The sequence below is a fragment of the Micromonospora sp. FIMYZ51 genome, from assembly GCF_038246755.1.
GTDB lineage: Bacteria > Actinomycetota > Actinomycetes > Mycobacteriales > Micromonosporaceae > Micromonospora.
Map to the genome: position 1 here is coordinate 3473914 of NZ_CP134706.1, position 457746 is coordinate 3931659.

Annotated in this window: 424 protein-coding genes, 1 tRNA gene, 8 pseudogenes and 2 riboswitches (1 of these 435 only partly in view); of the genes and pseudogenes, 203 read left to right on the forward strand and 230 right to left on the reverse strand. The window is 71.4% G+C overall.

What is annotated here, in order from left to right:
- From QQG74_RS15700 to QQG74_RS15735, 8 genes are all read right to left on the reverse strand, one after another.
- A protein-coding gene (locus tag QQG74_RS15700; protein ID WP_341721031.1) for a PepSY domain-containing protein crosses the window boundary here: on the reverse strand, positions 1 to 149 show its 5' end (the start). It extends 1528 nt beyond the left edge of the window; 149 of the gene's 1677 nt are visible here — the first part of the coding sequence; the start codon lies at positions 147 to 149; its stop codon lies off the left edge, out of view.
- A 383-nt stretch (positions 150 to 532) separates the two neighbouring features.
- Positions 533 to 1039, reverse strand: coding sequence for an SRPBCC domain-containing protein (locus QQG74_RS15705; RefSeq protein WP_341721032.1), 507 nt, complete (start codon positions 1037 to 1039; stop codon positions 533 to 535).
- A gap of 63 nt (positions 1040 to 1102) precedes the next feature.
- Complete coding sequence (locus QQG74_RS15710; protein ID WP_341721033.1) at positions 1103 to 2272, reverse strand: 4-hydroxybenzoate 3-monooxygenase; 1170 nt, start codon at positions 2270 to 2272, stop codon at positions 1103 to 1105.
- A gap of 147 nt (positions 2273 to 2419) precedes the next feature.
- Positions 2420 to 3208, reverse strand: a complete 789-nt coding sequence (locus QQG74_RS15715; RefSeq protein WP_341721034.1) for an IclR family transcriptional regulator — start codon at positions 3206 to 3208, stop codon at positions 2420 to 2422.
- Between the two features lie 79 nt (positions 3209 to 3287).
- Positions 3288 to 4748, reverse strand: a complete 1461-nt coding sequence (locus QQG74_RS15720; RefSeq protein ID WP_341721035.1) for a benzaldehyde dehydrogenase — start codon at positions 4746 to 4748, stop codon at positions 3288 to 3290.
- Positions 4748 to 5575 (reverse strand): ABC transporter ATP-binding protein, encoded by an 828-nt coding sequence (locus tag QQG74_RS15725; RefSeq protein WP_341721036.1) that lies wholly within the window; start codon positions 5573 to 5575, stop codon positions 4748 to 4750. The genes QQG74_RS15720 and QQG74_RS15725 overlap by 1 nt, the downstream gene beginning before the upstream one ends.
- Positions 5572 to 6369 (reverse strand): ABC transporter permease, encoded by a 798-nt coding sequence (locus tag QQG74_RS15730; RefSeq protein WP_341721037.1) that lies wholly within the window; start codon positions 6367 to 6369, stop codon positions 5572 to 5574. Before QQG74_RS15730 ends, QQG74_RS15725 begins: the two co-directional genes overlap by 4 nt.
- Positions 6366 to 7157 carry an ABC transporter permease gene (locus QQG74_RS15735; protein WP_341721038.1) on the reverse strand — a complete coding sequence of 264 codons (792 nt, stop codon included), beginning with the start codon at positions 7155 to 7157 and terminating at the stop codon, positions 6366 to 6368. The genes QQG74_RS15730 and QQG74_RS15735 overlap by 4 nt, the downstream gene beginning before the upstream one ends.
- Before the next feature lie 284 nt (positions 7158 to 7441).
- Between QQG74_RS15735 and QQG74_RS15740 the strand changes: the two genes are divergently transcribed.
- The 10 genes from QQG74_RS15740 (at position 7442) to QQG74_RS15785 (ending at position 16446) form a co-directional block, all read left to right on the forward strand.
- Positions 7442 to 8260 (forward strand): CoA transferase subunit A, encoded by an 819-nt coding sequence (locus QQG74_RS15740; protein WP_341721039.1) that lies wholly within the window; start codon positions 7442 to 7444, stop codon positions 8258 to 8260.
- Positions 8257 to 9012: a CoA-transferase gene (locus tag QQG74_RS15745; RefSeq protein WP_341721040.1), complete on the forward strand. Its 756-nt coding sequence runs from the start codon at positions 8257 to 8259 to the stop codon at positions 9010 to 9012. Before QQG74_RS15740 ends, QQG74_RS15745 begins: the two co-directional genes overlap by 4 nt.
- Positions 9009 to 10190: an acetyl-CoA C-acyltransferase gene (locus QQG74_RS15750; protein ID WP_341721041.1), complete on the forward strand. Its 1182-nt coding sequence runs from the start codon at positions 9009 to 9011 to the stop codon at positions 10188 to 10190. The genes QQG74_RS15745 and QQG74_RS15750 overlap by 4 nt, the downstream gene beginning before the upstream one ends.
- 12 nt (positions 10191 to 10202) lie before the next feature.
- On the forward strand, positions 10203 to 10943 hold the full coding sequence (gene pcaH, locus QQG74_RS15755; protein WP_341721042.1) for a protocatechuate 3,4-dioxygenase subunit beta: 741 nt from the start codon (positions 10203 to 10205) through the stop codon (positions 10941 to 10943).
- Positions 10936 to 11505, forward strand: a complete 570-nt coding sequence (gene pcaG / locus QQG74_RS15760) for a protocatechuate 3,4-dioxygenase subunit alpha (protein WP_341721043.1) — start codon at positions 10936 to 10938, stop codon at positions 11503 to 11505. Before pcaH ends, pcaG begins: the two co-directional genes overlap by 8 nt.
- Entirely contained in the window at positions 11480 to 12820 is a 1341-nt protein-coding gene (gene pcaB, locus QQG74_RS15765; RefSeq protein WP_341721044.1) for a 3-carboxy-cis,cis-muconate cycloisomerase, read from the forward strand. Before pcaG ends, pcaB begins: the two co-directional genes overlap by 26 nt.
- Positions 12817 to 13608: a 3-oxoadipate enol-lactonase gene (gene pcaD / locus QQG74_RS15770; RefSeq protein ID WP_341721045.1), complete on the forward strand. Its 792-nt coding sequence runs from the start codon at positions 12817 to 12819 to the stop codon at positions 13606 to 13608. Before pcaB ends, pcaD begins: the two co-directional genes overlap by 4 nt.
- Complete coding sequence (gene pcaC, locus QQG74_RS15775; RefSeq protein WP_341721046.1) at positions 13605 to 13985, forward strand: 4-carboxymuconolactone decarboxylase; 381 nt, start codon at positions 13605 to 13607, stop codon at positions 13983 to 13985. The genes pcaD and pcaC overlap by 4 nt, the downstream gene beginning before the upstream one ends.
- A complete protein-coding gene (locus QQG74_RS15780) occupies positions 13982 to 14764 on the forward strand; it encodes an IclR family transcriptional regulator (protein WP_341721047.1) in 783 nt (260 codons plus the stop codon). The genes pcaC and QQG74_RS15780 overlap by 4 nt, the downstream gene beginning before the upstream one ends.
- A gap of 110 nt (positions 14765 to 14874) precedes the next feature.
- Positions 14875 to 16446 (forward strand): Na+/H+ antiporter, encoded by a 1572-nt coding sequence (locus QQG74_RS15785; RefSeq protein ID WP_341721048.1) that lies wholly within the window; start codon positions 14875 to 14877, stop codon positions 16444 to 16446.
- Positions 16447 to 16464: 18 nt separating this feature from the next.
- On the opposite strand, the gene QQG74_RS15790 is transcribed toward QQG74_RS15785, so the two are convergent.
- On the reverse strand, positions 16465 to 17691 hold the full coding sequence (locus QQG74_RS15790) for a helix-turn-helix domain-containing protein (RefSeq protein WP_341721049.1): 1227 nt from the start codon (positions 17689 to 17691) through the stop codon (positions 16465 to 16467).
- An 84-nt stretch (positions 17692 to 17775) separates the two neighbouring features.
- Here QQG74_RS15790 and QQG74_RS15795 point away from each other — a divergent pair, with 84 nt between their 5' ends.
- Together QQG74_RS15795 and QQG74_RS15800 are read left to right on the forward strand one after the other, a co-directional pair.
- Positions 17776 to 18867 carry a ferredoxin reductase gene (locus QQG74_RS15795; protein ID WP_341721050.1) on the forward strand — a complete coding sequence of 364 codons (1092 nt, stop codon included), beginning with the start codon at positions 17776 to 17778 and terminating at the stop codon, positions 18865 to 18867.
- 15 nt (positions 18868 to 18882) lie between these two features.
- Positions 18883 to 20025 (forward strand): acyl-CoA desaturase, encoded by a 1143-nt coding sequence (locus QQG74_RS15800; protein WP_341721051.1) that lies wholly within the window; start codon positions 18883 to 18885, stop codon positions 20023 to 20025.
- 62 nt (positions 20026 to 20087) lie between these two features.
- Here QQG74_RS15800 and QQG74_RS15805 read toward each other — a convergent pair whose 3' ends face one another.
- The gene (locus QQG74_RS15805) at positions 20088 to 20264 is read right to left on the reverse strand and encodes a hypothetical protein (protein WP_341721052.1); all 177 of its coding nucleotides are present in this window, start codon (positions 20262 to 20264) and stop codon (positions 20088 to 20090) included.
- Between the two features lie 188 nt (positions 20265 to 20452).
- Between QQG74_RS15805 and eccB the strand changes: the two genes are divergently transcribed.
- Together eccB and QQG74_RS15815 are read left to right on the forward strand one after the other, a co-directional pair.
- Complete coding sequence (eccB, locus tag QQG74_RS15810; RefSeq protein ID WP_341721053.1) at positions 20453 to 21835, forward strand: type VII secretion protein EccB; 1383 nt, start codon at positions 20453 to 20455, stop codon at positions 21833 to 21835.
- 316 nt (positions 21836 to 22151) lie between these two features.
- Positions 22152 to 22949, forward strand: coding sequence for a response regulator transcription factor (locus QQG74_RS15815; protein WP_341721054.1), 798 nt, complete (start codon positions 22152 to 22154; stop codon positions 22947 to 22949).
- A 12-nt stretch (positions 22950 to 22961) separates the two neighbouring features.
- Here QQG74_RS15815 and QQG74_RS15820 read toward each other — a convergent pair whose 3' ends face one another.
- The 6 genes from QQG74_RS15820 to QQG74_RS15845 all read right to left on the reverse strand — a co-directional run bounded on the left by QQG74_RS15820 (position 22962) and on the right by QQG74_RS15845 (position 28247).
- Positions 22962 to 24023 carry a polyprenyl synthetase family protein gene (locus QQG74_RS15820; RefSeq protein ID WP_341721055.1) on the reverse strand — a complete coding sequence of 354 codons (1062 nt, stop codon included), beginning with the start codon at positions 24021 to 24023 and terminating at the stop codon, positions 22962 to 22964.
- A 4-nt stretch (positions 24024 to 24027) separates the two neighbouring features.
- Positions 24028 to 25068, reverse strand: coding sequence for a hypothetical protein (locus tag QQG74_RS15825; RefSeq protein ID WP_341721056.1), 1041 nt, complete (start codon positions 25066 to 25068; stop codon positions 24028 to 24030).
- Complete coding sequence (locus QQG74_RS15830; RefSeq protein ID WP_341721057.1) at positions 25065 to 26462, reverse strand: cytochrome P450; 1398 nt, start codon at positions 26460 to 26462, stop codon at positions 25065 to 25067. The genes QQG74_RS15825 and QQG74_RS15830 overlap by 4 nt, the downstream gene beginning before the upstream one ends.
- Before the next feature lie 230 nt (positions 26463 to 26692).
- A complete protein-coding gene (locus tag QQG74_RS15835) occupies positions 26693 to 27853 on the reverse strand; it encodes a helix-turn-helix domain-containing protein (RefSeq protein WP_341721058.1) in 1161 nt (386 codons plus the stop codon).
- Entirely contained in the window at positions 27850 to 27999 is a 150-nt protein-coding gene (locus QQG74_RS15840) for a hypothetical protein (RefSeq protein WP_341721059.1), read from the reverse strand. Before QQG74_RS15840 ends, QQG74_RS15835 begins: the two co-directional genes overlap by 4 nt.
- 35 nt (positions 28000 to 28034) lie before the next feature.
- Positions 28035 to 28247 (reverse strand): hypothetical protein, encoded by a 213-nt coding sequence (locus QQG74_RS15845; protein ID WP_341721060.1) that lies wholly within the window; start codon positions 28245 to 28247, stop codon positions 28035 to 28037.
- 126 nt (positions 28248 to 28373) lie between these two features.
- On the opposite strand from QQG74_RS15845, the gene QQG74_RS15850 reads away from it, so the two are divergent.
- The 3 genes from QQG74_RS15850 (at position 28374) to QQG74_RS15860 (ending at position 30758) form a co-directional block, all read left to right on the forward strand.
- The gene (locus QQG74_RS15850; protein WP_341721061.1) at positions 28374 to 29165 is read left to right on the forward strand and encodes a GntR family transcriptional regulator; all 792 of its coding nucleotides are present in this window, start codon (positions 28374 to 28376) and stop codon (positions 29163 to 29165) included.
- A complete protein-coding gene (locus QQG74_RS15855) occupies positions 29162 to 29710 on the forward strand; it encodes a GNAT family N-acetyltransferase (RefSeq protein ID WP_341721062.1) in 549 nt (182 codons plus the stop codon). The genes QQG74_RS15850 and QQG74_RS15855 overlap by 4 nt, the downstream gene beginning before the upstream one ends.
- A 103-nt stretch (positions 29711 to 29813) precedes the next feature.
- The gene (locus tag QQG74_RS15860) at positions 29814 to 30758 is read left to right on the forward strand and encodes an acyltransferase domain-containing protein (protein WP_341721063.1); all 945 of its coding nucleotides are present in this window, start codon (positions 29814 to 29816) and stop codon (positions 30756 to 30758) included.
- 7 nt (positions 30759 to 30765) lie between these two features.
- On the opposite strand, the gene QQG74_RS15865 is transcribed toward QQG74_RS15860, so the two are convergent.
- From QQG74_RS15865 to QQG74_RS15880, 4 genes are all read right to left on the reverse strand, one after another.
- On the reverse strand, positions 30766 to 31740 hold the full coding sequence (locus QQG74_RS15865) for an ABC transporter permease subunit (RefSeq protein ID WP_341721064.1): 975 nt from the start codon (positions 31738 to 31740) through the stop codon (positions 30766 to 30768).
- A complete protein-coding gene (locus QQG74_RS15870) occupies positions 31737 to 32636 on the reverse strand; it encodes an ABC transporter ATP-binding protein (RefSeq protein WP_341721065.1) in 900 nt (299 codons plus the stop codon). Before QQG74_RS15870 ends, QQG74_RS15865 begins: the two co-directional genes overlap by 4 nt.
- Positions 32633 to 33028, reverse strand: coding sequence for a GntR family transcriptional regulator (locus QQG74_RS15875; RefSeq protein ID WP_341721066.1), 396 nt, complete (start codon positions 33026 to 33028; stop codon positions 32633 to 32635). The genes QQG74_RS15870 and QQG74_RS15875 overlap by 4 nt, the downstream gene beginning before the upstream one ends.
- Before the next feature lie 114 nt (positions 33029 to 33142).
- Positions 33143 to 33733 (reverse strand): NAD(P)H-dependent oxidoreductase, encoded by a 591-nt coding sequence (locus QQG74_RS15880; RefSeq protein ID WP_341721067.1) that lies wholly within the window; start codon positions 33731 to 33733, stop codon positions 33143 to 33145.
- A 62-nt stretch (positions 33734 to 33795) separates the two neighbouring features.
- On the opposite strand from QQG74_RS15880, the gene QQG74_RS15885 reads away from it, so the two are divergent.
- Both QQG74_RS15885 and QQG74_RS15890 read left to right on the forward strand, forming a co-directional pair.
- Positions 33796 to 34185 (forward strand): MerR family transcriptional regulator, encoded by a 390-nt coding sequence (locus QQG74_RS15885; protein ID WP_341721068.1) that lies wholly within the window; start codon positions 33796 to 33798, stop codon positions 34183 to 34185.
- A 91-nt stretch (positions 34186 to 34276) separates the two neighbouring features.
- On the forward strand, positions 34277 to 35401 hold the full coding sequence (locus QQG74_RS15890) for an erythromycin esterase family protein (RefSeq protein ID WP_341721069.1): 1125 nt from the start codon (positions 34277 to 34279) through the stop codon (positions 35399 to 35401).
- Positions 35402 to 35417: 16 nt separating this feature from the next.
- On the opposite strand, the gene QQG74_RS15895 is transcribed toward QQG74_RS15890, so the two are convergent.
- Entirely contained in the window at positions 35418 to 36041 is a 624-nt protein-coding gene (locus QQG74_RS15895; protein ID WP_341721070.1) for a methyltransferase domain-containing protein, read from the reverse strand.
- A 23-nt stretch (positions 36042 to 36064) separates the two neighbouring features.
- Positions 36065 to 37372 (reverse strand): PEP/pyruvate-binding domain-containing protein, encoded by a 1308-nt coding sequence (locus tag QQG74_RS15900; protein ID WP_341721071.1) that lies wholly within the window; start codon positions 37370 to 37372, stop codon positions 36065 to 36067.
- Between QQG74_RS15900 and QQG74_RS15905 the strand changes: the two genes are divergently transcribed.
- Positions 37365 to 38012, forward strand: a complete 648-nt coding sequence (locus QQG74_RS15905; RefSeq protein WP_341721072.1) for a transcriptional regulator — start codon at positions 37365 to 37367, stop codon at positions 38010 to 38012. The genes QQG74_RS15900 and QQG74_RS15905 overlap by 8 nt on opposite strands.
- 9 nt (positions 38013 to 38021) lie before the next feature.
- A complete protein-coding gene (locus QQG74_RS15910) occupies positions 38022 to 38624 on the forward strand; it encodes a histidine phosphatase family protein (protein ID WP_341721073.1) in 603 nt (200 codons plus the stop codon).
- Between the two features lie 20 nt (positions 38625 to 38644).
- On the opposite strand, the gene QQG74_RS15915 is transcribed toward QQG74_RS15910, so the two are convergent.
- Positions 38645 to 39004, reverse strand: a complete 360-nt coding sequence (locus tag QQG74_RS15915; RefSeq protein ID WP_341721074.1) for a helix-turn-helix domain-containing protein — start codon at positions 39002 to 39004, stop codon at positions 38645 to 38647.
- A 149-nt stretch (positions 39005 to 39153) separates the two neighbouring features.
- Between QQG74_RS15915 and QQG74_RS15920 the strand changes: the two genes are divergently transcribed.
- The 9 genes from QQG74_RS15920 (at position 39154) to QQG74_RS15960 (ending at position 47977) form a co-directional block, all read left to right on the forward strand.
- On the forward strand, positions 39154 to 40083 hold the full coding sequence (locus QQG74_RS15920) for an NAD(P)-binding domain-containing protein (protein WP_341721075.1): 930 nt from the start codon (positions 39154 to 39156) through the stop codon (positions 40081 to 40083).
- Positions 40080 to 40982: an NAD(P)-binding domain-containing protein gene (locus QQG74_RS15925; RefSeq protein ID WP_341721076.1), complete on the forward strand. Its 903-nt coding sequence runs from the start codon at positions 40080 to 40082 to the stop codon at positions 40980 to 40982. The genes QQG74_RS15920 and QQG74_RS15925 overlap by 4 nt, the downstream gene beginning before the upstream one ends.
- 96 nt (positions 40983 to 41078) lie before the next feature.
- Positions 41079 to 42416 (forward strand): hypothetical protein, encoded by a 1338-nt coding sequence (locus tag QQG74_RS15930; RefSeq protein ID WP_341721077.1) that lies wholly within the window; start codon positions 41079 to 41081, stop codon positions 42414 to 42416.
- A 22-nt stretch (positions 42417 to 42438) separates the two neighbouring features.
- Positions 42439 to 43083, forward strand: a complete 645-nt coding sequence (phoU, locus tag QQG74_RS15935) for a phosphate signaling complex protein PhoU (protein WP_341721078.1) — start codon at positions 42439 to 42441, stop codon at positions 43081 to 43083.
- Positions 43084 to 43198: 115 nt separating this feature from the next.
- Positions 43199 to 44275: a phosphate ABC transporter substrate-binding protein PstS gene (pstS, locus tag QQG74_RS15940; RefSeq protein WP_341721079.1), complete on the forward strand. Its 1077-nt coding sequence runs from the start codon at positions 43199 to 43201 to the stop codon at positions 44273 to 44275.
- Positions 44276 to 44360: 85 nt separating this feature from the next.
- A complete protein-coding gene (gene pstC / locus QQG74_RS15945) occupies positions 44361 to 45350 on the forward strand; it encodes a phosphate ABC transporter permease subunit PstC (protein ID WP_341721080.1) in 990 nt (329 codons plus the stop codon).
- The gene (pstA, locus tag QQG74_RS15950) at positions 45347 to 46261 is read left to right on the forward strand and encodes a phosphate ABC transporter permease PstA (protein WP_341721081.1); all 915 of its coding nucleotides are present in this window, start codon (positions 45347 to 45349) and stop codon (positions 46259 to 46261) included. The genes pstC and pstA overlap by 4 nt, the downstream gene beginning before the upstream one ends.
- Position 46262: 1 nt before the next feature.
- On the forward strand, positions 46263 to 47126 hold the full coding sequence (gene pstB / locus QQG74_RS15955) for a phosphate ABC transporter ATP-binding protein PstB (protein WP_341721082.1): 864 nt from the start codon (positions 46263 to 46265) through the stop codon (positions 47124 to 47126).
- 23 nt (positions 47127 to 47149) lie between these two features.
- Entirely contained in the window at positions 47150 to 47977 is an 828-nt protein-coding gene (locus QQG74_RS15960; RefSeq protein WP_341721083.1) for a response regulator transcription factor, read from the forward strand.
- On the opposite strand, the gene QQG74_RS15965 is transcribed toward QQG74_RS15960, so the two are convergent.
- Positions 47879 to 48493 (reverse strand): phosphoesterase PA-phosphatase, encoded by a 615-nt coding sequence (locus QQG74_RS15965; protein ID WP_341721084.1) that lies wholly within the window; start codon positions 48491 to 48493, stop codon positions 47879 to 47881. The two genes, QQG74_RS15960 and QQG74_RS15965, sit on opposite strands and share 99 nt — an antisense overlap.
- Before the next feature lie 97 nt (positions 48494 to 48590).
- Here QQG74_RS15965 and QQG74_RS15970 point away from each other — a divergent pair, with 97 nt between their 5' ends.
- A complete protein-coding gene (locus QQG74_RS15970) occupies positions 48591 to 48977 on the forward strand; it encodes a DUF2267 domain-containing protein (RefSeq protein WP_341721085.1) in 387 nt (128 codons plus the stop codon).
- A gap of 61 nt (positions 48978 to 49038) precedes the next feature.
- Positions 49039 to 49521: a type II toxin-antitoxin system PemK/MazF family toxin gene (locus QQG74_RS15975; RefSeq protein WP_341721086.1), complete on the forward strand. Its 483-nt coding sequence runs from the start codon at positions 49039 to 49041 to the stop codon at positions 49519 to 49521.
- Between the two features lie 57 nt (positions 49522 to 49578).
- Here the strand turns inward: QQG74_RS15975 and QQG74_RS15980 are convergent, their stop codons facing one another.
- Entirely contained in the window at positions 49579 to 50226 is a 648-nt protein-coding gene (locus tag QQG74_RS15980; RefSeq protein ID WP_341715564.1) for a GGDEF domain-containing protein, read from the reverse strand.
- A gap of 247 nt (positions 50227 to 50473) precedes the next feature.
- Here QQG74_RS15980 and QQG74_RS15985 point away from each other — a divergent pair, with 247 nt between their 5' ends.
- The 5 genes from QQG74_RS15985 to QQG74_RS16005 all read left to right on the forward strand — a co-directional run bounded on the left by QQG74_RS15985 (position 50474) and on the right by QQG74_RS16005 (position 54907).
- Positions 50474 to 50713 carry a DUF397 domain-containing protein gene (locus QQG74_RS15985; protein ID WP_341715565.1) on the forward strand — a complete coding sequence of 80 codons (240 nt, stop codon included), beginning with the start codon at positions 50474 to 50476 and terminating at the stop codon, positions 50711 to 50713.
- Positions 50714 to 50847: 134 nt separating this feature from the next.
- Positions 50848 to 51735, forward strand: coding sequence for a helix-turn-helix transcriptional regulator (locus QQG74_RS15990; protein ID WP_341715566.1), 888 nt, complete (start codon positions 50848 to 50850; stop codon positions 51733 to 51735).
- Positions 51736 to 51872: 137 nt separating this feature from the next.
- The gene (locus QQG74_RS15995) at positions 51873 to 52925 is read left to right on the forward strand and encodes a substrate-binding domain-containing protein (protein ID WP_341715567.1); all 1053 of its coding nucleotides are present in this window, start codon (positions 51873 to 51875) and stop codon (positions 52923 to 52925) included.
- 2 nt (positions 52926 to 52927) lie between these two features.
- The gene (locus QQG74_RS16000; RefSeq protein ID WP_341715568.1) at positions 52928 to 53140 is read left to right on the forward strand and encodes a hypothetical protein; all 213 of its coding nucleotides are present in this window, start codon (positions 52928 to 52930) and stop codon (positions 53138 to 53140) included.
- 129 nt (positions 53141 to 53269) lie between these two features.
- Entirely contained in the window at positions 53270 to 54907 is a 1638-nt protein-coding gene (locus QQG74_RS16005; RefSeq protein WP_341715569.1) for a protein kinase, read from the forward strand.
- A 9-nt stretch (positions 54908 to 54916) separates the two neighbouring features.
- On the opposite strand, the gene QQG74_RS16010 is transcribed toward QQG74_RS16005, so the two are convergent.
- On the reverse strand, positions 54917 to 55609 hold the full coding sequence (locus tag QQG74_RS16010; RefSeq protein ID WP_341715570.1) for a carbon-nitrogen hydrolase family protein: 693 nt from the start codon (positions 55607 to 55609) through the stop codon (positions 54917 to 54919).
- A gap of 96 nt (positions 55610 to 55705) precedes the next feature.
- Between QQG74_RS16010 and QQG74_RS16015 the strand changes: the two genes are divergently transcribed.
- Positions 55706 to 56506, forward strand: a complete 801-nt coding sequence (locus tag QQG74_RS16015; RefSeq protein ID WP_341715571.1) for a DedA family protein — start codon at positions 55706 to 55708, stop codon at positions 56504 to 56506.
- Positions 56507 to 56558: 52 nt separating this feature from the next.
- Entirely contained in the window at positions 56559 to 56978 is a 420-nt protein-coding gene (locus tag QQG74_RS16020) for a protein-tyrosine phosphatase family protein (protein ID WP_341715572.1), read from the forward strand.
- Between the two features lie 100 nt (positions 56979 to 57078).
- Here QQG74_RS16020 and QQG74_RS16025 read toward each other — a convergent pair whose 3' ends face one another.
- Positions 57079 to 59352, reverse strand: coding sequence for an excinuclease ABC subunit UvrA (locus tag QQG74_RS16025; RefSeq protein ID WP_341715573.1), 2274 nt, complete (start codon positions 59350 to 59352; stop codon positions 57079 to 57081).
- A gap of 178 nt (positions 59353 to 59530) precedes the next feature.
- Between QQG74_RS16025 and QQG74_RS16030 the strand changes: the two genes are divergently transcribed.
- Positions 59531 to 60244 carry a MerR family transcriptional regulator gene (locus QQG74_RS16030; protein ID WP_341715574.1) on the forward strand — a complete coding sequence of 238 codons (714 nt, stop codon included), beginning with the start codon at positions 59531 to 59533 and terminating at the stop codon, positions 60242 to 60244.
- Positions 60245 to 60343: 99 nt separating this feature from the next.
- Here QQG74_RS16030 and QQG74_RS16035 read toward each other — a convergent pair whose 3' ends face one another.
- Together QQG74_RS16035 and QQG74_RS16040 are read right to left on the reverse strand one after the other, a co-directional pair.
- Positions 60344 to 61075: a methyltransferase domain-containing protein gene (locus tag QQG74_RS16035; RefSeq protein WP_341715575.1), complete on the reverse strand. Its 732-nt coding sequence runs from the start codon at positions 61073 to 61075 to the stop codon at positions 60344 to 60346.
- Positions 61076 to 61229: 154 nt separating this feature from the next.
- Positions 61230 to 62141, reverse strand: a complete 912-nt coding sequence (locus tag QQG74_RS16040; RefSeq protein WP_341715576.1) for a hypothetical protein — start codon at positions 62139 to 62141, stop codon at positions 61230 to 61232.
- A 302-nt stretch (positions 62142 to 62443) separates the two neighbouring features.
- On the opposite strand from QQG74_RS16040, the gene QQG74_RS16045 reads away from it, so the two are divergent.
- From QQG74_RS16045 to QQG74_RS16095, 11 genes are all read left to right on the forward strand, one after another.
- Positions 62444 to 63772: a D-alanyl-D-alanine carboxypeptidase gene (locus tag QQG74_RS16045; RefSeq protein WP_341715577.1), complete on the forward strand. Its 1329-nt coding sequence runs from the start codon at positions 62444 to 62446 to the stop codon at positions 63770 to 63772.
- A gap of 120 nt (positions 63773 to 63892) precedes the next feature.
- Positions 63893 to 65089: a D-alanyl-D-alanine carboxypeptidase gene (locus QQG74_RS16050; protein WP_341721247.1), complete on the forward strand. Its 1197-nt coding sequence runs from the start codon at positions 63893 to 63895 to the stop codon at positions 65087 to 65089.
- Entirely contained in the window at positions 65086 to 65904 is an 819-nt protein-coding gene (locus QQG74_RS16055) for a M15 family metallopeptidase (RefSeq protein ID WP_341715578.1), read from the forward strand. Before QQG74_RS16050 ends, QQG74_RS16055 begins: the two co-directional genes overlap by 4 nt.
- 148 nt (positions 65905 to 66052) lie before the next feature.
- Complete coding sequence (locus QQG74_RS16060) at positions 66053 to 67030, forward strand: ion transporter (RefSeq protein WP_341715579.1); 978 nt, start codon at positions 66053 to 66055, stop codon at positions 67028 to 67030.
- A gap of 132 nt (positions 67031 to 67162) precedes the next feature.
- Entirely contained in the window at positions 67163 to 69988 is a 2826-nt protein-coding gene (locus tag QQG74_RS16065) for a Na+/H+ antiporter subunit A (protein ID WP_341715580.1), read from the forward strand.
- Positions 69985 to 70455: a Na(+)/H(+) antiporter subunit C gene (locus tag QQG74_RS16070; protein WP_341715581.1), complete on the forward strand. Its 471-nt coding sequence runs from the start codon at positions 69985 to 69987 to the stop codon at positions 70453 to 70455. Before QQG74_RS16065 ends, QQG74_RS16070 begins: the two co-directional genes overlap by 4 nt.
- On the forward strand, positions 70452 to 72029 hold the full coding sequence (locus QQG74_RS16075; RefSeq protein WP_341715582.1) for a Na+/H+ antiporter subunit D: 1578 nt from the start codon (positions 70452 to 70454) through the stop codon (positions 72027 to 72029). The genes QQG74_RS16070 and QQG74_RS16075 overlap by 4 nt, the downstream gene beginning before the upstream one ends.
- On the forward strand, positions 72026 to 72646 hold the full coding sequence (locus QQG74_RS16080; protein ID WP_341715583.1) for a Na+/H+ antiporter subunit E: 621 nt from the start codon (positions 72026 to 72028) through the stop codon (positions 72644 to 72646). Before QQG74_RS16075 ends, QQG74_RS16080 begins: the two co-directional genes overlap by 4 nt.
- The gene (locus tag QQG74_RS16085) at positions 72643 to 72906 is read left to right on the forward strand and encodes a monovalent cation/H+ antiporter complex subunit F (RefSeq protein WP_341715584.1); all 264 of its coding nucleotides are present in this window, start codon (positions 72643 to 72645) and stop codon (positions 72904 to 72906) included. The genes QQG74_RS16080 and QQG74_RS16085 overlap by 4 nt, the downstream gene beginning before the upstream one ends.
- Positions 72903 to 73280 carry a monovalent cation/H(+) antiporter subunit G gene (mnhG, locus tag QQG74_RS16090; protein ID WP_341715585.1) on the forward strand — a complete coding sequence of 126 codons (378 nt, stop codon included), beginning with the start codon at positions 72903 to 72905 and terminating at the stop codon, positions 73278 to 73280. Before QQG74_RS16085 ends, mnhG begins: the two co-directional genes overlap by 4 nt.
- A 357-nt stretch (positions 73281 to 73637) precedes the next feature.
- The gene (locus QQG74_RS16095) at positions 73638 to 74837 is read left to right on the forward strand and encodes an RtcB family protein (RefSeq protein ID WP_341715586.1); all 1200 of its coding nucleotides are present in this window, start codon (positions 73638 to 73640) and stop codon (positions 74835 to 74837) included.
- Positions 74838 to 75000: 163 nt separating this feature from the next.
- On the opposite strand, the gene QQG74_RS16100 is transcribed toward QQG74_RS16095, so the two are convergent.
- The 5 genes from QQG74_RS16100 to QQG74_RS16120 form a co-directional block, all read right to left on the reverse strand.
- Entirely contained in the window at positions 75001 to 75645 is a 645-nt protein-coding gene (locus tag QQG74_RS16100) for a TOPRIM nucleotidyl transferase/hydrolase domain-containing protein (RefSeq protein WP_341715587.1), read from the reverse strand.
- 105 nt (positions 75646 to 75750) lie between these two features.
- Positions 75751 to 76647, reverse strand: coding sequence for a Gmad2 immunoglobulin-like domain-containing protein (locus tag QQG74_RS16105; RefSeq protein ID WP_341715588.1), 897 nt, complete (start codon positions 76645 to 76647; stop codon positions 75751 to 75753).
- Complete coding sequence (locus tag QQG74_RS16110; protein ID WP_341715589.1) at positions 76647 to 77909, reverse strand: HAMP domain-containing sensor histidine kinase; 1263 nt, start codon at positions 77907 to 77909, stop codon at positions 76647 to 76649. The genes QQG74_RS16105 and QQG74_RS16110 overlap by 1 nt, the downstream gene beginning before the upstream one ends.
- Positions 77910 to 77914: 5 nt before the next feature.
- Positions 77915 to 78595 (reverse strand): response regulator transcription factor, encoded by a 681-nt coding sequence (locus tag QQG74_RS16115; protein ID WP_341715590.1) that lies wholly within the window; start codon positions 78593 to 78595, stop codon positions 77915 to 77917.
- Between the two features lie 119 nt (positions 78596 to 78714).
- The gene (locus QQG74_RS16120; RefSeq protein WP_341715591.1) at positions 78715 to 79278 is read right to left on the reverse strand and encodes a hypothetical protein; all 564 of its coding nucleotides are present in this window, start codon (positions 79276 to 79278) and stop codon (positions 78715 to 78717) included.
- Between QQG74_RS16120 and QQG74_RS16125 the strand changes: the two genes are divergently transcribed.
- From QQG74_RS16125 to QQG74_RS16140, 4 genes and pseudogenes are all read left to right on the forward strand, one after another.
- Positions 79259 to 79393: a hypothetical protein gene (locus tag QQG74_RS16125; protein ID WP_341715592.1), complete on the forward strand. Its 135-nt coding sequence runs from the start codon at positions 79259 to 79261 to the stop codon at positions 79391 to 79393. The two genes, QQG74_RS16120 and QQG74_RS16125, sit on opposite strands and share 20 nt — an antisense overlap.
- Before the next feature lie 127 nt (positions 79394 to 79520).
- Positions 79521 to 80705: a snapalysin family zinc-dependent metalloprotease gene (locus tag QQG74_RS16130; protein WP_341715593.1), complete on the forward strand. Its 1185-nt coding sequence runs from the start codon at positions 79521 to 79523 to the stop codon at positions 80703 to 80705.
- Positions 80706 to 80777: 72 nt separating this feature from the next.
- Positions 80778 to 82151 carry an SAM-dependent methyltransferase gene (locus QQG74_RS16135; RefSeq protein ID WP_341715594.1) on the forward strand — a complete coding sequence of 458 codons (1374 nt, stop codon included), beginning with the start codon at positions 80778 to 80780 and terminating at the stop codon, positions 82149 to 82151.
- 201 nt (positions 82152 to 82352) lie between these two features.
- A pseudogene (locus tag QQG74_RS16140) lies at positions 82353 to 82779 on the forward strand (ricin-type beta-trefoil lectin domain protein); the annotation flags it as partial.
- A gap of 49 nt (positions 82780 to 82828) precedes the next feature.
- Here the strand turns inward: QQG74_RS16140 and QQG74_RS16145 are convergent.
- Both QQG74_RS16145 and QQG74_RS16150 read right to left on the reverse strand, forming a co-directional pair.
- Positions 82829 to 84406 (reverse strand): annotated as a pseudogene (locus QQG74_RS16145) (CDP-alcohol phosphatidyltransferase); the annotation flags it as partial.
- A 365-nt stretch (positions 84407 to 84771) separates the two neighbouring features.
- A pseudogene (locus tag QQG74_RS16150) lies at positions 84772 to 85476 on the reverse strand (CDP-alcohol phosphatidyltransferase family protein); the annotation flags it as partial.
- A 95-nt stretch (positions 85477 to 85571) separates the two neighbouring features.
- Between QQG74_RS16150 and QQG74_RS16155 the strand changes: the two are divergent.
- From QQG74_RS16155 to QQG74_RS16185, 7 genes are all read left to right on the forward strand, one after another.
- Positions 85572 to 86552 carry a zinc-binding alcohol dehydrogenase gene (locus tag QQG74_RS16155; RefSeq protein ID WP_341715595.1) on the forward strand — a complete coding sequence of 327 codons (981 nt, stop codon included), beginning with the start codon at positions 85572 to 85574 and terminating at the stop codon, positions 86550 to 86552.
- A 3-nt stretch (positions 86553 to 86555) separates the two neighbouring features.
- Positions 86556 to 86975, forward strand: coding sequence for a 6-carboxytetrahydropterin synthase (locus QQG74_RS16160; RefSeq protein WP_341715596.1), 420 nt, complete (start codon positions 86556 to 86558; stop codon positions 86973 to 86975).
- Between the two features lies 1 nt (position 86976).
- Positions 86977 to 88014: a glycosyltransferase family 4 protein gene (locus tag QQG74_RS16165; RefSeq protein WP_341715597.1), complete on the forward strand. Its 1038-nt coding sequence runs from the start codon at positions 86977 to 86979 to the stop codon at positions 88012 to 88014.
- Positions 88008 to 88850, forward strand: a complete 843-nt coding sequence (locus QQG74_RS16170) for a class I SAM-dependent methyltransferase (protein ID WP_341715598.1) — start codon at positions 88008 to 88010, stop codon at positions 88848 to 88850. The genes QQG74_RS16165 and QQG74_RS16170 overlap by 7 nt, the downstream gene beginning before the upstream one ends.
- 62 nt (positions 88851 to 88912) lie before the next feature.
- A complete protein-coding gene (locus QQG74_RS16175) occupies positions 88913 to 89875 on the forward strand; it encodes a lysylphosphatidylglycerol synthase domain-containing protein (protein WP_341715599.1) in 963 nt (320 codons plus the stop codon).
- A gap of 11 nt (positions 89876 to 89886) precedes the next feature.
- Positions 89887 to 90516, forward strand: coding sequence for a GTP cyclohydrolase II (gene ribA / locus QQG74_RS16180; protein WP_341715600.1), 630 nt, complete (start codon positions 89887 to 89889; stop codon positions 90514 to 90516).
- Positions 90513 to 91220 (forward strand): dihydrofolate reductase family protein, encoded by a 708-nt coding sequence (locus QQG74_RS16185; protein WP_341715601.1) that lies wholly within the window; start codon positions 90513 to 90515, stop codon positions 91218 to 91220. The genes ribA and QQG74_RS16185 overlap by 4 nt, the downstream gene beginning before the upstream one ends.
- Here the strand turns inward: QQG74_RS16185 and QQG74_RS16190 are convergent.
- The 5 genes from QQG74_RS16190 to QQG74_RS16210 all read right to left on the reverse strand — a co-directional run bounded on the left by QQG74_RS16190 (position 91187) and on the right by QQG74_RS16210 (position 96815).
- Entirely contained in the window at positions 91187 to 91762 is a 576-nt protein-coding gene (locus tag QQG74_RS16190) for a GNAT family N-acetyltransferase (protein WP_341715602.1), read from the reverse strand. The genes QQG74_RS16185 and QQG74_RS16190 overlap by 34 nt on opposite strands.
- Positions 91755 to 93827, reverse strand: coding sequence for a penicillin acylase family protein (locus QQG74_RS16195; protein ID WP_341715603.1), 2073 nt, complete (start codon positions 93825 to 93827; stop codon positions 91755 to 91757). The genes QQG74_RS16190 and QQG74_RS16195 overlap by 8 nt, the downstream gene beginning before the upstream one ends.
- Complete coding sequence (locus QQG74_RS16200) at positions 93824 to 94633, reverse strand: ABC transporter ATP-binding protein (RefSeq protein WP_341721248.1); 810 nt, start codon at positions 94631 to 94633, stop codon at positions 93824 to 93826. Before QQG74_RS16200 ends, QQG74_RS16195 begins: the two co-directional genes overlap by 4 nt.
- A 119-nt stretch (positions 94634 to 94752) precedes the next feature.
- Entirely contained in the window at positions 94753 to 95775 is a 1023-nt protein-coding gene (locus tag QQG74_RS16205; protein WP_341715604.1) for an iron chelate uptake ABC transporter family permease subunit, read from the reverse strand.
- Positions 95772 to 96815 (reverse strand): iron chelate uptake ABC transporter family permease subunit, encoded by a 1044-nt coding sequence (locus QQG74_RS16210; RefSeq protein WP_341721249.1) that lies wholly within the window; start codon positions 96813 to 96815, stop codon positions 95772 to 95774. Before QQG74_RS16210 ends, QQG74_RS16205 begins: the two co-directional genes overlap by 4 nt.
- A 123-nt stretch (positions 96816 to 96938) precedes the next feature.
- Here QQG74_RS16210 and QQG74_RS16215 point away from each other — a divergent pair, with 123 nt between their 5' ends.
- The 5 genes from QQG74_RS16215 to QQG74_RS16235 all read left to right on the forward strand — a co-directional run bounded on the left by QQG74_RS16215 (position 96939) and on the right by QQG74_RS16235 (position 103361).
- Positions 96939 to 97970, forward strand: coding sequence for an ABC transporter substrate-binding protein (locus QQG74_RS16215; protein WP_341715605.1), 1032 nt, complete (start codon positions 96939 to 96941; stop codon positions 97968 to 97970).
- A gap of 134 nt (positions 97971 to 98104) precedes the next feature.
- Complete coding sequence (locus QQG74_RS16220; RefSeq protein WP_341715606.1) at positions 98105 to 99637, forward strand: aspartate aminotransferase family protein; 1533 nt, start codon at positions 98105 to 98107, stop codon at positions 99635 to 99637.
- A gap of 36 nt (positions 99638 to 99673) precedes the next feature.
- The gene (locus QQG74_RS16225; RefSeq protein ID WP_341715607.1) at positions 99674 to 100954 is read left to right on the forward strand and encodes a SidA/IucD/PvdA family monooxygenase; all 1281 of its coding nucleotides are present in this window, start codon (positions 99674 to 99676) and stop codon (positions 100952 to 100954) included.
- Complete coding sequence (locus QQG74_RS16230) at positions 100951 to 101556, forward strand: GNAT family N-acetyltransferase (RefSeq protein ID WP_341715608.1); 606 nt, start codon at positions 100951 to 100953, stop codon at positions 101554 to 101556. The genes QQG74_RS16225 and QQG74_RS16230 overlap by 4 nt, the downstream gene beginning before the upstream one ends.
- On the forward strand, positions 101553 to 103361 hold the full coding sequence (locus QQG74_RS16235) for an IucA/IucC family siderophore biosynthesis protein (protein WP_341715609.1): 1809 nt from the start codon (positions 101553 to 101555) through the stop codon (positions 103359 to 103361). Before QQG74_RS16230 ends, QQG74_RS16235 begins: the two co-directional genes overlap by 4 nt.
- Positions 103362 to 103501: 140 nt before the next feature.
- Here the strand turns inward: QQG74_RS16235 and QQG74_RS16240 are convergent, their stop codons facing one another.
- On the reverse strand, positions 103502 to 104506 hold the full coding sequence (locus QQG74_RS16240) for an aminoglycoside phosphotransferase family protein (protein ID WP_341715610.1): 1005 nt from the start codon (positions 104504 to 104506) through the stop codon (positions 103502 to 103504).
- Between the two features lie 132 nt (positions 104507 to 104638).
- Here QQG74_RS16240 and QQG74_RS16245 point away from each other — a divergent pair, with 132 nt between their 5' ends.
- A complete protein-coding gene (locus QQG74_RS16245) occupies positions 104639 to 105100 on the forward strand; it encodes an Atu4866 domain-containing protein (protein ID WP_341715611.1) in 462 nt (153 codons plus the stop codon).
- A gap of 135 nt (positions 105101 to 105235) precedes the next feature.
- Here the strand turns inward: QQG74_RS16245 and QQG74_RS16250 are convergent, their stop codons facing one another.
- Together QQG74_RS16250 and QQG74_RS16255 are read right to left on the reverse strand one after the other, a co-directional pair.
- A complete protein-coding gene (locus QQG74_RS16250) occupies positions 105236 to 106258 on the reverse strand; it encodes a LacI family DNA-binding transcriptional regulator (protein ID WP_341715612.1) in 1023 nt (340 codons plus the stop codon).
- A gap of 94 nt (positions 106259 to 106352) precedes the next feature.
- Positions 106353 to 107195, reverse strand: coding sequence for a class I SAM-dependent methyltransferase (locus tag QQG74_RS16255; protein ID WP_341715613.1), 843 nt, complete (start codon positions 107193 to 107195; stop codon positions 106353 to 106355).
- Positions 107196 to 107402: 207 nt separating this feature from the next.
- On the opposite strand from QQG74_RS16255, the gene QQG74_RS16260 reads away from it, so the two are divergent.
- The 4 genes from QQG74_RS16260 to QQG74_RS16275 all read left to right on the forward strand — a co-directional run bounded on the left by QQG74_RS16260 (position 107403) and on the right by QQG74_RS16275 (position 111389).
- A complete protein-coding gene (locus QQG74_RS16260) occupies positions 107403 to 108554 on the forward strand; it encodes a Gfo/Idh/MocA family oxidoreductase (RefSeq protein WP_341715614.1) in 1152 nt (383 codons plus the stop codon).
- Positions 108551 to 109705, forward strand: a complete 1155-nt coding sequence (locus QQG74_RS16265; protein ID WP_341715615.1) for a dihydrodipicolinate synthase family protein — start codon at positions 108551 to 108553, stop codon at positions 109703 to 109705. Before QQG74_RS16260 ends, QQG74_RS16265 begins: the two co-directional genes overlap by 4 nt.
- The gene (locus QQG74_RS16270) at positions 109702 to 110514 is read left to right on the forward strand and encodes a sugar phosphate isomerase/epimerase family protein (protein WP_341715616.1); all 813 of its coding nucleotides are present in this window, start codon (positions 109702 to 109704) and stop codon (positions 110512 to 110514) included. Before QQG74_RS16265 ends, QQG74_RS16270 begins: the two co-directional genes overlap by 4 nt.
- A 134-nt stretch (positions 110515 to 110648) precedes the next feature.
- Positions 110649 to 111389, forward strand: coding sequence for a hypothetical protein (locus QQG74_RS16275; RefSeq protein WP_341715617.1), 741 nt, complete (start codon positions 110649 to 110651; stop codon positions 111387 to 111389).
- Here QQG74_RS16275 and QQG74_RS16280 read toward each other — a convergent pair.
- The gene (locus QQG74_RS16280; RefSeq protein WP_341721250.1) at positions 111386 to 112288 is read right to left on the reverse strand and encodes a 5'-3' exonuclease; all 903 of its coding nucleotides are present in this window, start codon (positions 112286 to 112288) and stop codon (positions 111386 to 111388) included. The genes QQG74_RS16275 and QQG74_RS16280 overlap by 4 nt on opposite strands.
- 119 nt (positions 112289 to 112407) lie before the next feature.
- Between QQG74_RS16280 and QQG74_RS16285 the strand changes: the two genes are divergently transcribed.
- Positions 112408 to 112788 carry a VOC family protein gene (locus QQG74_RS16285; RefSeq protein WP_341715618.1) on the forward strand — a complete coding sequence of 127 codons (381 nt, stop codon included), beginning with the start codon at positions 112408 to 112410 and terminating at the stop codon, positions 112786 to 112788.
- Positions 112789 to 112887: 99 nt separating this feature from the next.
- Here QQG74_RS16285 and QQG74_RS16290 read toward each other — a convergent pair whose 3' ends face one another.
- Together QQG74_RS16290 and QQG74_RS16295 are read right to left on the reverse strand one after the other, a co-directional pair.
- Positions 112888 to 113478: a DinB family protein gene (locus tag QQG74_RS16290; RefSeq protein WP_341715619.1), complete on the reverse strand. Its 591-nt coding sequence runs from the start codon at positions 113476 to 113478 to the stop codon at positions 112888 to 112890.
- Between the two features lie 149 nt (positions 113479 to 113627).
- On the reverse strand, positions 113628 to 114215 hold the full coding sequence (locus tag QQG74_RS16295) for a TetR/AcrR family transcriptional regulator (RefSeq protein WP_341715620.1): 588 nt from the start codon (positions 114213 to 114215) through the stop codon (positions 113628 to 113630).
- A gap of 81 nt (positions 114216 to 114296) precedes the next feature.
- Here QQG74_RS16295 and QQG74_RS16300 point away from each other — a divergent pair, with 81 nt between their 5' ends.
- Positions 114297 to 115187 carry an SDR family oxidoreductase gene (locus tag QQG74_RS16300; RefSeq protein ID WP_341715621.1) on the forward strand — a complete coding sequence of 297 codons (891 nt, stop codon included), beginning with the start codon at positions 114297 to 114299 and terminating at the stop codon, positions 115185 to 115187.
- A gap of 134 nt (positions 115188 to 115321) precedes the next feature.
- Here the strand turns inward: QQG74_RS16300 and QQG74_RS16305 are convergent.
- A pseudogene (locus tag QQG74_RS16305) lies at positions 115322 to 115495 on the reverse strand (DUF397 domain-containing protein); the annotation flags it as partial.
- Between the two features lie 264 nt (positions 115496 to 115759).
- On the opposite strand from QQG74_RS16305, the gene QQG74_RS16310 reads away from it, so the two are divergent.
- Positions 115760 to 116848 carry a hypothetical protein gene (locus tag QQG74_RS16310; protein ID WP_341715622.1) on the forward strand — a complete coding sequence of 363 codons (1089 nt, stop codon included), beginning with the start codon at positions 115760 to 115762 and terminating at the stop codon, positions 116846 to 116848.
- Between the two features lie 6 nt (positions 116849 to 116854).
- Here the strand turns inward: QQG74_RS16310 and QQG74_RS16315 are convergent, their stop codons facing one another.
- Entirely contained in the window at positions 116855 to 117118 is a 264-nt protein-coding gene (locus QQG74_RS16315) for a hypothetical protein (RefSeq protein ID WP_341715623.1), read from the reverse strand.
- Between the two features lie 151 nt (positions 117119 to 117269).
- On the opposite strand from QQG74_RS16315, the gene QQG74_RS16320 reads away from it, so the two are divergent.
- From QQG74_RS16320 to QQG74_RS16340, 5 genes are all read left to right on the forward strand, one after another.
- Complete coding sequence (locus QQG74_RS16320) at positions 117270 to 118382, forward strand: DUF4037 domain-containing protein (protein ID WP_341715624.1); 1113 nt, start codon at positions 117270 to 117272, stop codon at positions 118380 to 118382.
- Between the two features lie 9 nt (positions 118383 to 118391).
- Positions 118392 to 119534 (forward strand): acyl-CoA dehydrogenase family protein, encoded by a 1143-nt coding sequence (locus QQG74_RS16325; protein WP_341715625.1) that lies wholly within the window; start codon positions 118392 to 118394, stop codon positions 119532 to 119534.
- Between the two features lie 132 nt (positions 119535 to 119666).
- Entirely contained in the window at positions 119667 to 120161 is a 495-nt protein-coding gene (locus tag QQG74_RS16330; protein ID WP_341715626.1) for an Lrp/AsnC family transcriptional regulator, read from the forward strand.
- 318 nt (positions 120162 to 120479) lie between these two features.
- Positions 120480 to 121934 carry a polysaccharide pyruvyl transferase family protein gene (locus QQG74_RS16335; RefSeq protein ID WP_341715627.1) on the forward strand — a complete coding sequence of 485 codons (1455 nt, stop codon included), beginning with the start codon at positions 120480 to 120482 and terminating at the stop codon, positions 121932 to 121934.
- The gene (locus tag QQG74_RS16340) at positions 121931 to 123619 is read left to right on the forward strand and encodes a CDP-glycerol glycerophosphotransferase family protein (protein ID WP_341715628.1); all 1689 of its coding nucleotides are present in this window, start codon (positions 121931 to 121933) and stop codon (positions 123617 to 123619) included. Before QQG74_RS16335 ends, QQG74_RS16340 begins: the two co-directional genes overlap by 4 nt.
- An 81-nt stretch (positions 123620 to 123700) precedes the next feature.
- Here the strand turns inward: QQG74_RS16340 and QQG74_RS16345 are convergent, their stop codons facing one another.
- Both QQG74_RS16345 and QQG74_RS16350 read right to left on the reverse strand, forming a co-directional pair.
- The gene (locus tag QQG74_RS16345) at positions 123701 to 124456 is read right to left on the reverse strand and encodes a VOC family protein (RefSeq protein ID WP_341721251.1); all 756 of its coding nucleotides are present in this window, start codon (positions 124454 to 124456) and stop codon (positions 123701 to 123703) included.
- Between the two features lie 104 nt (positions 124457 to 124560).
- Positions 124561 to 125169 (reverse strand): histidine phosphatase family protein, encoded by a 609-nt coding sequence (locus QQG74_RS16350; protein WP_341715629.1) that lies wholly within the window; start codon positions 125167 to 125169, stop codon positions 124561 to 124563.
- A 190-nt stretch (positions 125170 to 125359) separates the two neighbouring features.
- Here QQG74_RS16350 and QQG74_RS16355 point away from each other — a divergent pair, with 190 nt between their 5' ends.
- Positions 125360 to 125554: a CsbD family protein gene (locus QQG74_RS16355; protein WP_341715630.1), complete on the forward strand. Its 195-nt coding sequence runs from the start codon at positions 125360 to 125362 to the stop codon at positions 125552 to 125554.
- A 61-nt stretch (positions 125555 to 125615) separates the two neighbouring features.
- Here QQG74_RS16355 and QQG74_RS16360 read toward each other — a convergent pair whose 3' ends face one another.
- Positions 125616 to 127019 (reverse strand): lysine 2,3-aminomutase, encoded by a 1404-nt coding sequence (locus QQG74_RS16360; RefSeq protein WP_341715632.1) that lies wholly within the window; start codon positions 127017 to 127019, stop codon positions 125616 to 125618.
- A gap of 153 nt (positions 127020 to 127172) precedes the next feature.
- On the opposite strand from QQG74_RS16360, the gene QQG74_RS16365 reads away from it, so the two are divergent.
- The 6 genes from QQG74_RS16365 to QQG74_RS16390 are packed head-to-tail and all read left to right on the forward strand — an operon-like array spanning position 127173 to position 133823.
- Positions 127173 to 128219 carry a zinc-binding alcohol dehydrogenase gene (locus QQG74_RS16365; RefSeq protein WP_341721252.1) on the forward strand — a complete coding sequence of 349 codons (1047 nt, stop codon included), beginning with the start codon at positions 127173 to 127175 and terminating at the stop codon, positions 128217 to 128219.
- 4 nt (positions 128220 to 128223) lie between these two features.
- Positions 128224 to 129798, forward strand: a complete 1575-nt coding sequence (locus QQG74_RS16370) for an amidohydrolase family protein (RefSeq protein WP_341715633.1) — start codon at positions 128224 to 128226, stop codon at positions 129796 to 129798.
- On the forward strand, positions 129795 to 131357 hold the full coding sequence (locus QQG74_RS16375; protein ID WP_341715634.1) for a lysine 5,6-aminomutase subunit alpha: 1563 nt from the start codon (positions 129795 to 129797) through the stop codon (positions 131355 to 131357). Before QQG74_RS16370 ends, QQG74_RS16375 begins: the two co-directional genes overlap by 4 nt.
- Positions 131354 to 132103 (forward strand): OAM dimerization domain-containing protein, encoded by a 750-nt coding sequence (locus QQG74_RS16380; protein ID WP_341715635.1) that lies wholly within the window; start codon positions 131354 to 131356, stop codon positions 132101 to 132103. Before QQG74_RS16375 ends, QQG74_RS16380 begins: the two co-directional genes overlap by 4 nt.
- Positions 132103 to 132495: a hotdog domain-containing protein gene (locus tag QQG74_RS16385; RefSeq protein ID WP_341715636.1), complete on the forward strand. Its 393-nt coding sequence runs from the start codon at positions 132103 to 132105 to the stop codon at positions 132493 to 132495. The genes QQG74_RS16380 and QQG74_RS16385 overlap by 1 nt, the downstream gene beginning before the upstream one ends.
- Positions 132492 to 133823 (forward strand): glutamate mutase L, encoded by a 1332-nt coding sequence (locus QQG74_RS16390; protein ID WP_341715637.1) that lies wholly within the window; start codon positions 132492 to 132494, stop codon positions 133821 to 133823. The genes QQG74_RS16385 and QQG74_RS16390 overlap by 4 nt, the downstream gene beginning before the upstream one ends.
- A 481-nt stretch (positions 133824 to 134304) precedes the next feature.
- Here the strand turns inward: QQG74_RS16390 and QQG74_RS16395 are convergent, their stop codons facing one another.
- Positions 134305 to 134886: an XRE family transcriptional regulator gene (locus QQG74_RS16395; protein WP_341715638.1), complete on the reverse strand. Its 582-nt coding sequence runs from the start codon at positions 134884 to 134886 to the stop codon at positions 134305 to 134307.
- A gap of 75 nt (positions 134887 to 134961) precedes the next feature.
- Between QQG74_RS16395 and QQG74_RS16400 the strand changes: the two genes are divergently transcribed.
- The 4 genes from QQG74_RS16400 (at position 134962) to QQG74_RS16415 (ending at position 139707) form a co-directional block, all read left to right on the forward strand.
- Entirely contained in the window at positions 134962 to 136542 is a 1581-nt protein-coding gene (locus QQG74_RS16400) for a bifunctional NAD(P)/FAD-dependent oxidoreductase/class I SAM-dependent methyltransferase (protein ID WP_341715639.1), read from the forward strand.
- 64 nt (positions 136543 to 136606) lie between these two features.
- Positions 136607 to 138232: an apolipoprotein N-acyltransferase gene (gene lnt, locus QQG74_RS16405; protein ID WP_341715640.1), complete on the forward strand. Its 1626-nt coding sequence runs from the start codon at positions 136607 to 136609 to the stop codon at positions 138230 to 138232.
- Positions 138233 to 138254: 22 nt separating this feature from the next.
- Entirely contained in the window at positions 138255 to 139055 is an 801-nt protein-coding gene (locus QQG74_RS16410; protein ID WP_341715641.1) for a polyprenol monophosphomannose synthase, read from the forward strand.
- Positions 139056 to 139146: 91 nt separating this feature from the next.
- Positions 139147 to 139707, forward strand: a complete 561-nt coding sequence (locus QQG74_RS16415; RefSeq protein WP_341715642.1) for an FxsA family protein — start codon at positions 139147 to 139149, stop codon at positions 139705 to 139707.
- A 73-nt stretch (positions 139708 to 139780) separates the two neighbouring features.
- On the opposite strand, the gene QQG74_RS16420 is transcribed toward QQG74_RS16415, so the two are convergent.
- The 8 genes from QQG74_RS16420 to QQG74_RS16455 all read right to left on the reverse strand — a co-directional run bounded on the left by QQG74_RS16420 (position 139781) and on the right by QQG74_RS16455 (position 152056).
- The gene (locus QQG74_RS16420) at positions 139781 to 140122 is read right to left on the reverse strand and encodes an RNA polymerase-binding protein RbpA (protein ID WP_046564157.1); all 342 of its coding nucleotides are present in this window, start codon (positions 140120 to 140122) and stop codon (positions 139781 to 139783) included.
- Between the two features lie 231 nt (positions 140123 to 140353).
- Positions 140354 to 140947 carry a pyridoxamine 5'-phosphate oxidase family protein gene (locus tag QQG74_RS16425; protein WP_341715643.1) on the reverse strand — a complete coding sequence of 198 codons (594 nt, stop codon included), beginning with the start codon at positions 140945 to 140947 and terminating at the stop codon, positions 140354 to 140356.
- Positions 140948 to 141072: 125 nt separating this feature from the next.
- Complete coding sequence (locus QQG74_RS16430) at positions 141073 to 142194, reverse strand: hypothetical protein (protein ID WP_341715644.1); 1122 nt, start codon at positions 142192 to 142194, stop codon at positions 141073 to 141075.
- Between the two features lie 56 nt (positions 142195 to 142250).
- Positions 142251 to 144455 carry a glycoside hydrolase N-terminal domain-containing protein gene (locus QQG74_RS16435; protein WP_341715645.1) on the reverse strand — a complete coding sequence of 735 codons (2205 nt, stop codon included), beginning with the start codon at positions 144453 to 144455 and terminating at the stop codon, positions 142251 to 142253.
- Entirely contained in the window at positions 144452 to 145528 is a 1077-nt protein-coding gene (locus QQG74_RS16440) for a LacI family DNA-binding transcriptional regulator (protein WP_341715647.1), read from the reverse strand. The genes QQG74_RS16435 and QQG74_RS16440 overlap by 4 nt, the downstream gene beginning before the upstream one ends.
- Positions 145525 to 147966 (reverse strand): glycoside hydrolase family 3 C-terminal domain-containing protein, encoded by a 2442-nt coding sequence (locus QQG74_RS16445; protein WP_341715648.1) that lies wholly within the window; start codon positions 147964 to 147966, stop codon positions 145525 to 145527. Before QQG74_RS16445 ends, QQG74_RS16440 begins: the two co-directional genes overlap by 4 nt.
- A 257-nt stretch (positions 147967 to 148223) precedes the next feature.
- Positions 148224 to 149441, reverse strand: a complete 1218-nt coding sequence (locus QQG74_RS16450) for an ROK family transcriptional regulator (RefSeq protein WP_341715649.1) — start codon at positions 149439 to 149441, stop codon at positions 148224 to 148226.
- A 266-nt stretch (positions 149442 to 149707) separates the two neighbouring features.
- The gene (locus tag QQG74_RS16455; RefSeq protein WP_341715650.1) at positions 149708 to 152056 is read right to left on the reverse strand and encodes a TIM-barrel domain-containing protein; all 2349 of its coding nucleotides are present in this window, start codon (positions 152054 to 152056) and stop codon (positions 149708 to 149710) included.
- A 156-nt stretch (positions 152057 to 152212) separates the two neighbouring features.
- On the opposite strand from QQG74_RS16455, the gene QQG74_RS16460 reads away from it, so the two are divergent.
- Positions 152213 to 154228, forward strand: a complete 2016-nt coding sequence (locus QQG74_RS16460) for a beta-galactosidase (RefSeq protein WP_341715651.1) — start codon at positions 152213 to 152215, stop codon at positions 154226 to 154228.
- Positions 154229 to 154253: 25 nt separating this feature from the next.
- Here the strand turns inward: QQG74_RS16460 and QQG74_RS16465 are convergent, their stop codons facing one another.
- Positions 154254 to 154904 (reverse strand): LysE family translocator, encoded by a 651-nt coding sequence (locus tag QQG74_RS16465; RefSeq protein ID WP_341715652.1) that lies wholly within the window; start codon positions 154902 to 154904, stop codon positions 154254 to 154256.
- A 123-nt stretch (positions 154905 to 155027) separates the two neighbouring features.
- Between QQG74_RS16465 and QQG74_RS16470 the strand changes: the two genes are divergently transcribed.
- The 4 genes from QQG74_RS16470 to QQG74_RS16485 all read left to right on the forward strand — a co-directional run bounded on the left by QQG74_RS16470 (position 155028) and on the right by QQG74_RS16485 (position 160747).
- On the forward strand, positions 155028 to 155498 hold the full coding sequence (locus QQG74_RS16470) for a DUF1992 domain-containing protein (RefSeq protein WP_341715653.1): 471 nt from the start codon (positions 155028 to 155030) through the stop codon (positions 155496 to 155498).
- A gap of 278 nt (positions 155499 to 155776) precedes the next feature.
- Positions 155777 to 156610 (forward strand): nitroreductase/quinone reductase family protein, encoded by an 834-nt coding sequence (locus tag QQG74_RS16475; protein WP_341715654.1) that lies wholly within the window; start codon positions 155777 to 155779, stop codon positions 156608 to 156610.
- A 343-nt stretch (positions 156611 to 156953) separates the two neighbouring features.
- Positions 156954 to 159881, forward strand: coding sequence for a BTAD domain-containing putative transcriptional regulator (locus QQG74_RS16480; protein WP_341715655.1), 2928 nt, complete (start codon positions 156954 to 156956; stop codon positions 159879 to 159881).
- A 56-nt stretch (positions 159882 to 159937) separates the two neighbouring features.
- The gene (locus QQG74_RS16485; protein WP_341715656.1) at positions 159938 to 160747 is read left to right on the forward strand and encodes a methyltransferase domain-containing protein; all 810 of its coding nucleotides are present in this window, start codon (positions 159938 to 159940) and stop codon (positions 160745 to 160747) included.
- A gap of 58 nt (positions 160748 to 160805) precedes the next feature.
- On the opposite strand, the gene QQG74_RS16490 is transcribed toward QQG74_RS16485, so the two are convergent.
- The 11 genes from QQG74_RS16490 to QQG74_RS16540 all read right to left on the reverse strand — a co-directional run bounded on the left by QQG74_RS16490 (position 160806) and on the right by QQG74_RS16540 (position 173340).
- Positions 160806 to 161543 (reverse strand): VOC family protein, encoded by a 738-nt coding sequence (locus tag QQG74_RS16490; protein ID WP_341715657.1) that lies wholly within the window; start codon positions 161541 to 161543, stop codon positions 160806 to 160808.
- Between the two features lie 84 nt (positions 161544 to 161627).
- The gene (locus tag QQG74_RS16495; protein ID WP_341715658.1) at positions 161628 to 162098 is read right to left on the reverse strand and encodes a pyridoxamine 5'-phosphate oxidase family protein; all 471 of its coding nucleotides are present in this window, start codon (positions 162096 to 162098) and stop codon (positions 161628 to 161630) included.
- 141 nt (positions 162099 to 162239) lie between these two features.
- Positions 162240 to 162803, reverse strand: a complete 564-nt coding sequence (locus QQG74_RS16500; protein WP_341715659.1) for a DUF1062 domain-containing protein — start codon at positions 162801 to 162803, stop codon at positions 162240 to 162242.
- 276 nt (positions 162804 to 163079) lie between these two features.
- On the reverse strand, positions 163080 to 163535 hold the full coding sequence (locus tag QQG74_RS16505; protein WP_341715660.1) for a DUF1801 domain-containing protein: 456 nt from the start codon (positions 163533 to 163535) through the stop codon (positions 163080 to 163082).
- A gap of 309 nt (positions 163536 to 163844) precedes the next feature.
- Positions 163845 to 164255, reverse strand: a complete 411-nt coding sequence (locus QQG74_RS16510; RefSeq protein WP_341715661.1) for an NUDIX domain-containing protein — start codon at positions 164253 to 164255, stop codon at positions 163845 to 163847.
- Entirely contained in the window at positions 164252 to 165418 is a 1167-nt protein-coding gene (locus tag QQG74_RS16515; protein ID WP_341715662.1) for a TniQ family protein, read from the reverse strand. The genes QQG74_RS16510 and QQG74_RS16515 overlap by 4 nt, the downstream gene beginning before the upstream one ends.
- Positions 165415 to 166437: an ATP-binding protein gene (locus tag QQG74_RS16520; RefSeq protein ID WP_341715663.1), complete on the reverse strand. Its 1023-nt coding sequence runs from the start codon at positions 166435 to 166437 to the stop codon at positions 165415 to 165417. The genes QQG74_RS16515 and QQG74_RS16520 overlap by 4 nt, the downstream gene beginning before the upstream one ends.
- Entirely contained in the window at positions 166428 to 168491 is a 2064-nt protein-coding gene (locus tag QQG74_RS16525; protein ID WP_341715664.1) for a Mu transposase C-terminal domain-containing protein, read from the reverse strand. The genes QQG74_RS16520 and QQG74_RS16525 overlap by 10 nt, the downstream gene beginning before the upstream one ends.
- The gene (locus QQG74_RS16530; protein ID WP_341715665.1) at positions 168488 to 169249 is read right to left on the reverse strand and encodes a TnsA-like heteromeric transposase endonuclease subunit; all 762 of its coding nucleotides are present in this window, start codon (positions 169247 to 169249) and stop codon (positions 168488 to 168490) included. Before QQG74_RS16530 ends, QQG74_RS16525 begins: the two co-directional genes overlap by 4 nt.
- 278 nt (positions 169250 to 169527) lie before the next feature.
- Positions 169528 to 169995, reverse strand: a complete 468-nt coding sequence (locus QQG74_RS16535; protein ID WP_341715666.1) for an HNH endonuclease — start codon at positions 169993 to 169995, stop codon at positions 169528 to 169530.
- A gap of 54 nt (positions 169996 to 170049) precedes the next feature.
- Positions 170050 to 173340, reverse strand: coding sequence for an ATP-binding protein (locus tag QQG74_RS16540; protein WP_341715667.1), 3291 nt, complete (start codon positions 173338 to 173340; stop codon positions 170050 to 170052).
- 174 nt (positions 173341 to 173514) lie between these two features.
- Here QQG74_RS16540 and QQG74_RS16545 point away from each other — a divergent pair, with 174 nt between their 5' ends.
- Positions 173515 to 173871 carry a TetR family transcriptional regulator C-terminal domain-containing protein gene (locus QQG74_RS16545; RefSeq protein ID WP_341715668.1) on the forward strand — a complete coding sequence of 119 codons (357 nt, stop codon included), beginning with the start codon at positions 173515 to 173517 and terminating at the stop codon, positions 173869 to 173871.
- 6 nt (positions 173872 to 173877) lie between these two features.
- On the opposite strand, the gene QQG74_RS16550 is transcribed toward QQG74_RS16545, so the two are convergent.
- Both QQG74_RS16550 and QQG74_RS16555 read right to left on the reverse strand, forming a co-directional pair.
- Positions 173878 to 174657 carry an FkbM family methyltransferase gene (locus QQG74_RS16550; protein ID WP_341715669.1) on the reverse strand — a complete coding sequence of 260 codons (780 nt, stop codon included), beginning with the start codon at positions 174655 to 174657 and terminating at the stop codon, positions 173878 to 173880.
- 54 nt (positions 174658 to 174711) lie between these two features.
- Positions 174712 to 176247, reverse strand: coding sequence for a glycosyltransferase family 39 protein (locus QQG74_RS16555; protein WP_341715671.1), 1536 nt, complete (start codon positions 176245 to 176247; stop codon positions 174712 to 174714).
- Positions 176248 to 176345: 98 nt separating this feature from the next.
- Between QQG74_RS16555 and QQG74_RS16560 the strand changes: the two genes are divergently transcribed.
- The 5 genes from QQG74_RS16560 to QQG74_RS16580 all read left to right on the forward strand — a co-directional run bounded on the left by QQG74_RS16560 (position 176346) and on the right by QQG74_RS16580 (position 179641).
- Positions 176346 to 176810, forward strand: coding sequence for a MarR family transcriptional regulator (locus QQG74_RS16560; protein WP_341715672.1), 465 nt, complete (start codon positions 176346 to 176348; stop codon positions 176808 to 176810).
- 195 nt (positions 176811 to 177005) lie between these two features.
- Entirely contained in the window at positions 177006 to 177422 is a 417-nt protein-coding gene (locus QQG74_RS16565) for a DUF6069 family protein (protein ID WP_341715673.1), read from the forward strand.
- A 114-nt stretch (positions 177423 to 177536) separates the two neighbouring features.
- Complete coding sequence (locus tag QQG74_RS16570) at positions 177537 to 177962, forward strand: Hsp20/alpha crystallin family protein (protein ID WP_341715674.1); 426 nt, start codon at positions 177537 to 177539, stop codon at positions 177960 to 177962.
- Between the two features lie 165 nt (positions 177963 to 178127).
- Positions 178128 to 179126 (forward strand): tyrosine-type recombinase/integrase, encoded by a 999-nt coding sequence (locus QQG74_RS16575; RefSeq protein WP_341715675.1) that lies wholly within the window; start codon positions 178128 to 178130, stop codon positions 179124 to 179126.
- Positions 179127 to 179182: 56 nt separating this feature from the next.
- Complete coding sequence (locus tag QQG74_RS16580) at positions 179183 to 179641, forward strand: hypothetical protein (RefSeq protein ID WP_341715676.1); 459 nt, start codon at positions 179183 to 179185, stop codon at positions 179639 to 179641.
- A 22-nt stretch (positions 179642 to 179663) separates the two neighbouring features.
- Here QQG74_RS16580 and QQG74_RS16585 read toward each other — a convergent pair whose 3' ends face one another.
- The 7 genes from QQG74_RS16585 to QQG74_RS16615 form a co-directional block, all read right to left on the reverse strand.
- On the reverse strand, positions 179664 to 180353 hold the full coding sequence (locus tag QQG74_RS16585) for an ABC transporter ATP-binding protein (RefSeq protein ID WP_341715678.1): 690 nt from the start codon (positions 180351 to 180353) through the stop codon (positions 179664 to 179666).
- On the reverse strand, positions 180350 to 181333 hold the full coding sequence (locus QQG74_RS16590) for an ABC transporter ATP-binding protein (RefSeq protein WP_341715679.1): 984 nt from the start codon (positions 181331 to 181333) through the stop codon (positions 180350 to 180352). The genes QQG74_RS16585 and QQG74_RS16590 overlap by 4 nt, the downstream gene beginning before the upstream one ends.
- On the reverse strand, positions 181333 to 184017 hold the full coding sequence (locus tag QQG74_RS16595) for an ABC transporter permease (protein WP_341715680.1): 2685 nt from the start codon (positions 184015 to 184017) through the stop codon (positions 181333 to 181335). The genes QQG74_RS16590 and QQG74_RS16595 overlap by 1 nt, the downstream gene beginning before the upstream one ends.
- A gap of 304 nt (positions 184018 to 184321) precedes the next feature.
- A complete protein-coding gene (locus tag QQG74_RS16600) occupies positions 184322 to 187516 on the reverse strand; it encodes an ABC transporter permease (RefSeq protein ID WP_341715681.1) in 3195 nt (1064 codons plus the stop codon).
- A 197-nt stretch (positions 187517 to 187713) separates the two neighbouring features.
- Positions 187714 to 188400 carry a thymidine kinase gene (locus tag QQG74_RS16605; protein ID WP_341721253.1) on the reverse strand — a complete coding sequence of 229 codons (687 nt, stop codon included), beginning with the start codon at positions 188398 to 188400 and terminating at the stop codon, positions 187714 to 187716.
- Between the two features lie 106 nt (positions 188401 to 188506).
- Positions 188507 to 189901 (reverse strand): MFS transporter, encoded by a 1395-nt coding sequence (locus tag QQG74_RS16610; RefSeq protein ID WP_341715682.1) that lies wholly within the window; start codon positions 189899 to 189901, stop codon positions 188507 to 188509.
- A 22-nt stretch (positions 189902 to 189923) separates the two neighbouring features.
- Positions 189924 to 190691: a glycerophosphodiester phosphodiesterase gene (locus QQG74_RS16615; protein WP_341715683.1), complete on the reverse strand. Its 768-nt coding sequence runs from the start codon at positions 190689 to 190691 to the stop codon at positions 189924 to 189926.
- A 125-nt stretch (positions 190692 to 190816) separates the two neighbouring features.
- On the opposite strand from QQG74_RS16615, the gene QQG74_RS16620 reads away from it, so the two are divergent.
- A complete protein-coding gene (locus QQG74_RS16620; protein ID WP_341715684.1) occupies positions 190817 to 191800 on the forward strand; it encodes an aldo/keto reductase in 984 nt (327 codons plus the stop codon).
- 102 nt (positions 191801 to 191902) lie between these two features.
- Here QQG74_RS16620 and QQG74_RS16625 read toward each other — a convergent pair.
- Positions 191903 to 192655 (reverse strand): annotated as a pseudogene (locus QQG74_RS16625) (lysophospholipid acyltransferase family protein); the annotation flags it as partial.
- Positions 192656 to 192831: 176 nt separating this feature from the next.
- Here QQG74_RS16625 and QQG74_RS16630 point away from each other — a divergent pair.
- Genes QQG74_RS16630 through QQG74_RS16645 form a run of 4 tightly spaced genes read left to right on the forward strand, consistent with a single transcriptional unit; the run spans position 192832 to position 197005 of the window.
- Positions 192832 to 194250, forward strand: coding sequence for a cytochrome ubiquinol oxidase subunit I (locus QQG74_RS16630; RefSeq protein WP_341721254.1), 1419 nt, complete (start codon positions 192832 to 192834; stop codon positions 194248 to 194250).
- Between the two features lie 14 nt (positions 194251 to 194264).
- Positions 194265 to 195263 carry a cytochrome d ubiquinol oxidase subunit II gene (gene cydB / locus QQG74_RS16635; protein ID WP_341715685.1) on the forward strand — a complete coding sequence of 333 codons (999 nt, stop codon included), beginning with the start codon at positions 194265 to 194267 and terminating at the stop codon, positions 195261 to 195263.
- Positions 195264 to 195322: 59 nt separating this feature from the next.
- Positions 195323 to 195796, forward strand: coding sequence for an OsmC family protein (locus QQG74_RS16640; RefSeq protein WP_341715686.1), 474 nt, complete (start codon positions 195323 to 195325; stop codon positions 195794 to 195796).
- A gap of 42 nt (positions 195797 to 195838) precedes the next feature.
- Positions 195839 to 197005: a GNAT family N-acetyltransferase gene (locus QQG74_RS16645; RefSeq protein ID WP_341715687.1), complete on the forward strand. Its 1167-nt coding sequence runs from the start codon at positions 195839 to 195841 to the stop codon at positions 197003 to 197005.
- Positions 197006 to 197048: 43 nt separating this feature from the next.
- On the opposite strand, the gene QQG74_RS16650 is transcribed toward QQG74_RS16645, so the two are convergent.
- Both QQG74_RS16650 and QQG74_RS16655 read right to left on the reverse strand, forming a co-directional pair.
- Positions 197049 to 197780: a hypothetical protein gene (locus QQG74_RS16650; RefSeq protein WP_341715688.1), complete on the reverse strand. Its 732-nt coding sequence runs from the start codon at positions 197778 to 197780 to the stop codon at positions 197049 to 197051.
- A 28-nt stretch (positions 197781 to 197808) separates the two neighbouring features.
- Positions 197809 to 197970: a hypothetical protein gene (locus QQG74_RS16655; protein WP_341715690.1), complete on the reverse strand. Its 162-nt coding sequence runs from the start codon at positions 197968 to 197970 to the stop codon at positions 197809 to 197811.
- 46 nt (positions 197971 to 198016) lie between these two features.
- On the opposite strand from QQG74_RS16655, the gene QQG74_RS16660 reads away from it, so the two are divergent.
- From QQG74_RS16660 to QQG74_RS16670, 3 genes are all read left to right on the forward strand, one after another.
- Entirely contained in the window at positions 198017 to 198745 is a 729-nt protein-coding gene (locus QQG74_RS16660) for an SDR family oxidoreductase (RefSeq protein WP_341715691.1), read from the forward strand.
- An 86-nt stretch (positions 198746 to 198831) separates the two neighbouring features.
- Positions 198832 to 200679: a glycoside hydrolase family 15 protein gene (locus QQG74_RS16665; protein WP_341715692.1), complete on the forward strand. Its 1848-nt coding sequence runs from the start codon at positions 198832 to 198834 to the stop codon at positions 200677 to 200679.
- Between the two features lie 235 nt (positions 200680 to 200914).
- The gene (locus QQG74_RS16670; protein ID WP_341715693.1) at positions 200915 to 201367 is read left to right on the forward strand and encodes a hypothetical protein; all 453 of its coding nucleotides are present in this window, start codon (positions 200915 to 200917) and stop codon (positions 201365 to 201367) included.
- A gap of 37 nt (positions 201368 to 201404) precedes the next feature.
- Here QQG74_RS16670 and QQG74_RS16675 read toward each other — a convergent pair whose 3' ends face one another.
- The gene (locus QQG74_RS16675) at positions 201405 to 201965 is read right to left on the reverse strand and encodes an isochorismatase family protein (protein WP_341715694.1); all 561 of its coding nucleotides are present in this window, start codon (positions 201963 to 201965) and stop codon (positions 201405 to 201407) included.
- A gap of 112 nt (positions 201966 to 202077) precedes the next feature.
- Here QQG74_RS16675 and QQG74_RS16680 point away from each other — a divergent pair, with 112 nt between their 5' ends.
- Positions 202078 to 203100, forward strand: a complete 1023-nt coding sequence (locus QQG74_RS16680) for a tyrosine-type recombinase/integrase (protein WP_341715695.1) — start codon at positions 202078 to 202080, stop codon at positions 203098 to 203100.
- On the opposite strand, the gene QQG74_RS16685 is transcribed toward QQG74_RS16680, so the two are convergent.
- Entirely contained in the window at positions 203068 to 203634 is a 567-nt protein-coding gene (locus tag QQG74_RS16685) for a TetR family transcriptional regulator C-terminal domain-containing protein (RefSeq protein WP_341715696.1), read from the reverse strand. The genes QQG74_RS16680 and QQG74_RS16685 overlap by 33 nt on opposite strands.
- Before the next feature lie 55 nt (positions 203635 to 203689).
- Between QQG74_RS16685 and QQG74_RS16690 the strand changes: the two genes are divergently transcribed.
- Positions 203690 to 204751 carry an FAD-dependent monooxygenase gene (locus QQG74_RS16690; protein WP_341715697.1) on the forward strand — a complete coding sequence of 354 codons (1062 nt, stop codon included), beginning with the start codon at positions 203690 to 203692 and terminating at the stop codon, positions 204749 to 204751.
- 173 nt (positions 204752 to 204924) lie between these two features.
- Here the strand turns inward: QQG74_RS16690 and QQG74_RS16695 are convergent, their stop codons facing one another.
- Entirely contained in the window at positions 204925 to 205719 is a 795-nt protein-coding gene (locus QQG74_RS16695) for an endonuclease/exonuclease/phosphatase family protein (protein WP_341715698.1), read from the reverse strand.
- A 220-nt stretch (positions 205720 to 205939) separates the two neighbouring features.
- Here QQG74_RS16695 and QQG74_RS16700 point away from each other — a divergent pair, with 220 nt between their 5' ends.
- The 3 genes from QQG74_RS16700 (at position 205940) to QQG74_RS16710 (ending at position 208231) form a co-directional block, all read left to right on the forward strand.
- A complete protein-coding gene (locus QQG74_RS16700) occupies positions 205940 to 206728 on the forward strand; it encodes a TSUP family transporter (RefSeq protein WP_341715699.1) in 789 nt (262 codons plus the stop codon).
- A gap of 33 nt (positions 206729 to 206761) precedes the next feature.
- Complete coding sequence (locus tag QQG74_RS16705; RefSeq protein WP_341715700.1) at positions 206762 to 207538, forward strand: GNAT family N-acetyltransferase; 777 nt, start codon at positions 206762 to 206764, stop codon at positions 207536 to 207538.
- A 66-nt stretch (positions 207539 to 207604) separates the two neighbouring features.
- Positions 207605 to 208231, forward strand: a complete 627-nt coding sequence (locus tag QQG74_RS16710; protein ID WP_341715701.1) for a GNAT family N-acetyltransferase — start codon at positions 207605 to 207607, stop codon at positions 208229 to 208231.
- On the opposite strand, the gene def is transcribed toward QQG74_RS16710, so the two are convergent.
- Positions 208184 to 208690, reverse strand: a complete 507-nt coding sequence (def, locus tag QQG74_RS16715; protein WP_341715702.1) for a peptide deformylase — start codon at positions 208688 to 208690, stop codon at positions 208184 to 208186. The genes QQG74_RS16710 and def overlap by 48 nt on opposite strands.
- An 88-nt stretch (positions 208691 to 208778) precedes the next feature.
- Entirely contained in the window at positions 208779 to 210014 is a 1236-nt protein-coding gene (locus QQG74_RS16720; RefSeq protein WP_341715703.1) for a chorismate-binding protein, read from the reverse strand.
- Between the two features lie 96 nt (positions 210015 to 210110).
- Between QQG74_RS16720 and QQG74_RS16725 the strand changes: the two genes are divergently transcribed.
- Positions 210111 to 210311, forward strand: a complete 201-nt coding sequence (locus QQG74_RS16725; RefSeq protein WP_341715704.1) for a DUF5999 family protein — start codon at positions 210111 to 210113, stop codon at positions 210309 to 210311.
- Positions 210312 to 210405: 94 nt separating this feature from the next.
- Here QQG74_RS16725 and gcvP read toward each other — a convergent pair whose 3' ends face one another.
- Positions 210406 to 213228, reverse strand: coding sequence for an aminomethyl-transferring glycine dehydrogenase (gene gcvP / locus QQG74_RS16730; protein WP_341715705.1), 2823 nt, complete (start codon positions 213226 to 213228; stop codon positions 210406 to 210408).
- Between the two features lie 76 nt (positions 213229 to 213304).
- Positions 213305 to 213403, reverse strand: a riboswitch (glycine riboswitch).
- A gap of 44 nt (positions 213404 to 213447) precedes the next feature.
- Positions 213448 to 214299 (reverse strand): NAD-dependent protein deacetylase, encoded by an 852-nt coding sequence (locus QQG74_RS16735; protein ID WP_341715706.1) that lies wholly within the window; start codon positions 214297 to 214299, stop codon positions 213448 to 213450.
- Positions 214300 to 214374: 75 nt separating this feature from the next.
- Here QQG74_RS16735 and QQG74_RS16740 point away from each other — a divergent pair, with 75 nt between their 5' ends.
- The gene (locus tag QQG74_RS16740; protein WP_341715707.1) at positions 214375 to 215034 is read left to right on the forward strand and encodes an NAD(P)H-binding protein; all 660 of its coding nucleotides are present in this window, start codon (positions 214375 to 214377) and stop codon (positions 215032 to 215034) included.
- A gap of 15 nt (positions 215035 to 215049) precedes the next feature.
- Here QQG74_RS16740 and QQG74_RS16745 read toward each other — a convergent pair whose 3' ends face one another.
- The 14 genes from QQG74_RS16745 to QQG74_RS16810 all read right to left on the reverse strand — a co-directional run bounded on the left by QQG74_RS16745 (position 215050) and on the right by QQG74_RS16810 (position 226031).
- On the reverse strand, positions 215050 to 215670 hold the full coding sequence (locus QQG74_RS16745; protein ID WP_341721255.1) for a cell division protein DivIVA: 621 nt from the start codon (positions 215668 to 215670) through the stop codon (positions 215050 to 215052).
- Between the two features lie 98 nt (positions 215671 to 215768).
- Positions 215769 to 216947 (reverse strand): globin domain-containing protein, encoded by a 1179-nt coding sequence (locus tag QQG74_RS16750; protein WP_341715708.1) that lies wholly within the window; start codon positions 216945 to 216947, stop codon positions 215769 to 215771.
- 2 nt (positions 216948 to 216949) lie between these two features.
- Positions 216950 to 217348, reverse strand: a complete 399-nt coding sequence (locus tag QQG74_RS16755) for a group 1 truncated hemoglobin (protein ID WP_341715709.1) — start codon at positions 217346 to 217348, stop codon at positions 216950 to 216952.
- Positions 217349 to 217835: 487 nt separating this feature from the next.
- On the reverse strand, positions 217836 to 218420 hold the full coding sequence (locus tag QQG74_RS16760) for a MerR family transcriptional regulator (protein WP_341715710.1): 585 nt from the start codon (positions 218418 to 218420) through the stop codon (positions 217836 to 217838).
- Positions 218421 to 218625: 205 nt separating this feature from the next.
- Positions 218626 to 219090 carry a bifunctional nuclease family protein gene (locus tag QQG74_RS16765; RefSeq protein WP_341715711.1) on the reverse strand — a complete coding sequence of 155 codons (465 nt, stop codon included), beginning with the start codon at positions 219088 to 219090 and terminating at the stop codon, positions 218626 to 218628.
- Positions 219091 to 219265: 175 nt separating this feature from the next.
- On the reverse strand, positions 219266 to 219967 hold the full coding sequence (locus QQG74_RS16770; protein ID WP_341721256.1) for a MerR family transcriptional regulator: 702 nt from the start codon (positions 219965 to 219967) through the stop codon (positions 219266 to 219268).
- A 50-nt stretch (positions 219968 to 220017) separates the two neighbouring features.
- On the reverse strand, positions 220018 to 220470 hold the full coding sequence (locus QQG74_RS16775) for an FHA domain-containing protein (protein ID WP_189040545.1): 453 nt from the start codon (positions 220468 to 220470) through the stop codon (positions 220018 to 220020).
- A 217-nt stretch (positions 220471 to 220687) separates the two neighbouring features.
- Positions 220688 to 221068: a glycine cleavage system protein GcvH gene (gene gcvH / locus QQG74_RS16780; RefSeq protein ID WP_341715712.1), complete on the reverse strand. Its 381-nt coding sequence runs from the start codon at positions 221066 to 221068 to the stop codon at positions 220688 to 220690.
- A 58-nt stretch (positions 221069 to 221126) separates the two neighbouring features.
- Entirely contained in the window at positions 221127 to 222104 is a 978-nt protein-coding gene (locus tag QQG74_RS16785) for a DUF881 domain-containing protein (RefSeq protein ID WP_341715713.1), read from the reverse strand.
- Between the two features lie 9 nt (positions 222105 to 222113).
- Entirely contained in the window at positions 222114 to 222446 is a 333-nt protein-coding gene (locus tag QQG74_RS16790) for a small basic family protein (RefSeq protein ID WP_341715714.1), read from the reverse strand.
- Complete coding sequence (locus tag QQG74_RS16795) at positions 222443 to 223357, reverse strand: DUF881 domain-containing protein (RefSeq protein WP_341715715.1); 915 nt, start codon at positions 223355 to 223357, stop codon at positions 222443 to 222445. The genes QQG74_RS16790 and QQG74_RS16795 overlap by 4 nt, the downstream gene beginning before the upstream one ends.
- Positions 223358 to 223406: 49 nt before the next feature.
- A complete protein-coding gene (locus tag QQG74_RS16800) occupies positions 223407 to 223973 on the reverse strand; it encodes a CDP-alcohol phosphatidyltransferase family protein (protein WP_341721257.1) in 567 nt (188 codons plus the stop codon).
- Between the two features lie 364 nt (positions 223974 to 224337).
- Positions 224338 to 224796, reverse strand: a complete 459-nt coding sequence (locus tag QQG74_RS16805; RefSeq protein ID WP_341715716.1) for a MarR family transcriptional regulator — start codon at positions 224794 to 224796, stop codon at positions 224338 to 224340.
- 56 nt (positions 224797 to 224852) lie between these two features.
- On the reverse strand, positions 224853 to 226031 hold the full coding sequence (locus QQG74_RS16810; RefSeq protein ID WP_341715717.1) for a PP2C family protein-serine/threonine phosphatase: 1179 nt from the start codon (positions 226029 to 226031) through the stop codon (positions 224853 to 224855).
- A 590-nt stretch (positions 226032 to 226621) separates the two neighbouring features.
- Here QQG74_RS16810 and QQG74_RS16815 point away from each other — a divergent pair.
- Complete coding sequence (locus QQG74_RS16815) at positions 226622 to 226834, forward strand: phosphatidylethanolamine-binding protein (RefSeq protein WP_341715718.1); 213 nt, start codon at positions 226622 to 226624, stop codon at positions 226832 to 226834.
- Positions 226831 to 227286 carry a hypothetical protein gene (locus QQG74_RS16820; protein ID WP_341715719.1) on the forward strand — a complete coding sequence of 152 codons (456 nt, stop codon included), beginning with the start codon at positions 226831 to 226833 and terminating at the stop codon, positions 227284 to 227286. Before QQG74_RS16815 ends, QQG74_RS16820 begins: the two co-directional genes overlap by 4 nt.
- A 14-nt stretch (positions 227287 to 227300) precedes the next feature.
- Here QQG74_RS16820 and QQG74_RS16825 read toward each other — a convergent pair whose 3' ends face one another.
- A complete protein-coding gene (locus QQG74_RS16825; protein ID WP_341715720.1) occupies positions 227301 to 227507 on the reverse strand; it encodes a hypothetical protein in 207 nt (68 codons plus the stop codon).
- A 133-nt stretch (positions 227508 to 227640) separates the two neighbouring features.
- On the opposite strand from QQG74_RS16825, the gene QQG74_RS16830 reads away from it, so the two are divergent.
- Complete coding sequence (locus QQG74_RS16830; RefSeq protein WP_341715721.1) at positions 227641 to 228288, forward strand: hypothetical protein; 648 nt, start codon at positions 227641 to 227643, stop codon at positions 228286 to 228288.
- A 23-nt stretch (positions 228289 to 228311) separates the two neighbouring features.
- Here QQG74_RS16830 and QQG74_RS16835 read toward each other — a convergent pair whose 3' ends face one another.
- The 9 genes from QQG74_RS16835 to QQG74_RS16875 all read right to left on the reverse strand — a co-directional run bounded on the left by QQG74_RS16835 (position 228312) and on the right by QQG74_RS16875 (position 238526).
- On the reverse strand, positions 228312 to 228497 hold the full coding sequence (locus QQG74_RS16835) for a hypothetical protein (protein ID WP_341721479.1): 186 nt from the start codon (positions 228495 to 228497) through the stop codon (positions 228312 to 228314).
- Between the two features lie 73 nt (positions 228498 to 228570).
- Positions 228571 to 228768 (reverse strand): hypothetical protein, encoded by a 198-nt coding sequence (locus QQG74_RS16840; protein ID WP_341715722.1) that lies wholly within the window; start codon positions 228766 to 228768, stop codon positions 228571 to 228573.
- 46 nt (positions 228769 to 228814) lie between these two features.
- Positions 228815 to 230587 (reverse strand): selenocysteine-specific translation elongation factor, encoded by a 1773-nt coding sequence (selB, locus tag QQG74_RS16845; protein WP_341715723.1) that lies wholly within the window; start codon positions 230585 to 230587, stop codon positions 228815 to 228817.
- Between the two features lie 2 nt (positions 230588 to 230589).
- Positions 230590 to 231894 (reverse strand): L-seryl-tRNA(Sec) selenium transferase, encoded by a 1305-nt coding sequence (selA, locus tag QQG74_RS16850; protein WP_341715724.1) that lies wholly within the window; start codon positions 231892 to 231894, stop codon positions 230590 to 230592.
- A 21-nt stretch (positions 231895 to 231915) separates the two neighbouring features.
- Positions 231916 to 232011: transfer RNA gene (locus QQG74_RS16855), tRNA-Sec, on the reverse strand.
- A gap of 89 nt (positions 232012 to 232100) precedes the next feature.
- Entirely contained in the window at positions 232101 to 233057 is a 957-nt protein-coding gene (gene nrfD / locus QQG74_RS16860; RefSeq protein WP_341721258.1) for an NrfD/PsrC family molybdoenzyme membrane anchor subunit, read from the reverse strand.
- A 218-nt stretch (positions 233058 to 233275) separates the two neighbouring features.
- A complete protein-coding gene (locus QQG74_RS16865; protein ID WP_341715725.1) occupies positions 233276 to 234223 on the reverse strand; it encodes a 4Fe-4S dicluster domain-containing protein in 948 nt (315 codons plus the stop codon).
- Positions 234223 to 237510 (reverse strand): formate dehydrogenase, encoded by a 3288-nt coding sequence (gene fdh / locus QQG74_RS16870; protein ID WP_341715726.1) that lies wholly within the window; start codon positions 237508 to 237510, stop codon positions 234223 to 234225. The genes QQG74_RS16865 and fdh overlap by 1 nt, the downstream gene beginning before the upstream one ends.
- 425 nt (positions 237511 to 237935) lie before the next feature.
- The gene (locus QQG74_RS16875; RefSeq protein ID WP_341715727.1) at positions 237936 to 238526 is read right to left on the reverse strand and encodes a hypothetical protein; all 591 of its coding nucleotides are present in this window, start codon (positions 238524 to 238526) and stop codon (positions 237936 to 237938) included.
- A gap of 465 nt (positions 238527 to 238991) precedes the next feature.
- Between QQG74_RS16875 and QQG74_RS16880 the strand changes: the two genes are divergently transcribed.
- A complete protein-coding gene (locus tag QQG74_RS16880) occupies positions 238992 to 239324 on the forward strand; it encodes a hypothetical protein (protein ID WP_341721259.1) in 333 nt (110 codons plus the stop codon).
- A complete protein-coding gene (locus QQG74_RS16885; protein WP_341715728.1) occupies positions 239321 to 239980 on the forward strand; it encodes a nucleotidyl transferase AbiEii/AbiGii toxin family protein in 660 nt (219 codons plus the stop codon). Before QQG74_RS16880 ends, QQG74_RS16885 begins: the two co-directional genes overlap by 4 nt.
- Before the next feature lie 76 nt (positions 239981 to 240056).
- Here the strand turns inward: QQG74_RS16885 and QQG74_RS16890 are convergent, their stop codons facing one another.
- Positions 240057 to 240959, reverse strand: coding sequence for an SDR family oxidoreductase (locus QQG74_RS16890; RefSeq protein WP_341715729.1), 903 nt, complete (start codon positions 240957 to 240959; stop codon positions 240057 to 240059).
- A 328-nt stretch (positions 240960 to 241287) separates the two neighbouring features.
- Between QQG74_RS16890 and QQG74_RS16895 the strand changes: the two genes are divergently transcribed.
- Entirely contained in the window at positions 241288 to 241524 is a 237-nt protein-coding gene (locus QQG74_RS16895; protein WP_341715730.1) for a hypothetical protein, read from the forward strand.
- A 65-nt stretch (positions 241525 to 241589) separates the two neighbouring features.
- Positions 241590 to 243062 (forward strand): MFS transporter, encoded by a 1473-nt coding sequence (locus QQG74_RS16900; protein ID WP_341715731.1) that lies wholly within the window; start codon positions 241590 to 241592, stop codon positions 243060 to 243062.
- Between the two features lie 209 nt (positions 243063 to 243271).
- Here QQG74_RS16900 and QQG74_RS16905 read toward each other — a convergent pair whose 3' ends face one another.
- The 8 genes from QQG74_RS16905 to QQG74_RS16940 form a co-directional block, all read right to left on the reverse strand.
- Positions 243272 to 243952: a hypothetical protein gene (locus QQG74_RS16905; RefSeq protein WP_341715732.1), complete on the reverse strand. Its 681-nt coding sequence runs from the start codon at positions 243950 to 243952 to the stop codon at positions 243272 to 243274.
- Between the two features lie 220 nt (positions 243953 to 244172).
- Positions 244173 to 245273 carry a DUF3626 domain-containing protein gene (locus QQG74_RS16910; RefSeq protein WP_341715733.1) on the reverse strand — a complete coding sequence of 367 codons (1101 nt, stop codon included), beginning with the start codon at positions 245271 to 245273 and terminating at the stop codon, positions 244173 to 244175.
- On the reverse strand, positions 245252 to 245881 hold the full coding sequence (locus QQG74_RS16915; protein WP_341715734.1) for an MBL fold metallo-hydrolase: 630 nt from the start codon (positions 245879 to 245881) through the stop codon (positions 245252 to 245254). Before QQG74_RS16915 ends, QQG74_RS16910 begins: the two co-directional genes overlap by 22 nt.
- Positions 245881 to 246966, reverse strand: coding sequence for an S-(hydroxymethyl)mycothiol dehydrogenase (locus tag QQG74_RS16920; RefSeq protein WP_341715735.1), 1086 nt, complete (start codon positions 246964 to 246966; stop codon positions 245881 to 245883). Before QQG74_RS16920 ends, QQG74_RS16915 begins: the two co-directional genes overlap by 1 nt.
- On the reverse strand, positions 246963 to 248369 hold the full coding sequence (locus tag QQG74_RS16925) for an MFS transporter (protein ID WP_341715736.1): 1407 nt from the start codon (positions 248367 to 248369) through the stop codon (positions 246963 to 246965). Before QQG74_RS16925 ends, QQG74_RS16920 begins: the two co-directional genes overlap by 4 nt.
- Positions 248366 to 249031, reverse strand: coding sequence for a GntR family transcriptional regulator (locus tag QQG74_RS16930; protein ID WP_341715737.1), 666 nt, complete (start codon positions 249029 to 249031; stop codon positions 248366 to 248368). The genes QQG74_RS16925 and QQG74_RS16930 overlap by 4 nt, the downstream gene beginning before the upstream one ends.
- A gap of 104 nt (positions 249032 to 249135) precedes the next feature.
- A complete protein-coding gene (locus QQG74_RS16935) occupies positions 249136 to 249792 on the reverse strand; it encodes a phosphotransferase (protein WP_341715738.1) in 657 nt (218 codons plus the stop codon).
- A gap of 42 nt (positions 249793 to 249834) precedes the next feature.
- The gene (locus QQG74_RS16940) at positions 249835 to 251421 is read right to left on the reverse strand and encodes a PLP-dependent aminotransferase family protein (protein ID WP_341715739.1); all 1587 of its coding nucleotides are present in this window, start codon (positions 251419 to 251421) and stop codon (positions 249835 to 249837) included.
- A 28-nt stretch (positions 251422 to 251449) separates the two neighbouring features.
- Here QQG74_RS16940 and QQG74_RS16945 point away from each other — a divergent pair, with 28 nt between their 5' ends.
- Entirely contained in the window at positions 251450 to 252061 is a 612-nt protein-coding gene (locus QQG74_RS16945) for a LysE family translocator (RefSeq protein WP_341715740.1), read from the forward strand.
- Between the two features lie 7 nt (positions 252062 to 252068).
- Here QQG74_RS16945 and QQG74_RS16950 read toward each other — a convergent pair whose 3' ends face one another.
- On the reverse strand, positions 252069 to 252671 hold the full coding sequence (locus QQG74_RS16950) for an MBL fold metallo-hydrolase (protein WP_341715741.1): 603 nt from the start codon (positions 252669 to 252671) through the stop codon (positions 252069 to 252071).
- Between the two features lie 15 nt (positions 252672 to 252686).
- Positions 252687 to 253229 carry a MarR family transcriptional regulator gene (locus QQG74_RS16955; RefSeq protein WP_341715742.1) on the reverse strand — a complete coding sequence of 181 codons (543 nt, stop codon included), beginning with the start codon at positions 253227 to 253229 and terminating at the stop codon, positions 252687 to 252689.
- Between the two features lie 64 nt (positions 253230 to 253293).
- Here QQG74_RS16955 and QQG74_RS16960 point away from each other — a divergent pair, with 64 nt between their 5' ends.
- Both QQG74_RS16960 and QQG74_RS16965 read left to right on the forward strand, forming a co-directional pair.
- Positions 253294 to 255012, forward strand: a complete 1719-nt coding sequence (locus tag QQG74_RS16960; protein WP_341715743.1) for an LLM class flavin-dependent oxidoreductase — start codon at positions 253294 to 253296, stop codon at positions 255010 to 255012.
- Positions 255013 to 255037: 25 nt separating this feature from the next.
- Entirely contained in the window at positions 255038 to 255460 is a 423-nt protein-coding gene (locus tag QQG74_RS16965) for an archease (RefSeq protein WP_341715744.1), read from the forward strand.
- Positions 255461 to 255502: 42 nt separating this feature from the next.
- Here the strand turns inward: QQG74_RS16965 and QQG74_RS16970 are convergent, their stop codons facing one another.
- On the reverse strand, positions 255503 to 256921 hold the full coding sequence (locus QQG74_RS16970) for an RtcB family protein (protein WP_341715745.1): 1419 nt from the start codon (positions 256919 to 256921) through the stop codon (positions 255503 to 255505).
- A gap of 179 nt (positions 256922 to 257100) precedes the next feature.
- Between QQG74_RS16970 and QQG74_RS16975 the strand changes: the two genes are divergently transcribed.
- The gene (locus QQG74_RS16975; protein WP_341715746.1) at positions 257101 to 257658 is read left to right on the forward strand and encodes a DUF1772 domain-containing protein; all 558 of its coding nucleotides are present in this window, start codon (positions 257101 to 257103) and stop codon (positions 257656 to 257658) included.
- Here the strand turns inward: QQG74_RS16975 and QQG74_RS16980 are convergent.
- From QQG74_RS16980 to QQG74_RS17000, 5 genes are read right to left on the reverse strand one after another with little or no spacing between them, the layout of a single operon-like run.
- Entirely contained in the window at positions 257624 to 258493 is an 870-nt protein-coding gene (locus QQG74_RS16980) for a sugar ABC transporter permease (RefSeq protein WP_341721260.1), read from the reverse strand. The two genes, QQG74_RS16975 and QQG74_RS16980, sit on opposite strands and share 35 nt — an antisense overlap.
- Before the next feature lie 38 nt (positions 258494 to 258531).
- Positions 258532 to 259563, reverse strand: coding sequence for an ABC transporter ATP-binding protein (locus QQG74_RS16985; protein WP_341715747.1), 1032 nt, complete (start codon positions 259561 to 259563; stop codon positions 258532 to 258534).
- Positions 259560 to 260888 carry a sugar ABC transporter substrate-binding protein gene (locus QQG74_RS16990; protein WP_341721261.1) on the reverse strand — a complete coding sequence of 443 codons (1329 nt, stop codon included), beginning with the start codon at positions 260886 to 260888 and terminating at the stop codon, positions 259560 to 259562. Before QQG74_RS16990 ends, QQG74_RS16985 begins: the two co-directional genes overlap by 4 nt.
- Positions 260884 to 261735 carry a carbohydrate ABC transporter permease gene (locus tag QQG74_RS16995; RefSeq protein WP_341715748.1) on the reverse strand — a complete coding sequence of 284 codons (852 nt, stop codon included), beginning with the start codon at positions 261733 to 261735 and terminating at the stop codon, positions 260884 to 260886. Before QQG74_RS16995 ends, QQG74_RS16990 begins: the two co-directional genes overlap by 5 nt.
- A gap of 27 nt (positions 261736 to 261762) precedes the next feature.
- Positions 261763 to 264555, reverse strand: coding sequence for a sialidase family protein (locus QQG74_RS17000; RefSeq protein WP_341715749.1), 2793 nt, complete (start codon positions 264553 to 264555; stop codon positions 261763 to 261765).
- 170 nt (positions 264556 to 264725) lie between these two features.
- Between QQG74_RS17000 and QQG74_RS17005 the strand changes: the two genes are divergently transcribed.
- Entirely contained in the window at positions 264726 to 265556 is an 831-nt protein-coding gene (locus QQG74_RS17005) for a pentapeptide repeat-containing protein (RefSeq protein ID WP_341715750.1), read from the forward strand.
- 169 nt (positions 265557 to 265725) lie between these two features.
- On the opposite strand, the gene QQG74_RS17010 is transcribed toward QQG74_RS17005, so the two are convergent.
- Positions 265726 to 265980 carry a flavin reductase gene (locus QQG74_RS17010; RefSeq protein WP_341715751.1) on the reverse strand — a complete coding sequence of 85 codons (255 nt, stop codon included), beginning with the start codon at positions 265978 to 265980 and terminating at the stop codon, positions 265726 to 265728.
- Positions 265977 to 266330: a hypothetical protein gene (locus QQG74_RS17015; RefSeq protein WP_341715752.1), complete on the reverse strand. Its 354-nt coding sequence runs from the start codon at positions 266328 to 266330 to the stop codon at positions 265977 to 265979. The genes QQG74_RS17010 and QQG74_RS17015 overlap by 4 nt, the downstream gene beginning before the upstream one ends.
- A 131-nt stretch (positions 266331 to 266461) precedes the next feature.
- Between QQG74_RS17015 and QQG74_RS17020 the strand changes: the two genes are divergently transcribed.
- Positions 266462 to 267208: a helix-turn-helix transcriptional regulator gene (locus QQG74_RS17020; RefSeq protein ID WP_341715753.1), complete on the forward strand. Its 747-nt coding sequence runs from the start codon at positions 266462 to 266464 to the stop codon at positions 267206 to 267208.
- Complete coding sequence (locus QQG74_RS17025; protein ID WP_341715754.1) at positions 267196 to 267390, forward strand: DUF397 domain-containing protein; 195 nt, start codon at positions 267196 to 267198, stop codon at positions 267388 to 267390. The genes QQG74_RS17020 and QQG74_RS17025 overlap by 13 nt, the downstream gene beginning before the upstream one ends.
- Before the next feature lie 46 nt (positions 267391 to 267436).
- On the opposite strand, the gene rnhA is transcribed toward QQG74_RS17025, so the two are convergent.
- Entirely contained in the window at positions 267437 to 267913 is a 477-nt protein-coding gene (gene rnhA / locus QQG74_RS17030; RefSeq protein WP_341715755.1) for a ribonuclease HI, read from the reverse strand.
- Positions 267914 to 267992: 79 nt separating this feature from the next.
- On the opposite strand from rnhA, the gene QQG74_RS17035 reads away from it, so the two are divergent.
- Entirely contained in the window at positions 267993 to 268502 is a 510-nt protein-coding gene (locus tag QQG74_RS17035; protein WP_341715756.1) for a GNAT family N-acetyltransferase, read from the forward strand.
- Here QQG74_RS17035 and QQG74_RS17040 read toward each other — a convergent pair.
- Positions 268491 to 269747, reverse strand: a complete 1257-nt coding sequence (locus QQG74_RS17040) for a lycopene cyclase family protein (RefSeq protein ID WP_341715757.1) — start codon at positions 269745 to 269747, stop codon at positions 268491 to 268493. The two genes, QQG74_RS17035 and QQG74_RS17040, sit on opposite strands and share 12 nt — an antisense overlap.
- A 76-nt stretch (positions 269748 to 269823) precedes the next feature.
- Entirely contained in the window at positions 269824 to 270825 is a 1002-nt protein-coding gene (locus QQG74_RS17045; RefSeq protein WP_341715758.1) for an AraC family transcriptional regulator, read from the reverse strand.
- 89 nt (positions 270826 to 270914) lie between these two features.
- Here QQG74_RS17045 and QQG74_RS17050 point away from each other — a divergent pair, with 89 nt between their 5' ends.
- Positions 270915 to 271838: an NADP-dependent oxidoreductase gene (locus QQG74_RS17050; RefSeq protein WP_341715759.1), complete on the forward strand. Its 924-nt coding sequence runs from the start codon at positions 270915 to 270917 to the stop codon at positions 271836 to 271838.
- An 89-nt stretch (positions 271839 to 271927) separates the two neighbouring features.
- Here QQG74_RS17050 and QQG74_RS17055 read toward each other — a convergent pair whose 3' ends face one another.
- Positions 271928 to 272518: a hypothetical protein gene (locus QQG74_RS17055; protein ID WP_341715727.1), complete on the reverse strand. Its 591-nt coding sequence runs from the start codon at positions 272516 to 272518 to the stop codon at positions 271928 to 271930.
- A gap of 588 nt (positions 272519 to 273106) precedes the next feature.
- Here QQG74_RS17055 and QQG74_RS17060 point away from each other — a divergent pair.
- Both QQG74_RS17060 and QQG74_RS17065 read left to right on the forward strand, forming a co-directional pair.
- The gene (locus tag QQG74_RS17060; RefSeq protein ID WP_341715760.1) at positions 273107 to 273661 is read left to right on the forward strand and encodes a hypothetical protein; all 555 of its coding nucleotides are present in this window, start codon (positions 273107 to 273109) and stop codon (positions 273659 to 273661) included.
- Positions 273662 to 273785: 124 nt separating this feature from the next.
- Positions 273786 to 274493 carry a hypothetical protein gene (locus QQG74_RS17065; RefSeq protein ID WP_341715761.1) on the forward strand — a complete coding sequence of 236 codons (708 nt, stop codon included), beginning with the start codon at positions 273786 to 273788 and terminating at the stop codon, positions 274491 to 274493.
- Between the two features lie 7 nt (positions 274494 to 274500).
- Here QQG74_RS17065 and QQG74_RS17070 read toward each other — a convergent pair whose 3' ends face one another.
- Positions 274501 to 275217, reverse strand: coding sequence for an MBL fold metallo-hydrolase (locus QQG74_RS17070; protein WP_341715762.1), 717 nt, complete (start codon positions 275215 to 275217; stop codon positions 274501 to 274503).
- A gap of 93 nt (positions 275218 to 275310) precedes the next feature.
- On the opposite strand from QQG74_RS17070, the gene QQG74_RS17075 reads away from it, so the two are divergent.
- Positions 275311 to 275763 (forward strand): YchJ family protein, encoded by a 453-nt coding sequence (locus tag QQG74_RS17075; RefSeq protein WP_341721262.1) that lies wholly within the window; start codon positions 275311 to 275313, stop codon positions 275761 to 275763.
- Here the strand turns inward: QQG74_RS17075 and QQG74_RS17080 are convergent.
- Together QQG74_RS17080 and QQG74_RS17085 are read right to left on the reverse strand one after the other, a co-directional pair.
- Positions 275725 to 276993 (reverse strand): annotated as a pseudogene (locus tag QQG74_RS17080) (MFS transporter); the annotation flags it as partial. The gene QQG74_RS17075 and the pseudogene QQG74_RS17080 sit on opposite strands and share 39 nt — an antisense overlap.
- A gap of 657 nt (positions 276994 to 277650) precedes the next feature.
- Positions 277651 to 278334 (reverse strand): annotated as a pseudogene (locus QQG74_RS17085) (hypothetical protein); the annotation flags it as partial.
- A gap of 166 nt (positions 278335 to 278500) precedes the next feature.
- Here QQG74_RS17085 and QQG74_RS17090 point away from each other — a divergent pair.
- Together QQG74_RS17090 and QQG74_RS17095 are read left to right on the forward strand one after the other, a co-directional pair.
- Entirely contained in the window at positions 278501 to 280075 is a 1575-nt protein-coding gene (locus QQG74_RS17090) for an FMN-binding glutamate synthase family protein (protein WP_341715763.1), read from the forward strand.
- Between the two features lie 211 nt (positions 280076 to 280286).
- Positions 280287 to 281834 carry a N,N-dimethylformamidase beta subunit family domain-containing protein gene (locus tag QQG74_RS17095; protein WP_341715764.1) on the forward strand — a complete coding sequence of 516 codons (1548 nt, stop codon included), beginning with the start codon at positions 280287 to 280289 and terminating at the stop codon, positions 281832 to 281834.
- Positions 281835 to 281897: 63 nt separating this feature from the next.
- Here the strand turns inward: QQG74_RS17095 and QQG74_RS17100 are convergent, their stop codons facing one another.
- Positions 281898 to 282233, reverse strand: coding sequence for a hypothetical protein (locus tag QQG74_RS17100; protein WP_341721480.1), 336 nt, complete (start codon positions 282231 to 282233; stop codon positions 281898 to 281900).
- Here QQG74_RS17100 and QQG74_RS17105 point away from each other — a divergent pair.
- Genes QQG74_RS17105 through QQG74_RS17115 form a run of 3 tightly spaced genes read left to right on the forward strand, consistent with a single transcriptional unit; the run spans position 282232 to position 284449 of the window.
- Positions 282232 to 282948, forward strand: a complete 717-nt coding sequence (locus QQG74_RS17105; RefSeq protein ID WP_341715765.1) for a GntR family transcriptional regulator — start codon at positions 282232 to 282234, stop codon at positions 282946 to 282948. The two genes, QQG74_RS17100 and QQG74_RS17105, sit on opposite strands and share 2 nt — an antisense overlap.
- The gene (locus QQG74_RS17110; RefSeq protein WP_341715766.1) at positions 282945 to 283772 is read left to right on the forward strand and encodes a sterol desaturase family protein; all 828 of its coding nucleotides are present in this window, start codon (positions 282945 to 282947) and stop codon (positions 283770 to 283772) included. The genes QQG74_RS17105 and QQG74_RS17110 overlap by 4 nt, the downstream gene beginning before the upstream one ends.
- Positions 283769 to 284449, forward strand: a complete 681-nt coding sequence (locus QQG74_RS17115; protein ID WP_341715767.1) for a lysoplasmalogenase — start codon at positions 283769 to 283771, stop codon at positions 284447 to 284449. Before QQG74_RS17110 ends, QQG74_RS17115 begins: the two co-directional genes overlap by 4 nt.
- On the opposite strand, the gene QQG74_RS17120 is transcribed toward QQG74_RS17115, so the two are convergent.
- From QQG74_RS17120 to QQG74_RS17160, 9 genes are all read right to left on the reverse strand, one after another.
- Positions 284443 to 286269: an AMP-dependent synthetase/ligase gene (locus QQG74_RS17120; protein WP_341715768.1), complete on the reverse strand. Its 1827-nt coding sequence runs from the start codon at positions 286267 to 286269 to the stop codon at positions 284443 to 284445. The two genes, QQG74_RS17115 and QQG74_RS17120, sit on opposite strands and share 7 nt — an antisense overlap.
- Positions 286270 to 286445: 176 nt before the next feature.
- Positions 286446 to 286997: a gluconokinase gene (locus tag QQG74_RS17125; RefSeq protein ID WP_341715769.1), complete on the reverse strand. Its 552-nt coding sequence runs from the start codon at positions 286995 to 286997 to the stop codon at positions 286446 to 286448.
- A complete protein-coding gene (gene manD / locus QQG74_RS17130; protein ID WP_341715770.1) occupies positions 286987 to 288213 on the reverse strand; it encodes a D-mannonate dehydratase ManD in 1227 nt (408 codons plus the stop codon). Before manD ends, QQG74_RS17125 begins: the two co-directional genes overlap by 11 nt.
- A gap of 27 nt (positions 288214 to 288240) precedes the next feature.
- Positions 288241 to 289233, reverse strand: a complete 993-nt coding sequence (locus QQG74_RS17135) for a sugar kinase (RefSeq protein WP_341715771.1) — start codon at positions 289231 to 289233, stop codon at positions 288241 to 288243.
- 32 nt (positions 289234 to 289265) lie between these two features.
- On the reverse strand, positions 289266 to 289904 hold the full coding sequence (locus QQG74_RS17140; RefSeq protein WP_341715772.1) for a bifunctional 4-hydroxy-2-oxoglutarate aldolase/2-dehydro-3-deoxy-phosphogluconate aldolase: 639 nt from the start codon (positions 289902 to 289904) through the stop codon (positions 289266 to 289268).
- Positions 289905 to 289906: 2 nt separating this feature from the next.
- Entirely contained in the window at positions 289907 to 291055 is a 1149-nt protein-coding gene (gene dgoD / locus QQG74_RS17145; RefSeq protein WP_341715773.1) for a galactonate dehydratase, read from the reverse strand.
- 7 nt (positions 291056 to 291062) lie between these two features.
- Entirely contained in the window at positions 291063 to 291878 is an 816-nt protein-coding gene (locus QQG74_RS17150) for a carbohydrate ABC transporter permease (RefSeq protein WP_341715774.1), read from the reverse strand.
- The gene (locus tag QQG74_RS17155; RefSeq protein ID WP_341715775.1) at positions 291875 to 292774 is read right to left on the reverse strand and encodes a sugar ABC transporter permease; all 900 of its coding nucleotides are present in this window, start codon (positions 292772 to 292774) and stop codon (positions 291875 to 291877) included. Before QQG74_RS17155 ends, QQG74_RS17150 begins: the two co-directional genes overlap by 4 nt.
- Positions 292775 to 292892: 118 nt before the next feature.
- A complete protein-coding gene (locus tag QQG74_RS17160) occupies positions 292893 to 294143 on the reverse strand; it encodes a sugar ABC transporter substrate-binding protein (RefSeq protein ID WP_341715776.1) in 1251 nt (416 codons plus the stop codon).
- A gap of 178 nt (positions 294144 to 294321) precedes the next feature.
- Between QQG74_RS17160 and QQG74_RS17165 the strand changes: the two genes are divergently transcribed.
- Complete coding sequence (locus QQG74_RS17165) at positions 294322 to 295092, forward strand: FadR/GntR family transcriptional regulator (protein WP_341715777.1); 771 nt, start codon at positions 294322 to 294324, stop codon at positions 295090 to 295092.
- A gap of 95 nt (positions 295093 to 295187) precedes the next feature.
- Complete coding sequence (locus QQG74_RS17170; RefSeq protein WP_341715778.1) at positions 295188 to 295817, forward strand: hypothetical protein; 630 nt, start codon at positions 295188 to 295190, stop codon at positions 295815 to 295817.
- A gap of 93 nt (positions 295818 to 295910) precedes the next feature.
- On the opposite strand, the gene sigJ is transcribed toward QQG74_RS17170, so the two are convergent.
- Positions 295911 to 296795 (reverse strand): RNA polymerase sigma factor SigJ, encoded by an 885-nt coding sequence (gene sigJ, locus QQG74_RS17175; protein ID WP_341715779.1) that lies wholly within the window; start codon positions 296793 to 296795, stop codon positions 295911 to 295913.
- 177 nt (positions 296796 to 296972) lie between these two features.
- Here sigJ and QQG74_RS17180 point away from each other — a divergent pair, with 177 nt between their 5' ends.
- Positions 296973 to 297800 (forward strand): SDR family oxidoreductase, encoded by an 828-nt coding sequence (locus QQG74_RS17180; RefSeq protein ID WP_341715780.1) that lies wholly within the window; start codon positions 296973 to 296975, stop codon positions 297798 to 297800.
- On the opposite strand, the gene QQG74_RS17185 is transcribed toward QQG74_RS17180, so the two are convergent.
- Positions 297768 to 298472 (reverse strand): CBS domain-containing protein, encoded by a 705-nt coding sequence (locus tag QQG74_RS17185; protein WP_341715781.1) that lies wholly within the window; start codon positions 298470 to 298472, stop codon positions 297768 to 297770. The genes QQG74_RS17180 and QQG74_RS17185 overlap by 33 nt on opposite strands.
- Positions 298473 to 298747: 275 nt before the next feature.
- A complete protein-coding gene (locus QQG74_RS17190) occupies positions 298748 to 299167 on the reverse strand; it encodes a hypothetical protein (RefSeq protein WP_341715782.1) in 420 nt (139 codons plus the stop codon).
- A 243-nt stretch (positions 299168 to 299410) separates the two neighbouring features.
- On the opposite strand from QQG74_RS17190, the gene QQG74_RS17195 reads away from it, so the two are divergent.
- From QQG74_RS17195 to QQG74_RS17210, 4 genes are all read left to right on the forward strand, one after another.
- Positions 299411 to 300340, forward strand: coding sequence for a hypothetical protein (locus QQG74_RS17195; protein WP_341715783.1), 930 nt, complete (start codon positions 299411 to 299413; stop codon positions 300338 to 300340).
- 67 nt (positions 300341 to 300407) lie between these two features.
- Entirely contained in the window at positions 300408 to 300854 is a 447-nt protein-coding gene (locus QQG74_RS17200) for an ABA4-like family protein (protein ID WP_341715784.1), read from the forward strand.
- Positions 300855 to 300864: 10 nt separating this feature from the next.
- Positions 300865 to 302097, forward strand: a complete 1233-nt coding sequence (locus QQG74_RS17205) for a histidine kinase (protein WP_341715785.1) — start codon at positions 300865 to 300867, stop codon at positions 302095 to 302097.
- Positions 302094 to 302720, forward strand: coding sequence for a response regulator transcription factor (locus QQG74_RS17210; protein WP_341715786.1), 627 nt, complete (start codon positions 302094 to 302096; stop codon positions 302718 to 302720). The genes QQG74_RS17205 and QQG74_RS17210 overlap by 4 nt, the downstream gene beginning before the upstream one ends.
- A 44-nt stretch (positions 302721 to 302764) precedes the next feature.
- Here the strand turns inward: QQG74_RS17210 and QQG74_RS17215 are convergent, their stop codons facing one another.
- The 10 genes from QQG74_RS17215 to QQG74_RS17260 form a co-directional block, all read right to left on the reverse strand.
- Positions 302765 to 303067 carry a MoaD/ThiS family protein gene (locus QQG74_RS17215; RefSeq protein ID WP_341715787.1) on the reverse strand — a complete coding sequence of 101 codons (303 nt, stop codon included), beginning with the start codon at positions 303065 to 303067 and terminating at the stop codon, positions 302765 to 302767.
- Positions 303064 to 304179 (reverse strand): sialidase family protein, encoded by a 1116-nt coding sequence (locus tag QQG74_RS17220; protein ID WP_341715788.1) that lies wholly within the window; start codon positions 304177 to 304179, stop codon positions 303064 to 303066. The genes QQG74_RS17215 and QQG74_RS17220 overlap by 4 nt, the downstream gene beginning before the upstream one ends.
- Before the next feature lie 257 nt (positions 304180 to 304436).
- Complete coding sequence (locus QQG74_RS17225) at positions 304437 to 304946, reverse strand: hypothetical protein (RefSeq protein ID WP_341715789.1); 510 nt, start codon at positions 304944 to 304946, stop codon at positions 304437 to 304439.
- Entirely contained in the window at positions 304936 to 306738 is a 1803-nt protein-coding gene (locus tag QQG74_RS17230; protein ID WP_341715790.1) for a RyR domain-containing protein, read from the reverse strand. Before QQG74_RS17230 ends, QQG74_RS17225 begins: the two co-directional genes overlap by 11 nt.
- Positions 306735 to 311132: a DUF4062 domain-containing protein gene (locus tag QQG74_RS17235; protein ID WP_341715791.1), complete on the reverse strand. Its 4398-nt coding sequence runs from the start codon at positions 311130 to 311132 to the stop codon at positions 306735 to 306737. Before QQG74_RS17235 ends, QQG74_RS17230 begins: the two co-directional genes overlap by 4 nt.
- A 69-nt stretch (positions 311133 to 311201) precedes the next feature.
- The gene (locus QQG74_RS17240; protein ID WP_341715792.1) at positions 311202 to 312815 is read right to left on the reverse strand and encodes a flavin monoamine oxidase family protein; all 1614 of its coding nucleotides are present in this window, start codon (positions 312813 to 312815) and stop codon (positions 311202 to 311204) included.
- A 184-nt stretch (positions 312816 to 312999) separates the two neighbouring features.
- Complete coding sequence (locus QQG74_RS17245; RefSeq protein ID WP_341715793.1) at positions 313000 to 313620, reverse strand: L-threonylcarbamoyladenylate synthase; 621 nt, start codon at positions 313618 to 313620, stop codon at positions 313000 to 313002.
- A 71-nt stretch (positions 313621 to 313691) separates the two neighbouring features.
- On the reverse strand, positions 313692 to 315236 hold the full coding sequence (locus tag QQG74_RS17250; RefSeq protein ID WP_341715794.1) for an arabinofuranosidase catalytic domain-containing protein: 1545 nt from the start codon (positions 315234 to 315236) through the stop codon (positions 313692 to 313694).
- A 216-nt stretch (positions 315237 to 315452) separates the two neighbouring features.
- Positions 315453 to 316016 carry a dihydrofolate reductase family protein gene (locus QQG74_RS17255; RefSeq protein WP_341715795.1) on the reverse strand — a complete coding sequence of 188 codons (564 nt, stop codon included), beginning with the start codon at positions 316014 to 316016 and terminating at the stop codon, positions 315453 to 315455.
- Positions 316017 to 316078: 62 nt separating this feature from the next.
- Positions 316079 to 317128 carry a sigma-70 family RNA polymerase sigma factor gene (locus QQG74_RS17260; protein WP_341715796.1) on the reverse strand — a complete coding sequence of 350 codons (1050 nt, stop codon included), beginning with the start codon at positions 317126 to 317128 and terminating at the stop codon, positions 316079 to 316081.
- Positions 317129 to 317472: 344 nt separating this feature from the next.
- Here QQG74_RS17260 and QQG74_RS17265 point away from each other — a divergent pair, with 344 nt between their 5' ends.
- Positions 317473 to 317874: a hypothetical protein gene (locus tag QQG74_RS17265; RefSeq protein WP_341715797.1), complete on the forward strand. Its 402-nt coding sequence runs from the start codon at positions 317473 to 317475 to the stop codon at positions 317872 to 317874.
- 326 nt (positions 317875 to 318200) lie between these two features.
- The gene (locus tag QQG74_RS17270; RefSeq protein ID WP_341715798.1) at positions 318201 to 318911 is read left to right on the forward strand and encodes a hypothetical protein; all 711 of its coding nucleotides are present in this window, start codon (positions 318201 to 318203) and stop codon (positions 318909 to 318911) included.
- Between the two features lie 81 nt (positions 318912 to 318992).
- On the opposite strand, the gene QQG74_RS17275 is transcribed toward QQG74_RS17270, so the two are convergent.
- Both QQG74_RS17275 and QQG74_RS17280 read right to left on the reverse strand, forming a co-directional pair.
- The gene (locus QQG74_RS17275) at positions 318993 to 320273 is read right to left on the reverse strand and encodes a serpin family protein (RefSeq protein ID WP_341715799.1); all 1281 of its coding nucleotides are present in this window, start codon (positions 320271 to 320273) and stop codon (positions 318993 to 318995) included.
- Between the two features lie 103 nt (positions 320274 to 320376).
- The gene (locus tag QQG74_RS17280) at positions 320377 to 320916 is read right to left on the reverse strand and encodes a PadR family transcriptional regulator (RefSeq protein ID WP_341715800.1); all 540 of its coding nucleotides are present in this window, start codon (positions 320914 to 320916) and stop codon (positions 320377 to 320379) included.
- 68 nt (positions 320917 to 320984) lie between these two features.
- Here QQG74_RS17280 and QQG74_RS17285 point away from each other — a divergent pair, with 68 nt between their 5' ends.
- Positions 320985 to 322142, forward strand: coding sequence for a serine hydrolase domain-containing protein (locus tag QQG74_RS17285; RefSeq protein ID WP_341715801.1), 1158 nt, complete (start codon positions 320985 to 320987; stop codon positions 322140 to 322142).
- Between the two features lie 88 nt (positions 322143 to 322230).
- Here the strand turns inward: QQG74_RS17285 and QQG74_RS17290 are convergent, their stop codons facing one another.
- Both QQG74_RS17290 and QQG74_RS17295 read right to left on the reverse strand, forming a co-directional pair.
- Positions 322231 to 324486, reverse strand: coding sequence for a UvrD-helicase domain-containing protein (locus tag QQG74_RS17290; RefSeq protein WP_341715802.1), 2256 nt, complete (start codon positions 324484 to 324486; stop codon positions 322231 to 322233).
- The gene (locus tag QQG74_RS17295) at positions 324483 to 330908 is read right to left on the reverse strand and encodes a DEAD/DEAH box helicase (protein ID WP_341715803.1); all 6426 of its coding nucleotides are present in this window, start codon (positions 330906 to 330908) and stop codon (positions 324483 to 324485) included. Before QQG74_RS17295 ends, QQG74_RS17290 begins: the two co-directional genes overlap by 4 nt.
- A 388-nt stretch (positions 330909 to 331296) precedes the next feature.
- Between QQG74_RS17295 and QQG74_RS17300 the strand changes: the two genes are divergently transcribed.
- The 5 genes from QQG74_RS17300 to QQG74_RS17320 all read left to right on the forward strand — a co-directional run bounded on the left by QQG74_RS17300 (position 331297) and on the right by QQG74_RS17320 (position 341631).
- Positions 331297 to 331884: a hypothetical protein gene (locus QQG74_RS17300; RefSeq protein WP_341715804.1), complete on the forward strand. Its 588-nt coding sequence runs from the start codon at positions 331297 to 331299 to the stop codon at positions 331882 to 331884.
- A 260-nt stretch (positions 331885 to 332144) separates the two neighbouring features.
- Positions 332145 to 334676: a DUF262 domain-containing protein gene (locus tag QQG74_RS17305; protein WP_341715805.1), complete on the forward strand. Its 2532-nt coding sequence runs from the start codon at positions 332145 to 332147 to the stop codon at positions 334674 to 334676.
- A 34-nt stretch (positions 334677 to 334710) separates the two neighbouring features.
- Positions 334711 to 335205, forward strand: coding sequence for a hypothetical protein (locus QQG74_RS17310; protein ID WP_341715806.1), 495 nt, complete (start codon positions 334711 to 334713; stop codon positions 335203 to 335205).
- Positions 335206 to 335618: 413 nt separating this feature from the next.
- Positions 335619 to 336413, forward strand: coding sequence for a G5 domain-containing protein (locus QQG74_RS17315; protein WP_341715807.1), 795 nt, complete (start codon positions 335619 to 335621; stop codon positions 336411 to 336413).
- Positions 336414 to 338112: 1699 nt separating this feature from the next.
- Positions 338113 to 341631, forward strand: a complete 3519-nt coding sequence (locus QQG74_RS17320) for a hypothetical protein (RefSeq protein ID WP_341715808.1) — start codon at positions 338113 to 338115, stop codon at positions 341629 to 341631.
- On the opposite strand, the gene QQG74_RS17325 is transcribed toward QQG74_RS17320, so the two are convergent.
- The 3 genes from QQG74_RS17325 to QQG74_RS17335 all read right to left on the reverse strand — a co-directional run bounded on the left by QQG74_RS17325 (position 341632) and on the right by QQG74_RS17335 (position 344052).
- Positions 341632 to 341928, reverse strand: a complete 297-nt coding sequence (locus QQG74_RS17325; RefSeq protein ID WP_341715809.1) for an NIPSNAP family protein — start codon at positions 341926 to 341928, stop codon at positions 341632 to 341634.
- A gap of 72 nt (positions 341929 to 342000) precedes the next feature.
- Positions 342001 to 342444, reverse strand: a complete 444-nt coding sequence (locus tag QQG74_RS17330; RefSeq protein ID WP_341715810.1) for a hypothetical protein — start codon at positions 342442 to 342444, stop codon at positions 342001 to 342003.
- 720 nt (positions 342445 to 343164) lie between these two features.
- A complete protein-coding gene (locus QQG74_RS17335) occupies positions 343165 to 344052 on the reverse strand; it encodes a helix-turn-helix transcriptional regulator (RefSeq protein ID WP_341715811.1) in 888 nt (295 codons plus the stop codon).
- 407 nt (positions 344053 to 344459) lie between these two features.
- Between QQG74_RS17335 and QQG74_RS17340 the strand changes: the two genes are divergently transcribed.
- A complete protein-coding gene (locus QQG74_RS17340; protein ID WP_341715812.1) occupies positions 344460 to 344660 on the forward strand; it encodes an AlpA family phage regulatory protein in 201 nt (66 codons plus the stop codon).
- A gap of 342 nt (positions 344661 to 345002) precedes the next feature.
- Here QQG74_RS17340 and QQG74_RS17345 read toward each other — a convergent pair whose 3' ends face one another.
- From QQG74_RS17345 to QQG74_RS17380, 8 genes are all read right to left on the reverse strand, one after another.
- Positions 345003 to 346475 carry an AAA family ATPase gene (locus tag QQG74_RS17345; protein WP_341715813.1) on the reverse strand — a complete coding sequence of 491 codons (1473 nt, stop codon included), beginning with the start codon at positions 346473 to 346475 and terminating at the stop codon, positions 345003 to 345005.
- Between the two features lie 258 nt (positions 346476 to 346733).
- On the reverse strand, positions 346734 to 351704 hold the full coding sequence (locus tag QQG74_RS17350) for a class I SAM-dependent DNA methyltransferase (RefSeq protein ID WP_341715814.1): 4971 nt from the start codon (positions 351702 to 351704) through the stop codon (positions 346734 to 346736).
- On the reverse strand, positions 351701 to 354523 hold the full coding sequence (locus QQG74_RS17355; RefSeq protein WP_341715815.1) for an SNF2-related protein: 2823 nt from the start codon (positions 354521 to 354523) through the stop codon (positions 351701 to 351703). The genes QQG74_RS17350 and QQG74_RS17355 overlap by 4 nt, the downstream gene beginning before the upstream one ends.
- A 16-nt stretch (positions 354524 to 354539) precedes the next feature.
- Positions 354540 to 355625 carry a serine/threonine-protein kinase gene (locus tag QQG74_RS17360; protein ID WP_341715816.1) on the reverse strand — a complete coding sequence of 362 codons (1086 nt, stop codon included), beginning with the start codon at positions 355623 to 355625 and terminating at the stop codon, positions 354540 to 354542.
- Between the two features lie 237 nt (positions 355626 to 355862).
- The gene (locus QQG74_RS17365; protein WP_341715817.1) at positions 355863 to 356273 is read right to left on the reverse strand and encodes a hypothetical protein; all 411 of its coding nucleotides are present in this window, start codon (positions 356271 to 356273) and stop codon (positions 355863 to 355865) included.
- Positions 356273 to 357655 carry a WXG100 family type VII secretion target gene (locus QQG74_RS17370; RefSeq protein WP_341715818.1) on the reverse strand — a complete coding sequence of 461 codons (1383 nt, stop codon included), beginning with the start codon at positions 357653 to 357655 and terminating at the stop codon, positions 356273 to 356275. The genes QQG74_RS17365 and QQG74_RS17370 overlap by 1 nt, the downstream gene beginning before the upstream one ends.
- Positions 357652 to 357963 carry a type VII secretion target gene (locus tag QQG74_RS17375; RefSeq protein WP_341715819.1) on the reverse strand — a complete coding sequence of 104 codons (312 nt, stop codon included), beginning with the start codon at positions 357961 to 357963 and terminating at the stop codon, positions 357652 to 357654. The genes QQG74_RS17370 and QQG74_RS17375 overlap by 4 nt, the downstream gene beginning before the upstream one ends.
- Before the next feature lie 7 nt (positions 357964 to 357970).
- Positions 357971 to 358390: a YbaB/EbfC family nucleoid-associated protein gene (locus QQG74_RS17380; protein WP_341721263.1), complete on the reverse strand. Its 420-nt coding sequence runs from the start codon at positions 358388 to 358390 to the stop codon at positions 357971 to 357973.
- A gap of 211 nt (positions 358391 to 358601) precedes the next feature.
- Between QQG74_RS17380 and QQG74_RS17385 the strand changes: the two genes are divergently transcribed.
- From QQG74_RS17385 to QQG74_RS17410, 6 genes are all read left to right on the forward strand, one after another.
- A complete protein-coding gene (locus tag QQG74_RS17385; RefSeq protein ID WP_341715820.1) occupies positions 358602 to 358913 on the forward strand; it encodes a hypothetical protein in 312 nt (103 codons plus the stop codon).
- On the forward strand, positions 358910 to 359311 hold the full coding sequence (locus QQG74_RS17390) for a hypothetical protein (RefSeq protein ID WP_341715821.1): 402 nt from the start codon (positions 358910 to 358912) through the stop codon (positions 359309 to 359311). Before QQG74_RS17385 ends, QQG74_RS17390 begins: the two co-directional genes overlap by 4 nt.
- Positions 359312 to 359863: 552 nt before the next feature.
- Positions 359864 to 360121 (forward strand): hypothetical protein, encoded by a 258-nt coding sequence (locus QQG74_RS17395; protein ID WP_341715822.1) that lies wholly within the window; start codon positions 359864 to 359866, stop codon positions 360119 to 360121.
- Positions 360122 to 360208: 87 nt separating this feature from the next.
- Positions 360209 to 362014 carry an arylsulfotransferase family protein gene (locus QQG74_RS17400; protein WP_341715823.1) on the forward strand — a complete coding sequence of 602 codons (1806 nt, stop codon included), beginning with the start codon at positions 360209 to 360211 and terminating at the stop codon, positions 362012 to 362014.
- Positions 362015 to 362475: 461 nt separating this feature from the next.
- Positions 362476 to 364608 (forward strand): PQQ-dependent sugar dehydrogenase, encoded by a 2133-nt coding sequence (locus QQG74_RS17405; RefSeq protein WP_341715824.1) that lies wholly within the window; start codon positions 362476 to 362478, stop codon positions 364606 to 364608.
- Positions 364609 to 364626: 18 nt separating this feature from the next.
- A complete protein-coding gene (locus QQG74_RS17410; RefSeq protein ID WP_341715825.1) occupies positions 364627 to 365577 on the forward strand; it encodes a sugar phosphate isomerase/epimerase in 951 nt (316 codons plus the stop codon).
- A gap of 65 nt (positions 365578 to 365642) precedes the next feature.
- Here QQG74_RS17410 and QQG74_RS17415 read toward each other — a convergent pair whose 3' ends face one another.
- The 6 genes from QQG74_RS17415 to QQG74_RS17440 are packed head-to-tail and all read right to left on the reverse strand — an operon-like array spanning position 365643 to position 371537.
- Positions 365643 to 367214 carry a hypothetical protein gene (locus tag QQG74_RS17415; protein ID WP_341715826.1) on the reverse strand — a complete coding sequence of 524 codons (1572 nt, stop codon included), beginning with the start codon at positions 367212 to 367214 and terminating at the stop codon, positions 365643 to 365645.
- Positions 367211 to 367510: a YciI family protein gene (locus QQG74_RS17420; RefSeq protein WP_341715827.1), complete on the reverse strand. Its 300-nt coding sequence runs from the start codon at positions 367508 to 367510 to the stop codon at positions 367211 to 367213. The genes QQG74_RS17415 and QQG74_RS17420 overlap by 4 nt, the downstream gene beginning before the upstream one ends.
- A complete protein-coding gene (locus QQG74_RS17425) occupies positions 367507 to 368841 on the reverse strand; it encodes a hypothetical protein (protein WP_341715828.1) in 1335 nt (444 codons plus the stop codon). Before QQG74_RS17425 ends, QQG74_RS17420 begins: the two co-directional genes overlap by 4 nt.
- A 29-nt stretch (positions 368842 to 368870) precedes the next feature.
- Entirely contained in the window at positions 368871 to 369632 is a 762-nt protein-coding gene (locus QQG74_RS17430; RefSeq protein WP_341715829.1) for an SDR family oxidoreductase, read from the reverse strand.
- Positions 369629 to 370609 carry a transketolase C-terminal domain-containing protein gene (locus QQG74_RS17435; protein ID WP_341715830.1) on the reverse strand — a complete coding sequence of 327 codons (981 nt, stop codon included), beginning with the start codon at positions 370607 to 370609 and terminating at the stop codon, positions 369629 to 369631. The genes QQG74_RS17430 and QQG74_RS17435 overlap by 4 nt, the downstream gene beginning before the upstream one ends.
- On the reverse strand, positions 370602 to 371537 hold the full coding sequence (locus QQG74_RS17440) for a thiamine pyrophosphate-dependent dehydrogenase E1 component subunit alpha (RefSeq protein WP_341715831.1): 936 nt from the start codon (positions 371535 to 371537) through the stop codon (positions 370602 to 370604). The genes QQG74_RS17435 and QQG74_RS17440 overlap by 8 nt, the downstream gene beginning before the upstream one ends.
- A gap of 130 nt (positions 371538 to 371667) precedes the next feature.
- On the opposite strand from QQG74_RS17440, the gene QQG74_RS17445 reads away from it, so the two are divergent.
- Positions 371668 to 372798 carry a mandelate racemase/muconate lactonizing enzyme family protein gene (locus QQG74_RS17445; protein ID WP_341715832.1) on the forward strand — a complete coding sequence of 377 codons (1131 nt, stop codon included), beginning with the start codon at positions 371668 to 371670 and terminating at the stop codon, positions 372796 to 372798.
- A 51-nt stretch (positions 372799 to 372849) separates the two neighbouring features.
- Here the strand turns inward: QQG74_RS17445 and QQG74_RS17450 are convergent, their stop codons facing one another.
- The 6 genes from QQG74_RS17450 to QQG74_RS17475 form a co-directional block, all read right to left on the reverse strand.
- The gene (locus QQG74_RS17450; RefSeq protein ID WP_341715833.1) at positions 372850 to 373173 is read right to left on the reverse strand and encodes an L-rhamnose mutarotase; all 324 of its coding nucleotides are present in this window, start codon (positions 373171 to 373173) and stop codon (positions 372850 to 372852) included.
- Positions 373174 to 373295: 122 nt separating this feature from the next.
- A complete protein-coding gene (locus tag QQG74_RS17455; RefSeq protein ID WP_341715834.1) occupies positions 373296 to 374129 on the reverse strand; it encodes a carbohydrate ABC transporter permease in 834 nt (277 codons plus the stop codon).
- Complete coding sequence (locus tag QQG74_RS17460; protein WP_341715835.1) at positions 374126 to 375085, reverse strand: sugar ABC transporter permease; 960 nt, start codon at positions 375083 to 375085, stop codon at positions 374126 to 374128. The genes QQG74_RS17455 and QQG74_RS17460 overlap by 4 nt, the downstream gene beginning before the upstream one ends.
- Positions 375086 to 375146: 61 nt before the next feature.
- Positions 375147 to 376448 carry an ABC transporter substrate-binding protein gene (locus QQG74_RS17465; protein ID WP_341715836.1) on the reverse strand — a complete coding sequence of 434 codons (1302 nt, stop codon included), beginning with the start codon at positions 376446 to 376448 and terminating at the stop codon, positions 375147 to 375149.
- Between the two features lie 15 nt (positions 376449 to 376463).
- Positions 376464 to 377471, reverse strand: coding sequence for a Gfo/Idh/MocA family oxidoreductase (locus QQG74_RS17470; RefSeq protein WP_341715837.1), 1008 nt, complete (start codon positions 377469 to 377471; stop codon positions 376464 to 376466).
- Positions 377468 to 378715 (reverse strand): M20 family metallopeptidase, encoded by a 1248-nt coding sequence (locus tag QQG74_RS17475; protein WP_341715838.1) that lies wholly within the window; start codon positions 378713 to 378715, stop codon positions 377468 to 377470. The genes QQG74_RS17470 and QQG74_RS17475 overlap by 4 nt, the downstream gene beginning before the upstream one ends.
- A gap of 113 nt (positions 378716 to 378828) precedes the next feature.
- On the opposite strand from QQG74_RS17475, the gene QQG74_RS17480 reads away from it, so the two are divergent.
- Positions 378829 to 379695, forward strand: coding sequence for an amidohydrolase family protein (locus QQG74_RS17480; protein WP_341715839.1), 867 nt, complete (start codon positions 378829 to 378831; stop codon positions 379693 to 379695).
- 170 nt (positions 379696 to 379865) lie between these two features.
- Here the strand turns inward: QQG74_RS17480 and QQG74_RS17485 are convergent, their stop codons facing one another.
- The gene (locus QQG74_RS17485; protein WP_341715840.1) at positions 379866 to 380108 is read right to left on the reverse strand and encodes a hypothetical protein; all 243 of its coding nucleotides are present in this window, start codon (positions 380106 to 380108) and stop codon (positions 379866 to 379868) included.
- Positions 380109 to 380721: 613 nt separating this feature from the next.
- On the opposite strand from QQG74_RS17485, the gene QQG74_RS17490 reads away from it, so the two are divergent.
- Positions 380722 to 381519 (forward strand): peptidoglycan-binding domain-containing protein, encoded by a 798-nt coding sequence (locus QQG74_RS17490; RefSeq protein WP_341715841.1) that lies wholly within the window; start codon positions 380722 to 380724, stop codon positions 381517 to 381519.
- 27 nt (positions 381520 to 381546) lie between these two features.
- Positions 381547 to 382251, forward strand: coding sequence for a DUF998 domain-containing protein (locus QQG74_RS17495; protein ID WP_341715842.1), 705 nt, complete (start codon positions 381547 to 381549; stop codon positions 382249 to 382251).
- Between the two features lie 69 nt (positions 382252 to 382320).
- On the opposite strand, the gene QQG74_RS17500 is transcribed toward QQG74_RS17495, so the two are convergent.
- Together QQG74_RS17500 and QQG74_RS17505 are read right to left on the reverse strand one after the other, a co-directional pair.
- On the reverse strand, positions 382321 to 382953 hold the full coding sequence (locus QQG74_RS17500; protein ID WP_341715843.1) for a hypothetical protein: 633 nt from the start codon (positions 382951 to 382953) through the stop codon (positions 382321 to 382323).
- 24 nt (positions 382954 to 382977) lie between these two features.
- Positions 382978 to 385674, reverse strand: coding sequence for a M14 family metallopeptidase (locus QQG74_RS17505; protein ID WP_341715844.1), 2697 nt, complete (start codon positions 385672 to 385674; stop codon positions 382978 to 382980).
- Positions 385675 to 386054: 380 nt separating this feature from the next.
- Here QQG74_RS17505 and QQG74_RS17510 point away from each other — a divergent pair, with 380 nt between their 5' ends.
- The 3 genes from QQG74_RS17510 to QQG74_RS17520 all read left to right on the forward strand — a co-directional run bounded on the left by QQG74_RS17510 (position 386055) and on the right by QQG74_RS17520 (position 388208).
- Positions 386055 to 386381, forward strand: a complete 327-nt coding sequence (locus tag QQG74_RS17510; RefSeq protein WP_341715845.1) for a hypothetical protein — start codon at positions 386055 to 386057, stop codon at positions 386379 to 386381.
- A gap of 68 nt (positions 386382 to 386449) precedes the next feature.
- Positions 386450 to 386929, forward strand: a complete 480-nt coding sequence (locus QQG74_RS17515) for a hypothetical protein (RefSeq protein ID WP_341715846.1) — start codon at positions 386450 to 386452, stop codon at positions 386927 to 386929.
- Between the two features lie 79 nt (positions 386930 to 387008).
- Complete coding sequence (locus tag QQG74_RS17520; protein WP_341715847.1) at positions 387009 to 388208, forward strand: MFS transporter; 1200 nt, start codon at positions 387009 to 387011, stop codon at positions 388206 to 388208.
- Between the two features lie 69 nt (positions 388209 to 388277).
- On the opposite strand, the gene QQG74_RS17525 is transcribed toward QQG74_RS17520, so the two are convergent.
- The 6 genes from QQG74_RS17525 to QQG74_RS17550 form a co-directional block, all read right to left on the reverse strand.
- Positions 388278 to 389114, reverse strand: a complete 837-nt coding sequence (locus QQG74_RS17525; protein WP_341715848.1) for an SAM-dependent methyltransferase — start codon at positions 389112 to 389114, stop codon at positions 388278 to 388280.
- Between the two features lie 115 nt (positions 389115 to 389229).
- The gene (gene htpG, locus QQG74_RS17530; protein ID WP_341715849.1) at positions 389230 to 391146 is read right to left on the reverse strand and encodes a molecular chaperone HtpG; all 1917 of its coding nucleotides are present in this window, start codon (positions 391144 to 391146) and stop codon (positions 389230 to 389232) included.
- 223 nt (positions 391147 to 391369) lie between these two features.
- Entirely contained in the window at positions 391370 to 391636 is a 267-nt protein-coding gene (locus QQG74_RS17535; RefSeq protein WP_341715850.1) for a GlsB/YeaQ/YmgE family stress response membrane protein, read from the reverse strand.
- 159 nt (positions 391637 to 391795) lie between these two features.
- Positions 391796 to 392356, reverse strand: a complete 561-nt coding sequence (locus QQG74_RS17540) for a GerMN domain-containing protein (RefSeq protein ID WP_341721264.1) — start codon at positions 392354 to 392356, stop codon at positions 391796 to 391798.
- A gap of 95 nt (positions 392357 to 392451) precedes the next feature.
- Positions 392452 to 393807, reverse strand: a complete 1356-nt coding sequence (locus QQG74_RS17545) for a HAMP domain-containing sensor histidine kinase (RefSeq protein ID WP_341715851.1) — start codon at positions 393805 to 393807, stop codon at positions 392452 to 392454.
- Positions 393804 to 394487, reverse strand: coding sequence for a response regulator transcription factor (locus QQG74_RS17550; RefSeq protein WP_341715852.1), 684 nt, complete (start codon positions 394485 to 394487; stop codon positions 393804 to 393806). The genes QQG74_RS17545 and QQG74_RS17550 overlap by 4 nt, the downstream gene beginning before the upstream one ends.
- 152 nt (positions 394488 to 394639) lie before the next feature.
- Between QQG74_RS17550 and QQG74_RS17555 the strand changes: the two genes are divergently transcribed.
- The 4 genes and pseudogenes from QQG74_RS17555 to QQG74_RS17570 all read left to right on the forward strand — a co-directional run bounded on the left by QQG74_RS17555 (position 394640) and on the right by QQG74_RS17570 (position 396229).
- A complete protein-coding gene (locus QQG74_RS17555; protein ID WP_341715853.1) occupies positions 394640 to 395050 on the forward strand; it encodes an STAS domain-containing protein in 411 nt (136 codons plus the stop codon).
- A gap of 34 nt (positions 395051 to 395084) precedes the next feature.
- The gene (locus tag QQG74_RS17560) at positions 395085 to 395354 is read left to right on the forward strand and encodes a GlsB/YeaQ/YmgE family stress response membrane protein (protein ID WP_341715854.1); all 270 of its coding nucleotides are present in this window, start codon (positions 395085 to 395087) and stop codon (positions 395352 to 395354) included.
- An 86-nt stretch (positions 395355 to 395440) separates the two neighbouring features.
- Positions 395441 to 395635: pseudogene (locus tag QQG74_RS17565) on the forward strand (anti-sigma factor antagonist); the annotation flags it as partial.
- Between the two features lie 150 nt (positions 395636 to 395785).
- On the forward strand, positions 395786 to 396229 hold the full coding sequence (locus QQG74_RS17570) for an STAS domain-containing protein (RefSeq protein WP_341721265.1): 444 nt from the start codon (positions 395786 to 395788) through the stop codon (positions 396227 to 396229).
- Positions 396230 to 396250: 21 nt separating this feature from the next.
- Here the strand turns inward: QQG74_RS17570 and QQG74_RS17575 are convergent, their stop codons facing one another.
- Positions 396251 to 396862, reverse strand: coding sequence for a dihydrofolate reductase family protein (locus QQG74_RS17575; protein WP_341715855.1), 612 nt, complete (start codon positions 396860 to 396862; stop codon positions 396251 to 396253).
- A 255-nt stretch (positions 396863 to 397117) separates the two neighbouring features.
- Between QQG74_RS17575 and QQG74_RS17580 the strand changes: the two genes are divergently transcribed.
- The 3 genes from QQG74_RS17580 to QQG74_RS17590 all read left to right on the forward strand — a co-directional run bounded on the left by QQG74_RS17580 (position 397118) and on the right by QQG74_RS17590 (position 399081).
- Entirely contained in the window at positions 397118 to 397888 is a 771-nt protein-coding gene (locus QQG74_RS17580) for a hypothetical protein (RefSeq protein ID WP_341715856.1), read from the forward strand.
- A gap of 14 nt (positions 397889 to 397902) precedes the next feature.
- Positions 397903 to 398520 (forward strand): DUF6529 family protein, encoded by a 618-nt coding sequence (locus tag QQG74_RS17585; RefSeq protein WP_341715857.1) that lies wholly within the window; start codon positions 397903 to 397905, stop codon positions 398518 to 398520.
- 66 nt (positions 398521 to 398586) lie between these two features.
- Positions 398587 to 399081, forward strand: a complete 495-nt coding sequence (locus QQG74_RS17590; RefSeq protein WP_341715858.1) for a Rieske (2Fe-2S) protein — start codon at positions 398587 to 398589, stop codon at positions 399079 to 399081.
- Between the two features lie 116 nt (positions 399082 to 399197).
- On the opposite strand, the gene urtE is transcribed toward QQG74_RS17590, so the two are convergent.
- The 6 genes from urtE to QQG74_RS17620 form a co-directional block, all read right to left on the reverse strand.
- On the reverse strand, positions 399198 to 399881 hold the full coding sequence (gene urtE, locus QQG74_RS17595) for an urea ABC transporter ATP-binding subunit UrtE (protein WP_341715859.1): 684 nt from the start codon (positions 399879 to 399881) through the stop codon (positions 399198 to 399200).
- A gap of 8 nt (positions 399882 to 399889) precedes the next feature.
- Positions 399890 to 400657, reverse strand: coding sequence for an urea ABC transporter ATP-binding protein UrtD (gene urtD, locus QQG74_RS17600; RefSeq protein WP_341715860.1), 768 nt, complete (start codon positions 400655 to 400657; stop codon positions 399890 to 399892).
- The gene (gene urtC / locus QQG74_RS17605) at positions 400657 to 401820 is read right to left on the reverse strand and encodes an urea ABC transporter permease subunit UrtC (RefSeq protein ID WP_341715861.1); all 1164 of its coding nucleotides are present in this window, start codon (positions 401818 to 401820) and stop codon (positions 400657 to 400659) included. Before urtC ends, urtD begins: the two co-directional genes overlap by 1 nt.
- Positions 401817 to 402704 carry an urea ABC transporter permease subunit UrtB gene (gene urtB, locus QQG74_RS17610; protein ID WP_341715862.1) on the reverse strand — a complete coding sequence of 296 codons (888 nt, stop codon included), beginning with the start codon at positions 402702 to 402704 and terminating at the stop codon, positions 401817 to 401819. The genes urtC and urtB overlap by 4 nt, the downstream gene beginning before the upstream one ends.
- A 72-nt stretch (positions 402705 to 402776) precedes the next feature.
- Positions 402777 to 404021 carry an urea ABC transporter substrate-binding protein gene (gene urtA, locus QQG74_RS17615; RefSeq protein ID WP_341715863.1) on the reverse strand — a complete coding sequence of 415 codons (1245 nt, stop codon included), beginning with the start codon at positions 404019 to 404021 and terminating at the stop codon, positions 402777 to 402779.
- Between the two features lie 490 nt (positions 404022 to 404511).
- Positions 404512 to 405639, reverse strand: a complete 1128-nt coding sequence (locus tag QQG74_RS17620; RefSeq protein ID WP_341715864.1) for a substrate-binding domain-containing protein — start codon at positions 405637 to 405639, stop codon at positions 404512 to 404514.
- Positions 405640 to 405736: 97 nt separating this feature from the next.
- Here QQG74_RS17620 and QQG74_RS17625 point away from each other — a divergent pair, with 97 nt between their 5' ends.
- Together QQG74_RS17625 and QQG74_RS17630 are read left to right on the forward strand one after the other, a co-directional pair.
- Complete coding sequence (locus tag QQG74_RS17625; protein WP_341715865.1) at positions 405737 to 406195, forward strand: MarR family transcriptional regulator; 459 nt, start codon at positions 405737 to 405739, stop codon at positions 406193 to 406195.
- A gap of 251 nt (positions 406196 to 406446) precedes the next feature.
- Positions 406447 to 407646, forward strand: coding sequence for an IS110 family transposase (locus tag QQG74_RS17630; protein ID WP_341721266.1), 1200 nt, complete (start codon positions 406447 to 406449; stop codon positions 407644 to 407646).
- Positions 407647 to 407819: 173 nt separating this feature from the next.
- Here QQG74_RS17630 and QQG74_RS17635 read toward each other — a convergent pair whose 3' ends face one another.
- The 9 genes from QQG74_RS17635 to QQG74_RS17675 all read right to left on the reverse strand — a co-directional run bounded on the left by QQG74_RS17635 (position 407820) and on the right by QQG74_RS17675 (position 415379).
- Entirely contained in the window at positions 407820 to 408848 is a 1029-nt protein-coding gene (locus QQG74_RS17635) for a serine hydrolase (RefSeq protein WP_341715866.1), read from the reverse strand.
- Between the two features lie 212 nt (positions 408849 to 409060).
- Positions 409061 to 409807 carry a methyltransferase domain-containing protein gene (locus QQG74_RS17640; RefSeq protein WP_341715867.1) on the reverse strand — a complete coding sequence of 249 codons (747 nt, stop codon included), beginning with the start codon at positions 409805 to 409807 and terminating at the stop codon, positions 409061 to 409063.
- 114 nt (positions 409808 to 409921) lie between these two features.
- A complete protein-coding gene (locus QQG74_RS17645; RefSeq protein ID WP_341715868.1) occupies positions 409922 to 410881 on the reverse strand; it encodes a maleylpyruvate isomerase N-terminal domain-containing protein in 960 nt (319 codons plus the stop codon).
- The gene (locus QQG74_RS17650; protein ID WP_341715869.1) at positions 410865 to 411647 is read right to left on the reverse strand and encodes an urease accessory protein UreD; all 783 of its coding nucleotides are present in this window, start codon (positions 411645 to 411647) and stop codon (positions 410865 to 410867) included. The genes QQG74_RS17645 and QQG74_RS17650 overlap by 17 nt, the downstream gene beginning before the upstream one ends.
- On the reverse strand, positions 411647 to 412384 hold the full coding sequence (gene ureG, locus QQG74_RS17655; RefSeq protein WP_341715870.1) for an urease accessory protein UreG: 738 nt from the start codon (positions 412382 to 412384) through the stop codon (positions 411647 to 411649). Before ureG ends, QQG74_RS17650 begins: the two co-directional genes overlap by 1 nt.
- Positions 412374 to 413057 carry an urease accessory UreF family protein gene (locus QQG74_RS17660; protein WP_341715871.1) on the reverse strand — a complete coding sequence of 228 codons (684 nt, stop codon included), beginning with the start codon at positions 413055 to 413057 and terminating at the stop codon, positions 412374 to 412376. Before QQG74_RS17660 ends, ureG begins: the two co-directional genes overlap by 11 nt.
- A complete protein-coding gene (locus QQG74_RS17665; protein WP_341715872.1) occupies positions 413057 to 414760 on the reverse strand; it encodes an urease subunit alpha in 1704 nt (567 codons plus the stop codon). Before QQG74_RS17665 ends, QQG74_RS17660 begins: the two co-directional genes overlap by 1 nt.
- Entirely contained in the window at positions 414757 to 415080 is a 324-nt protein-coding gene (locus QQG74_RS17670; protein ID WP_341715873.1) for an urease subunit beta, read from the reverse strand. Before QQG74_RS17670 ends, QQG74_RS17665 begins: the two co-directional genes overlap by 4 nt.
- Positions 415077 to 415379 (reverse strand): urease subunit gamma, encoded by a 303-nt coding sequence (locus tag QQG74_RS17675; protein WP_341721267.1) that lies wholly within the window; start codon positions 415377 to 415379, stop codon positions 415077 to 415079. Before QQG74_RS17675 ends, QQG74_RS17670 begins: the two co-directional genes overlap by 4 nt.
- A 303-nt stretch (positions 415380 to 415682) precedes the next feature.
- A riboswitch (SAM riboswitch) is annotated at positions 415683 to 415795 on the forward strand.
- Between the two features lie 257 nt (positions 415796 to 416052).
- Here QQG74_RS17675 and QQG74_RS17680 point away from each other — a divergent pair.
- Genes QQG74_RS17680 through QQG74_RS17690 form a run of 3 tightly spaced genes read left to right on the forward strand, consistent with a single transcriptional unit; the run spans position 416053 to position 418480 of the window.
- Positions 416053 to 416934, forward strand: a complete 882-nt coding sequence (locus QQG74_RS17680) for an ABC transporter substrate-binding protein (RefSeq protein WP_341715874.1) — start codon at positions 416053 to 416055, stop codon at positions 416932 to 416934.
- A 35-nt stretch (positions 416935 to 416969) separates the two neighbouring features.
- On the forward strand, positions 416970 to 417752 hold the full coding sequence (locus QQG74_RS17685) for an amino acid ABC transporter permease (protein WP_341715875.1): 783 nt from the start codon (positions 416970 to 416972) through the stop codon (positions 417750 to 417752).
- Positions 417749 to 418480, forward strand: a complete 732-nt coding sequence (locus QQG74_RS17690) for an amino acid ABC transporter ATP-binding protein (protein WP_341715876.1) — start codon at positions 417749 to 417751, stop codon at positions 418478 to 418480. The genes QQG74_RS17685 and QQG74_RS17690 overlap by 4 nt, the downstream gene beginning before the upstream one ends.
- 70 nt (positions 418481 to 418550) lie before the next feature.
- Here the strand turns inward: QQG74_RS17690 and QQG74_RS17695 are convergent, their stop codons facing one another.
- Together QQG74_RS17695 and QQG74_RS17700 are read right to left on the reverse strand one after the other, a co-directional pair.
- Complete coding sequence (locus QQG74_RS17695; protein WP_341715877.1) at positions 418551 to 420176, reverse strand: anibiotic ABC transporter; 1626 nt, start codon at positions 420174 to 420176, stop codon at positions 418551 to 418553.
- Positions 420173 to 421090: an ABC transporter ATP-binding protein gene (locus QQG74_RS17700; protein ID WP_341715878.1), complete on the reverse strand. Its 918-nt coding sequence runs from the start codon at positions 421088 to 421090 to the stop codon at positions 420173 to 420175. Before QQG74_RS17700 ends, QQG74_RS17695 begins: the two co-directional genes overlap by 4 nt.
- 107 nt (positions 421091 to 421197) lie before the next feature.
- On the opposite strand from QQG74_RS17700, the gene QQG74_RS17705 reads away from it, so the two are divergent.
- On the forward strand, positions 421198 to 422052 hold the full coding sequence (locus tag QQG74_RS17705) for a TetR family transcriptional regulator (protein WP_341715879.1): 855 nt from the start codon (positions 421198 to 421200) through the stop codon (positions 422050 to 422052).
- Between the two features lie 65 nt (positions 422053 to 422117).
- Here the strand turns inward: QQG74_RS17705 and glpK are convergent, their stop codons facing one another.
- Positions 422118 to 423635, reverse strand: coding sequence for a glycerol kinase GlpK (gene glpK / locus QQG74_RS17710; RefSeq protein WP_341715880.1), 1518 nt, complete (start codon positions 423633 to 423635; stop codon positions 422118 to 422120).
- Between the two features lie 223 nt (positions 423636 to 423858).
- On the opposite strand from glpK, the gene QQG74_RS17715 reads away from it, so the two are divergent.
- From QQG74_RS17715 to QQG74_RS17730, 4 genes are all read left to right on the forward strand, one after another.
- Positions 423859 to 424578: a TetR/AcrR family transcriptional regulator gene (locus tag QQG74_RS17715; protein WP_341715881.1), complete on the forward strand. Its 720-nt coding sequence runs from the start codon at positions 423859 to 423861 to the stop codon at positions 424576 to 424578.
- Positions 424575 to 426083, forward strand: a complete 1509-nt coding sequence (locus tag QQG74_RS17720; RefSeq protein WP_341715882.1) for an NAD(P)/FAD-dependent oxidoreductase — start codon at positions 424575 to 424577, stop codon at positions 426081 to 426083. Before QQG74_RS17715 ends, QQG74_RS17720 begins: the two co-directional genes overlap by 4 nt.
- Entirely contained in the window at positions 426073 to 426948 is an 876-nt protein-coding gene (locus QQG74_RS17725) for an SDR family oxidoreductase (RefSeq protein WP_341715883.1), read from the forward strand. Before QQG74_RS17720 ends, QQG74_RS17725 begins: the two co-directional genes overlap by 11 nt.
- A gap of 135 nt (positions 426949 to 427083) precedes the next feature.
- Positions 427084 to 427653 carry an ATP-binding protein gene (locus QQG74_RS17730; protein ID WP_341715884.1) on the forward strand — a complete coding sequence of 190 codons (570 nt, stop codon included), beginning with the start codon at positions 427084 to 427086 and terminating at the stop codon, positions 427651 to 427653.
- A gap of 74 nt (positions 427654 to 427727) precedes the next feature.
- Here QQG74_RS17730 and QQG74_RS17735 read toward each other — a convergent pair whose 3' ends face one another.
- Positions 427728 to 428030, reverse strand: a complete 303-nt coding sequence (locus QQG74_RS17735) for a TraR/DksA family transcriptional regulator (protein WP_341715885.1) — start codon at positions 428028 to 428030, stop codon at positions 427728 to 427730.
- A 316-nt stretch (positions 428031 to 428346) separates the two neighbouring features.
- On the opposite strand from QQG74_RS17735, the gene QQG74_RS17740 reads away from it, so the two are divergent.
- The 6 genes from QQG74_RS17740 to QQG74_RS17765 all read left to right on the forward strand — a co-directional run bounded on the left by QQG74_RS17740 (position 428347) and on the right by QQG74_RS17765 (position 434118).
- Positions 428347 to 429663, forward strand: a complete 1317-nt coding sequence (locus QQG74_RS17740) for an FAD-dependent oxidoreductase (protein ID WP_341715886.1) — start codon at positions 428347 to 428349, stop codon at positions 429661 to 429663.
- A gap of 263 nt (positions 429664 to 429926) precedes the next feature.
- Complete coding sequence (locus tag QQG74_RS17745) at positions 429927 to 430319, forward strand: SCP2 sterol-binding domain-containing protein (protein ID WP_341715887.1); 393 nt, start codon at positions 429927 to 429929, stop codon at positions 430317 to 430319.
- Positions 430316 to 432358, forward strand: coding sequence for a glycogen debranching N-terminal domain-containing protein (locus tag QQG74_RS17750; RefSeq protein WP_341715888.1), 2043 nt, complete (start codon positions 430316 to 430318; stop codon positions 432356 to 432358). Before QQG74_RS17745 ends, QQG74_RS17750 begins: the two co-directional genes overlap by 4 nt.
- 49 nt (positions 432359 to 432407) lie before the next feature.
- A complete protein-coding gene (locus tag QQG74_RS17755; RefSeq protein WP_341715889.1) occupies positions 432408 to 432800 on the forward strand; it encodes a metalloregulator ArsR/SmtB family transcription factor in 393 nt (130 codons plus the stop codon).
- Positions 432797 to 433435, forward strand: a complete 639-nt coding sequence (locus QQG74_RS17760; RefSeq protein ID WP_341715890.1) for an SRPBCC family protein — start codon at positions 432797 to 432799, stop codon at positions 433433 to 433435. The genes QQG74_RS17755 and QQG74_RS17760 overlap by 4 nt, the downstream gene beginning before the upstream one ends.
- Before the next feature lie 170 nt (positions 433436 to 433605).
- Positions 433606 to 434118, forward strand: coding sequence for an NUDIX domain-containing protein (locus tag QQG74_RS17765; protein ID WP_341715891.1), 513 nt, complete (start codon positions 433606 to 433608; stop codon positions 434116 to 434118).
- Between the two features lie 40 nt (positions 434119 to 434158).
- Here the strand turns inward: QQG74_RS17765 and QQG74_RS17770 are convergent, their stop codons facing one another.
- Positions 434159 to 435328, reverse strand: coding sequence for an LLM class flavin-dependent oxidoreductase (locus QQG74_RS17770; protein ID WP_341715892.1), 1170 nt, complete (start codon positions 435326 to 435328; stop codon positions 434159 to 434161).
- A 171-nt stretch (positions 435329 to 435499) separates the two neighbouring features.
- Between QQG74_RS17770 and QQG74_RS17775 the strand changes: the two genes are divergently transcribed.
- The 5 genes from QQG74_RS17775 to smpB all read left to right on the forward strand — a co-directional run bounded on the left by QQG74_RS17775 (position 435500) and on the right by smpB (position 441077).
- Entirely contained in the window at positions 435500 to 436465 is a 966-nt protein-coding gene (locus QQG74_RS17775) for an aliphatic sulfonate ABC transporter substrate-binding protein (protein WP_341715893.1), read from the forward strand.
- A complete protein-coding gene (locus QQG74_RS17780; RefSeq protein ID WP_341715894.1) occupies positions 436462 to 437298 on the forward strand; it encodes an ABC transporter permease in 837 nt (278 codons plus the stop codon). The genes QQG74_RS17775 and QQG74_RS17780 overlap by 4 nt, the downstream gene beginning before the upstream one ends.
- Positions 437271 to 438002 carry an ABC transporter ATP-binding protein gene (locus tag QQG74_RS17785; RefSeq protein WP_341715895.1) on the forward strand — a complete coding sequence of 244 codons (732 nt, stop codon included), beginning with the start codon at positions 437271 to 437273 and terminating at the stop codon, positions 438000 to 438002. The genes QQG74_RS17780 and QQG74_RS17785 overlap by 28 nt, the downstream gene beginning before the upstream one ends.
- Positions 438003 to 438193: 191 nt before the next feature.
- A complete protein-coding gene (locus QQG74_RS17790) occupies positions 438194 to 440542 on the forward strand; it encodes a hypothetical protein (RefSeq protein WP_341715896.1) in 2349 nt (782 codons plus the stop codon).
- Between the two features lie 55 nt (positions 440543 to 440597).
- Positions 440598 to 441077, forward strand: coding sequence for an SsrA-binding protein SmpB (gene smpB / locus QQG74_RS17795; protein ID WP_341715897.1), 480 nt, complete (start codon positions 440598 to 440600; stop codon positions 441075 to 441077).
- Here the strand turns inward: smpB and QQG74_RS17800 are convergent.
- From QQG74_RS17800 to QQG74_RS17820, 5 genes are all read right to left on the reverse strand, one after another.
- Positions 441064 to 442113: a hypothetical protein gene (locus QQG74_RS17800; RefSeq protein ID WP_341715898.1), complete on the reverse strand. Its 1050-nt coding sequence runs from the start codon at positions 442111 to 442113 to the stop codon at positions 441064 to 441066. The genes smpB and QQG74_RS17800 overlap by 14 nt on opposite strands.
- The gene (locus QQG74_RS17805) at positions 442017 to 443135 is read right to left on the reverse strand and encodes a transporter substrate-binding domain-containing protein (RefSeq protein WP_341715899.1); all 1119 of its coding nucleotides are present in this window, start codon (positions 443133 to 443135) and stop codon (positions 442017 to 442019) included. The genes QQG74_RS17800 and QQG74_RS17805 overlap by 97 nt, the downstream gene beginning before the upstream one ends.
- Positions 443136 to 443387: 252 nt before the next feature.
- Entirely contained in the window at positions 443388 to 443795 is a 408-nt protein-coding gene (locus QQG74_RS17810) for a type II toxin-antitoxin system Phd/YefM family antitoxin (RefSeq protein ID WP_341715900.1), read from the reverse strand.
- Between the two features lie 83 nt (positions 443796 to 443878).
- Positions 443879 to 444763 (reverse strand): MHYT domain-containing protein, encoded by an 885-nt coding sequence (locus QQG74_RS17815; RefSeq protein ID WP_341715901.1) that lies wholly within the window; start codon positions 444761 to 444763, stop codon positions 443879 to 443881.
- Positions 444764 to 444861: 98 nt separating this feature from the next.
- On the reverse strand, positions 444862 to 447642 hold the full coding sequence (locus tag QQG74_RS17820; RefSeq protein WP_341715902.1) for a DEAD/DEAH box helicase: 2781 nt from the start codon (positions 447640 to 447642) through the stop codon (positions 444862 to 444864).
- Between the two features lie 152 nt (positions 447643 to 447794).
- On the opposite strand from QQG74_RS17820, the gene QQG74_RS17825 reads away from it, so the two are divergent.
- Positions 447795 to 448478, forward strand: a complete 684-nt coding sequence (locus tag QQG74_RS17825) for an HAD-IA family hydrolase (protein ID WP_341721268.1) — start codon at positions 447795 to 447797, stop codon at positions 448476 to 448478.
- A gap of 27 nt (positions 448479 to 448505) precedes the next feature.
- On the opposite strand, the gene QQG74_RS17830 is transcribed toward QQG74_RS17825, so the two are convergent.
- Complete coding sequence (locus tag QQG74_RS17830; RefSeq protein WP_341721269.1) at positions 448506 to 449438, reverse strand: diacylglycerol kinase; 933 nt, start codon at positions 449436 to 449438, stop codon at positions 448506 to 448508.
- 186 nt (positions 449439 to 449624) lie between these two features.
- On the opposite strand from QQG74_RS17830, the gene lanKC reads away from it, so the two are divergent.
- From lanKC to QQG74_RS17850, 4 genes are all read left to right on the forward strand, one after another.
- On the forward strand, positions 449625 to 452252 hold the full coding sequence (lanKC, locus tag QQG74_RS17835; RefSeq protein ID WP_341715903.1) for a class III lanthionine synthetase LanKC: 2628 nt from the start codon (positions 449625 to 449627) through the stop codon (positions 452250 to 452252).
- A gap of 6 nt (positions 452253 to 452258) precedes the next feature.
- A complete protein-coding gene (locus tag QQG74_RS17840; RefSeq protein WP_013734295.1) occupies positions 452259 to 452378 on the forward strand; it encodes a SapB/AmfS family lanthipeptide in 120 nt (39 codons plus the stop codon).
- A gap of 72 nt (positions 452379 to 452450) precedes the next feature.
- Positions 452451 to 454178 (forward strand): ABC transporter ATP-binding protein, encoded by a 1728-nt coding sequence (locus QQG74_RS17845; protein WP_341715904.1) that lies wholly within the window; start codon positions 452451 to 452453, stop codon positions 454176 to 454178.
- The gene (locus QQG74_RS17850; protein WP_341715905.1) at positions 454175 to 456067 is read left to right on the forward strand and encodes an ABC transporter ATP-binding protein; all 1893 of its coding nucleotides are present in this window, start codon (positions 454175 to 454177) and stop codon (positions 456065 to 456067) included. Before QQG74_RS17845 ends, QQG74_RS17850 begins: the two co-directional genes overlap by 4 nt.
- 67 nt (positions 456068 to 456134) lie before the next feature.
- On the opposite strand, the gene QQG74_RS17855 is transcribed toward QQG74_RS17850, so the two are convergent.
- Both QQG74_RS17855 and QQG74_RS17860 read right to left on the reverse strand, forming a co-directional pair.
- Positions 456135 to 456728, reverse strand: a complete 594-nt coding sequence (locus QQG74_RS17855) for a response regulator transcription factor (RefSeq protein ID WP_341715906.1) — start codon at positions 456726 to 456728, stop codon at positions 456135 to 456137.
- A gap of 132 nt (positions 456729 to 456860) precedes the next feature.
- Positions 456861 to 457466 (reverse strand): response regulator transcription factor, encoded by a 606-nt coding sequence (locus QQG74_RS17860; protein WP_341715907.1) that lies wholly within the window; start codon positions 457464 to 457466, stop codon positions 456861 to 456863.
- Positions 457467 to 457746 lie beyond the last annotated feature (280 nt).

Consider the following 457746-nt stretch of genomic DNA (forward strand, 5'->3'; position numbering starts at 1 on the left):
ATGCCGGCGTAGAAGTGCAGGCGCAGCAGCAGCGCCGCCAGCGGCGCGACACGTCGTTGGGTGCGGGTCGAAGGTGTCTGGGCGGCTGAGGTTTGGCTGCCGGAGGAGGAATCCGGCGTCGAGGAACCGGAGACTTCAGTCAGAGACATCCATTTTTCCGATCGAACTAGTGGGTAATCCTGCGACCTGGCCCGTGCCCTTCGGGTCAGTGTTTGCTGCCGTCGCCCGGATGCCCGCCGCTCGAGCATCTAGTCGGACGGCGGGCCACTCCGGTTCCCGCCGTCCTCCTCGCCCGCGTCCCTTCCGTGCCCGGTCCTCCCGCGCCCGCCCTCGCTCCGCCTCGCTTCTGCGCCCGGTCCTCGCTTCGCGTCGCTTCCGCGTCCGCCCGCGTCGCGTCTGCCGGGTCCGCGTTGCTTCCGCGTCCGCCCGCGTCGCGTCTGCCGGGTCCGCGTTGCTTCCGCGTCCGCCCTCGCTTCGCTTCGCCGGTCCGCGTGGCTCGCCGCCGGCTGCGTTCTGCCGGCTGCTGTGCGGCTCAGTCTTGCCGGGATGCTCCGGGTCGCGCTTGGCGGGATGGCCCGGGGCGCAGCGCGGCGTCCAGGCCGTTGAGCCGCAGTACGGTCGCACCGCGCAGATGTGCCAGGTCGTTGCCGCCGTCTCCGGTGTACCGGACGAAGGTCGCCTGTTCCGTCCAGTCCAGACGGGTTCCGCCCGGTTCCTCGGCGAGCCGGACGGTGGTTAGCGCGGTCCATCGCAACTCGTCGTCGACGATGCTCTCGTAGCCGTACACGATCCGGTGCATGCCCGTGATGTCGATGTACCGCGACCGGTACTCCAACCGCTCCGGCGGGCTGTCCAGGCTGGTGAAGGTGCTGCCCGCCGCCTCACCACCGCCGACCCGGAAGTCGTGTTCGTACCAGGCGTCGCGGCCTGGCAGTCGGAACCAGCGTTGTCGCAGCGCCGTGTCGGCGAACGCCGCGAAGACCTCCTCCGGTGGTACGTCGAGGTGTCGCGAGATCGTGAAGGTGTCGTGCAGGACCATGGCGTCCTCCCGAGTTAAGAAGGGACCCTTCCTATACACGAGACGTTAATAAGGGGCCCTTCCTTACACCTCAGGCAGGCCGACGTAGTTTTCGGCGAGGCTGGTGGCGTAGGAGCGGGAGGTGGTGACGTAGCGCAGGGTCGCCGACTGGAGCTTCGCCGCGTACGGGTCGTCGGCGTCGAGCTGGTGCAGCATCGAGGTCATCCACCAGGAGAACTGCTGGGCCCGCCAGACCCGGCGCAGTGCGGTGCGGGAGTAGTCGTCGAGCAGGTCGGTGCTGCCGTCGGCGTACCAGGCGGCGAAGGCGTCGCCGAGCAGGGCGACGTCGGCAAGCGCAAGGTTCATGCCCTTGGCGCCGGTCGGCGGGACGATGTGCACCGCGTCGCCGGCCAGGTAGAGGCGTTGCCACTGCATCGGCTCGACCACCAGGCTGCGCAGCGGGGTGATCGACTTTTCCAGGATCGGCCCCTCGTTGAGCGTCCAGTCCGGCACCGTCTCCAACCGGGTCCGCAGCTCGGCCCAGATCCGCTCGTCCGGCCAGTCGGCGATGTCCTCGTCGGCCGGCACCTGGAGGTAGAGCCGGGAGATCTGCGGCGAGCGCATGCTGTAGAGCGCGAAACCCCGCTCGTGGTGGGCGTAGATGAGTTCCTCCACCGCGGGCGGCGCGGCGGCGAGGACGCCAAGCCAAGCGAACGGGTACGTCCGCTCGTAGGTGGTCAGCACGCCCTCGGGCACGGCCGGTCGGCTGATCCCGTGGTAGCCGTCGCAGCCGACCACGAAGTCGCAGTGCAGCTCCTCGTCGCGGCCCTGGTGCCGGAAGTGAATCACCGGCGCGTTGTCCAGCCCGGACAGCCGGTCGGCCGGTGCCTCGAACAGGATCGTCCCGCCCGCGTCGAGTCGGGCGGCGATCAGGTCCTTGACCACCTCCTGCTGGCCGTACACGGTGATCGCCCGGCCGGTCAGCTCGGTCATCGGCACCCGGTGCGACTCGCCGTCGAAGCGCAGCTCGATGCCCTCGTGCCGCATCCCCTCCCGGTCCAGGCGGGTGCCCAGGCCGGTCTTGCGCAGCAGGTCGACCGAACCCTGTTCGAGCACCCCGGCGCGCAGGCGGTGTTCCACGTACTCCCGGCTGCGGCTCTCCAGCACCACCGAGGAGATGCCCTGTCGATGCAGCAGGTGCGACAGCATGAGACCGGCGGGTCCCGCTCCGACGATGCCGACCTGGGTACGCATCCGTTCCTCCTGACACGCTGAGTGTGGGTGGGGCGACATTGTCGCCCGGGCATCAGCCTGCCCGCTCGTGCCCCGCGCCGCCGCTGCGGCTTTCCACTCAGTGGAAGACCACCCGCGAAGGTTGGCGACGACGAAGATCGCGCTCGATCAGGGAACGAGTGGGGTCCCCGCGCCCGGATGCCACTCGTTCGTGGCCCGAGCGTGATCATGTGCCGTCTCGGCCAACCGGGCGGCGACCCCGTCGGCCGCTGCCCGCAGCGCCGGCACGAGCCGCTGCGGAATGGCGCCGAGGCTGTGCCCGGCGACGCCGATCGCGGCGACCACGGCCCCGTCGGCGTCGCGGACCGGTACGGCGACCGAGCAGGAGCCGAGGGTCATCTCCTCGTGGGTCCGTGCCCAGCCGCGTTCCCGTACGGTGGCCAGGTCGCGGGCCAGCCGTCCCGGCTCGGTCACCGTGTACGCCGTGCAGCGCCGCAACGGTCGGCGCAGGTGGGCGGCGAGGACCTCGGGCGGGGCGAACGCCAGCAGCGCCTTGCCGACGCCGGTGGCGTGCAGCGGCAGCCGGCCGCCGGCCCGGGAGATGGTCGGCACCGACCGGTGCCCGGTGACCTTCTCCACGTACAGCGCCTCGTCACCGTCCCAGACCGCCAGGTGCACGTTTTCCCGTACGGTGTCGTACAGCTCCTGGAGGTAGGGCAGGGCCACTTCGCGCAGCCGGGTGTGCAGTGGCGAGAGCAGCCCGGCCTCCCACAGCCGTACGCCGATGGTGTACCTGCCGTCGGCGGCGCGGGCCAACGCCCGGCCGGTCACCAGTTCGGCGACCAGCCGGTGCGTGGTGGCCAGCGGCAGCCCGCTGCGCCGGGCGATGTCGCTGAGCGTCAGCGCCGGGTGGGCCGCGTCGAACGCGCCCAGCACGGCCAACACCCGCGAGGTCACCGATGCACCGGGGGACCGGCTTCCGCCCGCCACGGCAGCTCCCTTCTCCGCACCCGGGTACGGGTGGCGAATGCGTCGATCAGAACGGGTAGCGGCTGATGTCGCCCTGCACGGTCAGCCACTGCGTCTCGGTGAACGCTTCGATGTTGGCCGCCGCCCCACCGAAGCGGGAACCGGTGCCGGACGCGCCGACCCCACCGAAGGGCGCCACCGCCTCGTCGCTGACGGTCTGGTCGTTGATGTGCACGATGCCGCTCGGGATCCGTTCGGCAAGCGCCATCGCCTTCGTCACGTCCCGGCTGAGGATGCCCAGCGACAACCCGTACTCGCTGGCGCCGGCCAGCGCGGCGGCCTCGTCCAGGTCGGTGAAGCTGAGCACCGGGGCGACCGGGCCGAAGACCTCCTGTGCGTACGCGGGCGTTTGCGGGGTGACCTCGGCGAGCACGGTCGGCCGGTAGAACAGCCCGTCGTACGTGCCACCGGCCGCCAGTCGGGCGCCCGCGTCCACGCTCGCCGTGACCAGCGAATGGATCTTGTCGCGCTGCGTCTCGTCGATGATCGGCCCGAGCGCCACCTGCTCCTTGGCCGGGTCGCCGACCGGCAGGTGGTCGGCCTTGGCGGCCAGTTCGGTCACGTACCGCTCGGCGAGGCTCTCGTGCACCAGGTGCCGGCCGGTGGTCATGCAGATCTGCCCCTGGTGCAGGAAGGACCCCCAGGCGCCGGCCGAGACGGCGAGGTCCAGGTCGGCGTCGTCGAGCACGACAAGCGCGGAGTTGCCGCCCAGTTCCAGGTGGGCCCGCTTCAGATGCCGGGCGGCGGCCTCGCCGACCTTGCGGCCGGCCGCGCTCGATCCGGTGAAGCTGATCACCCGGACGTGCGGGTCGGCGACCAGCGCCTCACCGGTCGCCACCGGACCGGGCAGCACGTGCAGCAGGCCCTCGGGCAGCCCGGCCTCCTCGAAGACCCGGGCGATGGCCAGCCCGCCGCAGACCGCGGTGCGCAGGTCCGGCTTGAGCACCACCGCGTTACCCAGGGCCAGCGCCGGGGCGACCGAGCGGATCGCCAGGATCAGCGGGGCGTTGAACGGCGAGATGACCCCCACCACGCCGACCGGCAGCCGGCGGGCCAGGCTCAGCCGGGGCTGGGCGCTCGGGATGATCTCGCCGAGCGGCTGCGAGGGCAGCGTCGCGGCCTCGTAGCACTCCTGCGCGGCGGTGCTGGTCTCCAGGACGCCCTTCGGCGGGATCGACCCGGACTCGCGGACCACCCAGTCGCCGACCTCGGCGGCGTGCTGTTCCCAGAGTGCGCCGGCCCGGCGCAGCACGGCGGCCCGTTCGGAGTAGCTGGTCGCGGCCCAGGCCCGCTGCGCGGCGGCGGCCCGGGCGCAGGCCCGCGCCACGTCGTCGGCGTCGGCCACGCCGACCAGGCCGATCTCCTCACCGGTGGCGGGCGAGCGGACCGCGGCGGTGCCGCCGGCCGGCTGGACCCAGCCGTCGCTGTAGAGGGTGCCGTGCCAGGTTCCAGTGTCGAGCAGGGACATCAGGTTCCTCCATTGGTGGTGAGGGGATTCGTGCGGTGGTACGTCTTGGCCCGCTGGATCTGCGCGAAGATGTGCCGACGAAGTTCGGCGAAGCGGGCCGACGAGCGGGTGGAGAGTTGGTCCCGTTCGGCGGGCAGGTCGACGGTGACGTCGTCGAGCACCACCGTCGGTGCGGCGGAGAGCACCAGCACCCGCTGGCCGAGATAGACCGCCTCGTCGATGTCGTGGGTGACGAACAGGGTGGTCACGCCGAGCCGCTGCCACAGCGACCGGACCAGATCCTCCAGGTCCGCCCGGGTCTGCGCGTCGACTGCGGCGAACGGCTCGTCCATCAGCAGGATGTGCGGCTCGTACGCGATGGCCCGGGCGATGGCGACGCGCTGCTGCATGCCGCCGGAGAGCTGCCACGGGTACGCGCCGTGCACGTCGCTCAGGCCGACCGCGTCAAGTGACTGGTGCAGCAGCTCCAGCCGGCGCGCCCGGGGTAGCTTCTTCTGCTTCAGCGGCAGCTCGACGTTGCCCCGTACGGTCATCCACGGGAACAGGCTGCGGCCGTACTCCTGGAAGACCACCGCCATCCCCGGCGGTGGCCCGGTGACCGCCGCGCCCTCCAGCACCACCTGCCCGCTGGTCGGGGCGAGCAGTCCGGCGATGCACTTGAGCAGGGTGGTCTTGCCGGCGCCGGACGGGCCGACCACACAGACCAACTCGCCCTGGCCGACGGTGAAGGTCAGCTCGCGGATCGCCGTCACGCGGCGGCCGTGTCCCTCGTACACCTTGCGCACGGCGCGCACGTCGAGGATCGTCTCGGGGGCGGTCCCGGTCATCGGTCTCCTCCTCGCTGGGTCTGCCGCAGGCCGAGGTACCAGTTCAGGGCGCGCCGCTCGAAGATCCGCATGGCGGTGGCGAGCAGGAAGCCGAGCAGGCCGAGCAGCAGGATCCCGGTCCACATCTCGGTGACGGCGAAGGTCCGCTGGAACTGGATGATGCTGAAACCGAGCCCGTTGCTGGCGGCGAACATCTCGCTGATCACCATGAGGATGATCCCGATGGAGAGGCCCTGCCGCATGCCGGTGACGATCTGCGGGCTGGCCGATCGGATCACCAGGTGCCACAGCCGGGCGGGGCCGGCGATCCGGTAGCAGCGCGCCGTGTCGAGCAGGACCGGGTCCACGGCCCGGACGCCCTCGACGGTGTTGAGCAGGATCGGCCAGACGCAGCCGGAGACGATGACCAGGACCTTCATGGTGTTGCCGATCCCGGCGAAGAGGATGAGTACCGGCACCAGTACCGGTGGCGGGATCGCCCGGAGGAACTCCAGCACCGGTTCGCAGAATGCCCGCAGCCGCCGCGAGGAGCCGATGGCCACGCCCGCGCCGACGCCCAGCAGCACGGCGAGGGTGAATCCGCCGAGCAGGCGGAGCAGGCTGGGCAGCACGTCGGTGCGCAGCCGGCCGGAGTGCAGCCACACGTCGTCGATGCTGGCCAGGATCTCCGACAGCGGCGGCAGGTAGTAGCTGTCGCTGTCGGCGGTGAGCACCCACCAGCAGGCGAGCAGCCCGATCGGCAGGGCCAGGGCGGCGACGACGTGCCGCACCGTGCGGCGGAGGCGATCCGTCATGCCGGCACCTCCCGTCGGATCGACGGATGCCACCTGAGCAGCCGCCGTTCCAGCTGGCGGGCCAGTATGTTTACCGCCACTCCGAGCAGCCCGGTGACGATGATCAGCGCGTACATCCGGGGGACGGCGGCACCGGACTGCGCGACGCCGATCTCGTGGCCGAGACCGGGGGCACCGATCACCAGTTCGGCGGTGATGGTGAGGATCAGCGCCACGGCGGCGGCCAGGCGGACGCCGGTGAGCAGGTACGGCAGCGCGGTCGGCCAGGTGACGTGCCGGATCCGGGCCAGCCGCCCGAGGCCGAAGGTGCGGGCGGTCTCCTGGGCGACCGGGTCGACGTCCTGCACGCCGTGCAGCACCTGGACGAGCACCTGCCAGAACGCGGCGTAGACCACAAGCAGCAGCACCGATCGCAGGCTGGTGCCGAAGAGCAGCACGGCCAGCGGGATGAGTGCCACCGAGGGGATGGGACGCAGGAACTCGATCGTGGAGGCGGTGGCCTCCCGCAGGATCGGTGCGGTGCCGAGCACGAACCCGACGACGATGCCGAGCGCCACGGCGATGAGCAGCCCGAGGAACCATCCCCGGAGGGTGTCGCCCAGGGCGGTCCAGAAGGCGCCTTCGCCGGCCAGCTCCGCCAGGGCCACCCCGGTGCGGCTGGCCGGCGGCAGGTAGTCCGGTGCGACGACACCGAGCCGCGGCACCACCTCCAGCAGCGCGAGGAAGGTGGCGAAGCCGAACACGCCGAGCAGCGTCGGGTCGCCGAGCAGCCCGGTTGGACGGCGCATGCAGCTCTCCCGCGTCGGGCGGTCCGGCGGGACCGGGGGGTGGGTTGGGCCCGCCCGGTCTGTTCGCCAACCGAACGGCCGTTCTCATCTAGAACGGTTCCACGTGGTCTGGCCCGCGTCAACGGATCGCCGCGAGTTTTCGGCAACCGGGCCCGACGTCGCACACAACGCAGTTCGCGGCACGTTGACGGCACCCGCTGTCGAGCATTATGTTCGAGATAAGTACGCAAGTCCGCATACCGAACACGGCGCGCGGATCACCGATCGCAGGAGGCGGGAGGCCCATGGCGAAGCTCGTCTCGCTTGCCGACGGCGTCGCGGAACTGGTTCGCGACGGGGACACGGTGGCGCTGGAAGGGTTCACCCACCTCATCCCGTTCGCCGCCGGTCACGAGATCATCCGACAGCAGCGGCGCGACCTGACCCTGGTCCGGATGACTCCCGACGTCATCTACGACCAGCTCATCGGTGCCGGCTGCGCGCGTCGGTTGGTCTTCTCCTGGGGCGGCAACCCCGGCGTCGGCTCGCTGCACCGCTTCCGGGACGCCGTGCAGAACTCCTGGCCGGTCCCGCTGGAGTTGGAGGAGCACAGCCACGCGGGGATGGCCAACCGGTACGTCGCCGGTGCCTCCGGCCTGCCGTTCGCGGTGCTGCGCGGCTACACCGGCACGGACCTGCCCCGGCACACCACAAACATCCGCCCGATCGAGTGCCCGTTCACCGGGGAGACGCTGACCGCGGTGCCCGCCCTGCGTCCCGACGTCACGGTGGTGCACGCCCAGCGGGCCGACCGCGCCGGCAACGTGCAGATGTGGGGGATCACCGGGGTGCAGAAGGAGGCGGTGCTGGCGGCGCACCGGTCGCTTGTCACCGTCGAGGAGATCGTCGACGAACTCGACCCGGTGCCCGGACAGGTCGTGCTGCCCGGCTGGGCGGTCACCGCGGTGGCTCGGGTGCCCGGCGGCTCGCACCCGTCGTACACCCAGGGCTACTCGGTGCGCGACAACGACTTCTACGTGGCCTGGGACGAGATCAGCCGGGACCGCGAGACCTTCCAGGACTGGATCGCGCGGCACGTGCTCACCACGGAGGTGCCGGCATGACGGACTACACCGCCGACGAGATGATGACCGTCGCCGCCGCCCGGCAGTTGCGCGACGGTACCGCCTGCTTCGTCGGGATCGGGCTGCCCAGCACCGCGGCGAACCTGGCCCGGGCCACCCACGCGCCGAACCTCGTGCTGATCTACGAGTCGGGGTGCCTCGGCGCCAAGCCCGACCGGTTGCCGCTGTCCATCGGCGACGGGGTGCTCGCCGACACCGCCGACGCGGTGGTCTCCGTGCCCGAGGTCTTCAACTACTGGCTCCAGCCCGGCCGCATCGACGTCGGCTTCCTCGGCGCCGCCCAACTCGACCGGTACGGCAACATCAACACCACGGTCATCGGCGGCGACTACGCCGACCCGAAGGTACGCCTGCCCGGTGCCGGTGGGGCACCCGAGATCGCCGCCTCCTGCCGCGAGGTGGTGGTCGTCGTCCGGCAGAGCCTGCGTACCTGCACCGAACGGGTCGACTTCGTCACCTCGGTCGGCTTCGGGTCCGGGCCGGGTGACCGGGAACGGTTGGGCCTGCGCGGCGGCGGCCCCCGTACGGTGATCACCGACCTCGGCGTCCTCGAAGCGGACCCGGCCACCTGCGAGCTGACCCTGACCCGGCTGCATCCCGGCGTCACCGTCGAGCAGGCCCGGGCGGCCACTGGCTGGCCGCTGGCCGTCTCCGCCGAGCTGGTCACCGGCGAACCGCCCACCGCCGAGGAACTCGCCGTGCTGCGCGCTCTGGAAGCGACGAAGAAGTGAGCCACGACGTCTACGTGCTCGACGCGGTACGCACCCCGATCGGCAGGTACGGCGGCGGCCTGGCCGGCGTACGCCCCGACGACCTCGCCGCGCACGTGGTCCGCGAGATCGTCGCCCGCAACCCCGGGCTGGACCCGGCCCGCATCGACGACGTGCTGCTCGGCGACGCCAACGGCGCCGGTGAGGACAACCGGGACGTGGCCCGGATGGCGGTGCTGCTGGCCGGCCTGCCGCCGTCGGTGCCGGGTGCCACCGTCAACCGGCTCTGCGGCTCCGGCCTGGAGGCGGTGATCGGCGCGTCCCGGGCCATCGCCCTCGGCGACGCCTCGATCTGCCTGGCCGGGGGAGTGGAGTCGATGAGCCGGGCCCCGTGGGTGCTCACCAAGCCCGAGCAGGGCTACCCGCGCGGGCACGAGACGCTGCACTCGACCACGCTTGGCTGGCGCCTGGTCAACCCCCGGATGCCCGAGCAGTGGACGGTGCCGCTCGGTGAGGGCGCCGAGATCCTCGCCGAGCGCTACCGGATCGGCCGCGACGCCCAGGACGAGTTCGCGCTGCGCAGCCACCAGCTCGCCGACCGGGCCTGGCGCGACGGCGCGTACGCCGACGAGGTGACCCTGGTGCCCGACACCGACGTGGAGCGGGACGAGAGCATCCGGCCCACCACCACGATCGAGGCGCTCGGCCGACTCAAGCCGGTGTTCCGGCCCGACGGCACGGTGACCGCCGGCAACTCCTCGCCGCTCAACGACGGGGCGAGCGTTCTGCTGCTGGCCGACGCCGCCGCGGCGGCGGAGATCGGCCGCGCACCGCTGGCCCGGATCGTCTCCCGGGCGGCCACCGCGATCGAGCCGCACCTGTTCGGCATCGGCCCGGTGGCCGCCGCCGAGAAGGCGCTGCGCCGCGCCGGCCTCGGCTGGGGCGATCTCGACGTGGTCGAACTCAACGAGGCGTTCGCCGCGCAGTCGCTGGCCTGCCTGGCGCAGTGGCCCGACCTCGACCCCAAGATCGTGAACCCGCAGGGCGGCGGCATCGCCCTCGGGCATCCGCTGGGCTCCTCCGGGTCACGCATACTCGGGTCACTGGCCTGGCAACTGCACCGCCGCGGCGGCGGGCGGGGCCTCGCCGCGATCTGCATCGGGGTCGGCCAGGGCCTGGCCGTCGTACTGGAAGCCTGACGGGAGCTGACGATGACCCAGGACACCACCGGCAAGCTGGTGCTGCCGGGCTACCGGCGCGACGATGTCGACGCCCATCCGCCGTTGCTGAGTCCCGGCTACAAGTCGACCGTGACCCGGGCACCGGGACAGCCGCTGGTCTACCTGCCGCAGCGGCTCACCGAGATCACCGGCCCGCTGCTCGGCGAGGGACGCCTCGGCGAGTTCGACCACGACCTGACCCGCCAACACGACGGCGAGCCGCAGGGCCAGCGGATCATCGTGCACGGCCGGGTCCTGGACGGCGACGGCCGGCCGGTGCCGCACACCCTGGTCGAGGTCTGGCAGGCCAACGCCGCCGGCCGCTACCGGCACACGCTTGACAACTGGCCCGCCCCGCTGGACCCGAACTTCACCGGCGTCGGGCGGGCGCTTACCGACGAGCGGGGGCGCTACGAGTTCGTCACGGTGCAGCCCGGCGCCTACCCGTGGCGCAACCACGACAACGCCTGGCGGCCCGCGCACATCCACTTCTCGCTGTTCGGCCGGGCGTTCACCCAGCGGCTGGTGACCCAGATGTACTTCCCGGGCGACCCGCTGTTCTTCCAGGACCCGGTGCTCAACTCGATCCGCGACGAGCAGGCCCGGCAGCGGTTGATCGCCCGCTACGACCACGCCACCACCCGGCCCGAATGGGCGCTGGCCTACGAGTTCGACATCGTGCTGCGGGGCCGGGACGAAACCCCCTTCGAGGACGAGGACGACGATGAGTGAGCGCCTGGGCGTCACGCCCGCCCAGACCGTCGGGCCGTACCTGCACATCGGCCTGCGCTGGCCCGACGGCCCGTACGTGGTGCCGCAGGGCACGCCCGGGGCGGTCTGGATCCGCGGCCAGATCGTCGACGGCACCGGCGCACCGGTGGTCGACGCGCTTGTGGAGAGCTGGCAGGCCGACCCGGACGGCCGCTTCGACCACCCCGACGACCCGCGCGGCGCGCGACCCTCGACGGTGCCCGGTTTCCGCGGCTTCGGTCGCGCCGAGACCGACGCGCAGGGCCGGTACGCGCTGCTCACCGTCAAGCCGGGGGCGTTGCCCGCCGGTGCGGGGGAGACCGAGGCACCGCACCTGACCCTCTCGGTCTTCGCCCGTGGCCTGCTGCACCGCCTGGTCACCCGGGTCTACTTCCCGGACGAGGCGGGCAACGCCGAGGACCCGGTGCTGCGTGGCCTCGACCCGGCCCGCCGTGACACGCTGCTGGCAAGTCCCGCACCCGACGGGTACCGGTTCGACATCCGCCTACAGGGAGAGCATGAAACCGTCTTCTTCGCGGTCTGAGGCGCTGCTGCGCGGGCTCTCCGGCGCGGCCGACGTCGACGCCGAACTCCACGACCGGGCCCTGTTGCAGGCGATGCTCGACACCGAGGCCGCGCTCGCCCGGGCCGCCGCCGACGTGGGCCTGCTGCCCGCGCCGGTCGCCGACGAGATCGCCGGGCACTGCCGCGCCGAGCGGTACGACCCGGCGGCGCTGGGCGCCGCGGCCGAGTCCGCCGGTAACCCGGTAGTCCCGCTGGTGCGGGAGCTGACCGCCGCGGTCGCCGAACCGGCCCGGCCCTGGGTGCATCACGGAGCCACCAGCCAGGACGTGCTCGACAGCGCCCTGTCGCTTGTGGTGCTCCGGGCCGCCGGCCCGCTGCTGCGGCACGTCGAGGCCGCCGCCGACGCCGCCGCCGACCTGGCCCGGACCCACCGCGACACCCTGATGGTGGCCCGCACCCTCGGCCAGCAGGCCGCTCCGAGCACCTTCGGCCTCAAGGCGGCCGGCTGGCTGCTCGGCCTGCACGCGGCCCGGCACAGGCTGACCCAGGCCCGGGACACCCTGCCCGCGCAGCTCGGCGGCGCGGTGGGCACCCTCGCCGGGTACGGGTCGGCCGGTCCGGCGGTGGTCGACCGGTTCGCCGCCCAGCTGGGCCTGGCGGCGAGCCCGCTGCCCTGGCACACCCGCCGGCAACCGGTGCTCGACCTCGCGGCGGCCCTCGGTGGGCTGCTCGCCGCCACCGGCAAGGTCGCGCTCGACGTCGGCCTGCTCGCCCAGAGCGAGGTCGGCGAGGTCGCCGAGGGTGGCGAGGGGCGCGGTGGCTCCTCGGCCATGCCGCACAAACGCAATCCGGTGGACTCGGTCCTGGTCACCGCCGCCGCCCGGCGTGGCCCCGGGCTGGTCGGCACCCTGTTCGCCGCTGCCGGGCAGGAACACGAACGCGCCACCGGCGGCTGGCACGCCGAATGGGAACCCCTGCTCGAACTGCTGCACCTGGCCGGCGGGGCCGCCGAGCGCACCGCCCGGATGCTCACCGGTCTGCGCGTACACCCGGACCGGATGCGGGCCAACCTCGACGCCACCGGCGGCCTGCTGCTCGCCGAGGCGGTGGCCGCCCGGCTGGCGCCCGCGCTGGGTCGCGCCGCCGCCCACGACCTGGTCCGGCGGGCCGCCGCCGGGCCGTCCTTCCGGGACGCGCTGCTCGCCGAGCCCGACGTCCGGGCCCACCTGTCCGAGCCGGACGTCGACGCGGCCCTGGACCCGGCCGGCTGGCTCGGCGCCGCCGGCCAACTGGTCGACCGCGCCCTCGACCTGCACCGGGACGGAGCACGGTGAGCGCCCGGTCCCGGGCGTTGCACGCCACCGTGGACGGCCCACCGCAGGCGCCGGTGCTGGTGCTGGGCAGTTCCCTGGGCACCACCGGCGCCATGTGGCGACCGCAGCTGGCGGCGCTGGCCGCCCGGTTCCGGGTCATCCGGTACGACCACCTCGGCCACGGCGGTTCGGCCGTGCCGGCCGGGCCGTACAGCATCGACCTGCTCGGCCGTAAGGTGCTGGCCCTGCTCGACGAACTGGCGGTCGGGCGGGTGCACTACGCCGGGCTCTCGCTCGGCGGCATGGTCGGCATGTGGCTCGCCGCGCACGCCCCCGAGCGGATCGACCGGCTCGCCCTGCTCTGCACGGCGGCGGCGCTCGGCCCGGCCGACGGCTGGCGGGCGCGGGCGGCCACCGTGCGCGCCGGCCGGCTGGACAGTGTCGCCGACGCCGTGGTCGGGCGCTGGTTCACCCCCGCCTTCGTCGCCGCCCACCCGGACACGGTGGCGGTCTACCGGGACATGCTGCTGGCCACCCCGCCGGCCGGGTACGCCGGCTGTTGCGACGCCATCGCCGGCATGGACCTGCGCGCGGACCTGGCGGCGGTACGCGCACCCACACTGGTGATCGCCGGGGCCGACGACCCGGCCACCGGACCGGAGCAGGTCGCCGACATCGCGCGGCGGATCCCGGGCGCCCGGCTGACCGTCCTGCCCGACGCCGCGCACCTGGCCAGCGTCGAGCAGCCCGAGGCGGTGACCCGCCTGCTCACTGCCCACTTCGACCCGGAAGGCGGGGGGAACCCGTGACCGACAAGCAGCGACACGACGCCGGGATGACGGTGCGCCGGCAGGTGCTCGGCGACGCGCACGTCGACCGGGCCGTCGCCAACACCGACGAGTTCACCGCCGACTTCCAGAACCTGATCACCCGGTACGCCTGGGGCGAGATCTGGACCCGCGACGGGCTGGACCGGCGCACCCGCAGCTGCATCACCCTCGCCGTGCTGGCCGCCCTGCACCACGACGAGGAGCTGGCGATGCACGTCCGGGCCGCCCGGCGAAACGGGCTGACACCCGACGAGATCGGTGAGGTTCTGCTCCAGGTGGCCGTCTACGCTGGCGTACCGGCGGCAAACCGGGCGTTCAAGGTGGCCCAGGCGACTCTGCGGCAGGAGACCGAGTGACCGACGCGGCGCGCGGAGGCGAGTTCGTCCAGTCGCTGGAGCGCGGCCTGGCGGTGATCCGCGCCTTCGACGCCGAACATCCGCAGCTCACCCTCAGCGAGGTGGCCCGGGCCACCGGGCTGACCCGGGCCGCCGCCCGCCGCTTCCTGCTCACCCTGGTCGAGCTGGGTTACGTGCACACCGACGGGCGGCTCTTCTCGCTGCGTCCGCGCATCCTCGACCTCGGCTACGCCTACCTGTCCAGCCTGAGCCTGCCCGAGGTCGCCCAGCCGCACATGGAGGCGCTTGTCGCGCAGGTGCACGAATCCTGCTCGGTGTCGGTGCTCGACGGCGGCGAGGTGGTCTACGTCGCCCGGGTACCCACCAAGCGGATCATGACGGTGGGGATCAGCGTCGGCACCCGGTTCCCCGCGTACGCGACGTCGATGGGGCGAGTGCTGCTCGCCGCCCAGCCCGCCGACTGGCTGGACGGCTACCTCGCCAAGGCGGAACTGCGCCCGTTGACCCGGCGTACCGTCACCGACCCGGCCAAGCTGCGCGCCATCCTGACGAAGATCGCCGCACAGGGGTACGCCATCGTCGACCAGGAGCTGGAGGAGGGGCTGCGCTCGCTGGCCGCACCGATCCACGGCGACAACGGATCGGTGATCGCCGCGGTCAACGTCTCGGCGCACGCCAGCCGCGGTTCGTTCGAGATGATCCGCAAGGAACTGCTGCCGCCGTTGCTGGCCGCCGCGAAACGCATCGAGGAGGATCTGAGCGCCGGCGTGCGCCGCTGAGCGGTACGCCCGCCGCCCGGTTGCCGGCACCGCTGCGTCGCCTCCGGCGATCCGCGCCTGTCGCGCCGCTCGCCGTACCACCATGAGTGGGTGCGACGAACGGGGGCGACGTGAGCGAGCTGCTGCTGATCATCACGTTGGGCGTCACCGTGCTGGTCGGCACCACGATCGGTGGCCGGTACCGGGTCGCGCCGCCGGTGCTGCTGATCTGCTTCGGTGCCCTGTTGGCGCTGCTGCCGCCGCTGGCGGAGGTGGTGCTGGCCCCCGAGGTGGTGCTTGTGCTGTTCCTGCCGGCGATCCTCTACCGGGAGAGCCTGGCCACCAGCCTGCGGGAGCTCCGGGCCAACTTCGTGGTCATCGCCCTGCTGGCGGTCGGGCTGGTCGGCGCCACGATGGTGGCGGTGGCGCTGGTGGCGCAGCGGCTCGGCGTCGACCCGGCGGTGGCCTGGGTGCTCGGTGCCGCGCTCGCGCCGACCGACGCCGCCGCGGTGGCCGGCCTGGCCAAGCGGATGCCCCGGCGGCTGCTCACCACGCTGGGTGCGGAGAGCCTGATCAACGACGGCACCGCCCTGGTGCTCTTCGCCGTCGCGCTCGGCCTGCTGCACGGCGGGCCGGCACCGAACGCGTTCGAACTCGTCGAGCGCATCGGCCTGTCGTTTCTCGGCGGCATCGCGGCGGGCGTGCTGGTCGGCACGGTGGTGATCCTGATCCGCAAGCGGCTGGACGATCCGCTGCGGGAGGGTGCGCTCAGCGTACTCACCCCGTTCACGGCCTTCTTCCTGGCCGACAGCGTCCACGAGAGCGGGGTGCTCGCGGTGGTGGTCGCCGGCCTGATGGTCGCCTTCGCCAGCCCCCGGGTGATCCGCGCCCGGTCCCGGGTGCTGGCGCTGTCCTTCTGGGACCTCACCACCTTCCTCATCAACGGCGGACTCTTCGTGCTGGTCGGGATGCAGATTCCCCGGGCGGTCCGGGGTGTCTCCAGCGTCTCGTTGCCACGCGCGATCACCATCGCGCTCGTGGTGGCCGGTGTGCTGGTGGCGGTGCGGATGCTGTGGCTGCACCTGACGGCGGCCCTGGCCCGGCTGGTGGACCGGCGCAAGGACCGGCGCGCCCGGCGGGTGAACTGGCGGGTGCGTACGGTCGCCGGCTGGGCCGGGTTCCGGGGCGCGGTCTCCCTGGCGGCGGCGCTCGCCGTGCCGCTGAACGCCGACGGCGGACCGGTGCGGGAGCGCGATCTGATCATCTTCTGCGTGGCGACGGTGATCCTGGTGACGATGCTCGTGCAGGGCACCACGCTGCCGCTGCTGCTGAGCTGGGCCCACCTCACCGGCGATCCGGAGCGTGACGACGAGAGCCGGCAGGCGCAGGTGCACGCCACCCGGGCCACCCTCACCGCGTTGCCGGACATCGCCGGGCGGGTCGGCGCCGACCCGGAGGCCGTGCAGCGACTCCAGGCCGAGTACGAGAGTCATCTCGGTGCCGTGCAGGCCGAGCCGGAAGGTGAGTCGGCGGCGGCCCGGGAGAACGAACGCCGGCTGCGCCTGGCCGCGCTCGAACACAAGCGACAGGAGATCACCCGGATGCGCGACGCCCGGGAGATCGACGAGGCGGTGCTGCGGGAGTTGCAGGCCAGGTTGGACGCCGAGGAGATTCGCCTGCTGGGGCCGATCTCCTCGGACTGACCGGTGACCTGCCGGCGCTCACCCCGTCGGCTGGACGGTGACGGGCAGGGCCAGGGCCACGGTGAGGTCGAGCAGCGTACGCGGGTCGCTGAGCCGCTCGCCGTACAGCTGCCGCAGCTGGCCCATCCGATAGCGCACCGTCTGCGGATGGACGAACAGGTCGGCGGCCACGTCGTCGCGGCGCCCCTGGTGTAGCAGCCAGGACCGCAGCGTCTCGGTGAGCCGTTCGGCGGTGGCCGCGGGCAGCTCCGCGAGGGGTTGCAGCACCCGGGAGCGCAGGTCGGCGAGGGCCTCCAGGTCGGCGCTGAGCAGCAGCTCGGTCAGATGCCGTTCGGTGTCCAGCGGCTCGCCGTCCGGTGGGCGGGCGATGCCGATCTCCACGGCCCGGAGCACCCGCCGGTAGGAGGAACTGGCCCGATCCCACGGCCGGGCGGGCCCGAGCACCGCGCGGCGTCGGTGCAGCACCCGGGCGAGTTGCCGGCGGTCGCCGTGGGCGTCCGGTACGAGCAGCACCGCCCGCTCCTCGCCGGGTTCGCGGGCGGGCGACTCCTCGCTGATCTCCAGCGTGTGCTCGTTGAGCAGGGCGAGTACCCCGCGCAGGTTGGCCCGGGGCAGCAGGATGACGGTGAGGGTCTGCGGCACCGGCCAGTCCGCCCGTTCGGCGCTGCGCCGCAGCACGTCCTCCGGCTCGCCGGCGAGCAGTTGCTGGGTGAGTCGTTCCAGGTTGCGCCGCCGGGCCCGGCCGACGCTGGCCAACTCGTCGGCGTGCCCGGCCACGCTGGCGGCGGAGAGCTCGTCGATGTAGGCGAACATCAGTTCGGCGAACTCGGCGACGGTGGCGGCGGGCAGCCCGATCGCCACGGTGGCGGCGGCCATCTCCCGCCAGGAGACCCGGGCACCGACCCGGTACGCGGCCAGCAGCGCGTCCATGCTGCGGCCGGAGCGGGCCTCGCCGCTGCCCAGCGCGTACGCTGCCTCCAGCGCCGGGATCAGCGGGGTGCTCGGGTCGGTGGCCTGGCAGCGCTCCAGCAGTTGCAGGAAGGTACCGAGAGCGATCTGCACGGCGTTCTCGATTTTGTCCCGCATCTGCCCGGTCAGGGTGCCCGAGTAGCTGGGCACCTCGGCCGTGATGGCAGTGACGGTTCGACCGGCTACCATCGGTAGCCGATCACGCAGTTCGCGGGCGACCCGCTCGTCCAGTTCGAGGCGCGCCGCCCGATGGGTGGTTCCGGAGGGTTCCGCCACGGTTGTTCTCTCCGCACAAAAAGGGTGGATCGCTTTACCTTCGCAGGCCAAGATTCTATGCCAGCTGGCCGCGACCATCGTGTTATGACCACTACCGCCCCGCGACCGCACGCATCAGGATCCCTGCGCCGTCGCCTCTGGCGGCTGGCCGAGACGGTGACCACGCCGGTGTTGCCCGGCGACTACCTGGACCTGGTGGCGCCGCTGCGGGCCGGTGCCGACCTGCGGGGCCGCATCCTCGACGTCCGCCCGGAGACCCCGGACGCGGCGACCCTGCTGATCCGTCCCGGCCGTGGCTGGCGGGGACACCTGCCGGGCCAGTACGTGCGGCTCGGGGTCGATGTCGACGGGGTGCGCCAGTGGCGCGCCTACTCGGTCACCTCCCCGCCCGGCCGGCACCCCGACCCGATCTCGGTGACGGTCAAGGCCATCGAGGACGGCGTGGTCAGCAACCACCTGGTCCGCCGGGTGCGACCGGGCACGATCGTGCAGCTGGACCAGGCGCAGGGCGACTTCGTGCTGCCGGACCCGGCACCGGCCCGGGTACTTTTCCTCACCGCCGGCAGCGGCATCACCCCGGTCGCCGGGATGTTGCGCTCGGGCGTGCTGGCCGGCAGCGACGTGGTGCTTGTCCACTCGGCGCCCACCGCGGCCGACGTGGTCTTCGGCGCGGAGCTGCGCGACCTGGCCGAGCGTGGTGTGATCCGGCTGGTGGAGCGGCACACCAACGTCGACGGGCTGCTGGACGTGGCCGAGCTCGACACCCTGGTCCCCGACCACCTGGAGCGGCAGACCTGGGCGTGTGGCCCGGTCGGGCTGCTCGACGCGGCCGAGGCGCACTGGACGGCCCGGGGCTGCGCGCAACGGCTGCATACCGAGCGGTTCCGGCCCACGATCATCACCGCCGGTGACGGTGGGACCGTCACCTTCACCCGCTCGTCGGTGACCGTCGAGGCCGGCGGCGGCACGCCGCTGCTCGACGCCGGGGAGAACGCGGGCGTGCTGATGCCCTCGGGCTGCCGGATGGGCATCTGCTTCGGCTGTGTGCTGCCACTGCGGCAGGGCGCGGTTCGGGACCTGCGCAACGGGGAACTGACCACCGCCCTACCGGGCGACGGCGTACGCGTGCAGACCTGTGTGTCGGCCGCTGCCGGCCCGTGCGAACTCGAGATCTGATCGGAGAAACACAACGTGACCGTGATCCAGAAGAAGGCCACCAACCCGATCGCCCACCTCACTGCCGAGGACATCGAGACCCTCGGCAAGGAGCTCGACGCCATCCGCCAGCGGGTGATCGACACCCGGGGTGAGCGGGATGCCGCGTACATCCGGAAGGTCATCTCGACGCAGCGCAAGCTGGAGGTCGGCAGCCGGGTGGTGTTGCTCTTCTCGCTGTTCCCGCCGGCCTGGGTCGTCGGCACCGCCGGACTGGCGGTGGCGAAGATCCTGGAGAACATGGAGATCGGGCACAACGTCCTGCACGGTCAGTGGGACTGGATGCGGGACCCGAAGATCCACTCGACCAGCTGGGAGTGGGACCACGCCACCCCGGCCGACCAGTGGAAGCAGTCGCACAACGAGCTGCACCACCGTTACACCAACGTGGTCGGCAAGGACAACGACCTCGGCTACGGCATCATGCGCGTCGACGAGGACCAGCCCTGGCACCCGGCCTACCTGGGCCAGCCGTTCTACAACTTCGTCAACGCCTGCTTCTTCGAGTACGGCGTGGCCGCGTACGACCTGGAACTGGGCAGGCGGCTGAAGGAGAAGGGTGGGCTCAAGGACCCGGAGTTCCGGGCCAAGGCCCGCGCGGCCGGCCGGAAGATCCGTCGCCAGGCGCTCAAGGACTACCTGCTGTTCCCGGTGCTGTCCGGCCCGTCGTTCTTCCACACCATGGCTGCCAATTTCACCGCGAACCTGATCCGCAACCTGTGGAGCCACTCGGTGATCATGTGCGGGCACTTCCCGGAGGGCGTCGAGACCTTCGAGAAGACCTCGATCGAGGGTGAGACGCGGGGCGAGTGGTACCTGCGGCAGATGCTCGGCTCGGGCAACATCAGCGGCAGCCGGCTGATGCACATCATGACCGGCAACCTGTCGTACCAGATCGAGCACCACCTCTACCCGGACCTGCCGAGCAACCGTTACCAGGAGATCGCCCCCGAGGTGCGGGCGCTCTTCGACCGCTACGGCCTGAAGTACACCACCGGCTCGCTGCCCCGGCAGGTCTTCTCGGCCTGGAAGAAGGTTTTCCGGCTCGCCCTGCCGAACCGCCGCCAGCCGGCCGCGCCCGTCGACGAGCAGCCGACCCCGGCGCTCGCCGCCGCCTGACCCCTTTCAGATCTTGGTACGGAACTGCCTCCGGGCTGCTTCGTACCAAGATTCGTGCCGGGTCAGCGGCGGTTGGGATAGTTTCGCATCGACTGACGACCCCGGACGAAGGCCAGTACGACCACTGCCACGAACGCGATGAGCCCGATGATGACCAGCCAGCGGACCGCCTCCAGCAGCAGGCCGAGCAGGACGAGAATGCCGGCGATCACGCCGACGACCCAGAGTAGGGCGCGCATCTCCACCTCCTGAACGTCGGCCGTCCGGCGGATCCGGACGGCCTGCCGGCTCAGCTACCCGATTCGTTCCGGATCATGCCGACTGGGCAGGTCGGAGGCGGTGGCGCGGAGCGGCGGTGACGCACGGTCCACGGGATGCTGACCCAACGCTTATCCTGTGCCCCGACCGTATTCGCGGAAGGGGCCGCATGCCGTCGCGGCAGGACCAGCTGCACTCGTACCAGTTCACCATCCAGCGGGTGGTGGCCGCCCTGGTGATGCGCGAGACCGACCCGGCGCAGTCGCCGTTTCGCCGGCTCGCCGGTGCGGCGCTGGCCAGCGTGCTGGTGGCGGTCATCGGGCTGGGCGGGTTCGCGCTCTACGGCCTCTTTGCCGGCGGCGGCGTGAAGTGGCGCGACGGCGGCGCGGTAATCGTGGAGAAGGAGTCCGGTGCCCGGTTCGTCTATCGCGAGCAGCGGCTGCACCCGGTGCTCAACTACGCCTCCGCGCTCCTGATCCTCGGTGCCGAGCGGCCGAAGACCGTGCTGGTGTCCCGCCGGTCGATCGAGGGCGTGCCCCGTGGCCTGCCGCTGGGCATCGCCGACGCACCCGACTCGCTGCCGGCGGCGGCCCGGCTCGCCACCGGTGCCTGGACGGTCTGCTCGGTCGGCACCGACGGCGGCGGGCCGCAGGCGCGGTCGGTGCTGCTGATCGGCACCGGCGGGACGGGTGGCCGGCCACTGGGCGCGCAGGCGCTGCTGCTGCGTGCTCCCGACGGTCAGCTGCACCTGCTCTGGCAGCAGCGCCGCCATCTGATCCGCGACACCGACCGGGTACTGGCCGCGCTGGCGGTCACCCGGGCGCGGGCGGTGCCGGTCGCCGCTTCCCTGCTCAACACGGTGCCGGCCGGCCTGGACCTGGCACCGCTGGAACTGCCCGGCCTCGGCGAGGAATCCGCCCGGATCGCCGACGCCCGGATCGGGGACGTGCTGCTGGTGAGCAACTCCGGCGGCGGCCGACAGTACGCGGTGGTGCAGCGCGACGGCCTCGCCGGCATCACCGAGCTCCAGGCGGCGCTGCTGCTCGCGCGCACCGGGCAGCGCGAACCGGACCAGATCAGCCTGGGTCGCTTCGCGGCCCTGCCCCAACTGGACGATCTTGCGCCGGCCGGGCCGCACGCGCCGCCGAGCGTGCCGCCCCGACTGGCCGCCATGGACTCGTCGGTGGTCTGCGCCCGGGTCGGTGACGAGTCCGGGCAGGTCGAGCTGCGGCACGGCGGACAGTTGCCGGAGCTGACCACACCGAGCGCCGAGAGTCGGCCGGCCGGCCCGGCGGTCGCCGACCACGTCGTCGTGGAGCCCGGGCGGGGCGCGCTTGTCGAGTCCGTGGCCGCACCGGGTGCGACCGGCGGGGCGATCTCCGTGGTGACCGACCTCGGCCGCCGGCACGTCCTCGCCGACGCCGGGGTGCCGGCCATGCTCGGCTACGGCGGAGCCCGTCCGGTCCGGCTCCCGGCGGGTGTGGTCAGCCTGGTCCCCGCCGGTCCCACCCTGGACCCGGCGACCGCCCGACAGACGGCCGCCCCCGCCTGAGCGGACCGTACCGACCCGTCGCGGCCTGAGTGGACCGTACCGACCCGTCGCGGCGACGCGCCTGACCGGGCTGTCCCGCACTTTTCTTCGAGTGTCATTGCCGGCTGGACAACAACTGTCGCTGCGGACACGGCACATCCATCGTCCACTTCGGAGGAAAGTAGGCCGATGACGGTCCGCGACAGACCGAATACGTCGTTAGGATGGCGGCAACGGAAGGAATCACTCATACGCTCGGTCGGCGGCCAGGATCGCGGGGGGAGACGAGAATGGTGGTGCGCTTCCGACAGGAGTTCGTGCTGTCGCGACCATCAGGGTGCAGGACACGCTTACCGGGCGTGAAACATCGCGCGGCCCACCGGGCTGCGGGATGATGCCCGCGGACGGTGGCGAGAAGTCCCTCAACAGCCTGATACGAATACTGCTGTGCGACTCGCAGCCCGTCACGCGGGTCGGGTTGAAAGCGATTCTCACCGAGCATCCCGGAATCCGGGTGGTCGGCGAGGCAGCGACCGCGGAGCAGGCCGTGCAGGTGGCGCGCAAGCTGCGACCGCACATCGTGTTGTGCGACATGGGTCTGGCCGGTCTGGACGCCGCCACGCTGACTCGGCGGGTCACCGGCATCCACATCGATGCCGAGCGTACGGCCCGGACGTCGGTCATTTTCATGATTCAGACGGTGGACCAGAACGTCTTCGAGGCACTTCGGGTCGGCGCGACGGGCGTGCTGCCGCGCACCTGCGAGGTGGACGAGCTGCTCTGGGCCATCAAGGCTCTGCGCAACGGGAATCGCTTCCTCGCCCCGCCCGTTACCGACGAGGTGTTGAACCGCGCCTTCGGCTTCACTCTGACCAGGGCCGGGAACGTCGCCCTGGCCAATCTCACCAGGCGGGAGCGGCAAGTCCTGGAGCTGCTCGCGTCCGGAATGAACAACGCCGAGATAGGCGAGCAGCTGCATATTGGCGAACCGACCGTGAAGTACCATGTTTCACGGACATTACGAAAGCTTGATCTGCGTGATCGGCTGCAAGCAGTGGCGTTCGCGTATCAGAATGGTCTGGTCGACCCGAACCTCTCAGACCAGCGCAGAAATGTCCGCAACCAGGCGTCGTAGGGTCGTTCCGAATTACCAGGTCCGGGCCATCAACCGGTCGGCAAGCACCCGCAGGGCGGCAGTTCCTGCCGGGTCCAGGTCGAGCCCGTCGAGGTACGCCCACGCGGCGGCCAACCGGCGCTCGGTCTCGCGTACGGCCCAGGTCCGCGCTCCGGCCTCGGTGAGCAACCGCCGCAGCTCGGTGATCTCGTCGTCGCCGGCTGGGCCGGGCTGTGCCGGTGCCGGGCGGCGGTAGATCTCCGCCAGCTCGGCGGCGGCCGGGGTGCCGCCACCGAGCGCGTAGACCACGGGCGCACTCTTCTTCCGTCGGCGCAGATCCGCGCCGACCGGCTTGCCGGTCACGGCCGGGTCACCCCAGATGCCGAGCACGTCGTCCATGATTTGCAGCGCGAGGCCGAGCTGACTGCCGAAACCGGCGAACCGGGCCGCCCACTCCGGGTCGGCGCCACCATAGCGGGCGCCGAGATTGCAGGCACAGCCGAGCAGTGCTCCGGTCTTGCGCTCCATCATGGTCAGGCAGGCCGCGAGCGACACCTCACCGTGGCCCTCGAAGGTGAGGTCCTGCTCCTGGCCGAGGGCCAGCACCCGCAGCGTCTCGGCGAGGTCCGCCACCGCAGCGGGGGCCGCCGGGTTCTCGTCGACCGACAGCATCCCGAAGCCGAGCGCGAGCAGCGCGTCGCCCACCAGCACCGCCGTCGGTACGCCGAACTGCGCCCACACCGTCAGGCGGTGCCGCCGCTCGCGGTCGCCGTCCATGACGTCGTCGTGCACCAGAGTCGCGTTGTGCATCAGCTCGATCGCAGCGGCCGGCACCAGGGCGTCGCGCTGCTGGCCGCCGACGGCCGCCGCGCAGAGCAGGGCCAGGGCCGGACGGAACAGCTTCCCACCGGGTTTCGGACGTGGACTGCCATCGGCGTCGAGCAGTCCGAGCTGGTAGCCGCAGGCGACTTCGAGCGGCCCGGCCAGGGTGGCGATCTGCTGACGCAGCAACGCCGGCAGCCAGCGTCGCGCCTGGGCGACCCCGGGCAGCTCGTGCAACGGTGGCGCGGTGTCGATGGGAGCGGCGAGGGTCATCGGGCTACCTCTCGTCCTGGGGACGGGCACCTGACCCGGCGGCTGCGGTCACCGATTCGAGGTAACGCGCGGGCTCCTGCCACAGGTCCTGCTCGGCGCGGTAACGCTTGGTCTCCCGCGACCAGTCGAGGTTGCCCCGCATCCAGGACCGCATCCCGGCCAGGTACCTGGCCAGTCCCGCATGGTGCGCCGCGAACTCCGGGCCGAGCAACCGCTGCTCGCCGGCCAGGAACTCGTCCGTCGCGTCGGCGATGCGACGCAGCACCGCGGCGACGGCGGCCGGTCGGTCGAGCCGCTCGTGGTGGGCCACGACGCTGACGAGGTTGTGGAACTCTCCCAACGCGGATTCCTTGTCCAGGGAATAGACGTCGTTGGTCCAACAGACCACGTCGCAGGCGGCGCGCAGGGTCCCGGCGAACACCTCGCCGTCGATCACCTCGGCCGGCAACTCGATGTCGCGGACCACCTCGATCAGGTCCATGCAGACGTAGATGGCTCCGGTGTGTCGGCGATTCTCGACGTACGACTGCTCGTCGGGGACCGTTCCGGCGGCCCGGTTGTCCGCCTCCCAGCAGGCCGCGATAGCACCGGCCGCCACGTGGGTGACGAACCGCGACCGCCAGTCCGCGCTGGCGCGCGGCATGGTCCGGTGCCACAGATCGGCAAGCGAGGCGACGATCGGGGACGCCTGTCGCCACTGCTCGAAGCTGTCGCCGTCGCTCGTCAGCACGGCGTAGAGGTCGGCCATGACGCTGCCGGCCTGGCGCGGATCCCGACCCACGGCGCCGTCGTCGAGCTGGTCGTCGAGCAGAAACAGCCACGCGAACCAGTCCGCGACCAGGCAGAGGTCCGGCTCGGTCAACTCCGGGTAGGTCATGGCCGCGAAGCGGGCGAAGTCGGCGTCGGCGAACCGCCGCCGGGGTAGCTCCCGGTGGATGAGGCCGTGCCGGCTGACCCACGCGTCGAGATGCGTACGCGCCGTGTCGACGTGTGGGCTCAACTCGGCCGGGAAGGGACAGTAGACCTCCGGTTCCATCGCGGTCATCGCTGCTCCAGGACGAGTTGGACACCGGGGTTCGGACGAAGGGTGATCAGCGGTTGCATGCCCACCGGTGGTGCGCCGGCCGGCGGGCTGATCCGGAAGCGTTGCAGGATCATCGTGACGATCACCTGAAGCTCGGCCAGCGCGAAGTGCTTCCCAATGCAGACGCGGGGGCCGGCGGCGAAGGGGATGTAGGCGTTGCGGGGCCGTTGCGCCACCCGGTCGGGCAGGAACCGGTCCGGGTCGAACCGTTCGGGTTCGGGCCAGAAGTCGCGATGGCGGTGCAGCAGGAGAAAGTTGATGTAGATGCCGCTGCCGGCCGGCACGTGGTACCCGCCGATCTGGTCGTCGTCGACCGCGTTGCGCATCGTCTGCCAGGCCGGCGTGTTCAGCCGCAGCGTCTCGTCGATGACCCGTCGGGTGTACGGCATCTGGAACAGGTCCTCGAAGGTCGGTACCCGGTCGCCGAGGATCTCGTCGATCTCGTCGTGCATCTGTTGCTGCACATCCGGATTGCGCGACACGTGATGCAACAACCAGCACACCGCGTGCGTGGTCGTCTCGTACCCGCCCACCATGATGTTGAGCACCTCTTCGTGCAGTTGGGTGGGTGTCATGCGGTAGCCGGTGTCCTCGTCGACGGAGTCAGCGAGGATGGTGAGCAGGTTGGCCCGGTCCGGATCACGCGAACCGCGCTGCTCGATGAGCTGATCGATGAACGTGTCGAGGTTACGGATCAGTTGACGCAGCCGCAGGTGGCTCGGGGTGGGCCAGGACAGTGGCGGGAACGGGAAGCGGAAGAAGCGGCCCATGATCTGGTTCGCCGTGGTGAAGTCCCGTTCGATGGCGTCGGTCGAACGACCGACATCTGCGCCGTAGAGGCTGCGGGTGACGATGCGCAGCGCCAGGTGCCCGACCTGCGTGGCGGTGTCGACCACGTCCTCGCGGCCGTAGGAGCGTTGCCACCGGTCGAGCATCGCGCCGGTCTCGTCGGTCATGTTCGCCACGAACGCGGCGGTCTTGGGCCGGTGGAACGACGGTTGCATCAACCGCCGCTGCCGATGCCACGCCTGGCCGCCGACCGCGCCGATCAGACCGTTGCGCAGCACCGGCCGGACGGTGCGGTACAGCGAGGTTTCCTTGTCGTAGTTTGTTGCGTTGTCGACAAGTACCCGTTGCACACCCTCGGGATGGTTCACCATGACCAACGGGACGCCGAGCAGCCGCAGGCGGACCACGTCGCCGCGCTCGCGGACCAGTCTGGTGAGGAAACCGAGCTGATCCCTGCGGAAGCCGAGGGTCATCGCGACGTCCTCGCGCCACGTCGTACCGGGAATCGGTCGGCCCCGCTGTGATCCGGAACTGCCTGCTCGGGCGGCGCCCACGCTCGTGCTCATCGGCTGCTCCTCACGCTCGTCGTTCCATCCGGAGACACTACGAGCGCCGATGCCCGGCCCGCCCCGGCCGGAGGTGGTGCCACGTCCTATCCGTAGGGATTGCCGCGCCTATCCGGAAGCGACGGTTCGATCAATCCCTTTCGTCGAGCCGATCCCGGTAGCCAGCGAATCCGTCGGCGGGCCGGAGGCTGAGCGCGAGGGGAGCGCCGCAGCTCCCAACGCCGTCCAGGTCAGGGCGACGCTGACCCTGGTTGTCGGGTCAGGCCGACGATGGTGGCCAGTCGGGCCACGTCGGCCGCTGCCGGTCCGCGTTGGGTGAGCGCGGCGAGGAGGGTACGGGCGACCGGTCGGCTGCGGACCTCGGCGGGGGCGGTGTGGTCGGCCTGGAGGAGGGTCTGTCCGGCTGCGGCGGGGTTGCCGGTGTCGAGGTGGAGGCGGGTGGCGTCGATGAGGTGCGCGGCGCGGTGTTCGGGAGGTAGCTGTCGCCAGCCGTTGCTGCGGATGGTGTGTTGGTGGTGGTGGAGGGCTTCGGTGGTGTCGCCGAGGCGGTGGGCGGCGAGCATGTGGGCTGCGCGCACGGCGGTGGGTCCGAAGCCGGTGTGGTGTGGGTCGGTGTGGTGGCTGTGGTGGTTGGCCAGGGTGGTGGCGTGGTCGAGGAGATCGTGGGTGTTGCGGTGGTCGCCGAGGCTGGCGGCGGCGAGTCCGGCGTGGAGGAAGAGGGTGCCGCGTACGGTGTGGTCGTCGGTGAGGTGGGCGGCGGTGACGGCGGCGGTGAGGGCGAGGTGGTGGTGGCCGAGGGCGTGCAGGGCTTGGGTGATGGCGATGCTGGCGGTGCCGGTGAGGGTCGGGCCGCCGGCCGCGACCGTGACGGCCCGGTCGGCGGCGAGCCAGGCGAGGTGGGCTTCGCCGAGTTTGATCAGGACGTGGGCGGTGATCCGGTAGCTGGCCACGAGCAGGCTCCGGGTGCCGTGGGTGGCGTCGAGCAGGCCGGGTAGGGCGTTGAGTAGTTGTGGGTAGCGGGCGTGCTGGTAGCTCATCCAGGCGTGTGCGACCTGTCGGCGGGCCTGGTCTGCGGTGACGGTGCGGTGGGGGCGATCGTGGTAGCGGGCCAGCGCCGCCCGAACGGCGTCGATGCCGTCGAGGCTGGATGCTGTGGGCGGTGGTTGGCGTGGGCCGAGGAGCATTTCGGGGTCGAGGTGTAGGACGTTGGCGATGTCTCGGATGACGGAGTAGCGGTCGAGTTTGCGGACGCCGCGCTCGATCTTGTCGACCCAGCTTTTGGATTTGCCGAGTCGGTCGGCGAAGGCTTGTTGGCTCATGCCTCGGCGGGTGCGTAGCTCGGCGACCCGGCGGCCGAGGGGTACCGAGTGGTGATCGCGCCGGTGGTTCATCGTTCCCCCCGCGCCGGTGGCATGGTGTGGGTGGCTTCCCCGCAGCGCGGACACCACCGCGACTTCACCTTGAACGCGAACAGCCCGACCAGGAAGCCCGGCACCAGGCCGCCGAGCAACGCGATCGGTATGACTTCGGAAACCATGAGCACTCTCGCTTTCTGACGAGGCGGAGGAGAGTTCACGGGCGAGAGACTTCTCGCAGGTACTTCGTCACCCGAGCAGCTACTTTCTCGGCCTGCTCGATGAGCGTGAGGAGCGGAAAGTTGGTTGGCTGCCGTAGCTCACGCGCATCGTCGGCCCGAGCAAGGGCAGCCAAGAAGATCCGACTTGTTTCGAGGGCACGGTTGACAACTTCGATGTCTCGCGCCAGCCCGGCGGCCTGATCGTCCACAGCGGCATTCCTGTAGCTAGACATGTTCGGAGAGTGACGTTGGATTCATACCAACCATTTCAGTCGGTCGAAGCTTCGTCAAGACCTCTCGATAGATTGGTTGGTACGACATCAGGGAGGCTCGACGTGGCTCAGCCGAAGTACCGCCAGATCGCCAGCGAGCTGCGAGATCAGATCGTGTCCGGGGCTCTGCGCGAGGGTGATCGGCTGCCGACCGAGCCGAAGCTCCAAGAACAGTACGACGCCTCACGCAACACGGTCCGCGACGCGACCGCGTTGTTGGTGCACGAGGGCTTGGTCCACCGAGTACCGGGGCGTGGCGGCGGAATGATCGTCCGGCGGCGAGCCACCCTCACCTTTCATGCGCACCGCGCGGAAATGCCCGCCCAGCCCACTGCCGAGACGGATGCATGGCGCTCGGAGGTCGCGGCGCAGGGCTATGCGGCGTCGCAGGACTTCAGCCTGATGATCCGATCGATTTCTCCTGACCTTGCCGAACGCCTCCACGTCGAGCCCGACTCGGTTGCTGTGCTTCGCCGCTGCATCAGGTACGTCAACAGTCAACCGTCCTCCTTGCAGGACACCTACTACCCGATGGATCTTGCCGAGGAAATCCGGGAGTTGCTGTCGCCGAAGGACATTCCGCAGGGCACCACCAGGCTTCTGGCCGAGCGCGGTCACGAGCAGGTGGCCTACTACGACGAGTACGTCTCGCGGATGCCGACCCCGGAGGAAACGAATTTGCTCGGACTCCAGCCTGGCACGTCGATTCTGCTGCACATCCGCACCGGTTACACCGAGCACCGGCCGGTACGCGTTTCGTTCAACGTGCTGGCTGGGGACCGCAACCAGATCGTCACCACCCACGGCGACTTGCGCATCATCGCGAGGTTCCGTCCGGAGGAAGCTCCCGAATGATCATCACTCCAGCTCGGCTTGAGGACGTTGACGTCATCATGAGTTGGCGACGGGAACGTGTCGCCTGGCTCACCGCAAGAGGTGAGGAGCAGTGGTCCATACCGCTGCCCCGTACTGCCATGGCATCGACGGTCTCAGCAGGGCAGACGTGGATGGTCTGGGAGGGCGACGACCCAGTCGCCACGATCACCCTCACCGCGTATACGGACGTCGACAGCCTATGGAAGCCTGACCGTGATCCTGAGGCGTTGTGGTACCCGGAGGACGACCCAGCAGACGCCTTGTACGCGGCGAAGATGATGGTTCCCCTTGCCTATTCGGGTGAGAACCTGGGTGGCGAACTGCTGGATTGGGCTGGTGGCCGGGCTTATGACGCTGGGCTGACGTGGTTGCGGCTGGACGCCTGGACCTCCAACCGGCGGTTGCACGAGTACTACCGCCGGCAGGGATTCCGACACGTCCGTACCGTCGAATCCCGCGTTTCTGGTGCTTGTTTCCAGCGACCGGCGCAGCCCTACCTCGACGGCCGTCTCAAGGTCCAGTAGCCGGCGCTTCGCCCTCGCACCCGAGTCCTGTCTGTTACGGGGGGCGGCGGTGCGGTGCGGCACCGGGGTGCCGCGTTGCGGTTGGCGTCGGTAGGGTCAGCGCGTGGACCTGGACGACATTGCCGCCCGGCTCGGGGTACCCGTCGAGGAAATCGATCGTGTGCATCAGCTCGCCGGTGACCGGCCGTCGGCTCCGGTGCCCGCCAAGGCCGACGCGCCCGCGATGCTCGATCGGCTCGGGGTGCGCCCGGACGACGCCGCCGAGATCATGGCCGGCTGGCCCGATTCTGACTCGCCACTGTGGACTCCAGAGCTGCGCTGGCTGCTCGACCGCTCGATCGCGCTGGTCCGTGCCGACCTCGGGGGGTACGACTGGCTGTCGCCCGGTCCGGCGCTGCCGCGCGAGCGGGGCCTCGCCTGGCGGCACCTCTACGTGTACGCGTACCTGGCGCTTGTCGACGTGGTCCGGGGATACCACCGCGATCATGGCGTGCCGGACGACGTGTCGTGGCTGACCCTCGCCGACCTGGGCCGCAATCTCGCGATCGACAGGCGGATGAACCGCGAGGGCTGGCCGGTCATGCAGAGCTGGCTGACCCTGCACGCGCGAGGCGGCGTCTACGAGTTGGGGCGGCTGCAACACCACCGCGGGGTCGGCGCCATCGGCCTGCACATTCCCGACGCGGGGCCGCTGACCCCGGAGGCGATCGAGGCGTCGCTCGACAAGGCCCGCGCCTTCTTTCCGCGCCATTTTCCCGACGAGCACTACCCGGCGTTCTCCTGCGCCTCGTGGCTGCTCGACCCGCAGCTGTCGGAGTACCTACCCGAGGACTCCAACATCGTCCGGTTCCAGCGCAGGTTCGAACTGGAGCCGTACGACGAGACGGAAGGCCCGGACGCCGACGTCGAGGTGCTGCGGTTCGTCTTCCGCACCCTGACCACGCCGCTCGACCAACTGCCGCGGGACACCGTGCTCCAGCGCGCGATCATCGACCACCTGAAGGCCGGCCGCCACTGGCAGTGGCGGCGTGGCCATTTCCCGATCTAGGCCCCTACTAGATCATCCGGCGGCGTACCCGCCACACCACCACCCCGATCAGGATCGCCGCGACGGCGATGAACAGGGCCGCCTCGATGAGCTGGAACGTCCAGAACCGGTCGGCCGGGTGGTAGACCTCGAACTGCTGGATGCCCCGCGCGTGCAGGAACTGGTTGACGTTGGTGCCGGCCCGGTTGGCGGCATCCGCCAGCTCGGCGTACTCGGTCCAGCTCAGCCTGCGCCCGGCGGCGTCGGCGTAGCCGTGTTCGATCAGCCAGTCGGCGATGCGGTGCACGGGCCGGTGCCCCTGGTCCGGCGAGCCGCCGACGGGGACCGGCTCCATGGTGGTGAGTGGCGTGGCGTACGCGGGACGGGCCAACAGCGCCACCGACATCCGGGCGGCGAGGAACGCCCCGAACGCGACGCCGAACGCGGGCAGGCTGCGCCGCAGGATCGCCCCGGCGGCGGTGGCGACGCCGAAGGCGAACAGCGCGTACGCCATCGGAACGAGTCCCTCCAGGTCGAAGGCGTCGTACTGGAACCGCCCTTCCCACGCGTCGAACGGCTGACGGAACCAGGTGAGCACCGCGGTGAACAAACCCGTGAGCGTCACGGTGACGCCGGCCAGTGCCGCGAGCTTGGCGGCCAGCCAGCGCATCCGTGGCACGGCCTGGGTCCAGGCGAGCTGCCAGGTGCCGTCCTCCAGTTCGCGTGCCAGCAGCGGCGCACCGAGGAACGCACCGATGACGACGGGGACCAGATAGAAGGCCGCCAGGAGGTTCTCGACGTACCCGTACTTCTCGTCGAGCCGGCGGAAGGAGGCGGTGCAGGTCTCGTTGATGCCGGCCGCTCCCGCACACCTGGCGGGATCGCCGGGAAACAGGTCGTGGGCCTGCGTTCCGAGCACCAGCAGGACAATGCCGAACAAGCCGACGAGCAGACCCAGGACGCAGACCTCGGTCCGGTGCTGGCGCCAGATCAACCACGTCATACCGCCACCCCCGACCGGACCGTGGCGCTCGGCTCGGACGGCCGGCGCAGGTACGCCAGCACCAGGTCCTCCAGCGCGACCGGCTGGGCCTGCCATCCGGGCACGACCGGGATCGCGCCGTCGCGTACCAGCAGGGTCGTGTGCCGGTCGCTGTGCACGGCCTGCACGACGGTGCCGGCCCGGTCGAGGTCGGTGGCCGTGCGCGGGCCGACGAGCAGCCGGTGCTCGGCGAGGAGGGTGTCGATGTCACCGGTGAGCGTGACCCGGCCGTGGTTGAGCACGATCAGGTGGTCGCAGACGCGCTCCAGCTCGTGCACGACGTGGGAGGAGAACAGGACGGTCACTCCGCCCTCGGCCACCGCGCCCATCAGGACCTGGAGGAACTCGTGCCGGGCCAGCGGGTCGAGGCTGGCCACCGGCTCGTCGAGGACCAGCAGGTCCGGCCGCTTCGCCAGGGCCAGCGCCAACGCCACCTGGGCCTGCTGCCCGCCGGAGAGCGTACCGGTCCGGCGGTCGAGCGGGATGCCCAGCTTCGCCAGCCGGCGCTCGGCCAGCCCCTGGTCGAACCGCAGGTTGCAGGCCCGGCCGAAGCGGAGCATCTCGGCGACGGTGAAGCGTTTGTACAGCGGGTGGTCCTGGGCCAGGAACCCGACCCGGGACAGTGTCTGCGGGGTGCTGGCGGTGACGTCGTGACCGAGGACCTCCACCGTGCCGGCGCTCGGGGCCAGCAACCCGACGATCATGCGCAGCAGCGTGGTCTTGCCCGCGCCGTTCGGCCCGACCAGGGCGATCACGCCGCCCGCCGGCAGGGCCAGGGTGCAGTCGCGCAGCGCCCAGCCCTTCCGGTACCGCTTGCCCACGGCGTCCGTGCGCAGCGCGAACTCGGTAGCTGTCACGCCACGTCCTCATTTCTCGTCTGCTGGTGGACGGAAGTGAAAAGCGCGTTGACCGCCTGCTCGTCGAGGCCGGCCGCGTAGGCGCGGCGCAGCCAGGTCGACAGGCCACGGCGCAGCGACGTGTACGTCGATGCCGGCATCACGGCCGACTGCTGTTCGTTGACGAACGTGCCCTGGCCGGGCCGGCCGGTGACCAGGTTCTCCTGCTCCATCTGCCGGTACGCCTTGGCGACGGTGTTCGGATTGATCGCCAGGTCCTCGACCACCTCGCGGATGAGCGGGAGGCGGTCACCGGGTTGGAGGAAGCCCAGCAGCACCGCCTGGCGGACCTGCTGGACGAGTTGCAGGTACGGCGGCACGCCGGAGTGGGTGTCGAGCCGGAAGACGAACACGGTAGCCCCTTACTGCTTTACTAGGAACATAGTAAAGCAGTAAATCCGCGGTCAAGGCGGCCCCGACCCGAGTTGGACATCCCGGCCGACGAGCCGTGATCGTCGGCCGAGGTGTCAGGCCGGCAACGGCCGGTTCCGCCGGGCGTCGGCCAGCACCTCGGCCCACCACCGCAGCTCGGCCAGGCTCGCGGTCAGGCCGCGCGAGACATCCGCGTCCGGCGCGTACCGGCCCCGGTCGTCGAGACAGGTCCAGGGTGCGCGCAGCCCGATGGCCCGACGGGTCGTCACCACACTGAGTTCGGCAAGCACCCCGCGCAGGTGCTCGATCGCCGCGTACCCGCCCTGGACGCCGTACGCGACGACGGTCGCCGGCTTGACCCGCCACTCGGCGTAGTGCCAGTCGATCAGGCGCTTCAGCGCGGCGGGGTAGCTGTGGTTGTACTCCGGCGTGACGAAGACGAAGGCGTCGGCCGCGGCGATCCGGTGGGCGACCTCGCTTCTCGGCCCACCGCCGGGACTCAGCAGGCTGTCGTCGGGCAACCTGATCTCGGCGACGTCGATCAGGTCGACATCGGCGGGTCGGTCCAGCGCGGCGACGACCCACTCGGCGATCGTCGGACCCAGCCGATCCTTGCGGACGCTTGCGGAGATCACGGCGATGCGTGTCCCGGCGGGGTGGTGCTGCGGTTCGGTTGAAGTGGTCACGCAAGAGACCGTGCCTGTTGAACATTTGTTGAAGTCAAGTCCCGAGGCGCTAGTCTGCGGTCATGTCGGTTCTCGCGCACTCCACCCGGACGCTCGGTGTCGGCGACGTCGCCGTGGACAGTGGCGTCGCGCCCTCGGCGGTGCGGTTCTACGAGAACCACGGGGTCATCAAGGCGGTACGCACCTCGGGCAACCAACGCCGCTTCGACGATTCCGCCGCGTGCCGGATCCAGGTGGCCAAGCTCGCCCAGCGGGTGGGCCTGAGCGTGCGGGAGATCGCCGACCTCTTCGCCGATCTCTCCGACGACCCGACACCCGAGGAGTGGGGGCGGGTCGCCGAGCAACTGGTGACCGAGGCCGAGGAGCGGGTGCGCCACCTCAAGGCGCAGCTCGCGGCGGTGGCGTCGGGCGCCAAGCTGTGCGAGATCGGGCGGGACGACCCGGCCGGCTGACCCGAGCCCGCCGGGCCGGCGACCCGGGCCGGCGCAGCGCACGACCGGGCGGACTTGACTTCAACCTATGTTCAACCCCGATCGTCGGGGCATGGAGCATCCAGCCGCGCAGCGGCTCGCCGCCCTGGTCGAGACCGCCACGATCGTCGGGCTCGGCACCAGCACCCGCGAGGCCAACGAGACCTTCCGGCTGGTCGAGCAGACCACCCACGCGCTGGTCCGGCGCGGGTTCCGGGTCGTCGCGCTGCTTGACAACACGCGGGTCGCCGACCGCTACGACCGCTACGTCCGGGGCGAGGACGTCGACCTGCACGCCGCACTCGCCCAGGCGTGGGGGCCGTGGCGGACCATCGAGATGCGCGACGCGCTGGTCCGGTTCCGCAGGCACAACGAACGGCACCCGGACGATCCGGTACGCATCATCGGCATCGCCGGGCCGCGTACGCTGCCCGCCGACTACGACCGGGTGGTGGCGCTGCTCGCGTCGGCGGACCGGGCGACCGCGACCCGGGTCGGCGAACTCCTGGCGGTCATCCGCACCGCCCACGCCAGTGGCGAGCACGTCCAGCGTCTGCACGGCACCCACCCCGGCGTACCGTTCGTCGAACTCGCCCGCACCGCCCGCGACCTGGTCGCCCGGCTCGCCGACGGCCCGGCACGGGACGAGGCGCTGCGGCTGCTCGACGCGATTGTCGACTTCCACGCCCACGCCCCCGGCAGCAGCGGATACGACGCCGAGCGGGCGGAGCGTGCCGCAGCCGAGCGGCTGCTGGACCAGCAGCGCCGCAGCGGTCGCCGCGTCGTGCTCTGGGAGGGCAGCGCCCACGTCGCGAAGCACGGCAGCGTCATGCTGGGCGCCCACCTCAGGGCCGCCCTCGGGGGCCGGTACGCGGCCGTCCACGTCGCCTTCGGTCGGGGACGGATTCCCGGCACGGAGATCCCGTACCCCAGTCCGACGTCGCTGGAAGCCCGGCTGCTCGCCGACGAGGGCGACGGCAGCGACGGCGTACGGATCGTCGATGTACGTGCGATGCCCCCGGGGGACCGGTTCGACAAGCCCTGGCGGACCCGCCTGATCTCCGGCCTCTATCAGGCGGAGCGCGACGAGGAGCACTACCCCGAGTTGCCCTCGCTGACCGGCAGTTTCGACGCGATCGCCGTCCTGCCCACGATCACCGCGACAAGTCCGCTGCCGCCACCGGCGAGCCGGCCGTGAACTCGTGACCCGACGATCAGGCGGGCCGGCGCAGGATGCTGACGGCGAAGTCCGCGTCGTCGCGCCAGGGGCGCAGGTCCCAGGTGGCGAAGCGGTGTTCCGAGCGCAGGCCGGCGGCGACCAGGTCGGCGTCGAACTCGGCAAGCGGATAGCCCCGGTCGGTGCCGAAGCCGACCGCGATCACTCCGTCCGGGCGCAGGTGCGCGGCGACCCGGCGCAGCACCGCCACCTCGGTGCCCGGCGCGACGAAGGTCATCACGTTGCCGGCCAGCACCGCCGCATCGAACGGCTCCGGCTCACCGGCCGCCGCGAGGTCCAACGTCGCCAGGTCGCCGACCAGCCAGCGGGGTCCCGGGTGGTCGGCGCGGGCCGCCTCGACGAGCACCGGATCGGCGTCCACCCCGAGCACCTGGTGACCCCGGGCGGCCAGTGCGGCGCCCACCCGGCCGGTGCCGCAGCCGGCGTCGAGGATCCGCGATCCCGGCGGCACCAGCGCGTCGAGCAGCCGGGCCTCGCCGGCCAGGTCGGCGCCCTCGGCCGCCAGTTGCCGGAAGCGGTCCACGTACCACTGGGAGTGTTCCGGGCCGGTGTCGGTGACCCAGCGGGTCGGGTTGCCGGTGCCGGCACTGCGTTCGCTCATGCGACCACCGTAGCCAGCCATGGTCAGCGCGCAGCGGCGATCACGATCCGGCCGGTGCTGCCGTCCACCTCGACCGGCGCACCGTCGGGCAGGACGGTCATCGCGTCGGCAACCGCCAGCACGGCCGGCAGGCCCTGTTCCCGCGCCACGATCGCGGCGTGCGAGAGCAGCCCGCCGGTCTCGGTGACCACCGCCGCGACGACGCCGAACAGCGGCGTCCACGCCGGGTCGGTGGTCCGGCAGACGAGCACGTCGCCAGCACGTACCCGGCCGAAGTCGGCGGGGCCGTGGACCAGGCGGGCGGGCCCGGCGGCGACCCCCGAACTGCCGGGCGTGCCGGTCAGGGTGGTGCCGCTTGCGGCACAGCGTGCTGCGGCCGGTACGGCGGCCGTGATCGGCCGGGCCTGAAGCAGCCAGATCCGATCGTCGGCGATCGCCCATTCCACGTCCTGCGGCCCGCCCAACAGCTCCGCCGCCTGCCGGCCCAGTCGGGCGAGCCGGTGCAGGTCGTCGTCGGCGAGGCAGAAGCGGTAGCGGTCGGGCGGCGGCACCGCGCGGGTGACCAGCCCGGTGTCCGCGCGGTCGACGCGCTCGTGCTTCCCGCCCAGCGACCGGTGGGTCACGGTGTCGCCGGAGATGACCCAGGAGTCCGGGGTGACCCGGCCGCCGACCACGCTCTCGCCCAGCCCCCAGGACGCCTCGATCCGCACCTGCGGGCCGGTGAACAGCACCCCCGAGACGTCGGCGTCGACAAGTCGCTGCACCAGCACGGCGGTTGTCGCAGCGGTGGCCGGCGTGTCCGCCGTCCGCCGCCGGTACTGCACGGCCCGCGCGGACCAGAGCGAGGCCCAGCATCCGCGGACCGCCTGGGCCACCCGGTCGGGCCCGCGAACACCCAGGAAGGTGTCGTACTGTCCCGCCGCCGACGCCGTCGCGGTGTCCTCGCCAGCCGCCGAGGAGCGCACCGCGACGTACGCCTCAGCCGACGGGCCGGCGAGCCGAACCAGCGCGCGGGAGATCGCGTCGGTGAGCGCGGGGGAGAGGGGTACCCGCTCGACGAACCGCCGGGCGGTGTCGAGCCCGGTGAGGTCGAGCCCGGCGACCGCCTGCTCGTACGCGGTGGTCGGCACCACGAACCCGGGCGGCACCGGCAGTCCGGCCCGCAGCAGCCGGGCGAGCACCGCGGCCTTACCGCCCGAGGTGGCGGCGTCGGCGTCGGCCAGGGCGATCAGCACCGCGCTCTCTCCTGCCCAGTGACGGATGTGCACCGCGAACCCTACGCGGGCGGGCGTGCCGGCGTTGACGCCCAGGGCAGGAGCCTGAATGCTCACTGCCGTGCCGCACTCCTCGACGCCGGGTCTGCTCGTCCTGCACGCCGTTCGGGTGGCCGGGATGGCCGACGACCTGGCGGTCGCCCGGCGTACCGGCCTCGACCAGCACACCGTCTCCGAGTTGCTGGAGGACGACGAGGCGTACGGCTGGGTGACCCGGGTCGGATTCGCCGGCACCAACGGCTGGACGCTCACCGAGCGGGGCCGCGACGAGGACGCCCGCGGTCTGGCCGAGGAACTGGACCGCAGCGGGGCGCGGCCCGCCGTCGAGCGGGCGCACCGGCGGTTCGAGTCGCTCAACGGACGCCTGGTGAGAGCGTGCACCGACTGGCAGTTGCGGCCCAGCCCGACCGACCGGCTGGCGGCCAACGACCACACCGATCCGGAGTGGGACGCCCGGGTGCTGGCCGAACTCGCCACCCTGGCCGCCGAGTTGCGGCCGTTGGTCGGCGGTCTGTGCACAGTGCTGTCCCGCTTCGGCGGCTACGACGAGCGGTTCGCTGCCGCCCTGGCCCGTGCCCGGGCGGGGGACACCCGGTGGGTGGCCGGCGTCGGGATGGCCTCCTGCCACGCCGTCTGGATGGAGCTGCACGAGGATCTGCTCTCGACCCTCGGCATCGCTCGCGACGGAATCCGCTAGGTTGCCCGCGTGGCGACCCGACATCTCTATCTGGCCCGGCACGGCGCGGCCGACGTGTTCGGCGAACTGACCGACGTCGGGTACCGGCAGGCGCGGCTGCTGGGCGAACGACTCGCCGGCCTGCCGATCGACACCGTCTGGCACTCGCCGCTGCCGCGCGCCGCGGCCAGCGCCCGGGAACTGGCCCGGCAGCTGCCCGACGTGCCTGCCGCCGAGGCCGCCGAACTCGTCGACCACGTGCCGTACGTGCCCAGCGCGGCCGAGCGGCCCAGCTCCTGGGCCGGTGTCTTCGACCGCTGCGACGAGGCCGAGACGGCTTCGGGTCGCCGCCTCGCGAAGGCGCTGGTGACCCGGTTCGCGCGGGCACCCGAGCCGGGGCAGCCGGACAGCTACGAGGTCCTGGTGACGCACGCGTACCAGATCGCCTGGCTGGTCCGCGACGCGCTGGCGGCGCCGCCCGCGCGCTGGCTCAGCCTGGGCAGCGCCAACACCGGCCTGACGATGATCGAGTACCGCACCGGCCGGGCGCCCGTCGTGATGATGTTCAACGACCTGAGTCACCTGCCGGCCGACCTGCGTTGGACCGGATTTCCGGCCGCCGCCCGTCCCTGAGCACCGGGCCGGGCAACGAGCTATGTGGACACGAGGGTGCCGTCGTCGGCGAGCCGCGCGCGGCGTGCCGTGCCCCAGTCGCCAAGCGCGCCGAGGGCCGCGTTGAGTGACCTGCCGTGCTCGGTGAGGGAGTACTCGACCCGGGGCGGCACCTCGCGGTAGATCTCGCGGTGGACCAGCCCGTCCTCCTCCATCTCGCGCAGGTGCTGGATGAGCATCTTCTCGCTGACACCGGGCAGGCCACGCCGTAGCTCACCGAAGCGGCGGGCGCCGTGGTTGTGCAGCTCCCACAGGATGAGCGACTTCCACTTGCCCGACACCACGTCCATGGCGGCGTCGATGCCGCAGATGTACGGCCCGCGCCGCGCGCCCGCTGCCATCCGAGTCCTCCCGAAGTCGCTTGTCGCTCCAATACTTACCGCGAGGTGAGTATTGAACAAATTAGTAGGTACTTGCCGCAAGGCAGGTACGGCGGAAGCATTGCCCACGGCGCGCCGGCCGAAGCATTCGACCGACCAGAGGAAATTTGATGACCAGCAGCACGTTTCTCGGGCTGGGCGCGATGGGCACTGCGCTCGCGACCGCCGCGCTCGACACCGACAACACCGGCGTCACCGACGGCACCGGCGGCACCGGCGTCAACGGCGGCACCGGCAACACCGGCAGGACTGTCACGGTGTGGAACCGCAGCGCGGGCCGGGCCGGGCAGCTGCGCGAACGAGGCGCCGTCGTCGCCGGCAGCATCGAGGAGGCGGTGGCCGGCGACGGGGTGATCGTCGCCTGCCTGCTCGATCACCGGTCGGTGCACGACGTCCTCGATCCGGTCGCCGCGCGCCTCGCCGGCCGCACCCTCGTCAACCTGACCACCACGACGCCGAACCAGGCCCGCGAACTCGCCACCTGGGCCCTCGCCCACGACATCGACTACCTCGACGGCGCGATCATGGCGGTGCCGGCGATGATCGGTGCGCCCGGATCCGTGATCCTCTACAGCGGCTCGACCACCGCCTTCGACACGTACCGGCCGCTGCTGGACTGCTGGGGGGAGAGCAGCCACCTCGGCGCCGACGCCGGCCTGGCCGCCCTGCTCGACCTGGCGATGCTCTCCGGGATGTACACGATGTTCGCCGGCTTCACCCACGGCGCGGCGATGGTCGGCGCGGACGGTGTCTCCGCCACGGAGTTCGCCAGCCGCGCCGCGCCGTTCCTCGCCGCCATGACCGGTGCGTTGGCCGACGCCGCCGCCGTCATCGACGCCCGCGACTACTCGGGCGAGGACCAACAGAGCCTGGAGTTCACCCAGAGCGCACTCGACACGATCACCCAGGCGAGCCTCGACCAGGCGGTGCCTGCCGACGTGTTGCGCCCGATCCGCGACCTGGTCCGCCGGCAGATCGCCGCCGGGCACGGCAAGCAGGGCGCCGACCGCATCTTCGAGGAACTGAGGAGCGTCCGATGAGCACCGAGTCGAGCCCGGTGACCGTGATCGGCCTCGGGCCGATGGGCCGTGCGATGGCCGCCACGCTTATCGCGGCCGGTCATCCCGTCACGCTGTGGAACCGTACGCCGAGCCGCGCCCGGGACCTCGTCGCGGCGGGCGCCACGCTGGCACCCACCCCGTCGGCGGCCGTCGCCGCCAGCGAACTGACCATCCTCAGCCTCACGGACTATCCCGCGATGTACGACATCCTCGAACCGGCGGTGGCCGATCCCGCGTACCGGGACCTGCTGACCGGCAAGGTGGTCGTCAATCTCAGCTCCGACACGCCCGAGGCGTCCCGGGCCGCCGCGGCCTGGGCCGCGCAACGCGGGGCCAGCTTCTTGACCGGCGGGGCGATGGTGCCCGCGCCCATGATCGGCACCCCGCATGCGTACGTGTTCTACAGCGGGCCCGGCGAGGCGTTCACCGGGTGCGAGGCCGTGTTGCGGCTGATCGGCGAGCCGAGGTACCTCGGCACCGATCCAGGGTTGGCGCAGCTGTTCTACCAGGCGTACCTGGACGTTTTCCTCAGCACGCTGTCGGGCCTGCTACACGCCACCGCGCTGATCACCTCGGCCGGCGTACCGGCCACGGAGTTCCTGCCCGGGGCGCTTGCCCTCGTCAGCGGCGTCCCGGACATGATCGGCGGTGCCGAGCAGCTCGCCCGGCAGGTCGAGACGGGCGAGCATCCCGGCGACCTGAGCACCGCGCTGATGATGGGTGCCACCGCCGAGCACATCCTGCGCTCCAGCGAGCAGGCCGGCATCGACCTCGAACTACCCAGGGCGGTGAAGTCACACTACGACCGGGCGATCGCCGCCGGCCACGGTAGCAGCGACTGGACCGCCCTGTACGAGGTGCTCAAGGCGTACGGCTGACCAGGTCACTCGGCCGGCCCCCGGCCCGCTGCTCGCCTTGCCGACCGTGGCCGCGCCCGGGTGGGCGCGGTGCGCGGTGCTACGGTGATCTGACCGATGGTGAGCGCAATGGTGCCGGTCACACCGGACGACGGCGAGCTGTGGCGGTTGGCCGTGCGCACGCTCGACGACAACTGGGAGCACGACCACACCGTGCCGTCGCGCACCCTCTACCCGCACCAGTGGAGCTGGGATTCGGCGTTCATCGCGATCGGCTGGGCGCACGTCCGTCCCGAGCGCGCCTGGGCGGAACTGACAAGCCTCTTCGCCGCCCAGTGGGGCGACGGACGGGTGCCGCACATCGTGTTCAACCCGGCGGTGTCCGGCGACGCGTACTTCCCCGGGCCGGGGTTCTGGGCCTCGGCAACGGTCGCGGGGGCACCCCCGGTGGCCACCTCGGGTCTGGTCCAGCCGCCGGTGCACGCCCTCGCGGCGTGGCACGCGTACCGCCGGGCACCGTCGGAGTCGGGCCGCGCCGCGCTGGGTCGGCTCTACCCGCGCCTGGTGGCGCAGCAGCACTATCTCGCCACCCGGCGCGATGTCGGCGGCGCCGGGCTGGCCAGCATCGTGCATCCGTGGGAGTCCGGGCTGGACAACAGCCCCGCCTGGGACGAGCCGATGGCCGCCGTGCCGGCCGAGTTGGCGGCGCTGCGCGCGTACCGGCGGCGGGACCTGGCGCACGCCGACGCCGCGCACCGGCCCACCGACCTGGACTATGCCCGGTATGTCGCGATCGTCACCGCCTACCGGTCGGTCGGCTACCGCGACGACGGTCTGGCCGACCGGCATCCCTTCCTGGTGGAGTGTCCGCTGTTCAACGCGGCGATGGGCGCCGCCGAGCACGCGCTCGCGGGGATCGCCGCTGAGATCGGTGCGGATCCCGGCCCGCACCGGGAGCGCGCGGCCCGCATCACCGCAGCGGTGCTGGACCGGCTGTACGAGCCGACGACCGGCACCTTCCACCCGCGTGACCTGCGCACCGATCACCGGACGCCGGCCCGTACGGTGCTCGGCCTGACGCCGTTGATCCTGCCCGACCTGCCGGCGCGGCAGGTCGAGGCGATCCTGGTCGAGGCGGGCTCGGCCCGGTTCGGGCTCGCCGCCCGGATGACCCGCCCGTTGCCCAGCCACGACCGCACCGCCACCGACTTCGAGCCGCTGCGCTACTGGCGCGGCCCCAGCTGGATGAACATCAACTGGCTGGTCCGGCACGGCCTGGTCGCGCACGGCCAACCCGCGCTGGCGGCCGGACTGCGAAGCTCGATGATCGAGTTGGCGGCCCGGGCCGGCTGCCACGAGTATTTCCATCCGGAGACCGGCGCCGGCCTCGGCTCGCCGGCCTTCGGCTGGACCGCGGCGCTGCTGCTGGACGTGCTGGCCGCCGACGGCCGGTGACCCGCAGGCGAGGGAGAGAGCGATGGCTCGGGACAACTACGACGAGCAGCTCGACCGGCTCACCGGTGTGCTGGCGACGATGAGCCGGGACGCCGGCGCGGCGATCCGGGGTGCCAGCGCGGCCCTGTTCGACGTCGACCGGGCCACCGCCGAGGCGGTGCTGGCCGGCGACGCCGTGCTGGACCGGCATCGGGCCGAGGCGGAGGCGTTGGTCCCGCAGGTGCTGGTCCGGCACCAGCCGGTCGCCTCCGATCTGCGGCTGGTGGTGTGCGCGCTGCGGATCGCCGCCGCCCTGGAACGGATGGGGGACCTCGCCGTGCACATCGCGAAGGTGGTCCTGATGCGGTATCCGGTCGGCGTGGTCCCGGAGCCGGCGGTGCCGGTGCTGACCACCATGGCGGAGGCGGCGGCCCGGATGGCGGAGAAGACCGCGGTCGTGCTGGCCACCCGGGACCAGTTGGCCGCCACCCAGCTCGGGCTCGACGACGACGAGGTGGACGCCGCCGAGAAGCGCCTGCTGTCGCTGCTCGTCTCCGGCTGGCCGTACGGCGTGGAGTCGGCGATCGACCTGGCCCTGGTCGGCCGCTACTACGAGCGGTACGCCGACCACGCGGTGAACGTCGCACGGCAGGTGGTGTTCCTGGTCACCGGAACGATCCGGCTCTGACCCCCAAGTTCATTTTTCGTTCACCTGGAGCCGGGAGTCCGGCTACCTACGCCTCCTAGCTTGACTCGCGTACGGCCCGGACGGGCTGATGCACCCCGATAGAGAGGCTTACCTGGTGAACCGCAACGTGCTTTCGCGGCGCGTCCTCGCTGGCGTCGCGCTTGCCGCGCTCGCGCTTACCGGCTGTGGTAGCAACGACAACGGCACAGAGCCGGTCGCGAACGGCGGCGACAGCGCCTACGCGAACCTGTCCGGCGAGTTGAAGGCGTCCGGCGCCAGCTTCCCGGACGCGTACTACCAAGAGGTCATCGAAGCCTTCAAGGGCGAGGCCTCCGGCGTGACCGTCACCTACAACGCGACCGGCTCGGGCACCGGCAAGAAGCAGTTCGGTGAGGGCCTGGTCGACTTCGCCGGCACCGACAGCCTGGTGAAGGACTCCGACGGCGTGGCCGCCGGTTCGTTCCTCTACGTGCCGACGGTGGCGGCGCCGATCACCGTCTCCTACAACCTGTCGGGCGTCGACAAGCTCCAGCTCAGCCCGGAGACGCTCGCCAAGATCTTCCAGACCGACATCAAGACCTGGGACGACGCGGCCATCAAGGCGGACAACCCGGGAGTCGAGCTGCCGAACACCCCGATCGTCGTGGCGCACCGTTCGGACGGCTCGGGCACCACCAGCAACTTCACCAAGTACCTGGAGGCAGCCGCCGGAGGAACCTGGAAGCTCGGCAGCGGTGACACCGTGGCCTGGCCGGCCAGCACCCAGGGTGGCGAGAAGAACACCGGCGTCGCGCAGATCGTGCAGCAGACCAATGGTGCCGTGGGCTACGTGGACCTGAGCGACGCCAAGGCCACCGGCCTGAAGTTCGCCGCCATCAAGAACAAGGACGGCCAGTTCGTCGAGCCCACGCTCGAGGGCACCACCGCCGGCCTGGAGGGTGCCGAGATCGCCGACGACCTGAGCTACAACCCGCTCAACGCCGCCGGTGCCACCTCGTACCCGATCACCGCGCCGACCTTCATCATCGTGCAGACCTCGTACGGCGACGCCGCCAAGGCCGAGCTGGTCAAGGGCTTCCTCACCTACCTGCTCAACGACGGCCAGGAGCTGGCCAAGGAGATCGACTTCGCGCCACTGCCGGCCTCCCTCAAGGAGAAGGCGCTGGCCCAGGTCGACAAGATCCAGGGCTGATCAGGAACAAGATCGCTACGGCGGTCCGGCCAGGGACGGGATCACACGATCCCGTCCCTGGCGGGGTCCCTGAGCTGGAGTGAAGATGACCTTGACGAACAAGTCCCCCTCCCGGTCGACGCTGACCCAGCGCGACGGCAGCGCCGTCGGCGACCGCATCTTCTCCTGGTGGACGCTCGGTACCGGCCTGCTGGTGCTGGCGATCCTCGGGCTGATCCTGATCACCACCGTCCGGGAGGCGTGGCCCGCGTTCGACGCGATGGGTTTGCGTTTTCTCACCGAGCGGATCTGGGACCCGAACCCGGCGACCGGCGAGGCCATCTTCGGCGCGCTGTCGTTCGCCTACGGCACGGCGATCTCATCGCTGATCGCCCTGATCTTCGCGGTGCCGGTGTCGGTCGGCATCGCGCTGTTCCTCACCGAGCTGGCGCCGCGCCGGCTGCGCGGACCGGCGGTGACCGTGATCGACCTGCTCGCCGCCGTGCCCTCGGTGGTCTTCGGACTCTGGGGCATCCTGGTCGTCGCGCCCGCCATGGTCCCGGTCTACAAGTCGTTCCACGACATTCTCGGCGGCATTCCGGTGCTCGGTAACCTCTTCGGTCCGGTGAGCAGTGGCCGCAACTTCATGACCGCCGGCCTCATCCTGGCGATCATGGTCACGCCGATCATCACCTCGATCACCCGTGAGGTGTTCAGCACCGTCCCGCGCGCCGACAAGGACGCCGCCCTCGCGCTCGGCGCCACCCGCTGGGAGATGATCCGGGGCGCGGTGTTTCCGCACAGCTTCGGCGGCGTGGTCGGCGCGGTGATGCTCGGCCTCGGCCGGGCCATGGGGGAGACCATCGCGGTGGCGCTGGTCATCGGCGGTGCCACGAACATCACCGCCAACCTGTTCGCCCCCGGCAACTCGATGGCCGCCGTCATCGTGCAGCAGTTCGGTGAGTCCACCGGCACCTTCACCGCGGCCCTGATCGGTCTGGGCGTCGTGCTCTTCGCGATGACGGTGCTGATCAACGTGCTCGCCCAGACGGTCGTCCGTCGGGCCGAGGCCCGGATGAAGGGAAGCGTCGCGTGACCGTCGCCGCACCACCGGCCACCCGCTCGGCCCCGAGGGGTCCCGACCTGACCCGGGCGGCCCTCTCCGGCCGCCGCCGCTTCACCAACCACCTCGCCACGGCCGCCATCTGGGGTGCCGTGCTGCTCGCCGTCGTCCCGCTCGCCCTGGTGACGTACACCGTCATCGGCAAGGGCGGCGGGGTGATGAGCCTGTCCTTCCTGACCGAGGACATCCCGAACTCGTACCGTCGTGAGGGCGGCGGGATGGCACCGGCGATCGTCGGCACCCTGGTCATCACCGGGATGGCCGCGCTGATGGCCATCCCGCTCGGCGTCTTCGGCGCGGTCTACCTCAACGAGTACGGCAAGCAGCGACCGCTGGCCCGGATCATCCGGCTGATGGCCGACGTGATGACCGGCGTGCCGTCGATCGTGATGGGTCTGTTCATCTACATCTCCTGGGTGCTGCTCGTCGGCGAGCAGACCGGCTTCGCCGGTGCGCTGGCCCTGGCCTGCCTGATGCTGCCGGTGGTGATCCGCAGCAGCGAGGAGATGCTCCGGCTGGTCCCGGACGAGCTGCGGCAGGCGAGCATGGCGCTTGGGGCCCGCAAGTGGAAGACCACCCTCACCGTGGTGCTGCCGGCGGCCATCTCCGGCATCACCAGCGGCTCGCTGCTGGCGGTCGCCCGCGCGGCCGGCGAGACCGCGCCGATCATCATCGTCACCGGCATCGTCTTCGCACCGAACTGGAACCTGTTCAGCGGCTCCAACACCGCGCTGCCGGCGCAGATCTTCCGCAACGCCAGCACCTCGTTCCCCGCCGCCCAGGACCGGGCCTGGGGGGCGGCCCTGACGCTCATCGTGATCGTGCTCGGCTTCACGATCATCGCCCGATTCATCTCAAGCCGGTTCGCCATCAAGGAGCGCTGACATGGCCAGCAACGACACCGACCTGACCACCCGCCCGTCCGTCGCGGTGCACGCGGCCGGCACCACCGCCTCCGGTGCGGAGGCCGCCGGCGCGCCGGTGATGCAGCTGCACGACGTCAGCGTCTACTACGGCAGCTACGAGGCGGTCCGCGGCACCACGATGCCGATCCAGCAGAACCAGGTCACGGCGATGATCGGGCCGTCCGGCTGCGGGAAATCCACGGTGCTGCGGGCGCTGAACCGGATGAACGACCCCATTCCCGGGGCCCGGGTCAGCGGCGAGGTCCTCTTCCACGGCCAGGACCTGTACGCCAGGGACGTCGACCCGATCCAGGTGCGCCGACGCATCGGCATGGTGTTCCAGAAGCCGAACCCGTTCCCCAAGTCCATCTTCGACAACGTCGCCTACGGGCTGCGGATCAACGGCATCAAGGGCCGCCTCGACGACCACGTGGAGGAGGCGCTGACCCAGGCCGCGCTCTGGGACGAGGTCAAGGACAAGCTCCGCAAGAGCGCCCTGGCGCTCTCCGGCGGCCAGCAGCAGCGGCTCTGCATCGCCCGGACGATCGCGGTCAAGCCGGAGGTCATCCTGATGGACGAGCCCTGTTCGGCGCTCGACCCGATCGCCACGGCGAAGATCGAGGACCTCATGTTCGAGCTGACGAACGACTACACGATCGTGATCGTCACGCACAACATGCAGCAGGCCGCGCGGGTCAGCCACTACACCGCGTTCTTCACCGCCGAGGTGGACGAGCAGCAGGTGCGGCACGGCCGGCTGGTCGAGTTCAGCCAGACCGGCAAACTCTTCACCAACCCCGCCGACAAGCGTACGGAGGACTACATCACCGGCCGCTTCGGCTGAGCCGGAACCGGAACCGGTACGCGATGAACAACCTCGTCGGGGCCGCCCCGGGTGACCGTCGGTCCGACGGACGTTTCGTGCTGCTCGTGGTGGACGACGACGAGAGCGTCGGCGCCGCGCTGGTGAGCGAGCTGGCCGAGCACCGGGTACGCGGACACCACTACCCGCACGCCGCCGAGGCCCTGCTCGCCGCGGGCGCCCTGCAACCGGACGCGGCGGTGGTCGCCGCCGGGCTGGCCAGCATGAACAGCACCGAACTGGTGCGGCTGCTGGCCCGTCGGGCCGGTATTCCGACGGTGGTCGGGGTCGGCGACGACGACGGCGGGACGGCGGCGGCCGGCCTCAAGGCGGGCGCCACGGCCGGCGTACGGCGACCGTACCGGGCCGAGGAGGTGCTGCCGATCCTGCGGGCGATCCGCCCGGACGGCGCCGCCGCGCTCGACCCGCCGATCGAACTCGGTGGGCTGCGGGTGGACCCGTCGACGTTCGAGGCGCACCTGCACGGGCGGCTGGTGGCCCTGCCGATGAAGGAGTTCCGGCTGCTGTACTTCTTCATGAGTCACGCCGAGCGGACGGTCACCCGGGAACAGTTGCTGGCTGCCGTCTGGGGCGGGATCGCCGACGACACGTCGAACACCCTCACCGTGCACATCAAGCGGCTGCGGCGGCGGCTCGCGCTGGACGGAAGGCAGCCGCCGATGATCGTGACCGTACGCGGCCTGGGTTACCGGTTCGTGCCGGCCGCGCCGAACTCAGCCGAGCAGAATGAAGATCGGGGCGCCGACGAGCGGACCGAGCAGCGTACCCGCGATCACCTGGCCCACGGTGTGGGCGCCCAACCGAACCCGTGACCAGCCCACCAGCCCGATCAGGGCCAGCAGCGGGGTGAGCGCCGGGCCGAACAGGTAGCCCAGGGCGGCCACCGAGGCGGCGCAGATCGCCGCGTGGGCGCTCAACTTCCAGACCTGGTTGACCGCGCCGATGGCGGCCACGATTGCGAACATCGCCACCACCAGGGCCACCAGCGGGCGCGGCGCGCCGAGCAGCACCAGCAGCGCCAGGCCGACCAGCACCGAGACCAGCCCGTGCAGCAGCGGCCGGCGGCGCTGGGCGCGTACCCCGATGTGGTGGTCGGTCAGCTGACCACGTCGTACGCCCCACCAGATGATCCCGTACGGGATGACGGAGCAGAACAGCACGGCCAGCGCACCCCAGCCGAGCCCCACCGCGAGGGCCGGCGCGGTGCTGTGCACGGCGACCACCACGGGCAGCAGCGCGGCGAACACGGCGGGCGCGAACACCTCGGTGCTGGTCCGGGCCAGCCGGTACGAGGCGGACCGGGTGCTCGGGTCGACAACGGTGGGCACGGGCCAACGGTACGGGTCGGCTTCCGCCGGTGGGGCCGGTCCGTTTGCCGGGGCCGGGCGGGGGTAACCAGCGCGGCGCTGACGAACGGAGGGCGACGTGCGGTTTCCCCTTTTCGTCGACGCGGTGTCCCGCCGCTCGGGCCTGCCGCCCGACCTGGCCGCGGCGGTCTGCCGGGCGGTGTTGCAGACCGTGGTGGAGCGGATGACCGACCCGAGCACCGACCCCACCGGCCCAAGCACCGACCCGACCGGTTACCTGCCGGCCGAGTTCGACACCGGCGCGCCGCACGGGCCGGAGGAGTTCCTGCGCCGGGTCGGCGAGCGGGCCGGGGTGGACGAGCGGACTGCGGGCATCGGTGCGGCGGCGGTCTTCGGCACGCTGCGCGAGGCGGTCACGGTCGACGAGTTCCAGGAGATGGTCGCCCGACTGCCCACCACCCCCGACGGTTCGACCGACCCGCTGGCCGGACCCGGCGGGCGGTAGCCGGCCCGGACGGGAGCCCCTGCCGGACGCGGGGTCGGCGACGGCCGTTAGGCTGCCCGCCGTGGCAGGTCTGTTGCGGAGTATGGCGGCCCGCGTCGGCGCGGCGATTCCGACCCCCCGGCGTGCCGGGCCGACCCCGGCCCGGGTCGCGCGGCCCCGCCAGGTCAACGCGCTACAGCGCCGCGAGTTGTCGTACGCTCCGGAGCCCGACGGGCAGGCCGACCCGGGTGAGATCGTCTGGACCTGGGTGTCCTACGAGGACGACCCCCGCCAGGGCAAGGACCGGCCGGTGCTGGTGGTGGGCCGGCAGAGCCGGACGCTGTTCGGGCTGATGCTGTCCAGCCAGCGGGACCGCGATGGCGAGCGGCACTGGCTGGCCCTCGGCCCCGGCGAGTGGGACCGGGAGAAGCGGCCCAGCTGGGTGCGGTTGGACCGGGTGCTGACGATGCGCGAGGACGCCATCCGGCGCGAGGGCGCGGTGTTGGACCGGACCCGGTTCGACCGGGTCAGCCAGGCCCTGCGTGCTGGCTACGGCTGGCACTGAGTCAGCTGAGGCGGTGCCTCGCCGGGGCGCGCCCGCACGGCGTGTTCGTCCCTGTCGTCAGCACTCGGCGAGGTACGCGGTGTCGCGTAGCGCCCGGCCGCTCCGGCCCGACCCGAGCCCCTTGGCCTCGTACATCGCCGCGTCGGCGCGGTCGAGCGCCTCGCTGAGCTGGGTCCCCTGCACCGGTGCCAACCCGACCGAGGCGGTCACCCGCAGGGTCAACCCACCCAGCGGGATCGGCGCGGCGAGCATGTCGTAGAGCCGTCGGGTGGCCTGGTCGATCCACCTGCGGTCGAGCGTGGGGCTGGCCAGCAGCCCGGCGAACTCGTCACCACCGAGCCGCCCCACCGGGTTGTCACCGGCGAAGGCGGCCAGCCGCTGGGCGACGTGGATCAGGACGTGGTCACCGGCCGAGTGGCCATACCGGTCGTTGATCTGCTTGAAGTCGTCCAGGTCGAGCACCACCGCGACCAGCGGGCGGCCGGTGCCGTCGGTGAGCAGCGCCGCGGCGAGACGGTAGAAGGCCCGCCGGTTGGGCAGGCCGGTCAGCGGATCGTGGCTGGCCGCGTGTCGTTCGGCGGCCAGTTCGGCGCGGAGCCGACCGATCTCCGCCTCGGCGCGTACCGCCCGGCGACCCAGTTGCCAGGAGGAGAGCAGGGCACCCGCGGCGCAGATGCCGGACGCGACGGTAAGCGGATCCGGCACCGACCCCTCCCTTCGCCCCCGGCGCACCGTCCAGCGCTGCCAGACACCTCGTTTCCCCTGGTGGCGGCCAGGTTCACGTAACAGAATGTGAGCGGATGCGCACCGCTCACATGCGCTATCATGCTCGCTGTCCAATGCAGATGCAATAGCAGATGCACGTGCAGAATCATCGAGCCGACACCGTCCCTTGTGCCGCGACCGCTCCTCCCCACGCACCGGCGCGCCTACCGGAGAGAACCACGCACCCATGCAGCAGCCGCCGAACGGTGTTCCCGTACCCCAGTTGCCTCCGCTCGCCTGGCAGAAGAGCCGGCGCAGCAATCCCAGTGGAAACTGCGTCGAACTGGCGGAGCTGCCCGGCGGTGCGGGGATCGCGATGCGCAACTCCCGACACCCGGAGGGGCCGGCGTTGATCTACACCGTGGACGAGATCGCCGCGTTCGTGCGCGGGGCCCGGGACGGAGACTTCGATCATCTGATCAGCTGACCCGACATCCCATCTGCGGGAATCGCCGCGCACGGGATGGAGGTTCACCTCACTGATGGTTCATGGCATGCTTACAGGTCGGTCGGGCCGGTTCGCCGGTTTCGGCCCACCGGATGACATGCGGAGGACGGCAGGTGACGATGGTTTCCGCCGAGCAGGGCCCGGCGGCAGGGCCGACCGTGCTGCGGATGCTGCTGGGCGCGCAGTTGCGCCGGCTGCGCGAGTCGCGTGGAGTCACCCGGGAGAGCGCCGGCTGGGAGATCCGATCCTCGGAATCGAAGATCAGCCGGATGGAGCTGGGTCGGGTCGGCTTCAAGGAGCGCGACGTCGCCGATCTGCTCACCCTCTACGGCGTCACCGCCGAGCAGGAGCGCGCCGCGCTGCTCAAGCTGGCCCGGGACGCCAACAGTCCGGGCTGGTGGCACCGTTACGGTGACGTGCTGCCGTCGTGGTTCCAGTCGTACCTCGGCCTGGAGGCCGCGGCGGTGCTGATCCGCAGCTACGAGGTCCAGTTCGTTCCGGGGTTGCTGCAAACCCGGGAGTACGCCCGGGCCGTGGTGCTGCTCGGCCACTCCGGGGCCGACCCGACGGAGATCGACCGCCGGGTGGACCTGCGGATGCGGCGCCAGGAGCTGCTGCGCCGGCCGCGCCCGCCCCGGCTCTGGGCGGTGGTGGACGAGGCGGCGCTGCGCCGTCCGATCGGTGGCCCGCAGGTGATGCGTGGCCAACTGGAGGCGCTGCTCGAGGCCACCCGGACGCCGAACGTCCGGTTGCAGGTGATCCCGTTCGCCGCCGGTGGGCACGCCGCAGCCGGGGGTGCCTTCACCATCCTGCGCTTCGGTGACCAGGACCTACCGGACATCGTCTACATCGAGCAGTTGACCAGCGCGCTCTATCTGGACAAGCGCGAGGATCTCGACTTCTACGCACTGGCCATGGAACGACTCTGCGTCGAGGCCGAGCCGCCGGAGCGAACTCCGGACATCCTCAAGCGGATCATCGCCGACGTCGAATCCGCGTGACTCTCCAGCCCCGCTGAGCTGCCCGGACGGTGCCGCGCGGCGGTGCCGTCCAATCATCTGCGTTGACATCCTTCGCGCTGTGCGGCTAATCTCTGGATCGATTCAGACTGGATCGATCCAGAAGAGGGGAGGGGCCGATGAAACCGACCCTGCGGGCCGTCGCCGAGGCCGTTGGTGTCTCGCGCAGCACCGTCTCCAACGCCTACTCCCGCCCGGACCAACTGTCGGCGGACCTTCGCCGACGGATCCTCGACACCGCCCGCGAGATGGGCTACCCGGGACCCGATCCGACCGCCCGCTCGCTGCGCCGCGGTTTCGTGGGTGCCATCGGGGTGCTGTTCACCTCGCAGCTCTCCTACGCCTTCACCGACCCCTTCGCGCTGCGGTTCCTCACCGGGGTCGCCGAGGCGGCGCAGCGGCACGGCAGCAGCCTGCTGCTCGTGCCACTGCCCACCGACCCGGCCGGTGCCCGCACGGCGGTGGAGAACGCCGCCGTCGACGGTTTCTGCGTCTACTGCGCCGGTGACGAAGAGGGCATCATCGACACCATCCGGGGTCGCGGGATGCCCTTCGTCACCACCTCCTCGCGTCCCCGGGCGGGCGACCGATGGGTGGGCATCGACGAGCGCGCCGCCGCCCGGTCGGTCGCCGAACACCTGGCCGGTCTCGGTCACCGCCGGGTCGCCCTGCTCGGCCACGACGTGCTGCCCGACGCCGTCGGCCGGCTGCGGGTGGCCGACGTCGCCGACGTACCGCATCCGACCACCCGCGACCGGCTCGCCGGCTTCGCCGACGCCTTCGCCACGGTCGGCGTCGGCTGGCCCGAGCTGACGATCCTCTCGGCGGCCGACAACGACCGGGCCGCCGGTGCCGCGGCGGTACGCGCGCTCGACGCCCGCCACGAGCCACCGACCGCCGTGCTGGCCTGCTCCGACGTGCTCGCCCTGGGGGCGCTCGACGCGCTCGCGGCGGCCGGCGGGGCGGACCGGACGATCTCGGTGACCGGCTTCGACGACATCGCCGAGGCCGCCGCCGCCGGACTGACCACCGTGCGCCAACCCGGCGAGGAGAAGGGGCGCTCGGCCGCCGAGCTCCTGTTCGACCCGCCTGCGGACGCCTCAGCGGGTCAGATCCTGTTGCCCACCACGCTCATCGTCCGCACCAGCAGCGGACCAGCCCTGAGGAGTTGACCATGGAACAGCCCACCGGCTTCATCTTCGCCGTCGACGCCGTCACGCGGCACGTCACCTCCGCGCGACCGGACGCGCCGGTCCGCCCCGACCCGCCCCGCACCACGCCACTGGCCGGCGTCCGCCGGCTCGCCGCCACGGCCCTGCACCGCCTGGCCGACCAGATCCAACCCGCCCCGCTGCCGTGCAAGGAAGGGCCCCTTATTAACGCCTAGCGTGGTAAAAGGGCCCCTTATTAACAATCGGCAGCCGACCGGGGCGGGTGTGGTGGACCGACCGGGGCGGCTGCTGGACCGGCCGGGCGACTGGTGGGCCGGCCGGGCGACCAGGCAGACTGGACGCTGATGTCGCCGTTAACCCCCAACCTACGGTTGCACGACCGCTACGTGTTGCACGACCGCATCGGCCTCGGCGGGATGTCCGAGGTGTGGCGTGCCGACGACGACGTGCTGGGCCGGCCCGTCGCGGTGAAGGTGCTCGCCGGCACGTTCGCCGTCGATCCAGACCTGCGCGCCGCGATCCGGCGGGAGGCCCGCGCCGCAGCCCGGCTGGCCCACCCCCACGTGACCCAGGTGTACGACTACGGCGAGGCGACGCTCGACGGCGGCACCGTGCCGTACCTGGTGATGGAACTGGTCGACGGGCGTAACCTCGCCGACCGGCTTTCCGAGGGCCCGCTGCCCTGGCCGTCCGCGTTGCGGACGGCCGCCGAGGTCGCCGCCGCGCTGGCCGCCGCACACCGCATCGGGGTGGTGCACCGGGACATCAAGCCGGGCAACGTCATGCTCACCGAGACCGGCGCCAAGGTGCTCGACTTCGGCATCGCCGCGCTCGCCGGCCCGCAGTCCGCCGGCACCAGCAGCGAACCGATGATGGGTACGCCCGCGTACACCGCGCCGGAGCGGTTGCGCGCCGGGGCGCCGAATCCGGCCAGCGACGTGTACGCGCTTGGCGTACTGCTCCACCGCACCCTGACCGGTGACGTTCCGCTGCCCGTACGCAGCTGGGAGGAGGCCGTGCTGGTGCATGCCCGCCGGCCGCCGGTGCCGCCGCCGCGAGTGCCGGGGCTGCCCACCGGCGTCGCCGAACTGGTGCGTGCCTGCCTCGACCCGGATCCGGCCCGGCGGCCGGGTGCCGGCGAGGTGGCCGCCCGGCTCCGGGCCGCCACGGCCGACACGGCGGGGCCGTTCACCGCCATGCTGCCGATCTCCGCGCCGGCCGACCCGGCGGATGCCACCGCGAGCCGGTCGGCATCGGCGCAGCCGCCGACCCTCGTGGACCGCGCCGGCACCTGGCCTGGCACGGACGTCGCCGCGACCGCCCTCGACCCCGCGACCGCGCCCGGCGGTTCGACGTTCGCTGGCCCCGGTTCCGCGCGAGCCACGACCCGTCCCTGGTCGGCGTCCGCGCCGGTGGCGGCCGAGCCCGCCCGTCCCTGGTCGGCGTCCGCGCCGGTGGCGGCCGGGCCCGCCCGCGCCGGGCGCGGCGTCGGCCGGCAACGGCGGCGGTACGCCCCACCGACCGGTGCGCTGGTCGCGGCCGGCCTGGCGCTGCTGGTCGGGCTGGGTGTGGTGCTCGCCCGGGGCAACGGCGACGGTGCATCGTCACCGGGCGGGACCGCCGGTAGCGCGCCGGCCGCTGCGGCTGCGGCGCCGACCTCGGCCAGCCCGGCCGCACCTCGGCCCAGCCCGTCGACGGCCGACCCGGAGCCGGTCAGCCTTCGGCAGGCCGCCGCCGAGTTCGTCACCCTGCTCGCGGAGGCGCAACTCGTCGGCGACATCGACCGCAAGGCTGCGGAGCGGCTCCGCAAGGATCTGACCGATCTCGCCCGGGGCAAGCCCAAGGACCAGGAGAAGCGGATCGAGAAGCTACGCGACCGCATCGAGGACGAGGTCGAGGACGGCCGGCTTCCCGCCGACTTCGCCGACCGCCTGGACGACCTGCTCGACCGGCTCGAAGCGGCGCTGCCCGAGGAGGACTGACCGGCCCCATCAGGTCAACGTCACCCGCACGTACTCGCCGGGTGCGCTGCCCGCCCGGGCGAGCAGCCGGCCGTCCGCGCCCCAGATCGTCGACTGGCCGGCCGCCTCGGCGTAACCCCCACCGGTCGACCCGGCGAAGCTGGCGACCGCCGCGACCACCCGGTGCGTGGCGACGACGCGCAACGCCCGCTCGTCGGAGAGTTCGGCCTCGACCGCGTGGTGGAGGATGGCCGCCGCGTAGATGTCGACACCGAGGGCACAGGTCTGCGCCGCGTGCGCCACGACGCCGGTGTCCTTGCAGATCGCCAGGCCGAGCCGCCAGCCGTCGACCTCCAGCACCGCCGGCTCGCGGCCGGGCGTGAACCGGCTGGCCTCCGGTGCGCCCAGCCACATCTTGCGGTACGCCACCCGCGCGCCGACGCCCTCCACCGCCAGGGTGGCGATGTGGTCGCCGGCCACGGGCGCGCCGACCAGCGCGACCGTACCCGTCCGCGCGCACGCCTCGACAAGCGGTGCCAGTCGCGGGTCGGCCGGGTCGACCGGGGCGGCGTCCAGTTCGTAGCCGGTGAGCGAGAGCTCCGGAAAGAGCACCACCCGGGCCGCCGCCGCGCGGACCAGCGCCGCGTGCGCTGCCACGTTCGCGCCGATGTCGTACGCCGCGCAGGTTGGCTGGGCGACCGCGAGCCGTAACGGAGTGCGCACGCACATCACCTCCACGCCTGGGCAGCGTAGAGTCTTCTCTTTCCGCAAGTCGATACCGACTGAGCGGTTCGCCGGATCAGTTCGTAGCGTAGGGGCATGATTCTCCTGCCGCACGCCGCCGAAGAACCCAGCCCGTCCGGACCTCCGCAGGACGGCCTGGTCGGCTTCGTCACCGATCTGGTGGAGCGGCTGGGCGGTCCGGGAGCAGGGCTGGCGGTCGCGCTGGAGAATCTCTTCCCGCCGATTCCGAGCGAGGTCATCCTGCCGCTGGCCGGTTTCGTCGCGGCCCAGGGCCGGATGAGCGTGGTGGGGGCGATCTTCTGGACCACCCTCGGCTCGCTGCTGGGTGCCCTGGCCCTCTACTACATCGGTGCGGGGCTGGGCCGGGAGCGGACGCGGGCGATCGCGGCCAAGTTGCCGCTGGTGAAGCTCAGCGACATCGACCGGACCGAGGAGTGGTTTCTCAAACACGGCGTCAAGGCGGTCTTCTTCGGCCGGATGATCCCGATCTTCCGGAGCATGATCTCCATTCCGGCCGGTGTGGAACGTATGCCGGTGCTCACCTTCGTCCTCTACACCACGCTTGGCAGCCTGATCTGGAACACCACGTTCGTGCTGGCCGGATACCTGCTCGGGGACAACTGGCACCTGGTCGAGGGGTACGCCGGGATCCTCCAGAACCTGGTCATCGTCGCCTGCGTGCTCGGTTTGGTCTGGTTCGTGGTGACCCGGCTGCGCCGGTCCCGACGCTCCGGTGGCCTGCGGTCCAACGACAGCGGCACCGGGTTGACCGACGCGAGCCAGGCCGGCGTACCCGACCCGCATGGCCGGGGCACCATCTACCGCAGTGCCTGGGCCGACGACCGCCGCCATCCCGACCAGAACCCACCCCGCTGACCCGCCGCACCGGGGGGCGTATCGGCATCAGGAACCGCGCGATACTGCGGGGATGGACGGTGAACGGGGTTGGGCGGACGCGGCCGGAATCGTCGAGTTGCCCGGCGGCGTGCGGGTGCGGGGACGGCGTATCGCGGATCCGGCGTCGCCGGCCGACTTCAGCCTGCTGCTGGCGCCCGGTCCGACGCCGGGGTGGGCGTACCGGCGGGTGCGGTGGCCCGACTTCTGGGTGCCGGTGGACCGGGCGGACGCCCTGGACGCCCTGCGCGAGGCGCTGCGACGCGGCTACGCCGGCCAGCGGGTGGAGGTGGCCTGCCGGGGCGGTACGGGTCGGACCGGCACTGCGCTGGCCGCGCTGGCGGTTCTCGACGGGTTGCCCGCCGAGCGGGCCGTCGACTGGGTCCGTGCCGCGTACCGGCCCCGCGCCGTGGAGACCCCCTGGCAACGTCGCTGGCTGCGCCGGCTGGGCTGAGACCGGGCCGGCTCACCACGGGCTGCGACCGGGCCGGCTCACCACGGGCTGCGACCGGGCCGGCTCACTGCGGGGCGAGCCGGCCCGCTTGGCGCGCCGCTCAGCCCGTGACGTACTGGCGCAGGTGGTGCGCGGTCAGGGTGTCGCCGTGCGCGATCAGGTCGGCCGGGGTGCCGGTGAACACGATCCGACCGCCGTCGTGACCTGCGCCCGGCCCGAGGTCGATCAGCCAGTCCGCGTGCGCCATGACCGCCTGGTGGTGCTCGATGACGATCACCGTGTTGCCGGCGTCGACCAGCCGGTCCAGCAGCGCGAGCAGGTTGTCGACGTCGGCCAGGTGCAGTCCGGTGGTCGGCTCGTCCAGCACGTACGTGCCCGCCCGGTCGGCCATGTGGATGGCCAGCTTGAGCCGCTGCCGCTCGCCGCCGGAAAGGGTGGTGAGCGGCTGGCCCAGGGTCAGGTAGCTGAGCCCGACGTCGGTCATCCGGTCCAGGATGGCCCGAGCCGGCCCGCTGGGGAAGAAGTCGCGGGCCTCGGCCATGGACATGCCGAGCACCTCGCCGATGTTCTTGCCGCGCAGCCGGTAGGTGAGCACTCGGTCGGTGAAGCGCCGCCCGTCGCACTGCTCGCACACCGAGGCGACGCCGGCCATCATCGCCAGGTCCGTGTAGACCAGCCCGATGCCCTTGCAGGTCGGGCAGGCACCCTCGGAGTTGGCGCTGAACAGTGCCGCCTTCACCCCGTTGGCCTTGGCGAAGGCGGTGCGGATGGGGTCGAGCAGACCGGTGTAGGTGGCCGGGTTGCTGCGCCGGGAGCCACGGATGGGGGACTGGTCCACCACGACCACCCCGTCCCGGCGGGGCAGCGAGCCGTGGATCAGGGAACTCTTGCCCGAGCCGGCCACCCCGGTCACCACGGTCAACACACCGAGCGGGACGTCCACGTCGACGTCGCGCAGGTTGTGCAGGTCGGCGCGGCGGATGGAAAGCTGGCCGGTGGGCGTACGGACCCGCTCGCGCAGCCGTACCCGGTGATCCAGGTGGCGGCCGGTGAGGGTGTCGGAGCGGCGCAGCCCGGCCACGTCGCCGGTGTAGCAGATCGTGCCACCGGCGGTGCCCGCGCCGGGTCCCAGGTCGATCACGTGATCGGCCACCGCGATGGTCTCCGGTTTGTGCTCGACCACGAGCACCGTGTTGCCCTTGTCCCGCAGCCGCAGCAGCAGGTCGTTCATCCGGGCGATGTCGTGCGGGTGCAGGCCGACCGTGGGTTCGTCGAAGACGTACGTGATGTCGGAGAGGCTGGAACCGAGGTGTCGGACCATCTTGACCCGCTGCGCCTCGCCGCCGGAGAGGGTGGCGGACTCGCGGTCGAGGCTGAGGTAACCCAGCCCGATCTCGACAAGCGAGTCGAGCAGGTGCCGCAGGTTCCCGGTCAACGGGGCGACCGACTCGTCGTCGATGCCCCGGACGAACTCGGCCAGGTCGCTGATCTGCATGGCCGAGCACTCGGCGATGTTGCGCCCGGCGATGCGGGCGGAGAGCGCGGCGGCGTTGAGCCGGGTGCCACCGCAGTCGGCGCAGGTGGTGAAGGTGACCGCCCGGTCGACGAAGGCCCGGATGTGTGGCTGCATGGACTCGCGGTCCTTGGCCAGGTACAGCCGGCGTACCTTGACGATCAGGCCCTCGTAGGTGAGGTTCGTGCCGCCAATCTTGATCTTCGTGGCCGGCTTGTGCAGGAAGTCCGCCCACTGTTGCGGGGTGAAATCCTGGAGTTTGACATCCGGGTCGAACAGGCCGGAGCCGACGATGGTCTGCCAGTACCACGTGTCGACGCCGAAGTTGGGCACCGTGATCGCGCCGTCGTTAAGCGACTTCTCCACGTTCACCAGCTCGTTGACGTCCAGGTCGGAGACCCGGCCCAGGCCCTCGCAGGCGGGGCACATGCCCTCGGCCAGGTTGAAGCTGAACGCACCGGCGCCGCCGACGTGCGGGCTGCCGAGCCGGCTGAAGACGATCCGCAGCATGGCGTACGCGTCGGTGGCGGTGCCGACGGTGGACCGTGAGTTGGCCCCCATCCGCTCCTGGTCGACGACGATCGCCGGGGTGAGGTTACGCAGCGAGTCCACGTCTGGCCGGGAGCGGTTCGGCATGAACGACTGGAGGAAGGCGCTGTAGGTCTCGTTGATCAGGCGCTGCGACTCGGCGGCGATGGTGCCGAAGACCAACGAGGACTTGCCAGAGCCGGAGACTCCGGTGAAGACGGTGAGCCGGCGCTTGGGAATGTCGACCGAGACGTCGGCGAGGTTGTTCTCCCGCGCGCCGCGTACCTCGATCAGATCGTGGCTGTCGGCGGCGGACCGTGCTGGCTGCTGCATGCGAACCCTTCGCGAAATCGTGGACGGACTGCCGTCCCGGGAACTGGCTGGGGTTGGCCTGGCCGTCTTCAAGTGTCTCATTCATCAGCACGTGGAGACTTTGTCCGCCTTTTCGCTGCTGCTAGATGCGCTATAGGGGGCAAAGTCTCAAACGACGTGTAAGCAGTAGGCTGATCGGGTGACGGGTCGGATGGGGCGGCTGCGCGCGGTCGACCTGGCCGCGACGGTGGGCATCTCGGTGCAGCAGGTCCGCAACTATGTCGATCTCGGCGTGTTGCCGCCGGTCGAGCGCACCCCGAGCGGCTACCGGATCTTCACCCCGGCGCATGCCCGGGCGCTCGCCGTGGCCCGGACCATGGCCGAGGGGCACGGCTGGGCGCGTACCCGGCAGGTCATGACGGCGGTACACCACGGTGACCTGCCGGCGGCGCTGGCGGCGCTCGACGCCGGCCACGCCGAGCTGGACCGCGAGCGCGCCGAGATCCGCCGGGTGCTCGGTGCGTTCGAGACGGTGGTGGCCAGCCCGCCGGTCGCCGCGCCGCGCCGCGCGGTCCGCATCGGCGCGGTGGCCGACCTGGTCGGGGTCCGCACCTCACAGCTGCGTCTCTGGGAGGCCCGCGGGCTGCTGCGGCCAAGCCGCCAGCGGGGCACCGGATACCGGGTGTACGACGAAAGCGAGGTGCGCGCCGCTCAGGTGGTGGCGCTGCTCCGCCGGGGCGCCTATCCGTTCGAGATCATCACCGCCGTGCTGGACGAGATGCGCACCACCGGCAGCCCGCAGCGGGTTCGCGCCGAGTTGGCCCGCCGGGAGCAGGACCTGCACCGGCGTAGCCTGCGCCGGCTGGCCGCGTCGGCGGCCCTGCACGACTACCTGGGCTGCCTGGGGCGGTGACCGCCGCCCGCCATCACCGCCGCCCGCCATCACCGCCGCCCGCCATCACCGCCGTCGGTCAGCCCGCGGTCGGCACCGGCCCGGCCGCCACCGCGCGGTTCACCGCAGCACCAGCAGGTCCAGGTGGTCGACGACGGGGCCGGGTGGGGCCTCGGCGGCGACTGCCCGCAGCCGGGCCAGACCCTGCTGGTACTCCGCCTCGGTGATCAGTTGCAGCGGCGTGTGTGCGCGTCGGTCCATCCGCTCGGCGTACTCGGCCATCGAGGCGGCGACGGTCTGCGCCACCGGTTCGACTGTGCTCACCGGAAACCCCGCCTCGGCGAAGGCGCAGCGGACCCGGGCCAGCCCGGGAAAGCGGTCGAGCGCCGGGATCGCCTCGGGAAACCAGCTGAACAGGGTGATCCGCTGGTATCGGCCGGGAAAGGGGGAGCGGATCAACACCGGGGCACCGGGCCGCAGCACCCTGCGCAGTTCACGCGCCATGGTGTCCAGGTCGGGAACGTGGTGGATCATCGTCGACAGCCAGGCACCGTCCACGCTGGAGCCGGCCAGCGGCAGCGCGCGGGCGTCCCCGGCCAACAGGGGACGGTACGGGCAGCGGTCCCGCATCGCGGGTGCCGGCTCCACCGCGAGCACCCGGATGCCGTACCAGTCGGTGAACGCGCGGGCCCAGGTGCCGGTACCGGCGCCCAGGTCCAGCAGGGTGGTGCCGGTCCGGGGCCGCAGGTGTTGCCGGACGGCGTCGCGCCAGCGGTGCAGCCCTGTCGTTCCCAGTTCGCGACCGGCGGCGAACGCGGCGGCGTTTGTGTCGTCGTAGGAGATCAGGGCCACGGCCACCCCCTCGCGATCGTCGCCCGACGGATCCGGCCGACCACTGCGGCGTTTCTATCCGCACGGTGACCGTGCGGTCAACCAGTTGTGATCCACCGCGCAACACGGTGGGCGGTGGCCCGTGGCCACCGCCCACCGTGGAGGTTTCCCGGAATCAGCGCAGCGCGCAGGGTGAGGCCAGGTTCACCAGGTCGCCGGGGCGGTTGCCGTTGACCCGGCCGATCGCGGTGGCGATCCGGTTGATGGCGGCGACCCGCCGGTCCACCAGGGGACCGACGATGGCGTTCTGGACGAAGTTGGCGCCGCCCTGGGGGTTGGCGGCCTGCTGGGCGAGGCGGGCGTTGGCGTCGGCGATCTGCGCGTCCAGGTTGGCCAGTTCCCGCTGCACCTCGGCAGCGGCCTGGGCGGGCACGGCCGGCAGCCGGTCGGCCACGCTCGGGCAACTCACCGTCTGGGCGACACCGGCGTTGCCGTTGTTGCCCGCATTGCCGTTGCCGTTGTTCCCGGCGTTGCCGTTGTTGCCCGCGTTGCCGTTGCCGTTGTTCCCGGCGTTGCCGTTGTTGCCCGCGTTGCCGTTGCCAGCATTCCCGTTGTTGCCCGCGTTACCGGCGTTGCCGTTGACCGCGCTGGGGATGCCGGCGGCGTTCAGCCCGCAGGTCGCCAGGCTGCTCAGGTCGGGACGCTGCCCACCGGCGCGGTTGATGTTGATGCCGATCCGGTCGAGTGCGGCGGTGCGCTTGCTGGCCAGGGGGCCGAGGATGGCGTTCTGGACGAAGTTGGCGCCGCCCTGGGGGTTGGCGGCCTGTTGGGCGAGGCGGGCGTTGGCTTCCTCGATCTGCTTGTCGAGGTTTGCCAGTTCCTGCTCGACTCCGGCTTGTGCGGCGGCCGGTACGTTGGCCAGCTTGTCCCGCACCGTCGGGCAGTTCGCCGTCTGCGCCCCACTGCTGGCGCTGTCGTCGGCCGAGGCCAGCGTCAGACCGGCCCCCAGCAGCGCCACCGCGAGGACGCCGACCCCGCCGAGCTTCAGCGCGGCGTGCTTCTGGAGCTTTCGGGTACGCCTGACCATGCTTTCTCTCCTCATGATTGACCGCCCGGCGGGGTCGAAGAACCCGCCGGCTGGTGCGCGGTGGATGCCGGGAGGGTGACGTACGGCCGGCCCCGCCGTACGTCCCTCCGGGGTGCTGTCGGACCCACCTCGGGAGCGCTCCCGTTGCTGGTCCGGAACGTTCGTGGTTGTTCGGTCGGGGATACGCGGTGACCCGGCCGGTCGGTTCAATGTCGATCCGGAAAGCTCGCCGGTCGCTTCGTCCCCGGTGGACCCGCCGCCGGCCCGGCCGGTCAGCGATCTTGCGGTTAGGCTGCGTGTTCATGACACTCCGGGCCCTGGTGATCGCTCCCGTCATGCTCGCGGTCGCGGTGATTCCCGCGACCGTGAGTGGCTCGCCGGACACAGAGCGTGTTGCCGTCGGGGTGCCGGGCGCCGTCGGCCCCGCGCCCGGGACACCGGTCACCGCGCCTACGGCCGCCCCCGCCGCGACGGCCGCTGCCGCGACGGCGGTGCCCTGCCCGAAGGCGGTGGCACCGAAGGTGAAGCGCTCGCCGCGACCCACGCCACCGCCGTCCACTCCGGAGCACCAGGTCGTCGGCGGGGCGGCGCTGGCCACCGCCGGGCTGGTCGTACCGCCGCAGGCGCCGGCACCGCCGCGGGTGACCGCCACCTCGTGGCTGGTGGCCGACCTGGACAGCGGCGAGGTGCTGGGTGGTTGTGGCCCGCACGAGTACGCCACGCCGGCGAGCGTGCAGAAGCTGCTGCTGGCCGCGACCATGCTGCCCCGGCTCGACCCGGACGAACTCGTCACGATCACCCGGGAGGACCTGGACATCGCGCCGGGCAGCTCGGCCGTGGGGCTGCTGGTCGGCGGTCGCTACCGGGTGCGGACCCTGTGGCTGGGACTGCTGTTGCAGTCCGGCAACGAGGCGGCGAACGCGCTGGCTCGCCTCGGCGGTGGGCCGGACGGTGCGGCCGGCGGGGTGCGCGCGATGAACGAGCAGGCGCGCCGGCTCGGCGCGTTGCAGACCCGCGCGGTCACCCCCTCCGGGCTGGACGCGCCGGGACAGTTCACCAGCGCGTACGACCTGGCGCTGATCGCCCGGGCCTGCTTCGCCGATCCGGCCTTCCGCCGGTACGCACTCACCGAGCGGACCCGGATCCCGGCGCAGAAACCGCTGCGCGCCAAGGGTTTCGAGATCCAGAACGAGAACCAGTTGATCTACCGTTACCCCGGTGCCATGGGCGGGAAGACCGGCTTCACCGACTACGCCCGGCATACCTACGTCGGTGCCGCCGAGCGCGACGGCCGCCGGCTGGTGGTGACGCTGCTCGGTGCCGAGCCCCGGCCGCAGCGCGGCTGGGAACAGGGTGCCGCGCTGCTCGACTGGGGATTCGCGCTGCCCCCGGGTGCCGCGGTCGGCCGGCTGGTGGAACCGGGGGAGTGGGACGCGCCGACGGCGGCGCCATCGGCCGCGCCACAGCCGGGCGACGCGCCGTCGGCGGATGCCACCTCCTCGGCCGCGCTCGACGACGGGCCGGGCGCCGGAACGCTTGTGGCGCTTGCGGTCGGCCTGGCCGCGATCGGGCTGGCCGTGATCGCCGCTCGGCGGGGCCGCCGGCCGGGGACGACCGCAGCGCGGCGCTGATCGTCTCGGCAGATCGGGTACCTGCGTGCTGGTCGATTCGCCGGACTGGCCGGAATTCACCCGATAGTGTCGCTGAATGTGAGAGTCAACCGCCTCGCCGCCGCGGTGACCGCGGCGCTCATGACATCGCCCCTGCTGCCCGCCACCGGTGCCGCCGTGGCCGCGCCGACGCCGTGCCCGCGCTCCGCGCCGCCCGCGCCCGGCCCGTCGCAGCCGGTGACACCGTCGCCGGACCCGGTGCAGCGGGCGGTGGGCGGGGCCCGGCTGGCCACGGCCGGGCTGGTCGTACCGCCGGATGTGCCGGCACCACCCCGGGTGGCAGCAACCTCGTGGCTGGTGGCCGACCTGGAGACCGGCGAGGTGCTGGGTGGTTGTGGCCCACACGAGTACGCCACTCCGGCAAGCGTGCAGAAGCTGCTGCTGGCCGCGACCATGCTGCCTCGGCTCGACCCGGCCGAAACCGTCACCATCACCGCCGGGGACCTGGACATCGAGCCGGGGAGTTCGGCCGTGGGGCTGGTGGAGGGCGGCCGGTACCGGGTCGAGACGCTCTGGCTTGGCCTGCTGCTGCGGTCGGGCAACGAGGTGGCAAACGCGCTGGCCCGGCTCGGCGGCGGCCCGGACGGGATGGCCGGCGGACTACGCGCGATGAACGAGCAGGCGCACCGGCTCGGTGCCTACCAGACCCATGCCGCGACCCCTTCCGGGCTGGACGGTCCGGGGCAGTTCACCAGCGCGTACGACCTGGCCCTGATCGCCCGGGCCTGTTTCGACGACGCCCACTTCCGCCGCTACGTGGCGACCCGCGAGGCGACCATCCCGGCCCAGCCGAGGCAACGCGCCAAGGGCTTCACGATCGACAACGACAACCAACTGCTCTACCACTATCCAGGTGCGCTGGGCGGCAAGACCGGCTACACCGATCTGGCCCGGCACACCTACGTCGGTGCCGCCGAGCGGGGCGGACGCCAACTCGTGGTCACCCTGCTCGGCGCGGACGTCGTCGACAAGCGTGGCTGGGAACAGGGTGCCGCCCTGCTCGACTGGGGCTTCGCCCTGCCCCGGGACGCCTCGGTCGGCGCGCTGGTGCGGCCGGGCGCCACCACCGCCTCCGCGCCGCCGGCCTCGGTGCCGCCGCAGGCGCTGCCCGGCGGTGCCGCCGGTGCCGAGGCCGCCGGCCGGCGGGACCTCGCCGGACAACTCCGTCTCGTCTCGTGGGTGGCGCTCGCCGTCGGCCTGACCCTGCTGACCGGCGCTCTGATCGCCCGCCGCCGCGTCCGCACCGCCGCCACCCGGACCCCCACCCACCGCGAATGACCACCCCGTCGACCGCCCGCGTCCGGTTGACCGTGCAGCTGCTGGGGGTGCTGGCCGGAGTGGGAGTGGTGGGTGGGTGCGTACGGGCACCACAGCCGCCGCCACCGCCGGCACCGTCGGGGCGGCCCGGCCTGGTGGTGCTCTCCGACGTGGACCCGCGCATCCACACCGACATCCGCTACGCCACCGCGCACAACTTCGTCGGTCGCCCGGTCGACGGCTATCCGGAACCACTCTGCCTGCTCACCGACGCGGCTGCCGCAGCACTGCGCCGGGTGCAGGACGCGGCACTGGCCACCGGCCACAGCCTGAAGGTCTACGACTGCTATCGGCCCCGGCGCGCGGTGGACGACTTCCTGACGTGGGCGGGCCAACCCGGCGGGCAGCAGATGAAGGCCGAGTTCTATCCCCGGGTGGCCAAGTCGGATCTGTTCGAGCAGGGCTACCTCGGTGCGCGCAGTACGCACAGCCGGGGCAGCACTGTCGACCTGACCCTGGTCGACGTGCCGGCACCCGAACAACCCGGGTACGTGCCGGGTCAGCCGCTGGTCGCCTGCACCGCCCCGCGTGACCGACGCTTCGCCGACAACAGCATCGACATGGGCACCGGCTTCGACTGTTTCGATCCGCTCGCGCACGTCGCCTCGTCCCAGGTCGACGCCACGGCCAGGCGCAACCGGGAACTGCTCAGGCGGTTGATGACCGACGCCGGGTTCGTCGGCTACGACCGGGAGTGGTGGCACTTCCGCTACCGCGACGAGCCCTGGCCGGACACCTACTTCGACCTGCCGGTCGCCCGTTCCTCGGCGGGCTGAGCCGCAGGTCACCAATTACCCGATCGAGGCGGTGCCCAGCTCGAGACCGTCATGACCATGTCCGTCGGCTGGGTGGGTGATGTCCTAGATCCTTTCCCCGTAGGCTGTCTTTCATGATTGCCGTACGTCAGCGCCCCGACGACGCACGGTGGGTGCTCTCGCCGGCACCGGTCACTCCACCGGGGCCGGCCGGCCGGTGAGTTGGACTCGCATACCGTCCCAGCGGGGTGATCGGGACCGGGCGGCGCGCGGTGCCAGGCTGGTCAAGCTCTGTGCCCGGATCTCCGCGTCGCGTCCGTTCGAACTGGTGATCATCGCGGTGATCATCGCCAACGGCGTCGTGCTCGGCCTGGAGACCTATCCCAACCTGGGTCCGGCCGGCTTCGCGCTGCACGCCCTGGAGTGGTCCTTCCGCGCCGTGTTCGTCGTCGAGATCACCATCCGGATCATCGCGTACGGCCGTCGGCCGCAGGACTTCTTCCGGCACGGCTGGAACGTCTTCGACTTCCTGGTGATCGCGGCGATCTTCGTACCGGTGCTGCACGGCGACTCGGCGCTGCTGCGGGTCGTGCGGGTGCTGCGGATGTTGCGGCTGGTGCGGTTCTCGCCCGGCCTGCGGACGATCGTCACGGCCCTGTGGCGCAGCCTGCCCGGCGTCGGGGGCTTCCTCGCCCTGGGTGTGGTGACGCTCTACGTCTACGGCATGGCCGGTTGGCTGATCTTCGGCGAGGCGTATCCCGAGGACTACGGTGACATCGGCCGGTCGCTGCTGACCCTCTTCGTGCTGCTCTCCCTGGAGACGCTGCCGGACCACATCGCCGACGCCATCGACTTCGCCCCGTGGACCCTGCTCTACTACGTCAGCTTCGTGATCATCACCGTCAACGTGCTGCTGAACATCCTGATCGCGGTCATCGTCAACTCCATGGAGGAGGCCCGCCGGCTGGAGATGACCGAGGGGCTCGCCCCCGGGTACGACGAGGACGGTGACGGGATACCGGACGAGGTGGACCGGATCGCGATCAGTCAGCGGCTGGACGATCTGCGGACCCTCATCGTCGAACTTGAGCGCGAGCTTCGCATCGACCGCGACGACGGACGGACCCGCCGAACCGGGAGGGATTGAGTACACTAACCGCACCCCACCAGGCCCGCCTCACTCGGTGCGTCCGTGTTTGATCAGAATCACGACGGATGCGGATAACGGTCGGCACCAGATAGGGTCGTTACACCGACTGATGATCTCTGGGGAGGGTGTGTGCTGGCTCTGGTGGCGGTCCATGCGCTGACAGCCGTGATCGCCCCGGCGCTGGTGCGGCTCTGGGGCAGGCAGGCTCTCTACCTGGTGGCGTTGGCCCCTGGCGCGACCCTGGTCTGGGCGTTGGCCCAGACCAACGGAGTCCGTTCCGGCGACCCGGTGGTCGAGACGGTGTCGTGGGTGCCGCAACTCGGCCTGGAACTGGCCCTGCGGATGGGCACCCTGTCCTGGCTGCTTGTCGTCCTGGTCGGCGGCGTCGGCGCGCTGGTGCTCGCGTACAGCGCCCGCTACTTCCGCTCCGACGACCCCGGGCTCGGCCGCTTCGCCGCCGTCTTCGTCGCCTTCGCCGGAGCGATGCTCGGCCTGGTGGTCTCCGACGACCTGCTGCTGTTGTACGTGTTCTGGGAGCTGACCACCGTCTTCTCCTACCTGCTCATCGGCTACGACCCGGCCAAGCGGGCCAGCCGGCGGGCGGCCATGCAGGCGCTGCTGGTCACCACGCTTGGCGGCCTGGCGATGCTCGCCGGGTTCATCATGCTCGGCCAGCACGCCGGCACCTACCGCTGGTCGGAGGTCGCCGAGAACCTGCCCGGCGGGAGTTACCTGGCGGTCGCCGTACTGCTGATCCTGCTCGGCGCCCTGAGCAAGTCGGCGATCTTCCCGTTCAGCTTCTGGTTGCCGGGCGCGATGGCGGCGCCCACCCCGGTCAGCGCCTACCTGCACGCCGCGGCAATGGTGAAGGCCGGTGTCTTCCTGGTCGCCCTGATGGGGCCCGCCTTCGCCGGCCTCACCCCGTGGCGACCGGTGCTGCTGGTCACCGGTCTGATCACCATGTTCCTCGGCGGCTGGACCGCGCTGCGGCAGGTGGACCTGAAGCTGCTGCTGGCGTACGGCACGGTCAGCCAGCTCGGTCTGCTGATGGTGATCCTCGGCGCCGGCACCCGGGACACCGCGCTGGCCGGTGCCGCCATGGTGCTGGCGCACGCCCTGTTCAAGGCGACCCTGTTCCTCACCGTCGGCGTCATCGATCACTCCACCGGCACCCGGGACCTGCGCGAACTCAGCGGGGTGGGCCGCAAAGCGCCGGCCCTGGCGGTGGTGGCCGGGCTCGCGGCGGCCTCGATGGCCGGTCTGCCGCCGATGGCCGGGTTCGTGGCGAAAGAGGCGGCGGTCGAGGCGCTGCTGCACGGCACCGCCGTCGACCTGGCCGTGCTGGCCGGCGTGATCTTCGGCTCGGTGCTGACCGTTGCGTACACGTTGCGTTTCCTCTGGGGGGCCTTCGCCGACAAGGCCGACACCCCGATCACCGTGGTCAAGCCGATCAGCTGGCCCTTCCTCGCGCCCGCGGCGCTGCTCGCCGTCGCCGGAGCGGCGGCGGGCCTGCTCGCCCCGGCGGTGGACCGGCTGCTCGCCCCGTACGCCGACCTCTATCCCACCGGCAGCGACCCGGGCTACCACCTGGCGTTGTGGCACGGGCTCACGCCGGCGCTGGGGTTGTCGGTGCTGGCCGTGGCCGGTGGTGTCGGGCTCTTCCTGCTGATGCGGCGCGAACGCGTACGGACCACCCTGCGACTGCCCTTCGACGGTGCCGCCGCCTACGGCAAAGCCATCGCCGGGGTGGACCGGCTGGCGGTGGAGCTGACCGGTGCCACCCAGCGTGGTTCCTTGCCGTTCTACCTTGGCGTCATCCTGGTGGTGTTGGTCGTCTTGCCGGGTGGTGCGCTGCTGGCCGGCAGCCCGTGGCCGCAGCGCTTTCACCTGTGGGACACTCCCTTGCAGGTGGTGGCCGGCGCCGTGGTGGCCGTCGCCGCCGTGATGGCGGCCCGCGCACTGCGGCGGCTCACCGCGATGATCCTGGTCGGCGTCGCCGGCTACGGCATCGCACTGTTGTTCGTCCTGCACGGCGCCCCGGACCTGGCCCTGACCCAGTTCCTGGTGGAGACCGTCACGATCGTCATGTTCGTGCTGGTGTTGCGCCGACTGCCGGAAAAGTTCTCGGAACGGCCGATCCGGTCCAGCCGCCGGGGCCGGGTCGCCATCGGCGTCGCGGTCGGCGCGGTCACCGCCGGCATGGCCTATGTGGCCGCCGGCGCCCGCCAGGCCATTCCGGTCTCCGTGGGCTTCCCCGACGAGGCCGTGTCGTACGGCGGCGGCAAGAACGTGGTCAACGTGACCCTGGTCGACATCCGGGCCTGGGACACCATGGGCGAGATCGCGGTACTGGTGGTGGCCGCCACCGGTGTGGCCAGCCTGATCTTCCGCCATGCTCGCGACCTCGACCGGCGCGGCGACATCCCCGGCGGTGTCCGGGCGGAATCCCGCCCGCGCTGGCTGACCACCGGCGCCACCGCCCGCGCCCAGTCGGTCATCCTCCAGGTGATCACCCGGCTGTTGTTCCACGCGATCATGCTGTTCTCCATCTACCTGCTGTTCAGCGGCCACAACGCCCCCGGCGGTGGGTTCGCCGCCGGTCTGGTCGCCGGTCTGGCGCTGGCCGTGCGCTACCTGGCCGGCGGGCGGACGGAACTCAACGGCGCCGCACCCGTGGACGCCGGTGTGGTGCTCGGTGCCGGGCTGTTCGTGGCCGTCGGCACCGGCGTGGCCGCGATGCTGCTCGGCGGGGAGTTCCTCCAGACCGCCCTGCTCGACTTCCACCTGCCGGTACTGGGACACATTCACTTCGTCACCTCGGTCTTCTTCGACGTCGGCGTCTACCTGATCGTCGTCGGCCTGGTGCTGGACATCCTGCGCAGCCTCGGCGCGGAGATGGACCGCCAGCAGGAGGAGACCGAGGACGTCGAGGCCCGGGAAAAGGAGCTGGTGTGACCCCCAACCTCACCTACGTCATCGTGGTCGGCGTACTTGTCGCCGCCGGCGTGACGTTGCTGCTCGAACGCAGCCTCACCCGGGTGCTGATGGGCGTCATCCTGCTCGGCAACGGCGCCAACCTGCTGCTGCTGACCGGCGGTCGGGCCGGTGGACCGCCGATCGTGGGCACCACCGCCCAGGAGGAGATGAGCGATCCACTGCCCCAGGCGATGATCCTCACCGCCATCGTGATCACCCTCGGGATGACCGCGTTCCTGCTCGCTCTGGCCTACCGCAGCTGGCACCTCAACGGGCACGACGAGGTGCAGGACGACGTCGAGGACCGCCGGATCATGGACCTCGCGGAACGCGACGAGGGCCCCGGCACGGAAGACGACGGAGACGGTGACACCGACGGTGACGACGTGACGACCGAGGACGAGCGGCCGGTTTCCGCCTCGACGAACGCGGGGAGGCCCGGATGACGTACCTCGTTCCGCTGCCGGTGGTGATGCCGCTGCTCGGCGCGGCGCTGACGCTGCTGCTGCTCGGTCGGCCCCGCGCCCAGCGGTGGGTCAGCCTCACCGTGCTCACCGCCACCGTCGCGGTGGCCGCGGCGCTGCTGGTCCGCTCCAGCCTGGACGGGCCGCTGGTGGTGGAGGTCGGTGGCTGGGTCGCGCCGCTGGGCATCGTGCTGGTGGCCGACCAACTCGCCGCGTTGATGCTTGTCGTCTCCGCCACGGTCACCCTCTGCGTGCTGGTCTACTCCATCGGGCAGGGCATGGCCGACGGCAACGAGGAGACGCCGCTGTCGGTGTACCACCCGACCTACCTGGTGCTCACCGCGGGCGTGTGCAACGCGTTCCTCTCCGGCGACCTGTTCAACCTCTACGTCGGTTTCGAGATCCTGCTGGTCGCCAGCTACGTGCTGCTCACCCTGGGCAGCACCGAGACCCGGATCCGGGCCGGCACCACATACGTCGTGGTCAGCCTGCTCTCGTCGGTGATCTTCCTGGTCGCCATCGGGCTGGTGTACGCCTCGACCGGCACCCTGAACCTCGCCCAGCTCGTGGACCGGCTGGACGCCCTGCCGGACGACATCCGGCTGGTCCTACAGGGCATGCTGCTGCTCGCCTTCGGCATCAAGGCGGCGGTCTTCCCGCTGTCGGCCTGGCTACCGGACAGCTATCCGACCGCCCCCGCCCCGGTCACCGCCGTCTTCGCCGGCCTGTTGACCAAGGTCGGCGTGTACGCGATCATCCGTACCGAGACGCTGCTCTTCCCCGGCGGTCGCACGGCCACCCTGCTGCTGGTGACCGCGGTGCTGACAATGGTGGTCGGCATTCTCGGCGCGGTCGCCCAGTCCGACATCAAGCGGTTGCTGTCCTTCACGCTGATCAGCCACATCGGCTACATGCTCTTCGGCGTCGGGCTCACCTCGTCGCTCGGCCTCTCCGCGGCGATCTTCTACGTGGTGCACCACATCACCATCCAGACCACCCTGTTCCTCGCCGCCGGCCTGGTGGAAAGACGTGGCGGCAGCACCGCGCTGGATCGCCTCGGCGGTCTGGCCCGGTTGTCACCGCTGCTGGCGGTGCTGTTCTTCGTACCAGCGCTCAACCTCGCCGGCATCCCACCGTTCTCCGGTTTCCTCGGCAAACTCGGCCTGGTGCAGGCCGGCATCGACGACGGTGGCGTGCTGGCCTGGATCCTGGTCGCCGGTGGACTGGTCACCAGCCTGCTCACCCTGTACGCCATCGCCCGGGTGTGGAACCTCGCCTTCTGGCGGGCGCCCCATCCGGAGATGCCCCGCGAGGACGACGCGGACCGGGCGGCCCGTACCGACGGTTCGGTGCAGCCGGGCCAGGGACTCGCCGTGGCCCAGACCGGTGCCGTGATGCCCGGGCTGATGATCGCGCCGACCGTCGCGCTTGTGGCATTCGGCCTGGTGTTGACCCTGGTCGCCGGTCCGCTGTTCGACCTGAGCAGCGACGCCGCCGATGACCTGCTGCGGCGGACCCCGTATGTCGAGGCCGTCTTCCCGGGAGGTACGCCGTGAAGCCCGACCCGATGACCCCGGCGGACCCGACCGACGCGCCGCACCAGGAGCCGATGAGTCGGTCCGCCCGGCGGCGCAACCAGATCGTCGCGGTGACCGCCCTCGTCGCCGTCTGGGTGCTGCTGTGGGGGACCTTCTCCTGGGCCAACGTGATCGGGGGACTGGTGGCCGCCGCCGTGCTGCTGGCGGTCTTCCCGCTGCCCCCGGTGACGTTCGCCGGCCGGATCCATCCGATGGGCACGCTGCGCTTCCTCCTGCGCTTCCTCAAGGACCTGGTGGTCGCCTCGGCGCAGATCGCCTGGCTGGCCTTCCGGCCACGGCATGTCCCGTACAGCGCCATCATCGCGGTGCGGCTGCGGGTGAACACCGACCTCAACCTCACCCTGATGGCCGAGGCGTTGTCCCTGGTGCCCGGCAGTCTGATCCTTGAGGCGGACCGGACGACCGGCACCCTGTTCGTGCACGTCATCAACCTGCACAGCCTGGACGAGGTGGAGCAGTTCCGCAGTGGCGTGCTGAAGCTGGAGGCGCGGATCATCGCCGCCATCGGCTCGGCGGACGAGCAACGCCGTGTCCGCGAAGGCGTCGAGGCCGACCTGGAAGGGGCCACCACATGACCGTCGTCGCCGTGCTCGTCACCGTGCTGCTCGCCGTGGCCGGCGGGCTCACGTTGACCCGAATCATCCGTGGTCCGTCGATCCTCGACCGGGCCGTCGCCACCGACGTACTGCTGGCCGTCATCGTCGCCGCCATCGCCACCGAGGCCGCGTACAGCCGGGACGCCACCGCGCTGCCGGTGCTTGTGGTCCTCGCCGTGCTCGGCTTCGTCGGTTCGGTGAGCGTCGCCCGGTTCGCCGCTCGGAGAAACAGCAAATGAGTCTCGACGCCGTGCTCGACATCGTCGCCGCCGCCTGCCTGATCAGCGGCGCGCTGCTCAGCCTCGCCGCCGGGGTCGCCCTGGTGCGCTTCCCGGACCTGCTCACCCGGATGCACGCCGCCGCCAAGCCGCAGGTGCTCGGGCTGCTGCTGGTCCTGGTCGGCTGCGGGTTGCGGCTGCGGACCGGGGTGGACATCACCACGCTGGTGCTGGTCGGCATCTTCCAACTCGCCACCGCGCCGGTGGCCGCGCACATGGTCGGCCGGGCTGCGTACCCGCACGACGACATCCGCACCGACCTGCTGCTCACCGACGAACTCGCCGCCCACCTGGACCAGGTCAGCCGCGAGCAGGGCGACGCGGCCCGCGCCTGACCACGCAATATCAATTGCGGCCACCGCCGGTCGTCAATACTCTTCTGCGCATCAGGTCGAATCCGACTGGAGCCGGAAGGAGTACGCCGTGTCAGAACCACATCGCCGCCAGGCCAGCTGGCCGTTGCCGGGTCGCACCGCCGTGCCCGCCGGCACATGCCGCAGACTTCCGGCCCTGACCGGGCCCCTCCCGCGCCCCTAACCGCGCCCCGCCTCACCTCGCCTCACCCGCACCGCGCTCACCCGCGGCCGTCGATCATGCACTTTTCGCCTGGATAAAAGGCTGTAAAGGCCGTGTTTCGGCGACCGAAAGTGCAAGATCGGCGGGGTTCGTTCGCAGCTCAGGAGAAGACGACAATGGGATTCAGCATGCTCGCCGGTACGCGGGCACCGGTGCGGGTGTGGACCGACCCGTACGCAATCGAGGCGCAGGCCGCCAGGCAGCTGCGCAACATCGGCGCGCTGCCCTGGGTGCAGGGTGTCGCGGTGATGCCGGACGTGCACTTCGGCAAGGGCGCCACGGTCGGCTCGGTGATCGCGATGCGGCAGGCGGTCTCGCCGGCCGCCGTCGGGGTGGACATCGGCTGCGGGATGTCGGCGGTGCGCACCTCGCTGACCGCCGCCGACCTTCCCGACGACCTGGCCGGCCTGCGCCGGGCCATCGAGGAGGCGATTCCGGTCGGCTTCGCCACGCGCGACGAGCCGGTCGACCCGCGCCGGGTGCGGGGCCTGGAGCAGCGCGGCTGGGACGACTTCTGGCGGCGTTTCGGCGACCTGGACCGGCGGGTGGCGCAGCTGGAGACCCGGGCCCGGCGGCAGCTGGGCACCCTCGGTGGCGGCAACCACTTCATCGAGGTCTGCCTGGAACAGGGCGGCAGCGACGCCGGCCGGGTCTGGCTGATGCTGCACTCCGGTTCGCGCAACATCGGCAAGGAACTGGCCGAGCGGCACATCGCGGTGGCCCGCCAGCTGCCGCACAACGCCGACCTGCCCGACCGGGACCTGGCGGTCTTCCTCGCCGGTACGCCGGAGATGGACGCCTACCGCCGGGACCTGTGGTGGGCGCAGGAGTACGCCCGGCGCAACCGCGCGGTGATGCTCGCGGTGTTGATGAACGTGGTGCGGGACCGACTCCCGCAGGTCGGCTACGACGAGCCGATCAGCTGCCACCACAACTACGTGTCCGAGGAGCACTACGAGGGGGTGGACGTGTTGGTGACTCGTAAGGGAGCGATCCGGGCGGGCCGCGGTGACCTGGGCATCATTCCCGGGTCGATGGGGACCGGGTCGTACATCGTGCGCGGCAAGGGCAACGAGTGGGGATACTGCTCGGCGTCGCACGGCGCGGGACGCCGGATGTCCCGCGCCCAGGCCAAGCGGACGTTCGGCACCGCCGACCTGGTGGCGCAGACGGCCGGGGTGGAGTGCCGCAAGGACGCCGGGGTGGTCGACGAGATCCCCGGCGCGTACAAGGACATCACCGAGGTGATGGCCCAGCAGGAGGACCTGGTCGAGGTGGTGGCCCACCTCAAGCAGGTGGTCTGCGTCAAGGGCTGAGGCAGACGACCGACGATCACCGGGGGCGAATGATTCCGATCCGACCGCCGGGCGTGACAGTTGCGCTCTCCGCAGCGTAGCTGTCACGCCTGCGGGCGTGGGTGAAGCTCGGGACCCACCTCAGCGTGGTCGGCGCGTACCCGGCCGTTGCGCCGGCACCGGCTCAAACGCTGCCGAGCAGCGCGTCGAGCGGTCGGGGCAGGGTGCCACGGTCGACTGCGGCCTCGACGAGCAGGCGCGCGTAGCGCAGATTGCGGTGTGAGCTGCTGCGCAGGAAGCGCCACAGCTGCGCCTCGGGCGCCCGGCCGCGCCAGGCGGGCTGGACCTGGAACGAGCGGAACGAGCGGAGATCGCCGTGCGCGTCGAGGATCGCCTCGACTGCGGCGACGCCGAGCGCCCGGATCAACTCCTCCTCCAGGTCGTCGCGGCAGACGTAGAAGCCCAGCCGCTCCATCTCGGTGCGGGTGCCGGGGGAGCCGACCCGTCCCATCGCCAGCCCGCGCCGGAATATCTCCTCCTCGCGCAGGTCGCAGAGCCCGGCGAGGCGTACCCGGGTGCGAAGCGGGCCCAGCCCGGTGAGGAAGCGGCCGATGGCGTGCGCCCCGCCGATCGGCACGATCACCACCCGCTCCGCGTCGAGATCCCGGCTGCGGCTCACCGCGGCCGTCGCCAGGGCGATCTGGTCGCTGATGCCCTCGACGAGCACCACGGCCTCGGCGGACCCGACCTTCGCCAGGGCGTGGGCCGTTGCCTGGATCGAGGCGGCGTTGCCACCCAGCGGGCCATCGAGGGTCACGACCGCAATCATCGGTGACCCACCTGCCGGCCGGCCACCCGATTAAGCGTCCTATGTGGTTACTTCGCGGGTCCGTCCTGTGCCGCGTCTCGTACCTGGTGGCCGCCGGGCAGCGGGTCAGCCGGCCGGGGTCAGGACCACCGGTACGGCGACCAGTTTCGTGCGGGAGCCGTCGGCGGCGGAGACCTCGTACGCCTCGACGGTGCCGGGCTGCTCGCGGTCCAGCCGGTAGCCGATGACGATCCGGTAGCCGCCGCGGCAGCCGGTGCCGCAGGTGGCGGTGGTGAAGGCGGTGGCGAGTTGCCGGCCGGCGGCGTCGAGCAGCCGAACGGTGACGGTCGCCTCGAACACGTCGGCGGTGCCGGTGACGGTCACCGGGCTGGTCACCCGTTCACCGATCGTCGGGGCGGTGACCACGACCGGTGGCAGCAGGTCGGCGTAGTCGGCGCGGTCGGCGGGCGGGGCGGCGCCGAAGGCGACCCGCGCGACGGTGGGAAACTGGGTGAGCGTGTACACCACCTGGGCCTGGCGCAGTCGGGTGACGGCCGGATCGGCGGCAGCGGCCAGCCGGACCCGGGCGGTCCCGGAGTCGATCCCGCTCACCTCGGCGCCGTCGGGCAGCAGGGTGACCAGGCCGGCGTCGGCCTCTGCCCGGGTCGGGCCGGCGGCCAGTTCGGTCAGGGCCAGCCGGGAGGTGGCCACGGTGGCCGGGCGGCTGCGCCGGGTCGGGGCGAGTCGCCCGTCGCGGACGTACCACAGCTGGAGGATGAGGGTCGCGGCGCGGCTGCGGCCGGCGGAGCCGGTGGTCGGCGCGGCCGGCGCGGTGGTGGTGCGGGCGGGCGGCCGGACGACGGTGCCGGTGGGCGCGACGGTGGTCGGGCCGGTGCTGGTGGGGCCGACGGAGGTCGGTGCCGGTGCGGTCGGTGCCGGGCCGAGCGATCCGGAGCGCGTCGGGGCACATCCGGCGGCCAGGAGCAGCAGCAGGGTCGCGATGGCGGTGGCCCGGCGGCTCATCAGTCCCGCTCCCGGTCGGCACCGTCCGGTGCGTCGGGCAGCAGGAGCCGGAACCGGGTGCCGGTTCCCGGTGTGCTGCGCACGGTAAGCCGGCCACCGAGCAGCCGGGCGTTCTCCTGCGCGATGGCCAGGCCGAGGCCGCTGCCGCCACGGGCCGGATCGACCTTGTGGAAGCGGTCGAACAGCCGAGGCAGGTGTTCGGCCGGGATACCCGGCCCCTGGTCGCTGACCTCGAAGGCGACCCGCTCCCCGGACCGGGCGACAGCGGCCCGGACCGCACCGGCACCGTGCTGTACCGCGTTCGCGATCAGGTTGCCCAGGACCCGCTCCAGGCGTCGTGGATCGGTGCGTAGCCGCACCGGTTCGGCATCGACGGCGACCCGGTGCTGCCAGCCACGAGCGGCGACGATGGCGTGCAGCAGCGCGGAGGCGTCCACGTCCGTGACGGCCACGGACTCCTGACCGGCGTCGAGTCGCGAGATCTCCATCAGATCCTCCACCAGCCCACGCAACCGGACCACGTCGGTGAGCAGCAGCTCGCCGGCCCGGCGCGCGTCGGCGGGCAACCAATCCAGGTGCTCGCGCAGCAGCGAGGCCGCGGCCACCAGGGCGGTGACCGGGGTACGCAGCTCGTGCGCCACGTCGGCGGTGAACCGCCGTTCCCGTTCCCGCGCCCGGTTGGCTCGACGCATCGGTTCCAGGGTGCGCCGGGCCAGGGTGTGCCCGACCGCGGCGGCGAGCAGCACCACCAGGACCCAGCCCGCGACGAGGGCGGTGCGCAGCTGGTCCAACTCGGTGGCCAGGTCGTCCTCGCCGGTGATCACGTACAGTTCGGCGGTGGAACCGGGGATCCGGCCACCGACCACGAGCAGCCGGGGCCGGCCGGTGCTGCGCTGGTAGCCGAGCTGTCCGGCCGCGACGGTGCGGCGCAACTGTTCGCCAAGCGGTGGCGCGTACGCCGGGTGCGACGGCCAGCTCTGCCCGGCGACCAGCACCACGTGTCGTCCGCTGCCCTCGAAGCTGGTCAGCAGCGCGGTGCGGTGCGGTTCGGTGAGCGGCAGGAACTGCCCGGCCAGCACCAGCTGGTAGCGGGCGTCGGCCGCGGCGGCGTGCAGCGAGGCGTCATAACGGGCCTGCCGCAGCGGCAGGTACGACCCGCCGGCGAGCACTCCCGCCGAGACGCCGGCGACCAGCACGAAGGCGATGGTCAACCGGCGTCGTAGCCGGCCGGGAGTCATGGCCTCCGGTCCCGTCGCCGCCATCGCGGTCAACCGGCGACGAACTTGTAGCCGGCACCGCGTACGGTGCGGATCAGTCGCGGGTCGGCCGGATTCTTCTCGATCTTGGCGCGCAGGCGTTGCACCGCCACGTCGACCAGCCGGCTGTCGCCCAGGTAGCTGTGATTCCAGACCCGTTCCAGCAGCAGCTCGCGGGTGAAGACCTGCCCCGGCCGGCGGGTCAGCTCCAGCAGCAGCCGGAACTCGGTGGTGCTCAGCGGCAGCTCCCGCCCGTCGCGGCGGGCCACGAAGGCGCCGGGGTCGATCTCCAGACCGCCGATCCGCAGCGGACCCGGCTCGGCTGCGAAGACCGTGCGGCGCAGCACCGAGCGGACCCGGGCCACCAGTTCCGGCAGGTCGAATGGCTTGCGCAGGTAGTCGTCGGCGCCGCACTCCAGGCCGACCACCACGTCGATGGTGTCGGTGCGGGCGGTCAGCATGAGGATCGGCACCGTGCTGGTCCGCCGGATCTCGCGGCACACCTGTAGGCCGTCCAGCCCGGGCAGCATCACGTCAAGCACGATCAGGTCGACCGGCCCGGCCCGCCAGGCCGCGAGGGCCTGCCGGCCGTCGTTCGCGGTGTCCACCCGGAATCCGGCGCGGCGCAGTCCGAGGGCGGTGACCTCCCGGACGGAGGCGTCGTCCTCGACCACCAGCACCCGGCCGTCCACGATGCACCAAGGGTAGTGCGCGGTGACGCCGCCGTCGCTCGGCGTGCCGGTCGGGGATCGGGACCCGACGTGTCGGATCCCTGTCCCCGTGGTCGGTGACTCGTACCTTTAGTGGGCCACTACCACTGGTGCGCCACGTCGAGCACGATCCGGCTGTGCGTGCCCGGTCCGGGCAGGACGAAGACCTGGAACGGCAGCCGGGCCCGTACGCCGACGGCGAATGTGGTGTAGCCCTCGAAGCTGCCCCCGAACACCACGTCGCGCAGCGTCTGCTGGCGCAGCACGTTGGCCACGTGGTCACCGACCCGGTACGGCACGGTGGCGACGTGCCTGTCGTCGTACGCGGGCGCACGCAGCGAGACCCGCAGCAACGCGCCGCCCGCGGTGTACGGCGACAGTGCCAGCCCTTCGCCGTCGGTGTACGTCTCGCCGTAGCCGACCGAGTAGCCGGTGACCGGGCCGGCGAACTCGAAGACCACCCGGTCGTGACAGTCGTGTCGGCCGGTGCGTACCGCGATCAGGGGCGCTGCGCTAAGCGTCCCGGCCGTCTTGTCCGCGCTGCCCCAGGTGATCCCGCAGTACGGCGCGTCCGCCGCCGCCGTGCCCGGCGCGGCGGCGGCGGTCCCGGCGAGCAGTGCGCTGACCGCCACGACCAGGGCCGCGATGGTCCGGTTGATCCTCATCGTCGTCTCCTCTCCGCTCCGCCTGGCCGGGCTCGCCAGCTCGGCCGGCTCGGCGCTGGACCTTGTCGGATCCAGCCTCGGCACGGTCGGCAACCGCAACCTCACCGGGTCGTAACACCCGGGTAACAGGACTCGGTGGTATGACACTTCCGTGATGACGCCGACGGAAGATGACATATTAATATTCACGCACATCAATCGCGGCGTGTCGGTGCGCCGCGAAGTCCGCAGGGGAGTGCGTGATGATCCGACGAAGACTGCTGCGCCTGGCCACCGCCACGCTGGCGGCGGTGCTGGCGGCGACCGGGGTACAGGTGGTGACCGCCAGCGGAGCCGCGGCAGCCCGCACGGTCTACTACGACGCCAGCCGGGCCGGTGAGTTCCGGACCAACTTCGACCAGGCCGCCCAGATCTGGAACAGCCGGGTGAGCAACGTCCGGCTGGTGGCGGGCAGCCCGGCAAACGTCACAATCCTGGTCGACAACGGCTGGCCCCGGGCACAGGTCACCGGGTTGGGCTCCGGCCGGATCTGGATGGGCTGGGAGGCGGTCAACCAGGGCTACCACCGCACCCGGATCGCCACCCACGAGTTCGGTCACATCCTCGGGCTGCCGGACCGGCGTACCGGGCTCTGCTCCGACCTGATGTCCGGCAGCAGCGCCCCGGTCTCCTGCACCAACGCCTATCCCAGCTCGGCCGAGGCCAGCCGGGTCAACCAACTCTTCGCCGGCAGCCGCAGCGCCGCCAGCGTCGCCGGGACGTACACCTGGACCGTCGACGGTGACGTCGGGACGTTCGTCGTCGGCGGCCGACCGGCCACCGAGAACTACCCGTGGCTGGTCTACACCTCCGGCTGCACCGGTACGCTGATCAAGGCCAACTGGGTGGTCACCGCCAAGCACTGCTCGACCCCGTCGTCGGTGCGGGTGGGCAGCACCAACCGCAGCAGCGGCGGCACCGTGGTCGGGGTGAGCCGGGCAGTCAACCATCCCAGCATCGACGTCAAGCTGTTCCAGCTGTCCAGCTCGGTCAGCTACGCACCTGCCCCGATCCCGACCTCGTCGGGTGCGGTCGGCACCGCCACCCGGATCATCGGCTGGGGCCAGACCTGCGCCCCCCGTGGCTGCGGCTCCGCGCCCACCGTCGCGAACGAACTGGACACCTCGATCGTGGCGGACAGCCGATGCCTCGGCATCAACGGCCCGTACGAGATCTGCACCAACAACACCAACGGCAACTCCGGTGCCTGCTACGGCGACTCCGGCGGCCCGCAGGTGCGTCGGATCAACGGAGCGTGGAACGTGATCGGCGCGACGAGCCGCGCCGGCAACAACAGCTCCACCTGCGCCACCGCCCCGTCCATCTACGGCGACCTTCCCTCGATCCGCTCCTGGATCAACACCCAGGTCGGCGGCCTGCCCGCCTGAGACCGGTCGGACCCCTCCCGCGCGGTTGGGCGCGTGCGGGAGGGGTCCGACGGCGTGCGATAGTGGCTCGTCGTGAAGCGGTATGGAATGTTGATCCTGCCTTCGGCCAACCGGGTGTACGCCGGTGCCGCCGTCGAGTTGACCCGGGCGGAGCTGGAAATCTTCGGTGCCACGGTGCTGGACGGGCGGGTCGGCGCGGTGCAGACCAGCACCGTCGGCGGGGTCCGCTACGTCACGTTCGACGTCGACGGCGGGCTGAGTGAGCGGGACACCGCGCTGCTGGGCAACCTCTCCAGCGCGTACGCGTTGTTCGAGTTTGTCGGCGACCTGCTGCGCCCGGTGCCGCTTACCCGGCTGGACCGCTTCGACGACGACCTGATCACCATTCAGAAGTACCCGGGCAAGACCAACGAGCAGTTCACCAAACTGCTGCTCAACGTGACCCTGCTCGCCTCGGACTGGGCCGGTGACCTGCTGACCCGGCGGTTCCGGGTGCTGGATCCGCTCTGCGGCCGGGGCACCACGGTCAACCAGGCGATCATGTACGGCTTCGACGCCGCCGGCCTGGACCGCGACAGCAAGGACTTCGAGGCGTACCAGGCGTTCCTCACCACCTGGCTCAAGCGTAAGCGGATCAAGCACCGGGTGCTGGAATCCGGCCCGGTCCGCCGGGAACGCAAGGTGGTCGGCCGCCGGCTGCGGCTGGAGGTGGCCGCCTCGAAGGAGGCACACAAGGCCGGCGACGTGCAGTCGGTGGACGTGGTCAACGCCGACACCACCCGGGCCGGCGAGTTCTTCCGCCCGGGCAGCGTCGACCTGGTGGTGGCCGACGCGCCGTACGGCGTGCAGCACGGCAGCCGTACCGCCGAGCAGGGGCTGGCCCGCGACCCGCTGGCCCTGCTCGCCGCCGCCGTGCCGGTCTGGGCACGGCTGCTGCGCCCCGGCGGCGCTCTCGGCATCTCGTGGAACACGAACGTGGCCCGCCGCGAAGCCGCCGCCGAACACCTGACCGCCGCCGGCCTGACCGTCCAGGACCAGCCCCCCTGGCGCGCCCTGAGCCACCGCGTCGACCAAGCCATAGTCCGCGACATCCTGGTAGCCCAAAACCCACCCCTAACTCCCCACCCCCACCCCCACCCCCACCGCCCCCGCGATCTTGCACTTTCGGTCGCCGAGATGTGTCTTATGCGGCTTATGCGGGGACACAAAGTGCAAGATCGCGCGAGTGGGGAGGGAGGAGGAGGGAGGAGGAGGTTGACTGGGGTGGGGGTGGGTGGGCGGGCGGTTACCGGATCGGTCTCTGGCAACGCCTGGTCAACGGAAGATACACCGTGGACTTCGTCGGGTCGCAGTTCAACGGGCCGACCAACCTCGGTGACCGTGATCATCAAGGGCATCCCGGCTGGCGCATCGACCAGATCGACGCCAACATCGTCGGCTGGCTGAACACCCAACGGCCGCAGACTGTGCTGCTGCACATCGGCACCAACGACATCCAGCAGAACTACCACGTGAGCACCGCACCGAACCGGCTCTCCACCCGACCGTCAACGGCTACGACAAGATGGCCGCGGTCTGGTACAGCCGCTCCAGTCGGTGCCCGGCAGCATCGGCACCCCGGGCAACGGCGGCGGGGCGAGCACCGCGATCGTCGGCACCCAGTCCGGCAGGTGCCTCGACGTGCCAGGATCGGATCCAGCACCGCCAACGGCACAGCTTTGCCCGGACCCCGCCGAACACCGCGTCCAACGCCGCCACCACCACAACTTCAGTTGTGGGACTGCCACGGCGGTGCCAACCAGCAGTGGACCGACACCTCCGGCCGGGCGCTGACCGGCTACGGCAACAAGTGTCTCGACGCCGAGGGCTACGGGACGTCCCCGGGCACCCGGGTCACCAGCTACGACTGCCACGGTGCGACCAACCAGCAGTGGCAGCTGTACGCCGACGGCACCATCATCGGCGTACAGTCCGGTCATGCCTGGACGCCAACGGCGCGGGCACCGCCAACGGCAGCCGACTCGTCCTCTGGACCTGCAACGGTCAGGCCAACCAGCGGTGGAGCCGGCGATAGCCGCAGCTACCGCCGGCTCGGCTCAGGGCTGCCCACCCGCCGCATCGACTCAGCGGCCCTGGGCCTGCGGCCGGTCGGGGGTGGGACCGAAGGCGGTGAGAAAACGGTCGCGGAAGGCGTCCATCGGCCAGACCGGGGCTGCCGCGTCCGGAGTGAGGCCCTCCTGCCAGTTCCAGTCGGCGATCCGGTCCAGCACGGCCGGGTCCTTGGCCAGCAGGTGGATCGGCACGTCCGGGCTGGGGTTGTCGCCGGTGACCACCGGCGCGGGCTGATGGTCACCGAGCACGATCAGCACCGTGTCGTCGTTGCCGTACGTCTCGACGTAGGAGATCAGGGTACGCAGCGTGTAGCTGATCGAGTGCCGGTATCCGGTGCGCGCCTGGGCCGCCGGGGTGCCGATGATGCCCTGCCGGAACACCTCGCCGTCGTCGATGTCGTCCCAGTCCACAAGCGAGGGCACCTTGGTCCACGGTGAGTGGCTGGAGACCAGCGACAACTCGGCCATCACCGGCCGGTCCCGGGGGCCGGCGAGTTCGCGCTTGTGGAACTGGTGCAGGGCAAACTGGTCGGGCATCGGCGCGAAGGCGAACTTCGGCCCCTGGTAACCCAGGTCGGGTCCGCTGTAGAACTGCTGGTAGCCGTAGAACGCCCCCTCCGGCCACGCCTGGTTCACCGCCGGCATCACCCCGACCGTACGCCAGTCGGCCCGCCCGAAGGCGTCACCGAGGGTGAACCGGTCGCTGGCGAGCAGGCTCTTGTGGCGCTGGTTGTTGTCGATCCACAAGCCGGAGAGCAGGGTGGCGTGCGCGAGCCAACTGCCGCCGCCCACCGTCGGCGAGGTGAGGTACCCGCTGCGGGCGGCGAAACCGGCCGCCGCCAGCCGCTGGCTGCCCTCGTCCAGTACCCGCTGCACGGAGGCGAACTCGGGATCGGCGACGGCGTCCCGGCCGTAGCTCTCCACGAACGCGATGAGCACGTCCTTGCCGCGCAGGCCGGTGAGCAACTGGTCGGCGGGCACGTCGCGGAACGGGTCGACGCCGACCTCGGTGGCGAACGCCTTCCGGTCGGCCAGCCGTTCGCGTACCTCGCTTGCGTGTTCGTAGACCAGGGTGCTGGCGTTGCTGTCGGCCACCAGCACGCCGGGCACGATCCGGGCCTGGAACGTGGCGAGCAGCGCCCAGACCAGCACCAGCGTGGCGGCGACCCGGGTGGCGCCGGTGCGGTGCCGGACCAGCAACCCGGACAGCCGCACCGTCGACAGCGCGGTCAGCACCGGCGCGGCCAGCAGGACCAGCCCGAGGCCGGCGGCGATGGCGATCGCGCCGGGCCGGCCGATCGACTCGGCCAGGAAGGTGAACGCCTCGTCCAACAGCGACCAGTCCAGCACCAGGTCGAACGGGCGGCCCAGCGAGGAGTAGAAGCCCAGGTCACCGACCTTCACCACGGCGACCAGGCCGACAAGTGTGCCGGACACCGCCGCCACCACCCGCCGGGGCCGGCCGGGCAGGGCGAGCAGCAGGGCGACCAACAGCAGCGCCTCCAGCGGAATCCGCAGGAACGTGCCGGGTTCGATCTGCCAGGGCCGGTTGGGCATGGTCAGCGCGACCAGCACCAGGGCGGCGGCCAGCCCGGTGACCACCCGGGCCCGCACCCGCCGCCACCGGCCGGTCTGCGCGGTGCCTTCGGTCTCGCCCGCGGTGCTGCCGCTGGCGGCGTCCTCGGTCGGTGCGGTGTCCGGCCGCTCGGCCGGCTCGACGGCAGCGGCTGAGGTCTGCTCGACGGCAGCGGCCGTGGCCGGCTCGACGGCAGCGGCTGAGGTCTGCTCGACGGCAGCGGCCGTGGCCTGCTCGGAGATCGACAACTGGTTCTCCCGGATCAGCGCAGCGACAGGACGGGCGCGGTCGACAGGTCACGGTCCTCGGGCCGGTCGGCACGCCGCACGCCGATCGGCACCGTCGGCACGGACGGCACCGACGGCACGACCAGCACCGGCACCGGCCGACCTGCGCGGTGCCGCCACAACCAGGTCACGTCCCGGCCGAACGACTCGACGAGCATGCCGAGCGCCGCCACCAGCACCAACGTCGTCAGCGGCCCGGGCAGCACCTGGGACGCGGCAACCGCGAGCATGATCCCCTGGACCGCGGCGACCACCTTACGCCAGTAGCGCGGCGGCAACTGCGCGTCCATCCAGGGCAGCAGCCAGCCGGCGACGAGGAACGCGTACCGCATGACGCCGATGGCGAGTACCCACGGCCCGACCGACGGGGCGACGTAGAGGCTCAGCATCAGCACCAGGAACGAGTCGACCTCCATGTCGAAGCGGGCACCGAGGGCGCTGACCGTCCCGGTGCGCCGGGCCACCTTGCCGTCGACGGCGTCCAGCGCCAGCGCCACCACCGTCAACGTGACAAGCACCACGACCGGCGCGGCCCGACCCGTGACCAGCGCCTCGGCGATCAGCGCGGTCACCGCGCCGACCAGCAGCCCACGGCCCATGGTGACCCAGTCGGCCGGACCGAGTCGGACCGCGCCGGCACGCCGCAGGCCACGCAGCAGCGCCAGGCAGGTCACGGCGCCGTACGCCAGGCCGGCCAGCCAGCCCACGGCGCCGAGGCCCACCGTCGCAGCGAGCCCGGCCAGCAGAATGATCTGGACGATCAGCCCGAGTTGCGGACCGGTTCGAACTGTGGACACCGTGCCTCCGTGTTTATGATCGACGACCCCTGTCAGGGAAGTACGGGAAATACGACGGATCGGTTCGGTCCGGACGCAGGTGAGGAGAAATATCGGTGACCCGAACGGCTCGCGCCTTCTGGGTGAGGGTGCCTGGTGCAGGCGAGATCCGCACGGTGACGCTGCCCGAGCCGACGGCCGACCAGGTGCTGGTCCGGGCCCGGTACTCGGGGGTCAGCCGGGGCACCGAGACGCTTGTCTTCGCCGGTCGCGTGCCCCCCAGCCAGTACGCGGCGATGCGTGCGCCGTTCCAGGATGGCGATTTTCCCGCCCCGGTCAAGTACGGCTACCTCAGTGTCGGCGAGGTCGAGCAGGGGCCGGCGCAGCTGCGCGGGCGGACGGTGTTCTGCCTGCATCCGCACCAGAGCGCGTACGTGGTGCCGGCCGAGGCGGTGACGGTCGTACCGGATCGGGTGCCGGCGGCCCGCGCGGTGCTGGCCGGCACGGTGGAGACCGCCGTCAACGCCCTCTGGGACGCCCCGCCGCTTGTCGGTGACCGGGTCAGCGTCATCGGCGGCGGCATGGTCGGCTGCGCGGTGGCGGCGCTGCTGGCCCGCTTCCCCGGTGTCCGGGTGGAACTTGTCGACAGCGACCCGACCCGGGCCGAGGTGGCCGCCGCACTCGGCGTCGACTTCGCCGCGCCGGAAGCCGCCAGCGGCGGGCGTGACCTGGTGGTGCACGCCAGCGCCAGCGCCGCCGGGCTGCAACGCGGTCTGGACCTGCTGGCGCCCGAGGGCACCCTGCTCGAACTGAGCTGGTACGGCGACCGACCCGTGCAACTCTGCCTGGGCGGGGCCTTCCACTCCGGCCGGCTGACCATCCGCAGCAGCCAGGTGGGCCGAATCGCCCCGGCGCGCCGGGACAGCCGCAGCTACGCCGACCGGATGGCACTCGCCCTCGACCTGCTCGCCGATCCGGCGTTCGACGCGCTGATCACCGGCCGGTCGCCGTTCGTGGAACTGCCCGACGTGCTCACCCGACTGAGCGCGGGCGACCTGCCCGCGCTGTGCCACCTCATCACCTACGACGGGGAGTGATCCGTGTTCAGCGTGACCGTCCGTGACCACATCATGATTGCCCACAGTTTCCGTGGCGACGTCTTCGGCCCGGCGCAGCGGCTGCACGGCGCGACGTTCGTCGTCGACGCCACCTTCCGCCGGCCCGACGTCGACGACGACGGCATCGTGGTCGACATCGGGCTGGCCACCGAGCAGCTCAAGGCGGTGCTCGGCGAGCTGAACTACCGCAACCTCGACGACGAACCCGCCTTCGCCGGTCAGAACACCACCACCGAGGTGCTGGCCCGCACCATCGCCGACCGGCTCGCCGACCGGGTGCACGCCGGCAACCTCGGTGCCGGTGCCCGGGGGCTGGCCGGGATCACGGTCACCCTGCACGAGTCGCACGTCGCGTGGGCCAGCTACGAACGGGCGCTCGGCGTCGGTGGGGACACCGCCTGACGTGCCGGTCCTGCACGTGATCCTGCCGGGCGACATCGACGACCCGGCGTCGCCAAGCGGCGGCAACGGCTACGACCGGCGAATCTGCGCCGGGCTCGCCGACGCCGGCTGGTCGGTGCGGGAGCATCAGGTACCCGGTGCCTGGCCCGAGCCGTCGCCGACCGAGCACGCCGCGCTGGCCGGTGTGCTCGCCGGCCTGCCCGACGACGCGCTGGTGCTTGTCGACGGCCTGGTCGCCTCGGTGACCCCGGACGCCCTCGCGGCGCACGCCCGGCGGCTGCGTCTGGTCGCCCTGGTGCACCTGCCCCGCGAGGACGACACCGAGGCTCGGGCGCTGGCGTCCGCCACCGCCATCGTGGCCACCAGCGTCTGGACCCGCGACCGGCTGCTACGGCGGTACGCGCTGCCCGCCGACCGGGTGCAGGTGGCGGCACCCGGGGTGGATCCGGCACCGCTCGCGGTCGGTTCGGCGGCCGGTTCGGCGTTGCTCTGCGTCGCCGCCGTCGCCTGGCACAAGGGGCAGGACGTGCTGGTCGAGGCGCTTGCCGACGTCACCGACCGGGCCTGGACGCTTACCTGCGTCGGCCCGCTGCACCGGGATCCGGCGTTCGTGCAGCGGCTGCGCGATCGGCTCGCCGTGCACCGGCTCGACGGGCGGGTCCGGCTGGCCGGGCCGCTGACCGGCGAGCGGCTCGCCGCCGCGTACGCCGCCACCGATCTGCTGGTGCACCCGTCCCGGGGGGAGACGTACGGGATGGTGGTCACCGAGGCGCTGGCGCGCGGCATTCCGGTGCTGGCCAGCGCCGTGGGCGGGGTGCCGGACGCCCTCGGGTACGCCGCGACCGGCGACCGACCCGGTGTGCTGGTGCCGCCCGAGGACCCAGCGGCCCTGGCCACCGCGCTGCGGCAGTGGTGGGACGACCCGACGGTGCGTACGCGCCTGCGGGCCGCCGCCGCGCAGCGGCGGGCCGACCTCGACGACTGGACCAGCACCACCAACCGGATCGGCATGGCGCTCAAGGAGGCGATGGCATGGTGAGCGAGACAGGGGTGAGCATCGATCTGCCACCGGATTTCGCGCAGTGGCTCGCGGTGCGGGAACCAGCCGACGTGGCGGCGCGGTCGGCCGAACTGGTCGAGACGGTCCGCGCGACGCTCACCGGAGACGGCCCCTTCGTCGTGCACGACCTCGGTGCCGGCACCGGCTCACTGGGCCGCTGGCTGGCGCCGTTGCTGCCCGGTCCGCAGCAGTGGACCCTCTACGACCAGGACCCGGACCTGCTCACCCGGGCCGCTGCGGCACGGCCCGCCAGCGCCGCCGACGGCACGCCGGTGACGGTGCGGACCCGTCAGGTCGACCTGACCCGGCTGACCGCCGCCGACTTCGACGGTGCGCACCTGGTCACCGCCTCGGCCCTGCTCGACATGCTGACCGCCGAGGAACTGGAGCATCTGGTCGCGGTCTGCGTCGAGGCCGGCTGTCCGGCGCTGTTTCTGATCTCGGTGACCGGCACGGTGCGGCTGACCCCGACCGATCCGCTTGACGACGAGGTCGCCGCGGCGTTCAACGCCCACCAGCGCCGCACCCGCGACGGGCGGCGGCTGCTCGGCCCGGACGCCCCGGCCGCCTGCGTCGCCGCGTTCGCCCGGCACGGCGGGACAGTGCGGACGCGACCCAGCCCGTGGCGGCTCGGGCCGGAGCAGGCCGACCTGGCGGTGCAGTGGTTCACCGGTTGGCTCGACGCGGCCCGCGAGCAGCGTCCCGAGCTGACCGACCGCACCCGCGAATACGCGCGACGTCGCCTGAGGGAGGCTGAAAGTGGTCGACTCGGGGTACTGGTGGATCACGCTGACCTGCTGGCCATGCCCCGTTGAACCGGCAGCCCGCAGGTTACGTGCGTACAGTCAGGAAAGATCGTCAGGCCCGGGAGGCGCACATGGGGGATGAAGCTGGTGGCAGCACGCCCGCAACCGCCCCGCCGGGCCGGTCGATCTGGGGCTGGGCCCGGCTCGCCCTCGGGCTCGCGGTGCTGGCGGGCCTGGTCTACTGGCTGGGCACCGGCCCGTTCCTGGCCGGGCTACGTCTGATCGACGCGCCCGCGCTGGCCGCAGCACTGGCCATCGGCGTGCTCACCACGGTCTGCGCCGCCTGGCGGTGGAGCCTGGTCGCGGGCGGGCTCGGGGTGCGGCTGCCGCTGCCGCAGGCGGTCGCGCACTGCTACCGGGCGGTGTTCCTCAACGCCACCCTGCCCGGCGGGATCCTCGGCGACGTGCACCGGGCGGTGCGCCACGGCCGCGAGGCCGGCGACGTCGGCCGCGGCATCCGGGCCGTGGTCTGGGAACGGGTCGCCGGGCAGGTCGTCCTGGTCGCCGTCGCCGTCGTGCTGCTGTTCGCCTTCCCGTCACCGGTGCGCCCGTACCTGCCGGTGGCGACCGCGGTGGCGGTGGCGGTGCTGGCCGGGGTGCTGCTGGCCGCCTGGCTGCTGCCGGAGTCCGGCGCGTCGCGGTGGACCCGCGCGCTCGGCACCGCCGTGGCCGACGTGCGCGCCGGGCTGCTCGGCCGGCGTACCTGGGCAGGCGTGCTCGTCGCCTCCGCGTTGGCGGTCGCCGGGCACCTGGCGACGTTTCTCGTGGCGGCCCGCACGGCCGGCTCCACCGCACCGCTGACCCTGCTGCTGCCGCTGACCCTGCTGGCTCTGCTCGCGATGGGGGTGCCGGCAAACGTCGCCGGGTTCGGCCCCCGCGAAGGGGTGGCCGCGTGGGCGTTCGCCGCCGCCGGCCTGACCGCCGCCGAGGGAGTGGCGACCGCGACGGTGTACGGCGCTCTGGTGCTCGTCGCGAGCCTGCCCGGAGCCGCCGTGCTGCTGGCCCGACGTGTCCGTGTACCCGCCACCGTCTAACGAGGAGACCCATGTCCGAATCACTGCCTGTCGCCACCATCCGGACGCAGGTCACTGTGCCGCTGCGGTTTCCCGACGGCTACGCCACCACGGCCCGGCTGTTCACCTTCGACAACCTGGTCGATGGCCGGGAGCACATCGCGTTCGCGCTCGGTGAGCCCAACAGCGGGACCGTGCCGCTGGTCCGCCCGCACAGCGAGTGCCTCACCGGTGACGTGTTCGGCAGCCAGCGTTGCGACTGCGGCCCGCAGCTGCGCGAGGCCGTCCAGCGCATCGCCGAGGTCGGCGGCTACCTGCTCTACCTGCGGCAGGAGGGTCGCGGCATCGGCCTGTACGCCAAGCTCGACGCGTACGCGTTGCAGGACGCCGGGCTGGACACCTACGAGGCGAACGTCGCCCTCGGTCATGCCGAGGACGAGCGCGACTACAGTGTCGCCGCGCAGATGCTCGCCGCGCTCGGCGTCGGACCGATCGCCGTGCTGAGCAACAACCCGGAGAAGACCGAGCAGTTGAGCCGGCTCGGGGTGACCGTGACCGAGCAGGTGCCGACCGGGGTGTTCCTGTCCCCGGCCAACGCCGACTATCTCGCGGCGAAGGCCAGCCGCGCCGCCCGTACCGCCGACCTCCCGTTCGTCCGGTGACCGGCCCGCCGGCCGCGCCACGGCCGTACGTGCTGCTCAGCTGCGCGACCTCGATCGACGGCTACATCGACGACGCGACCGAGGAGCGGTTGCTGCTTTCCAACGACGCGGACCTGGACCGGGTCGACGCGGTCCGGGCCGGCTGCGACGCGATCCTGGTGGGCGCCGGCACGGTCCGCCGCGACGATCCCCGGCTGCTGGTGCGCGGCGAGGGCCGCCGGGCCGACCGGGTGGCCCGGGGACTGCCGGCGTCACCCACCCGGGTGACCGTCACCGGCTGCGGCGACCTGGACCCGCAGGCCCGGTTCTTCACCGTCGGCGACACCGACCGGATCGTCTACTGTGCGAGTGGGTCGGTGGAGAAGGCCCGGCACCGGCTGGGCGAGCGGGCCACCGTGGTCGACGCCGGTGAACCGGTCGACCTGTCGCGGGTGCTCACCGACCTCGCCGACCGGGGGGTGGGCCGGCTGCTGGTGGAGGGTGGTGCGCGGATGCACAGCCAGTTCCTCGGTGCCGGGCTCGCCGACGAGCTGCACCTGGTGGTGGCGCCGTTCTTCGTGGGTGACCGGCGAGCACCGCGCTTCGTCGGCGAGGGCAGCTTCCCGTGGCATCCGGGCCGCCGCGCCCGGGTGTTGGAGGCGCGCCAGATCGGCGACGTGGTGCTGACCCGCTACGCGCTGTCGGAGCGTTGCGCGGCGCAGTGAGCGGGGCGGTCGAGGAACATCAGCCGGGCCCGCTTGTCCGGCAGGTCGATCAGCGGGCCGTCGACGAAGCCGGCCCGCCGTAGCCGGGTGATCGCCTTGTCGTTGCGCGCGTCCGGCTCCATCACCAGCCGCAGCCGGTCGGGGTCGGTGAAGACGAACGCGATGAACTCGCCGAGCAGGGTGCCGGTGAAGCCGGGCTCGGGCCGCACCGGCGGGCCGATCAGCAGGTGGCCGCCGTGGTCGCCGGGTCGGACCGGGTAGCACTTGCCGACCGGGTCGTGCTCCGGCTGGTAGGTCTGGAACAGCGCCACCGGCGCGCCGTCGCGCAGCGTCAGGTACGCGTGGTGGGTGGGCAGCGAGTCGACGTACCGGTAGATCTCGGCGACCCGGTCCCGGTCGGCGTCGCGCATTCCCCAGAACCGGGCCCGCTCCTGGCTGACCCAGGCGTGGATCACGTCGGCGTCGGCGTCCGGGTCGACCGGCCGGAAGGTGACCACCCCGAAGCCGGGTACCCGCCGCTCGTGGTGGTGCCGCTCAGTCATCGTGCTCCTCGGTCAGCCGGCCCCAGTCGCAGGTCACCTCGATCAGCTCGCCGCGCACCCAGAGCGGCAGTTGGTCGTCGCGGTGCGCGCCGGAGCCGGTGGCGCCGAGCGGCACCACCCACCGGCTGCGCTCCCGTTGGCCGAGATCCCACACGTAGCGGGCGGCCGGACCACGCAGGCACAGGTCGGTGACCCCGGGAACGCTCGCGGTGGCGAGCACGCAGTCATGGTCACCGGCGAGTTCCGGCCCGGGTGGCGCGGCCGGATCGGGCAGTGCCCGCCACGGCGCGAGTCGGTGTCGTTCGCCCCAGGGCCGGTTGTCGTCGGCTTCGACGACCTCCTCGAGCGCCGCGCGCAGCAGCGCGTCGCGGTCCAGGCCGTCCAGGTCGGCGTGCAGCAGCCTGGTCAGCGCGTACCCGACCCGGGGTGGCAGGGCCAGCCAGGGTACGAACACGTCCGGATAACCGGCGTCGTCGGCAAGTACGGCAAGCGTCGGGTGGGCGGTGAGCCGCCGGACGATCGCGGTGCGCAGGTCGGCGAAGCGGGCCGCGTCGACGCTGTCGGCGGCCATCCGGCGGTCCCAACGCCGCAGGCGGTCGCGCAGCGTGGCGGCCCCGGCGGATAGCCCGGTCAGCCCGGCGAGCAGGTCCAGCAGCGGTCCGGCCGAGCCCAGGTGGGTGTCGGTCTGCACGCTTGCCTGCTGTTCCGGCCGCCAGTCGGTGCCGGCGGTGAGCAGTTCGCGGATCCGCTCGGCGCGGTACGGCGGGGCGAACTCCACCCCGAGCGCGGCGGAGATGCCCCGTTCGTTGGCCATCACCGCGACCTGGTCGACAGGTGCCTTCGGCATCGGGTGCCAGCCGCGCCACGCGTACCGTTCGTCCCAGCCGGGCACCACCCGCAGCCCGTTGTCGGGGTGGCGCTGCGGCACCCGGCCGGCGACCCGGTGCAGCAGCCCACCGGCGGTGTCGGCGGCGAGCACCACGTTCACCGGCTCGACCCAGCCGTCCAGGGCCGCGTCGAGGTCGGCGACGGTCCGGGCCCGCAGCAGGGCCGGCAGCACGGCGAAGCCGAGGTCGCCGGTGACCCGGGGCGGGTGGCGCAGGCTGACCGTGACGTCCGGATGCTCGTCCGGGCCGCCGGAGATCACCGGCCCCCGCTCGGTCTCGATCACCTCGACCTCGACCGGGTCCGCGCCGGCCACCTCGACGATCTCGACGTGCCGGTGCGCGGGCCGCCACCCGTGCGGCCCGTACGCCTCGACCCGGCCGTTGCGGCGACGCAGCCGTTCGGCGTACCCGTCCTGGTAGTCCGCCATCGCGTTGGTGATCGCCCAGGCGACCTCGCCGGCGTGGCCGAAGTGCGGGATGCCGGGCACCCCGGGCACGGCGAACCCGAGCACGTCGTACTCCGGGCAGGCCAGCCGGATCTGCTGGTAGATGCCGGGTGCCTCGATGATCCGGTGCGGGTCGCCGGCGATCAGTGCCGCGCCGTCGGCGGTGCGTTCGGCGGCGATCAGCCAACCGTTGCTGCCCGAGCTGTGCTGACCCTCGGCGGCGAAGAGTCGGGCGGCGTGCGGGCCGAGCCGCCGCGTCACGTGGGTACGCCAGAGCTTGGTGCCGAAGCCGGCGAAGAGCACGTGGTGGGCGAGCCAGATCGCCAGCGGCGTCCACGGCTGCCAGTGCCCGGCGGTCAGGCCGGTGGCGGCGAACTCCGGTGCCCGCGCCGCGCCGGTGGCCAGCCCGGCGTTGACCCCGTCGACGTAGCGGCCCACCCAGCGGGCGGTGGCCGGGTCGAGGGCGGCGTGGCAGCGCCGCGCGGTGTCGTCCAGCCGGACCCGGCGGGCGAAGCTGTCCCAGGCGAGGGCGTCGGGGCCGAGGAAGGCCGCGCTGGTGCCCTGCGAGCGGTGCCGTTCCACCTCGATCTGCCAGGCCCGGTCCACTGCGGTGACCTGCCCCTGGGCGAAGGCCAACGTGTCGTGGTCGGCGGCGTGCAGGTGCGGGATCCCGGCGGCGTCCCGCGACCGCCGGGCGCCGAGCTGCTGCTCCGACCGCTGGCGCTCGCTCACGACTTCACCGTAGCGGTGCGGGCGCGGGCGGCGGGGACCACCAGCGGGGTGCCGGTCTCCGGGTCGTCGATGACCCGGCAGGGCAGCCCGAAGACCTCCTCGACCAGGTCGGCGGTGACGATCTCGCGGGGTTTGCCGGCGGCCACCACCCGGCCGGCGCGCATGGCGATCAGGTGGGTGGCGTAGCGGGCGGCGTGGTTGAGGTCGTGCAGCACCGCGACCAGGGTGCGGCCCTGCTCCTCGTGCAGCCGGGCGCAGAGGTCGAGCAGGTCGATCTGGTGGGCGATGTCCAGGTAGGTCGTCGGCTCGTCAAGCAACAGCAGCGGGGTCTGCTGGGCCAGCGCCATGGCCAGCCAGACCCGTTGCCGTTGGCCGCCGGAGAGTTCGTCGACCAGCCGTTCGGCGAGATCGGCGACGCCGGTGGCGGCCATCGACTCGGCCACGATCCGCTCGTCGTCGCGGGACCACTGGCGCAGCAGGCCCTGGTGCGGGTAGCGACCCCGGGCCACCAGCTCCGCCACCCCGATGCCGTCCGGCGCGGTGGGCGACTGCGGCAGCAGACCGAGCGTACGGGCCACCGCCCGGGCCGGCCGGCGTTGGATGTCCTCGCCGTCGAGCAGCACCGCACCGGCGGCCGGCTTCAGCAGCCGGGACAGGGCCCGCAGCAGGGTCGACTTGCCGCAGGCGTTCGGGCCGATGATCACCGTGAAGGAGGCGTCCGGCACGGCCACGGTCAGATCGTCGGCGACGACGCGCCGGTCGTAGGCGAGCCGTAGCCCGCGCCCAGCCAGCCGGGAGGTCGGCATGCAGGTTGCTCCGTTCTCGTCGTCGGTGCGCGGGACCGGCCCGCCGGCCCGGTCGGTGTTCACAGCGGGCGTGCCGGCCCGGTCGGTGTTCTCGGCGGGCGTGCCGGCCCGGTCGGTGTTCACAGCCGGCCGGCCCGGCGTTCGGTGGCCAGCAGCCAGACCAGGTAGCCGCCGCCGAGCACGCCGGTCACCACGCCGACCTGCAGTTGGCCGGGGAAGGCCCGCAGCGCCACCTGGTCGGCGACGACGATGGTCAGCGCGCCGATGATCGCGGCCGGCAGCAGCGGGGTGCCGGGTGCCCGGGTCAGCCGCCGGGCCAGGTGCGGGGCGGTAAGCGCGACGAACGACACCGGACCGGCGGCGGCTGCCGAGAGGGAGACCAGCAGCACCGCCGCGGCGAGCAGGAGCATCCGCAACCGTGGCACGGGTACGCCCAGCCCGCTTGCCGCGTCGTCGCCCAGCTCGGTCATCCGCAGCGCCGGTGCGCAGGCCAGTAGCACCGGCACCGCCACCGCGAGCAGGGCCAGCAGCGGCCCGGCGTTCGACCAGCCCCGACCGTCGAGGCTGCCGGTGAGCCAGAGCACGGCCCGGGCCGCCTCCATCAGCGGCGCGCGGGTCAGCAGGTAGCCGTTGACGCCGGTCAGGATGGCCCACATGCCGATGCCGACCAGCACCAGCCGGTAGCCGTACACACCCCGCCGCCAGGCGATCAGATAGATCAGCAGACCGGTGCCGATGCCGCCGAGCGCGGCGGCGCCGGCCAGCGCGGCACTGCTGCCGCCGACCACCACGACCACGAGCGCGCCGGTCGCCGCGCCCTGGGTGAAGCCGAGCACGTCCGGGCTGCCCAGCGGGTTGCGGACCAGGGCCTGGAACACCGCGCCGGCCAGGCCGAGCGCGGCACCGACGGCCAGCCCGGTGACCAGCCGGGGCAGGCGCAACTCGGTGACGATGAACTCCTCGGCGGGGCTGCCGGCGCCGGTAAGCGTACGCAGCACGTCGGCCGGCGACATCGGGTAGTCGCCGTGACCGACGGCCAGCACCGCCACGGCGAGCGCGAGCAGCGCGCAGGTCGCCCCGACGAGCACCGAGCGGCGGTGCAGCCGGAGCGAGAGGCCGCCCGGGGTGCGGATGACGATCATGGGCGGGCCGTCCGGGTCCGGGTCACCAGCCAGAGGAAGAGCGGACCGCCGAGCACGGCGGTGACCAGCCCCACCTGCAACTCGCCCGGCCGGCCCAGCAGCCGGCCGAGCACGTCGGAGCCGAGCAGCAGCACCGGGGCGAGCAGCGCGCAGTACGGCACCAGCCAGCGCAGGTCCGGCCCGGTGAGGGTACGCACCAGGTGCGGCACCAGCAGCCCGACGAAGACGATGGGCCCGCAGGCGGCGGTGGCGGCCCCGCAGAGCAGGGTGATGGCGACGATCACCGCTGCCCGGATCAGCGCCGGGCGGGCACCCAGCGCCTGCGCGGTGTCGTCGCCGAGGGCCAGCGCGTTCAGCGGTCGGGCGGCGGCCAGTGCGGCCAGCAGCCCGATCGCGATGAACGGCAGCACCCGCCGCACGGTGGCGTCGTCGGCGCTGGCCAGCGACCCGACGGTCCAGAACCGCAGCCGCTCCAGGCCGGCCGAGTCGAGCAGCATCACCGCACTGACGTAGGAGTAGAGCGCGGCGTTGAGTGCCGCACCGGCCAGCGCCAGCCGGGCCGGGGTGGCGGTGCGCCCGCCACCGACCGCGTACACACCGACGGTCACCAGCGCGGCGCCGGCCAGCGCGAACCAGACCTGGCCGGCGCCACCGCCGACACCGAACAGCAGCGCGGCGGTGGCGATCGCGGCGGCGGCGCCCGCGTTGATGCCGAGCAGACCGGGGTCGGCGAGCGGGTTGCGGGTCAACGCCTGCATCGCCGCGCCGGCCACCCCGAGCGCGGTGCCGGCGAGCAGGCCGAGCAGTGTGCGGGGCAGCCGCATCTCGTGCACCACGGCGTACTCGGCGGCGTGCGGGTCGGTGAGTGCCGGCCACACCTCGGCCAGCGGGATCGGCTTGGCGCCGACGGCGACGCTGAGCACCACCACGGCGACCAGGACCAGCGCGGCGGCGACGAGACCGGCGGCCCGCGACGCGGCGCGGCGCGGTCGACGGGGTGGGGTGGACCGGGTCGGCGTTTCGGGCGGTGGTGACTCGATGACGGACAGTGTGAACTCCAGTGTGGTGCGAAACGCCGAGCGGTACTTGACAGGAGGTTAGGTTAGGTTAGCCTAACCCCGGCTGTCCATGGCCACCCGCAACCCTGATCGAAAGACGACACCATGCCTGATCCGCTTTCCGCACGCCGGCTCTCCCGCCGAGGGCTGCTGGCCGCCGGTGGCACCGCCGCCCTCGCCGCCGTGCTCGCCGGCTGCGGCCGGGACGATGCCGCAAAACCCAACAGTGACAACGCTTCTGGCCCGTGGTCGTTCACCGACGACCGCCCCGAGACGGTCACTGCCGACACCCGCCCGACCCGGGTGGTGGCCTTCACCGGCTCCGCCGCCGCACTTGTCGATTTCGGACTCGGTGGCGAGGTGGTCGGCGTCTTCGGGGAGACCAAGAAGGCCGACGGCAGCGCCGACCCGCAGGCCGGTGACCTGGACGTGGAAAGCGTTGAGATCCTCGGCAACGTCTGGGGCGAGTTCAGCGTCGAGAAGTACGCCGCGCTACGCCCGGAACTGCTGGTCACCCACATGTACGACCCGGGCGCCTACTGGTACGTGCCGGACGAGAGCAAGGACAAGATCCTGCCGCGTGCGCCGGTGGTCACCATCACCACCGCCCGGGTGCCGATGACCCGGCCCATCGAGCGCTACGCCCAGCTCGCCGAGTCCCTCGGCGCCGACCTGTCGGCCCCGAGGGTCACCGACGCCAAGGCCCGCTTCGAGGCCGCCGCCGAGGCGGTCCGCCAGGCCGTCGCGGCCAACCCCGGCATCAAGGTGCTGGCCGCCTCCGGCAGCCCCGACCTGTTCTACGTCTCCAACCCCAAGGTCAGCACCGACCTGATGTACTTCGCCGAACTCGGCGTCGACATCGTGGTACCCACCAAACTCGAAGCCGGCGACTACTTCGAGGCGCTCAGCTGGGAGAACACCGGCAGGTTCCCGGCCGACCTGATCCTGCTCGACAACCGCAGCACCGCCCTGCAACCGACCGACCTGGCCGCCAAGCCCACCTGGAAGCAGCTGCCCGCCGTGCAGGCCGGCCAGGTGACCCCGTGGGACGCCGTGCCCCGTTTCTCGTACGCCGGGGCCGCGCCGCTGCTGGAGAACCTCGCCAAGGCCATCCAGAGCGCGAAGAAGCTGACCTGACCCATCGGGCGGCCGGTGGGCTACCCCGCCGGCCGCCCACCCCCACCACCCCCACCGACCGCAGCACCCGCCGCGTGCCGGCGGTTCCGGCTGCCCGAAAAACCCCCGATTCGCCGAGCGTGGAGGACACGTCCATGACCCTGCCGGTGCACACCACTTCGCCGACCGGACCGACAACCGCCCGGGCCCAGCTGTTCCACGACGGCACCGTCGAGGACTACCGCCGGGCCGTGGCGGCCGGCGTCGACCGGGTGGCCCGGCGGGTGGCCGAGGTGACCGGGCCTTTCACCGGCGTACGCCCGGACCAACTGGCCCCGCTCGTGGACGCGATCGACCTGGACCGGCCGCTGCCCGACACCACCGCCGCACTCGACGAGCTGGAGGAGGTGTACCTGCGCGACGCGGTCTTCTTCCACCACCCGCGCTACCTGGCCCACCTCAACTGCCCGGTGGTCATCCCGGCGCTCGTCGGCGAGGCGGTGCTCAGCGCGGTCAACTCCTCGCTTGACACCTGGGACCAGAGTGCCGGCGGCACCCTGATCGAGCGGCGGCTGATCGACTGGACGGCACACCGGATCGGCCTCGGCCCGGTCGCGGACGGCGTCTTCACCAGCGGCGGCACCCAGTCCAACCTGCACGCCCTGCTGTTGGCCCGGGAGGAGGCGCTGGCCGGGGCGAGCCCCACCGACCGGCGGATCCTGCTGCCCCGGCTGCGGATCGTCACCTCAGCGGCCGGTCACTTCAGCGTGCAGAAGGCAGCCAAGCTGCTCGGCCTGGCACCGGACGCGGTCGTGGTGGTGCAGACCGGCCCGGACCGGCGGATGCGCCCCGGCGCCGTCCGGCACGAGATCAGCCGCTGCCGCCGCGCCGGGTTGCCGGTGCTGGCGGTGGTGGCCACCGCCGGCACCACCGACTTCGGCACCATCGACCCGCTCGCCGAGATCGCCGAGGTGTGCGCCACCGCCGGCGTGTGGCTGCACGTGGACGCCGCGTACGGCTGCGGGTTGCTGGTCTCGCCGACCCGCCGGCACCTGCTCGACGGCATCGAGCGGGCCGATTCGGTGACCGTCGACTACCACAAGTCCTTCTTCCAGCCGGTCAGCTCCAGCGCGGTGCTGGTCCGCGACCGGCGTACGCTGCGGCACGCCACCTGGCACGCCGACTACCTGAACCCGGCCCGGATGGTCACCGAACGCATTCCCAACCAGGTCGACAAGAGCTTGCAGACCACCCGCCGCTTCGACGCGCTCAAGCTCTGGCTGACCCTGCGGGTGATGGGGCCGGACGCCATCGGCGAACTCTTCGACGAGGTCTGCGACCGGGCCGCGCAGGCGTGGGAGCTGATCGCCGCCGACCCCCGGTTCGAGGTGCTCACCCGCTCGCCACTGAGCACCGTGGTGTTCCGCTGGCAGCCGGCCGGGACCGGCCCGGAGTTGACCGACGCGGCGAACCTGCACGCCCGGGCGGCACTGGCCGCCTCCGGACTGGCGGTGGTCGCCGGCACCCGGGTCGACGGCCGGCAGTACCTCAAGTTCACCGTGCTCAACCCCGCCACCACCCGCGACGACATCGCCTACGTGCTCGACCTGATCGCCGAGCACGCCGGCCGGTACGCGCACACCCACGCCGCCGTGCGCAGCGCCGATCTGACCTGCCCGGTCGGCTGAGGCATGCCGCCGGTGGACCCGAGCCTGGAGGGCCGGATGGAAAGCCACGACTTCATCGGGATCGGCCTGGGCCCGTACAACCTCGGCCTGGCCTGCCTGACCGCGCCGCTCACCGACCTCGACGGGCTGTTCCTGGAGGCCCGCGACGACGTCTCCTGGCATCCCGGGATGCTGCTGGAGTCGTCCCGGTTGCAGACCCCGTTCCTGGCCGACCTGGTCACCCTGGCCGACCCCACTTCGCCGTACTCCTTCCTCGCCTACCTGAAGGAGATCGGCCGGCTCTACCCCTTCTACATCCGGGAGAGCTTCTTCCCGCTGCGGGCCGAGTACGACGCCTACTGCCGCTGGGCCGCCGCGAAGCTGCCCAACCTGCGCTTCGGTCACCGGGTGACCGCCGTCGAGTACGACCCGGCCGAGGACCGGTACGCGGTCACCGCCACCGTCGACGGGCACACCGTCACCCACCGGGCCCGGCACCTGGTGCTCGGCACCGGCACCCCGGCGCACCTGCCCGCCGCCTGCGCCGGCCTGACCTCCGACGCCGTACACAACTCGCGTTACCTGGCGCACCGCGACGCGCTGAAGGCCAAGCGGAGCATCACCATCGTCGGCAGCGGACAGAGCGCTGCCGAGATCTACCATGATCTGCTCGCCGACATCGACACGTACGGCTACCGGCTGAACTGGGTGACCCGCTCGCCGCGGTTCTTCCCGCTGGAGTACACCAAGCTCACCCTGGAAATGACCTCACCGGACTACGTGGACTACTTCCACGCGCTGCCGGAACCCACCCGTTACCGCCTCGAAGCCGAGCAGAAGGGGCTGTTCAAGGGGATCTCCGCCGACCTGGTCAACGAGATCTTCGACCTGCTCTACACGCACAGCATCGGCGGCCCGGTGGACACCCGGCTGCTGACCAACACCGAGCTGACCGCCGTGACGTACGACGAGAGCACCGGCGTGCACACCCTCGGGCTGCGCCACGTCGAGCAGGAACGGGACTTCACCCTGGCCACCGAGGGGCTGGTGCTGGCCACCGGTTACCGCTACCGGGTGCCGGCGTTCCTGGACCCGATCCGGCACCGGCTGCGCTTCGACGGTCACGGCCGGCTCGACATCGCCCGCAACTACAGCGTCGACGTCACCGGGCGCGGCGTCTTCCTCCAGAACGGCGGCACCCACACCCACAGCATCACCTCACCCGACCTCGGCATGGGCCCGTACCGCAACGCCTGGATCATCCGGGAACTGCTCGGCCGCGAGGTCTACCCGATCGAGAAATCGATCGCGTTCCAGGAGTTCGGAGTGCCCGCATGAGCCGGGTCACGGCGGGCGACGGGCGGGCACCCGAGATCATCTACACCCGGGCCGATCCACGGCTCGGCGAGTTCGCCCTGCGTACGCTCGACGTGGCCGCCGACGCGCCGCTGCTGCACCGGTGGGTGACCCACCCGAGGTCGGCGTTCTGGTTGATGCAGGACGCCGACGTGGACCGGGTCGCGCAGGAGTACCGGCGCATCGCCGCGCACCCGCACCACGACGCCTACCTGGGGTTGTGGCGCGGTGAGCCGGCATTCCTCGCCGAACGGTACGACCCGGCCCACGTCGAGTTGGTCGGCCGGTACGACGCCCGGCCCGGCGACGTGGGCATGCATTTCCTCTGCGCGCCGCCGGAGGTCCGGGTGCCCGGCTTCACCCGCGCCGTGATCACCACCGTGCTGTCGTGGCTCTTCGCCGACCCCGGCACCGATCGCGTCGTGGTCGAGCCGGACGTGCGCAACCGCGCCGTGCAGGCGCTCAACGCGGCGGTCGGCTTCGAGGTGGTCGGCCCGGTCGCCAAGCCGGAGAAGACCGCCCTGTTGAGCATCTGCACCCGCCCGCAGTTCCTGGCCGCGACCACCGAAGGAGCATCCGCGTGAGCATCCGCGATCTGGTCAGTCACCTGCGTCCGCAGACCTGGGAACAGGCCAACCGGCGGCTGGTGTGCAAGGCCCTGGCCGAGTTCGCCCACGAGCGGCTGCTCACCCCCGAACCGGACGCCCCGGCGGCCGACCCCGATCCCGCCGGCCGGCGGTGGTACACCGTCACCGGTGACTGCCCGCAGGTGCGGTACCGGTTCACCGCCCGGGTGCGGACCCTGGAGCACTGGGACATCGACCCGGCCAGCATCACCCGCCACCGGGGCGACGAGTCGCTGCCGGTGGACGCCGTCGACCTCTGCCTCGACCTGCGCGAGGCGCTCGGCCTCAGCGACCGGATCATGCCGGTGTACCTGGAGGAGATCAGCTCCACCCTGGCCGGCATCGCGTACAAGCTGGACCGTCCGCTGCCGAGCGCGGCGAAGCTGATCGACGCCGATTTCCAGGTCATCGAGACCTCGATGACCGAGGGGCATCCCTGTTTCGTGGCCAACAACGGCCGGCTCGGCTTCGGCGTCGACGAGTACCACAGGTACGCCCCGGAGGCGGCCCGGCCGGTGCGGCTGGTCTGGGTGGCCGCGCACCGCGACCACTCGACCTTCAGTTGCGCCGCCGACCTGGACTACGACCGGCTGGTCCGCGCCGAACTGAGCGAGGCCACCCGCGCCGCCTTCGCCGCCACGATGGCCGGGTACGGCCTGGACCTGGCCGACTACCACCTCATCCCGGTGCACCCCTGGCAGTGGTCGCACAAGCTGGCCGTCACCTTCGCCGGTGAGCTGGCCCGCCGCCGGCTGGTCTGCCTCGGCGAGGGGCCCGACGAGTACCTCGCCCAGCAGTCCATCCGCACCTTCTTCAACGTCAGCCAGCCGGCGCGGCACTACGTCAAGACCGCGCTCTCCGTGCTGAACATGGGCTTCATGCGGGGGCTCTCCGCGGCGTACATGGCGGCCACCCCGGCCATCAACGACTGGTTGGCCGACCTGATCGGCGCCGACGAGGTGTTCCGGCACACCGGCCTGACGATCATCCGGGAGCGGGCCGCCGTCGGCTACCGGCACCGGCAGTACGAGGCCGCCACCGACCGCTACTCGCCGTACCGCAAGATGCTTGCCGCGCTCTGGCGGGAGAGCCCGGTGCCCGGCCTGGCTCCCGGCGAACGGCTGGCCACCATGGCGTCGCTGCTGCACGTGGACGCCGACGGCCGCTGCGTCGCCGCCGAGTTGATCGCGGCCTCCGGGCTGGCGCCGGCGCAGTGGCTGCGCCGCTACCTGAACGCCTACCTCACCCCGCTGCTGCACGCCTTCTACGCCTACGACCTGGCGTTCATGCCGCACGGTGAGAACGTCATCCTGGTGCTGCGCGACCACGCCGTCGAGCGAGTGATCTTCAAGGACATCGCCGAGGAGATCGTGGTGATGAGCGCCGAGGTGTCCCTGCCGCCGGCGGTCGAGCGGATCCGGGCCGAGGTGCCGGAGGACATGAAGCTGCTCTCCATCTTCACCGACGTCTTCGACTGCTTCTTCCGGTTCCTCGGCGCGCTCCTGGCCGACCAGGGCGTGGCCGACGAGGAGACCTTCTGGCGTGCGGTGGCCGACTGCGCCACCGAGTACGCCGACCGGGTGCCCCACCTGGCCGACCGGCTGGCCCGCTACGACCTGTTCGCCCCCGAGTTCGCGCTCTCCTGCCTCAACCGGCTGCAACTGCGCGACAACCAGCAGATGGTCGACCTGGCCGACCCGTCCGCCGCGCTGCAACTCGTCGGCGCGCTGACCAACCCGATCGCCCGTCACACGCCGTCCTGACCCCGCGCCGCGCGCTCGCCACACACCGTCCCCACCCCCGCGCCGCGCGCCCGCCACACCGTCCCCACCCCGTGCCGCGCGCCCGGCCGGCACCGTCCCGGCGCTGGCGCCGCGCGCCCGGCCGGCGGGTGCGGTGCGGGTCAGTCCCGGGCCAGGTCGGCGAGGTCGCGTGCCAGCAGTTGGGCCAGCAGGGTGTGCCGGCCCGGATCGTTTTCCGGGGTGATGCCCCGGCTGGGCATCTCCACGGTCATCAGCAGGTGCAGGTGCATCCGGTAGAGCGCCAACCGGCGGCGCACCCCGTCGTCGAAGACCAGCGGGGTGCCGGTGGCGTCGGCGTACCCGCGCAGGAACGGGTGCTGCGGCTCGTCCTCGGCACGGCGGAAGAGCAGCGGCGACACCAGATCCAACACCGGGTCGCCGTAGAGGAACCGTTCGCCGTCGACCAGCCCACACATCCGGTACGCGCCGCTGTCGTCCGGTGCGGCGAGCACGTTGCCGTCCCAGCCGTCGAAGTGCAGCAGGGCCGGCCGGCGTACCTGGTCGAGCAGATCGGCGTGCCGGGCCACCAGCGCCCGGAACCGCTGCGGCGGCGCGGGCAGGGTGACGTCCCAGTCGGCGGCGTCGGTGAGCAGATCCTCGATGATCGCCGCGAACGCCGTCGCCCAGGTGCTGCCGCCGGTACGCCCGGCGTCGTAGCCGAACCGTTCGCCGGTGATCCCGTGCAGGGCGGCCATCGCGGCACCGAAGTCGTAGCGGGCGCGATCGTCGGCACCGTCCAGGTCGGGCAGTGCCCGACCGGGCAGCCGGCCGGTGACCAGCCACTCGCCGAGGCGCGGATCCCGGCCGTGATGCAGCACCGGCGGCACCGGCACCTGCGGCGCATGGTCGGTGACCAGCCGGAAGTAGCGCGCCTCGGCGGCGAGCAGATCCGTCTCGTAGCGCAGCAGCCGGGCGGTGGGCGGCGGCGCGACCTTGAGCACCACCTCCCGGCCGTTGTCCAGGCGGGCCCACCACACCGCGGCGAAGCCACCACCGTCCAGCGGGGCGCACTCGGCCACCTGCCGGTCGGGGCCGAACGAAGCATGCAGGTATTCGGCGGTGTCGCCGGGGGAGAGGGCTCGCTGGGTGGGGCTGATCGGCGCCATCCGGCCAAGGTACGCGGCGCTTGCGCTGGCCGTTCGCCCGTGGACGACCGATCGCTGCGGCGGCAGGTCGTGGCCATCCCAGGAGTAACGCGACCTGGTTGCGGGCGGACCGGCAAACCTAGCGTGTGCGGCATGGCGAGTTCGGGAGCGAAGAGACAGTCGAAGAAGCCCTACCTCGGGACCATGGTCAGCGGGGCGTGCCTTGTCCCGCTGCTCGGCGCGTGCACCGCCGAGCACGATGCGGCGCGGGACGGCGGGCAGCAGTCGCCGCCCGCGACCGCGCTGCACATCCCGACGTCACCGGTGCCGACCGACGCCGGGGCGTCCCATCCGTACGTCGGGATGTGGGTGACGGCCGACGGCCACATCCGGCAGATGCTGCTGCCCGACGGTCGCTACGACGAGGCCCGGGGCGAGCGGGAGAGCGCATACACCGGCTCCTACCGGGTCGTCGGGACCCGGATCGAGTACGTCGACGACACCGGTTTCAGCGCCGACGGCACCTTCGACGGGGACGTACTGCGCCACGCGGGATACGTCTTCTACCGCGAGGGCAGCGACGCGCACCGGGAAGCGAGCGCGGAACCACGATGATGGTCGACGCGGCATCGCAGCCCGTCGAGCGCCTCGACCTGCCCTGACCGTCACGCTCGGGTTCGCGCGGGCGGGCCGTTCAGCGGGCGGCGGGTACCGGGCCGGTGCGGTCGCGCCGCCGGCCGGGCGGGCCGTTCAGCGGGCGGCGGGTACCGGGCCGGTGCTGTCGCGGCGGACCAGTTCGGCGGCGAGCGAGGCCACCCGGGGGCCGGCGCCACCGGCGTCGAGGGCGAGGGCCATCGCCCGGGCACCCATCTCGACCAGGGGCAGCCGGACGGTGGTCAGCGCCGGGGTCACGTCGCGCGCCATCGGCATGTCGTCGAAGCCGAACACGCTGAGCCGGTCGGGCACCGGCACCCCTCGGGAACGCAGCAAGGACAGCGCGCCGATGGCCATCGAGTCGTTAAGCGCCGCGATCGCGGTCAACCCGGGCTCCGCGTCGAGCAGCGCGGCGGTGGCGGCGGCACCGCTGTCGCGGTCGAACTCGGCGTACCGGATGCGGTGTTCCGGTAGTTCCCGGCCGTGCTCGGCGAACGCCTCACGCAGCCCGGTGAGCCGGTCGGTGGTGGTGGTCAGCACCCGTGGCCCGGCCACCACGCCGATCCGCTCGTGCCCGAGCCGGCAGATCTCCTCGCCGAGCAGCCGGGCGCCGCCCCGATTGTCCGGCATCACCGCGTCGCCGGAGTGCTCGTGGCGGCCGATCACCGCGACCCGCCCGCCGGTGGCCTCGTACGCGGTCAGCTTGCCGTTGAGCAGCCGGGTGAACTCGGCGGCGTGGTAACCGGAACCGGCGAGGATGATCGCGGCGACCTGGTGCCCGCGTAGCAGCTCGACGTACTCCAGTTCCCGGTCCGGGTCGCGGTAGCTGTTGCAGATCATCAGCAGTCGACCCTGATCGGTGGCGACCCGTTGCAGGCCCCGGGTGATCTCGGAAAAGTACGGGTCGGAGACGTCGTGCACGATGACGCCGACCGCGCCGCGGTGCGAGCGGGCCAGCAGTTGGGCGTGGGCGTTCGGCACGTACTGCAACTCGGCGACGGCCTGGAGCACCCGTTCGCGCAGCTCGTCGGTGACCGGTTTGCTGCTGCCGTTGATCACGCGCGATGCCGTGGCGGGTGAGACCCCCGCCCGCCGGGCCACATCGGACAGCGTCGCCACTCCCGCCCCCTGTCGGTCACCCCGGCCGCGCGCCTGGCGACCAGCGTCACCGTACCGCAGCGCGGGCCGTGGGCTGTTCCGTGGTTCGCGCAGGTCACGGCCGCGGGTCGGGGGTGTTGCGTCCGGTTTGCGGCGGGTGGTCGGGAACCGTCCCCTGGGCGAGCAGATGCGCGCTGGCCGCGACCAGCGCCGGCTCCCGCCGGTAGACGCGGGCGAGGCGCAGCGCGGCGTCGAACACGGTCTGCGCCATCGGACCGTGCGCCGCCGCCTCGGCGGCGATCCACGCCGGTCCCTCGATCCCGTCGACGGTGATGTCGGCCAGGCCGGCCGTGCGGCACTCGTCGACGAGTTCCTCGACGCGGTGGAAGTAGGCGTGGGTGAAGCCGATGCTCGGGTCGTTGGCGCCGTTGGTCAGCAGCACCCGGGCTTCGTCGACCATCCGGTCGTCGAGTCGACCGGTGGCGGCGAAGTCGAGCGGGCCGGCGAATCGCGAGATCGCGGCGGCGAGCACCCGACCGCCGGGGCGGGTGACGCGTACCGCCTCGGTGAGGGCCCGGCACCGGTCGGCGCGGTCCAGCAGGTGGTAGAGCGGGCCGAGCAGCAGCGTGGCGTCGTAGCTGTCGTCCTCCTCGGGCAGCGCGCGGGCGTCCGCGACCTCCGCCGCCACGCCGGGCTGGCCGGCGCGGGCCTGGGCGACGTGGGCGGGCACCAGGTCGAGCAGGCGTACGCGGTAGCCCAGCGCGACGAGGGCGCGGGCGTACTCGCCGGGGCCGCCACCGACGTCCAGGATCGACGCCGGTGGCGCGGGCAGTGCCTGGCGTAGCAGTTCCAGGGTTCGCGTCCGTTCCAGCCGGGCCTGCGGTCGTGCGCCGAGGCGCTGGTCCTCCCGGTAGCGGAACGTGTAGTACGCGACGATCTCGCTGGCATGTCGGTCCACCTGGCGATGGTGACCGGGTGCACGGGCCGGTCGCGACCGGTTTTCGGCGTGGACCTGGGCCGGTGCGGCGCTTGTTAACAAGGGGCCCTTCCTATGCACGAGGCGTTAGGAAGGGGCCCTTCCTTCGGTCTTGCCCGGGTGTGGGGCGGCGGCTTAGGCTGGCCAGGAAAGCGCTTACCTACGGCGTGTGCGACTGGAAGGACCCCCATGACCCGCAGGTCGATCGGCATCATCGTGAACGGCGTCACCGGCCGGATGGGATACCGGCAACATCTGGTGCGCTCCCTGCTGGCCATCCGTGAGTCCGGCGGCGTGGCGCTGCCCGACGGCACCACCGCCTGGCCGCACCTGGTCCTGGTCGGACGCAGCGAGACCAAGCTGCGCGAGATCGCCGAACGGCACGGCCTGGACGACTGGACCACCGACCTGACCGCCGCGCTGGCCCGCGACGACGTGCAGGTCTACTTCGACGCCCAGGTCACCCAGCAGCGGGAGAAGGCCATCCGGCAGGCGATCGAGGCCGGCAAGCACATCTACACCGAGAAGCCCCTGGCCGAGGACACCGCAGCCGCCCTCGACCTGGCTCGGGCGGCCCGCGCCGCCGGGGTCCGCACCGGCGTGGTGCAGGACAAGCTCTTTCTGCCCGGGCTGCGCAAGCTCAAGCGGCTGCTCGACGGCGGCTTCTTCGGCCAGGTGCTCTCGGTGCGGGGAGAGTTCGGCTACTGGGTCTTCGAGGGCGACTGGCAGGCCGCCCAACGTCCATCGTGGAACTACCGGGCCGAGGACGGCGGCGGCATCGTGGTGGACATGTTCCCGCACTGGCACTACGTGCTGGCGGAACTCTTCGGCGAGGTACGGGCGGTCTCCGCGACCATCGCCACGCACGTCCCGCGCCGCGTCGACGAGGCCGGCCGGTCCTACCAGGCCACCGCCGACGACGCCGCGTACGCGGTCTTCGAGCTGGCCGGTGGCGTCATCGCCCAGCTCAACTCGTCCTGGGCGGTGCGGGTGTACCGCGACGAACTTGTCGAGTTCCAGGTCGACGGCACCGAGGGCAGCGCGGTGGCCGGGTTGCGGCGCTGCCGGGTGCAGCACCGGGCGGTCACCCCGAAGCCGGTGTGGAATCCGGACCTGCCGGTGACCGAGGACTTCCGCTCGCAGTGGACCGAGGTGCCGGACAACGAGGACTTCGACAACGGCTTCAAGGTGCAGTGGGAGGCGTTCCTGCGGCACGTCGCGGTCGGCGAACCGTTCCGGTGGGACTTCCTGGCCGGTGCCCGTGGCGTGCAACTGGCCGAGCTGGGCCTGGTCTCGGCCCGGGAGGGCCGCCGCGTCGAGGTGCCGGAGCTGTCGCTGTGAGCGCCGCCGAGGTGACCCTGCCCGGCGGCCGGCGACTGCGGCTGCGCGGTGGCGCCGGCCATCCCCGGCCCGACCGCCCGCCGCACAGCCGCATCGCGTACGCCGCCGCACACGTGGTGGCCGACCCGGCGGCCGACAACACCCCGGGCACCCCGGCCACCCTCGACTGGGACCGTACCCTGGCCTTCCGTCGGCACCTCTGGTCGTACGGCCTCGGCGTGGCCGAGGCGATGGACACCGCGCAGCGCGGCATGGGCCTGGACTACCCGGCCACCCGCGAGCTGATCCGGCGCAGCGCGGCCGAGGCGCGGGCGGCCGGTGGCCGGATCGTCGCCGGGGTCACCACCGACCAGCTGCCGGCCGGCCCGGCCAGCCTCACCGAGGTCACCGCCGCGTACCGCGAGCAGCTCGACGACGTGCAGGCCGCCGGGGCGGTGCCGGTGCTGATGTGCAGCCGTCACCTGGCCGCCGTGGCCGGCGGACCCGAGGACTACCTGCGGGTCTACGACGACCTGCTGACCGCCGCCGACCGGCCGGTGGTGCTGCACTGGCTCGGGCCGATGTTCGACCCGGCGCTGACCGGCTACTGGGGCAGCACCGACCTGGACCTGGCCGCCGACACCGTCGTCGAACTGCTCAAGGCCCATGCGTCCCGGGTCGACGGGATCAAGATGTCGCTGCTCGACGCCGGCCGCGAGGTGGCGTTGCGCCGCCGGCTGCCGGCCGGGGTACGCCTCTACACCGGCGACGACTTCAACTACCCGGAGCTGATCCGGGGCGACGAGCAGGGCCACTCCGACGCGCTGCTCGGGGTCTTCGCCGCCATCGCGCCGGCCGCCTCGGCCGCGCTGGCCGCCCTCGACCGGGGCGACCTGACCGCGTACGACGAGATCTTCGCGCCCACCGTGCCGCTGGCCCGGCACCTGTTCGCCGCGCCCACCTGGTACTACAAGACCGGGATCGTCTTCCTCGCCTGGCTGGCCGGGCACCAGGACCACTTCACCATGGTCGGCGGGTTGCAGTCCGGCCGGTCACCGGCGCACCTGGCCACCCTGCTCACCCTGGCCGACGCGGCCGGTCTGCTGCCCGACGCCGAACTGGCCGCCGCCCGGGCGCGGGCGTTCTTCGCCGTCGCGGGGGTGACCCAGTGACCGACCAGGCGCTGCGCCGGTTCTCCTTCAACCAGGCCACCGCGCAGCACTGGGCGCTGCCCGACGTGGTCGCCGGCTGTGTGGCCGCCGGTGTGCCCGGTATCGGCCTGTGGCGGGAGCCGGTCGCCGAATACGGCCTCGAGCGCGCCGCCAAGCTGGTACGCGACGCCGGGCTGACCGTGACCACGCTGTGCCGGGGCGGGTTCTTCACCGCCGAGGACTGGCGGGAGCAGAACCTGCGCGCCATCGACGAGGCGGCCACCCTCGGCGCGCCGGTGCTGGTGCTGGTCTCCGGCGGCCTGCCGGCCGGCAGCAAGGACATCGACGGCGCCCGGGCCCGGGTCGCCGACGCCATCGCCGAGCTGGCGCCGCACGCCGACGCCGCCGGGGTGCGGCTCGCCATCGAGCCGCTGCACCCGATGTTCAGCGCCGACCGCTGCGTGATCGCCACCCTCGGCCAGGCGCTCGACATCGCCGAACGGTTCGACCCCGGCGTGGTCGGCGTCGTCGTGGACGCCTACCACGTGTGGTGGGACGACACGGTGTACGCGCAGATCGCCCGCGCGGGGGAGTGGATCGCCTCGTTCCAGGTCTGCGACTGGATCACCCCGCTGCCGGCGGGGGTGCTGCTCGGTCGGGCCCTGCCCGGCGACGGCTGCATCGAACTGCGCCGGCTGCGCGCGGCGGTCGACGCGGCCGGCTACACCGGCCCGATCGAGGTCGAGGTCTTCAACGCCGAGGTGTGGTCGCGCCCCGGCGATGAGATCCTCACCGCCTCGATCACCGCCTACCTCCGCGAGGTCGTTTGAAAGGAAGGGCCCCTTATTAACGCCTGCTGTAGTAAAAGGGCCCCTTATTAACACATCCGGCGCTCGCAACGCAGCGGGCGCTCGCGCAGGATGATGCGCGTAGCACTACCGTTCCGATATGGAACGATGGCTGAGTGCCGGACGATGCCGGGGCCGACGGCAGCGGCGGGAACGGGGAGGCGAGCCAGGTGACCGAGCAGACGACCGAGGCGCAGCGGACCGTCGCCGGCAGCCCCCCGGGGGTACGGGTCGACTGGCGGATCCCGCCGCCCCGGCCGGGGCTGGCCGGCTCGCTGGACCGGTTCTTCGGGCCGGGGCGCAGTCGGCGGGAGAACCTGACCGAGGCCGGGATGCACCTGCTGGTGCTGGCGCTGCTGGCGACGTACATCGTCCGGCACACGAGCGGTGCGGACTGGTCGTTCCTCGCCATCCTGGTGACGGTGGTGGCCGCCGTGGACCTCGTCGGCGGCGCGCTCACCAACGCGACGAACCCGGCCAAACGGTGGTACCACCGGCCCGGCCGCCGCGACTCGCGCCTGTTTCTCGTGGCGGTGCACGCGGTGTACCTGCTGGCGCTGACCCGCGTCCCGGCCGCCGGTGCCGACCCGTCCTGGCTGCTGGCGAACGTGGCGCTGCTGCTGGTGGCGGCGATCCTGGTCGAGTTGGCGCCGGTCGACGTGAAGCGGCTGCTCGCGGTGGCGCTCTACCTGGCTGCCGTCCTGGTCAACCTGACCTGGTTGCCGCTGGAGCCGGCGTACGCCTGGTTCCCGATCTTCTTCTACCTCAAGCTGCTGGTCTGTTTCCTGGTCCCGGAGGCACCGCTGGTGCCATCGCGGACCACGGCAGCAGGGCGAGAGCAGCGGCCGGACAGCTAGCCGGCACGGCTGGCCAGGGCGTCGACCAGGCGGCGGGTGGAGCCGGCGAGGTTCCAGCGTTCGGCCAGCTCGATGAGCCGGTCCGGGTCGGCGGGTGCCGTCGGCAGTTCGGTGGGCAGCGCCGGCAGTGGTACGTCCAGCGCGACCCGGACCACCTTCGGCGCCACCGCGAGGTAGTCTCGCGCGGCAGTGAGCTTGGCGCGCAGTCCGGGCGCGAAGCCGGAGCCCGGGTCGTCCAGGGCGGCGAGGATGCCGGGGATGTCGCCGTAGCGGTCGACCAGCCGGGCGGCGGTCTTCTCGCCGACGCCGGCCACCCCCGGCAGGCCGTCGCTGGGGTCGCCGCGCAGGGCGGCGAACTCGGCGTACCGGTCGGCCGGTACGCCGTAACGGGCGCGCACCGCGGCGTCGTCGCAGTCCTCCAGCTTGGCCACGCCCCGCCCGACGTAGAGCAGGCGTACCCCGCGGGCGTCGTCCACGAGCTGGAACAGGTCGCGGTCGCCGGAGACCACCTCCACCGGGCCGGGCTGGGTGACCGAGAGGGTGCCGAGCACGTCGTCGGCCTCGTAGCCGGCCGCGCCGGTCACGGTGATCCCCAGCGCGTCGAGCACGTCGAGGAGCATCGGCACCTGCGGGGTGAGGGTGTCCGGTACCACCTCGCCGCCCTCCGGTGCCACCCGGTGCGCCTTGTACGACGGCAGCAGCGCGACCCGCCAGTCCGGTCGCCAGTCGTGGTCCATCGCGCACACCATCCGGCCCGGTTGCCGGGTGCGGATCAGGTGGGCGAGCATGTCGAGGAAGCCGCGTACGGCGTTGACGGGCTGGCCCTCGGCGGTCTTCGCGGCGGACTCGGGAATGCCGAAGTAGGCCCGGAAGTAGAGACTGGGCGCGTCGACGAGCATGATCGGTTTCTGCTGTGCCACGCCCGACAGCCTGGCACACGCCACCGACGTTCCGAGTGCCCGCCACGACCAGTCCGCTGCCCACGCCGAGGATGCGCGTACACCACCAGGAGGACCTGATGCCCCTGCCCACCCCGCTGACGCTCACCCAGGTCAACCTGGACACCCCGGACCCGGCCGCGCTGGCCCGCTTCTACGTGCGGCTGCTCGGCTGGGAGATCGCGGACGAGCAGCCCGACGACGTGATCCTGCGCAACCCCGACGGCGGGGTCGGGCTCTCCTTCCAGCGGGAGCGGGCGTACGCCCGCCCGACCTGGCCGGCCGAGCCGGGCCGGCAGCAGATGTCGATGCACCTGGAGATCGGCGTGACGGATCTGACCGCTGCCCTGGAGCACGCGTTGGCCTGTGGCGCCACCCTGGCCGACTACCAGCCGCAGGAGGACGTCCGGGTCTGCCTCGACCCGGACGGCCACCCGTTCTGCCTCTGGCTGATCGGTTGATCGGATCCCGCGGTGCCCACCGGTCAGGCTCGCTGCTCCTGGCCTGGCTGCCGATGAGCGGATACTGCCCGCGCTGCCTGTATCGACGGGACCGGGTGGCTAACCGAACCGGTCAGCGAGCTTCGTCAGCCTGGTGACGTACGCCGGCCAGTCGTAGTCGTGGGGGACGCCGGAGTTCCCCCGCCGCAAGCCGATCGCCCTGTCGTGCTGCTCGCGCATGATGTCCGCGTGACCGGCGTGACGGGCGAGGTCGCAGGTCACGTGGATGATGATCCTGTGCAGCGTCACGTCCCTTTCGCCTGGACGCCACCACGGCACCTGCCCTGGCGCGTCAAGGGGCAGCTGTTCGATCGTCTGATCCGCGAACACCCCGACACGGCGATAAAGGTCGATCAGCCCATCCTTCGTCTCGCCCTCCCGCGCGTACCAGTCTGCCTGCGGGTCCTCCTCGAACGCCTGCATGGGGACCAGTTCCTCAGGCATCGGGAACTCACGCCCGAAGGTAGGCCCGAAGTAGCCGGCTTCGACATTGAGGCAGTGCTTGAGGACTCCCAGCAGATTGTTGCCGGTCGCGGTGCGGGGCAGTCGCGCCTCGCGTTCGCTCAGCCCGTCGAGCTTCCAGATCAGGTTGTCGCGCATCGCCTGGAGGTAGTGGTGCAGCGCAGCCTTGGGGTCGCCCAGATCAGCCATGCCTGCCAGTCTTCCTTATGCGTCCGCGCCATTTCTGCGAGCTGAACCGCGTTCTTCTCGTCTGCCATGACGTGGTCCTTTCCGGACAGGAGCAACGTTCTGTCCCACGGACCACACTCAGGCCACACACGGAGATCTACGCAGTCCCGTCAGACGTGCCGGTTCTTGCCGGCGATCATGTCGACGAGGGTGTCGGTGAGGTCTTCGGCGGAGACGCCTCCCCACTTCGGGTCGGCGAGCTGGCCACTGGCTTCCAGGCCGGCGATCCCGTTCGCGCTGCTGATGAGCAGGGCCGCGTATCGGCGGGCGTCCTGCTCGCCCACCAGGTCGGCGACGACGGCCAGGAACTCGGTCTGGCTTCGCTGGGCGGCCCGGGCGAGTGCGGTGGGGTCGCCGGGCGGGTTGCTGAACATGAGCTTGTAGAGGTGTGGCTGAAAGCGGCCGATGTCGATGAGCGCAAGGAGGCCGCCGCGCATCTTTTCGGCGGCCGACAGGCCCGGTTGCGCGCGAAGCGCCTGCATGCGGTCTCCGAGCGTGTCCCATGCCCGGGTCCCGACGGCGATCAGCAGGCTCTCCTTGTCGAGGAAGTGCCGGTAGGGCGCTCCGCGGGTCACTCCGGCGCGGGCCCCCACCGCGCGCAACGTCACGGCGTCGAGGCCACCGGAATCGAGCAGCTCAGCGGCCGCGTCGAGCAGGGCGCGACGGGTGGCAGCGGCTGATTCGGCACGGCTGATCATGCGGACGATACTAGTCCGATTGTGATGACTAAGTCACTTCAACCAGTTGACGTTGTCATCTCGGTGCCGCAGACTCAAGAGATGACAACGTCATCTGAAACTCGGGAACTCGTGATCGTGACCGGGGCATCGACCGGCATGGGTGCAGCCACCGCGCGGGAACTGGCTCGGCGGGGCTTCCATGTCCTCGCCGGCGTACGGCGCAACAGCGACGGGACGCGCCTGCGGGCCGACCACATCGAGCCGGTGACCCTCGACATCACCGACCCCGACCACGTCGCCGCGCTCGCCGCACGTGTCGAGCGGGGTCCGCAGCCGCTGCGGGCGCTGGTCAACAACGCCGGCGTCCCTGGCGCCGGCCCGGTCGAGGTGATGCCGCTCAGCGAATGGCGGCGCATCTTCGAGGTGAACCTCTTCGGCCACGTCGCCGTCACCCAGGCCCTGCTTCCCGCGCTGTTACGCGGCAAGGGGCGCGTCGTCAACATCAGCTCCCTCAACGGCAAGATCTCGATGGCCGGCTACGGACCGTACGCCGCAAGCAAGTTCGCGATGGAGGCGATGAGCGACGCGCTGCGCAACGAGTTGGCTCCCCACGGCGTGCAGGTGGTGGTGGTCGAACCGGGCGGCGTCAAAACCGAGATGTCCCGCGTCGGCCTCGCCGCCCTCAGCCGCCTCGACGAAGCGATGACACCCGAGCAGAACGCGCGCTACGGCACTCTGATGCAGGCGATACCCGCCCACGTGGCGGCGTTCACCGAGGCCGGCGTGACCTCCGACGTCGCCGCGAAGAGAATCGCCAGAGCGGTGACCGACGCCAGGCCCCGCACCCGTTACACCATCGGCGCGACGGCTGCCTTCCTCATCCGGGCCTCCCGCATCCTTCCCGACCGGGTGCTCGACCGGATGACAACCTCCGACCTCCGCAAGCACTACCCGCCCCAGAACCGGGACCGAACGACCGCTGCATGGTGAGCACATCTGGCCGCGATCCGCGCGCCTGCAACCGCTCACCGGAGCTGCCTTCGCCCTGGCAGCCAACCGGGTGCTTCGGCCCGACGCCGCCCCGACCACCGTGCTACAGCTGCACGGGCGTGCGTGGCCGAAGCTCAGGGGCGGCTCGCGTCGGTTCTGATGCCGCTGACGAAGGCGGTCCAGGCCACGGGGGTGAAGCTCAGGGTTCCGGCGGCGGGTGCCTTGGAGTCGCGTACGTCGATTTCGGTGCCTCGGTTGCGGACCTCGACGCACTGGCCGTTGCTGCCGGAACGGCTCGAGGTGCGCCAGGCGTTACGCTCCTTGCTCGCTCAGCACCTCCGGGCCGCCGACCTCCGTCCGCAGGGACGCCCCGGAGCGGATGGCGTGCAGCCGCAGCGGGCCACCAAGGCATGGAGACACAGCGCTTCATTAACAGAGTCGCTGTGGCCGACTTTGATACATGCCAGAGGTGATTGTTACCCCACACCGGAACATCGGCGATCTTCTTTGTAACCAAGCCATTACAGCCCGCACACTCCTGTGTGTCATCTTCCGGTCGAATGGAGGAACACATGCGTCTCCGATCGTTCGTCAGCGCAGCGCTGGCTGCCGTCCTGGCCGCCGCCGGCGCACTCATGCCAGCGGCACCTGCCGCAGCGGCCACCGCTGACCGCTGGGGGTTCGCCTACGTCAAGGACCCCACCGTGCCGGTTTGGACCGTGCTTGACACCACCCGGCAGTGGGGAAGCTGGAAGACGGCATTCCCGGCCGCCTGGGCCGACGGCATCAAGCTCGCACCTGGTCGATTCCAGGTCCGCTTCCCGCAGGTGGGCGCCGGCTCGCGGGGCGTGCCGCACGTGACCCCGGTGAACCGGAGCGGGCACTACTGCGAGGTGGTTCGCTGGGGCCAGTCCGGCGCCGACCAGATCGTCGACGTGCAGTGCCACAGGCCCGGCGGCACGCGCGAGGACACCCCGTTCACCGTGCTCTGGACGACCAGCTCGGGCCTGCTGCCGGCCGGCAACTCCCATGCGTACGTGCAGTGGGCTGGCGGCGCGATGACGCAGTCGTACAACTCCACGGGCATGGTGAACGCGGTCGGGGCGTTCGGCGTCGGGCAGTACGCGGTGCGGCTGCCCGGGGTGGGGCTACCCGATTTGCTCGCCGGCAACGTGCAGGTCACCGCCGTGCAACCGAACGCCGCTCCCCGCCGGTGCAAGGTCAACTCCTGGGGCCCGCTCAGCACCTACGTGCAGGTGGAGGTCTTTTGCTTCGACCAGGCCGGCGCGTTCACCAACACCGACTTCGTCCTCTCGTACCACCGCCGGCGGTCGGTGATCGGCTCCTTCGGCCCGCCGACGTACATCGGATACGTGGGCACCGCCGTCGGCGGGCCGACCAACGACAACTCGATGGTCGGTGTCGGTGCCAACACGGTGGTGCCGCTGGCCCCCACCGGCCGATTCCTGGCGACTTTTCCGCAGATCGGCGTCAGGGAGACGCATGCCCAGGTCGTGGCGCAGGGCCCTGGCAGCAACTACTGCCATCTCACCCAACCCTGGTCGTACACCACTGATGTCGAGGTCGACGTGATCTGCTTCGACAACGCCGGCGTGATCACCCCGCACCGCTTCCTGGCCACCTTCACCTCCCGGGTCTGACGCCGGTCAGCGTCGGCGGCGGGCCTCCTCCGGCCGCCGCCGACGGGCGTACGGCAGCACGAACAGGTACAGACCGGTGAGCAGAAGCAGGGCCAGCGGGAGCAACGGCAGGTAGAACACCCACTCGACGGGGTCGGCCTGCGCGACGGCGACGAAGGCGACGACGATGGTCACGGCGAACGTGACGGACGTCCAGCGATGGGTCTGTCGGACAGCGTTGTTCCAGTTCATGGCGACCTCCGTGGCGTTGAGCAGCTCCCGGCCCGGCATCACCCACCCGGCGGGATGTCCTGGGGCAAGCTTGCTGCCCTCCGGCGGCGGGCGCTTCTCTATTCCTGACCGCTCTGCCGGAGTGCGGTGGCCATTCGGTCGCCGACGTATTCGCCTGGCCGGCTCGGCGGGCGGCGAGCAGACTGGCGTGGTGAGCTTCCTGCCCGGTCTGGAGCTGTCCCGGCGCTTTCACGCCGAGGTGGTCGCGCCCGTGCTCGACCAGGAGTTTCCCGGCCTCCGGTACGCCGCCGGGCGCCTCGACGGCGGCTCGGAGCTGCTCGGCCTGGACACGCCCCGGTCGAGCGACCACGACTGGGGCTGCCGGGTGCAGCTGTTCGTCGGTCCGGCCGACGTGCACCGGGCCGAGCAGGTGGTGGCCGCCGTGGACGCCGCGCTGCCGGCCACGTTTCTCGGCCTGCCGACCCGTTTCGCCGGGGCCGAGGACGTGCTGCTGGGCGTGGCGGGGGAGGACGGTGTCCGGCACGGGGTGACGGTGCACGAACTGGGCGCCTGGTTCCAGGGCCGGCTGGGCTTCGATCCGGCGCGGGGAGTGTCCACGCCGGACTGGCTGGCGGTGCCGACCCAGCGGCTGGCGGAGCTGACCGGCGGTGCGGTCTTCCATGACGGCCTCGACGGTGCGCTCACCCGAGCCCGTACGACCCTGCGGTGGTATCCCGATGACGTGTGGCGGTACGTGTTGGCCGCCGCGTGGACCAGGGTGGCGCAGGCCGAGCATCTGCCGGGTCGGTGCGCCGAGGTCGGCGACGAGGTGGGCAGCCGGATGGTGACCGCCGGTCTCGCCCGCGACCTGATGCGCATCGGCCTGCTGACGCGGCGCTGCTGGCCGCCGTACGACAAGTGGCTGGGCAGTGTGTTCGGTCGGCTGCCGGAGGCGGCGCCGGTGACGGCGGCGCTGGCCGATGCCCTCGGTCCCGGCGAGTGGCCGCGGCGGCAGGCGGGCCTGGTCGAGGCTCTGGAGGCGGTGGCGGCCTGGACGGACCGGGCCGGACTCGCCGAGCCGGTACGGGCCCGGGCGGTCCCGTTCCACACCCGTCCGTTCCTGGTGTTGCACGCCGGCCGGGTCGCCACCGGGTTGCGGTCGGCGATCACCGACGGACGGCTGCGGGCGCGTCCGCTGACCGGGGCGGTCGACCAGTTCGTGCACAGCGTGGACGTACTCACCCATCCCGAGCGGGCCCGCCGGGTGGCCGACGCGCTCAACGAGGCGGACACCATCGGCTACCGCGACCCAAACGAGCGTTAAGCTAAGTGGGTGACTGTCGACCGGATCCTGCCCACCGACGAGGCGCACGACCTGCTGGAGTTGGCTACCGAACTCGCCGACCGGGAACTCGCCCCGAGAGCCGTCGAGTACGAGCAGCGCGGCAAGTTCCCCCGGGACGTGCTGCGCACGTTGGGCCGGGCCGGTCTGCTCGGCCTGCCCTACCCCGAGGAGCACGGCGGCGCCGCCCAGCCGTACGAGGTCTATCTCCAGGTACTGGAGATCCTGGCCAGCCGCTGGCTCGCCGTCGCCGAGGCGGTAAGCGTGCACACCCTCTCCTGCTACCCGGTCGCCGAGTTCGGCACCGAGGAGCAGCGCAAGCTGCTGCCCGACATGATCGGCGGCGAGTTGCTGGGCGCGTACTGCCTCTCCGAGCCGCAGGGTGGTTCGGATGCCGCCGCGCTCACCACGAAGGCGGTCCGCGACGGGGACGCGTACGTGGTGACCGGCACCAAGGCCTGGATCACCCACGCGCAGGTGGCCGACTTCTACAACATCTTCTGCCGCACCGGCGGTCCGGGCGCGCGGGGCATCTCCTGCCTGCTCGCCGACCGCGCCACCGCGGGCATCCACCCGCAGGCGGCCGAGCGCACCATGGGCCTGCGCTCCTCGCCGGTGGCGCAGATCGCCTTCGACGACGCCCGGGTGCCGGCCGACCGGCTGATCGGTGGCGAGGGCAGCGGCTTCACCATCGCCATGTCCGCGCTGGACTCCGGCCGGCTCGGCATCGCCGCCTGCGCGGTCGGCCTGGCCCAGGCGGCACTGGACTACGCGGTGGAGTACGCCCGGCAGCGCCAACAGTTCGGCCGCTCGATCATCGACTTCCAGGGGCTCGGGTTCACCCTGGCCGATGCGGCCACCCAGATCTCCGCCGCCCGGGCGCTGACGCTGGCCGCGGCCCGGCTGCGCGACGCCGGTCGGCCGTACTCGATCGAGGCGGCCAAGGCGAAGCTCTTCGCCACCGACATGGCGATGCGGGTGACCACGGACGCGGTGCAGGTGCTGGGCGGCGCGGGCTACGTGGCCGACCACCCGGTGGAGCGGTTCATGCGCGAGGCGAAGGTGCTCCAGATCGTCGAGGGCACCAACCAGATCCAGCGTCTGGTGATCTCCCGCGCCCTGGCGAAGGGCTGACCGGGCGCGACCCGGGCCGACCGACGAGGCCCTGGTGACGGGCTGACCGAGCGAGGCGGTCCGCCCGCCGAACGTGCCGCTCGGCGGGCGGGTCGTCGCGCCGGCGGCTCGTACCCGGTAAGTTTGCACGCCGTGGAGGAGATCGACCGCGCCATCGTCGCCGCGCTGACCACGGACGGCCGGCTGTCGTACACGGACCTCGCGGAGAAGGTCGGCCTGTCGGTCTCCGCGGTGCACCAGCGGGTACGCCGGCTGGAGCAGCGTCGGGTGATCAAGGGCTACGCGGCCCGGGTCTCCTTCGAGGCGCTCGACCTGCCGCTTACCGCGTTCGTGGCGATCCGGCCGTTCGATCCGTCGCAGCCCGACGACGCGCCGGAACGGCTGGCCCATCTACCGGAGATCGACTCGTGCTATTCGGTGGCGGGCGACGACTTCTACCTGCTGTTGGTGCGGGTGGCCGGTCCGGCGGACCTGGAGCGGGTGCTCCAGGAGATCCGCACCTCCGCCAACGTCACCACCCGGACCACTGTCGTGCTCTCCACCCCCTACGAGCACCGCGCGCCGCAGGTCGGTCCGGACATCCTGAACCACCGGCGGCGGGGCGGTGCGACCGAGCCGGCGGGTTGACCGCCCCGACCCGGCGGCCTGCGGTGACCGATGGTGACCGACCACTCACCTCGGCGGCCGGTGGGATCCGGTCGAACGGGCCGAGCAGGGCGGAAACCGAGCCACCCCCGGTGCGGTCGATCTGCCTCGGACGGGGCTAGGATCCAAGCCGAATTCTGCGTGAGCACGACCTGGACTGGGTGTCGACGCCGAGCCAACAGCCGGTGTCGACACCTGTTGCCGTGGTACCGGGGCCGCCGCACGCAGCCTGCAAGGGGAGGATGAGATGTACCGATCGACACGATTGCGGTTCACCCGTACGGTGCCCGGGGTCCGCTCATGACCCGCATCCTCATCCGCGCCGGCAAGAGCCCGCTGACCGTGCTGTCGCACGAGCAGAGCCTGTCCGCGTCGAGGCTTGGCGTGTTCGGCTCGAACTCCGGCAACATGCTCTTCTACAGCGCGGTGTTCCGGGTGATCAGCGTGCCCGGCGCCGAGGTGGTCGCCAACTCGTACGTCCACGAGCGTCCGATCCACCTCGGCCGGTACATCCAGCGGACGAATGAGGAGTTCGACCGGTTCATCCTGCCGATGGCGAATTCCTACCGGGACACCTTCCTGCCGCACCTGGAGCGGCTGGCCAAGGTCATCGAGAAGCTGAAGATCCCGGTCACCGTGGTCGGCATCGGCGCCCAGCTCCCCTACGGCACCGACTTCGACACGCTGCCCGACGATTACAAGCGGGTCGTCAAGCGGTTCACCCGGGCCGTGCTGGACCGCTCCGCCTCGATCGGCGTACGCGGCGAGTACACCGCCCGCATGTTGAAGTACCTGGGCTTCGGCGACGAGCACGTACGCGTGATCGGGTGCCCGTCGATGTTCGGCAACGGTCCGCTGGGCCCGTTGGTGCGCAAGGTCGACAGGTTGTCCTACGACAGCCCGATGGCCATCTCGTACACCCCCAAGGTCAAGGGGGTCGACCGGCTCGTCGAGGCCAACACGAACCGCTACCCCAACAGCGTCATCGTGCCCCAGCAGCATCACCGGCTCGCCCTGATGCTGTGGGGGGAGAACCCGGCCCGGCTGGCCAACCGGCGGATGCCGGTGCACACCGAGCACCCGCTCTACGAGAACGACCGGATGCGGTTCTTCGTGGACGCCTCGACCTGGGTCGAGTTCATGGCCGAGCAGCACTTCGCCTTCGGCACCCGGATCCACGGCAACGTCGCCGGCGTGCTGGCCGGTACGCCCTCGGTCGTGCTGGCACACGACTCCCGTACCGTCGAGCTCGCCGAGTACCACGGCATTCCCTACCGCCTCTACGCGGACCTGCCGCCCGACGTCGACGCGCAGCGGCTCTACGAGGAGGCCGACTTCGATGCCTTCGAGCCGCGGCAGGCCGAGACCTTCGCGACCTACGTGAAGTTCCTGGAACACAACGACATCGAGCACGTCTTCCAGCCGGGCAAGGCGAACCCGGAGTACGACAAGGCACTGGCGAACGCCAAGTTCCCCGGTCCGGTCCACACGCTGATGGCCTCCGACGTCGTCGGGCGTCGCCAGGTGATGTCCCGCCTGCGCTGGCTGCGGCAGGGCCACGACGGTGACCTTGAGCGGTCCGCCTACGCATTCGAACCACCATTCCGCGAGCCGCGCGGACAGCAGTCGCTCGAGGAGCGGGTGACCCGATTGGAGCAGGAGCTGAAGGTGCAGCAGAACTTCCTGGCCAGCTGGCGTGGCCGGGTGAGCCGGGCATTGCGGATCGGCCCGTCGTCGGTGGGGGTTCGGCGGTGACGCCGGGACGCTCCGGGGTCGGCGAATGGCTGGCCGGTCGACTGCCGGTCCTGGCGGCCGAGGTGGCGGCCGTCCTCGCGCTGCTGCTGGCGGCGGTCGGTAACTCTCCCTTCTGGGCGCTTCCCCCGGCCCTGGTCGCGGTCGGCGTGCTGGCCTGGGTGTGGCGCGACGGTTTGCGTGGCGGCCGGATCTCCAGCGAGGAGACCCTGGTCGTGCGGCTGCTGCTGCTAGCCACCGGATACCTGGTCGGCGCGGTGCACGGCAATCTTGATCCCTTCCTGGCCGTCGGCGTGGGCGTCGCCGCGGTGGCGATTCTCGGCGAGACGCCGATGATGGCGGTGTCCCGCTCCGTCTACCCGGTCTCGGCGAACCTGCCGGGCAGTGGTCTGCGGCCTCCGCTGCGCCCCAACACGAGCCGGGCGGTGCTGGTCAACAGCGTCGCGGTGCTCGCGGCCCTCGGCTGCGGGTTCTCCGGTCTGATCGGGGTGGTGTCGCTTGTGGTGTCGGTGGCGGCGCTCGGCCTGGTCGGGTTCACCGGGTGGCAGGCGATCACCCGGGTGCGGGCCCGGCACCGCAGCGAGGCGCGGTTGACCGCGGCGTTGACCGCGCACGAGCCGGCCTTCGTCGTGCACTGGGAGGCGCCCGCGGCGACCGGCTACCAGATCGCGATGTGGCTGCCCTATCTGGAGCGTCTCGGCAAGAAGTACTTCGTGCTGGTGCGTAGCGAGGCCAACTTCAACGAGGTGTTGCGGCTGACCACCGCACCTGTGGTGTTCCGGGCCGGCCTGACCGAGTTGGACGATGTCATCGTGCCGTCGCTGAAGGCCGCCTTCTACGTCAACACCGCGACGAAGAACTGCCACCTGATCCGCTACACCAGGCTGAAGCACATCCAGCTCAACCACGGTGACAGCGACAAGGTGCCGAGTCACAACCCGGTGTTCCGGATGTACGACAAGAACTTCGTCGCCGGCCAGGCGGCGATCGACCGGTTCGCGGCAAACGGTGTGCACATGCCGGCGGAGATGTTCTCGATCGTGGGGCGTCCGCAGGTGGAGAACGTCGCCATCGCCAGCGAGCCGATCGCCGCGATCACCAGCCCTCGGGTCCTCTACGCGCCGACCTGGTCGGGTTTCTACGCCGACTCGAACTATTCGTCGCTGCCGGTCGGCTACGACATCATCAAGGCGCTGCTGGCGCGCGGTTGCAGTGTCGTGTTCCGGCCGCACCCGTACTCGCAGCGGTCGGCGGCGTTGACCGCCGAGTGCGCGCGGATCCGGACGCTGCTGGCCGAGGACCGCCGGACGACCGGGCGACCGCACGTCTTCGGGCCGCAGGCCGAGGTGAAGATGTCGGTGATGGACTGCTTCAACGCCTCGGACGTGCTGATCTCGGACGTGTCGAGCGTGGTGGCCGACTACCTCTACTCGGAGAAGCCGTTCGCCATGGTCGCGGTCTCGGTGCCAGCGGAGCGGTTCACCGACGCGTTCCCGCTCGCCCGGGCGGCCTATGTGATCGACGCGCACGGCGGCCGGGTGCAGGGGCTCGACCAGGTCCTGGACGACCTGCTGGGCAGCGATCCGCTCGCCTCCACCCGGCACGACCTGAAGAAGTACTACCTCGGGGACATCCCTTCGGAGGGGTACGCGCAGCACTTCCTCGACGAGGCCGGTCGCTACCTCTGAACCACCCGGACGTACGGCTCCGGTTCGGCGTACCACGGCCGGACCGGAGCCGTACGCGTTTCGGCCCGTCTGTGCCCTGGCTCAGGCTTTCGGCCGGGGCCCGGCGTCGGCTGGGTGCGGCACCTGGGACAGCGCCGCCGCAAGGTCGGTAGCGGCCTCGTGCGCGGCAGCAGCCCGGGTGGCGTCGTCCGGGCTCAACGCGACACGGTCCACCCGGGCCAGCATCTCCGCCGCCGTGGCCGGATCGTTCAGGACCATCGCAACCTCAGCGCGGTAGACGAGCACCTCCACCAACGCGACCGGGTCGTCGTCTGCTTCGGAACGGGCCAGTGCACTGTCGAGGATCCGAGCCGCCTGTCGGGCGTCCCCTCTGGAGTCGGACTGCACGACGGCGTTCGCCAGTGCCTTGCCCAGCCGCCCGGTCGGTGCCTGAGCGGGGCCGGCCGGGGTGTTCTGGAAGACGCGGATCCAGTTGCCGCCTGGATCGATGACGCTGAAGCCGCTCAGCCCGTCGGCGTTCTTCCGCGCCCGGGGCCGGGTCATCCGCGGCGTCCCGGAGACCAACACCTTGCCGTACGCGGCGCGCATGCCCGCCGCGAAAGCCCGGTACAGCTGCCCCGTGTCCGAGGTCAGCACGAGACACGAACCGTAGGACTGCGCTGGATCGAACCCCGCGATCTCGAAGAACTGTAGGTGTAGATCTTCACGTTGCAGGCCCACCGCCGGGTTGGGCTTGCGCTGCTGGTACGTGGTGTGGAAACCGAGCACCTCGTAGAAGGCGACGATGTCGTCGATGGACGGGCAGGGCAGCAGGGGAACGGTTATCTCGTTCGTCACCCGTACTTCGTAGCCGTCGTGATCGGGCATACGCACATGAGAATGGCCGATCGTCGGTTATGGATGACTGAACGGCCGATGCGGCGTGCGGTGCAGAGGTGGGGTCAGTGTCGCGTCGCCGTGGTGCCGGGCTCGGCGACCGGGGGAGGGGGGTTGTTCCACCGTAGGACGACCCGCCGCCCGTGTTCGGTGCCGAGCAGGCTGAGGGTGGCGGTGTCCAGGCGGAGCAGCCCGCCGGCCGAGGGCGGCAGGCCGACCCAGCGGGCGCCCAGCACGCGGAGCGAGTGCGCGTGCCCGACCAGGGCCACGGGACCCCGGTCGAGTAGCGGGTGCACCTTGGTGAGCATCCGGTCGAGGCGTTCGCCGACCTCGGTCGGGGACTCGCCGCCGGGGCAGCCGTCGGTCCAGACGTTCCAGCCGGGCCGTTGCTCGTGGATCTCGGCGGTGGTGCGTCCCTCGTACTCGCCGTAGTTCCATTCGGCCAGGTCTTCGTCGGTGTCGGTGACGGTCAGCCCGGCCAGCTGCGCGGTGCGCAGCGCCCGCAGGCGCGGGCTGGTCAGCACCGCGACGAACCGCCGGCCGGCGAGGGCGGCACCGAGCGCGTGAGCCTGCCGCTCACCGTCGGGGGTGAGTTCCAGATCGGTGTACGACGTGTGTCGGCGACTGGCGCTCCAGGTGGTCTCACCGTGCCGGATCAGCGTGATCTGCCCCATCCGTCCAGTTAACCACCCGCTCGTGCACCGAGTGAGCGGTGCTGGCCGCGGAGATTCACCGAGCCCGGACGTTGTCACCTAGCTTCCTAGGATGCCTTTCGCGATGTGCCACCCACCACGGGTTTCCATCGAAGCCACCAGGGGACACGAAGAGCGAAGGACCAACCGCCGAAGAAGTTGAGGAGGCGACATGAGCTTCACCGACAAGGCGAAGAACAAGGTCGAGCAGATGAGCGGTGCCGCCAAGGAGCGCATCGGCGACATGACGCACAACGAGCGCATGCGCGCCGAGGGCGCCACCGAGCAGGGTGAGGCCCGCGCGCGTCAGGCCGGGGAGAACGTCAAGGACGCCGGCCGCAACGCCAAGGACGCCGTCACTCGGTGACCGCAGGAACGAGCGGGGCCGCCGGAATCGCCCGGCGGCCCCGCTCGCATGTCGGTACGGGTCAGTCGTCGCGGTGGGCGTGCCACCACCGCTGCCCGGCCTCGGGCAGCGTGTCGATCGGGTCGTAGTAGGCGTAGCGCTTGCTCAGCGCCGCCAGGTCGGCGGACTCGATGGAGGTGCGGTAGTTCTTCGTCCAGTAGGAGATGCCGCGTTCCCGGTCGTACTCGGTGACCATGTGCACCCAGCGCTTACCGACGAAGGGCACGTCGCAAACGATCCGCGGGGTGGCGTAGCCGGGGAGGTAGCCCATGATGTCGTGCTGGAGCTGCTGGGCGTGCCAGACCGGGACCCGCCAGTGCTCGGCGTTGGGGATCATGTCGCACATGTAGAAGTAGTACGGCAGGATGCCGGCTTCGCCCTGTAGCGCGAAGCAGAGGTCGAGCAGGTCGGTGCTGGTGGCGTTGACGCCGCGCATCAGCACGCCCTGGTTGCGTACGTCCCGTACGCCGACGTCGAGCGCGGTCTGGGTGGCGCGGGCGACCAGCGGGGTGAGTGACTGGGCGTGGTTGACGTGGGTGTGGATGGCCAGGTTGACGCCGCGTCGGGCGGCGGTGCGGGCGACCCGTTCCAGGCCCTCCACGACGTCGGGCTGGAGCCAGTGCTGGGGCAGTCCCATGAAGGCCTTGGTGGCCAGCCGGATGTCGCGGATGGTCTCGATCTCCAGCAGTCGCATCAGGTACGACTCCAGGTTGCGCCAGGGCACGTTTGCCACGTCGCCACCGGAGACGACCACGTCGCGGACGCCGGGGTGGGCCTTGAGGTAGGCGATGTGGGCGTCGTAGCGGTCGACCGGCTTGAGGGTGAGTTTCAGCTTGTCGACCGTGGGGGTGGAGTTGCCGACCAGGTCCATGCGGGTGCAGTGGCCGCAGTACTGGGGGCAGGTGGAGAGCAGTTCGGCGAGAACCTTCGTGGGGTAGCGGTGGGTGAGGCCCTCGGCGACCCACATGTCGTGTTCGTGCAGCGAGTCGCGGCTGGCGTACGGGTGCGAGGGCCAGTCGGTGCGCCGGTCGGAGGCGACGGGGATCATGTAGCGCCGGATGGGGTCGGCGAGCAGCGCGTCGGTGCTCGGCACGCCGGTCGGCACCATCGTGTTGATCATTTGTGGCGGGACCAGCATGGACATGGTCGCCAGGGCGCGTTGGTCGGCTTCCAGGTCGGCGTAGAAGCTCTCGTCGACGGTGTCGCCGAGCACGGTGCGCAGCTGTTTGATGTTCTTGACGCAGTTGACGCGCTGCCACTGGGCGCTCTCCCACTGGTCGCGGGTGACGTGGCGCCAGCCGGGGAAGCGGGTCCAGTCGGGTTCGACGAGTGGGCTGCGGCGGTATTCGTACGGTTGGCCGGTGCTGGGGGTGGGGGCCGGCTGGGGTGCCGGGATGTTCTGTACCGGCGGGTGGGTCTGGGTCACGGCCCCTCCTTTGGCTGGTTGGGTTGATCAGCGGACCGAAGGCTACTGGAAAATCTCCGGCGAAGAAATTAGTCTGCCGTAAGTTTTCCCGCCCCGCGACTTCTAGTCGAAGTTTCGGGCGGCCGGACAGGGGAGGTCGGCGTGACATCACCGGTGGGTCTGCACCGTGTCGTGGAACCGGTGGGGGTGCTGCCACAGGCCGCCTGGCGGCTGGACGCGCGGCCGGAGATCGCTCCGAACGAGGTGCGGATCCGGGTCGAGCGGCTGAACCTGGACGCGGCGAGTTTCCGGCAGCTGTGGGAGAAGCACGCCGGTGACGGTGACGCGGTGCGCGCCGAGGTTCTGGAGATCATCTCGACGCGGGGGAAGATGCAGAACCCGGTGACCGGGTCGGGCGGCATGCTGATCGGCACGGTCGAGGAGGCCGGTCGGCGGTCGCCGTTGGGGTTCAAGCCGGGTGAGCGGGTGGCGACGCTTGTGTCGTTGACGCTTACCCCGCTGGCGATCACCGACGGGTTGGCGCGTTGGGACGGGCGGAGTGAGCAGGTGCCGTGCGACGGTTGGGCGATCCTGTTCGCCCGGTCGATCGCGGCGGTGCTGCCGGAGGATCTGGATCCGCAGTTGTCGCTTGCGGTGTTGGACGTGTGCGGGGCGCCGGCGTTGACCGACCGGGTGGTGTCGCGGTGTGTGGCCGAGCGGGCGGCACGCGGCGGTGGGCCGGTGACGGTGGCGGTGGTTGGTGGGGCGGGCAAGAGCGGTTCGCTGTCGTTGGCTGCGGCTCGGCGGGCGGGCGCGGGTCGTACGGTCGGGGTGGTGCCGGTGGCGGCGGAGCGTGACGCGCTGGTGGCGGCCGGTGTGGCGGACGTGGTGGCGGTGGCCGACGCGCGGGATCCGGTGGCGTTGTCGTCGGCGGTGACGTCGGCGTTGGGGGTGCCGGCGGATGTGACGGTGGTGTGCGTGGATGTGCCGGGTTGTGAGCATGGGGCGGTGTTGGCGACTGCGGAGGGCGGCACAGTGATCTTTTTCTCGATGGCGACGAGTTTCGCGGCGGCGGCGTTGGGTGCGGAGGGTCTGGCGGCGGACGTGACGATGCTTGTCGGCAACGGGTTTGTGCCGGGGCACGCGGAGTTGGCGTTGGGGTTGTTGCGGGACGAGCCGGGGGTGCGTGGGCTGTTCGAGGCTCGGCTGGCGGCAGACTGAGGCCATGACGAAGAACCCCTCGACGTTGTATCGCGGCGGTGTGCTGTTCTGTCCGGCCGAGCCGTCGGCGACGGCGCTGTTGGTGCGGGACGGGCGGATCGCCTGGTTGGGTGCGGACGCGGACGCGCCGGTGGCGGACCGGGTGGTGGAGTTGGGTGGGGCGTTGGTGACGCCGGCGTTCGTGGACGCGCACGTGCATGTCAGTGACACCGGTCTGGTGTTGTCGGGTTTGGATCTGTCCGGGGTGCGGTCGGCGGGCGAGTTGTTGGACGCGGTGGCGGCGTTCGCGGCGGGGCTGCCGGGTGATGCGGTGGTGTTGGGGCACGGCTGGGACGAGTCGACGTGGTCGGTGCCGCAGCCGCCGGGTGTGGCGGAGTTGGATCGGGCGGCTGGTGGGCGGCGGGTGTATCTGTCGCAGGCGTCGATCCATTCGGCGCTTGTGTCGTCGGCGTTGGTGGCGGGGTGTCCGGAGGCGGTGGCGGCGCCGGGGTACGACGGGTCGGGGTGGCTGCGGCGGGATGCGCATCATGTGGTGCGGGCGGCGGCGCGGGCGTCGGTGACGCGGGCGCAGCGGGTGGCGGCGCAGCGGGTGGCGTTGGCGCGGGCGGCGGCGTTGGGGATCGCGGCGGTGCACGAGTGTGGTGGGCCGGAGATCTCCGATGAGGAGGATTTCACCGGGTTGTTGGCGCTTTCGGGTGCGGGTGTGCCGGAGGTGTACGGCTTCTGGGGTGAGTTGGGTGGTGCGGCGCGGGCGCGGGAGTTGGGTGCGGTGGGTGCCGGTGGTGATCTGTTCGCCGATGGTGCGTTGGGGTCGCGGACGGCGCATCTTTCGCAGGGGTATGCCGATGGTGACGGGTGTGGTCACGGTTATCTGAGCGCCGAGCAGGTGCGTGATCATTTGTTGGATTGCGCGGCGCATGGGTTGCAGGGTGGTTTCCACGCGATCGGGGATGCGGCGATCTCGACGGTGTTGGCGGGTTTCGCGGGGGCGGCGCAGCGGTTGGGGGTGGAGCGGGTGCGGGCGGCGCGGCATCGGGTGGAGCATGCGGAGTTGATGGATCGGCGGTTGATCGCCGGGTTCGTGGAGTACGGGGTGGTGGCGTCGATGCAGCCGGCGTTCGACCGGTTGTGGGGTGGTGCGGGTCGGATGTATGAGGCGCGGTTGGGGTTGGCGCGGTCGTTGGGGTCGAATCCGATGGGTGCGATGCATGCGGTGGGGGTGGCGTTGGCGTTTGGTTCGGATTCGCCGGTGACGCCGTTGGATCCGTGGGGTGCGGTGCGGGCGGCGGTGGCGCATCACAATCCGGTGCAGCGGATGAGTGTGCGGGCGGCGTTCGCGGCGCATACCCGGGGTGGGTGGCGGGCGGTGCGGCGGGACAGTGCGGGGGTGTTGGCGTTGGGGGCGCCGGCGACGTTCGCGGTGTGGTCGACGCCGGCGGGGCTGGAGCGGGGGTTGCCGGTGTTGCAGGCACCGGATCCGGAGTTGCGGGGGGTGGATGATCCGACGCCGTTGCCGGTGTGCCGGGCGACGGTGCTGCGTGGTGAGGTGATTTATGAGCAGGGGATGCAGGGGGCGTGATGGGCAAGCTTGATCTGGATCCGGCGTTGGTGGCGCGGGCGCGGGAGTTGGCGCGTCGGGCCGGGGAGCCGGTGGTGGAGTTGGCGCGTGGGCACACCACGGTGTCGGTGGAGCGGGCGGTGTTGCGGCTGGCGGGGGTGGGTGGTGCGGATCCGGATGGTATTCCGTGGGTGAACCGTCTGGTGGATGCGGTGGTTGCCGATGTGGGGTTGGGGCATGGGGTGGCGGTGCCGGTGTTCGATGCGTTGGCGCGGGAGGGTATCGCGGATGTCACGTTGCTGGCGCAGCAGGCGGCTGCCGGGTCGGTGCGGTTCGGGTTGCCGACGGGTCGGGCGGCGACGGCGGCGCGTCGGGCGGCGCGTAAGGCGGTGGCTGCGGGGGTTCGGCGTATTGATCGGCGGCGGGTGGAGCGGGAGCGGCTGGTGCGGCGGTACGGGGATCCGGCGCGGCGGCCGTGGATTTATCTGATCGTGGCGACGGGGGATATCTACGAGGACATTCCGCAGGCGCAGGCGGCGGCGCGGGCCGGGGCGGATGTGATCGCGGTGATCCGGTCGACGGGGCAGTCGTTGTTGGATTATGTGCCGGAGGGGGCGACCCGGGAGGGGTTCGCGGGGACGTATGCGACGCAGGAGAATTTTCGGTTGATGCGGGCGGCGTTGGATGAGTCGTCGCGGGAGTTGGGCCGGTATGTGCGGTTGACGAATTATGCGTCTGGGTTGTGTATGCCGGAGATGGCGACCTTGGCGGGTCTTGAGCGGTTGGACATGATGCTCAATGACTCGATGTACGGGATTTTGTTCCGGGATATCAATCCGGTGCGGACGTTTGTGGATCAGCGGTTCTCGCGGCAGGTGCATGCGCGGGCGGGGATCATCATCAACACCGGTGAGGACAACTATCTGACCACTGCGGATGCGGTGGACGAGGCGCACACGGTGACGGTGTCTCAGTTGCTGAACGAGTACTTCGCGCATGAGGCGGGGTTGGCGGACTGGCAGTTGGGGTTGGGGCACGCGTTCGAGATCAATCCGGATGTGCCGGAGTCGTTGCGGTTGGAGTTGGCGCATGCGTTGTTGGCGCGGGAGTTGTTTCCGGATGCGCCGTTGAAGTGGATGCCGCCGACGAAGCACATGACTGGTGATGTGTTTCGGGGCAACCTGCTGGATGGGTTCTTCAATCTGGTGGGGGCGATGACCGGGCAGGGCATTCTGCTGGTGGGGATGATGACGGAGGCGGTGGTGACGCCGTGGTTGTCGGATCGGGACATCGCCTTGCAGAACGTGCGGTACGTGTTGGGTGCGGCGGGTGGGTTGCACGAGGATTTTGTGCCGGCGCCGGGTGGGTTCATTCAGCAGCGGGCGAATCGGGTGCTCGGTGCGGCGGTGGAGTTGTTGGAGCGGATCGGGGAGCAGTCGTTGTTGTCGGCGATCGGCGAGGGCACGTTCGGGATCATGAAGCGGCCGGCGGATCGGGGTAAGGGTCTGGACGGGGTGGCGCGGCACGAGGCGGATTACTACAACCCGGCCACGGAGATTCTGGAGGGTGGTGCGGCGTGAGTGGGAAGACGGTTGTGCGGCCGTACGGGGACACCACCGGTGACGGGATGGTGCAGGTGTCGTTCACGTTGCCGGTGCCGCATGACAAGCGGGCCGAGGGTGCGGCGGTGCAGTTGGCGAACAAGATGGGCATCGATCCGGCGTTGTTGGTGCACGCGAAGCCGGTCGGTGACGGGTTCACGTTCTTCGTGGTGTATGGGCGGGTGAACCATCTGGTGGATCTGTCGGCGGTGCGGGTGGTGGAGCGGGACTTTCCGTTGTTGTCCGCCAAGGAGGTCAATGCGGTGGTGAAGCGGCGGCTGCGGCGGAAGTTGTCGGTGGTGGGGGCGTGTATCGGCACGGATGCGCACACGGTGGGCATCGATGCGATTCTCAACGTCAAGGGGGTGGCGGGGGAGAAGGGCCTGGAGTATTACCGGGAGTTGAAGGTCACCAATATGGGTGCGCAGGTGAGTGTGCCGGAGTTGGTGGAGGTGGCTCGGCGGGAGCGTGCCGATGCGGTGTTGGTGTCGCAGGTGGTGACGCAGCGGGATGCGCATCTGCACAACACGCGGGAGATGTCGGCGGCGTTCCGGGAGGCGATGTCGGCTGACCGGCGGCCGTTGCTGGTGGTGGGTGGGCCGCGGTTCGACGAGTCGCAGGCCGCCGAGTTGGGGGTGGACCGGATTTTCGGTCGGGGTACCACGCCGGGTGAGGTGGCGTCGTATCTGGTTCATGCGTTGATCACGGACAAGAAGGCGAAGTGATGACTGATTCCCGGGTCGGGTTGACGGTGACGCACCGGCGGTATGTGCCGTATTCGCACGCGCATTACGCGGGGAGTCTGGTGGACGGGGCGTACGCGTTGGGGTTGTTCGGGGATGTGGCCACGGAGGTGTGTATCCGTACCGATGGTGACGAGGGGTTGTTCGCCTCGTACTCGGATGTGCAGTTCCGGGCGGCGGTGCGGGCGGGGGATGTGGTGGAGGTGGTGGCGACGGTGACGCGGGTGGGTAGTCGTAGCCGCACGCTGGACTTCCAGGCGCGGGTGGTGTGTCGGGGGCGGCCGGAGCGGGGTGCGTCGGCGGCGGAGGTGCTGGCCGAGCCGATCGTGGCGGTGACGGCGACCGGCACGGTGGTCGTTCCCGCGTCGTCGTGAATGTCGCGGTCTGCGCCGACGTCGGTTCCACGTACACGAAGGTCGCGGTGGTGGACCTCGACGGTGGTGGGCTGGTCGGGGCGGCGGCGGCGCCGACCACGGTCGGTACGGATGTGTTGCACGGGTTGCAGGCTGCGGTGTCGGCGGCGACGGCGCGGCTGGGGGTGCGGGACGTGCCGTGGTTCGTGTGTTCGTCGGCGGGGGGTGGGTTGCGGTTGGCGGTGGTCGGCTACGAGTCGCTGGTGACCGCGCGGGCGGGTCGGCGGGTGGGCCTGTCGGCGGGGGCGGATGTGGTGCACGTGGCGGCGGGGCGGCTGGGCCGGGCGGAGTTGACCGGGTTGCGGGCGGCCCGTCCGGATGTGGTGTTGCTTGTGGGTGGCACCGATGGTGGGGATGCCGACACGCTGCGGCACAACGCGACACGGTTGGCGCGGGCCCGGTGGCGGGTGCCGGTGGTGCTGGCCGGCAACGTCGATGTTCGGGCCGAGTTGCACTGCCTGCTGGCGGAGGCGGGGGTGCCGGTGACGGTGGCCGACAATGTGTTGCCGCGGATCGGGGTGTTGGCGCCGGGGTCGGCGCGGGCGGCGATTCGGCAGGTGTTCCTGCGGCATGTCATCGGTGGTAAGCGGCTGTCGCGGGGTGGCCGGTTCGCGCGGTTGGTGCGGGCGGCCACGCCGGATGCGGTGTTGACCGGGGTGGAGGTTCTCGCCGATGTGGTCGGTGGTGACCTGGTGGTGGTCGACGTGGGTGGGGCCACCACGGATGTGTATTCGGTGTTGGTTCCGGACGAGCGGGCCGGTGGGCCGGGTCGGGAGGTGGCGGGGGCGTTGTGGCGGGCGCGGACCGTCGAGGGGGATCTGGGGATGCGGTGGAGCGCTCCGGGGGTGGTGCGCGCGGCGGCGGAGGAACGGTTGGTGACGGTCGAGGAGCGGGCCGGGTTGGCGGCTGCGGCGGCGGCTCGGGCCACGGATCCGGGGTTTCTGCCGGCCGATGCCGCCGGTCGGGCGGTGGACGCGCGGATCGCGGCGTTGGCGGCGACGGTGGCGGTGCGCCGGCATGCCCGTGGGGTGGGTACCGGGGAGCGGGCCGGGCGTGATCTGCGGGACGTGCGGTTGTTGGTCGGTTCGGGTGGGGTGTTGCGGTACGCCCGGCACAACGACGCGGTGGGGGTGCTGGATGCGGTGTTGGCCGACCATGCCGGGGGGTGGGCGGTGCCGAGGGTGGCGCGGCCGGTGGTGGATGTGGATTATGTGTTGGCGGCGGCGGGTCTGCTTGCTGTCGAGCATCCGGTGGCGGCGCGGTCGCTGCTGCGTCCGCTGTTGGGCTGACCTGCTCGGCGTGGTGGCCGTTGGTGGCCGGTGGCGGGGGTGTTGGCGGGTCGGAATGGTCGCGATGTGGTGCGACACGCCGAGGTGGTGCGGCGACTCGGCGGGGGTGGGTTGACAAGGCCGGGGGTGGGCCACGTACCGTCTTTGAGTCCTACCACGGGAAGCGGCTGCTGTTCGCTTCGTCCCTTCGTCCGCTGGCCGAGCGACAGGTGCATGTCGGTCGCGGCGGCCAGGTCCAGCGGGCGGGGGTCGGCGGGGCGGCGCGAACCCGGCCGCGGTTACCGGTGTTCGGCAGGGTGAGGTGCGTGGCCAGTAGACAACGGCCTGACGGGGGCAGCCAGCCGTCGTCCGGTCGGTCCGAAGGTCGTCGTGCTCATTCTCGCCGCACCGGCCGGGAGGGGCCTGGGAGCATCGGGGCGCGGCGTGAGCCGCGCCCCGACTTCATCTTCGGTGGCCTGTGCCCGGTGGGTGTCGTGGTGGTTCAGTCGGTGGCGGGGCGGGCCCGCACGTGCAGGCGTTCGCCCTGTGGGCCGAACAGGTTGAGCACTTCGGTGGGGGTCGGGTCGGGGTTGGCCACGTAGTGCGGGACCCGGGTGTCGAACTCGGCGACCTCGCCCGGGTTGAGGATCAGGTCGTGTTCGCCGAGGTGCAGCCGGAGCCGGCCGGAGAGCACGTAGAGCCATTCGTAGCCCTCGTGTGACTGCGGTTGCGGGTCGGCGGGGGTGTGTGGGGGCAGGATCTGTTTGAACGCCTGCGGTCCGCCGGGTCGGCGGGTCAGGGGCAGGAACGTCATGCCGTGCCGGACGATGGGCCGGGGGTGCACGCGGGGGTCGCCGACGGCGGGGGCGCCGACCAGGTCGTCCAGCGGCACCTGGTGGGCGCGGGCCAGCGGCAGCAGCAGTTCCAGGGTGGGGCGGCGTTGTCCCGATTCGAGTCGGGACAGGGTGCTCACCGAGATGCCGGTGGTCTGGGAGAGTTCGTTCAGGGTGGTGCCGCGCCGCTTGCGCAGGGCCCGCAGCCGGGGGCCGACCGCCGCCAGCACCGCCACCTCCTCGTTTGCCATAACAGCAACAATACTTGTCGTATCGGCGGGTCGGGTGCAGCGTGTGCGGTGACGTCGAGGCAACGGGAGCGTGGAGTGGACGACAGATACGACGTGGTGGTGGTCGGCGGCGGGGCCGCCGGGCTGGCCGGTGCGCTGGCGCTCGCCCGGGCGCGCCGCTCGGTGCTGGTGGTGGACTCGGGTGAGCCGCGCAACGCGCCGTCCGACGGGGTGCACAACTACCTCGGGCGCGAAGGTACGCCGCCGGGGCAGCTGATGGCCGTCGGCCGGGACGAGGTCACCGGCTACGGCGGGCAGATCGTCGCCGGGCGCGTCGACGCGGTCGAACGTGACGGGGACGGTTTCGCCGTCACCGTCGACGCGACGCGTACGGTGCGGGCCCGGCGGTTGCTGGTGACCACCGGTCTGGTCGACGAGTTGCCGCAGCTGCCGGGGCTGAGCCAGCGGTGGGGGCGCGACGTGCTGCACTGCCCGTACTGCCACGGCTGGGAGGTGCGTGACCGGCGGATCGGGGTGCTGGCCACCGGCCCCCTCGCCGTGCACCAGGCGCTGCTGTGGCGGCAGTGGAGCCCGCACGTGCTGTTGTTGGCGCACGACGCGGTGACGCTGGACGCCGAGCAGGCCGAGCAGCTCGCCGCGCGGTCGGTGGCGGTGGTGTCCGGTCCGGTGGCCGCCGTGGAGGTGGCCGACGACCGGCTCACCGGGGTGCGGCTGGCCGGTGGCGAGTTCGTCGAACTCGACGCGCTGGTGGTGGCCACGCGGATGACGGCCCGCTCGACGGTGCTGGCCTCGCTCGGGCTGGAGCCGGTCGACGTGGAGATGTCCGGGCACGTGATCGGCTCGCGGATCCCGGCTGACCCCACCGGCGCCACCGCCGTGCCGGGTGTGTGGGTGGCCGGCAACATCACCGACGTGTCCGCCCAGGTGATCCGGGCGGCCGGGGCCGGCATGATGGCCGGGGCGGCGATCAACGCCGACCTGGTCGAGGAGGACACCCGTACCGCGGTGGCCGAGCACCGGCGGCAGCGCGAGACGATGTTCACCGAGGCGGCGTGGGAGGAGCGCTACCAGGCCCGGCCGGCGGTGTGGAGCGGCCGGCCCAACCCGCAGCTGGTCGCCGAGGTCGACGGGACGCCGCCGGGACGGGCCCTGGACGTGGGCTGCGGCGAGGGCGCCGACGCGGTGTGGCTGGCCGAACGTGGCTGGCGGGTCACCGGGGTGGACATCTCCGCCACCGCGCTGGCGCGGGCCGCCGAGCACGCCGAGGCCGCCGGGGGGCAGCTCGCCGAGCGCATCGAGTGGACGCACGCCGACCTGCTGCGTTGGTCGCCGGAGCCGGGCGGCTACGACCTGGTGTCGGCGCAGTTCATGCATCTGCCGCCGCAGCCGCGGCGGGAGTTGTTCGCCCGGCTGGCCGACGCGGTGGCCCCCGGTGGACGGCTGCTGATCGTCGGACACCATCCACGTGACCTGCGGACCACCGCCCGCCGCCCGCACTACCCGGAGATGATGTTCACCGCCGAGCAGGTGGCCGCGGAGCTGGATGCGCAGCGGTTCGAGGTGCTGGCGGCGCAGGCACGCCCGCGCGCGGCGGTGGATCCGGACGGACGCGACATCGTCATCCACGACGCGGTGCTGCTGGCCCGCCGACGGTGAGGCGGCTGCCGGCCCGGGTGACCGCGCCGGCAGCCGTCCGGGCCGGCCGGGTAGCCTTCGGCGCGTGATCGCGCCTGACTCCTCCGCACCGGCCGTGGACCGGCCCGCCGCCGTGGCGCCGCCTGCCGGGCCGGCGCCGGTGCGGCTGCCGGTGGCCGTGGTCATGGCGGTGGCCGCCGGGCTGGCGCTGCTGGTGGCGTTCCCGCCGTACGGGTGGTGGCCGCTGGCGCCGGTGGGCGTGGCGCTGCTGGCCGCGGCGACACACCGGCGGCGGCTGCGCGCCGGTGCCGGTCTGGGTTTCCTGACCGGTCTGGCCCTGTTCGCGCCGCTGCTGGCCTGGACGAACCTGCACACCGGCTACCTGCCGTGGGTGTTGTTGTCGCTGTTGCAGGCCGGCTACCTGGCGCTGCTGGGTGCCGCGTCGGCCTGGGTGTCGCCGCTGGTCGACCGGTTGCCGGTGACGTGGCCGGCGGTGACCGGTGTGCTGTGGGTGGGGCAGGAGGCGCTGCGCGACCGCACCCCGTTCGGTGGGTTCCCGTGGGGCCGGCTGGCGTTCGGGCAGGACGGTTCGCCGCTGCTGCGGCTGGCCGCGCTCGGCGGTGCCCCGCTGGTCACGTTCGCGGTGGCGCTGACCGGCGGGCTGCTGGTGGCCGCGCTCTGGTGGCTGCTGCGGGCCCCTCGTGGCGCCGCCGACGGCCGGTGGTGGGTGCCGGCGGCCGGCAGTGCCGCCACTGCGGTGCTGGTGCTCGGCGGTGGGCTGCTGGTGCCGGTGGCGGCGGCCCGTGCCGAGCAGAGCGTGACGGTGGCCATCGTGCAGGGCAACGTGCCGCGGCTCGGGTTGGACTTCAACGCCCAGCGTCAGGCGGTGCTGGACAACCACGTCAACGCCACGATCACGCTGGCCGAGGAGGTCGCCGCCGGCACCCGGCCCCGCCCGGATCTGGTGGTGTGGCCGGAGAACTCAAGCGACATCGACCCGCTGCGCAACCCGGGTGCCGGGGCCCGGATCTCGGCCGCCGCCGACGCGGTCGGCGTACCGATCCTGGTGGGTGCGGTGCTGGCCGGACCGGGTGCCGGTCAGGTACGCAACGCAGGGCTGCTGTGGCACCCGAACACCGGCCCCGACCTGGCGCAGCTGTACATCAAGCGGCATCCGGTGCCGTTCGCCGAGTACGTGCCGCTGCGCCGGATCGCCCGGATGGTCAGCGACCAGGTCGACCGGGTGCGGGCGGACTTCGTGGCCGGCACCTCACCGGGGGTGCTGCGTACCCCGGCGGTGGTGCTCGGCGACGTGATCTGTTTCGAGGTGGCCTACGACGGGCTGGTGCGGGACACGGTCGTCGGTGGGGCGCAGTTGCTGGTGGTGCAGACCAACAACGCCACGTTCGACGTCGCCGAGGCACGTCAGCAGTTGGCCATGGTGCGGTTGCGGGCGGTGGAGCACGGCAAGCCGGCGTTGATGGCCTCCACGGTCGGGGTGTCCGGGTTCGTCAGCCCCGACGGGCGGGTAAGCGACGCCACCGGGTTCAACACCCGGGCGGTGGTGGTCCGGCAGCTGCCGCTGACCGAGGGGCGTACGTTGGCCACCCGGGTCGGGATGCTGCCGGAGGTGCTGCTGGCCGGGTTGTGCGTGGTCGCGCTTGCCGGTGCGGCCGTGCTGCGGCGGCGGGCGGGTGCCCGGCCCGGCTAGGCCCGGGCGAGAGGGGGCGGCGGTGGCGCAGCGGACCGACATCCGGGCGGGGGTGCCTGGGGTGGGCCGGGTCCTGGTGGTCATCCCGACCTACAACGAGGCTGACAACGTCGCGGCGATCGTGCGGCGGGTACGTCAGGCCGCGCCGCAGGTGGAGATCCTGGTCGCCGACGACAACAGCCCCGACGGCACCGGTGCCGTGGCCGAGGAGATGGCCCGCGTCGACGGGCAGGTGCACGTGCTGCACCGCGACGGCAAACAGGGCCTGGGTGCGGCGTACCTGGCGGGGTTCGCGTGGGCGCGGCAGCGTGCCTACGACGCGGTGGTGGAGATGGACGCCGACGGTTCGCACGCCCCGGAGGATCTGCCGGCGCTGCTGCGCGCCGCCCGCGACGCCGACGTGGTGATCGGCTCGCGGTGGACACCGGGCGCGCGGGTGGTGAACTGGCCGCTGCGGCGGCTGGTGTTGTCGCGCTGCGGCAACCTGTACGCGCGCCTGGCGCTGGGGGTGCCGGTGGCCGACGCCACCGGCGGCTACCGGGTGTACCGGTCGACGGTGTTGGACGCGCTGGAGCTGGAGTCGGTCTGCTCGCAGGGTTACTCGTTCCAGGTGGAGTTGTCCCGGTTGGCGCACCGGGCCGGGGCGCGGATCGTGGAGGTGCCGATCACGTTCGCCGAGCGGGAACGGGGGGCCAGCAAGATGAGTCCGCTGATCGTGGCCGAGGCGCTGTGGCGGATCACCGGCTGGGCGGTTCGGGACCGCCGTACGGCGATGCGGCGCGGGTGGCGTGCGGTGACCGTCGGGCAGGCCCGGTGGCCCTGAGCGGCGGTCGTGTCATGCTTGAGGTACGCAGACGGTCGCGCCTGCCGGGCGGGCCGCAGAGGTCGAGACGCCGTGCGGCGGATGGGGTGATATGCGCCGAGCAGTGAAGTTCGTGCCGTTGGTTCTGCTGGTGTCCGTGGCCGCGGAACTGGCCGTGTTCGTGCTGGTGGGCCGCACTATCGGGTTCGGCGCGGCGACGCTGCTGGTGTTCGCGGCCTCGCTGCTGGGGCTGGTGTTGCTGCGCCGGGAGGGGATCCGGGCGTGGCGGGGGTTCCGGGAGGCGGCGCGTTCCGGCCGGCCGCCGGGCCGTGAGGTGACCGAGGGTCTGGTGGGTCTGCTCGGTGCGCTGCTGCTGGCCACGCCGGGTCTGGTCAGTGCCCTGGTGGGGTTGGTGTTGTTGGTGCCGCCGGTGCGTCGGGTGGCGCGGGTCGGGATGCAGCGTTCCGCCGAGCGCCGGATGTCGTCGATGGCCGCCGGTGACCTGTTCGGGCCGCGTCGGGTGCGGGTGTACCGGGGTGCGCCGCAGGAGTCGGCCGAGCAGCCGGCGCAGCCGACCGCGAGCACCGGGCCCGCGTCGGTGGCGCAGCAGCAGCCGGTGGTGGACGGCGGCGGGGCCATCGAGGGTGAGATCGTGGAGCCGCGCCAGCGCTGAGGCTGGTGCCCGCCGGTGAGAGACATGACCGCGCCCCCGGGAGCAACTCCCGGGGGCGCGGTGCGGGTACTGCTCAGGCGCGTCCGCGGCGGGTGCGGACCTCCTGCAACCGCTCGGCGAGGATGTCCTCCAGCTCGGCGATGGACCGCCGCTCCAGCAGCATGTCCCAGTGGGTACGCGGCGGCTTGGCCTTCTTCTGCTCCGGCTCGCTGCCGTCGACCAGCCGGGCCACGCTGCCGTCGAACTTGCATTCCCAGGTGGTGGGCACCTCGGCGTCGACGGCGAACGGCACCTCGAACTGGTGTCCCTTGGCGCACAGGTACTCGCGGGTCTGCCGCGGCGCGAGCTCCGTGTTGCGGTCGGACTCGTAGCTCACCGCGCCCAGCCGGCTACCGCGCAGCATACGCTCGCCCATGATCGACTTCCCCTCTTCGGTGGTGCTGGTCCTGTCAGTGCAACGGTCCGTCGCCGCCGGGCCATTCCCGGCCGTGCCGCGGGCGGCGGCGTTTCACGCGCTGCGCGGTCAACGGTAACCGGCCACGGCCGTGCCCCGGCCGGATCGGCGCGGCGGACCGTCGCCGCCAGCGGGAATGGTAGCCGGTCGGGTCACCGACGCGGGCAGGCCGGCACGCGAACCGCCGGGCGCTCAGCCCAGCCGTGGCGTCGGCGGCAACGGCAACGGCAGGCCGGGCAGGCCGTCGAGGCTGCGCGCCACGTGTTCCTTGCCGGCGAAGTAGCGGCCCAGCGAGGCGTCGTCCTCGCGGGCGAAACGCCGGGCGTGCAGGTCCCGGTCGGCGTCGTAGGTCATCAACGGCACCGCGTAGCCGCAGGTGTCGCGGATCAGGTCGGCGTGTACGACGATGACGGCCCGTAGCCCGTGGTCGGTGGGGTCGATGTCCGGGAAACGTCGCACCAGGGTCGGGAAACGCGGGTCGTCGCGGAACACCGGTTCGCCCCGGCCGTGTACCCGCACGATGGTCGGCGGGCCGGAAAAGGCGCACCACATCACCGTGATCCGGCCGTTCTCCCGCAGGTGGGCCACGGTTTCGGCGTTGCTGCCGGCGAAGTCCAGGTAGGCCACGGTCTGCTCGTCGAGCACCGCGAGGCTGCCGCGCAGCCCCTTCGGGGAGAGGTTGATCGTGCCGTCACCGGCCAGTGCAGCGGTCGCGGTGAAGAAGATCGGCTGCTGCTCGATGAAGTCGCGTAGCCGCCCGGAGATGCGTTCGTACGTCTTTCCCATACCGGACATCATCGCCCGGCCCGCCGCCCACCGACCGCGATCATGCACTTCTGGTCGGCGGTCCGTGCGCCGAGCCGGTCGTGCGGAGCCGGTGACCGGCTGGACCGGCACCGGGACAGGGCGGGCTACCGGGGCGCGTTGGCGGCGCGGGTCAGGGCGGTGGCGAGGTCGGCGACCTGGCCGGCCAGTTGGGCCACCCGTTGGCGGGCCTCGTCGCGGTCCGTTTCGGTCGCGTGCAGTCGTACGGTCAGCTCGCCGTGGCGACGCTCGGCGGCGGCCAGCTCCGCGCGTACCGCGTCGAGGTCGGCGCGCACGGCGGCCAGTTCGGCGGCGGCCTGCCGCGCCGCCGCCTGGGCCCGGTCACGCTCGGCGGCGGCCTGTGCCCGGACCCGCGCGATCTCGGCCTCGACCGCCACCACCTGCGATCCGGCCTGGTCGGCGGTGGTACGGGCGTCGGTCAGCTCCGCCCGGGCCTGGTCGGCGGCGGTACGCGACCGGTCGACCTCCGCGCGCAGCTGGTCGGCCTGGGCGCGCAGCTGGTCGGCCTGGGCGGCGGCGTCGGCGGCGGTACGGGCGGCGTCGGCGCGGGCCGCGTCACGTTCGGCGGTCAGCTCGGCGCACCGGCGACGTTCGGTCTCCAGGTCGGCCTGCACCGCCGCCGAGCGGGTGCGGGCCTGGTCCCGATCGGCCTCGGCCTGTGCCCGCAGTGCCTGCGCGGCGGCGGCGGCGCGCCGCGCCTCGTCCCGGGCCGTCTCGGCCTGCCGGGCACGCTCGTCGGCGGCCTGGGCCGCGGCGACCGCCGCGGTGGTGTCGGCGCGAGCGGTGTCGCGTTCGGTGCGTGCGGCGTCGGCTTCCTGCCGGGCCCGGACGGTGGCGGCGGTGGCGTCCTCGGCCTCCCGGCGGGCCTCGTCGCGTTCCGTCTGCGCGGCGGCGACCGCGGTGGCCGTCTCCGCCCGGACCTGGGCGAGTTGACGCTCCACACCGGCCGGGGACAACTCGGCGTGCAGCGCCTCGGTAAGCGTCGCCACCACCTGGTCGAGCCGGTCCACCGCCTCCCAGGTGCGGGCCACCTGTCCGGGCAGGCCGGGGGCGTTGCGGTGGCGCATCCGGCTGTTACGCGAGGCCCGCTGGCAGGCGCCGTCGTTGTCCCGGCAGTAGCGGAACGGGCGGCCGGCACCGGCCCGCTGCGGCACGTCACGTCCGCAGTGGGCGCAGGGGCGGGTCTCGGCGGCGGGCTGGACGTCCATCGAACGGGCAGTCTAGTGGGGGGTGCCGACCCGTCCGCGGGCCCGTCGCCGCCGGTCTAGTCGGCGACCGAGACCACCTCGATCGGCTCACCGGCGGCCAGCGTCACGGTCGTCTCGCGGTAGGGGTCGGCGACCCGCAGCCGCTGCCGCACCGGCGAGCGCAGCCGGGCCCGGACCCGACCCGGCCGCCAGGTCAGCTCCTCGACGGTGACCCGGCCGGGGCAGCGCACGCCGCGTAGCGTCCCGCGTTCCAGTCCGGGCAGCGGCGCCGGCAACAGTCGTAGCCGGCCCGGCCGCCCCCGCACCAGCGATTCGATCACCACGGCCGGCAGGGTGTGCGCGGCGTCGGCGTTGTAGGTGACCCGCCCCGGGTTGTGCGCGCTCATCAGAGACCGGAAGAACATGTCCCGGCCCACGATCTTGAGTAGGTTGGTGGCCACCAGGTTCCCGTCGCGCAGCCGGGCGGCGGCCAGCGCCCGGTGCAGGCTGCCGTGGGCCGACAGGTTCTCGTCGCCACGCCGACGCAGCGCCCGGTGCGCGGCGGCGGCCAGTTCCGGGGTGTCGTCGGGGTCGATCTCGTCCAGCGGCCACACCGGATACAGGTGGCTGACGTGCCGGTGCTCCTCGTCGCCGCGGTAGCCGGGCCAGGCCCATTCCGCCAACGCCCCGTCGGAGTCGACGCGGTACGCCGGCAACCGGGCCAGCAGGTCGGTGAAGCGTTCGTCGCCGGTGAGCGTGGCGGCGACGGCAAGCGCGTGCCGGGCGGCGGCGATGTCCATGGTGGCGTTCACCGCGGCGGGCACCGGTTCGCCCGCCGCGTCCAGCGGCCCGGTCTCCGCCGAGTACGACGGCACGAACAGCACCGAGCCGTCGGGTGCGGTGACGGTGAGGAAGTCGACGAAGAACTCGGCCACCTCCACCAGCCAGCCGGCCACCTCACCGAGCGGCTCCCCGGTGACCAGATGATGCTCGTAGAGCGGGAACAGCAGCCAGTGCGCGCCCGGCAGCCATGCCGTGAACGGCCAGTCGGGATGGACGTGGAACAGGTGACCGTGCTCGCCGTCGGTGCGGCTGGGCGCCAGCAGTCCCCGTGCGCCGAAGACGGCGCGGGCGTTGGCCCGCCAGTGTTCGACCTGGTCGCGCAGCAGCCCGGCATGGGCGGCGGTGACCTCCGGCAGGGCGGCGATGTTCGCCGCGGCCAGTTGCAGGTTCAGGTTGGCGTCGGTGGTGAAGTCCCCGGCCCAGGCCGCGTCCCAGGAGCCGAGCCACAGCCCGGTCAGTCGGGGCGGCAGCACCCCACTGGCGCTGAACAGCAGATACCGTCCGGCGTGGAACAACCGTTCCAGCAGCGCCGGGTCCAGGCGGTGCGGGTTCGCGGCCTGCCGGGCCAGCAGGTCAGCCACCGGCAGCGCCCGCTGCGCCGCCGGCACCTCCAGATCCAGCACCACCCGCCGGTACGCCGGGGCGTGCCGCGCCACATGCCGGTCCAGCAGCGCCTGGTAGTCGGCGTCGCGGTGACCGGCCAGCCGGCGGGCCAGCGCCTGCGTACGCCAGGTCGCCTCGGGCCGGTCGAGCACGGTCAACAGCAGCGCCGGGCCGTGCACCCGCACCCGGTCACCGTCGAGTTCCACGTCGCCGCGCAGCAGGGTCAACCCCTCGACGCCGTACGCGCCGCCGACCTGCGGATAGCGGCCCCGCACCCGCAGGAACACCAACCCGTCGCGCCGGTACGCGGACACCGCGTAGCGCACCTCGTCGGGACAGCCGGGCAGCTCACCGGTGGCGCCGACCACACAGGCCCCCAGGTCCAACCGGGTGACCACCAGCCGGTCGGCGCGGGAGACGAACGAGCGGCGTTGCCCACCGGCCCAGCGGACCACCACCTCGCCGGTGTCGAAGTCGGTGTGCCGGCGGTAGTCGCGTACCGGTGTCGGTTCGGGCACGTCGACGGTGAGTGCGAAGCCGGGATGGAACGACTGCGTCCAGCGCAGTGGTGTGTCGCCGGCCAGCAGCCGGCCGGCTTCGGCGCGGCGGCCGGCGAGGATGAGTTGCCGGATCCGGGGCAGCAGCGCGGCCAGTTGCGGCGCTCGGGCGTGGCGGGTGCCGTTGGGCAGCACGAACCGGTGGTGGTTGACGACGATGCGTTCGGCGTGTGGCCGGCCGTACACCATGATCCCGTACTCGCCGTTGCCGGCGAGGAAGGCGTCCTCCCAGCTCGACGCGGGCTCGGTGTCCCAGATCCGGTGGGTCGGCCCGGTCACGGCGCCGCCGGGTTCAATGCCGCGACGGTGCCCGGCGCGACGGGTGCCACGGCCGTGCTGTCGCGGACCGTCAACCGGGGCGGCAGCAGGGTGCTCTCCGGTACCGGTTCGTCGCGCAGCTTGCGCATCAGCAGCGACACGGCGTGCCGGCCGATCTCCTCGGCCGGCACCGGCACGGAGGTGAGCCGGGGGCTGGCGTGCTCGGCGAACTGATCCGGGCAGACCGCCACCACCGACACGTCCTGCGGCACCCGCCGGCCCAGCGCCGCCAGCGTCGCCTGCACCGGCCCGACGGCCGCCTCGTTCTGCACGACCAGCCCCGAGATGCCGGGGTGCCGGGCGAACAGGTCGACCACCTGCTGGTGCACCTCGGCGGCGTTCTCCGCGCACGGCAGCGCCACCGCGTCGACGCCGTGCCGGGCGGCGGCCTCCAGCACCCCGGCGCGGGTGCGGTGCGCGAAGCCGGTGCCCCGGTCGTAGACGGCGGCGGGGGCACCGAGCAGCGCCACCCGCCGGTGGCCGAGCCGCGCCAGGTGCTCCACGCAGACCTGCCCGGCGCGGTGGAAGTCCAGGTCCACACAGGTCAGGCCGCAGGTCTCGGCGGGCAGGCCGATCAGTACGCTGGGTCGGCCCAACTCGTGCAGCAACGGCACCCGCGCGTCGTGCAGTTCCACGTCCATCAGCAGCACCCCGTCGACCAGGGCGCCGGCGGCGATGCGGCGCAGCCCCGCCGGCCCCTCGTCGGAGGTGAGCAGCAGCACGTCGTGGTCGTGGCGGCGGGCGGAGGTCACCACCGCCGTGGCGAACTGCATCACCACCGGCACCTGGATGCCCGAGCGCAGCGGCAGCACCAGGGCGATCACGTTGGATCGGCGGCTGGCCAGGGCCCGGGCGCCGGCGTTGGGGTGGTAGCCGAGCAACCGGATGCTTGCCATCACCCGGTTGCGGGTCACCTCGGAGATGGCCCGTTTGCCGCTGAGCACGTACGACACGGTGCTCACCGCGACACCGGCGTGCCGGGCCACGTCGGCGATGGTGGGCTGGCCCGACGGTACCCGCCCGCGCCCGCTCACCGGGCCCCGCTCGCGGTGTGCAGCCGAGGCCGCGGCTCGACCGGTTCGCCGCGTACCGCCACGGCACCGACCTGCCGGATGTCGGTCGCGGAGCGCCCGACCAGCACGGTGTGGGTGGCGTCCTCCACCACCGGGCCGCCCCGCTCGGCGTCCCACCAGGCCAGTTCGGCGGTACGCAGCCGCAGCGTGACGGTCTGCCGCTCGCCGGGGGCGAGGGTGACCCGGGCGAAGTCGCGCAGCTGACGCAGCGGCTGCTTGACCCGGGAACGGCGCTGCCGGGTGTAGAGCTGCACCACCTCCTCGCCGGCCCGCTCGCCGGTGTTTGTGACGTCCACGCTCACCTCGACCTGCTCGCCGACGCTCGCCATCGGCGTACTGAGCCGCAGCCGGGAGTACTCGAACCGGGTGTAGGACAGGCCGTGCCCGAACGGGAACAACGGATCGCCCCGGTAGTACAGGTAGGTGGCGTCCGCGCCGATCACGTCGTAGTCGAGCAGGTCGGGCAGGTCGGCCACGTCGGCGTACCAGGTCTGGGTCAGCCGGCCCCCCGGTTCGGCGTCGCCGAGCAGCACTTCGGCCAGCGCGGTGCCGTGTTCCTGCCCGCCGTGCGCCGACCAGAGCACCGCCGGCAGGTGGTCCCGCGCCCACCCGATCGCGTACGGGTAGCTGCTGGTCAGCACCAGGACGGTGCGCGGGTTGGCGGCGTGCACGGCACGCAGCATCGCCTCCTGCCGGGCGGGCAGGGCCAGGTCGACCCGGTCCTCGGTCTCGCGGCCACCCACCATCGGGTGGTTGCCGAGCGCCACCACCGCCACGTCGGCGGCGGCGGCCAGCGCGGCGGCCTCGGCGGCGCCGTCGGTGACCAGTTCGATGCCGAAGGCGGTGGCGGACTGCGGCCCGTCGGCGTCGACCCGCAGCCGGCCGTCGGCATCGACGGTGACGTACCGGTCGGTGGCCAGGTGCCGCAGCAGCACGGTGCCGCCGGGCAGCGGATCGAACTGGAAGGTTTCCCGGACCACCCAGCCGCCGGGTCCGGGTCGATCGTTGACCAGGGTGCCGTCGTCGTGGGCGCCGACGTGTCGGCCGTTGCCGACGGCGCGCAGCGCCACCGTGTCGCGGCCCCAGTCAAACACGTCGAACCAGGCGGGTTCGCCGCCGACGGTCAGTGGGCCGCCGTCGGCGTCGTGGGGGCAGCCGACGTACGCCTCGGCCACGCGCAGCGCGATACGGTCGGTGCCGGGATGGGTGCTCACCTGCGGCAGCCGCTCGGCCAGTGCCTGGTGGGTGGTGACCGCGTACGGCAGGGTGCCGCTGTACCAGTCCTCGTACACCACGTCGGCAAGCGGGCCGAGCACGGCCACCCGGGGCGCGGGCGGGAGGGGGAGCAGCCCGTCGTTGTGCAGCAGGACGACGGACTGGCGGGCGGCTTCGCGGGCCAGTTCCCGGTGCGCCGGGCAGTCGACCACCTGCGGTGCGGTCGCCGCGTACGGGTCGGTGTGCGGTGGGTCGAGGTCGCCCAGGCGCAGCCGGATGGTGAGGATGCGGCGCACCGCGCGGTCCACGTCGGCGACGGTGATCAGGCCGCGGTGCAGCGCCTCGGTCAGCCGCTGCGCGGTGGGGCCGCGGTCGGTGTCGTCCTCGGTGAAGCTGTCGATGCCGGCGCGCAGGGCGGCGGCGAAGCCGCTGACGTGGTCGGGCAGGTGGCCCTGCACGCCGGCGATGTTGCCGACCGCGCCCGCGTCGCCGACGACCAGCACCTCGCCGGGTGCCCAGCGGCGCAGCTCGGCGTTGATCAGTGGGCTCAGGTGTGCCGGTACGCCGTCGACCAGGTTGTAGGAGGCCATCGCGGCGACCGCGGCGCCGGCCGCGATGGGGGCCTGGAATGCCGGCAGTTCGTATTCGTGCAGCACCCGGGGCGGCAGGTCGCTGGAGGTGGTGGCCCGGTCGGTTTCGTTGTTGTAGCCCAGGAAGTGTTTGACGGTGGGTGCGGTACGCAGCCGCTCGGGGTGGTCGCCGCGCAGCCCGTGGGCGTACGCGGTGGCCAGCCGGCCGGTCAGCCGGGGGTCCTCGGACCAGCCCTCCTCGTTGCGTCCCCAGCGTGGATCGCGTAGCGGGTTGACCACGGGTGCCCACACGTTGAGCCCGACCCGGTCGGGGTCGGCGTGGTGCTTGGCGCGTACCTCGTCGCCGACGGCGGCACCGACGGCGCGCACCAGGTCCGGGTTCCAGCTGCTGGCCAGGCCGATCACCTGGGGGAAGACGGTGGCCGGACCGAGCCAGGCGACGCCGTGCAGCGCCTCGGTGCCGGTCCGGAAGCCGGGCAGGTCCAGCCGGGGCACCGCCGCCTGCCACTGGTGCAGCAGGCCGATCTTCTCGGGGAGGGTGAGCTGGGCCAACAGGTCCTCGACCCGGGGGTGGGGTGTGGTGCGGTCGGTCATGGTGAGTCGCCTTCCGGTGCCCGGCGCGCCGAAGGTCGAAGCGCTTCGACGACGGATGGCCGAGCGGCATCGCAGGTCATGGAGGGATGGCGGTCGTCGGCCCGGACGCTGGCGAAGCGCTTCGACAAACCGCGGAAAGCAAGCCGCCCCGGGTGCCCGAACGGGGCGGCTCAAGTCGAGGTTGGCACCCCGCGACCGGTCAGGTCAAGACTCGGCGCGCAGCGTCGGCCGGTGACGGACTCGGCGTACGGCGACGGTCAGCGGGTGGGCAGCCGGCCGGCCTCGACGGTGGCCAGCGCGGCGGTCGCGCCGCCGAGTGCTGCCGGGGTGCTCAGGGTGGAGGCGTCCAGCCGGCACCCACCGGCGCCGGGGGCGTGGCTGCGTGCGGCCAACTCGGAGCGGGCCGCCGGCAGCAGCCACGGCGCCAGGGCGGCGAGGTGGTCGCCGAGCACCACCACCTCCGGGTTGAGCAGATCGGCCAGGACCGCGACTCCGCGTCCGACGTGCCGGCCGAGCTCGGCCAGTCCACTGAGCACGGTCGGGTCGTCCTGCCGGGCCAGTGCCACGATCCGGGCCAGCTCCGGCAGGTAGTCGGTGATCGGGCCGTCGTCGGCGGCGTCGGGCAGCAGCCGGCACACCACGGCGGGCAGCCCGACCAGCGCGGTGAGGCAGCCGCGGCTGCCGCAGAAGCAGTTCGGGCCGTTCGGGTCGAGGCTCAGGTGGCCGATCTCACCGGCGAAGCCGCGTCCGCCGCGCAGCAGCCGGCCGGCGGCGATGATGCCCGCGCCGACGGTGACCCCGCCGGTCAGGTGCACCAGGTCGGTGGTGCCGGCGTACGCGCCGTGCCGCTGCTCGGCCAGCGCGGCGAGGTTGGCGACGGTCTCGACGCCGACGGTGAACGGCGGCTGGTGCAGGGCGGCGCGCAGCTCGGCCGCGACCGGCACGTCGCGCCAGCCCAGGGCGGTGGCCAGCGGCACCGTGCCGGCCGGGTCGACCAGCCCCGGCACGCCCACGGTAAGCCCCAGCACGGTGCGGCCCTGGGCGCTGACCCGGCCGATCGCGCGGCGGCTCAACGCCGCCAGCGCGCGTAGCGTCTCGGCGGGGGAGACCGTGCCGGCGGCGAAGGCGCGCCGCCAGGTGAGCAGCCGGTTGCCGCCCAGGTCGATCGCCACGGCCACCAGTTCGTCGGCGCCGATCTGCAACCCCATGGCGGCGTACGGTTCGCCGTCGAGCACCAGCATCGTCGCCGGCCGTCCGACCCGGTTCTCGGTCAGCCCGGTCTCGCGGACCAGCCGCTGGTCGATCAACTCGCCGACCAGGCTGGAGACGGTGGCCTTGTTGAGCCCGGTACGCGCGGCGATGTCCGCCCGGGAACAGGGGGCGTGCAGGCGTACGTGCCGCAGGACCACCGCGCGGTTGGCGACCCGCACGTCGCCGAGGTCGGTCGGCTGCGGTTCGTTGTGGATGCTGATCACGATCTGCCCGCTCCCTGCGCCGCCGTCACGGCGCGCGTTTCATCATCGCGTACCACGGCGACGGGACCGATCATGGTGCCCGACCGCCGGCACGCCCGGTCCTGTGGGGCGGTTGATTCGGCTGGATCCCCAACTAATCGTAACCGGACCCTGTCGCCGCGCAAACCCGCCGCCGCAGGCGGGTGCCCGCCGTCCGAGGCCGCCCGCGGCGACCCGGTCCCGTGCGGCGCCCGACACCGTCCAGGTCGGGCGCCGCACGGGGCGCCTCAGCCCTCCTCGGGGAAGAGTCCCGCAAAGGGCGCGGCGGTCACCACCTCGCCGTTGAGCAGTGACCGGGCCGGTCGGTCAGCCGCACCGACCCCAGCGAGGGCCAACTGCCCCACCCGCAGTGGCCCTCGCGTCCGAATTCGCAGTTCCGCACCGTCGCGGACCGCCTCGATGACCGTGTCGCCGTCGACGTCGTGCACCACCGTGCTCGCGTCGACCGCACCCCAGCTGATCAGGGTGACGTCGGCGAACGGCCCCTCACCCACGGTGAGCTCCGGCGCCACCAGGGGCAGCAGGGTGCCCCGCCGCACGTACACCGGCGCCCGCGACAGCGGCACGTCGACCCGCAGGTACTGCCCGCCGGCGTACCGGTCGCCGGTGGCCGCGTCGATCCAGTCGTCGCCGACGGGCAGGTAGACCTCGCGCCGGCCGGACGGGTCGAGCACCGGTGCGACCAGCAGGTCCGGGCCGAGTCGGTACTGGAGGTCGACCGTCCAGGCCACCGGGTCGTGCGGGGTGTCGACAAGCAGCGCACGCATCATCGGCAGCCCGGTGCGGGCCGACGCCACCGCCGCCGACCACAGGTAGGGCAGCAGGCGGTAGCGCAGCCGCAACGCGGCCACCGCGTGCCGGGCCGCCTCGGGCGGGAAGTCCCACGGCATCCGGCTGCTCGTGCCGTGCAGCCGGATCAGTGGCGACAGCGCCCCGAACTGCGCCCAGCGCACGTACAGGTCGGGGTCGGGAACGCCGTGGAACCCGCCGGTGTCGTGGCTCCAGAACGGCACCCCGGACAGGCCGTGCGACAGGCCGCCGCGCAGCGTGCTGGCCAGCGCCGGCCAGGTCGCGTTCACGTCCCCGCTCCACTGCGCGCTGTGCCGCTGCCCACCCAGGTACGACGCGCGGGCCCAGACCGTGCGGTGCCCGGCCACCTCCTCGGTGACCTGGGCGACCACGTCGTTGAACAGCAGGGCGTAGACGTTGTGCAGTTCGACGCCGGTCATCCCGTTGTGGGCCACCGCGTCGGCCGGCACCCCCTCGGCGAAGTCGGTCTTGAACACCGCCACGCCCTGCTCCAGCAGGGAGCGCAGCAGTTCGCTGAACCAGCGCACCGCATCCGGGTTGGTGAAGTCCACGATGGCCGAGGCCGGGTAGCTGCCGTGCCAGACGTCGGCGACGTACGTGCTGCCGTCGCGGCGGCGCAGGAAGTAGCCGGCCTGGTCGGCCTCGGCGTAGCGGGGGCTGGCGGTCATCACGTACGGGTTCATCCAGAGGCAGACCCGGAAACCCTGGTCGGCGAGGGTACGCAGCATCCCGGCCGGGTCGGGGAAGCGGCGATCGTTCCAGCGCAGGTCCGACCAGCAGCCGGCCACCTGCCAGTAGCAGTCCAGGTGCAGCACGTCGCAGGGAATGTCGCTGTCCCGGATGCGTCGGGCCCGTTTGAGCACCCGCTGCTGGCTGTCCGGCAGGAAGCCGGAGGAGATCCACGCGCCGAACGCCCACCGGGGCGGCAGGTACGGCCGGCCGGTGAGCTGGTTGAACCGCTCCAGCACCTGCGCCGGGGTCGGCCCGGCCAGCACGTAGTAGTCGAGCAGGTCGTCGGGGACCAGGATCTGCACCGCGCTGTGGGTGGACTGGCAGACGTCGAACTGCACCGGCAGCCCGCTGTCGACAAGCACCCCGTAGCCCCGGTTGGACAGGTAGAACGGCACGTTCTTGTGGGCGCGGTCGGACTCGCCGCCGAAGGCGTCGAAGTTCCACATCAGCGCGCGTTGGCCGCGCTTGTCCAACGGGGTGAACTTCTCCCCGAAGCCGACGAAGCGCTCGTCGCCCGGGGCGAGGAAACTCTCGTGCCAGGCGGCCCGGACCCCGTCGACCGTGGAGTGGCCGAACGGCAGGGTACGCAGCCGGCCGCTGATGTCGACCGTGCCGTGGTCCTGCTCGACGAGCACCGTACCGTCGGCGCGCAGGAACCGGATCCGCCACGGGTCGAGGGTGATCTCGGCGACCACCGCACCGGCGGCCACCCGTACCTGCCGCTCGTCGATGGTGACAGTGGCCGGGTGGGGCCGGGGGTGCACCAGGGCCACGGCGCGCGTCGAGCGGCTGCGGGCCTGCGGGTCCTCGGCCAGTCGTACCCGGATCACGCCGTCGCCGGCCGCGTCGATGCGGACCACCGCGGTCGCCCCGTCGGCCAGTGCGGCCTTGAACGTCGCGCCGTGTGCGTCGGTGCCGGTGACCTCGGCCCGGCCCACCACGGCCGGGCCACCCTCGCCGGGACCGCGCACGGGCAGGTCGGGCGGGTCGGCGACGAAGGTTTCGTAGGGCACCAACGGCGGCCGGTACGGCATCGGCGTCTCCTCGGAGAGGTTTCGGCGGTGCCGACAGTTTCTTTAACTACCCAACGAACTGTCAACGACGGACATCGATTCCGAAACTATCGGTGCCATTGACATGGGGAAAGCCCGTACCTAGTTTGGACAGTCCTTCAACTAAAGAAACGGGTGATGGGTGGCATGTGGACCGAGGGCCCGCTCTGCTACGGCGGCGACTACAACCCGGAGCAGTGGCCGGCCCGGGTGTGGGCCGAGGACGTCGCGCTGATGCGCCGGGCCCGGGTCAACCTGGTCACCGTCGGGGTGTTCGCCTGGTCCCGCCTGGAACCGCAACCCGGCCGGTACCACTTCGACTGGCTCGACCAGGTGCTCGATCTGCTGCACGACGGCGGCATCCGGGTCGCGCTGGCCACCCCCACGGCGTCCCCGCCGCCCTGGTTCACCCTGGCGCACCCGGAGGCGCTGCCGGTCACCGCCGACGGGGTCCGGCTGCACCACGGCAGCCGGGACACCTACTGCGCCGTCGCACCCGCCTACCGGCAAGCCGCCCGACGCATCGCCGGCGCCCTCGCCGACCGGTACGCCCACCACCCGGCGCTGGCCGGCTGGCACGTACACAACGAATACGGCACCAGCTGCCACTGCGAGCACACCGCGAGCGCCTTCCGCCGCTGGCTGGCCGACCGCCACGGCGACCTGGCCACGCTCAACGACGCCTGGGTGACCAGCTTCTGGAGCCAGCACTACACCGACTGGGCGCAGCTCAGCACGCCCCGGGCCACCCAGTACCTGGCCAATCCCGGCCAGCTGCTGGACTTCCGCCGCTTCTGGTCGGACACCCTGCTCGGCGCGTACGCCGAACAGCGCGACCTGCTGCGTGCGGCGAATCCACGACTGCCGGTCACCACCAACTACGTGCTCGGCGACTGGGTGCCGGTCGACCACGCCCGCTGGGCCGCCGAGGTGGACCTGGTCGCCGTGGACCACTACCCGTCGGCGGTGGACATCGGCGCGGAGGAACAGACCGCACTCGTCGGCGACCTGGCCCGTGGCTGGGCCCGGCACGCCAGACCCAGCCCGGCGGCCGACGGTACCCCGGCGTGGCTGCTGATGGAGAGCGCCCCGAACCAGATCCACACCGCCGGGCGGATGCACACCAAGGAGCCGGGCCGGATGCTGCGGCACAGTCTCGCCCACGTCGCGCGGGGCTCGCACGGCGCGATGTTCTTCCAGTGGCGGGCCCCGGCCGGTGGTGCCGAACGCTTCCACTCCGCGCTGGTGACCCACGCCGGCCCGGACAGCCGGGTGTTCCGCGAGGCCGTCGAACTCGGCACGGCGCTGCAACGACTGGCCGAGGTACGCGGACCGGTCGAGGCGTCCGTGGCGCTTGTCGTCGACGCCGCCAGCGGCTGGGCGCTGCGCCACCCCGGCCTGCCGTCCGAGCTGCTGGACCATCACGGGGAGGCAGCCGCCGCCCACCGGGGGCTGTGGCACGCCGGCTACGGCTGCGACGTGGTCGTCCCCGGCGACCCCCTGCCCGGGTACCGGCTGCTCGTGCTGCCCGCGCTCTACCTGATCGACGACGCCACCGCCGAATGGGTACGCGAGCACGTCCACGGCGGCGGGCACCTGCTGGCCACCTACCTCAGCGGGGTCGCCGACGAGCACGCCCGGGTGCGCCTGGGCGGCTATCCGGGCGCGCTGCGCGACGTCCTCGGCGTGTGGGCGGAGGAGTTCCACCCGCTTGCCGACGGCGAGCAGGTCACCCTCTCCGACGGCGGCACCGGACGGATCTGGGCCGAGACGCTGCGTCCGGCCGGGGCCGAGGTGTTCACCGCGTACGCCGACGGCGTGCTCGACGGCCGCCCGGCCGTCACCCGGCACCGCTACGGCGCTGGCCTCGCGTGGTACCTGTCGACCCGACCCGACGACGACACGTACCGCCGGTTGCTGGCCCGCGCCGCGCGGGCCGCCGGTGTCCGGCCCGTCTGCCCGCAGGCGCCCGACGGGGTGGAGGCGGTGCGCCGTCGCGCCGGGCGGCACAGCTGGCTGTTCCTGTTCAACCACACCGACCGGCAGCACCGCATCGCCGCGCAAGGCGTGGAGTTGCTCACCGACACCACCGTCGAGGAGGCGGTGACCCTACCGGCCGGCGGCGTCGCGGTGCTGCGCGAGCACCCCCGCTGACCGTGGCCGGCCGGCGAACCCTCCGTCAGCCGGTGGCGACGGCGGCGCGGGACCGGTCGGCGGCGATCCGCACCGCCAGCGCGGCCAGCACCGTGCCCATCAGCACCCGCTGCACCCGCAGCCACAGCGGTCGCCGGCTCAGGAAACCGGCGATCCCACCGGCGGTCAGCACGATCAACGCGTTCACCGTCAACGCCACCGCGATCTGGGTCAGCCCCAGCAGCAGGCTCTGCACCGCCACGTTGCCCCGCGCCGGGTCGATGAACTGCGGCAGCAGCGACACGTACAGGATCGCGATCTTCGGGTTGAGCAGGTTGGTGACCAGGCCCATGGTGAACAGCCGCCGGGTCGGGTCCGGCGGCAGCGGCGCCGGGGTGAACGGCGAGTGTCCGCCCGGGCGGATCGCCTGCCACGCCAGCAGGAGCAGGTACGCCGCCCCGGCCAGTTTCACCGCCGTGTACAGCGCCGGCACCAGCACGAACACGGTGGCGATGCCGGCCACCGCAGCGCCCAGGTAGACCGCGAAGCCCGCTGCGACCCCGAGCAACGAGATCAATCCGGCCCGCCGCCCCTGGGTCACCGACCGCGACACCAGGTAGACCATGTTCGGCCCCGGCGTCAGCACCAGCCCCAGCGCGACCAGCGCGATCCCGACGATCCCCGCCGTACTCACCATCTTTTTGCCCCCGTCCCGTGCGTCTTCGCCGAGCCTACGCCGGTGGGGAATGCCCGCAGTGCCGGTGACGCTCTGCTCCGGGTAGGCGTCGGTGCCGTTACGGTGGGCCTGGGAGGTGGCGAGGTGGACAGCTGGGAAGCGTCGGTCGAGGCGCAGATCCGCTCGGCTCAGGAACGCGGCGAGTTCGACAACCTGCCCGGCGCCGGCAAGCCGATTCCCGGCCGAGGGCTGCCCTATGACGAGTCCTGGTGGATCAAGAGCTTCCTGGAGCGCGAGCAGGTGCCGACGGACCTGCTGCTGCCCACCCCGCTGCTGTTGCGTCGGCGCATCGAGGGCCTGTCGGACGAGGTCCGTGACCTGCCGACCGAGCAGGCCGTGCGGGCCTGTGTGACCGAGCTGAACACCCAGGTCATGGCGTGGCTGCGCAATCCGTCCGGACCCCGGGTCGCGGTACGCCCGGTCAACGTCGACGCCGTCGTGGCCCGGTGGCGGGCCGACCGGCGCCACACCACCGCCGCGCCGCCGGCACCCGCCGCGCCGCCATCGGCGTCCCGGTGGAGGTGGCTTCCCTTCCGTCGCCGTCGCGCCGACTGAGCGTTCTGCTCCCGGCGGGGGCCGCTGCACCCGCTCGGGCGTTGTGGTCCCGGCTGGGCGCAACTAGGCTCCATCGGGTGACTGCCGGGTCGGCCATTGGCCACGAGCGGACGGAACACCCGGCCCGCCGGTGAGCCGAGCGCGGGCCCGGGGCCCGCCGCTTTCTGCACTCTTCTGCTGGTGTTTTCCTGCGCGCTGTTCTTCTCCAGCGTGCTGCTTCGCCGTGGCCACCGGCGCCCTTCTTCGTGGCCGACTCCTGCCATCGCAGAAAGCAGCGCATGCCGAACGACTTCAACAAACAGATCATCGACGAATTCCGGGCCAACGCCGGCCGGGTCGGCGGCCCGTTCGAGGGCGCCCGCCTGATTCTGCTCACCACCACCGGGGCGCGTACCGGCACCAGGCACACCACCCCGCTCGGGTACCTGCCCGACGGCGGCCAGCGGATCCTGGTGATCGCCTCCGCCGCCGGCGCGGACCGGCACCCGCAGTGGTACCGCAACCTGGTCGCCGACCCGCAGGTCACCGTCGAGGATGGGACCTTCACCTACCCGGCCCGCGCCGAGGTGCTCACCGGCGCCGAGCGCGACCGGATCTTCGCCCGCGCGGTGGAGGCCGACCCCGGCTGGGCCGACTACCAGGCGAAGACATCCCGGGTCATCCCGGTGGTGGCCCTCTACGAGCAGGCCGGCGGCCCACCCGAGGCGTCCTCGTGGGGCGCGGCACTGAAAATGATCCACGACGCCTTCCGCCGGGAGCTGGCCCTGATCCGGGCCGAAGTGGACCGCGCCGGCACCGGCCTCGGCACCCAGCTTCGGGTGAACTGCCTGACGGTGTGCGGCGGCCTGGAGGCGCATCACCGCAACGAGGACGCGGGCATGTTCGCCGGCATCGGCGCGCAGCGCCCGGACCTGGCGCCGGTGCTGGACCGACTGCGGGGGGAGCATCGGCGGGTCGCCGAACTGGTGGCGCAGCTCCAGCAGACGGTCAACGCCGAAAACGCCGACCGGGACCAGGTCAGTGCCCAGGTCGCCCGGCTCGTCGCCGACCTGGAGGCGCACCTGGCGTACGAGGAGGAGCAGCTGATCCCGGTCCTCGACGGCGTCGGCTGACGGCAACTGCCGGCGGTCGGGCGCTGTTGTGTCGCCCGTCCGCCGGCCCCCCGTTTGATTTCCTGAATTGAGCCGGCCCGCTGGTAAGCGCGTTTTCGCCGACCCACGATCAGGTGCCCGCGTCCCCGCAATGAAATCAGCTTCTGCGGCGAGCCATTCGAAAATCTTGCGGAAACCTTGAATTCGCAGTTCAGGCCCGGGTAACGGGCGCCAGGATGCGGCCGATTCCGATTGCGCCCGCCCGCCGATCCGTACCGTGCGGACCGTTAGCGGACAACCCTTGGGTGTTCCTTGTGGAAAGCTTGAGTCCGCTGGTGGCTGGCGGGGTGGACAGCGAGGACCGATGGTGGTGCAGTTCAGGCTGCTGGGTAATGTCGAGGCAGAGGCCGACGGCAATGCCATCGATCTCGGCCATGTTCGCCAGCGCTGTGTGCTGGCGGTGCTGCTGGTCGAGGCGAACAAGGCCGTCCATGTCGATCGGCTACTCGACCGGGTGTGGCTGGACCGGCCACCGCAGCGGGCCCACGGCACGCTCTACAGCTACCTGTCCCGGCTGCGGCGGGCGCTCAGCGTCGCCGACGATGTCGGCATCGCCCGACAGCAGGGCGGTTACCTGCTGAACGTCGACGCCATGGCGGTGGACCTGCACCGGTTCCAGGCGCTTGTCGCCCGGGCCCGGCTCACCGCCGACGACGACCAGGCGCTGCGGCAGTTCGACGAGGCGCTCGGCCTGTGGCGCGGGGAGCCGTTCACGGGCCTGGACACCCCCTGGTTCAACACCATGCGGACCGCCCTGCATCAGGCGCGTCTGGCTGCCGAGCGGGACCGGACCGATATCGCGCTGCGTCGCGGGCAGCATTCCACGCTGCTTGCCGAACTGTCCCGCGCGGTGGCCGAACAGCCGTTGGACGAGCGGCTCGCCGGCCAGCTCATGCTGGCGCTGTCCCGTTCGGGCCGCCAAGCCGAGGCCCTTGAGCAATATCAGCGGATCCGGCACCAGCTGGCCGACGTGTTGGGCGTCGACCCGGGCCGTGACCTACAGGAGCTGTACCTGCGGATCCTGCACGGCGATCCCGGCTTCGCCGCCTCGGCGGTAGCGGCCAGCGGACCCGGCAGCGCCCGTACGCCCCGACTGCTGCCGCCGCCACCGGCGAACTTCACCGGCCGCGCCCGCGAGTTGGCGGCTCTCACCGAGGCTGTCGACCGGCAGGTCGACACGGGCGGCGGCACCATCTCGGCGGTCGGCGGGATGGGTGGGATCGGCAAGACCTGGTTGGCGTTGCGGTGGGCGCACGACAACCTGGACCGGTTCCCCGACGGGCAGCTCTACGTCAACCTGCGCGGCTTCGAGCCCGCCGCGGCGGCGTTGCCACCCGCGGTGGCGCTACGCGGCTTCCTCGACGCCCTCGGGGTGCCGCCCGGATCCGTACCGACGGACCTGGACGCGCAGGCCGGCATGTACCGCAGCCTGCTGGCCGGGCGGCGGATGCTGATCGTGCTCGACAATGCGCGCGACGCCGAGCAGGTGCGGCCACTGTTGCCTGGCGTCCCCGGCTGCGCCGTGGTGGTGACCAGCCGCCAGCAACTCTCCGGCCTGGTGGCGGCCGAGGGCGCCCGCCCGGTCACACTCGACCTGCTCACCGCCGCCGAGGCCCGCGAGTTGCTGGCGAGCCGGCTCAACGACCACCGGATCGAAGCCGAGCCGACGCCGGTGCAGGGGATCGTCGAACGCTGTTCCGGGCTGCCGCTGGCCCTGGCGATCGTGGCCGCCCGCGCGGCCGCCCAACCCGGATTCCCGCTCGCCGCGCTGGACCGCGAACTGGGCGACCTACAGGGCAGCCTCGACGGCTTCGCCGGCAGCGGCGACCCCGCCACCGACCTGCGCTCGGTGTTCTCCTGGTCCTACCGGGCACTCGGCGAGCCGGCGGCGCGGCTGTTCCGCCTGCTCGGGCTCCATCCCGGGCCGGACATCTCGGTGCCGGCCGCCGCCAGCCTCGCCGCCCTGCCGCAACGGCAGGTGCGTCCCGTCCTCGGCGAGTTGAGCCGGGTGCAGTTGCTTGTGGAGCGGATCCCGGGCAGATACACCTGCCACGACCTGTTGCGGGCGTACGCGGCGGAGTTGGTCGAGTCGGAACCTGCGGATGCGCACCGCGCCGCGGTGCACCGGATGCTGGACCACTACCTGCACAGCGCCTGTGCGGCCGACGCCCGGCTGTCGCCGCTGCGGGACCGGCTCGTGCTGCCGCCGGCCGAGGCGGGGGTACGGCCGGAGGCACCGGCGGACAACGCGCAGGCGTTGGCCTGGTTCACCGAGGAAACGGCCGTACTGCTGCGGGTGGTCGAGCTGGCCGCCCGGCACGGCTTCGACCGGCACGTCCGCCAGTTGGCGTGGGCGTCGACCACCTTCCTCAGCCGGCGCGGCTACTGGGCGGACCTGATCGCCGTCCAGGGGCGCGCGTTGACCGCCGCCGAGCGCGACGGTGACCGGGCGGCGCAGGCGCAGGCACATCGGGACATCGTCCCCGCCTACTCCGAAACCGGGCGGTTCGAGGTGGCCCGCGCTCACCTGGAACGTGCCCTGGCGCTGCTGGACGAACTCGCCGACCGGGTCGGCCAGGCGCATACCCTGCTGACGCTGGGCTGGCTGAGTGAGAAGGAGGGCGACCAGGCGGTCGCGCTGCACCACGACCAGCAGGCGCTGCGGCTCTTCCGCGACAACGGGCACCAGGCGGGGGAGGCTCGGGCACTCAACGCGCTGGGCTGGGACCACGCCATGCTCGGCGCGCATCACGAGGCGGTCCGCTACTGCCAGCAGGCCGTCGCTCTGCAACGCCGGCTCGGTGACCTGACCGGCGAGGCGAACAGTTGGGACACGCTCGGCTACGCCCACCACCATCTCGGCCACTACGAGTGGGCGGCCCGCTGTTATGGCCGGTCGTTGAAACTCAACCGCGAACTCGGCCACCGCTACAACGAGGCCGAGGCGTTACAGCATCTCGGCGACACCCGTCAGGCCCTCGGCGACCACCCGGCCGCCACCCGCTGCTGGCGGCGTGCCCTGCAAATTCTCACGGAGATAGCGCACCCGGAGGCCGAACAGCTCCGGAAGAAGCTCGCCGCCACCCAGGCGACGGTCGTCCGCCCGCGCGCCGTCTCGAACGGCACTGTCGACGGGAGGACTCGGGGCCGGATCACGGCTGTCCGCTGGAGCGCGAGTCGAAGCGGTCCGGCGGCTGCTGACCGGACAGCTCCCGGCGCTACCAGTGAATGAGCGAGACCGGCAACGGGGCCGGTCCCGCTCGGTTGCGGTTCCGGCAGAATGGTGTGATGGCGGCGTCGGATCGCGGTGACCTCGGCCAGGTGTTCAACGAGGTACCGCAGCTCTACGACCGGGTCCGGCCCGGATATCCCGACGAGTTGTTCGCGGACCTGGCCGCGATCACCGGCCTGGACGAGCGGTCGTCGGTGCTGGAGGTGGGCTGCGGCACCGGCCAGGCGACCGGTTCACTTGCGGCGCTCGGCTATCCGGTGACCGCCGTCGAGCCGGGCGCGGCGATGGCCGCGCTCGCCCGGCAACGGCTCGCCGGTCACCGCGACGTACGCGTCGAGGAGTCCACGTTCGAGCGGTGGGACGATCGCGGACGACGCTTCGACGTCCTGGTGGCCGCGTCGGCGTGGCACTGGGTCGATCCGTCGATCGGGTGGCGACGCGCGCACCGGGTGTTGCGCCCCGGAGGCTGGCTGGCGTTGCTCGGCCACGTCGTGGTCCGCCGGCCCGGCGAGCCGGAGGTGTACGCCGAGACCGCCGATCTGCACGAACGGTTCTCGCCCGGAAATCCCGACTGGGGTCATCCGCCGCTGGCGGAGGAGGTATGCGCCACGGACACTGGTTGGGGCTCGGTCGAGGATCCCGGTGCCCTGTTCGGCCCGCCGGTCGTCCGGTGGTACCCGACCGTGCAGTGGTTCACCGGCGATGGTTTCGCCGACCTGCTGCGCTCGCTGTCGCCGTACCGCAGGCTCGACCACGCCGTACGCGAGCCGTTGCTCGATGCCATCGCCGAGCGCATCCGCTCCCACCTGGAGGATCGGGCCGCCCGCCGCTATCTGACGGTCCTGCGGCTCGGTCAGCGCCGATGACCCGCTGACGCTCGGTGTCGCGCGTCGCCCCGGCAAGAGCGTCGGCCCGGCAAGAGCGTCAGCCCGGGGAGAGGACGCAAAACTCGTTGCCCTCCGGATCGGCGAGACACCGCCACGACACATCGCCCTGGCCGACGTCGATGCTTGTGGCTCCGAGCGCCTCCAGCCGGGCGACCTCCGCCGCCTGATCGTCGTCGGGGTACGGCTTCAGGTCGAGGTGGACCCGGTTCCACACCGTCTTCACGCCGGACGTGCGGAGGAATTCCAGATACGGTCCGACGCCCTTGGCCGACCGCAGCACCGCATGGTCATCGGTCACCTCGTGCAGGGTCCAGTCCATCGCCCCGTCCCAGAACCGGGCCATGGCCCGCGGATCCGCGCAGTCGACCACCACGGCGGCGATCGGCCCGGTGTCCCGGTAGATTTCCCGAGGCTCCAGCACGCAGAACACGTTGCCCTCCGGGTCGGCCAGCACCGTCCACGGGACGTCGCCCTGGCCCACGTCGGCAGGCGTCGCACCGAGTTTCTTCAGATGCGCGACCAATTCCGCCTGATGGGCCGCGGAGGTGGTGGCGAGATCCAGGTGTACGCCGTACTTGACGGTTTCGGGGTCCGGGACGGTGACCACGTCGATGCAGACGGCGGCCGGGTCCGGCCAGGTGAAACCCACGGGTTCGACGTTTGTCACACCGGGTTCCTCGATGGAGACACCCCAGCCGAGCGCCTCCGCCCAGAACTGGCCGAGGGCCGAGTCGTCACGGGCCTTGAAGTTGACCTGAACCAGACGGAGTGCCATGCCATGCAACCGTACGGGTTGGCGCGGGGCCGCAGGCCGGAGGGTGGGACGTTGGGCCACGACCTCGACCGGGCAGCGCAATCGTCAGCCGCTGGCGGCGTAACTGAGAATCTTCTGGGGCGTCAGCCGAATCCACGCCGTAGCCCAGGTCAGTTCCCGGCCGTACCGGTTCGCGGCGGCCGTCACGTCGTCCGCCGAGGCAGCCACGACCTCGACGGCTCCTTCCATCATCACCATCGCGTGATTCGGGCCGTCGCCCTGCATGACGACAAGCGACGCGTACGGGTGTGCGGCGAGGTTGGCCAGGCGGACCGCGCCAGCCACCGTGGGTAACCACACGGCCCGTTCGTGCAGGACCAAGCTGGCCGGCGTGGCGTGCGGACGGCCGTCAGCCCTCGTGGTGGCCAGTACGCCGTACGCCCCCGGGTGGAGCAGTCGGGCCAGCTGGGCACTTGTCATCCGATTCTCCGCCGGGAACGACGACGCCGTGGCGACACCGGCCCGGCTGAAGGAGATGTCCTGCAGTTCGGCAAGCCAGACCACTTCCATGTCCATGCCGCGATCGTCTCGGTTGGAGTGGGGTTGAGGTCAAGTGTCTTCCTGCCGGTGCCGAGCATGCCGGTCGTCGAGGTACCCATCGGCGTGCCGAAGAAAGCAGCCGGGCGGGTCGCAGTGGCCCGCCCGGCTGCCACTTCGCTAGCTGTCCCGGCTCAGCACCGTGAAGGTGAATCCGGCGCTCGTCGTACGGCGCAGCGCAATGCCGCACTTGACCCGGCGCAGTGCCTCGTTCCTGCTCAGGCCGAGCCCCTGCGCGATGAGTCGGTCCGGGCGCACCGGCACCGGGTCGGCGAAGACGACCTCCAGCTGGACCGGCCAGGTTTCGTCCCGCCAGGGCGACGGGATGTCCAGCCGCCAGGCGCCCGTCCAGTCGAGGACGAAGCGGTGGCGCCGGGCGAGCAGCGGGTCCAGCAGCGTGGACGCCACCAGTTGCGGATCGTTGACGCGGTAGCCGTCGAGTTCGGCCGGATCGAAGGAGCTGACCGGCGTCCGCTCGTGCACGGTGAGCTTGCTCGTCCGATCGCAGGATACGCAGCGGACCAGTAGCCACACGTCCAGCAGCTTGCCGTTGGCATTGACGCGGAACCTGCCCTTGCCGGTGGTGGCCGACTCCGCCCGGCAGTCGACGCAGCGCATCGACAGCAGCGGCAGCCTGGTCCGACGAACGACCCAGGGCAGCACGGGATGAGGTGGTGAAGACATGGTTTCTAGACCTGATCTCTAGACCTGACTGAGGCCGATCAGCGCGGCCTCGAACGCTGTATGACCGGGCGTGCGCGGGCAGCCCGGCGGAACCGACGGGAGCGTCGGCTACAGGTGGGTGAAGGTGTCAGGTCTAGAGAGCGGGCGGGGTCACGCGGTTTTGTCCTCTGTCCTCACGACGATGGGCGCCGGCAATCTATGGGTACGCGGAAGTACGGCTCAACCGGTTTTCCGGCCGGCGTCGGGGTGTGCCGCCCCACTCGTCCTGCTGAGGGTTCAGCTCACTGCCCTTTTGACGAGGGCGGTGAGCTCCTGCTCGGTGTTGTCGCTCAGCGCGGTCACCGCGTAGGAGGTGGGCCAAAGGCCACCGTCGTCGAGGTTGGCTTCGGTGGTGAACCCGAAGGTCGAGTAACGCTCCTTGTCGACCTGCCCGCTGCGGAAGAAGCACACCACCTTTCCCTTCCGCGCGTAGGCCGGCTGTCCGTACCACAGCTTCGGGGACAGCTCCGGAGCGGTCGTGGTGACGATTGCGTGGATTCGTTCGGCCACCACCCGGTCCGCCGGATCCATCTCCGCGATCTTCGACAGCACGTCGAGTTCCTCGACGGCTGCTTTCTTGCCACGACCGCCGCGGTTCGCCTCCTCCCGTAACTCCGCGGCACGCTGCTTCATGGCGGCACGCTCCTGGGCGGAGAAGCCATCGGTGTTCGACCTGCCGGGTTTGTCGCTCATGCGGCCACTCTCCTGCGGTGTGACGGTGTGCAACTGAGGCTAGCCGTGCTGCGGGACTTGCCACTTCTTGATTCCTGACGGGTGCGATGCGGTGTCCAGGCCGGTCAGGAATTCAGCAGCACCTCCCGTGTCGTCTGCCAAAGTTGTTGAGGCATGATCACGCTCCTGAGCTGGGGTGCCTCGACTTCGCTGGCAGCGGACGGGCGCCGAGCCTGCCAGCGAAGTTGAGGCGAACTGCGGTGCAGTGTGTCCGTGTTCCGGCGTGTAGCGCTCTCTCTGGTGCGTTCTGGCGGGAGGTACTGGTGGCGGTCATCGAGGCCCTCCCCGAAGTTGGGCCGTTCGGTGTAGCTGGTCGAAGATGATCTGGTCGACTGGGGACACTCGGTCCCGGTCGGCGTAGGTAAGCCAGACGATCTCTTCGATCTCGCTGTCCGGCTGGAGTTCGCCTTGGTACTCGGCCGTGTAGCAGGTCATGCGGACCACGGTTCCGTCAGGATGGCCGTGTGCTTGCGCGTGGAAGGTTCCGGCGGGCTCGGCGGTGTCGGTCACGATGGTGACGCTGAGTTCCTCGTGGATTTCGCGGACCAGGGTTTCGATGTCGCTCTCGCCTTCTTCCCGTTTGCCGCCCGGGATGTAGTAGGCGTCCTTGCCGGCGGACCGAGTGCTGAGAATCGCTCCGTTCTGGATGTGGATCCAAGCGATCTTGTCGATGATGGTCACGATTTCGCTCCAGAGGTAGCGCCGGTGGGGTTGACGTGTCGAACGACGGTTGCTCGTCTCGGCTGTGGGACGTCAGCGGTGGGTTCGAAGTGCTCGGGCGGTGCCTGCCTGCGCCGAAGTTGGTGGTTGTCAGGGTCCCGGGCCGCTTCGATCTGGTCCATGATCCATTGGGTGATGGGCGGGAACTTGTTGTAGTGCGGCCAGGCGTGCCACTCGTAGTGCGGGTTGACGGTGCGCTGGATCTCGCTGGTGAAACGTACGAGTGCCGGGCCCGGGCGCAAGACGCCGGCGATGGCTTCGCGGATGTCCTCGGGGATGTTGAGGTGGTGCCGTCGTCCGGTGCGGATCTCTTCGAAGATCGCGCTCACGACGGCATCGGCGATCGGTTCAGGGTTGAGGTTGTCGGTCATCGCCTGGTGGCGCCAGTAGGGTGAGGCGAACAGTCTTGCCAGCGCGACGATCTCGGGGTAACTGGCGGCGTCAACGGCCGCGTTGTCGATAAAGCGAGTTTCATCGCCTTGGTTCTGGAAGACGAGCAGGCGTTCGTGCGATGGCTGCCCTCCCCCGGAGCGGTCGCTCCACCCCCGGCAGATTGGTGCCGCCGCCATCACAGCAGAGCGGACCGGTTCTCGTCGGTGAAGCTGGATGAGGCGCCGATGCCGGCGGTTGGCGGCGAGGATGTCCGGCAGGTGAGCAAGGTCGGGCTGATCCTCCTGCTGGAGAGTGCCGAGCCAGCGCCGGTGCCGCAGGCAGACGACATCTTCGTGGGTTGTCCAGACCTGGGGCCGCGCGGGACCGCGCCGGGTCGTGCAGTGATCGCAGGCGAACCGGATCCGGTTGTGCGGCCAGCGCCAACCCCAGTCGGTGGGACCAGGCCGGGGCCGGCCCGCGATCTGCATCCTCGCGAGGTCGGCAGGCGTGCAGAGCTCGAGCATGGCGTAGCGCAACGTGCGGGCCGGATATCCGGTAAGCATGGCGAGTTGGTCGGCGGTGACCGTCTCTTTCTTGACGCTGCCGGTCAGGTGAACCTGGAGCTCCAGGCCGGTCAAGGCGTTGGCCGCAGCGAGGCGCGAGACGTAGGAGCGGACGGTTTCGTTCAGCAGCGGCGGCAAGGCGCGGGGCAGGCGCCGCAACGGCGGCAGTCGCAGTGCAGTGGTCGTCATGCGGCGCCCTGGCTGTCGGACTCGGCGGCGTAGTCGACCGGGGTGCCGTCCAGTAGTTCCCGGGTGATCGCCTCCGCGCCGGTGTCGATTGCGGTAAGCGCGGCGGCCCGGACCAGGTGTGACAGGCTGCCAATCATGCCGCCGGTGCGTTTGTGCAGGTAGCGGTCGAGGCGCGTGAGCGTGCCTGGTTCGTGTCGGTGCAGCCGCAACGCGCCTTCCAGCGTCGCGATCAGGCTCTTCCATTCGGTTCGGTAGGGAAACGCGGCGGTCTTGATGAGCACGCAGCGGCCGGCGATCTGCTTGCCGCGGACGCCGGTGAACAGGCCGTTGCGTTCGACGTTGATACCGGCGTAGACGAACGTGGCCGGCAGGTGCTCGGTGAAGTATTTGAGGTGGTCGGACATGTCCTCACCGGCCGCGGTGGCGAGGTTGAGGTTGTGGATCTCATCGACCAGCACCAGGTCGCATCGGGCCTCGATGAGGACTTGGCAGACCGCGTCGGCGATGTCGGTGGTGTTGAACCGGGGTTTGACCGGCGGCAGGCCGAGGAACCGGGCGAACTCCGCAGCCAGCTTGCGCGGCGATCCCTTCGGCGGGGTGGTGACATAGACGACCGGGATGCGGTCCTGGCCGGGGAACCGCTGCCGAACCATCAACTCGTGCGTGCGGCCGAGTTGCTTGAGCGCGGTGCTCTTGCCGGTGGTCCAGGCGCCAGAGACGATCAGGCCGCGCCGGGCGCTGGACTCGCGCCGGTTCAGCATGGTCAACAGGCGGCCCTGCTGGGTGACCTGCCGGACGATGGAGGTCGCGACGATCACCATCTCGGAGTGGTAGTCGATGCGGGCCTCGTCGTAGGCAATCCGCTCGGCCGGGTTCAGCGCTGCCCATTGAACTTCGGGTAGCAACTCGAACGAGGCCGGTTCGGCGTCGACGAAACGCCGCCAGCCCTGCAACGTAGTGGGCGGATCGCGGCGGTCTCCCAGCCCCGGCTCACTGTCCGGCTCGCCGTTTACCACCACCGCTTGGCCTCCTCCCGTGCATCGAACACCGGCAGCGGGATCACCGGCGCCAGGTCCTCGTCTGGCTCCGGCTCGTCGTCGGCATCGGTGTCGGGTGCGACCGGCGCGGGACACGGCAGGGCAGTCGCGGCGGTGGCCCGGGTGCGGCCGGCGACCTTGCGATCCTTCTTCGTGGTCTTCTCAGCCGGTCCTTGCTCGGCAGTGTCCAGCAGAGCCGCAGCGGCTTGGGCGATCTCGGCCTCGGTGGCGGCGTCCTGACCACGCTCGGCGAGGATCCGGCGAGCGTGCTGCCAGGCCAGTTCCCCAAACGGGGCCGGTGTGCTGCGCAGATGCTTCCACGGAACCAGGATCCAACCGCCATCCCAGTGGTTGCGCACCCAGACCCGGCTGATGTCGTAGGGGTCGTAGCGGACTTCCCACAGGTTCTTCTTCGACGCCACCCCGGACGGCTGCCCACGCAGCGGCACCAGCGCCTTGTCGTCGTAGGTGCGCCGCCGCAGCTTGACGCCTTCCTTGCCGATCGCGTTCCAGGACACCGGCAGCAACTCGATGTAGTCGTCGCCGGCCAGCGGGACCGCGGCGTATCCGCTGATTTCGATCAGCGCCGCGTACTGCTCATTCGGCGTCAGCGCCTTGTCCGGGGTGACCGGATCCCGCAAGCCGGCGTGCGGCCGGTTCTGCCAGACCGCGACGATCCACTCATCGAGCAGCGCCTGCAACTCGGCCATCGACCAGACCGCGTCCCGCTCGGCATGCCGGCCCCGATGCTCGACACTGGAGCCGACGTAGCCGGCGACGTACTGCGCGAACAGCGTGTCCACCGAGTCGAAACTGCGCTCGACGTTGCCCTTCTCCCAGGGCGATCCCTTGTGGGCGGGCTGGAAGTTGATCCCCATCGCCCGGCAGGCGTTTTGGAACGTCCGTGAGATGTAGGCCTTCCCGTGATCACATACGATCGTCTCCGGAACGATCACCGGCCGGGCCGCGGCGTGCTCAAGGCGTTCGTCCAGCTCGGTCAGCCGGCGATGCGGCAACACCGACCTCGACATCCGCAACGCGTCGACCCAGCCGGGCCGCATCGGCTCCGGCGTCATCGCCTTCGCCAACAGCACCGCCGCGTCGGCGGCCTTCGTCGTAGGACGCAGAACCGCCGCCGGGATCGTCCGCGTCGCCAGATCAATCATCCAGGTCAGTTCCACCCGGTCGGTCTCACCCGTGTCCAGCACCACCCGGACGTTCAACGGCGTGGAGTCGATCTGCGTCCACTCGCCCGGCCGGAACGCGGTCACCGTCCCGAACGGTCGGTCCGGCCGCTTGGCCACCGACTGGCGGGTCCGGGCCGACCCGATGGTGTGCCTGCCGGCCGACAGCGACGCGAACAGTCGGTAGAACGTCCGCTCCGGCGGCATCGGCGGCGCATCCGGCCCGTACTCAGCGGCGAGAATCTGCTGCGAACGGCGCCGCACCCGCGTGGCCGTGCCCGTGGACTGATGCGTCTGTTCCTCGATCGCGGTCACCATCGCCGCGATCACCCGCTCATCGGCCCGGCCGGTCGGCGACGACAGCCGCGCGAACCGACGGTCCACCAGAGCCCACAAACCCTCACGCTCGTAGCCACGCCGCAACCGCTGCAACGTCTTGAAACTGACCTGTTCACCCTGCCCGGCCAGCTCCGCGACCTTGGCCAACTCCCGTTGCCGCAGCGTGTGGGTCTCCGGATCGAACTCCGGCCGGCCCCGGGCACCTTTCTCCGCGCCCGGTGGCCGCCCCGTGAGCACCTCCACGATGTGCCGCTCCCACCAGCGAGCCTGTTCGACAGCCTCGTCCGGCAGACCATCCAGCAGGCCGGCCGGCGGCAGCGGCGCCGGAGGCACCGCGGAAACGATCCTGAACGTCGGATCGGTGAGTAACCGGCTCAGCGGCACCACCACCGCGCCACCGGCGACGTCGAGCAACCGGACCTGGCCCTCGGCCAGGCCGTCCACCACGTGCACCTGCCCGCGGAGCCGAACCTCGTCACCGATACGCAGTACCGGCGGCCGCGACACCGTCATCGAAGCCCTCCCGCCACCCGCACCAGCGACGTCTCGCTCAACGCCGCCGACCGCAGATCCGCCTGCAACTCCCGCAACCACAACATGTGGAACAGCACCGGCAGCACTCCTAGCGGATCACCGACCGCGCTCGCGCCCTCCATCAAAGGGACCGGTCGTGCGAACACCCGCCGTAACTGATCAGCGTGGACCCGCTGGTGATACCGCCGGTGCCGGTAGCCCGACAACCAGCGCAGATTCGCCGCGAACACGGCATCCAGCGCGCCCACCCGCTCAAACCCCCAGCCGACAGCCTCACAGGCCCGCGCTGTGGCCGCGAACTTCGCCGCATCCTTGGGTCCGATCCGGTCGTCGGCGCGGACGTCGATCACCACCGCGGTTCCGTCGCGCCGCCGGACGAAGTAGTCCGGCGCATGCCGTACTGGCCGTTCGTCCTTGTCCTGCCAGCACAACCAGAACGGCTGCGACGAAACCGTGAGGACATCCGGGTCAGCGTCCAGCAGCATCAGCCGGTCACGCTCCAGCCAAGATTCGTACCCGACGTGCTCACCGCTGGTGGCGAAGAACCACAACCCGGAAAAGCTGCGCTGACCTCGGCGGGACGTGAACTGGCGTACCGCACCGGCACGCTCGAACGGAACACTCCAGCACAACGACAGAGGCCCACGCTGACGAACGCCAGCCGAGTCGATGTAGACCAGCTCGAACTCATCGCCCGGCCGCGCCGGAGCCGACGCCCTCGCAGCGTGCACCGCCACCCGCTCTCGCTGAAGCAGTCCATCAAGATATGCCTCAACTTAAATGGCAGAAACCGCGAGATGCCTCAGACACGCTGGCAGTGCCTCACATCAACTGGCAGACGACAACCTCCCGGGTGAGCTTCGGCCGATTAATGGATTACCGGTTATAGCAATGCAGTAAATTCTCCGCACAAAGCGGGCATATAGGTGATGCATCATAATGACAGTTAAGGTGCGTAAGGGTTTACGCTGGTGCGATGGTGGATCGGGCCCGCCCGAAACCGGCCGTCAAGCGGTCAGGAGGTGGCCCGCCCGTACGCCATGCGCGCTTCGGCGACCTCCGCGGCCTGCCGCGCACGCCAGCGCTGCTGTGCCTGTCGGTTGCAGACCCGGCAGACCCGCCGGAAACGGCCGGTGGCCGGGTCGATCTCCCGGTCGTGGCCGTTGCGGCACTGGGGGCGCTGGGCGCGGTCGCGGCAGTTGTCGGCGCGGCTGCGCTGGCGCAGGTGGCTGGGCTCGATGCAGTCCGACGCGCCGCAGTCGTGGTGGACCTCCAGGGCGGGGTCGTAGCCGCCGACGAAGACCACGTACGCCGCGATGTGTGCCCAGGCCCGGCCGGCGAGTTTCTGGTACTCGCCGGGTCGATTGCCGTAACCGCGCACGATGAGGCATCCGTTGCCGGCCCGTGTCGCGCGGCTCAACAGGTAGGCCCGGAGGGTCTCTGCGGTGAAGTGGCGCGACAGGCCAGTGATCTGGGACAGCACGGGATCAAGGGTATGACCCGGGTGCGACGCGGTGGCCGGCCGGGCGACGCGCAGTCATCTACGCCATCGGGGCAGCATCCGGGAGGACATCTGCCGCCAGAACCGTTGCAGCTCGGAGCGGGGCCCCAACTGCCAGCTCGCTCGGCTCGGTCGCTCCGGGTGCCAGGTGGCCAACTCGACCTGCCGTGAGCAGAACGCCTCGTCGATCTGGTGGGGCAGGTCCTCGTTCGGCGCGGGCAGCGGGCAGAGCCGGAACGGACAGTCGGCCACGCAGGTGGCGCCCGGACTCGTCTTCTCGATGGGGTGGTCGCGGCTGGCCTGTAGTGGCGCGCGGTCGCCGGTGAGGCAGGGCGGCAGGTCGCTGCGGTTGGACCGGGCCAGCAGCCGGTCGCGTTCGGGCGGATCGTCCGGGTACCGGCCGGTGAGGTTGAGCAGGAGCATCACGTCGGCGAGCAGACGTTGGGCACGCTGGTCCAGCACCGCCCAGCCGACCGACTCCGGCAACCACGACTCCTGCTCGCCGCGGATATCGGCACTTGGTTCGCTGTCACCCACCCGGCTGACGATGTCCCGCTCGTCGATCCAGCAGTATCGCTCGGGATGCCCGCTGCGTAGCGCCAGCACGCACAGCTCCGCCGCCTCCTGCACCAGCGGGTGCGTCGTACCGCCGCCGTGCTCGGGCGCGGCCGGGCCGCCGCCGGCGATGCTGAGCCAGTAGTCGACCAGGCCACGCGGGTCCGATACCGGCCGGTCGTACGGCAACCACTCGTGCGGGTCCTCGGGCAGCGACAGCAGGGTCAGCGCCTGGAGCAGTGCGAGGTGCGCGTACCAGAGATGGACGTGGCGCAGCAGCCGTTCGGCCTGCTCGATCAACGCCTGCCGCCGGTTGCCGCCGTCGTCGAAGACGCGGCAGTTGGCGGCGAGACGAAATCCCTGCGCCAGGTGCATCTGGCGGGTCAGGTCGTCGGCCTCGGTTGGTTGGCGGAACCGGTCGACTGCGGCGCGCAGCAGGTCGTGGGCACGTGCCTCCGATTCCTGCTGCGCCTGCGGTGGCAGGTGGCGTTGGGAGTACAGGTACAGCAGCGGGAGCAGCCAGCCCCGCAGTTGTTCTTCGTGCGTGTGATGCTCCGGGCCGGGGCGGGCGAGTGGGCTCTGTAGGCGATCCGCCAACTGCCGCGCGGCCAGGCCACCGCCGATGGCGATCTGCCGTACCGCGACCAGCCGGACCGGGTACGAGGTTTCGCCGCAGATCATGTCGAAGAACATGCGGTAGGCGGGTGTGCCGGGTGCTGCGCCGACGTAGCTGCTCTCGCGTTCGACGAGGAGCCGGGCCGCCGCCCCGAAGCGGTGCATGAGGGCCAGCTTCGCCTCACCGAGCGGCCGGTCCGTGACGGAGTGGTCCTCCTGGAAGGTGTGCCAGTTGGCCGCCACGGCCGCCACGATGCGCGGGTGCGCGGGCTGCGCGGACCAGCCGTCGATCTCGAAGGCGGCGGCGAACATCTCGACGGCCCGGGTCCGATCGCCGCTGGGCAGCAGGACCTTGCCGGGGCCGGCCTCGGTGCTGCCGCTCTCCCGGCTGGCCAACTGGCACAGCGCCTCGGTCAGGAACGCGCAGAGGGTCGCCACCACCGACACCCGATCGTCGTCCGCGCGGGCCGGCAGGCGCTTGCCGCCGGCACGCGACGCTTTGACCGGGCTCGGCGGTTGCCCCTCGCTGCGGGAGAAGAGCGTCATCGCGATGAGCAGTTCCCGGCTGGGCCGGTTCGAGCCCGCCTGCATCCGCTGTCGAAACCGGGCCTGGTCCGGTTCGATCGCCGGCCTCAGGTAGCGGGAACCCAGGTAGGCGTGGAGTGCGCCGTCGGGGAATCGCAGTCGACCGTTGGGCAGGCGTTCCACCAGACCGAGCAGGACGCCGAGGGCCTGGGCCAGGCCGAGGTCGGAGTCGAGGCACGGGTTGAATCTGGTCACGTTCTGGCGGAGCGCCGCCACCAGGAAATCGTTCGCCGGGTCGAGCAGGTCCGTGGGGTTGACCTCGGCGGTACCGTCGATCAGCCCCAGGCAGGCCAGCGCCGAGAGGATCTCGACAACATCGCTGCGCTCGCGCTTGGAAACGCCGTAGTCCTGGTGCACCCAGCCACTGATCAGCGCCTCCCGCCAGCTCTCCAGCAGGTGCCAGCGGGCCGCGCAGCGGTCCCGGGGTTGGCGGTCGTCGCGGGCCGCCGCCACCTTCTCCAGCTTGCCGCTGCGCCGAAGGTCATCAATGATGCGCAGGTAGACCGGGGATTCGGCGATGTCGGCGAGCCGGACCAGGTCGGCGACCCGGGCCCAGCCGGCACCGTGGGTCGGGTCCGGGCCGAGGACGTACTGGAGGGCGGCTCCCTCGCTCAGCGGTTCCAGCTGGAGCACGCTGGCGTTCATGCCGCGCAGCGGGTCGCTGGGTCGGGAGGCGATCACCAGCGGCAGGTCCTGGATGGCGGCCTGGCCAATGGCGTAGCGCAGCACGCTGTCCCGGTCGATGTCGGAGCCGACGTCGACCTGTTCGAGGCCGTCGGCGAGCACCACGATGCGTTCTCGCCGACGTAGCCACCGCCACGCCGTGTCGCCCTGCCCTGCGCTCCACAGCCACGGGTCGACGAAGCTGAGGAACTCTTCCCTGGCCAGGGTGAGAAAGTCGAGGTCCTGCTCCTTGTCGATCCGCCGGCCGCGCAGGTCCAGCCCGATCGGCACCAGGCGTCTGTCGGCCAGGTGCTGAGCGAGCAGGGTCAGGGTCGCGGTCTTGCCGGTGCCGATCCCGCCGACGAGGATCAGTGGGCGGCGGACGTCTCGGTCCCGCAGTCGCCTGAGCAGCAGCGTGCAGAGTTCGTCGCGGCCGACCACCCAGCCGAACTGCTGGCCGGTCGCGGTGTGCACCACCCGTTCGGGTTCGCGCAGGACGGTCGACCGGTACCTGTTGGTGAGCCAGGCGTACCAGCCGCAGAGGAAGATGACGGCGCCCAGCGCCAGACCGAGCAGGTTGGTGGCCAGGCCGGTGACCTGGCCGCAGTAGAAGGATGCCGACTCCGGGCACACCTGCCACGGTCGCAGTGTGCCGAATCGCGCCAGGATCGACACGACCAGGGCGAAGATCAGCCAGATCGCGTAGGCCACTCCGACGATCACGACCAGCCAGTACAGGCGCGCCCTCGGCCGGTGCGGGAGGTAGTCGTCGGGCATCCGCTCGGCGGCTGCCCGGCTCGCCCGCTGGCCGGCGTGCTCGCGCCAGGTCTGTCGGCGGCGACGCCACTGCCACAGCCGGACCCGCGCCTGCCAGCGCCGGTTCGCCCAGCTCCCGGGTCCTCGGCTCACCTGCGGCCGTCCCGCCGACCGCAGCTCGACGGGGGAACCGCCAAAAGGGGCGTCTGTGAACAGGGTTCGCTATTCACCTCACCAAGGGTAATCGGCACCCGACGGCCACCAGGGACGTTTGGCCACCACCGTCGCCAACGCGCCAACTCCGCCGTTCAGTGGCGACCACCAGGGGTGTCACCCTTCACTAGTACGCTGTACCAACGCGCCGAGCGGTGTAGCACGTTGGAGAACTGGCTTGCGCTCTACGCCTCGGCGTTCGGCCCGCAGCGCACCGAGCAGGCCCGGCGGTTGCTGTCCGGGATGACCGCCCGCGCCCTGGACCGGGTCGACACCAGGGTGGCCACCCTGGAAGCCGAGGGCGCGCTGCGGCACCCGGATCGACTGCGCCACGCCACCGTGCTGCTCGCCCTGATCGACGGCCTCTGCCTGCCACTGCTCGCCGCCGAATCGGGCGCGAGCGTGGCGGAGGCCCGCAGCATCCTCGCCGAGGCGGTCGAGCGGCTGGTGACGGTCAACCCGCCCGACTGATCACGGTCAACTCGGCGTCGGTACGCAGTACACGTCGCCGGAGTTCGCCTCGTGCGGCAGCGCGAGCAGGTGGCGGGCCATCTCCTCGGCGCAGACCCACCGCCCGAGGGTCAACGCCTTGTCGTCGCCGAGCGCCACGTCGAAGCCGCCGAAGCCGAGCGCGGTGAGCCGGTCCAGGCAGCGCAGCGCCACCGTACGGCCGATCGTGGTGAATTCGAACGACAGTGCCGGCAGCGGGCGGCTCAGGCCGGCGAGGACGGCGTCCTCGAAGCCCTCCACGTCGATCTTGACGAAGGCCGGCGTGCCGTGTTCGGCGATGAGCGCGTCGACGGTGGTGACCGGGACGTCGATCTGGCCGTCCCACACCTGGTCCTCCCAGCCACCGGCGCCGGCCGCCGCGGCCACGAAGTCGGTGGAGGCGGTGGAGACCGTCGGGTTTGCGGAGTTGACCAGGAAACCGACCTGTCCCGGCTGCGCCCCGCAGGCCGCCTCGACCACGCTGACCTGCTCGTCGTCGGCGTAGATGGCCCGCAGCGCCCGCAGGCACAGCGGTTGCGGCTCGACGGCCACCACCCGGGCGCCGAGGCGGCGGAAACAACCGATGTGGTCACCGACGTGCGAACCGATGTCGAAGACCAGGTCGCCGGGGCGCACGAAGCGCGCGTAGAAGGCATCCATCGCCGCGTCCCGGTCGGGGTCGCCGTAGTAGACCTCCAGCGAGCGGCGCAGCGCGGCGGTGGCCGGGTCGGCCTTGAGCGCCTCGACCGCAGCGGATTGGGTACCCATCGCAGCACCCTAACCCGACCGGGTGGTCGCCGTGGCGGTCCGCGCGGCCACCGGTCACCCCGTGTGACGTACCTCGGTGTGCCAGATGTCGGCCCACGGCCGGCGCAGCCCCCGGCACAGCCAGATCGGCCCGCCGTTCTCGTCGTTCTCCACCGCCACCCGCAGGTCCACCCGACCGGCGAAGCTGACCTCGCGGAACCAGGCCCGCAGCTGCTCCGGCCGCGACCAACCCACGGCGATCACCACGTCGGCGTGATCCGGCGGCCGGCCGAAGTCGGCCATGCTGTTGTGCCCCGAGTACGCGGCGGGCAGCCCACGCTGCGGACCGTAGCGGGCCACCGCACCGGCCTCGCCGTAGTTACCGGTGAGGATGACCGCGCGCTGTCGCTGCTCGGCCGGCAGTTCGCGGTACACGGCGGCGAGCGAGTCGGCGAACGCCGGCCAGCCGATGGTCTCGCCGCCGTCGTAGTTGACGGCCACCACGAAGCCCGGCAACCGGTCGGCCGGCAGCACCGGCAGCAGCAACACCGCGTTGCTGGCGGCGGTGAGGACGACCACGGCTGCCAGCACCGCGCGCCGCACCCGGGTCCGGGCCGCCCAACCGGCGGCGACCACCGCACCGGCGGCGGTGAGCACCAGCAGCAGCGGCGCGTCGTAGTAGCCCTTGCCGCCGACGAGTAGCACGATGCCGGCGACCACCAGCCAGGTCCAGCCGAGGGCCCGGTAGCCGCGCCATTCAGGGTGGCGCAGCAGCACGATCAGACCGAGCACCCAGATCGGTACGACGAACGGGCCGATGATCACCAGGTGCAGCAGCAGCGCGTCGAGTCGCCCGCTGTAGGAGCTGTCGCCGCCGGAGATGGTGGCCGCGACGCCCAGTTGCGGGAACCCGTTTACCGCCTGCCAGGCCAGGCTCGCGGCGGCGAGCAGCGCGAACAGCCCGGCGGCGACCCACACCCAGCGGTCGCGCAGCAACCGGCGTGGGCCGGCGATCGCCAGCGCCGCTACCAGCCCCACGGCCAGCAGCGCGGGCAGCAGCTTGTTGACCATGCCGACGCCGAGGACCAACGCGATGGCCAGCGCCCACCGGGTGTCGCCGCTGCGCAGCAGCCGTACCGTGCACAACCCGGCGGCCAGCCAGACCACCAGGTCGACGGTGGTGGTGCTGAGCAGGTGGCCGGTGGCCAGCACGACCCCGGAGGCGGCACCGAGCAGGGCGGCGAAGGTCTGCCCACCCCGGTCGGCGCCGAACTGCCGGGCGATCGCGGCGACCAGCAGCACCGCGCCGCCGGCCAGCAGTGCCGACGGCGTACGCAGGGCGAGCAGGCTGCCCGGGGCGAGGGTATCGGCCAACCGGGCCAGGGCGGGCACCAGCGGACCCTGGTCGACGTAGCCCCAGTCGAGGTGGCGGCCGGCGAGCAGGAAGTACAACTCGTCGCGGTGGTAGCCGTACCGTGGTGCCAACAGCAGCAGGAGCAGGGTGAGCGCTGCGGCGACGAGCCACGGTCCGGTGGCCCGATCCCCGATCGCCGGGCCGGTCGGATGCGGCGTCGCCGTCGCGGCGCGGCTACTGGGCGTTGCCGTGGCCATGACCAGCATTGTCGGTCGGACCGAGCGGGCGCGGAATCCCCCGATGGTCCCTGACCGGGCAACGATCCCGGCCCGGAAGATCTTGTTAGCCTCGGGGCATGGAATTCCCGTCGCCGGGTCGCCCGATGGACCTGATGTTCCTGCTCAGCTGGGCCAGCCACGCGCTGCGGGCCGAGCACGCCACCGGCCTGGCCGAGTTGGGCATCTCACCCCGGGCGTACGGCGTGCTGCTGCGCGCCCACGGCGGCGGACTCACCCAGCGGCAGATCGGCGAGATGTGCGGGGTCGACAAGACCACGATGGTGGTGACCCTGGACCAGTTGGAGGCCGACGGGCTGGCTCGCCGCGTCCCCGCGCCGGGCGATCGGCGGGCCCGGCTGGTGGAGCTGACCCCGAAGGGGGAGCGGGTGCTCGACCAGGCCCGGCAGGTTTCGGCCCGGATCGAGGCGAACGTGCTCGCCGTCCTGCCCGAGGCCGAGCGCGAGCTGTTCGTCCGGGCCATCCAGCGCCTGGTGAACGAGCGCCTCTCCGGCCAGTGCGGGCCGGCCGGTTCGGTCTGTTAGGCGGACACCGCATCGAAACACCGCGACCGCGCGGGGCGAAACCGATCGGGGCGAAGGTCAGATAGACCGGTAGTGGGACCGGCGGCGCCGCGTCCCGCCGGACCACCGTAGACAGGATTTAATCTCAAACCAGATAGTCTCGTACAAGACTATCTGGTACCGTCGCCGTGCTGGGTTCCCGATCGAGGAGTGACTATGAGCAGTACCACCGTCTCCACCGTCAGCACCAGCACATCCCTGCGCCGACGGGTTCTCGGCGTGCTGGCGGCCGTCGCGGCAAGCGTCGCGATCTGGCTGGTCACCGCGCTGGGCGGGGTCGACTACGCGGTGACCAGTCCGGGGCAGCCCGAGGTGGTCGTCAACCTCGTCCCGGTCGTCGTGGTCTCGCTCGGCGCGGCCCTGATCGGCTGGGCGGCACTGGCCCTGCTGGAACGGTTCGCCGGGCACCGGGCCACCACCATCTGGTTCACCCTGGTGCTGGCGGCCACCCTGCTGTCGTTCGTGCCCCTGGTTCAGGTCGAGGCCACCGCCGGCGCGAAGCTCGCCCTGGGCGCGATGCACCTGGCGGTGCCGGTCGCGTTGATCCCGCTGCTGCCCAAGCGCGACCACTGAGCACCGACGCTCGACTTGACGACACGCGGCGGGCGCGCTAAATAAAGAAGTGAAGTTGAGTCGATGGGGCTCAACTCCAGGAACCTTCGGCTAGAGGAACCGAGGAGGCACGACATGCTGATGCGCACCGACCCGTTCCGGGAGATCGACCGGCTCACCGAGCAGTTCTTCGGCACCACCAGCCGTCCGGCCGTCATGCACATGGACGCCTACCGCGACGGCGACTACTTCTACGCCGCCTTCGACCTGCCCGGCGTCGACCCCGACAGCATCGACTGCACCGTGCAGCGCAACGTGCTCACCGTCCGCGCCGAGCGTCGCCGGCCCGCCGGTGACAGCGTCGAACTCGTCGCCGCCGAACGGCCGATGGGGGTGTTCAACAGGCAGCTCTTCCTGGGCGACACCCTCGACACCGACAAGCTCGAAGCCGGCTACGACAACGGCGTACTGACGCTGCGTATCCCGGTGGCCGAGCGGGCCAAGCCCCGCCGGGTCACGGTCACCGCGACCGGCAACGGCCGCAAGGAGATCAACGCCTGACGCCACCGCCCTCCCGCGATCTTGCACTTTCGGTCCTCGGATAACGAACAAAAGCCGTAAAGGGACGACGCAGAGTGCAAGATCGCGGGGACGGGTGCGGTGGGGATCTTGGTGGATCGGCGCGCCTGGACGGCGTGGGGCGGCAAGGCTGAAAAGCTTCTTCACATGCGTTCGCACGACCTTCCGGTGCTGTCGCACCCGCCGGCCCAACCCGTCCTGCCCGGTGAGCCGCTCGCCGTCACCGAGGCCTGGCTGCGTAACCGTCGGCTCAGCGAACACACCCGGGACGCGTACCGCCGCGACGTCGCCGGCTGGCTCGCCTGGTGCGCCAGCCGCCACCTCGACCCGCTGCGGGCCAACTTCCTACACGTAAACGAGTACGGCCGGGCGTTGGAGAGCAGCCGGTCGGCGCGTACCGGACGGCCGCTGACCCCGGCCACCGTGGCCCGCAAACTGTCCGCTCTGTCCAGCTGGTACGACTTCCTGGTCAAACTGCGCGCCCTGGACACCAACCCGGTCGCCGGCGCCGACCGGCCACACGTCGACCGCGACCACTCGGCCACCGTCGGACTGACCCCCACCGAGGTCGACGCGCTACTTGCCGCCGCCGAGGCCGACACCGGGCCGACCGCCGCCCGCAACCGCGCCGCCATCGCCCTGCTGGCCGACCTCGGGCTGCGCGTCGGGGAACTGGTCGCCCTGGACCTCACCGACCTCGGCGCCGAGCGCGGACACCGCAGCGTGCGCTTCGTCGGCAAGGGCGGCAAGCCCCGCCGCCGGGCACTGACCCCGTCCACCGCGTACGCGCTGGACGCCTACCTGACCGAGCGGGCCGACCGCCAGGGCGTACCGGTCGCCCAGCTCACCGGGGCGCTGCTGGTCACCGCCAGCGGCGCCCGCCTGGACCGGCACTCGGTGTTCCGGCTGGTGCGCCGGCTCGCCCGCAGCGCGGGCATACCCGCCTGGGCCCGGCTGTCGCCGCACTCGCTGCGTCACGCCTTCGCCACCACCGCCCGCGCCGAAGGCGTACCGCTGGAAGACGTGCAGGACGCGATGGGCCACGCCGATCCACGTACCACCCGACGCTACGACCGGGACCGGCACAACCTCGACCGGGATCCCGCGTACGCCATCTGGGCGGCCCGCGCCCGCCGCCGCAGCTGACCCTCGGCCCCGCTTTCGCCCGCATCACCGCAGCGGATTCTCTACCGTCGGATGATGTGGACGTCGAGCAGCCGTGGAGCAGGCCGGCCCGGCGGCGCCAACCGGTCCGGGCCGGACTCGTCCTCGCCGGTGCCGCGGTGGCCCTGTGCTGTGTCGGCGTCGCCGGACTGGGCGCCTGGAACGTCCAGGTGGTCACCCAGGCCGCCGGCCCGGTCCGGGAAACCGCCGACGGATTCCTGCGGCAGGTCACCGTGGGCGACACCGACGGCGCCTACCAGCGGCTCTGCACCGACGCGCGGACCCGGTGGAGCGAACTCGGCTTCACCAGCTGGGTACGCACCCCGCCGGTGGTGCGCGACTACGAGATCCTGGACGTCTCGGTGGCCACCCGCTCCGGGCGGCCCGTCGGCACCGTCACCGTACGACTCACCCGCGAAAGCGGCACCACCGAGCAGCGTGAGCTGTCGGTGGTGCGCGACGACGCCGGCTGGCGGGTCTGCGGCGACCCCTACTGACCGCCCGGCGAACCCGACCCGATCACACCGCGGCCGACTCGACAAGCCGGCCGTCGCGCAACACCAGCACCCGATCGGCCAACTCCACAAGCGTCGGATCGTGGGTGGCCACCAGCGCAGTCATCCCACGCGCGTGCACAAGCGCCCGCAGCAGGTCCATCACCGCCCGACCGGTCTCCGAGTCCAACTGGCCGGTCGGCTCGTCGGCGATGAGCAGCGCCGGATCGTTTGCCAACGCCCGCGCGATCGCCACCCGCTGCTGCTGGCCACCGGACATCTCGTACGGCCGCTGCGCCGCCTGCCCGCCCAGCCCGACCAGCTCCAGCAGCACCGACACCCGTTCCTCGCGCTGCGCCGCCGGCACCTTGGCCAACCGCATCGGCACCCCGACGTTCTCCGCCGACGACAGGATCGGAATCAGCCCGAACGACTGGAACACGAACCCGATGGTGTCGCGCCGCAGCCGCCGCAGCTCGGCCTCGCTGGCGGCGGTCACCTCGCGACCGGCCACCCACACCCGCCCCGCGCTCGGCCGGTCCAGGCCACCGATCAGATTCAACAGGGTGGTCTTGCCGGCACCCGAGCGCCCCCGCACCGCCACCAGCTCACCCCGGCCGGCCGACAGCGACACGTCCCGCACCGCGTGCACCACCTGGTCGCCGCTGCCGTAGTCCCGGCACAGCCCCTCGACCCGAATCAGCTGATCGCTCACTGCTCGCCCCTACGCTCACCAGAGCGGACCTGCACATGATCCGGCTCCAAGGTCAACTTCACCCGGTCCCGCAACGCCAGCGCATCGACGAACCCGGCCGGCAGCTGCATTCGGCCGGCCCGGTCCAGCACCGCGTACTCCTCGGTGACCAGTTCCTCGACACCGTCGGCACCGACCCGCGCGGTGCGGTGCACCTCCGAGGCGGTGCGCCCGTCACGGATCGCGACGGTCCGCCGCACCTGGGACGCGACCTGCGGATCGTGGGTGACCACCACGACCGTGACACCCAGCTCGGCGTTGATGGTGCGCAGCGCCGCGAACACCTCCGCCGCCGTCGCCTCGTCCAGCTCACCGGTCGGCTCGTCGGCGAAGAGCACCTCCGGGTCGTTCGCCACCGCCACCGCCACCGCACACCGCTGCTGCTCACCACCGCTCATCTGCCCCGGCCGACGATCCGCGCAGTACCCGACACCGACCATCTCCAGCAGCTCGGTGGCCCGCCGCCGGCCCGCCCGGCCACCCCGACGCGCCAACTGCATCGGCAACTCGACGTTCTCCCGGGCGGTCAGGTACGGCAACAGGTTGCGGCCGGTCTGCTGCCACACGAACCCGACCGTGTGCCGCCGGTACCGCAGCCGCTTGCGCGCCGACATGGTCAGCAGGTCGTAGCCGGCCACCCGGGCGATCCCCGCGGTCGGGGTGTCCAACCCGGACAGGATGTTCAACACCGTGGACTTGCCGGAGCCGGACGCCCCGACGATCGCCACCAGCTCACCCCGGTCCACGACCAGGTCCAGGCCCTGCAACGCGACCACCTCCACCCCCTCGGTGGTGAAGATGCGCACCAGACCGTCGCAGACGATGTGCCCACGCAGCCGGTCCGCCCCACCGGCGCGGTCGGCGGCCCGCTGCGCCGCCCGCCGTTGCAGCGTCGCCAGATCCGGTACGTCCTCGCGTACCACGCTCGTGCCGGCGGTCATCAGTTCTCCTCTCCCAGCCGCAGCACCTCACCGAGGCGCTTGCGTCGGTTCACAAGCGTTTCCGCGACCAGCCCGGCGACCAGACCGAGCACCACCAGCGCCGACACCCCGCCCACGACAAGCGGATCCAGCTGCTGACGCAGCGGCACCCCCGGGGCGAAGGCGGACAACCCGAGGGCCGGCCCGAGCAGCCGGGGCAGCAGAGCCCCCACCACCGTGCCGGTCACCGCCGCGACCACCACCAACGGCACCAACTCGTAGATCAACAGTCGCCGGCCGTGCACGGCGGACAGGCCCAGCGTGCGCAACCGGGACAGCATCCGGCCCCGACCGGCAGCGTCGGCGATCACCGCGAACCCGACGGCCAACACCGCAAGCGCCGTACCGCCGACGGCACCGGCGGCGAAGGCCAAGGTCAACACCTCGTTGGCGCCGGTACGCTCCAACCCCTGCCGGTACGCCCGCCAGGTCTCCAGCGCCGCCGGCAACTGCGGACGCGCCACCTCCACCCCGAGCACGTCCGACTGCCGGCGGCGCTGCGCGTCGTCGGCCACCGCCAGCAGACGTCCCTGGTCGATGTCGGCACCGGCGATCAGATACCGGTTGGGCACGATCGGCGTGTACTCGTACTCCGGCAACGCCTGCCACGGCAGCACCACGAACCGCTCGACACCCAACCCGACACCGGGGAAGGAGTCGACCACCCCGGCGACCCGGAACCCATACAACCGGCCCTGGACATCGGCCACCGCCTCGCCGTCGATGTCCGCCGCCACCTGCGCGGACACCACCGCCGGCACCGGCGTGCCGTCGCGCACGGCAGCCCGCAACGCGGCGGGCACATCCACGTCGACACCACTGCGCGCCACCACGTCGGCGAACGCCGGTGCGTCCACCACCAGCACCCGGGCCTGCCCGAGCAGCGTGGCCTGCGCCCCGCTCTCCGACAGCAGCCGCCGGTTGGACTCCACCCACATCCGGGCCACCGCCCGCACCCCGGGCACCCCGGTCAACGTGTCGGCGGCGTCGGGGGAGAAGGCGTACCCGGTCAGCACGGCATCGGCCGGCACCGTCAACGTCGCGGCCCGGTCCCGGGCGGCGGCCACACTTGTCGTGACCACCCCACCGAACACGCCGGTGCTGACCGCCACGATCAGCACGGCCAGCGGACCCAACGCCACCGGGGCGCCCCGTCCCGCGCGGGCCACACCCAGGAAGAGCACCGCGCCACGCGCCCGCGCCGCCCACCGACCCGCCAGCCGCAACGGCCACGGCAACAGCCGCAGCGCCACCAACGCCGCCGCACCGGCGACCAGCACCGGCACCGAGGCCAGGTACACGTCGACACCGCCGGCCGCGTCGAGACCCCGCCGACGCAGCAGCAGCACCCCCAGGCCGGCCAGCACCAGCACGCTTGCCTCCACCGTCAGGCGTCGGGCCGACGGACGCTGCCGGATCACGTCGGCCCGGCCGGCGGTGGCGGCGACCCGGCGATGAGCGAGCATGGCCAGCACCGGCACCACGGCAGTGGTCAGCACCGCCAACAGCAGCACCGCCCACGGCATCCCGTCGCCCCGCCCCGGCACCCGGCTGCCGATCAGGGCACCGACCAGCACGGCCACCGGTTGCACCGGTGCCGCCTCGGCGAGGGTCCGCACACCGATCGTGGCCAGTGCGGCACCCCGGGCCCGCAGCAGGGTGAACTCCTCGCGGCGGCGACTCACCGCCAGCCGGGCCGCCAGCAAAATCAGCCCCAGCAGGCTGGCGATCAGCCCGGCCTGCACGACGGCCAGCAGCGACCGCACCGCCCGCAGCTCGTCGGCGAAGCGGGCCAGCGCCGTGTCCAGCGACGTCTGCACCCTCGATTCCGGCACCCACTCGGTCCGCCGGCTCTCCGCCACCGCCGCGGTGACCTCCGGCAACATCGAGGTGTCCAGCCGGTCTTCGTCGAGCCGGTAGCGCCAGGAGTAGCCGGTCGGCACGCCGGTGGCGATGGAAACCAGGTCGACGCCCGCCCAGTCGGTGACGGCCTCGGCCAGGTACGGGTCACCGTCCTCAAGTGGCGCGATCGGATCGAGGGCGAGCCGCAGGTCGTCCCAGACCGGGTCGTCGGCGTCGCGTGCGGTGAACACCCCGACGATCTGCGCCCGCGCCACCCCCTCGGCACCGGTGAAGCGCAACCGGACACCAGGCCGCAGCGACAGCATCTCGGCCACCGCCACCGACACCGCCAACTCCGCCGGCTGACCCACCTCGGTACGCGGCCACCGGCCGGCGGTCAACTCCGCCGCCTCCGGCACGCCGGTCTGCGCACGCAGACCGATGTTCTTCACCGCACCGCCGTCCATCGGCGGCACGTCACCGGTGGCGGCCAGCTGCTCCTCGGGCAGCCCGGCGGCGTACCACCGACGGTCCACCAGGCCGGGCAGTGGCTGCGGCAACTGCGCGACGTACCCGTCGAGAGACGCCTGCCCGACGGCGGCCACCCCGGACCGGTCGGGAACGGCTTCGACAAGGATGGACACGTCGCGCACCTGGTGCGGCAACCGGTCCACGTCGGCGCGCAGCCCCGCGTCGGCGTACCCGTCGGCGATCCTCGGCGCCCCGGTCACCAGCAGCGCCGCCACCAGCCCCAGCACCGCCAGCAGACCCACATGGGCCGCATACACCCTGATCCGCCGCATCCCACTCACCGCGTCGGCCTTTCGTTCGCGACTGCGGGGCTCCGCTGCGCTGCACTCCTCGCGCTCACCGGTACCCGCCTTTCGTTCGCGACTGCGGGGCTCCGCTGCGCTGCACTCCTCGCGCTCACCGGTACCCGCCTTTCGTTCGCGACTGCGGGGCTCCGCTGCGCTGCACTCCTCGCGCTCACCGGTACCCGCCTTCCGTTCGCGACTGCGGGGCTCCGCTGCGCTGCACTCCTCGCGCTCACCGGTACCCGCCTTCCGTTCGCGACTGCGGGGCTCCGCTGCGCTGCACTCCTCGCGCTCACCGGTCCTCCCCGATGCGGAGCTGGGTTGCGGTCAGGCGACGTCGCATGGTCGCCGACATCGCGGCGCTGAAGGCCAGCGCGAGCAGCAGCAGCCCACCACCGGTGGCCAGCACCGGCGGCCAGTCGATAGTCAACAGCGGCGGCGGATCGGGACGGTCCGCCGACGGGGTGAGGATCACCAGCGGCGCCATCGTCGCCGCGACACCGACCCCGACGGCCAGCCCCACCAGCACGCCCATGCCGGCCAGGAACGCCTGCTCGGCCAGCAGCGACCGGGCCACCAGCCGGTGGCCGGCACCGAGGGTGTGCAGCACGGCCAGCTCGGTGGCCCGTCGGCGGGCGGTGGCGCTGACGTCCACGGCGACGCCGACCGCGGCCAGCAGCACCGCGGCGAGAGCGGCGGCGAACAAGGCACCCCGGGCACCCACCCCGAACGGGTCGCGGGCCAGTTCGGCGGCGGCGTCCGCGCGGTCCCGCACCACCAGACCACCGAGCGCGGCGGCGGCGGTGGCCGTCTGCCGCGCCTGACCGGGCGTGGTGGACAGCCACCACTCCTGGGTCGACGGCAGCAGACCGTGGTCGTGGAAGAGTCGGGTGCTCAGCGACCGCAGGTCGACCAGCAGGGCAGCGTCCTGGGCGTCGCCGGGCAGCGCCGTCACGGAGTCGACCACGGTCACGTCCACATCCGCGCCGCCGAGGAACAACCGGGTCTGCGCGCCCACCTCGACGTGCAGTGCCGCCAACGCCCGCGCGGTGGCGACCACCGGCACCCGACCCTCGGCGGCCGGTCGGGTGATGGTCAACTGCCGCAGCGTCGGGCGGTCGTACGATCTGCCGGGGCGGGTGTAACGGGTAGCCAGGGTGGCGCCGGTGGCGGTCGAGGAGCCCACCGCCCCGGCCCGGTCGGCCAGCCGCCACGGCCCGTCGGCGGCCAGGTCGAGCGGCGAACCGGGGCCACCGGCCGGGCCGGCCCGCAGGTCGGAGACCTGCCAGTCGAGGGTCATCCCGGGTCCGCCGACGGTTTCGGCGGTGAACCCGGCCAGCCGCCACGGCCCGCCAGCGGCGGGCAGGTCGACGGCGAACCGTAGCGGTTCGTCATCACGGCCGGTGCCCAGCGGCAGCTGCCGATGCCCGTCCGTCGGGCCGACGACGATCGCCTGGTGGCGTACCGCACCGGTGGCTGCGTCACCGCCGCTGCGGGTGAGCAGTTCTCCGGTCAACCGTCGGGCGTCCGCCGGCAGGGCGACCGTCGGCGCCTCGACGCGCTTGTCGACGACGGTGTCGAACAGCGCATCGGTGGAGCCGCCGGCCAGATCGGAGCGGATGCGTACCACCTCACGGGCGGTGGCGGCGTCGACCGCAAGCATGGTCGCCGGTTCGGCGGCCGGCCCCAGCCGTACGCTGTCGCGCCAGGCCGCCAGCACCGTCTGCGTGCCGGGCAGGTCGGCGAGCTGGTCGGCCCGCTGCGCCGGGGCGGCGTTGTTGGTCTCGGTCAGCCGCAGGTCGGCGCCGACCTGGTGGGCGGCCTGGTCCTCCAGGGATCGGCGCGAGGTGCCGGCCAAAGACCAGGCGAGGGTGCCGACCGCGACGGCCAGGGCGAGCAGCAGCACCGGCCCGGCGTGCGGGCGCCGGCCGGCCTGCCAGGTGCCGAGCATGACGGCCGTCCACGGCTTGCGGTCCACCAAGCGTTCGGCGAGCCGGATCAGCGGCGGCAACAGCCGCAGCGCGAGCACCGCACCGGCAAGCACGCCGAGCGTCGGCGCGGCGGCCAACAGCGGGTCGACGCCCACCTGCCCACCCCGCGATCGGGACAGCGGCGAGGAGTACTGGTTGAGCTGGTACCAGGCCAGCACGGCCAGGCCGACCAGGACGACGTCCAGCCCGGCGCGCTGCACCATGCCGCGCCGGCTCGGCCGGGACCGGCTGGCCAGGTCGGCGACGTAACTGTCACCGCGACGCAGGCTGGGCCCCACCATCGCCAGCGCGCAGCCGGCCGCCGCCACGCCCGCCACCAGCCAGATCATCGGTGCGCTGTCCGAACGCAGCGACACCGCCGCCAGCCCGGACAGCCGGTCGGCGAGGCCGAGCACTTCGCCGGCCAGCGGTGGCGCGAGGACGGCGGCGGGCAGCACGACCAGGGCGGCCTCCCGGGCGGTCAGGCCGGCCAGCTGCCAGCGGGCGGCACCCCGGGCACGCAGCAGCGCGCTCTCGCCGCGCCGCTGCTCGGTGAGCAGGACGGCCACCAGCAGCAGCGCGTACCCGCCGAGCACCACCACCAGCAGCATCGGGGTGACCAGCGCGGAGCGACCGACGAGGGTGGCCTGCTGCAACCGCCGCACCAGGGCGCCGATCTCGCTGGTGGCCACCGCGGAGTCACCGAGCCCGGCCGCCTTCGGGGCCTCGGTGGTGATTCTCGTCGCGGCGTCGGTCAGCCGCTCCAGCGTGGCGGGGGTGCCCACCGTGGCCAGGTCCGGTTCGACCAGCCAGCCGGCGGAGGCGTTGGCCAGAAAGCGTGCGGTGAAGTCGTCCCGGTGCACGGTCATCGGCCCGTACGTGGCCGCCTGCGGCAGCGAGCCGGTCGCCGTCTCGGGAGCCAGCCGCCAGTACGCCGCGTCCGGGTCCACGGGGGTGAACACCCCCACCACGCTCACCTCGGTGACCCGGCCGGTCAGCCCGTCGGTGATCGGGATGCGGTCACCGACACCCACCCGCAGGGTCGTCGCGGCTGCGGCGGCCAGCGCGGTCTGCACCGGACTCGCGCCGGCCTGCGGCCACGTGCCGGCGGTCAGCCGGGCGTGTGCGGGCAGGTCGTCGAGGAACATCACCGAGGCGTACGTGGTGCCGGTGCGGTCGGCGACGGCGTCGCCGGTGTCGCCGCGCAGTTGCCGGCCGGCGGCGTACCCGGCGGCGCTGACCCGGGCGGGCATCCCGGCCAGGTCGGCCGCGACGCGCTCGCGCAGCGCGTCGTCGCGCTCGCGCAGCGCCTCGACGGTACGCCCGGCCGAGGCGCGTACCAGGATCGACCGTTCCTCGGCGGTGGCCGCGGTGAGCACGCTGCGGGTGCCGGAGTCGACCACGTCCCGGCTGTAGCCGGCCAGGCCGGTGAGGGCCACCGTCGCGACAAGCGTCGCCCCGGCCGCCGCGAGCAGCAGCCCCTTCGTGCCGCGGGCGCGCCGCAACGCGAGCCTCATCCGTCCTACCCCCGCTGGTTGCGCGGGCCGGTGTGTGGCCCGCCGTCGGTGTCGTCATGCACCAGAAGGGGCGGGCTCCCGGAAAAGGTTCGCGGCAGTGATCATTTCGTTATCCACGCCCCGGCCGGGCGTTGACCGGCAGCCCAACACCGCAGCCCTCGGGGGTCCACCACCGCAGCCGTCGAGGGGTCGGTGCCTCAGGCGTCGGGGGTGGCGCGCGGGCCCAGGTCGCCGGTGCGGTGGTGGCGACGGCAGAGCACCTGGTAGCGGACCTCCCCGTCGGCGACGGTGTCGCCGATGACCACCTGCTCGCCCTCACGCACCACCCGCCCACCGGCGACGCGCGCGTTGAGCAGTCCCTCCCGGCCGCACCAGCAGAGCACCTCGACCTGGATGCGGGCCACCGAGTCGGCCAGTTCGAACAGCCGCTGCGCGGCCGGAAACAGGCAGGACCGGAAGTCGGTGGCCAGGCCGAAGGCGTACACGTCCACGTCGTAGCTGTCGACCAGTTCGGCCATCTGTTCCACATGCTCGACGGAGTAGAAGCTGGCCTCGTCGCAGATCAGGTAGTCCACCCGTACGCCGTCGGACCAGGCGTCGCGGACCAGGGTCCGCAGATCCAGCTCGTCGGTGATCTCGATGGCCTCGTGGGCCAGCCCGATGCGGGTGGTCACCTGCGGGCCGAGGGAACGGTCGATGCGGGTGGTGACCAGGCCCCGGCGGCCCTGCCGGGCGTGGTTGTAGTTCATCTGCAAGGCCATCGTGGACTTTCCGCAGTCCATCGGGCCCCAGTAGAACCGCAGGGCGGCGGCGTGTGCCGGCCGCCCGTCCACGCCCCGGGCGGCGACGCAGCCGGCCGGGTTGTCGTCCCGGGCGGCCAGCATCGATCGGGCCAGGCACATCGCGGCGGCGTCGTCGGCGGTAGTCACGGACGGGCAGCCTAGCCGATCGGCGCCGCCGAGCTGATCATCGGCGGGCCGCCGGTGTGGGTCACAGCACCCGGGGCGGAGTGTTGCCGGCGGCGATGATGGCCCGGCGCATCGGCACCGCCAACAGCAGCAGGAAGCCGACCACGAAGAAGATCAGCAGCGAGACCAGGCCCACCCGGTAGGAGTTGGTGAGCTGGAAGACCAGGCCGAACGCCAGCGGCCCGAGCCAGCTGGTGCCCTTGTCGCTGATCTCGTAGAAGCCGTAGTACTCGCCTTCCTTGCCGGCGGGGATCAGCTGGCTGAACAGCGACCGGCTCAGCGCCTGGCTGCCGCCCAGCACCAGGCCGATGCCGGCACCGAGCACCATGAACGGCAGCGGCGCCTCGGCCGGCAACCGAAACGCGGCGATGATCACCACGGTCCACAGCACCAGGCTCAGCAGCACCGTCTTCCACGCGCCAATGCGCGCGGCCAGCCCGCCGAGGGCCAGCGCGCCGCCGAAGGCCAGGAACTGCACCAGCAGGATCGTCACGATCAGAGTGCTCTGTTCCAGCCGCAGCTCCTCGGTGCCGTACTGGCTGGCCAGCGTGATGACGGTCTGAATGCCGTCGTTGTAGACCAGGAACGCCAGCAGGAAGAACAGCGTCAACGGGTACGCCTTCACCTCGCGCAGGGTGCGGCCGAGCTGCCGGAACCCGTCGGTGAACACGTTGCCGCCGCCGGCGGCGGCAAGCGCCGCAGCGGTGGGATGTTCCCGCAGCCAACGCAGCGGCACCAGGGTGAACGCCGCCCACCACAGGCCAGCCGAGACGATGGACCAGCGGGCCAGGTCCAGGGTGCGTTCCGGCGTGCCGTTGTCGAACGACTGCACCGCCACGAGGTTCAACGCCAGCAGCAGGCCGCCACCGAGGTAGCCAAGCGCCCAGCCGCGGCTGGAGATGCCGTCGCGTTCGTCCGGCCCGCCCAGCTGCGGCAGGAACGAGTTGTACACCACGATCGCCGCGCCGAAGGCGATGTTGGCGACCAGGAACAGCGCGCCGCCGAGCAGGTACCGGTCACCCGTTACGAAGATCATCGCGATGGTGGCGAACGCGCCGGTGAACGCGGTGCCGGCCAGCAGCCGCTTCTTGTGCAGCGACCGGTCGGCGATGGCCCCGATCACCGGCAGCACGAAGACCGTCAACAGCACCGACAGCGAGATCAGGTACGGGTAGTACGAGCCGGCGGCCACCTTGATGCCCAGCGGGTAGACGAACCCCGTGCAGTCCTCGCCGAGCTGACACCCGGCGGCGGTCTTGGCGATGCTGGTCAGGAACGGCCCGAGGAACACGGTGATGACCGTGGTCTGGAAGGCCGAGTTGGCCCAGTCGTAGAAGTACCAGCCGGTGCGCTCGCGACGGGTGCTGGCGGGGGGAGGGGTGTCGTCCTGCGCGGCAGGGATCGCCGTCTCGGCCATGTGGGGTCCTTTGCCCAGGTGCTCAGGCGGCCCAGTGGCCGCGGCTGCGGTAGACGTCGCGCAGCACGCCGACGTGGTCGGTCATGATGCCATCAACCCCAAGATCAAGTAACTCGTGCATCTCGGCAGGATCGTCGATCGTCCAGACATGCACCTGCAACCCCAGCCGGTGCGCCGTACGCAGAAACCGCCGGTCGACCACCGGCACCCGGCCGTAGCGCACCGGCACCTGCGCGGCCACCACCGAGCGCGGCAGCCGCAACGGCCGGCCGGTCAGCGAGGCCCACCGCAGCCGGGCCACCCCGCGCACCCCGAGACTCGTGGCCACCCGCTCGTGGGTCAGGGTCCGAAGCCGCTTGAGCCGGCCGTCGCTGAACGACGCCAGCAGCACCCGGTCCTGCGCGCCGGCCCGGGCCAGCGTGGCCACGGTCGGCTCCACCCCCCGGTCGGACTTGACGTCGATGTTGAACCGCACCTGCGGCCACGCGTCGAGCACCTCGTCGAGGCGGGGCACCGCCGCGGCACCGCCGACGCGTACCGCCGCCAGGTCGACCCAGCGCAGCGCGGCGAGGCGACCACGCTGCCCGGTGACCCGCTCCAGGGTGGCGTCGTGGAACACCACGGCCACCCCGTCGGCGGTGGCGTGCACGTCGGTCTCCACGTACCGGTAGCCGAGGTCGACCGCACGGGCGAAGGCCGCCGCGGTGTTCTCGTCACCCTCGGCGGCACCCCCGCGATGGGCGAACGCGAGCGGAGCGGGGGAGTCCAGGTAGGCGTAGCCGGTCGACACGCTGCGCAGTATGCCCGGCCCCGGTGACCTGCTGGTGACCGGGACATGGCGCGCCTGCTGGTGACCGGGACGTGGCGCGGCACCCGCCCGGCACGGCCCGCCACCGGCCGTGCTATCCACATGCCATGACCGACCAGCAGGGCCGACCGGCGGCCAGCGCCGCGACCGACATCCGAGAACACCGGCTGATCTACGGGTGCATGGGGCTGGGCGGGCAGTGGGACCGGCAGCCCTACGGCGCGCGGGACATCGACGACGCGCACGCCGCGATCGAGGCCGCGTTGGAGATCGGCATCACCGCCTTCGACCACGCCGACATCTACCGCCACGGCAAGTCCGAGGCCGTCTTCGGTGAGGTCCTCGCCCGTACGCCGGGGCTGCGCGCACGCATCCTGATCCAGACCAAGTGCGGCATCCACCTGCCCGACGACACCGCACCGGGCTACTACGACCTGCGCGCCACCCACATCGTGCGCAGTGTCGAGCAGAGCCTGACCCGGCTGCGGACCGACGTGATCGACGTACTGCTGCTGCACCGACCGGATCCGCTGGCCGACCCGGAGGAGATCGCCGGGGCTCTCGCGTCGCTGCACCGGCAGGGCCTGGTGCGGCACTTCGGGGTCTCGAACATGGCCGCCGCCCAGGTGGCGTACCTCCAGGCTGAACTGGACCTGCCGCTGGTGGCCAACCAACTCCAGCTGAGCCTGGCCCACCGGGACTGGCTGGAGGCCGGTGTCCTGGTCAACACCGGCGAATCCGCGGCGCTCGGCTTCCCGCTCGGCACCCTGGAGCACTGCCGGCGCAACCGGATCGGGGTGCAGGCCTGGGGTGCGCTGGCCAAGGGCCGGTTCACCGGCGCCCAGCAGAGCGCGGCGGAACGCGACACGGCCGAGCGGATCGCCGCGCTCGCGCACCGCGCGGGCACCACGCCGGAGACGATCCTGCTGTGGTGGCTGCAACGGCATCCGGCCCGGATCGTCCCGGTGATCGGCACCGCCCGCCCGGAGCGCATCCGGGCCTGCGCCGACGCGGTACGCCGTACACCCGACCTGACCCACCAGCAGTGGTACGAGTTGTGGCTCGCCGCCCGGGCTGAACCCCTGCCCTGACCCACCCCCTGATCCGCCGACGTTGATCATGAGGTTGGCGGCAGCGTGGAGATCGACAACTGCCGCCAACCTCATGATCAAGGGGAGGTGGGGGCGGCGGGGGTGGGAGCGGGTGGTGTCGATGGGGCGGCCGGGGTCGACGTGGCGGGGGCGGTCGGATTCGTCGGGGCGCAGCGGGGTGAGGGTTTCGGTGAGGGCGTCGATGATCCGGTCGGTGGCCCGCCGGGCCGCGCCGGGGACGCCGGCCAGGTCGGTAAGCGTCACCGGATCACCGAAGTGCACCCGCACCCGCGGGCGGCGCACCAGCGCGCGGGCCACCCCGCCGAGCAGCCCCTTGGGCGCGAGGTAGGGGAGTACCTCGTGGCTGCCCCACTGGGCGACCGGAATGACCGGCGCGCCGCAGGCCAGCGCGAGCCGGGCGGTGCCGGTCTTGCCCCGTTCGGGCCACAGCCCCGGGTCCAGACCGATGCGTCCCTCCGGATAGACCAGGATCGCCGACCCGGCGGCAGCCGCCACCGCGGCGTCGTCCAGGGCCCGGTGTACGCCGCTGGTGCCCCGGTCCACGCGGATGTGTCCGGCGGCGCGCATCGCGGCGCCGAGCACCGGGACCCGGAACAGCCCACCGGTGGCCATGATCCGGGGCGCGATCCGGCGCTCCCGGCAGGCCGCGGCCATCACGATCGGGTCGAACGGGCTGATGTGGTTGGCGGCCAGGATCAGCGGCCCACCGCGCAGCGACGCGGGGATGTCGCCGGTGACCTCCAGCCGGGCCAACAGCGCGACCACCACACGGGCGAGTGCCTGCGCGGCACGCCAGATCAGTGGTGGTTGCCAGGAAGAGTGGGCAAGGTCCATCAGCGGCTCATGGTCGCACGCACGATCCTGCCGTCGATGCTCGGGTCGGGCCGTCCGGCCGGAGTGAGCAGGGTCATTGGTCCCGGGCCGGTTCGGGCCTCCCGCCCCTGCCGAGTCTTCTACGACACCCGGTAGTATCTACTACGTTTTGTAGTATGAACTCCTGGGGGTTGCAGGTGGACGCGTTGGACGTCGCCCGCTGGCAGTTCGGTGTCACCACCGTCTACCACTTTCTCTTCGTGCCACTGACCATCGGCCTGTCCGTCCTGGTCGCCATCCTGCAAACCCGCTGGCACCGCACCGGCGACGAGAAGTACCTCAAACTCACCAAGTTCTACGGCAAACTCTTCCTGATCAACTTCGCCATGGGCGTGGTCACCGGCATCGTGCAGGAATTCCAGTTCGGCATGAACTGGAGCGACTACTCCCGCTTCGTCGGCGACATCTTCGGCGCACCCCTGGCCATCGAAGCCCTGGTCGCCTTCTTCCTCGAATCCACCTTCATCGGCCTGTGGATCTTCGGCTGGGACCGGCTACCCAAACGCCTACACCTGGCCACCATCTGGGCCGCCGCCATCGGCACCAACCTGTCGGCGTACTTCATCCTCGCCGCCAACTCGTTCATGCAGAACCCCGTCGGCTACCGCTACAACCCGGACACCGGCCGCGCCGAGTTGACCGACTTCGTCGCCGTACTCACCAACAAGGTCGCCCTGATCACCTTCCCGCACACCATCGCCGGCGCCTTCCTCGTCGCCGGATCCCTGCTGGTGGCGGTCGCCCTGTGGCACCTGATCCGCAACCGCGACAGCGCCGACACCCCCGCCTACCGCTTCGCCGCCCGCTTCGGCTCCTGGGTCACCCTGATCGCCGCAGTCGTCGTCATCATCACCGGCGACATCCAAGGCAAGATCATGACGCAGGTGCAGCCGATGAAAATGGCCGCCGCCGAGGGCCTCTACCAGACCGAAAGCCCCGCCTCGTTCTCCGTACTCACCATCGGCAGCCTCGACGGCAGCCGCGAACTGTTCGCCCTCAAGATCCCGTACCTGCTGTCGTACCTCGGCACCGGCGACGCCAACGGCACCGTCCAAGGCATCAACGACCTACAGGCCCTCTACAGCGCCCAGTACGGCCCCGGCAGCTACACCCCGATCATCCCCGTCACCTACTGGAGCTTCCGCTTCATGATCGGATTCGGCCTCGCCGCCGCCGCCATCGCCCTGCTCGTGCTCTGGACCCAACGCAAGGGCCGCACCGTCCCGAACAGCAAATGGCTCCTGCGCGCCGGCCTCGCCATGCCCATCCTGCCGCTACTTGCCAACTCCTTCGGCTGGATCTTCACCGAGATGGGCCGCCAACCCTGGATCGTCTTCGGCGAAATGCTCACCCGCGACGGCGTCTCCCGCAGCGTCTCCCTCACCGAGGTCCTCACCAGCTTCACCGCCTTCACCCTCATCTACGCCACCCTCGCCGTCATCGAGGTCAAACTGCTCATCCGCTACGCCAAGGCCGGCGTACCCGACGTCACCCCGGCCCCCGAACCCGACGACACCGACGACGACGCCGACCGCCCGCTCGCCTTCGCCTACTGACCCGGAGCCCCACCGTGGAACTGACCACCATCTGGTTTCTCCTCGTCGCCGTGCTCTTCACCGGCTACTTCATCCTCGAAGGCTTCGACTTCGGCGTCGGCATGCTGCTACCGGTCCTCGGCCGCGACGACCGCGAACGCCGCGTCATGATCAACACCATCGGGCCGGTCTGGGACGGCAACGAGGTCTGGCTCATCACCGCCGGCGGCGCCATGTTCGCCGCCTTCCCCGAGTGGTACGCCACCCTCTTCTCCGGCTTCTACCTACCCCTGCTACTCATCCTGCTCGCCCTCATCGCCCGCGGCGTCGCCTTCGAATACCGCCACAAGCGACCCGAAGCCAGCTGGAAACGCCGCTGGGACGCCGCCATCTTCTACGGCTCACTCATCCCCGCCACCCTGTGGGGCGTCGCCTTCGCCAACATCCTGCGCGGCGTACCACTTGACGCCAACCACGAATACGTCGGCGGCCTACTCAACCTGCTCAACCCGTACGCCCTGCTCGGCGGCGCAACCACCGCGGCGCTGTTCGCCACCCACGGCGCCGTCTTCATCGCCCTCAAGACCGTCGGCGACATCCGCCACCGCGCCGCCGCCCTCGCCACCCGCCTCGGCGTCGGCACCGCCGTACTCGCCGTCGCCTTCCTGACCTGGACCCTCACCATCCGCGCCAGCACCGCCGCCGTCGTCCTCGCCGTCGGCGCCGCCGCAGCCCTGCTCGGCGGACTCGCCGCCGCCAAGGCACGCCGCGAAGGCTGGGCCTTCACCGGCACCGCCGTAGCCATCGGCCTGGCCGTGGCAACCCTGTTCGCCGCACTCTTCCCCAACGTGCTGCCCTCCACGCTGGACCCCGCCGGCACCCTCACCGCCACAAACGCCGCCTCCACCGACTACACCCTCACGATCATGACCTGGGTGGCGGTCTTCTTCACCCCGATCGTGCTCGCCTACCAAGGCTGGACCTACTGGGTGTTCCGCAAGCGCATCGGTGTGGCGCACATCCCACAACACTGACCCCACCGGCCCGGGACACGGGACCCCGCGTCCCGGGCCAGCCCGGCAGCATGGACGCCATGCGCCTGCACACCCACACCTACCAGACCACCGTCACCTGGACCGGCAACCTCGGCACCGGCACCAGCGGCTACCGCGACTACCGCCGCGACCACGACATCACCACCGACGGCCGCCCCACCATCCCCGGCAGCTCCGACCCCACCTTCCGCGGCACCCCCACCCGCTGGAACCCCGAACAACTCCTCCTCGCCGCCCTGTCCCAGTGCCACCTCCTGGCCTACCTGCACCTCTGCGCCGACAACGGCATCGTCGTCACCGACTACACCGACAACGCCACCGGCACCATGACCACCGACGCCACCGGCAACGGCCACTTCACCGAAGTCACCCTGCGCCCCCGCGTCACCGTCGCCGACCCCACCACCATCGACGCCGCCACCGCCCTGCACGACCAGGCCCACCACGTCTGCTTCATCGCCAACTCCGTCAACTTCCCGGTCCGCCACGAACCCGTCACCAGCACCAACTAATTCACCCCGAACACCCACCTCGACCCCGCTATCGTCGGGCCCGTGCAACCCACCGTCCGCGAACTCATCCCCGACGACCTGCCCGCCGCCTGGCAACTCGGCCAGCTCACCTTCGGCTCCGACCCACAACCACCGCCACCACCACCCCCCGGCCGCACCCAGTACGGCGCCTTCGACCACCACGGAAACCTCATCGGCAAAGCCGTCGACCTGCACGACGAACAATGGTGGGCCGGACACGCCGTACCCGCCGCCGACGTCGCCGGCGTCGCCGTCGCACCCGAAGCCCGCGGCACCGGCATCGGCCGCGCCCTGCTCCGCACCCTGCTGCACGGCGCCCACGAACGCGGCGCCGCCATCAGCGCCCTCTTCGCCACCACCACCGCCCCCTACCGCGCCTGCGGCTGGGAAATCGCCGGCCAGCTACGCACCCTCGACCTGCCCACCACCGCGCTGCCCCGACACCACCCGGCCACACACCTGACCACACGCGCCGGCACCCCCGCCGACCTACCCGCCACCGCCGAGCTCTACCAGCGCGTCACCCGACACCGCTGCGGCCTGCTCACCCGAACACACCCCCGCTTCACCACCACCGACAAACTGCCCTACGACGGGCTCACCCTCGTCGAACACGACGGCACCCCGATCGGCTACGCCGGCTGGAACCGCGGCCGAGGCTACGGCCCCGACGCCGTACTCACCATCGAAGACATCGTCGCCACCACCGCCGACGCCGCCCGCACCCTCATCGGCGTACTCACCACCTGGCACAGCGTCACCCCCACCCTGCGGCTGACCCCCCTGCCCGGCGACGCCATCTGCACCCAACTGCCACTCGAACTCGCCCGCGAACACGAACGCGACACCTGGATGCACCGACCCGTCGACATCACCCGCGCCGTCCAGGCCCGCGGCTGGCCCACCCACACCCGCGGCACCGTCGCCTTCACCCTCACCGACGACCTCGCCCCCTGGAACACCGGCACCTGGCAACTCACCGTCGCCGACGGCGCAGCCCAACTCCACCGCACCACCACCGACACCGACCTGCACCTGACCGTACGCGGCTTCGCCCGCCTCTACACCGGCACCGCCACCGCCCGCACCCTCGCCGAAACCGGACACCTACGACACACCACACCCGACCCCAGCGCCCTCGACCTGCTCGCCGCCGGCCCACCCGCCCAACTCATCGACTACTTCTGAAACCACCAGGGCCCGGATATGAACCGGGCCCTGGACACACCACTCAGCCGGCCCGACCCGACTCCGGATCCTCCGAACCCGCCTCACGCAACTCCGCCAACCGGGCCTCGATCTCCGCCAACTCGGCCCGCAACTTCTCCGCCTGCCGCTCCGCCTCCGACCGCTCCGCCGACAGAATCTGCTCCACCGCCTCATGCACCCCCGGCACATCCACCAACGCCACCATCCGCAACGCCTCCGCCGGCTTGAGCACGTACGGCTTCGCCAACACCTTCCCACCCTGCTGCGCCGCCACCGTCCACTCACCCTCGGCATACGCCAACGTCACCGTCAAACCCGCCGGCCCCTTCGGCTTCGCCGCCTTCACCGACCGCCGCGCCGCCGGCTTCGTCTCCACCGTCTCCACCTTCGACTCCTCCCGCTGCTTCGGCTCCTCGCGCCGCGGCTGCGGCACCCGGTCCAACACGAACTCCGGCCCCGCCACCACCGGCTCCACCGGCACCGGCTCCACCTTCACCTCCGCCGGCCGACGCCCCGCACCCTTCGGCGCCACCGCCACATCGGCGGGGGAGAAGGGCAACTCGTCCCGCCCGAACCGCACCACCACGAACTCGTCGGACACCGCCGGATCCGTCAACTCCACCACCTGACCCAACTGCCCGGCGATCTGACCCGCCGACGCCGTGAACACCACCTTCGGCTTACGGCCCGCGGCCAACGCCTCCCGGATGCCGCGCACCTCGTCATCGGACAAACCCTGGCCAGCGGCACCCATCACGCAACCTCTTCCCTCGTACACGTGTTCAGACGCCTGCCTTGATACCAGCCGCCAGCGACAACCTGAAGATCAGCCCCCCAACCCGAACCCACTCCACCGCCGCACCGGCACCGGCCAGATCGGACACCGACGGCACCCCAACCCGGCCGTGCGCCCGATCACACCTGACTTCCAGCGCCTCGACCACCGCCGGTAACGTCACGCGAACCGACCGAGGCAGGGGAGAGGACCACATGGCGCCCGTCACCGTCATCACCGGCGGCAGCCGCGGCATCGGCGCCGCCACCGCCCGCCGCCTCGCCCACGCCGGCCACCACCTCGCCCTCGGCTACCGCCACGACCACCACACCGCCGACACCGTCGCCGCCGAACTACGCGCCACCGGCGTACGCGCCATCGCCGTACCCGCCGACACCCGCGACCCCGACCAGGTCACCGCCCTGTTCGACGCCGCCGCCGAACTCGGCCCGATCACCGGCCTGGTCAACAACGCCGGCATCACCAGCCCCATCGGCCCCTTCACCGACCTACGCCTAGCCGACCTGCGCGACGTCATCGACGTCAACCTCATCGGCTACATCCTCTGCGCCCAACAAGCCGCCCGCCGAATGACCCACGGCGCCGCCATCGTCAACATCTCCTCCGTCGCCGCCACCCTCGGCGGCCCAGGGGAGTACATCCACTACGCCGCCGTCAAAGCCGGCACCGACGCCCTCACCATCGGCCTGGCCAAGGAACTCGCCCCCCACGGCATCCGCGTCAACGCCGTCGCCCCCGGCATCATCCGCACCGACATCCACGCCCTCTCCGGCCAACCCGACCGACCCGACCGCGTCGCCAGCCGCATCCCACTCGGCCGCCCCGGCGAGCCCGACGAAGCCGCCGCCGCCATCACCTGGCTACTCAGCCCCGACGCCTCCTACACCACCGGCGCCATCCTCCGCGTCAGCGGCGGCCTCTGACCACCCGGCACGACACCCCACCGCCACGACCGCCCACCCACCTGACCCGGCAGGCATGCCACCCCGCCGCCCGGGTAACCACGCCCGTGCACAGCGCAAGCATCGCCGAGCACGGCTTCCTCGCCGACGGGCGCAGCGCCGCCCTGGTGGACCGCCACGGCTCCGTCAACTGGTGGTGCCCACCACGCTTCGACAGCCCCTCCGTCTTCGCCCGACTCCTCGACGACGACGCCGGCCACTGGTCGATCCAACCCGAAGACCCCTACACCAGCCAACGGTCCTACCTCCAAGACACCCTCGTGCTGCGGACCGTCTTCACCACCACCCACGGCAGCGTCGCCCTGACCGACGCCCTCGCCCTGCAACCCGGCGCCCGCGGCCACGACATCGGCCTGCACTCACCCCGAGTGCTGGCCCGCGTCGTCGAAGGACTCACCGGCGAAGTCCCGATCCGCCTCGACTACCGACCCCGATTCGAATACGGACAGGTCACCGCCTACCTCACCGAACACGACGGCACCATCGACGCCACCGCCGGCGCCTGCCGACTCAGCCTGCGCGGCGACGTCCCACTGACCCGCGCCCACGGCAACGCCACCGCCAACTTCACCGTCCGAGCCGCCGAAACCTACCGGTTCACCCTCGGACACGCACCCACCTACGACTCCGACCCACCCGCCCTACCCGACGCCGACCAGGCCATCGCCGCCACCGTCGCCGGCTGGCGCTCCTGGGCCGACCTGCACCGCGACCAGTACCGCGGCCTCTTCGCCGACCAGGTACGCCGCAGCGCCATCGTGCTACAGGGCATGACCTACCAACCCAGCGGCGCCATCGTCGCCGCAGCCACCACCTCGCTACCCGAGGACCCCGGCGGCAACCGCAACTACGACTACCGCTTCGTCTGGGTACGCGACTTCAGCCTCACCCTCCAAGCCCTCTGGCGCGCCGCCTGCCCCGACGAAGCGACCCGGCAGTTCGCCTGGGTCGCCCACGCCACCGGACGCATCAGCGACAAACCCGTACCCATCATGTACGGCGTACAGGGGGAGCGGGATCTCACCGAACACCACCTCGACCACCTACGCGGATACGCCGACAGCCGGCCGGTCACCATCGGCAACGACGCCTGGCGACAACGCCAGAACGACGTACTCGGCGAAGTCCTCGACGCGGCCTGGCTGATGCGCCACTACCTCGACCCGATGCCTCCCGACGTGCGGCAGCTGCTGCGCGACCTCGCCGACCAGGCGGCCCTGACCTGGCGCCGCCCGGACGCCGGCATGTGGGAGGCCCGCGACGCCGAACGCCACTACGTCTCCTCCAAGGTCCAGTGCTGGACCGCACTGGACCGGGCGGTGCGCTTCGGGCCCCGCCTCGGCGACCGGACCGACCTGGCCCGCTGGGCCGCCGCCCGCGACGAGATCCGCCAGGCCGTGCTCAGCCAGGGCTGGAACGAGCGCCTCGGCGCCTTCACCGGAGCCTTCGGCTCCGCCGAACTCGACGCCTCCGTCCTGCTCATGCCACTGGTCGGCTTCCTGCCCGCCGACCACCCACAGATGCGCTCCACGATGAGCGTGATCGAGCGCGAACTCTCCCACGACGGGCTACTGCGCCGCTGGGCCGGCGACCCGGCCGGCTTCGTCATCTGCTCCTTCTGGATGGTGACCTGCCTGGCGCTGGCCGGCGAGGTGGACCGGGCCGAGCAGCTGTTCCGGCAGCTCACCACCCGGGTCAACGACCTCGGCCTGTTCGCCGAACAGATCGACCCGACCACCGGAGAACAGCTCGGCAACTTCCCGCAGGCCTTCTCCCACATCGGACTGATCAACTCCGCCGGCCGACTCACCGAGGCCGTCGCGCGACGTACCGCTGCCGGCCGACCGCCACACCCCGTGCCCGCCGGCACCGACCACCCGCAAGAAGCACCCTGAGGCCCGGGCGCCTCGCCGCAAAGACCGCCCTGACCAGCGATAAGTCGGACAGGCCACCGAGATCGGGTACGGCCGTGAGGGCGCCGACGGCGGCTGACCGGGCGACGTCAGCACGGTGCCGCACGGGCAGTTCGCCGCCCGGCGACGGCACTGAGATCGTTGCCCGTGCCGGGTCGGATGTGCAAGGGTTGGCGCACGCAGCCGACAGCTGGACCGAGCAACCAGGTGGGGGCGGATGGGGACCATTTATCGCCAGGCGAAGCTCACGGTGACGGCCGACGTGGCGTGGGACTTTCTGGATCGGTACACCCGCTCGGAGGTGCATGTTTTCTCCGCCGCCAAGGGCGAACGCCAGGAGGACGACTACCGGGTGGTCACGCTGGCGGACGGCACCGAGCTCTGGGAACGCAACGTGACCGTCGATGCCGGGTTGATGCGGGCCGTCTACGCGATACCCGAGTTTCCCGGAGCAGAGCATCATCAGGCCGAGATGCGGGTGCTGAGGGACGGCGACGACGCGGCGACGGTGGTCTGGATAACCGACCTCCTGCCACACGAGCTGGTGAACCACCTCAGCGAGGTCTACGACGTCATGTTCAGCGAACTGGTAGCGGCGATCAACAAGCACGGTGCGTCGCAGAGCCCGGGCACCGGCGCCACCGCCGCTCCCCGCAGAGTCGATAATTGACATTATGTAAAGTTGAGGGTGGAGCGGCCTCCCCGTCTCAGCTGGCCGGGGCGAACTCGACCTCGGCCGTCGGCACGGCGGCGGCCTGTCGTCCGGGCGCGGTCTGGAAGCGCCAGTACAGGTTGGTGTGCGCGATCACCTGGTGCGGCGGCGGCGCACCGTACGCGCTGAGATCCTCGGTGGTGTGCGCGTCGGTGACCAGCGTGGCGTCGTAACCGCGCACCAGCGCGCCGTGCAGGGTCGAGCGGATGCACATGTCGGTCTGGGCGCCGGTGACGACCAGCCGGCCGACCTGGCGCTCGGCCAGCACCGTCTCCAGGTCGGTGTGTTCGAAGGAGTCGCCGTAGCGCTTGTGCACCAGCGGCTCCGTGTCGTGGCGGACCAGCTCGGGAACGTACTGCCAGTCCGGGCTGTCCTGCGGGAGGTCGTCGTCGGAGTGCTGGATCCAGACGACGGGCACCTGCTCGGCGCGGGCCTTGGCCACCAGGGTGTTGATGTTGGCGATCACGCCGTCGCGGTCGTGGGCGCCGGCGACCACTCCCCGTTGGACGTCGATGACGAGCAGCGCCGCGTTCGGCCGCTCGGGCAGGGTCGTCATGGTGTGCCTCCATCCGCTCGACAGGTGGCGTCACCTTAGAGCCGGCGACCGACAGGATTCTCCCCCGCCTCGGCGAGCACACCAGACGCGAAAATCATGCATAATATCCCTTATGCATGACAAATCGGATAAAGTGGTTGTCGCGCTGATCGAGGACTTCCTGACCGCGCGGGCCACCCGCAAGCCCTCCCCGCACACCCAGGCCGCGTACCGGCGGGACCTGCACACCGTGGCCGCGCTCGCCGCCGAGCTGGCCACCCCTCCCCTCCCCCTCGCCGACCTGCCGATCAGCGCGCTGTCCCCCAGGCTTCTGCGGGCGGCCTTCGCCCGGTTCGCCGGCACCCGGGCCGCCGCCTCGGTGGGGCGGGCCTGGTCGACCTGGAACGGTTTCTTCTCCTTTCTGGTGGCCGAGCAGGTGGTGGCGGGCAACCCGATGCCGGCGGTGGGCCGCCCCCGGACGCCGCTCCCCCAGCCCAAGCCGCTGCGTGGCGAGGACACCCCGGAGCAGTTGCTCGCCTCGGCTGCGCGCGGTGCGGGCCGGCAGCGGGATCCGTGGCCGGAGCGGGACGTGGCGGTGCTGGCGTTGGCGCTCTGTGCGGGCCTGCGGTTGTCGGAGTTGCTGGCGCTGCGGGTCGGCTCGCTTGGTGGGCGTCCCGGCGAGCGGCGGTTGGCGGTGTCGGGCAAGGGTGGGCGGCCCCGGGTGCTGCCGGTGGAGCCGGATCTGGACGCGGTGCTCGGCGACTACCTGGACAGCCGGGTGCGGCGGTTCGGTTCGCGTACGGTGCGGGCCGATGCGTCATTGTTTGTGGATCGGCAGGGCGAACCGTTGCGGCGGGGTGGGTTGCAGTATCTGGTGGAGTCCTGTTATCGGCGTGCCGGTATCGGCGACCGGGTGCCGCGCGGGGCGCGGTTGCACGCGTTGCGGCACACGTTCGCGACGCGGTTGGCCGAGGACGGTGCGGGGGCGGCGGAGATCATGCGGTTGTTGGGGCATGCGTCGTTGGCGTCGTCGCAGACCTATATCGAGGTGACTGCGGTTCAGCAGCGGGAGGCGGTGCGGGCCAACCGTACGAATCGCGCGCTGGTTCGGGTTGGTGCGGGGTCAGTTCGGTCGGGCGGCGAGGATCGCGGGTAGGAGGGCGGCGATCGCCGGGGTGGGTTCGAAGGCCGGGTCGGGGTTGGCGAGTTGGTGGTTGAGCAGGCCGTCGACGAGGGCGAGCAGGAGCCGTTGGGCGGTGGCCGGGTGGCGGGCGCCGAGGGCGGCGAGCAGGGGTGTGGCCCAGGTGGCGAGTTGGCGTTGGCCGTGGGCGATGTGTTGGCGCAGGGCGGGTTGGTGGGCGGCCTCGGCGAAGATGGCCAGGCGGGCGAGGGTGAGGGTGCGGTCGGTGGTGGCGAGGCGGTGGACGAGGGTGCCGAGGGTGGTGGCGAAGGTGTCGGGGTCGATGGGGTCGAGGTTGGCGGCGAGGTGGTTCCAGCCGGCGGTCTCGGCTTCGAGGATGCGGGTGAGTACGCCGGTGAGGAGGGCTTCGCGGGTGCGGTAGCGGTTGGAGGTGGAGCCGGTGGGTAGGGCGGCTGCCTCGTCGACGGCGCGGTGGGTGAGGTGGCGGGTGCCGCGGGTGCCGAGGACGGTGATGGCGGCGTCGAGGAGTTGGCGTTGGCGGGCGTCCACGGTGGCGAGACTACAGCAGTAGTTTCGGCGACTACATCTGTAGTACGGTGGGTCGATGCGAGGATCAGCGGCCGTCATCGGCGGCGGTGTGGGCGGACTGGCGGTGGCCAATGGGCTGTTGCGGGCCGGGTGGACGGTGACGGTGTTCGAGCGGGCCGGGCGGCTGCCGCCGAGCGGCACCGGCCTGGGCATCTGGCCGTCGGCGTTGCGGGCGCTGGATCGCCTCGGGGTCGGTCCGGCTGCGCGCGAACGGGGGCGTGCGCAGCCGGACGGGGCGATGCGCCGGCCGGATGGTTCGGTGATCGCGACCTTGGATGTGGAGCGGATTCGGCGGCGGCACGGCGAGGGGGTGTTGCTGTTGTCGCGTCCGGCCCTGTTGGGGTTGCTGGCGGAGGCGTTGCCGGTGGGCACTGTGCGGTTCGACGCTGCGGTGGCCGATCCCGCGGCGCTTGTCGACGGGTACGACGTGGTGGTCGGCGCGGACGGCATCGGTAGTGCCACGCGGGCGGCGATGTTCGGTGACCGCTATCCGTTGCGGTATTCGGGGATGACGGCGTGGCGTGGCACGGTGCCGTTGGACGTGCCGGCGGGTGGTGAGACCTGGGGGCGGGGGCGCAAGTTCGGGGTGACGCCGCAGGGGCCGGGGGTGACGAACTGGTACGCGGCGGTGGCCGCGCCGGCGGGTTACCGGCCGCCGGAGGGTGATCTGGTGGCGTTGCGGCGGTGGTTCGGTGACTGGCACGATCCGCTGCCGGCGGTGCTGGAGCGCATCGAGGCGGGCGGGGTGCTGCACCATGACGTGTTCTTCCTGCCGGCGTTGCCGTCGTACGTGCGGGGTCGTCTGGTGTTGCTGGGTGACGCGGCGCATGCGATGACGCCGGATCTGGGGCAGGGTGCCTGCCAGGCGTTGATCGACGCGGTGGTGTTGGCGGAGGCGTTGGCGGCGGCGCCGGATGTGGTGTCGGCGTTGGCGCGCTACGACGGTATGCGGCGGGGGCCGACGCGGCGGATGGCGGCGATGGCGGTGCGGGCGGGCCGGTTGGCGCAGGTGCGGCGCGGCACCGGGGTGCGGGATGCGGCGTTGCGGTTGGCGTTGGCGTTCGGTCCCCCGGGCTGAGTGGTCCCCCGGGCTGAGTGGTCCCCCGGGCTGAGCGGCGCGCCGGGCGCCTGCCTGTCGGGCCGCGCCGGGCGCCTGTGGCGGCCGTCCGGAAGGGCGCCTGTCGGGTCGGAAGGGTGTCTGCCGGGTCGGCCGGCGGGCGCGGCTCGGGTCGGGCCGGTCCAGCCCGAGGTCTAGGCGGGGTGGGCGGGGCCGAGGTCGACCAGGAGGGGGCGGTGGTCGGAGATGGCCGACAGGGGGGTCTGCACGGCGGTGACCGGGGGTAGGCGGTCGAAGTCCTGTCGGTCGGCGATGACGTGGTCGAGTTGGACGCGGGGCTGTCCGGCCGGGTAGGTCGGTCGGCGGCCCAGCAGGTGCCAGCCGGAGATCGTGCGGGTGGCCCAGGCGGGCAGGTTGAGGTCGCCGAGCAGGATGCGGGGGGCGGGTAGCTGCCGCAGGGCGCGGACGACCTGGCGCAGTTGGTGGGCGTTCCAGCCGGGGACGAAGGACAGGTGGGTGGCGGCGACGGTGAGCGGTCCGCTGGGGGTGTCCAGGACGGCGGCGAGGACGACGCGGGGTTCGTCGCGGAGCAGGATCAGTCCGCCGCCGGGGCCGGGGGCGTAGACCGGGGAGCGTACCGGGGCGGGGCGTAGGCGGGTGACGCGCCAGGCGGTGACCCGGTGGCGGGAGACGAGTCCGACGCCGTAGCAGGGTTCGCCGTGGCCGTCGTCGTCGTGGGTCAGTGGGCGGAATGTTTCGCCGGGGGTGCCGACGACGGCGGCGGCGAAGCGGTGTTCGGTGGCGTGCAGGGCTTGGGCGGCCACCGCGGTGAGGTCGAGGTTGCCGCTGCGGGACTGGTCGCGGTCGACCTCTTGCAGGGCCAGGACGTCGGCGTCGAGGGCGGCCACGGCGGTGGCGAGCCGGTCGGGGTCGACCAGGCCGTCGGTGAGGGATCGGCCGTGCAGCAGGTTGAACGTGGCCAGGCGCACGCTGTCACCTTAACGAGGCTTGTGGGACAGTTGCCCGATGCTGCGGGCGTTGTGCTGTTCGATGTTGCTGTTTGTGGCGGTGGCGGCGGTGGGGTTGTGGGTGCGGCGGCTTCGTGGTCGGTGACGTACGGGTTGCCGTTGACCTGGGCGTTCGTGCGGGTGGGCCGGGTTGGTGAGGCTGGCCACAGCTGGCGGTGGCGGGCGGGTGGTGGTGGGAAGAATGCCGCCCGTGGAGTTGGATCCGTTGACCGTGTCGACCCTGCTGGCCGCTGCTGCTGTTGCCGGGTGGGTGGACGCTGTGGTGGGTGGTGGTGGCTTGTTGCTGCTGCCGGCGTTGTTGGTGGCGGCGCCGGGGATGCCGCCGGCGACCGCGTTGGGTACGAACAAGTTGGCGGCGATCGCGGGTACGGCGACGGCGGCGGTGACGTACGCCCGCCGCACGAAGATCGATTGGGCGGTGGCCGGGCCGGCGGCGGTGTTGGCGGTGCTCTGTGCCGGGTTGGGTGCGGCGTTGGCGGGGGCGGTGCCGCCGGCGGCGTATCGGCCGGTGGTGTTGGTGGTGCTGTTGTCGGTGGCGTTGTTCGTGGTGCTGCGGCCGAGTTTGGGGACGGTGGCGGTGCCGGGGCGGCGGACCCGGGTGCGGATGGTGGTGGCGGTGGTGGTCGCCGGGGTCGGTATCGCCACCTATGACGGGTTGATCGGTCCGGGTACGGGCACGTTTCTGGTGGTGGCGTTCACGGCGCTGGTGGGTGCGGATTTCGTGCACGGTTCGGCGATGGCGAAGGTGGTCAACGCGGGGACCAATGCGGGGGCGTTGGCGGTGTTCGCGGTGACCGGCAACGTGTGGTGGTTGCTGGGTGCGGCGATGGCGGTGTGCAACATCGTCGGTGCGATGGTGGGTGCGCGGATGGCGTTGCGGCGGGGGGCGGGGTTCGTCCGGGTGGTGTTGCTGGTGGTGGTGTTGGCGTTGGTGGGCAAGCTCGGCTACGACCAGTGGTTGGCCGGGTGAGGGTGCCGGTCGCCGGCGTGTGATCATCGGCGGATGGTGGTGCGTGCGGAACATGACCGGGAGGTGTTGGCGGCGCTGCTGGGTCGGGATCCGCGGTTGCACGCCTACGAGTTGGGTGATCTCGACGAGTTCTTCTGGCCGTACACGTCGTGGTTTCGGCGCGGCGAGGCGGTGGCGTTGCTGTTTCACGGTGCGCGGCCACCGACGTTGCTGGCGTTGTCGGCTCCGGCGGGGGTCGGTGAGTTGGCGGCGTTGCTGGGTGAGTTGGCGCCGGTGTTGCCGGCGCGGTTCGACGCGCATCTGTCGCCGGGGTTGGAGCGGGTGTTTGGTGACTCGTTCCGGGTGGTGTCGCGGGGTCTGCATCTGAAGATGGCGTTGACCGATCCGGGACGGTTGGCGGCGGTGCGGCCGGCTGGGGTGTTGCTGGATCGGGAGGATCTACCGGGGCTGCGGGAGCTGTACGCGGCGGCGTACCCGGGTAACTGGTTCGATGCGCGGATGGTGGACACCGGCCGGTATGTGGGGGTGCGTGCCGGTGCGGCGGTGGTGGCGGTGGCCGGGGTGCACGTGTACTCCCCCGCCTATCGGGTGGCGGCGCTGGGCAACGTGACGACGCATCCGGATTGGCGGCGGCGGGGGTTGGCGGCGGCGGTGGTGGCGCGGTTGTGTGCCCTGCTGCGCGCCGATGTCGATCATGTGACGCTGAATGTGCAGGCGGACAATGTCGCGGCGGTGCGGCTCTACGAGGGGTTGGGGTTCAGTCGGGTGGCCGGTTACGGGGAGTTCGAGTTGTCGGCCGTTCTCGGCTGAGCCCGGGTGTCGGCGGTGGCGGGATTGTGGTGGTTGGTGGCGGTGGGTTGGCGGCAGAATGCGCGGATGACTCAGGCAACGTTGCGTACCGCCCGGATCGTGTTGGTGCCGTTGGCCGACGAGCATCTGCCGGGTGAGATCGAGCTGGACGCGGATCCGGAGGTGATGCGTCACCTGGGGCCGGTGCGGTCGGCCGAGGAGGTGCGTGCGGTGCACGGGCGGCGGTTGGCGGTGGCCCGGCAGGCGCCGGGGTTGGGGTTCTGGGCCGGTCTGGTCGGCGGTGAGTTCGTCGGCTGGTGGTTGCTGGAGCCGCCGCAGCGTCCCGATCAGGGGCCGGTGGCGGGGCAGGCCGAGTTGGGTTACCGGCTGCTGCGCCGGTGGTGGCGGCGGGGCTTGGCCAGTGAGGGGGCCCGGGAGTTGGTGCGGCATGGTTTCGCCGAGTTGGGGCTGCGGCGGGTGTTCGCCGAGACGATGGCGGTGAACGTCGCGTCGCGGGCGACGATGGCGGCGGTGGGGATGCGGTATGTGCGCACGTTCCACCAGTCGTGGCCGGATCCGCTGCCGGGTACGCAGTGGGGTGAGGTGGAGTACGAGATCACCCGGGCGCGGTGGGTGGCGGGTGCGGTACCCACCGGCCGGGGTGGTTCAGCTGCGTCGGGAGGAGTCGAAGCGGCCGGCGCGGATCTCGCGTAGGGCGCGGCGGCGGACGTCGCCGCGCAGGGTGTCGACGTAGAGGCGGCCGTGCAGGTGGTCGGTCTCGTGTTGCAGGGCGCGGGCGAGGAAGCCGCTGCCGGCGATGGTGAGGGGTTCGCCGTGCTGGTCGAAGCCGTGGGCGGTGGCGTGCAGGGCGCGGGGGGTCGGGAAGTACAGGCCGGGGATGGAGAGGCAGCCTTCGTCGTCGTCGGCGAGTTCGGTGGACAGTTCCACCGTGGGGTTGATCATGTGGCCGCGGTGGCCGTCGGCGTCGTAGACGAAGACCTGGGCGCTGACGCCGATCTGTGGTGCGGCGACGCCGGCGCGGCCGGGTGCGCCGAGCAGGGTGTCCATCAAGTCGGTGACCAGTGCGCGCAGTTCGGTGTCGAAGCTGGTGATCGGCTCGCAGGGGGTGCGTAGCACCGGGTCGCCGATGATTCGGATGTCGCGCATCGTCATGGCGGCAAGGTTATCGGTAGGTGGTGTCGGGTCGGGTTCTGCGGCTGGTCGCCTGGAGTGTCGTCCGGGGGCGCTCAGCCGGGGGCGCTCAGCTGAGGGCGGCGCGTACCGGTGCGGTTTTGGCTGCCGCCTCGGCGACTTCGGCGTCGGGGTCGCTGTCCCAGGTGATGCCGCCGCCGGCCCAGACGTGCACGGCGGTGGTGTCCACGGCGGCGGTGCGGATGGTCAGGCCGAGGTCGAGGTGGTCGGGTCCGACCCAGCCGAGGGCGCCCATGCTGGCGCCCCGGCCGACTGGTTCGAGGGCGGCGATGCGGTCCAGGGCGGCGAGTTTGGGTGCGCCGGTGACGGATCCGCCGGGGCAGACGGCGCGTAGCAGGTCGGCCAGGCCGAGGCCGTCGGCGACGTGGGCGCGGATGGTGGATTCGGCCTGCCACAGCTGGCACCAGCGGCGTACGGCGAACAGTTCGTCGACGCGGACGCTGCCGGTGGCGGCGACGCGGGCCAGGTCGTTGCGTTCCAGGTCGACGATCATGATGTGTTCGGCGCGTTCCTTGGCGGAGGTGAGCAGGTCGGTGCGGCCGGCGGCGGTGGCCGGGCGGGTGCCTTTGATGGGGCGGGTGGTCAGGGTGCCCTGGTGCAGTTCGATGAGGGTTTCCGGGCTGGCGCAGCCGATGGCCCAGCCGGTGCCGGTCAGTACGCCGCCGTAGCGGGCGCCGGGTAGCTGGCCGAGGCGGGTCAGGGCCGGTAGTGGGTCGCCGGTGTATGCGGCGGCGGCGTGGCCGACCAGGTTGACCTGGTAGACGTCGCCGCGGCCGATGGCGTGGCGGACGGCGGTGACGGCGTCGGCGTGCTGGCGTGGGCTCCAGCTTTCCGTCCACGGTCCGGGTGTCCAGGGCGTCGGTGGGTCGGGTTGGCGGGCCGCCGGTGGGTGGGCGCGGGGTGCGGGTGGGTCGGCGTGGCCGTAGACGACGACGGCGACCTCGGGCAGGTCGGCGGGGTTGGTCGCGCCGGTGGCGCCGCCGACGAGCAGGGCGCCGGCGGCGGCGGAGAAGTAGACGGCGGCGCCGCAGACGCCGGTCGGGTCGGGTGGGGTGGCCGGGCGGGCCAGGTCGTGCAGGGGCAGGCCGTGGGCGGCGAGGAACTCCTCGGTGCGGGCGGCGGGGTCGCCGCCGTCGGTGGGGCGCCACTGCCAGCGGGCGCGTTCGACGAGTCGGCCACGGTAGGCGGCGGGGGTGGCGGGGGGATCGGCCACCATCTGTGGGAGCGCTTCCACGCCGTACGGGCGGTTCCTGCTCATCCGTTCAGCGGATTTCCCACGCACCACGCGGACACCTGCTCGATGCGGCATGCTTTTGCTTGGTACTGTGCGTCACTGGTCATGTGAACCATGACACAGTGCCCCCACAGTCCGGAGAACCCGATGTGCCAGCACCAACCCACCTGCCCCTCCGCCGAAGCCACCGACCGGGAAGCTGCCAAGGTCATCGCCTGCTTTCCTGAGCAGGGCTGGAGCCTGCTCTGCAACGGGGTCATCGTCTTCGAGGACACCGGTGAGCTGCTGCCCGACGGCAGCAGCATCGCACCACACCGTGGCCCCGCCCGACACGCCCTCGCCGCCTGAGACGCTCACCAACCGTCACGACCTTTTCCGCGTCGCCCCAGGCTAGCCGCCGTACCAGCGAGGTCAGCAGCCAGGTCGGCGAGACGCCGGCACCTCAGCTTTCGTACGCCTGAGGTGCCGGGCACGAGCACACCAGATTCCGGTCGCCGTAGCCGCCGTCGACCCGACGAACCGGCGGCCAGTACTTCCCCGTCCGGTCCACCCCGTCCGGGTAGCCACCCACCGACCGAGGATAGGGGTGCGGCCACTCGTCACCGGTCAGCATCGCCGCCGTGTGCGGCGCGTTGGCCAGGGGGTTGTCTCCCGCCGGCCACTCACCCGCACCCACCTTGTCGATCTCCGCCCGGATGGCGATCATCGCATCGCAGAACCGGTCCAACTCGGCCAGGTCCTCGCTCTCGGTCGGCTCCACCATCAAGGTCCCCGCCACCGGGAACGACATCGTCGGCGCGTGGAAGCCGTAGTCGATCAGCCGCTTCGCCACGTCGTCCACGCTCACCCCGGTCGCCTTCGTCAACGGCCGCAGGTCCAGGATGCACTCGTGCGCCACCAGGCCCTTGTTGCCCGCGTACAGCACCGGGAAATGCTGCCGCAGCCGCGCCGCCACGTAGTTGGCCGCCAACACCGCCACGCCGGTGGCCCGGGTCAACCCGTCGCCGCCCATCATCCGCAGATACGCCCACGGGATCGGCAGGATGCCCGCCGACCCGTACCGGGCCGCCGAGATCGCCGGCCGCCCCGGCACCGGCGCCCCGCCCGGGTCGCCGGGCAGAAACGGCGCCAGATGCGCCCGTACCGCCACCGGCCCCACCCCCGGGCCGCCCCCGCCGTGCGGGATGCAGAACGTCTTGTGCAGGTTCAGATGTGACACGTCGGCCCCGAACCGGCCCGGCTTGGCGAACCCGACAAGCGCGTTGAGGTTCGCCCCGTCGACGTAGACCTGACCACCGGCGTCGTGCACCTTCGCGCACAGCGACGCCACACCGGTCTCGTACACCCCGTGCGTCGACGGGTACGTCACCATGATCGCGGCGAGCGCGTCCCGATGCTTGTCGATCTTCGTGTCGAGGTCGACCAGGTCGACGTTGCCGCCGGCGTCGCAGCCGACCACCACCACCCGCATCCCGGCCATCACCGCGCTGGCGGCGTTGGTGCCGTGCGCCGACGACGGGATCAGACACACGTCCCGATGCCCCTCGCCCCGGCTGCGGTGATACGCCCGGATCGCCAGCAACCCGGCCAACTCCCCCTGCGAACCGGCGTTGGGCTGCACACTCACCGCGTCGTAGCCGGTCACCTCCGCCAGCCAGCCCTCCAACTGGCCGATCAACTCCCGGTAGCCGGCGGTCTGCTCCGCCGGCGCCAACGGATGCACGTCGGCGAACTGCGGCCAGCTCACCGGCTCCATCTCGACCGTCGCGTTCAGCTTCATCGTGCACGACCCCAACGGGATCATGCCCCGGTCCAGGGCATAGTCGAAGTCGGCAAGCCGGCGCAGGTAACGCAGCATCGCCGTCTCCGAATGATGGGTGCGGAACACCGGGTGGGTGAGGAAGTCGCCGGTACGCGCCAACGCCGCCGGAATCGTCGCGGCCACCGCACCGTCGAAGGGCGGCACGTCGAACGCCGCCCACACCGCCGCCAGATGCGCATCGGTGGTGGTCTCGTCACAGCTGATCCCCACCCGGTCGGCGTCGACCAGCCGCAGGTTGACGTTGCGCGCCGCCGCGGCGGCCACCACCTGCGCGGCCCGGCCCGGCACCGTCGCGGTCACCGTGTCGAAGAACGTCACGTCGGCCACCGACACCCCACCGGCGCGCAGCCCCGCCGCCAACCGCACCGCCAGCTCATGGGTGCGCGTGGCGATCCGACGCAACCCGTCCGGGCCGTGGTAGACCGCGTACATGCTGGCCATCACCGCCAGCAGCACCTGCGCGGTGCAGATGTTGCTTGTCGCCTTCTCCCGACGGATGTGCTGCTCCCGGGTCTGCAACGCCAACCGGTACGCCGGGTCACCGGCCGCGTCCCGAGACACCCCGACCAGCCGGCCGGGCAGCATCCGCGCCAACCCCGAACGCACCGCCAGGTAGCCGGCGTGCGGCCCACCGAACCCCATCGGTACGCCGAAGCGCTGGGTGGTGCCGACGGCGATGTCGGCCCCGACCGCACCGGGCGCCCGCAGCAGCGTCAACGCCAACAGGTCCGCCGCCACCGTGACCAGGGCACCGGCGGCGTGCGCGGCCTCGACCAGCGGGGCGTGGTCACGCACCGCCCCACCCGCCCCCGGATACTGCAAATGCAGGCCGAAGAACTCGGCCGGCAAGGCGTCGGCGTCGACGTCGAGCACCCGCACCTCGATACCGAGCGGCTCCGCCCGGCCGGCGATCACCGCGATGGTCTGCGGCAGGGTGTCCGCGTCGACCACGTACACCCGGCTGGGACTCTTCGACGCCCGCCGCGCCAACGTCATCGCCTCGGCCGCCGCCGTGGCCTCGTCGAGCATCGACGCGTTCGCCGTGGCCAGACCGGTCAGGTCCGACACCATCGTCTGGAAGTTCAGCAACGCCTCCAGCCGACCCTGGCTGATCTCCGGCTGGTACGGCGTGTACGCGGTGTACCAGGCCGGATTCTCCAGCACGTTGCGGCGGATCACCGCCGGGGTGTGCGTACCGTGATACCCCAACCCGATCATCGACACCGCGACGGTGTTGCGCCCGGCCAGCGCCCGCAACTCGGCAAGCGCCTCCTGCTCGCTGGCCGGCTCCGGCAGATCCAGCCGGCCGTGCCAGCGGATCACCTCGGGAATCGCGGCGTCCATCAACTCGTCGATCGAGGCGTACCCGACAGCGTCCAGCATGCGGCGTTCCTCGTCGGGACGAGGGCCGATGTGCCGGTCGGCGAACGGTGCTGCGGTCATGGGCGGCGCTCCTGCGGGGCGGGGTCGACAGGTCGGCCCTCCCCCTCTGTCACACCCGCGGGCGCTCCACAGTGCCTGTCCCGACGCGGTCCTTTTGCCTGAGAGGTTCCGGGGAGGATTTGCCCCTTCGGCGCCGCTGCGGCTCTCGCCAAGCGGTCTCTCCCACGTGGGTGCTACCGGCGCGATCAACGCTACCAGCGGGCGTGTTTCCGGCGCGTGTCATCCCCCGGCTCCACGCACATCCACCGGGCACGTCCGATCCGCAAGCGCCGGCAGCAGCACACCCAACGGGGCGTCCACCGTCACGCTCGCGTACGCGTCACCGCGGGTCGGGCCCTGGTTGACGATCGCCACCGCGACCCCGTCCCGGGCCGCCCGCGACACGAACCGCCGCCCCGACAGCACCGTCAACGACGAACCCAACACCAGCAGCAGCCGGGCCGCGGCCACCATCGCGAAACACCGGGCGACCCGGTCGGCCGGAACCGTCTCACCGAAGAACACCACGTCCGGTTTGAGCATCCCCGTGCCACATACCGCGCAGTCCACCACCCGGAACCCGGCCACCACGTCGTCGTCGAGGTCGACGTCGCCGTCGGGGTTGACCGCCACCGCGCGGGCCGCGAAACCCGCATTGGCGCCGGCCAGCCGCCCATGCAGCTCCTCCCGCGAGGTGCCGGCCCCGCAGTCCAGACACCGCACCTGGTCGAGGCGGCCGTGCAGCTCCACCACCTGCCGGGCACCGGCGACCGTGTGCAGACCGTCGACGTTCTGGGTGATGATCCCGTCGACCAGGCCGGCGCGTTGCAGCCGCGTCACCGCCCGATGCCCGTCGTTGGGGGCCGCCCGCGCGATCGTGCGCCACCCCACGTGACTCCGCGCCCAGTACCGCTGCCGGGCCCGCGCGTCACGCACAAAGCTCTGGTACGTCATCGGCGTGTGCCGGCGCGCCACCCCGTTCGGCCCCCGATAGTCCGGAATGCCCGACTCGGTGGAGAGGCCGGCGCCACTGAGCACCACCACCCCACCGCTCGACACCAACTCCGCCAGCCGCTGCACCCGCTCACTCACCCACCCATGCTGCCTCGCCGCCCACCCCGGCGGCGAGTCCGGCAGGCCGACCCACCGGCCGGTAGGTTCGCCATCATGCGCATCGTCATCGCCGGAGGCCACGGCAAGATCGCCCGACTGCTCGCCCGGGAACTCACCGACCACGGTCACCTCGCCGTCGGCCTCATCCGCAACCCCGCCCACGCCGCCGACCTCACCGCAGCCGGAACCCACCCGATACGGTGCGACCTGGAACACACCGACGTCGACACACTCGCCGCCCACCTCACCGACGCCGACGCCGTCGTCTTCGCCGCCGGCGCCGGCCCCGGCAGCGGCGCCACCCGCAAGGACACCGTCGACCGCGCCGCCGCCGTGCTACTCGCCGACGCCGCCCAGGCCGCAGGCGTCCGCCGCTACCTGCTGGTCTCCTCGATGGGCGTGCAGCAGCCCCCCGCAGCCGGCACCAACGAGGTGTGGGCGGCGTACCTGCGCGCCAAAAAAGCCGCCGAGGACGACATCGCCCGCCGCGACCTGGACGCCACCATCCTGCGCCCCGGACAACTCACCGACGACGAACCCACCGGCCGCATCACCCTGGCCCGACACGTGCCCTACGGCACGGTCACCCGCGCCGACGTGGCAGGCGTCCTCGCCGCCCTGCTGACCACACCCGCCACCGCCGGCCTGACCCTCGAACTGGTCAACGGCGACACCCCCCTCGCCGAGGCGCTGCACACCGTCGCGCCCGCGTGAGGACCCGGCGTCGGGTCACCGCTGACCGTGCCGCGGCACCGGCGAGCCGGCACCCACCGCCGCCGCACCCGGATCCTGCCCCAGCCGCTGCATCGTGCGCGCCAACTGCTCACCACCCTCGTCCAGATGCCGCGCCGCCGCCCGCATGTGCGAGATCATCATCTCGCCGTAGATACGCAGCGCCTCCCGCGCGGCCACCCCGTCGTCGAACGTCACACCCGCCGACGAGCGATACTCCTGCACCGCCCGCTCCGCCTCCTGCCGCGCCTCCTCCGCCGCCGCCCGCAGATAACTCTCGTACTGGGTCCGGGCGTACTCGGCGACCCGCCGCGCATAGTCATGCGCCTGCGCGATGATCTGCTCAGCCTCCCGCTGCGCCGCCGACAGCAGATTCACCTCCTTCGCCGCCGGCAGCTTCGACCCCCGCCCCGAACTCGGAATCACCCCGTGCCGGTGCAACTCCACGTGCGCACCCAGCCGCTCGTTCTCCGCCCGCAGGTTCGCCACCTGCGTCGCCAGCAGATCCAACTCCTCGGCCACCTGCATCCGGAACCGGTCCACATCGGCGTGGTCATAGCCGCGCCGGGCGAACGACGTCGACCCGAACTCCCAACGCCGCACCCGGTCCGCGGTCATGCGCACCTGCACACCACCGGAAACCTCAGCACCGTCGTACCTGCCGAGGTGCGCAGCGCCCACCACCGCGGACCGCCCCCCACGGCTACCTGCCTCACTCACGCCGCACCTCCGCAATCGTCAGGGACGGCCGGCGTCTGCACCGCCGTCCGCCACGCCGGGCCATACCACTGCCGCCCCAGAGCCTCGTGATGCAGCTGCCCGAGGTGATAACCGGACCGGCTCAACGTCGCCACCGTCCGCGACACCATGTCATCGGAACCACACACGTACACCTGCCGGGACCGCCAGTCACCGTCGGCCACCGCCCGATCCACCGGATACACGAACTCCCCCGGCCGGTTCAGGTCCAACCCCACCACCTGCGTCACCGTCAACCACGGATGCGACGCGGCCAACTTGTCGACCGCCTCACCGTCGTAGAACTCACCCCGCGACCGAGCCCCCAGATACAGGTCGACCCGACGCGGAGAACCCTCCGCCGCCACCTGCTCCACCAACGCCTTCAACGGCGCCCAACCGGTCCCACCGGCCAGCAGCAACAGATCCGCCGACCCGGCCGAGCGCAACGTCAACCCGTCACCCACCGGCGCCGCCAGATGCAACTGGTCACCCGGTGCACACCCGTACACCAGCCGCGACGACACCACCCCACCCGGGGCCGCCCGCACGTGCAACTCCAGGGTGCCGTCCGCACGCGGCACGTTCGCCGGCGTGTAGTACCGCCACGACCGCACCGCCGGATGCGACACCCCGATCGACTGACCCGGCGTGAACGGCAGCAGATACTGCGGACGCAACGTCAACACCGCCACATCGAAACCCCGCCGCTCATGACCGACCACCTCGGCCACCCACCACGGCGGCTGCACCGCCTCGGCGGCCTGCGCCGCCTCGGTCATCACCTTCGCCACCAACCCGTACGCCGACGCCCAGTCCTGCGCCAACTCGTCGGTCCACTGCTCCGCCAGGAAATGCCGCAACGTCGCCAGCAACGCCTCACCCACCGCCGGGTAATGCTCCGCCCGCACCGCGAACTTACGGTGGTCGGCACCCAACTGCTGAAGGTAACCGACCAGCCGGTCGACCTGATCCACTTCGGACACGACGTGCCCGAGCGCGGCGACCAGCCGGTCCCGCTGACCGGCCATGTTGGTCGGAAACATCTGCCGGATCTCGGGATATGCCAGAAACAGCGTCGAGTAGAAGTAGAGCGGCACCTGGTCGCCGTGCGCGGCGACCAGGGACCAACTCTGCTTCAGCCGGGACACGTCCACGCTCAGGCGTCCGCCCGCTGCCCGGCGGCCACCACCTGGTCCTGCACCTGCGCCAGCACCGCCTGCACATCAGCGATGATGTCGTCAGCCACGCCCAACTGCGTCAACACCGCCGTCAGATGCCCACCCACCTTGACGTAGTGCGCCACCGAAATGTTCAGCGGCTGATGCGCGGTGGCCAGATCCCGGCCGGTGTACTCGTTCGGCCCACCCAACACCACGGTCAACATCAACGCCAGATGCCGACGCTGCCCCACCATGTCCACCTCGGTGAAGTAGCCGGCCAACTCCGGATCGGCCAACACCCGGTCGTAGAACAGGTCGACAGCGGCCTTGACCGCGCCGGCCCCGCCGATCCGGGTGAAATGCGAGCCAGACGTGCTCTCTTCGGTAACCGTCACCGGTCGTTTCCTTCCATGGGACACGGGGATGCCGCGGCATCGGCGCGCGGGAACGACGATCCGTCGGCGCGTCAACGGCCACCACACGCCAGGCAGACCGTGACGGACGATAGCGCGCCACGCCGCCCCCGTCAGGACCCACCGATCAGCTCGCGGACAGCAGCCAGACACGAAGAGTCACCAAACATCGGTTCACCATCGACCGAATGCAGTCACCCCAACACGACATGTGATCGCGGTAGGCGGCACCTCGGCCCACCACCGAGCCGGCCGACAGTCCCACAACCCCACACTGGCCAGTACCGACAGCGCCACCGCCCGGCCGCCGCGAAGCACCAGCCACGCCGACACCCGCCTGACCGAACCAGGACGCAGCGTGAAGAAAAAGAACACCGAAGAGCGGCCGAAAACTCTCATCAACCGGGCGGTAACGACTCAGCCTCGCCCACGACCCGGCCGACACCCCGCCGGAAACCGACCGAAGGTCTCAGCCCGCCCGACGCCGCGCCCGACGCGCCGCCAACTCGTCGCCCACCGGCAACTCCTGCGGCTCCGACTCCACCGCCACCCCCACCGGCTCCGCCGGAAGATGCGACAACGAACCCTGGATCTCCTTGAACGCCCCACCGATCGCGATACCGAACACCCCCTGGCCGCCCTGCAACAGGTCAACCACCTCCTCCGGAGAACGACACTCGTAGACAGTCGTCCCATCGGAGATCAACGTGATGCCCGCCAGATCCTCCACCCCACGCGACCGCAACGCCTCGATCGCCTTACGGATGTTCTGCAACGACACCCCGGCGTCCAACAACCGCTTCACGACCTTCAACACCACCAGGTCCCGAAACGAGTACAACCGTTGCGTGCCCGAACCCGACGCGTCCCGCACACTCGGCACCACCAACGCCGTACGCGCCCAGTAGTCCAGCTGCCGATAGCTGATCCCCACCGCATGGCACGCCGTCACGCCCCGGTATCCCACCGCACCGTCACCGTCAGTCGCCGAACCAGGCATCCCACCCGACTCGTCCCGCCCGGTAAACCGATCGGAATCTCGCGGCTCGTGCATCCGGACAACCTCCCCGTCAGTGCGGTGACACGTCGTTTCCGGGACGCGCACCCCTCGACACGGCAACCCTATAGCGACGGCCCAGGGTTACCACGGAGAAACCGTCGCGACACGCCGCGCGCCGACAACGACGATCATCACCATCACCGAGAGTGACACCCCGGCGGGGAAAGACAAAGCCCGACCAACACGGCGGACCACCGGCTCAACCGGCGAAATCCTCCGGACTGACCTGCTCCAGGAACTCCCGGAACTTCTCCACCTCGTCCTCCTGCTCATCGGGAATCACAATCCCCGCCTCACTGAGGACCTGCTCGGCACAACGAATCGGCGCACCGACCCGCAACGCCAACGCGATCGAATCACTGGGCCGAGCCGACACCCGCACCCCATCACCGATCAACAGATCAGCGAAGAACACGTTCTCCTTGAGCTCGGTGATCTCCACCGCCCGCAACGGCGCCTTCAACGCCGCCAACACATCCCGCAGAAGATCGTGGGTCAACGGCCGGGCCGGCTTGACACCCTGCTGCTCATAAGCGATCGCCGTCGCCTCGACCGCGCCGATCCAGATCGGCAGATAGCGGTCCCCCTCGACCTCCCTGAGCAGGACGATCGGCTGGTTACTGGGCAGCTCCACCCGAACCCCGACCACGCTCAGCTCGCGCACCGCCGCCTCCGTGTCGTTGTCACCTGCGCCGCACCGCGCCCTTCCCTGCACGGTACACGGACCGCGACACGGCCGTACCATGCGCTTCCCGCACCCGACGCCCGCGCCAAGACAAGGGTTACCCCGCCAAGCCTACGCCACGCACCGGAACACCCACCGACGCCCGACACGACCCTCACCGACCCAACGTCGAGCGCAACCCCACCCGCACCAACGCCGCATGCAACTGCTGCGACAGCGCCTCCAACTCCCGCGCCGCCTCCGCCGCCCGCGCCCGCGCCGCCGGATCACTCTGCCGCGCCAACGGCGCCACCAACTGCGCGAACAAACCCACCTCCCGGTCCGCCGCCGTCCGATAGCCACGCAGATGCCGCGGCTGGAACCCGTACGACGCCAGACCAGCCACCGCCTGCGCGATGATCAACGCATCGCCGTCGTACCAACCCGGCGGATCCGACACCACCAGCCCGAGCCGCTCCAACTCCCCGAACGTCGAAGAGTCCAACCCACTACGCGCCAGCAACTCCGTCCGATCCAGGCGCACCTGAGCCGACTCGACCGGCGCCGACGCGACACGCCCCGGCACCTCACCATCCGGCCCCACCGCCACCAACGCCGGCCGGGACCGCTCCGGCGCCTCACCCGAGGCGTCCCACTGCGCCAACTGCTCCCGGATCACCCGCAACGGCAGATACTGATCCCGCTGCGCCGTCAGCACGAACCGCAGCCGCGCCACATCGTCCCAGCCGTACTTCCGATAGCCCGCCGCCGTACGCTGCGGCTCCACCAGGCCCTCGGCCTCAAGGAACCGCAGCTTCGAAATGGTGACGTCGGGAAAATCCGCCCGCAACTGCGCCAGCACCTCGCCGATGCTCATCAACGGCTGGGCACGACCCGCCCCGGACGGCGTGGAGGCCGCAGGCTCGTTCACCCCCGGCCGGCCTCACCCTCCGGGCGCGGACCGGCAATGAAAACCACCCGGAACTTGCCGATCTGCACCTCGTCACCGTTGCTCAGCGTCGCCGCCTCGACCCGCTCCCGGTTCACGTACGTGCCGTTCAAACTACCCACGTCCCGCACCGTGAACGTGCCACCATCCCGATGGAACTCGGCGTGCCGACGCGACACCGTCACATCGTCGAGGAAAATGTCACTGTCCGGATGCCGCCCACTGGTCGTCACATCGTGATCCAGCAGGAACCGGGCACCAGCGTTCGGACCCCGACGCACCACCAGCAGCGCCATCCCCGGCGGCAGCGACCCGGACATCCGGCTCGGCACCACATCGGTGTCCGGCCCCTCCAGCGCTTCGTCGAGCGAACCGAGATTGAGCGTCGACGTGACGTCGAGCGGGGGGAACTCGTCGCCTGGGCGAGTCATGGGACCACCTCACGGATCTGTTTCGGTCGGCGTCGGGAGACGGCGGGTCTGGCCGCCGGGCGCTCATCCACCCGGCGGCTGGCTCTGCCATGCCTCGAAAGGCTGTCCGCGACGCTCAACAATGGGTTCTCGGTCGACTGGGCGAGCCTAGCCAGCGCCGAAAAACAGGGCAACCGGACGCGCGGCACAGACACCACCGCCGGCACAAGGAAAACGCTCAGCTCTCGGTCAACTCGCGGTACGCATCAGCGGAAAGCAACCCGTCAAGCGACGCCGGATCCGCCACAGTGACCTCCACCAACCACCCCGACCCGTACGGATCCGTGTTGATCACCTCCGGCGTGTCCGTCAACACCTCGTTGCGCGCCGACACCGTCCCGCCCACCGGGGCGTAGATCTCCGACACACTCTTGGTCGACTCGATCTCACCCAACGACTCACCGGCCGCGACCTCCGCACCCGGCTCCGGCAACTGCACGAACACGATGTCGCCAAGAGCGTCCTGCGCGAAATGGGTGATACCGACCCGCACAGCCCCGCCGTCCGCGGCAGCCACCCACTCGTGTTCGGCGGTGTAACGCAGATCCTCAGGAATCACCAGAAAGCGTCCTCATCCGTCCGTACCGACACCGGACCCCGGTGCCGGCCCCACCGGCCTAACCGACCGGGTGGGCGTGTTCCAGCGTGCTCGGCGCGTGCAGCGCCGAAACCTCGGCAACCTCACGATCCTCAACGATCACGTTACCGCCGTCCCTCGCCACCGACGCGACCACCCCACCAGGAATGTTCAGCCCCGTACGCATCGTCGCCGGATCCCCGATCACCGTGATCGTGTACGGCCCCGTCAACCGACGCCCATCCACGATCAACGACCCGCCCTCGCCGTCCAGGAAGTACGTCGACGCCACGATCCGCACCACCGCCCGATCACCACCCGAGATCTGCATCGCCTCCGCCCCGGCACCCCGCAACTCCTGCACCGCATCCAGCACCCGAACCGCCGCGATCGGCTTCGAACCCGCCTCGAACCGCACCGCCAGACCCGTCCCCCGCGCCGGCAACGTACCCGCCAAAATCCCCAACTCGTCCGCCCGCCGACTCGCCTCCTCCAACGCCGCCTGACGCCCCTGCTCACCCGAGCGCAACTGCCGCTGGCTCTCCTCCAACGCCGCGATGTCCTGCCGCAGCCGTATCTCCCGCGCATCCAGGTCATAAAGGATGCGGACCAGATCCTCCTGCCGCGACGTCGACAACGTCGGATCCGTCGACGTGGTCTTCAACTGCACCGCAAGCGTGAAACCCAGCAACACCAGCAACACGCCGATCATCACCGTCGCCGAACTGAACCGCCGCCACGAACCCGCCACCGACCCGCCCGCCGCAGCCGACCCGACCTCCCCGGACTCCCGGCCGCCCACAGCCGGCTCGACCGGCTCACGCTCGACCGGCTCACCAGGCTCGGACTTCACCGGCGGCACCTCACCACCGGCCGGCCGCTGCGGCGACAACGGACTCAACTCGTCCGGATCCGGCGCCTCCGGCCGCGGATCCGGCTCACCCGCCGGACCACCCGGCCGCGCCGGACCCGCCGGCTGCGGCCACCCCGTACCCGTCTCGGTGTGCTCGTCACTCACGCCACAAACCTACGCCCGGAACAGGTGCCGACGGATCGCCGCCACGTTGCCGAAAATGCGCACACCCAACACGACCACCACACCCGTGGACAACTGCCCGCCCACCCCCAACTGGTCACCCAGATAGACGATCAGCGCTGCCACCAGCACATTCGAGATGAACGACACCACGAACTGCTTGTCATCGAAGATCCGGTCCAGCTTCGCCCGGACCCCGCCGAACACCGCGTCCAACGCCGCCACCACCGCGATCGGCAGGTACGGCTGCAACCCCGCCGGCACCGTCGGATCCAACCACAGACCAAGCAGCACCCCGGCCAGCAGCGCCAGCACCGCGATCATCGACCACCTCCGGAAGGACTGGGAGACGAACCCGAGCCGGACGACTCGTCAGCACCCGACGGCGACGGGCTCACCGCCGGCTCCGCGTAGCGTAGCTGCGGCTCCGGAGCCGCCGGCAGGGTGAGGTCATCGGCCGCCCGCACCCCGAACGACAACCCCGTGTCCTGCGCCACCTTGCGCATCGTCAACGCACTACGACTGCCCTCGTACCGCTCACGCATCGACTCAGGACCGATCGCCCACACCTCGTACGGCCCGGTCACCGGCCGGAAATCCACCAGGATCGCCTGACCCGCGTTGCGGATCGTCGAGGTCGCCGTCAACCGCTGCCCGTTGATCGCGATCGCCTCCGCACCGGCACTCCACAGGTCGTTCGCCACCGCCTGGAGATCGCTGTAGAGCACCTGCGGCGGCCCCACATTGGCACCACCGAGCGGCTGCTGATCCGGCGGCGCATCCGCCAACCGCACCACCACACCGTCGCCGCGCACCCGACCAAGGCCGGTACCGGCCTCCAGGTTGCGCAGCTGCGCCGCACGCGAACCGCCAAGCGCCGCCTCCCGCTGCCGGTTGACCTCCTCGCGCAGCGCGTCGGCCCGCTCGGACAACTCGTCGGTCTCTCCCTGCCGCTGCTGGATCTGCGCCACCAGACCCGACCGGGCCTGCGCCCGCCCCGGCTCCTCAGCCATCGTCTGCCGGTACGCCACCGCGAACAGAAAACCCAGCAGCACGACGACCGTGACGCTGACCGGCCCCACCGACCACCCCGGCCGCCCCGACTGACCGGCCTTCGCCCGCCGCTGCGCCGCATCGGCGTAGCCCGGATCCAGCGGGTTACGGAACAACTCGGTGAGGAAGTCCGGGGCGTACCCCCGACCGCTGCGCCGGCCCTCGCCCGGCCCGTCACTCATCGCCCGCACCCCGCCGGGTCGTCTCGCCACACCAGCACGCCGTGCCCGCTCATGCCGCCACCCCTTGGCCACGTACCGCCCGCACCAGCTGGCGTGCCTGGATCACGTAGAGCGCCCCGGCCACCCAGTAGAGCACCAGACCCCACCACGCCAAACCCCAGCCGATGGCGCCCGCGACCGGGGTGGTGGCCGGCACCGCGGCGGCCAGCAGCAACACCGGAAATGCCGCCAGCAGCAGGAACGTGGCGGTCTTGCCGACATAGTGCACCGGCGGCGGCCCGTAGCCGTGCCGGCGCAGCACCGCCAGCGAGCCGAGCAGCAGCACCTCCCGGGCCAGCAGGGCCGCGGTGAACTGCCAGGGCACCACCTCGCGAGCGGTGAACGCGACAAGAGTCGCCAGGATGTAGAGCCGATCGGCGAGCGGATCGAGCAACTCACCGAGACGACTCACCTGCCGCAGCCGACGGGCGATCCAGCCATCCACCCAGTCGCTGGTGCCGCCGACGGCCAGCACCACGATCGCGGCCACGTCGGCGCGGGCGACCAGGAACAGGTACAGAAAGAGCGGTACGCCCAGCAGACGCAGGAAACTGATCACATTGGGCAGGGTCAGCACCCGGTCGTCGGACGACTCCGTCCCGGCCGCGGTGCGCTCTGGTTGCTCCGCCCGAGCGGGCCGACGCGACACCGAACCTCCTCCGCGGCACGCTCCACCACCACGGCCCTCGTTCTGCCGCGCTGCGTCGTACGCGCTGTCGGGCCGGCTGCTGCCGGCGCCCCCTGCGATCCCGATCCGGGACCTCCCCTGGCCCTGCCGTCCCCGGTCGATGATCACGGGTCGGCCGGATGCGCTGCCACTATATCGGGCTCCCCCGACGCTTCGGCTGCCCAGCGGCGGTGTGCCTTTCGGCGCGGTTGAACGGGTGTGAGTGGCGTCACCACCGCTAAGGCATCCTAGGACGATAGGGTGTGCCTGGTGATCAGGCGCTACGGGTGGAGGCATCCGGCGTCTCCGCGGCCGTCGCCGCCTGGGCGAACGCCAGCAGGGACCGCAGCAGGTCCTGCTGGCCCCGGACGGGCATCCGGTCCAGCACGGCACGCACCGCTTCGTGTCGGCGCGCCCGTACCTCCCCCAGCAGCACCTGCGCCGCCGTGGTGGGCTCCAGGCGCACCTCCCGCCGGTCCCGTGGGTCGGCCACCCGACGCAGCAAGCCGATCGCCTCCAACCGGTCACAGAGCCGACTCGCCGAGGAGGGTACGACGTCGAGCAACTCGGCCAGACCGTTGACATTGGTCTCCGGCCGGCTGCTGAGCAGCGCCAACACCCGCAACTGGGTGGGCGACACGGCGAGCCGGTGCCGGGAGCCGGCGGAATCGAGCACACCCACCAGCGCCTCGGCAGCCGCGTCGATCGCCGCGGCGAGATCCGGTCGTTCCACCCGATGTCCCCTGCGATTGTCCCGCTGGTTTTGCCCGACCGCCACGGCGCTGTCCGTCAACCGTCCCCCCGACCGACGGACCCACGCCAGTCCAGGCACACCACGACCGCGTCGTCGCGCAGATCGGCGTCCGCGTGGAAAGCCTGCAACTCTCGCATCACCGTACCAATCGCCTCGGTCGGCGGCTGCAACCGCGTGGCCCGCATCGAGCGAGCCATCGCCCGCTCGCCGTAACTCTCCCGCCCGGTCGGATCGGCCCCCCACACCCCGTCGGAGACCACGAACAGCCGATCCCCCGGATCCAGATCGAACTCTTGCAGGTCGTAGCGCGTCTCGGCGAACATGCCCAGCGGCAGCTGCTGCTCCAGCGCGACCCGGGAAACCGTCCCGCCGCGTACCCGCATCACGTGCGGCGAGCCCGCGTCCACCGCCCGCACCCGGCCGGTGGCACAGTCCAGTTCGAGCAGCACGGTGGCCACGTGCCGATGCCCCCGATGCTGGTAGTAGATCGTGTCGGAGGCCAGCTCCGCCTGCTCCACAAGCGAACCTCCCGAGCGGCGGGCGTTGCGCATCGCGTTCACCGTCACCGCCGTCAACAGCGCCGCAGCCAGCCCGATGCCGTCGCCGTTGAGCACGGTGACGGTGAGCCGGCCGTCATCCAACGACCAGTCGAAATGGTCGCCGCCCACGGTGTACGCCGGTTCGAGCTGCCCCGCCAGATGAAACGTGCCGTCGCTGACGCTGCGTCCCGGCAGCAACTCCCACTGCAACTCGGCGGCCATGCTCAGCCGTTCCTGCCGGCGTGCCCGCCGGTACCTGTCGGTCTCCCGGTCGGCCGCACGCAGCGCCATGGCCACCTCGCCGGCGATGTCGGCCGCCCGGCGCACCACCTCGTCCCCCGGCGCCTCGGGTAACTCGACCACCAGCACGCCCAGCCGCTCGCCCCACACCGACACCGGCAGGTAGAGCCGGCACCGGCTGTCCTCATCGGACTCCCGTACCGGCTGCTGGCTGCTGAAGCAGCGCTGGACCAGCACCTGGTCGGCCTTCCCGCCGGCAACGGGCTGCCGCGAGTCGAGCACCGGCCACAGACCGCTGATCCGGTAGTCGGCGATGAACAGGGCCGTGCCCGACGCGCCCAGCACGGACCGGATGGCCAGGTCGGCGGCCTCGACCACCCGGTCGGGCGGGGCCTCGCGCAGGGCGCGGGAAACCCCCGTGGGCGCATCCGCCATGACCATCCTCCGAAAATTACTTGCTCTGGGGCAAGCATCATACGGAGGCGGCTGCACCCATGGTCACCCGGCCGACCGCACCGCCACCGCACCATGGCACGCATCCGGCACCTCCTCCGGCGACCCGTCCGCTCGCCACCGGGTCACCGGCACGACGCCGTCGCCGCTGATCGACACCGCGTGTCGAGGGTACGGGCCAGGGCGCCACCGTCGAGGAATGCCGCCAGGGCGAGGAAGACCAGCCCGACCAGTGCCGCGAACGACCGCCTCGGGCGCGGGCCTCGGGCCCGTTGCCCAGGATGGGCAGCCCGGCACCGAAAACCAGGAAACCGCCCACCCCGGGGGCGGCGCTCGCGCGGACGCTCGGCTGGTCGGGCTCCACCATCGACGCGCTCCCCTCCCCAGGCGGCCGAGGCCAGCCTACCGACACCACGCCCCGGCCCGGTACGCCCGCAGCCCGACCACGGCACCACACCCGCCACGCGCCGCGTGGTCAGGCGATGGGGTTGGCACCGGCCCAGGCGGGTAGACGGGCCGCGCACGCCACCGGCGACGACGTACGCCACCGGCGCGGAGCAGAGGAGACGGCAATGCCAGGACCACGACCGGGCAGCAAGGCATACGACAAACAGCGGGCCCGAATCCGCAACGCGATCGACGACTCCGGCCGGCACACCCCGGACCAACGGGCCGACGAGACCGCCAACCGGATCCTCCAGGAGGACCGGGGCCAACGCGGCGTCGTACGGGGCGAACGCGCCTACGGGCCCAAGGGCAACCGCGAACCGGGTGACCCGAAGTGAGGGCGCCCCTCGCCGACGGGCTCATCGCCGGCGCGGTGGGCAGCACCACCCTCAACGTCGTCACCTACCTGGACATGGCGCTGCGGGCCCGGCCGGCCAGCCAGACACCGGAGAACAGCGCCGCGAAGGTGGCCGACACGATCCACCTCGACCTGGGTCCCGGCGACCAGGCGGCCAACCGCCGCTCCGGGCTCGGCCCCCTGATGGGCTACGGGCTGGGCCTCACGGCGGCCGTCGGCTTCGCGGCGCTGGCCCGGGGCCGGCGCCAACCGCTGCTGCGGGCCGCCGCGCTGCTCGGCGGCGGGCTGATGACCCTCTCCGACGGGTCGATGACGCTGCTCGGCGTCACCAACCCCCGCAGTTGGCGGCGGGTGGACTGGATCGCCGACCTCGTCCCGCACCTCGCGTACGGGCTCACGGCCGCAGTCACCTGGAACCGGCTGCGGCCGTGAGCCCCACACCGGCGTCAGCCGCGCCGGTCGCTGTCGTCGTCGGCCACCGGCTGCCCGGTCGGACCGTACGGCGACACCTGGCCCCGTGGCATCGGGCGGCCGGCGTCACCGGAGGACGAGCCACGGTTGCGCGGATGACCCGTCGGGCCGGGCCCCTTGTTGTCCTGGCTGGTGCCGCCCTTGGCGTTGCGCCGGAACTCCTCCTGCTGCGGGTTCGTCACGGTCGTCTCCCTTCGCCGATGGCGCGGTCGCGGCGAGATGGCCGCGCCCGCCGCTGCGGCTTACCCATCGCCGGCAGCGGCATTCCGCGCCCACGCCGGGCCTAGCCGGGCGCCGAACGGGTACCCCGCGACGATGGCCGACCAACGGAAGATGGCACGGGTCCTGCTGACCCGCCGCACGTACGCCGAGGAGGCGGGCATCTCGCTGGCCGACCGGCCGGCGCCGCTGTACCAGCTGCTGGTGCTCGTCACCCTGCTGAGCACCCGGATCCGGGCCCAGGTCGGGGTGGCCGCCGCCCGGGAACTCTTCGCCGCCGGTTACCGCACCCCGCAGGCGATGGAGGCGGCGAGCTGGCAGGAACGGGTCGACGCGCTCGGCCGGGGCCACTACCGCCGCTACGACGAACGCACCGCCACGATGCTCGGCACCGGCGCCCGACTCTGCCTCGACCGTTGGCACGGTGACCTGCGGCGACTGCACCAGGAGGCGGGCGACGAGCCGGCGGCGTTGCGGCGCCTGCTCACCGAGTTCCCCGGCATCGGACCCACCGGCGCCGACATCTTCCTGCGCGAGGTGCAGACCGTCTGGCCGCAGCTGCGTCCCTACGCCGACCGGCGGGCGGTTGCCGGCGCCCGGCGACTGGGACTGCCCGCCACTCCCGACCGGCTGGCCCGGCTGGTCGACGAGGTGGACTTCGGCCGGCTCGCCTCAGCACTGGTGCGGGTGGCGCTCGGCGAGGAGTCGGCGGGCCAGATCACCCGCAGCGTCGCCGCCCGCTGACCATCGGCAACCTCGCGTCGCAGTCAGTTCGTCGGGTTGCCGCCGGGCTTGGTCAGGTGCCACACCAGCAGCGCGGCGAGCAGCGCCAGCACCACCAGCCCACCGGAGATCCCCCGCCCCTCCTCGGCCGACCGGCCGGCGGTGCCGAAATAGATCACGGCCAGGCCGGCCAGCGCCGCGAGGAGTTTGCGAATGCCTTGGTCTCGCACAGCCCGGACGCTACGGCCCACGCCGGCCCGCCGTCCGGCGGAACAGCCCGTTGTCCTCCGGACGGGCGAACGGTCAGTCGGACTCCAGGTCGTCCAGGGAGATCTTGTGGCTCATCAGCCAACGAGCCAACGCCGACATGCCGAACAGCCACAGCGGCGCCGACTCGGTGGTGCCGTTTGTGGCGAAGACGGCGAACCGCAGATCCGGCGCCCGGTACGCCTCGATGCGCCACCGGTGCTGCTTGTCCCGCCAGACCGCCGAAGGGTCCATGGCGTCACGGTAGGCCGCCCGGCCGCCCGGTGACCGGCGGACGGGGTCAATTCGCGCCCTCCACCGGGCCCACCACCACCCGGGCGTCGTCGGTCAGCCGACGGGTCCGGCCCTGCCGGTCCAACAGCTCCAGCAGCGGCACCGCCACCCGGCGGGTGGTGTCCAGGGCCTGCCGGGCAGCGCTGAGCGTGAACGGCTGCGGCAAGGCGGCCAGCACCGCCACCGCCCGCTGCGGCGCGCCCGGCAGCAGCAGCACGTTACCGGGCAGGCGCAGCAGCGCGCCGGCACGCACCGCAGCACCGATCTCCCGGGCGCCCAGCCCGAGCGCGGCGAGCCGGTCGGCGTCGGGTGCGCGGAACGGGTGAGTGGCCCAGTCGTCGCCGACCAGGGCCAACGCCCGGGCCACCGGTTCGGGCAGCGGGTCCGCCCCGGCGACGGCGACCCGCCCGGCGGCCAACCGCAGCGGTGGGCGTACCAGCGCCGCCACCAGTGCCCGATCGGGCAGGTCGAGACGCTGACGCAGCACCTCCACCGGCGCCCCCGGCTCCAGCGGCTGGGTCCGCGCGTACTCGGCCACCGCGTCGGCCAGCCGGTGACCCAGCTGCCGCCAGTGCTCCGGATCGGCCAGCCAGTCCCCGGCCACCGGGGCGACGGTCACCGGCACCCCGGCCCGGGTCAGGTCGTCGCAGCGCACCAGCCCCCGGCGGCGCAACTCACCGGCCAGGTCCGGACGCCCGTCCAGGGTCGCCAGCACCGCCGCGCGGGCCGCGGCGGCTCCGCGCCGTGCTAACGGCGGCGGCAGCACGTCCAGCACGGTGACCCCACCGGCCACGTGGTGGCGCCCGGGATCGCGCAGCACCGCCCGGTCGCCGACGAGCAGCGGCAGCGGACGGTGCAACCGCAGCCGGACGGTGTCCACGCCGAGCGGACGCACCCGCACCGGCACCGCGGCCGAACCGATGTGCAGGACCAGCGTCGCGGGCAGGTCGGCCGCCGGATCACCGGTCAGCCGCACGTCGACCAGGTCGGTCGGGCGGAACCGGCCCGGGGTGAGCAGCGCGTCGCCCCGGGCGATCCGGTCGCGGGCCACCCCCCGCAGGTTCACCGCCACCCGGGCGACCGGTGCGGCTTCCCGACACGGCTCGCCGAGGCGGTGCAGCCCCCGCACCCGGACCCGTTCGCCGCTGCCGGCCAACTCCAGTTCGGCGTCCACCCGCAGCCGGCCGGCGCCGAGGGTGCCGGTGACCACCGTGCCGCTGCCCCGCACGGTGAAGCCACGGTCGATCCAGAGCCGCACCGGGGCGTCGGTGACCGGGGTGGGCAGCCGCGCGGCCAGCCGGTCCAGCGCGGCCCGCAGTTCGGGCAGGCCGGCCCCGGTGACCGCGCTGACCGCCACCGCCTCCACCTCGCCCAGCGAGGTCGCCGCCACCTCGGCGCGGGCCCGCGCCAACGCCGGCCCCGGATCAGCCAGGTCCGCGCGGGTCACCACCAGCAGCCCGTACGCCACCCCGAGCGCGTCGAGGGCGGCCAGGTGCTCGGCGGACTGCGGCATCCAGCCCTCGTCGGCGGCGACCACGACCACCGCGGCGGGCACCGGACCGACACCGGCGAGCATGTTCGGCACGAACCGTTCATGCCCGGGCACGTCGACGAAGGCGACGGTGCCGCCGGAGGGCAGCACCGTCCAGGCGAACCCGAGATCGATGGTCATGCCCCGCCGACGCTCCTGCGCCCACCGGTCGGGTTCCATCCCGGTAAGCGCCCGCACCAGCGTGGACTTGCCGTGGTCGACGTGCCCGGCGGTGGCCACCACCAGCATGCTCAGTCGTCCCCCGGCACGGCCAGCACCGCAGCGCGCAGGAGTTCGTCGGCGTGCTGCGGCAGGCACCGCAGGTCCAGCAGCAGCCGACCCCGCGCCACCCGGCCGAGCACCGGCGGGTCACCCACGCGCAGCGCGGCGGCGTACCGCTCGGGCAGGCTCAACGCCCACGAGTCCAGTTCCACCCCGGGGGCACCACCGCCACCGACCACCGCCACCGAGGGCACCACCTCGGCCTTGCGGCCGTCGGCCGCGAGCGCGTCGCGCAACCGTTCGGTACGGGCCCGCAACACCGCCGGGTCGACATGCAGCGCGGACCGGGTCGGCGTGACCGGATCGCCGAGGGTCGCCGCCAGGGCGGCCAGGGTCAGCTTGTCCACCCGCAACGCCCGGGCCAGCGGATGCCGGCGCAGCCGCTCGACCAGCCCAGCGGCGCCGAGCAGCAGCCCGGCCTGCGGGCCGCCGAACAGCTTGTCGCCGCTGGCGGTGACCAGGCTCGCCCCGGCGGTCAGGGTGCTCGCCGCGTCCGGCTCCGCAGGCAGCAGCGGATCGGGGGCGAGCAGCCCGGAGCCGATGTCGACGACCACCGGCACGCCGAGACCGGCCAGCCGCCGCACCGGCACCGCCGAGGTGAAACCGGTGACCCGGAAGTTGCCCGGATGCACCTTGAGCACGAACCCGGTGCGGGGGCCGATCACGGCAGCGTAGTCGGCAAGCGTGCTCCGGTTGGTGGTGCCGACCTCGCGCAGCCGGGCACCGGTGCTGGTCAGCAGGTCGGGCAGGCGGAAACCGTCGCCGATCTCCACCAGCTCGCCCCGGCTGACCACGATCTCCGCGTCGGCGGCCAGCGCGGTGGCGGCGAGCACCAGCGCCGCCGCGCCGTTGTTCACCACGTGCACCGCCTCGGCCGCCGGCACGGCGGCGGCGAGGGCGGCCAGGGCGTCGCGGCCACGGCGGGCCCGCCGCCCGGTGTGCAGGTCCAGTTCGACATCGGTGTGGCCGGAGGCGGCGACCACGGCCGCCACCGCAGCGTCGGAGAGCGCGGCCCGACCCAGATTGGTGTGCAGCAGCACCCCGGTGGCGTTGAGCACGGCACGCGGGGCAGCCGACGGCAACGCGGCCAGCGCGGCGTCGCGTACCTCATCGGGGTCGATCTCACCACGGCGGGCCCGGTCCTGGGCCCGGCGGACGGCGGCCTTGACCCGGTCCCGGCCCAGCGTCGCGGCAGCCGCGGCCAGCCGTGGCTCGGCCAGCAGCGCATCGGTACGCGGCACCCGGCGCCGTGGGTCGGCGCGACCGTCGCCCATCGGGTCAACTCCTCGCAGCACTGGCGGAGACGGACGGGAATCGAACCCGCCTGGCCCGGGTCCCGGACCACACCGGTTTTGAAGACCGGGAGGGGCACCAGCCACCTGAACGCCTCCACCCTGCATTGGATCACAGCCGGCCGACGCCAGCGCGGCGGAGTCCACCACCGGTCCCGCCCGACGGCCGGCCGGGCGGCCGGTACCGGCTACCGGTCCGCTGCCGGCGGTGGGTCGGCGGCTCGCCGCCGAAGTCGCTCCCGCTGCGGCAGCACCGTGTACCGGGGATCGCGGGCCGAGGCGACCCCGGCGTAGAAGACACCGAACCGGGTGGCCGCCGACGCGGCCAGCAACGCGACGCCGGACACCGCCGAGACGGCCCGGCTCCGGGCGCCGAGCAGCGCACCGGCCACCCCGGCCGCGGTCAACACCCGGCCGGCCCGCAGCAGCCGGCCGGCCCGGCCGGTACGGTACGGCTCCGCGAGCAGCCCACGGCGCTCCACCCGGTGGGCGCCGAACAACTCCAGGCCGGCGCCGGCCACCGCCAGCCGCCGGACCGGACCCGCCTGCGGCGGCGGCACGGCGATAAGCGCCGCGCCGGCACCACTGGCCAGGGCACTGCCCGCGAAGACCAACGGCAGATCCGGGTACGCATCGTGCCAGGACGGCACCGCCGTGTCGGCCAGCAGCACCGCCGTGTACGTGCCCAGGGCCGGCGCGATCGCCGCCGCGGCCAACCCGCCCGCCGCGCCGACCGGCGGCAGCAGCCGACGGGCCACCCCCAACGGCCCCCGCTCGGGCAGCAGCGGCGCCGCCTCGGCGACCGCCGCGAGCCCGGCGAGCGGGCCGTACGCGGTGAGGATCCAGGTGCCCACCGACATCGGCGAGGTCGGCTTCGCCACCCGCAGCATGTGGTGGAACCGCTCCGGCCGACCCAGGTCCTTGACCAGCAGGACGGCGCTGGCGCTCACCCCGGCCAGTGCGGTCAGCCGCGCAGCCCGACGCACCGCGGGCCGCCCGGTGAGCTGCCCACCCGCAGCCAACAGCGACGAACCGGCGGCGAGACCACCGGTGAACAGGTAGGCGGCGATCTCCCAGGTCCACACCGGTGGCTTGAGGATCGGCCGGCCGTAGTACGAGCTGAACTCCGCCGGCGGCACGGCCAGTTCCTCCCCGGAACGCCCCCGCCGCCGCCGGGTCGCCGGCGGCGGGTCGACGCCGCCACGGTCCTGCGGCGGGCCGCCGACAGGGTCGGGGTCGAGGCGGTCCAGGAAACGACGGAAGCGGTCGCCGACAGCCGACCGACGCGGTTCACCTCCAGCAGGTTGGCGCGGTTCACCTCCAGTGGGTTGGCGCGGTTCGCCCGCAGCGGGTTGGCGCGGGTTCATCGCCGACCGCCCAGGAACGCCACGACCGCCCCGGCGGCCATGGCCAGCGCGGCCACCCCGGCACGGCGCCACATCCGCGGCAGGTCGCGGGTCGGCACCTGCGGATCCGGCGGCAGGCCGTACACCTCCGGCTCGTCGAGCAGGAGAAAGAACGCGCCGTCACCGCCCACGCCGTCGGCCGGGTCGTGGCCGTAGAGCCGCGCCTCGGGCACCCCCCGCTCGTGCAGCGTCGCGACCCGCGTGGCGGCCCGCTCCCGCAACTCGTCAAGCGGGCCGTACTGGATCGACTCGGTCGGACAGGCCTGCGCACAGGCCGGCGTCATTCCGACACCGATCCGGTCGTAGCAGAGCGTGCACTTCCAGGCCCGGCCGTCGCCGGCCCGCCGGTCGATGACGCCGTACGGGCAGGCCGACACGCAGTAGCCGCAGCCGTTGCAGATGTCCTCCTGCACCACCACCGTGCCGAACTCGGTGCGGAACAACGCCCCGGTCGGGCAGACGTCCAGACAGCCGGCACGGGTGCAGTGCTTGCACACGTCGGACATCATCAGCCAACGGAAATCGCTGCGCCCGTGCGCGCTGCCGGTACGCCCCGGCGGCGCGGACCCCGGCATCCCGAGGAACTCGGTCGAACCCTTGCCTGTGGTTTCCGCCTCGGTCCGCGCGGCGGGCTGGCCGGCGGGGCGCGGCTGCTCGACGAAGGCCACATGCCGCCACGAGTTCGCGGTCAACGCGCCGGTGTTGTCGTACGACATGCCGAGCAGGTCCAGCCCGGAGGTGGGTACCCCGTTCCACTCCTTGCAGGCCACCTCGCACGCCTTGCAGCCGATGCAGACGCTGGTGTCGGTGAAGAAGCCCATCCTCGGCGGCGCGTCGACCCAGCCGGCTTCGGTGGCCGGGTCGACGGTCACCGGCAGGTCCGGCCGGGGCACCGGTTCGGCCATCAGCGCTTCCCCTCTCCCTCGCCGGCAGGCGGCTCGGTCGGCACACCGGGCGTGACCGCCGGTGGCGTGACCCCGGCCACGATGCCGGCCCGGGTGCGGTAGTCGGCCACCAGGTCACGCAGCGCCGGCCCGGACGGCCGCCGGCCCGGACGCAGATCACACGTACCGATCTTGCTCTCCTGGATCAGTACGTTCGGATCCAGGGTGATGCCGAACAGGTCGTTGGCCGAGTCGCCGGTGACCAGACCCGCGAACCCGAAGTGGTACGGCAGCCAGAGCTGGTGGATCACCCTACCGTCCACCCGCAGCGGCGTGACCCGGTCGGTGACCAGCACCTTCGCCTCGATCACCGCACGGGAGGAGACCAGGTGTGCCCAGCCGAGATGGCGCAGCCCGGTCAACGCGGCCAACTCCGGGGAAACCTCGACGAACATCTCCGGCTGCAACTCCGCAAGCGGTGCGACCGTACGGCTCATCCCACCCGCGGTGTGGTGCTCGGTGAGCCGGCTGACCGTGAACACGTACGGGAAGACCTCGTTGTGCTCCTGCGGTGGGCTCGGGTTTGTGGCGTTGACCGGGTGGGCGTACATCTTGCGGGTCGGGTTGGCCTGCTGGCCGTAGAGCGGGTTACGCACCGGCGACTCGACCGGCTCGTAATGGGTGGGCAGCGGCCCGTCCAGCACGCCGCTGGGCGCGTACAGCCAGCCCTTGCCGTCGGCCTGCATGACGAACGGGTCGTCACCGGCCAACCCGGCCGGGCCGGTGGCACCCTCCGGCGGCCGGTACGACGGCGGCTTGGTCAGCTCGAAATCCGGCACGTCGTGGCCGGTCCACCGACCGGCCACAGCATCCCACCAGACGTAGCGTTTGCGTTCGCTCCACGGCCGGCCCTGCGGGTCGGCGGAAGCCCGGTTGTACAACGTGCGGCGGTTCGCCGGCCACGCCCAACCCCACTCGGCGGCCACCCAGTCCTGGTCCTGCCCCGGACGCCGCCGGGCCGCCTGGTTCACCCCGTCGGCGTACACCCCGCTGTAGATCCAGCAACCCACGGCCGTGCTGCCGTCGTCGCGGGCCTCGGCGAACCCGGCCAACGGGCGGCCGGTGTCCGTGTCGTACCCGTTGATCTCGCGCAGCACCGCCTCGGCGTCCGGCTCGTCGTGCGGACCGTGCGTGGGATAGTCCCAGGCCAGGTCCAGCAGCGCCCGGTCGCGCGGCAGCGGCGAGTCGGCCAGCTTCTGGCGCAGTCTGCGCCCCAGGTGGTAGAAGAACCACAGCTCGGAACGGGCGTCGCCGGGCGGTTCGACCGCCTTCTCCCGCCACTGCAACAGCCGCTGGGTCTGGGTGAACGTGCCCTCCTTCTCCACGTGGGAGGCGGCCGGCAGGAAGAACACCTCGGTGCGGCACTCCTGCGGCACGATCTCGCCGGTGGCCACCTCGGGACCGTGCTGCCAGAAGGTCGCGCTCTCGATCATGAAGAGGTCGCGGACCACCAGCCAGTCCAGGTTCGCCATGCCCAGCCGCTGCGCCCTACCGTGCGCCGAGCCGACCGCCGGGTTCTGCCCGAGCAGGAAGTACCCCTTGATCTTCCCGTCGATCATGTCGAGGACCTGCCGGTAGGTGCCGTGGTCGCCGGTCAGCCGGGGCAGATAGCCGTAGCAGAAATCGTTCTCCGGAGTCGCCGCCGCACCCCAGTACGCCTTGAGCAGGCTGGCCGCGAAGGCGCGGGCGTTGCCCCAGAAACCCTTCTGGCCCGGGTGGCGGATGCTGTCCACCCACGCCTCGAAGGTGGGATGGGCGGCGTGCTGCGGCATCGGCAGATAGCCCGGCAGCAGATTGAACAGGGTCGGGATGTCGGTGGAGCCCTGGATGCTGGCGTGCCCGCGCAGCGCCAGCACCCCGCCACCCGGGCGACCCACGTTGCCCAGCAGCAGCTGGATGATCGCCCCGGTGCGGATGTACTGCACGCCGACGGTGTGCTGGGTCCAGCCCACCGAATAGATCAGGCAGCCGGTGCGCTCGCGCCCCGAGTTCTGCGTCCACGCCCGGGCCAGTTCCAGGAACTTCTCCCGGGGCACCCCGCAGACCCGCTCCACCATCTCCGGGGTGTAGCGGGCGAAGTGCCGCTTGAGGATCTGGTAGACGCAGTGCGGATGTTGCAGCGTCTCGTCCCGCCCGACGGCACCGGCCACCGGTGCACCGTGCGACTCGTGCCGCAGCCCGGCCGCGGTTTCCCGCTCGGTGGCCGTGTGGCCGCTGCCCGAATCCTGCTCGTGGCCGGCGTACTGCCAGCTGGTCTGCACGTAGCTGCCGGTCTCCGGGTCGTAGCCGGAGAAGATGCCGTCGGCGTCCTCGGCGTCGACGAAATCCGCGCTGACGATCGTCGCCGCGTTCGTGTACGCCAGCACGTACTCCCGGAAGTCCAACTCGTTGCCGAGGATGTAGTTGACCACCCCGCCGAGCAGCGCGATGTCGGTACCGGCCCGGATCGGCAGGTACTCGTCGGCAAGCGCACTGGTACGGGTGAACCGCGGATCGACGTGGAACACCTTCGCCCCGCGCCGCTTCGCCTCCATCACCCACTGGAAGCCCACCGGATGGGCCTCGGCCATGTTGGAGCCCTGGATGACGATGACGTCAGCGTTCGCCACGTCCTGTTGGAAGATCGTCGCACCACCGCGACCGAAGCTGGCCCCCAGACCGGGGACGGTGGCGGAGTGTCAAATGCGCGCCTGGTTCTCGATCTGGAGCGCCCCGGCCGCGGTGAACAACTTCTTGATGAGGTAGTTCTCCTCGTTGTCCAACGTCGCCCCGCCGAGGCTGGCGATGCCGAGCGTCCGGTTCAACGGGCGGCCCTGGTCGTCGACGTCCTCCCAGGTCTGCGCGCGGGCGGCAAGCATCCGGTCGGCGATCATGTCGAGCGCCGTCTCCAGGTCCAGGTCTTCCCACTCGGTGCCGTACGGCCGGCGGTACCGCACCGTCGTCTGCCGCAGCGGGCTGGTGACCAGGCTCTTGCTTGCCGAACCCTTGGGGCAGAGCCGGCCCCGGGAGATCGGGCTGTCCGGGTCGCCTTCGATCTGGGTGACCTGGCCGTCGGTGACGAACACCCGCTGGCCACAGCCGACCGCACAGTACGGGCAGACGGAGCGGGCCACCCGGTCGGCGCCCTCGGTGCGGGCACTCAACGCGGCGGAGCGGGCCGACTGGGCCGCAGCGCCCCGGCCCAGCGGGTCGGTGCCGGTGAGCTGCCGGTAGACCGGCCAGCCCAGGAGCACGTCCCGCAGACCCACGTACCCCACCTCCCACCGACGATCTCCGTCTTGACCTTAGGACAGTCGGGCCGAGCCGGCGAGTCCGGCCAACAGATCCGGCGGGAAATGACACCGCCCCCGGCCGGAACCGGCCGGGGGCGGTGCGTGGGTGTCGGTGTGCAGGTCGCCTCTCGGCGAGTGGCGCGACGCGGCTCCAGCCGAACGGTATTCCGCGAAGGCAATATAGGTGAGGCCCGGGGACACTGGATCACACCGACGCTCGGTACAACCGACCCACCCTCATCCTTGTTCCCACCCCACGACAATCCACTCCCCTATTTGTGCAAGGAAGGGCCCCTTGTTAACGCCTGGTGTAGAGGAAGGGCCCCTTCTTAACACGCGACAGAGCCGGCACCCGGTGTGGGTGCCGGCTCCGCGGTACATCCTTCGTCAGCGGTCGTTCGTCAGCTGTTCCAGTGTTCGGCGACCAGGTCAGCGGCCTGCTGCTCCCACTGGGCGTACAGGAACGGATGCGCCGACACCTGCACCGTCTGCGCGGCCTCGGTCAACGGCATCTCCTGCCACCCGTCGACCTGCTTCAGACCCTTCAGGAACGCCGTGGTCGAGTACTGCGGATCGGTGATCTGCTCGACCGTGCCCCAACCCGAGGACGGACGCTGCTGGAACAGGCCCTGCGAGTCGTGGTCGTTGCGGTCACCGAGGTGACCCAGGTTCTCCAGCTTCGACTCCTGCAACGCGGTCGCGATCGACACCACCGCGGCCCGCTCGTCCATACCGGCCTTCTTCGTCGCGGCGATGATCTCCTTGACGTTGCCGGTCTGCTCGTCGGTCAGCTCGATCCGCGACTGCTCACCCTGCACACCATGCGGAATCAGCTTGCCGCTGTCCGGCTTCTCCGCCTGCACCGCGGCGGCGATCGGGCTACCACCAACCGGGCCGTCGGACGTGGCGTGGTTCAGCGGACCGGCGGCCAGACCACCGGCAACAGCCAGACCAGCAATACCCAGCACGCTCTTACGCAGCATCGTGTTCATGACAGACAGCTCCATTCGGGGGTTGGCGCACACACCGACGACACGGGGGATGTCGGGCGCACGCAAGCACCGTCCGGCGCTCAACGGCAAAAGGGGGGATCCAGCGCGCGGGGCCAGGGGCCACGTCGCGGCGCCGGAGCCAGATACAACGACCGACCGGCCACCGGCATTCCCGGGGATGGTCGGGCGGCGAGGGCGCCGGCCCGTCCCGGTCGGGCTCATACTCGGTCGTACGCTGATTACAACGCCCGCACCCGGCCCCGGATTCCGCCGCCGGGCGGTCGACCGGTGTCCGGTTACCGGACACCGGGGCATCCGGCGGACGACCTACCCACCGACGGGCACCGCCCTGAGTCGGACACCAATGGGCAAAACCGGCATGGCGTACGCCTGGTTGGATCGCTCCGGCGCAGGTCGTCGGTCCGCAAGTGGCCCGACTGGCGTTACCCTGACAGCATGCAGGCCGTGTCCAGCACCGCGACCGCCGTGGCGTACCTCGCCCGGCCCGGTCGTCCCACCCTGGTGGCGGGGTCGCTGGCCGAGCTGCGCGGGCCCACCCGCGGGCTTGTCGAATTGCCGGTACGGCTGATGTGGAGCACCGACCGCACGTTCGACCTGAGCGATCCCGACCAACTGCTCTGGATGTACGAGAACGTGCTGCGGGAGAGCACCAACCTCGAGGACCTGCGCCAACTGGTCAACGGGCGGACCCTGCGCCGGGTGTGGCAGATGTTGAACCTGCCTCGTGGCGTACGGCTGGCGTGGGAAACCCGGCATCGGGCTCTGCGGTCGGCGTGAGCCGAGCACACCCGCACGATTTCTACCGCGAGGTCGCCCGGGTGGCGCTGAGCGTCGCCGGGGCGTACCGCTTCGTGCTCGGTGGTGGGGTGGCGTGGGCCGCGCACGGCCTGGTCACCCGCCCGACCGAGGATGTCGACCTCTTCGCCGACGTGGAGGGCGCCGCCGCAGCGGCGGCCGCTGAGGTGCGGGTCGCGCTGGAGGCCGCCGGGTTCGAGGTGACCGACGCGGATCCGGACAGCGAACTCGCCGACCTGTTCGAGGGCTTCGACCGGGACATGCGCGATTTCGTCGTCGGTCGGGACGGTCGGCAGATCCGGCTCAGCCTGGCTCGGCTCGACCGGCACCGCAGCCCGGTGGTGATGGATCTCGGACCGGTGATGGACGTCCGGGACCTGATCGCGAACAAGACCGCGGCGCTGGTGAACCGCCGCGAGGTCCGCGACTACATCGACGTCGCCTCCGCCCTGGAGCACCGGCGGGTGGCCGAGCTGCTGGATCTCGCCCGGCAGCTCGACCCCGCCCTGGCCGAGGAGGATGTGCGGGCCGCCGGCCGGTATCTGGACCGGATCCCGGACCCCCGATTCGCCCGATACGGCCTCGGTCCCGCCGAGATCACCCGGGTACGCCGCCAGCTGGCGGAGTGGCCCCGCTGACCGATGCGACCGGTCGCTTGTTAAAAGGGGGCCCTTCCTATGCACCAGGCGTTAAGAAGGGGCCCTTCCTTACACCTCACTTGGTGAAGCGGCCGCCGGTGACGCCGAGAACCTCGCCGGTGATGAAGCTCGACTCCTGCGAGGCGAAGAAGACGTACGCGGGCGCCAACTCGGCGGGCTGACCCGGCCGGCCCACCGGAGTGTCGGTGCCGAACTGCTCCACCTTCTCCTCCGGCATGGTCGCCGGGATCAGCGGCGTCCAGATCGGTCCCGGCGCCACCGCGTTCACCCGGATCCCCCGGTCGACCAGGTCGGCGGCGAGCGCCTTGGTGAAGTTCGCGATCCCCGCCTTGGTGGTGGCGTAGTCGAGCAGCTGCGGAGACGGGTCGAACGCCTGGATCGACGACGTGTTGATGATCGCCGAGCCCTCCGCCAGATGCGGCAACGCGGCCTTGCAGAGCCAGAACATCGCGTACAGGTTGGTCTTGAGCACCCGGTCGAACTGCTCGGTGCTGATCCCGGCGATGCCCTTGTCCTGCGACATCTGGTAGGCGGCGTTGTTCACCAGGATGTCGATGCCGCCGAGGTCAGCGAGGGCCCGGTCGATCAACGTCTGACAGTTGCGCTCGTCGGTGATGTCGCCGCGTACTGCGATCCCCTTCCGGCCGGCGGACTCGATCAGCCGGACGGTCTCCCGGGCGTCGGCGTCCTCCTCCTCGCCCAGATAGGAGATCAACACGTCGGCGCCCTCGCGGGCGAAGGCGATCGCCACCGCCCGGCCGATGCCGGAGTCGCCGCCCGTGATCAACGCCTTCTTTCCGTCGAGCTTGCCGCTGCCCTCGTACGTCTCCTCGCCGTGGTCCGGCTTCGGCCGCATCTTGCCCGTCTGACCCGGCGGCTGCTGCTGCTGGTTCGGCTGCCCCGACTGCTGGCCGTACTGCTCGGTCGGGTCCTGCTGGGTGTGCTGGTCCTGGCTCACGGGTGTCTCCTCGCGGGTCGGTCGGATCCGGTCCCGGATGGCCCTACCCGGGCCGGCCGACCCGAAACAGCCGGTTGTCCGAGTGCATCAGACTGGCCGTTTCGGGTGGGCAGGCAGACCCCGCCTAGAGCATCCTAGGATCCTGGATCAGTGGGCGCGCTTGTTTGCGTGGCTTGTTAATAAGGGGCCCTTTTACTACCTGAGGCGTTAACAGGGGGCCCTTCCTTGCGCCTGGGCGGGCGACCGGGCCGCATCTTCCCCCTTTCCCCGGGTAACCGGCCGTTCGCAGTCCGCCGACCGAAGGCGGACCGAACGTGAGGAGGACACCATGCAGCAGGTACAACTGTCGGACATCGAGGCTCGGGTGTACGACGCGGTGGCGGCCCTGGAGGCGCGCGGCCAGGTCCCCTATCCGGATCTGATCGCCCAGGAGTGCGGGCTGACCGAGGAGCAGTTGCAGACCCCGCTGCACCTGCTGACCGAGAAGAACCTGCTGCACCGGGAGGACTCGCCGATGGTCGGGCTCGACTTCGGCCCACGGTTCTGCGCGCAGCAGCTTGCCTGATCGACGCCGCCCGGTAGGTTCCGACAACGGGACAAACGCGGCGACGCCGATCAACGGGAGACACGATGAGTACGGCGCGGGCGGGGCAGGCGGAGGAACCCGAATCGTACGACGATCGGCGGCGGTGGCAGGCGCTCGGCGTCGGCCTGGTCGCCGCGTTCATGACCCTGCTCGACGTCAGCATCGTCAACGTGGCCATCCCGTCGCTGGAGCGGGCGCTGCGGGCCGGCCCCAGCGACCTCCAGTGGGTGCTGTCCGGGTACGCGTTGACCTTCGGGCTGGCCCTGGTGCCGGCCGGACGCTTCGGTGACGTGCACGGCCGGCGCAACACGTTCGTGTTCGGCGTCGCCCTGTTCACGGTGACCAGCGCACTGGCCGGGCTGGCCCAGTCCCCCGGCTGGTTGATCGCCGCCCGGCTGCTCCAGGGCGCCGCCGCCGGGCTGGTGAACCCGCAGGTGATCGGGATGATCCAGCAACTGTTCCAGGGGCCGGAACGGGCCCGGCCGTTCGGGCTGCTCGGCGCCACCATCGGCATCTCCACCGCGGTCGGTCCGCTGCTCGGCGGCCTGTTGATCGCCGCCGGTGGGGCGGAGCACGGCTGGCGGTGGGTCTTCTTCGTCAACGTGCCGGTCGGGATCGTCGCGGTGCTTCTCGGCTGGCGACTGATGCCGCACCGACCGGTCGGCCAGACCGCCCAGCGCCGCTCGGACCCGGTCGGCGTACTGCTGCTCGGCCTCGGCGTGACTCTCCTGCTGCTGCCGATGGTGCAGCGGGAGCAGTGGCCCGGGCCGGCGAAGTGGCTGCTCCTGCCCGCCGGCCTGATCGCGCTCGTCGGCTTCGTACGCTGGGAGCACCGGTACGCGCGCAACGGGCCGCCGCTGTTCGACGTGCACCTGTTCCGGCGTCGGTCGTACGGCCTGGGTTCGCTTATCGCGCTTACCTACTTCGGCGGCTTCACCGCGATCTTCTTCATCTTCACGCTGTACCTGCAAACCGGGCTCGGCTACAGCGCGCTGGTGGCCGGCCTGGCGATCACGCCGTTCGCGCTCGGCTCGGCCGCCGCGTCGGCGATCGGCGGGCGGATCGTCAACCGCTTCGGTCGGCCACTGGTCGCCGTCGGGCTGCTGACCGTGGTGGCCGGGCTCGGCCTGGTGGCGCTCGCCATCGAGTTGGCCCCGCACGCGCCGGTGCCCTGGGTGACCGCGGCTCCGCTGCTGGTCGCCGGAATCGGCAGCGGCCTGGTGATCGCACCGAACCAGACGCTGACGCTGTCGCAGGTGCCGGTGCCGCAGGCCGGTAGCGGCGCGGGCATGCTCCAGACCGGTCAGCGCATCGGCTCCGCCGCCGGCATCGCCGTCGTCGGCGCGGTCTTCTTCTCCACCGTGTCGCAGACGGGCGACACCTGGTCGGCGGCCTTCGAACGCTCGCTGCTGGTATCCGCCGGGATCATCGCGGCGGCCCTGCTCGTCGCCCTCGTCGACATTGCGAAGGAAGGGCCCCTTGTTAACGCCTCCGGTAGAGGAAGGGCCCCTTCTTAACACTTCCGGGTACCGAGGACCGTGCCCAGGCGGCCCCGCCATCTGTCCCATGTAGACGTGGCCGCATCCTCGCCGAGACCCGCGACCGGGGCGCGGCGGACTACTCCGGGCCGGCACGGCACCCACCTGCCGTCAGACGCCGAACTGGCCGGGCCCCGGGGTGCGGGGTCCGGCCAGTCGGGCGTTGGTGCTCACCACGGGGGTACGGGTCAGCTGTTCCAGTACTGGGAGACGATCTCCGCCGACTGCTCCTCCCACTGGGCGTAGTGGAACGGGTAGGCCGAGACCTGCACGGTCTGCGCCGCGCTGGTCAGCGGCATGTTCCGCCAGCCGTGGACCCGCTTGAGCGCCTCGAAGAAGGCGGCCGAGGAGTACTCCGGATCGGTGATCTGCTCCACGCTGCCCCAGCCGGTGGACGGCCGCTGCTGGAACAGGCCCTGCGAGTCGTGGTCGTTGTACGCGCCCAGGTGGCCGAGGTTGTACAGCTTCGACTCCTGGATGGCGGTGGCGATGCCGATCACCGCGCCCCGCTCGCCCACACCTGTCTTCTTGGCCACCTCGATGATGGTCTTGGCGTTGTCCCGCTGGGCCTGGTCGAGCGGGATCCGCGACTGCGCGCCCTGCACGCCGTACGGGATCAGCTCGGCACGGCTGGGCTTGTCGCCACGGCCGGCGGTGGCCGACCCCGACTCGGTCGCGCCGTCGCGGCCGGTGGCCTTGTCGATCGCCGCGACCGCGCCCTCGTGCGGCCCGCTGGTGATCGGTGCGGCGATGGCGCTCGGGCCGAGGGCCAGCCCGGCGAGGGCGGTCACGCCCACGACGCTCAGCGCGGTCTTCCGGTTCGGGTTCGTCGCGATGGCCGGGAGCCATCGAGTGAAGTCCAGCTTCACGATGGTTGCCCCTTCGATCGTTACGAGCCGCTCGGGGTGAGCCGCTCTCGGGAGACTGCACCGGGGTTTGGGGGCCGGCGCTTTGGGGAAACAACCCGCCCGCCTCGTCGGGCATTCCGGAAATGTCGCTGACTCCGCAGGCTGCGATTCTGCTCACCCGCGCGGCCGGGCAGCCGGTGCCGGTCGACGACAAACGAGACAACAAGGGACGTACGCCGCGTCAGCCGCCGTACGGGATGCCGAACCGGACCAGGACGTGCCAAAGCTGCTTCAGGTGCTGGAGGGTGTCCGCGACCGGTCCCCGATCGGCCCACCGGCCCGGTTCGGTCACCACCGAGGCGGCGGCGCGACCGATCAGCGCGGCGTGCAGCGGCTCCCCGGGCCGGGCGAACTCGGCGTGCACCCGGGCCGCCAGCGGCGGGATCGCCGGCCCCCGGAACTCCGCGTCGACCTGGTGCACCGGCAGCACGAAGCCGGCGTGCCAGCGCAGCGGAAAACCGTACCGGCGGGCCACGGCGGCGAGGATGTCGCCGCTGTCGGTGCCCTGGAACGAGGGATCGACCACCAGTTCGGCCACGTCCCGGGCCAACCGCAGCTCGCCGTGGATCTGCGCCTCGATGTAGTCGTCGAGGGCGCGCCCGGCGGCGCGGGGTTCGGCGGCGACCTCCGCCCGGATGCGCAGCAGCTCGCCGGTGAGGGCGACCAGGTCACCGGGTCGGCCGAGGCTGATCCCGGTGTCCACGGTCGCCGCGAGCAGCGCGGCCAGCACCGGCTCGATCACGTCGACGGTGCCGACGTCACGTGGGCCGAGGTGGCTGTCGCCGAAGCAGAACGTGGTGCGGCTCAGCACCTCGGTTCGCAGCCGCAGGTGGCAGGAGCCGAACCGGGGGCAGGCGCCGTCCGGATGGTCGAGCAGGTTCAGGCCGCCGTACTTCGGCCGGTCCGCCGGGCGTACGCCCGCACGTTGGTACGCGCCGCCGAACATGCGCTGTTCCCAGCGGTCCCGGTCGCCACCGGCGTACGCGCTCAGGCCACCGTTGGAGATCCCGGTCTCGAACTGGCTGCGGTAGACGCCCTCGGCCGCGAGCGCCTCGGCGACCGTGCGCCCGTCGGCGAGCAGCCGGTCGGGGTGGAAGTTGAGGGTGACCCGGCCGGTGCTGCCGATCGCCGCGACGAGTCGCGTCGGATCGTGCCGTACCCCGGTGCCGGCGAGGGTACGGGCGATGGTCTCCAGGGCGGCGGGCCGGTCACGCAGCGCCACCGCCCGGACGTACCGCAACGCGTCGCGCTGCGCGGCGGTCAGTGCCCCCGGGCCAGCCACTGCGGCAGCTGCGGTGCCTCGGCGCCGATTGTGCTGCTGTCGCCGTGACCGGTGTGCACCACGGTCTGCGGCGGCAGGGTGAGCAGCCGGTCGCGGATCGAGGTGATGATGGTGCCGAAGTCGCTGTACGACCGGCCGGTGGCGCCCGGACCACCGGCGAAGAGCGTGTCGCCGGTGAAGACGACGTCCAGCGCGGGCGCGTACAGGCAGCACGCGCCGGGACTGTGTCCGGGGGTGTGCAGCACGGTCAGCGTGGTGCCGCCCACCTCGATCGTCTCGCCGTCGCGCAGCTGCCCACCCGGCGGCTGGTCCGGGTGCACCAGGTCCCACAGCACCCGGTCGTCGGGGTGCAGCAGCACCGGCGCGCCGGTGGCGCGGGACAGTTCCGGGGCGACCCGGACGTGGTCGTCGTGGGCGTGGGTGGCGACGATCGCGGTGACCCGACGACCGGCCACCACCTTCAGGATGGCGTCCACGTCGTGCGGGGCGTCGATGACGACGCACTCGGTGTCGTCGCCGACCACCCAGACGTTGTTGTCGACGTCGAAGGTCTGCCCGTCCAGGGAGAAGGTGCCGGAGGTGACGGCGTGGTCGATCCGGGCCGACATCAGAAGACCACCACCGAGCGGAGCACGTCGCCGCGGTGCATCCGCGCGAACGCCTCCTCGACCCCGTCCAGGCCGATCTCCTCGGTGACGAAGGCGTCCAGGTCGAGGCGGCCCTGTAGGTAGAGCTCGGTGAGCATGGGGAAGTCGCGGCTGGGCAGGCAGTCGCCGTACCAGCTGGACTTCAGCGCGCCACCGCGACCGAAGACGTCGAGCAACGGCAGCTCGACCCGCATGTCCGGGGTGGGTACGCCGACCAGTACCACGGTGCCGGCCAGGTCCCGGGCGTAGAACGCCTGCTTCCAGGTCTCCGGCCGGCCGACCGCGTCGATCACCACGTCGGCGCCGAAGCCGCCGGTGGCCGCCTGAATCTCCGCGACCGGGTCGGTCTCGGAGGCGTTGACCGTGTGCGTGGCGCCGAACTTGCGGGCCCAGTCGAGTTTGCGGGAGTCGGTGTCCACGGCGATGATCGTCGTTGCGCCGGCAAGCGCCGCGCCGGCCACCGCCGCGTCGCCGACACCGCCGCAGCCGATCACCGCCACCGAGTCGCCGCGGGTCACCCCGCCGGTGTTCATGGCCGCGCCGAGACCCGCCATCACCCCGCAGCCGAGCAGGCCGACGGCGGCCGGCCGGGCCGCCGGGTCCACCTTGGTGCACTGACCGGCGTGCACCAGGGTCTTCTCGGCGAACGCGCCGATGCCCAGCGCCGGGGAGAGTTCGGTGCCGTCGGTGAGGGTCATCTTCTGGGCGGCGTTGTGGGTGGCGAAGCAGTACCAGGGGCGACCGCGCCGGCAGGCCCGGCACACTCCGCAGACGGCCCGCCAGTTGAGCACCACGAAGTCACCGGGTGCGACGGCGTCCACTCCCGCGCCGACCTGCTCGACGATGCCGGCCGCCTCGTGGCCGAGCAGGAAGGGGTAGTCGTCGCTGATGCCGCCCTCGCGGTAGTGCAGGTCGGTGTGGCAGACCCCGCAGGACTGCACCCGCACCACCGCCTCACCGGGCCCGGGATCCGGCACCACGATGTCGGTGACCTCGACGGGTGCACCCTTGCTGCGGGAGACGACTCCCCTGACCTGCTGGCTCACGCTTTCCTCCTACTCCGCGTCGGCGCGAAGCGCCGGCGTCGCTGCGCCACGGCGTCGCCGGAGGGGCGGCGACGCATCCGCGCACTCCCGTTGGGCAACCTACCGCCACCAGGTCGCATCGGCACAGCTTCGGCCCGGATGGTCGGCGCGACATGCCCGTCCCGGTGCCGACGTGCGGCGTTGCGCCAGCGCAGAACCTGTACCGCACCGACGGCCCAGAGCACGTACTGCACGGCGAAGGCCCATCGGAACGCATTCAGGTCGGGGGCGGCCTGCCCGGCCGGGGTGGCCAGGTCGAGCACCACGCCGATGCTGAGCACCAGGATGATCGAGGCGGTGAAGCCGCCGACGTTGACGATCCCGGCGGCGCTGCCGAGGCGGCTGACCGGGTTGAAGGTCCGCGCGTAGTCGAGACCGATCATCGAGCCGGGGCCGTTGAGGGCCAGCACGAGCACGAGCGTGAGGAGCAGCCAGCCGGGTGCGCGTCCCGGCCAGGCGAGCAGCACGGCCCAGATGGCGGCGGTGGCGCCGGTGATGCTGAAGACCAGCACCGAACGATGGCGCGGGTAGCGGGCGCACAGGTACGCGATCACCGGGCCGGTGAGCAGCATGGCGAGGGTCAGCACGGTGAGCAGCGAGGCCGCCGCGGTCGGGGTGAGCCCCTGCCCCTGCACCAGGAACGGGAAGCCCCAGAGCAGCGCGAAGACCGTGCCGGAGAACTGGATGACGAAGTGTGTCCAGAGCCCCAGCCGGGTGCCCGGATGGGTCCAGGCGTCAGCGAGCCGACGCCCGGCCGACGCGGGCGCGGCCACCAGCGGGCCGTGTGGGGCGTCCCGGACGGCGGCGAAGACCATCAGCAGCGCCGCCGCGGACACTCCGGCCGCGGTCAGGAAGGCGGTGGTCCAGTTGGTGTGCGCCAGCAGCGCCACAAGCGGTACGGCGGCGAGCACCGCGCCGAGTTGGCCGAGCGTGCCGGTCAACTGGGCCAGCAGCGGGTTGCGTCGGCCCGGAAACCAGAACGCGACGAGGCGCAGCACGCTGATGAAGCTCATCGCGTCGCCGAGGCCGACAAGCACCCGGGCCGCCACGGCCAGACGCACATCGGTGACCAGGGCGAAAGCGAGCTGCCCGGCGATCATCAGCGCTCCGCCGGTGAGCAGCAGCCGACGCGAGCCGTACCGGTCGAGCAGGATCCCGACCGGCACCTGCATCACCGCGTACACGGCGAGTTGGGCGACGGTGAGGGTGGCCAGCGTGGCGGCGCTGATGCCGAAGCGGTGCGTGGCCTCCACGCCGGTGACGCCGAGCGAGGTCCGGTGGAACACCGCCGCGATGTACGCGGTGAGCGCCACCGACCAGACCAGTACGGCCCGGCCGGCTGGTATCCGCGCGGGTTGGCTCACCGGGCGGGGCCGAGGAAGACACGCTCGGCGGTGTCGATGTGCGCGGCCACGGCGGCGAGCCACGCCTCGGGATCGTCGCCGTCGAGGGCGGCCAGCTGGGCGGCGTGCTCGGTCAGCGCCGCCTCGGCCCAGCGGGGCGAGAGCCGGAAGCTGGCCTCGCCCATGCGGACCTGCCGGTCGCGTAGCCGCTGGTACAGCTCGGCGAGGATGTCGTTGCCGGCCGCGTTGACCACGGTGGCGTGGAAGGCCCGGTCGGCGGCCATCAGGGCGGTCAGGTCACCGGCGGCGTGCGCGGTACGCATCTCGGCCAGCCGGTCGGCCAGTTGGGCGCGGATCTCGGCGCGCCGGGCCCAGATCCGCCCGGCGGCGTGCACCTCGACCAGCCGGCGGGCCTCGACCACGTCGGCGATTTCACGGGCCGAGACCGGCAGGATCAGCGCACCTCGTTTCGGATAGAGCCGGACCAGCCCTTCGGTTTCCAGCCGCAGCAGGGCCTCGCGGACCGGGGTACGCGACACCCCGGTCGCCTCGGCGATCTGCCCCTCGCTGACCAGCGTGCCGCCGGGATGCAGTTGTTCCAGGATGGCCTGTTTGAGGTGGCGGTAGGCACGTTCGGCCGCGGACAGCCCGGTGGACCGACCGGTCACCGAGGGATGCGTCATGTATCTATCATGGCCCCTCGCGTCGGCCGCGTAGCCAGCGGGGTGCGTTGTCGGTCTTCGTGGCGCACCGGCCCGGTCCCGGGCCGTCGATCGTGGACCCGCCGTCAGCGCACCGAACCGGCGCGCACGAGGTCGGCGGCGGCGGGCAGCCGGGCCAGTTCCGCAGCGGTCTGGGTGGGGTTGGCGAGCCGGCGGGCCAGGGCCTCGTCGACCAACGGCACGACGTGGTCACGCAGCGCATCCAGGTAGCACCGCAGCAGCTCGGCGGCTGCGGCGGCCAGCGGCTGCGCCGGGTCGAGGGCGACCTGGGCGTGGATCAGTGCGGTCATCGCCACGTCCAGCCCGGGCGGGCCGTGCCGGACGTTACGCCAGTCGATGAGCACCGGGCCGAGCGGGTCGAGGATGACGTTGTCCGGATGCAGGTCCAGGTGCAGGATCCGCTCGCCGGGCGCCGCGCCCGGCCGCGGCGGCACCGAATGCAGCCGGCGGTGCAGGTCGGCCAGCATGCCGGCCGCCGGCTCCACATCGATCGCCCCGGCGAGCAGTGCCTGGAGCATCGTCGGGCCGGACACCCGCCGCAGCACCAGATCCGCGCCGCTGGCCTGGTACACCTGGGGCACCGGATAGCCGGCCGCGTGCAGGTACGTCATGAAATCGGCCTCGACCGTGACGTCGCTGCCGTCGCGGTAGCGACGGAGCACCCGCTCGCTGTCCAGCGCGTACACGTCGGCGTCCCGCCCGGTGGCGAACGGCTCTGTCACGGCCCCGACGGTAGCCGGTCCGCGCCGCTGGGGGTGGCCCGCTCAGCCGGCGGCGACGAGCGCGATTCCCTCCTCGATGGTCGAGCCGGAGTTGGCCGCGTAGCCCAGCACCAGGCCGGGAGGATACGGCCGCTGGCAGTGCCAGGACAGGGGCTGCACCTTCACCCCCCGGGCCAGGGCCGCCGTCGCCAGTTCGGTGTCGGTCACGTCGTCGGCCAGGGTGACCGTCAGGTGCAGCCCGGCCGCCGCGCCGTGCACGGTGGCGCCGGGCAGGTGTCGGGCCAGCGCCGCGATCATCGCGTCGCGTCGCCGTACGTGCCGACGGCGCAGCAGCCGCAGGTGCCGCTCCAACGCCCCGGAGCTGATCAGCTCGGCGAGGACCAGTTGGGGCAGGACGGCGTTGCCCAGGTCGGCTTCGCGTTTGGCGGCGACCACGGCGTCCCGGTACCGACGGGGCACCAGCAGCCAGCCGGTCCGCAGGGCCGGAGCGAGCAGCTTCGAGACGCTGCCGACGTAGCAGACTCCCTCCGGCAGGGTGGCCCGCAACGCCGGCACCGGCGGCCGGTCGTAGCGGTGCTCGGCGTCGTAGTCGTCCTCGATGACCAGCCCACCGGCGCGGGCCCAGTCGGCGAGTTGGCGACGACGTGCCCCGTCGAGCACCACACCTGTCGGAAACTGGTGCGCAGGGGTGAGCGTGACTGCGGGCACCCCGCTCGCGGTCAGTTCGTCGACCCGCAGTCCGGCGCCGTCCACCGGGATCGGCACGGTGGCGAGCCGCGAGCGGTCGAGATGCTGCCGTACGCCGAGCGAGCCCGGGTCCTCCACGCCGATCCTGGTGACGTCGTCGTCCCGCAGCAGCTGCGCAAGCAGGCCGAGCGCCTGGGTCACCCCGGTCGTGACGATCACCTCGGCCGGGTCGATCCGGATGCCCCGGTTGCGGGCCAGCCAGCCGGCAACCGCCCGGCGCAGCATGGGCGTACCGCACGGGTCGCCGTAGCCCAGGTCCGACGCGGCCATTCGCCCCAGCACGGTCCGCTCGGCGCGCAGCCAGGCCGCGCGGGGAAAGGCCGCCAGATCGGGTACGCCGGGCGTCAGGTCGATGCGCGCCGCAGCGGTACGCAGCCGGTCGAAGATGTCCGGGCCGGGCGCCGACGAGAACGGCCCGGCGGCGCTCGGCGTACCCGTCGCTGCGCTCGCGGCGCGGCCCGGCCCGCCGCCAGCCGGCTCCGCCGCCGGGGTGAGGCGCGCCGCCCCGGTGTGCGAGGGCGGGGGCGGCAGCGGGGCGGCGACCACCACCGTCCCGCCGCGCCCTCGGCCGGCCACCTGCCCTTCCTCCGTCAGCCGTTGGTACGCCTCCACCACCACGCCCCGCGACACACCGAGGTCGGCGGCGAGTACCCGGGTGGCGGGCAGTCGGGCGCCGACCGGCACGACCCGATCGGCGATGGCCCGGCGTAGCCGGTCGGCGAGCCAGGCGGCGCGCCCACCGCGCGGCGCTTGGCCGATGTCCAGGTTCAGGAAGTCGGAGCCGGCGTTAAGAGGGGGCCCCGCTACTACCTGAGGCGTTAACAGGGGGCCCTTCCTTGCAGTTATGGACCTGTCAGGAAGGTGGGATTTGGCCCTGCTCATGGGACCATTGTGGCGGCAGGGTGGGTGGGTGACCATCGCCTTCCTACTCACCACGCTCGTCGTGGTCGCCACCCCGGGTGCCGGGGTCCTGTTCACGCTCTCCGCCGGGCTGACCGGCGGTCGCCGGGCCGCCCTGATCGCCGCGCTGGGTGGCACCCTGGCCACCGTGCCGCACCTGCTGGCGGCCATGACCGGCATCGCCGCGCTGCTGCACTCCAGCGCGCTCCTCTTCGACCTGGTCAAGTATCTGGGCGCGGGCTATCTGCTCTGGCTGGCCGTGTCGACCCTGCGCCAGCGCGGCGCGTTCACCGTGGACGGCGCGGGGCCCGCCCGCTCGACGCGCCAGATCATCGTCTCGGTGCTGCTGATGAACCTGCTCAACCCCAAGTTGACGATCTTCTTCGTGGCGTTCCTGCCGCAGTTCGTCGACCCGCACGCCCCGGGCGCGTTGAGCCGGATGCTCGCCCTGGGCACGGTGTTCACGGTGACCACGCTTGTGGTCTTCGTCGGCTACGGCCTCGGTGCCGTCGCGGTACGCCGACGGGTGCTCGACCGCCCTCGGGTCGCCGACTGGCTGCGGCGCGGTTTCGCCGCGTCGTTCCTGGCGCTCGGCCTGCTGCTGACCCGCGCCCAGCCCTGAACCCCGGTCAGGCGGTCTCGCCGGGGGCGAGGTGGCGGTAACCGGGGACGGACTCGCCGAACCAGCCGTTGACGCTGGCCAGGCCCCGCTCGTTGAGCTGGGCGTCGTGGATCGGGAAGACCTGCGCCGCGCCGGCGGCCACCGCGAAGTCGATCGCCTCGGTCAGCTTCAGCCAGGACGCCTGCGCCGGCACCAGCAGCGTACGTACCGACCGGCCGGGCGGATGCAGCGAGTCGCCTGGGTGGTAGACCTCGTCGGCGACCAGGTAGCCGAGGTTGGCGCAGTCGGGTTGGCCGCCGTGGATGGGGGCGTGCCGGCCGCCGACGGCGGTCACGTCGAGACCGGCGGCGGTGAAGCGTTCGCCCGCGCGGACCCGGATCACCGGCAGCGGTGCCAGGTCCGGCAGTACGGCGCCCTCCGGCACGATGACCGGCACGCCCAGCCCGGCCAGCCGCAACACGTCGATGTGGTCGGTGTGCTCGTGGCTGACCAGCACCGCGTCCGCGCCGGCCAGGGCCCGCGGCTCGCTCCAGGTGCCGGGATCGATGACGAGCACGCCGCCGTCGTGTTCGAGTCGGACGCAGGCATGCGTGTACTTCGTGATCCGCATCTGTCGACCGTACGGCTAGGGCCTGCGGGCCGCCCGCCGTCGCCGTGCCGGTGGCTGCCCCACCGCCTCCTCGGCCACCTGGCAGAGGTCGGTGAGCGGATCGGCTTCCTGCGCCGCGCAGGCCACCCGACGCAGCAGGTCGCGCAGTGCCGCAGCCTGCTGCGCGGTGAGCGGCTGGAGCAGGTGGGACTCGACCGTACGCAGCGTCTCCCGGCGACGGCTTGCCGCTTCGCGGCCGGCGGCGGTGAGGGTGACCAGCCGGCTGCGGCGGTCGGCCGGATCGGGCCGGCGTACCACCAGGCCGTCCTGCTCCAGATCGTCGATCAGGTACGTCAGGACGGTGCGGTCGATGCCCAGTTCCTCGGCGATCGCGCCCTGGTTGCGGGGCGGCTCCCGGTCGGCCGCGGTGAGCACCTGGTAGCCGCGCGGCCCGCCGGGCAGGTCGCCGACGGCATGCTCGGCGGCGCGGGCGTACGCGCGGAACAGCACACCAAGCATCCACCCGAGGTCTTCGTTGATCGGGTCGGGATCAAGGCCGTTGCCCGGGACGCCACTCATACCCCCAGGTTAGCGTAAGTCACAGACTTTATTGGGCGATGATGTTCTGTCTGACATAACATCTGTGAGGACGGTGATCGGCACCGCGCCGCCGGACGAAGGGTTGACAATGAGCGACTACGGGCACGCACTGACCTTCGGGTCGTTCCTGACGCCCGGCAACGCCGACCCGGCGCGGCCGGTAGGTCTCGCCATGCTCTCCGAGCAGGTCGGGCTCGACCTGGTCACCTTCCAGGACCATCCGTACCAGTCCAGTTTTCTGGACACCTGGACGCTGCTGAGCTTCGTGGCCGCGCGCACCGAGCGGGTCCGGCTGGCCGCGAACGTGACAAACCTGCCGCTGCGCCCACCCGCCGTGCTGGCGCGCAGCGTGGCCAGCCTCGACCTGCTCAGCGGTGGCCGCACCGAGCTGGGCCTGGGCGCCGGGGCGTTCTGGGACGCCATCGAGGCGATGGGCGGTCGGCGGCTCTCCCCCGGCCAGGGCGTACAGGCCCTGGAGGAGGCGATCGAGATCATCCGCCAGATCTGGGACGCCGACGCCCGCGGTGGCGTCCGGGTCGACGGGAAGTTCCACCGCGCCGTCGGGGCTAAGCGGGGTCCCGCCGGAGCCCATGACCTGAGCATCTGGCTCGGCGCCTACAAGCCGCGCATGCTCGCGCTGACCGGGCGGCGGGCCGACGGCTGGCTGCCCTCGCTTGCCTACCTGAGCCCCGGTGACCTGGCCAAGGGCAACGCGATCATCGACGACGCCGCCACCGAGGCGGGTCGTTCGCCGGCCGACGTGCGCCGGCTGCTCAACATCAACGGACGGTTCGCACCGGTCGGGCGCGGCCCGCTGGACGGGCCGGCCGAGCAGTGGGCCGAGGAACTGGCCGACCTCGCCCTCACCGAGGGGATCAGCACCTTCATCCTGGGCAGCGACGACCCCGACGACCTGCGACGGTTCGCCGCCGAGGTGGCCCCGGCCACCCGGGAACTGGTCGCCACCGAACGCGGCACCGGCACGGCCGGCACCGGCACGAGCGGCACCGGCACGAGCGGCACCTCGACGGCCGACTCCCGGCCCGACAGCGCGCCGGCCACGGCACCAGGCGGCACCACACGCACGGCACCGGGCGGCACGACGAACACGGCACCGGGCGGGGTCGGGCGGGCGGCGGGCCGCCGGGCCGGCGTCGGGGCGACCCCGTTCGCGGTGGTGCCGACACCCGACGACGGGGTACGCCGCAGCGAGGTGCGGGTGTGGGACGAGTCGACCCGGCCCAGCGGGCCGGCGCCCGACCCCGAGCGCACCTACACCGCGCACGAGCAGGCCGGCGCGCAGCACCTGATCGACGTGCACGACGGGCTACGCGCCGAACTGGCCCAGATCCACGATCTGATCGAGCAGGTCGCCGCCGGGTTGATCGACGTGGGCACCGCCCGGTCGCACATCAACACGATGACCATGCGGCAGAACAAGTGGACCCTCGGCACCTACTGCGAGTCGTACTGCCGGGTGGTGACCACCCACCACACCATCGAGGACCGGTCGCTCTTCCCGCACCTGCGCCGGGCCGACTCCCGGCTGGCGCCGGTCATCGACCGGCTCGAAGCCGAGCACCACGCCATCCACGACGTACTGGAGGGGGTCGACCGGGCGCTTGTCGCCTTCGTCGCCACGCCGGACGGAATGGCCGAGCTGCGGGCCGCGGTCGACCTGCTCAGCGACACGCTGCTGTCCCACCTGTCGTACGAGGAACGCGAACTGGTCGAGCCGATCGCCCGACTCGGCGCGCACTGAGCAGCGGGGCGGCATCATCGAGGGTGTGACGCAGGCGCGGGGGCACCGGTGGGTGCCGCACACCGCCGACGTGCGGATCGAGGCGTGGGCGCCGGACCGGTCGGGCTGCCTGGCCGAGGCGGTGTGCGCGCTTGTCGAGTCGTTCACCGATCCGGCCGGGGCCCGGCCCCGGGCCGAGCGCGAGTTCCACGCACCGCCCGGCACCGACGAGGACCTGCTGGTCAGCCTCCTCGATGAGGTGATCTTCCGGCTGGAGACGACGGACGAGCTGCCGTTGCGCACCGAGGTCGCCGACGACGGTGCCGGCGGTCTGCTGGTGCGCTGGCACACCACGGGCACCGCCGAGGTGGAACTGACCGGCGCGGTGCCGAAGGCGGTCGCGCTGCACGAGCTGCGCTTCGGCCGCGACGACCGGGGCTGGTCCTGCGCGGTGACCCTGGACGTCTGAGTCACCGGGCCGACATCCGGTCTCCGCAGCCAGCGGCCCGGGTCAGCCCTTGACCACGCCGAGCGGCACCAGCCGGGCCACCTTCCGGCACAACCCGGCACCCTCGGCGGCCTCGACCACGGCCGAGATGTCCTTGTACGCCGCCGGCATCTCCTCGGCCAGACCGCGCCGCGAGGCACCGCGTACCGCGATGTCCTGCGCCTCCAGTTGGGCGCGCGGGTCGCCACCGCGCCCGGCCGCGACGGCCTGCTTGCGGCTCTGCACCCGGCCCGCGCCGTGACAGGTGGAGGCCCAGGCCGGCGCACCGGCCACCCCGGTGAGCACGTACGAGCCGGTGCCCATCGAGCCCGGGATGAGCACCGGCTGGCCGACGGGCCGCAGCTCGTCGGGCAGATCCGGGTGGCCGGGCGGCAGCGCCCGGGTGGCACCCTTGCGGTGTACGCACAACCGCCGCACACCGCCGTCGACCGGGTGCTTTTCGATCTTGGCGAGATTGTGCGAGATGTCGTAGACGAGGTCGAGTCGGCAGCCGGTCGCCCGCGTGAACACCTCGCTCGCCGCATGGGCGAGCAGCTGTCGGTTGGCCCGTGCGTAGTTCGCCGCGGCGGCCATCGCCCCCAGGTAGGCCCGACCCGCTGCGGAGTCGACCGGGGCGCAGGCGAGTTGCCGATCCGGGACGTGGATGTCGTGGCGGCCCATCACCTTCTCCATCGCCCGGACGTGGTCGGTGCAGATCTGGTGACCGAGACCGCGCGAACCGCAGTGGATCATCACGCAGACCTGCCCGGTGCGCAGCCCGAACGCCGCCGCCACCGGCTCGTCGTACACCTGCTCGACCGCCTGGACCTCGAGGAAGTGGTTGCCGGAGCCGAGGCTGCCGACCTGGCGTGCGCCGCGCTCGATCGCCCGATCGCTGACCTGGGCCGGATCGGCGTCGTCCACCGCGCCGAAGTCCTCACAGCGGTGCAGGTCGCGCGCCACGCCGAAGCCGCGCTGCACCGCGTACCGGGAACCGCCGCGCAGCACCGCGTCGAGTTCGTCGCGGCCGGTCAGGTGCCACACCGCGCCCCGACCCATGCCACGCGGAGTGGCCGCACCGAGCGCGTCCATCACCGCGCCCAGCCGTGGGCGCAGCTCGTCACGGTCCAGGTCGGCGGCGAGCAGCCGCACCCCGCAGGAGATGTCGAAGCCGACGCCGCCGGGCGAGACCACCCCGCCGGCCTCGACGTCCGTGGCGGCCACCCCACCGATCGGGAAGCCGTACCCCAGGTGCACGTCCGGCATGGCGTACGAGGCGTCGACGATGCCGGGCAGGGTGGCGACGTTGGCGACCTGCTCCAGCGACCGGTCGGCCGCCGGATCGGGCAGCAGCGACCGGGACGCGAAGACCACCCCGGGCACCCGCATCGGGTCGCGCCGGTCGATCCGGAACCGGTACGGCGACTCCTCGACCAACTCCATCCTGGGCGGCTACCCACCGCCGCCCCGACTACACCCGTCGTCGCCGGACGGCGTGCCGCAGGTGCCCGCCGTACGTCGAAAGGCGACCCTGTCGCGCGCCGCCGGACGGCAGCCGAAGCGCTGCGGCGCTCCTAGCGTCGGGAGCGCACCGCACGAGATCGCACCCGCAGGAGGACGCAGTGCTGCGCCACAGATTCACCTGGACCGTGCTTGTCGCGCTGACCTGGGCGGCGATGATGTCGTTCGGCGGCGTGGCCGCCGAGACCGTCATGCTCTACCCGAACATCTTCCACGACGCGCCGGCCTCGCTGGAGCGGGCCCGCGACTTCCTGGTCGTCAGCGGCCCGAGCGACTACTTCCCGCCGTTGGGCGCCTCGGTGGTGCTGCTCGGCGTCGCCGCCACGGTGCTGACCTGGCGGCACCGCCGGCTGCGCTGGTGGATCGTCGCCGCGGCCGGGGTCTTCATCGCCTGCGAGTTCCTCTTCTCGGTCGTCTTCTTCTGGCCCCGCAACGAGATCATGTTCGTCGACCCGGCCGGTACGCACTCCCCCGAGTACCTGCGGCAGGTGGCCGGGGAGTTCGTGGCCGGGCACTGGGTGCGGCTCGCCGGCGGGGCGGTCACCGCCGCGCTGGTCTTCACCGCCCTGCTGCGCTGGGCGACCCGACCCGCCGAACCCGGCTCCTCGGCCACCCGCGACACCGTCACAGCTGGTAGAAGCGGCGGTAGCGACGGATGAGCCGCCACTGCACCAGCAGCGCGGCCACGGTCAGCAGCAGCATCACCAGGGTCGCCGCCGCCGCGTAGCCGTAGCGCAGGTACTCGAAGCCGGTCTGGTAGACGAACAGGGACAGGTAGGTGGTGGCGTACGGGGGCGGTCCGCCGTCGGTCACCACGAACGCCGGCACGAAGGTGAAGTGCAGGCTGGCGATGGCGTCGCGGACCGCCAGCAGGGCCAGCACCGGCGCCATCAGCGGCAGGGTGATCCGGCGGAACACGTCCCAGCCGGTGGCGTCCTCGATGGCGGCCATCTCGTACACGTCGCGGGGCAGCGCCCGCCGGGCGGCCAGCAGCACCACGAAGGTCTCCCCCATGGTGAACAGGCTCATCAGGATGATGCCGGCGCGGGCACTCGTGGGATCGGTCAGCCACTGCGGCGGGGTGCGGCCGAACACCGTCAGGCCGTGTTCGCCACCGATGCGCAGCAACTGGTTGATCGGCCCGTACAGCGGGTTGAACAGCCAGAGCCAGAGCAGACCGTAGGCGATCTCCGGCACGGCGGTGGGCAGCAACGCCGTGGTGCGGGCGGTGCCGACGCCGAGTGCCCGGCGATGCAGCAGCAGCGCCAGGCCGAGCGCCAGCAGCACCCGCAGCGGTACGGCCACGGCGGCGAAGACCAGCGAGTTGATCAACGCGATCTGGAAGATCGGGTCGTCGACGAGCAGCGTGAAGTTGTCCAGCCCCACCCAGGTCGGCGGGCGCAGCAGGTCGTACTCGGTGAAGGCAAGCGCCAGGGTGACAAGCGCCGGCAGCAGCACCAGCCCGACCAGGCCGACCAGGTACGGCGCCAGCATCAGCGCCAACTGCCGCCGCGACCGGGTGTCCGAGGCGCTCACGGCAGGTACCGGCGGCCGGAGTCGGCGTGGAACAGGTGGGCGTCGGCCCAGCGCACGCCGACACGTACCGTCGCGTCGCGGTCCGGGCGGCGGGCGGCCGGCACCCGGGCGACCACCGGATGTCCGGCGGCGAGGGTGAGGTACGCGTAGGCGTCCTCGCCGATCACCTCCACCCGGTCGACGGTGGCCGGGGTGCCGTCCGGCGCGTCCAGGGTGACCGCCTCCGGCCGGAACCCGATCTGAAGTGGTTCCGCCGGCAGCGGCGGCGCGTCGCCGGTGCACGGCACCGCCGCCCCGGCGGGCAGCAGGTTCATCGCCGGTGAGCCGACGAACCGGGCCACGAAGGTGCTGGCCGGGGTACGCCAGATCTGCTCCGGCGTGCCCACCTGCTCGACCCGGCCGGCACGCAGCACCGCGATCCGGTCGGCGAGCACAAGCGCCTCGGTCTGGTCGTGGGTGACGTGCACCATGGTGGCGCCGATACGGTCGTGCAGGGCCCGCAACTCGGCCCGCATCTCGACCCGCAGCGCCAGATCCAGGTTGGACAGCGGCTCGTCGAGCAGGAAGACGTCCGGCTCGCGCACCAGCGCCCGGGCCAGCGCCACCCGCTGGCGTTCACCACCGGAAAGCTGCCCGGGTCGGCGCGCCAGCAGCCCGGCGCAGCCCACCAGGTCGGCGGCGGCGCGGGCCCGCTCCCGGGCCGCGCGGCGCGGCACGTCGCGTACCTCCAGCCCGAAGGCGATGTTCTCGACCACGCTCAGGTGCGGAAAGAGCGCGTACGACTGGAAGACCATCGAGACGTTGCGCAGGCCGGGCCGCAGCTCGGTGACATCGCGCCCGGCGATGTGCACCCGTCCGGCGGTGACCGGCTCCAACCCGGCCGCCACCCGCAGCACCGTCGACTTGCCGGCACCGGAGGGGCCGAGCACCACCAGCAGCTCACCCGGGGCCACGGTGAGGTCCACCTCGTGCAGCACGGTGGTGTCCCGGTACGCGGCACTGACGCCGTCGAGGACCAGCCCGGTCACCCGTTCTCCCCACGGGCGAACATCGGCCGGCTCTTGACGTCCAGCTCGCGGATCACGTCGTCGAGCCGGTCGCCACGGTGCATGGCGTTCTCCAGGATGCCGTAGCTGAGGTCCTCGATCTCCGGCCAGGTGCTGACGGTGGGCAACGCCCGCACGGTGGGGATGGCGTCGAGGAAGACCTGCGAGTTGCGCGGCGGCTGGTTCGGGTCCAGGAAGGCAGCCGACCGGGACACCTCGACGTGCGACGGCACGGTCCGGCCGGTCGCCGCGATGATCCGCTGGCCGTCGGCGGACATCGCGTACTCCATGAACCGCCAGGCGGCGTCCTTGTTCTTCGATCCGGTGGTCATGCAGTACGCGTCGGAGTGCAGCACCCCGACCGGCTGCCGGTAGACCGGCAGCGGGGCGACGTCCCAGTCGAAGCCGGTGATGGTGCGGAAGTTGGTGGTGGCCCGCCGGGAGGTCATCAGCATGGCGAGCCGGCCGTTGAGGAAGCGGGACTCGTCGTCCTCCGCCTCGACCTCCGCGTCGCTGGGCACCACCCCGTACGCCAGCCGCAGGTCGACCAGGTTCTTCAACGCCTCCCGGGCCGCCGGGCTGTCCAGTGCGAGCCGGGTCGGCCGGGCCGGGTCGTCGACGATCTCGCCGCCGTTGGACCAGACCAACGGGGCGAGCCGGATGATCGACGGCTCCACGCCGAGGCCGTGCACGGCGGGCAGCCGGGCGGCACCCTCGGCCTCGGTGCCCTTGATCACCACGCCCCGGTCGTCGCGGGTCATCGCGGTGGCGGTGCCGACCAGGTCGTTCCAGGTCCAGCCGGCCTTCGGCTCCGGCACGCCGTACCTGGTGAACAGCGTGCGGTTGTAGTAGACGGCCAGGCTGGAGACGTTCTGCGGCAGGCAGAGCTGCGCGCCGTCCCAGGTGAACGCCGTCATCGCCACCGGGTAGTAGTCGGCCGGGTCGAGCGTCGAGTCGGCGATCCGCTCGTCAAGCGGCTCGACCACGCCCTTGGCGGCGAACTGGCCGTAGAAGCGGTAGTTCATCAGGAAGACGTCCGGCGGTGCTCCCCCGGCGACCGAGGTGGCCAGCCGGGCCAGCAGGTCCTTGCGGTCACTGGCCTCGATCAACTGGACCCGCTCGCCGGGCCGGGCGCCCTGGTACGCGTCGATAAGCGTCCGGTAGGCGGCCAACTCCTCCGGCGCGCCGAAGACCAGCAGCTTGACCGGGCCCGAAGAGGACGACCCGGAGCCGGAACCGCAGCCGGTGACGGCGAGCGTGGCGCAGAGCGCGAGGGCGAGCAGTGACTTGGATTTCACGACGTCAATCCTCGAATCGGTCGTCGGGGCGCAGGAAACGCCGCTGGGCCAGGGCGAAGACCACAAGCGCGGGCACGGTGGCGAGCACCGCTCCGGCCAGGAAGACGGGAAAGTTCGTGGGGTCGAGCAGGGAGAGCGACCGCAGCGCCAGCGGCAGGGTGAACAGGTCCCGGTCGTAGACGTACACCAGCGGATCGAGGAAGTTCGACCAGGTGAGCACGAAGGTGAGTGCGGTGAGCCCGGCGGTGACCGGCCGGACCAGCGGCAACGCCATCCGCCACCAGGTACGCAGCGGCGACAGGTCGGCCACCAGGCAGGCGTCGTACAGGTCGGCCGGCAGGGCCCGGAACGCCAGGTAGTAGACAAGCACGTAGAGCGGTGAGGTGCCCAGCAGGGCCGGGGCGACAAGCGGTACCAGGGTGTCGGTCAACCCGAGGAACCGGAAGATCGCGAATCGGGGTACCAGCAGCGCCGTCGCCGGCACCATGAGCGCGACCAGGGACGCCGCCACCACCACTGCGGTGGTACGCGGCGCGAGCCGGGCCAGCGCGAAGCCGGCCAGGGCGGCGACCAGTACGCTCAGCGGCACCGCCAGCACCGCCACCAGCACCGAGTTGAGCGAGGCGCGCAACAGCCCGCCCAGGTCGACGGCGTGCGCATAGCCGGTGGTGGAGAGCGGGTCGGGCACCAGTTGCGGCGTCGGCGACGGCGGCAGGCCCGGCTCGGTAAGTGAGCCGGCGACCAGCAGCAGCAGCGGCGGCACGAAGACCAGGATGACGAAGGCCGCGCCGAGCGTACGCCACAGCCGGGCGGCCCGCTCGGGCAGCGGTGAGGGGCCGCGCGAGCGGCCCCTCACCAGGATTCTGCCGATGATCCGGGTTCCTTACTTCAGGCTGAGCTTCCAGGCACCGAGACCGTGCGAGGCGGCGTAGAGCACCCGCTCGCCCGGCACGATGGTCAACCCGGCGACCTCGACGTTCGGCATGCCGCCGGCCGCCTTCGTCCAGGAGGTCTTGCCCTTGGGCAGCAGCAGCACGCCGAAGTCGGTGGCGGCGTACAGGTCGCCGGTGACGTCGTCGCGGACCAGGTCGGTGATCGGCTGGTCGCCGAAGTCGTACGACCGGTCGGCCCAACTCGCCCCGGTGCCGGTGGCCGTCACCTCGAAGGCGTGCCCGGGTGTGGTCGGGGTGTTGGAACCGTAGCCGCTGTAGGAGATCCACGCCCGGGCCGGGTCGGCCGGGTCGATGTGGATGCCGGTGACGTAGCGGTTCGGGGTGGCCGTGGTGTCGACCCGGGTCCAGGTCACCGCGGCGGCCGGCTCGGCGTCGGCGTTGCGGGTGACGAAGACCCGGCCGGTGCTGGTGGCCGCCCACGCGGTGGAGGTGTCCGAGGCGACCCGGGCCACCGCGGAGACCGCGCCGCCGGCCCGGTCACCCCATCCGGCGGCGGTCAGACCGGTGGTGCCCAGCGCCTCCCAGTCACCGCACTCCGCCTCGTAGGTGCCGGTCCAGGAGTTGCAGATCCGGTCGGCCTCTTCGAGGGTACGGTCACCGAGGCCGAAGGTCTTGGTGCGGTAGACCGACAGCCCGGTGCCGGCGAACATGGTGCCGCTGACCTTCGGGTCGCTGATCACCGGGGAGTAGAAGAGGTTGTTCGGCTGGAAGGCGATCGGGTCGGCGGTGTAGATCCAGCTGCCGATGTCGCCGCCCGCGAAGCTGACCTCCGGGGTGACGTCGTAGTACGTGTGGAACCGGAACTCGGGGCGGCCCACGTCCCACCCGGAGGCACCGCCGTCACCGATCATCGTGTTGACCCAGGTCTGCCGCTGGCCCTTGTTCTCCCAGGTGCCGTTGTCCTGGGTGCCGCCCTGGAGCAGGTTCACGTCGTGCGGGCTGACCGACAGGCTGGTGAACTGGAGGGTGTTCATGCCGTCGTTGACGCCCTCCAGCTTGCTGGGGATCTTGGAGAGCATCTGCCGGCAGCGCTCCTTCTGGGCCGCCGTGGTCAGGTTGCGGTCCGGGTTGTCGCACCACGCCGACCGGTCGACGAAGGTGCCGCTGGACCGCATCACACCGCCGTCGTTGGCCTCGAAGAACTGGTACGGGTTACGCGGGTTGGTGACGATCGCGTGCTGGTCGGGGTGCAGGCCGTTGGGGTGCAGCTCGTCGGTGCCGTCGAAGGTCATGTCGGTGCCGCTGACCCCGGCGTCGGTGGAGAGCACCACCGCCCGCTTGTTGGCGATGTTCTCCCCGTAGGAGTAGCTGCCGCCGGTGTAGACGATGTCCGGGTGCCCCGGCGGGGTGTGCACGAACACGTCGTACCAGCACTGCGCGGTGCACTGGTTGTAGGTGGCGAAGCCCGGGTCGGCCGGGTTGGAGCTGGTCAGGTCGGTGAACGTGGGGCTGCCGGCGGCCACGTCGTCGCTGCGGAACAGCCGGGAGTACGGCGTGCCGTTGTTGCCCTCGTAGACGTACATCCGGGTCGTGCCGCCGGGCAGCGCGGTCACGTCGATCGCCGCGCGGGTGGTCGGCAGCGCCGCGTTGAGCGACGGCTTGATCTGGGCCCAGGTCTTGCCGGCGTCCGGCGAACGCCACACCCCCCGGGCGTACGAGGAGGCGTAGACGATGTTTGCGTTCTTCGGGTCCAGCTTCACGTACCGCACGCCGCGCGGCGAGCAGCCGGTGGTGTTGTTGTACTCGGCCAGGGTGCCGGTGCAGTCGCTGGCGTCGGCCGTGCCGTTGTGCAGGAACGTCCAGCTCCGGCCGCCGTTCGTGGACTTGTACAGGCCCCACTTCGCGGCGTCCGGCACCGGGCGGGTCACGCCGCCGCAGCAGGAACCGGACATGCCGCGCAGCGCCGTGGTGGTGGCCACGTAGAGCGTCTTCGGGTCACCGGGCTTGATGGTGATCTCGCCGATGCCCTTGCCGGCGAGCACGTCCTTGCCGAGCGGGCCGGTCCAGGTCAGGCCACCGTTGCTCGACTTGTACAGCCCGACGCCGGCCACGCAGCCGGAGGCGCAGGTGTTTGCCTCACCGGTGCCGACGTAGATGGTCAGGCCGGTCCGGTCGTTGCGGTCGATGGTCACCGCGCCGGCCGCGTTGATGCCCAGCGGACCGCCGAGGTAGAACCACTTCGGCGTGGCGGCGAGGATGTTCAGGGTGCCCCAGACGCCGCCACCGGCCGGCGTCACGTACGCGCGGCAGAGCAGCTTGTTGCAGTCCGGGCTGATGTCGATCGAGGTGACCCGGCCGCCCGCCACGTACTCGTTGGGCACGTAGTTGAAGGCGTTGCGGTACTCGGTGAACGGATAGAGCGCCTGGCTCGGACCGACGTTGGTCCACTGCCGGCTGCCCTTGAACCGCTTCTCGGCGGCGCTGAAGGCCGCCTTCGACCGGTCCACCTGGGCGATGGTGATCGCATCGGCCGGGTAGGCGCGTTCCAGGAACTCCTGCCCGGCGGCGCCGCCGGGCCCGTCCGGTGCCATGCCGGCGTCGCCGGGCAGCGCCTGCCGCAGCCGCTCCAGATGGGCACCGAGCGCGGTGGGCATCTCGCCGTCACCGGCGGCGACGGGGGCCGGCACCTCAGCGCCGGCGAAGTGGATTCCGACGAAACCGGTCGATGCCATAAGGGCACCGACCGCCAGGCCAACCAGCAGATGGCGACGTCTACGCTTCACCAGGGTCCCTCCGGCATGAGGCGTCACCGCAGCGCGGCACCCGGGATTGGCGACCGTCACTGGCAGCGTCCACCGTGGAATATGTCAGAGCCACCGCAGACGAGCAATAGACCGTTACAACTCCGTCACCCGCCCCGCCCCGCGTCGGCGCTGGTCCGTAGGCTGAACGGGTGCTACGGGCGGATTGTGGGCGGTGCTTCGGGTTGTGTTGCGTTGCGCCGGGTTTCGCCGCCTCGGCGGACTTCGCGTACGACAAGCCGGCCGGGCAGGCGTGCCGCAACCTGGGTGCCGACTTCGGCTGCGGCATCCACGCCGAGCTGCGCGATCGCGGCTTCCCGGGATGTACCGTCTTCGACTGCTTCGGGGCCGGTCAGCGGGTGGCCCAGCAGACCTTCGGCGGGCGGGACTGGCGAAGCGCGCCGCACACCGCCCGGCAGATGTTCGACGTGTTCGCGGTGATGCGACCACTGCACGAGCTGCTCTGGTATCTCACCGAGGCCATCGCGCTGGACCCGCCGGCAGCACTGCGCGCACAACTGGTCACCGCGCTCGCCGAGACCGATCGGCTGGCCTGCGGCAGCCCACCGGAACTGCTCACCCTCGATGTCGACGCACACCGGCGTACGGTAAACACCCTGCTGTCGCGTACCGGCGAGTTGGCCCGCGCCCGGGGCGGCGCCGCCGGTGCCGATCATCGCGGCGCGCACCTGGTCGGTCGCGACCTGCGCCGCGCCGACCTGCGCAGGGCCAACCTCCGCGGCGCCCTGTTGATCGGGGCCGATCTGCGCGGCGTGGATCTGACCCGGGCCGACCTCACCGGCGCCGACCTGCGCGGCGCGGACCTGCGCGGGGCCGACCTGACCGGCGCGCTGTTCCTGCACCAGCCGCAGGTCGACGCCGCTCGCGGCGACCGGGACACCCGCCTGCCGGCGACGCTTACCCGGCCGAGACACTGGACCACCGCGGCCACCCGCCGAACCTCCCGAGCCCGCCGCCGCTGACCGGTTGATCCACGCCGTGCCGGCGGCCCTCGCTGCCGCAACCCGCTGCTGACCCCGCAACTTCCCCGACGACACCCGACATGCCGCATTCGGTGCGACCTACCGAGCAGGACATCCCGATATCCCGTGGCCAGCCCGCCGCAACCCCGAATCCTACGGCCGGTCACGCTCAGCTCCGCCGGACCGGCACCCAGTCGGTGAAGCGGCGGTGCAGGTCCGTCTGGTGAGTGCCGCCGTTGAGCTCGGCAAGCTGTTCGGCGGCCTCCTCGCGCAGCGCGACCAGGTAGACCATCAACCCCGGCTTGTTCCCGTGATAGTCGGCGAGCAGGCGCAGCTTCGCGGGCGAGCAGGGCCAGGCGATCCCGCACGCCTGGCAGCGCCACGTCGGGCGGGACGCGACGTGCTCGCGCGCCTGCGAGCTCACCGGTCGCCCCGCGCCAGACCGCGCCGGCTGGGAGCGCGACGGCTGCCCGGCTCGGGTACGGGTCGCATCCCGGCGGGACGCACGAACAACTGGCGCTGGGCGACCGCCTCGCCGTACGTGTCGAGTTGGTAGACCTGGATCCAGGTCCAGCCGTGGTAGGTGTGCCGGTCGGTCAGCTCACGGATCACCCGTACCGTGACCGGCTTGGCGAACTGCGGTGATGCCTCCCGGGTCAGCAGGTACACCCCGGGCCCGACCCGGGGCGTCCCGTCCGCACGCCGCCCGGGAGCCACGCCGACCGGACGGCTCGTCCAGCGCGACACGGGAACCGCGTTCGCAGGTTTCGACACCGGCACGATGCCTCCTCGGTCGACATTGGATGCGACTTCCACCGACCTCCACCGTGACCCACCGGGTATGGACGGCTACACGCCGTAGATATAGATTCTGGAGACGTTGCAGACGTCCTTCGGGAGGCGACATGAACCAGGCGCTGAAGGTAGCCATGGCCGACCGTGGCGAGACCATCGATAGCCTCGCTGAGCAGGTCGGCGTAGATCCGAAGACGGTTGGGCGGTGGATCACGCCCGGCCGGGTGCCTCACCCGCGGCATCGTGCGGCGGCAGCCTCGGCGCTCGGCCGCGAAGTCGCGGACATTTGGCCGGACGTTTTGAAGCGCCGCGAGCCGGCGTGGCTGCGGCCGTGGGTGGAGACAGAGCTTCAGGCGACCGCGTTGCGGTCCTTCCAGGTCACGGTCATCCCCGGCCTGTTGCAGACGCCCGAGTACGCCTCAGCGGTGCTCAGCAGTGGGCTACTCGGACCGGACGAGGTGGCCGACTACGTGGAGACCCGGATGCGGCGACAGAAGGCGGTCCTCGAACGGCGCAAGCCGCCCCTCTTCGTGGCGGTCATCGACGAGTTCGCACTTCGACGAGGGGACCCGGAGATCATGCGTGCGCAGCTCGACCATCTGGTCGAGCTGGCTCAGCGGCCCAACGTTCTCCTCCATGTACTGCCGCTGGACGCCGGCTTTCACGCCGGGCAGGCAGGACCGTTCGTCATCGCGACAACCGACGACAGCGATGTCGCATACCTCGATGATCAGGCGGCCGGACGGCTGACGAACGAGACCGCCGCGCTTTGGTCCATTTGGGATACGCTGCGTTCGGTGGCACTTCCGCGCCGCCAGACCATCGACTTTCTCGAGGCACGCTCATGGCTGACCTGACCGGCGCTGTCTGGCGCAAGAGCACCCGTAGCAGTTCCAATGGCGGCGACTGCGTCGAGGTCGCCGCCAACCTGCCGGGCGTCGTCGGCGTCCGGGACAGCAAGAACCCGAACGGCCCGGCCCTGAGCTTCGCCCCCACCGCCTGGCGGACCTTCGTCGCCCGGGTCGCCGAACGCGCCTGACCGACGCGGACACCCCGCACACCCGTCCTCGTGCAGGATGATCGCGTCAGCGGCGGGTCGCGGTGGCGGTACGGGCTTCGGTCATGCCCCGGTTGGCCAGCGCGTCGGCGCGTTCGTTCTCGGGGTGGCCGTTGTGGCCCTTCACCCAGAGCCAGGTGATCCGGTGCCGGGCGCAGGCCGCCTCCAGCCGCTGCCACAGGTCGGCGTTCTTCACCGGCTGCTTCGCGGCGGTCAACCAGCCGTTGCGCTTCCAGGAGGCCAGCCAGCTGGTGATGCCGTTGCGCACGTACGTGCTGTCGGTGTGCAGTTCGACGGTGACCGGCCGGGTGAGGCTCTCCAGGGCCTCGATGGCGGCGGTCAGCTCCATCCGGTTGTTGGTGGTCGGGCTGGCCTCGCCACCGCACAGCTCCCGCTCGTGCGAACCGTAACGCAGCACCGCGCCCCAGCCACCCGGCCCGGGGTTTCCGCTGCACGCACCGTCGGTCCAGATCTGCACCACCCGGCCGGGCGACTCGTCCACCATGCGGCAAACCTACCGAAGCCGCCCGCGTCGGCGCGGCACGGGCACCCGGGACAGACCGCCGGCCGCTAGGGTCTGCCCAGTGAGTGAACTCGTCACCGACACGCGGTTGTTGATCCGCCCGGCCGAGCCGGGCGATGTCGAGGTACTGCACCGGTTCGTGGTGGAGCTGACCGAGGCCGAGGACTTTCCCGGTGAGGTGACGTCCCGCCCGGCCGATCTGAGCTCGGCGCTGTTCGGCCCGCGACCCGCCGCCGAGGCCGTGGTCGCCACGATCGACGGCGAGCCGGTCGGCTTCGCGCTGTACTACTCGACCTACAGCACGGTGCTCGGTCGTCCCGGCATCCATCTGGACGACCTGTACGTCCGGCCGGAGCATCGCGGTGCCGGTGTCGGCCGCGCCCTGCTCGCCCACCTGGCAGGGCTGGCCGTACGCCGTGGCTGTGGCCGCCTGGAGTGGTGGGTGCTGCGCACCAACGACCCGGCCCTGCGCTTCTACCGGCGGATGCAGGCCCGCACCCTGGACGAACTGGACGTGCTCCGGCTGGAGGGCGCAGACCTGCACGCACTGGCCGCCGGGTCAGCGAGTTGAGCGGGCACCGGCCGGTGAATCGTCGCCGACCACCGGCGCCGGGACCGTCCAGGGCTTTCGGCGGGCCGGGGCGAGCCGGTCGTGCAGTCGGCCGGCGGCGTCGGCCACGGTGGCGGTGACCATCGGCAGCAACCGGGTGGAGCGCATCACGGCCAGGTCCTCGGCCACGGTGGTGGCACCGTCGAGGAAACGCAGCACCCGCGCCGCCGGGTTGCGGTCGAATAGCTGGCCGAAGAACTCCGGGCCACCGACCAGGTTGCGGTCCAGGGCCCGCAGCGCGACCGCGTCCATCCAGCGGTGCCGCCGAGGGTACGCGGGCGCCGGCACCGGGGGCCGTCCGGCGGCAAGCGCCCGAGCCACCTGCTCGGCCTGCCGGCACATGGCCGCGAAGGTGAACCCGGTCGACGGACGGGTGGCCCCGCCGGCAGTGCCCAGGCGGACCACCCGGGGCGAGGGCCGGGCGTCGAACGGCCCATCGGTCATCGGGATGACGCCGTTCTCGACCTCCCGCACCGTGCAGCGGGCCGGGTCCAGGCCGAGCAGATCCCGGTAGCCGGCCAGCGCGGAGTCGTACGCCGCCCCGGTGAGCAGGTGCGGCGAGAACTCGGTGTACTCGACGAGCGCGTACCGGCTGTCGACGGGCAGCACGTAGCCGAACGACACGCCCCGGGCGGGCTGCGGGGTGCGAAAATCCATCAGGACGGCGCGTCCCGGGTCGAACATCGGCCGGTCGGCCGTCAGCCACCAGCCCCGGAAGTGCTGCAACCAGTTGGTCCGCCCGGGGCGGCGCGGCGGTCGGGGCCGGGAGTCCAGCACCCAGCCGGCCCGCAGCACCGGCCGGTCGACACCGGTACGCACCAGCACCCGCTCGCCGTCGTCGTCGAGCGCCTCGACACCGGCGACGATCCGGGTCACGTCGAGGCTGCGCTCCGCCTCGGCGGCCCGATCGTAGACCGGTCCGGAGCGCAGCATCGCGTACCGCAGGGGGGCGAGGTCGAGCGTGCGGTGCGCCTCCGGCGTGATCACCTCGACCTGCGACCAGCTCGCGCTGAGCAGGTCGTCCAGGTCGTTGCCCGGCTGGTCCCAGAACGCCCAGGTCCGGTCGTGTCCTCGCCGATGTACCGGGTCGACGACGGCGATCCGCAGATCGCGCACACCGTGCCGGGCCAACGCCGCAAGCACGAGCGAGGCGGCACCGCCCCCACCAACCAGGGCAAGGTCCACGTCAACCGGCAGCAAACTCACCCACCTACTGTAAGGAAGGGCCCCTTCTTAACGCCTGGTGTAGAGGAAGGGCCCCTTGTTAACACCGCCCCGGTCGCTACCGGTTGCGGCGGTATCTGCCGGGGGCGGTCCCGTACTGGCGTTTGAATGCGTTGGCGAAGGCGAACTCGGAGGCGTAGCCGACTCTTCTCGCGATGACGCTCAGCGGCGTATCGGATTTGTGGAGAAGTCGGGCGGCGGTGGTCATCCGCCACCACGTCAAGTAGGCCAGTGGCGGCTGGCCGAGCAGCGTGGTGAAACGGCGGGCGAACGCTGCTCGGGACAGCCCCGCCTCGGCGGCGAGTGTCGCGACGGTCCACGACCGCGCCGGGAAGCGGTGAATGGCCTGAAGGGCAGGCGCAGTGGCCGGATCGTTGAGTGCCGCCGCCCAACCCGTGGTCACGGTCCCGGGTGTCGGGTTCTGATCGAGCCAGGTACGCAGGATGTGCAGCAGCAGGGTATCGAGCAGCGCCGGAATGATCGCGTCGGTACCGGGGCGGGGTCGTTCCAGTTCGCTGGCGAGCAGGTCCACGGTGGCGCGTAATGCGGGATGTCGCCCGAGGTACGCGGGGAGATGGAGGAGCTCGGGCAGGCCGTCGAGCAGCGGATGGGCGTGGGTCGGATCAAGTTGGTACGCGCCGCACAGGGTGACCGTGGCGGGGGCGTCGGTGTCGGCGGCAGTGCCGACGATGTCGGTGGCTCCGAGCGCAGGGCTCAGCCGACCGCAGGGCTCCGGGTCCCGGCTGGCCACGAAGGCGGCCATGTAGCGCTGGAGCTGCGGGTCGTTCGGGTCGCAGGCGGGCGCGGTAGCTGGGGTCGATGGGCTGTCGGCCAGCGTGTGTCCACGGCCGTGCGGCCGGAACACGATGTCCCCGGCGGCAAGCGGCATCGGGCCGGTGTCCGGGGCGATGAGCCAGCACGGTCCCTGCACGATTATCTGGAAGCCGGCGGAGCCGGGTACGGGTGCGAACTGCTGCGCCCACGGCGCGTGCCACGCGACCCGCGCGGAGCGCGGCTGGCCGGCCCGCATGACGGTGATCACGTCGCTGAGTACGTCCATCGCCAGAGTATCGCCGGGGAGACGGACGAGTATGAATCGAGGACTTCCGAGCATGGCTCGTCCTCGGGTGCCCGCCATAGGTTCGAGCGGTGCGAGCCATCCGAATCCACACGTACGGTGATGCCTCGGTCATCCGCGAGGAAGACGTGCCGCGCCCGGTGCCGAGTCGTGGTGACGTACTGATCAAGGTCGCCGCGACCTCGTTCAATCCGTCCGACGTCGGGCTGCGCCGCGGGCTGCTGCGCTCGGTCTTCCCGCTGGATCTGCCGTACACCCTTGGCGGGGAGGTCGCCGGCACGATCGTCGAGCTCGGCGACCGGGTGGACACCGTCGCCGTGGGCGACCGGGTCATCGGACGGCTCGACACGGGCGGCGCTGCGGCGGAGTACGTCACCGCTGCGGCTGACACCGTTGTTGCCGCGCCCACCGCCGTTCCTCTTCCGCACGCCGCCGCCCTACCCATCGCCGGTGTCACCGCCTGGCAGGCGGTGTTCGAGCACGCGGGCATCACGACTGGGCAGCGGGTGCTGGTCAACGGGGCGGGCGGTGGCGTCGGCGGGTTCGCGGTCCAGCTTGCCAAGCACGCCGGGGCGCACGTCATCGCCACGGCCAGCCCGCGCAGTAGCGAGGCGGTCCGCCAACTCGGCGCCGACCAGATCGTCGATTACACGGCCTTACCCCTCGCTGCCGCGCTCGACGGCCCGGTCGATGTGATTCTCAATTTCGTCGTGGTCGGTGCGCAGCACGCCGCGACACTGATGTCGCTGGTGCGGCCAGGCGGCGTCGTCGTGTCCGGCACCGTTGCGCTGAGGGCGACCGCCGGGTCGCCGGTGACGGCAGTACGCTTCGTGGCCCGCAACGACACAAGCCACCTCGCCGCACTCGTCAAGCTCGTCGACGCCGAAGCCGTGCGGGTCGACATCGCCGCGTCGCGTCCGCTCGCCGACCTGGCCTCGGTGCACCGCGACGCCGAGTCCGGCCGCATCCGGGGCAAGACCATCCTTGTTCCGTAACAGCCGCCCGACCGGTGTCCGGGAACGTGGGTGGAAGTGACGCTGGCCGGCACCCGGGAGGGTGCCGGCCAGCGGTCGTCATCTGTGGGTCAGCTGTTCCAGTGTTCGGCGACCAGGTCAGCGGCCTGCTGCTCCCACTGGGCGTACAGGAACGGGTGCGCCGACACCTGCACCGTCTGCGCGGCCTCGGTCAGCGGCATCTCCTGCCACCCGTCGACCTGCTTCAGACCCTTCAGGAACGCCGTGGTCGAGTACTGCGGATCGGTGATCTGCTCGACCGTGCCCCAACCCGAGGACGGACGCTGCTGGAACAGGCCCTGCGAGTCGTGGTCGTTGCGGTCACCGAGGTGACCCAGGTTCTCCAGCTTCGACTCCTGCAACGCGGTCGCGATCGACACCACCGCGGCCCGCTCGTCCATACCGGCCTTCTTCGTCGCGGCGATGATCTCCTTGACGTTGCCGGTCTGCTCGTCGGTCAACTCGATCCGCGACTGCTCACCCTGCACACCATGCGGAATCAGCTTGCCGCTGTCCGGCTTCTCCGCCTGCACCGCGGCGGCGATCGGGCTACCACCAACCGGGCCGTCGGACGTGGCGTGGTTCAGCGGACCGGCGGCCAGACCACCGGCAACAGCCAGACCAGCAATACCCAGCACGCTCTTACGCAGCATCGTGTTCATGACAAAGGCTCCATTCGGGGGTTGGCGCACACGCCGACGACACGGGGGATGTCGGGCGCACGCAAGCACCGTCCGGCGCTCGAAGACAAAGGGGAAAGTCATCGGATCCGTGCGGCGCGACCTCCGCCAACTCGGCGGAACCGCAAGCCCTCACGACGTCCGGACCATGTTCAACGACCGACCGGGCCGGATCATTCCGCGTCCCGGGATCCGGCTGGGGCACCTCGACTCCACCGCCCTGCTCCGTCGGCCGTAAGGTGTAACGCCTGGCAGGCGGCACCGATTCCGGCAAGCGAGTGCCGGCGGTCACGCCCGCGCGAGGGGTGCCGTGGTGGCCTTCCGGCAGCCGGCCGGCGAACTACCGGAACCGGACATCCGGCGCTGAACCGACCACGACCAGACACCGAACCCAGGCCGGCCGACAGACGCAGACCGCGGAAGCGGGCCGTGGCCAGGAATCTGCGCGCGGGTTCCGGCTGGCGGGTGGACACCGGACGGTAACGGGGATTCGGCAGTCCAGTGGTCGCAGGCGGTGGCGGTGGCTGGGGCCGGTTCCGCGAGCACGGCCTTCGAGCCGGGAGGACGCGCATGAAGGCAACAAGCCTTGTGGTACGCGTGGCGGGTGGTATTGCCGCCAGTCTGCTGCTGTCGGGCGCCGCGCTTGGCGACAGCACCGCGCGGGCCGACAGGTCCGTACGGGGTGAAAGGACCGTGCTGGCCGGCGGTACCGTTTCGCCGTCATCCGTGCCGGTCGGGCAGACCGTCACGCTCACCGCGACGAACTGCGATCCGGCGTCCGGTACGGCGGTGTTCCGGATCAACGGGCCCGGCCGGGACCAGGCGGCCGAGCAGGTTCGGACGGTACGGTCCACCACCGCAGCACCCGGCGGGCCGAGCGCCGAACTACGTACCGCCGATTTTGCGCCCGGTGCGTACACGGTGACGGCGGTCTGCGGCGACGGGGCTCCGGCCGGCACCGCGACCCTCACGATCACTGCGACCGGCGGCGACCGGGTCGACGGCCGGGCCAGCGACGACGTGATGACGGTGGCCGGTGCTGCGGTCCTGCTCGCCAACGCGCTCGGCGGCCTCGTCATCCTGGCCCGGCGGCGGCGTCACGCGATCACGGCCGCGCGGCTCTGAGCCCGGTCGGACAACGACGCCAACGACGGTGACCCGGCGCGGTATGCCCGGGTGTCGGGTCGTGGGTGTTTGACCGACCCCGCGTCGGGAAGACCGTGCGCCACGTAGATCCCGAGGAGCGACGATGGCGCACGCAGGACGGGCCCGCAAGCACACCGGGGCGCGCAAGGCCCCACCGCCGGCCAAGGTGGCGGCGAAGAAGGTGGCCACGGCGACGCGACGGGCCACCGGGGCGACGGCCGCGAAGTCGCCGGGCGGCAGGCCGACGCCAACGTCTGCGCGTACCGCCCGGAAGAAGGCCGTCTCCGCGACGGCCGCGCCGACCCGACGGCCCACCGCGAAGGCCACCGCCGCGAAGAAGGCCCCGGCCGGCCGGAAGGCGACGACCGGCACGGCCACCGCCACGAAGGCGACCAGGGCCACCACCGCGAAGGCGACCGGCACCACCGCGAAGGCGACCGGGGCCACCGCGAAGACAACCGGCACCACCGCGAAGGCGACCGGGGCCACCGCGAAGGCGACCGCGAAGCAGAGCACGGCGAAGAGGACGCCCGCCAAGCGGGCCACCGCCGCGAAGGCACCGGCCCGGAAGCGTACGGCCGCGAAGGCGCCGGCCCGGAAGGCCACCGCCGCGACGGGACCCGCGAAGCGGAGCACGGCCCGGAAAGCACCGGCGAAGAAGGGTACGGCGAAGAAGGCACCGACGAGGAAGACCTCGGCCACACAGGCGGCGGCTTCCCGCTCCCGGGCGGCCAGTACGACGCCGCCGCGCAAGGCGACCACGATGGAGTCGTTCGGCAGCCGGCGCAGCGCTCGCACCGGTGCCCGCTGATCGGCGGCTACTGCCGCGACATGCGGGTGAGGAAGCCGCGTACCCGTTCCCGGGCCTGTTCGCGGATCTCCGGGCCGTGGGTGAAGGCGACCAGGTCGTACTCCAACTCGCCGAGCACGTGGGCGGTCTGCTGGGTCATCTGGACGTCGGTGCAGAACAGCTTCACCGGCCATCGGATGCCGGCCACGTTGAACAGCGCGTCGCCGGTGATCAGCAGCCGGGTCGGTTCGTGCAGCAAGGAGACGTGACCCGGTGAGTGGCCCGGGGTGTGCACCACCCGCAGCCCGCCGCCGACGTCGAGCAGGTCCCCGTCGGCGAGCGGCTGCGCCACCTCGAAGGCGGGAAACCGGCCAGAGGAGAGCCGGGCGAAGAGTCGGGCACCGGTGACGGTCGGGTCCCCCGGCGGCGATTCCCCGGCCTCGGCGTAGGGCAGGTCGGCGGCGTGCAGCGCGAGTGGCGCACCGGTGCGGCGGGCCACCTCGGCGGCCCCACCGACATGGTCGGGATGGGCGTGGGTGAGCACGATCCGGGTGACGTCGGCGGGCTGCTTGCCGATCGCGGCCAGCCCACGGACGATCCGGGCGGGCGCACGCTTCACCCCGCAGTCGACAAGCGTGACGGCACCGTCGTCGCCGACAAGTGCGTACGAGTTGACCATTGACCGGCCGGCGGTGGGAATCCGCCAGACACCTGGTGCGAGGGCAATTGCGGGTGACCGCGCCATCGACGCAACCTATCATCCAATGCCGCCGATGTCCGGCCCCCGATCGGGTGCCCCGGTGTGCCCGTCCGATCGCGCAACGGCGAGGATGACCGGGTGGCCCGACGAGCCAGACGAGACGGACGTGACAGCCGGCCGACGGAGCAGACTCCCTGCCCGTGCGGGCAGGCTTTGCCGTACGCGGACTGTTGCCGGCGCCTGCACCGAGGCGAGGCCGACGCGCCGACGGCGGAGGCGCTGATGCGGTCCAGATTTGCCGCCTTCGCCGTCGGCGACCCGGATTACCTGCTACGAAGTTGGCATCCCACCACCCGGCCGGCCCGGCTGCGCCTCGATCCGGCCCAGCGCTGGACCGGCCTGGAGATCATCGGCACCGAGGCCGGCGGGCTGTTCGACGCCACCGGCACCGTCGAGTTCCGGGCCCACTACCGGGAGAGCGGCCAGCCCGGCACGATGACCGAGCGCAGCCGCTTCGTCCGCGACGACGGGCGCTGGGTCTACCTCGACGCCCACCCGGCGACGGACCACCAGCAGCACCGCGACCAGTAGGTAGGGCACGGCCCCGACCGCGAACGCCACCGAATTGCCGGCCGCCCCGGCCACCAGGGCGTACCCGGCGTACACCGCGATGACGGTCAGGTCGGTCGCCAGCCCGGCAAGCGAGGTGACGGTGGCCCGGGCGGCACCGTCGATCCGTTCCTGCAACCGGGCGTCGGCCAGCACCGACGCCAGTTGGAAACCGCAGAACGCCGCCGCCAGCAGCAGAAACCCGGTCCACTGCGCGAGCAGCGCCCCGCCGGCCAGCGCCGTCGCCGAACCGGCAAGCAGCAGCGCGTACCCGCCGGTGCCGAGTCGCTGGCCGAGTGGGGCGAGCAGGCCGCCGGCGACCTGCCCAAGCGTGACGAGCAGGAGCAGCAGCGGCACCGTCGACAATCCGACGCCGGTGTCCCGGGCCAGCAGCGGGGTGTACTCTTCCAGCCCGCCCCAGACCGCGCTCACCGCCGCCACCAGCAGCACCGCCGCGCGTACCGGGCGGTGCCGGTGCGCCTCGGCGACTCCCCCGCGCAACCCCTGCCACCAGCCGGGTTCGTCGTCGGCGTCCCCGGAGGCGCCGGGTCCGGCGGCCGATCCGACCGGCGCGGCCGTGTCGGCGTCCCCGGACGTGCCGGACCCGGTGGACGACCCGACCGGCGCGGCGGTGGCGGTCGTGCGATGTTCGGGCAAGCGGGTCGCCACGGTCGCGGCGAGCAGCCCGGCCGCGACGCTTGCCAATCCGACGGCCAGGTACCCGCCCACCTCGAACATCGGCCCGGCCAGCAGGATCGCGACCAGTACGCCGACCGTGCCGGCGGTGCGGGCCCGGCCGATGGTGCGGGCGTACCGGTCGGCGGCCCCCAGGTGGTCGAGTTCGTCGAAGACCAGGGCCTCCAGTGCGCCGGAGGCGAGCGCGCCACCCGCTCCCCAGAGGACGAAGCCGGCGGCGAACGCCGGGTAGGACGGTGCGAGGGTCCAGAGGGCGAAGCCGGCCGCGGAGCAGAGCGGTGCGAGGCAGAGCATCCGACGCCGGGAGGTCGCGTCCGCCCATGCGCCGGAGGGAGCCTCCAGCGCGAGGCCGGTCAGCGACCAGATCACGAAGAGCGAGGAGATCTGCCCGACCGACAGGCCGGTGTCGGCGAAGAGCAGCGCGTACACCGGATAGAGCAGGACCAGGTCGGTCAGGAAGGCGTACGCGTAGAGGGTGGCCGCCAGCTTGCGGGCACCCGTCGAGGTGGGGATCATCGAGACCTTTCGAGTGGGACGGGGTACGGACGCCGGTGTTACGGCGACCGCTGGCGGCCCACGGCCTCGACGGAGAAATTAACGTGGCCAGTTCATGCCGTGATGCTAACCGGCGGCGCCCTGATGTGTCAGGACGCCGCCGGGCAGCCGCGCGGGACGGAACCGGGCTGGCCCCCCTCAGCGCTGCTCGTCGGGCCTCGGCAGGATCATGGTCGACTCGCTGTCGTCGGCGGTGCGCTGCGCCGGCACGTCCGGGCCGGACGAGGTGTCCTGGGTGGCGTCCGGGTCGGTCGGGCGCGGCAGCGGCGTGGTCGGATCGTCCTGCTCCGACGGGGTCGCGTCGACCTGGCGGGGCAACACCGTGGTCGTGTCATCCGGCTGCGGCTGCTGGCGCGGCAGCGGGGTGGTCGGGTCGCTGTCCGTGCCGGTGGGCGTGACGATCTGGGTGGCCTCCGGGTCGTAGGCCGACGGAGCGGCGGCACCGGACGAGCGGGCACCGGACGAGCCGGCACCGGCCGCTGCGGCGGTCGGCGTGAACGGGTCGGAGATCGGCCCGCCGTAGCCGGAGCCGGTGGCCGGCGGGACGTCAGCGGTGCCCGGTGCGCCAGCGGTCGGCTCGGCGGCCCGGGGCGCGGCGTCACGCCGGGCGGCGGAGTAGGCGCGAGCGTGCTCGGCGATGCTCCGCGACTCCAACTCGGCGCGCGACAGCCAGGACTCCCAACGCTTCTGCATCGGCCGGATCAGCCCACCGCCGACACCGACCACGAGAATGCCGCCGACGGTGGCCAGCACGGCGATCAGCACCGGGGTGGTCACCGCGGTGGCCACGCCGATCTGGTTGAGCGCGGCGATGATGCCGAGGCCGAGGATGAACGCCGAGGCGATGGTGGCCAGCAGTCGCCCGTACGACAGGCCGCCGAGCGCGCCGGAGATGATGTCCTTGGCGGCACCGGCGATGGCCGCGGCCACCACCACGATGATGATCGCGACGAAGGCCCGGGGCAGCCAGGCGATGACACCGGCGATCAGGTCGGAGATCGGGTTCGGTCCCCAGATGCCGAAGGCCAGGTAGAGGGTGAGCAGCAGGACCCCGTAGTAGGCGAGGCGGGCGACGATGTCGCTGGCGTCGTAGCGGGAACGGGCCAGCGCCCGGTGGATCCCGCCGCGCTCGACCGCGCGGTCGAAGCCGACCCGCTCCAGCAGCCGGTCGACGAGCTTCAGCACCGCCTTGGCGACCAACCAGCCGGCCACCAGGATCGCCACGAACGCGACGGCCTTGGGTAGGAAGAGCAGGATCGACCGGAGGGTGTCCCCCACCGCGTCACCGAAGTTGTCTCGCATCGGATGGTCCTCCACAGGGTGCGTGATTGATCCGGCCCGACCTACCCCGGCGCCGTGCGGGGGAAACGTCCCATCCCGGCGCCACCTGTGCCCGTCGCGCCGTGGCCGCCTCGACCCGGGCCGCCGGACACGTTTGACCAGGGCCGGTGGCGGAAAGGGTGGCGGGATGAGATGGGCCCGTCACGCCGTACCCGCCGCCGTCGCCGCACTCGCCGCGCTCGCCACCCGTGACCTGTTGCAGCGGGAACATGCGCTGCTGCGCAACTTCCCGCTGCTCGGCCGAGCCCGCTATCTGCTGGAGGCGGTCGGCCCGGAGCTGCGGCAGTACATCGTGGCCGGCAACGACGAGGAACGCCCGTTCACCCGCGACCAGCGCCGCTGGGTGTACGCCTCGGCCAAGCAACAGAACAACTACTTCGGCTTCGGCACCGACAACGACATCGAGCACACGCCCGGCTATCCGATCATCAAGCACCGTACCTTCGGTCGGACGGTGCCACCGTCCGCGCCGACGATCGGGCACGAGGTACGGCTGCCGTGCGCGAAGGTGCTCGGCGGGCCGCGCGGACGCGCCCGCGCGTTCCGTCCGGAGTCGGTGGTGTCGATCTCGGGGATGAGCTTCGGTTCGCTCTCCGGTGCGGCGGTCGAGGCGCTGAACCGGGGCGCGGCGCTCGCCGGCTGCCTCCAGAACACCGGTGAGGGCGGGCTGTCGCCGTACCACCGGCACGGCGGTGAGCTGGTCCTCCAGATCGGCACCGCGTACTTCGGCTGCCGGGACGAGCGGGGCCGGTTCGACCTGGCCCGACTCAAGGACGTGGTGGCGGGCGCGCCGGTGCGGGCGTTGGAGATCAAGCTCAGCCAGGGCGCCAAGCCCAGCCTCGGCGGCCTGCTGCCGGCGGCGAAGGTGTCGGCGGAGATCGCCGCGACCCGGGGCATCCCGGTCGGGCAGGACTGTGTGAGCCCCTCGCGGCACGCGGAGTTCTCCGACTGCGACAGTCTGCTCGACTGGGTGGAACTGCTCGCCGCCGAGACCGGACTACCGGTCGGCATCAAGTCCGCCGTCGGTGACCTGGAATTCTGGACCGAACTCACCGACCTGATGCGCGACACCGGACGGGGCGTCGACTTCGTCACCATCGACGGCGGCGAGGGCGGCACCGGCGCCGCACCGCTGATCTTCAGCGACTCGGTGTCACTGCCGTTCCAGCAGGGCTTCGCCCGGGTCTACTCGGTCTTCGCCGAGCGGGACCTGCACGAGCAGGTGGTCTTCGTCGGCTCCGGCAAGCTCGGCCTGCCCGACAACGCGGTGGTCGCCTTCGCGCTCGGCTGCGACATGCTGGCGGTGGGTCGGGAGGCGATGCTGGCGATCGGCTGCATCCAGGCCCAGAAGTGCCACACCGACACCTGTCCCACCGGTGTGGCCACCCAGAACGCCTGGCTGACCCGGGGCCTGGACCCGGCCTCGAAAGCGGTTCGCGCCGCGCACTACATCAAGACCCTGCGCCGGGACCTGATGAAGGTCGCCGAGGCGTGCGGGGTGGAGCACCCGGGCCTGATCGACGCCGACTCCGTCGAGATCCTCGGCGGCCGGACCACCTCCACCCCGCTACGCGAGGTGTACGGCTACCGGCCGGACTGGGGGCTGCCGTCGGCGGCCGACCGCAAGGCCATCGTGGACCTGATGTCGCTGGAGGCACCCCAGGGCGGCAGCGCTCCCCCGTCACCCACCGCCCAGCGTTGAGGTGTAAGGAAGGGCCCCTTATTAACGCCTGGTGTATAGGAAGGGCCCCTTCCTAACGCCACAGCGCGAGCGCGCACGCCGCCGCCCTGACCGCGGGGACGAAAAGCGGGCCATCCCAACCGGACCTGACCGTCTACACTCGACTTTCCGCGCCTCAGATGTGCCTCCGACGCGCGAGGCCCAGCTGCACCGGCCCTCGGAAGGTCCTCCCATGTCTTCTTTATCGCGCCGTGCCGCCCTGGGCATTCTCGCGGTGGGCGCGGTGGGTGCGGTGGGCGCCGCCACCGGGCTGGTCCATCGGTACGGGCGAAAGGACGTTCCGGCCGACGTCCTGCCGACGCGCAGGGCGAGCCACACCGGCCGAAATCCCGTGGTCACCGAGAACGCCTGCACCGGCACCCGAGACTGGCAGGTCACGGAGCGGGGACCGCGCGTGGTGACCGACCCGGACCGGCAGATCCAGGGGTACGCGTCCACGACCTCGGCCGCCGCCGGGGATTCGGTGGCGTTCCACGTGTCGGTCCGACCGGCTCAGGAGTTCACGGTCACGGTGCACCGGATCGGGCACTACGGTGGCCAGGGCGGTCGTCAACTGGCGCAGAGTCCCACGTTGCGCGGCATCGCCCAGCCGGTACCGCCCGCCCACCCGGAACACGGCATGATCGACTGCGGCTGGCCGGTCTCCTGGACCCTGGACATCCCCGAAGACTGGGTCGCCGGTGTCTATCTTGCGGTCTTCAGGTCGAAGGACGGGCACCGCAGCAGCACACCGTTCGTCGTCCGGGACACCGCACGGGCGTCGGACATCCTGGTGGTCCTCCCCTTCACCACGTATCAGGCGTACAACGCCTGGCCACAGGACGGGCGGACCGGCAAGAGCCTCTACAAGGGCTTCGACGCCCAGGGAAGGAACGCCGGAAACGCCGAGCGCGCCTTCAAGGTGTCGTTCGACCGCCCATATTCCGACAGTGGGCGTCCGTCGTGGTTCAAGATGGACAGCAGCTTCGTCCGGTGGGCCGAGATGTCCGGATACGACGTCACCTACGCCTCCAGTATCGACCTGCACGAGGGCCGGATCGATCCGACGAAGTACGCGGCCCTCGTCTTTTCCGGGCACGACGAATACTGGTCGCGGCAGATGCGGGACGTCGCCGAGAAAGCCGTGGCCTCGCGTACCCACCTTGCCTATCTCGGCGCCAACAACATCTACTTCCACATTCGGACGGAAGAGTCGCCGGCGGGCCGGAACAACCGGGTCGTCGTCTGCTACAAGCAGGACCCCGACCCCACGCCAAACGAGCACGGCCCGACCGTACGCTGGCGTGATCTCGAGAAGAAGCGCAAGCACGCCGAACAACGCCTGCTCGGCGTGCAGTACAACGGCATGCTCGCCCGGCCCGTACCGCTGGTGGTGAGGCGGGCCGACCACTGGCTGTGGCAGGGCACGGGGCTCACCGAGGGCGAGCAGATTCCGAACCTGGTGGGCGTCGAAGCCGACGGCCATGACCCCAGGACCAGGCTGCCCCGCCGAGCCGTTCAGCAACTGCTGTCCCACTCCCCCTACCTGGACGGCATGGGGCGCGGTGAGCGGATCCAGAACACCAGCCTGCTCCAGCACCGGGACGGGACGATGGTCTTCGTCGCCGGCACGTTCCTCTGGCCGCTCGCGCTCGGCTCCCCCGACCACCTCGACAGCCGGATCCAGACCGCCACCGGCAACCTGTTCGATCGGATGGTGACCCGCACGGTGCGGGCATAGCCGTCGGGTGCCGGCGGTGCACGGTTTCCGCCGCCGCCGTCGAGCCGATGCGGTCGATGCCGTTCAGTGGCCGCGGTAGAGGGCGGCGATGTCGTCGGCGAAATGGTCCTGCACCCCCTCGCGCTTGATCTTGAGGGTGGGATCAGTTCGCCGTCGGCCTCGCCCGTAGCCCTCCAGCACGGTCACGCCGGCAGCGCGGAAGAAGTGTCCCAGCCGCTCCCCCAGCGGCGCCCCGCCCACGACTGCCATCCGGCACCGTCCGCCGAGGGCGGCCCGCAGCCGGCGGTACGCGGCGAAGTCGAACAGCAGGTGCGCCAGGCGCGGGGACCGCCGCCACGCCGAATGTTCTGGTCCAACCAGTTGACGGGTTGATGTGCCCTGAGCCACACTGCCCGGCATGGCATTCGTCCCCGTGACCCGAGCCTCCGTCGCCGACCTGGTCTTCGGACAGTTGCGCGACGCCATCGTCAGCGGCACCTACCGCACCGACGACACCCTGCCCGGCGAGCGGGAGCTGGCTGCGGCCTTCCAGGTGAACCGGCACGCGGTACGGGAGGCGCTGGGTCGGTTGCAGCAGCTCGGCCTGGTCCGGATCAGCCAGGGCGGCGCCACCCGGGTGCTGGACTGGCGGGTGCACGCCGGCCTGGACCTCACGCTGTCACTCGTACGCTCAGGTGACGTCCTGCCGGTCGCCACCCTGGTGCGCGACATGATGGACATGCGGGCCTGCATCGGCGTGGACGCGGCCCGGCTCTGCGCCCGCCGTGCCGACGACGCGGCGCGCCGACGGATCGTGCACGCGGTCGAGGAGTTCGCCGACCTCGCCCCCGACCTGACCGCGATGGGTGAGGCAAACATCGCCGTGTGGCGGCTCATCCTGGACGGCTGCGGCAACACCGCGTACCTGCTGGCGTTCAACAGCCTGGTGGCCGGTGCCCTGGCGGTGGCCGAGGTGCCGCCACAGCGGCGCGCCACCGAACTGCTCGACGTCACCGGGCACCGCCGCCTGGCCACGGCCATCGCCGACGGCCGGGACGTCGAGGCCGCCGAGCAGGCGCGGTCCCTGCTCGGCGCCGCACTGACCGCCCCCACCAAAAAGGACAGCCGAGCATGATCCCCGCCGTGCTCTACGCCATCCCCGCGTTCCTCCTGCTCATCACCGTCGAGGCGTTGTCCTACCGGTTCGCTCCCGACAACACCGAACGGGGCTACGAGGCCCGGGACACCGCCACCAGCCTGACCATGGGCGTCGGCAGTCAGGTCATCGGTGTGCCCTGGAAGCTGCTCACCATCGGTCTGTACGCCGCCGCGTACACCATCTCGCCGTTCAGCCTCTCCCCCGGCGACTGGTGGGTCTGGGTGCTGTTGTTCTTCGCCGACGACTTCGCCTATTACTGGTTCCACCGCTCGCACCACGAGGTCCGAGTCCTGTGGGCGGGCCACGTGGTGCACCACTCCAGCGTGTTCTTCAACTTCTCCACCGCACTGCGGCAGAGCTGGACGCCGATGACCTCACTGCCCTTCTGGCTCGGTCTGGCCCTGCTCGGCATTCCACCGTGGATGATCTTCCTTCAGCAGTCGATCAGCCTGCTCTACCAGTTCTTCCTGCACACCGAGCGGATCAGCCTGCTGCCCCGGCCGATCGAGTTGCTGTTCAACACCCCCTCGCACCACCGGGTGCACCACGGCTCGAACGCCGAATACCTGGACCGCAACTACGGCGGCATCCTCATCATCTGGGACCGGCTCTTCGGGACCTTCCAGGCTGAGAGAGACGCGGTCCGGTACGGCCTGACCAAGAACATCGGCACGTACAACCCGCTGCGGGTGGCGACCCACGAGTACGCGGCCATCTGGCGGGATCTGCGCACCGCCACCTCCTGGCGGGAGCGGCTCGGGTACCTGCTGCGTCGCCCGGGCTGGCAGCCGGTCCGATGAACGCCGCAACTGGCACCGGCCCGAAGCGGCTGCCGGCGGGCGTACGGCTGCGGTGGCCGGACCGGGACACGGCGTTGCTCTGGGCGTTCGCCGTGGTCGCGGCCGTCGAACTGGTCGCCGTCGCCACCGACCTGCTCGCGGTGCAATGGATAGCGAAACCGCTGCTGGCGCCGCTTCTGCTGGCCTGGCTGTGGCGGGTCCGCGCGGCGGGCGTCCCGATCGCGGTCGGTCTGGTCTTCGCCACCGCCGGGGATGTCGCGTTGCTGGTGCCGTCGGACACCGTGTTCCTGGTCGGGATGGGCTGCTTCCTCGGTACGCAAATCGCGTTCATCACCGCCTTCGTCGGTCACCGCCGGGCCCGACCGGCGGCGGTGACCGGGTATCTGGCGCTGTGGGCGGTGGCCAATGTGATGCTGTGGCCACGGTTGGGCGAATTGCGGCTACCGGTGCTCGGGTACAGCCTGGCGCTGTGCCTGATGGCGGCGGCGGCCACCGCGGTCGGCTGGCGGGTCGCGCTCGGCGGTGCGCTGTTCCTCTTCTCGGACCTGCTGATCGGTCTCGGCGCGGGCGGTACGCGGATGCCCGGACACGACGTGCTGGTGATGACCACCTACAGCGCCGCGCTGTTCATGATCAGCACCGGCTGGGCGGCGGCGGTGCGGCACCGGCCTCAGTGACCGTGGTAGAGGGCGGCCACCTCGTCGGCGAAGTGGTCCTGGACGGCCTCCCGCTTGATCTTGAGAGTGGGGGTCAGTTCCCCGTCGGCCTCGGTGAGATCCCGGTGCAGGATGCGGAAGGTCTTGACCTGCTCGGCTTGGGAGACACTTCGGTTGGCCCGGTCGATGGCGACCTGGATCTCCGCACGTAGCGTCGGGTCGTCACGCAACGCCGACACCGACGCCCCGGAATGCCCGCGCTGCTCCCGCCAGCGCGTCCACGCTTGCGGCTCCACGGTGACAAGTGCGGCGACGTACGGGCGGCCGTCGGCGACGAGCATCACCTGGCTGACCAGCGGATGGGCCCGGATGTGCTCCTCGATCGGCGCGGGTGCGATGTTCTTGCCGGCAGCCGTAACCATGATCTCCTTCGTCCGTCCGGTGATCCGCAGAAACCCGTCGTCGTCCAGTCGGCCGAGGTCGCCGGTACGCAGCCAGCCGTCCTCGGTGAACGCCTCCCGGGTGGCCTCCGGGTTGTTCCAGTAGCCGGCGAACACCACCTGGCTGTGGACGAGGATCTCGCCGTTGTCGGCGATGCGGATCCGCACGCCGGGCAACGGGCGACCGACCGTGCCGATCCGCATCGCCGTCGGCAGATTCACCGCCAGCGCCGGCGAGGTCTCGGTCAGCCCGTAGCCCTCCAGCACGGTCACGCCGGCACCCCGGAAGAAGTGTCCCAGCCGCTCCCCCAGCGGCGCCCCGCCCACGACTGCCATCCGGCACCGTCCGCCGAGGGCGGCCCGCAGCCGGCGGTACGCGGCGAAGTCGAACAGCAGGTGCGCCAGGCGCAGCGGCAGGCCCGGTCCGCGCGGCCGGTCCAGTGCCCGGCTGTACCGCACGGCCACCCGGTCGCCGACGGTGAACAGCCAGCCGCGGTGCCGGTCCTCGGCCGCCCGTCGGGCCTGGTCGTGCATCTTCTCGAACATCCGGGGTACGGCGAGGATGAAGGTGGGCCGGAACCGACGCAGCTGATCGATCACTCCGGACATGTCGGAACTGTGCACAAGCGTGGCGCGCTGGTACACCATGCCGACCTGGATCAGCCGGGCGAAGGCGTGCGCCAGCGGCAGGAACAGTACGGTCGTCGCGCCCGGGTGCAGCAGCTGCGACAGCACTGCGGCGGCGTTGCGGACGTCGGCGGAGATGTTGCGATGGGTCAGCACGCAGCCCTTCGGCGGACCGGTGGTGCCGCTGGTGTAGACGATTGTCGCCATGTCCGCACCGGTGATCCGGCCCCGGCGGTCGTCGACCTCGGCCGCGTCGATGTCGCCGCCCTGGGCGGCCAGCTCGATGAGACCACCGGCGTCGATCCGCCAGGTCTGCCGCACCGCAGGCAGGTCCCGGCGCAGTCCGTGCAGCGTGGCGGCGTGCTCGGCGGTCTCCACCACGCAGGCCACCGCGCCCGAGTCGTCGAGAATCCAGCGGATCTGGTCGCTGCTGGAGGTGTCGTAGATCGGTACGGTCACCGCGCCGACGGACCAGAGCGCGTAGTCGACGAGGGTCCACTCGTAGCGGGTGCGGGAGAGCAGCCCGACCCGGTCGCCGTGGGCCACTCCGGCGGCGACGAAGCCACGGGCCAGGGCCAGTACGTCGTCGCGGAACTGCCGGCAGGTCACCGGCAGCGCGCCTCCGCTCGCGGAGCGCCGGACCGGCCACGACCGGGGGTCCGGGTCCGGCCGGACGAACTGCACCCCGTCGGCGTCCGCCGCGGCGTTGCGCCACACCTGCTCGGCCAGGTTGACGTCGCCGCCGACCTTCGACTCAACCGCTTTCTCCCGCACGCCCGCCCACCCGCCGTCGTGTCCTGCTCGCGCTGGGCTCGATGGTGACCTGTGCGGGCACGGGCCAGCCGGGAAACCCCGAAACCCGCCCGTCCGAGCGTCCTACCTGCTACAGGAGTCCGTCCTGCCGCGCCGATCCGGGAAACTCGCGGCCCCGGATCGGCGCGGTACGAGGGTTACGGGTGGGGCTCGGTGGCCGACACCTGGCGTACCGGCAGGCCGAGCTGTTCGACCGCCGCGGTGACCAGCTCGTCCGAGGAGAGCTGGAGGTCGAGGACGACACCCTGCTCGTCCGGCCAGAGCCGCTCCAGGGTCGCGGTCTGCGAGTCGAGCAGACTGGCCGGCATGTACCGATGGGTCCGGATCGACATCCGCTGTCGGATCACCTCGGTCGGACCGTCCAGGTGCACGAACTCCACGCTCGGCGGGCCCTGGCGCAGCACGTCCCGATAGGAGCGCTTCAGCGCCGAGCAGGCCAGCACCGTCGACACACCCTCCCGGTGCCGGGACGCCATCCAGTCGGCCAGGGCGCGCAGCCACGGCCAGCGGGCCTCGTCGTCCAGGGGTACGCCGGCCCGCATCCGGGCCACGTTGGCCTCGGAGTGGAACTCGTCAGCCTCGGCAAAGCTGAGTCCGGTCGAGGCGGCGATGCCGTGGGCGACGGTGGTCTTGCCCGCGCCGGACACCCCCATCACCACGATGTGCCGGGTCGACGGCTCACCAGTCATGGACCGTGCCGTCCTTGAGCCGGTTGAACGGCAGGTACGCCGGCTGGTACGGGAACCGCGCGGCGGCCTCCTCGTCCAGTTCCACGCCCAGGCCGGGCTGCTCACCCGGGTGCAGGTAACCGTCGGTGAAGGAGAACGACTGGCGGAACACCTCGTTGGTGAGCGCGCCGTGCCGCATGTACTCCTGGATGCCGAAGTTGTGGATGGCCAGGTCCAGGTGCAGCGCGGCGGCCATGCCGACCGGCGAGATGTCGGTCGGGCCGTGGATGCCCGACTTGATCTGGTACTGGGCGGCGAAGTCGAGCAGCTTGCGCATCGCGGTGATGCCGCCGGTGTGGGTGACGGCGGACCGCACGTAGTCGATCAGCTGTTCGCGGATCAGGGTCTGGTAGTCCCACACCGTGTTGAACACCTCGCCGATCGCCAGCGGGGTGGTGGTGTGCTGGCGGACCAGCCGCAGCGCCTCCTGGTTCTCCGCCGGGGTGCAGTCCTCCAGCCAGAACAGGTCGTACGGTTCGAGGGCCTTGCCGAGCTTGGCGGCCTGGATCGGGGTCATCCGGTGGTGGCCGTCGTGCAGCAGCGGCAGTTCCGGGCCGAACTCGTTGCGGACCGCCTCGAAGACGCCGGGCAGGTGCCGCAGGTAGGCGCGGGTGTCCCAGTCCTCCTCGGCCGGCAGCGGGATGCGCTGGGCCGGCTCGTAGTCGTACCGCTTGCCGTCGCTTGACTGGGCGGCGACCCCGTACACGGCGTTGATGCCGGGCACGGAGGTCTGCACCCGGATCGACCGGAAGCCCTGGTCGAGGTGGGCGCGGATCGAGTCGAACAGTTCCGGCAGGTCCCGACCAGACGCGTGCCCGTACGCCATGATGCCGTTGCGGGACGCGCCGCCGAGCAGTTGGTAGAGCGGCATGCCGGCGGCCTTGGCCTTGATGTCCCAGAGCGCGACGTCCACCGCGGCGATGGCGGCCATGGTGACCGGCCCCCGCCGCCAGTACGCCGAGCGGTAGAGGAACTGCCAGGCGTCCTCGATCCGGTGCGCGTCCCGCCCGAGCAGCAGCGGCACGACGTGGTCACGCAGGTACGAGGCGACGGAGAGTTCCCGCCCGTTGAGGGTGCCGTCGCCCAGCCCGGTGATGCCGTCCGCTGTTGTGATCTTCAATGTGACGAAGTTGCGGTCCGGGCTGGAGACGATGACGTCGGCGGCGACGATCTTCACGAGGGGTGCCTTTCTCGCAGATGATGCTCAGCGGAGGGTGGTGCCGGCGGCGCTGCCGGTGATGAGGGAAAGTTCGTCGCGGCGGGGCAGGCCCTCCCAGTCGCCGGTGCCGGCGACCGCGAACGCGCCGAGCGCCGCCGCGCGCCGGAGCCGGTCGGCCAGGGGCAGCCCGTCGAGGTAGCCGGAGAGATAGCCGGCGGTGAAGGCGTCGCCGGCACCGACGGTGTCCACGGCGGTCACGGGTACCGCCGGCACCTGCTCCACGCCGTCGCGGGTGTACCCGCGGGCGCCGTCGGCGCCGAGCTTGACAAGCACCGTCCCGACGCCCCGGTCCAGCAGTCCGGCGACCACGGCGGCCTCGTCGACGCCGGGCTCGGCGACCAGGTCCAGTTCGTCGGCGGAGGCGATGATCACCGACGCGTACCCGGCCAGCGGGGCCAGTGTCTCCCGGGCGGCCTCCCGGGACCAGAGCCCGGCCCGGTAGTTGACGTCGAGGCTGACGGCGATGCCGTCGGCCGCCGCCGCGCGTACCGCCCAGGTCACCGCCGCGCGGGCGGTGTCGGAGAGCGCCGGGGTGATCCCGGTCAGGTGCAGCACGCGGGTACCGGTCGCGAGCGGCCCGCGCAGGTCGTCGATGCTCAGCGCGGAGCCCGCCGAGCCGGCGCGGTGGTAGCGCACCCGGTTCACGTCGGCGGTACGCCGCTCCAGGAACATCAGGCCGGCCGGCCGCTCCGGATCGCGGCGGATCCCGGTGGTGTCGACGCCCTCCGCGCGCAGCTGCCGCAGCACGAACTCGCCGAGTTCGTCGTCGCTGATCCGGCCGGCCCAGGCGGCCCGGTGGCCGAGGCGGGCCAGGCCGATGGCCACGTTCGACTCCGCGCCGGCCAGGTGCATGGTCAGCGGGCCGCCGACGGCCAGCGGGCCGGACGAGCGCAGCGACACCAGCGCCTCGCCGGCGGTGAGCACGTCGGCGCCGCCCGGTCCGCCGGGGCTCGACGCCGCCGCGGGCTCGCTCGCCACGCGACCGGAACCCGGCGACCCGGCACGCCCGCTCATGACGCCGTCGCGGCGCGGACCGCCGCGCGGTAGGAGCGGGCCCGCTCGCGCAGGGCGTCGAGGTCACCGCCGGAGGCGGCGTCGCCGACCAGCGGGCCACCGACGCCGACCGCGAGCGCGCCGGCCGCCAGGTAGCCGGGAAGTTCGGCCAGGCCGACGCCGCCGACCGCCACGAACGGCAGGTCCGGGAAGGGGTCGCGGACCGCCTTCAGGTACGCCGCCCCGCCCACGGAGGCCGGGAAGAGCTTGACCGCGCTCGCCCCCAACTGCACCGCGCGGTACGCCTCGGTGGGGGTGAGCGCGCCAGCGGCGACCGGCAGGCCCCGGCGGGCCGCCTCGGGAATCGAGTCGACCACGGCCGGGGTGACCACGAACTGCGCGCCGGCCGCCGCCACGTCGGCGACGGCGGCCGGGGTGAGCACCGTACCGGCGCCGACCAGCGTGCCGGCAGGTGCCTGCGCCCGGATCGCCGCGATGGCGTCCAGCGCTCCCGGGGTGGTCAGCGCCACCTCGACGATCGACACGCCCTCGGCGAGCAGGGCGGTGCCGGCGGCGATCGCGGCCGAGGTGTCGGTGCCCCGGATGATCGCCAGCAGCCGGGTGGTGGCGAGTTCGGCGGTGAGTACGTCGGTCATGCTCACCACTCCGCGTACGAGCCGTCGGGGTGCCGGAAGGTGGGACTGCGCCAGGCGTGTCCCCGCTTGTCGGCCGCGCGTACCGCCTGCTCGTCGATCTCGATGCCCAGGCCGGGCCCGGTGAGCCGCTGCACGTACCCGTCGTCGAAGGCCAGCGGCTGCTGGTCGACGCAGTAGTCGAGCACCTCGGCACCGAGGTTGTAGTGGATGCCGATGCTCTGTTCCTGGATCAGGTAGTTCGGCGTGGCGAAGCCGACCTGGAGACAGGCGGCCAGGGCGATCGGGCCGAGCGGGCAGTGCGGGGCGAGCTGCACGTCGTACACCTCGGCCAGCGCGGCGATCTTGCGTACCTCGGTGATGCCGCCGGCGTGCGCCAGGTCCGGCTGGGCCACCGCGATGCCGGCCTGGAGCACCGGCAGGAACTCCTGCCGGTTGTAGAGCCGCTCCCCGGTGGAGACCGGGGTGGTGGTGGAGCGGACGAACTCCCCGATCAGGTGGGAGTTCTCCGGCACCACCGGCTCCTCCAGGAACAGCGGCCGGTACGGCTCCAGCAGCGGCGCCACCCGGCGGGCGTTGGCCAGCGTGAACCGGCCGTGGAAGTCCACCGCGACGTCCCGGTGTTCGCCGAGCACCTCACGGGCGGCGGCGACCCGCTGCACCACCTCGTCGAGCTCGGCGACGGAGGCGATCGGGCTCATCCGCCCGGAGGCGTTCATCTTCACGGCGGTCAGCCCGGCCTCGACCCGGGCGGCGATCTGGTCGCGTACCTCGCTGGGCTCGTCGCCACCGACCCAGCCGTAGACCCGGATCCGGTCCCGGACCGGCCCACCGAGCAACTGGTGCACGGGGGCGCCGAACCGCTTGCCGGCGATGTCCCAGAGCGCCTGGTCGAGACCGGCGACGGCGCTGGCCAGGATCGGGCCACCCCGGTAGAAGGAGCCCTTGGTGAGCACCTGCCAGTGGTCCTCGATACGCAGCGCGTCCCGCCCGACGAGCAGCTCGCTGAGCTGCTCGACGGCGGTGCGTACGGTCTCGGACCGGCCCTCGCAGGTCGCCTCGCCCCAGCCGACGATGCCGTCGGTGGTCTCCACCCGGACGAAGAGCCAGCGCGGTGCGACGAGGAAGGTCTCGACGCGGGAGATGGTGGTCATTGCTCGATCAGCCCTTCGTCGCGCCCGCGGTGAGTCCGGAGACGATGTACTTCTGCACGAACAGGGCGATGATCATGATCGGCAGGGTGACCACTGTGGTCGCCGCCATCAGACCGCCCCAGTCGATGCTGGCGTAACCGACGAAGTCGAAGATCGCCACGGGCAGGGTCTTCGTGTCCGCGCCGGAGAGCACCAGGGCGAACATGAAGTTGTTCCAGGAGAAGATGAAGGAGAGGATGCCGGCGGTGGCGATGCCCGGGATGGAGAGCGGCAGCGTGATCCGCCGGAACGCGCCGATGTTCGTCAGACCGTCGACAAGCGCCGCCTCCTCCAACTCGTCCGGCAGGCCGTCGAAGAAGCCCATCATGATGTAGACGATCAGCGGCAGCGAGACGAACATGTGGCTCAGGATCAGCACGCTGAAGCCGCCGACCATGCGCAGGTTCGAGAAGACGTAGTACCAGGGCACCAGCAGCGAGACACCGGGGATGACCCGGGCCATCAGCACCACAAGCGCCGACTTGCGCATGTTGAACCGGCTCATCGAGTACGCGGCCGGCACGCCGAGCAGCAGCGACAGCACGGTCGCCGCGAAGGCCACCCAGAGGCTGTTGACGATGAACTGCACGTAGTTGGCCTGCTGGAGCACGGTGCCGTAGTTGTCAAGCGTGGGCGTGAAGACCAGGGCCTTGCTGGAGTCGTAGATGTCCACGTTGGTCTTGAACGACGCGGCGACCATCCAGAGCAGCGGCGCCACCAGCGAGAGCACCACGACCACGAGCGCCACCGCGCGGAACACCCGGAACCCGGTGCGGGGCTTCATCGCTTGCCCTCCTTACGCCGGGCGGTGAGCGCCCACATCGAGGCGATGATGATCAGGAAGAACAGGATCAGCACCGTCGAGGAGAGGCCGTACTCGTTGTAGTCGAAGCTCAGGCCGTAGGCGTACACGTTGAGGGTCTCCACCTCGTGGAAGGAACCGCCGCCGCGGCCCTTGGTGGCGTAGAGGATGTCGAAGGTCTTCAGCGCGTCGATGCCGCGCAGCAGGATCGCGACGATCACGGTCGGCATCAGCAGCGGCAGCGTGACGTGCCGGAACCGCTGCCAGGCGCTCGCGCCGTCGATCATCGCCGCTTCCTGCGGCTCGTCGGAGAGCGAGGTCAGGCCGGCGAGCAGGATCAGCACCACCATCGGCGTCCACTGCCAGATGTCGATGAAGATCGTGGTGGGCAACGCGGTGTGCTGCCCGGCCAGCCACGGCTGCGGGCCGATGCCGACCCAGCTGAGCGCCTGGTTGGCCAGGCCGATGTTGGGGTCGAAGATGAGCCGCCACATCATGCCGACGGCCACCGGGGTGGCGACCAGCGGCAGCAGGATGGCGACCCGGACCCATTTCTCGCCCCGGAACGGCCGCCACAGCAGCAGCGCGATCGCCATGCCGAGCACGACCTCGAAGAAGAGCGCCACGCCGGTGAACGCGGCGGTCCGCCCCACGGCGGGCCAGAACCGGTCGGTGTCGCTGAGCACGTCCAGGTAGTTGCGGAAGCCGATGAACTCCGACTCGGCGCGCACGGAGCCCGACGAGTCGGTGAGGCTGAGATACAGGGTCCAGGCGAGCGGAAAAATGATCAGCGCGGCGACGAAGGCCATGGCCGGGGCCGCGAAGAGCCACTTGCGATGGTCGTTGGCCCAACGCGCCCAACCGGGCGTGTCGGGCATGACACCGGCACCGCTAGGCGTCCGGCTGGGGGCGGTTACAGCTGACATCAGATCTCCGTGGTGGGGAGGCCGGACGGGGGTGGCGGAGCCGTCCGGCCCACCACCCCCGTGCCCGGACTTAGCGGGCCTCGTCGTCCAGGAACTTCTGGAACCCCTCGTTCGCGGCGTCGGCGGAGGCCGCGGCGTCCTTACCGGTGATGGCGTCGACGATCGGCTGCCCGACGATCTCCCGGGCCTGCGCCACCCGCTCGACAAGCGGCCGGTCGTGACCCACGCCGTTGGCGAGGCTCACCGTGATCGCGTCGGCCATGTCCTTCGGGTAGGTGGCGATGCCCTCCGGGTTCTCCCAGACGGAGGTACGCGCACCCGGCACGCCGGCCTTCTGCTGCTCCAGCGTCTGCTCCTTGCCGGCCGCCCACTCGATGAACTTCCAGGCGTTGGTCTGGTTGTTCGAGGCGTCGTTGATGGCCAGCCCCCAGGAGGGGATGTTGTACGGCTTCGAGCCGGCCGGGCCGGCCGGGAACGGCGCGAACCCGACGGTCTCGGAAACCTTCGACTTGCCCGGATCGGTGGCGTTCTTGTAGAGCGAGTTCGCCTCGGTGTAGAAGGCGGCCTGGCCCTGGGTGAAGATCGCCATCGCCTCGGACCAGCTCATGTCGGTGCTGATGTTGGCCGGGCCGTGCTCACGCAGCAGGCCGCCGTAGTACGCGTACGCCTGCTTGGCGGCCTCGGTGTTGACCGCGGCCTTGCCCTCGCCGTCGACGAAGTCGCCGCCGAAGCTGAACAGGAAGCTGGAGAACTGGGTGACGGCCGCGGCCTTGCCGGTCCGGGAGACGAAGCCGGCGACGCCGGAGTTGTCCGCCTGGATCTTGGCGGCCTGGGTCTTCAGCTCGTCGAGGGTGGCCGGCGGGGCACTGAAGCCGGACTTCTCCAGCAGGTCCTTGCGGTAGTAGAGCACCTGCTGCTCGGTGATGATCGGGACGCCGACCACCTTGTCGTCGTAGGTGGTGGCGCTCAGCGGCGCGGACTGGAAGTCGGCCAGGTCGAAGTCGCCGCTTTCCTTGGCCTTGTCGGTCAGGTCGGCGAGGTACTTGTTCTTGGCGAACAGCCGGCCCTCCTGCAACGGCCGGTACATCATCACGTCGATGTCGCTGGAGCCGGCGTTGAGCTTGACGTTGTACTGGTCCGAGAGCTGGTCCTCGCCGAGCTGGGTCACCTCGACCTTGAGGCCGGTCTGCTTCTCGAACTCCGGCAGGGCGGTCCGGATGTTCTCGGTCCAGACGTGGTTCACCAACGTCACCCGCACGGTGTCCGAGGCACCGCTGTCGTCACCGCCGCCGCCACAGGCGGAGAGCGTCAAGGCGGCCACGACCGCCAGAGATGTCCCAACTTTTGATCGACGTCCCACGTCCGTCTCTCCTTCTGTCCTGGTCAGCGCCTCGGGGGGACGGGCGTGACCTCGGCCTGTTACATCCGCTTAACGTCCGGATGCTAGGCCGAAAAAGCAGACTTATACAAGAGGTAGACCTAACTGATATGATTCAGCTGTGGATCTGACCTCTCCAGGGGTGGCCGCACCCACCCAGACCGCCCCGGTCGAGGCCGGCTTACACGGACGCGTCCTCGACCACCTCGGCACCGCCATCTGCGGCGGCGAGGTGGCCGCCGGATCCGTGCTCAACATCGACGAACTGGTCGACCGTTACGCGGTCTCCCGATCGGTGATCCGCGAGGTGCTGCGGGTACTCGCGTCGATGGGCTTCATCGAGACCCGTCGGCGGGTCGGCGTCATGATCCGCCCGGCCAACCACTGGAACGTCTTCGATCCCCAGGTCATCCGCTGGCGGCTGGCCTCGGCCGGACGCATCGCCCAGCTACGCTCGATCACCGAGCTGCGTACCGCGGTGGAGCCGCACGCCGCCTGGCTCGCCGCACACCGGGTCGACCACGACGAGGCGAGCGACCTGGTCGGCCTCGCCGCCAAGATGTGGGCCGCCGGCAAGGCCGGCGACGAGGAGCGTTTCCTGGACCTGGACATCGAGTTCCATCGCCGGGTGCTGCGCGCCTCGGGCAACGAGATGTTCGTCAAGCTCCAGGATCTGGTCGCCGAGGTGCTCACCGGTCGCCATCACTACCACCTGATGCCACACCATCCGCACGAGCAGGCCCTCCAGCTGCACGCCGACGTCGCCCAGTCCATCCAACGCGGCGACGGTGACGCCGCCCGCCGCGCGATGGTGCAGATCATGGAACACGCCTTCGACGAGATGTCCTCGATCTGGGAGCAGAATCTGAGCCCCGCGCCGCACCCGGCCTGACCACCGCCGGCCGGGCCCACCGGCGCCTCGGGAACCCCGGTCGTACGCCTCGGTGAGCACCATCGGCGCGGCCGGCACCACGTACGATGCGGCGCATGGCCTTACTGCACCGCGCGGAGATCCGTCCCACCAAGCTCGAACTGCTGGCGACCTGGCTACCCGGCCGGGACTGGTACCAGGGCGACACCGACGCCCAGGTGGCGCGGGTGGCCGCGTACCGGTTCGACGACCCGGCCGGAGAGGTAGGCATCGAGACGCTCCTCGTCCGCGCCGGCACCGGCCCGGTCCACCAGGTACCGCTCACCTATCGGGGCGCTCCGCTCGACGGCGCCGAGGAATGGCTTGTGGGCACTGTGGAGCACTCGGTCCTGGGCACCCGCTGGGTCTACGACGCCTGCGGCGACCCGGTGTACGCCGCCGCGCTTGCCGACGCGGTCCTCGCCGGCAGCGGCCAGGCGGAGGAGTACTTCGAGGTCGACGGCGCCCGCGAGGTACGTCCGGCCAGCATGGACATCCACACCGACGCCGCCGGGACGGTGGAGATCCCGCGTCTCGGGGCGGTGCGCCGGGTGGTGGACGGCGACCCCACGGTGATCGTCACCGACGCCATCGAACTGGCCGTGCTCCGCCGCCTTGGCCGCACCGGCAGCGCCCCGACCGGGGCCACGCTGACCGGCACCTGGGACGGCGTCACCGCCCCGCTCGCGTACGCCTCGCTGCGCTGACCCCGGCTACCGGCCGACGCCGGCACCGCCCCGTGCCGGTGCCGGCGTCACCGCGCCCCGCGTCGCCGGGCAGCTGACCCGACGGTGCGGTCGTCAGGTGGTGAACGCGGTCAGGTCCAGCCGGCTCAGGCGGTCCCGGTCGGCGATCACGTCGATCTCCGCGATCAACCCGCCGGTGATGGTGAACGCCATGATCGACAGCGGCTGCCGGCCCGCCGTGACGACCACCCCGGCACCTCCGTTGATCATCGCGGGCCGGGCGAACGGTGAGAACCGGCCGAACGTGCTGGCCTGAGCGGCGACCTCGCGGGCACCGGTGATCACGGTGGTGTGGCGGGTCCGGCTGGCCCCGCCGTCGGAGCGCAGCACCACGTCCGGGTGCAACACGGCGACCAGCCCGGCCAGGTCACCGTCGCGGGCGGCGGCGAGGAACGCGTCGACCACCTCGCGCTGGCGGGCGAGGTCGGGGTCCGGATTCGGCGCCTGCCCACGCACCCGGCGTCGAGCCCGACTGGCCAGCTGCCGGGCGGCGGCCGGTGACCGGTCGACCAGCGGGCCGATCTCGTCGAACGGCAGCCCGAACATGTCGTGCAGTACGAAGGCGAGCCGTTCGGCCGGGGTGAGCGTGTCGAGCACCACAAGCAGCGCCAAGCCGACCGAGTCGGCCAGCACGGCGCAGTGCTCGGGATCGTCGGGGCCGGCCGGGGCGACAAGCGGATCGGGCACCCGGACGTCGAGGGGTTCCTCCCGGCGCCGCTGGCGGCTGCGCAGCGTGTTCAGGCACACCCGGGCGACCACCGTGGTCAGCCAGGCCGCCAGGTTGGCCACGTCGTCCGGGGCGGCACGGGACAGGCGCAGCCAGGTCTCCTGCACCGCATCGTCGGCCTCGCTGAGGGAGCCGAGCATCCGGTAGGCCACCGACCGAAGGTGCGGACGCTCAGCCTCGAATCGCTCGGCCAGCCAGGCGGCTTCGCCCATGCCACTCCCCTTCCGGTCGGCTGCACCCGTTCGACCCCGCCGGGTTCGCCGATGTGACTTGAGGTGACCTGAATCACTACGGTCACATCCCCTGGTCGGGCGGGGTCGAGCCGGTGCAGCCACGAACGGTGGCGAGCCGCGGGTACCGCCCCGGCTCAGCGACGACAGGGAGATCCGATGAACCCACCGATCCTGGTCACCGGCGGCACCGGCACGCTGGGACGCCTGGTCACCCCACTGCTGCGCGCGGCCGGTCACCCGGTACGGGTGCTGAGTCGCCGGGGCGGTCCGGCCACGCCCGGCGTCGAGCACGTCGCCGGAGATCTGGCCACCGGCGTCGGTGTCGACGACGCCTTCGTCCCGGGCACCGAGACCGTCCTGCATCTGGCCGGCGGGCAGCAGGGCGACGACAAGCTGGCCCGTACCGTGGCCCGGGCCGCGCGCCTGGCCGGCGTACGGCATCTGGTCTTCATCTCGGTCACCGGGGCCGACCGGGTCCCGCTCGCCTGGCTGCGCAACAAGCTGGTCGCCGAGGAGACGATCGCCAACTCCGGCGTGCCGTGGACGACGCTGCGCGCCGCCCAGTTCCACGAGCTGACCCTGACCCTGGTGCGGAAGATGTCGGCCCTGCCGATCATCCCGGCGCCGGGGATGCGACTTCAGCCGGTCGACGGTCGCGAGGTCGCCGCCCGGCTCGCCGAACTGGCGCTGGCCGCGCCGGCCGGTCTGGTCCCCGACCTGGCCGGACCGACGACGTACGGGATGGACGAGTTGATCCGCAGCTACCTGCGCGCCACCGGCAAACGGCGGCTGCTGGTGCCGGTGCGACTGCCCGGCCGGGCCGGCCGCGCCTACCGGGCCGGTGCCAACCTGGCCCGGGACGGCGCGACGAACGGCACCCGAAGCTGGGAGGAGTTCCTCACCGAGCGGGTGCCGCCGTCCGGCTCGGTGAGCCGATGCGCACCGGGCGGGTCAGCCGATGCGCATCGGCTGCACGGGGAATGACGGCGATGCGGGCAGGTCGCTGTCGTCGAAGTCGTAGCCCAACTCGTTCACCACCTCGACCACCCCGGCGATCCGCGCCGCGAGCCGCCCCGCGATGTCGACCGCGGAGCTGCGGTCCAGACGCCCGGTCATGGTCACCACACCGTCGCGTACCTCGATCCGGACCGTGCCGTCGCGCACCGCGAGCACCCGGCGCAGCACCTCCTGGACCACGTCGTCGCGGATCTCGGCGTCGGAACGCAGATGCACGCGCAACAGGTCACTGCGCGTCACGATGCCGACCACCCGGCCGAGATCGTCCACCACCGGCAGGCGTTTGACCTGCTCGCGGTCCATCAACCGGGCGGCGGCCACCAGCGAGGTGTGCGGGAAGACGGTCACGGCCGGCGCCGTCATCAACTCGCGCGCGATTCCCGCCGCACCCTTACGCCGCGCCTTACGCCGACTCGGCCGCTCGAAGACACGCCGCTCCTCCGGCTCGCCCATCCACTCCACCTTGTGCAGCAGGTCCGCCTCGGAAACCACACCCCGCGCGTACCCGAAGTCGTCGACCACCGGCACCGCGCTCACCCGCCGCTGCGCAAGGACATCGACGATCCTCCGGTACGCGGTCTCCTCCGTCACCGTTGCGACGTCCTTGGTCATCACGTCGCTGACCTGCCAGGCCCGCATCACGACCTCCTCTTGCTCGGCTACGCATCCACGCTATGGCTGAGCTGGGCGTTCTGGTCAGGGCTGGCGGACCCTTCCGGTCGGGACCTTTGGCGGCGACGGACCAGGTCCGCCGCCGGTCCGAACGAGCCGGTCACCGCGGTGAGGTGCCACCGAAGACTGGGGAGCCGCCGGAGGCAGCCGGCTGCGACTTGGCCGTCCATCCTGGCGGTGCCGCCCAGCGCGCAGGCACCTGCTCGGCAGGCCGGCCCCGCTGTGGCCGCCCTGCCGTCGATTCAGGCGATGCGCCCCAGCGCCAGGTAGCAGACGGCCAGCAGTACCGCTGTCGCGACCGGCCACGGCCACCAGCGGCGGGCTCGGCGCAGCCGCTTCAGCGAGATCACGAGGCACGTGGCAGCTGACAGACCTGCCGCAGCGGCCACGATCCAGAAGGTCCGCTGCTCCGGACGCCAGCAGACTCCCCATCCGTCGACGGCGGGGTCGCACGGGTCGAGACCCGGACCGGTGAGCGCTGGCGACCAGTAGAGCAGCATGAACGCCCACAGGGACAGCAGCAGGACGCCGACGATCACGAGGGGAACCGCCACCGCGAGGCGCAAGGCTCGGGCGCGAACAGGCACCGGCTCGAAGCCCGCCGACCGCTCGTCCGCCGGCACCGGCTCGGAGCGCTGGGACCATTCGTCTGCGGTGGTCACCCGGACATCATCGCCGCTCGCGGGTCGCCCGTCGTCACCCGACCGTCCCGGCTGCGACGGCCGGTCGACGATCCCTCGACGAGGATCTTTGTTAATAAGGGGCCCTTCCTCTACACGAGGCGTTAATAAGGGGCCCTTCCTTTCATCTCCTACCGGGGTAGGAGGTGGGGTTCCGACCGGTGGGCGGGGTTCGGGCTCTCGGGTGGGCGCGCCGCGCCCGAGCGCCCACCAACATCTACAGGCATGACTAGTTTCGTACGCCAGGCAGCTGCCTGGCACCGTCCGCTGATGGTTTTCGTCTGGGCGATGGCGGGGCTCGCCGTCGTCTCCGCCGTCGGTGTCTTCGCCGACGAGCGGGTGCTCGTCGGGGCACCGATCTGGCTCAAGCCGTTCAAGTTCTCGGTGTCCCTGGCGTTGTACGGTCTCACCCTGGCCTGGTTGCTCTCCCTGCTGCGGCGGCGCAGCCGGATCGCGGAGTGGGCGGGCACCGTCGTGGTGGCCATGGGGGTGGCGGAGATGATCGTCATCGTCGGGCAGGTGCTGCGCGGTACGACCAGCCACTACAACGCGACCAGCCCGCTGAACGCCACGCTGTGGCAACTGATGGGCACCGCGATCATGGTGCTCTTCATCGCGCATCTCGTGCTCGGCGTGGTGGTGCTGCGGCAGCCGGTCGCGGAGCGGGCCAGTCGGTACGCGATCGGGCTCGGGTTGGGTCTGACGGCGCTCGGCATGCTGGTGGCGATCCCGATGCTGCTGCCCGGCCAGGCACCGGCGGTCGAGGGGATCGCCGGGGCACACAGTGTGGGAGTGCCCGACGGTGGTCCCGGGCTGCCGTTGGTCGGCTGGAGCACCACCGGCGGCGACCTGCGGATCGGCCACTTCGTGGGGCTGCACGCGGTGCAGGTGCTGCCGATCCTGGCGATCCTGCTGGGCCGGTTGTTCGGCAACCGCCTGGACGGCGTCACCCGGGCGCGGCTGCTGCTCGTCGCGGGCGGCGCGTACGGCGGGTTGACCATCCTGCTGACCTGGCAGGCGCTGCGCGGGCAGCCGCTGCTGCGACCGGACGCGCTGACCCTGGGCGTGGCGGCGGCCCTGGTGGTGGCGACCGTGGCCGCCGCCGCGCTGGTGCTGGCCCGGGGCCGCCGACCCGAAGTGGCGCTGGCGGCGTGAGCGGGCGGGCCGGGCACCGCGAGCCGAGCATCGGATCGGCGATCGGCGGGCGAGGAGGAGAGTGGATATGAGCGAGCTGTTGTTCACGCTGACGTTCGCGGTGGCCGCGCCCTTCTGGGCACTGATGATCCTGCTGCCGAGGTGGTCGGTGACCGAGCGGATCATCAGGTCGCCGCTGATCGTGGCCCCCGGCGTGGTGATCTACGCGATCCTGGTGCTGCCGGCGCTCGGCGAGGTGCTGCCGGCCGTGCTCTCGCCGAGCCTGGACGGGGTCCGCGAACTGCTCGGCACGGTGGACGGTGCGGCGGCGGGCTGGGCGCACATGATCGCGTTCGACCTCTTCGTCGGCAGGTGGGCGTGGCTCGACAGCCGGGAACGGGGGGTGCCGGCGCTGGTCATGGCTCCGGTGCTGGTGCTGACGATCCTGCTCGGCCCGCTCGGGCTGGCCGCGTACCTGGCGGTCCGGGCGCGCTGGCGGGCACCGGCGATCGCCACGACACCCGACCGGATCTAGGCTGATCAGCGTGAGCTGGGCGTGGGCGGGACGGCTGGTCGACGTACGCGACAGCCTGGTGCGGATCTCGCTTGTCATCCTCGCCGGCCTCGGATACCTGCTCTTCGTGTTCCCCGGCCGGCCGACGACCGACCAGGTGATCCTCGCGGTGGGCGCGTTCGTCGCCGGGCTGGCGCTGCACCGCCGGCCGCTGGCCAACCTGCTCGTGCAGACCGCGTTGCTGGCCGTCGCGATCCTCCGGCTCGACGACTGCACGATCAATCAGGTCGGCGCCAGCTGGGCGTTGCTCGAACTGACCATGCGGGCCGACCGGACCCGGACCATCTGGTTGGCCACCGGCCTGCTGGCCGCGGTTGACATGATCGACTCGATCGGCGATCCGCTGCCCCGGTTCCTCGCCGGCGCGGCCGGGCTGCTGCTGGAGGTCGGCCTCCCGCTGCTGCTCGGTCTGCTGATCCGGGCCAACCGGGAACTGGCGGAGCAGGCGCGGCAGCGGACGGCGGAGCAACAGCGCCGGCGAGACTCGGAGGCCCGGGCCGCCCGGGCCGACGAACGCAGCGCCATCGCCCGGGAGTTGCACGACGTGGTGGCGCATCACGTGGCCTCGATGGTGCTGCGGGTAGGCGTGGCCCGGCACGTGCTTACCGAACTGGACCCCAGGGTGGACGAGGTCTTCGACGACGTGCACGCGACCGGCTCCGCGGCCCTGGCCGACCTGCGTCGGCTGGTCGCGGTGCTGCGCGACCCCGACGGCGTACGCGGCGACGCGGCGCTTACCGCGATCGAACCCGCGGCCCTGCCGGCCGCCCTCGGTACGGCGGTCGACCGGGCCCGCCAGGCCGGGATCACCGTGGAGGCCGACATCGACCCGGCGATCGGTTCGATCGACGCGGTACGGGGTCTGGCGGTGCTGCGCCTGACCCAGGAGTCGCTGACAAACGTGGCAAAGCACGTCGGCGCGTCCGCGTTGGCGCGGTTGTCGGTCCGGCTGGTCGACGGGGCCGTGCACTGGGAGGTCACGGACGACGGTCGGGGCCGGGTGCCGGCCTCGGTGCCGTCCGGTGGCGGCCACGGCGTCACCGGGATGCGGGAGCGCGTCGAGGTGCTCGGCGGCCGGCTGGAGGTGGGACCGGTCGGTGCGGGCTGGCGGGTGCGTACCGTCCTGCCCGCCGCGCCCGCTCCCTCCCCAGCCGTGGCGCCTGCCGCCCCGACCTCCTCCCCCGCCCGAACGGAGTTGGCATGATCCGCGTCCTGCTCATCGACGACCAGCACCTGATCCGCGCGGGCCTGCGCATGCTCTGTGACGCCCAACCGGACATCGAGGTCGTCGGTGAGGCCGACAACGGCCGCGAGGCGATCGCCCTCGCCGCCCGGCTGCGGCCCGACGTGGTCGTCATGGACCTACGCATGCCTGGCGTCGACGGGATCACCGCGACCAGCCGGGTGCTCGCCGACCGGCCGGGCACCCGGGTGCTGGTGCTGACCACGTTCGGCGACGACGACCACCTCTATCCCGCGCTTACCGCCGGTGCCTGCGGGTTCCTGCTCAAGGACGCACCACCGACCGATCTGCTGGACGGCATCCGCCGGGCCGCGTCCGGCGACAGCCCGTTCAGCCCGGAGGTGCTGCGGCGTCTGGTACAGCGCGCGGTACACGCCCGCGTCGAGGCACCACCGCCAGTCGACGGGCTGACCACCCGCGAACAGGAGGTCCTGGATCTGGTCGCCGAGGGACTGTCCAACGCGGAGATCGCCGAGCGGCTGCACATCGGGGTCACCACGGTCAAGACCCACATCACCAGCCTGATGACCAAGACCGGCAGCCCGAACCGGGTACGCCTGGCCCTGTTCGCTCGCGGCGTCTGAGCGTCGGTGCCGACGGCGCGGCGGCCGGCGGCAACACCGGAAAGCTAGCCGCCGGCCATCGCACCGAGGATGATCAACGGTTCCTCGCCGGCCACGACCCGTTCGGGCAGGGGTGCGTCCGGTGCGGTGTTGGACAGATCCTCCTCGCAGGCGTAGAAGCGGACGAAGGCGCGGCGCCGGCCACTGTGCCGGTCCCGGATGGTGCCCAGCAACATCGGATAGCGCGCCTCGAGGGCGTCCAACACCCGACGCTGGGTGGCCGGCTCCGGGCCGAGCACCTCCACGCGTACCTCGCCGGTGACCTTCGCCAGGTTCTTCAGGTGGGCCGGAAGGACCACCCGGATCACGGCAACACCTGGACTTCGACGGAGAGCACGGCCGGCAGGTCCCGGACGATCGGCGCCCAACTGTCGCCGCCGTCGGCCGAGTGGTAGACCTGTCCCCCGGTGGTGCCGAAGTAGACGCCGCACGGATCCAGCGTGTCGACGGCCATCGCGTCCCGCAGCACGTTGACGTAGCAGTGCGACTGCGGCAGGCCGGCGGTCAACGGCTCCCATTCGTCGCCGCCGGTGCGGCTGCGGTAGACGCGCAGCCTGCCCTCCGGCGGGTAGTGCTCGGAGTCGCTCTTGATCGGCACGACGTAGATCGTCTCGGGGTCGTTCCCATCCACCGCGATCGGGAAGCCGAAATCCGACGGCAGGTTGCCGCTGATCTCCCGCCAGTGCTCGCCGGCATCGTCGCTGCGCATCACGTCCCAGTGTTTCTGCATGAAGAGCGTGTCCGGCCGGGACGGGTGCTGGGTGATGTGGTGCACGCAGTGCCCGACCTCGGCGTCGGTGTCGGGGATCTCCCCCGAACGCAGTCCCTTGTTTATCGGTGTCCAGCTGTCGCCGGCATCGTCGCTGCGGAACGCGCCCGCCGCCGAGATGGCGGTGTAGATCCGGCCCGGGTGCACCGGGTCCAGGATGATCGTGTGCAGGCAGAGGCCACCGGCACCGGGCTGCCAGGACGGCCCGGTCGGGTGGGTACGCAGCGCGGTCAGCTCGGTCCACTTCTGACCGCCGTCGTGGGAGAGGTAGAGGGCGGCGTCCTCGGCACCTGCGTACACCGTGTCGGGGTCGTCGCGGGACGGTTCGAGGTGCCAGATGCGCTTGAACTCCCACGGGCGCGGGGTTCCGTCGTACCACAGGTGGTCACCGACGTCGCTTGCGTAGGTGAAGTCGTTGCCGACCGGGGACCAGTTCCGGCCGCCGTCGTCGGAGCGCTGGATCAGCTGCCCGAACCAACCACCGGACTGCGAGACGTAGAGCCGATCCGGGTCGGCCGGCGACCCGGTCAGGTGGAAGATCTCCCAGCCGCCGAAGTGCGGGCCGTCGACCGTCCAGTCGCCGCGCCGGCCGTCCGAGGTCAGGATGAACGCGCCCTTGCGGGTGCCGACCAGCACCCGTACGCCGCTCATGCCGTCACCTCGCGTCGTGCGGCGTCGACGGGTGCGGGCCTCGGGCCGCCTGGCGGAATCGCTAGCTGCTGGTCGTTCACTCGGTGTTTCCTCTCGTCCGCTTCGGCGAACTGCCGGTCCGATCCCGCCCCGGCCCGCCGAAGCCCGTTTGTCGCCCTTGGTCTACTGCACCGGTACGACGAATTCGTCCCTGCGATACGGACAACGAGCCGGGCCGTTGACGGACGTCCGCCCCTCCCAGTCAGGAGCGGCTGGTGTCAGGGGCGGCGGGGGGCTCGGCGGGCGTCGGCGGGCCAGAGGATCGTGGTCGGGATGGCGCGCTGCCGGGCCAGCTGCACCGTCCGGTCGGTGGACGCCGCGTGGCAGCCCGGCTCACCGTCCCAGACCGCCACCAGCCGCTGCACCCGGTTGAGCAGTTCCCGGTTGGCGGCCACGTAGGCGGCGGTGCCGGAGCTGCGGTGGCCGGTGTGCACGACGTGTGTCGCCCGACCCAGCAACTCGTCGAACTCCGCCCGGTGCGCCGGGTCGATCGTGTTCCGGTAGTCCGGGGCCGGCAGGACCACCTCGTAGCTGCCACCGGCGGCCAGGACCGTCCGGGCGAAGATCTGGTCGGTGCCGGCCGCCAGGCAGGTGACGCCGTGCACCGGCCGGTCGCTGAGCCGCCGCAACTCGGCTCGCAGGGCGTCGGCGACGAGCCGTTCGGTGGCCGGCGTCAGGTGGATGTGCCCGGTGATGCCGACGCGCAGCGGGCTGGAGTCAGTGGCCATCGGCCGATCCTCCCCGCTGCTCGGGCACGGCGGCGGTCAGCCGGATCAGCTCGAACCCACTGTCGGACAGCACGTCCGGCAGCGTACGGATCTCCTCCCGGTTCTGCTCCTGGATGGCGGGGCTCAGCTCGTCCCACGGCCGCAGTTCGGGGTGCCGCTGCCGGGCGTCGTCGCGCGGCTCGCCGTACGTCCAGCCCTCGCCGCGCCGTTCCCGACACCACCGCTCGTGTTCGAGTCGGGCCAGGTGGTCGATCCGGTCGTCGATGGCCTGCCCGGCCGCCGAGGCGTCACCGCTGCCGCCGTGCCGGGGCGCCACCACGCAGCCGAGATCCAGCAGTTTGGCGGCGATGTCCTGGACGTAGCTGCGGTTCGCCCGTTGCAGCGACGCGGGCAGCCGGGACCAGCCCACCATCGCCGGTGCCGAGCCGAGCCGAGCCCCGGAGCGCAGCCTGGTGTGCAGGTAACGTTCGTGGATCTGCTGGGCCAGCCGCTCGGTGAGGTCCTCGGCGATCAACCGCGCGTCGCAGGCCTCGGTCAGCACCGGATACAGGCGCAGCTTGCCGTGCACCTCGTCGAGCAGGTCGTGACCGGGGTCGCCGTGGAACGCGGCGGCGAGCGCGGCCTGCCGGTAGACCGGCACGAAGACGGCCTCGCGTACGCCCTGCCAGAGCCCCGGGGTGTCCAGCACGAACTGGAGGCCGCTGCTCTCCTGCGGGACGCATACGTAGATCCGGTCGTAACCGCCCGCGCCGAACTGCGCCAGCCCGGTCAGGTCGTCGATGCCCCGGTCGTACGCCGACAGCTGGCAGACGGTGTCCAGGAACGGATAGCGCGAGGCGGCGAGGGCCAGTTCGGTGCTGGCGTCCGGTGCCACGAGGTCCACCCGCAGCCGTGGCCGGGCGATGCCGGGCTCGCTCGGGTGGGCGCGCCAGTGCCGGGCGGTCTCCACCAGCAGCGCCCGCCGGAAGCTGCCGCTGCCGGCGATGAGCACGCTTGTCTGTCGGCCCACGGCGCGGTGCAACGGGTGGTGCCGGTGCAGGGCGCGGGCGGCGATGTCGTCGACGTGGAAGTAATCCAGCCGCAGCCGGCTGGATCCGGCCGCGCCCAGCCGCCGGGCCTGCAACGACAGGCACATCTCGGGATCGTGGACCTGGACGTAGACCCGGGGTGGGTGCCGACGGTCGGCGATCAGTCGGCTGGCCGCGTTGGCGATCGCGTGGTTCAGGTCGTCGTCATGGGTGCAGGCGTAGATGGTGTGGGCGCGTGGCAGGCCGGCACCGCGCAGCACCTCGGCACTGGTCGGGTCGCCGATCACGCCGAGATACCGGCGTCGGCGGTACTCCAGCGGCCCGAAGGGTTCCGAGCGCACCACCACCACTCGTTCGCCGTCGGCGAAGAGTCGGTCGGCGAGCATCTGGGCGAACTGGGAGTCCCCGCAGACCAGCGCGTGACCGCTGGCCCGTCGGGCGCGCAGGCGACGGATCTCGGCGGCCAGCAGCAGCCGGCCGGCCTCGGCCACGGCCAGCAGGGTGAGCAGCGGGGCGAGGAACCGGGCGACCTGCAACTGCCACGGCAGGGGGCCCGGATCCTCGAAGGGTTCGGCGCTGAACACGAAGAGCTGGGCGCTGTAGTAGAGCGCGTCGTACCGGTCGTTTATGGTGTCCGGTCGGAGCTGCCCGAGCCGTTGGAAGCCGAGGTAGCCGAGGATCAGGGCGGTCAGGCCGACGATCACGAAGGCCCAGCGCAACCACCACACGGCCGGGCGGGCGAAGCCGGCGACCGGGTGCGTCATCGGGCGGTGCCCTCGGCCGGCGGGTCGGGCGGCGGCGGGTCGGGCGGCAGCCAGGCCAGCCGGAGATGATAGTGGGCCGCCTGATCCGCGAACCACTGCCGCACCTCAGCCTCCGGCGTGGCCGTGAGGGCGGCCACCCGGGCGAGGTGGGCCTCGGTGATCGGTTCAGCCGGATCCAGAAACGGGTCCAGCCCGTCCACGTCCCGGGAGAGCAGTCGCGCGTGTTCACGCCCGTTGCGGTGGGCGAGCGCCCGCAACGCGTTATGCCGCACCATCCCGTCCTGGTCGGCCAGGAGCGCAGCCCATTGCGCCCGGTCAACGGGCATCGACGGGGGCAGGACGCGGGTCGCGCCCCGACGGCGGACCGGATCCTCGCTGCCGAGGAACTCCTTGATCAGCGAGACCAGCCACGACGGTGTCTCCCCGGCCGGCAACACCCGCTGGATCACCCCGGGGTCGGACTCCCGGCGCAACAGGTCGCAGGCGCCCTGGATGTCTTCGCTGCTCTCGCTGGCCACCGCCAGCCTGATCGCCTCACGCAGGCCGAACTCGTGCAGTGCGCTGGTGTCCGAACGGGCTGCGGCAGCCACCAGCAGGCGCCGATCCGCAGCGGGGAGCAGCGGCAGCCAGGTCGACAACTCCCGGTCCCGGGCGGTACCGGAGCCGAGCGGATCCGTTCGCACCTGAGTGGTCAACGCCTGCTGTAGCCGATCTGCGCGACCGTCGCGAATCCGGAAGCTGTGCACGTCGAGCGCGAGGCGGGTCAGCGCATGGATCCGGACCCGCTCATTGGCATCTGTCTCGGCCAGTTCCAACAACACGCGCCACTGCTGCGACGAAAGAGGCCCGGAGCCGTGCGGGGCCTCTGCCGAGGAGGCCCAGGACGACAGCACGTCGCGCTCATCATGCGAGGACAGCGGAAAGAGATCCGCCAGCAGCGCCACTCGGAGCCGGTCGTCCGGATCGGTACGCAACCGCTGGTACAGCTCTGCCGCCGGCAGCAGGTAGTGACTTCCTGCGGTGCGCAGCGCGGTCAATCGCGTCTGCGGGTCGGGATCGTGTGTCAGCGCCAGCAACGCACCGATGTCGACGGTCCGGTCGCCGGCGTCCAGCAGACGCCGCAGCGCCCCGGCCCGCACCAGCGGTGCCGGGTCGTCGCGCGCGACCACCCGCAGGTCGTCAGGAAATCCGTCGTCGTCCGGCAGCAGCGCGACGGCCTCGGCGCGTACGGCGGGACGAGGGTGCGACAGCGCCGCCACGAGCGCCTGCGGGCCGGCCTGCCGGGCGACCGCTCGAAGCACCACATTCAGCTCATCACCGTCGAGGTCGAGGTGACCGATCTCGTGTACAAACGCGCTCACCTCGGGCCACCGCCGCAGCTCGCGCGCGACCACGCCAGTCAGGTTGACCGTGGAAGCGCCGGTCGACGACAACTCGCCGAGCGCCGCCAAGAAGGTCGTCGGGACCACGGCCAGCGGCGGCATCGACGGCACGCCGGGCGGCGGTACGTCCTCGGGTTCGGCCGCGCCGAGTTCCCGCAGCGTCGTCCGGGCCCGATCCAACCCCTCCTGGTATGCGTAGGGCGGACCGTCGCACCATGCGGTCCGGTACGCCTCCCGGGCAAGCTCGACCGCCCGGTCAGCGGCTCCGGCGGCCTGTTCGATGCGGCTGAGCAGATTCAGCGCGTCGGCCCGCCGCAGCCGCAGTTCGGTGTGCGCGACAAGCGACTGGGCCTGCTGGTGACAGCTACGTGCTTCCGCCAGGTCACCCCGCTTCAGATGCCAGTCGCCCAGTTCGAGGAGCACCTCGGCCTCGGCTCGCACCAGTTCGCCAGTGCGCGCCCGGGACAGGGCGTCCTGGAGGATCAGGCCGGCCTCGTCGTCGTCTCCCCGGGCCGAGGCGACCTGCGCCCGCAGCCCGGCACCCACCACCCGGGCCAGTAGCCCTCGCTCATTGAGCTCAGTCGACTCGAACAGCTCGCACATTCGTGCGGCGACCTCAACGTTTCCCCCCTGGAGCTCGATCCGCGCCTCGTGCACCAGGCTCTCGGTCAGGACTGCGACGACCGGGTCGGTCAGTCGGTGATCACGCAGCCAGCGCAACGCCTCCCATCGCTCGCCTCTGGTCGCCAGGATTACCGCAAAGGTGCTGAGCAGCAGTTCCATGCCCTCGTCGACGCTGTCGGCGCCAGCCGCGTCCGCCAGCGGACCGCGCACGGTCCGCTCCGCGGCGACCAGCTGCCCGGTCGCCAACAGGGCCCGCGCACGCACCAGCGCGACAAGCGCCTGCTCTTCCCAGGAAGCATCGACCATGTGTGCCTCGGCCCGCTCGCACGCCGCCAGCGCACGTGCCGGCCGGCCGCACATCTCCTGCAACCAGCCGAGAAAGGTGATGAACTCCACCAGGTCCGACCGTTCACCCAACACGCTTATGGCACCCGCGTCGACCGCCGCCTCGGCGATCTTCACCACCTCACCAAGAACCGCAAGTTCCAGCAGCGGATCCATCAGCCGGTTCTCGAAGATGTCGAACGCGTCCGCGACATGCCCGAGCGCCAGCAGCGTGTGGTAGTGCTCGATCGTGCCGCTGAGATCGTCCACACTGGCGATCTCGCTGTCGGCCACCATGGGCAGCGACTCGAAGTGACCGGCCAGGTCGCGGTAGATGCCGCGCTGGTCGCCGGCGTCAAGCATCGACCAGGCCACCGCCCGGACGATCGGATGCAGGTCGTACCGGTTGGCCACCTTCTCCCAGCCCAGCAGACCGCGGTCCTCCAGCTCGCCCAGCGCGCGGTCCAGTTCCGGCTCGGTGGCGAAGGGCCGGCCCTCGCCCACCAGCAGGGCGCGTAGCGCGTGGTAGGTGGCCGGCATCCGGAACGCGGCGACGACGTGCAGGGTACGCGCCAGGGCGGCAGTGAGACCGCGCAGCGCGTGCGCCAGCACGTGCGAGTTGCGCAGCCGCAGGTCCAGGGAGTTCGGGTCGAAGGACGGATTCGCGGCCCGCCAGGCGGCGAAGTCACCGGGACTGCCCCGGAACCGGGCCACCTCGCCGGCGAGGGCCCGGATCAGCAGCGGATAGTTGCGGAAGCTGGCGAAGAGGTGGACCAGTTCGGCCCGGCTGCCGCTGACCCCGAACGCCCGCCAGAGCGCCACCGCGTCGTCGTCGGACAGCCCGTCGAGGAAGTACGCCGACACGCCGGCGATCGGCGCGGTGGTGACGGTTTGCAGGTCGGCCGGGAAGAGGCGGGTGCTGATCAGGATGCGGCTGGCCCGGACCGTGGTGAGTCGGCGCAGGAAGGCGCCCACCCGCTGGTCGACCGTGTGGCGCAGCCGGGACTGACCGGTGAACGAGGACGCGGCGCTCGCCGGTAGCGCCCACCGGTCCGCCACGACGTGGGCCGTCGCCACGTCGAGGTCGTCGTCGGCGAGGAAGGCGGCGTCGGGCCGGGCGTACGCGATCAGCAGGCGTTCCAGGCCGTCCAGGACGATCAGGTACGGCTTCTCGTCCAGGATGGCCAGCAGCGCGTCCTCCTGGTCGGGCAGGTTGAGCCGGTCGAGGTCCTCGACACTCTCCCCGGTGACGTAGCTGAGCGTACGGGTGATGAAGTTGGCGTACCGGGCGTCGCTCTCGTAGAAGCTCCACCAGACCCGGCCGGAGAGTGGCCGCATCTCCTGCGGGGCGATCTCGTTGAACCACTTCCAGGTGAGCGCGCTCTTGCCCATTCCACCGATCGCCGTCATCACGAAGACCCGGTCGGCGGCAGCGCCACCGGCATCGGTGACCCAGTCGGTGAGGGCGTTGAGGTCGACCTGCCGGCCGACGAGATTGCGGGTGTGCAGCAGCGTGTAGGGGTGGGCGACGTAGGGCTGCGGCGGGGCCGGCAACCGGCGGACGTAGTGCAGCGCGGCGGGCTCCCCGCCCAGTTGGGCACGCAGGTCGGAGAGCCCGTCGACGAGCAGGGCGCGCAGCGACTCGGGCGAGTCGAAGAAGCCCACCCCCTGACGGCGGCGTAGCTCCTCTCGCAGCGCCTCGAGTCGCTGCGCGCCCGGGCCGACCTCCATCTCCACCGGCCGCACCGGATGCCGCTCCAGGTCCATCATCAGCACCAGCACCGGGATGCCGCGTTCGAACGCCCGGTCCAGCTCAAGATGGGTGTACGACTTGTCGTAGCCGGCCGGGACCTCGCCGTACCGGACGCCGAGGATCAGGACGTAGACCTCGGCCTCGTCGACAAGTTGGCGGGAGAGCGTCACCGCGTCGTGCGGGGTCGGCGGCAGGTGTTCCATCATCTTCGGAAAGAAGTCCTGCCGGAGGCAGGCGTCCCTGGCCGCCTTGCGGTGATCCGGTAGATCCCGGGTGGTACTGCTGATCATCGCGACCGGCTTCTGCGCCACGGCGGCTCCCAAGACCACGGCTTACCCAGGGCCACTGTAGCGTCACCGGTCCGGCCCGGCTTTCGGGCCTCAGCTCGACATGACGCGGGCGTGCAGGTCGGTCACCACCTTCCGGGCCGACTCGAAGGCCCCGGCCTGCCAGGCGATGTAGTGACTCAGGTGGTCGCCGGCGAAGTAGACGCCGCCGTCCGGCTCCAGCAACCGGCCGTAGTGTCCACTGGTCCGCGACGGCCAGGACACCCAGCCGCCCTCGCTGTAGCGGGTCCGCTCCCAGGCCACCGAGAAGGAGTTCTCCAGTTCGGTGCGGTACTTCTCGCCGTGGATCCGCACCCCCTGCGCGACGGCCCGCGCCTGCCGTTCGGCAGGGGTCAGCGCGCCGTACGTCCGGGCGTTGGCGCCGGAGTTGTAGTACCCGACGAGCACCCCCTTGGCGCCGTGGTAGCCGTACGACGGGTACCAGATCGCGGCCAGGTCCAGATTGGTGTTGGTGATGCCGGAGTAGATGTTCTCGTCCTGCTCCCACCAGCGCCGCCGGTACTGGAGCCCGATCTTGCCGGTGGTGTTCGGTACCGGGTAGGCGAGCGCGTCCTTGACCGGCTGGCTGAGGTTCGACGGAATCTTCGCGAGCACCTGCGGCGGGATGGTGCAGACGCAGAAGTCGGCGGTGACGGTACGCGGCCGACCGCCGGGGCCACGGTAGACCACCGAGACACCGGAACCGGTGTTCGAGATGGACTCGACCGGGGCGCCGTAGGTGATGTGGCGGCGGCCCACGGCCTGCTCCAGCGCGTACGCGATCCGGTCCATGCCGCCGACCGGCTGGAACATCAGCATCGCCTGGTCGTAGCCGAACTCGAAGCTGAAGTACCGCCCGACGCCGCTGGCCAGGACGTCCTCCAGGGAGTGCGGCGTCAGCTTCGGTGTGCCGGCCTCGAAGCCCGCGCCCGGCTCCACCTGGTAGCCGCGCCGGTTGGTGCCGGTGTAGCGCCAACTGTCCGCCGGGTTGCCGGCCACCCGCCCGCCGATCGAGCCGAAGCCGCGCAGGAACTCCAGCAGCCGCTCCTTGTCCTCGCCGCTCAGGTACGTGTCGAGGGATCCCTGGTCGGTGGCCTTGGCGAGCAGTTCGGAGACGTAACCGTAAACGTCGGCCTTCGCTTCCCGGTGCCGGATCGGCTGGCCGGAGAGCGGGCCGACATTCTCGTTGAAGTAGTAGCCGTCGGCGTTCTGGTTGCCGAAGATCTCGATCGGTACGCCCAGCTCGCGACAGTAGTCGAGGGTCACCATGTGCTGCGCGATGCGCGCCGGGCCGGCGTTGAGGTACTGGTCACCGGCGAACCGGGCGCGCTGGGTGTGCCCGTCCAGGTCGGTTTCGGTGGTGCCGCCGCGTACCGTCCAGTTGCGCCCGCCGGGCCGGTCGCGGGCCTCCAGGACGGTGACCCGGTAGCCGGCCTTGCCCAGTTCGTACGCCGTGGCCAGGCCGGCGATGCCGGCGCCGAGCACCAGCACCGACTTCGCCGACCGGCCGGTCAGGGTGAAGTCGGAGCGGCTGGGCGGCCGGAACGGCGGGGCCGCCTGCGCCGGGGGCGCCAGGCCGAGTGCGCCCATCGTGCTGTAGAGCACTCCCGCTCCGCCGGAGACTCCGACGGCCTGGAGGAACTGTCGTCGCGTCGTGGGGATCGTCACCGCCACCTCCTTGCAAGATCGAAAGTTGACGATCCCAGTGGCGCGTTTCATCGACGTAGCCCGTTGGTAACACCTGGCATTTCCGGATGGCCCCAGGAATCTTCGACGTTCTCGGCCGCCGAAGGGGGTGCCGCGTCCAAGATCGCCTGCGCGTGGTACGCAGGAGTGCTGGTCGGGCGTCGGGTCACTCGAAGCGGGACGGGTCGCCGGCACCCCGGCGGAGGATTTCCGGCTCGTCGCCGGAGAGGTCGACCACGGTGGTCAGTTCCTTGCCGCACTCCCCCGCGTCGACCACCGCGTCGAGCTGGTGGTCCAGCCGTTCCTTGATCTCCCAGCCCTGGGTGAGCGGTTCCTCCTCGCCGGGCAGGATCAGCGTGCTCGACACCAGCGGCTCACCCAGCTCGGCCAGCAGCGCCTGGGTGACGGTGTGCGCCGGTACGCGGACCCCGACCGTACGCTTGCGCGGATGCAGCATCCGGCGCGGCACCTCGCGGGTGGCGGGCAGGATGAAGGTGTAGCTGCCCGGCGTGCACGCCTTGACCAGGCGGAAGATCGCGTTGCTGACCTGCACGAACTGGCCGAGCTGCGCGAAGTCCCGACAGACGAGCGTGAAGTGGTGCCGGTCGTCCAGGTGCCGGATCTCGCGGATCCGGTTCAGCCCGTCCCGGTTGTCCAGCCGGCAGCCAAGCGCGAAGCAGGAGTCCGTGGGATAGGCGATCAGGCCGTCGTCGCGGACGAGGTCGACGACCTGCCGGATGATCCGGGGCTGGGGATTGTCCGGGTGCACGTCGTAGTACCTCGCCATGGCACAACCCTAGAGTCCGGGCAGCCGGAGCGCTCCCGGCGGGGGCGCTCCGGCTGCGCTGTCGCGGACCGCTAGCGGTATCCGGCGGCGATGATGTTTGCGTGTACGGCGTTCTCGGTGGCGTCGGAGGGGTACCCGGCGACCATGGCGCCCTCGTAGAACGTGCCGGCGCTGAGGTTGGCTCCGCCGTCGGGTTTGCAGCAGTCCCCACCGCTGCCCAGGATGATCGCGCCCTGCTTCTTCATCGGGCTGTATCCGGGCGGCAGCGGCCCGTCGTAGAGGGTGTGGAGGCTGCCGGACTGGGCGTTGCTGCCCTTGATCGCGAAGCGGGTGGTGCCGTTGTTCTTCAGGGTGGCGGTGACGAACTTGTGCGGGAAGGCCCGCTGGTTCGGGTTCCAGGACTGGCTGCCACCGGAGAAGAGACCCCATTCCAGGTCCGCCTGCACCCACGGGCCCGAGCCTGAGCAGCCGCCGAACCAGCACTGGGTGCTGAAGTTGATCGCGTCCATCGCGCCGGCCGCGTCGGCCTTGCGGGTCGTCTCGCTGTTGCCGTAGTCGAAGCAGCAACCGTTGTTGACGTGCGTGCCGCTGGTCACCATGTACATGCCCTCGGGGGCGCTGCCGGTCGGCACGCCGGTGAGGTGACCGTCGCGCCAGTAGCTGTTGCCCGGGTTGATGTAGAGCGAGTACGCCTTGCTGCCGCCGATGGTCAGCGACTCGGAGGTGGCGATCGCCGGCCGGCTCTGCGGGGAGCCGGGTACCACGCTGGAGCCCTGGTACCACAGGTCGTTGCCGCGCCCGGACTGGTCGTAGATCACGGTGATCACGCACTGCGTACCGGCACAGAACGAGTCCTGGGTGGCCGCGTTGGAGGTGCCGCCGGTGGTCGACAGGCCGATGTCGCGGGTCGTGTTGTCCGACGAACGCCGTACCTGATAGAGGTTGCCGCGATACGCGGCGTACAGCGCCCGGGTCGTGCTGTGCGCGGCCACGCAGGGCGTGCCGCCGGCCGCGTAGATGTCACACGGCAGGGACCCGGCCGGCGGTGAGGGCGGCGGGCTCGTCGGCGGGGGCGCCGGTGAGGTCCACTGCTGGTTGGCGGCACCGTGGCAGGACCAGAGGATGATCTTCGTGCCGTTGCCGGTGCCGGCACCGTTGGCGTCCAGGCAGAGCCCGGACTGTACGCCGACGATGGTGCCGTTGCTTGTGACGTTCCACTGCTGGTTGGTGCCGCCGTGGCAGTCCCAGATGATCACCTGGGTGCCGTTGCCGGTGCCGGCACCGTTGGCGTCCAGGCACTTGTTGCCGTACACCTGAAGTTGCCTGCTGGCGGTGTAGGTCCAGGTCTGATGGGCGGCACCGGTGCAGTCCCACAGCTGGGTCTGGGTGCCGTTTGCGGTGCTCGCATTCGGCACCTCCAGGCAGCGTCCGGACGCCACACCGGTGAGCACGGCGCGCTGCCCCGGCACGATGGCCGCGGCGACCGCCGCGCCCGGTGCGGCGATGGCGACCTGGACCTGGGGAGCCAGGATCGCGGTGCCGAGCAGGGTGAGCACGGACGCGCCGATCATCGCCAGCCGTCGGGCGCGATGGGGTCGAAGTCTCGAAACGATCATGATGTTTCCTCGGTGTGGTGGTGGAGGTGGGGTGACCGAGTCCCGAAAAGCATAGACCAACTTAAACGTCATTGGTATGACGAATTGACGCCCCCTGCCGCCTCCCGTGCCGGTCATGCGGTGGTGCCACGAACGACGGCGGACGCGCCGGTTCGCCAGGGGCCAACTCCATGATCGACGGTCGGGGAGGCGGCGGGGCCGGTCGTGTTTGCCGCCCTACCTCGTCGCCGGCCGGTAACGTACGTCCAGCTCGGCCGTGGGGTCGTCGGCACCGACCCGGTGCAGGTAGATCGGCTGACCACCGAGGTGCTCGTAGAGCCGGATGCCGTCGCCCAGCAGCACCGGCGCGATGTGCAGGTCGATCTCGTCGAGCAGACCCCGTTCGAGGAGTTGGCGGCCGATGTCGGCCGACAGCACCTCGACGTTCTTGCCATTGGCTGCCGCCAGCGCGATCCGCACCGCCTCCGCCAGGTCGCAGTCGAGGAAGGTCACCCCGTCGGCGGGCTTGGCGTCCTCGGGATGGTGGGTCAACACGAAGACCGGCCCGGTCCAGGCACCGCCGTAGACACCGCTGGCGTCGGGGAACATGTCCCAGCCGCGCCGGCCGCCGAGGACGGCGCCCGTCGTCTCCACGTACTGCTGGACGAAGCCGGGCCGCTCGGAGATGCCGGTCGCCATCCACGACATGTCGTGGTCCGGCCCTGCCACGAAACCGTCCAGCGACATGGTGAAATGCCACAGGACCTTCCCGCTCGCGGTCTGCGGTTCGAAGTCGCTCATGCCGTCCTCCTGGTGCGCTGATGTGCTCGTACCGAAGTTGAGACGGCAACCGCGACGAAACCTCATCGGTCGAGGGTCGGTGGAAGCCCGAACGCCGGGAAGAGCGCCGGCTCGTGGAACGCGACGATCTCCGTGATCAGGCCGTCGCGTACCTGGAGCACCCCGATCCCGAACGGCTCGAAGACCTGCTGCCCCGGCGGGCGCCGGTAGCTCGCCGCGGCAAGCTGCCCGTTGGCGCTTGTGGGAATCATCCGCAACGCGCCGATGTAGTCGGGCGAGTTCGGGTCCCAGGTCGCCGCAAGCGCCGCGAGAACCGACTCGCGGTCGGCGAACCACTCCGCAAGCGGCGGCATCGTCGCCCGTACGTCCTTCGCCAGCAGTGCGGCCACCTCGTCGAGGTCGCCGCGCTCGACCGCGTCCAGGTATCGCCGCAGCACCTGCCGGTCCTGTGCGGTCGGCGGTGCGGCCGACGCCCAGTCCGAGCGGCCCGGCGGGAGATGCTCCCGCAGCGTCGCGCGGGCCCGCTGCAACGCGCTGTTCACCGACGCGACGCTGCCGTCGAGCACCTCGGCCGTCTGCCGCGCCGGCCAACCGAGCACGTCACAGAGGATCACCGCGGCACGCTGCCGGGGCGGCAGATGCTGCATCGCCGCCAGGAACGCCAGCTCCAGGGTTTCCCGCGCCACGACCGACGCCTCCGGCTCGTCCGTACGCGGTGCGACCGGTTCCCACCGCGCACCCGGCTCCCACCGCGCGCCCGATTTCCGTTGCGCGACCGGTTCCCGCAGCGCGTCGGGAAACGGTTGCAGCCACGGCCCGGTCACCAGCGCGGTCGTCGACTGCCCGGGAACGTAGTCCGGGTTGGCCTGATCGGGCAGCAGCCGACGCTTGCGCCCGTCGAGCGCGTCGAGGCAGACGTTCGTGGCGATGCGGTAGAGCCAGCTGCGCAGCGACGATCGGCCTTCGAACCCGGCCCGCGCCCGCCACGCTTTCAGGAAGACCTCCTGCACAAGGTCTTCCGCCTCGTCGTAGGAGCCGACCATCCGATAGCAGTGGACGCGCAGCTCACGCCGGTGCTGCTCGATCTGGCGGGCGAAGTCGTCGTCGCTCACCGGGCGACCGTACCCAACCGGAGACGTCGTCTGGGAACTGCTGGCCGTAGCCGATCGACCTGAGCGGACGCCCCGGCCTCGATGCGACCGTACGTCCGGGCCGCCGGCCGGCCACAGTCCTCGATCTGACCGCATCTGCGCAGCTCAGAAGCATTATCAACTAGCCCGATGTCCATGATTGGACACGCAGCGACGCTGGTTCGAGGACAGGTGCCGGGTCTACCGTTTGACATATTAAGGGCATTGATCAGATTCAACCGGCAAGTTGGGTTTGATCGACAAATTTGCTCTTTTTCCCCTCTACCGGTTGCCGCATTCTCGCGGCACCACTCGAAGGAGCCACCATGTCCACCGAGTCCAGAAAGCCAGTCGACCAGCCCGCCCCGAGCGCCAGCGACGTCGAGGAAGCCACCGCGCTCCTGGTCCCCGCCACCTTCACCGGCATGCCCCCGACCGCGCAGCTCTTCTGGGCCGTGGTCAGCGCCGCGGGTGCCCTGGTCCGCGGTTTCGGGGCCGTCTCGGCCAGCCGGATCGCCGTCGGGCAGTACCAGGTGGTGTTCAGCCACGACCTGACCCGCTCCGCGTACGTCGGGAGCATCGGCCTGACCGGCTCCGCCGGTGCCTCACCCAGCGGTGAAATCGCCGTGGTGGGTCGTGCCGGCGTGCCGAACGGCGTCTTCGTCCAGACGTTCAGTTCGGCGGGAGCAGCCGCCGACCGGGCGTTCCACCTCACCGTTTCGTCCTGACATCGGGGCATCCAGGTCCCCGCCACCTCCGGTGACGGGGACCGCCGCGCGCCGCCCGCAGGCCGCCGTCAGAGCGACACCGCCACCCACAGGTCACCCCGCCGCGGCGGGCAGACGGCCGTCGCGCACCTGAAGTCTCGCGGGGCACGTCACAGTTTCACTGGCCTCCATCACTGCATTTCTGCGTCATGACGAACGAGAAACGAAGGCAGTCATCCCAGTCACCGCGAAGGCCCTTGACGCCTTTTGGATCAAGGGGCAAAGTGGCCACCGTCTTCATCGGACGGTGGCGACACAATGCAACACCGACATTGGGGGTTTTGTCGATGCGCGACGCCATCCGGCGATTCGGGGTACTCGCAGCGATAACGCTGCTGATCGGCGCGGGTGTCCAGGTGCTGATGCCGTCTCCGGCGGCTGCGAGCAGCACAATCTGCAAGGGAGAGCAGATTCCGACCGGCTATGTCGCGGTGGCCCAGGGCTCGTCGTCCGCGTGCCCGGGCAGCTTCCCCAACACCTGGACCATCACGTTGCCGAGTCCGAGCGGCACCACGATGTGCAAGGGCCCGACCGTGGTACCGGACCGGTACGTCATCATCGCCCAGGGCAGCTCGACGGCCTGCCCGGGCAGCTTCCCCAACACCTGGACCATCCACCGGCCATCGACGACCGCGCCCAGCTCGATGTGCAAGGTCTCCCCGTACCCGGAGGCGTACGTGATCACCGCCGAGGGCAGCTCGACCGCCTGCCCGGGCAGCTTCCCCAACACCTGGACCATCGCGCCTGGCCTGGGAACCATCACGGTCTGCTCGGTGTCCCCGCTGCGCGCGTTCCACGTGGTCACCGCGCAGGGGAACTCGATGTCGTGCCCGGGTAGCTACCCGAACACCTGGACCGTCCAGCGGCCCCCGTCCACCGGCGTCACCGTGGTCTGCAAGGTGTCACCGTTGCCGGAGTATTTCGAGGTCATCGGCACCACCAACTCGTCGTCCTGCTCGGGTGGATCCCCGAACGCGAAGAGGATCCAGCGGGTCTGACCGTCACCGCCATGGCGGGCTGTCGCTTTCTTGCGAGGGCCCGCCATGGCGGTATCACGAGGACCGGGAAGATGCAGCAGGTCAGGCCGTTCTGGTGACCAGCGGGTCGTGGACCCGGCCGAGGAACAGCGGTACCCCGGTGAACCGGTCGTGGATGACGTACAGGAACGGCCGGTTCACGAAGAACTGCGGCCCCTGCGGGATCGACGGCGGCCGGATGATGATGGCCGACGCGGCGGCCGCCTCGGTGCCCTTCTCGTCCACCGCGATGAACGTCTCGTGCAGCACGTCGTCGATGCGCAGCGCCGAATCGGTGCTCATGCCGGTGAAGTCGGCCTGCGAGCTGAACGCCGTGGGCATGCCGAGGCTGCTCAGCACGGCGCCCAACTCGGCCGGCAGGCGGAACGTCCACTTGGGCAGGCGCAGTTCGACGAGGGCATTCTGGAACCCGGTCAGCAACGCGCCAAGCCACGTCACGTCGAGGTTTGCCTCGACCGCGGCCAGGTCGCCCTGGGTCGGCATGACGATGGCCATGTTCAGCCCGTGGCCGGCGAACGGCACGTCGACCGCACGCCACCCGTCGCCCACCAGGTAGCCCATCCCGTCGAACGGCCCCCGCATCATCTGCACGTCGACGACGCTGCCGTCGTCCCGGGTGAACGGCTCCGTCGCCGTGGCCGTCGCCCGGAACGGGTACAGCCAGGCCGCCTTGAGGTAGGTCGTGTTGGTGAGAATCAAATTGGTGTCGGGGGCCGGGAGACCGGCGGGCAACAGCTCCGGGATCTTCGCGTTGGTCCGATCGGAGACCCAGGTGTTGATCTCCTGGCGGGCCGCCTCCGGCGCGCCGCGGAAGTCGACCGGGTGCGGCGCGGCACCGTAGTAGCCGGTCAGGGTGTTCTGAAAGCCGGGTCGCAGGCCCAGGTCGAGCCGGGTCCACAGGGCGTTGGCGGTGGTCAGCAGGGGCCGCGCGACTCCGTCGCCGTTCTGGTACCGCTCGGCGAGCGCCTGTTGGACGGTGTTGAGCCCACTGTCGAGCGCGCCGGGTCGCGGCTGCGGCGCGTGGAGCACGGCGTCCATCTCGGCCGCCGTGGTCGAGCCGGCGCCCGCCCTGGCCATCGCGAGCGCAAGATTCACCGAGTACGGCGCGCACACCACGTTGCCGCCGGGACGGGTCGACGCCAGCTCACGGTAGAGGTCGGCCGAGAAGCCGCGGATCGCAGCCGCGCCGGCGGACAACGCGGCCGGGTCGGGGGGTACGCGTACCGGATCCGTCGAGGTGGCGGAACGGGAGTGGACTGGGGTGGCGGTGAGTGCGGCGGCCGCGAGCGGCACCGACCGCAATATAGATCGACGCGAGACCATATCGTGACGCTAGTGTAGCCGCGCGGAAATGCGCCAGGTCAAGGCGCGAAATACATCGGAATCTGACAATGTTTGTTCGTCGTCTGTCCAACGGATCCACCCGTTACCGGGTCTGCGGTCCACCGCGATCGACGAGGTCGTTGAGCCAGGTGAGGGCGTGCCGGCCCGAGGCGATCCCGTAGTCCAGGGTCACCAGCTGGTACGCCGCCACGTCGCGGAACTCCGCCGGCACCTCGACGGCGTCGAGACGACTCTTCAGGGCGGTGAGTTCGGCGAGGTCGGTTGCGGCCCGCTGCTGGATCCGGCGCAGTACGGGTAGCCGTTCCTCGGGGTCGAGCAGGCCCAGGAAGAACAGTCGGGGCAGCGCCACCGCCTCCAGGTCGGCCCCGCTGAGTTCGCCAGTCATCCAGCGGTGGAACTCCTGCCGACCCGCCTCGGTGACGCGGTAGACCTTCTTGCCGCGCCCGCCCGGTTCGGTGCTGGCGACCTCGATCCGCCCCTTGTCGAGCAGCGTGTCGAGGGCCCGTTTGATGCTGCCCGAGCTGGCGCTGTAGAAGAGCCCGACGCCCGCTTCGAAGCTCTTGATCAGGTCGTACAGGCTCTGCGGGGCGATGAGCAGCAGGCCCAGGATCACGTGTGCCACATCGGGATCCTACTCGTTTGACTCTCTTAGACATGTCTAGTAGGCATATTGCCATGCGAGGAAGATCCATGCGGCGTACGCTCACGGCCCCCGGCAATCGGGTGACCGGCGAGGTCGACGCCGGCCTGACCAGACTCGTGCAGAGGTTGAGTTCCCGATCCGGTCTGCACCACGTCAGCCTCGCCGTGTCCAGCGCCGACGGACAGCAGCACTGGGCGGGCGGATCCGGGCCGGAAGGCGCCGCCGAGCCGGAGGTACGCCCGGAGGCACCCTTCTTCATCGCCTCGATCACGAAGCGGTTCATCATCACGCTCGTCCTTCAGGCCCACGAGCGCGGCGAACTCGACCTGGACGCGCCGATCTGCACCTACCTGCCCGCAGAGGTGACCGCCGGACTGCACGTGCGGCGCGGAGTGGACCGGACGCCGCAGATCACCGTGCGCCACCTGGCCAGCCACACCTCGGGGCTACCGGACTTCTTCGAACGCCGCCGCGGCGGACCCAGCCTGTACCGGCAACTGCGCGCCGGGCAGGACATGTCCTGGACCTTCGAGGACGTCCTCGACATCACCCGCGAGCAGCAGCGCCCCCACTTCGACCCGCAGGACCTCACCGCCGCGACGCAGCGGGCGCGCTACTCCGACACCGGCTTCCAACTGCTGATCCGGATCCTGGAGAGCGTCACCTCCAGCACGTTCCCCGACCTGCTCACCGAACGAATCACCGGCCCCCTCGACCTCACCCACACCTGGCACCCCGCCGCACCGGCGCACCGCGCCGGAGGAGCCGAGCCCGCCGAACCGGACCTGCCCGCGCCCCTGCCCCTTTACATCAGGCGGCGGCGGGTGACGGTGGACAAGGTCATCGCCTCGTGCAACGACCTGTTCAGCACCACTGGGGATCTGCTCGCCTTCGAGCGGGCGCTGCTGGCCGGTGAACCCTTCGCCGACCCGAACACCCGGCACCTGCTGACCGAGCGCCGCAACCGGCTACGCAACGCCCCGGTGCTCCGTTACGGGCTGGGCACCATGTTCTTCAAGGTCAACCGGCTGATGTCGCCGCTGCCCAAGCCGGTGACCCTGGTCGGGCACTCGGGATCCACCGGCACCTGGCTGTTCACCTGCCCGGAACTCGATCTGCACCTGGCCGGCACCGTCGACCAGACCGAGGCCCGCGGCCTGCCATTCCGCATCATGGCCACCTGCCTGCGCATCTGGGGCAGCTGAGCGGTGGTCGGCCGCTGGCCCTAGGGCCTGTGTCTGCACCCGTGGCCTCTCCCCTGGCCGCGTACCGGCCCCGGGTGGGGCCCGACGCTCACGGTAACTGGCGTTGGACCAGGCGGCTGGTGAGGAACGGGCTGGGCGTGCCGTGCCAGAAGACCACCAACTCGTCACGCGGGCGGGTCGCGGCGACGAAGAGCAACGACCGGTCCCGCTGACGCTCCCGCTGGTAGCGCTTGGGATCGGTGTCCCGGTACCGGCTGATCAGCTGTCGGGGCACCAGCCCGTCACTCACCCCGGCGATCACCATCCGCTGGTACTCCAGACCCTTGAATCGGTGCATGGTGCCGACGTGGATGCCGTCGGGCTGTTTGGGACCGTCAGGGCCGATCTCCACCGCCGGCAGGCCGTCGGCCTCCAGCCGGCCGAGCACGTCGGCCGCGAACTCCCTGGTCGGTACGCAGACGGCCACCGAACCGTCGGTCGGGTTGCCCCAGTCCCGCAGTTGCTCGGCGATCAGATCGCGTTCCTGGGCCCAGGTCGCCGCGCCCCGGAAGACGGGCTGGCCGCCCCGGAGCAGCGAACGGTAACCGGCCAGGTCCTCCGGGCCGCCGTCGAGGTCGTCGTATACCTCACCGGTCATGATCTGTAGCGCGTCGGCGAGGATCTGTCGGGTGGTGCGGTAGCTCAGCGTCAGCCGTGAGGACCGGCCACGGATGTTGATGCCGAGGCTGCTCAGCGTCACGTGGTTGTCGTAGATGCGCTGGTGGGTGTCGCCGGTGAGGAACATGTCGTCCGGGCCCGAGGCGACCATCGCCCGCAGCATCTTCCAGTGCGCCGCGCTGAGGTCCTGCGCCTCGTCCACCACCACGTGCCGGTAGCGGGGTCGATAGAGGCTGCCGGAGGACTCGCCCGAGTTGGCGGCGGCCCGGTCCATCTCGATCCGGGCGGCCCGCTCGGCGATCTGCCGCCAGGTCCAGACGCCCCGGGCCTCCAGCCAGGTGGTGAACCGTTCGGTGAGCCGCCAGATCTGGTCGCGTTCCATCCGGTTCAGGCTGCGTCCCCGGTTGGGTCGCCGGGCCTTGAAGTATTCGGTCCGGGAGTTGAGCACCTGACCGAGGATCACCTGGGTCCACTCGGCAGCCAGAAACTCGGCGTCCCAGCCGTTCTCACCGGTCTCGACCAGGAAGTCGGTCCACAGTTGCGGCACCTCGTTGTCGCTGACCACGCGCCGGCTGCCGCCGGCCCTGGCCTCCGAGACGACCCGGCTGGCCAGCCGGTCGATGTTGACGATGTCGACCCGGGCGACCAGTTCCTCACCGCCGAGCGCCATGAGCCGGGTACGCAGGTCGGCCGCGAGGTTCCGGTTGAAGGTGGTGAGCAGGATTGGTTTGTCCGTGCCGGGCGGCAACTGCCGGGCGAGGTGTGCGACGCGGTGCAGGGCCACGATCGTCTTTCCGGTGCCCGGTCCGCCACCCACCCGGGCCGGGCCGTTGTAGCGCCGCTCCACCAGCTTGCGTTGGGTGGGGTGCAGGAAGATCTGCCACCGTTCGAAGGACTCCACGAGCATCGCCTGAAGGGCCTCGTCGTCGGAGGTCACCTGGGTCGCGGGCCGGGCCACCGCGGCGGCGAAGTCCTCGGGGTCGATCGGTTCGTCGGCCCGGACCGGGTCGGTGACCTGGTCGCGTACCTCGTCGTAGGTCTTGCCGTCGAAGAGGGCGAAGAGCACGTCGGTGGTGAGTTGCGGTGCCCGGTCGAGCAGTTCCAGCAGTTCCGCCTCGGTGGTCAGGGCGCGGATCTGTGGCAGCAGTGGCTCGGCGACGCCCAGTTCCAGCAGCTGGACGTCGGTGTAGCGATCGAACAGCGGCTTCGACGCCGGTTGCGGCTCGACCACCGACGGCTCGACCACGGACGGATCAGCCACTGCGGGAAGGGCCACGGACGGATCAGCCACTGCGGGAAGGGCCACGGACGAATCCGGGGAGACGACCCGGCCCACGATGCTGTCGCCGACCGGCGCCAGGTCGACGACCTCGATGCCGCCGGTGACCCGGTTGATCCGGTACGCGTAGCGGCTCAGGTCGTCGTACACCTCGCTGCGGTGCTTGACCGCGACGAGCAGGTAGTCCCGCGCGGCGATGTGCAGCAGCAGCGCCCGATAGTCCCGGCTGATCCGCGCGGACATCAGCCGCGAGTCGCCGTTGAGGGACTTGAGCTTGAGGCCCGGGTTGTCGGGGTTGTGGCGGAACTTGTGCATGAACTCGTAGACCGCGCCGATGTCGGCGCGGGTGAGCTTCATGACCTCCTTGTCGGCCCGGTCGAGCATCCGCAGCATCGCTCCGGTCTTCATCGGTCCTCTCCCCCACTCGTCGCGGCCAGCCGCGCCGCCAACTCCTCCGCCGACCACTGCCGTGCCGTCCGTACCCGCCAGCCGGCATCGGCGTACGCCCGGTTCCGGTCTTCGACCTCCGGGTCGTCCGGTGATCCACTGAGCACCACGGCGACCCGCCGCTCGGGCCAGGCCAACTCCGCCTGCCAGCCCTGGTCACCGAGTTCGTAGCCGACCACCGGCAGGGGCAGGTCCCACGCGGCCAACTGCTGGACGAGACCCTCCAGCGTGCCTTCGTCCGGGTCCACGTAACGCAGCACGTCACCCCAGGGAGAATCGTCCTGCACCGGCTGTGCCGGGGCCGGCTGGCTGACGGCGCCGAGCCAGGTCGCCGTCTCCTCGTCCAGCGGCAGGGCGCGTCGGGTCAGCGAGAGTCCGGTGCCCTCGGCGACGGCCATCGACGCCGGTTCGAACAGGTCGAGGTCGGAGACGACGAGTTGCCCGGCGTCGCCGCCGCCCTCGGCGAGGAACTGGATGACATTGCCCCACGCCAACCAGCCCGCCCACCGCTCCTTGTGTCCTTCGGCGGCGACCGCCGCCGGCAGGTCGTCCAGCACGGCCAGCGCCGACCAGGTCGGCAGCGGCTTGCTACGGCCGTCGACGAGCACCGTCAGGGCGCAGTCGGCTGCGTCGCGGGCCCGGACGACCATGATCTGTCCCCGGGCGGCCGAGGGCGGCAGTGGCTCGCCGCGCAGCGCCGCGAGCAGCCGGTCGGCCACCCCGCCCGAGTCGCAGCGGCTGTTCTCCCGGGCCTGCGGAAGCAGGCCGGCCAGGACCGCCTCGGCCCGCCGCTGCCACCGGTGCAGGTCGGGCTCGGCGAGGAAACGCAACAGCTGCTCGATCGGGTTGGCCCAGACCGTCGTCGTCAGCTCGTCCGGGTCGGCACCGGGCAGGAAGCTCCGGTACCGCTCGCGGGCGGTCTGCTGGCTGATGCCGCCGTACGGCAGCCAGCCGCCGTTTCCCTCCGGGCTGCCCCACGTCACCACGTCGTCCCAGGTGGCGGCGAAGACCAGATAACCGTGGGCGCGCAGCCGGGCCCGTTTCTCGGCGTCGTCGGCGAGCCGGTTGTACTGGCTGGAGGCGTGGTACTTGAAGCCGTCGAGGTAGACGGCGACCTCGGGCGAGGGCGCGTCGAGGCGCTTGAAGTGCACGTCCGGTCGGGTGCCCCGGACGGTGTTCTGGAGCTTCATCTGCCAGTGGGTGACGTTCTGCCCGCCGCCGGTGACGAACCGGAGGTCGGCGATGCGGGCCCCGTCGTGATCGGTGCGCTTCTCGATCCGCAGCCCGGAGTCCGGCGCGGCACCGCGGGCCAGCAGCTTGGTCAGGAAGCGCATCTCCAACTCGCTCTCCACCTGACCGATGAGCGAGATCTCGTCGGTACGGGTGCCCTTCTCCACGTCCCAGCTGTCGAGGAGTTTGTCCAGCATGCCCAGCGCCTCGTCGCGGCTCATCAGGGCGAACTGGTCGTTGCGGGCGTACCGCAGCAGGCAGCGGTGGCAGACGGGCCGGGCCTGGCGCCGGCACTCGCACTCGGTGATGCGCCGTCGGGCCAACTCCAGCACCCGGCGGAACTCGTCCGGTTCGGCGAGCCGGTGCAGGTAGCCGGTGCCCTGCGGTTGGGTGTCGAAGACGACGACGAAGTTGCGGGTGCCGTCGCTCTGCCCGTCCGGCATGGTGGCCGGAACCGCTTGAAGGTGGGCCGGGTCGCCGCCGTACTGGGCGGCGATGCCGAGCCGGATCGCCGCGGCGAGGGAGACAACCCGCTCCGCCACCAACGCGGTCGCCGCTGGGATCAGGATGCGCAGCGCCTCGGTCTCCAACTCGTGGGCCAGGATCAGGTCGACGTGGGTGTCCGGCGCGGCAGGCGTTCGACGGTACGGACACCACGGCCGATGGTGCTCGGCACCCTGCACCACCGTCGCCCCGGACGCCTGCGCGGCGAGCTGTTGGCTGACCGCCGGAGCGCCGTCGACGGTGGTGCCGCCGCACGAGGTGCAGGTGTGGAAGCGGTTGATGCGCACCTCGTCGCCGGCGAACGCCTCGGCGGCCCGGTCGAAGCGCTGGGCGCCCAGGTTGAAGTGACGGACCATGGCGTGCCGGCTGTAGTCGACACCGAACGTCTCGTGCGCGTGCCGCCAGGAAGATTCGACCTTGGCCGGGTCGATGTCGACCGCGACGGTGGTGGCGTAGAAGCGGCGGGTGCGGTCGTCACTGTCGTCGCGGATGCGGGCGTCGTCGCGCTTGTCCCGGCTGTAGACCCGGGTCGGCTGGAGCACCTGGAAGAGCCGGCCGTGGTCGGCGATGCCCCGGTCGGCGCAGCGCGGGCAGGCGCTGGTGTCCTCCTGCGCCAGGTGGGTGCGGACGTAGCCGCACTGGGCGCAGATCCGCCACTGCTCGTACGCGGGCCGGTCGGCGGGGCCGACCTCCAGGCCGGAGATCTCGTGCTGGTAGCCCCGCACGTAGTACGTGTTGCCGGGGGCGATCTCCACAAGCGCCTGGCGGGCCGGGCGGGCGTACTCGCGTAGCTCGCTGTGGAAGCGGCGGTCGCCGTCGACCTGCTCCTCCCAGGTGAGGGTGGCCTCCAGATCGGTGCGGGTGTCGATGAGGGCGTAGTTCGGCAGCAGCCCGAACTCGACAAGGGTGCCGTGCGCGGCGGCGCCGCTGACCTCCCGCAGCCGGCGGCGTACGGCGGCTTCCTCGGCCCGGAGCATCTTCAGCTCGCGGGCGTGGTCCGGGTCGCTGGCCACCAGCGAGCCTCGGGCGGCGGCGATCTCCTGGAGTCGACGCCGCAGGTCGGCCAGGCGCAGCTCCCAGCGCTCGTCGGCCTCCTTGACCCGGTGCACGATGCCGTCGACGGCGAACTCGCGCAGTTGGTCGGCGGCGGTCCGCAGGATCTTGTCGCCGAAGAGGGCGAGGAAGTCCTCGACCAGGCGTATCCCGTCGCGGCGACCGGCCTCGGCGAGGTTGGCCAGCCAGCCGCTCGGGCCGAAGAGGACGTGCGCCCGACGGGGCATCGGCAGCACCCCGGGCAGCTTGCCACGGGCGGCCAGGTCGATCAGGTGGGCGAGGTACTGCCGGCGCAGGATCTCCACGGCGGAGAGGAAGCAGCCGGGCGGCACGATCTGCCCGGCAATCATGTCGCGTGGCTCGGTGAGGTAGTAGCGGTCCCGTTCGGTGCGACCAACCAGGGTGAGCACGAGCGCGTTGCCGCTGCGTCGGCCGGCGCGGCCGGCCCGCTGGACGTAGTTGGCGGGTCCGTGCGGCAGCGACGCGAGCACCACCGCGGAGAGCGCGCCGATGTCGATGCCCATCTCCAGCGTCGGGGTGCAGGAGAGCACGTTCGGGTCGGTGTAGCGCTTGCCGTCGCGGAACTGCTGCTCGACCTTCTCCCGCTGGCCTCGGGTGAGCATGCCGGTGTGCTCGCCGGTCACCACCCGGAAGACGTCGCTCTCCAGGTACAGCCGCCGGTAGTAGTCGTCCGGCGCGGTGTCGTCGGAGGCGGGTCGGAGCCGGCCACGGCAGCGGTACTGCCGGCACGGTTGGCCGATCCAGTCGACGACCCGGTCGGGATGCTCGGTCTGCTGCCAGTGGCAGGTGTCGCAGCCGACGCCGGCCGCCACGGCGGCGGTGTCGTCCAGCCGAGTGACCCGTAGGTGGCCGGGGAGCAGCCCGTACACGGTGTTGCCGTCCTCGGTGTCGCCAGCCGCGACAATGCCGGCAGCGGCCAGGGCGGGCAGCAGCCGACTCAGGTAGCCGGCGGCCTCGCCGAGGTCCAGGCCGAGGCAGCGGGCGGTCCAGTCCTGATACCAGTTGCCGCGCGCGGTGATCGCGTCGAACTCGGAGCGGGATTTCGGGGTCGCCAGCAGGAAGGCGGGTGCGGAGACGCCCCGGGGGAAGGCGGGCATGCCGGCGGGCCGGCCACCCCAGACCTGCCACCGGGTGCCGCCGCGCCGCAGGTACGGCACCAGCCACTGGTGGTAGACCGCGCCCCGGGTGCGCAGCCGTTCCAGCAGGCCACGCAGGAAGGCCAGGTAGCGGGCGTCGTCGGGCGCGGTGGTGCCGAGCTGGCCCGGGCCGGTGAACTGCACGTCGCGGCAGAGCGCGACCGCTGCGGCCGGGTCGTCGAGTGCCACCTCGACGGCCACGGCCCGGGTCAACTCCAGAGTGCGGCCCTGCCGGGAACGCAACCCCGCCTCCAGCACGGTGGCGAAGACGAGCCGTTCACCGATCAGTGACCAGGTCTGCCGGCTGCCGGTCTCGTCCCCGGCGAGCAGGCCGTCCACGCCCGGCTGGCCGTGCAGGTCCGGCGGCACGACGGTGGAGACGATCTCCGGCCGCGCCGCCTCCGCGACCATCTGCACCACCAGTTCGTCCAGCCCGACGGACTCGCCAGGGGTGAGCTGGTCGGCAAGCAGGGCACGCAGCGAGAAGGCGTACGACCGGTTGGCGACGAAACCGGCCCGGTGCGCCGCGTCCTGGACAGAGTCGTTGAAGAGCAGCGTCTTACGTTCCGCCTGGTCCAACTCGCCGCCGGTGAAGAGCTGGGTGATGGCGACCGAGGCGAGGGTGGCCAGGCCGGCACCGAGGAAGCGGATGCCGTGGTCGAGCTGGCAGGAGGGGCAGCGGTCCTTCTCGGCCGCGTCGAGGCCGGACAGGTCACCGAGCACCACGATCTCGTCGTCGCCCACCGTCCGGTCGCGCTGCTCGTCGTAGGGGCGTACCCGGTGGCCGTGTTCCAGCACCAGCAGGCCACTCACCCGTTGCCGGATCTCGTCGTCGGTGGCCGCGATCAGCGCCCGTACCCGACGCTTGTCCCGACCGACGCTGGCCCGGTAGATCTTGTCCGGGTCGGTCTCCAGCTCCTGCGGGTCCTTCTCCGGCGACAGCGCCATCCAGCCGGAGCGTCCGCAGTGCCGGCAGTAGACGGCCGGCAGCCGCAGGTGGCGGTTGTCGGCGATGACTGTGTCGCGCTCGGTGGCGTACGGGTCCAGCTCCCGGGGGGCCTCGCCGTACCAGCCGAAGGTGGCCTGGTGGGAGGTGCCGCGCAGCAGCCGGGAGACGGCGCGTACCCAGAGATGGGTTTCGATGTTGAGCAGCGGCCGGCGCGGGTCGTCCGGGTGGCGGGCCATCGACAGCAGTCCGACGAACCGGGCCAGCGCCCGCGCGGTGATCTCGGGTCGGCTGCGCATCACGCTGCCCCAGCCGGTGGCGTTCTTGCGCGGCAGCACGTCGATGACCTCGTCGAGGGTGCGCGGCGCCGGGCCGAGCGAGTCGAGCACCGCCTTGGTCAACGGATGCTTGCGCAACAGCTCGCCGAGCCGTTCCGGCCGGGCCGAGCAGTCCTCGCCGAGCACCAGCTCGGCGACCTCGGTCATCATCCGCGCCGGATCCCGGCCGTCGACGGCGGCGAGCTGCTCGGGGCTGGGCAGCGGCAGGCTGAAATCCTGACCGGTCATGAACTCGCCGGAGTCGTAGCGTTCCTCCCCCACAAGCGAATCCGCGTCGAACGCGAGGCCGAAGACCTGCTCGGCGACCTCCCGGATGGCGGTCCGGCCGTCCCGACCGTCGCCCTCGCCGAGGGTGGCGGAGGTGGCGACCGGGCAGATCGGCCCCAGCGGGCGGCCCGGCTCGGCCAGGCCGAGCGCGGCGGCCAGCCGACGCAGCAGCATCGCCACGTCGGTACCCTGCGCGCCGTCGTAGCTGTGGAACTCGTCAAGCACCACGTACGCCGGCTCGGCACCTTCCCACAGCGGCAGGTCGTCGGCGCGCTGGAGCAGCAGGTCAAGCATCTTGTAGTTGGTGATCAGGATGTCCGGCGGGGTGCGGCGCATCTCCGACCGGCTGGTCAACACGTGCCGATACTCGATCTCCGCGACGTCGCCGATGTAGAGGCCGGCGGTGACGCCGGCCAGCGCCGGATCGGTGAGCAGTTCGTTGATGCGCTGGGTCTGGTCGGTGGCCAGGGCGTTCATCGGGTAGAGCAGGATCGCCTTGATGCCGGGCTGTCCCTGCTGCCGGCGTCGCCGGCAGTGGTCGAGGACCGGGATCAGGAACGATTCGGTCTTGCCGGAGCCGGTGCCCGTGGTGATCAGCGTCGGCTCGGCGGCCTTTCCCCTGGTCGACAGGCGGGCGAACGCCTTCGCCTGGTGCCGGTAGGGGGTGAAATCTTCCGGGGCCCAGTCCAGGCACGCCCACCAGTCGCCCTCCGCCGGCCGGAAGGGAGTGCGGATCCGCAGGTACGGCCCGCGAAAAATGCCCTGTTCGGGGTGGGAAAGGAAACCCTCCAAGCCCTGGCGTACGCCCTCCTCGGTCAGCCCGAAGGTGGTGGTCAGGTATTGCGTGAGGGTCCGACGCAGAGTGTCGGCGGCAATCGTCGGCCTCATGAGCGCATCACCCGCGGCATGCTACGTCAATATCCACTGTGGCTGATCCGCTGATCAGCCACGATGGACACTCAGTCGGGAATGCGACAACTCATGATGTCGAACCGATGGCGGGCTGGGCGGTGATCCGCGCGGCTGCGGTCGACCCATTGTTTCCGCCCTGTTAAGGCCGTCGACTGGCATCGGCTGAGGCCACCGCCCCATCCGGTCGACTTACTTCGTTCATCTATTCCTGCCGGTCTTGCCCGAGCCGGAACAGTCCTCCAATATCACTACCCAAAGTCACGGCATGCATGCGCTGTGACACGAGTCGTGCGGAGGATTCCGAATGAATCAAACGGGTCGGGTGTGGCGACGTCTCGCTGCGTTCAGGTCGGCGGGAGGCCCGGTGGCACTGCTGCGCATGGCGGCGACGGCGCTGGCCGTCGCCGTCATGGGTGGTGCCGCCGCAGTAGCCCTGGCGACGCCGGCCAGTGCGGCGACCACGACGATCTGCAAGAACCAGGCAGTACCCGCCGGGTACGTCATCATCGCCGAGGGCTCCTCGATCTCCTGCCCCTACAGCTTCCCCAACACCTGGACGATCACGACCCCGTCGACCACCTCGACGACCGTGATGTGCAAGGTGTCGTCCGTGCCGACCGGGTTCGTCGTCGTCGCCGAGGGTTCGTCGATCTCCTGCCCCTACAGCTTCCCCAACACCTGGACCATCCAGAAGCCGCCGACCTCCACGTCGAGCGTGATGTGCAAGGTGTCATCCGTGCCGACCGGGTTCGTCATCACCGCTGAGGGCTCCTCGATCTCCTGCCCCTACAGCTTCCCCAACACCTGGACCATCCGCACGCCGGCGACCAGCGGCACCACCGTCGTCTGCTCGGTGTCCCCGATCCCATCGGGCTATGTGGTGGTCGGCACCGGCTCGTCGATCTCCTGCCCCTACAGCTTCCCGAACACGAAGACCATCCAGCGGCTCTGACGGACCACCCAGACGCCCCGCCGCCGGCACCACACCGGCGGCGGGGCCACGTTCGGCACGAGGACCGCACGAGCGCATCAGCCGCGGGATGCTCGTCCATGCCCACTGCGGTTGACCCGCTGATCAGCCACGGTGGAGCTTTGGTCGGATAAGCGACACCTTGCGCGACTAACCACATCCGGTTGCCAGCAAAAGCTGTACTACCCTTTGTCATCCGCGCCATTGATCAAGTGCTGGCACAGATGAGGTGACAACTTCCGATGGTCGCAGCGGCAGAGACCACCCTGCAAGGACTTCTTGAAGGTACGAAGCAATACCAGGTGCCCCTCTACCAGCGCACATACTCTTGGCAGGAGCACCAGCTGGAACGCCTCTGGGAGGACATCGTCCGGCTTGCCGAAGATCGCGACGAAAATCCGAAGGCGACACACTTCATCGGTTCGTTGGTGCTGGCGCCCAGCCCCGACAACGGCCCCGCTGGCGTCGTCGAGTTCCTGGTGGTCGATGGTCAGCAGCGTTTGACGACCCTCTCCATCCTGCTCTGCGCAATCCGGGATCACCGGGTGGCCAACGAAGGCGAGGAACACCATGACCGGCTCACCGACCAGTATCTGATCAACAAGTACGCGGCAACGAGGCGCTTGAAGCTCGTACCTACGCAGGCTGACCTTGCGGCATATCTGGCCTGCGTGGACTCATCCGCGCAGGCTGGACAGGGTGAGGTGGGTGCTGCATACGAGTTCTTCCAGAAGCAGTTGGCGGTCCCCTCCATTGCGGTAAAGATCCAGCAGTTGGAAGAAGCGGTGATCTTCGGATTGGCGCTGGTATCGGTCGTCGCACACGCCGACGACAACGTCTACCGGATCTTCGAGTCGCTGAACAACACCGGCCTCAAGCTCACCCAGGCTGATCTGCTGCGCAACTACCTGTTCATGCGTCTGCCGACCCGGAGCCAGGCCGTCTACGACGCGCACTGGTTGCCATTGCAAAAGCGGCTGAGTTCGACGGAACTGGAGACCCTGTTCTGGTTGGACCTGGTGCACCGGGATCCTCGCATCACGCAGGGCGACACGTATGCGCGGCAGCAGGCGCGGCTCGATCGGCTGGACACGGAGGACGGCATCGAGAGCGAGGTACGTCGCTTCGCCCGCCTCGGCGCGCTGCTGGAGGTCATCCTGCATCCCGAGAAGGAGCAGGATCCGGACGTGCGGTTCCGACTGGAACGGTTGCACGCCTGGGGCACCACTACCGTCTATCCCGTCCTACTGCACCTGCTGGACCGGCGCAGCCAGGGCACCGCGACCAGTGCTCAGGTCGCGTCCGCGATGCACTATGTCGAGAGTTTCCTCGTCCGGCGGCTACTGATCGGCCGCGCCACCGCGAACATCAACCGCAACCTACTTTCCATCGTCACCGAGATGGACAAAAATCTGCCGGTAGACCAGGCGGTGCACGCATACCTGTCAACCGGTCGCAAGTACTATGCCACCGACGCGGACGTGAGACACGCGGTTCGGTCGCTTCCGTTCTACACCAACGGACGGGCCGCCCAGCGTTCGTTGGTGATGCGCTGGCTGGAGGAGTCATACGGCAGCAAGGAGCCGTTCGCACTGACGAAGCTCACCATCGAGCACGTCCTGCCGCAGAGCATGAGCCCGGAGTGGCAGCGGATGCTCGCCGCCGACCTGCAACCGCACGAGAACGTCGCCGAGGTGCATGACGCTCTGAAGCACACGTTGGGCAACCTCACTCTGACCGGATACAACGTCGAGCTGGGCAACAGCCCGTTCCCCGTCAAAAGGGTTCAGCTCGCCAAGAGCGGCCTGCGCCTCACCCGCGACATCGTCGCCTGCGAACGTTGGGGACGGCCACAGATCCACGCCCGCGCCGACGCCCTCGCCGAGCGAATCATCGAAACCTGGCCCGGCCCCACCGCGCAGGCTGTCGACCAGTCCGAGGTCCGCTGGGACCTCATGGAGACTGCGCTCTCCGCGCTACCAGCCGGCTCATGGACCACCTACGGCGACCTCGCCGCGTTGATCGGCACCGCGCCTCAGCCGGTAGGCAACCGGCTGCGCTCTGTACCGGTACCCAACGCCCACCGGGTATTGCAGGCCGAGGGAACGATGGCCGCTGGTTTCCGTTGGCCCGACGGACGAACGGACGACCCGATCGAGGCTCTGCGCGCCGAAGGAGTCCTGTTCGACCAGCATGGTCGCGCCGATCACACGCAGCGCATCGACCTTGACGAGCTGGCGCAGCTGACCGGACTGGCGCCTGACGAGTTGCCCCGGCGGCTGCCACGGCCACGGCCCGGTGAGGGGCAGTCCCGTGCCGACCGCTTCGCCGAACAGCTCGCAGTCCTGCAACAGGACAAGGCTGTCTGCGAGGCCACGCTTACGCTGCTCGACCGGTGGATCGAAGTAGGCGGAACGCTTCTCTATGGCGGCGGAGCGGAGACATCCTGCTTTCTCATGGCCCGCGAACGCGGCCACCGCGACGGCGACATCTGGCCGGTGACCATCTACCCGAGCGGAAAAGTGGAGGTGGTCTTCCAGCACCTGGCCAAACGCACCCCGTTCGACGACCTCACGCTGCGCGAGGAGTTCCGGCACCGACTCAACCAGCTTTCCGGTGTGAACATCGCCGCCGCCAAGCTCGCACTGCGTCCCGGCTTCTCCCTGACCGTCCTCGCCGACAGGTCCGCCGCCGCGACCCTCGTGGAACACCTCCAATGGTTCTACGAGCACGCCCACCTTTCCGAGGAAGATGATGAGACGCTCACGGTGTAGCGGCTACAGCCTGGACCGCACGACAGTTGCTCCGATGGCTGACCGTCGTGCCGGGCTCCTGGCGGTGGCGGTCGTCCTGGCCCTCGCCGGCTGCACGAACGACACTTCCGACAACGGGCAGCCGACCGGAGGTACCGCCCACGTGAGCCCCGCACCGGTACGGACCGACCGGGAACCGATCGCCAAACGCTTCCCGCACCTCGGCGACTTCGCCGAGGTGCACTGGCAGGCGTCGACCGCCGGCACGGACAACTCGCGGGTACCCGGACCGACCGACACCCGCATCGAAGCGATCGTCGCGCTGCGGCCCGACGCCCTGGTAGCAGCCGTCAAACAGTACGACTGGAGCCCCGCGCCGGCCGGCTGGGACGAACCCCTCAGCGCCGAACTGCGGCCCTTCCTGCCCACCGACGGCACCTGGCAGGTCAGCGAGCAGTATACCGACGACGTACGGACCGCCAGCTACAGCGGCCTCGTCTACCTCGACACCACAAGCGGCACCGTCTACCTCCGGCTGATCGACAGCTGACAACGAACCGGGCAGTCCAGTGTGCGGCCGATGTCCCGCCCCTCGGCGCGTTACCCGATCAACGTTGGTAGGGGCGGCACAAGCTTCGACGAAGCGAGCGGTGGCACCGCTGGAGCCTCCGCGTCCGCACTGAGCGATGACCGACCGGAGCGCGGGCAGACAACCGGACGGACAACAACCGGGTGCGGAACGACCGGAGCACGTCAACCGGTCAGCGGCCTCGGACCGATACCCCTTCCCCCATCCGTTGCACGTCTGCGGCGTTCGGCGAGCATGGACAAACGGTCGTCTCATGTCCGAAGTGGAGCAGCGGATAGGGATCGACGATCATACAATGACATCCTCGAAGGATCGACATACAACGTGCCCGAGCGGCGGGTGAGGATTCCGGCTCTGCTCAGCAGACTCGGACCGTGACCAACCAGCCTCCGCACGACCCGGGGCAGTGGCAGCCCTCGCCGCCGTCCTCTTCCCCGCACGTACCTCCGCCCGGCCATGGCCCAGGAACGCCGCCGACCGGTGGTTTCCCGGCGGCGCCTGGCGGCTGGCTGGCGCTGCCACCGAAGCGGACGAACCCGCTGCTGGTCGTCCTGGTCGGTGCCGTTGCCCTGGTGCTCCTGTGCTGCGGGGTGGCGACCGTCTCGGCGATCGTCGCGCCGTCGGCTGAATCTCCGGGACAGCAGGATCTCGCCGCCGAGCGGGTTCCGTCCGCGCAGGCCGAGGAGAGTTCATCCCCGGCTACGGCCGCAGCGGCAGCGCCCACGCAACAGGCAACACCAACGCCGTCCCCGACGCCGGTGACGCAGACGCGCACCATCACCGAGACGGAGAAGGTCCCGTACAAGACGAGGACGGTCAAGGACTCGTCCCTGGCCAAGGGCACCAAGAAGGTACGCACCCGCGGCGTGTCGGGCGTCAGGACTCTGACGTACGAGGTGACCATGGTCGACGGCGTCGAGACGACGAAGAAGTTGGTCAAGTCGGAAATCACGAGGCAGCCGGTCACGCGGGTTGTCCGGGTCGGCACCAAGGAGGCTCCGCGATGCGACCCGAACTACGCGGGTGCCTGCGTACCCATCGCGAGTGACGTCGACTGCGCCGGTGGCACCGGCGACGGCCCCGCCTACGTCCACGGCCCCGTACGTGTGATCGGCAACGACATCTACGACCTCGACCGCGATGGTGACGGCGTCGGCTGCGACCGCTGATGCGGTCTCGGTGGGCGTCTCCATGGCGATGACGCCCGCAGCCATATATTGACACTTTGAATTCGATCGATCACCGTAGGTGATTCACGCAGCGCGTCGACACCGGGGGTGACGGTGGAAATTGACTCACTCGTGCACGCTCTGAACTACCAGTCCCTGCTGACTCTCGACTCCTCTCCTCAGCTCGTCGATGACGTGCTGCGGTACGCCGAGACACACGCCAAGCAGCGAGAGGCGTACTGGTATCACAAGATGTTGACGCCAGTGGACATCGGCAAGGGTTCGCTGTTGACCAGCCCGGCGCGAGTCCTGCACGAGCTTGGGGTGGCCACGACCTTGTTGACGGCGTCGCCGCTGTCTCAGGTCGCTCGGCACTGGGCTGCCGTCCGCTACTGCGCCACCTTGACCAGGGCCAAGGGCCGACGCCTTGCGTTGACGGCGGATGCCAACGAGGTTGTCTACCACCACAAGGTGACCCAGTCGGAGCAACTGGGAATCGGGTTGGCCCTGGTCGTCGCCAAGCGGCTGCTCCGACAACAGTACCGAGGTTGGACGTTCCACGCCGTCGACGCGGAAGTGGCGTTGAAGGCTGGCTTTGTAGTCGGGGCTGGCACGGTGGAATCCGTCTCGCGGACCAAGAAGCGCCCGGACTACATCCTGTTGGGGCACCGCGCCACGAAGAGCCGTAGGCGAATGAAGATTGTGGTCCTGGAATGCAAAGGCACTCATCAGGCGCAAAACTTCGTCCACGGCCAACTCGCCCGAGCCGCCGTACAGGTGCAAGCGCTGAAGGTGGGCGGACGCCTGCCGCCGTCGCTGATGGTCGCTTCGCACCTCACCCAGACCGGGATAACCGCCTACGTGCTCGACCCGCCCGGCGACGACGAGTTGTGGTCCGGTGGCGACGACGAGCTGGATGAGTTGTTGAGCACCAGCCCCGAGGACCAGTTCTGGCACCCCCGCATGACCACGCCGGACGAGGCCCGCGTGAGGCAGGCGCCCGCCCGTGGACCGTCCCAGACGGAAGAGGCCGCCCCAGATCCGGCGGCGGCCGAGGAGTTGCCGCCTGGCGCACCCGAGGTGTTCGAAATACCAGAGCAGCGGCGAAGTTGGTTTACCCAGATCCTGACCCGTGCAGTGGCAGCCACCGCCCTGCTCTTTGCCGGGGACAGCGCCACCGCCAGTGGCTACGCCACGCCACGCCAACGCGGAACGCGGGATTCGGAAGCCCAGCCTGGGCTGTTCGATCTGGATCCGGCATGGGCGACAAGCAGCGCCATGACGGTTGAGTTGCCCGGTGGGATCTCCGCCGAGGGCACCCGGTATCGCGCACCCCTGGGACGAGGCAGGACTCTGGAGGTATTCCGGGGCGTGGAGAGCCGCCTCTACCGCCAGCTAGCCGAGGGGCGAATCGGGACATATTTGAGGGAGGCACCCGGCCCTTTTTGGCGGGTGGGCAGCATCGCCGGCCGATGGAGGAGTCTACTCATTTGGCCAGGATGGAACCGTCCTCGTCCTTCGCGTTCTGGACAACGGCAGGTGAGCCGGGCACACGAACCAGGCTTTGCGCCGTCCTGTCAGTTGGACGCATCTGGCGGCCTCATCGGAATCCCGTCTGTCACTTTCGGAAGCCAATCGACTACGGTGATGCGACGGCTGGCGAGGTTTGGGGGCGAGCTTGCAGCATCGTGGACGTTCGATGGTGCTTCAACTGTCCTTGCTGGTGGTAGCCGTCCTGTTCGACCTGACCGCAGGCTTCGTCGTGGATGCGACCGGCACCTCGGGGGTGGCGGCCACTGTCCAGGCTATCGCCGGTCCTGCCCTGCTCGTGCTGCTGCTGGCGCTGATCGTCGGCAACGGCTTGGTGTGGTGGTGGGAGAATCCGCGGCCGTCGCGACCGGCCTGGAGCGGTGACCGTTCTCCGTACCCGGGCTTGGCCGCCTTCACCGAGCTGGATGCGGCGGTCTTCTTCGGCCGCGACGACCAGGCCATGGAACTCGTTCGCCGGTTGCACACGCTGGCAGCCGACCCGACGGTCCGCTTCGTATGCGTGACTGGAGCCTCCGGCAGCGGGAAATCTTCTCTGGTGCAGGCGGGAGTGATTCCTCGCCTGCGGGGGCACCGGTGGCGTGTGCTGCCTCCGGTCGAGCCCGCCGGGGAGCCGCTGAGTCGTCTGGCAGCGGTCGCGGCGGAGTTGACCGACGAGCCTCGACAGGCCGTCCTACGCCGCATGTGGTCAGACTCGGAGACTCTCGCCGAGGCGCTGCGCGGTGGACGTTCCAGCACTACCAGCCGGTACGCCAGAACGCTGCTGGTCATCGATCAGCTTGAGGAACTGGTGACGCTGTCCGGGGCGGCCGAACGGAAGCTGTTCCTGGACCAGATCGCCACCGCGCTTGCCACGGACCGACGGTTGTGGGTGGTGGCGACCCTACGGATCGAGTTCCTCGCGGATCTGCTCGCCACCGAACACGCCAACCTGTTCAGCGCACCGGCGGCGGTCGGCACGATGCACCCCGGCGACCTGGCGACGGTCATCGAGGAGCCCGCCCGGCTGGCGGGGATGAGCCTCGAACCGGGACTGGTGGCCGAGATCGTGCAGGAGACAGGCACGCCCGACGCGCTGCCCTTGCTAGCATATCTCTTGCAGGAGATGTATCTCGCCGTGGGCCGGGGCCGCGTCGTCACCCGGCAGACGTACCAGTCGCTCGGTGGTGTAGCCGGCGCGCTGTCGCGGCAGGCGGACATGGTCTTCGCCGATCTGCGCACCCGACACGATTCCCAGCTGATCCTGTCCACCCTGTTGCGACTGGTATCGATGGATGGTGCGAAGCCCACCCGTCGCCGGCTGCCGATGGACGAACTGTCAGCGGAACAGCGCCGGATCGTGGAGGTCTTCACCGACGCCCGGCTCCTCACCTCGGATGTCATCGACGGGCGCGCCTACGTCCAGGTGGCACATGAGGCGCTGTTCCGGCAGTGGGCGCCGCTTCGCCAGGAGGTTGAAGCGCGAGCCGAGCACCTGAAACGACGGGCCGAGCTGGAGCGGTGGTCTGCGGACTGGCACCGCTCCGGACGCAGCCCTGACTATCTGCTCACCGGCGAGCGACTCACGCTGGCCGGGCAGTGGCTGGACGCGATGCGCTCGGCTGGGCAGGACACTCCGGCGGCCCGCGATCTCGTCGAGGCGTCCCGGCGACGGGACACCGCGTTCCTGCGGCAGGTGTCGGAGTCCATCGGCCGGTACGCGCTCACCAACGTCGACCGGCATCCAGAGCTGGCCGTCCTGCTGACCACCGCCGCGCTGGCCGAGTGCCCCACGACGACGGTCACCACCAGGGCGCTGATGTCGGCGTTGGCGTTCAGCCACGTCGAGGCGGTACTGGCCGGGCATCAGGACGCGGTCCGCGGGGTCGCATGGTCATCCGACGGCCGGACGGTCGCGACCGCCTCGCGTGACGGCACCGCCCGCCTCTGGGACAGCGCAACCGGCATGGTGACGCACGTGCTGCGCGGCCACACCGGCATGGTGGAGGCGGTCGCTTTCTCCCCGGACTGCGCACTGGTCGCCACGGCCTCCCGGGACAGCACCATCCGAATCTGGGACACCGCAACCGCCGCCCCGATCACGGTCCTGTCCTGCGGCGACTACGTCCGCGACGTGGCCTGGTCACCCGATGGTGCCCGACTGGCCGGCACCAGCCGTGACCATCGCGTCCACCTGTGGAACACCGCCACCTGGGCCGACCACACCATCCTGTCCGGGCACGCGGGTGACGTGTGGGGTGTGCACTGGGGGCCCGGCGGCCGGCAGCTCGCAACCGCCTCGCACGACCGGACCGTCATCGTCTGGGATGTCGCCGCCGGACAACCGGAATGTGTCCTGCGCGGTCATCTCGACCTCGTCGAAGCCATCGCCTTCTCCCCTGACGGTCACTGGATCGCCACCGGCGCGGCCGACCGCACGATACGAATCTGGGATGCTCACACCGGCAGCCAACACCGCTGCATCGGGGGGCAGCACGACGCCATCTGGTCGCTTGCCTGGGCCCCGGACGGCGAACAGATCGCCTTTGCCAGCGGCGATGGCACCGTCTTCGTCTGGGACGTCGTCCGGCTGCGTCAGGTCTCCGAACTGCGTGGGCACGAGCACACCGCCTGGAGCGTCATGTTCAGCCCCGACGGCACCCGGGTGCTCACCGGCTCGGCCGACAACACCGCGCGGATCTGGGCACTGCATCCGCATGGTGCGGAACGGGCCCGGTTTGCCAGGCATCGTGCCGGCATCACGGCCCTGGCGGTCAGTGCCGGCGGCGACATCGTGACCGGCTCCAGCGACACCAGCATCCGGCGCTGGCATCCGGACAGCGAAAGCTCGGAGCCGATGCGTCACGAGCTTTCCGGGGCCGTCACCGCCATCGCCGCTCGGCCCACGAGGGCTTCCCTGGCCGCAGCCACCGATGACGGCGCGATCATCCTCATCGGCACCGACGGGATCGACGTACCAATCGCACACGGCATCGAGGCGGAATCGTTGGCCTGCTCGCCCGACGGGACCCTGCTCGCGGCTGGTGTCAAGGACAACAACATCCACCTCTTCGACGTTCGCACCCGTGCCCTGACCGGCGTACTACGCGGCCACACCGACTGGATCGGCGCCCTCGCCTGGTCGCCCAGCGGCCGGTATCTAGCCTCCGGTTCCGACGACCGCACCGTACGGATCTGGGACATGGAGAATCCGAGCAGCAGTACGGTGCTCGCCGGGCACCAAAACTACGTCGACGGCGTGGCCTGGGCCCCCGACGAACGCAGTCTGGCCACCTGCTCCGCCGACTGGACCATCCGAATCTGGCAGCTAGCCGACGGCGATGACACCCGGGCGACGGTGCTGACCGGCCACGAACGACGCGTCCGGGCCGTCGCTTTCTCCCCCGACGGCCATTACCTGGCCTCAGGCTCCGACGACCGCACCGTACGCCGCTGGGACACCCGCACCGACGGCGAACAGCAGGTGATCGGTGTCCATCGTGACACGGTCACCTGCCTTGCCTGGCTGCCCGACGGCCGGCAGGTGGTGACCGGATCAGCCGACGCCACCGTACGCGTCTGGTCCGCCGAACTCGACCTCGACGCCCTCGTCACGACCGCTCGGACCAGGGTTTTCCGTGCCCTCACCGACGACGAGCGCAGCGCCCACCTGTTGCCGACCCGCGAATAACTACAGCACAGTCTCCACCGCGCGGACCTCCTCGCCGACCAGGAACTCCGTCGGATCGACCCCCAGCGCCTTTCGCTTCGGCGACGCCCAGTAGGCGGCGTTGGCCTCCTCGAACGGCCCCTCCCCGGCGTAGGAGATCACCCAGATGTGGGCGTTGCGTTCCCGATCCATCCAGGAGCCGTGCACCTCGAACCCGAACTCCCGCCGCAGCGGAACAATCAACGTCCGCCACTGCTCAATCCACTCGTCCAGCCGGCCGGCCCGCACCACATAGGTACGAATCTGCACGCTACCCATAGCGTCGGCACTCCCTCCTGAGCGGGCGGGTCGCCATCCCACCCAGCGCCGATTCTCCACGACGTCCGCCTCTCACCGAGATGTGGCCGGGAAGTGCGCCAGAGCGGTCCAGTCCTCCAGCGCGGCGAGAAGGATCTTCTTGACCTGAGTCTTGGTCTCCTCAAGAGCAAGGTCGATGAAGCACTGACATCGTGTCAGGTCATCGCCGTTGACCAGGCACAACAGCACTCCGGTCACCTGTAGACCGCGCGCCGCAGCCACCATCTTGGCGTCCGGGGGCAGCGGAATGTTCGCGGCGAGTTGGCGAGCGAATGCCTGCACGACCCGGTCACCGCCGAGGAGCGACGCGAGCCAGGCTGCGATCGCTCCGACGAGATTGTGCAGCATCCTCTTGCCGGTCAGGATCGCCTCAGCCAACCGCGCCAGACCCTTGCATCGCCGTCGCCGTCGCCGTCGACGGCTGAACAGCTGCCGCCAGACCTCCTCGGTCACGTATTCGGTGGCGCGCTCAGACACGACGCTGCCCCACCCGTCGTTGAGGACATCTGCGCAGTACTCGGCGGCCTTCTCGACGCGCTCCTGACGGCGGCGTTCCCGGATCGCCGCATTCCGACCACCAGCGCCTCGCGGAGGACTTCCGTGAGTGCCCCGACGGCCTGAAGGCGTCGCGCGGCGACCGGGCCCTCTCTCCTTGACATGCCGTGGCCCCGCTTCCGGCATCCCGACATGGCGGTAGCACCGCAGCCCGAGCACTTTCACCGGCTTTTTGCAAAGCGTGTTCTCCTTGCACCGTGCACGACATCGGGGCATCGAGTAATCATCACGTCACGCAGAGGTGAAGGCTATCGCCATACTTACACTGACGATGCAAGGTCGCAGCAGGCGGTTCAGGCACCACCGTGGGTGGACCTCGGACAGCGAGCCGCATCAACCGACAGCGGCACCTGCGGCAACCGACTCACTCCACCAGATGCCGCAGCTGCTCGACCATCACCGCCGTGGGGCACCGGTAGCCCGCGCAAACCGATGACGGTTTCGCCCACACCTGCCGGTGATCGCAATCGGCGACGTCCTGTGATCGATGAAGCCGTCCGACGGCTAATTGGGAGACTTGCGGTCACGCTGGATGTTGCTACAAGGGAACCAACGAGAGTGTCCGCGGGCACAAGGGCACGAACTCGACCAGGCAATAGGTTGACCGGTGCGAGGGCGCCGCTAGGCGGTCGTCAGCGGCGGTCACCGTTCTGCTTGGTGGGCCTCGGCGGTGATCTTTCCGATCAGGTGGCGGGACTGGTCGTGGTCCAGGGCCACCGCGTCCAGCCCGTTCCAGATCTCCTCGTACGCGGCCACCTCCGGTTCCCGGTCGAGGTAGAGCGCGCCGGTCAACAACTCGCGGTAGACCACCGGCGGATCCGGCTCGGCGCGGTTGCCGGGCGGGAAGTCGAGCAGCATGAACGGGCCTGCGATGGCGGCCCGGTGCACCCCGACGGCGAGCGGCACCACCCGCAGCGACACCTGCGGCAGCCGACTCGCCTCGACCAGGTGCCGAAGCTGCTCGACCATCACCGCCGGGTCGCTGACGGTACGCAGCAGCACCGCCTCGGCGAGCATCACCTCAAGCTGGGGTGCCGCCGGCAGCCGCCGTCGCAGCACCTCCTGCCGCCGCAGCCGTACCTCGATCAGCTTTTCCCGGTCTGCCTCGGTGAGGTCGGGCCGTCGCCGGCAGACGGCTGTCGCGTACTCCCGGGTTTGTAGCAGCACGGGGATCATCCCGTCGGCGTGCTCGCGGAGCCGGCGGGCGTCGGCGGCCAGGCTGACGTACGGTTCGCACCAGCGGGGCAGCGGATCGCCGTACGCATGCCACCAGCCCTTCGCCCGCGTCTGGCCGGCGAGGGTGACAAGCGCGGCGGCCAGCTCGGGCCGCGCAGCGTACCGCTGGCACATGGCCCGCACGTCGCTGCGGCTCACCGCGGACCGGCCCGCCTCGATCCGCCAGAGCCGCTGCCGGCTGAACTGCAACGCCTCCGCCGCGCCGTCCACCGTCATCCCCGCCTCGGTGCGCAACTGCCGCAGCACCCGCCCGAGGTGCCGACGCGGCACCGACGATCCGGTGTCCTCAGCCATCGCCGCGCCGCCCCGCACCCGGCACACTCCCCCGACACCGCCCGGACGGCAGCGGGTCGTAACGCCCCGCCCGCTGGTTCCGCGCCACCCCCACCCGCCGCACGACCCGCGCCTCCCCCACCGCGCCGTCGCCCCGCGAGGCCCCAGACGCATCGGGTACGCCCTCCAGCGCGCCAGCCCGCCGCCAGCGCCCCGACCCGTCCCCGTCCGGTACGCCCCGTCCCACCAGGTCAGCCCCCGCCCACCCCGGCCACAAGAACCACTTCCACCGCCGACTCATGGCCCCTCCCCTTCCTCGACAACCCAAGAGAGTGAACAGGTGATCAGCATACACGCTCACATGCACCTGCACAGTGCATCCGCTCAGAGAGCATGTGTTCAGTTCGGGTGCTCCTAGCGTTGATCCCGTGGGGAAGCTTCGGCTGGTAGCGAGCCAAGAGGTGCAGGACATGCTTGGCGTCTCCCGCACGCGCGCCTACCAGATCACCAACTCGAAGTCGTTTCCCGATCCGGTGGCCGTCCTGTCAGTCGGACGCATCTGGCGGACAGAAGACGTGGAACGGTGGATCAGGGATCACCGGCCGGACCTCCACGACACGGAGGCCTAACCTACCGGCGGGATCTGACCAGTTGCACGCAAACACCCAGCCCTATCCTTGCGGAATTTAGCTTCCCAGCGCTCGCGGCAATGCTTCAACCCCAAAGGGTCTGAATTAGTCAGAGCCATTTGGCAGGCGGATGCCCCGGACTGCAGTCGCTCAACGACATCATCGCGATGGCTTAGGACCCGCATCAAGACGTCGATTACAGGAAACCAAGCTACTGGACTCCCCGTCACCACGTATGCGACGGCCAGCAGCCCAGAGCGGGCACTCTACCGATGGCGCACGACGCTCCACCCCCCATCTGCCCGCAAACGACAGGTAGGTTGGGCACAAAATCGCCGTAGCTTAATGGTGATCCTGAAGCTCTCGATGGAGGAATTCGATAAACGCTTTGAAGTCTGCTGGCTGGCGGGCGGAAACATACGCACGACAGGCTTCGGCGACAACCACCGCCTTGCTAACGGCAACCTTCGCTGCCACCACATCCGGAAAGTAATGATGCCCGTCAGCTGTAGCCAAGAGGTCCGGCAAGTCTATTAAGTAGGGATGCTTTCTGAAATACGCAACTACGGCAGAATCAAGGAAAACCTCCTCTTCGGGAGGCCGCACCCCTGGAAGACGGAACATCCCTTCAGCTGAGTAAATCCTCTCAGGCATATCGCCATCGCAAATGCCCACCGTACGCGCTCTCGCTTGCCGAAGAACTCGAACTGCAGAAGGGATCTGCTGACCGCCACCGATTTTTAGGTAGTTCAATCCCGCAAGCAGATGCGGATCGCAAAGCCGAACAATCTCTGTAGTCAGGCATGCCGCAAAGTCGTCCTCGACGCATACGGTGGGTCTACCATGGTGCCGCTCAGACAAGTAGGAATCTACCTGATAGGTGCTCAATCCTGTCGTGGCGGTTAGAAATCCGTCCGGGCTGCGGCCCAAGTACACAACAGATTCACGGTGCAACTCGCCGAGAATAGCTGAGCTATGAGTCGTCAAAATGATCTGATGGCGACGCCTGTAGGAGACATCGACAAGGTAGCGAGCCAGCCTACGTTGCGCGTCCCCGTGCAGCGCAGTCTCCGGCTCTTCCAAAACAAATAGGCTCCGCTGGGGAGCATTCTCCATTTCACTGACCATGTAGAGAACGCGCGCCTCTCCGAACCCCATATGGTTCTCTGAATACCTTCGCCCCCCAGCATCCGCCGTTGCAAGGCGAGCTGTCCGCGGCCCATGAATGACCTCGGCAAAATTGAGCTCGGTATAGGAAATGCCAAGGATTCGACCGATATGCCGCATGGCCTCTGAGGACAGGGGGACAACGGCCCCGACAGTCAGGCTGCGCGCTGCGTATACCGAGAAGTCCCTACGCTCAACTTTGGGGATAAACCAATTGAGCCCAATGTAGTACGAGGACCGTTCGGGCTGCCTCTTGTAGCCCGACCATTCCACCTTCGCCCGCGAAACCGTCACCTGCCGAGCGCCAACCCCTTTAGGATCGCTATAACTATAAATAGCATGGGCATCGTCGGCAAAAGGCTTCGGATCCAAGGCAGAAACGGGGAAATAGTCCTTCACGTAATAGCGCCACCGGCCGGGCGGCCTACGATAAGCACAGGTTGCGAGTTGAGCAATCGTACTTTTGCCCGTGCCGTTTAAGCCAGAGAGCGCAGTAACAGGGGATTTAAGACTTAATGTCAAATCAGCCACGCCTCGGAATCCTCGAATTTCAAGGGACGTCAGTACCGCACCGAAGTTCCTATACTGATTATCACCAGAAAACATCCGGCTAATAGCACGCCTCTTGTCGTCGAAGCTACCACTCACAAGGCAATCCTATCAATCTCAATCGCCGACAACTGCATCAACTGATTGCGGCTTACGTTTCGCCTTCGCCTCTCCTGACGCCCCGCTTGTAGAGTTGGCGCACTTGCACCTAACGAATGCCGCAGGATTAGGGCACCGTTCAGACCTTGGTCGAGATTCTCCGCACGCGCAGCTAGGCGTGGAAGAAGCCGGCCTACCGCCTTCTTTGCCGTTGGTCAGAAACTTTTCGCCAGAACCTCCGGACGATAGCAATACGGACTACTGCCAGCGCGGCGTACCCCACGAACTGCGCGAGCTATAGGGGTGCCGGCCTGCGCCAATCGCATGCTGAAGCCGCTTGCTGAACACAGCATGCGCTTGCTGATACTCCTCCTCCCGGTCGGCCTTGAAAAACGGTGCCGTGTATCCTTCCGGCACCTGACTTCGATCCGGATCCTCCAGATGCGCCATCAACTTCCCATAATGATCCTTGGTCTGACCATAACCCCACTGATTGAAGTTCGCCGCAATCCGCTTACCTTTTGCGTCGAACCACATTGCCGACTCATAGTCGACCAGTTGCGGAAATCGAGCCCGATAAAGTGCGACCAGTTGTCTAAGATCTATTCCCAACCAAACGGCGACCAACGCATCTATTTCTACTAGCGCAGCTCGCCTTTCACGGTCAGTACGCAATGGACTTGTCGCACTCCAGACGTCTCTCACTGCCCCAAGCGGTTGCAATCCCGACCATGAGCAGGCCCAGCGTTCATTACGCCACTCAGAGTCGTACAACTCTGACCACAGAGGGGAATACTCCTCGACTAGGCAATTCAGACGCATGGCACGCACAAGCAGCGCCTGCCCCAGCGGGTGCGGCAGAGCGGGGATCGGCATAGCTTTGGCATCTGCGGCATCGAGGTGGCCGCGACCGCCAATTCTCAGCGCGTAATCCAATGGTAGAGCGGCCCAGAAGCCAGCAATTAGGGCGGTTGTTGCGTTATCTTGACAAGCCAGCGTTCGTATGCCATGGACATGCATCGGTCCTGGCGGCAAAAGAGCGGCAAATAGGCTACGCTCCGTCGATGCCGGAACCATCTCACGCCACGCAAGGCGAAAATACTCGGATTCCCGACGGGTGCCCCAGATGGCCTGCGCTTGACGAAACACTTCCGCGTTCGTGGCTCTCACGTAGTCCGTTGCCTGCACTGCGTCGCGCGGTAGTTGCGTCAAATCGACCGGTTTATGGGTGTGCGAGGTTTCCGGTGGCTTTTTTGCGAACGGCGTCGCAACCGAGATCTGCGGTCCGCGCAAAATCACTTCATTCCAAGTTTCGGGACGTGAAAGCTTCTGGCGAATGATGCCGGCTTTCTTTGCTCCTGATTCATGTAGTCCTGCACTGATCCAAGGATCAAGCTCGCCCAGCCGGTAAGGCCAGTTAGCTAAGGCGGCAATAGCGTCCTGCTCTAGGCTTGAAACGGGATAAAGTAGCCGAGGAACTCTGCCTTCTCGATTCGCCTCCGGTTGTAACCGATCCCACTCCAATAATCTTTCGGCGTCGACATGCACGATCCTCGCATGATGTGGGCGCAGATCCCAATACCCTCGATACTTCAAACCGGGAGGCTCACCGTCGCCAACATGGTCTAGCGATGACACAAGGGTGACAGGATCAAATAGCCAGCTTACGTGAGTGAACCCTACCTCACCCGAGGTCCCATACACGTGCAAGCCGAACTGCTTATTCCAGTCAATCTCGGGAAAGATTAGTCGGCGATTCTGAAAATGGGCATGAAGGAGGAGGCGACGGTAGGTTTCACCACGAAGGTTACTTTCTAAGGATCCCGTAAGATGGCTATCAGGATGGAGCAGTCCCGCCACACCATTCGGCCGAAGCTGTGCCCACACCCGACACATAAAGGCTCGGTATAGGTCGGGCTGAGTTCCAGCAAGCAGCGGATAGGTCGAAACTCCACCTAAGTAGGAAACCACTCCGCCATTTACCGTCAACTCGTTCATGAAATCCCAACGTGCGACCGACTCAGCCAGCTGGGCTGACTTTCGTCGGTCTCTTAGTTCATTAGATGCCTGCTCAAACAGCATGAACCAAGGCTCATGCTCCGCGAGCACAGCATCTTGCCTCCAGACCGGACGAACCCATGGCGGATTCCCAACCTGAAGATCAAATCCACCTACACCGAACGCTTGCGCGAATGTCAACTCCCAGTGAAAAAAGCCTTGTTCCGCAGCGATATGGCTGGCGGTGAGGAGCCAGGGGAAGCGGTCGGAGAGGGTCCAGGGAGAGTCGACGCCGATGACTCCGTCGAGTCTCTGCTCAAAGTCGCTCATCTCGGCAAGGCTGGTGAGCTTACGGCCGTAGAAGGCTTCGGTGGCCTCGTCCACGTCTTTGCGGCCGATGAGGGCTTCGGCGAAGGTTAGCCAGTCGTCCAGGTTGGTCAGGGGGACCTGCTGGCGGAGTTGTTCGGCGACGGTCATTCGGCGGGCGCCGCCGGTCGGCTTGGTCGGTAGTTTCATCTGCTGCGGCTGGACGTTGCCGAAGAGGTCTGCGGCCTCGTAGGCGGGCGGTTCGTCGTACGCTGGCTCGTCTTTGACGTGGGTGACCTGGACGGGCGCGGCCGGGTACGCGTCGGTGTCGGAGCCGTCGAGCAGGCCGACCTTGTCCAGCGGCCAGAACCAGAGGGCGCACCAGACGTCCATCAGGGTCTTGAGTCGCCAGTACGGGGTGCCGGGCGCGGTCAGGTCGGCGAGGATGCGGTCGCGGGGCACCGCCTCGGTGACCGGCGGCAGGTCGTCGGCACCCCAGACGGGGATGTCGCGGCGGATCTCCCGCTCGGAGATGGCGAGCCGCTGCTGCACCAGGCCCCACAGGAACTCGACCCGGCGACCCAGCGCCTGCAAGCGTTTGACCTGGGAGTTTTTGCCCTTGGCGGACGGGGTGCGCTTCATCGCCGTACGCCAAGCCTTCAACCGCGCGGTTTCGGCCGGCGCCAGTTCGCGGGCCTCCTTCTCCCCCGCTACCGCGCCCCAGCCGTCGGCGGGGAGCAGGAAGTGGTGGATGGTGTCCGGGTCGATCGGGCCGTCGCGGAACGGTTTTTCCTGTGGGGCGGTGGTGAGCCAGGACTTGTCGGCGAGTTGCTTTGCGTCGTAGGTCTTGCGTCCGCAGCCGATGAGGGAGTTGCCGCGTCGCAGGTGCAGGCCGAACCAGGGGGCCTGGAGGCCGGCGTGCATGACGTTGAGCCACAGAGAGACCTCGGCCAGCTCGACCGCCATGGAGTTCAGGTCGACGCCGTAGCAGTTGTGCAGGGCGATGTACGCCTTCACCCGCTGGAGTTCGAGGTGATACTGCTCCGGGTCGAGGGTGGTGTCGAGTTCCTTCTGGCGGCGGCGTAGGTATTCGGCGGCGACCTGGTTGATGGCCTCGTTGAGGAACGCGCCGGAGCCGAGCGCCGGCTCGCAGATCGTCCAGTCCAGCAGCTCACGGGCGGGCGTGATCGTGTCGTCCTGGTCGAGGCGGTACTTCAGGGCGAGTTGGACGGTGACCTCGGTAAGCGACTGCGGGGTGTAGTAGGAGGCGCTGGTCTGCCGGTCCCGGCCGGCGAGCCGGTAGACGAACTGGCCGGGGTCGTAGCTGACCCGGCTACGCACGCCCGTGTAGGCGTTCTCGCGGTAGACGAAGACGTTGTCGTCGTACTCGTCGGCCTTGGAGGCGGGGATCATCCACGAGCCGTCCTTCGGGTCGCCGTTCTTGGCGACCTCGTAGAGCTGCTCGGTGGCGACGAAACCGGTGTACGACATCAGGCCCTCGTAGACCGCGCCGAGCTGGTTGATGCCGAGCTGGGCGTACGAGATGAAGCCGCCGCGCCGCCGCTTGCCGCCCTTGGTGAGCATCAGGCGGCGCAGCACCTCGTAGAGGACCTTGTTGCGCAGCCGGGTGTCGATGGTCGGGGCGTCCGGGTCGTCCTCGTCGCTGCCGGGGGCGGGGATGAGCTGGCCGATCAGGTGAGTCTTCTCGGGCAGGAAGAGGTCCGACTTCATCGGCTCGAAGCGCAGGCCCTCCCCCTCGCTGGCGTTCTGCGCGATCTCGGTGCCGCCGCGTTGGTTGTGGCCGTCGTTGACCATGCGGAACAGCAGGTCGAGCGACTCGTAGAGGTGGGTGCCGTCCTCGGCCGACGATGGCAGGCGGCGGGAGACCAGGTCGCCGATGCGGGCCAGGCTGTAGCCCTCGACGTACTGCGGGTCGTTGACCGGCAGCACGCCCAGCTCGGGTCGGGCCTCGGCGTAGAGCAGGAAGAGGATCCGGTAGAGGTAGCGCAGCGCCTCGCGGCCGAGTTCCTTGGCCAGCTCGTCAAGCATCATCACCTGATCCGGCTGGTAGCCGGCGGCGCGGATGCGGTCCAGCACCTCGTTGGCGATGAGTTCGACGGAGACCTTCAGGCCCTCGCGCAGTTCGCCGGAGACACCCACGGCGTGCTGGCGGGAACCGGCGACCAGGTCGGCGAGGGGTTCGGTGCCGCCCTCGGCGGGCGGGCGCAGCGAGTCGGCGCCGAAGAGGGCGGCGACGACGTCGTACTCCCGGTCGTCGTTTCGGGCGTACGCGGTGTCCAGGCTGACGGCCAGGTAGCGGCCCTCGCCCCAGGCGGCCCGGTCGGCGAGGGTGACCACTGCACCGCTGAGGATCAGCACGTAGCGGGGTGGCCGCTCGGCGGCGAACAGCCACGAGGCGAGTTTCGCGCCGGTGGTGATTGTTTCGTTGCCGGGCAGGGTCACCGGGTCGAGCAGCCGGCCCGCGCCGTCCGGGTCCTGGGCGGCCTCGGTGTCGACGGCCCAGCCGCAGTCCAACGCGACGATGCCGTGCGCGGTGCCCAGTTCGGCGTACGCGACGGTGATCTCCTGTTCGTGGCCGGCGCGTTCGACGGTGATGATCTGCCGGGGTCGTTCGTCGGTGAGGGCGGCCGGACTCGGCGCGAAGCCGAGCGCCTCCAGCAGCTGCTGGTGCAGCTTGCGGAGCCGTTCCGGGTCGAAGAACTCCTCGTCGGCCAGCTCGGTCTTCGCGTCGAAGTAGGGCCGGCGCATGCTCCGCAGGCCGGTACGCGGGGTTTGCTCGCCGGACTTCTCGGCCTTGATCCAGCCCTTGACCAGGTCGCTGTTCTTGAGGGTGGTGGGCAGGATCTCGGCGAGATAGTGCGCGGAAAGGTACTCGCCGCGGTTGGTAAGCGACTCGAAGCTCATGCTTGCACTCCGTGCTCAGGGGAGGATTCCGCGGCGGGGACGAGGACGGCGAGGACGCGGAGCAGCGGTTCGCCGTCGGTTTCCAGGCGGTCGAGCAGGTCGTGCTGCTCGGCGACGGTGGCATCGACGCGCTGGCGGCGGCGTTCGCGGTGCGCGCCGGGCAGCTCGTCGAGAAGGCTGGCCTGCTGGAAGGCGGTCAGGCGTTCCCGGTGGCGGCGCAGCGGTTCGGCGTTTGCGGCGTCGAACTCGGCGCGCTTGCCTGCCAGGTGGTCGCGGGCGGCGGCCACCGCCTTAGCCAGCAGCTCGCTCAGCGGGGCGGTGTCGATGGCCTCGGCCCGGTTGACCATGTCGGGGCCGACGCCGGCCGCGCGCAGCACCTCGTCCATCGGCGCGATTGTCGGCTCGGCGGGCAGGCCGGCCACGGCCATCCACTGCACCACAGTCGGTTGGCCGAGCCGGTTGGCGTAGACGCCCTGGATCAGGAAGGTCGGGCTGGTCACGTCGGCGGTGAGCACCGGGGCCTGCTGGCGGCCCAGCCGGATCAGCACCTTGTCGACAAGCCAGTCGACCATCGGATGCACGTCGCTGAGGAAGGCGATCTCCGGCCACATCGGAGTTTTGCTCTGCCGGGCCTGGTCGAGCTTGCGTTGGGCCAGCGGACGGTCGAAGGTCACCTTCAGCCGCAACTGCTCGCCCTCGCGGTGGGCGCGCAGGTAGGAGCGCGGCAGGTCGGTGAGCCGGTGCACCAGGTCGTCGGGGGCGAGGAAGGTAAGCAGCTCGTCCTCGCGGCGCAGGTCGATGCGGTCCTCGGGCCGGTCGTCGTAGATCTCGTGCAGGGCGGCGTCGACGAAGTCCCGGGTGGAGTCGAAGAGCTTCGGCACGCGCGCCTGCGGCAGTTCGGCGGCGACCGGGGCGGAGCCGACATCGCCGAAAAGGTCGGCCATCACGTCGATCTCGGCGTGCGCGTCCGCGTACGACTGGTCGACGGTCTTGCCGTGCAGCAGGTCGCGGACCAGGCGGTCCTCCTCGGCCTTCGCGTCGTAGAGGCCGGTCGCGGCCTCCACGCTGCCGAGGGTGCGGTGCGCGACCGCCTCCCGGTCGAGCAGCTTCTCCGAGACCGTACGGTCGTCCTTGGCGTCCTCGCGGGCGGAGGTGAGGATCAGCGCGCGGAACTGCGGCTGGTGGCGCTGCCCGTAGCGGTCGATGCGGCCGTTGCGCTGCTCGATCCGGATCAGGCTCCACGGGATGTCGTAGTGGATCAGGTGGTGGCACTGCTGGTGCAGGTTGACGCCCTCGGAGGCCACGTCGCCGGTGAAGAGCAGCCGCACGCCGCTGCCGGCCAACTCGAACTCCTGGAGGACCTTCTGTTCGTCGGAGTCGGCCACGCCGCCGTGCAGCACCCGCACGGCGTCCGGCTTGAGCCCGAGCAGGGCGGGGACGGTCTCGGCGAGCCACTTGATCGTCGGTACCCGCTCGGAGAAGACCACCGCCCGGATGTCGCTGCCCTTGCCGACGCCGATCCGCTTCAGCTCCTCGACCAGGTGGCGCAGCTTGCTTGAGTCAGCGTCGGTCATCGCCGAGGTCAGCTCCGCGAGCCGGTCCAGCGCCGCACGTTCGGTGCCGGTGGCCTTCTTGCTCCGGTTGGTCACCGTCTCGTGCAGCGCGCGGTGCGAGGAGAGAAAAGACTTCAACAAGGTGTACGGGAAGAGCCGGTGCTGACCGGTGACCGCCTCGTCGCTCCACTTGCCGGCCAGCCACACGTCGGTCAGCTCGTCGAAGATCTGCTCCTCGATCTCGCCGGCCGGGCAGTGGATGGCCTGCGACGGGCCACGGTCGGCCCAGCGGTCGCCGATCTGGTCGCGTACCTCGGGGCTGATCTTCGTACGCCGCAGGTAGAGGTGCGCGATGTCGCTGGCCTGGTAGTCCTTCGGGTTGGCGATGGCGGCCGGGTCGAGCAGCGAGATGAGCTGCGCGAAGGACTCCTTGTCGCCATTGTGCGGGGTGGCGCTGGCCAGCAGCAGCGCGTCGGTCTTCGCGGCCAGCCGGCGGGCCAACTCGTTGCGCTTGGTGCCCTTGTTGATCAGGTTGTGTGACTCGTCGATGACCACCGCGTCCCAGGTGGTGGCGTCGAGGTGGTGGCCGAACTGGCCGGCGTCCTTGAGTGTGTCGACGGAGATGATGGCCCGCTTGAAGTGGGTGAACGGGTTACGCCCGGCCGGGATCTCCTGCTGGATGCGCTGAATGCCGGTGGAGTCGAGACGCACCAGCGGGATGGCGAACCGGGTCCACAGCTCCCGCTGGAACTGCTCCAGCACCTGCTGCGGTGAGACCACGAGGATGCGGTCCCCCCGGCCCCGGCGGATCAGCTCGGCGAGGATCAGCCCGATCTCCAGGGTTTTGCCCAGGCCGACCACGTCGGCGAGCAGGATGCGTGGGCGCAGGCCGGCCAGGGCCAGCTCGACCGGGCGCTGCTGGTACGTCAGCGGATCGAGCAGGAACCGGTCGGTCAACGCCAGACCGCGTTCGGTACGCGGCAGGGGCGTACGCCGCAGCACCGCCTCCAAAAAGAGTCGACTCTGCCGGAAGCGGGAGGAGGTGTCCCGGACGAGTGTGGTCTCCTCGGGACGCATCGGCTGGATGCCCCGGTCGAGTTCGGTGAAGAAGGTCGCCTCGACGTCCTGGACGAACTCGGAGACACCCACCGCCTTGATCATGGTGCCGTCCGCGGTGCCGGTCTTGACGCTGCGTACCAGCCACTCCTCGTCGCGGACGACAATGCGGGAGCCCGGCGCGAAGGTCGCGCCCTGGGGGGTGGTCATCGGTGGTGCGGCCTTCCTACAGGGTGGCTCGGCGGGCGTACTGGTGGCGCAGCTTCTCGACCAGCCAGGTCACGTCGACCGGCGGGGCGCTCCCGGGCCGCTCGGAGGCGACCTTCGTGGGTGCCGGTTCCGCGACGGTGCTCGTCCCCCCTTCGAGGGTGTAGCCCTGGTCGGTCACCGGCGGAGCCTCGGGGTCCTGCTTCGGGTCCTGGAGGTCCGGCGGGACCAGCAACTCCGTCGCGCTGTCGTAGGTGCGCGCGGCGACCTCCTGCCGCAGGGCATGCACGTTCCCGCCGCCGGACGCGGTGGCCACGGCCAGCAACCGGGCCTGGATGTCGGCGAGCGCGGGCCGGGCGGTCGGGTCGAAGGCGAGCATCGCGCCGAGCAGCTGCACCAGTTCGGCCGGTACGCCGGAGAGATCGGGCAGGTCGCTCGGCTCGGTGATCCGCAGCAGCAGGTTCCATGAGTTGGCCGGTGGATAGAGGTGGTGCCCGGTCAGCGCGAAGACCAGGACGGCGGCCAGCCCGTAGACGTCCACCGCAGGAATCAGCTTCCGCTCGCCGCGAACCTGTTCGGGTGACATGTAGGCGGGGGTGCCGACCATGGCGCCCGGTGCGGTCAGGTAGTCGCTGCGGTCGATGAGCACCGCCAGACCGAAGTCGATAAGCTTCGGGCCGTCCGGGCCGAGGATGATGTTCTGCGGCTTGAGATCGCGGTGCAGCAGCCCGGCCTGGTGCACCTTGCCCAGCCCTTCGGCGAGCATGGCACCGGCCATCGCGGCCAGCGGCAGTGGCAGCGGGCCCTGGGCGTCGACGTGCTGGCGCAGGGTGGCACCGGGGACGTACTCGACCGCCAGCCAGGCCGGGTCGCCGGTGGCGTCGGCGTCCTCAAGGCGCGCGACCCGGGAGCCGAAGACCAGCTTGAGGCTCTCCACCTCGGCGGCGAACCGGTCCCGGATCGTCGGTGTCTCGATCAGGTTCTTCCTGATCACCTTGAGCGCGACGCGCTGGGCGATCGGCGACACCGCGAAGAAGACCTCACCCATGCCACCGGCGCCGAGCGGCTTGACCAACGTGTAGCCGCCGATGCTGCCCAGCGTCATCCGGTCCCCTCCACAATGGCCCCTGCCCCCGAAGCATGCCTCTGGTCGCCGCGCTCGGGCCGCACGAACGCATGACCGTACAGCGCTGGGCCATCGAGAGCTACCGTCCCTTTGGCGCGTTACGGCACCCTGTCGGACCACAGTCGACAGTTTGATCTGCCTCTTACCGGTGCGGATCCGCTGAGACCACCGGGAGCGCCAAATCACCGTCGGATATCCGACCGAATGTGAGCTGTGTCAGCTGTTCCAGAACATGAGGTCGCGCGCCTGCCGCGAACACGCCGCCAACTCCGGCACCTCGCGGGCCGGGACGACGTAGTCGCGTTCGCGGATGAGGGTCAGGAACTGCTCGGGCACCGTGACCCGATGGCGACGTACGTAATAGGCGAAGTCCTTACGCCACAGCCAGTCGCCGTCGGTCAACACCGTCGCCCCGTTGAGCACCTGCTGGCCGGCGTCGAACGGGTCATCGGCGACGTCCATCACGTCGATGAGGACGTAGCCCGAGTTCAGATAGCCGACCACCTGGGCGAGGTCGGGCAGCTCCGCGTCGGCGACGCTGTCGAAGATGCTCGGCTGCGGATCGGTGGAACGCACCGGCCCGAACTCGACGAACATTCCCGCCGTCCGCAACTGACCGCTCTCCATTACCGCCCACTCTTCGGATAGAAGGTCTTCCACTCGCCGTCACCCCGGATCACCGGAGTCTGCCCAACCGGACCATACCGGTCCACGCCGACCGCGTCCGTGGGCGCGGTGACCGGTACGCCGAGGGCGTCGGCGACCTGCTGTGCCGCCGGTGGCACGCCGGCTTCGGGGTTCACGGCCCCGGTGTGGCAGGCCACCAGCCGGACCGGCCCGCCGTCGTAGTGCGGGTTGGTGCGGATCGCGTCGGCGATCTGCTGCGGGTGGGTGTAGCCGGAGGGATGGTCTCCACCGTCGGCACCCAACAGGCCGGGACGGAACATGCCGTTGCGTTCACCGTGCACCACCACGTCATGGTGGCCGGTGATCGGGCCCACCAAGTCGAAGTTGTTCATCGTCGCGCTGTCGTAGCCGATCGCGGTGCTGGTCGAACGGTGATAGACCGGATCTCCGGCCAGCAGTTGCGCGTCCGGCGGTGGCGGTGGCTGCGGATGTGCGGTCGGGTCGCTCCAGTCCGACCGGCGCCCCATCGGGTCCAGCTCCGGCCCTCCGCGCGGCGCGGCACTCCCATCGGGCGGTGCGCTGCCGGGCGGAGCGGTGGGATCGGTGCGGGCGGCTCGGTGCAGCAGGCGATTCAGCTCGTCGATCAGATCATCCAACCGCCGGAGCAGCGGCACCAGGCGGCGCAAGCTGTTGATCAGGGCACTGACCAGCTTGCCGATGCGTGCCGCCCACTTGGCGACCAGGCTGCTCACCTGGGAGATGACCAGCGGAGTGGCCGCGCCCAGCGTGGCTCCGGTCTCGGCCAGCCAGAGCGGCAGCCTGACCGCCAGCACGGACACGAAATCCGCGATCAGGTCCCGGACCAGCTCGCGGGTAAGCGCCACCAGGAGGCCAGCGCCCTCCACCAGCGAGGCGATACCGCTGGCGGCCCGAGCGATGCCGTCCATCGCCCGGATCTGACCGGTCAGGTGTGCCTGGTACGCCCGCGCCGACGCGCCCTCCCAGCCGACCAGTTGCGTAATCATCGCCGTTTGCAGGTCGGCCGCCGTACTGGTGCTCTCCGCCGCGATGTTGCGCCAGGTCTGCGCGTACGCGGTGATCTGGTCGGGGTCGCCGGCCAGCCAGTCCAGCGCGTCCGACAACGGCTTCACGTGTTCCAGCAGCCAGCCGACACCCCAGCTCACCAGCGAGCCGAGTGGGTCGAGCACGGTGGCCAGCGCGTCCAAGGAGGTGGAAACGCCACCGATCGTGGTGTCGATCCAACTGCCCGACTCGATGCCGGCCACCGTGTCAGCGATCTCCTCGACCAGCCCGAGCCCCGAGTACCAGCGGGTCGAGTCGATGCGCGGCGCCACCAGGTGGTTGGCAGCCACGCCGGTCACAGCGGCAGTTCCAACCGGCCGGAAGCACGGACCCGGCGCGCGTTGCCCTGATCGGTCGACTCGGTGGTGGCGGCGACCGTCCGCAGACTGGTCGCCGTCTCCCGCAGGGCCGTCGCGGCTTCGTCGAGCGCGGTCACCGCCCGCTCTCCCACCGGATCGATCAGCCGGGGTAGGAAGGCACAGATCTGCCCATACGCCTGTGTGCCCAGCTGCACCTGCGCCGCCGCGCTACGGGCGGTCGTTATCCGGTCGGCGGCCTCATCCACTGCTGTGGCGTGTCGATCCAATGCGGTGATCGGCATCTGCATTTGCGGATCACCAGCCATTGTCGGTCTCTCGCCGATGCCGGTTCGTCGGTTCCTCGGGCGGCTCGGGGAATCGGCGGGCAAACGAGTCGACCATCGCCTGCCCGGCCTCCGAGTCGGTGCCGACAGTGTCCCGGACCGCTGCCGTCACCTGCGCGGTAAGACCGGCTTGTGCCCGGGCGATCGTCGTCATGACCAGGTCGGCAAGGTCGACGCCCCGCATCCGTTGCACCCGATCGTCGAAGCTCAGGTCGGTCAGTGCGCCGGAGGCGGCGACCGTGACGCGCACCGCGCCGTTTGCCCCGGTGGCCGTGGCAGTCAGGCCCGCGACCCGGTCGGACAGCTCGGCGGCTGCCTGTGCCCGTGTCGAGACCTGCGCCGTCCACGAGTGCAGCCACTCCTGCGCCTCGTCCGGGCTCCGACCAAGCATCACACCCCCGACGTCTATGATCCACCGACGCTGTCACTCACCGTCGATGCGGCAGTGACTGCTCCACAGTGCACCACATTCGCGGCCTCGCCGGGCACCCGGATCTGGTGGGGCCGATTGGCGGTCACTCCACCCGCTGAGACGGGCGGTCCCGCGCGTCCCCAGCGAGTCGGGGCCGATGGAAGATTCATACTCCGCTAGGCTCCGAAGTATGAGTCGGCGTGTGACGATCTCCGTGCCAGATGACGTGGCGGAACAGCTGGACGCGCTCCCGGCCCGTCAGGTGTCCGCGTACGTCACCGAGGCGCTGCGCCGCCGCCGGGTATCGGACGATATGCGGGCTGCGCTGCGGGCCGCCGGGCACGGCGAGTTCCCGTACGACCCCGCCGGGGCGGCCCAGCGACTCGCCGCCCACCAGGTCACGCCGGAGGTTCGTGAGGCGGCCGTCGCCCGGGTCGCCGGGCTGTTGGGCCGGTCGGCCGAGGAGCTGCGCTCGGAGCTGAACGACGCCTCGGCGGCATGAGCCGGGCCTACTGGGTGCTCGACACCGGCGCGCTGCTGGCGTACGTGCAGGGGGTGCCGGCCGTCGGTGAGGCGCTGGTCGCGGTGGCCGACGTCGAGGGAACGGTGACGGTGCCGCTGGCCTGCCTGTTGGAGGCGTACAGCCGGCTCGACCCGACCGAGCATGAGCTGCTGCGGATGCTGCGCCGGAACCCGGCCGTGGTCACCGTCGTGCCCACCCTGAATCTCGACGACGGCGACGAGGCACCGACCATTGGCGGCCTGGCCCGGCACACCGGTCGGCTCGGCTCCGCGCACGCCGCCTGGCTGGCGATGGTCAACCAGGCGGGCGTGGTGACCTCCCACCCGGACCAGATTCGGACGGTGCTCGGCGACGGCTGGGAGATCCTGGAGGTCTGAGGTCAGCCTGCTCCTCCGGCGGGCCGGATGGTGCCTCGGGCCAAACCGTCGGCGGTGAGTTTCCCGGCCAGGAACCACGGGTCGAGGATCGCCGGGTTGGGCGCAGCAGGTGGCTCTCCCACCGGTCAGCAATTGTCCTTCCGGCCGCTCGGGCTGGGGCGTGACCTGTGGCATCAGCGCCGGCGTCGAAGGCGGGCCCAACTCCTCGGCGAGCGTGTCGATCTCCGGCAGCAGTGGTGCCAGGTGGGAGTCGGTCGGCCGGCGAGGGCGTTGACCGCGTTGCCGGGCCAGCAGCAGCGCCCCCACGGCGGTCCTTCCGGGCTGAACCCACCCCTGGACTCGATCAAAATCCTCTGGCCTCTCCGAGATCTTGGTCCGCGAGCGCCCCCATCGGGGCCGTTCCCGACCAAGATCCAGCGGCAGTGCCGAGCGGCTCGCCGGTGGCCGCACGGCTGGCACAGATTTTCTGATCCCCCTGCGGATCTTGGTACGAATCCGCCCCTCGCGGCGCTCTTACCAGTAGCCGCCACCAACTCAGGAAGGAGGCATCCGATGAAGTCGCATCTCGTCCCCTGCCCGGGCGGGGAGGTCGTCCCGGACCGGATCGTGACGCGCCGGTACGTGCAGGCGCGGCTGGCCGAGCTGCCGTCGCGGCCGGAGGACGTCGACGCCCGGCTGCGCGGCCTGCTGGAGATCTACGAGGACCTGAACGCGGGCGGCCATCCGGAGCCGTTGACGCTGTTGGCCGGGGTGCTGGGCATCCCGGCGGAGGTGCTGGTCATACACCTGCGTGCGGCCGGGCGCAGGTGAGTGGAAGAGCACTTCTCACCGTCCGGAAACTGGTAGCTTGACCAGGTAGGAGCCATATTCACATTCCCTCCGAGTTCGGAGGTGGTGATGGTGTCGGACCCGATCGGGCTGGCGCGGACGGGACGCAGGCCGAAGCTCGGCCTGCCGGCAGCGCTGGCGGTCGCCGTGCTGGCCGGTGCCGGTCCGGTCCCGGCTGCCGGCGCCACCCCTGTCGCGCCAACCCCGGCGGCGTACGCGCAGCCCTGCGCCACCGAGCCGGCAGCGATGCCGGAGGGTGCCGAGCCGGCAGCGATGCCGGAGGGTGCCGAGCCGGCAGCGATGCCGGAGGGTGCCGAGCCGGCGGTGGTCACCTCGGGTGACCAGGTGTGGAGCTTCGTCTCCGAGCCGGAGTTGCAGCCGATGCGGGTGAACGTCACCGCGCATCGGGCCGGTGCCGCGGCCGGTCGGATCTTCGTCGCCCCCTACAGCAGGTCAAAGCTGGTCGGCCAGACCGGGGCGCTGATCCTCGACGACGGCGGGCAGCCGGTCTGGTTCCGGCCGCTGCCCTCGGCGAGTCTGCACAACGCCGACTTCAAGGTGCAGACCTGGCACGATCCGGCGACCGGGACGACGCAGCCGGTGCTGACCTGGTGGCAGGGCAGCCTGGCGACCGGGCCGACGAAGCGTACGGCGGGTGGCTGCTTCTATCTGATGGATTCGCGGTACCGGCTGCGGCAGACGGTCACCGCACACCACGGCTTCCACGCCGAACCGTACGACTTCCAGCTCACCGAGCGGGGCACGGCGCTGTTCCTGGCGTCCCGGGCCGAGCCGGCGGACCTGCGGCCGTACGGCGGGCCGGCCGAGGGCACCATCGTCAACAGCGAGGTGCAGGAGGTCGACCTGGCAACCGGTGAGCTGGTCTTCTCCTGGAACGTCCGGGAGCACGTCGACCCGGCCGAGTCGCGGGTGCCCGCCTCGGCAGCCTGGCACACCGACGGGGTATGGGACGCGTACCACCTGAATTCGGTCGACGAGGGGCCGGACGGGCAGCTGCTGATCTCGCTCCGGAACACCTGGACGGTCTACGCCGTCGAGCGGGTCGGCGGGCAGATCCAGTGGCGGCTCGGCGGCGACCACAGCGATTTCACCCTCGGCCCGGATGCGGACTTCTCCTGGCCGCACGACGTCCGGTTCCGGCCGGACGACCAGATCAGCCTCTTCGACGGCGGCTGCTGCGCCGAGCCGATCGGCGCCCGCGCGCCGCAGCCGGGCGGCGTACCTGGGCCGCAGGTGGGTGGGGCGCCCGGCCCGCAGCTCGGTGGCGTACCTGGGCCGCAGGTCGGCGGCGGGCCGGTGCGGCAGCCGCACGGTCTGGTGCTGCGCCTGGACGTCGTGCACGGCACCGCGACGATGGAGCGGACGTACTTCCACAAGCCGGGATTGTCGTCACCCGGCCAGGGCAACGTGCAGGCGTTGCCGAACGGCAACGAGTTCGTCGGGTGGGGACAGCACCCCTACTACGCGGAGTACGCCGTCGAGGGCAACACCGTCGGCGACGGCTGGCGGAACCTGCGCTATGCCGCCCGGATGCCCGGCGGGAACGTCTCCTACCGGGTGTTCCGCAGCGAGTGGACCGGCACCCCGGAGCAGCCGCCCAGCCTGGCGCTGCGGCAGGACGGGTCGCAGCAGGTCGCCTACGCCTCGTGGAACGGTTCGACGGAGACCCGGGCCTGGCAACTGCTCGCCGGCCCCGATCCGGATTCCCTCGCGGTGGTGGTCGAACACGCCATGCGGACCGGGTTCGAGACGGCGGTCGGCACGGCCGACCCTGGCCCGTACTTCCAGGTGCGGGCCCTGGACGGGGCCCGCGCGGTGCTCTCCACCTCGGCCGTCGTCCGGCTCGGCGACTAGCTCTCGAACCCGGCCACGCCGGGCTCCGCGACTGGCTCCCGGCCCCGCCCGTCGTTCGGCTCGAACCCGGCCACGCCCGGCTCGACGACGTTCTCGGCCCTGGCGGCCCGGCCGCCCTCAGGTCAGTTACCTGACCTGAGGGCGGTTTTTCCTGTGTGGACACCGCTTTCGCTGTAGCGAAAGAAAGTTTGAACCGATCGGGCTGAAAGCCATAGACACATCGACATCGATTTTGTTAACTTCAGCCCGGATGTTACGTCGAGGTGAACCGAGACGGGGACGATCGCCTCGACCGTGACCTCCCCCCGCCCCATTCACCCCCGTCCCCCCTGCCTGAAATCCGGTGCCCGCGTCAGCCGACGGCGGGCGGACCCGTGCTGCCCCCGGCACCGGCGGAAGGAGAACCCCCACCAGACGTCCCCGACCTGCCCCGACCAGATCCTCACCAGAAGGAGAGGCAGTTGAAGAGACGACTCGCGCTCACCGTGGCTGGCCTGACGACCATCGCGCTCGTCGCCCCGCCCGCCACCTCGATGGCCGCGCCCACCAGGCCGACGGCCGCCGCAGAAACGACAAGCCCTCCCCCGGACCTGAACTTCCAGAAGGTCACCCTCAACGACCGCCCGGGCGAACCGATGGACCTCGCCGTGCTGCCCGACGGTCGGGTGCTGCACGTGACCCGTGCCGGCAACGTCTGGCTGCACAACCCCGCCACCGGCCGCAACACCATCGCCGCCAGCCTCGACGTGTACCAGCACGACGAGGAGGGCCTCCAGAACGTCGCGATCGACCCCGGCTTCGGCAAGGGCGGCAACAACTGGGTCTACCTGTACTACTCGCCCCCGATGGACACGCCGGTCGATGATCCGTCCACTCCGGACGTCAACGAGGGCGACGCGCCGGCCTGGGGCACCGAGGAGGACTTCGCGCCCTTCCGTGGAGTGCTCCGGCTGTCCCGGTTCCGCCTGGTCAAGGACACTCTGGACCTGCGTACCGAGCAGCAGATCATCGATGTGCCGGTCGACCGGGGCATCTGCTGCCACGTCGGCGGAGACATCGTCTTCGACGCCAAGGGCAACCTGTACCTGTCCACCGGCGACGACACCAACCCGTTCGAATCCGGCGGCTACGCGCCGATCGACGAGCGCGCCGGCCGCAACCCGGCGTACGACGCCCAGCGCAGCTCGGCCAACACCAACGACCTGCGCGGCAAGATCCTGCGGATCAAGGTCGGCGCCAAGGGTGGCTACACCATCCCGAGCGGCAACCTGTTCACGAAGGGGACCCCGGGCACCCGGCCGGAGATCTACCTGATGGGCCTGCGCAACCCGTTCCGGATCGAGGTCAACCGCGACAACGGCCAGCTGTACGTCGGCGACTACTCGCCGGACGCCCGCCAGCCCGACCCGGCACGCGGTCCGGCCGGGCAGGGCAAGTGGTTCGTCGCCCGCAAGCCCGGCAACCACGGCTGGCCGTACTGCATCGGCCCGAACCAGCCGTACATCGACTACGACTTCGCCACCGGCCAGTCGGGGCAGCCCTTCGACTGCGCGGCACCGGTCAACGACTCGCCGCACAACACCGGCCTGCGTCAGCTTCCGCCAGTCGAGCAGGCCGAAGTCTCCTACGGCTACCCCCTTTCCCCGCAGTTCCCGGAGTTGGGCACCGGCGGCATCGGGCCGATGGCCGGTCCGGCGTACAAGTTCGACCGCTCGACCACGCGGGGCCGTACGCCGTCCGGCTGGCCGGCGTACTACGCGGGCAAGCCGCTGTTCTACGAGTGGACCCGGGACTACGTCAAGGCGTTCCAGCTGGACCGGCGCGGCAACCTCAGCGGGATCGAGTCGGTGCTTCCCTCGGTCGTCTTCGACAACCCGATGGACCTGGAATTCGGCCCGGACGGCGCGCTCTACGTGCTGGAGTACGGCGACGGCTACTTCAGCGAGAACCCGGAAGCCCAGCTCGCCCGGATCGACTACATCGGCTGGGACGGCAACCACAGCCCGCTGCCTCAGGTCTCGGCCACGGTGACCAACGGGGTCACCCCGTTGACCGTGGAGTTCTCCAGCGCGGGCAGCACCGACCCGGACGGTGACCGGCTGCGGTACGAGTGGTACCTCGACGACGACAACAAGGTCGACTCGCGGGCCGCGAACCCGACCTTCACGTACCGCAAGAACGGCAGCTACGACGCCACGCTGAAGGTGACCGACAAGCGTGGCCGCTCGGCGTCGGCGTCGGTGCGGGTCGTGGTCGGCAACGCCGCGCCGGTGGTGGAGCTGGTCGCGCCGGTGCCGGGCCAGCCGTTCAGCTTCGGCGACACCGTCCGGTACGAGGTACAGGTCACCGACGACCAGCCGGTGGACTGTGCCCGGGTCAGCGTGACCTACATCCTCGGTCACGACGACCACGGCCACCCGCAGACCACCGCCAACGGGTGCACCGGCTCCATACTGACCACCGTGCCGTCCGGTCACGACCCGGCCACCGACAACCTGTCCGCTGTCTTCGTCGCGTCCTACACCGACCCCGGTGGCGACGGCCTGCCCGCCCTGACCGGGACGGACGAGGTCGTGATCGTGCCGAGCCGGTAGACCAGGAGAGGAGTCATCATGTGTTACGGCTACGACGGGATGGCCGCGTTACGGCGATCCGTCACTGATCGACGGGGCCTGCTGCGCGGTTCACTTGCGGTCGCCGCCGGTGTCGGGCTCGCCTCGTCGGGGCTCGGCGCGGGTGCCGCGGTGGCCGGCGACCCCGGGCACACCGGCCGGCGGCGGGTTCCGCCGGGGTTGATCAGCATCCAGCTCTGGACGGTCCGCGACGCGCTGAACGGTGAGCCGGGGTACGACGCCACGCTGCGGCATCTCGCCCGGATCGGCTACCCCAGGGTGGAACTGGCGCTCGGCTACTTCGGGCGCAGCGCCGCCCAGCTGCGCCGGTTCCTGGACAGCATCGGGATCAAGGCCAGCTCCAGCCACGACGGGATCAGCGCCGACCCGGCCGCGCTGCGCCAGAAGATCCAGAACGCGGTGGTGCTGGGCCAGAAGTTCATTGTGGTGCCGTACCTGTACTCGGAGAACGCCGACGACTGGAAGCGCTGGGCGGAGCAGATGAACACCGAGGCCGCCGCGGCGGCCCGGGCCGGCCTGCGCTACGGCTACCACAACCACGCCCACGAGTTCACCATCGACCTCGGCAACGGCCGGCGCCCCTGGGACATCCTCACCGCCGAGCTCGATCCCAAGCTGGTCCACCTGGAGATCGACCTCTACTGGGCGGTCACCGGCGGCATCGAGTCCGGCGACGGGGTGGCCGACCCCGAGGGCTTCACCCTGGACGTCATCCGCTGTGCGCCGCAGCGGGTCCTCCAGTACCACGTCAAGGACCGGCACGCGGCCGACGGCGACATGGCGGACCTGGGCACCGGCATGATCGATTTCGGCCGGATCTTCCGTCAGCACTCGGTGCTGGAGTACATCGTGGAAAACGACACTCCCGACGTGACGCCCCAGCGTACGGCCGAGGTCGGCTACCGCTACCTGCACAAGCTGCGGTACTGACCGGGTAGCGGCACAACGCCGGGGTCGGCCACGGGGCCGACCCCGGCGTCGTCGTACCGGCGCGGTCAGGCTGCGCTGTGGGCGTGCCGGGCGGCCCGCTCGGCCAGCCACAGCCAGCGCCGCTGCACCTCGCCGCTGGTGGCGGTGACCATCGCCAGGGCGTCGCCGCGTACCTTGCCCAGCGCGTCCGGGTCGGCCGTCGAGTCGTCCAGCAGGGCCGCGCCGTCACGGAACGCCTCCGCCTCGGTCGAGCCGCCGAACCGGGGGGCGACCTCGTCGCGCCAGAAGTCGGCCCAGGTCAGCTCCGGATTCCAGGTGAACCGGGCGTACGCCAGGTAGCTGATCTCGTTTGTCGGGTGGTAGGCGGACGCCTCGGCGAAGATGGTCAGCCCGCGCATGCCGGCGGCGGCGGTCCGGGTCGCCATGTCGGTGTACATCTCCGGCACCCAGGAGTGCCGCTGCCGGTTCCACTGTGATCCGGCGTGGGTGCGCAGCACGTTCGTGGTGTGCGGCAGCGCCGCCACGTGCTCGCCGGTCAGCCGGTCCCGGTTGTCGTACCAGAAGCCCCGGTTGACGCAGTACTGGTACGCCACGTCGTCGGGCAGGTCGGCCAGCGGCCGTTGCGCGTCGAGGTCGAAGATGTTGTCCCAGTACACCTCGACCAGGTGCCGCAGCGGCACCCCGGCCGGGCCGGTGCGCCGGGCGGTGTCCAGCAGGGTCGGATACACCGACCGCATCGCCTCGTACGACCAGGAGGTGCGCTCGCCGCCGGTGCGGGCGGCACACCGGGCGCAGGCACAGCTGCCGTAGTCGCCGGTTTCGAAGTTGATCCCGCCGACCGGCACGGTGTCCAGCAGCCAGTCGATGGCGTCCCGGTGCCAGGCCAGGTTCTCCGGGTGGGACGGGCAGGCGGCCATCATGTACTCGCTGGCCGGGAAGTGCAGGTCGCCGAAATCGTCGATGTCGAAGCCGACCTTCTTCGGCAGCTCGGCGGCCAGGTCGGGGCGTTGGCGCAGCCAGGTGGCGAGGTTGTACCGGTGCCGGCCGTCGAAGTAGATGCCGCCGTAGGCGTTGATGCCCACCCCGGCGATGATCCGCACACCCCGGGCGTTTGCGTACTCGCACAGCTCGCGGGCCGCGTCGACGCCGCCGTGGGCGTCGCGCAGCAGCCCGTACACCACGATCCCGCCGATCCGTTCGGCGCTACAGAAGTCCACCAGCCGCCGGTAGTCGGCACCGAAGGCGTCGGCCCCCTTCGCGTACGGGTTCAGCGCGCCGATCTCCTGCTGGCCGAGTTGGCGCAGGTCCCAGTTGGTGGAGTGGTCCCAGGTCCAGAGGGTGCGCAGCGGCAGCCCGGGGGCGCTCTGGTACGCCCCGACGGGCAGTCCGGCCGGGGTGGCCCGGCCCAGCAGGTCCCGCACGGCGTAGATCAGGCCGGCGAACGGGTCACCGGTGATCCGGATCTCGCCGGTGGCCGGCACCTCGACCCGGAAGGCACCCTCGGGAAGCGTCGGGTCGGGGGTGAACCGGACCGGTTCGGTGCCCTCCCGCAACGTCTCGGTCAGCAGGGTGGCGGCGAACGGCGCGTGTTCGGCACCGCGCACCTGGACGCCGGAGAGCTGGCGGTACGACATCATGACCTCCCGAGGGACTGCGGGGTGGCGGCGAGGTAGTCGACCACGTCGATGGCCGTCCACACCCGGTGTTGCCAGTACGGATCGTGTTCGACAAGGGCGCGGGCCGCCGCCGCGTCGGCGGCTCGCAGAACGAGGACGGAGGCGCGCAGGTCGGCGCGGGCGCCGGCGATCAGGGCGGTGCCGTCGGCAAGCAGTTTCCGGACGTACGCCAGGTGGGCCGCCCGGTGCGGTTCGCGGCGGCGGGCCGCGTCGGCGGCGAAGGCGGCGGTGACCAGCCAGGTCGGTTCGAATCTCACGTGTCCGCCCCGATCGCACCGACGAGGCGTTGCAGGGCCACCCGGTAGACGCTCTGCGGCCGGCCGGCGCCGGTGCTCACGTGCACCCCGACCTCCTCGGCGAACCCGGCCGCGCGCAGCGACTTGAGCAGCCGGCGCGCCGAGCGGGTTTCCACCCCGTACGCGTCGGCCAGCCCACGGGCGGTGACCTGGTTCGGGTCCATCTGGTGCAGGGCCTCCAGCAGCCGCCGGGTGGACAGTGGCCCGAGGCGGAGTTGCTCGGAGACCCGCAGCACGCCGGGGGCGGTTTCGCGCAGCCGCTGCTTGACCGCGCTTCCCCGGGTGGAGTAGATCTCCCCGTCGGGGAAGACCACGTGGGTGTCGCCGCCCCGGCCCAGGGCGAGCGCCTGGCGGGCGTTGGCCTCGGCGGCGGCGATTGTGGTGCCGGCGCCGAAGCCGACGATGTGTTCCCCGTCGACGCCGCGCAGGGTGAGCAGGGAGGCGTGCCCGGCCCGGTGCCGGGCGATGGCGCTCTCGACGGTGCCCCGGGTGGTGGTGATGACCAGGGTGCGGTCGTCGATGGTGTTGAGTCGCCCGCGCATCCGTTCGGCGTGCTCCAGCAACGCCTCGCGCAGCCGCAGGCGTTGCCGTTCGGCCTGGTACGGGTCCTGTGGCCGGTGCACCGACTCGGCCACCTCGATCATCATCACCGCGATCTGGGTGGCCCGGGACTGGCGTACCTCGGCGGCGAGCCAGGCCCGGCGCAGCGCGTCGCGTACCGAGGCGCGGGTGTGCTCGACGCGCCAGACCGGCACGCCCCGCTCCCGCAACTCGCGGTGCACCGCGCCGAGGCAGGTCAGGCAGGCTTCGACCGCCCCGGACTCGTACCGCTCACGGTGGTAGGCGGTGATCTCGGCCAGGCCGGAGAAGAGCAGGCCGGACGAGTCGGCGATCGGCAGGATGTCGGTGGGCGGGGTCAGTTCGATGTCGTGGTACGTCTCCCGGACGGTGTCCGCCTCGATGGTGTCCACACTGACCCGGGGCAGCCGCCCGCCACCGGCCAGCAGCATCCGGGACAGCGTGCGGTACAGGTCGATCCCGGCGTGCCGGATGTAGTCGATCTCGGCGCGCAGTTGGCCGCTGGCGGCGGCGAAGGCGTACGGGATGCGCCCGGTGAAGAGCAGCACCTGGCACAGGTCGTCGAGCTCGCGGGCCAGTTCGGGGGCCTGCTCGGGGTCCGTGTACGCGCGGGTGGTGACCTCCTCCGCGCGGCCTTCCCCGGCCGCCACCTCCTGCACGAGCCGGATCGAGTCCTCCGGGCCGATGATCCCGATCACGCTGCCGCCTCCCACGTCGTCACCCTCGTCGTCGGTCGGGCTGCTCAGCCGGTGTAGACGGTGCCGACGATGCCGGCGCTGGCCGGCGCGGCCAGCAGTGCCAGCACCGACGCCACGTCCTCGGGACGGCCCAGGGCCGCCTCGATCCGGGCCACCTGGGCGCCGTCGACGCCGTTGTCCCGCGCCTCGTCCAGCGACCGCCGCATCAGCGGGGTGTCGATGTCGCCGGGACAGAGGGTGTGCACCCGGATCCCGCGTGGGCCGAGTTGCCGGGCCAGCGTCAGCGCCAGGCCGTGCAGTCCTCCCTTACTCGCGCCGTAGGGTACCGACCCGGATCCGGTCAGGACGCCCGCCTTGGAGCCGACAAGCACCAGCACCGGATGAGCGCCGGTCAGGTGCGGCACGGCGTGTTTGGCGACGAGGAACGGCCCGGTGAGGTTGATCGCGATCACCTGCTGCCACAGCTCCAGCGGCAGTTCGGCGACGTCGGTGCCCTGCCCCCGCATGACGCCCGCGACGTGCAGCACCGCGTCGATCCCGCCCAGCTCGGCGACGACCGCGTCGAGTGCCGCACCGACCTGCGCCTCCACGGTCACGTCCACCGGGTGGGCACAGGCGGTCGCCCCGGCGGCCCGGGCCTGCTCGGCGGCGCCGGCCGCGCCGTCGGCGTCGGCGTCGAGCACGGCGACGGCCGCGCCGGCCGCGGCGACCGCCCGCACCGTGGCCAACCCGATGCCGGAGGCGCCGCCGACGACGACCACCCGGCGGCCGGTGAGCAGGCCCGCCACCGGGGCGACCTCGGTCACCGGCGGACCGTCCGACGGACCGCCTCGGCCACGTCTTCCGCCTCGGGCACCACGGCCTTCTGGAGCGCCGGGGCGGCCGGCATGGGCACGTCCGGCGCGGCCACCCGGGCCACCGGGGCGCGCAGGTCGGTGAAGCACTCGGTGGCGGCCCGAGCGGCGATCTCCGCGCCGAAGCCGCCGGTCAGGTTCGCCTCGTGCGCGACGACCAGCCGACCGGTGCGGGAGATCGAGGCGCCGACGGTGTCGAAGTCCAGCGGGTTGAGCCAGCGCAGGTCGACCACCTCGGTCTCGATGCCCTCCTCGGCGAGCTGGTCGGCGGCGGCCAGGGCCGCCGGGACCATCCGGGACCAGGCCACCACTGTGGCGTCCCGGCCGTCCCGGACCACCCGGGCCCCGCCGACCGGTTCCACCGGCGCGTCGGTGCGCACCGGGCCCCGGGTCGGGTAGAGCATCCGGGCCTCCGCGACCACCACCGGGTCGTCGCTCACCACCGCCGTACGCAGCATCTGGTAGGCGTCGTCCGGGGTGGACGGTAGCGCCACCCGCAGCCCGGGGGTGTGCGCGAAGTACGCCTCGATCGACTGGGAGTGCTGGGCGCAGGCTCCCGGCGAGTACCCCTGCTGCATCCGGATCACCAGCGGCGCCTTCCACCGGCCGGCGCTGGCATAGCGGATGTTGGCGATCTGGTTGACGATCTGGTCCATCGCCACGAAGGTGAAGTCGGCGTACATGATCTCGGCGATCGGCCGCAGTCCGGTCATGGCCGCGCCGAGCGCCATGCCGAGGAACCCGGTCTCGGAGATCGGGGTGTCGAAGATCCGGTCGGAACCGAACCGCTTGTGCAGTCCCTTGGTGGCGCCGAACGGGCCGCCGGGCAGGGCCACGTCCTCGCCGAAGTAGACGGTGTCGGACCGGCTGTCCAGCGCCCAGGTCAGCGCCGCGTTGACGGCCTGGATGTACCGCAGCGACTCAGACATAGACGTACTCCTTGACGGTCGCCGGGTCCGGGTACGGCACGGCGCGGGCGGCGGTGACGGCGGCCTCGACCTCGGCGGCCACCTCGGCGTCGATGGCGTCGAGTCGGGCGGTCAGGTCGGCGGCGGCGGCGGCCCGGATGCGGGCCAGCGGCTCGCGTTCCCGGGCGGCGGCGACCTCGCCGGCCGGCCGGTAGTGCTGCACGTCGCCGCTGTAGTGGCCGACCAGGCGCTCGGTCATCGCTTCCACGATGGACGGACCGGAGCCCTCCCGGGCCCGGGTGACCGCGTCGCCGACCGCCTCGGCGACCGCGTCGGGGTCGTTGCCGTCGACGACCCGGCCGGGGATCCCGTACCCGGCGGCCCGCTCGGCGAGTTGCCGGATCCGGACCATGTCCTCGATGCGCGACATCTCCGAGTAGACGTTGTTCTCCACCACGAGGACCAGCGGCAGGTCGAGCACGGCGGCAAGGTTGATCGCCTCGTGCACGTTGCCCTGGTTCATCGCGCCGTCGCCGATGCTTACCACCGAGACCGCGCCGCTGCCGGTGCGCTGCGCGGTGAGCGCGGCACCGGTGGCGATCGGCACCCCGGCGCCGACGATCGAGTTCTCCCCCAGGAACCAGCGGCCGGGGTCGGACAGGTACGGCGAGGCGGCCCGGCCGCCGTTGATGGCCGAGTCGCGGCCCATCATCTCGGCGAACAGTCCGGCCATGTCCACGCCCCGGGCCAGCGCCCAACCGTGCCCGCGGTAGGTCGCGGTCACGTGGTCGCCGTCGCGCAGCGTACGGGCCGCGCCGACCGGGATGGCCTCCTGGCCGTTGCACAGGTGGATCGAGCCCGGGATCTCGCCAGCGTCCTTGAGGGCGGTCAGCCGCTCCTCGAACCGGCGGATCCGGGCCATCGCCCGGTAGTCGTCCGGCAGACCCATCACACCCCCTCAGATGAATTAGAGCCCTATTGCGGCTCGTTCGGATTGGAGCCTAGACCAGGGACATCAAGCTATGGAAGAGTGCATGAGCAAGTTTGTGGCCGTTATAGGTCTCTAATTTGGGGGCAGCATGGAGATCACCGCCGTCGAGTCGGTGGTGCGGGGTGACGCGCACTTCGTCGCGGTGCACACGTCGACCGGACTGGTCGGCGTCGGACAGTCCGCCTGCTGGGGCTATCCGACCGCCGTGCACGCGGTCGTGGAGTCGTTCCGGCCGTACCTGCTCGGCGCCGACCCGAACCGGATCGAGCAGCACTGGCACCACCTGTACCGGATGGGCCCGTTCCGGGGGTCGGTGCTCACCGCCGCGGTCTCCGCGATCGACCTGGCGCTGTGGGACCTGCTCGGCAAGCGCCTCGAAGTGCCGGTCTGGCAGCTGCTCGGCGGCCGGGTCCGCGACCGGATCCGGCTGCACCTGCTGCTGCCCGGCACCGGCGCGCCGGCCCTCGCCGAGCAGGCCGCCGCCGCGGTCGCCGACGGGTTCACCGCGGTGAAGTTCGACCCGCTGCCGGCGAACTACGGCGACCTGTCGCTGGCCCGGCTGGTCGCCGAGACGGAGGCGACCACCGCCGCCGTCCGCGACGCGGTCGGCCCCGACATCGACCTGCTCGTCGAACTGCACCGCAAGCTCACCCCGTTGCAGGCCGAAGCGGTGGTACCGGCGGTCGGCCGGCTGCACCCGCTGCTGGTGGAGGACCCGATCCAGATCGACAGCGTGAGCAGCCAGGCCGAGGTCGCCCGACGCGCGCTCGGCGTACCCATGGCCAACGGGGAGCGGCTGCACACCATCTGGGAGTTCAAGGAGCTGCTGGCGCAGGGCGGTGCCCAGTACGTCCGCCCCGATCTCGGTCTGGCCGGCGGCATCAGCCACGCCCGCAAGATCGCCGCGCTGGCCGAGTCGTACCACGCGGCCGTGGTCAGCCACAACTGCCTCGGGCCGCTGCTCACCATGGCCTCGGTGCACCTGGACACGGCGATCCCGAACTTCGTGACGCAGGAGTACTCCCCGCTGGACGACCTGCTCGCCGACGGCCCGGCCCGGGCCTGCGTCCGCCGCCAGGGCGGCTTCCTGCCGATCCCCGAGGCGCCCGGTCTCGGCGTCACCCTGGACCTCGCCGACGAGACCCCACTGGACCTGACCGGCCGTCCCCTCACCCGGATCCCGTACCGCGCCGACGGCTCCATCGCCTACGCCGTCTAGGTGCAAGGAAGGGCCCCCTGTTAACGCCTGGTGTATAGCAGGGGGCCCCGGTTAACAATCCGCCGCGATCCCCGCGTGGTGAAAGACCGGGTACGCCCAGAGCGGCTCGCCGTCAGCGTCGGCGATCTCGGCGAACAGGTGCGCCAGCGAGGCCGTCCACCGGGCCTGCACCGCCGACGCGCCGGTGACCCGGCTGGCGTGCTCGAAGCCCCACCGGGTACGCAACACGCAGATCAGCAGCAGCCCGTGCCGGTAGATGTGGTAGTCGTACACGCCCGCCTCGTCGAGCAGGGCGGCCATCTCCGGCCACAGCTCGACGTGCCGGCGCTCGTACTCGGCTTCCGCGCCGGGGCGCAGCCGGTACAGATGGCACACCTGGATCCCCGGCCCACGGGCCGGTCCCGCCCCCGATCCGGTGCCAGGATCGGGGACGGGACCGGGGTGACCCGCATCCGGACACCGCGGTGTGCCCGGATCGGGTCGATCCAGCGGTGCGCTCACTTGCCGGAGCCGGCGAGCGCGCCGGAGACCAGCTGGCGTTGGAACACCAGGTAGATGATGAGCACCGGCAGCAGGGCCACGATCAGGCCGGCGCTTACCAGCGGCACCGACACGTCGTACTGGCCGCTGAGCAGGGACACCCCGACCATCAACGTCTTCGAGTCCGAGCCGCCCATGATGACCAGCGGCAGCAGCAGGTCGTTCCACATCCAGACGAAGTTGAAGATGGCCAGCGCCGCGAGTGCCGGGGTGGCGATCGGGGCGAGCAGCCGGAACAGGATGGTGAAGTGTCCGGCCCCGTCGACCCGGGCCGCCTCGATCAGCTCGTCGGGCACCTGCTGGAAGTAGCCGGCGAGCTGGTACGTGCCCAACGGCAGGCCGAACGCCGCGTACGCCAGGATCAGCCCCTGGTACTCCCCGGACATGCCCAGGTCCAGCACGGTCTGGTACAGCGGGTAGATGATCGCCTGGCTGGGAATGGTCAGGGTGATGATGATGAACAGGAACACCAGCTTGCCGCCGCGGAACCGCAGCTTGGTCACGGTGTACGCGACGAGCATCGCGGCCAGCACCGAGAGCACCAGGCCACCGACCGTGGTGATGATCGAGTTGAGCAGCAGCCGGGGCATGTTCATCCGCTTGAACGCCTCGACGTAGTTCTCGAAGGTGATCCCGGCCGGCAACCCGAGCGGGTCCCGGGCGAATCCGGTCTGCGTCTTGAGCGAGCTGACCACGGTGAACAACAGCGGGTAGAGCGCCGCCACCGCGACCACCACCAACGCGAAGACCAACAGGTAGCGCCCGATCTGGGCGGAGTGTCGTCGGCTCATCGCGGCTTCCGGGTCCCCTCTTTGAACATGTGCCGCACGCTGAAGATCGACAACACGGCGACGAAGACGAACAGGGCAATACCGATGGCCGAGCCGTACCCCCGGTCGAGGAACTGGAAGGTGGTGAGGAAGACCAGGTACTCGGGGAGCATTGTGGCGTTGCCGGGGCCACCCTGGGTCAGCGCGTAGATCAGCGGGAAGAGCCAGATCAGTACGCCGGAGGCGCAGAGCACGCTCCAGTACGCCACGGTCGGGCGCAGCATCGGCACCACCACGGCGAAGAGTCGCCGCCAGAACCCGGCACCGTCGAGGTACGCGGCCTCCAGCACCTCCTCCGGAATGGTGGCCAGCCCGGCCAGGTAGGTCATCACGCCCAGGCCGAAGAAGCTCCACAGCGCCACCGCGACAAGCGAGAAGAGGGCGCTGTTCTGGCCGTTGAGCCACTCCATGGCCAGCGGTTCCAGCCCGACCGAACGCAGCAGGGCGTTGATCGGCCCGTCCGGGGAAAGGATCTGCCGGAACATGATGCCGACCACGATCGGCGCGATGGTGTACGGGACGAAGTAGACAGCCCGGAAGAACTTCCAGCCCGGCGCCCGTTGGTGGATCAGCACCGCCAACACCAGCGGCACCACGATCCAGACCGGCAGGGTGGCCACCACCAGCAGGGCGTTGCGGAAGCTGGCCAGCACCACCGGGTCGTCGAACATTCGGGTGTAGTTGTCGAACCCGGCGAAGGAGCTGTCGCCGAACCCACTTGAGGATTCGAAGCTGGTGATCACGCCCCGGATCAGCGGCACCAGCTTGAAGGTGACCGCCAGGGCCATTGCCGGCAGCACCAGCAGGGCACCGAACCACCACTCCCGGGCGTGCCGGGGCCGCCGGCTACGGCGTACCGGCGAGGGTGGGGTCGTCGCGACGGCCGGCTCGGCGGCCGGCGCGGTGGAGATGCTCATCGGGTTGTCCTCCCCCGGGCTGTCGGGTGGGGTGGCCCCCGGCCACCCCACCCGCGTGCGACTAGTTGCCCTGCTTCTTCGTCGGGCTGCGCTCCAGCGCCTGCTGCATCTGCTCGGCCCACTTGTCGACGGTGAGCTGGCCGAGGGTGATCTGCTGCCAGCCCCGGGCCAGCGCGTCGGCCTCCGGGCCGGAGAGCATCACACCGGCGTGCAGGGTCGGCTCGGCGATCAACTCCTGGATCTTCTTGAACGCCGGCGACGAGGGCAGCAGCGCCGGGTCCACGTTCTTGTTCAGCGGCTGCCCCTTGGCGTACTTCACCCAGAGTTCGCCGTTCTCCTTGCCGGCCAGCCAGCTGATGAACTTCAGGCCGGCGTCCTTCTTCTCGCTCCACTTGGTCACGCCGTAGACGGCGCCCTCGATGCCGGAGAACTTGCCGGCCAGCGGCGCGGACGGGTTGATCGTCGGCCACCGGGTGACGCCGAGCTTGTCGTCGCCGAGGGCCTTGCCGAACGCCTCCCAGTTCACCGCGTCGGAGATGATGGTGCCGGCGAAGGCGGCGTCACCGCGCTGGAAGATGTCGGCACCGTCGGGCAGCATGGTGATCGACGGGGCGTTCTTGTTGGTCCAGCCCTTGGTGGTGATCTCGGCAAGCTTCTCCAGGACCTGGACCAGCTTCGGGTCCTTCCAGGACAGGGTGCCGTTGAGCAGGCCGCGGATGTCGTCCTCGGTCAGGTAGTTGCGGGCGATCTCCGGGAAGTCCCAGTACGCCGGGAAGGTGCCGGACAGCCCCAGCGCCAGGCAGGTCTTGCCGGCGTTCTTCACCGCCTCGCAGGCCGCGCCGAAGTCGTCCCAGGTGGCCGGCGGGTTCTCCGGGTCCAGCCCGGCCTCGGTCAGCACGTCCTTGTTGTAGTAGAGGACGTTGCCCTGGTAGGAGAAGGGCACGCCGTAGCAGGGCTTGCTGGTGTCGAACTCCTCGCAGGCACCGCTGTAGGTGACCAGATCCTTGTTGATCTCGGCCGCCTTGTCGCCCAGCGGCGTGTACGCCCCCCGCCGGTCGAACAGTTCCAGCCCGGCGTTGTTGGCCATCACGTCCGGACCGGACTGCGAGGTGATGTACGGCCCCTGCACCTCGGGGTACTTGTCGAACGGGACCGACTGCAACTCCAGCTTGATGTCCTGGTGGCTGGCCTCGAAGGCGGTCTTCACCTGCTGCCAGTACTCGGTGCCGCCCGGCTCCCAGGTGAGCACCTTGAGGGTCACCGGACCGTCGGCGGCGGCGTCACTTCCGCCGCCACATCCGGCGAGCAGCGCGGCAGTGGCCACACCGGCGGCTAGGACGCCTGTCAATCTACGTCGAAACATCGGCGCAAACTCCTGTCAGGAGAGGGGTTCGGGGGAAATCCGACGGGGCGCGCCACCGGCGGCGGCACTGTCGGCCATGGCCGTGGCGACCTGCACCACGTGCAACCCGTCGGCGAGCGGGACGACCGCCGACGACTCGGTGCCGGTCACCTGACCGACGAAGTGGCGCAGTTCGGCGGCGAGGGCACCGCCGCCGTCGACCGGCGAGAGCAGCCAGTCCGGCGCCTCGGTCTGCTCGCCCTGGACGAGCAGGGTGGGGTGGCTGAGGTCGACGTGCGCGACCCCGTCGGTGCCGTACACCTCGACCAGGTCCGAGGTGTGGTTGGGCGTGTGTTCGGGCAGGAGGTAGCTGTTGCGGATCGACGACACCACCTCGTTGGCGTGTCGAAGTTCCGCCCACACCAGGACCGGTGATGCCGATCCGGGTCGGGTCCGGGCCGCCGCACGGACCTCGACCACCGGCGACTGGGCGTACCAGATCGCCAGGTCGATGTCGTGCACGGCGGTGAGCAGGGCCGGGTGCTCGTCGGGAAAGAGCCGGCTGAGCGTGCGCGGCCGGTCCCGACGGGAGGAGACGGCCAGCACCTGTCCGAGCGCGCCGGCCCGGACCGCGTCGTACAGCGCCCGGTGTGGGGCGCTGTGCCGCAGGATGTGCCCCGGCTGGCAGATCACCTCGTGGGTGCGCGCCGCGGCGACGATCGCGGCGGCGTCGGTCACCGTCGCCGCGAGGGGCTTCTCGACCAGGACCGGCACGCCGGCGCCGAGCAGGGCGACGGCGACCGCCCGGTGCGCGGGACCGGGCACGCACACCGAGGCCGCCTGCGGCGCCCCGGCGGCGAGCAGGTCCTCGACCGTGCCGAAGGTGCGCGGCACGTCGTACTCGGCGGCGACCCGCTGCCGTACGCCGGGATCCGGGTCGACAAGCGCGGTCACCGCGACTCCGAGGGACCGGTACGCGGCCACGTGCCGCAGCCCGAACGCGCCCGCCCCGACCACGGCGACCTCGATGCGTTGGTGCCTCATACCGGCAGCGCCGCGGCGGTCGCGTCCGGCCCGGACGGGGTGGGGGCCGGCACGGTCGGGTTGGCAGCCACCGGGGCGGTGGCGAGTCGTCCGTCGAGCACGGCCCGGGTGAGCCGTTCCAGCGCGGCCACGCCGACCTCGAGGCAGCGCTCGTCGACGTCGAAGGCACCGGAGTGCAGTGACGCGCCGCCCCGCTCACCGGTGACGCCGAGCTTGACGTACAGGCTGGGACCGAGCGCGCCGAGCAGTGCGAAGTCGTCGGTGGTGAGCGGCGGCACCGCGAGGTCGGCCACCTCCACCAGGCCGGGCAGTTCGGCGTGGGCCAGCGCGACCAGTTCGGCCGCGTTGCGTACCGCGGGCATCTCGTTGGCCCAGGTGAAGCGGACCCCGAGGTCGAGCGCGGCGGCCTGCTGGCGGGCGACCCGCTCGATGACCGTCTTGAGCCGCTCGCGGGTGCCCTCGTCGAGGGTGCGCAGCGTGCCGGTCGCCTCCGCGTACCCGGCGACCTGGCTCTGGCTGGCGCCACCGGCGATGGTGCCGATGTTGAACGCCACCATTTCGTCGGCGTTGCGGGCCCGGGCCACCGCGGCGTGCAGCAGGTTCACGATGCCGCTGAGACCGAGGATCGCGTCGCGGCCCAGCGCCGGGGTGGCGGCGTGCGCGGCCCGACCGAGTATCTCGATCCGGAACGCGTCCTTGGCCGCCATCGCCGTGCTGCGGTCCACGCCGAGCGTGCCGACCGGCAGTTGCGGCCAGCAGTGCAGGCCGAGCACCGCGTCGAAGCGGCGACCACGCAGCCCTTCGTCGGCGAGAGCGGCGGCGGCGCCGGACTCCTCGCCGAACGGAATCTCCTCGGCGGGCTGGAACAGCACGGCCAGGCCGCCCCGAGCCGGTGGTTCCGCCGCGAGCCGGGCCGCCACGCCGTACGCGACGGTCATGTGCACGTCGTGTCCGCAGGCGTGACAGACCCCGGCGTTTGCCGACGCGTACGGCTCGGTCTTGGTGTCCTGAACGGGATAGGCATCCATATCGGCCCGAAGGAGAACCATCGGCCCGGGAAGGGCCCCTTCGAGTTCCAGGAGCAGCCCCGTGCCGGCGATCCCGGTACGTACCCGGCCGAGCGGCTGGAGCTTCGCGGCCAGCGTTGCGGCCGTCTGCTGCTCAGCAAACCGCAGCTCCGGGTGGCGGTGGAGCTGACGCCTCAGCCGTACCAGCTCATCAACCCCGTCAAGTCCCCGCACCACTCGGTCCACCCCTCGCTCGCGGCCTGCAATCCGGACCTAATTGAGACAAGAACCTAAATCAGGGGGGTGGCCACGTCAATAACCAGCCAAAATTTGGGCTATGGTCCGTGACCATGGACCGCGCTGACGCCCACCTGCACCTGTTCGCGCACGGCTACCCGGGCCGGTACGGGCGCTCCCCCGCCGGCGGCGAGGAAGTCGCCATGTACCAGGATTTCCGCCGGGTGCACGGCATCGACCGGGCGCTGGTGGTCGGCTACGAGGGCGAGGCACGCTTCGCCGGCAACAACGACTACCTGGCCAGCCTCACCGCCACGCACCCCTGGATCGCCCCGGTCGCCTACGTCGCACCGGACGGCCCGACCGACGGGCAACTGGAACGCTTGTGGGCCGCCGGGTTCGTCGGGGTGGCCGCCTACCTGGTCGACGCCGACCAGGCCGACCGCTTCGCCACCTGGGTGACCAGGGCGAGCGCCCGGCTGACCGCCGCCGCTGCGCTGATCAGCCTCAACGCCACCCCGGCCGCCGCCGCCCGGCTCGGCACCGCGCTCGCCGGCCTGGACGCCTGCCCGGTGCTCTTCAGCCACCTCGGGCTACCGGGCAGCCGGCCCGCACCGCCCACCCCGCAGGCGGCCACCGAGACCCTGCGACCGCTGCTCGACCTGGCACGGCTGCCGCAGGTCGGGGTGAAGATCTCCGGCCTGTACGCGGTAAGCGAGCCCGCGCACGCCTGGCCGCATCCGGCCGCCCGTCCCTTCGTCGAGCTGCTGCTGGAACACTTCGGGACCCGCCGGCTCTACTGGGGGTCGGACTTCCCGCCCAGCCTGGACCACGTCTCGTTCAGCCAGACTTTGGAACCGGTCGGGCTGGAGCAGCTGCGCCCGACCGAGCGGGCAGACGTCTTCGGGGCGAACCTCCGACGCGCCCTCGCCCACCACCGGGCCCGGCCAGCGGACGGCCAGGACCGCCCCGCCGACTGACGGAGCCCGGCCAGCGGGGTGGTCAGAACCGCCCCGCCGACTGACGGAGCCCGGCGAGTGCGGCCAGGACCGGCCTGCCGACTGACGGAGCCCGGCGAGTGCGGCCAGGACCGGCCAGTCGGCAGCAGGGTCGGTGGGCCGGCCGGGGCACAGTGGCCGGGCCGGCGCGATCACTCCAGCATGCTCAGGCCGGCGGTGGCGGCGCCCCGCTCGTGAACGATGCCCGTGATCCGCTTGCGGGCGTCGGCGAACTGCGCGCGTTGTTCGGCCGGCAGCGACTGGTCGTTTGTCGCGGTGCTCAGGTCGACCACCCGGGCGGCCGGGTGGTACTGCATCCAGGTCGGCAGGACGTTCACCGCGGTCACCTCCCAGCGGCCGGCGGGGTTGCGGCTGAAGGTGAACTCGGGGACCACCGCGTCCTCCGTACCCCAGTGCAGGGAGAGAATGTTGATCTCCGCGCCGGCCGCGCGCGGCCGGCCTGCCGGGCATCGGCGGCTGCCTGTTCGCTGAGTTCGGGATGGACGAGCAGGTCACCGGCGGCCACCACGGTGAGGGTGGCCCGGGTGCCGGTCGTCTCCGACGAAGGCCGGTTGTCCTTCTTCGTCGGGGCGCTACAGGCCGCAGCCAGCCCGACGACGAGCAGGATGCACCCGGCCCGCATCCTTTTCCCGCACGAGATTCGCCTTCTTGCCATGAGAAGAATTCTTATTTCACCCGGGCGGGGGATCGGCGAACCGGGAAATGTCCCCCGAACGAGGGACGGAACTGTCCGGTACGCGTCACCGTTCCCGCTGGGCGGTGGCCTTACCGCCGTGCTACGGCTTAATAACAGACGCATGCTGACCAGGCATTTTACCGAGAACACAGCCCCGCGGCGCGAGGGCTGAGAAGTGACGCTCAAATCGCATCGAGGTCGCTGGGAAGCCCAGTAGCCGTGGCTCGACGTCAACGAGTCTTACGATCCACACCTTTGCCTACCGACGCACACGCGGCGGCCCCGCCGATCCAAGAGAGAAGGTGACTTTGGTGGCCGTCAACTGGTACCTGAACCGAGCCCTGACCAACTTCCGTAAGGCCGTCGACGCCGCGTACCCGAACCGGGACAAGCGCTCCGACGGCACCATCGGGGATTCTGCTCACCAGGGAAGCTTCAGCGATCACAACCCCGATCCCGACGGTTCCGTGGATGCCTGGGACATGGACGTAGAGGTCAACGGGGTCGGCAGACCATACCGGGAAGATGTCGAACGCCTCAAGAAGGTCTTCGAGGAGCACGAGTCCTCGCAGTACTGGATTCACGATCGCCAGATCGCCAACCGCAGTTTCGGGTGGGAGCGTCGGATCTACACCGGCAGCAGCCCGCACACCGCGCATGTCCACTGGAATACCCGGGAGAGCCACGAACGCTCCGAGCGGCCGTGGGTCATCCCTGGCGCGACGGGAGGAGTCCCCCTCATGTTCTGCAAAATCAATGATCAGAATAACGCCGTAGCCGCGTTGCAACGCCAGCTCGCCACCCTCGGCTACTACAAGGGTGCGATCGACAGCCACTACGGCCCGGCAACCTCGGCAGCTCTGCTCGCGTGTCGCAAGGCGATGGGAAGCACGGTCAGCAGCGGCGACACCTACAGCCCTGCGGCATACGAGCAGGTATTGCGGGCGTACGTGCAGCGTTTCGCGGGCAAGCCGGGCGACTCGGGCCCGCCTGGTGCCCCTGGTCCGGCGGGTCCGCCCGGCCCTTCCGGCCCGTCCGGCCCGCCCGGCAACTGGACCCCCGAACAGGTGCTGCGACTGATCGCGGACACGCTGAGTGAAGCTACCTGAACTGATCCGGGCTCACTGGGAGGAAACATGGAACCCGCACCGCTCCCGCCCGCGCCGGATGCCCGAACGCTACGCCGGCTGCGGCTCGGCGTCGGGGCGCTCGGCATCGCCCTGCCGATCGTCCTCCCGGCCGGTCATGCCCTGGCCACCGGAGGGTTCGAGTTGCTCAACTCGATCAGCAGCTACTACCACAGCGACATGCGGGACGTCTTCGTCGGCAGCCTCTGCGCGATCGGGGTGTTCCTGGTCAACTACCGGTACCGCCGCCTCGACGACGTGCTGAGCACCATGGCCGGCGTGCTCGCGGTGGTGGTGGCGCTGGTGCCGACCTCCACCGACGCCCCGCCCGCCGCCCTGGCCGACGGGGCGTTCCCGCTCGGCCGGGTGCACGGGGTCGCCGCCGGGCTGCTCTTCGCGATCCTCGCCCTGTTCTGCCTCTGGCGGTTCCCGATCAACGGCCCACCGAGCCGCGGCGCCCGGGTACGCAACGCCGTCTACCGCAGCTGCGGGCTCGCCATCCTCGCCGCGATCGCGCTCGGCGTGGCGAGCAACGCCCTGGCCGAGCCGGTCCGCGAGACGCTGCGACCGTTCTTCTGGTGCGAGGCGGTGGCGGTCTTCGCCTTCGGCGTGGCCTGGCTGGTCAAGGGCGAGGCGATGTTCCACCGGCCGCCCGGTCCGGCCCGCCGGCCACAGCCGCTCGCGGCCGACCAGCCGGCGACCGCGCCGTCCTGACCGGCACGTCCACCCCACGACGTGGTGGCCAGGGGGCCGCCGCGCGGCGATCCCCTGGCCACCGTCACCTCACTCGAACAACGACAGGGTCAACGTCGAGGTGTACGAGCCGGCGGCGACATCGGCCGGCGTACGCAGGAACAGGTCGGCGTTGACCGTGTACGCGCCACCCGCGACGGCACCCGAGTCGAACGTCGAGACCAGCAGTTCCTGGTCGACCAGACCGACGTTGTTACCCGGCTGGGTCGGCTCGTCGATCACGGTCACGACCTCCTCGCCCTCGCTCACCAGACCGGTGTCGCCACCGTCCAGCAGCCGCGGCTTCCAACCCAGGTGGCCCGCGCCGATCGGATCCTGGCCGGCGCTGCCGACGAAGTCGGTCGCGCTGCCCAGCACCGCCCAGGCGGCGTTCTCGGGCACCTCGTCCGTCGTGCGGGTGTCGGTAACCGTCACCGTCGGCAGGGTGCCGACGAACTGGCGGACCAGCAGCGTCGAACCATCCTCGGCCAACGCCACCGAGTCACCGGCGATGGAGAGCGCCAGCACCCCCGGTTCCTTGATCTCCTCGATGTCGACGGTCACCGACACGTCGGCGCTGTCCCCCGGCTCGGCCGCCGCCGGTGACGCCATCGCCACCGAACCGGCCAGCATGGCACCCGCGGCACCGGCCGCGAGCAGCCGCTTACGACTCCATGTGTTCATGCGATTCTCCGTTGTTGCTGACAGTTACAGGGCTGGACGGGGGTCGGCGCAGTTGACGCCCGCGTACTCCTTGGTCACCACGGTCGTCACCGCCTCGCCGCTTAGCGTTCCGGTGGCGCGGACGGTGGCCGAGCCGGCCGAGACCGCGGTCGCCCGGGTGTTGAACTGCTGGAAGGCGTTCGCGCCCGGCGCGACGTTGGCGACGGACTTGGTGCCGTACGCGCTCTCCAGGGTGATGGCCACGGCCGAGTCGTGGTCGTTGAACGCCTGCACCCCGAGGTACGCCTTGCCCGCCACACACCGCACCTGCACGGTGGTCGTCAGCGGCAGTTCCTGCGGGTCGTACAGCTTCTGCTTCCGGTAGTTGTCGCCGGTGCCGTCGGGCAGGTAGCCGTTCTCCACATTGCCCTGCGCATCCACCGAGAACCAGTGCAGAGTCGTGCCGGCCGGCAGGGTAAGCGTCTCCCCGCCCTCCCGGACACCGGCCGAGCCGTAGAGCGTGGACTCCAGCGTCGGACGGGTGCCATCGACGGTGTAGAAGACCGCCGCCGGTTCGCTGGTGGAGAAGGTCACGTCGACCATGCCGGCCGTGGCGCTCCCCTCGACCTGCACCGAGCTGGTCGGTGCCACCTCGTCCGTGTCGTAGTCACGGGCCACCCGCAGCATCTCCACCAGGCCGTTGGAGAACTCCATGGTCTCCTCGTGCGCGGAGGCCCAGGTCGGCTGGAAGGAGGTGCCGACCTCGAAGTTCCAGGCGTAGATGCCGTACTTGTACCAGAGCATGTCGCCGGAGTTGCCGGCCGCTGAGTAGAGCACGTCCGCGATCGGACCGGTACGCGCCGGGGTGACGGCCAGGTTGCGGTGCCGCTTGATGGCGGTCAGGATCCGCGACGAGGCACCCCAGAACAGCGACTCCTCGGCCAGGGTGGGCCGCGGCGCCGAGATCCGGCCCGGAGTGGCGTACGAGCCGGGCGACCACATGAAGTAGTTGCCCGAGGAGTGCAGGTTCATCGAGAACTTGATGTTCCCGCGCGAGGCCAGCCAGTCGACGTTCTTGTTCTCCGGCTCCGACAGCTCGCTGGGCCCGGCGTACGTGCCGCTGGTGCAGCTGGCCGAGGCACCCGAGTAGCCGTCGAAGAGGCTGTACTCGGTGTAGTTGCGGTTGTTGTCCACACCCCACGAGGTACGGCCGAGGAAGTCCCCGGACTCCTGCGGCGTGCAGTGGTTGGTCATGTTCTTACGCTGCGAGTTGAAGTCGTAGAACGAGTAGTGCCCGCCATCCGGGTTGATCGACGGCGCGATCCAGATGTCCAGGTTGTCCACCAGCTCGCGGGTGTTCGCGTCGTTGGCGTAGTTGCGCAGCAGCCGCTCGGCCGTCTCGATGGTCACCAGCGGCGGCACCCACTCCCGGGCGTGTTCCTGGGCGTACGCCAGCACACCGAGCTTGGAGCCGTCGCGGTCCTTGCCGATCCGGATGGCGTACACCGGGTGCGGGTCACGGGAGACCGATTCCGGTGCGGAGAGGCCGTCCGACAGTTGGGTCGGCGCGGCCGGTGCGACCACGCCCGCACCCGCGTTACCCCGGTAGGTGTACGCCTTCAGCAGTGTCCCGGCCTGCTCGTTGAGCGCGGCGGCGACCTCTGCGGCGGTGCTGGTGACCGCGCCGCTGCCATCGGTGGCCAGACCGACGCGGACCTGGTTGTCGGTCACGGTCACCGTCAGCGGCGAGTCGGCGGCACCGGGGTTGGCCAGTTCGACCGTGATGTCGTTGCCGCCCTCGTGACCCCAGGCCAGCGAGTCCACGCCGACGCGGCTGGCGTTGGCGGTGCCGAGCACGGCCTGGGCCTTACGCCGGTAACCGTTGGTCTTGTACGGCAACTCGACGATCTCCGACAGCGTCGGGTACTGCTCGGCCAGGGCCTTGATCCGGTCGTACAGCTCCGTCGGGGTCAGGTAGCTGGTGACGAAGTCCTTCTGGTAGCCGGGACCCTCGGGGCCGTCGCCTTCGATGGGCAGCCACTCGGTCACCTTTGCCACCGCAACGTCACCGGTGGGGCTGGTGATCCGCACGTACTCCGGCTTGCTGGTCACGTTCGCCGCGCCCCGGTGGTACATGTAGACCCCGGCGTCGACGAAGCGGGTGATGTTCTGCGACCCGCCGGAACCGATCTCGGTGCCCGGCCCGCTGTCCCGCTGCACGGTGAGTGCGGTGCTGGCCGTCTGGCCCTGCGCCCACTTGGCCTCGACCGACAGCACCTGGGTGGTGCCGTTGGTGTAGTAGTCGGCACGGATGATCTTGACATCGGAGACCGAGGCGGCCGAGCGGGCCGCGCGGTTGGGCGCGAACTCCTGGTTGTCAGCCAGGTGCGCGGCGATCGTCGCCTCCCGCTCGGCGATCCGGTCCTGCGCGTCGGCCGGTGTGTAGAGCACCTCGCCGAAGGTGAAGCCGGCGGCGGTAAGCGCGGCGACCTCGTTTCCGGTCACCACGGCGTGCACGACAATCCCGTCCTCGTGCTGGTGGACGTGGTGGTCGAGGTCGACACCGGTGGCCACCAGCGCGTCCAGCTCGGCGTGGTCGGCCACCAGCACCTCGACCACGTTGGCCTGCTCGTCGGCGAGCCGACCGAGGTCGGCGGGGGTTTCGCCGACGGGTGCGGCGGCCTGCGGCAGAACGGCCGCCGCCGGGCTGACCAGCAGCAATACGGCGGTGCCGGCGGCCACGGCCGCCGATACGGGTAGTCGGTGACGCCACCGGGAACGGGTACGGAATCTGGGCATGAGGCTTGTGGCCCCTCTTCTCGGTGTGCGGCACGGACGGGGGTTCGCGCGGCCCACCCCGCTGCCCTCAGCCCCGTGAACAGCAGGACGGCGCGCCCGGCGACGACACCGCCCGCAGCACCGATTACACAGCGTCGCCACCCGGCACATAGGAGTGATCAGGTTGCGAACATCTTTCGCCCGGCGAAGCTGATCTGTCAATCATCCCAAGTAGTGGACAGGTGAGGCCGCACACCTCTTCCCAAACAGCCCGCGACCTGCGTTTGGCCTACCGGCAGACTGGAGACATGAGCCTGAGGCTCGAAAACGAGGGGGGATCACGCGTGTCCGAGAACGCCGACCGACCAAGCTACGACACCGACCGGCCAGACGAGGTCACCGACCCGCTGCTCTGGCGCCTCGCCCTGGATGTCGCCGACGCGCACGCGCCCGACGAGCAGGGCGGCTGCGTACATCTGATCTGCGCTGACCAGGAGTGGCCCTGCGGGCCGTGGCAGCAGGCCCAACGCGCACTCGCGCTGGCGCAGGGCGGCTCGACCGACGAGGCGGAGCAGCCGCAGGCGCCGCAGCACCCGCAGCGCGGTGGCTGGCCGGCCGCAGTGCCCGCCTGGGCGGCCGAGCGGCCCGGCCGCGAGTCGGCCGCCGCCTGACACCACGAACGGGAGGCTGGTCCCGCCGCCGCAGAGGGTGCCGGCAGTTGTCAATGTAGCGTTGACAGATGCTCGATCCGCTGGACCGCCTCGCCGACATCTCGTCCGCCCGGGAGCGGCTGGACGAGACCGAACTCGACCTCATCGATCGGGCCCGGCAGGCCGGTGCGACCTGGACGCAGGTCGCCGAGGCGCTCGGGCTGGGCAGTCGGCAGGCCGCCGAGCAACGCCGCCAACGGTTGGCCGCCGCCCGGCAGGCCCGTCGGGCGGCGGCCGACCGAAGCTGGCCGGCCGAGGTGGCAGAGCTCCGGCGCATCCTCGCTGGCCTGCACCGATGGATCGACGCGGACCGCCGCTGGGACGACCGCTTCCCCCGGGCCGCGCTGCTGCGGCGGACCACCGCGCTCGCACTGGCGGCCGAGCCCGGCGGCCTCTACGACCTGGCCCGGCACGTCGCCACCGACCTGGCCCACTCCCGACCGGGACTACCCAGGCCGGTACGCGGCGTAGCCCGGGAACTCGTCGCCGCGCTGTCAACGTTACGTTGACACGAGCCGGTCAATCTTGCCTTGCCCAGACTCAGGACTGAGGCTATGAGTCACCTCGACTCAATCCTGGGAGCGGCTCGTGCGACGCAACGCGGTCCTGTTCGTGCTGGTCTCGCTGCTGTCCGGCTTCGGCGGCAGCACCGTGGCCCTGGTCACCGGCCTCTGGATTTTCGACCTCACCGGTTCCCCCAGCCTGGCCGCGCTCGCCGCGATCTGCGTGTACGCGCCCACCCTCGCCGGCCCGTGGCTCGGCGGCCTCGTCGACCGGCTGCCCCGACGCCCGATCGTCATCGCCGCCAACCTCACCCTGGCCGCCGTCCTGCCCACCCTGCTGGCGGTCCGCGGGCCCGATCAGGTGTGGCTGCTCTACCTCGTGTCCACGATCTACGGCGTCGCGTACGTCCTGATCGACGCCGGCGAGAGCGCGCTGCTGCCCGCCGCCCTGTCCCCCGCCGAACTCGGCAACGTCAACGGTTGGCGCTCCAGCGCCCAGGAAGGCGTCAAACTCGTGGCCCCGCTGGCCGGTGCCAGCCTGTACGCCTGGCAGGGCGGTCCCGTCGTCGCGCTGCTCGCCGCCGGCCTGCCGGCGCTGGCCGCCGCCGGTTACGCCGCGTTACGCCTGACCCGTACGCCGCCAGCCGCCGCGCCCCGCGCCCGGGGCGTCCGGGCCGGTTTGACCGTGCTCTTCGGCTCGCCGGCGATCCGGCTGCCGGTGTGCCTGGCCACCGTCGCGATCGGACTGTCCGGCTTCGGCACCGCCGCCGGATACGCCATCGTCACCGACGTCCTCGGCCTGCCGATCACCTTCCTGGGCGTGCTGGTAAGCGCCCAGGGTGCCGGTTCGGTGGCCGGCGGCGTGGTCGTCGGCCGGCTGATCGCCCGCTTCGACCCGACGGCCGTGGCCGTCGCCGGCACCGTGCTCTTCGGCGTGAGCTGCCTGGGGCGGTGCCTGCCCTGGTGGCCGGCGGTGGTGGCCGCGTCGGTGGTGGCCGGAGTCGGCCTACCGTGGGCCCTCGTCGCGGCCGTCACCGCCGTGCAGACGCACAGTCCCGACGCGCTGCTCGGTCGGGTCGCCGCCACCGCAAACACGGTCATGTTCGGGCCGATCGCGGCGATGAATCCGCTCGGTTCGGCCGCCGTGCTGTGGGGCGGTCGACCTCCGCTGCTTCTCGCCGCAGCCGGCTGCCTCGCCGCCGGGGCACTGGCCTGGCGTACCCGCCGACGCGCCGCACGCGCGGTCCCGGCCGCCGCCGTACCCGTGCCCGCCGGCAGCGACTGACCGCCGGCCTTCGGGGAGGTGCCGGTCGACGCAGCGATGCCGCAGGCCGCCGTCGCGATCGTGGACAGCTCAGTCGGCCGGCGGCGCTGCGGCGCCGCCGGCCTTCCGAGCGACGAGCGCGTACTCGGAGGCGGGGGTGGTGTCGTTGCCGTCCGGACGCCACTGCGAGCAGGTCACCACACCGGGATCGAGGAGGTCGAGACCTTCGACGAACCGGGTGATCTCCTGCGGAGTGCGGACCGCCATCGCGGCGCCGCCACCGGCCCGCCACGACTCCATCGCCCGGTCGACGGCCTCCGGGTTAACCTCCCGGGTGGGATGGGAGATCACCAGGTAACCGCCCACCGGCAGCGCGTCGACCAGGTGCCGGACGATCCGGGTTGCCTCGTCGTCATCTACGACGAAGTTCAGGATGCCCAGCAGCATGATCGCCACCGGCTGGGTGAAGTCCAGGGTGCGGCGAGCCTCGGCGAGAATTCGCTCCGGGGCGCGCAGGTCCGCGTCGATGTAGTCGGTGGCGCCCTCCGGCCGGCTGGTCAGCAACGCCCGCGCGTGCACCAGCACCATCGGGTCGTTGTCGACGTAGACGACGCGGCACTCGGGCGCGACCGCCTGGGCCACCTCGTGGGTGTTGTTGGCGGTGGGCAGGCCGGTGCCGATGTCCAGGAACTGTCGTACTCCCGCCGTACCGACCAGGTGCCGCACCGCGCGGCCGAGGAACTCGCGGTTGAAGCGGGCCGACTGCACCAACTCCGGCATGAACGCCAGAACCTGCTCGGCGGCTGCCCGGTCGGCGGCGAAGTGGTCCTTGCCGCCGAGGAGGTAGTTCCACAGCCGGGCGGAGTGCGGCACGCTGCTGTCCAGTTCGACTTGACTGGTGGCGCTACGCGAGGAGGCTTCGGTCACCGGAACTCCAGGTGAATTCGTCGGGTTGGTCGACGCGGCGTTGGTCGACGCGGCGTTGGTTAAGAAGGGGCCCCTGCTATGCACGAGGCGTTAAGCAGGGGCCCTTCCTTACACCTCAGAGGGTGCGGGCGAGGCGGTCGGCGAGGATGCGGGCGAACCGCGACGGGTCGGCCAGGTCACCGCCCTCGGCGAGCAGGGCCGTGCCGTAGAGCAACTCGGCGGTCTCCGCCAGGGTGCTGCCGGTCTCGCCCTGCTCGTGCGCCTTGCGCAGGCCGGTGACGAGCGGGTGGCCCGGGTTCAGTTCCAGGATCCGCTTGACCTTCGGCACCTCGTGCCCCATCGCCCGGTACATCTTCTCCAACGTCGGCGTGATGTCCTGGGCGTCACCGACCACGCATGCCGGCGAGGTGGTCAGCCGCGACGACAGGCGTACCTCCTTGACCGAGTCGGCAAGCACACCGCCCATCCAGGTGAGCAGGTCGGCGTACTCGGCACGCTGCCGCTCCCGCTCGGACTCGGCCTCCTTGCGCTCCTCCTCGGTGTCCAGGTCGACCTCGCCCTTGGCGACCGAACGCAGCGTCTTGCCGTCGTAGCTGCCGACCCGCTCCACCCAGACCTCGTCGACCGGGTCGGTGAGCAGCAGCACCTCGTAGCCCTTGGCCCGGAACGCCTCCATGTGCGGGGAGTTCTCGATGGTGGCGCGGTTCTCGCCGGTGGCGTAGTAGATGTCGGTCTGGCCGTCCTTCATCCGGCTGACGTAGCCGGCCAGGTCGGTCAGCTCGGCGGGGTCGTTGGTGGAGGCCACCGACAGGATCTCCAGCAGGGTTTCCTGGTTGTCGGTGTCGTCGACCAACCCCTCCTTGACCGCCGCACCGAACTCGGTCCAGAAGGTGCGGTACCGCTCCGGCTGCTCGTTCTTGAGGTCCTTGACGGTGGCGAGGACCTTCTTCACCAGCCGGCGGCGTACCGCCCTGATCTGCCGGTCCTGCTGGAGGATCTCCCGGCTGATGTTCAGCGACAGGTCGTGGGCGTCCACCACGCCCTTGATGAACCGCAGGTAGTTCGGCATCAGCGCGTCGCAGTCGTCCATGATGAACACGCGCTTGACGTAGAGCTGCACGCCGCGATGCCCCTGCGGAGAGAAGAGGTCCAGCGGGGCGTGCGACGGGATGAAGAGCAACGCCTCGTACTCGAAGGTCCCCTCGCCCCGCATGTGGATGGTCTCCAGCGGGTCGGACCAGTCGTGGCTGACGTGCTTGTAGAACTCGTGGTACTCGGCCGGCTCGACCTCGCCGCGCGGGCGAGCCCAGAGCGCCTTCATCGAGTTGAGCGTCACCGTCTCGGTGGTGGCCTCGGCGCCGTCGGCACCCGGGCGCTGCACGGTCATCCGGATCGGGTGCGCGATGAAGTCGGAGTACCGCTTGATGATCTCGCGGATCGTCAGATCGGTGGTGTAGTCGTGCAGATTGTCCTCGGTGTCGACCGGCTTGAGGTGCAGGGTCACCGCCGTGCCCTGGGGCGCGTCGTCGAGTGCGGCGATGGTGTAGGTGCCCTCACCTGTGGACTCCCAGCGGGTGCCGCCACTCTCGCCGGCCCGGCGGGTGGTCAACTCGACCTTGTCGGCGACCATGAACGCGGCGTAGAAGCCGACCCCGAACTGTCCGATCAGCTCCTGCGACGCCCCGGCGTCCTTGGCCTCGCGCAGCTGGCGCAGCAGCTCGGCGGTGCCGGACTTGGCGATCGTGCCGATGACGGAAACGACCTCGTCGCGGGTCATCCCGATCCCGTTGTCCCGTACGGTGAGGGTACGGGCGTCCCGATCCACCTCGATGGTGATGTGCAGGTCGTCGGTGTCGACGGTGAGGTCCTTGTCGACAAGCGCGGCGATACGCAGCTTGTCCAGGGCGTCGGAGGCGTTCGAGATCAACTCGCGGAGGAAGACGTCCTTGTTCGAGTAGATCGAGTGGACCATCAGCTGTAGCAGCTGGCGCGCCTCAGCCTGAAATTCCAACGTCTCGGTCCGGTCGTTCACACCAGGTCCCCTCTCTCCCCGTCAGTCATGACGATTCCCGAGAAGGATACGATCCGTCGCCGCCCGGGTGCGTGGGGTGGTTCGCCGGTACGCCGGGTCGGGCCGTCGTCGCGCACCCGCGCACCGGTGGCGGGCGGTGCGCGGCAGCGTGTCATCGCCGCCCAGACGCAGGCCACCGACCCGCTCCCGGACCGGAGCGAGTCGGTGGCGGCACAGGTGATGCTCAGCGGCGACGGCCGTACGTCCCGGCGAGCAGCGAGACACCGAGCGCGGCGAAGGCCACCTGGATGAACAACTCGATCCAGTCGATGCCGGCGGTGTCGTCCACGCCCAACAGCCCGGCGACCAGCGTGCCGAGGATCGCGGCGACGACACCGATCAGGATGGTCAGCAGAAACGGAATGCGCTGCCGACCCGGCACGACCAGCCGACCGAGCGCCCCGATGACCAGACCGATGATGATGGCGGTGAAGAAACCGGTGATTTCCATGAGAGCCGTCCCTCCGAACGTTTCCGTCGACAGACACGGTGCCCGAATCGGCGGGTCCGGCAAACGCGAGCCCCGGTCGTACGGCGCATTGTGCGGTAACCGTCACAGTTTCGCGGTACGGCTGTCATGAACCCGCCCGCCGTCGCCACGGTGCCGGGGTCAGCGAGGGCTGATCAGGACCGCGTAGTCGGCCGCGGTGAGCGGCCCCGGTGACAGGGAGAGATCCGCCCGGGGGACGCTGAGCGCCGCGCCGTCCCGCAGGAAGATCACCGCGGTGACGTCGGTGCGGGCGGTGAGCGTACAGACGATCTGCCCGTACGCGAGCGGTTGGTCGTTGCGGCCGGTCTCCGCGTCGGCCGGCGCGACCGTGACCCGGGCCTGCCCGTCGACCAGCTCCACCACCGCGTTGCTGAACGCGCCCGGCAGGGCGCTGGTCAGGCCGTCGTCGCGCTCTGCGGGAGTCGGCCCGGCGAGCAGGTTCCCCAGCTGCGTGTCGACCGTGGGCACCTGGTCCACCCGGCGGATCACCGGTACCAGCCGGTCCTCGCGGGTGAAATGGAGCAGCTCGGTCGCCGAGCCGGTCTCGACCGGCGCCGGAGCAGCGGTCGCCGGAGACGGGAACGGGCCGGGCGGTGGGGTCACCGCCCGGGGCAGATCCTCGGCCGGCACCCCGCAGGCGGCGACCAGAGCGAACAGGACCACCACAAGTACGGCGCGCAGCGCGGCACCCGGGGCGGCCCGCAGGGTGCCGGTGGGCCGGTGGGGCGGGCCGGCGGGCAGCGCGGCGCGCCGGGCGCTCAGGACGCGGACGGGGATCATGACAGGCTCCCGGGCAGGGTGACCCGGAACCGGGCGCCGCCTTCGGGGCGGTCGCTGACCGAGGCCGTGCCGCCGTGCGCGGCGGCGTGCTGGGCCACAAGCGCGAGCCCGAGGCCGGTGCCGTCGCCGCCGCCACGGTAGTTGGCCGCCCGGCCACGGACGAATCGACCGAAGATCGCTTCTCGGTCCTCCACCGGCACCCCCGGTCCCTCGTCGTCCACCTCGATCACTCCCGCGTCCTGCGCCCGGAGCAGCCGCACGGCCACCGGCCCGGCACCGTAGCGCTCGGCGTTGTCGAGCAGGTTCGCCAACACCTGCGCGATCCGCCGCCGGTCCACCTGCCAGGTCGCCGGGGTGTCCGCCGCCAGGTGCACCATCGACTCCGGCAGGTCCCGGTCGCGGCAGGCCTGCCGGGCAAGATCGGTCAGCTCGACCGGCTCCCGGTGCACCGGCTGATCGCTGCGCGCCAGGTCCAGCAGGTCGTTGACGAGTCGCTGGAAGCGGTCGATCTCGTCGGCCACCAGCCGGGCCGCGGTCGCGGTCCGCTCGTCCTGGCTTTCCCGCCGACGGGCCAGCACGCTCGCCGCGGCGGCGAGCGTCTGGAGGGGCGAACGCAGTTCGTGGCTGACGTCGGCGGCGAAACGCCGGTCCCGGTCGATGCGCTGGGCCAGCTCGTCGACCATCCGGTTGAACGAGGTGGAGAGGCGGTCCAGGTCCGGGTCGGTGTCCGGGGCGAGGCGGGTGGTGAAGTCACCCGCGGCGATCCGCTCGGCCGCGTCGGCGACGGCCGTCAGGGGACGCAGCCCGTGTCGGGTGGCGTACCAGCCGAGGGCCGCTCCCGATCCGGCCACCATGATCGCGACTGCGGTCAACGCCAGCGCCAGCACCTGGAAGGTCTGCTCCAGCTCCCGCAGCGAGGCGATCTCGTAGAAGGAGGCCGACTCCGACAGCGGCACGCCGACCAGCATGACCGGGTGGTCGTCGACCCGGATCCGCTGCACCGCCGGCTCACCCGCCGACACCAGGTCCAGCATCCGCGCGGGGATGGCGGCGGTGACGCCCGGTTCCGCGGCCCGCCCGTACCATTTCCCGTTGAGCAGCATCAGGGCTCGCCGACCGGTGCCGGTGTCCAGCGTGCGCAGGGCCTCCGCGACATCCGGGTTGTCGGTGTCGAGACCGGCGCGAACCACCGCCGCGTCGTAGTACGCCGCCCGCAGCACGGTGCGCTCCCGCTCGTCGAGCAGCGTCCGGCGGGTCAGCTCGTACGACACCAGGGCCATCGAGGCGGACAACGACAGGGCACCCACGGCGAACGCGGCGGTGACCCGGGCCCGCAGTCCGAGGCGTCTCATCGTTGCAGCTTGTAGCCGAGCCCGCGCAGTGTCACGAGGTGTTGCGGGTTGGCCGGATCGCTCTCGATCTTCTGCCGCAGCCGTCCCACGTGCACGTCCACCAGCCGCTCGTCGCCGGTGTCGTAGCCCCAGACCCGGCTGAGCAGTTGCTGGCGGGAGAGCACCCGCCCGGCGTGCTCGGCCAGTTCGCAGAGCAGCCGGAACTCGGTGCGGGTGACCGCGACCGGCTCGCCGGCCCGGCGCACCTCCCCGGCCTCGGGGCTGACCTCCAGCTCCCCGAAGGCGAGCACCGGCACCGGCGTCTCCACCGCCGGCACCGCGCGGGCCCGGCGACGCAGGGCCCGCAACCGGGCGGTCAGTTCCTTGATCGCCACCGGCTTGACCACGTAGTCGTCGGCACCGGCCTCCAGCGCGGCGACGATGTCGTGGGTGTCGTCGCGGGCACTGACCACCACAATGGGCACGTCGTCGTCGCGGCGCAACTGGCGGATGGCCTCGAAGCCGTCGATCCCGGGCAGCATCAGGTCGACCAGCACGTAGTCGGCCGGGTCCCGGCGCTGCGTGCGCAGGCCCTCCTCGGCGGTCGCCGCGCCGCGTGCCTCGTAACCCTCGTCCTCCAGGGCGAGCAGTAACGCCAACCGGATCCGGTCGTCGTCCTCGATCACCAGTACCGCTGTCATACCGGAATCATCCCCAAGGCCGCACCTGGTCAGCCAACCGCGCCCGGCCTGCGGGTGTTTTGTCACGCAACTGTCATACGTCCGCGCGGTGCCCGCCAAGCCTGGTCGGCAGGGTGAGAGCCGACCTGGGGACAGGAGAGGAGGCCACGGACGTGACCACGCCACGCCGCCCCGAATGCACCGTGCCCCTCGTGGAGGTGGCCATCACCGAGTTCGATCTGGCCTGCCTGCCGGAGACGGGCGCGGTGTTCGACCGGTTGCTCGCGCTGCGACCGACGCAGGTCGTGATCGACCTGTCCGGCTGCCGGCACATCGACGCCGCCGCGATCGGGCTGCTGCTCGACGTGCACCGCCAGATGGTGCGCGAAGGTGGTGTGCTGGCGCTGCGCAACCCCAACCCGCGCATCGCCCGCATCCTTCAGGCCGCCCGGCTGGATCAGATCCTGCCGGTGCGCTCCGACAACGCCACTGCGACGCACGCGCCGGCCGGCGATCCCGTGCTCCCGGGTACCGTGCCGCGCCCGACCACGTACGGCCGCGCCGCCGTCACCGTACGTACCTGATCCGCACCAGCCGTCCGCGAGTACGAGGAGCAGCATGACCGTCGCCGGGATCGCCGCGGCCCTTGCCGTCGGCCTTGCCGTCGGCGCGCTCGGTCGGCTCGTCGTCCCCGGCCGGTCGAGCGTGCCGCTGTGGCTGACGATGACCATCGGCGCCGTCGCCGCGCTGCTCGGCGCGATCAGCGCCTGGCTCGCCGGTGTCCGTGGGTTCAGCCTGCTGGGCCTGGTCGTGCAGGCTGGCCTCGCCGCGGTCGGCGTGGTGATCGTGGTCGCCACCGCCGGCAAGGAACGTTCCGACTCCCGCTGACCGTCCGCATGGCGACGGTGCCCCCCGCCCGACGCCCCGAGTCCGTGTCCTGGCCGCGACGGCCGCGGCACCGGAGAGGAAGCAGGATGACCGTCGTACCGGACGACAACCTGATGACCCTGATCTGCGACGCGTGCGGCGAGACCACCACCGGCACCGCGTGCGTGCTGCCCGACGCCGAGGTCGTCTGGACGCTCGTCAGCGATCAGGGGTGGAGCGGTTCCCCCTTCGCCACCGGCCCGCACCGCTGCCCGCGGTGCAGCACGCTCCCGCCGGGCGCGATTGCGCCGGGCACGGTCCCGCCCGGTGCACGTCCCGCCGGTCCGGGCACCGGCCCGCCCGGTGGCCGCCCCGCCGGCCCGCCCGATGGCCGCCCCGCCGGGCCGATGGCCGGCCCGCCCGATGGCCGCCCCGCCGGAGTGAGGGCCGACATGGAGCGGGCCGGCGAGGTGACGGTGCTCGTGGACTCCGACGAACTCGCCCCGGAGACCGACGACACGTTGCGGGTGGCGTTGCGCGAGGCGGTCGAGGTGGACGGGACCGTGGTGGTGGACCTGGGCCGGGTGAACGTCATCGACTCGGTCGGGCTGGGCCTGCTGGTCCGCGCCCATCGCGAGGTACGCGAGCGCGACGCCCGCCTCTGCCTGGCCGCGCCGTCGCGGTTCATCCGTACGGTGCTGCACACCATGAAACTCGACGGGGTCTTCCCGATCTTCGAGACGCTCGACGACGCCCTCACCCAACTGGCGGCAGCCGGGGGCGGCAGCGAGGTGGTACGGGTCGACGTCACCCCGGCCGAGGCCGTCCGGCACCGGGGCAACGCCCACAAACCCGTGCTCACCGCCCGGCAGGCCGCTCCCCGCGTACCCGTCTGAGCCACCCCGCCGACGGCGCAGTCACCCGCCCATCGAGCCGAAGGTCGGTGCGCCGGCGGCGTGGTAGGTAAGCATCGTCACGCCGGCAGCGGACGATCGGCTGTCGACCAGGCGCAGGCCGGCGGGGGGCACGCCGTCTGCGAAGAGGCGGCGCCCGGCGCCCAGCACCACCGGGAAGATCATCAGGTGGTACGCGTCGATCAGATTCTCGCGCATCAGCGAGCCGGCGAGCCGGCCGCTGCCGTGCACCTGCAACTCCCGACCGGGCCGGCGCTTGAGCTCGGCGACGGCCGTGGCCAGGTCACCGTCCAGGCGCTGCGTGCCCGACCAGGTCAACTCGTCGTCGCGGGTGGTCGCCACGTACTTGGGCAGCCGGTTCAGCGGAACGGCGATCGGGTCTTCGGGATCTTCCTGCTTCGGCCACCAGGCGGCGAAGATGTCGTACGTGTGCCGGCCGAGCAGGAACGCGTCGGCGCGGGCGAAGATGTCGCTCATGTGGGCGCCGAGCGTCTCGTCGAAGTGTGGCGCCACCCAGCCGCCCGACTCGAAGCCGCCGCTGCGGTCCTCGTCGGGGCCGCCGGGGCCCTGCATCACGCCGTCCAGGGTCAGGAACGTGGTGAGCGTGAGTCGCATGATCGTCTCCTCCTCGTGGGGCGGCACCGCGCCGCCCGCCACTTGAGCGACGACCGACCCGCCGACACTTCGACGTCCACCCCGGCGAGTGTGACCCAGACCACTGCGGGCGTCGTCAGCTTCCGACGACACCGGGCCGACTCCGGACGAGATGTTAATAAGGGGCCCTTCCTATACCTGAGGCGTTAATAAGGGGCCCTTCCTTTGAACCGATGCGGGGGTGGGGCGCGTACCTGTGGGGGAAGGGAGTGGCCCATGAAGCGCCTGACTCCGTTGCTGACCCTCCTGGCGGGGGCGGTGACGGCCGCCGTGCTGTTCACGATGAGTGCACAGGCATCCCCGCCGGGCACCCAACCCGTGGCCGGCGGCGGCCCACCGGCCGCCGCGCCGGCGCCCGACGCCGAGCCGGAGGCCGACGTCGAGGTGGACGGGGACGAGGCGGAACCGGATCCCGCCACCGCCCGGCCGCCCGGCACCGCGCCACCGCGGGAGTCCGACCGGTCGTCGGCCGGCACCGAGGTCGCGTCGGTCGAACAGAACTGGATCGGCCAGCTGGAGAACGGCGCCACCATCGCGATCACCGTCCGGGACGGCAAGGCCGAGGCGTACGTCTGCGACGGCCGGGCCATGGAGCTGTGGCTCTCCGGCACCGTGCGGGACGGGAAGATCGAGCTGACCGGCAAGGACGCGAAGCTCAGCGGCATCATCCGCGGCGACAGCGCCAGCGGCGAGATGATCGTCGGCGTACGGCGGTGGAAGTTCACCGCCCGGCCCGAGGAGAAGGTGGACGAGGCGGTCGTCAAGTCCGGCTCGGTCACCACCCCCGCGATCTACCGCGCCACCGACGACGTACGCAAGGCCGGCATCGACGGCGGCTGGATCTTCCTGCCCGACGGCACCCAGATCGGCATCGTCACCTGGAACGGCGAACCGATCCCGGCGCCGCCACTGGATCCCGCCTTCTACAGCACCGTGGTAAACGGAGTCACCATCACCGCCGAGCCGGTCGTCCCCGGGGCACGATGATGGCCGAGCACCGCATGGGCAGCGCACGCACGGTGCCGCGCCGCTCGCCCGAGCCCACCGTCGAGGTGCTGCGCGACTTCGGCGGCCCTCCGCCGAGCGCGCCGCGCCGCCGGCCCTCGCTGCTGGTCCCGCTTGTGGTCGGGGCGGGGGTCGCGGTGGCCCTCGGTGTCTACGGTCGCACCCACACCCCGACCGGGATCGCGGTGAACGTGGCCGGCTTCTCCTCGCCGTTGACGGTGAAGGTGTGGCTGGGCACCGGCGCGGCCTTCTTCGCGGTCATCCAACTGATCACCGCGCTGTCCATGTGGGGCCGGTTGGGCGGGTTCTCCCCGTCCTGGGCCGGCCCGGCGCACCGTTGGTCGGGGCGGATCGCGTTCCTGCTCACCGTCCCGGTCGCCGTGCACTGCCTCTACGCCCTCGGTTTCGCCGACTACGACACCCGTACGCTGCTGCACTCCCTGCTGGGTTGCTTCTTCTTCGGGGTGTTCGCCACCAAGATGCTGACCCTGCCCAAGCGTGGGCTCGCCGGCTGGGTGCTGCCGGTGATCGGCGGGACCGTGTTCGTGGCCCTGATCGGCATCTTCCTCACCTCGTCGGTCTGGTACTTCACCACGTTCGGCTTCCAGCTCTGATCCTCGACGGCCTGACCACGACAAGATCCCCGGCAGTACTGATCATCGAAAGGCAAGGCAGATCGGATGAACCACGAGCAGGCCGGCTGCTGCCGGTCGCGACGGGCCATGTTGGCCGGCACCGGTGCGGTGGGCGTGGCCGCGCTTACCGGCTGCGCGACGTACGGGCAGTCGACGGCGGCCCCGCCCGCACCGGCCGCGGCACCGGCCGGCAGCGGCGACCCGTCGGCGGACCCGTCCGGCAGCGCCGCAGCCGGTGGCGGGGACGTCGGCACCCCGGCGCTGACCACCCTGGCGGACATCCCGGTCGGCGGGGGACAGATTTTCGCCGACGCGGGCGTGGTGGTCACCCAGCCCACGGCGGGCAACATCAAGGCGTACTCCTCGACCTGCACCCACCAGGGCTGCACGGTCACCTCGGTCGCCGACGGCGTGATCACCTGCGCCTGCCACAACAGCGTGTTCGACATCGCGGACGGCTCGGTACGCAGTGGACCGGCGGGTGCCCCACTGCCCGCTGCGAACGTCACGGTCGACGGGGACGCCATCCGGCTGGCCTAGTCGATGGCACGATGACGCGGCCCACCCCAGGCCCGGGCCGCGCGGGGCCGTCCGGGGCGCGTCGCGCCTCGGACGGCCACTGCCGCGTACCGGCTTTCGGACGGCCACTGCCGCGCTCAGACCGCGAGGGCCTCCCGGACGGTACGTTCCGCGGTGGCGCCGCCGTCGCCGGAGGAGGTGACCCGACCCGACTCCAGCACGTGGTAGCGGTCGGCCACCCGCAGCGCGAAGCCGAGATGCTGCTCGACCAGGAGCACGCTGAACCCGGTCTGCGCGATAAGCGCCACGATCCGGTCCTGGATCTCGGTCACCACCGACGGTTGGATGCCCTCGGTGGGCTCGTCGAGCATCAGCAGCCGGGGCCGGGTGATCAGGGCTCGGGCGATGGCCAACTGCTGACGCTGGCCGCCGGAGAGCAGCCCGGCCCGGCGGCGCAGCAGCGGGCGCAGCGCCGGGAACAGGTCCAGCACCTCGGCGGTGGCGACCGCACCGTCGCGCCGGCCGTCGGCGACCAGGCGCAGGTTCTCCGCCGCGGTCAGGTGCGGGAAGCACTGCTGGCCCTGCGGCACGTACGCGATGCCCCGGGCGACCCGCTGGTGCGGAGCGAGTCGGGTGATGTCCTCGCCGTCGAACTCGACCCGACCGGCGGTCGGGCGCAGCAGGCCGGCGGCGACCCGCAGCAGGGTGGACTTGCCGGCGCCGTTGTGGCCGAGCACCGTGGCGACCCCGTCGACGGGCACGGTGACGTCGACGCCGTGCAGCACCCGGCTACGCCCGTAGCCGGCCTGCACGCCGCTCATGCTGAGCATCATGCCTCCAGTGGGGTCGCGGTGGCGTCGACCGGGTGGCCGAGGTAGACCTCCTGCACGCGCGGGTCGGCCTGCACCTGGGCGACGGTGCCCTCGCTGAGCACCTTGCCGGCGTGCAGCACGGTGACGGTACGCGCGAAGCGGCGCAGGAAGTCCATGTCGTGCTCGATCACCACCACCGTGCGGTCCTGGCTGACCTTCTCCAGCAGCACTCCGGTGGCGTCGCGTTCCTCGTGGCTCATCCCGGCCACCGGCTCGTCGAGCAGCAGCAGCCGGACGTCCTGCACGAGCAGCATGCCGATCTCCAGCCACTGCTTCTGGCCGTGCGCGAGGGTGCCGGCGAGCTGGTCGGCCCGGCCCGCCAGGCCGATCACGTCGAGCGCCTCGGCCACCTCGTCGGGTACGCCGTGCCGGCGGCGCAGCAGCGTCGACCAGCCGCGCCGGGCGCCGGCCGCGATGTCGAGGTTCTGGAGGACCGTCAGCTCCTCGAACACCGTCGAGGTCTGGAAGGTGCGCCCCACCCCGAGGCGACTGATCCGGTGCACCGGTCGGCCGAGCAGCTCCCGGTCGCCGAAGCGCACCGACCCGGTGGCGCGGACCAGCCCGGTGACCGCGTCGACCAGGGTGGTCTTGCCCGCCCCGTTGGGTCCGATGAGGAACCGGAGGTCGCCCGGGGCCACGTCGAGGCTCACCCCGTCGACGGCGGTGAACCCGTCGAAGATGACCCGCAGGTCGCGTACGTAGAGGCCGTGCAGTTGCTCGGTCATCAGCTCACCTCCACCCTGGACCGGCGTAGCCGGCGGAGCAGCCCGGTCCGCCGCTCGCCGTCGCCGCGCCGCCGGGCCAGGCCGATCAGCGACGCCAGGCCGCCGGGCAGGAACGCCACCACCACCACGAAGAGCAGACCCTGGAGGTACGTCCAGGTGCCCGGGAAACGTTCCGACAGGGCGGTACGCGCCCACGCCACCGCGACCGCGCCGAGCACCGGCCCGAGCAGGGTGGCTCGGCCACCGACGGCGACGCCGATGACGAACTCGATGGAGGGCACGATCCCGATCAGCGCCGGGGAGATGATGCCGACGGCGGGCACGAAGAGCGCACCGGCAAGCCCGGCCATGCCGGCGGCGACGACGTACGCGACGAGCTTCACGGTCGCCGGGTCGTAGCCGAGGAAGCGGACCCGTTCCTCGGAGTCGCGCACGGCGACCAGCAGTTCGCCGTAGCGGCTCTGCATCAGGTGCCGGGCCAGGGCCAGCAGCGCCAGCAGGGTGCCGGCGATGATGAAGTACACCATCCGCTGGTTGACCGGGTCGTCCAGGTCGTAGCCGAAGAAGCCCTGGATGTCGGTGAGGCCGTTGGTGCCGCCGGTGGTGCCCTGCTGGCCGATCAGCAGGATCACCATGGCGGCGGCGAGGGCCTGGCTGAGGATCGCGAAGTAGGCGCCCCGGACCCGGCGGCGGAAGACAAGCGACCCGAGCACGAAGGCGACAGCCATCGGCAGCAGCACCGTGGCGGGCAGCGCGAACCACGCACTGGCGAAGGGTCGCCACCACAGTGGCAGTTCGTCCAGTTGCCCGTACAGCAGCATGAAGTCGGGCATGTTGCCCGGCCCCGCGTCGGCGAGCTTGAGGTGCATGGCCATCGCGTAGCCGCCGAGGCCGAAGAAGACGCCCTGGCCGAGGGTGAGCATGCCGCCGCGTCCCCAGGCCAGCCCGATGCCGACCGCGACCATGGCCACGCAGAGGTACTTGGCCAGCAGGGAGAGCCGGAAGTCCGACAGCAGCAGCGGCGCCACCGCGAAGAGCAGGGCCGCGCCGAAGGCGAACCCGGCGGCGGCGCGGAACCGGTGCCGGGACGGCCCGGCGGCCGGCTTCTCCGGCGGCGGCACGGCCTCGGCGGTGGTGACGGGATCTGACGCAACGGTGGTCATGCCAAACTCCGGGTTCGCAGGGTGAACAGGCCCTGGGGTCGCCACTGGAGGAACGCGACGATGGCGATGAAGACCATCACCTTGGCGACGCTGAGGGTGGTCAGGTACTCGCCGCTGGCCTGGAGCACGCCCAGCGCGAAGGCGACGATCACGGTGCCCTTGAGCTGGCCGATGCCGCCGACCACGACGACCAGGAAGGCGTCGATGATCAGGTTGGTGCCCATGGTGGGTCCGATCGGTCCGAGCAGGGTGAGGGCGACCCCGGCGATGCCGGCCAGACCGGAACCGATGAAGAAGGTCGTCCGGTCGATCCGGGCGGTGGCGATACCGGAGACGGCGGCCAGGTCGCGGTTCTGCACCACGGCCCGGATCCGGCGACCCAACGGGGTGACCCGCAGCGCGACGGTGAGCGCGGCCACCGCACAGCCGGCCAGGGCCAGGATGAACAGCCGGTTGTTGGCCACGGTGATCCCGCCGGGTAGGGCCACGTTGCCGGTGAGCAGGTCGGGTGCGCGGGTCTGCACGTTGGGGCTACCGAAGATGTCCCGGGCCAGCTGTTGCAGGATCAGCGACACCCCCCAGGTGACCAGCAGGGTGTCCAGCGGGCGGGCGTAGAGGCGGCGGATCAGCAGGAACTCCAGCAGTACGCCCATCGCGCCGGCCACCACGAAGGCGACCGGCAGGGCGACAAGCAGCGACCAGCCGGCCGCCGTGATGACCTGCTGAAGGACGTAGGTGGTGTAGGCGCCGGCCATGATGAACTCGCCGTGGGCCATGTTGATCACGCCCATCTGGCCGAAGGTGAGCGCCAGGCCGAGCGCGATGAGCAGCAGCACCGCCCCGATGCTGACGCCGGTGAAGAGTTGGCCGATGAGAACTGTCACGGTGCGTACTCCGAACTGCTGGTCAGGCCGACCCGGGCGGGGCGTGGAGCCCCACCCGGGTCGGGGCTCGGGTCAGCTCAGGCCGCCGGCCCACGGGTAGCTCTTGAGGTACGGGTCGGGCGTGATCGGCGCACCGGAGTTCCACACCTCGGTGATCAGGCCGTCCGCGCCGACCTTGCCGACCCGCGCCGTCTTGGCGATGTGCTGGGTCGCTCCGTCCACGGTGACCAGGCCCTCGGGTGCCTCGAAGGTGATGCCGTCGGAGGCTTCGCGGACCTTCTCCACCTCGAAGCTGCCGGCCTTCTCCACCATTGCCTTCCACAGGTAGACCGAGACGTACGCGGCCTCCATCGGGTCGCTTGTCGGCTTGTCCGCGCCGTACTTGGCCTTGTACGCCGCGACGAACTTCTCGTTCGCCGCGCCCGGGGTGGTCTGGTAGTAGTTCCAGGCGGTCAGCTGGCCCTCCAGGTACTGCGTGCCGATGCTCTTGACCTCCTCCTCGGCGATCGACACCGACACCACAGGCATACTTGCCGCGGTCAGCCCGGCGGACTTGTACTCCTTGAAGAAGGCGACGTTGCTGTCACCGTTGAGGGTGTTGAAGACGGCGTCCGCCCCGGAGGACTTCACCTTGTTCGTGATCGTGCCGAACTCGGTGGAGCCGAGCGGGGCGTAGTCCTCCCCCAGCACCTGCATTCCGTTGGCTTCCGCGTACGCCTTGATGATTTTGTTCGCGGTACGCGGAAAGACGTAGTCGGAGCCGACGAGGTAGAGCGACTTCGCGCCCTGCGCCTTCAGGTAGTCGAGGCCGGGAACGATCTGCTGGTTCGTGGTGGCGCCGGTGTAGAAGATGTACGGCGACTGCTCCAGACCCTCGTACTGCACGGGGTAGAACAACAGCGCCTTGTTCTTCTCGAACACCGGCTTGACCGCCTTGCGGCTGGCCGAGGTCCAGCAGCCGAAGACCGCCGCGACGCGATCCTCCCGGATCAGTTTCTCGGCCTTCTCCGCGAACGTCGGCCAGTCCGAGGCGCCGTCCTCGCCGATCGGTTGGATCTTCTTGCCGAGCACCCCGCCAGCGGCGTTGATCTCCTCGACCGCCAGCATGATCGAGTCGCGGACGGTCACCTCGCTGATGGCCATCGTGCCGGAGAGCGAGTTGAGCAGGCCGACCTTGACGGTGTCGCCGGAAACGTCGGCGCTGACACCGGCGGAGCCGCTGGAATCGGAGGTCTTGCTGCCGCACGCGGCCAGTGCGGCCACGGCGACCAGGGTCATGGCACCCGTCAGGATGCGGCGTCCCCGCAACAGTGTCATCAAGTCTCCCTGCGTCGCGGTAAGGCGTGGAGTCAGCAACCCGGGAACGGACGTCGGCCCCGGGTCGAGGATGCGGATGTGGTTGTGCGGTGCGGTCCGTCGGAACTTTTCGCGCTACCCGATGCGGTGGGTGGACACCTGTCGGGTACCGATTCGGATATCGGGCAGGGAAAGCTTCGATCCGCTTCGTTGCGCGGATGTTTCCCAATCCTCAATAGACTGTTTCCGCTGGCTTGTGCCCGCACCGGGCCACAGCACGAAAAATGCCGGCGCCCCGCCGAGAAAGAATCGGCGGAATGGCACCGGCACACGATTTATGGCCACCATGGAACGACAATTTCCGTCCATCGTGGGCGAGTGTCAGCATCCGGTCCGGCGACCGGATACTTCACACAGGAAGCATCCTATGCGGCCAGTCGGCGGGCCTGTCAAGGCACGGTCCGATCACGTCCGGCACGCCCGCCGCCAGGTCGCCGGGTGCGGTCGCCGGTCAGAGTTCGGCGAGCACGGTGAAGTCCAGGCCATCCGCCTCGGCCAGATAGATGCGCTGGCGGACGTGCCGACGGCGCAGCCGCAGCTCACCCCGGGGCCCGTCGTACGACACCACCTCGGCGGAGGCCTCCACCGCGCGTACGTCAAGCGTGCCCGCCTCGGCGATCAGCGCGGCCAGCAGCATCACGCCCTCGTAGCACGACTCCCCCAGGCTGCCCAGCGGCGGTGCCTCCAGGCCGAAGCGGCGGGCGAACGCGCCGTGAAAGTCCAGGTTCTCCTGAGTGACCAGGCCGGCGAAGAAACCGGCCGTGCTGAACAACCGCCGGGTGTTCGCCGCCCCACTGGCCAGCAGCATGTTCTCGTCCATCAACGTGCTCAGCCGCAGGCAGCGCTGGTCCAGACCGGACCGGGCGAAGGCCCGGTTGAAGCGCACCGCGTCGGCACCGACCAGCAGCATCAGCACCGCGTCGGCGTCACTGCGCTCGATCCGGCGCAGCACCTCGGCGTACCCGTGGGTCTCCAGCGGCAGGAAGTGGTGCCCGACCACCCGGGCGCCGCTGCGCAGCGCGTAACGGTAGGCGGCACGGGTGGTCCGACGCGGCCAGACGTAGTCGTTGCCCACCACGAACCAGCGCCGCACCCCCAGGTCGGCGGCGAGCACCCGCATCGCCGGCCAGAGCTGCGCGTCCGGCGTCTCGCTGGTGAGGAAGACCCCTTCGGTACGCTCACCGCCCTCGTACAGCGCGGTGTAGACGTACGGCACCCGGTGCGCGATCCGGGGCGCCACCGCCTGCCGTACCGAGGAGATGTGCCAGCCCGTGACGCCCTGCACCGCGCCCATCGACACCAGGGCCTCCACCTCGGCGGCGACCTCGGCCGGCGGCGCGCCGCCGTCGACCGGCACCAGCCGCAGCTCGCGGCCGAGCACCCCGCCGCGCTGGTTGACCTCCTCCACCGCGAGCTGGGCGCAGAGTTCGCAGCTCGGCCCGAACATGCCCGCCGGCCCGCGCATCGGATACACAAGCGCGATGCTGACCACACCCCGGTCGACGGTGAGCCAGGACGCCCCGGCGGTGATGCTCTCCCCCGCCGCTGGACGCCCGGACCCCGGTGCCGGCGCGGACATGAACACATGGTGGCCGCACCCGCTGGCGAAGACCAGACCTCCCCACTGAGCGGGACGTCTCGGTACCATGACACGGCAACCGCCAGGCGGGAGTGCCATGTCAGACCTTCCCGGCTCCACAGCCGACCTGCTGCCCCTGCTCACCCGCGCCGAGCGGCTGCTCGCGCGCCGGGTCGGCGGGGTGCTCGCCGACGAGTCGCTGAGCATCGAGGCGTGGCGGGTGCTCTGCCTGCTCGCCGACGGCCTGGGCCATCCGATGACCGAGATCGCCGCCGCGGCTTCCCTGCCGCCCGGCACGCTCACCAAACTGGTCGACCAACTCGTCGACCGTAACCTGGTCTTCCGCCGGGTCGACGCGATCGACCGCCGTCGCATCCGGGCCTACCTGACCGCCCGGGGCCGCCGCGAGCACGAGCGCCTCGCCGCGCGGATCCACGCCGACCTGGCCGACCTGGCCACCCCGGACGACCCCGCCCTGGCCACCCTGGCCACCCTGCTGACCAACCTCACCACCCGCCTGACCCCAACCCCAACCCCCACCCCCACCCCGGCCTAACCCCCACCCCACCCGTTACCTTTTGATCGTCCCCAGCCGGGGACTCCTCGGTCGCCCGGCCCGGTATGACTTCCTGCCCCTGTCGTAGGCATGATCCGGGGGGTGTTGTCGCCGGGTCGGGTGGCGTCGGCGGACCGCTGATAGGGACACGGCCGCCCTGTTTGGGGTTGGTCTCTTCGTAACGTGGGTGCCGGCAGTCCGACGCCTGGACCTGTGGCCGAGGCCACGGACGATGCGTGGAGGCGGGTGTGGTGCACGGCGGATACGGCGTCTACCTCGGGTTGGATGTCGGTAAGGGTGATCATCACGCGGTCGGGTTGGCGCCGGACGGCAAGCGGCTGCACGACGCACCGTTGCCGAACACCGAGGCTCGGCTGAGGCAGTTGTTCGACAAACTCGCCGGCCACGGTCGGGTGCTGGTGGTGGTCGACCAGCCCGCCTCGATCGGCGCCCTGCCGGTCGCGGTGGCTCGGGCATGCGGTCATCAGGTGGCCTACCTGCCCGGCCTGGCGATGCGCCGGATCGCCGATCTGCACCCCGGAAGCGCGAAGACCGACGCCCGCGACGCCTATGTCATCGCTGATGCCGCCCGCACCCTGCCGCACACGCTGCGGCGGGTCGACGTCGGAGATGAGGCTCTGGCCGAGTTGGAGGTCCTCGTCGGCTTCGACGACGACCTCGCTGGCGAGGCCACGCGCGTGTCGAACCGTATCCGGGGACTACTCACCCAGATTCATCCCGCCCTGGAACGGGTTCTCGGCCCGAAGGTGCACCACAAGGCCGTGCTGGAGTTGCTGTCGCGCTGCGGCGGACCGGCCGGACTCCGCAAAGCCGGTCGCCGCAAACTACTCTCGATCGCCGCCGTCCACGCACCCCGCATGGGTGAACGGCTCATCGAACAGCTCATGGCAGCCCTCGACGAACAGACCGTCACCGTCCCCGGCACCCAAGCAGCCGAGACGATCCTGCCCCGTCTCGCCGACAGCCTCCGCGACGTCCTACACCAACGCGACCAAGTCGCCGACCAGGTCGAGAGGATGCTTGATGCACACCCTCTTGCCCCGGTCCTGACATCGATGCCCGGCATCGGCGTCAGGACCGCCGCCCGGATCCTGCTCGAAGTCGGCGACGGCACCGCCTTCGCCACCCCCGGCCACCTCGCCGCCTACGCCGGCCTCGCCCCCGTCACCCGACGCTCCGGCACCAGCATCCGCGGCGAGCACCCACCCCGAGGCGGCAACAAGAACCTCAAACGCGCGTTCTTCCTCGCCGCGTTCGCATCCCTCGCAGACCCCGTCAGCCGCGCCTACTACGACCGCAAACGCGCCGAAGGTAAACGCCACAACGCCGCCCTCATCTGCCTCGCCCGACGCCGCTGCGACGTCCTATACGCCATGCTCCGCGACAAGATCCCCTACCAACCCCGCCCGACCAGCCCCGTCCCCGCTTGACGAAACCCATAGGGACACCCCCCACGCCCTCACCCCACCCCATCCCGCGCCGATCTTGCAGTTTCGGTCGCCAAAATGCCCTTTTTGACAGCATTTGGGCCGACGAAAAGTGCATGATCGACGCGGCAGGAGGTGGGTGAGGGGTGGGTGAGGGGTGGGTGGGGTGAGGGTGGTTAGCCGCCGTTGACGGGGCGGAAGTGGGGGATGGAGTGGTGGGCGCGGGCGACGCGGTTGGTGATCGGGGCGATGGCGTCGAACATGGTCCGGCCGAGCACCGCGTGGGCCCGTACCGCCGGATGGGTGCCGCCGTAGTTGTCCAGGTCTCCCAGGGAGTCGGCGAAGAACGCGTAGGTCAACGTCGGCGCGCCGGCCGCGTCGAACATGATCCCGACCTCGTGCCGGGCGGCCCCACGCGAGTCGTAGTCCGCGCCGTACTTCGTGGCGACCCGGCTGCGCTCGGCGGAGGACATGTCGCGGCGGACCCCGTCGTGGTAACCGTTGATCCAGCGCAGGATGCCGAGCAGGAAGTTGCACGACCGGGCGGAGAGCAGGGTCTTGTTCGCCAGCCGCCAGAGCAGATCGTGGGTCTCCCGGGGAGTGGTCACACCGAGGTAGAACCGGTTCGGGTTGGCCACCGGCTCCACCCGGGTGTGGGTGAAGCCCTTGGCGGCGAGGATCTGGTTGATCTCCAGCGCCGGCACCACCCGGCCGCACATCCGCACCGCCGTGTTGTCGGAGACGAGCAGCATCGCGGTGAGGAAGTTCGCCACCGTGACCTCGTCGCCCCAGACGGTCTGGAGGAAGTAGATGCCGCTGCCGCCGAGGATGATGTCGGCAGTCAGGTCGAGTCGCTGGTCGAGCCGCAGCTCGCCACGGTCGATCTTGTCCATCACGGCCACCGCGACCGCGAGCTTCTGCACGCTGTAGCCGTACGTCACCCGGTCGGCGTCGTCATCCACCACGACGGCGAGCGCACCGGCGGAGTCGACCATCGCGACGTGCGAGTGCCACAGGCCGCCGGCCCGCGCCTTCTGGTCCCGGTACACCCGCCGGATGATCTCCGGCGTCGGCTGAGGTCCGACACCGGACGGCGCTGCCGTGCCCGCCCCCGAAGCCGCCGTGGCGCTGCCCGGTGTCGCCACCAGCGCCGCCGTTGCCGCTCCGATCCCGATCGCGGCTCGACGACTCACCTGCTTGGCCATTCGCCACTCCCCTGACTCGCGGTTCGGCCGGCGGACGCCGGCACCGGACACACGGTGCCATACCGCCCGATCTCGCGTCGTCCGGTATCGATCCGAAGCACCGTGGCGGACCGACCGGCAGCGGTGGCCCCGAAACCGCCGGCAGCGGTGGCCCCGAGACCGCCGGCCCGGTACGCGACCAGCACGTCGACCGGTCGGGCAACCGTGGCGGGTCAGCGGCGGATCAGCGCGAAGACGCCCCAGCCCAGGTACTCACGGCGATAGCGGACATGACGCAGCGGATCCTCGGTCAGCTCCTGCCGCAGCTCGTCGGCGAGCGGGTCGGCCCGATTGGCGTCCAGCCAGCGCCGCAGGTTGAGCCAGTGCGCCGCCGCGTAACGGTCCCAGCTGTCCTGATCGGCCAGCACCATCTCGACCAGGTCCCAACCCTGCGCACCGAAGAGCCCGACCAGGCCGGGCAGATCCCGGAAGTCGTCCCGGCTGGTGGCGTGGCAGCCCTCGACGGTCGCCTGGTCGGGCGGATCGATCCGCCAGTACGGCTCGCCGACCAACGCCATCCCGCCCGGACGCAACCACCGGTCCAGGATCTCCAGGGTGCCGGGAACACCGTCGCCGATCCAGGTGGCACCGACGCAGGCCGCCACGTCGACCGGCTCGTCGGGCGCGTACGACGCGGCGTCACCGTGTACGAACCTGACCTGTTCGGCCACGCCCAGCTCGACGGCCCGCTGCCGGGCGGCGGCGGTGAAGGCGGTGCTGATGTCGACACCGGTACCGACCACCCCGTGGTCTCGGGCCCAGGTGCAGAGCAGCTCACCCTTGCCGCTGCACAGGTCCAGGATCGACGTGCCCGGGGCGAGCTTCAGCGCCCGGCCCAGGGTGGCCAGCTTGCCCGCGTCGAACGGGTTGAGGATGCGGAGGTCGCCCTCCCGGATGACGAAACTACGCGGCAGGTCCATGAGGCCCGCACGTTAACCGCCCGCACCGCCTCGGCCAACCGAATAAACGAGACCGGCAGCAGGGCGGTGGAGGCGAGGCGGATGCTGGCCGAGGGCGGCAAGGCGGTTACTGGTTCAGAGCGCGCTGATGCTGCCCGTCGCGCGCTCGCGGCGGGACAGCGCACGGACCACCGCGAGGGACCCGTGTCGCCCGGCGGCGATCCGGCTGAGCAGGTCGATCGTCAGTTCGGTTGCGGCGGCCGGCAGGTCGGGGGTCGGCAGGTCGAGGCTGACCGCCAGATCGTCGGTGTGCACCACCAACTCCATCAGCCGGGTCGACAGGAAGTCATCGATGGCGAGGCCCCAGTCGCCGAGGTCGACGATCCGGTGCGACGGCTGTGCCGGCACCGTGTGGCGCAGCTTCGCCAGCACCCCGTCGACCTCGGCGACGAGTTGGCGGGCGGTGGTCTCGGCAGCCGCCCGTTCGCTCCGTTCCCGGATGTCGGTGTTGTCCGCCTCATCCGCGCCGGTGGTCACCCAGGCGCTGCGGGTGAAGTGCGCCGACACGTCGATCGCGGAGTGTCCGGGTGGCGCGGCGAGCAACGCCGCCGTCCGGGTGATCTGGTTGGCGAGGTGCCGGGCCAGCCCGCCGGTGGAGTAGTACGGCAGGGCGCTCGGGCTCGTCCAGCGCTCGGCCAGCACCGGCGTACGCAGCAACGCGGCGGCGACGTCGGCGGCGGCGAGGTAGGCGTGCCGGGTGGTGTCATCCCGGGGCGCCAGACCCGGATCGACGCAGAGACCGAACTCCGGCTGTCCCAGCCAGTCCAATCGGGCCGAGGTCTGCTCGGCGTGCTCCGTCAGCAGCAGCCGCACGCGGTACGCGGCCAGCAGCATCGCCTGTAGGGAGTCCACCCCGAACGCGGCGTCGACCGCACGGTCGCCCAGCCCTTCGAGCTGAAAAGGGCAGCACCAGTCACCGCCCGGCAACGGGTCGGGGTGCGGCTTGCCGAAGCGGACGATTACCTCCGACGTGCCACCGTCTGGCACGACCATCGCGATCCGCCGCTCGGCGACGACCTCACCCAGCTCGTACAACCTGCTGCTCCTCTGCGCCGGCCGGAACCGCGATGCTATCCAACCCGTCCGCCGGTTCGAGATGCCCGCGCAGGGTGTGCGCGTCGGGAGCGGTGGCGGTCCACAGCGTGGCCGGGCCACCGGCCAGCGGCAGCCGCGCGACGGTGCCCCGCACCGCCGCAGGCCCGGCGGGTCGGGTCGGGTCGACCACAAGTAGCGATCCGGTGGCCGGTGCGCCGCCGAGCACCGCCGGACCGGACCAGCCGGGGGCCTGCGGCCCGACCGCCAGCGACTGCCGCAGCAGGGGCCGACCGGCCAGGTCGACCCAGGTGTTGACCTCGGCGTGGCCGGGCTGCTCGCCGTGCCGGCCGCAGATCAGCTCGTCGCGCCAGTGCAGGGTGCCGCCCTCGGCGACATCCACCTGGGCGTCGGCGACATGGGCACAGCCGGCCGCCGCGACCAGTTGCTCGGGCAGCCAGTGCAGCTCGGCATCCGCCGCGACGGTGGCCCGGACCAGCATCCGGGACACCGCGCCGGGGCGGCCCGGCAGCGCGATGGACGCGGCGACCGTCCGCACGCGTACCACCGCACCCGGGCCGACCTCGACGTCCAGGCGCAGCTCGTCGCCGGCGAGCGGACCGGCCGCACCACCGACGACGTACACCGTGACACCACCGCCCGTGGCCGGGACCTGGCGCAGCAGCAGCGGGCTCTCGCCGCGCAGCTCGGCCAGCCTGGTGCGGCCGTGCCGGTCGGCCCGGGCCACCAGCCGGGCGGTGGCCCGCATCAGCCCTGTCCGGCGGGAACCGCGAGGACCGGGGCGGGCGCGGCGGCGCGGTGGTGGGCCAGCTCGTGGCGGATCCAGTCGGCGACCCGGGTGGCCAGCGGGTCCTCGGTGATGGACTGGAAGACCGTCGGCAGGTCGCCCCGGCGGGCGCGGGCGTCGCGGTCCATCACGGACAGGTCGGCACCGACCATGGGGGCCAGGTCGGTCTTGTTGATGACCAGCAGGTCGGCGGCGGTCACCCCGGGGCCGCCCTTGCGTGGCACCTTGTCCCCGCCGGCCACGTCGACCACGAAGATCTGCCGGTCGACCAGGCCCCGGCTGAAGGTGGCGGTCAGGTTGTCGCCGCCGCTCTCCACGAGCACCAGATCCAGCGGGCCCAGCGCGTCGGCGAGTTCGTCGACCGCGTCGAGGTTGGCGCCGATGTCGTCGCGGATCGCCGTGTGCGGGCAGCATCCGGTCTCCACCGCGCGGATCCGGGCCGGGTCGAGCACCCCGGCCCGCTTGAGGAAGTCGGCGTCCTCGGTGGTGTAGATGTCGTTGGTGACCACACCGAGGCGCAGCTCGTCGGCGAACGCCCGGCAGAGCGCGGCGACCAACGCGGTCTTGCCGGAGCCGACCGGCCCGCCGATGCCGACCCGCAGCGCCCGGACGGCGGCCGGCAGCGGAGCGTGCGGGTCGACCCCCGGTTCGGGGTGGGTGTGTGGAACGGACTCGTCGTGTGCGAATTCAGGACGCAAAGAGACGCACCTCCCAGGTGGCGTGAGCTTCGGCATGGATGTCGGCGAGCGGCGCAGCGGGGGCCGGCAGCCGCTCCGGTGCTACCTCGGCGGCCCGCGTAGCCCGCGCCGCTACCGCGTCGCAGGCATCGGCGAGCCGCACCAGCAGGGCCTGGACCTGGTACGGGTCGAGGCCCAGCAGGCGTACGGCGGCGCTGGCCGAGCCGGTCACGGTGCCGTGCGCGGCGACCGTGGCGACCTGTCCCGGGTCGAGGCCGGCGGCGGCGCCGACCAGACCCAGCACCAGCGGCTGATGCGGCCCGCCCGGCTCGGCGGGCAGATCGTCGAAGGTGGCGGTGGGCCAGATCCGCCGGCCGGCCCGCAGCAACGCCCGGCCCTGTCGGCGGGAGACCGAACGCTGAGCCGGCGAGGCGGTACGGGCGTCCAGTTCGGCGTCCAGCCGGACCAGTACCGCCCGCCGCCGCGCCGACCCGGCCGCCCGGCGCGCCGCCGCCGCGAAGGCCGCCGCGACCAGTCCGGCGGTGGCCAGTCGACCACGCAGGTACGCGTCCAGGGTGGCCAGGTCGGTCACCCGGCCGGCCGCCACGGCCGCCTCCAGCCCGGTCGAGTGGGCGTGCGCCCCGGCCGGGAACCGCCCGTCGGCGAGGAGCAGCAGCATCGTCGAAGTGGTCATCAGAACAGGAAGTACCGCTGGGCCATGGGCAGCTCGGCCACCGGATCCGGGTCGACCGTCTCGCCGTCGATCCGCACGGTGAAGGTGTCCGGGTCGACCTCGATCCGGGGCAGGGCACCGTTCTCCGGCAGGTCGGCCTTGCCGCGCGAGCGCACGTCGGTCACCGGCACCACCCGGCGCCGTACGTCCAGCCGCAGGCCCGCGTCGAGCGCCGCCGGGGCGACGAAGGCCAGGCTGGTGGCGGCGACCGCACCCCCGTACGCGCCGAACATCGGCCGGGGCAGCATCGGCTGCGGCGTCGGGATGGAGGCGTTCGCGTCACCCAGTTGGGCGTACGCGATCATGCCGCCCTTGATCACCAGGTGCGGACGTACGCCGAAGAACGCCGGCTCCCAGAGCACCAGGTCGGCGAGCTTGCCCGGCGCCACCGACCCGATCTCGTGGTCGAGACCGTTGGCCATCGCCGCGCAGATGGTGTACTTCGCGACGTACCGCCGGGCCCGGTGGTTGTCGGCGCGACCGTCGCCGGGCAGCGCGCCCACCCGGGCCTTCATCACGTGCGCGCTCTGCCAGGTCCGCAGCACGATCTCGCCGACCCGACCCATGGCCTGCGAGTCCGAGCCGATGATGGAGATCGCGCCGAGATCGTGCAGCAGGTCCTCGGCGGCCATCGTGGACGGTCGGATCCGGCTCTCGGCGAAGGCCAGGTCCTCCGGCACGGCCGGGTTGAGGTGATGGCAGACCATCAGCATGTCGAGGTGCTCGGCGAGGGTGTTGCGGGTGTACGGGCGGGTCGGGTTTGTCGACGACGGCAGCACGTTCGGCTCACCGGCGACGGTGATGATGTCCGGCGCGTGCCCGCCTCCCGCCCCCTCGGTGTGGTACGAGTGGATCGCCCGGCCGCCGATCGCGCGCAGCGTGTCGGCGACGAACCCGGCCTCGTTGAGCGTGTCGGTGTGGATGGAGACCTGCACCCCGGAGGCGTCGGCGACCCGCAGGCAGGCGTCGATCGCCGCCGGGGTGGTCCCCCAGTCCTCGTGCAGCTTGAACCCGCCGGCACCGGCCCGCAACTGCTCCCAGAGCGCCTCGGTGGAGACCGTGTTGCCCTTGCCCAGCAGCAGCACGTTGACCGGGAACGTGTCCAGCGCCTCGTGCATCCGGGCCAGGTGCCAGGCGTTCGGGGTGACCGTGGTGGCCCGGGTGCCCTCGGCCGGGCCGGTGCCGCCGCCGACCAGGGTGGTGACCCCGCTGGCCAGCGCCTCGGTGACGATCTGCGGGCAGATGAAGTGCACGTGCGTGTCGACCGCCCCGGCGGTGAGGATCCGGCCGTTGCCGGCGATCACCTCGGTGGCCGGGCCGATGACCAGGTCGGGATGGACTCCGTCCATGGTGTCCGGGTTGCCGGCCCGGCCCAGCGCGACGATCCGCCCGTCCCGCAGCCCGACGTCGGACTTGACCACGCCCCAGTGGTCGAGCACCACGGCGCCGGTGATGACGGTGTCCAGGGCGCCCTCGGCGCGGGTCGCCCGGGACTGGCCCATCGACTCGCGGATCACCTTGCCGCCGCCGAAGACCGCCTCGTCGCCGCCGACGCAGTGATCGTGTTCGACCTCGATGAGCAGGTTCGTGTCGGCCAGCCGGATCCGGTCGCCGGTGGTCGGCCCGTACAGGGCGGCGTAGCGGTCCCGTGCCACGATGCTCACGCGCCCCGCCTCCCGTCCAGCGCGCCGCCGCACTCGCCCCGCAGGCCGGGTACCAGCCGGGCACCGCCGAGCGGCACCAGCTCGACGCTGCGGCTCACGCCCGGTTCGAAGCGCACCGCCGTGCCGGCCGGTACGGCGAGCCGGTGCCCCCACGCCGCGTCCCGGTCGAAGTCCAGGGCCGGGTTGGCCTCGGCGAAGTGGTAGTGCGAGCCGACCTGCACCGGTCGGTCGCCGGTGTTGACCACCAGCAGCGTGGTCACCGGCCGGCCGGCATTGATCTCCACCGGTCCGGCGGCCGGCAGGATCTCCCCGGGGATCACGGGATCGGGTGGTGCACCGTCACCAGCTTGGTGCCGTCCGGGAACGTCGCCTCCACCTGCACCTCCCTCAGCAACTCGGGAATGCCGTCCTGCACGTCGTCGCGGGTCAGCACGGTGCGCCCGGCGGCCATCAGGTCGACCACGGACTCCCCGTCGCGGGCGCCCTCCAGCAGGAAGGCGGTGATCATCGCGACAGCTTCCGGATAGTTGAGGCGCAGGCCGCGTTCGCGGCGACGCCGGGCGACGTCGGCCGCCACGTGAACGAGCAGGCGGTCCTGCTCGTGCGGGGTGAGGTACAACTGGGGCTCCCGGTGGGTGTCCGCGCCCCGCCGGCTCGGCGCCTCGACGCGCCGTCCCACGTTGCGGGGCTCGTCCGCCGGCACCCCCGCCACGTGCGTGGGGCCTCGGGAGTTCCACCCTCCCGGCCCACGTGGCGAACCACCGACGGTGTCTGCTCGGATGCGGACCGCACCGCCCACCGCTGAACAGACCGTAAGGGATCACGCGGCCCCCGGGCAACACCCCCGTACGCCGGCCATCCGCGTGAGGGCCGTCATAACCGGTGGACGCTGCCCCATGACCGGCTGCTAGCCTCGTCGGCAGGTCATGAGTGCCAGCGTCAAGCCCCGGCTCGCTGGCCGGCAACCCTCGTCCGCGCAGGGGTGCCCCGGGTGAGGACCAGGCGTCGGAGCAGCCTCCGATGCAAGCGTGGCCTGGTTGCCCAGGTCATCACGACCTGGAGGAGAGCCATGCCGTACGATCCCCGACCCGCTCCCGTCGCACCCGGTTTCGGCCTGACCCAACGCCGGCACGTCGACATGATGCGGGTGTGCAGCGCCGCGTGTAGCTGACCGCGCCGGTCGGGTCGCCGACCGATCTTTCGCTTTCCCACGATCCGTTCCAGCGGTCCGTCCTGCGGCGGACCGTCGGTGTGGCACGTCCGTGCCCGCCGTAGCTCAACCAGGAGACACCGTGCGATTCCTTCCTGCCCTGACCCGGGCCGCCGCCGTCGGCGTCGCCACCATCCTCGGCGCCGCCACCCTCACCGCCTGCGGCTCCGACTCCGCCGGTGGCAGCGCCGACAACCCGTACAACCTGCTCCAACCGGGGGTGCTGCGGGCCGGCACGCTCACCGACGCCCCGCCGAACGTGTACCTCAAAGACGGCAAGTTCACCGGCTTCGACAACGACCTGCTGGTCGCTGCCGCCGACAAGCTGGGGCTGAAGGTGGAGTTCGTCGGCACCGACTTCTCGGCCCTGCTGTCCCAGGTGAACACCGGCAAGTTCGACGTCGGCAGCTCCTCGATCACCATCACCGAGGCGCGGAAGAAGACCGTCGACTTCGGCAACGGGTACGACTTCGGCTACTTCGGCCTGGACGTGCCCGCCGGCTCGACGCTCAGCAGCTTCGACGAACTGCCCGGCAAGCGGGTGGTGGTCGTGCAGGGCACCGTCCAGGACGACTACGCCACCAACAAGGGCCTCGACCCGGTACGCGTGCCCGACTACAACGGCGCGATCAACCAGCTCAAGGCGGGCACCGCCGATGCCTGGATCGCCCCGGCCGAGATCGGTGAGAAGACCGCAGCGGACAGCGGCGGCAAGATCACGGTGGCCGCGACGGAACTCAGCCCGGCCCCGACCGCGTACGCCTTCGCCAAGGGCAACGACGCGCTGCGCGAGGCGCTGAACAAGGCGCTGGACGAGGTGATCGCCGACGGCACCTGGACCCGGCTCCAGGAGCAGTACTACCCGGGTCGGCCGATTCCGGACGACTTCACCCCGGGCAGCGGCGACGTGGCGGCGCCCACGGCGGCCGGTTCGGCGGCGCCCTCGGCGTCGGCCGCTTCCTGAGGTAGGACGACGAGCGAGCTGGGCGGAGGTTGACCGTGGATCCGTTGCGCACCCTGTGGGAGACGTTCTTCGACTGGGAGTCGATGCGCGAGGCACTACCCGAGATGCTCACCGTCGGGTTGCCGAACACGCTGATCCTGGCGGTCACCGCCGCCCTGCTCGGCTCGGCGCTGGGCATCGTGCTGGCCGTGGCGGGCATCTCGCGTACCCGATGGTTGCGGTGGCCGGCCCGGGTCTGGACCGACGTGTTCCGCGGCCTGCCGGCGGCGGCGACGATCCTGCTGATCGGCGTCGGCCTGGCCCCGCTCGGCATGCAGGTGTGGGGGCCCAACCCGTACCCGCTGGGCATCCTGGCGTTGTCGCTGATCGCGTCCGCGTACCTCGGGGAGATCTTCCGCTCCGGCATCCAGTCGGTGGAGGCCACCCAGCTTGAGGCCGCCCGCGCGCTTGGCTTCTCCTGGTGGGAGGCGATGCGGGTGGTGATCATCCCGCAGGGCATCCGCCGGATCCTGCCGGCCTGGGTGAACCAGCTGATCGCCCTGATCAAGGACTCCAGCCTGGTCTACTTCCTGGGCCTGCTGGCCAGCCAGCGGGAACTGTTCCGGATCGGGCAGGACTACGCGGCCAACACCGGCAACCAGTCCGCGCTGCTGCTGGCCGGGCTCTGCTACCTGGCGCTGACCGTGCCGCTGACCCACGTGGTCAACTGGATCGACCGGCGGCTGCGGCACGGCCGACCGGCCACCGGGCCGGCCGGCGACGACCCCGACGACCTGGACCTGGCGCTGCCCGGCGCCGCCGGAGGCAACCAACGATGAGCACCTCGGTGAGTCTCAGCCTGCGCGACGTACACCTGGCCTTCGGGCCGCACCGGGTGCTGCGCGGAGTCGACCTGGACGTGGCCCGGGGCGCCACCGCCTGCGTGATCGGCCCGTCCGGGTCGGGCAAGTCGACCCTGCTGCGTACGGTCAACCGGCTGCTCGAACCGGACCGCGGCGACGTGCTGCTGGACGGCCGCAGCGTGCTGCGCGACGACCCGGACGCCCTGCGCCAGCGGATCGGCATGGTGTTCCAGCAGTTCAACCTCTTCCCGCACATGAGCGTGCTGCGCAACATCACCCTCGCCCTGCGCCGGATCCGCAAGCTCGGCGAGGACGAGGCGGCGGCGCTCGCCCGCGAACACCTGGACCGGGTGGGGCTGGCCGCGAAGGCCGACGCCCGGCCGGCGCACCTCTCCGGCGGGCAGCAGCAACGGGTCGCCATCGCCCGCGCGCTGGCCATGCAGCCGGAGGTGATGCTCTTCGACGAGGCCACCTCGGCGCTGGACCCGGAGTTGGTCAAGGGCGTGCTGGCGCTGATGGCGGACCTTTCCGCGCAGGGCATGACCATGGTGGTGGTGACCCACGAGATGGGCTTCGCCCGCCAGGTCGCGGACACCGTCGCCTTCATGGACGCCGGCGTGGTGCTGGAGGCCGGCGAACCGGCGGCCATCTTCGAGTCCGCCCGGCACCCCCGCCTGCGCCGCTTCCTCTCCCAGGTGCTCTGAGCGCCGCGCCGGACGTTAACAGGGGGCCCTTCCTATGCACGAGGCGTTAGGAAGGGCCCCTTCCTAACGGCTAGCGCGGGGTGTCGCGGTGGCGGAAGGTGGTCAGACCGGCCGCCAGCAGCACCACCGCCGCGACGGTGAGGGTGAGCAGGGGCAGCACCGCCGGGTCGGCGGCGGGTACCGAGGGAATGTGCGTGTAGGGCGACAGGTTGAGGGCGGCCTGCGGCAGGTCGAGCACGGCGCCCAACTGGCCGAGCAGCAGGTAGACGATGAGCACCGTCCAGCTCAGCGCGACCGACAAGCGCGGTAGCGCGCCGAACAGGGCGGTCACCACCCCGGCGACCACAAGCAGGGCCGGTAGCCGCAGCAGCGCCGCCCCGGCCAACTCGACGGTCCAGCCGATCGGGTCGCCGGCGGCCAGGCCGTAGCCGAGGCCGGTGGTGACGCCGGCCAGCAGCATCAGCGTCAACCCGCCGAGAACCGCGCCGAGAATCTGCGTACCGAGCCATCGGGTACGGCCGACCGCCGTGGCGAGCAGCGCCTCCAGCACCCCGTCCGACTCGTCGTTGCGGGTACGCAGCAGCGCTTGGACGACGTACGCCCCGATGGTGAGCGCGAACAACCCGAGCATCGCGGCCAGGTACGCGTCGACCAGTTCCGACCCGCCGCCGAGTGCCGCGATCACCTCGGCCGTCTGCGGATTCTCGGCGATCATGGCGTCGACCTCGTTACCGGCCACCCCCATGCAGAGCCCGAGCACCGCCACCGCGACCGCCCAGCCGGCCAGCGAGCCACGGTGCAGCCGCCAGGTCAGCCCGGCCGGACTGAGCAGCCCGGCGGCGGCCCGCGCCGGCCCGCGCCGCGCGGCGAACAGACCGGCGCCGACGTCCCGGCGCTCGGCCAGCGCGAAGGCCACGGCCACCCCGGCGAGAAGCAGGGCGACGGGCAGCGCGAGAACCCACAAGCGTTCCGTGCCGAAGGCCCGCACCTGGGTGCCCCAGCCCAGCGGCGACAGCCAGGTCGGCCAGGCGCTCTCCAGCCGGACGCCACCGGCCTCGCGTTCGCCGAGCACGTCGCCGGCCGCGCGCAGCAGGAACGCCACCCCGACCGCGGCGGCGGCGAGCGCGTTGCCGCCCCGGGAGGTGACGGTGAGTTGGGCGGTGACCGCGGCGACACCGGTGAAGGCGACGCCGATGCCGCCGATGCTCGCGCTGGCGGCCACCGAGCCGACAACCGGCAGCCCGGCGCCGACGAAGGCCAGCGCGAGCAGGCCGGCGGCCAGCGCATTGGCAGCGACCACCACCACCAGGGCGGCGGTGAGCAGGGCGTACCGGCCGACGGCGGCGGCACCGAGCAGCTCGGCCCGGCCGGTCTCCTCGTTCTGCCGGGTGTGCCGGATCACCGCGAAGGTGCTGAACAACGCAGCGAGCAGGGCCAGGGTGAGGTACGACTCGGTGACCACCACGGCACCGAGTTCGATGCTGGCGATCGGGCCGTTGAAGGCGCGGGCGACCACGCTGGTGACAGCCGTTTCGGCGTAGCCGATGCGGGTCTGCTGGTCCGGGTAGAGGCCGGCGACGCTCTCGGCGAGGGCGTACCCGATCAGCGGCGTGCCGAGCACCCAGATCGCCAGCCGGACCCGGTCCCGGCGCAGCGCGAGCCGGACCAGTCGGAAGGTGCCGGTGAAGGCGCTCATCGGGCATCCCCGGCGGCGGCCCGAGCACCGTTGACGCTGTCGCCGTAGTGCCGCAGGAACAGTTCCTCCAGGGTGGGCGGTGCGCTGGTCAGCGCCTGCACCTCGAAGCGGACCAGGTGACCGAGCAGGGTGTCGAGGTGCTCGGGCTCGACCTCCAGCCGGACCCGGCCGTCGATCGGGCGGACCTCGTGCACCCCGGGCAGGGCCTCCAGGCCGGTAAGCGGGCGGCCGGTCTGGACGGTCACCGTGGTGCGTGCGAGGTGCCGCAGCTCGGCGAGGGTGCCGGCCTCCACCACCCGGCCCTCGCGGATGATGCTCACCCGGTCGCAGAGCGCCTCGACCTCGGCCAGCACGTGGCTGGAGAGCAGCACGCTCGCACCGGCACCGGTCAGCTCCCGAACCTCCTCCTGGAACACCGCCTCCATCAGCGGGTCCAGCCCGGAGGTCGGCTCGTCCAGCACGTACAGCTCGACGTCGGAGGCGAAGGCGGCGACGATGGCGACCTTCTGCCGGTTGCCCTTGGAGTAGGTGCGGCACTTCTTCGTCGGGTCCAGGTCGAAACGCTCAAGCAACTCGTCGCGGCGGCGCTGGTCCAGCCCGCCGCGTAACGCGCCGAACAGGTCGATCGCCTCACCGCCGGAAAGGTTGGGCCAGAGGTTGACGTCGCCCGGCACGTACGCCAGCCGCCGGTGCAGCGCGACCGCGTCGCGCCACGGATCGCCGTCGAGCAGCCGTACCTGCCCGGAGTCGCGACGCAGCAGACCGAGCAGGATCCGGATGGTGGTCGACTTGCCGGAACCGTTGGGCCCGAGGAAGCCGTGCACCTCGCCCGGTTCCACCCGCAGGTCGAGTTCGTCCAGGGCGCGTACCCCGCCGAAGGTCTTTACCAGTTTTTCGATGGAGATCACTGACATGGACGCCCTCCCGCCGTACCGGTGTCGATCCCAACTGTACTGACCGATGGTAAGGGAATGCTGCCAGCAGTCCTTTCCGACGGTCAAAGGCGGCTAGGCTGGGCGGCATGACCTGGGCGGAAACCGACGACACGCGCAGCCGAATCCTGCGCGCCGCGCTGGACCTCTTCGCCGAGCAGGGCTACCAGCGCACCTCGCTACGCCAGATCGCCGAACGGCTGCGGCTGACCAAGGCCGCCATCCTCTACCACTTTCCCAGCAAGGGAGACCTGCTCACCGCCCTGGCCGAGCCCATGGTCCGCGACCTGGAGACGCTCATGGAGACCGCCGGGGCGCTGCCGGCCGAGCAGGCGAGATGGACCCTGCTGGAGGGCTGGGTGGACATCATGCTTGAGCATCGCGCCCCGCTGGGCATGCTCTTCCACGACCTCGCGCTTGTCGACCGGGGCAACACGTACCACCGGCTGGTGCGGATCGCCATGCGCGCCAACGAGATAGTCGCCGGCCCGGACGGCAAACGCCGCGACCGGGTCCGGGCGGTGCAGGCGATCGCGATGTGCAGCGACCCGGTGGTGTTCCTCCTGGACGTACCCGCGCCCGTGCTGCGGGCCGACATGCTCGACGGCGTACGGCGGCTGCTGAGTGTCGACGCGACCGACCACTGCGGCCCGAGCGAGCGGGGGGCCTCGGACGGCACCGCGATCGCCGGTGCGGCGGCCGACGGTGTCCCGGGCGTGGCGCGGCGGCACGCCGGGGTCCTGCCGGACGGGGTCACCGGGCGGCGACGGCCGGGACGCCCGCCGGCGATGACCTCGGCGCAGGTGTCGGCCGCGCGCCGGATGCACGCGGCCGGCACCCATTCGGCCGACGAGATCGCCGCCGAGTTCGGCGTCTCCCGGGCCACCCTCTACCGGTATCTCGAATCATCATCGGATATTGAGACAGTTTCCGGATGGTTTTGAGACGAGGCGTTAACAGGGGGCCCTTCCTCTACCGGAGGCGTTAACAAGGGGCCCCTCCTTCGCGGTCAGTCGAGGTCGATCCAGTCGAGGGTGCGGTGCACCGCCTTGCGCCAGCCGGCGTAGCCGGACTCGCGTTGCTCCGGCGTCCAGGATGGCTGCCAGCGCCGGCTCTCGTGCCAGTTCTCCCGCAACTCGTCGGTGTCCCGCCAGAAACCGACGGCCAGGCCGGCGGCGTACGCCGCGCCGAGGGCGGTGGTCTCGGCGACCACCGGCCGGCTGACCGGTACGCCGAGGATGTCCGCCTGCAACTGCATGCACAGGTCGTTGACGGTGACCCCGCCGTCGACCTTGAGGCACTCCAGGGGTACGCCGGAATCCTGCGCCATCGCCTCGGCCACGTCCCGGCTCTGGTAGCAGATCGCCTCCAGGGTGGCCCGGGCGATATGGGCGTCGGTGTTGTAGCGGGACAGCCCGACGATGGCTCCCCGGGCGTCGGAGCGCCAGTACGGGGCGAACAGGCCGGAGAAGGCGGGCACGAAGTAGACCCCGCCGTTGTCGTCGACCTGGCTGGCCAGGTTCTCGCTCTGCGCGGCGCTGCTGATGATTTTCAGCTGGTCGCGAAGCCACTGCACCGCCGATCCGGTGACGGCGATGGAGCCCTCCAGCGCGTAGACCGGCGCCGCGCCGGCAAACTGGTAGCAGACGGTGGTGAGCAGCCCGGCTTTCGACCGGACGATCTCGGTGCCGGTGTTGAGCAGCATGAAGTTGCCCGTACCGTAGGTGTTCTTCGCCTCGCCCGGCGCGAAGCAGACCTGACCGACGGTGGCGGCCTGCTGGTCGCCCAGGTCACCGGCGATCCGGACCGGCCCGCCGAACGGTCCGGTCGGCAGGGTGCTGCCGTAGGCGTGCGGGTCGGCGGAGGGAACGATGCGGGGCAGCATTGCCCGGGGGATGTCGAAGAACGACAGTAGCTCGTCGTCCCAGTCCAGCGTCTCCAGGTTCATCAGCATCGTGCGGCTGGCGTTTGTGGGGTCGGTGACGTGCGCGCCGCCGTCGGTGCCGCCGGTCAGGTGCCACAGCAGCCAGGTGTCGGTGTTGCCGAAGACGGCCTCGCCGCGTTCGGCCGCGGCTCGGACGCCCTCGACGTTCTCCAGGATCCACTGGATCTTGCCAGCAGAGAAGTAGGTGGCCGGCGGCAGGCCAGCCTTGCGCCGGATCACCTCGCCCCGGCCGTCGCGCTCCAGGTTGGCGGCGATCCGGTCGGTACGCGTGTCCTGCCAGACGATGGCGTTGTAGTACGGCCGGCCGGTGCGCCGGTTCCACACCACAGTGGTCTCCCGCTGATTGGTGATGCCGAGGGCGGCCAGGTCCGCCGCGGCCAGGTTGTGCGTGTTCAGGGCGGTACGCACAACCGTCTGCGTGCGCTCCCAGATCTCCAACGGGTTGTGCTCCACCCAGCCGGCGCGCGGCAGGATCTGCTGGTGTTCGAGCTGGTGCCGGCCGACCTCGTTACCACCCTGGTCGAAGATCATGAATCGGGTGCTGGTGGTGCCCTGGTCCACGGCGCCGACGAAATCGGTCACGCACGCTCCCCCTTGTCGTCCTGGGTCGTCACGTCCCGCACTCTGCCGGTGGCCGCTGCGGGCGCTCTGCTCTGCCTCAACCAACGCATGCCGCGCGCCGAAATCCGTTGCGCGGGTTGAAGGAGAGCAAAGCATGCCCCGGGGACGCTGGCCAGCGCAGCGTCGCGCGACGGCCGCCCGCTCCCCATTGACGTGACTTCCAGTAACTGTTACGAGTAGTAGCATGCAATCGCCGTCCCCTGGCACCAGTGGATCCGGTGCCGCACCGGACGGCTCGCCGGCCGCCGTCCGCACCGGGCGCAAGGATCGCTGGGCCGACCACCGGGAGCAGCGACGCCAGGCGCTGATCGCCGCCGCGGTGCAGGCCCTGCTGCGGTACGGCCCGGAGGTCGACATGGACCAGGTGGCCAGCACCGCCGGGGTCAGCAAGCCGGTGCTCTACCGCTACTTCGCCGACAAATCGCAGCTCTGGCTCGCCGTCGGCGAGCACGTGGCGGCCCGGGTGGTCGCGGCGGTCGCCCCCGCCATCGAGCAGGTACGCGAGGAACGCGCCCTGGTCGAGGCGACAATCGACGCGTACCTCGGGGTGATCGACTGCCAGCCCCAGCTCTACGAGTTCCTCGTCCACTCCTGCGGCGTACCGGGCATCCAGCAGCTACTCGCCGGCACCAGCCGGCAGGTGGCCGCCGGGCTGGCCCGGGTGATCGGTGACCGGTTGCGTGCGCTCGGCCTGGACGCGGGCCCGGCGGAGCCGTGGGCGTACGGCCTGGTGGGCTTCGTGCAGGCGGTGGGTGACTGGTGGACCGTGCACGGCCAGCCGATCAGCCGGGCCGTGCTCACCGAGTACCTGACCACGCTGCTGTGGAGCGGCATCGAGGGCGTCCAGCGCAGCGCCGACCTGCCTCCCGAGCTGACCCGCGCGCACGAGCGGATCGCGCCGTGAGTCACCACGGCGGGCTGATGGAGATCGACGTCGCGATCGTCGGGGCCGGGTTCGGCGGCCTGGGCGCGGCCATCCAGTTGCAGCGGGCCGGCTTCACCGACTTCCTCGTCTTCGAGCGCAGCGACGACGTCGGCGGCACCTGGCGGGACAACACCTATCCCGGGTGCGCCTGCGACGTGCCGTCGCACCTGTACTCGTTCTCGTTCGCCGCCAACCCGTCCTGGTCGGAGACCTTCTCCGGGCAGCGCGAGATCTGGGACTACCTGCGCGGCTGCGTGGACCGCTTCGGCGTACGCCCGAAACTGCGGCTGCGCCACGAGTTGCGCCGGGCCGACTGGGACGCCCGGCGCGGACGCTGGCGGCTGGACACCTCCGGCGGTGAGTACTGGGCCCGAGTGTTGATCTGTGCCACCGGCCCGCTCAGCGAACCGGCCGTGCCCGACCTGCCCGGCCTGGAGACTTTCGCCGGCACCGTCTTCCACTCCGCCCGCTGGCGACACGACCACGACCTGACCGGCCGGCGGGTCGCGGTGATCGGCACCGGCGCCTCCGCCGTGCAGTTCGTGCCCCGCATCCAGCCCGTCGTGACCCGGCTGACCCTGTTCCAGCGCACCCCCGCGTGGCTCATGTCCCGCCGGTCGCGCCGGATCAGCCGGCTGGAGCAGGCCGTGTTCCGGCGGCTCCCCGCGACGCAGCGGACCGTACGGGCCGCCGGCTACCTGGCACGCGAGGCGATGGCCGTCGGTTTCCTCCATCCCACGGTGAACCGGATCGCCGCCCGGCGGTCGCTGCGCAAGCTGCGCCGCGAGGTCGCCGACCCGCGGCTGCGCGCCACCCTCACCCCCGGCTACACGATGGGCTGCAAGCGGGTACTCATCTCCGACGAGTACTGGCCGGCCCTGACCCGGGGCAACGTCGACGTGGTCGACGCCGGCATCCGCCGGATCACCGCCGACGGGCTGGTCACCGCCGACGGGGTGCACCACCCAGCCGACACCATCATCCTCGGCACCGGCTTCCACGTCACCGACCCGCCCGTCGTGTCCCGCATCCACGGCCGGGACGGGCGCAGCCTCGCCGAGGAGTGGACGCCGAGCATGCGGGCGTACCGGGGCACCACCGTCGCCGGCTTCCCCAACCTGTTCTTCCTGCTCGGCCCGAACACCGGGCTCGGGCACACCTCGGTGGTGCTGATGATCGAGGCACAGCTACGCTTGATCATCGGTGCCCTGCGGCACCTGCGGGCCACCGGCGTGGCCGCCATCGAACCCACCGCCGAGGCGCAGCGGCGCTGGACCGAGCGGGTGGACCGGCGGATGCGGGGCACCGTCTGGCAGACCGGCTGCGCGAGCTGGTACCTCGACGCGACCGGCCGCAACAGCACCATCTGGCCGGGGTACGCCACCGGCTACCGGTGGCGGCTGCGCCGTTTCCGCCCCGCCGACCACCAGGCCGTCGAGATCGACGGCGCCGACCGGGACCTGGAGCGCTCAGATGCGGTATGACCTTCGCGACCGGACCATCCTGATCACCGGTGCTGCCCGCGGCATCGGCGCCGCCCTGGCCCGGGCCGCCGCCGCCCGGGGCGCCCGCGTCGCGTTGGTCGGTCTGGAGCCGGCCCTGCTGCGCGAGGTGGCCCGGGAGGTGAACGGCCACTGGTACGAGTGCGACGTGACCGACCAGGCGGGGCTCGACGACGCGGTCACCTCCACGGTGCAACGCTATGGCGGCATCGACGTGGTGGTGGCGAACGCCGGCATCGCCAATCTCGGCACCGTGTCGACCGGTCCGGTGGACGCGCTGGTACGCACCATCGACGTGAACCTCTCCGGCGTGATCCGTACGGTCAGCGCGGCGCTGCCGCACGTGCTGGCCGCCCGGGGCCACGTGCTGATGGTCTCGTCGGCGGCGGCCTTCGCCGCGATGCCGGGGATGGCCGCGTACTGCGCCTCGAAGGCCGGGGTGGAGCAGTTCGGCAACGTGCTGCGGCTGGAGAACCGCCGGGGCGGGCTGACCGTCGGCACCGCCCACCCGATCTGGATCGACACCGACCTGGTCCGGGACATCCGCGCGGATTTCCCGTCGTTCCGCGACGCCCAACGCCGGCTGCCCTGGCCGCTCTCCAGCGTGATCAGCGTCGAGCGGTGCGCCGAGGCGTTCCTGCGCGGCATCGAACGGCGCCGACGCAAGGTCTACGTGCCCCGCTCGATCGCGCTGGTCCAGGCGCTGCGGCCGGTGGTGCTCAGCGGGCTCTCCGACGCGCTGATCACCCGGTTCGGCGGCGGCGAACTGGCCGAGCAGATGGCCGCCGAGGTGCGCCGCAGCGGGCGGGCGTTCGGCCGTACCTCGGTGGGGGACGGCCGATCATGAGCATCCATTTCCGGCGCGGGTAAGGTCGAACCGCTGGTGCTGGTGTTCGGCATCGGTGGTTCGACCGGGCGGACCCGAGAACCTTTGCCCTGCCGCAACGGTCGCGGTCTCAGCCCGACGACGTACTCTGCCAGCATGAGCAACCTCGGTCGGCCGGACGCCAGTGGCCCGGGTGATCCGTCTCCGGACGAGGACGAGGCAACGTCCCTGCTGTCCGTGCCCTTCACTGCCCAGACGGTGACCGCGCTGCGGCACCAGCTCGCCGCCCGGATCGCCGCAGCGGGTCTCACCGGAGACGTCGCCGAGGATCTCGTACTGGCCATCCACGAGTTGGTCACCAACGCCGTGCTGCACGGTGGTGGTGGTGGGCGACTCGACCTGTTCCGGCAGGCCGACCGGCTGGTCTGCGAGGTGACCGACCACGGCCGTGGCGGCGACCTCACGGTCAACCTGCCGGCGGCGAACACCCCCGGCGGGCGCGGACTCTGGCTGGCCCATCACCTCACCGGAGCGTTGACCCTCACCCACCGGCCCGACGGGGTGACCGCCACCGTCATCGCCAGCCTCGCCCCGACACAGACCGCACCGCCCGAGGTGATCGCCACCCAGGGGCTGCCGGACACCGTCAGCGGCGGCCGACCGCTCGGCGGCGGCACCCTGGGGCCGCTGCGTCCCGACGGCGCGGAGGGTCGTCCCGGCCTCTGATCGCGGCGCAGGCAAGGCCGAGCAGCGAATGCCGGCTGCCGCACCGGTGGGCGATGCGGCAGCCGTCGCTGGGGTCAGCCGTTGAGCTTCTGCTGGCAGGGCACGCAGAAGCGGGCGTGCGGGAGGATTTCCAGACGTTCCCGGGCGATCGCCGTGCCGCACCTCTCACAGCTGCCGTAGCTACCGGCGGCCATCCGGCGCAGCGCAGCGGAGATCTGCTCCAGGCTGTGCCGGGTCGCGGCGATCAGGGCGGCGTTCGTGTGCGCCTCCGCCGGGTCGCCGGTGTCGGCCGTCAACTGGGTCAGCCGGGCCGTCTGCGTCTCGTGCTCCTGGGTCAGCGTCGCTTCGAGCTGGGTGAGCCACGTCCGGTCGTTCATGTCGAATCCCTTTCTCCGGAAATGAAAAAGGGCCGAAGCTTGAGCTTCGCCCCTGGCCGTCCTGGTGGTTGGACGGTTTCCGGAGGGCTCCGGCCGGCGGGGCTCGGCTGGCTGTCACCGGCCTGGGCGCAGGGCCGACCCGGGCGGATCACCGCCGCGTGCTGCCCGCAGCGGGCAGCCGACACCGACGCGGCCGTGGCGACGGCAGCGTGGTGCAGCGGGATGACCGGGTACATCGAACCACCATAGCCCCCGCGGCAGGGCGGGCCAATCCGGTTGTGCGCCATACCAGCCCCGGATGTGGGTAGTACCCGGTATGACCGATGTCCTCGTCGTCGGGGCCGGGTTCTCCGGGCTCGCCGCCGCGCTCCGCCTCCTGCGGGCCGGCGTACGGGTCCGGGTGTTGGAAGCCCGTGACCGGGTGGGTGGACGGGTGCTGACCCACTGGCTGCCCGACGGCACGCAGCTCGATCTGGGCGCCCAGTGGATCGGCCCGACCCAGCATCGGGTGAACGACCTGCTGGACCGGTACGCGCTGAGCACCTTCCCGTCCGCCGCGTACGGCGCGTCGTTTGTGATGTGGCAGGGCCACCGTCGGGCCGTCGCGCCGCCGGACGCGGCCCGGGTCCTCGATCTGCTGGACGGCTATGCGGCGCGGCTGGATCCGGCCGCGCCGTGGGCCGCGCCGGAGGCGGACCGATGGGACCGGAGCACCCTTGGCGACTGGCTGCTGGCCGCCGCGCCCGACCCGGTGACCGCCCGGTATCTCGGCCGGCTGCTCGCCGGTGGCCTGCTGGCCATCTCTGCCGACCAGGTGTCCGTGCTGCAACTGACCGGCTACCTTGCCAGCGGCGGCGGGGCGGCGACGTTGCTCGCGATGGCCGGCGGCGCGCAGCAGGACCGGATCGTCGGTGGGCCGACCGCGCTGGCCGAGGCGATGGCCGCCGCACTGGGCCCGGAGGTGCTCCGGTTGGCCGCGCCGGTTCTCGCCATCGAAGAGGACGAGACGGGCGTCGTGGCCCAGACCGACGCCGAACGCTTCGCGGCGAAGGCGGTGGTGGTGGCCGTGCCCCCGGCACTTGCCGGTCGGATCCGGTACGTGCCGGCGCTGCCGGCGCTACGCGACGGGCTGACCCAACGGATGCCGATGGGCTCGGCGCTCAAGACACACGTCATCTACCCGGAGCCGTTCTGGCGGGCCGACGGCATCTCCGGGGTCGCCACCTGCACCGACGGGCCGATCACCGAGACCGTCGACGGCGGTACGCCGACCACGTCGCGTGGGGTGCTTACCGCCTTCAGCTACGGGGCGGAGGCCACCGCGCTGCGCCGAATGGCGGCGCCGGCCCGCCGCGCCGTGCTGCTCGACGCGCTGGCCACGATCGTCGGCCCGGCCGCACGGCACGCCGAGGAGGTCGTCGAGTACGACTGGTCGGCCGATCCGTGGACCCGCGGCTGCTTCTGTGGGGTACTGACGCCCGGCTCGGCGCGGGAGTACGGGCCGAGCCTGCGCACGCCGGTGGGTCGGATCCACTGGGCCGGTACGGAGACCGCGACCCGATGGCGCGGTTACCTCGACGGGGCGGTGGAGGCGGGCGAACGTGCCGCCGGCGAGGTGCTGGCCCGGCTGTGACCGCACCGGGCTCGGGGCCGCGCAGAGAGTTCGGGGCCGCGCAGAGAGTTCGGGGGCGGCGCGAAGAATTCGGGCCCACGCGAAGATTTGGGGCCATCCGAAGAGAAGATCTGGGGCCGCCCGAAGACCAGCCCGAAGCGGACTAAAGCCGCTAAAGTTGCAGGTGGCGGCGAGGTTCGCCCGCGCTCACCGGGCGCGGTCGGTGCCGGGTAATCGGCCGGAAAGCAGCCGCCTCAGGCTGGGTACGCCCGTGGAGGTGAGCGGTGTCGGAGGCGGTGCGGGACTTCTTCGACCAGCTGACCCGCAATGGCGGACGGCTGCTGCGACAGATCTCCGGCAGCGTCCGCTTCGATCTGACCTCGCACGACGGCGTGGACCGCTGGCTGGTCGTCATCGAGCGGGGACGAATCGCGGTGTCCCACGGCGGCGCGGAGGACGCCGACACCGTGATCCGCACGGACGAGACAACCTTCGTCCGGATGGCGCGGGGCGAGGTCAAACCGCTGCCGGCGTTCCTGCGCAACGATCTCGTCGCCGACGGGCAGTTCCGCATGGTGATCCTGTTGGAGCGCCTGTTCGCGCCGCCGCCGGGAGCCCGCCATCCCCGCGTGCTGGTCACCGGGGCGGAGCCGGCGCCCGATCGGGAGGTGCGGTGAAGAGGCTCGTCCGCATCCTCGACGGCAACATGTTCGTGCTCAGCGAGGACAACGGGGACATGGTCTTCACCCCCACCGGCCCGAGCGGCTTCTTCGCCTTCGACACCCGGTTCCTGGCCACCTGGCGGCTGAGCCTCAACGGGGAGCTGCTGCACCCGCTCGCGGTGCACGAGCCCAACTACTACGAGATCCGGTTCTTCCTGGTCCCTGGCCATCCGACCCACTACGTCGACGCCAAGGTGTCGGTCATCCGCGACCGGTGGATGTCGGACAGCGGCTTCCGGGAACGTCTCACCGTGCTCAACCACAGCGGCGCGCCGGTCAGTTACGTGGTACGGATCGACGTCGACAGTGACTTCGCGCCGATCTACAACGTGGTCTGGCCGCAGGCCTCCGCGCTGCGCGGCTACCGCGAGGTGTCCGACCGGCTGCGGCTGGGGTGCCGGCGGGAACGGTTTCACCGGGTGACCGAGATTTCCTCAAGCGAGCCCGCCGACTTCGACGAGCACGGCCTGACCTTCCGGGTGCAGCTCGACAGGCAGGGTAGGTGGAGCACGACGCTGCACGTGCAGAGTCTGGTGTTGCGCCCGGACGGGCTGGACACCCAGCACCGGCTGCAACTCCCGTCGGACCGGGCCCGACCACGGCTGCGCCGCGAGCTGAGCCGGTGGGTGGCCAGCGCCCCCCGGCTGCACTGCGACTGGGAACCGCTGATGATGACCTATCGGCGCGGCCTGGAGGACCTGGCCGGCCTGCGGTTCTCCCCGCTGGCGCTACCGCACGAGACGATGTTCGCGGCCGGGCTGCCCTGGTCGGCCGCGGTCATCGGCCGGGACGCCATTCTCACCTGCTTCCAGACCCTGCCCTTCGTTCCCGGGCTGGCCTCCACCACCCTGCGGCTGCTCGCCCTGCTTCAGGGCACGGTCCTCGACGACTTCCGGGACGAGGAACCCGGCAAGATCCTCAACGAGCTCCGGTACGGCGAAATGGCCGCGTTCGAGGAGCGACCGCAGTCGCCGTACTACGGCGGCGCGGACGTCACTCCCCTGTTCGTCGTGCTGCTCGACGAGTACCAGCGCTGGACGGGTGACAGCGAACTGGTCCGGGAACTCGAGGACGCGGCCCGTGCGGCGCTGCACTGGATCGACGAGTACGGCAACATGCGCGGCGACGGCTACCTCTGGTACCGGACCCGCAACGAGCAGACCGGTGCGCAGAACCACTGCTGGAAGGATTCTCCCGAGGCGATCTGCTACGCCGACGGCCGGCTGCCCGGTCTGCCCCGCGCCACCTGCGAGTTGCAGGGGTACGCGTACGACGCCAAGCGGCGGGGTGCCCGGCTGGCCCGCGAGTTCTGGGCCGACCCGGCGTACGCCGACCGGCTGGAACGGGAGGCGGAGGAGCTCAAGCAGCGGTTCAACCGGGATTTCTGGATCAGCGCCGGCGGCTACTTCGCGCTCGCACTCGGGCCCGACGGCGACCAGGTCGACGCCCTGGCGTCGAACATGGGTCATCTGCTGTGGAGCGGCATCGTCGAGCATTCCCGGGCCGGCGCGGTCGCTGAGCACCTGCTCGGCCCCCGGCTCTTCTCCGGCTGGGGGGTGCGGACCCTGGCCACCGGGCAGTTCCGGTACAACCCGCTCGGCTACCACGTCGGCACCGTCTGGCCGTTCGACAACTCCCTGATCGCCGCGGGTCTGCGTCGGTACGGCTTCCGCGCCGAGGCGGGACGCATCGCCGAGAGCGTCATCGGCGCGGCCCAACACTTCGCCGGGCGGATGCCGGAGTCGTTCGCCGGTTACGACCGGGAGTTGACCCGCTATCCGGTGCCGTACCCGGCGGCGAACAGCCCGCAGGCCGCCGCGACGGGTACCACCTTCCTGCTGCTGCGTACCCTGCTCGGCCTGGAACCCCAAGGCGACCACATGGTGGTGCACCCGGAGATACCGGAACGGATCGGCCGGATCGAACTGCTCGATATCGCGGGACGCTGGGGCCTGATGGACGCGATCGGCAACCCCCGCGTCGACCGCAACTGATCCTAATTGCATCCTTGCTTATATAAGTAGCCCCTGATACAACTATCGGGTGCATGCGTTCGAGGTGCTCGGGGATCCCGTCCGGCGGCGGATTCTGGAGCTGCTGGCCGACGGTGAACTGACCGCCGGCGGCATCTGCGAGGTGATCCGGTCCGAGTTCGGCATCTCCCAACCGGCTGTCTCGCAACACCTCCGGGTGCTGCGGGAGGCTGGCTTCGCCACGGTCCGGCCGGAAGGAACGCGACGGCTGTACGCGGTCGACCCACGCCCACTGCGAGAGGTCGACAAGTGGCTGGAGGGCTTCCGCAGGTTCTGGACCCCACGGCTGGCCGCACTCACCACCGAACTCGCCAGAGGCCGCCGCGATGCCCGCGAGACGCAAGCTCGCCAGCCCGTCGAGCCGGGCCGGCACCGCGATGAGGACAACAGGAGAACCACATGATCGACGCTACTTCTCAGATCAGCGCCGTCCGGCGCCAGGTCGGCGCCCGCACGTTGGCGGCGGGAGAGGCCCGGGTGATGACCATCAGCCAGAGCTACGACGCGTCCGTGGCGGACGTCTGGGACGCCTGCACCAACCCCGAGCGCCTGCCCCGATGGTTCGCGCCGGTCTCCGGCGAGTTACGGCTGCACGGCCGCTACCAGGTGGAGGGCAACGCCAGCGGCACCGTCGAGCGGTGCGACCCACCGAAGTCGTTCGCCGCCACCTGGGAATTCGGCGACGAGATCAGCTGGATCGAGCTTCGTCTGGACCCGACCGACGACGGTCGCACCCGGCTCCTGCTGGAGCACGTGGGTCACGTCAAGGACGAGTTCTGGCTCCAGTTCGGTCCCGGCGCGACCGGTGTCGGCTGGGACCTCGCGCTACTCGGCCTCGCCACCCATCTCGCCGGTACGGGCGACGCACCGCCGGAACAGAACGCGGCCTGGATGGGCTCCGCCGCCGGGCGGGCCTTCGTGGCGGCCAGCAGCGAAGGCTGGTTCGAGGCGAGCGTCGCGGCCGGCACCGACCCGGACGAGGCGCGGGCCGCCGCGGACCGCACCACGGCCTTCTACACCGGTGCCCCGCAGCCCTGACCCGTCCGCAGCACTCGCCCGCGCGGCCCTGACCCCGCCGCAGCGCCGCCGGCGGGTGGCGGGCAGCACCTCGGACCCGTCCTCCTGGCCGAGCTCCGCAGGACGGCGGCACCGCCCGGCGGACGGGCCGCGCCGGGCCGCGTTCGGCAACTCGGGTAACGTCCAGCCGCGTGACCCCGGTGGCGTACTCGCACTGCTCGTACTGCGGCACGGCCTATCCGCCGGAAGCCGGGTGGCCTCGGCTCTGCGCGGCCTGCGGCGAGACGGTCTGGCGCAACCCGCTGCCCGTCGCGGTGGCGCTGCTGCCGGTGCGTACCCCCAGTGGGCTCGGCGTGGTCGCGGTCCGGCGCGACATCGAACCCGCCCGTGGGCTGCTCGCGCTGCCCGGCGGATTCATCGAGTACGGCGAGCAGTGGCGGGACGCGCTGGTCCGCGAACTGCGGGAGGAGACCGGGCTGCTCGCCGACCCGGCCGGCGCGGAACTGGTCTCGGTGCAGAGCGCGCCGGCCGGTGGCACCATGATGATCTTCGGGGAGCTACCGGAGCGCCCGGTGGCGGAGCTACCGCCGTCGGCGCCGACCGCCGAGGCCACCGAGTGGCTGGTGTTGACCGAGCCGACCGAGCTGGCCTTCTCCACCCACACCCAGGTGCTTGCCGAATTCTTCGTCCGCCACCGGAGCTGACCGGCCGGCCGCGCGGGCAGCTCGCGAGGTCGCGGCCGGCTCAGCCGCGTCCGGTCGGCACCGGTGGGGTGGCGAACGGGATCCCGGTGGGCTGGGCGGGTACCGGTTCGCCCGCCGGGTGCCGCCACAGTCCGCGCGCACGCAGGATCGGCAGCACCCCCTCGCCGAACCAGTACGCCTCCTCCAGGTGCGGATGTCCGGAGAGGACGAACTCCTCGATGCCGAGCGCGTGGTACTCGGCGATCCGGTCGGCCAGCTCGGTGTGGCTGCCCACCAGGGCGGTGCCCGCGCCACCGCGTACCAGCCCGACCCCCGCCCACAGGTTGGGTGCGACCGTCAGGCCGTCCCGGGAGCCACCGTGCAGGTCGAGCATTCGGCGCTGCCCCTCGGACTCGCTGCGCCGCAGGCCCTCCTGGGCGGAGCGGATGTCGGCGTCCGCGATGCCGTCGAGCAGCCGCCGGGCCTGCGCCCAGGCCTCGTCGCCGGTGTCCCGCGCGATCACGTGCAGCCGGATGCCGAACCGGACGGTACGCCCGGCCTCGGCGGCCAGGCCACGGATCCAGTCGAGCTTGCCGGCGACCTGAGCCGGCGGCTCGCCCCAGGTCAGGTAGACGTCGCTGTGCGCGGCGGCGACCGGACCGGCGGCGGCGGACGAACCGCCGAAGTAGACCGGAGGCACCGGTTCGGGCAGCCGGGCCAGCCGGGCCTGTTCGACGCGTAGGTGCTCGCCCGAGTGGTCGACCGTCTCGCCACGCCACAGCGCCCGCAGCACGTGCAGGAACTCGTTGGTGCGGGCGTACCGGGCGGCCTTGTCCAGGAAGTCGCCGTAGGCGCGCTGCTCGTGGGACTCGCCGCCGGTGACCACGTTGACCAGCAGCCGGCCCTGCGAAAGCCGCTGGAAGGTGGCGCCCATCTGCGCCGCCAGGGTCGGCGAGAGCAGCCCGGGCCGGAACGCGACCAGGAACTTCAGCCGCTCGGTGACCTCGGTCAGCATCGCGGTGCTCAGCCAGGCGTCCTCACACCAGGCGCCGGTGGGCGTCAGCGCACCGACGAAGCCCAACTGCTCGGCGGTCCGGGCGATCTGGCCGAGGTAGGCGACGGTGGGCGGACGGGAGCCACCGGCGCGACCGGCCGACAGGCCGTGCCCGCCGCCGACGATGTCCCGGCTGTCGCCGTACGTGGGCAGGAACCAGTGGAACGTCAACGACATGGTGGGGTCCTTCACGAGTCGCAGGGGCTGCTCCGGCCGGTCCGCTTCCGAATTGTTGGGACGGCCGCCCGGACACCCTACCCATAAAACCTATCGGGTTAGTAGGCTGTGCTTCCCGCCGGGCGAACGTCGATCGCCGTGCGGACCACCAGCCCCTGTCAAGGAGATCTCATGCGCACCTCCCCTGCCCCGCGCCGGGCTCGCACCGCCGCGTTGACGGCACTGGCCCTGGTCGCCGTCGCCGCCCTCACCGCCTGCGGTGCGGACGCGGCGGGCGACGACGGCACGCCCCGGCTGCGCGTCGGCTACCAGCGCTTCGGCGGACTGAGCCTGGTCAAGGCGCGCAGTGGAGCCACCGACGTCGAGTGGTCGCTGTTCGAGAGCGGCCCGGCGCTGACCGAGGCGCTCAAGGCGGGCTCCATCGACCTCGGACAGACCGGCGAGGCACCGCCGATCTTCGCCGCCGCCGGCAAGATCCCGTTCTCCGTCATCGGCACCTCCGCACCGGTCCCACAGGGCGAGGCGGTCCTGGTCAAGGAGAGCTCCGGCATCCGCACGGTCGCCGACCTGAAGGGACGCACGGTGGCGCTCAACAAGGGCTCCAACGTGCACTGGCTACTGGTGCGGCTGCTGGAGGCGAACAACCTGACGCTGCGGGACATCAACGTCAAGTACCTCAAGCCAGCCGAGGGTCGACCCGCCTTCGACAGCGGGCAGGTCGACGCCTGGGTGATCTGGGATCCGTACTTCGCCCTCGCCGAGCAGCCCGGCGTACGGATCCTCGCCGACGCCACCGGCCTGGCCAGCAACCGCGAGTACGTGCTGGCCCACCCGGACGCGCTGGCCACCAGGTCCGAGCAGATCGAGGCGTTCCTGCGCACGTACCGGACGGTCACCGACTGGGGCATCGCCAACCCCGCCGAACGCGCCACGGTACTCGCGCCCGAACTCAAGATCGCCGAGGACGTCGCCGGCCGGGCGTTGGCCCGCAGTGCGCCGGCCCTCGCGCCGGTCACCCCGGCGGTCGGCGACGAGTTGCAGGCCATCGCGGACGGCTTCGCCAGCCTCGAACTCATCCCCGGGCCGGTCGACATCCGCGCCCGGGTGGACGGCCGTTTCAACGAGGTGTTCCAGTGACCAGGGCCACCGCCACCGCACCGACACCGACCACGGCGGTACCCGCCGCACCGGCCGGTTCGGCGACCAGCAGCCGCCGCCTGGCCTGGCGCCGGCTGACCAGCCCGGTACTGCTCGTGGCCGGCTGGGAGTTGGCCGCCCGCGGCGGAGCGCTGGCACCGGAGAAGTTGCCGGCACCGAGCACCGTGCTGGCCACCGGCTGGCGCCTGACCCGCGACGGAACCCTGCTGACCCACCTGCTCGACTCGCTCACCCGGGCCGGCACCGGGCTGCTCATCGGCGGCGGGCTCGCGCTGCTCCTCGGCGCCCTCGCCGGGCTGCTGCGCCTCGGTGACGACCTGGTCGATCCGCCGGTGCAGATGGCCCGGATGCTGCCGCACCTCGGGCTGGTCCCGCTGCTGATCATCTGGGTCGGCATCGGCGAGTCGCTGAAGGTCAGCCTGGTCGCCCTGGGTGCCTTCTTCCCGCTCTACTTCAACACCTACGCCGGCATCCGAGACATCGACGAACGGCTGGTCGAGGCGGCGCGTACCTGCGGATTGGGGCCCGCCGCCCGACTGCGGCACGTGGTGCTGCCCGGCGCGTTGCCCGCGCTCTTCCTCGGCCTACGGCTGGCCATCGGCGCCGCCTGGCTCAGCCTCGTCGTCGGCGAACAGGTGAACGCGCAGACCGGCATCGGTTTCCTGATGATGGAGGCCCGCGAGTTCAGCCAGACCGACGTGGTGGTGCTCGGGCTGCTCGTCTACGCCCTGCTCGGCCTGCTGTCCGACGTCGCCATCCGGGTGCTGGAAAGGAGGACGCTGGCATGGCGTCGCGGACTTCGGGCCAGCTGAGCGGCGTCCCGCCGGTGGTCACCGCAAGCGGCGTACGCCGCAGCTTCGGCACCGCCACCGTGCTGGCCGGCGTCCACCTGACCATCGCACCGGGCGAGGTGGTCGCGCTGCTCGGCGGTAGCGGCTCCGGCAAGAGCACCCTGCTGCGCGTGCTGGCCGGCCTCGACGACGAGGCCACCGGCGACACCCTCCTGCGGGGCACCGCCGCAGTGGTGTTCCAGGAACACCGCCTGCTGCCGTGGAAGCGGGTGGCCGAAAACGTCGCGCTCGGACTCTCCGGTGCGGACGTGGCGACGCGGGTGGACCGGGCGCTGGCCGAGGTCGGTCTCGCCGACCGGCACCGGGCCTGGCCGGCCGAACTCTCCGGCGGGCAGGCCCAGCGGGTGGCGGTGGCCCGGGCGCTGGTCCGTGCGCCGGACGTCCTGCTGCTCGACGAGCCGTTCGGCGCCCTCGACGCGCTCACCCGGCTGCGCATGCAGGGCCTGCTACGCCGGCTACGGGCCGAACACGGCTTCGCCGCACTGCTGGTCACGCACGACGTGGAGGAGGCGCTGCTGCTCGCCGACCGACTCCTCGTACTGGAGCACGGCGTCATCGCCGAGGAATTCACCGCCCCACTCGGCCCGACCCGGGTCCCCGACGACCCGGCCTTCGGCGCGCTGCGCCGCCGCCTACTCGACCGACTCGGTGTGCCCACCCCGTGACCTGGAGATACACCGGACACCCGGCCGATCCCGGTCACTCCGACGGTCCCGGTCGAACAGCCGTGCGATACAGCGCGACGGCTCGGCCAGGCGTGGCCACCCGCGAGACGGGTAGACGGGCCGGGCCGCGACAGGGCGGTCCGGTCGGTCGACCCGAGTCGATCCACCGGTGTTGACCTTCCGGGGGGCCGATGACCAGCGGACCGGGGATATCGGAGAACGTGGTGGAGTTGCGGGTGCACGGCGTGTCGGGCGCTCAGGCCGAGCAGATCCTCGGCCGCCCGCACAGCCACCAGGTCGCCGGGGACGGCAGCGGCGGATTCTTCCGGCCCCGCGCCGAGTATCCGGACGCCAAGGGACCGACGGGCGTGACGCTGGAGGCGTACCGCTGGAGCGACCTGCCCTCGGGCACCGTCGTACGGACCCTGTCGCTGGTGTTCCTGCTGCCCTTCATGCTCTGCAACGTCGCGATCTGGATGCGGCCGGCCCACCCCGGCAGCACCGGCGCGGGACTCAAGGCGGTGTGCCGGCTGCTCGCTCTCTCGCTGACCGTGTTGTACGTGCTCACGGCGATGGGCGTGGCGCTGGACCTGGTCGCCTGGCGGTGCCTGCCGAAGCCGGAATGCCTGGCCGGCCGCCCATGGCTGTCCTGGCTGGGCGGTCGGCCCACCGGACTGACCCTGGCGGTGTTGGCGCTGCTCCCGGCCGCCGCGCTCGGCCTGGTCTGGCGGCTCGGCGTCCGCCCCGGACGCAAGTTCGACGCCTTCCGCACGCCCACCCTGAGCACCGGCCGGCATCAGCTCAGCGCGGTGGCCCAGTGGGACAGCGCTCCGATGGTGGGGCGGCTGCGTTCGCTGCACGTCGCCGTCGGCTTCGCCACCCTGGGCCTGGGCCTGCTCACGGCGCGGGTCGCCGCGGGCGCGTCGGTCGTCAGCGTCGCGCTGACCGTGGTGACCGGCGTGGTTCTCACCGCCTGCGTCGCAGTGATCTGCACGCACCGGCTGATCGACACGCAGCTGACCGGCAGGCGGGTCGACCGGCTGCCCGGGTGGTTGCGTACCGCCGCCTGCGTGCTGACGCCGTTGACGCTTGTCGTGGTGGCGGCCGACCCGACACCATGGCAGCCCGGCGACGGCCTGCCGGGCTACGCCCGGATGGTCGGCCTGGTCATCGTCGCCCAGTCGATGCTGCTCTTCGCGCTCGCAGCGGTGGCCCTGGCCGGACGCCGCCGGGCACGCACCGCCGCCCGCCGCAGCCTGGCGGACACCACGCCCGGCAGCAGCCAGGACGTCGCCACCGGCAACATCGGGTGGATCGACGGGGTCGAGAACGACGAGGTACACCGCGGCTTCGGCTGTGACGGGCTCGGATCCGGGCCGTTGCAGGGGCTGGGTGCCCCGGTGATCGCCGCCGGGGCGACCGGGCTGGCGGTCGCGACCTCGGCCGACCTCGTCTACCGGGTCGCCGACCTGCTCAACCGCCGAGCCTCGGCCGGCATGGAACGGGGTATCGGACCGCCGCTGGGCTTCAAATGGTCGATCTTCGTGTTCCTCGTGGCCGCGGCGGCGGTGGCGCTCGGCGCGGCGGTGGTGACCCTGGCCAGCCGTCCTGCGCGGGTGCGTACCGCCCGCGCCACCCTGACCCACGACTTCCCCGACGCTCCCCCGGCCGCCGGCTTCCGGCTGCGTCAGATCGAACGGGCCATGGCCCGGGCCCGGTTCACCGAACGCCTGGAGCTACTCACCGTGGTCTACGCGGGCGTCGTCATCGTCGGCATGCCGACGAGCCTGCTCGGCATGCTGGACCTGGCGCCCGGCCAGGTGGTCGAACGCTTCACCCGGCTACCGGCGGCGGCGACCGACTTCGCCATCCAGCTGGGCAGCCTGGCCATCTCGGCGGTGGTGTTCGCCCTGTTCGTCGGGGGGATCTTCGCCTACCGCACGGCCGAGTTCCGCCGCTACGTCGGCGTGCTGTGGGATCTGGGCACCTTCTGGCCCCGGGCCGCGCACCCGTTCGCACCACCCTGCTACGCGGCACGGGCGGTGCCGGAGCTGGGTCGGCGGATCATCTACCACGCCGAACAGGGCAGGGGCGTGCTGCTGGCCGGGCACAGCCACGGCTCGGTGCTGCTCGCCGCGACGCTGCTCCAACTGCCACCCCACGTCTGCGGTCGGCTCGCCCTGCTGACGTACGGGTCGCCGCTGCGCCGGCTCTACGCGCGACTCTTTCCCGCCTACGTCGACGATCAGGTGCTTCGCGAGGTCGGCGAACGGGTCAACTGGCGGTGGGTGAACCTGTGGCGCGACACCGATCCGATCGGCGGCTGGATCTTCTCGCCGCACCGGCCCGGTCGGCAACCCGTGACGCCCGGCCCGGCCGGCCACGTCGACCGTCGGCTACGCGACCCGTGGGACGTCGTGCCGCCACCCGGCGACAGCGTCCCCCCGCCGATCATCGGGCACTGGCCGGGCGAGGAGGATCCCCGGTTGGCCGCCACCGTGGCGGACCTGGCGCGCCGACTCCGCGACCGGCCACGGTGACCGCGCAGCCGGCCGGTCGCGGGGACCGGGCGTCGACGGCCGATATTCTTCGCCGGTGAGCGCCTCCCGCCGCCCGGACCGGACGTTGATCGCGTCGAACCGCAAGGCCCGACACGACTACACGATCCTGAAGACGTACGAGGCCGGCATCGTGCTGGCCGGCACCGAGGTCAAGTCGCTGCGCGAGGGCCGGGTCTCGCTTGTCGACGCCTTCGCCCAGGAGCACGCCGGGGAGATCATGCTGCACGGCCTGCACATCGCCGAGTACGGCTACGGCAGCTGGACCAACCACGCACCCCGCCGAACCCGCAAGCTGCTGCTGCACCGGGTGGAGATCGCCCGGATCCTGGACCGGACCCGCGAGGGCGGCATCACCCTGGTGCCGCTGTCGATGTACTTCGCCGGCGGCTGGGCCAAGGTCGAACTGGCCCTGGCCAGGGGCCGCAGGTCGTACGACAAGCGGCAGGCCCTCGCCGCCCGCGACGCCGACCGGGAGATCGCCCGCGAGCTGGGCCGCCGGCTCAAGGGGCGATAGGCACCAGGCCGGCGCAGCGTGAATCCGGCACGCCGACCGGGCGGCGGGGCATCATCCAGTTCAGCGCCGCGTCCTCCACCGGCCAGCCCGCCACCACCACCCGGCTGGCCGGCGGCCGGGTGTCGTTCGGGCAGAGCACCTGGCCCCGCACCTCGTCGTTGATCAGGAAACGGATCTCACCGGTACGGTCCAGCACGATTGTCATCCGGTCGGTCACCGTCACCGCCTCACCCAGGACCACCTCTCGGGTGACCGGATCACCGACCTCGACGGCCACCGCGGGCAGCAGCGGCACCCGCAGGAAAACCACTCCCGTCAGCACCGGCAGCAGCGCACCGACCGTGTAGGTGAGGGTGCGGGTCAGTGCCGGGGCGGCCCGCGCCGGCACCGGCCCGGTCAGCACCAGCGCGCCGGCCGGCGGAAGCGCCAGCAGCGCAGCGGTGGCCAACTCGCCGTGCCGCAGCGCCGCCCCGATGGCCGGGCCGAGCCAGGCGTAGCAGGCGGCGGCCACCACCACCGGCAGGACCAGACCGGTGGCGACAAGCGTCCGGGGCCGGTCCGGGAACCGGTTGCGTGCCCGCAGGGCGACCAGCCACACCAACAGCATCACCAGCGCCGGCAGGAACCGCAGCTGCCAGGTGAGCGCGGCCAGCGCGCCGGTCACCACCAGCACCCAGTCCGGCGTACGGGAGCTGGCGTACGCCACAAGCGACCGCTCCGGATCGAACCGGTCCGGAGCGCTCACCTGCAACAGCTCGCCGAGCACGGCGAGCACCAGCACGACCAGCGGCGCAGCCCAGACCAGGGCGATGAGCAGCGCACTGAGCAGCCCCAACGGGCTGACGTACTGCACCAGCAGCAGCATCGTCGACATGTCCTGCCGGCTGAGCCGCCACAGCCGCAGCACCAGCAGCAGCACCGGGAAGGCGGGCAGCAGGGTCAGCAGCCACTGCTGCGCCTGACGCGCACCCGAGCGACGCCGGTTGCCGGGGCCGGGCGTGGTCGATGCGGGGTTGGCAGTGCGAACCTCTCCCACGGCCACTGCCGCACCTCCACTCTGTCCTCCAGCCCGGGTTCCGGTTGCCGGTCGACCGCGACCTGCTGCGGATTGTTGTACTGCTGCTCGGACCTGAGGTACCGGTCGAAGGCAGCCCGCCACCGATCCCCGTCGGGGCCGTCCGCCGACTCCTGAAGCGAGAGGTTCACCAGGTCACGCAAAGCCCGGTTCGGGCCGGTGTTCACGCCGTACAGCTCCGAGCTGTCCGCGCCGATGTCCCAGTGGCGCAGCTTCTTGACCCGCTCCAGCTTGTTCCTCGGCGGCAGCTCGCCGGCCGGTCGCGGGCCCACGAAACCGGCCAGGATCGCCGCGTCGGTGGTGACCGCGTCGACCTTGCCGTCGTGCAGCTCCTGAACGCACTGGCTGATCCGGTTGCGGCCGTGCGCCACCGCATCCAGCTGTTCCAGGTTCTGTTCCGAGGTCGACGTGGCGAGGGTGCAGACCCGCTTCCCGGCGAGGTCGCGCAGGCTGGTCACCTCCCCGTCGTACGAGTCCAGGGTGATCACCGACTGTTCGGTCTCCAGGTACGGCGCGGAGAAGATCACGCCCTGCTGCCGGCGCTGTTCGGTGATGCTGTACGAGGCGACCACCAGGTCGACCGTGACGAAGCTGCCGTCGGCGGTGCGGGCCTGCCGGCGGGCACGGTCCTCGCTCTCGATGGCCAGGAACGTCACCCGCGGCGCGTCGAAGCCGAGATCCTCGGCGATCATGTACGCGATCTCGATGTCGAAGCCCTCGAACGCGCCGTTCTCCAGTTGCTGCGAGATCCCGGGCTGGTCGTCCTTGACGCCGATGTAGAGGGTCTGCTTGCCGGTCAGGCCGGCCCGCTCCCGCAACTGTTCCCGAGTGGGCGGGCCGACCGAGGCGACCACCCGGATCACCGCGACGACGACCACCACGAGCAACAGGAGCAGCGCGGCAAGGCGCAGCCGACGGCCCCGTGACGACCCGGCACCGCCCCGCAGGGGCCGACCCGCGACAGTCTCGTCTGACTCGGTCATCGTCACCCCCGTACGCCACGAGCCTCCACTGTGGTTCCCACAACCAGACTATTGTGGGGGGCCAGGAGCAGGTGGTGACCCACAGTTACCCAAGTGTGACCGACCCACGGGGTAGGGAACACCCCGCCGGATCACGACTCCGGCCGGCGCCTCTTCCAGGCCGTTGCCGGGCCGGCGCCTCTTCCAGGCCGTTGCCGGGCCGACGCCTCTTCCAGGCCGTTGCCGGGCCGACGTCCCCGGTTGGGGGCCGGGTCAGCGGGCGAGCAGGTGCGCGTGGGCCGCGCGCAGCCGGGTGAGCGCCGGATCGCCGCCCGCCCGCCGGTCCAGTTCAGCCCATGCCTCGGCCAGTGCCGCGCTGAGCGTCCGCAACTCGGCGGCATGACGGCGGGCGCTCTGCTCCCGCTGGGCCTCGAGTCGCCGGGCCCAGCCGGCGGTGACCTCGGCGAGCCGCTCCGCGTCGGCGCGGGCCTGGGCAGCGGTGCCGGCAGCGTCCGCCGGCACGATCGCGGCGACCGGACGCGGATCGCCGTCGCGGGTGATCACGGTGACGGTGTCGGTCAGCTCCGCCATCGCGACGAGCTGACTCAGCCTGGTGCGCGCCTCGCGCAGGGGCAACGAGCGCCGGGGGGCGTTTCGTGGAGTTAGGGCGGGGACAGCCATGGATGCATTCTCGGTACCGGGTACGACACTTTCCGCGACCGTCCACCCGGGAAGGTGCCCGCGCGCGGTGGAGGTGCCGCCGGTCAGCGCAGCGGACGGTCCCGACGGGACGGGAACTGAGCGCCGGGCCGGGCCAGCGTGGACCGGGCCCGCAGCCCGACCGGGTCCGGCTCGGGAGCCGCCTCGGGCGGGTCGGCCGCCGGCGCCCGCCGGGCGTGCAGGTAGGCCGCGGCGGCGCGGTCCTCGTCGGTCGGCGCGGCGAGCAACGCGTAGACCAGCCCGACCACCCCGAAGATCACCAGCAGGATGATGGGAATCAGCAGCGAGCCCACCTCCGCACCGGACACCTCGCCGCCCCGCTCGTGCAGGTGCACCGAGATGGCACTCATCCCGGTGAAGTGCATGCCGTTGACCGCCACCCCCATCACCAGCGCCGAGACGAAGATCGCCGCCCCACGGCGTACGGTCACCGCCAGCCAGAGCGCGACGGTGGCCGCCACCACCGCGATCAGCACGGAGAGCGCGACCCGGAGTTCGTCGTAGCTGAGCCGGCCGTCCAACCGCATCGCGGCCATGCCGGTGTAGTGCATCGCCGCCACGCCACTGCCGGCGAAGATGCCACCGGCGAGGATGCGGACCACCGACAGCCGACCGGTACCCACGATCGCCAGCCCGATGCCGACCGCCACGACCGCGATCAGCGCGCTGGCCACGGTGATCGGCACGTCGTACCTGATCCGTGCGCCGGTGACGGCGAAGCCCAGCATCGCCAGGAAGTGCATGGTCCAGATCGCGGTGCCGCCGAGCGCCCAGGCCGCCAACGTGCCCCACCACAGTTTCTGACCGGTGCTGCCCGCGTCCCGGATCCGGGTGGCACAGACCAGCCCGAGGATGGCACCGAGCACCGACAGCGCGTAACTGAGCGCGGGTGTGATCCACCCGTACTCGAAATGATTGATCTCCGCCATGACGGCTCCCCCCAGAGCTGTTACCGCCGTTTAGCCATCCGCCGTCACATGATCCAGCAGTGTTTAACCAGGCACAATAGCCTTACGGAGGAAACAACTCAGGCCGGCGAGTGATAGGCGAGCACACCCCGATTCACCGCGCCGATCGCCTGGCGGGCGGTGGCCCGCAGTTCGGTGGACGCGCCGCCCGAGTCGGCCAACTGGCCGAGCAGATCCACCACCTGCCGGGCCCACCGGACGAAGTCCCCGGCCGGCATCTCGCCGTCCAGCTCGTGCCCGCTGGACAACACCTTCGCCAACGCCTCGCCCCGGGCCCAGCGGTAGATCGGCCAGGCGAAGCCGAGGTCCGGTTCGCGGGTGACGGCCAGTCCTCGGGACGCCTCGTCGGCCTCGATGTCGCCCCACAGCTTCAGCGTCGCGTCGACCGCCTCGGCCACCGCGCCGCGCGGCAGCGACGCCCGCTCGTCGACGTCGCGGCGCGCCTCGAAGACCACCACCGAGACGGCCGCGGCCAACTCGGCCGGGGACAATCCGTCCCAGACGCCCCGGCGCAGGCATTCCGCGACCAGCAGGTCGGCCTCCGTCCAGATCCGCCCGAGCATTCGTCCGGCGTCGGTCACCGCGCCCTCGGCGGTGAGGTAACCACGGGCGGTGAGCAGCGCCACGATCCGGTCGAAGGTCCGCGCCAGCGACCCCGTCCGCCCGGACACCCGCTGGCGCAGTTCCTCGGTGTCGCGCTCCAGCCGGCGGCGGCGCTCCGCCCACCGGGCGTGTTCCTCCCGCTCCGGGCAGGCGTGGCACGGGTGCCGCCGCAACTCGGCGCGCAGCTGGGTGAGCTGGTGGTCCTCCCCCGCCTGCCGGCCCCGGGCGCCCCGGCGGCTGTGCCGATCCAGCCCGGTGCCGCTGACCTGCGCCGCCAGGTCGCGGCGGGCGGCCGGGTTACGGGGGTTGAAGTGCTTCGGTACCCGGATGCGGGTCAGCACCTCGGCCGGGGCGGTGAAATCGCCCGGGCTGATCCGCCCGGCCCAACGGTCCTGGGTCAGCACCAGCGGACGGGGCTCGCTGAAGCCGCCGGCCGCGGGGTCGAGCACCACGGCCAGCCCGGCCCGACGCCCGGACGGCACCCGGATCACGTCGCCCACGCGCAGTCGTTCCAGCGACGCCACCGCCGCCGCCCGGCGCTGGCTCTGCCCCTGCCGGGCGAGCGCCCGCTCCCGGTCGGCGATGGCCACCCGCAGCGCGAAGTACTCGTCGAAGTCGCCGTGGTGGCAGTCCGCCTCTGCGGCGTACGCCTCGATGGTCTCGGTGTTGCGCTGCACCTGCCGGGCCAGGCCGACCACCGACCGGTCCGCCTGGAACTGCGCGAACGAGGACTCCAGCAGCTCCCGGGCCGGTTCCGCGCCGACGCTGCCGACCAGGTTCACCGCCATGTTGTACGACGGCCGGAAGCTCGAGCGCAGCGGATACGTACGGGTGGAGGCGAGACCGGCCACGTGCCGGGGATCGGTCTCCGGGGACCACACCACCACGGCGTGCCCCTCGACGTCGATGCCTCGGCGCCCGGCCCGGCCGGTGAGCTGGGTGTACTCCCCCGGTGTCAGGTCGACGTGCGCCTCGCCGTTGTACTTGACCAGGCGTTCCAGCACCACGCAACGGGCCGGCATGTTGATGCCCAGGGCGAGGGTCTCGGTGGCGAAGACCGCCTTGACCAGCCCACGGACGAACAACTCCTCGACGACCTCCTTGAAGGCCGGCAGCATTCCGGCGTGGTGCGCGGCCAGGCCACGCTCCAGCCCGTCGAGCCATTCCCAGTAGCCCAGCACCGAGAGGTCCTCGCCGGGGATGGCGGTCACCCGGGACTCCACCACCCGACGGATCTCCGTACGCTCCTCCGGCGAGGTCAACCGCAGCCCGGCCGTTAGGCACTGCTGCACCGCCGCGTCACAACCGGCCCGGCTGAAGATGAACAGGATCGCCGGCAGCAGCCCTTCGCGGTCCAGCCGGTCGACGATGTCCGGCCGGGCCGGCCCACGCCAGCGCGGCCCTCGGCGTCCGCCACCCCACCCTGCGGCACGTCCCTCGCCCAGGTCGAGACGGCGCATCGTCTCCCGTGTGTAGCGCAGCAACTCCGGATGCACGTCGTGCTTGCGTGCGGCGGCGGCGTCGTGGAACAGGTCGAACATCCGCTTGCCGACCAGCATGTGCTGCCACAGCGGCACCGGCCGATGTTCGCTGACCACCACGGTGGTCTCGCCGCGTACCGTGATCAGCCAGTCGGCGAACTCCTCGGCGTTGGAGACCGTCGCCGACAGCGACACCAGGGTGACCGAGGCCGGCAGGTGGATGATGACCTCCTCCCACACCCCGCCCCGGAACCGGTCGGCCAGGTAGTGCACCTCGTCCATCACCACGTACGCCAGGCCCTCCAGGGTGGCCGAGCCGGCGTAGAGCATGTTGCGCAGCACCTCGGTGGTCATCACCACCACCGGGGCGTCGCCGTTGATGGCGTTGTCGCCGGTGAGCAGCCCCACCTGGTCGGCACCGTAGCGGTCGACCAGGTCGTGGTACTTCTGGTTCGACAGCGCCTTGATCGGCGTGGTGTAGAAGCACTTGCGGCGGGCACCGTCGGCCGGCACCGGCCGCCCGGGTGCACCGCGCAGCGCCAGGTGTACGGCGAACTCACCGACCACGGTCTTACCCGCACCGGTCGGCGCGCACACCAGCACGCCGCTGCCCCGCTCCAGGGCCTGACACGCCTCCCGTTGGAAGTCGTCGAGGTCGAACCCCAGGTCGGAGGTGAATTCTTCCAGGGCCGGAAACTGCGCGGCCTGGGCGGCCCGGCGGCGCGCCGCGGCATACCGCTCGGCGGGGCTCGACATGTCCTCAAGATTAGTCCGTACGTCTGGCGGGCACCCGGCAAGGCCGACCGGCAGCCGGGTCGGCGTGGGTCGGTAGGGTGCAGCACGTGCCGGATCATGCCGAACCGACCGACCCCGTACGCGATGTCCAGCCGAGTCCGTCCCGCCGTGCGGTGGAGGCGGTCCTGCTCGACTTCCACGGCACGCTCGCCCAGGTGGAGGAGCCGCGCGAGTGGGTCATGGCCGCCGCGGCGACGTGTGGCGTGGAACTGGATCGGGTCCGGGCCACCGCGCTGGCCGACCGGCTGCTCACCGCGGGTCGGGCCGGCGGGCCGCTGCCGGCCCGGGTCCCTCCGCACCTGGCCGAGCTGTGGGCCGACCGGGATCTCTACGAGTACGCCCACCGGGGCGCGTACACCGGGTTGGCCGCCACGGTCGACACGGGCATCGACGGCTTCGCCGAAGCGCTCTACGAGCGGCTGCTGGTACCGCAGGGCTGGGTGCCGTATCCGGACACCGCGCCCACCCTTACCGCGCTGCGGGCGGCCGGCACACGGGTGGCGGTGGTCAGCAACATCGGCTTCGACATCCGCCCCCACTTTGCCGCCTGGGGCCTGGCCGACCTGGTCGACGCCTTCGTGCTCTCGTACGAGGTGGGCCGCTGCAAGCCGGACCCGGCGATCTTCTGGCGTGCCTGCGGCATGCTCGGCGTCGACCCGGAGCGCGCCCTCATGGTCGGCGACACCCCCGCCGACGCGGGAGCCGTGGCGGCCGGCTGCGCGGCGCTGGTGCTCCCGACCGCAGACGTCGGCCGCCCCAACGGCCTGGGCTCCATCCTCCCCCTGACCCGACCCTGACCACCGCGCCCCGGCGCGCTGTGGGTGTCAGCGCAGAAGGTGGAGGGCAGCGGGGATGGCGCTGACGGTCAGGGGTAGCGGCAGGCAGCGTTCGCCGTCGGCGTACGTGGTGATGCCGTGGGCGGCGATGGTGACGGTACGGGCCTGATAGGTCTGGACCAGCGGGTGGGTGACGTGGGTGCCGGCGTAGATGCGCGGCTTGACCCGGATCAGGGTGCGGCGGGCGAACCGGCCACCGACCACCACGTCGAGCAGCCCGTCGGTCGGGTCGGCGGCTGGGCAGATCCGCATGCCACCGCCGTAGCTGGCCCCGTTGCCGACGGCCACCAGCACCGCGTCCACGTCGATCCGCTCACCGTCGAGGGTGAGGGTGTAGCGGCGCGGGCGTAGTCGGGCCAACTCCACCAGGATCGCCAGGTCGTAGCGACGTGGGCCACGCGGCCAGCGCATCCGGTTGGCCCGTTCGTTGACGATCGCGTCGAATCCGGCCGCGAGCACCGCGCCGTACCACCGGTGTCCGCCGTCAGCCGTGGTGATCCTGGCCAGGTCGACCGGGCGCGACCGGCCGTCCCGCAGTGCCGCCGCAATCGTGTCCACGGCGGCCAGCGGATCGGCCGGGAAGCCGGTGTCGGCGGCGAAGTCGTTGCCGGTGCCCGCCGGCACCACGCCGAACGGCACCGGGGTGCCCGCCACCGCCTGGAGGGCGAGGTGCACGGTGCCGTCGCCACCCACCGCGACCAGCGCCGCCGCGCCGTCGGCCACCGCCTCGCGGCAGGCGGCCTCGGCTCGCCCTCGGCTGCGGGCGTCAAGCACCCGCAGCGGGCGTCCGCCCGCCGCCAGACGGTCCAGCACCTGGGGCAGCAGCCCACGGTGGCGCCCTCGTCCGGCGGTGGGGTTGGCCAGCACGGCGACCGGCCGATCGGCCGGCGCCGGGTGATCGTCTGCCGTCACGGCGTGCACCGTACCCGGCCCGGCTACCGCCGGCATACCGCCGTTGGAGATCCACCTGACATTTGTCACGGTCGATCATGCGGCACGCACCTCACCTCATGACTGATCGCACTGGATCCGCCATAGGCCGAATAGCCAAACTCATATCAGCCAGCAAGGCCGAGGGCTCAGCCGATCAGGGGAGGGGTGGTCACGGTGGACGATCGCTACGACAGCTACTGCGCCGCCGACCGGCTCTTCTACGACTCGCTCGGCAAGGCCGTCGAGGAGCCGACCTTCGGGGCGGCCCGGCGGCAGGTGCCCGACGGCTGGCGTACCGAGCCGCTCGACGACTGGCTGATCTACGCCCCGGACGGCGGCGCGCTGCCGCAGCAGGGCTGGAAGATCCACGTGGCGGCGACCCTGGACAACGCCGAGCGGGTGTTGGACACCATCTGGGACTACTGCGTCCCGCGCGGGCTGTCGTTCAAGTTCCTCCGCGGGCCCCGTACCCTGCTGTTGCGCAACTCCAAGTACGCCTCCCGGGCAGCCAGCGGCAAGTTCGTCACCGTCTACCCCGGCGACGAGGCCGAGCTGGAACTGGTCTGCAAGGAGCTCGACGAGCTGCTCGTCGGCGAACCCGGCCCGTACATCCTCAGCGACCTGCGCTACGGCGCCGGCCCGGTGTACGTACGCTACGGCGGCTTCGCCGCCCGCTACTGCCACTCGCCCGACGGGCAGGTCGTCCCGGCGATCGAGGACGACAACGGCACCCTGGTACCCGACCGGCGCGACCCGGTCTTCCACGTACCGTCCTGGGTGACGCTGCCGGACTTCCTCGAACCGCACCTGGCCGCCCGTAACGCCACAAGCACCGACGAGGTGCCGTACCGGATCGAGAAGGTCATCCACTTCTCCAACGGCGGCGGCCTCTACGTCGGCCGGGACCTGCGCACCGACACCCAGGTGGTGCTGAAGGAGGCGCGCCCGTACGCCGGCCTGGACGCCGACGGCACCGACGCGGTGGCCCGCCTGGCCCGCGAGGCCGAGGCGCTGCGTCGACTCGCCGACTTGCCGCAGGTGCCCCGGGTGCACGACGAGTTCACCCTCGGCGAGCACCGGTTCCTGGCGCTGGAGTTCATCGAGGGCCGCGCGCTGAACAAGGTCCTGGTCGACCGCTACCCACTCATCGACGCCGACAGCACCGACGCCGATCGAGCCGACTACACCCGGTGGGCGCTGGACGTCCACCGACAGGTCGAACAGGTCATCCGGGCCATCCACGAGCGCGGTCTCGTCTACGGCGACCTGCACCTGTTCAACGTCATGGTCCGCCCGGACGACCGGATCGCGCTCGTCGACTTCGAGGTCGCCGCGCCGATCGACGGGCACCGCCGGCCCGGCCTGCGCAACCAGGGCTTCGCCGCCCCCCGGGACCGTAGCGGTCCCGCCGTCGACCACTACGCCCTGGCCTGCCTGCGGCTGGCGCTGTTCCTGCCGCTTACCCAGCTGGTCCGGCTGGCGCCAGCCAAGGCCGCGCACCTCGCGGACGTGGTCGCGGAGCGGTTCCCGGTGCCGAGGGAGCTGCTGGACACCGCCGTCGAGGAGATCACCGGCGGCCGGCCGAGCGCCGTGGACCACCGGGCCGAGCTCACCGTCCGCGTCGGGTCCACCCACCGCGACCGGCTGGCCCGGGCGATCCTCGCCAGCGCGACGCCCGAGCGGGACGACCGACTCTTCCCCGGCGATATCGAACAGTTCCGCAGCGGCGGGCTCAACCTCGCCCATGGTGCCGCCGGAGTCCTCTACGCACTGCACGTCAGCGGCGCCGGGCGCTGGCCGGAGCACGAACGGTGGCTGGTCCGCCAGGCCACCTCGCCCGCCGCCGGCACCCGCTGCGGCTTCTACGACGGCCTGCACGGCGTCGCGTACGCCCTGGAACTGCTGGGCCGCCGGCAGGACGCCCTGGACGTACTCGACATCTGCCTGCGGCAACCCTGGGACGGTCTGGACCACAGCCTGGCCGGCGGCCTGGCCGGCATCGCGCTCAACCTCGCCGAGCTGGCCGGACGCACCGGCGAACCGACCCTGCGCGACGCCGCCTGGCGGGCCGCCGAACGGGTCGTCGCCCAACTCGCCGACGACCCCGGACCGGACGTCAGCGGTGGCCGGCACCCGTACGCCGGACTGCTGCGCGGCCGTACCGGGCCGGCGCTGATGCTGGTGCGGCTGCACGAGCTGACCGGCGAACCGGAACTGCTGGCGCACGCCGCCACCGCGCTGCGGCAGGACCTGCGCCGCTGTGTCGTCCGCCCGGACGGCGCGCTTGAGGTCAACGAGGGCTGGCGCACCATGCCCTACCTGGGGCAGGGCAGCGTCGGCATCGGGTTGGTGCTCGACCAGTACCTGCGGCACCGCGCCGACGAGCGGTTCGCCGAGGCGAGCGCCGGTGTGCGCCGCGCCGCCCGGTCGCCGTTCTACGCGCAGTCCGGCCTGTTCGCCGGACGGGCCGGCATCGTCGCTTACCTCGCGGCGTACCCGGACGATCCGGTGCTGGCGGCAGAGCTGGCGGCGCAGGTGGAACGCCTCGCCTGGCACGCCCTGCCGTACGCCGACGGGACCGCGTTCCCGGGCGAGCAGTTGCTGCGGCTCTCCATGGACCTCGGCACCGGCACCGCCGGCGTGCTGCTGGCGCTGGCCGCCGCCCGGCCCGGCACGCTGCCGGCCACCGACCGGCCCGGCGCGGTCGTGACGCTGCCGTTCCTCGCGCCGCTAACCGGCGCCCCCGACACCCTCGCTGATGCGAGGGCGACCGACCACACCGACAAGCACGGGAGGAGGTGACACGACATGGCGCTTCTGGACCTCCAGGGCCTGGAGATGGCCCCCGCCGACCGCACCGGCGGCGGCAGCCGGGCGAGCCTGCTGCTCTGCGGCGACAGCTCGCTGTCCGTCACGACCTGCAACTGACAGGTCGGCACGCGAGGCCCTGGGCGGGGCAAGGTACCCGCCCAGGGCCGCACGTCTTCCCGGGAGGTGGCGATGCCGACGCGCAACGGCGCCGACCGGCTACTGCGCCGGGCGATCCGCGACGGTGGCGGTTGGACCGTTCTGCTCGCGGTGGTGGCGCTCATCGGCGCCGCCGCCGAACTGGCGCTTCCGGCGACCCTCGGGCTCGCGGTCGACGCCGCCGTCGGCGGCACCGCCTCCTGGTGGCCCGCCGTCGCCTGCGGATTGGTCGCCGTCCTCATGGTCACCGACGTCCTCGGTGACCTCGCCGCCGGCTACGGCGCGGCCCGGGCCACCGCCCGGTTGCGTCGGCGGCTACTGCGCCACCTGTTCGCCTGCGATGTCCGCACCGTCCGCCGGTACCCGGTGGGCGACCTGGTCGGCCGCCTCGTCGGTCAGGGCGCCGACGCCGGGCAGGCCGGGACCGCCGTGGTGCTCGGCGTCATCGCGCTGCTGCCTCCGGTCGGCAGCGTCGTGGCGCTCACCCTGATCGAGCCGCTGCTGGGGATCACCCTCCTCGGCGGGCTGGTGCTGCTCGCGGTGCTCATGCGTGCCTTCGTCACCGATGCCTCCGCCGCCGTGGCCGGCTACCAGCGGGTGCTGGGCGCCACCGCCGGCCGGTTGCTGGAGGCGCTCGGCGGTGCCCGCACCATCGCCGCTGCGGCGACCGTGGACCGGGAACGCGACCGGGTGCTGGCCGCGCTGCCCGAACTGCGCGGGTACGGGCTGCTCGGCTGGCGGCTGCTGGCCCGCGCGAGCGCCCGCACCGCCGCCGTGGGCCCGCTGTTGCAGGCGGCCGTGGTAGCCGTCGGCGGGTACGCGCTCACCGTCGGCTGGCTCACCCCCGGGCAACTGGTCGCCGCAGTGCAGTACGCGGCCCTCGGCGCCGGACTGGGCGCGGTGCTGGCCACCCTCAACCGGCTGGTACGCGCCCGCGCGGCGGCCGGGCGGATCGCCGAACCACTGGCCCACCCGGTCCGCCGGTACGGCGACCAACCGCTGCCTGACGGCCGGGGGGAACTGCGGCTGCGCGGTGTCGGCGTGCACAGCGACGACGGGCGCGCGGTCCTGCGTGGGGTCGATCTGCTGGTGCCGGCCGGCAGCACCCTGGCCGTCGTCGGGCGCTCCGGCGTCGGCAAGTCCACCCTCGCCGCGCTGGCTGGCCGGTTGCACGACCCGGACGCCGGTGAGGTGCTGCTGGACGGGGTGCCGTTGCGCCGGTTGAGTCCGGCCGCACTGCGCCGCGGCGTCGGGCACGCCTTCGACCGGCCGGTCCTGGTCGGCGAGACGGTGCACGACGCGATCGGCCTCGCCCTGCCCGAACGGTCGGCGGCACCACCGGCCGGGAACACCCCGGCCGGCACCGCGGTGCTGACCATGGCGCGAGCCGCCCAGGTGGCCGACGTCGTCGCCCGCCTGCCCGACGGATTCCGCACCCGGCTGGCCGACGCGCCCCTCTCCGGCGGCGAGGCACAGCGCCTCGGGCTGGCCCGCGCGTTCGCGGCCGAGCGACTGCTGATCCTCGACGACGCCACGTCCAGCCTGGACACCGCCACCGAACACCGGATCAGCCGGGCGGTGGCCGAGGGGGTCGGCGGTCGTACCCGACTGGTGGTCACCCATCGCGCGGCGACGGCTGCCGCCGCCGACCTGGTCGCCTGGCTCGACGGTGGCCGGGTGCGGGCGGTGGGCCCACACCGGCAGCTCTGGGCCGATCCGGACTACCGGGCGGTCTTCGGACCCGGCGGTGACCCCCGATGACCGGCGTACGCCGCACCACCTTGACCGCGCTGCGGGCCCGCCGTCGTCCGCTGGGCCGGCTCGCCGCCTGGTCGGTGGCGGAGGCACTGCCGGCGCTGCTCAGCGGCCTGCTGGTGGCCCGTGCGGTCGACCAGGGTTTCCTGGCCGGCGAGTTCGCCACCGGCCTGGCCTGGCTGGCCGGGCTGGCCGGCGCGGTGCTGGCCGGCGCAGCCGCCACCGGACGGGTGTACCACAGCCTGGGTGCCGTGGTGGAGCCGTACCGCGACGAGTTGGCTGCCCGGGTGGTCGACGGCGCGCTGCGTGACGCCACTCGCGCCAGCGGTCGGCCGGACAGCGCCGCCGTGTCCCGACTGACCCATCAGGTGGAGGTGGTCCGGGACACCTTCGGCGGGCTGCTGTTGGTGGTCCGCGGCTTTCTGTTCACCGCCGGCGCGGCACTGCTCGGCCTGCTCGCCCTGTCACCGCCGCTGGCTGCGGCGGTGGCCGCGCCGCTGCTGCTCGGGCTGGCCGTGTTCGCGGCGGCGCTGCCGGCGATGGTCGCCCACCAGCGCGCCCAGGTGACGGCCGGCGAGGAACTCGGCCGGTCGGCGGCAGCCGCGCTGACCGGACACCGCGACGTGGTCGCCTGCGGCGGGCAGGACCGGGTCGTGGCCACGGTCGACCGGCGGGTCGTCGCACAGGCCGACACCGAACGGACGCTGGCCCGGATGGCGGCGCTGCGCAGCCTCAGCCTCGGGCTGGGTGGCTGGTTGCCGGTGGTGGTCCTGCTGCTGGCGGCACCGTGGCTGGTGCGGCAAGGGCTAAGCACCGGCGCCGTGCTGGGCGCGCTGGTCTACGTCACCACCGGCCTGCAACCCGCCCTGCACGCACTGGTGCAGGGCGTCGGCAGCGGCGGTCTGCGCTACGCCGTCACGCTGGACCGGATCCTGCGCAGCTGCCCGCCGGTCGAGCCGAACCCCGCCCCGGCCGGCGCAGCCTCGCCATGCCCTACCGACGCCGTACCGCCGCAGCCGGCCGCCGCAGCCTCGCCACGTCCCACCGACGCCGTACCGCCGCAGCCGGCCGGCGCAGCCTCGCCACGTCCCACCGACGCCCTGCCACCGCAGCCGGCCGCCGCAGCACCGGGTCCGGCTGGCCCGGTGCCGCCGGCGGTGCGGACGTGCGGGCTGACCTTCCGGTACGGCCCGCACGCGCGACCGGTCCTCGCCGATTTCCACCTGACCGTGTCCGCCGGTGAGCACCTGGCCGTGGTCGGGCCCAGCGGCGCCGGCAAGTCCACCCTGGCCGCCCTGATCGCCGGGCTGGTGCCACCGGATTCCGGCACCGTGCACCTGGCCGGGACGCCGGTCGCCGGCCGCACACCGGAGGCGCTGGCCCGGCTACGGGTGCTGGTGCCGCAGGAGGCGTACGTGCGCACCGGCACCGTGTCCGACAACCTGCGCTACCTGTGCCCGGACGCGGACCACACAGCGGTGACGGCAGCCCTGGCCACGCTCGGGGCCGAGCCGCTGGTGGACCGCCTCGGCGGCCTGACGGCCGAGGTCGAGCCGGGCACCCTCTCCGCCGGGGAACGACAACTCATCGCCGCGGTCCGGGCCTACCTCGCCCCGGCCCCGTTGGTCATCCTCGACGAGGCGACCTGCCACCTCGACCCGACGCTGGAGGCGACGGTCGAAGCGGCCTTCGCCAGCCGTCCGGGCACGCTCGTGGTGATCGCGCACCGGATCAGCTCGGCGACCCGCGCCCGCCGGGTGCTGGTGTTCGACGGCGACCGGCCGCAGGTCGGCAGCCACCAGGAACTGCTGCTGCGCTCCACCACCTACCGGGAGCTGGTGGGTCACTGGCAGGACCCGGCACCGCATCCCCGCCGGCCGCTGACCCGGGCCTGACGCCCAGCGGCGACCGCCGGCAGAACTCGGCAGCACCCGCCCGCGTCGTGGCGTTGCCGGTGGCCCCTCAGATCCAGTCGGCCTCGCGGGCGACCCGCACCGCCTCCACCCGGGTACGCGCGCCCGCCTTGCGGGCGATCCGGCCGAGGTGGTTGCGTACGGTGCCCGGGGCCAGGCCGAGCGTCCGGGCCACCTCCACGACCGGCGCACCGGACGCGGTCAGGGCAAGGATCTGGGTTTCCCGCGAGGTCAGCGGGCTCTCCCGGGTCAACGCCGCAAGCACCAGCTCGGCATCGATCACCGACTCCCGCCGGGACAGCCGCCGAACCCCGTCCACCACCCGGTGCGGGGCGACGTCGCAGCCGAGGATGCCGACGGTGCGGCCCGGCACCAGCACCCGGTGCAGCCGGTGGACCCGACGCCGGTCGGCGAGCACCAACATCGGACACTGCCCCGCCACGTCGGCCTCGTCGGCGTGGCCGTCATCGACGAGATCGAGGTCGACGATTGCGACGTCCGGGCGCTGGGCGCGGACCGCCGAGGTGAGGGGATCACCCCGATCCAACTCCGCCACCACACTGATGTCCTCCTCGGCGGCGAGAACGAGGGAGAGCGCGCCACGGATCAGGGCACCGTCGAGCGCGAGCAAGGTACGGATCACAGTCGACCTTCCCGAGAATCGCCAGTTGGATCACGAACCGTCAACAGTCAAACACGTACCCATGAGTAAAGCTCGGTGACGCCGACGGTGCCGGTACCGGCCATGCGGCGAGCGATCCGCCGGCCAGCCGGGCTAGATCCAACCGTGCCAGCGGGCCTGCCAGACCGCCTCCATCCGGTTGCGGGCACCCGTCTTACGCATGACTGCCGACAGGTGGTTACGTACCGTCCCGTGCGCCAGGAAGAGCTGGCGGGCGATGTCCTTGAGCGGTAGCCCCTCGGCGGCTGCCCGCAGCACCTCCGCCTCCCGGCGGGTCAGCGGGCTGCGCGGCGGACGCAGCGCGGTCGCGGCGGCCTCCGCATCGATCACCCGCCCGCCATCGGCGACCTCCCGCACCGCCGCGACCAGTGCCTCCACCGGAGCGTCCTTACCGACCAGCCCGCGCACCCCGGCGGCGATCAGGTCCCCGACCAGCGCCGGACCCCACCGACCTCCCATCGCCAGCACCGCCGCGTCGGGTGCCTCCCGAACGATCTGGTTGACCACCTCGACCGGTTGTGGCACGTCCGACGCCAGGTCCACCAGCACGATGTCAGGGCGGTGCTGCCGCACCACGGAGGAAAGCTCCCCCATCACGGCGACCTCGGCAACCACCTCCATCCCCTCCTCGCTCGACAAGGCGGCGCACAGCGCGGTGCGCAGCAGGCTCATCTCCTCGACGACGGCGACGCGGATCAAGATCTCGCTCCGATCTGGGTCATACGCTGCGGCGGCCCGGTCCCTTTGACAGGACTCTCGCGGCCAGCCGGGGTGGTGGACGGTGGTGGTCCGGACACGCGCCAACCGGCCGGCCGCCCGATCCGTGCACAACGACGGTCACGTCGGCGGACGGAGTTCGTCCGCCGGGGCAGCTACCGGCCAGTCGGTCAGCAGGATGGTGGGGTCATGTCGGTGGTGGGTGGGAGGCGGCGGGATGACACGTGGTGAATATGTCATTACCCGACCCGTGCATCGAGGA

Excerpts from the sequence above, each read along its gene's own strand:
- QQG74_RS15705 (WP_341721032.1), bottom strand. The coding sequence starts at position 1,039 with ATGGTCCTGCACGACACCTTCACGATCTCGCGACACCTCGACGTACCA.
- QQG74_RS15710 (WP_341721033.1), bottom strand. The coding sequence starts at position 2,272 with ATGCGTACCCAGGTCGGCATCGTCGGAGCGGGACCCGCCGGTCTCATG.
- QQG74_RS15720 (WP_341721035.1), bottom strand. The coding sequence starts at position 4,748 with ATGTCCCTGCTCGACACTGGAACCTGGCACGGCACCCTCTACAGCGAC.
- QQG74_RS15725 (WP_341721036.1), bottom strand. The coding sequence starts at position 5,575 with ATGACCGGGACCGCCCCCGAGACGATCCTCGACGTGCGCGCCGTGCGC.
- QQG74_RS15730 (WP_341721037.1), bottom strand. The coding sequence starts at position 6,369 with ATGACGGATCGCCTCCGCCGCACGGTGCGGCACGTCGTCGCCGCCCTG.
- QQG74_RS15735 (WP_341721038.1), bottom strand. The coding sequence starts at position 7,157 with ATGCGCCGTCCAACCGGGCTGCTCGGCGACCCGACGCTGCTCGGCGTG.
- QQG74_RS15740 (WP_341721039.1), top strand. The coding sequence starts at position 7,442 with ATGGCGAAGCTCGTCTCGCTTGCCGACGGCGTCGCGGAACTGGTTCGC.
- QQG74_RS15745 (WP_341721040.1), top strand. The coding sequence starts at position 8,257 with ATGACGGACTACACCGCCGACGAGATGATGACCGTCGCCGCCGCCCGG.
- pcaH (WP_341721042.1), top strand. The coding sequence starts at position 10,203 with ATGACCCAGGACACCACCGGCAAGCTGGTGCTGCCGGGCTACCGGCGC.
- pcaG (WP_341721043.1), top strand. The coding sequence starts at position 10,936 with ATGAGTGAGCGCCTGGGCGTCACGCCCGCCCAGACCGTCGGGCCGTAC.
- pcaB (WP_341721044.1), top strand. The coding sequence starts at position 11,480 with ATGAAACCGTCTTCTTCGCGGTCTGAGGCGCTGCTGCGCGGGCTCTCC.
- QQG74_RS15795 (WP_341721050.1), top strand. The coding sequence starts at position 17,776 with ATGACCACTACCGCCCCGCGACCGCACGCATCAGGATCCCTGCGCCGT.
- QQG74_RS15805 (WP_341721052.1), bottom strand. The coding sequence starts at position 20,264 with ATGCGCGCCCTACTCTGGGTCGTCGGCGTGATCGCCGGCATTCTCGTC.
- eccB (WP_341721053.1), top strand. The coding sequence starts at position 20,453 with ATGCCGTCGCGGCAGGACCAGCTGCACTCGTACCAGTTCACCATCCAG.
- QQG74_RS15820 (WP_341721055.1), bottom strand. The coding sequence starts at position 24,023 with ATGACCCTCGCCGCTCCCATCGACACCGCGCCACCGTTGCACGAGCTG.
- QQG74_RS15825 (WP_341721056.1), bottom strand. The coding sequence starts at position 25,068 with ATGACCGCGATGGAACCGGAGGTCTACTGTCCCTTCCCGGCCGAGTTG.
- QQG74_RS15830 (WP_341721057.1), bottom strand. The coding sequence starts at position 26,462 with ATGAGCACGAGCGTGGGCGCCGCCCGAGCAGGCAGTTCCGGATCACAG.
- QQG74_RS15835 (WP_341721058.1), bottom strand. The coding sequence starts at position 27,853 with ATGAACCACCGGCGCGATCACCACTCGGTACCCCTCGGCCGCCGGGTC.
- QQG74_RS15840 (WP_341721059.1), bottom strand. The coding sequence starts at position 27,999 with ATGGTTTCCGAAGTCATACCGATCGCGTTGCTCGGCGGCCTGGTGCCG.
- QQG74_RS15855 (WP_341721062.1), top strand. The coding sequence starts at position 29,162 with ATGATCATCACTCCAGCTCGGCTTGAGGACGTTGACGTCATCATGAGT.
- QQG74_RS15865 (WP_341721064.1), bottom strand. The coding sequence starts at position 31,740 with ATGACGTGGTTGATCTGGCGCCAGCACCGGACCGAGGTCTGCGTCCTG.
- QQG74_RS15885 (WP_341721068.1), top strand. The coding sequence starts at position 33,796 with ATGTCGGTTCTCGCGCACTCCACCCGGACGCTCGGTGTCGGCGACGTC.
- QQG74_RS15890 (WP_341721069.1), top strand. The coding sequence starts at position 34,277 with ATGGAGCATCCAGCCGCGCAGCGGCTCGCCGCCCTGGTCGAGACCGCC.
- QQG74_RS15895 (WP_341721070.1), bottom strand. The coding sequence starts at position 36,041 with ATGAGCGAACGCAGTGCCGGCACCGGCAACCCGACCCGCTGGGTCACC.
- QQG74_RS15905 (WP_341721072.1), top strand. The coding sequence starts at position 37,365 with ATGCTCACTGCCGTGCCGCACTCCTCGACGCCGGGTCTGCTCGTCCTG.
- QQG74_RS15915 (WP_341721074.1), bottom strand. The coding sequence starts at position 39,004 with ATGGCAGCGGGCGCGCGGCGCGGGCCGTACATCTGCGGCATCGACGCC.
- QQG74_RS15920 (WP_341721075.1), top strand. The coding sequence starts at position 39,154 with ATGACCAGCAGCACGTTTCTCGGGCTGGGCGCGATGGGCACTGCGCTC.
- QQG74_RS15925 (WP_341721076.1), top strand. The coding sequence starts at position 40,080 with ATGAGCACCGAGTCGAGCCCGGTGACCGTGATCGGCCTCGGGCCGATG.
- QQG74_RS15930 (WP_341721077.1), top strand. The coding sequence starts at position 41,079 with ATGGTGAGCGCAATGGTGCCGGTCACACCGGACGACGGCGAGCTGTGG.
- phoU (WP_341721078.1), top strand. The coding sequence starts at position 42,439 with ATGGCTCGGGACAACTACGACGAGCAGCTCGACCGGCTCACCGGTGTG.
- pstC (WP_341721080.1), top strand. The coding sequence starts at position 44,361 with ATGACCTTGACGAACAAGTCCCCCTCCCGGTCGACGCTGACCCAGCGC.
- pstB (WP_341721082.1), top strand. The coding sequence starts at position 46,263 with ATGGCCAGCAACGACACCGACCTGACCACCCGCCCGTCCGTCGCGGTG.
- QQG74_RS15960 (WP_341721083.1), top strand. The coding sequence starts at position 47,150 with ATGAACAACCTCGTCGGGGCCGCCCCGGGTGACCGTCGGTCCGACGGA.
- QQG74_RS15985 (WP_341715565.1), top strand. The coding sequence starts at position 50,474 with ATGCAGCAGCCGCCGAACGGTGTTCCCGTACCCCAGTTGCCTCCGCTC.
- QQG74_RS15995 (WP_341715567.1), top strand. The coding sequence starts at position 51,873 with ATGAAACCGACCCTGCGGGCCGTCGCCGAGGCCGTTGGTGTCTCGCGC.
- QQG74_RS16000 (WP_341715568.1), top strand. The coding sequence starts at position 52,928 with ATGGAACAGCCCACCGGCTTCATCTTCGCCGTCGACGCCGTCACGCGG.
- QQG74_RS16005 (WP_341715569.1), top strand. The coding sequence starts at position 53,270 with ATGTCGCCGTTAACCCCCAACCTACGGTTGCACGACCGCTACGTGTTG.
- QQG74_RS16015 (WP_341715571.1), top strand. The coding sequence starts at position 55,706 with ATGATTCTCCTGCCGCACGCCGCCGAAGAACCCAGCCCGTCCGGACCT.
- QQG74_RS16020 (WP_341715572.1), top strand. The coding sequence starts at position 56,559 with ATGGACGGTGAACGGGGTTGGGCGGACGCGGCCGGAATCGTCGAGTTG.
- QQG74_RS16025 (WP_341715573.1), bottom strand. The coding sequence starts at position 59,352 with ATGCAGCAGCCAGCACGGTCCGCCGCCGACAGCCACGATCTGATCGAG.
- QQG74_RS16040 (WP_341715576.1), bottom strand. The coding sequence starts at position 62,141 with ATGGTCAGGCGTACCCGAAAGCTCCAGAAGCACGCCGCGCTGAAGCTC.
- QQG74_RS16045 (WP_341715577.1), top strand. The coding sequence starts at position 62,444 with ATGACACTCCGGGCCCTGGTGATCGCTCCCGTCATGCTCGCGGTCGCG.
- QQG74_RS16050 (WP_341721247.1), top strand. The coding sequence starts at position 63,893 with ATGACATCGCCCCTGCTGCCCGCCACCGGTGCCGCCGTGGCCGCGCCG.
- QQG74_RS16055 (WP_341715578.1), top strand. The coding sequence starts at position 65,086 with ATGACCACCCCGTCGACCGCCCGCGTCCGGTTGACCGTGCAGCTGCTG.
- QQG74_RS16075 (WP_341715582.1), top strand. The coding sequence starts at position 70,452 with ATGACGTACCTCGTTCCGCTGCCGGTGGTGATGCCGCTGCTCGGCGCG.
- QQG74_RS16085 (WP_341715584.1), top strand. The coding sequence starts at position 72,643 with ATGACCGTCGTCGCCGTGCTCGTCACCGTGCTGCTCGCCGTGGCCGGC.
- mnhG (WP_341715585.1), top strand. The coding sequence starts at position 72,903 with ATGAGTCTCGACGCCGTGCTCGACATCGTCGCCGCCGCCTGCCTGATC.
- QQG74_RS16095 (WP_341715586.1), top strand. The coding sequence starts at position 73,638 with ATGGGATTCAGCATGCTCGCCGGTACGCGGGCACCGGTGCGGGTGTGG.
- QQG74_RS16100 (WP_341715587.1), bottom strand. The coding sequence starts at position 75,645 with ATGATTGCGGTCGTGACCCTCGATGGCCCGCTGGGTGGCAACGCCGCC.
- QQG74_RS16105 (WP_341715588.1), bottom strand. The coding sequence starts at position 76,647 with ATGAGCCGCCGGGCCACCGCCATCGCGACCCTGCTGCTGCTCCTGGCC.
- QQG74_RS16110 (WP_341715589.1), bottom strand. The coding sequence starts at position 77,909 with ATGGCGGCGACGGGACCGGAGGCCATGACTCCCGGCCGGCTACGACGC.
- QQG74_RS16125 (WP_341715592.1), top strand. The coding sequence starts at position 79,259 with ATGGTCCGGTTGATCCTCATCGTCGTCTCCTCTCCGCTCCGCCTGGCC.
- QQG74_RS16120 (WP_341715591.1), bottom strand. The coding sequence starts at position 79,278 with ATGAGGATCAACCGGACCATCGCGGCCCTGGTCGTGGCGGTCAGCGCA.
- QQG74_RS16130 (WP_341715593.1), top strand. The coding sequence starts at position 79,521 with ATGATCCGACGAAGACTGCTGCGCCTGGCCACCGCCACGCTGGCGGCG.
- QQG74_RS16170 (WP_341715598.1), top strand. The coding sequence starts at position 88,008 with ATGGTGAGCGAGACAGGGGTGAGCATCGATCTGCCACCGGATTTCGCG.
- QQG74_RS16175 (WP_341715599.1), top strand. The coding sequence starts at position 88,913 with ATGGGGGATGAAGCTGGTGGCAGCACGCCCGCAACCGCCCCGCCGGGC.
- ribA (WP_341715600.1), top strand. The coding sequence starts at position 89,887 with ATGTCCGAATCACTGCCTGTCGCCACCATCCGGACGCAGGTCACTGTG.
- QQG74_RS16190 (WP_341715602.1), bottom strand. The coding sequence starts at position 91,762 with ATGACTGAGCGGCACCACCACGAGCGGCGGGTACCCGGCTTCGGGGTG.
- QQG74_RS16200 (WP_341721248.1), bottom strand. The coding sequence starts at position 94,633 with ATGCCGACCTCCCGGCTGGCTGGGCGCGGGCTACGGCTCGCCTACGAC.
- QQG74_RS16205 (WP_341715604.1), bottom strand. The coding sequence starts at position 95,775 with ATGATCGTCATCCGCACCCCGGGCGGCCTCTCGCTCCGGCTGCACCGC.
- QQG74_RS16215 (WP_341715605.1), top strand. The coding sequence starts at position 96,939 with ATGCCTGATCCGCTTTCCGCACGCCGGCTCTCCCGCCGAGGGCTGCTG.
- QQG74_RS16220 (WP_341715606.1), top strand. The coding sequence starts at position 98,105 with ATGACCCTGCCGGTGCACACCACTTCGCCGACCGGACCGACAACCGCC.
- QQG74_RS16225 (WP_341715607.1), top strand. The coding sequence starts at position 99,674 with ATGGAAAGCCACGACTTCATCGGGATCGGCCTGGGCCCGTACAACCTC.
- QQG74_RS16230 (WP_341715608.1), top strand. The coding sequence starts at position 100,951 with ATGAGCCGGGTCACGGCGGGCGACGGGCGGGCACCCGAGATCATCTAC.
- QQG74_RS16240 (WP_341715610.1), bottom strand. The coding sequence starts at position 104,506 with ATGGCGCCGATCAGCCCCACCCAGCGAGCCCTCTCCCCCGGCGACACC.
- QQG74_RS16245 (WP_341715611.1), top strand. The coding sequence starts at position 104,639 with ATGGCGAGTTCGGGAGCGAAGAGACAGTCGAAGAAGCCCTACCTCGGG.
- QQG74_RS16260 (WP_341715614.1), top strand. The coding sequence starts at position 107,403 with ATGACCCGCAGGTCGATCGGCATCATCGTGAACGGCGTCACCGGCCGG.
- QQG74_RS16280 (WP_341721250.1), bottom strand. The coding sequence starts at position 112,288 with ATGCTCGTCGACGCGCCCAGTCTCTACTTCCGGGCCTACTTCGGCATT.
- QQG74_RS16285 (WP_341715618.1), top strand. The coding sequence starts at position 112,408 with ATGCCCCTGCCCACCCCGCTGACGCTCACCCAGGTCAACCTGGACACC.
- QQG74_RS16290 (WP_341715619.1), bottom strand. The coding sequence starts at position 113,478 with ATGGCTGATCTGGGCGACCCCAAGGCTGCGCTGCACCACTACCTCCAG.
- QQG74_RS16295 (WP_341715620.1), bottom strand. The coding sequence starts at position 114,215 with ATGATCAGCCGTGCCGAATCAGCCGCTGCCACCCGTCGCGCCCTGCTC.
- QQG74_RS16300 (WP_341715621.1), top strand. The coding sequence starts at position 114,297 with ATGACAACGTCATCTGAAACTCGGGAACTCGTGATCGTGACCGGGGCA.
- QQG74_RS16310 (WP_341715622.1), top strand. The coding sequence starts at position 115,760 with ATGCGTCTCCGATCGTTCGTCAGCGCAGCGCTGGCTGCCGTCCTGGCC.
- QQG74_RS16315 (WP_341715623.1), bottom strand. The coding sequence starts at position 117,118 with ATGCCGGGCCGGGAGCTGCTCAACGCCACGGAGGTCGCCATGAACTGG.
- QQG74_RS16335 (WP_341715627.1), top strand. The coding sequence starts at position 120,480 with ATGACCCGCATCCTCATCCGCGCCGGCAAGAGCCCGCTGACCGTGCTG.
- QQG74_RS16350 (WP_341715629.1), bottom strand. The coding sequence starts at position 125,169 with ATGGGGCAGATCACGCTGATCCGGCACGGTGAGACCACCTGGAGCGCC.
- QQG74_RS16355 (WP_341715630.1), top strand. The coding sequence starts at position 125,360 with ATGAGCTTCACCGACAAGGCGAAGAACAAGGTCGAGCAGATGAGCGGT.
- QQG74_RS16370 (WP_341715633.1), top strand. The coding sequence starts at position 128,224 with ATGACGAAGAACCCCTCGACGTTGTATCGCGGCGGTGTGCTGTTCTGT.
- QQG74_RS16385 (WP_341715636.1), top strand. The coding sequence starts at position 132,103 with ATGACTGATTCCCGGGTCGGGTTGACGGTGACGCACCGGCGGTATGTG.
- QQG74_RS16395 (WP_341715638.1), bottom strand. The coding sequence starts at position 134,886 with ATGGCAAACGAGGAGGTGGCGGTGCTGGCGGCGGTCGGCCCCCGGCTG.
- QQG74_RS16415 (WP_341715642.1), top strand. The coding sequence starts at position 139,147 with ATGCGCCGAGCAGTGAAGTTCGTGCCGTTGGTTCTGCTGGTGTCCGTG.
- QQG74_RS16420 (WP_046564157.1), bottom strand. The coding sequence starts at position 140,122 with ATGGGCGAGCGTATGCTGCGCGGTAGCCGGCTGGGCGCGGTGAGCTAC.
- QQG74_RS16425 (WP_341715643.1), bottom strand. The coding sequence starts at position 140,947 with ATGGGAAAGACGTACGAACGCATCTCCGGGCGGCTACGCGACTTCATC.
- QQG74_RS16430 (WP_341715644.1), bottom strand. The coding sequence starts at position 142,194 with ATGGACGTCCAGCCCGCCGCCGAGACCCGCCCCTGCGCCCACTGCGGA.
- QQG74_RS16445 (WP_341715648.1), bottom strand. The coding sequence starts at position 147,966 with ATGACCGACCGCACCACACCCCACCCCCGGGTCGAGGACCTGTTGGCC.
- QQG74_RS16455 (WP_341715650.1), bottom strand. The coding sequence starts at position 152,056 with ATGCCGTACCGGCCGCCGTTGGTGCCCTACGAAACCTTCGTCGCCGAC.
- QQG74_RS16460 (WP_341715651.1), top strand. The coding sequence starts at position 152,213 with ATGGGTGGCATGTGGACCGAGGGCCCGCTCTGCTACGGCGGCGACTAC.
- QQG74_RS16465 (WP_341715652.1), bottom strand. The coding sequence starts at position 154,904 with ATGGTGAGTACGGCGGGGATCGTCGGGATCGCGCTGGTCGCGCTGGGG.
- QQG74_RS16475 (WP_341715654.1), top strand. The coding sequence starts at position 155,777 with ATGCCGAACGACTTCAACAAACAGATCATCGACGAATTCCGGGCCAAC.
- QQG74_RS16480 (WP_341715655.1), top strand. The coding sequence starts at position 156,954 with ATGGTGGTGCAGTTCAGGCTGCTGGGTAATGTCGAGGCAGAGGCCGAC.
- QQG74_RS16485 (WP_341715656.1), top strand. The coding sequence starts at position 159,938 with ATGGCGGCGTCGGATCGCGGTGACCTCGGCCAGGTGTTCAACGAGGTA.
- QQG74_RS16490 (WP_341715657.1), bottom strand. The coding sequence starts at position 161,543 with ATGGCACTCCGTCTGGTTCAGGTCAACTTCAAGGCCCGTGACGACTCG.
- QQG74_RS16495 (WP_341715658.1), bottom strand. The coding sequence starts at position 162,098 with ATGGACATGGAAGTGGTCTGGCTTGCCGAACTGCAGGACATCTCCTTC.
- QQG74_RS16500 (WP_341715659.1), bottom strand. The coding sequence starts at position 162,803 with ATGTCTTCACCACCTCATCCCGTGCTGCCCTGGGTCGTTCGTCGGACC.
- QQG74_RS16505 (WP_341715660.1), bottom strand. The coding sequence starts at position 163,535 with ATGAGCGACAAACCCGGCAGGTCGAACACCGATGGCTTCTCCGCCCAG.
- QQG74_RS16515 (WP_341715662.1), bottom strand. The coding sequence starts at position 165,418 with ATGACGACCACTGCACTGCGACTGCCGCCGTTGCGGCGCCTGCCCCGC.
- QQG74_RS16525 (WP_341715664.1), bottom strand. The coding sequence starts at position 168,491 with ATGACGGTGTCGCGGCCGCCGGTACTGCGTATCGGTGACGAGGTTCGG.
- QQG74_RS16550 (WP_341715669.1), bottom strand. The coding sequence starts at position 174,657 with ATGGGTACCCAATCCGCTGCGGTCGAGGCGCTCAAGGCCGACCCGGCC.
- QQG74_RS16555 (WP_341715671.1), bottom strand. The coding sequence starts at position 176,247 with ATGGCCACGGCAACGCCCAGTAGCCGCGCCGCGACGGCGACGCCGCAT.
- QQG74_RS16560 (WP_341715672.1), top strand. The coding sequence starts at position 176,346 with ATGGAATTCCCGTCGCCGGGTCGCCCGATGGACCTGATGTTCCTGCTC.
- QQG74_RS16565 (WP_341715673.1), top strand. The coding sequence starts at position 177,006 with ATGAGCAGTACCACCGTCTCCACCGTCAGCACCAGCACATCCCTGCGC.
- QQG74_RS16570 (WP_341715674.1), top strand. The coding sequence starts at position 177,537 with ATGCTGATGCGCACCGACCCGTTCCGGGAGATCGACCGGCTCACCGAG.
- QQG74_RS16575 (WP_341715675.1), top strand. The coding sequence starts at position 178,128 with ATGCGTTCGCACGACCTTCCGGTGCTGTCGCACCCGCCGGCCCAACCC.
- QQG74_RS16590 (WP_341715679.1), bottom strand. The coding sequence starts at position 181,333 with ATGACCGCCGGCACGAGCGTGGTACGCGAGGACGTACCGGATCTGGCG.
- QQG74_RS16595 (WP_341715680.1), bottom strand. The coding sequence starts at position 184,017 with ATGCGGCGGATCAGGGTGTATGCGGCCCATGTGGGTCTGCTGGCGGTG.
- QQG74_RS16600 (WP_341715681.1), bottom strand. The coding sequence starts at position 187,516 with ATGAGGCTCGCGTTGCGGCGCGCCCGCGGCACGAAGGGGCTGCTGCTC.
- QQG74_RS16605 (WP_341721253.1), bottom strand. The coding sequence starts at position 188,400 with ATGCTGGCCGCCCGGGACGACAACCCGGCCGGCTGCGTCGCCGCCCGG.
- QQG74_RS16610 (WP_341715682.1), bottom strand. The coding sequence starts at position 189,901 with ATGGCCGAGACGGCGATCCCTGCCGCGCAGGACGACACCCCTCCCCCC.
- QQG74_RS16620 (WP_341715684.1), top strand. The coding sequence starts at position 190,817 with ATGACCGACCAGCAGGGCCGACCGGCGGCCAGCGCCGCGACCGACATC.
- QQG74_RS16640 (WP_341715686.1), top strand. The coding sequence starts at position 195,323 with ATGCGCCTGCACACCCACACCTACCAGACCACCGTCACCTGGACCGGC.
- QQG74_RS16650 (WP_341715688.1), bottom strand. The coding sequence starts at position 197,780 with ATGGGTGCCGCTGGCCAGGGTTTGTCCGATGACGAGGTGCGCGGCATC.
- QQG74_RS16660 (WP_341715691.1), top strand. The coding sequence starts at position 198,017 with ATGGCGCCCGTCACCGTCATCACCGGCGGCAGCCGCGGCATCGGCGCC.
- QQG74_RS16670 (WP_341715693.1), top strand. The coding sequence starts at position 200,915 with ATGGGGACCATTTATCGCCAGGCGAAGCTCACGGTGACGGCCGACGTG.
- QQG74_RS16675 (WP_341715694.1), bottom strand. The coding sequence starts at position 201,965 with ATGACGACCCTGCCCGAGCGGCCGAACGCGGCGCTGCTCGTCATCGAC.
- QQG74_RS16680 (WP_341715695.1), top strand. The coding sequence starts at position 202,078 with ATGCATGACAAATCGGATAAAGTGGTTGTCGCGCTGATCGAGGACTTC.
- QQG74_RS16690 (WP_341715697.1), top strand. The coding sequence starts at position 203,690 with ATGCGAGGATCAGCGGCCGTCATCGGCGGCGGTGTGGGCGGACTGGCG.
- QQG74_RS16700 (WP_341715699.1), top strand. The coding sequence starts at position 205,940 with ATGCCGCCCGTGGAGTTGGATCCGTTGACCGTGTCGACCCTGCTGGCC.
- QQG74_RS16705 (WP_341715700.1), top strand. The coding sequence starts at position 206,762 with ATGGTGGTGCGTGCGGAACATGACCGGGAGGTGTTGGCGGCGCTGCTG.
- QQG74_RS16710 (WP_341715701.1), top strand. The coding sequence starts at position 207,605 with ATGACTCAGGCAACGTTGCGTACCGCCCGGATCGTGTTGGTGCCGTTG.
- def (WP_341715702.1), bottom strand. The coding sequence starts at position 208,690 with ATGACGATGCGCGACATCCGAATCATCGGCGACCCGGTGCTACGCACC.
- QQG74_RS16725 (WP_341715704.1), top strand. The coding sequence starts at position 210,111 with ATGTGCCAGCACCAACCCACCTGCCCCTCCGCCGAAGCCACCGACCGG.
- gcvP (WP_341715705.1), bottom strand. The coding sequence starts at position 213,228 with ATGACCGCAGCACCGTTCGCCGACCGGCACATCGGCCCTCGTCCCGAC.
- QQG74_RS16740 (WP_341715707.1), top strand. The coding sequence starts at position 214,375 with ATGCGCATCGTCATCGCCGGAGGCCACGGCAAGATCGCCCGACTGCTC.
- QQG74_RS16745 (WP_341721255.1), bottom strand. The coding sequence starts at position 215,670 with ATGACCGCGGACCGGGTGCGGCGTTGGGAGTTCGGGTCGACGTCGTTC.
- QQG74_RS16760 (WP_341715710.1), bottom strand. The coding sequence starts at position 218,420 with ATGCACGAGCCGCGAGATTCCGATCGGTTTACCGGGCGGGACGAGTCG.
- QQG74_RS16770 (WP_341721256.1), bottom strand. The coding sequence starts at position 219,967 with ATGAGCATCGGCGAGGTGCTGGCGCAGTTGCGGGCGGATTTTCCCGAC.
- QQG74_RS16775 (WP_189040545.1), bottom strand. The coding sequence starts at position 220,470 with ATGACTCGCCCAGGCGACGAGTTCCCCCCGCTCGACGTCACGTCGACG.
- QQG74_RS16790 (WP_341715714.1), bottom strand. The coding sequence starts at position 222,446 with ATGATCGCGGTGCTGGCGCTGCTGGCCGGGGTGCTGCTTGGTCTGTGG.
- QQG74_RS16795 (WP_341715715.1), bottom strand. The coding sequence starts at position 223,357 with ATGAGTGACGGGCCGGGCGAGGGCCGGCGCAGCGGTCGGGGGTACGCC.
- QQG74_RS16810 (WP_341715717.1), bottom strand. The coding sequence starts at position 226,031 with ATGGCGGATGCGCCCACGGGGGTTTCCCGCGCCCTGCGCGAGGCCCCG.
- QQG74_RS16815 (WP_341715718.1), top strand. The coding sequence starts at position 226,622 with ATGCCAGGACCACGACCGGGCAGCAAGGCATACGACAAACAGCGGGCC.
- QQG74_RS16830 (WP_341715721.1), top strand. The coding sequence starts at position 227,641 with ATGGCCGACCAACGGAAGATGGCACGGGTCCTGCTGACCCGCCGCACG.
- QQG74_RS16840 (WP_341715722.1), bottom strand. The coding sequence starts at position 228,768 with ATGGACCCTTCGGCGGTCTGGCGGGACAAGCAGCACCGGTGGCGCATC.
- selB (WP_341715723.1), bottom strand. The coding sequence starts at position 230,587 with ATGCTGGTGGTGGCCACCGCCGGGCACGTCGACCACGGCAAGTCCACG.
- selA (WP_341715724.1), bottom strand. The coding sequence starts at position 231,894 with ATGGGCGACGGTCGCGCCGACCCACGGCGCCGGGTGCCGCGTACCGAT.
- QQG74_RS16865 (WP_341715725.1), bottom strand. The coding sequence starts at position 234,223 with ATGGCCGAACCGGTGCCCCGGCCGGACCTGCCGGTGACCGTCGACCCG.
- QQG74_RS16875 (WP_341715727.1), bottom strand. The coding sequence starts at position 238,526 with ATGAACACGATGCTGCGTAAGAGCGTGCTGGGTATTGCTGGTCTGGCT.
- QQG74_RS16895 (WP_341715730.1), top strand. The coding sequence starts at position 241,288 with ATGCAGCAGGTACAACTGTCGGACATCGAGGCTCGGGTGTACGACGCG.
- QQG74_RS16900 (WP_341715731.1), top strand. The coding sequence starts at position 241,590 with ATGAGTACGGCGCGGGCGGGGCAGGCGGAGGAACCCGAATCGTACGAC.
- QQG74_RS16915 (WP_341715734.1), bottom strand. The coding sequence starts at position 245,881 with ATGTCGGCCCGGATCGACCACGCCGTCACCTCCGGCACCTTCTCCCTG.
- QQG74_RS16930 (WP_341715737.1), bottom strand. The coding sequence starts at position 249,031 with ATGACGCATCCCTCGGTGACCGGTCGGTCCACCGGGCTGTCCGCGGCC.
- QQG74_RS16940 (WP_341715739.1), bottom strand. The coding sequence starts at position 251,421 with ATGAGCAGGGCCAAATCCCACCTTCCTGACAGGTCCATAACTGCAAGG.
- QQG74_RS16950 (WP_341715741.1), bottom strand. The coding sequence starts at position 252,671 with ATGCGGATCACGAAGTACACGCATGCCTGCGTCCGACTCGAACACGAC.
- QQG74_RS16955 (WP_341715742.1), bottom strand. The coding sequence starts at position 253,229 with ATGAGTGGCGTCCCGGGCAACGGCCTTGATCCCGACCCGATCAACGAA.
- QQG74_RS16970 (WP_341715745.1), bottom strand. The coding sequence starts at position 256,921 with ATGGAGTTGGTCGAGGAGTCGCCGTACCGGTTCCGGATCGACCGGCGC.
- QQG74_RS16980 (WP_341721260.1), bottom strand. The coding sequence starts at position 258,493 with ATGCTGGCGCCGTACCTGGTCGGCCTGGTCGGGCTGGTGCTGCTGCCG.
- QQG74_RS17020 (WP_341715753.1), top strand. The coding sequence starts at position 266,462 with ATGAACCAGGCGCTGAAGGTAGCCATGGCCGACCGTGGCGAGACCATC.
- QQG74_RS17025 (WP_341715754.1), top strand. The coding sequence starts at position 267,196 with ATGGCTGACCTGACCGGCGCTGTCTGGCGCAAGAGCACCCGTAGCAGT.
- rnhA (WP_341715755.1), bottom strand. The coding sequence starts at position 267,913 with ATGGTGGACGAGTCGCCCGGCCGGGTGGTGCAGATCTGGACCGACGGT.
- QQG74_RS17045 (WP_341715758.1), bottom strand. The coding sequence starts at position 270,825 with ATGGACGTACTCAGCGACGTGATCACCGTCATGCGGGCCGGCCAGCCG.
- QQG74_RS17055 (WP_341715727.1), bottom strand. The coding sequence starts at position 272,518 with ATGAACACGATGCTGCGTAAGAGCGTGCTGGGTATTGCTGGTCTGGCT.
- QQG74_RS17060 (WP_341715760.1), top strand. The coding sequence starts at position 273,107 with ATGAAGGCAACAAGCCTTGTGGTACGCGTGGCGGGTGGTATTGCCGCC.
- QQG74_RS17065 (WP_341715761.1), top strand. The coding sequence starts at position 273,786 with ATGGCGCACGCAGGACGGGCCCGCAAGCACACCGGGGCGCGCAAGGCC.
- QQG74_RS17070 (WP_341715762.1), bottom strand. The coding sequence starts at position 275,217 with ATGGCGCGGTCACCCGCAATTGCCCTCGCACCAGGTGTCTGGCGGATT.
- QQG74_RS17090 (WP_341715763.1), top strand. The coding sequence starts at position 278,501 with ATGAGATGGGCCCGTCACGCCGTACCCGCCGCCGTCGCCGCACTCGCC.
- QQG74_RS17095 (WP_341715764.1), top strand. The coding sequence starts at position 280,287 with ATGTCTTCTTTATCGCGCCGTGCCGCCCTGGGCATTCTCGCGGTGGGC.
- QQG74_RS17105 (WP_341715765.1), top strand. The coding sequence starts at position 282,232 with ATGGCATTCGTCCCCGTGACCCGAGCCTCCGTCGCCGACCTGGTCTTC.
- QQG74_RS17100 (WP_341721480.1), bottom strand. The coding sequence starts at position 282,233 with ATGCCGGGCAGTGTGGCTCAGGGCACATCAACCCGTCAACTGGTTGGA.
- QQG74_RS17110 (WP_341715766.1), top strand. The coding sequence starts at position 282,945 with ATGATCCCCGCCGTGCTCTACGCCATCCCCGCGTTCCTCCTGCTCATC.
- QQG74_RS17115 (WP_341715767.1), top strand. The coding sequence starts at position 283,769 with ATGAACGCCGCAACTGGCACCGGCCCGAAGCGGCTGCCGGCGGGCGTA.
- QQG74_RS17125 (WP_341715769.1), bottom strand. The coding sequence starts at position 286,997 with ATGACTGGTGAGCCGTCGACCCGGCACATCGTGGTGATGGGGGTGTCC.
- QQG74_RS17140 (WP_341715772.1), bottom strand. The coding sequence starts at position 289,904 with ATGACCGACGTACTCACCGCCGAACTCGCCACCACCCGGCTGCTGGCG.
- dgoD (WP_341715773.1), bottom strand. The coding sequence starts at position 291,055 with ATGACCACCATCTCCCGCGTCGAGACCTTCCTCGTCGCACCGCGCTGG.
- QQG74_RS17150 (WP_341715774.1), bottom strand. The coding sequence starts at position 291,878 with ATGAAGCCCCGCACCGGGTTCCGGGTGTTCCGCGCGGTGGCGCTCGTG.
- QQG74_RS17155 (WP_341715775.1), bottom strand. The coding sequence starts at position 292,774 with ATGCCCGACACGCCCGGTTGGGCGCGTTGGGCCAACGACCATCGCAAG.
- QQG74_RS17170 (WP_341715778.1), top strand. The coding sequence starts at position 295,188 with ATGGCCTTACTGCACCGCGCGGAGATCCGTCCCACCAAGCTCGAACTG.
- sigJ (WP_341715779.1), bottom strand. The coding sequence starts at position 296,795 with ATGGGCGAAGCCGCCTGGCTGGCCGAGCGATTCGAGGCTGAGCGTCCG.
- QQG74_RS17180 (WP_341715780.1), top strand. The coding sequence starts at position 296,973 with ATGAACCCACCGATCCTGGTCACCGGCGGCACCGGCACGCTGGGACGC.
- QQG74_RS17185 (WP_341715781.1), bottom strand. The coding sequence starts at position 298,472 with ATGCGGGCCTGGCAGGTCAGCGACGTGATGACCAAGGACGTCGCAACG.
- QQG74_RS17195 (WP_341715783.1), top strand. The coding sequence starts at position 299,411 with ATGACTAGTTTCGTACGCCAGGCAGCTGCCTGGCACCGTCCGCTGATG.
- QQG74_RS17200 (WP_341715784.1), top strand. The coding sequence starts at position 300,408 with ATGAGCGAGCTGTTGTTCACGCTGACGTTCGCGGTGGCCGCGCCCTTC.
- QQG74_RS17210 (WP_341715786.1), top strand. The coding sequence starts at position 302,094 with ATGATCCGCGTCCTGCTCATCGACGACCAGCACCTGATCCGCGCGGGC.
- QQG74_RS17220 (WP_341715788.1), bottom strand. The coding sequence starts at position 304,179 with ATGAGCGGCGTACGGGTGCTGGTCGGCACCCGCAAGGGCGCGTTCATC.
- QQG74_RS17225 (WP_341715789.1), bottom strand. The coding sequence starts at position 304,946 with ATGGCCACTGACTCCAGCCCGCTGCGCGTCGGCATCACCGGGCACATC.
- QQG74_RS17230 (WP_341715790.1), bottom strand. The coding sequence starts at position 306,738 with ATGACGCACCCGGTCGCCGGCTTCGCCCGCCCGGCCGTGTGGTGGTTG.
- QQG74_RS17245 (WP_341715793.1), bottom strand. The coding sequence starts at position 313,620 with ATGGCGAGGTACTACGACGTGCACCCGGACAATCCCCAGCCCCGGATC.
- QQG74_RS17250 (WP_341715794.1), bottom strand. The coding sequence starts at position 315,236 with ATGATCGTTTCGAGACTTCGACCCCATCGCGCCCGACGGCTGGCGATG.
- QQG74_RS17255 (WP_341715795.1), bottom strand. The coding sequence starts at position 316,016 with ATGAGCGACTTCGAACCGCAGACCGCGAGCGGGAAGGTCCTGTGGCAT.
- QQG74_RS17265 (WP_341715797.1), top strand. The coding sequence starts at position 317,473 with ATGTCCACCGAGTCCAGAAAGCCAGTCGACCAGCCCGCCCCGAGCGCC.
- QQG74_RS17270 (WP_341715798.1), top strand. The coding sequence starts at position 318,201 with ATGCGCGACGCCATCCGGCGATTCGGGGTACTCGCAGCGATAACGCTG.
- QQG74_RS17275 (WP_341715799.1), bottom strand. The coding sequence starts at position 320,273 with ATGGTCTCGCGTCGATCTATATTGCGGTCGGTGCCGCTCGCGGCCGCC.
- QQG74_RS17285 (WP_341715801.1), top strand. The coding sequence starts at position 320,985 with ATGCGGCGTACGCTCACGGCCCCCGGCAATCGGGTGACCGGCGAGGTC.
- QQG74_RS17290 (WP_341715802.1), bottom strand. The coding sequence starts at position 324,486 with ATGAAGACCGGAGCGATGCTGCGGATGCTCGACCGGGCCGACAAGGAG.
- QQG74_RS17295 (WP_341715803.1), bottom strand. The coding sequence starts at position 330,908 with ATGAGGCCGACGATTGCCGCCGACACTCTGCGTCGGACCCTCACGCAA.
- QQG74_RS17305 (WP_341715805.1), top strand. The coding sequence starts at position 332,145 with ATGGTCGCAGCGGCAGAGACCACCCTGCAAGGACTTCTTGAAGGTACG.
- QQG74_RS17310 (WP_341715806.1), top strand. The coding sequence starts at position 334,711 with ATGGCTGACCGTCGTGCCGGGCTCCTGGCGGTGGCGGTCGTCCTGGCC.
- QQG74_RS17320 (WP_341715808.1), top strand. The coding sequence starts at position 338,113 with ATGGTGCTTCAACTGTCCTTGCTGGTGGTAGCCGTCCTGTTCGACCTG.
- QQG74_RS17325 (WP_341715809.1), bottom strand. The coding sequence starts at position 341,928 with ATGGGTAGCGTGCAGATTCGTACCTATGTGGTGCGGGCCGGCCGGCTG.
- QQG74_RS17335 (WP_341715811.1), bottom strand. The coding sequence starts at position 344,052 with ATGGCTGAGGACACCGGATCGTCGGTGCCGCGTCGGCACCTCGGGCGG.
- QQG74_RS17350 (WP_341715814.1), bottom strand. The coding sequence starts at position 351,704 with ATGAGCTTCGAGTCGCTTACCAACCGCGGCGAGTACCTTTCCGCGCAC.
- QQG74_RS17355 (WP_341715815.1), bottom strand. The coding sequence starts at position 354,523 with ATGACCACCCCCCAGGGCGCGACCTTCGCGCCGGGCTCCCGCATTGTC.
- QQG74_RS17360 (WP_341715816.1), bottom strand. The coding sequence starts at position 355,625 with ATGACGCTGGGCAGCATCGGCGGCTACACGTTGGTCAAGCCGCTCGGC.
- QQG74_RS17365 (WP_341715817.1), bottom strand. The coding sequence starts at position 356,273 with ATGGAGAGCGGTCAGTTGCGGACGGCGGGAATGTTCGTCGAGTTCGGG.
- QQG74_RS17375 (WP_341715819.1), bottom strand. The coding sequence starts at position 357,963 with ATGCAGATGCCGATCACCGCATTGGATCGACACGCCACAGCAGTGGAT.
- QQG74_RS17380 (WP_341721263.1), bottom strand. The coding sequence starts at position 358,390 with ATGCTTGGTCGGAGCCCGGACGAGGCGCAGGAGTGGCTGCACTCGTGG.
- QQG74_RS17385 (WP_341715820.1), top strand. The coding sequence starts at position 358,602 with ATGAGTCGGCGTGTGACGATCTCCGTGCCAGATGACGTGGCGGAACAG.
- QQG74_RS17390 (WP_341715821.1), top strand. The coding sequence starts at position 358,910 with ATGAGCCGGGCCTACTGGGTGCTCGACACCGGCGCGCTGCTGGCGTAC.
- QQG74_RS17395 (WP_341715822.1), top strand. The coding sequence starts at position 359,864 with ATGAAGTCGCATCTCGTCCCCTGCCCGGGCGGGGAGGTCGTCCCGGAC.
- QQG74_RS17400 (WP_341715823.1), top strand. The coding sequence starts at position 360,209 with ATGGTGTCGGACCCGATCGGGCTGGCGCGGACGGGACGCAGGCCGAAG.
- QQG74_RS17410 (WP_341715825.1), top strand. The coding sequence starts at position 364,627 with ATGTGTTACGGCTACGACGGGATGGCCGCGTTACGGCGATCCGTCACT.
- QQG74_RS17415 (WP_341715826.1), bottom strand. The coding sequence starts at position 367,214 with ATGATGTCGTACCGCCAGCTCTCCGGCGTCCAGGTGCGCGGTGCCGAA.
- QQG74_RS17435 (WP_341715830.1), bottom strand. The coding sequence starts at position 370,609 with ATGTCTGAGTCGCTGCGGTACATCCAGGCCGTCAACGCGGCGCTGACC.
- QQG74_RS17440 (WP_341715831.1), bottom strand. The coding sequence starts at position 371,537 with ATGGGTCTGCCGGACGACTACCGGGCGATGGCCCGGATCCGCCGGTTC.
- QQG74_RS17445 (WP_341715832.1), top strand. The coding sequence starts at position 371,668 with ATGGAGATCACCGCCGTCGAGTCGGTGGTGCGGGGTGACGCGCACTTC.
- QQG74_RS17455 (WP_341715834.1), bottom strand. The coding sequence starts at position 374,129 with ATGAGCCGACGACACTCCGCCCAGATCGGGCGCTACCTGTTGGTCTTC.
- QQG74_RS17460 (WP_341715835.1), bottom strand. The coding sequence starts at position 375,085 with ATGAGCATCTCCACCGCGCCGGCCGCCGAGCCGGCCGTCGCGACGACC.
- QQG74_RS17465 (WP_341715836.1), bottom strand. The coding sequence starts at position 376,448 with ATGTTTCGACGTAGATTGACAGGCGTCCTAGCCGCCGGTGTGGCCACT.
- QQG74_RS17470 (WP_341715837.1), bottom strand. The coding sequence starts at position 377,471 with ATGAGGCACCAACGCATCGAGGTCGCCGTGGTCGGGGCGGGCGCGTTC.
- QQG74_RS17480 (WP_341715839.1), top strand. The coding sequence starts at position 378,829 with ATGGACCGCGCTGACGCCCACCTGCACCTGTTCGCGCACGGCTACCCG.
- QQG74_RS17495 (WP_341715842.1), top strand. The coding sequence starts at position 381,547 with ATGGAACCCGCACCGCTCCCGCCCGCGCCGGATGCCCGAACGCTACGC.
- QQG74_RS17500 (WP_341715843.1), bottom strand. The coding sequence starts at position 382,953 with ATGAACACATGGAGTCGTAAGCGGCTGCTCGCGGCCGGTGCCGCGGGT.
- QQG74_RS17515 (WP_341715846.1), top strand. The coding sequence starts at position 386,450 with ATGCTCGATCCGCTGGACCGCCTCGCCGACATCTCGTCCGCCCGGGAG.
- QQG74_RS17535 (WP_341715850.1), bottom strand. The coding sequence starts at position 391,636 with ATGGAAATCACCGGTTTCTTCACCGCCATCATCATCGGTCTGGTCATC.
- QQG74_RS17545 (WP_341715851.1), bottom strand. The coding sequence starts at position 393,807 with ATGAGACGCCTCGGACTGCGGGCCCGGGTCACCGCCGCGTTCGCCGTG.
- QQG74_RS17550 (WP_341715852.1), bottom strand. The coding sequence starts at position 394,487 with ATGACAGCGGTACTGGTGATCGAGGACGACGACCGGATCCGGTTGGCG.
- QQG74_RS17560 (WP_341715854.1), top strand. The coding sequence starts at position 395,085 with ATGACCGTCGCCGGGATCGCCGCGGCCCTTGCCGTCGGCCTTGCCGTC.
- QQG74_RS17570 (WP_341721265.1), top strand. The coding sequence starts at position 395,786 with ATGGAGCGGGCCGGCGAGGTGACGGTGCTCGTGGACTCCGACGAACTC.
- QQG74_RS17575 (WP_341715855.1), bottom strand. The coding sequence starts at position 396,862 with ATGCGACTCACGCTCACCACGTTCCTGACCCTGGACGGCGTGATGCAG.
- QQG74_RS17580 (WP_341715856.1), top strand. The coding sequence starts at position 397,118 with ATGAAGCGCCTGACTCCGTTGCTGACCCTCCTGGCGGGGGCGGTGACG.
- QQG74_RS17585 (WP_341715857.1), top strand. The coding sequence starts at position 397,903 with ATGGGCAGCGCACGCACGGTGCCGCGCCGCTCGCCCGAGCCCACCGTC.
- QQG74_RS17590 (WP_341715858.1), top strand. The coding sequence starts at position 398,587 with ATGAACCACGAGCAGGCCGGCTGCTGCCGGTCGCGACGGGCCATGTTG.
- urtE (WP_341715859.1), bottom strand. The coding sequence starts at position 399,881 with ATGAGCGGCGTGCAGGCCGGCTACGGGCGTAGCCGGGTGCTGCACGGC.
- urtD (WP_341715860.1), bottom strand. The coding sequence starts at position 400,657 with ATGACCGAGCAACTGCACGGCCTCTACGTACGCGACCTGCGGGTCATC.
- urtC (WP_341715861.1), bottom strand. The coding sequence starts at position 401,820 with ATGACCACCGTTGCGTCAGATCCCGTCACCACCGCCGAGGCCGTGCCG.
- urtA (WP_341715863.1), bottom strand. The coding sequence starts at position 404,021 with ATGACACTGTTGCGGGGACGCCGCATCCTGACGGGTGCCATGACCCTG.
- QQG74_RS17620 (WP_341715864.1), bottom strand. The coding sequence starts at position 405,639 with ATGTCCGCGCCGGCACCGGGGTCCGGGCGTCCAGCGGCGGGGGAGAGC.
- QQG74_RS17625 (WP_341715865.1), top strand. The coding sequence starts at position 405,737 with ATGTCAGACCTTCCCGGCTCCACAGCCGACCTGCTGCCCCTGCTCACC.
- QQG74_RS17635 (WP_341715866.1), bottom strand. The coding sequence starts at position 408,848 with ATGGCCAAGCAGGTGAGTCGTCGAGCCGCGATCGGGATCGGAGCGGCA.
- QQG74_RS17640 (WP_341715867.1), bottom strand. The coding sequence starts at position 409,807 with ATGGACCTGCCGCGTAGTTTCGTCATCCGGGAGGGCGACCTCCGCATC.
- QQG74_RS17650 (WP_341715869.1), bottom strand. The coding sequence starts at position 411,647 with ATGCGGGCCACCGCCCGGCTGGTGGCCCGGGCCGACCGGCACGGCCGC.
- QQG74_RS17660 (WP_341715871.1), bottom strand. The coding sequence starts at position 413,057 with ATGACCACTTCGACGATGCTGCTGCTCCTCGCCGACGGGCGGTTCCCG.
- QQG74_RS17690 (WP_341715876.1), top strand. The coding sequence starts at position 417,749 with ATGAGCACCTCGGTGAGTCTCAGCCTGCGCGACGTACACCTGGCCTTC.
- QQG74_RS17695 (WP_341715877.1), bottom strand. The coding sequence starts at position 420,176 with ATGAGCGCCTTCACCGGCACCTTCCGACTGGTCCGGCTCGCGCTGCGC.
- QQG74_RS17700 (WP_341715878.1), bottom strand. The coding sequence starts at position 421,090 with ATGTCAGTGATCTCCATCGAAAAACTGGTAAAGACCTTCGGCGGGGTA.
- QQG74_RS17705 (WP_341715879.1), top strand. The coding sequence starts at position 421,198 with ATGACCTGGGCGGAAACCGACGACACGCGCAGCCGAATCCTGCGCGCC.
- QQG74_RS17715 (WP_341715881.1), top strand. The coding sequence starts at position 423,859 with ATGCAATCGCCGTCCCCTGGCACCAGTGGATCCGGTGCCGCACCGGAC.
- QQG74_RS17725 (WP_341715883.1), top strand. The coding sequence starts at position 426,073 with ATGCGGTATGACCTTCGCGACCGGACCATCCTGATCACCGGTGCTGCC.
- QQG74_RS17730 (WP_341715884.1), top strand. The coding sequence starts at position 427,084 with ATGAGCAACCTCGGTCGGCCGGACGCCAGTGGCCCGGGTGATCCGTCT.
- QQG74_RS17735 (WP_341715885.1), bottom strand. The coding sequence starts at position 428,030 with ATGAACGACCGGACGTGGCTCACCCAGCTCGAAGCGACGCTGACCCAG.
- QQG74_RS17740 (WP_341715886.1), top strand. The coding sequence starts at position 428,347 with ATGACCGATGTCCTCGTCGTCGGGGCCGGGTTCTCCGGGCTCGCCGCC.
- QQG74_RS17760 (WP_341715890.1), top strand. The coding sequence starts at position 432,797 with ATGATCGACGCTACTTCTCAGATCAGCGCCGTCCGGCGCCAGGTCGGC.
- QQG74_RS17770 (WP_341715892.1), bottom strand. The coding sequence starts at position 435,328 with ATGTCGTTGACGTTCCACTGGTTCCTGCCCACGTACGGCGACAGCCGG.
- QQG74_RS17775 (WP_341715893.1), top strand. The coding sequence starts at position 435,500 with ATGCGCACCTCCCCTGCCCCGCGCCGGGCTCGCACCGCCGCGTTGACG.
- QQG74_RS17785 (WP_341715895.1), top strand. The coding sequence starts at position 437,271 with ATGGCGTCGCGGACTTCGGGCCAGCTGAGCGGCGTCCCGCCGGTGGTC.
- QQG74_RS17790 (WP_341715896.1), top strand. The coding sequence starts at position 438,194 with ATGACCAGCGGACCGGGGATATCGGAGAACGTGGTGGAGTTGCGGGTG.
- QQG74_RS17805 (WP_341715899.1), bottom strand. The coding sequence starts at position 443,135 with ATGACCGAGTCAGACGAGACTGTCGCGGGTCGGCCCCTGCGGGGCGGT.
- QQG74_RS17810 (WP_341715900.1), bottom strand. The coding sequence starts at position 443,795 with ATGGCTGTCCCCGCCCTAACTCCACGAAACGCCCCCCGGCGCTCGTTG.
- QQG74_RS17815 (WP_341715901.1), bottom strand. The coding sequence starts at position 444,763 with ATGGCGGAGATCAATCATTTCGAGTACGGGTGGATCACACCCGCGCTC.
- QQG74_RS17820 (WP_341715902.1), bottom strand. The coding sequence starts at position 447,642 with ATGTCGAGCCCCGCCGAGCGGTATGCCGCGGCGCGCCGCCGGGCCGCC.
- QQG74_RS17840 (WP_013734295.1), top strand. The coding sequence starts at position 452,259 with ATGGCGCTTCTGGACCTCCAGGGCCTGGAGATGGCCCCCGCCGACCGC.
- QQG74_RS17845 (WP_341715904.1), top strand. The coding sequence starts at position 452,451 with ATGCCGACGCGCAACGGCGCCGACCGGCTACTGCGCCGGGCGATCCGC.
- QQG74_RS17850 (WP_341715905.1), top strand. The coding sequence starts at position 454,175 with ATGACCGGCGTACGCCGCACCACCTTGACCGCGCTGCGGGCCCGCCGT.